Genomic DNA, 360136 nt, shown 5'->3' with positions numbered 1-360136 from the left:
CCAGATCGACGTCGGCGGGCTAACCCAGGCGGTTTATCAGTACAACGGCTTCGGCGAGCGCGTGCGCGCTACTCAAGTGTTCACCGGCGGAACGGACATCCAAACGATCTACGACGAATCCGGCCAATGGCTGGGCGACTATGACCACAACGGCGCCGTCCTGCAGCAAGCGATCTGGCTGGATGACCTACCGGTCGGCCTGCTCGCCGGCGCCGGCGCCAACCAGAAACTGCACTACATCGAACCCGACCACCTGGGCACCCCCCGCGCCGTCATCGACCGCAGCCGCGACGTCGCCATCTGGACCTGGGCGCTACAGGGCGAAGCCTTCGGCAACAGTCCCCCGAATCAGGATCCGGATTTGGACAGCACGAACTTCGTGTTCGACATGCGGTTCCCGGGCCAGCGGTATGACGCGGCGACCGGGCTGAACTACAACTACTTCCGGGATTACGATGCGGGGAGTGGGCGGTATGTGCAATCGGATCCGATTGGGTTGGTTGGTGGTATAGGCACTTATGTGTATGTTGACGGAAGCCCGAATTCTTGGGTCGACTCGTCAGGGCTACAGGCCGTTTTCGTTCGTCCTTCGGTTGGGAGGTTCGGAAGGTTCGGAAGGTTTGGTCGCGGCGTGGGGTATATGTCTGATGCGACCAGGGTGCCATGGTCTCAACAGCCACAAGTTCGCGTTCCCGTTCGTGGATCTAAACCAAAGAACGACGTTCCGTCTTGGGCAAGAGGTACTGTTCCCAAAAATGGCGAAAAGCCATCACAATTTGCGCGACGAGTCTGCGAAGAGGCTGGGCAGAGTACGAAGGAAGGGCCAAGAACTCCATTCAACCAGATAAAGAAGTACGCAGAAACGCATTTCCGACCGGATGGGAAGCCGCCTAGCTTGATTGGTGAAATATTCTTTGGAGAGGGGGTGGACTATTACATTATTGCCGACCCAACGTAGTAACGAAATTTTTCCAGTGAATTTCGTCTTTGAGTCACATAGTGTCTGGATCGGCTGGATGTCGACTGACGAAGCAGGAGAGGCGGTCGTCAAATGCGATGGGTTGATCTTATGGGGCGCGACTCAACGCGACTTGGTGACAAGTTGCACGGAAATCTATAGTGACGCCGTGATCGAAAGCGCGACAATTTTTGACTTGGATAAAATCTTAGAAAGCTTGTGCAATAGGAGTGATGTCTCCAGCGATGACTTAATTAATTGCTGGAACATGCTAAAGGACGTGAGGCTGGCGCTTGGAGCGCCTGGTGCTTTCTATAAGTTCGAAGGTGTTGCGGAGGATCAAGCGTACATGACGTTTTTCTCGACAGCATCGGGAGGTGGGTTGTTGGATATGGTGGAAAGCTATCCCGTTGATCGAGATTTCGAAGTGGCTCGAGAGGTGGTTAGCACAGGAATTTTGATGCTTTTGGACGCATGTTCGAAATAACTTACAAGAAACTACTGAGTGTGGCGCTGGTAGCTTTTGTTTCTCTTGCTTGCGGCTGCGAAGGATATCCGGGCGATGCGACTGTCAAGAACGACTTTCTGAGGCTTGCGAAGGTCAGGGTGCCCTCTGAGATCGATGTTGCGCCAACCGTTACCTATCGAGCTGATGGTGATTACAAATCATTCTCTCAGGTTGTCGTGTATGAGGCGACTGCGAGAAAAGAAGTTGCGATCAAACATGGTTGGCTTAAGGGTGTGGTCATGCGCAATGGACAAGTCCTTTCCGATCGAAAAGTTGAGTTCCTATACAACTGGAGCGATGGCCGCTGGCTACTCGTCGACGATGGGCCATTAAATAGTTCAAAGCCAGGGAACCAATGACTTCGCCTGAAAAGGCGGCTCGATTGCCACCAGGGCCGGGTGCTACTTCTCTCCCCGTTAACTCTTGGTGATTTGAATGCACAAGGTTGCAGCTTTCCTATCTCTATCCATGATGACGATGTCTTGCGCGGCTCAGGACAAAGTGGTCGCAAATCCGAGCTATTCACTTTCAGATCAAGAGGTCGCCACTCTTTCCAATCAGGCCTACGAGGGCTCAGCTGTCGCCGCAATGAGGTTGTCAGATCGTTATTTCTACGATTTGTCCAAAGGGCAGCGATCAAAAATGCAGGATAAGGCTCTGGTGTGGGCGTTAATCGGAGCGGAAAACGACGGGCCGCAAGCTCAGTTCCGCGCGTACCAACTGTTGGGTACTAGCAGCGAGAGAGCGAAGTGGGTTCGAGCCTTGTTCTGGCTGAAGAAATCGGCTGGCTCCGGCGATGCTGATGCGCAGCGAGAGTTGAGAGTGTGCTCTACCCTCGAATCCAAACGTCCCTCGGGAACGTCTTGTTTCGGGCCTGAAGAGCCATAACGCCTATAGCTCCGCATAGCTTTGAAGTTCGGGGGCGTGCAGCGGCACGAAACGAGTTGTTCTTCCGCTGTTAGCTCTGACATGGCTGCTTGCCATTGCAAGTTCTTCTGGCTGCAGAAGATGAGCAAATCAGAAGAGTGTCTGAGGCATCTAGGAGTGGCTATGACCTTTCCGGGCGCTTATGCAGAAAAGTATGAAGCTATCTGTAGTCCTTGCCATGGCGGCTATCGCCTTGGTCTCATGCAACGGCCCTGGCTCAGATGAGAGTCCGTCTGGAACATGGATTGGGTCCAGCGATGACCACAAGCCTAGACGGATCGTCTTGCATGATGATGGGCGCTTTCAGGCGAGCTACTTCCCTGCAGCCGCCGCATGTTCCGAACCCTCGTTAACCGGCGGAGTTGACGGTGATGGCGAATGGGAAAACGACGCCGAGGGCGGGAGGGTCCTTCTTACTTTCCGGAAGCTATCAAACGGAAGGTGCAATGTTCCATACGGGTCGGTTATTTTCCGAACGTCGAACGATGAGTTGACTGTTTTCCTGGATGTGGATCGGCCCTCGACTGCGGTTCCTTATGAGCGAGAACTGTAGTGACGAATATGCAATGAACGGGTCAAAGTAGTCTCTGCGGGAGTGCGATACCGCGTTTTGATTCGCATAACTTCCAACACTGGTCCTGTCCGAGACGTCGGAGGGGTTCGGCCTGTCAGCACGCTTGAGGCCGGCTCGAAGCTTGGGGCTGACCTGACGCGGTTTGCGACGCTGTAGACGCTGACTGGACTACCGCATCCATCGAACAAGAAGTGCGGCGTCTCCTATGGCTACGTTGTCTTTCGGGCATCGAGTGATGAGTTCATCGTGCTCTCATATCTCAACTTTAAGTTGAGGGAGGGATTAATGATCGGATCAATGATGGGATTCATTTCGCTCCTAACGCTGATGGCGGGAGCGATCGGGGATGGGCACTCTTTGGAAATTCCGGAGGGCGATATCGAGGTGCTCAAGCTTGCGGCGCTCGGAGGTGAGTCCTCGGCGGCAAAACGCCTGTACGAGCACTATAGTGTTGCCTCCGTTCAGTACGAAGAAGGGAATAAGTGGTTGAGAATTTGCGCTGAGAACGGCGACGTTGTTTGCGAATACAACTATGGATTCATTCTGACGAAGTCTGCGGAGAGCGAGGAGCGTGTTCGTGGGAAATATTGGCTGAACGAGGCTGCGAAGCACGGCAATGATAGAGCTGTTGAGTACCTGAGAGAGTTGGATACGGGCCATAAGAAAGGGCGAGCTAAAAGGGCGAAATAAGACGCTCACACCATTAAATAGATCAAAGCCAGGGTGCCAATCGCTCCGCTTGAGAATCGGCTCGATTGCCATCAGGGCCGGATGAAGCTCTACCCAGGAGGTTGTGGATGGTTAGGGGAATTTCTTCGCTTGTTCTGATGCTTGCTGTAGTCGGTTGCTCCTCAGATAAGCCAGTCCCTGCGCTGCCGGTGGGTGCCGAGGACCTGGCGGTGCGGAAGGGCATGGTGTTCTCCCAGATGCCGCATTACGAAGAGCTTCCCGTCTATAAGGCGGCTGCATATGCCGGTTCCGGCGAGGCAGCCAACGCGCTGGCGACGTTCTACATGAAGGCGGATAAGTCTGGGCAATTGCAGTTTTATTGGACGCTGGTGGCGGCCGAGAATGGCGACCCGGTGGGCCAGTACAACGCGGGGATGAGCTATATGGATCCCACTCAGGACAGGTATGCGCCAGGTCGCGCGAGGTTCTGGCTTGAGAAGGCAGCTAGTCAGGGGGATAAGCTAGCAAAGGATCGGCTCAGCGAGGCTCTTCGTAAATAGGAAGGTGGCTGGCTGCCTTGCTGCTCATGCCATGCCTGTTGTTCTGCCGTTGACCGTCCTCGCGCGCGGCAGTCAGATGACGGGCATGAGTGCTTAGTACGGCGGAAATTTCATTTGGCTGGGATACTGAGGTTTTAGCTATGGTTGAGAAGTCAGATTTTTTTCATGATCTAGCGGTGGTTCTTGATACCTGGTCGCAAACATCTACGGACTCCCTTACGGCGGATAAAGCAGACCTGCTATGGATGGAGGAAAAAGACGGCTGTATCCGCATGCGTGAAGCTTTTGAGAAAGCCGGTGTGGAGAGTAGTGCGGTACGCGCCGTTCTCAATGAGTGCTTTCGAGGACTTTTGGTGAGTGCTCTAAGCATCATTGATGGGGCGACCGAGATGGCAGAAAAAGGCAGAGTTCATCTTGTGAGTGAGGATGGCGAGCCCTTGGGGGAGGACCTTCATCAGGAATTCGTCAACTATCTGTTCGACACCGGTCGGCTGAAGTAGTGTCGGCTCGCATGTCTTCTAGATCCGCTTGATGAGCAGTGTCGAGGGCGATCTGCTGGGGGGCACATCTGGGGGCATTGACTCGTTGTAGAGAAGTCGAACCCTGCGCGAAATCAGCCTTGCAGCGCCCAATTTGGGGGAGCCCATCTCCACCATAAAACGGTCCCGAGAGGACCGCGAAAGGCCGGAAAATCCCGCGAAATCAGGGCTTCCTGCTTTTTGGTGTCCGCATCGGTCCGAAGGGCTGCCGCAATCCGGTTTCTCTCGGCGGCAACGGTGAGTGCATGGTCGGCCTTCCGTAGCAGCGGTCACGATTGCGTCGCGACGTGCGCAGGTCAGACCAAACCGACTTCGACCCAGGCCGGAGCATGATCGCTGGCCTTTTCCTGCAGCCGGACCCAGCGATCCACGCCCGCGCCCTGCAAGCGTTTGGTCAGGGCCGGGTTGAGCAGCAGGTGGTCGATGCGCAGCCCGCGGTCGCGTTCGGCGTGCTGACGGAAATAGTCCCAGAAGGTATAGATGCGCCGGTCGCCGTAAACCTTGCGCAATGCGTCCGTCCATCCTTGATCCAGCAGGCGCCCATAGGCATCCCGGACCTCGGGCTGGATCAGGGCGTCCTTGCGCCAGGCTTTGGGGTCGTACACGTCTTCGTCGGTGGGGATGACGTTGAAATCCCCTACCAGTGCGACCGGGTCGGGCAGCGCCACCAAGATCTTGGCGCGGCGGCTGAGCCGTTGCATCCACTTGAGTTTGTAGTCGAACTTGGGGCCGGGCTGCGGGTTGCCGTTGGGCAGGTAGATGCCGGCGACCACGATGCCGTGCGCTACCGCCTCGATGTAGCGGCTCTGTTCGTCCTCGGGGTCTCCGGGCAGACCACGCCGGCTCTCGATCGGTATCAGCCCGCGCGCCAGCAGGGCCACCCCGTTCCAGGATCTCTGCCCGTGCCAAACGGCGCCATAGCCCGCATCCTCCAGCGCCGCGGCTGGGAAGGCCGCATCCGAGGCCTTCAGTTCCTGCAGCGCGACCACGTCCGGTTTTTCCTTGGCCAGCCACGCCAGCAGATGCGGCAGGCGGGCGCCGATGCCGTTCACGTTGAACGTCGCGATCTTGAAGGTTTTTGTGCGGGTCATGATGGCCATCGCAGGGCCGAATCGGCGGCCTCCAGCCTAGGGCCGCTTTCATGCGCGATACGTGAAGCGCGGCTGGCCATGACGTAAAGCGGCGTGGCCGGGTCGCGGCAGCGTTAAGGCCTCGCCACGAGACGGGCTGTCCGCGTATACGGCGCCATAGCGGTCGCTGCCGGACGATGGATCACCGGTCCAATGAGGATACCGCCATGCTCAATTACGCCCTGGTCTTCCTGGTCATCGCCTTGATCGCCGGCGTGCTCGGATTCACCGGCATCGCCGGAGCGGCCACCCAGATCGCCTGGATTCTGTTCGTGGTGTTCCTGGTGCTGGCGGCGATCTCCTTCTTCCGCGGCCGAGGACGCGCGGCCTAGCGCGTCCTCGAGCGCTGCCCTTGGCAGCAGCGGAGAAATCGATCCATCCCGTCGTTCGATGGGCTGGGTCCGCAGTTCCCGCGCAATAGCGGCCCGGCGAGCGTCGTGCCGGGCCGCGACGGCGAGGTCGCGCGGGCCAGGGCGGCGGCTGCCGGGCGGCGCCGCCGCGATCACGCCGGGAGGTGATCGAGCAGCTTGTCCAGCGTGATCGGGTAGTGGCGGACGCGGAAGCCGGTCGCGTTGTGGATGGCGTTCGCCACCGCCGCGCCGACGCCGCAGATGCCCAGTTCGCCGACGCCCTTGGCTTTCATCGGCGAGGAGATCGGGTCGGTCTCGTCGAGGAAGATCACGTCCTGATGCGGGATGTCGGCGTGCACGGGTACTTCGTAGCTGGCCAGGTCGTGGTTGACGAAATAGCCCAGCCGCTTGTCTATCGCCAGCTCTTCCATCAGCGCCGCGCCCACGCCCATGGTCATCGCGCCGATGACCTGGCTGCGCGCCGATTTCGGGTTGAGGATGCGGCCGGCCGCACACACCGCCAGCATGCGGCGCACCCGGACCTCGCCGGTGGCCGCGTCCACGCCGACTTCGCAGAAGTGCGCTCCGAAGGTGGATTGCTGGAATTTCTTGTCCAGGTCGCCGTACTCGATGGCGTCCTCCGCCACCAGTTCGCCGTCCTTCGCTGCGTCCGCCAGTGCGGCCTGGCGTGTTCCGTCGCGCACGCGGCCGTCGGAGAATTCGGCAGTGGCGGCGTCGAAGCCGAGCTTGTGCGCCACGGCCTCGCGCAACTTGATGCAGGCTGCGTACACGCCGGAAGTGGAGTTGTTCGCGCCCCATTGCCCGCCGGACCCGCACGAGACCGGGAAGGCGGAATCGCCCAGGCGCACGGCCACGCGCTGCAGCGGCACGCCCATCATCTCGGCGGCGGTCTGGGCGATGATCGTGTAGGTGCCGGTGCCGATATCGGTCATGTCGGTTTCGACGGTGACGGTGCCTTTGTCGTCCAGGCGCACGCGGGCGGCGGACCGGGTGAGCAGGTTGTTGCGGAACGCGGCGGCCACGCCCATGCCCACCAGCCAGCGCCCGTCGCGGACGCTGCCGGGTTTCGCCGAGCGTTTGTTCCAGCCGAAGCGTTCGGCGCCGGTACGCAGGCATTCGACCAGGCGCCGCTGCGAGAACGGGCGCTGCGGATGCTCCGGGTCGACCTGGGTGTCGTTGAGGATGCGGAACTCCACCGGGTCCATGCCCAGTTTTTCGGCCATCTCGTCCATCGCCGCTTCCAACACCATCAGGCCGGGAGCTTCGCCGGGCGCGCGCATCGCGTTGCCTTCGGGCAGGTCCAGCGTGGCCAGCCGCATGCGGGTCATGCGGTTCGCGCCGGCGTAGAGCAGGCGGGTCTGCTGCACGGCCACTTCGAGGCCGCCGCCCGGCAGATCGCCGGACCAGCTTTCATGGCCGATGGCGGTGATCTTGCCGTCCCGGCCGGCGCCCAGGCGAACGCGTTGGATGGTCGCCGGCCGATGGGTGGTGTTGTTGATCATCAACGGGCGCTGCAGCGCCACCTTGACCGGCCGCCGCGCCGCGCGGGCGCCCAGTGCCGCCAGCAGCGCGTCGGCGCGCAGGAACAATTTGCCGCCGAAGCCGCCGCCGATATAGGGCGACACCAGGCGCACGTTCTTCTTCGGTATGCCCAAGGTGGCGGACAGATCGCCGACGCCCCAGTCGATCATCTGGTTGGAGGTCCAAACGGTGAGCTGGTCGCCGTCCCACGCGGCGATGGAGGCGTGCGGCTCCATCATGGCGTGCGATTCGTCCGGCGTGGTGTAGGTGCCGTCGAACTGGACCGGCGCCGCTTCGAACGCCGTCGCGAAGTCGCCGGCGTCGCTGTCGGGCTTTTCGTTCTTCGGTGCGATCGCGCCGGCCTTGGCTTTCTCCAGGTCGTAGGCGCCCTTGGCGCGCACATAGTCCACCCGGATCGTCTGCGCGGCGGCGCGCGCCTGCTCGAAGGTCTCGGCGACGACCACCGCCACGGCCTGGTGGTAGTGCTGGATGTCCGGCCCGCCCAGCAGCTTGGCGGTATTGAACTTGCCCTTGCCGAGCTTGCCAGCGCTCTTCGCCGTCACCACCGCCAGCACCCCGGGCGCCTTGCGTGCGGCGCTATCGTCGAGGAGGGCGATCCGGCCCTTGGCGATGCCGGCGCCGACCACGTAGCCGTAGGCCTGGTTGGGCACGACGTCGTGGCGCTCGTAGGCGTAGGGAGCGGTTCCGGTGGTCTTGAGCGGGCCGTCGATGCGATCGGTAGCCTTGCCGATCACCTTGCCCTGGTCGATCGGATTGGTGGTCGCGGGCTGGTCGAACTTCATGCGGACCTCCCTGCGTCGACCAGCACGGCGGCGATCGTGCGTTCGACCAGCGGCTGCTTGAAGGCGTTGTCGTGGGTGGTGCGCGCGCCATCCAGCAGCGCCGCGGCGACCGCCTTGGCGCCCTGCGGCATGGCTGCGTCAGCGGCGTCCACGCGCCACGGTTTGTGCGCCACGCCGCCCAGCGCGACCCGGCCGCTGCCGTCGCGCTGGACGATGGCCGCCACCGACACCAGCGCGAAGGCGTACGACGCGCGGTCGCGCACCTTGCGATAGATCTGCCGGCCGCCGACCGGTTTGGGCAGGGTGACCGCGGTGATCAGCTCTGCGGGCTTCAGATTGTGCTCGATCTGCGGCGTGTCGCCGGGCAGGCGGTGCAGGTCGGCGATGGGGATGCTGCGGGACTGGCCTTGCGAGTCCACGGTTTCCACGACGGCGTCGAGCACGCGCATGGCCACCGCCATGTCGCTGGGATGGGTGGCGATGCAGGCCTGGCTGGCGCCGACGATGGCGTTGTGGCGGCTGAAGCCTTCCAGGGCCGAACAGCCGCTGCCGGGACGGCGCTTGTTGCAAGGCTGGTGGGGGTCGTAGAAATACGGGCAGCGCGTGCGCTGCAGCAGGTTGCCTGCGGTCGTCGCGCGGTTGCGCAACTGTCCGGACGCGCCGGACAGCAGCGCCCGCGCGAGCACCGGGTAATCGCGGCGCACCTGGCGGTCGGCGGCCAGGTCGGTGTTGCGTACCAGCGCGCCGATCCGCAGCCCGCCGTCCCGGGTTTTGGCGATCGCGTCGAGCCCGATGCCGTTCACGTCGACCAGATGGGGCGGCGTCTCGATTTCCAGTTTCATCAGGTCCAGCAGGTTGGTGCCGCCGGCGATGAAGCGCGCACCCGGTGTGGCCGCCACGGCAGCCGCGGCTTCGGCCGGCGTGCGCGCGCGTTCGTAGGCGAAGGCCTTCATGACAGGCCTCCGGCCGCTTCGCCGATGGCCTCGACGATGTTGGAATAGGCGCCGCAGCGGCAGATGTTGCCGCTCATGCGTTCGCGCACCTCGGCGGCGGTGAGTCGTGGCTTCGCCTGCAGATTCTCGGTGACGTGGCTGGGGATGCCGGCCTTCACCTCATCGATCATCGCGACCGCCGAACAGATCTGTCCCGGCGTGCAGTACCCGCACTGGTAGCCGTCGTGCTTCACGAATGCCGCCTGCATCGGGTGCAGGAGTCCGGGTATGCCGAGCCCCTCAATGGTGGTGATGCGCGCGCCCTCGTGCATCACCGCCAGCGTCAGGCACGAGTTGATCCGGCGCCCGTCGACGATCACGGTGCAGGCGCCGCATTGCCCGTGGTCGCAACCCTTCTTGGTGCCGGTCAGGCGCAGGTGTTCGCGCAAGGCATCGAGCAGGGTGGTGCGCGTGTCGAGTTCGAGGCTGTGCCGCTTGCCGTTGACCTCGAAGCCGACCTTCGACATCACCGGTGGCTTGGTTTCCGCGGATGCGGTGGCCTCGTTGGCCAGGGTGGCGATCATGGGCAGGGTCGTGGCTGCGGCCGATACGGTGCCGGCGATCAATACCTGGCGTCGGCTTACCCGGGTCTTTAGCGGAGAGTCTTCTTCCATTGGCTACGTCCCCGATGGGCGGATGGCTATTGGAATACCGCAAGGGCTCGCTATTAACACAGGAATTGCTATGGCTACGTGATCTGGCTGCAAGGAGGGCGGATTCGGGCTTGCATGCGCGGGCATCGGGCAGGAACGTCTTGCGCTTGATGCGATTGGGCTTGCGGCTTGGTCGTTGCGGCTTGCGGACGCGAAGCTTCGCGTGTCGTCCGATCGCGTAGCGTCTGCGTCGATGTGCAGAGCCCTCAGCGGGAGCCATGGATTTCTCCCGCCCATGTGCGGAAACGTGATGCAGCCCATTGCGGCTGTTGCAGCGCACATTGCGCGACCCTGGACCGTACGCTAGCGTCTGGGGGCGATGGCGGGGGGAGGGATGCCCGAAGCTCGGGGCGTCCTCATCGTGAGTCGAGTTTCGCAGTCGGGTTTCGCGTTTTCTCATCGGACACCAGCCGGTGTCCGTGGCGCACCATCTCGAAGGGGAATTAAGGATGAAGACTCTGTTCCGCAATAGGGCGGGGCGGTGGCTCTCGGCTGTGGCGCTGCTCGCGCTCTCGGCCCCGGCCATGGCCAGCACGCTCAACCAGAATGTGTCGTGGACCATCGACCGGGCCGGGACCAGCACCAAGTACCGCGTCGTCGCCTATGGCGACTCGATCTTCGCCGGCTACAACGGCTCGATCAGCAATGCCGCGCGTTACTCGGCGCCGACCGTGGATGCCGAATACCTGTCGGCGCGCTGGAACGCCGACATCGAAAGCATCCGCCGCGCCAAATCCGGCGCCGTGGCCAGCGACGTCTACAACAACAAGATCGTCGCCGAGCGTTCCTACATGCAGGCCGCCTCCACCCGCGTGGTGAGCTTCGAGATGTGCGGCAACGACGGCCTGCAGGCGCGCTCGAGCTTCAAGTCGCAGACCGGTACCTGCGACTACAGCGGGCTGGATGCGGCGGTCAATTCCTGCAAGACCTACGTGGCGGCGGCGATGGATTACATCAACGTCAACGCCCACGCCAACACCAAGCTCAAGATCGTTTCCAACCTGTACTACCCCGGCTACAACGCCGACAACGTGCAGAGCTCGTGCCGCGACGCCAGCACCGGTCAGACCGTGAACCTGCGCGACCGCTTCCTGCCGGCGATGGCCAAGATGAACTACTGGATGTGCGAATACGCCCGCCAGAAGGGCTTCCAGTGCGCGGACAGCTTCGCCCAGTACATGGGCGCGGACTACGACAGCAACGGCGACGGTCAGATCGATTCCGACGCGCTGCGCTACGTGTCCGGAGAAAGCGAGGCCAGCTACATCACCCGCACCGCGGTGACGCTGCGTCCGACCTTGCGCGACGCCAACACCAAGTTCGTCTCGTCCTCCAGCTCGTTCGACTACATCCAGTCCGACGACACCCATCCGACCTACACCGGCGGCACGGTGTCGGCCGGCCTGTGGGGCGGCAGCACCGGCAGCGGCGCACCGCGCTACTCCAGCTTCAGCAATGGCCGCAGCCCGATCTGGAACCAGTACGGCCACGAGCGCATGGGTTGGGCGTTGTCGGTCTATCAGCCGGCCAATCCCTGACGTACGAGTCCGACGGAGCACAGAACCGTGGCCAAGCGCCGCCATCCGCAAGCCCCGTCGTCCCGAGCGGACGGCGAGGGCTTGCGTGTGATCCCGAAGACGCCCACTGCCCGCGGCAGGATGCTGCCGTGGGCGGTGCTGGTCGTCGTCGTGGTCGCTGCGGCGCTGGTGTGGTGGCTGCGGATGCCCGAACCTGCGCAGAAAACGAATGCCATCGCCGTCCAGGCGGGCGCGGATCGCGACGCGGCGGTAGCCCCGGTGAACGGTGGACCTTCATCCACGCGCGTCGCGCTGCAAGCCGCGTCGCCGCAGGAACCGCAGGCGATGCCGAGCAACGACCCCGACGATCTGGCCGCTTACTTCCAACCCGGCGATCCGGAACCCACCGGCGCGCAGGTGATCGAAGCCTTGCAGCAAGCCGGGGTCCGCACCGGCCTGGGCGCGTTCAACCCGCCCGGCACCAGCCCGCCGCTGCTCGGCCTGGCCGTGCCGGAAGGCTTCGAACTGCCCGAGGGCTATGTCCGCCACCATCAGGTCACCGACGAAGGTGTTCCGATCGAGCCGATCCTGATGTTCTCGCCCGACTTCACGCTGTACGACCGGCAGGGCCGGCCGATTGCGATGCCGCCCGACCGCGTCGTGCCGCCGGCGCTCGCGCCGCCCGGAATGCCGTTGCGGCAGATCCGCATTCCTCCGCGCTAAGACCGCGACCCGGAGTTCTTCGACTTGACCAAGGAACGGTTGTCTCCGTCCCGCTGGCGCAGCATCGCCGGCATCCTCGCCACCGCTGTCTTGCTCGGCCTGTACGCTCGCGGCGGCCCCGCCTGGGCACTGGGCTTCGTCGCGCTGGTGCCGTGGCTGCTGGTGCTCGACACCGACAGGACGATGCTGCGCGTGTCGGCGAACGCCGCGCTGATGAGCATCGCCTTCGTCGCGGCGGCGTTTCACTGGTTCGGTGCCGCGATCGGCGCCTACACCGGGGTCGGGGCGTCGACGGGGACGGTGGCGCTGCTAGTGTCGGCGCCGTTGTTGCAACCGCAATTCATCGCGTTCGCGCTGGTGCGCCAGTGGGCCGGGCGCCGTTACGGGCCGGTACTGCGCGCACTGGCCGCGGCCTGCGCATGGGTGGCCTGCGAGTGGCTGGCGCCCAAGCTGTTGGGCGACACGCTGGGGCATGGCTTGTTTTCGTCCGCGGTGCTGCGTCAGGTCGCCGACCTCGGCGGCGCGGCGGGCATCACCCTGTTGCTGCTGCTGGTCAACGAGGCGGTGGCCTTCGCCATAGAGCAGCGCGGCCGCGGCGCGCGCGCGCTGTTGCGGCCGCTGGCGCTGGCATCGGTCATCGTCGCGTGCATGGCCGGCTACGGCCTGGTGCGGCGAGCCGCCTTGCAGGCGCCGCCGGTCGACGACGCGCCGACGCTGCGCGTCGCCATGGTCCAGGCCAGCATCACCGACTATGAGCGGCTGCGCCGGGAAATGGGCGCGTACGCCGTGGTCCGGCACGTGCTCGACACGCATTACGCCTTGTCCTGGTCGGCGATCCGCGATCACGATGCGGACGTGCTGCTGTGGTCGGAAACCGTGTACCCCACCAGCTTCGGCAGCCCGCGCAGCGAGGACGGGGCAGCCTTGGACCGCGAGATTCAGGGCTTCGTCGATGCCGCGGGCGTGCCCCTGGTGTTCGGCACCTACGACCGGGACGGGCAGGGCGAATACAACGCGGCCGCCTTCCTCGAGCCCGGCAAGGGCATGCTCGGTGCCTATCGCAAGACCCATCCGTTTCCGCTGACCGAGTACGTGCCGGCCTGGCTGGATGGGCCTTGGTTGCGCCGCTGGCTGCCGTGGGCCGGCGGCTGGCGGCCGGGCGACGGCGCGCGCGTGCTGCCGTTGCGCAGCGCGGACGGGCGCGAGGTCAACGTCGTGCCGCTGATCTGCCTGGACGACGTGCACAGCGATCTGGCCATCGACGGCGCGCGGCTCGGCGCGCAGGCCATCGTCGGCATGTCCAACGACTCCTGGTTCACCGCCTATCCGGTCGGCGCCCGCCTGCACCTGGCGGTCGCCGCCTTCCGCAGCATCGAAACGCGGCTGCCGCAGGTGCGCGTCACCACCAACGGACTCAGCGCGATCATCGACGACACCGGCGAAGTGCTGGCGAGCACTTCGATGGGCGACCAGGCGGTGCTGACGGCCTTCGTTAGCGCCCGCGATCCATCGCCCACCTTGATGGTGCGCTGGGGCGATTGGGTAGGGCGCGCGGCTGCGGCGTTCCTGCTCGGCCTGGCGGCGCTGGCCGCGTGGCAAGCCTCGCGGCGCCGTGCAAAGCCCGTGCCGGAGGCGGAATCGACGGTCGAGGTCGTCGTGTTCACACCGTTCTGGCGTGCGCTGGCCGGCGCGCTGAGGCTGGGCGCGGGCGCGGGGCTGCTGTGGCTGGCCTTCGACATGCTGCTGCGCACAGGCTTGCAGATCCAGTCGCTGTCGCAGCTCGGGCTGTTCGCCGCCGCCGTGGTGGCGCCGCTCGTGGCCGCGTGGGCGATCGGGCGCGCGTTCGTCGCGCAAGCGCGCGTCGAGGGCCCGCTGTTGGTGCTGGAGCAACGCCGGCAGCGGATCGAAATGCCGGTGGCGTCGATCGCCGCGCTACGGCCCTGGCGCGTTCCATTGCCGCGCAGCGGCGTCGACGTGCGCCTGGCCGAAGGGCCGCGCTGGACGCGCTGCCTGGCGCTGACGCGCCCGAACGCATTGCAACGCATGTTGGCCGCGACCGGCGTGCCGCAGCGCTGGGAGGGCGGCCTCGCGCGCGGCTTGGCGGACCTGGCCCAGGCGCGCGCGGACGCACGCCGGCCCCGGTTGGACCATGCGCTGCTGAAGTTCGCCCTGTTCCCGTTGCTGCTGGCGCTGGTCGCCTTCCGTCTGCATCAGGTCATCGCCTTCGGCGGCAGCTTCGGCGAGTACTACAGCTATGGGCTCCGTGCCTACCTCAGCGGATTGCTGATCTGGTGGGCGTCGTGGTCGATCGGTCTGATGCTGTTCGCCGCGTTACTGCGAGTCGCGATCGAAACTGTCGTCGTGCTGGCCATGGCGCTGCGGTCCACGCACGCAGCCGCCCTGCGGGACGCGCTGGAATGGCTGGGCCGTCTGGCGTTCTATGTCGGCGTGCCGGCTTGGTTGGCCTTGCGCTTATTGGCTGCGGGATAAAGGCGGCGAGCGTAGGCAGCCGGGACATCGGAACACAGCGATACTCGGCGCGCTCAACCCTGATGGGCGGGTACTACTCGGCTCCATAGCGTCGGTGCAGGCACTGGTGCGGTTGCGGGCGCGATCGCAGGAGCGGCGATCGGCTCAGCCGCCGGACCCGCCGGCAGTGCGGTGGGAGCGGTAGTCGGTGGTGTGGTGGGCGCCAAGGCCGGTGATTCGATCGCGGAAGCGGTCAACCCGACCGAGTACGTCACCTATTTCCGCAACGAATACCGGAATTCCCCGACCTACATTTCGGGGCGCGAATGGAGCGATTACGAGCCGGCCTACAAGTACGGCTACGACACCTACGGAACGTATCGCGGCAGGAGCTTCGACTCCGTCGAGAGCGATCTGCAGCGCAAGTGGGATGAAACCCGCTCCGCATCGCGTCTGCCCTGGGACGAGGCCAGGCACGCCGTGCGCGAGGGTTGGCATTACATCGAGCGCGCGATGCCGGGCGACGCGGACAAAGACGGGCGCTAAGGACCCCGTTTCGGCAAGGCTCAGAAGGGCCGGAAAGCCATCGAGGCTTCCGGCCCTTTCGTGTTCTTGGGCCGCCGCGTTCCGGTAACTCGGTTCACGCCATTGAAAGCGCTGGGCTCGCCGTGGCGGTGCCTGCATGCGCTGTTGCGGCGCCCTCTGCCCGGAGCCTTGCGATGCGATTCATCGGCCGCCTGCGTTCGAGCTTGCAGGAGGAAAGGGCGGGGCGGTTTCGCGTTTCGATGGGTCCGCTTCGACTCCGTTTTCGACCAGCATGGCGTGCAGACGTTGCAGCACATGGACGCGGTCGTCCGCAGCGGCGTCGGTGAGGATTTCCTGGACGAGGGCGTCGAACTGCGGCCAGAACTGCGCGGGATGACGGAGTTTTTCCAGCCACAGCGGCAGCATCCGCGCCAGGCGGTCGAGTTCCGCATCCAATTGCGGCCTGGTCTTCATGCCGGCGAACGCGGCCAAAGCGCCTCGACCTGATGCACCGCGCCGTCGTCGATCAGCGCGAATTCGAACCCCGGCTGCTGCTCGCCGTCCAGGCTCAGCGTCGCGGTCCCCTCATCGTGCTGCTGGATGCGGATCGAGTACAGGCTGCTGCCATAGCGGTACTGCAACCGGTACTCGGGCCAGTCCGCGGGCAGGCAAGGCTGCAGCCGCATGCGATCGCCGCTGCGTTGCAGGCCCAGCAGGGATTCGGTCAGCAGCCGGTACATCCAGCCGGCCGAACCGGTGTACCAGGTCCATCCGCCGCGGCCCACGTGCGGCGCTACCCCATACACGTCGGCGGCCAGCACGTAAGGCTCCACCTTGTAGCGTGCGGCGTCGTCCGCGTTGCCTGCGTGGTGTATGGGGTTGATCATGCGCGCCAGCTCCCAGGCGCGCCTCGCATCGCCTTGCGCGGCGAACGCCATGGCCGCCCACACCGCGGCATGCGTGTACTGGCCGCCGTTCTCGCGCACACCCGGCACGTAACCGCGGATATAGCCCGGGTCCTTGGCGGTCTTGTCGAAGGGTGGATCCAGCAACTGGATCAGCCCGGCCTCGCGTCGCACCAGATACTGGTCCAAGGAATCCATGGCCTGCCGCGCACGCGCAGGATCGGCCGCGCCCGAGAGCACCGACCAGCTCTGCGAAATGGAGTCGATCCTGCATTCGTCGCTCTGGGTCGACCCCAGCGGCGTGCCGTCGTCGAACCAGGCGCGGCGATACCACTGTCCGTCCCAGGCGTGGGCTTCCAGGTTATCGCGCAGGCGCTGCGCCTGCTCGCGGCAATAGTCGGTGAAGATGTCGTCGCCGCGCGCCTGCGCCACATCCGCGAAACGCTGCAGGGCATCGAACAGGAAGAAGCCCAGCCATACGCTCTCGCCGCGACCGGCTTCGCCGACCCGGTTCATGCCGTCGTTCCAGTCGCCGGTTCCGATCAGCGGCAGGCCGCGTTCGCCCAGCAGATCGCAGCCGCGCCTCAGCGCCAGCACGCAGTGCTCGTAGAACGGCTGCTGCAGGTAGGACGCAACCGGCATGTCGTAGTAGGACTCTTCGTCGGGATTGACCGGGCGTCCCTCGATGAAGCGCACGTTCTCGTCGAGTACGCCGGTATCGCCGGTCACCGTCAGGTAGCGGCAGGCGGCCAGCGGCAGCCACAGATAGTCGTCCGAACAGCGGGTGCGGACGCCGCGGCCCTGAGGCGGATGCCACCAATGCAGCACATCGCCATGCGGGAACTGGTGCGCTGCGCAGAGCAGCAGGTGTTCCCGGGTCAACGCCGGCTTGGCGTGCACGGTCGCCATGGTGTCCTGCAGCTGGTCGCGGAAACCGAACGCGCCGCCTGACTGGTAGTAGCCGCTGCGCGCGACATAGCGGCAGGCCAGGGTCTGGTACAGCAACCAGCCGTTGGCGAGGGCGTCGACGCTGGGGTCCGGCGTCTTCACCCGTACGGTCGACAGCAGGGCATGCCAGTGGATGCGCACCGCGTCCAGCGCGTCGTGCGCGCGTTGCGTACCGCGCACCTGGGTCGCGAGTTTCAGCGCTTCGTTCTGGTCCTTGCCTATGCCCAGGCGGAACACCGTTTCCAGTTCCTCGCCGTCGGCCAGGTCGATCGGCACCTGAATGGCCGCGCAGGGGTCCAGGCCGACCCCGAGCCGGCCCGACAGGCGCTCGCGTCGCAAGGCCGCCGGCTCGCCCAGGCTGCCGTTGCGGCCCAGGAATTCGGTGCGGTCGGCGGTGTAACTGCAGCCGTCGGCATCGGTGTCGAAGAAGGCGACGCGTCCGCTGAACTCGGTGTTGTAGGGGTTGCGCGCGGTCAGCAGGCCGCTGTCGGCATGCAGTTCGCTGACCACGTGCATCTGCGATTTCACCCGCAGGTCGCCCAGTATCCATTCCACATAGCCGGTGACGGACAGGCGACGCGCGCGGCCGGACAGATTGCGCAGCTTCAATACCGAGAACTTGACCGCATCCTCGACGTCCACGTACACCCACAGTTCGCTGGCGATGCCGTCCTCGACATGCTCGTAGACGCTGTAGCCGAAACCGTGGCGGGTGCGGTAATCGCCATGCCCGCGACAGGGCAGGGGCATCGGCGACCAAATCTGTCCGCTGTCCTCGTCGCGCAGGTAGTAGGCCTCGCCGCCGCTGTCGGCGACCGGGTCGTTGTGCCACGGCGTCAGGCGGAACTCGTGCGCGTTCTCGAACCAGGTGTAGCCCGGAGAACTCTCACTGACCACCGTGCCGAGCTTGGCGTTGGCCATCACGTTGGACCAAGGCGCCGGCGTCGGTGCGCCCTCGCGCGAGACGATCACGTACTCGCGCCCGTCGGCGGAGAAGGCGCCGGTGCCGTTGTCGAACAGGAGCTCGTCGGCCACCGCATCGAACGGCCAGGCGTCGTCGGCCGCGTTGTCGATCCTGGGCGGTGGCAGTCCGTTCGCCGCGTTCGTGCCCGACGCATAGGACGGTATTTCCGGCGGGCCCTCGGGCAACAAGGCGGGCACCGGCCGTTCGGGCGGCACGTGTCGGCCGATCTGCGCGGCCAAAGTGCCGCGTTGGTCGCTGATGATCGCCCGTGCCACCGATTGCAGCAGGATGCGGTCTTCCTGCGAGATCTGCTGGGCCGGGCGCACGAAGATGCCGCCGGGCCGGTCCAGTATGTTGGCTTCCGGATCGGCCGAGATCATGCCCAGGATCTGGTCCTGCAACTGCTGCCGGTAGCCGGCCTTGCTCTCGTTCCAGATCACCAGGTCGGCGCGCAGGCCCTTGAGCCGCCAGTAGGCATGCGCCTGCACCATCTGCCGCACCAGTTCGATGTTGTCGGCATCGGAGATCTGCAGCAGCACGATCGGCAGGTCGCCGGAGATCGCATGCCCCCACAAGCCGGACTGGCCGCGCTGGTTCTGCAGCAGCACCTCGGGGTCGGCGCGCAGCAAAGGGTGCGCGTAGACGATCAGCCCGGCCAGGCGTTCGTACAGCTGGGCATCGGCCTGCGAGGCGTTGATCTGGCGCCGGACCACCTGGCTGTGGGTCCAGGCCAGGTCGAACACGCGATCGGCGAGGCGGCGGTCGCGGTACTTGTCGACCAATCCCGTGCAGGCTTCCCGGTCCGCGCCCACGCCGTAGACCATGTCGATCATCGCGGTCTGCTCCGGCGCCAGTTCGATCCGGCAACGGATCGCCACGATCGGGTCCAGCACCGAGCCCTGCGTGTCAGACAGGGCTTCATCGGCCGACAGCGCTCGCGGCGTGCGCGGGGTGTTGCCGCGGCCGAGGAAGCGCGCCCGATCGGTTTCGTAGGAAATCGCGCTGATGTCGGCGTCGTGCACGGCGACCAGATGGAACATCCACGGCGGCACCTCGTCGTGCGCGCGCGGCCGCCGCGTGCACAGCAGCGCCTGCTTCTGCCTCAGGATCTCCGATTGCACGAACAGGTTGCTGAAGGCCGGATGCAGCTCGTCGGCGATGGCCGGGGCCAGCACCACTTCGGCATAGGTGGTGATCTCGATCGTGCGGGTGCGCCGGCTACGGTTGCTCAGGCGCAGCCGGCGCAGCTCGATGTCGTCTTCGGCCGAGATGGCGATTTCCAGGTGGCTCTCGTAGCCGCGCTTGCGTCCGCGGAACTCGGCCTTGGCGTCGGAGAAGATCGCTTCGTAGTGTTCGATGGGTACGCCGGTCGGCTGCAGGGCGGCGGACCAGTATTCGCCGCTGCCGGCATCGCGCAGGTAGCAGAAGTTGCCCCAATGGTCGCGGGTGCCGTCCTCGCGCCAGCGCGTGACCGCCATGTCCTGTTGCCGGCTGTAGCCGCCGCCCGCGCTGGTCAGCAACCCGTGATAGCGTCCGTTGGACAGCAACTGCACGGACGGCCGCGTGGTCCCGGGATTGCGGAAGATGCGCAGCTGGGTTTCGGTCTCGCCGACCGTGGCGCGCGTGCCCAGGGTCTCGGCCTCGTGCGGATGGAACACGCCGGTGTGCGGGATGCGCTCCTGCAACAGCAGCAGCGTGGCCTGGAATTCGGCGTCGGCGACGAAGCGCCGCTGCATGGGCTGCTGGCGCAGCAGGTGGTCCAGGGACAGCAGCCCCATGCCCTGATGGTGGGCCATGAACGAACGCACCACCACGCATTCCTGGCCGTGCGGCACGCGCGTCGGGGTGTAGTCGATGGCTTCGTACAGGCCGAACTCGCCGCCGAAACCCAAGGCGGTCAGCCGCTGCAGGTTCTGGCAAGCGGCTTCGGGCGCCACCATCAGCGCCATCATGCTGGCGTAGGGCGCGATCACCAGATCCTGGCCCAGGCCGCGCTTGAGGCCGAGCCCCGGAACGCCGAACGCACGGTACTGGTAGTTCATGCGCGCATCGACCGTGTTGTAGCCGGACTCGGACACGCCCCAGGGCACCGAACGCTGGGCGCCGTGCACGATCTGCGCCTCCACCGCGTGGCGCGAGGTCTGATCGAGCAGGGTGTCCGGATAGCTGGGCATCACCAGTTGCGGCATCAGGTACTCGAACATCGAGCCGCTCCACGACAGCAGGGTCGCGTCGCCGTTGACTTCGGTCAGCAGCCGCCCCAGCGCGAACCAGCTGTCCTGCGGCAGCTGGCCCTGGGCGATGGCCACGAAACTGCACAGCCGCGCTTCCGATGCCAGCAGGTCGTAGTAGCCGGCGTCGAGCCGATGTTCGTCCAGGTTGTAGCCGATCGATAGCAGATTGCGCGGGCGGTCGTACAGGAAGTCGTACTCCATCAGCGAGAACTGCCCGGCGATATGGGCGAGGCGTTCGAGCTGGTGGACGCGTTCGCGTGCCCGGGTTTGCGCCTGCGTATCGGACGATTGCGTCTGCAGCTCGCGCAGGGTCGGGATGCGGTCGCCATAGGCCACGGCGGCGGGCGCGGCCGGGTCGGGGACGAAGAACTGCAGCTCGGCATGCGCGGACCGGCAGGCGTCGGCCAGCGCGGCGGCCCAACGGTTCGCTTTCGGGTCCTCGCTCGCCGGCCATACGGCCAGGATCCGGTCGGCGCGCACGACCAGATGCGCCAAGGTCCGTTCCGCATCGCGGACGTTGGCGGGCGCTTGCGCCAGTGCCGGGTCGAGCGTGGCGCGGAAGTCGCTCAGGGCCTGGCTCAGCGCGTCGTCGTCGTGGCCGGCGGCGCGGCGGACTTCTTGCAGCACGCCCAAGGTGTCGGCCAGGCCCGCGAAGGTGCTGGGCGCCAGCACCGGTGCATCGGCCAGGGCCAGCAGTCCCTGGCGCAGAGTCAGCAGATGGCCGGCCAGATTGCCGCTGTCGACCGTGGAAATGTAATGCGGCGGCAGCGGCTGCAGGGTTTCGGTGTCGTACCAGTTGTAGAAGTGCCCGCGGTGGCGCGGCAGGGTGTCGAGCGTGGCGAACACCAGGCGCGTGCGTTCCATCACGCCGCCCACCTGCAGATAGCCGAAATCGTAGGCCGACAGGTTGGCCAGCAGCGACAGGCCGATATTGGTCGGCGAGGTGCGGCGCGCGACCACCAGCGCGGGGTGCTCCTGCACGTTGTCCGGCGGCAGCCAATGATCTTCGGCGCGCACGTAGGTTTCGAAGAAGCCCCAGGTGCGGCGGGCCAACCGGCCCAGGAACGCCAATTGCGCGGCGGACAGGTCGGCGTCGCGCTGCGCGGGCGGATGGCCCAGCCAGGCCATCAGGGCCGGCGACAGCAGCCACAGGCCCAACAGGGGAATCGCCACCCACAGCGAGCGGGGTTGGGCGACGGCCAGCAGCGCCGCCACGGCCACGGCGAACAGCGGCGCGGCGGCCATGCCGCGCAACTCCGCGCTCATGCCGCTGCCGAGGTTGCGTTCCACTTCGCTGGACGGGTTCCACTGCAGCAAGTGGCGGCGACTGATCGCCAACCGCCACAAAGTGCGCGCGATCGCGCTCAGGCTCAGGAAGGCTTCGTAGGGCAGGCAGGCCAGACTGACCGCGGCGCGCAGCAATTGGCGCAGCGTGGATTTTCCGACCTGGACCAGGTGGGTTTCCAGCGGCATGTCCACGGGAACCACGAAGACGTCGCGCAGCACCGGCACCAGCACGGGCAGCAGCCACAGGCACAGCAGCCATGCCGTCCAGGCCAGCGGATGCGGCGAGAACAGCCAGCCCAGCAGCAACAGCGCCGTGGCCGCTGCCGGCACCAGGCTGCGGCGCAGGTTGTCCAGCAGCTTGCCGCGCGACAGCCACGACAAGGGATTGCGCTCGTAGCCGCCGCGCGCGCGCGGTACCCACGGCAGCAGCCAGGGCAGCAATTGCCAGTCGCCGCGTATCCAGCGGTAGCGCCGTTTCACATCGGCCGCGTAGCGCGACGGATAGTCCTCGAACAGGCGCACGTCGCTGACCAGTCCGGCGCGGGCGTAACAGCCTTCCAGCAGATCGTGGCTGAGGATGCGGTTGTCCGGGAAGCGATCGGCGAGCGCCGATTCGAACGCATCCACGTCGTAGATGCCTTTGCCGACGAAAGAACCCTCGCCGAACAGGTCCTGGTACACGTCCGATACGGTGCGGGTATACGGGTCGATGCCGGGCTCGCTGCCGAACATGCGCGCATAGCGCGTGCTGCGGCGTCCGCTCTGGCTGGTGCCGACGCTGGGTTGCAGGATGCCGTAACCGCGCACGACCCGGCGCCGGCGGCTATCGAAGCGGGCGCGGTTCAGCGGATGCGCCAGCGTGCCGACGAACTCGCGGGCCGCATCGCGCGGCAGGCGGGTGTCGGTATCCAGGGTGATCACGTAGCGCACCTGGCTCAGCACTTCGGTATTGCCGATCACCTGCAGGAACTCGTCGTGCGCTCCGCCGCGCAGCAGCCGGTTCAGCGCCGCCAGCTTGCCGCGCTTGCGCTCGTGGCCCATCCAGCGGCCCTCGCGCGGATTCCACTGACGTGGGCGATGGAACAGGAAGAACAGGTCGCCGCTTTCGGCGGCATAGCGGGCGTTGAGCTGCGCAATCTGTTGCCGGGCCCGCGTCAGCAGCGCCTCATCGCCGGGCAGCGTTTGCTGGTCGGCGTCCAGGAAATCGCTCAGCAAGGCGAAATGCAGGTGGCGGTCGCGATTGGCCAGGAAGCGCACTTCCAGCCCCTCCACCAGGCTGTCCACGCCCTCGACGCTGCCGAGCATGCAAGGCACCACGACCAGGGTGCGCGAATCGACCGGGATGCCTTTGGAGAAATCCATCCGCGGCAACGGCCGCGGCGCCATCAGCACGGTCGCGAGCCAGTTGACCAGGGCGATGCCCAGCTCGCTGAAGGCCAGCAACGCCAACGCCGCCAGCAGCCACAGCGGCACCTGTTGCCGCATGCCGGAGCTTTCCGACAACAGGCCCCAGGCGAACAGCCCGGCGATCGCGGCGATCGGCGCCAGGTAGACCGGCAGCGGGATACGCCGGAGACGCAAACGCACCGGCCGGTGCTTCGCATCCGACGCGGCCAGCGCCGCCCGCGTCTGCGCCACGCCGTCGTCGACCAGGTAATAGCCGACATGGGTCCGGTCGTCGTCGGCCGCGGTCGCCTTCGCTGCCGCCTGCGCCAGCTGCAGCACGATGTCCGTCACCTCCTGTTCGCTGGCGCCGCTCAGCCGCGCCATCTTCTCCACCACATGGCGGTAGCTGTCGCGGGTGTTGAAATCCATCAGGGCATACGTGCCGGCGGGGTCTTCGCGCAATCGGCGATCGACCACGCTCATGTTCTCGACGAACTCGCGCCAATCCATGTTGGCCAGGAAACGCAGACTGCCGATGCTGTTGCTGATCGACACCTGGTCGGCGGCCTGTTGCTGGCTTTCCAGGTGCACCAGCTCTTCGATGCTGCGGCCGCCGTCGGCGACCCATTGCTCCAGCCAGGTGATCGGCATCGAGAACACCGCCCCGCGGCCCTGCAGCCCGCGGGTCAGCTCGGACACGAACGCGCCCGACAAGGGCGGCCGGGAGCGCGCCATGTCGGCGACGATCAGCACCACGTTCTTGGGGTTCTCCGCGGCCGTCTCGTTCAGCAGATCGGCCCACTCGCTGGCCAGGCGGTGGTCGGCCGCGTCATGCATGACCCGTACCGCCATGCGCCGCAGGTTGTCGATCAACGCCAGCCGCAGCATGATCGGAATCGCCCACAGCTCGCCCAGCTTCAGCGGCGTGATCGATTGGTAGGCGGCGACGAAACGGCTGATGGTTTCCGCGTCGATGCGGCCGTCGCCGTGGGCGATGGCTTCCAGCGACAGGTCGTACACGCGCGGCAGGCCGGCGGAGGGGCCCTGCCGCAAGGAGGGCAGCTGGCGGCTATAGCCTTTGGGAAGGTGCCGGCGCGCGGTGTGGATCTGTTCTTCGATCAGGTAAAAGTTGTCCAGCAGCCACTCGCCGGCCGGAGTGATGCGCATCTCGTCCTGGACCATCCGGGTCAGGACCGTACTGGCATCGTCCAGCAGGCCTTCGTTCTCTTCCAGCCGGTCCAGCAGGCGTTCCGGGCCGGCGCGCGCATGCACGTGATGCGAGCGGGTCAGCGCCTTGCCGTGCGACTCCATCTGCTCGGCATTGAACAACTGCGAGCGCAACGGTTCTTCGGCTTGCAGCGTGCTCTGGCCGGCTGCGCGTCGCCAGCGCCACAAACGCCTGCGCAAGCGCAACCAACGGCTGAAGATCCTCCATAGCTGAGGCATCGGAGACTAAGGTAGGGGCGAGCGGCCGCCGGAAAGGCGATCTTTGCATTCGGCTCGGTAGAGCAAGGTGAAAGGCCGTCGCCGCCGCGCGCGCTTGGTGCAGGCCGAAATTGCTAAGATGCCCGACTCGGATGAACAATCGCGCGCCAACAACCATCAGCCAGCGCATAGACGCCCTGGTCGAGCAGATGCCAGAGCTGGTGGCCGACAACGTCGACGAAGCCGACTTCTGGGCGACTTACGTGCGCCTCTCCGGTCCGATCATTCGGGATGCGGCCGCGATCGGCGATGAGGCCTTGGAGCAGGCGAGTCTGAGGCTGGAGGACGTGCTGGCCCAGTACGGCAAGCTTGGACCCGCGATACCGAAGCCTTCGGACCCAAAGACGGTGCCGCTAGGGGAATGGTTGCGGCTGACCAGGAAGACCGCCAGGAAGCGCGCCTTCTAGCCGGGTCTTGCCGATCTTCGCCTGCGACCCGCGCCGTCCGCCTTTCGCATGGCGCTCCTGGCGCGCTTTCCCGTCGCCGATGCGAGGGGCGTGCCGATGAAGGCGACGCCCCATGATCGCCGCTTACAGCGGCTGCGGCGGGGGATGCCGACCTCGCACCTAGGCTCAGGCCAACGTCCGGACCTTGGCTTCGCGCGACCACAGACGGCCCTTGGCCGCAGCCACGAAGGAGCGCGCATCGCTGGCATCGACCACGCCCTCGTCGCGTACGATCCCGCCCGCATCCAATAGCCATTGACCGCCCTGGTCCACCGCGATCGCCTTGAGATGGCCGTAGGCGTCGCGCACGAAGTCGATCGCGGCGCCTTCCTTGGCCAGACGTTTCCCGGCTTTGTCCGCCAACACCACGGCGACCGCGTCGAACACCACCGATGGCGTGCCGGCGAGCTGACCGTCGGCCGGCTGCGGCTTGCCGTCGCTCAATTTGGCGCCGCCGATGCGCGGCGCCACGATCTTGACCCGTGCGCCGGCAGCCTCGACCGCCTTGCGCAAGGCCCGCACGGTGCCGGCATCGGAGCCGTCGTCGATCAGCAGGCCGACGCAGCGCCCCTGCAGGGTGGATTTCATCTTGCCGATGATCTGCAGCGGCGGGGAGACCGGCAGGTCCTTGGCCGCGACCGCAGCAGGCGGCGCCGCGGGCAGTGCGGCCAGGCCCAAACCATCGGCGACCCGACGGGCCAAGGCGCTGTCGATGTGACGCAGGTGGCCGACGATGGCCTCGCGCACGTGCGCGGTGCCGACCTTGGACAGTTCGAACACCAGCGCCGAGGCGATGTGCGCCTGCTCGTAAGGAGTCTGGCTACGGTAGAACTGCCGCGCCTGGCTGTAGTGGTCGGCGAAGCTTTCCGGCCGCACCCGACCCTTGGCGCCGTCGTCGGCGGGCACGGACGCGCTGCGGAATCCCGCTGGCGTTTCGCGCGGCGACTGCGGGTCCAGCGAACTGGGTTCGTAGTTGACGCGGCCGCGCGGCACCCGCATCTGCATGTGGCCATCGCGCTGCAGATTGGCGAACGGGCATTTGGGGGCGTTGATCGGCAACTGGTGGAAATTCGGCGAGCCCAGCCGCGAAAGCTGGGTGTCCAGATAGGAGAACAGACGGCCCTGTAGCAGCGGGTCGTTGGAGAAATCGATGCCGGGGACCACGTGCGAGGGGCAAAAGGCGACCTGTTCGGTCTCGGCGAAGAAGTTGTCCGGCCAGCGATCCAGGACCATGCGCCCGATCACCGTCAGCGGAACCAGTTCTTCGGGAATCAATTTGGTCGCGTCGAGGTGGTCGAACGGAAAGGCGTCGGCCTGTTCCTGAGTGAACAATTGCACCGCCAGCTCCCACCCGGGGTAGTCGCCGTTCTCGATCGCCTCGAACAGATCGCGGCGATGGAAGTCCGGGTCGGCGCCGGCCAGCTTGCAGGCCTCGTCCCAGAGCGTCGACTGCAGGCCCAGCTTGGGCCGCCAGTGGAACTTGACGAAGGTCGAGGCGCCCTTGGCGTTGAGCAGACGGAAGCTGTGCACGCCGAAGCCCTCGATCATGCGCAGCGAGCGCGGGATCGCGCGGTCCGACATCGCCCACATGATCATGTGCATGGCTTCGGGCGTGAGCGAGATGAAATCCCAGAACGTGTCGTGGGCGCTGGCGGCCTGGGGGAAGCCGCGGTCGGGTTCCATCTTCACCGAATGCACCACGTCCGGGAATTTCATCGCATCCTGGATGAAGAACACCGGGATGTTGTTGCCTACCAGATCCCAGTTGCCTTGCTGGGTGTAGAACTTGACCGCGAAGCCGCGCACGTCGCGCGGGGTGTCGATCGAACCGGCGCCGCCGGCCACCGTCGAGAAGCGGCAGAACACCGGCGTGCGTTCGCCCACCTCGGTCAGAATGCGCGCCGTGGTATAGCGGGCCAGCGATTTGCTCAGTTCGAAGTAGCCGTGCGCGCCCGAGCCGCGCGCATGCACGATGCGTTCGGGAATGCGCTCATGGTCGAAATGGGTGATCTTCTCGCGCAGGATGAAGTCTTCGAGCAGGCCCGGGCCGCGCGGCGTCGCGTGCAGCGAGTTCTGGTTGTCCGACAGGGGCAGGCCCTGGTTGGTCGTCAGCGGCGGATGTTTGCCGCCGGCAGGCTGGTGGAGCTCGTCGCCCTGACCGCGGCTGTCGCGGGTGGCGCCGCCAGTGCGGGTCGTGGAGCGTGTCGTGGAGCGGGGCGTAGCGGTTTTCTTGCTGGCCATGGCGAAACTCCGCAGCAGGATGAGCAGGGGCGGTCGACGCCGACCGGCCGATGCTGCATCGGATGCGGTGAACATCCTGTCGTGCGCTCCTGCGCGCGCATTCATCCGCGCTCGCTTGGAACTGCGCGTGCGGCTAGAGGCGCGCGACTAGAGCTGCGATTTGAGCGGCAGCACGAACTTCTCGAACAGCCGCTCTTTCCAGGGGCGGTCGCGCCAGTCCTGCAGCGTATAGCGGCGCGATTGGCGCAGGTCGGCATCGAATACGGCGGTCATATCCGCGGCGAAACTGCGGTCGTAGACGTTGAGGCTGGCTTCGTCGTTGAGGCGGAACGAGCGTATGTCGAAGTTGGTCGACCCCACGGAGACGAGTTCGCCGTCCACGATCAGCATCTTGATATGCATCATGGTCGGCCGGTATTCGTAGAATTCGATGCCGGCCTGGATCAGCGTTTCCCACTGCGCCTTCGAAGCCAGGCGCACCGCATCGGAGTCGGTGTGTTCGCCGGGCACGAGGATGCGGATGCGCACGCCGCGGCGGCGGGCATCGAGCAGGGCCCGCCGTACCAGGTCGTCGGGCACGAAATAGGCGGCGGCCAGGTCGATGGTGCGCTCGGACGCGGCGATCGCCATCAGCACCATCAGATGCATGCTGTCGCTGCCGCCGGCCGGGGAGCTGATGAACAACTGCGCGTCCATGTCGCCGGCGCGGGTCAGCGGCGGGTAGAAGCCGGCGCCGTGCAGGACCACGCCGGTGGATTTGACCCAGTTGTCGTTGAAGCCCGCCTGCATCTGCGCCACCACCGGTCCTTCGACGCGGAAATGCGACTCGCGCCAATGCTGCGGATCCTGGGCATGGCCCTGCCACTGATCGGCGATACCGACGCCGCCGGTGAAGCCCATCGTGCCGTCGACGATCAGCAGTTTGCGGTGGGTCCGGTTGTTCACCCGGTCCAGGTTGTACCAGGCCAGCGGCCGGTACTGGCGGATGTGCACGCCGGCGCGCTTCATCTCCTCGATCTGCGCCGCGTCCATCTTGCTGCTGCCGAGCCAGTCGACGGTGAGGTAGACCTGCACGCCGGCGCGCGCGCGTTCGGACAGGGCCTGGCTGAACGCGCGGCCGGTGTCGCCCGACCAGTAGATATAGGTTTCGAAGGCGATCGTGCGCCGTGCCGAGCGGATCGCCTGGAGCATCGCCGGGAAAATCTCGTCGCCGTTCTGCAAGCCGGTCACATGATTTTCGGACAGCAGTGAAGGGCCGAGCAGGGTGCCCATTTCGCGTCGGAACTGCGACGAGGCCACCGGATAGCGATGCGGCAGGGCATGCAACAGCTGCTTTTCCGGCCCCGCCAGGTTGAGGGCGATCAGGCCGATCGCGGCGGTCAGCACGGCCGCGCCCAACACGGCCCAGATCACGCTACGGCGGGTCCAGCGTGCGGGCATGTCGGATCCTTGCAAGAGCGATGGGCGAGTCCGTCGCGATCGGGCGCCCGCAAGCGAACGCGGACGGGCGTCGCGTTCGCCAGGGCTCGGGTACCGCCGCACGGCTGCGGGCGGGTCGCGCCGCGGGTCGTGAATGCCATTCCTACGCCCTGGCAGGTCAAAGACGCGTCATTCCAGAGCGCGGGTTCAGATGTGCCGGCAGCATGAACCGTTCATGGCCATCACACGCAGCGAACGCGATCTGCACGCGCTCCTTACCGGTGCTGGCCGACTCTCGCCGGGGCGCCGTCGATGGCGACCGCAAGCCGGGACTAGGCCGGCATCCAAGTCCGACACCAGGAGCGATGGATCATGGGCAAGAAAGTCAGTTACGACGAAATGCAGCTGAAGGAACTGCTGCTGCAGGCGCTGGAAACCGAGCGCGGCGGCATCCAGATCTACGAGATGGCGGTCTCGCTCGCCGTGAACGACGACCTGCGCAAGGAGTGGACGGAGTACCTGGAGCAGACGCGTACCCACGAGCAGGTGCTCTTGCGCGTCTTCGAGACCCTGGGTCTGGACCCCGAAGAGCAGAGCCCCGGACGGGACGTGGTCGGCCACATCGGTGGCTCCCTCGTGAAGGCGATGAAGATGGCGGCGAATCATGCGGATCCGGACGCGGCGCAGCTCGTCGCCGGCGAATGCGTCGTCCTGGCGGAAACCAAGGATCACCTGAACTGGGAGCTGATCGGGCACGTGGCCGAGCACGGCAGCGGCCCGGAAACCAAGGTGCTGAAAGCGGCGTTCGACGCCGTCGAGGGCGATGAAGACCATCACCTGTATCACACCACCGGCTGGACGCGGGAGCTGTGGATCGATTCCCTGGGCTTCGCCGCCGTCCTGCCGCCGCCGGAAGAGGTCAAGCAGGTCGAGACCGCCATCGGCGCATCGCGGGCGCAGCAGTCGCGCGACGAGATGCTCAAGAAGCGCCATTAGGCCGGGCGCGCAGGCGCGGTCCAGCCGCGCCACGGCGAGCGGGCAGCTCGACATCGCCCGCTCGACGGCATCTCGTTCAAGGGAGCTAGGGCATGGCAAGCACCAGCAAGAAGGCGGCGAAGACCACGGCAGGGCGGCAAAGAGCGATCCAGCGTGGAGTCGACGCGCTGGATCGCAAGAAGAAGCCCAGCGAAACCAAGGACCGGCCCGTGCAGGCGGGCACACGCAAGCAGCCGCAGAATCCGATGCCGGCGCAGCACCTGCGCAAGCCGGGCAACGAGCACGATCTGGCCCTGTCGCCGAGATTCCTCGCCCCGGATTACCTCGGCAGCGGCAAACTGGAGGGCATGACGGCGGTCGTGACCGGCGGCGATTCCGGCATCGGCCGCGCCGTGGCGGTGCTGTTCGCGCGCGAAGGTGCGGACGTCGCCATCGTCTATCTGGATGAGCACGAGGACGCCGCCGACACTCGGCGGCACGTGGAGCAGGAAGGGCGGCAGTGCCTGGCCTTGGCGGGCGACGTCAAGGATCCGGCCTTTTGCAAGCAGGCCATCGAACAGACGGTCAAGAAATTCGGCCGCCTCGACATCCTGGTCAACAACGCCGCCTTCCAGCTGCACAGCGAGCGCCTCGAAGATCTCAGCGACGAGCACCTGCAGGAGACCCTGCAGACCAATATCGCCGGCTATTTCCACATGGCACGGGCAGCGCTGCCGCATCTCAAGCGGGGGGCGGCCATCATCAACAGCGGCTCCGAAACCGGGATCTTCGGCAGCAAGGCGCTGTTGGACTATTCGGCCACCAAGGGCGCGATCCACGCGTTCACCAAGTCGCTGGCCAGCAACCTGCTGGAGCGCGGCATCCGCGTCAACGCGGTCGCGCCGGGACCGGTGTGGACGCCGTTGAATCCCGCCGATCGCGCGGCCGAGGAGGTCGCCAAGTTCGGCCAGGACAGCGACATGGGGCGGCCGGCGCAGCCGGAGGAGATCTCCCCGGCCTATGTGTTCCTCGCTTCGCCGGTATGCTCGTCTTACGTGAACGGAGTCGTGTTGCCCGTCATGGGCGGTCCACGCGGCTAGAGGCGTATCTCCGCAGTCGCTGATCGACAGCGATCGGGCGGGCGATCGCTGCGCCCGGTCGGCTCGGCCCTGCTGTCAGACCCATAGGCGACGGCAGGACCGACCCGATCGCGACCGATGCCGGTATCGTTAAGCAAGATTAATCGCGAATAATTCCCAGCCGGTAAGGTCGCGTCCACAGCCGCTGCGCCAGCAGTCAGCCGATCACTTCCATCTCTTGGCTCTGGCTTCCGTGTCCTTAAAACCCGGTCTTCGCAAATACGCGCGCCCTTGGTCTGGATCCCCGCCGATCCGGGCCGGGCGCGGCCCGCGTGGAGCGGCGCTTGCCCCATGCCGATGCCTCAGGGCCTGCCGGCGCTTGAGGATTGCTGGCGCCAACGCGGCCGCCCAATGAAAACGACTTTTCCTACCCCAATCCTGCTTCGGTCCGCCCGGCCAGCGCGCCCTCCGGTCCGCACCTGTCAGCCCAACATCTCACCTCTATCTAATGGACTATTTATGCGTGTCATGCGTGCAGGCCTTCTACGTTGGTCTTCCTTGGCGATCGCTGGCGTCTTGCTGTCGGCCTGCGGCGCCAGCGGCGGCGGGGAAGAAAAGAAAGCCGAGGCCGCGTCGGCGCTGACGGTGACCTTGGTGACCGCGCAGCCGCAAGCCTTGGCGCGCAGCGTGCTCGTCTCCGGCCCGGTGTCGGCCTACGAGGAAATGCAGTTGGGCGTGGAGCTCAGCGGCCAGCGGGTGACCGCGCTCAAGGTCGACGTGGGCCAAACGGTGAGCAAGGGCCAGGTGCTGCTGGAGCTGGATCACCGCACCCTGGACAGCGAACTGGCGCAGGCCGAGGCCTCGATGCGGCAGGCGCAGGCCAGTCTGGACCTGGCCAAGGTCAGCTACGAGCGCGGGGCGAAGTTGGCGGCCGAGCAGCTGATCAGCGCCGGCAACCTCGACGAGCTGCGCGCCACCCGGGTGCAGGCCGAGGCGCAACTGGCCACGGCGCGTGCCGGGCGCGACGCGGCCCAACTGCGCCGCGATTTCGCCGAACTGCGCGCGCCCGCCGACGGCGTGATTTCCAAGCGGCTGGTGCAACCGGGCCAGGTCGTGGCCGCGGGCAGCGAACTGCTGCGCCTGATCCGCGACGGCCGCCTGGAATGGCGCGCCGAACTGCCGGAAGACCAGCTGGCCGGAGTCGCCGTGGGCAATACGGTCGAACTGCCTTACGCCGGCAGCCGCATCGCCGGCCGCATCCGCGCGGTCACTCCCGGCGTCGATGCGCAGACGCGCACCGGCACGGTCTACGTCGATCTTCCGCAGCCCGGCCCGCTCAAGCCGGGCGTCTATGTCGAAGGCCGCATCGTCACCGGTAGCGGCCGCGCCCTGATGGTGCCCAGCGCCGCGGTGGTGCAGCGCGACGGCCATAGCTACGTCTTCACGATGAAGGACCGGCAAGTCGTGCAGCGCCTGCGCGTGCGCACCGGACAGACCGCTCAAGGCCTGGTCGAGGTGATCGAAGGCTTGAAGCCGGGCGACCAAGTGGTCGCCAAGGGCGCGGGCTTCCTGGGCGACGGCGACCGCGTGCGCGTGGTGTCGGCCGCGGCGGCGGGGGCGGGCGGCCGATGAATTTCTCCTCCTGGGCGATCAGCCGGCCGCTGCCGGCGCTGATGGTGTTCTTCGTGTTGTGCGTCGCCGGGCTGTGGGGCTTCTACAAGCTGCCGGTGGCTCGCTTCCCCGATGTCGCGTTCCCGATGACCACGGTCACGGTGACCCAGCCCGGCGCCTCGCCGAGCCAGCTCGAGGCCGAGGTCACACGCAAAGTCGAGGACTCGGTCGCGACCGTCACCAACGTCAAGCGGGTGATGTCGACGGTCAGCGAAGGCGTCAGCACCACCAACATCGAGTTCCAGCTGGAAACCGACCTGGCCACCGCGCTGGACGACACCCGCGACGCGGTCACCCGCATCCGCACCGACCTGCCGCAGGACATCCAGGAGCCGGTGATCTCCAAGGTCGACATCGGCGGCTCGCTGATGACCTATGCGCTGGTCGCGCCGAAGATGAGCGCGGACGAGGCGAGCTGGTTCGTCGACCGCGAAGTCGCGCGCGCGATGTACGGCGTGACCGGCGTGGCCCGGGTCACCCGCGTGGGCGGCGTGCAGCGCCAGGTGCGCGTGGATCTGGACCCGAACGCCTTGCAGGCCTTCGGCGTCACCGCCGGCGACGTGTCGCGGCAGTTGGCGCTGATCCAGGTCGAGCGCGCCGGCGGCAAGGCCGAGCTCGATGGCGCGCAGCAGACCATTCGCACCCTCGGCACGGTCGCCGATGCGCAGTCCCTGCGCGATTATTCGATCAGCCTGCCGGACGGGCGCGCGGTGCGGCTGTCGGCGCTGGCCAAGGTCACCGACGCCGCGGCCGATCCCACCGAAGCGGCGCTGCTGGACGGCCGCGACGTGGTCGCCTTTTCGATGTCGCGCACCCGCGGTTCCAGCGAGGTCAAGGTGGAGGAGGGCGTGCACAAGGCCCTGGCCGCCCTGAAGCAGGCCCATCCCGACGTCGATTTCCGCCTGGTCACGACCGCCATCGACGAAACCCATCGTTCCTACGATTCGTCGATGACCATGCTCTGGGAGGGCGCCTTGCTGGCGCTGCTGGTGGTGTGGCTGTTCCTGCGCGACTGGCGCGCGACCTGGGTGTCGGCGCTGGCGCTGCCTTTGTCGATCATCCCGACCTTCGCGGTGATGTACTTCCTCGGCTTCACCCTCAACATCATCACCTTGCTCGCGCTGTCGGTGGTGGTGGGCATCCTGGTCGACGACGCGATCGTCGAGATCGAGAACATCGTGCGCCACCTGCGCATGGGCAAGCCGCCGATCGAGGCGGCGCGCGAAGCCGCGGGCGAGATCGGCAATGCGGTGATCGCGACCTCGCTGACCCTGGCGGCGGTGTTCGTCCCGGTAGCGTTCATGCCCGGCATCGCCGGCAAGTTCTTCCGCGAGTTCGGCTGGACGGCGGCGACCGCGGTGCTGTTTTCGCTGCTGGTCGCGCGCCTGCTGACGCCGATGATGGCCGCCTACCTGCTCAAGCCGCATGGCGAGGAGAAGGGCGACTCCAGACTGATGCGTTGGTACCTGGGCTGGGTGGACGCGGCGCTGCGCCATCGTGCGCGCACCTTGTGGATCGCCACCGCGCTGTTCTTCGCGTCCCTGGCGCTGGTGCCGTTGATCCCGGCGACCTTCATCCCGCAATCCGATCTGGGCCGCAGCAACCTGACGCTGGAGCTGCCTCCCGGCACGCGCCTGCAGGAAACCGTGGCCATGGCCGAGCAGGCGCGCGGCCTGCTCAAGGACATTCCGGAGCTCAAGCAGGTCTACACCGCGATCGGCAGCGTGCTGGACCTGGGCGATCCGTCGGCCACCGGCATCGGCGAGTCGCGCAAGGCCACCTTGGTGCTGGACTGGGGCGTGGCCGACGATCGCAAGCGCGATCAGCGCGAACTGGAACGCGAGGCGCGCACCCGCCTGGCCGACCTGGCCGGGGTGCGGGTGAGCTACGTCAGCTCCGAACCCGGCAACCAGCTGCAACTGGTGCTGTCCGGCGACGATCCGCAGCGGCTGCAGGAAGCATCCATCGCCTTGGAACGCGATCTGCGCGGCATTCCCGGCCTGGGCAGCGTCACGTCTTCGGCCTCGCTGTTGCGCCCTGAAATCCAGATCGTGCCCGACCCGGCGCGCGCGGCCGACCTGGGCGTAGCCACCGCCGATATCGCCGAGGCGGCGCGCATCGCGACCTCCGGCGACTACGAGCAGCGCCTGGCCAAGCTCAATCTGCCGGACCGGCAAGTCCCGATCCGGGTCGGCTTCGCCGAATCGACGCTGTCGAACCAAGCGCTGATCGGCCAGCTGCGCGTGCCCGGCCGCTACGGCCCGGTGCCGCTGGCCGCCGTGGCCGAGATCCGGACGGGCAGCGGCCCCTCGCTGATCTCGCGCTACCAGCGCCAGCGCAACGTCACCCTGACCGCCGAACTCAACGGCCGTCCGCTGGGCGACGTCATGGAGACCGTACAGAAGCTGCCCAGCGTGCAGCAGTTGCCGGCCGGCGTGAGTTTCCTCAACACCGGCGACGCCGAGGTCTTCGTCGAACTGTTCGTCGGCTTCCTGCTGGCGATGGCGGCGGGCGTGATCTGCATCTACATGGTGCTGTTGCTGCTGTTCAACCATGCGCTGATGCCGCTGACGATCCTGACCGCGGTACCGCTGTGCGCCGGCGGTGCGTTCGGCGCCTTGCTGCTGACCCAGAACATGCTGTCGCTGCCGGCGCTGATCGGCCTGCTGATGCTGATCGGCATCGCCACCAAGAATTCGATCCTGCTGGTGGACTACGCGGTGATCGCCGAGGACGAACACGGGCTCAGCCAGCACGACGCCCTGATCGACGCCTGCCGCAAGCGCGCCCAGCCGATCATCATGACCACCCTGGCCATGGGCGCGGGCATGATGCCGATCGCGCTGGGCTTCGCCGGCGATTCGAGCTTCCGCGCGCCGATGGCGATCGCGGTGATCGGCGGACTGATCACCTCCACGCTGCTGAGCCTGCTCGTGATCCCGGCCGCGTTCACGGTGGTCGACGACCTGGGCGAATGGCTCACACGACGGTTCCGGCGTCGTTCCTCGCATCCCAAAGTCCACGGCCCGGCCGATGGCGCGACTGAATGAGGGCGGCATCGCCACGTCCGCCGGAGCGCTAGCAAGGCTTACAATCGCGAGATGGATTACCAACTCGTCATCAAATTCTGGCGCAAGTCCCTGGCGGACGAAGCCTTCCTCGCGACCATCGAAAGCGAGCTGAAGGCGGTGCTGGGCGATGCCGTAGTGCTCGAGGGGTACGACGTCAGCGCGAAAGAGATCAATCTGTTCATGGTGACGGCCGATCCCAAGCCCACCTTCCGGCGCGTCCGCGACGTGCTGGAACGCCTGGGCGTGGTGAACGGAGTCTCGGCCGCGTTCCGCCTGGTCGGCGGTGCGCGCTTCACCTCGGTCTGGCCGCTGCGCTCGACCCGCAAGTTCACGCTGCCGTAGCGGCTCGCGGCCATCGCCGCGCTTGCCCGCAGACGAAAGAACCTGGCCGCATCGCGCGGCCGGGCCGGTTCCGTCCCTGAGCGCCGCTGGCAGCCAGGCGCAGCGGCTACGGAGAACCGCAACATCGGTACCTGTCCGATCGGTGTGCGGCAGCGGACCCCTTCGCGGTCGCTATCTCACCGTGTGCGACGGCCAAGGCGCAGGCTGAAACCGGCGCATCCGGGCGCCAGCCGCAAGCGGGAGAGGGCGACGCCAGACGCGTCGCCGGCGCTCAATGACCGTCCAGCAATTCGATCAGCGCGCGCCGCTTCTTGCGCGACAGCTTGCGCATCAGGCCCATCAGGCGCAGCTCGTCGGGGTCGCTGTACTTGGCGGTCTGGTCGCGCACCGACAGCGATTTGCCCTCGATGGTGCCGCGGCCGGTGGCCAGCCATTCGAAGCTCACGTGCTGCTGCACGGCGATCGACAGCATGCGTTCGAGTTCCGGCAGGGCCAGGCCGATCAGCCATTTGCGCGCGGTTTCGCGGCTGACGCCGTAGTACGACGCGAGCGCGCCGGTGCGGGCGCGGCCTTTGGCGAAGCCGGAGAAGTCCAGCGCCTGGTGCAGGCGGCGGGCGAATTCGTCGTGGGGTGTGCTGCTCATGCGGTACCGCCTGTGCATCCTGCCAGGCTGAATCGGTTGTCCTTCACCGGGGCGTCCACTCGTTCCTGCGCGGGAGAGCGCAACTTATTGTTGCGCACCTTGTGGAAACGAATCACACTTTTCGAGTGTTGTATTTAGCAATTTACGGTGGTAAATTTTTCAACGCGTAAACGACGATAGGGATGTCGTGACCGGAACCACTCGCGAGCCGGCGCCTGCATTGGCGCAAAGCGGAAAATCCCGCGAAAACCCGATCCTGCGTTACGTCGCCTGCTTCGCGACCGTGGGATTGGCGGCCAAAGCCGCCGGTGTGTCCACAGAAATGCTGCGTCAAATGCGCATTAGAGGTTTCGTTTCCACGCGCAATCGGGCTTTGCGCATGGCCGAGGCCAGCGGCGGGCGGGTCAGCGCGGTCGAGCTGTTGGCGTTGCCGCGGCGGACGGGGCGCGGCTGATGCCGGAGGGCAGGGGCGCCACGTCTGAGGCCGAGATGCTTGAGGCCGCGACGCCGCAGGCCGCGACGCTGCAAGGCGAGAAAGCCGACACCACCATGCTGGTCGCGCTGGTCGCCGCCGAATCCGCACCGTCGCTGCGCTTGCAGGCATTCGACGTCTCGGCCACGACGGCCGGTCTGGCCGCCGCGCTGGTCCTGCTGGTCGCGGCCGCCGCTTTCGCCCTGGCCGTGTGGACGCGGCGCTGGCGCGATCGCCCGGGCCTGGCCGAGCGCGAGAGCCGCAACGGCGACGCGCTGCTGCACCTGGCCCGCGAGATCGAGGCCCACGCCGCCCAGTTGGAGCGCGCCGGCCGTAGCGCCGGCGAGCAACGCCGCTGGGCGCGGCTGTGCCGCCGCATCGCTGGCGAGCACCTGGAATGCGTGAATGCGCTGCTGCTGGAGAGCCTGCGGCGCGAGGCCGCACGGCCGCCGCCGGACCCGCGCTGAGCCGCTGTCCGGCACAGGACAGGTGCCCGGGCCCGTGCGTGGCTTGTATGCTCCTGCGATGAGCGCAGCCGACCTGGACGATTCCGCCGCCGCCCAACTCTCCGGCCTGGTGCCGCGTCGCAGCTACCTGCTCGCGCTGCTGGTGTTCATCGGCGCGCTGATCCTGGTGTTCGCGACCTGGACCGTCGCCCGCGACCGCGAACTGCGTTCGGCCGAGTCCGAGTTCCAGACCCGGACCGAGGTCATAACCGACCTGATGCGGCAGCGCCTGATCTACTACGAATTGGTGGCCGGCGGCGGCGTCTCGCTGTTCGCCTCGGTGTCGCGGCCGACCCCGCAGCAGTGGCGGGCCTACGTCGAAGGCATGAACCTGGGCCGGCGTTTCCCGGCGATGCTGGGCCTGGGCTTCGGCGGCTACGTGCGCAGTTCGCGCCTGCCGGACCTGCAGACCGAATGGCGCGAGTCCGGCTACGGCATGCTGGAAGTGCGGCCGCGCGGCGTGCGCCGCGACTACGGCCCGATCCTGTACCTGGAGCCCAAGACCGCGGCCAACATCGCTGCGATCGGCTACGACATGTACTCCGAGCCGACCCGCGCCGCGGCCATGCTGGCCGCGTTGGAGACCGGTCAGCCGCAGCTGACCGGGCCGGTGCAGCTGATCCAGGACGGCAGCGAACACAAGGTCGGCCTGGTCCTGTACCTGCCGGTCTACCGCGGCGGCGACCGCCCGCAGAGTCTGGACGCGCGCCGCAGCTCGATGCAGGGCTGGGTTTACGTGCCGTTCCGGGTGCAGCGTTTCGTCGAAACCTCGATGGGCACGGCGTTCAAGGACGCACGCTTCCGCGTCTACGATGTCGGCCAGGGCGCGGCCAGCTTGCTGTACGCCAGCCCCGGCGAGGCCGGCGAGGAAACCTCGGCCTTCCATCATTCGACCACGCTGGAGGTGTACGGCCGGCGCTGGCGCATCGACTTCGAATCCACGCCGCAGGCACAGGCCGCGCCGCGCCTGGCCAGCCTGCAGAACATGCTGGCGCTGGGCTTGTTCGCCTCGCTGCTGCTGTACGCGGTGGCGCTGACCCTGGCCCGCACCGAGGCGCGGGCGCGCAAGATCGCCCTGCGCATGACCGAGGACTACCGCCGCAGCGAGACGCGTTTTCGCAGCGCGATGCGCTATTCGGCGATCGGCAAGGCGTTGCTGGACAGCGACGGCCGTATCGTCGAGGCCAACCCGTCGCTCATAGCGATCGTCGGAAGGAACGAGGCCGCGCTGCGCGGCATGCGCTTCGACGGCCTGTTCGAAAACGAGGACCACGAGATGGTCGGCAAGGCCAACGGCCGCACCGACACCGACGGCGTGCACCGCGCGACCCGGCGCCTGCACCGCGAGGACGGGCTGGTGCGCCAGGTCCAGCTGACCTATTCGCCGGTGCCGGGCAACGTCGGGCAGGACATCAGCGGCCTGGTCCAGGTCGAGGACGTGACCGAGCGCCTACGCGCGGAAGCGCGCGTGCATGCGCTCAACCGCACGCTGGAGGCGCGGGTGGCGCTGCGCACGCGCGAGCTCAGCCAGGCCAACCAGGAGCTGGAAGCGTTCGCCTACAGCGTCTCGCACGACCTGCGCGCGCCGCTGCGCGCGATCGAGGGCTTCAGCCGGGTGCTGATCGAAAAGCATGCGGCCCAGCTCGACGAACCCGGACGCGATTATCTGAGCCGGGTGCGCAAGGCCGCCGGCCGCATGGGCGAGCTGATCGACGCGCTGCTGCACATGTCGCGGCTGGCGCGCAGCGAACTCAAGCTGGACCGCGTCGACCTGAGCCGGATGGCCGGCGAAGTCGTCGAGGAGCTGCGCACGGGCGATCCGCAACGCAACATCGAAGTGGCGATCGCGCCCGGGCTGGAAGTGGTAGGCGACGCCGCGCTGCTGCGCAACCTGCTGGCGAACCTGCTCGGCAACGCCTGGAAGTTCACCCGCGGCAACCCGGCCGCGCGGATCGAGTTCGCGGCGCAGAACAACGCCCAGGGCATGCCCGAGTTCTATGTGCGCGACAACGGCGCCGGCTTCGCCCAGGAGTACGTGGGCAAGCTGTTCCGGCCGTTTCAGCGGCTGCACAGCGACAGCGATTTCCCGGGCCATGGGATCGGTCTGGCCTCGGTCAAGCGCATCGTCGAGCGGCATGGGGGGACGATTCGGGCCGAGGGTGTGGAGGGGAAGGGGGCGACGTTTACGTTTACCTTGCCCGGGGAGTAGGGCGGCGCTGCCGCTCTGCGCTGGCCGCGACCGCGAACTTCGCTTGCCGGCGGGGCGCTCCAGTGGTCGCTTTCTGCTTTCTGTGGGAGCGGCGTAAGCCGCGATCGCGAATCCCAGCTGCTTCGTTGGTTTCGTTCTTAAGCAAAAGCTTCCGCCCGCTGCGCRTGCGGGYCACTTTCTCTTGCCACTCGCCTTGGGGTAGGAGCGGCGTAAGCCGCGACCGCGGCCCTCGGCTACCGCGCAGGCTTCGATTCGGATCGGCTTCGCTTTCTGCTTTCTGTGGGAGCGGCGTAAGCCGCGATCGCGAACTCCGAAGTTCGGCTGAGGCATCGATTCTTAAGTCAAAGGCTTCCGCCCGCTGCGCGTGCGGGTCACTTTCTCTTGCTAGCCCAAGAGAAAGTAACCAAAGAGAAGGGCCTGCCTAGACAACCCTCCCATGCGAGTTCGGTGCGTGCGCCGGGATTTTTCGAAGGAACATCCTGTTCCTCGAAAAACGGCGCGCGTCCTGCGCGCCGCCCTTCGGGTCTGGGTGGGGTTGGGCGAGTGCGGCGCTATGGATTTCAATGCAACGGCAACGGCAACAGGCCGGCCTGCGCGCCATCCTCACTCTCCGAGAAAAAGGGGCCGGCGAATCCCGTCTCCAGACTGCCGCCGCGGCCACCCGCCTCAAGCGTCGCGGTTATGCCGCCGCATCGCGCGCTGCTTCTCGCGCGCCCAATCCTTTTCCTTGCTGGCCTCGCGCTTGTCGTGGCTCTGCTTGCCCTTGGCCAGGGCGACTTCGACCTTGACCTTGTTGCCCTTCCAATACAGCGCGGTGGGCACCACGGTATAGCCGTCGCGCTGGATCCGCCCGATCAGGTTGTCGATCTCGCGCCGGTGCAGCAGCAGCTTGCGGGTGCGCCGCTCTTCGGCCACGACGTGGGTCGAGGCCGAGATCAGCGGGGTCATCTGGGCGCCGTGCAGGAACATCTCGCCCTCGCGGATGACCGCGTAGGCTTCGGTGATGTTGGCGCGGCCGGCCCGGATCGACTTGAGCTCCCAGCCTTGCAGGGCCAGGCCCGCCTCGAAGCGTTCCTCGAGGTGGTAGTCGTGGCGCGAGCGCTTGTTCAGCGCGATGGTGCCGCCGGCGGCGCCCTTTCCTTTATCCTTGCCGGCCTTGTTGTTTGCATTCTTGGACATCGCGCCATTGTCCCCGATTGCGGGGCCACTAGCGAACATCCCATGCCAACCATCCGCCGCTCCGCCCTGGTCGAACACTCCGCCGCGCGCATGTTCGCGCTGGTCAACGACGTCGCCGCCTATCCGCAACGCTTCGACTGGTGCGAAAACGCGCAAGTCCTGGAGGCCAGCGACAGCCATATGGTGGCGCGGCTGGACCTGGGCCTGGGTGCGTTGCGCACTTGGTTCACCACCCGCAACAGCCTGTCGCCGCCGCACCATATCGAGCTCAAGCTGGTCGACGGCCCGTTCCGTCAGCTCGGCGGGCGCTGGGAGTTCCACGCCCTGGACGAGTCGGCCTGCAAGGTCACCCTGACCCTGGAGTTCGAGCCGGCGGTGAAGCTGCTGGGCCCGGCGATGGCGCTGGGCTTCCAGAGCCTGGCCGACCGCATGGTCGACGACTTCGTGCGGGTGGCCGATCGCGGGGACGAGGCGTGAGGATCGAGCTGGTCCGGGCCTGGCCGCGGCGGTTCGAATCGCGCGAGCTGGACCTGCCCGAGGGCGCGCGGCTGCGCGACGCCCTGGCGGCGGCCGGCTGGGAGCAGGACCCGGAAACGGTCGCTTATGCGGTGTACGGAGTGCGCGCGGAACCCGACGCGGCCCTGCACGACGGCGACCGGGTCGAGCTGCTGCGGCCCTTGCTGGCCGATCCGAAGGACGCACGCCGGCGCCGCGCGCAGGCGCGCGGGCCGCTCAAGGGCGGTTCGTCGGGCTGAGGGTCGTTTCGGAGCGGCGGCGCGCCGTATCCAGGCCGCGCACGCCGGGTAGGGCTCAGGCGGGAAAGGGAGCGCGGCCTCAGCGGCGGCGCTTCTTGTCCTTTTCCTTGGCCAGGTTGCGGCCGAACTGCTTGGGTGCGGCCTTGGCGATCTGCTCGTCCTGTTCCGGGAAGTAGTCGCCGTCCCAGCGGGTCAGGGTGTCGTTCTCGAAGTACAGGACCAGGTTCTTCTTTTCGGTCCGCGCCAGGCGGCCGGTGCGCTGGGTCGCGGTGTAGTCCCAACGGTCGTGGTGGAACGGGTCTTCGATCGAGGGGCTGCCCAGCAGCAACTGCACCTGCTGCTTGGTCATGCCGGCCTGCAACTGGTCGATCGCGCTCTTCTCGAGCAGATTGCCCTGGTAGATCGGCTGCTTGTAGAGGATGCCGCAACCGGACGTGACCAGAGCGATCGAGAGAACGAGCAGGAGCTTGCGCATCGTGTGCTGGGACCTATGTCTGCGACGGGCGGATAACGCGCCGATGATACACTGAAGGCCGCATCCACAAGGGGCGGACCGGGACGCGCCGCGGCGCGTTCATCCGCCGTTCCGGCCGTGGCCGCCGCGCCGCCGGCACGGCTGGCCGCTGCGGACCGCCGCCGAGCACGAAGAGGGACGTTCAGATGGAATCGCAGGACCTGCGCAACGCCGGGCTCAAGGTCACCCATCCGCGCATGCGGATCCTGGAGCTGCTGGAGCAGTCCAAGCCGCGGCACATGACCGCCGAGGACATCTACCGGCTGCTGCTGGAAAAGGGCGAGGACATCGGCCTGGCCACGGTCTACCGCGTGCTGACCCAGTTCGAGTCCGCCGGTCTGGTGCTCAAGCACAACTTCGAGGCCGGCCAGTCGGTGTACGAACTCGACCGCGGCCATCACCACGATCACATGGTCGATATCGAGACCGGCAAGATCATCGAATTCGAAAGCGCCGAGATCGAAGAACTGCAGCGCAAGATCGCGGCCAAGCACGGCTACGACATCGAAGAGCATTCGCTGGTGCTGTACGTGCGCAAGAAGCGCTGAAGGCCGGGATTGGCGATTCGGGATAAGAGCCGAATCGCTCGCGCTGCAAGGCATGAAAGCCCGCCGATGGCGGGCTTTCGTTTGTGGGGTGTGGGTGCGTTCGCGGGCAGCGTCTCGGCCATCGCGATTTGCTCGGGCTGGCGCTGCGACGGGGAGGCGTTATCGCGGCTTACGCCGCTCCTACAGGGAGCGGTGGGTTGCGCGGGGGGGCTATCGCGCCGAGTTCCGAGTATCCAGACCTCAGACCACATCCGCCAGCAGCCGCTTGGCTGCCGCGCGCACTTCCTTGGTCAGTTCCACGCCGCCGAGCATGCGCGCCAGTTCCTCTTCGCGCTGCTTGGCGTCCAGGCGCTGCACGGCGCTCTGGGTGACGCCTTCGCTGGCCGACTTGCTGACCCGGTAGTGGGCGTGGCCCTGGGCCGCGACCTGGGGCAGGTGGGTCACGCACAGGACCTGGCGGCTGGCGCCGAGGGCGCGCAGTTTCTGGCCGACGATCTCGGCCACGGCGCCGCCGATGCCGGAATCGACCTCGTCGAAGACCATGCTCGGGACCGCGTCCAGGCCCAGCGCGGCGACTTCGATCGCCAGCGAAACGCGCGAGAGTTCGCCGCCGGAGGCGACCTTGCGCAGGGCGCGTGCGGGCTGGCCGGGATTGGCGGCGACCAGGAATTCGACGCGCTCGGCGCCGTTGGGGTCGGGGCGGTCTTCTTCGACCGGCTCCAGGGCGATCTCGAAGCGGCCGCCGCCCATGCCGAGCTCGCCGATCAGGGCGCTGGTCGCCGACGACAGCGCTTCGGCGGCGCGCTTGCGCGAGGCGCTCAGGGCGTCGGCGCTACTGCGCCAGGCGCCGCGCGCGCCGACGATCTCGCCGTCCAGGCGGGCCAGGCGTTCGCCGGCGCCGCGCAGCAGTTCGAGTTCGGCGGCCATGCCGTCGCGGTGCGCGGCCAGGTGTTCGGGGGTGACGCGGTGCTTGCGCGCCAGTTCGTGCAGGCGGCCGAGGCGGTGCTCCAGGGTGTCGAGCGCGGATGGGTCCAGGTCGAGGTCTTCGTGGACGCGGCCGAGCAGGGCCAGGGCTTCGTCGACCTGGATCGCGGCGGCGTCGAGCATGGCGTCGACGTCGCGCAGTCGCGGCTCGTGTTCGGCCACGCGCTGCAGTTCGACCCGCACCTGCTGCAGGGTGCGCGACAGCGAGGGGCCGTCGTCGCCGCCGAGGCGGGCGAAGGCGTCGTCGCAGGCGGCGATCAGGCCGGCGGCGTGGGCGTGGCGCTTGTGGTCGGCGAACAGGCGCGCGATCGCGTCGGGTTCCAGGGTTTCGCGTTCGAGTTCGGCGTATTGGTGTTCGAGCCAGCCGATGCGTTCGGACACGTCGCCCTTGGCGATCAGGGCGTCGCGCTCGCGCAGCAGTTCGCTCCAGTCGCGCGCGGCGGCGGCGACCGCGGCGCGGGCGGCGTCGTTGCGGCCGTAGGCGTCGAGCAGGGCGAGCTGGCTGGCTTTGGACAGCAGGGCCTGGTGTTCGTGCTGGCCATGGATCTCGACCAGGCGCGAGGCCAGGTCGGCGAGCTGGCCCAGGGTCGCCGGGCGGCCGTTGATCCAGGCGCGCGAGCCGCCGTCGGCGCGGATCACGCGCCGGACCTGGCAGCTGTCGTCCTCGTCGAGTTCGTTGTCGCGCAGCCAGGCCGCGGCCGGCGCGGCATCGTCCAGGGAGAAGTCGGCGACCAGTTCGGCGCGGTCGGCGCCGTGGCGGACCACGCCGCTGTCGGCGCGCAGGCCGCTGATCAGGCCCAGGGCGTCGACCAGCAGCGACTTGCCGGCGCCGGTCTCGCCGGAGATCACGGTCAGGCCGGGACCGAACGCGAGCTCGGCCGCGCTGACCACGACGAAATGCTTGAGGGAGAGATGGGTGAGCATGCGTGGTCGGCGTTGTGGAGCGGCGATTGTGCCGGGTCGCGGATGACCGGGCCAGCGGGAGATGCCGCCACTGTGGGGCGGAACAGTCTCCGGGGCTGAGACCGGCGCTTGCGCCGAACGCCCTGCGTGCTTATATCGACAGCGATGAACCGCCGTCCTTCCGACCTGAGCCTGGACCCGCGTTCGCGGCAGCTGCTGCGCACGCTGATCGGGCGCTACATCCACAGCGGCGAGCCGGTCGGCTCGCAGACGCTGGCGCGGCATGCCGGCCTGGACGTGAGCGCGGCGACCATCCGCAACATCCTGTCCGACCTGGAGGACGCCGGCCTGCTCAGCGCGCCGCACACCTCGGCCGGGCGCATACCGACCGCGCAGGGCTACCGCCTGTTCGTGGATTCCCTGCTGCAGGTGCGGCCGCTGCCCGAGGGCGACCTGGCCCGGCTGCGCAACGAGCTGCCGGCCGGTTCGGGCACCCAGACCCTGCTCGGCAGCGCCTCGGAGCTGCTGTCGGCGATGACCCATTTCGTCGGCGTGGTCAGCGTGCCCAAGCGCGAGCAGTTCGCGTTCCGGCGCATCGATTTCGTGCCGCTGGATGCGCAACGGGTGCTGGCGATCCTGGTGTTCGCCGATCACGACGTGCAGAACCGCATCATCCAGACCAAGCGGCCCTACGACGCCGGCGAGCTGGAGCGGGTCGCCAACTACCTCAACGGCCATTTCGCCGGGCGCCCGGTCGCCGACATCCGCGCGACCCTGTTGCACGAGCTGCGCAGCGCGCAGTCGGAGATGGCCGCGTTGCTGGCGCAGTCGGTGGAGCTGGCCGAACAGGCGCTGGCGCCGGACCGCGACGACGACATGGTGCTGGCCGGCCAGACCCGGCTGATGGGCGTGCAGGAACTGTCCGACGTCGAGCGCCTGCGCGAGCTGTTCGAGGCCTTCGCCCGCAAGCGCGAGATCCTGCAACTGCTGGAGCGCACCATCCATGCGCCCGGCGTGCGCATCTTCATCGGCGAGGAAACCGGCCTGGCGCCGCTGGAAGGCGTGTCGCTGGTGACCGCGCCGTACACCGCCGGCGGCCACGTGCTCGGCGTGCTGGGCGTGATCGGCCCGACCCGGATGGCCTACGAGCGGGTGATCCCGGTGGTGCAGGCCGCCGCGGACGCGCTGGGCGATGCGTTCAAGCCCGAGGGCTGAGCGGCGCCGTCAGGCGCTTTATGTGTGAGCGGTGTGGGCCGCGACCCGACGCGCGCGGCCAGCTTCCTGTAGGAGCGGCGTAAGCCGCGATGCCGACGCGCGTCACCTGCTTCCTGTAGGAGCGGCGTAAGCCGCGATGCCGAAGCGATGGACGCCGGCGCTTGGATTGTGCCCCGAAGCCATCGGAAGCAGGGTTCCGATTTCCGCAATCGCGGCTTACGCCGCTCCTACACGGGGGCGCTATCGAAGCCGGGGCGGGCGCGGTAGGCCGGTCGGAGCGGTCGTGGCTTGTGCCACCGCTGCCCCAAAGCAGTCGGAAGCGGCACCGAAGCGCTGGCGAAACGATGGCGCAGCGGCGCCGGAGCGGCGCCGGAGCGACGGTCCTGGCCGCCGCCAATAGCGGCGTCGGTCTGACTATTCAGGCGGTGAGGCCGTTCATCGTCCCAAAAACGTCGCCGAACAGCGGTGCTCGCTGCCGTTGCCGCACGATCGCTGCAGATCGAGGCACTTCGGCAGCCCGCGCACTTGAACGGTCCGGGCACGGCCCCAATAGCTGCCCCAGTCGCGGATGACCCGCCAGGACCCACCCAGCATGAACCACTCCGACCCCAACTCCGAACTCCACCTCGACGAGCCGGCCGCGGCCGCCACGCCGGACGAGGCCGAGACCCTGCGCGCCGAACTGGCCCAGGTTCGCGAGGACGCGCTGCGCGAGCGCGCCGAACTCGACAACCAACGCAAGCGCCTGGCGCGCGACATCGACATGGCGCGCAAGTTCGCCAACGAGCGCCTGCTCGGCGAGCTGCTGCCGGTGATCGACAGCCTGGAAGCCGGCCTGGCCGCGGCCGGCGGCGATGCCGGCGCGCTGCGCGAAGGCATGGAACTGACCCTGCGCCAGCTGCTCAAGGTCGCCGCCGACAACGGCCTGGTCGCGGTCGACCCGACCGGCCTGGCCTTCAACCCGGAACACCACCAGGCCATGAGCATGGTCCCGGCCCCTGGCGTCGCCCCGAACCACGTGGTCCAGGTCTACCAGAAGGGCTGGCTGCTCAACGAGCGTCTGTTGCGCCCGGCGCTGGTCGTGGTCAGCCAGGACGCCTGAGCGGCGCCCGCCGCAGGCCCGGCCCGGATGAAGGGCGCGGGGCAGGGCGCTTGAACCGCCCGCAGGCGGACCCCAAATAACGCACATCGGCGCCGTAACGGCAGCCGCACCATCTAAAAGCATTCGAGAGGGAGCAACACCATGGGCAAGATCATCGGCATCGATCTCGGCACGACCAATTCGTGCGTGGCGATCATGGAAGGCGGCAACGTCAAGGTCATCGAGAACGCGGAGGGCGATCGCACCACGCCGTCCATCGTCGCCTTCACCAAGGACGGCGAAGTCCTGGTCGGCGCCTCGGCCAAGCGCCAGGCCGTCACCAACCCCAAGAACACCTTCTACGCGGTGAAGCGCCTGATCGGCCGTAAGTTCACCGACGCCGAAGTGCAGAAGGACCTGGACCTGGTGCCCTACGGCATCGTCCAGCACGACAACGGCGACGCCTGGGTCGCGACCGCCGACGGCAAGAAGATGGCGCCGCAGCAGATCTCGGCCGAAGTGCTGGCCAAGATGAAGAAGACCGCCGAGGCCTACCTGGGCGAGCCGGTCACCGAAGCGGTCATCACCGTGCCGGCCTACTTCAACGACAGCCAGCGCCAGGCGACCAAGGACGCCGGCAAGATCGCCGGCCTGGAAGTCAAGCGCATCATCAACGAGCCGACCGCGGCCGCGCTGGCCTACGGCATGGACAAGAAGGGCGGCGACCGCAAGGTCGCGGTCTACGACCTGGGCGGCGGCACCTTCGACGTGTCGATCATCGAGATCGCCTCGGTCGACGGCGAAATGCAGGTCGAGGTGCTGGCCACCAACGGCGACACCTTCCTGGGCGGCGAAGACTTCGACAAGCGCGTCATCGACTACTTGGTCGAAGAGTTCCAGAAGGATCAGGGCATCGACCTGCGCAAGGATCCGCTGGCCCTGCAGCGCCTGAAGGACGCGGCCGAACGCGCCAAGATCGAGCTGTCCAGCGCCCAGCAGACCGAGGTCAACCTGCCGTACGTGACCGCCGACGCTTCCGGTCCGAAGCACCTCAACATCAAGCTGACCCGCGCCAAGCTGGAGTCGCTGGTCGAGGACCTGGTCAAGAAGACCATCGAGCCCTGCCGCATCGCCCTGAACGACGCCGGCCTGCGCGGCACCGACATCAGCGAAGTGATCCTGGTCGGCGGCCAGACCCGCATGCCCAAGGTCGGCCAGGCCGTGGCCGAGTTCTTCGGCAAGGAACCGCGCAAGGACGTCAACCCGGACGAAGCCGTCGCCATCGGCGCGGCGATCCAGGGCGGCGTGCTGGCCGGCGACGTCAAGGACGTGCTGCTGCTGGACGTGACCCCGCTGAGCCTGGGCATCGAAACCCTGGGCGGCGTGTTCACCAAGATCATCGAGAAGAACACCACCATCCCGACCAAGGCCTCGCAGACCTTCTCCACCGCCGAGGACAACCAGTCGGCCGTGACCGTGCACGTGCTGCAGGGCGAGCGCGAGCAGGCCCGCTACAACAAGTCGCTGGCCCGCTTCGATCTGGCCGGCATCGAGCCGTCGCCGCGCGGCATGCCGCAGGTCGAGGTCTCGTTCGACATCGACGCCAACGGCATCCTGCACGTGTCGGCCAAGGACAAGAAGACCGGCAAGGAACAGAAGGTCGAGATCAAGGCCGGCTCGGGCCTGTCCGAGGACGAGATCGCCAAGATGGTCGCCGACGCCGAAGCCAACCGCGAGGAAGACCAGAAGTTCCACGACCTGGTGCAGGCCCGCAACCAGGCTGACGGCCTGATCCACATGGCGCGCAGCACGATCAAGGAGCACGGTGAGAAGCTGCCGGGCGACGCGATCGGCCGCACCGAGGGCGCGATCGCCGAACTCGAAACCGCGATGAAGGGCGACGACAAGGGCCAGATCGAGGCCAAGTCCAAGGCCCTGGAAGAGGCCGCGCAGGCGCTGTTAGCGGCGGTGCAGTCGCAGCAGCCCGGTGCCGACGCCGGCGGCGGCGCCAAGTCCGAGGACGTGGTGGACGCCGAGTTCACCGAGGTCAAGGACGATCAGAAGCCGTGATTCGGGATTAGGGATCGCGGATCGGAAGGGGCGGGTTTTCCCGCTCCTTCCGCCGTTCTCGCTCCCGTTCTGTTCCTAGCTTTCCCGCTGCAACGAATCCCGATTCCCGAACTTCGACTCCCGGCCTCATGAGCAAACGCGATTACTACGAAGTGCTGGGCGTGGCCCGCAACGCCAGCGACGAAGACCTCAAGAAGGCCTATCGCCGCTGCGCCATGAAGCACCACCCCGACCGCAACCCCGACGACAAATCCGCCGAGGCCGCGTTCAAGGAGTGCAAGGAAGCCTACGAGGTGCTGGCCGACGCCAACCGTCGCCGCGCCTACGACCAGCACGGCCACGCCGCGTTCGAACACGGCATGGGCGGTGGCGGCGGTGGCGGCGCCGGCTACGCCGACATGGGCGACATCTTCGGCGACATCTTCGGCAACATCTTCGGCGGCGGCGGCCAGCGCGGTCCGCGCCGCGGCGCCGACATCGGCTACGTCATGGAGCTGTCGCTGGAGGAAGCGGTCGGCGGGCTCGACAAGCAGATCGAAATCCCGACCCTGGACGAATGCGACACCTGCGACGGCTCGGGTTCGGCCGACGGCAAGCTCGAAACCTGCGCCACCTGCAGCGGCCGCGGCCAGGTCCGTTTCCAGCGCGGCATCTTCTCGATGCAGCAGGCCTGTCCGCATTGCGGCGGGCGCGGCCAGACCATCGCCGACCCCTGCCAGGACTGCCACGGCCAGGGCCGGGTCGAGCGCACCAAAACCCTGCAGGTCAAGATTCCGGCCGGCGTCGACAACGGCGACCGCATCCGCCTGACCGGCGAAGGCGAGGCCGGCCCGGCCGGTTCGCCGCCTGGCGACCTGTACGTGGAAGTGCGCGTGCGCGAGCACGAGATCTTCCAGCGCGACGGCGACGACCTGCACTGCGAAGTGCCGATCCGGATCTCCCAGGCCGCGCTCGGCGACACCATCCGGGTCCCGACCCTGGGCGGCGATGTCGAACTGCGGATCCCGTTCGAGACCCAGAGCGGCAAGCTGTTCCGCCTGCGCGACAAGGGCGTGAAGTCGGTGCGCAGCCGCAAGCCCGGCGATCTCTACTGCCGCGTGGTGGTGGAAACGCCGGTCAACCTGACCGTCGAGCAGCGCGAGTTGCTGGAGAAGTTCGAAGCCACCTTCATCGGCGAAGGCGCGCGCAAGCATTCGCCGCGCTCGTCGACCTTCATCGACGGGGTCAAGGGCTTCTGGGACCGCATGATCTCCTGAAGCCGACGCTGGAGCATCGCAACGACGAAAGGGGCTACGGCCCCTTTTTCGTGTCCGCGCGGCGCCGGCTCCGGGAGCGTCGCCGCGTTTGCGCCGGGCCGGTCTCAGCCTCGCCCTGGCGATGTGGTAGAACGTCCCGCATCGGCCGGCCGGCCTGCGGCGACATGCACGGCGCACGGCCTGGGCAGGAATATTTCGACAAGGACAGGGGGAAGGGATGCGTATCGCAACACTGCGGCTGTGCGCCGCGATCGGTCTTGCACTGGCGGCCGCGACGGCCACGGCTCAGAACGCGGCACCCGCCGCCGCGCCGGCCGGGGCCAAGGCACCCGCCGCGCCAGCCGCCGCCGAGGAGCCGCTGCGCAGCGAACGCGCCTACCTGAGCTATGTGGTCCAGGCCGACGGCAGCTACGTCGAGCAGCGCGAGACCGAGGTCAAGGTGATCGAAGAGCGCGCGGTCGAATACGCCAAGCGCGAATCGATCAGCTACAGCGCCAGCATCCAGCAACTCGACGTGATCGAGGCCTATACGCGCAAGGCCGACGGCCGCCGCATCGACGTGCCCAAGTCCAATTACCAGGTCGAGACCAACGACGGCCGCAACGGCGGCGGCCCGGCGTTCTCCGACATCGCCACCACCAGTCTGGTGTTCCCCGACGTCGCCGCCGGCGACACGTTGGTGCTGGCCTACCGCCTGGTCGGCAAGCAGCCGATGTTCGAGAGCCAGTTCTCCGAGCTCGGCAGCTACGGCGGCAACCAGTACCAGGGCGACGTGCGGATCAAGATCGACGCGCCGGCCGCGATGTGGGCCCAGCAGCGCGCCTGGGGCACGATGAAGCAGGTGCGCGACGAAACCGTCGGCGGCCGCCGCATCGTCGAGTGGAGCTACAGCAACCGCAGCCCGGTCAAGAGCAAGCGCCGGAACTACTCGGTCTACCAGGTCGAGCAGTTCCCCGGCTTCGCTTACTCGACCTTCCGCAGCTACGGCGACATCGCCCGCGCCTACGCGGCGCGCGCGCTGCCCAAGGCCGCGCCGACGCCGCGCGTGCGCACGCTCGCCGACGAGATCGCCGCCGGCAAGACCGACCAGCGCGAGGTCGCGCGCGCGCTGTACGAATGGGTGTCGACCAACATCCACTACGGCGGCAACTGCATCGGCCTGGGCGCGGTGGTGCCGCGCGATCTCGACTTCGTGCTCGACAACCGCATCGGCGACTGCAAGGACCATGCGACCCTGCTGCAGGCGCTGATGGCGGCCAAGGGCATCGAGGCGACCCAGGCCCTGGTCAATGCCGGCAACGTCTATCGGCTGCCCGACATCCCGGTCGCCTCCAGCGTCAACCATGTACTCAACTATCTGCCGGGCCTGGACCTGTACGTCGACGCCACCGCCAAGGGCATCCCGTTCGGCGATTTGCCGGTCACGTTGCTGGGCAAGCCGGTGCTACGCATCGACCAGCCCGAGCTGAAGGCGCAGACGCCGGCCTACGCGTCCGAGCGCAATCGCCAGCGCATGGACACCCGCCTGACCGTGCAGGAGGACGGCTCGGTCAAAGGTCGGGTCGAAGTCGAGGTCAGCGGCCATCCGGCGATCGCGCTGCGTTCCGGCCTGCGCGATCTGACCCAGGAGCAGGCCAGGGACGTGGTCAAGAACTTCTTCCAGGCCAGCGGCCTGGTCGCCACCGGCAGCTTCCGCCAGGACGATCCCAAGGCCCTGATCGACCGCCACAAGTACGACGCCGAATTCGAGGTCCAGCAGATGCTGCCGGTGCCGGGCGCGTTTCCGCTGCAATCGATTTTCTTCAACGCGATGCCGGTGGCGTCCTTCGTGGCCGACGCCAACGAAGACCGCAGCGAGGAAGGCGAAACCGCCTGCACCGGCGGGCGTTCGGAGGAGAACTACCGGATCGAGTTCCCGGCCGGCATGAAGGTGATCGCGGTGCCGCCGAATCTGGCGATCGAGTCCGGCGGCCTGAGTTACCACGCCAACTACACGCTCAAGGGCAACGTGCTCGAAGCCAAGCGAGTGTTCGTGGACGGCACGCCGGGGCCGCTGTGCACGCCGGAGTACGGCCGCGAGTTCCAGGTCTTCGCCAAAAAGGTACTGCCGAACCTGAAGGCGCAGGTGGTGTACCAGTAGGCGGGCAGGGCATGCAGCCGGTGCCGATGGGTCTCAAGGCCGAGCGCCGCTCCCGCTGGTGGGCGCCGCCGCGGCGCTCGGGCCGTCCCGCCACCGCCGCAGGCAGAGCGCATGCCGCCACGTACCCATGAACTGGCCTTCGCGCCGGGCCGCCATGCCTGCAGTCTGCAGGCGGCGGCCAGCCGGGTGTTCGCCGTCCTGGGCATCGCCCGTTACCGCCTGATCGAGAAGACCGGCCCCGGCCAGGCCTTCGACCGCTACTGGGAAGGCCGCCGCGACGGCGCGGTCTGCCGGGTGCGCGGCAGCGACTGGGACCCGCAACGGCCGCAGGCCCGTATCCACGTCGAACTGTCGGATGCGGCCGCCGCCGCGGCATGGCTGCAGGTCCTGCATCGCTTCGGCGACTCGCAGGGCTGGGGCGCAGCGGAAATCGCCGACGCATGAACGGCGATCCGGCCATGCGCGGTCGCTTGTGGAAACTCCGGCCCAGCCGTTAGCCTGCGTGCATGAGCGAAACCACCCGAATCCTGATACACGGCGCCTCCGGCCGCATGGGCCAGGCCTTGTTGCGCCTGGCCGCCGAGCGCGACGATCTGAACGTGGTCGCTGCGGCCTCGCGCAAGTCGCCGGCCCAGCGCGTGGTCGACGGTGTGCCGCAGTTCGCCGCCAGCGAACTAGGCGGCGTGCCCGAGTTCGACGTCGCCATCGATTTCAGCCTGCCCGAGGGTTTCGACCCGGTGCTGGCGCTGTGCGCCGAGCGCGGCCGGGCCCTGGTTTCGGGCACCACCGGGCTGTCGTCGGAGCAGAACCGCGCCATCGAGGCCGCCTCGGCGCGCATCGCCGTGGTCTGGGCGGCCAATTACAGCCTGGGCGTGGCGGTGCTGACCGAGCTGGTGCGGCGCGCCGCGGCCGCGCTGCCGGCCTGGGACTGCGACATCGTCGAGGCCCACCACACCCGCAAGCTGGACGCACCCTCGGGCACCGCCCTGCATCTGGGCCGGGCGGTGGAGATCGGCAGCGGCCGCGACCCGCATTACGCCAGCCTGCGCGCCGGCGACATCGTCGGCGAGCACACGGTCCAGTTCGCCAGCGCCGGCGAGCGCCTGGAGCTGATCCATCGCGCGAGCAACCGCGACATCTTCGCGCGCGGGGCGCTGGAGGCAGCGCTGCGGGTGGTCCGTCAGGCCCCGGGCCGCTACGGCCTGGCGGAGTTGATGTTCCCCAACCTGTAGCCGGCGCACGCGCGGCGGCACCGGTCCAGCCCGCGTTCACCTCGCCGCGGGCGGGCGCAAGGGCCGCATAAGAGCGTCCGAGCTCGCCGAATCGGGCTTTGCGCGCCCGCGATCAAGCGCGCGGCCGGCATCGCGCGCGCGCGAACCGCCTGGTCCGGCCTGTTTCTGCGTGGACGCAGCGCTGGCACTCGGACGCCATCGCCGCTAGAATTCTCGCTCGCCTGAACCCCGCCCGCCGGACCGGTCCCGCACCGCGTCCGTGTTTTGCTGCAAGCCGGTTTTACCGGTGCGCGCTGGACGGGGTCAGTATCCCCGGCAGCCAAGGCGACCCCCGTGACCCAACCCGCAATCCTCGCTCTCGAAGACGGCACCGTATTCGAGGGCGTTTCCGTAGGCGCGCCCGGCCTCAGCGTCGGCGAAGTCGTCTTCAATACCGCCATCACCGGCTACCAGGAAATCCTCACCGACCCGTCCTACGCGCGCCAGTTGGTCACCTTGACCTATCCGCACGTGGGCAACACCGGCTGCACCGACCAGGACGACGAAGCCGGCCAAGTCTGGGCCTCGGGCCTGATCGTGCGCGACGTGCCGCGTCGCCCCAGCAACTGGCGCAGCCGGGTCGCGCTGCCGCAGTGGCTGGCCGAGCGCGGCGTGGTCGCGATCGCCGACATCGACACCCGCAAACTGACCCGCCTGCTGCGCGACCGCGGCGCCCAGAACGGCGCGCTGATGGCGGGCGAGGGCATCGACGCGGCCCGCGCCATCGAAGCCGCGCGCAAGTTCCCCGGCCTCAAGGGCATGGACCTGGCCAAGGAAGTCTGCACGCGCGAGCGCTACGAGTGGCGCGACGGCCAGCTCGACCTGGACGCCAACGCCTTCGTCCAGGCCGAACCGCGTTTCCACGTCGTCGCCTACGACTTCGGCGTCAAGCGCAACATCCTGCGCATGCTCGCCGAGCGCGGCTGCCGCGTGACCGTGGTGCCGGCGCAGACGCCCGCCGCGGACGTGCTGGCGCTGAATCCCGACGGCGTGTTCCTGTCCAACGGCCCCGGCGATCCGGAGCCCTGCGACTACGCGATCGCGGCGATCTGCGAGTTCCTGGCGCGCAAGGTCCCGACCTTCGGCATCTGCCTGGGCCACCAGCTGCTCGGCCTGGCCACCGGCGCCAAGACGTTGAAGATGAAGTTCGGCCACCACGGCGCCAACCACCCGGTCCAGGACCTGGATAGCGGCCGGGTGATGATCACCTCGCAGAACCACGGCTTCGCGGTCGACGAAGCCTCGCTGCCCGGCAACGTGCGGGTGATCCACCGCTCGCTGTTCGACGGCAGCAACCAGGGCATCGAAGTCACCGACGCGCCGGCCTTCAGCTTCCAGGGCCATCCGGAAGCCAGCCCAGGCCCGCACGACGTGGCGCCGTTGTTCGACCGCTTCGTCGCCAGCATGGAGTCGGCGCGGTGAAGCCGTTCGCGTTCGCCGCCGCTCTGGTCGCGGGCCTGGCTTTGTCGGGTCCGGCCGTCGCCGCGCCGCCGACCGACGCCGAGGTCGCGCAGATCCAGCAACTGCTGGGTTTCGACGTCGCCATCGAGCGCGTGATCGCCGGCAAGATCGACAAGAGCGAAGCATTCGAACGCCTCAGCGAGCAGGAGCGCGGCTGCATCAAGGGCGAGCTGCTGCCCAGGTTCAAGACCAGCATGCTCGATTCGTTCCGCAGCCTGTTCGGCGACGGCGAGACCATCGCGGCCTGGACGAGCTTCGGCCAGACCAAGGGCGGCGCCAAGTTCGTCGCCGGCATGCGCGAGCAGGTCAAGGCCAATATCGACAACGCCGTCGACGGCACGCCCATGGCCGAGCCGGTCCAGTTCTTCAAGGACATGGAAGCCGATGAGATGCTGCAGGTCGTCGAGTTCATGCAGAGCCCGGCCGGCAAGGTGCTGGAGCGCGACTTCCCGGATGCCGACGTCAGTCCTGCCCAGCTCGAAGAACTCGGCCAGCGCGTGAGCCAGCGTTGCGGCGTCGAGATGCCCAAGGCCTGATGTGAACGCAGCCTCCGCACCGAGCAAGCCGAGGCGCCGCTGGCGCCGTTGGCTGATCGCCGGCGCGCTGGCCGCGGCCTATCCGGGTTTCGTGCTGATCGCGGTGTACTCGCATTTCTTCGCCGTCGATCTGCCGGGCGGCCGCAACGGTCCGGCCGACGCCTACCGGCACTCGCTGGCCAGCGCGGTGGTCGCCTACACCGTGTCGCCGCGGCTGGTCGACTGGGTCACCTGGGCGATGGAGCGCGACGGCCACGGCAATCGCAGCCGCGCCATGGATGCGCACAACAACCGCATCGGCGCCCGCATCGGTGCCGGTGCGAGCGACTGGGATGCGATGAACGACGCCGTGCTGGACGCCGTGCGCCGAGGCGCGATCGACGCCCAGACCGACGGCCAGATCACCTGGCTGCCGCCGGCGGCCTGGCAGGACCGGTGGTACTGATATGGCACTCACCCGTAACCACGCGACGCGAACTCAACGGAGACAAGGAATGACCCTGCAAGCCCGCTGCAATACCGCTGTCGCCGCCGCGCTGTTCGCGTTGCTGCCGTTCGCCGCGTCCGCGCAGAGCGCCGATGCCCAGGCCGACCGGCTGACCGACGTGATGATGCAGATGCTGCCGTTCGGCAAGATCCTCGACGATGCGGCCAAGGCCGACGCCCAGTGGCCGCTGCAGGGCAAGGCCGACAAGGTCAGCCCGACCCAGCTGGGTTGCCTGCGCAACGAGCTTTCGTCCACCGGCTACCGCCGCTCCAAGCGCGCCGAGGCGCTGGACTACGCCCGCGCCAACCCGGACCGGGTCGGCGCCGACCTGGCCCTGCTCGACGGCGGTGCCGCCGGCGTGTTCGCCGATTTCATCAACGCCGGCGTCAGCGAAGCCCAGGGCGGCAAGAAGGTCGAACCGACCGAAGTGATGAAGAAGTTGAAAGCCGATCAGATGCTCTCGTTCGTCGAGTTCATCACCGAACCCAAGCACGCGCCGCTGCGCGAGCTGGTCGGCATCGGCGAAGCGTTCGACCCTGCAAAGTCGTCGCAGGAAAACAGCGACTCCGGCAAGGACGTCGGCACCCGCCTGGTGCTGAAGCTGATGCTGGGTGCGATGAATACCTGCGACGTACCGCCCTCCACGATCCTCGAGTGACACAATGCCCAAGCGTACCGACATCAAAACCGTCCTGATCATCGGCGCCGGGCCGATCGTGATCGGTCAGGCCTGCGAGTTCGACTACTCCGGCGCGCAAGCCTGCAAGGCGCTGCGCGACGAGGGCTATCGCGTGGTGCTGGTCAACAGCAATCCGGCCACGATCATGACCGACCCGGACATGGCCGATGCGGTGTACATCGAGCCGATCAACTGGCAGACGGTCGAGAAGATCATCGCCAAGGAAAAGCCCGACGCGCTGCTGCCGACGATGGGCGGCCAGACCGCGCTGAACTGCGCCCTGGACCTGGCCGACCACGGCGTGCTTGAGAAGTACAACGTCGAGCTGATCGGCGCCAAGCGCGACGCGATCCGCATGGCCGAAGACCGCGAGCTGTTCCGCGTGGCGATGGCCGAGATCGGCCTGGAATGCCCCAAGGCCGAGGTCGCGCGCACCTTCGAGCAGGCCGTCGATATCCAGACCCGGGTCGGCTATCCGACCATCATCCGCCCCAGCTTCACCCTCGGCGGCAGCGGCGGCGGCATCGCCTACAACAAGGAAGAGTTCGAGGAGATCGCCAAGCGCGGCCTCGAACTGTCGCCGGTGCACGAGATCCTGGTCGAGGAGTCCGTGCTGGGCTGGAAGGAATTCGAGATGGAAGTGGTCCGCGACACCGCGGACAACTGCATCATCGTGTGCTCGATCGAGAACTTCGACGCGATGGGCGTGCACACCGGCGACTCGATCACCGTCGCCCCGGCGCAGACCCTGACCGACAAGGAATACCAGCGCCTGCGCGACGCCTCTATCGCGGTGCTGCGCAAGATCGGCGTCGACACCGGCGGCTCCAACGTCCAGTTCGGCATCAACGCGCAGGACGGCCGCGTGGTGGTGATCGAGATGAACCCGCGCGTGTCGCGCTCCTCGGCGCTGGCGTCCAAGGCCACCGGCTTCCCGATCGCCAAGATCGCGGCCAAGCTCGCGGTCGGCTACACCCTGGATGAGCTGCGCAACGAGATCACCGGCGGCGCCACCCCGGCCTCGTTCGAGCCGACCATCGACTATGTCGTCACCAAGATTCCGCGCTTCGCGTTCGAGAAGTTCCCGCAGGCCGACGCGCGCCTGACCACGCAGATGAAGTCGGTCGGCGAAGTCATGGCGATGGGCCGGACCTTCCAGGAATCGCTGCACAAGGCCCTGCGCGGGCTGGAGACCGGCAAGGTCGGTCTCGACCCGACCGGCCTGGACCTGAGCAGCGAGGTCGACATGGCCAAGCTGCGCCGCGAGCTCAAGGAACCGGGCCCGGAGCGCATGTTCCATATCGGCGACGCTTTCCGCGCCGGCATGAGCGTGGAGGACGTGCACGCGCTGTCGTTCGTCGATCCCTGGTTCCTGGACCAGATCGAGGAGCTGATCGCCGCCGAGCGCAGCGTCGCCGAGGCCGGCCTGGCCGCGCTCGACAAGGCGCGCATGCGCGCGCTCAAGCGCATGGGCTTCTCCGACGCGCGCCTGGCCCAGCTCACCGGCACCGACGAAACCGCCGTGCGCACCCTGCGCCGCGCCTTCGGCGTGCGCCCGGTGTACAAGCGGGTGGACTCCTGCGCCGCCGAGTTCGCGACCACCACCGCCTACATGTACTCGACCTACGAGGACGAGTGCGAAGCGCAGCCGACCAACCGCGACAAGATCATCGTGCTCGGCGGCGGTCCCAACCGCATCGGCCAGGGCATCGAGTTCGACTACTGCTGCGTGCACGCCGCGCTCGCCCTGCGCGAGGACGGCTATGAAACCATCATGGTCAACTGCAACCCGGAGACCGTGTCGACCGACTACGACACCTCCGACCGCCTGTACTTCGAGCCGCTGACGCTGGAAGACGTGCTGGAGATCGCCGACCTCGAGAAGCCCAAGGGCGTGATCGTGCAGTACGGCGGCCAGACCCCGCTCAAGCTGGCGCGCGCGCTGGAAGCCAACGGCGTGCCGATCATCGGCACCACCCCGGACAGCATCGACCTGGCCGAGGACCGCGAGCGCTTCCAGAAGCTGGTCCAGGATCTGGGCCTGGCGCAGCCGATCAACCGCACCGCGCGCAATCCCGACGAAGCGCTGATGCTGGCCAACCAGATCGGCTACCCGATGGTGGTGCGCCCGAGCTACGTGCTCGGCGGCCGGGCCATGGAAATCGTCTACTCCGATGCCGACCTGACCCGTTACATCCGCGACGCGGTCAAGGTCTCCAACGATTCGCCGGTGCTGCTGGACCGCTTCCTCGACAACGCGGTCGAGGTCGACGTCGACATCATCGCCGACCGCGAAGGCCACGTGCTGATCGGCGGCGTAATGGAGCACATCGAGGAAGCCGGCGTGCACTCGGGCGACTCCTCATGCTCGCTGCCGCCGTACTCGCTGAGCGCGGCGACCCAGGAAAAGCTGCGCGAGCAGGTCGTGGCCCTGGCCAAGGCGCTGAAGGTCGTGGGCCTGATGAACACCCAGTTCGCGATCCAGACCGACGCCGAAGGCCGCGACACCATCTTCCTGATCGAAGTGAACCCGCGCGCCTCGCGCACGGTGCCGTTCGTGTCCAAGGCCACCGGCATGGCCCTGGCCAAGATCGCCGCGCGCTGCATGGTCGGCCAGACCCTGGCTTCGCAGGGCGCGCTGGAAGAGATCGTGCCGGACTACTACTCGGTCAAGGAAGCGATCTTCCCGTTCGCCAAGTTCCAGGGCGTCGACCCGATCCTCGGCCCGGAGATGCGCTCCACCGGCGAGGTGATGGGCGTGGGCAAGAACTTCGGCGCGGCCATGGCGCGCGCCCAGGAAGCCGGCGGCATCAAGGCGCCGCCGGTGGGCAAGGTGTTCGTGTCGGTGCGCGATCCGGACAAGCTGCGCGTGCTGCCGGTGGCCCAGGAACTGGTGCGCCGCGGCTACAGCCTGGTCGCCACCAGCGGCACCCAGGCCTTCCTGAGCGGGAACGGCGTGAGCTGCGAGCTGGTCAACAAGGTCACCGAGGGCCGTCCGCACGTGGTCGACCTGATCAAGAACGGCGAGCTGGTCTACATCATCAACACCACCGAGGGCCGCCAGGCGATCTCGGACTCGTTCTCGATCCGCCGCGAGGCGTTGCAGGGGCGGGTCACGTACTCGACCACGGTCTCCGGCGCGCGCGCCCTGGTGAACTCGCTCGACTACCGCGGCCAGGGCCCGGTGTGGTCGTTGCAGGAGCTGCACGCGCAGATCCAGGGCGCGGCCTGAGCCTGCAGGGGACGCGGAACTCCGCGTCTCCGGGCTGGTACGGGACGCGGAACGCGTCTCCATGCTGATACGGGACGCGGACGCGTCCCGGTCGCCCGCCGCGCCAGAGCGGGTTTTCGCCCGATTTTCCCGACGGCGCCCTCCGGGGTGCCAAGCGGCCGCGTTCGCGGCACAATCGAACTTTGCAAACGGATGCGGCCGGCCGTCGGCCGGCACGAGGAACGACGAAATGAGAGCACCGATCACGGTGAAGGGCGCGCAGCGCCTGCGCGCGGAACTGGAAGAGCTGAAGTCGGTCAAGCGACCGGCCGTGATCAACGCGATCGCCGAAGCGCGCGCGCACGGCGACCTCAAGGAAAACGCCGAGTACCACGCTGCGCGCGAGCAGCAGAGCTTCATCGAGGGCCGCATCAAACAGCTCGAATCCGAGCTCTCGCACGCCCAGCTGATCGACGTGTCCACGCTCAACGCCGGTTCCAAGATCGTGTTCGGCGCCACCGTCGAGTTGGCCAATGTCGACACCGAAGAGGAACGCACCTACCAGATCGTCGGCGACCTCGAAGCCGACATCAAACAGGGCCTGATCGCGATTTCCTCGCCGGTCGCGCGTGCCCTGATCGGCAAGCACGAGGGCGACAGCGTCGTCATCGAAGCGCCGGGCGGCACCCACGAGTACGAAATCGTCGGCGTCAGCTACGCCGGCTGAGCAGGCAGCGACCGCGAGGCCGCGCATGACCGCCGCCACGACCGCCACCCTGCTGCTGCCCGAGCGCGAACGCTTCGGCGGGCAACGCCTGTCCGAAGACCTCGGCCGCCGGCTCGCGCGCGCCGACCGCGTCGCGCGCACGGGCGACCCGCTCGCGCGCGTGCTCGACGTGCTGCCGCGCGGCTGGCCGGTGGCCGCGGCCACGCGCCAGCGCGATGCCCGCGATGCCGCTCACGCGGCCTGGCTGCGTGCCGATCCGGCCTACGTGCGTCCCGACCTCAACGGCGCGCGCCTGCTTTCGTATGGCCAGGCCTTGGCCTTGGACGAGGCCGCGGCCGCGGATTTCCTGCGCAGCCTCAAGCCCTTGTTCGGCGACGCCGGTTTCACCATCGACGCGCCGGTGCCGTCGCGCTGGTACCTGCGCCTGCCGCAGGGCGCCCGGCTGCCGGTGTTCGCGACGCCGGAAACCGCGCTCGGCGCCGACCTGTTCGAGCACCTGCCGGATGCCGCCGACAGCAGCCCCGAGGGCCGGCGCTGGCGCTCGCTGCTGAGCGAGGCGCAGGTGACCCTGCACAACCATCCGCGCAACGCCGCGCGCATCGCCGCCGGCCTGGCGCCGGTGAACTCGCTGTGGTTCTGGGGCGCGGGCGTGCTGCCGGATCACGTGCGTACGACTTACGCGCGCATCTACAGCGACGACGAGGCCCTGACCGCGTTGGGCGCGCTCGCCGGCGCCGATGCCGCCGCGTTGCCGCCGCGCTGGAGTGCGGGCGAGGGCGATCTCGCCGTGGACCTGCGCCGTGCGCGCGACCTGCAGGCGCTGGAACGCGATTGGCTGGCGCCGCTGGCGGCCGAACTCGACGCCGGCCGGATCGGCCGGATCGCGCTCGATTTCGCCGACGGCGAAGCCTTCGAACTCGCGCGCGGCCAGCGCTGGCGTTTCTGGCGCCGCCCGCTGCGCTCGCTGCAGCCATGATTCAGCGCACCACGAAGCCGCGCCCATGAACGAAGCCGCCCGTCTGCTGCGGCGCGCCATCGCCGACCCCGGCGCCTGGCCCGACAGCGTGTCGCCGCTGCTGCGCCGCGTGTACGCCGCGCGCGGCGCGATCGCGATCGAACAGGCCCAGCCGCGCCTGGCGCAGTTGTTGCCGCCGGACGGATTGAGCGGGCTGGACGCGGCCACGACCCTGCTCGCCGACGCCATCGCCGGCGACCGCCACATCGTCGTGGTCGGCGATTTCGACTGCGACGGCGCCACCGCCTGCGCGGTCGGCGTGCGCGGCCTGCGCATGCTCGGCGCGCGCCGGGTCTCGCATGCGGTGCCCAACCGCATGGTCCACGGCTACGGCCTGTCGCCGGCGCTGGTGGCCGAACTCGCGGCGCTGCAACCGGACCTGCTGGTCACCGTCGATCACGGCATCGCCTGCCATGCCGGCATCGCCGCGGCCAAGGCGCGCGGCTGGCAGGTGCTGGTCACCGACCACCATCTGCCTGGCGAAACGCTGCCGCCCGCGGACGCCATCGTCGATCCCAACCTGCCCGGCGACGCATTCCCGAGCAAGGCCCTGGCCGGGGTCGGGGTGATGTTCTACGTATTGCTGGCGCTGCGCCGCGTGTTGCGCCAGCAGGGTCGCTGCGAGGGCAACGGCCCCGACCTGCAGGTCTTGCTGGACCTGGTCGCGGTCGGCACCGTCGCCGATCTGGTGCCGCTGGACGCCAACAACCGCGCCCTGGTCGCGGCCGGCCTGCGCCGCCTGCGCGCCGGGCAGGGCGGGGCGGGACTGCGCGCGCTGATCGAAGTCTCGCAGCGCGACGAGCGCCGGCTCACCGCCAGCGACATCGGCTATGCGCTGGCGCCGCGCCTGAACGCCGCCGGCCGCCTCGAAGACATGGCGCTGGGCATCGAATGCCTACTGACCGAAGACCCGGGCCAGGCGCGCGAGATCGCCCACAGCCTCAACGAGATCAACGCCGAGCGCCGTGCGGTCCAGCAGCAGATGACCGACGAGGCCGCGCTCGCCTTCGCGAAGGTCGCGCTGGACTCGGTGCATGCGCCGCTCGCCGTTTGCCTGTTCGACGAGGACTGGCATCCCGGCGTGGTCGGGCTGGTCGCCTCGAAGATGAAGGAGCGCCTGCACCGGCCGGTGATCGCGTTCGCGCCGGCCGAACCCGGCAGCGATGCCTTGCGCGGTTCGGCGCGCTCGATCCCGGGCTTCCATATCCGCGACGCGCTGGCCGACGTGGCCGCGCGGCATCCCGAGCTGATCGAACGCTTCGGCGGTCACGCCATGGCCGCCGGCCTGTCCTTGCGCCGCGATGCCTTGCAGGCGTTCCGTGCCGCGTTCGAACGCTGCGCCGGCGCCATGCTCACGCCCGAACTGTTGCAGGCCGACGTGCTCAGCGACGGCGAACTGGACGCGGGCGAGTTCGACCGCGCCAGCGCCGAGTCGCTGCGCGACGGCGGGCCGTGGGGGCAGGGCTTCCCGGAGCCGCAGTTCGACGGCGAGTTTCCGGTGCTGGGCTGGCGCGTGGTCGGCGAACGCCACCTCAAGCTCGAACTCGGCCACCAGGGCCGGCGCCTCAACGCGATCGAGTTCGGCGGCTGGAACGGCGACGCGCCGCCGGCGCGGGTACGCATCGCCTATCGCCTGGAGCCGGACGATTACCGCGGCGGCGACGCGGTCCAGTTGGTGGTCACGCACCGCGAGCCGGCCTAAGCGATAGCGCCGATCGTCGCTGTGCGACTGGAGCCTGCGGCGACACCCGCGTCCGGCGCTCACGGCCTTTCCATTCCCGGCGCGCAGCGGAGACAATGAGCGCCCTTGCTTAGGTCGGTCGCGCATGGAGTTCTCGCTGGAGGCGATCGCCTTCCTGATGGCCGTGGCCTTCGTCGCCGGCGCCATCGACGCGCTCGCCGGCGGCGGCGGGCTGCTGACCATCCCGGCGCTGATGGCCGTGGGCATCCCGCCGGTCGCGGCGATCGCCACCAACAAGCTGCAAAGCGCGATCGGTACGTCCAGCGCGGTGATCGCATTCGCGCGCAAGGGGCATATCGATTTCCGGCGCTACACCTTGCCCGCGGCCGGCGCCTTCGTCGGCTCGGCGGGCGGCGCCTGGTTGCTGCAAAGGCTGGACCCCTCGTTCCTCAGCGGCGTGATTCCCTTGTTGCTGATCGCGATGGCGGTGTACTTCCTGCTTGCGCCGCGCATGAGCGACGAGGACAGCCACCAGCGCGTCGGTCCGCTCGCACTGGCGGCGCTGATCGCGCTGATCGGCGTCTACGACGGTTTCTTCGGCCCCGGCACTGGCTCCTTCATGGCGACCACCCTGGTCGCGCTGGGCGGCCTGGGCGTGGTGCGCGCGACCGCGCAGACCAAATTCTTCAACCTGGCCAGCAATCTGGCCGCGCTGGCGGTGATGATCGTCGGCGGGCACGTGCTGTGGGCGGTCGGACTGGCGATGGCGCTGGCCAGCGTCGCCGGCGGCCAGGTCGGCGCGCATGCCGCGATGCGCTTCGGCGCGCGCGCGGTTCGGCCGGTGCTGGTAGTGATCTGTCTTGCGCTGACAGTGAAGCTGCTGTCCGACCCCGACAACCCTTTGCGCACCGCCATCGGCGCCGGTGTGGCGGGGTATTTTTCCGGCTGAATCTGCGACCGAATTTGCAGCTGAATCGGCAGTCCATGCCGAGCCGTATCGATGCAGTGCGGCGTGCGGCCGCCGTCGCGAAGGCCTGCAGGCGCAGCGTTATCCGCGCCAAGCGACACATTCGGCATGGCATGAGTCACGCGGTTGACATGCGCTTTTTTGTCGTGCTATTTCATCGGAGCGTTCTTGCCACAGCAAGCCTATGCTCTCCCTCGGCACATTACTGCGTTGCCTCCTGATCGTGGCGTTCTGCCTCGAGGGCACGCTGTCGCTGTGGGCGTCCAGCGCCATGGCCGCCGAGGGCGCCGTGGCCGCCGCGACCCGCATCGGCGCCGAATCGAACGACGCGCTCGCCGTCGATCTGGATTGCGAAGACGACAGTTCGCACGGCCAGGGCGGCTCGCCGCATCGCGACTGCGATTGCGGCACCGGTTCGGGTTGCTGCGCCTGTGCGTTCCCGGTCCTGGCGGTGGCGCATGGCGTGCCGTTCGCCGCGCAACACCGTCTTGCCGAGCAGCCGCCGATCCCGGCGCCCGCGTCCGTGATTCCCGCCGCCGCTACCGGCGTTTTCCGACCTCCGATCGTCTGATCCGGTCCGGCCACCTGCGTGGTGGTCCCCGTTGCCCCCGACTTCGCATCCGCGCGTACGCGTGCGGCCCGAGCCGTGGGCAATCGAAACCCAGATCACAAACCGTTCGGGGAATTTCATGTACTGCAAGCGCAACTATCTCGCCTCGGCGATAGGCCTGATGCTGTCCGCCGGCATCGGCCATGCCGCCCACGCCCAAACCGCCGCACCGGTCGCCCCTACGGACGAAACCGCGCAGGATGCGACGACCGTAGACACGGTGACCGTCACCGGCAGCCATATCAAACGCGCCCAGATTTCCGGCGTCGGACCGGTCACCGTGATCGACCGCGAAGCCATTCAGCGCTCCGGCGCGATCTCGGTGGACACCTTGCTGCAGCGCCTGCCGGCTGCCGCGGGCTTCGCCGGCAATCAGACCAACGCCTATTGGGCCGACAACGGCTACGGCACCACCCAGGTCAATCTGCGCGGCCTGGGCATCAACCGCACCCTGGTGCTGTTGAACGGCCGCCGCATCGTCAACGGCGGCACCGGCGCCAACAGTTCGGTGGACCTCAACGTGATTCCGATCGCGCTGATCGAGCGCGTCGAGGTGCTCAAGGACGGCGCGTCGGCGATCTACGGCGCCGACGCGGTGGCCGGCGTGGTCAACATCATCACCAAGAAGAAGTTCGACGGCGTCGAAGCCTCGGTGCGCTACGGCCAGACCTTCCAGGGCGACGGCGACGAAACCGCGGTCGATCTGGCCTGGGGCATGAGCGGCGAACGCGGCTCGATCATGGCGGCGATCAACTACGCCGAAGGCGGCACGGTCAACATGGCCGACCGCGCGCCCTGCGGCCTGGGCGAATCCAACGGCCAGTTGGTGTGCGAGGGCAGTTCGACCACCATCGGCGGCCGCGCCGTGCTCGCCGACGGACGCCGGGTCAACTTCAACCAGGATCCGAACGGCGACGGCGATTTCTTCGAAACCTATTCGGCCAAGCACAACTACAACGGCAACCCGTATCTCAACGCGGTCAACCCGATCAAGCGCCTGAGCTTCAGCAGCTTCGGCAACTTGAACCTCAGCGACGACCTGCGCCTGTTCACCGAGTTGATGTACACCAACCGGCGCTCCAACCAGCTCGCGACGCCGGGCGCGATCGGCCAGTACCGGCCGATCAATATCGCCGCCAATCATCCGACCAACCCGACCGGGCAGAATCTGCTGCTGCAACGCCGCCGCCTGCAGGAAGCCGGCGTGCGCGAGTTCTACCAGGGGACCGACACCTTCCGCGTGGTGCTGGGCCTGGACGGCAAGTTCGGCGTGGGCTGGGACTGGTCGGCGGCGCTGAACTGGGGCCGCAACACCGGCATCGACGGTTCCGACAACGTCGCCAACCTGGACCGCGTCGATCAGACCTTGAACACCGCCGTGTGCAGCAACGCGCCGGGCGCGGCGATACCCTGCGCCGACTACCTGGGCTACGGCGACGTCACCCGGCAGGTGCTGGACTACATCATGTTCACGACCCGCGACAGCGGCGGCAACGAGCAGAAGAGCTTCACCGCCAACGTCAGCGGCCAGTTGTTCGAGCTGCCCGCCGGCTGGGTCGGGCTGGCGACCGGCGTGGAGGTGCGCAAGGAACGCGGCTGGCGCGATCCCGATCCGCTGACCGTGCTGGGCATCGCCAACACCAACCAGCAGCAGCGCATCGCCGGCGAATACACCGCCAAGGAAGTGTTCGCCGAAGTCGCGGTGCCGCTGCTGCAAGGCAAGGCCTTCGCCGATTCGCTGACCCTGAACGCCGCGGTGCGCTACTCCGACTACGATCTGTTCGGCGCCGACACCAACTACAAGGTCGGTCTGGACTGGCAGGTGGTGCCCTCGCTCAAGCTGCGCGCCAACTACGCGACCGCGTTCCGCATCCCGAACGTACCGGAGCTGTTCGGCGGCGTGTCCGAAGGCAACCTGACCACCACCGATCCTTGCGGCGGCTGGAGCGGAAAGCCGGCGTCGTCGGTGATCTACCAGAACTGCCAGGCCGCCGGCGTGCCGGTGGGCTACACCCAACTGGGCAATTCGGTGCTGACCACGGTCGGCGGCAATGCCGAACTCGAACCCGAAGACGCCAAGACGCTGACCGTCGGCGCGGTCTGGACGCCGACGTTCGCGCCGGATCTGACCGTGACCCTGGACTACTACAACATCAAGATCGACAACGCGATCCAGCGCATCGACGGTTCGACCAAGCTCGCGGTCTGCTACAACACGCCGGGTTTGAGCCACCCGTTCTGCAGCAGCGCCAACTTCACCCGCAGTCCGCTGACCGGCGAGATCGACTTCCTCTCCGCGCAGCCGGTCAACGCGGCCAGCGAGCGGGTCTCGGGCCTGGACCTGGGCCTGCTGTACCAGTTCGACCTGGCCGGTTGGGACGCGACCTTGAACTGGGATGTGTCGTATCTGAAGAACTACGACGTGCGTCCGTTCCTCGGCGCCGACGAGATCCGCTACGCCGGCAAGATCACCGGCGGCCGCGGCAGCTACACGCAGTGGCGTTCGTTCGGTTCGCTGACCCTGGTGCGCGGTCCCTGGTCGGGTTCGTACAGCGTGCAGTACATCGGTTCGGCCGACGATATCAACGCCGCGCGCGGCGACATCGGCGACCGCGCACCCAGCGTGAGTTACCACAACGTGCAGGCGAAGTACGCGTTCAGCGAGGCCTTCGATCTGTCGGTCGGCATCGACAACCTGTTCGACAAGTCGCCACCGTTCATCCAAAGCTGGACCGACGCCAACACCGACACCATGACCTACGACCTGTTGGGCCGGCGCTGGAACCTCAAAGCCACCTATCGCTGGTGATGCGCGGCGTCCCTGCCGGCTTGCGCCGGCGGGGACGAAACCTCCCGGCCTGAGCACGAATCGAGAGTGGTGAAGCTATGAAACCTGCATTCTGGGCGCGCCGCGCCCACAAGTGGATCGCCTTGGTGGTCGGCGTCCAGGCCTTGCTGTGGATGATCAGCGGCCTGTACATGACCTCCATTTCGATCGACATCATCCACGGCGATCATCTGGCGCACACCAAGGCCAAGCCCTTGTCCGCGTCGAGCGCGTTCCTCGCGCCGGACGCATTGCGCCGGCAGTACCCGGGCCTGACCGGGTTCCGGCTCAAGCGCTTCATGGACCGCGAGGTGTACGAACTGCGCCAGGGCCAGACGCTGAGCCTGGTCGACGCGCGCAGCGGCGAACCGCTCAGTCCGCTGGACGAAGCGACCGCGCGGTCCCTGGCCGCATCGTTGTACCAGGGCAAGGCACCGATCGCGGCGGTCGAGTTGCTGCATGAAGCGCCCAGCGAAGTCAAAACCCGGCCGCTGCCGATGTGGCGGGTGTCGTTCGCCGACAGCAACGAGACCGCGCTCTACCTCTCGCCGCAGAGCGGCGAACTGCTGGCCAAACGCCACGACCTGTGGCGTTGGTTCGACTTCCTGTGGATGTTCCACATCATGGATTACCAGGAGCGGACCGACGTCAACAACACCCTGCTGCGGATCGCGTCCGGCTTGGGCCTGGCGTTCGCGCTCAGCGGCGTCTGGCTGCTGTTGTACAGCTTCAGCAAGAGGCGGCCCGCATGACGCCCTGGATGCGCAAGCTGCATAAATGGGTGGGCCTGATCGTCGCGCTGCAATTCGTGCTGTGGACCGCGAGCGGGCTGGTGATGAGCGTGCTCGATCACGAAACCGTGCAAGGTCACCAGCATCGCGCGCACGCCGCCAAGAGCGTGCGCGCCTGGCCCGAGGGCACGCTCGCGCCGGCGCAGTTGCTGGCCCAGGCCGGCAAGCCGGTACAGAGCGTGGACGCGGCCTGGCTGCAGGAACGCCCGGTCTATCGTCTCAGCCACAAATCCGCGGTCTGGCTGGTGGACGCGCGCGACGGACGGCCGCTGACGATCGATGCCGCGCTCGCTGGGGCCTTGGCCGCGGCGGACTACGTCGGCGACGGACGTCCGGGCGCGCCGCAGTGGATGCAGCGCGCCACGCTGGAAGCGCGCGGGCATGCCGGCCCGATCTGGCGCGTGGACTTCGACGACGGCGACGGCACCACGCTGTACCTGTCGGCGCAGGACGGCAGCATCCTGGAACGGCGCAACGACAGCTGGCGCCTGTTCGACATCTTCTGGATGTTGCACATCATGGATTACACCGGGCGCCAGGATTTCAACAATCCGCTGGTGATCATGGCCGCGGCCGGCGGCTTGTGGATCGCGTTGTCCGGCGTGTGGCTGCTGGTCGCCAGTTTCCGTCTGGACGAGTTCGTGCCGGCGCGCTGGCGGCCGTTGCGCGCGTTGACGGTGTTCGACAACGCCGGCGACAAGTTGCGTTCGCTGGAATCGCATCGCGGCGACACGGTCTATCTGGCCATGGCCCGCAACGGTCTGCAGCTGCCGTCGAACTGCGGCGGCGGCCAGAGCTGCGGCCTGTGCGAGGTGCGGGTGCGCGGCGCCGCGCCCGAACCGACCAGCGCCGACCGCGCCCATCTGGACGAAAGCCGGCTGCGCATCGGCCATCGCCTGGCCTGCAATCTGCCGCTGGACGACGATCTGCAAATCGAGGTCGCGGGCGGCGCCGGGCTGTGGACGCAGCGCAAGGCCACGGTCGAATCGGTCGTCGCGGTCACGCCGTTCCTGCGCGAGATCGTGCTCCGGCCCGAGCAGCCGCCCGGTCCGGAGTTCCAGCCGGGCGCCTATCTGCAGGTGCACGTGCCGGACTACCGCCTGCAGCGCGACGACATCGCCTATCCCGAGCACCATCGTGAGGATTGGGCCGGGTTGGCCTTGCCCGGGACCCTGCACAACAAGGACGCGGTGCGGCGCTCGTATTCGCTGGCCCTGCCGGTGGACAAGGCCGAAGGGCGCCTGACCCTGCTGGCGCGATTCAGTCCGGGCGCGCAACACAAGAAGCGCCCGGTGTTCGGCAAGGGCTCGACCTATCTGTACTCGCTCAAGGCCGGCGACACGATCCGCTACAGCGGCGCGTTCGGCGACTTCGCGGTCAAACCGGGCGAATGCGAGAAGGTCTTCATCGGCGGCGGCGCCGGCATGGCGCCGTTGCGGGCGATGATCCATGCCTGCCTCGACCGCGGCGCGCAGGAGCGCATCCACTACTGGTACGGCGCGCGCACGCTGCGCGAGGCGCCGTATGCGCAGGAGATGGCCGAGCTGGCGCAATGCCACGCCAACTTCAGCTGGCACCTGGTGTTGTCGGAGGACGCCGAGCAGGGCAGCGGTCTGGTACGCGGCCTGGTCCACGAGGCCACCCACGAGCATCTGCTCAGCCGGCACCCGGACCTGTCGGCCTGCGAGTTCTATCTGTGCGGCCCGCCGGCGATGCTGGCCGCGACGCGTCAGCTGCTGCGCAAGTTGGGGGTGGCGGACGAACGGGTCGCGTACGACGACTTCAAAGTCTGATCGCCGTACGCGACGCTTCGGCCTCTCCCGCGCGAAAGCGGGAGAGGCCGGATCGGTCAGGGGCCGAAGTAGGACGAGATGCTCGACCACACGCCGCTGAGCTGCGAGTAGCCGTCCGGGTCGCTGGGGGCGGAGCAGAACGACGTTCCGCCGTACAGGCCGCCGCGCAGCTGGTAGTCGCCGCTGGCGGCGACGGTGAACAGCGCCGAGCCCGAGGAGCCGCCTTCGGTGACGCCGGTGTTCCAGGCGACGCGGGTCAAGGGCGACTTGCCGTCCAGCGTGTACGACAGGCTGGTGACCGAACCCAGGGAGTATTTCTTCAAATCGCCGGCCGGGTGGTGGATGCCTTCGATCGCGGTGCCGTTGGCGGCGATGGCGCTGCTGTTCCAGGCGGCGTAGTAGGCGCCGGTGGGCGGCGCGGCCTTCAGTTCCAGCAGCGAGGTGTCGCGGGTCGTGTTGGCGTGACGCAGGTAGGCGCCGCCGGTCAGCGTCACCGCACCCGGGTTGGCGGTGTCGTTGTCGCAGGCGGTGGCGTCGAAGAACCAGTAGGTCTGCAGCGTATCGGCGACTCGCTGGGTGCTGATGCAGTGCGCGGCGGTCCAGAACAACTGGCGCTTGGGCGAGTTGTCGTTATTGAGCAGCGTGCCGGTGCACAGGTAGGACTTGCCCTTGGCCGTGAAGACCATGCGCGCCACGGCCTTGCTCGCCGCCAGGAAGCCCGAGGTCGGGTTGACGCGGCAGACGATGTCCTTTTCGCAGGCGCCGCTGGCGCCGACGCCGCTGGCCTTGGACAGGTCGCGGGTGTTGGCGGCCGGATCCACGTCCAGGTGCGACAGCTGCGGCACGTTCAGATCGAAGCCGTCCGGGCGCTGGCCCGGCGCGAGCACGATTTCGACGGTGAGCGTATCGCCGGCGACGGTCGGCGACCAGCCGGCTTCGCTGCCGCTGTAGTTGCGGCCGTTGTCGGTGAACACGCGGCCGTCGCTGCCGGCGAAGCGCAGGGTCACCGCCGAGGGATCGCCGCCGGACTTGCGCGCGGCGCGCAGCAGCAGGCCCGCGCGCAAGGCCACGGCATGCGTCGAGGTCAGAGTGAAGCGGGCGCCGTGCGAACCGTCGGGCAATGCTTCCCAGTCCAGGCCGGTCAGATCGACGCGGCTGCGGCCGACGTTGCGGGCGAAGCCGATTTCCAGGGGCTGGCCGTGCTTGTACTGGTCGGCGCGGCGCGTGCGCACCGCCGCCAGGCTGGCCGCGTCCGGCAGGCCCAGGTCGACCGCGCGCAGCGAACGGATCTTGCGGCCGGTGGCGAAGTCGGCGCCGCCCAGGGCGCTGGCCATGGGGCGGGCCGTGACCGGCGCGGCGCTCATTTCCGCCGCCATGGTCGTGGCGCTGGCGGCCGAAACGCCGGCCAACAATGCGAAGCGAAGCATGCCTTTACGTGTCATTGCGTCTGGCTCCTGGATGCGGAATTCGGAATCATGTCGGTCCGCGCAGCGACGCGGCCGAATCGATGATGGCGGAGCGATCGGGCGCGCCGGCACACTGGAAAGGCGTTTGGATAGCGACAAATCGCGATGTCCGTCATAGTTCGGCCAAGCGCCGGCAACGGCGGACCGATGTCGCGACGACCCGGTCCGGGGCGGGCACGGCACGGGCAGGGGACAGCACGGTCGGGGACTCACGGTCGGAAGGTCGCGGTCGAAAGATCACGGGCGGGGTAGAGCACGCGCGCCGGCGCGTCTCAACCCCGTTGGTCGCGCGCGTGCGTTGGCTACAGGCAGGCCGGTCGGACAGGCCGCTCGAATCAATCGATCGAAGACGAATCCAGGAGAGGTGACCGGTGCGTTCCTATTGCTTGCATGTGTGCCTGTTGTTGGGACTGAGCGGTGCGGTCGCCGTGCAGATGAGCGGGCCGGCGGACGCCCAGGTGCGCGGCCCGGTGACCGCGCCGCCGCTGATGCGCGCGGCCGGGGCCGAGCAGCCGATCGTGCTGGAGGCGGCCGCGGTCGAGGTCGAGCTCAACGGCGGCCTGGCCCAGACCACGGTCGATCTGACTTTCCGCAATCCCAATAACCGGCCGCTGGAAGGCGAGCTGCAGTTCCCGCTGCACGAAGGCCAGCAGATCAGCGCCTTCGCGCTCGACATCGACGGCCGCATGCGTGCGGCGGTGCCGGTGCCCAAGGCGCAGGGGCAGGCGGTGTTCGAGGCGATCGAGCGGCGCCGGGTCGATCCGGCCCTGTTGGAGAAGACCGAAGGCAACCATTTCCGCCTGCGGGTGTATCCGATCCCGGCCCAGGGCATGCGCCGCGTGCGCCTGAGCTACGTCGAGGCCCTGCGTCCCGACGGCGACGGCCGTCGTCTGCAGTTGCCGTTGGACTACGCGCGCGGCGCGGATGCGGTCGAGCTGCGGGTGCTCGCTCGCGGCGCCTCGGCGCCGCAGGTCGACGGCGGTTTCGGCCGGGTGGAGTTCAAGCGCGACGGCAAGGGCGGCTATGCGGCGCGGATCGGGCGCGAACAACTGATCGGCAACGGCCTGGGGCTGCGTTTCGCGCGCGCCAGGTCGGCGCAGGTCTACACCCAGAGCGTGGGCGGCCAGCATTACTTCGTCGCCGAAGTGCCGGTGGCCGCGACCGCTGCCACGCGCGCGCTGCCCAAGCGCGTCGGTCTGCTGTGGGACAGTTCGGCCTCGGGCCGCAAGCGCGACCTGGCCGGCGAACTGGCGCTGCTGGATCGTTACTTCGCCGCGCTCGGCGATGCCCAGGTGCACCTGATCCGACTGCGCGACCGCGCCGAGGAGGCGGGAGACTTCCGCGTCCAGGGCGGCGATTGGCGGGCGCTGCGCGAGGCGCTGAAGGCTACGGTCTACGACGGCGCCACCGATCCCGGCGGCTGGACCGCGCAGGCGGAGATCGAGGAATACCTGCTGGTCAGCGACGGCCTGTTCAACTACGGCCAGCGCCGTTTCCCCGAACTCGGCCGCGGCCAGCGCCTGTACGCGATCAACTCCGCAGGCAACGCCGCCGACAGCACGCGCCTGAGCGCGCTGGCCGAGGGGCATGGTGGGCGCCTGATCGCCTGGCAGACGCCGGGCGCGATCGAGAGCGGCGCGCGCGAATTGCTGGCGAGCGGCACGCGCCTGACCGATCTGGAAGCATTGGGCGCGACCGATCTGGTCGCCGAGTCGGCCTATCCGAGCGACGGCGTGCTGCGCGTGGCGGGACGCCTGACCGCGCCGAACGCGAAAGTGACGCTGCGCTTCGACGGCCAGGCGCCGCTGGATCTGGCGATCGGCGCCGATACGCCCGACAGCGCCTACGCGGCTCGGCTGTGGGCCGGCTACCGGGTGCGTGCGCTGAGCGCCGAGCCGGAGCTCAACCGCGCCGGCATCGCGCGCCTGAGCCAGCAGTTCGGCCTGGTCACGCCGGAAACCTCGCTGCTGGTGCTGGAAGCGGTCTCCGACTACCTGGAGCACGACATCCTGCCGCCGGCCGAGCTGCGCGCCGAGTTCGATCGCTTGAAGTCGACCCAGGTCGCACAGCGCGACGAGGCGCGGCGCAGCCATCTGGACGAGATCGCGGCGCAGTTCGAGGGCACGGTGCAGTGGTGGCAGAAGACCTGGCCCAAGGGCAGGCCGCCCAGCCCCGAGACCGAGGCCAAGCACCGCCAGCGCGCCGGCGAAAGCGAGCGTGCCGTGGCCGGCTACGCGCCGCCGATGCCAATGGCGGCGCCGGCACCGATGCCCGTCGATGCAGATGCAGAAGCGGAGGCTGTGGATATGCCAGACGCGGCGGCGACCAGCCTGGACCGGATCGAAGTCACCGGCGCGCGGCTCACCGCCGAAGAACTAGCCCAAGTCGAGGCCGAGTCCAAGAGCGAGGCCGGCGACAGCGGCGAAGGCCGCGGCGCGACCATCGCCCTGCAGGCCTGGAAACCCGATTCGCCGTACGCCGCACGTCTGCGCAAGGCCTCGCCGGAGCAGGCCTACGCCATCTACCTGGACGAGCGCGACGGCTACGCCGCCAGCACCGCGTTCTACCTGGACGTGGCCGACGTGCTGCTGGAGAAGAAGCAGCGCGCGCTGGCGCTGCGGGTGCTGTCCAACCTGGCCGAGCTGGATCTGGAGAACCGCCATATCCTGCGCGTGCTCGGCTACCGCCTGCTGCAGGCCGACGAGCCGACCCTGGCGGTGCCGGTGTTCGAGCGGGTGGTGCGCCTGGCCGAAGAGGAACCGCAGAGTTTCCGCGACCTCGGCCTGGCCTATGCGGCGGCGCGCGACTACCAGCCGGCCATCGACAACCTCTACCAGGTCGTCAGCCGGGCCTGGGACAGCCGCTTCGAAGGCGTGGCCCTGATCGCGCTGAACGAACTCAACGCGATCGTGGCGACCTCGGGCAAGCCGCTGGACACCTCGGCCATGGACCGGCGCCTGCTGCGCAACCTGCCGCTGGACCTGCGTGCGGTGCTGAGCTGGGACAGCGACAACTCCGACATGGACCTGTGGGTCACCGACCCCAACGGCGAGCGCTGCTTCTACCAGCACACCCTGACCTACCAGGGCGGACGCATCTCCGACGACTTCACCGGCGGCTACGGGCCGGAGGAGTTCATGCTGCGCGACGCCAAGCCCGGCAAGTACAAGGTCGAGGCCAACTTCTACGGCGACCGCCAGCAGCTGGTCACCGGCGCCACCACGCTGCAGCTGTGGCTGAGCACCGGTTTCGGCACTCCGCGCCAGCAGGACCAGCGCGTGACCCTGCGGCTGAAGCAGCAGTCGGAAACCGTGCTGGTGGGCGAGTTCGAGGTCAAATAGGCCTCGCCCCAGGGAGAGGAGCGGCGCGGGCCGCGACCGGCATCCGGCCGATCGCGGCTTCGATGGGCTGCCGCGCCTGTCCCGCTGGCCGGGCAGGGCCTCGGCCCGCCCGGCCTGCTAGAATCGCCGGTTCATCCGCATCAAAACCACCGGACATGATCGAACTCAATCCCGTCCGCCAGCGCATCGCCGACCTCACCGGACGGCTGGATTCGCTCAGGGGGTATCTTTGACTACGACAGCAAGGTCGAACGTCTCGAAGAAGTAAACCGCGAACTCGAAAACCCCGACATCTGGAACGACTCCGAGCGTGCCCAGGGCCTGGGCCGCGAGCGTTCCTCGCTGGAAAAAGTGGTCGACGGCATCCGCAACCTCACCGACGGCCTGGTCGGCGCCGGCGAACTGCTGGAACTGGCCGAGATGGAGGACGACGAGTCCACCGCGCTGGCTGTGGTCGAGGACGTCGAGCGCTACGCCAAGGAAGTCGAGAAGCTCGAATTCCGGCGCATGTTCTCCGGCAAGATGGACGCGTCCAACGCCTTCGTCGACATCCAGGCCGGCGCCGGCGGCACCGAGGCCCAGGACTGGGCCGAAATCCTGCTGCGCATGTACCTGCGCTGGTGCGAATCGCGCGGCTGGAAGACCGAGCTGATGGAAGTCAGCGGCGGCGACGTCGCCGGGATCAAGTCGGCCACGATGCGGGTCGAGGGCGACTTCGCCTACGGCTGGCTCAAGACCGAAACCGGCGTGCACCGGCTGGTGCGCAAGTCGCCGTTCGACTCCGACAACCGCCGCCACACCAGCTTCACCTCGGTGTTCGTGTCGCCGGAAGTCGACGACAACATCGACATCGAGATCAACCCGGCCGACCTGCGCACCGACGTCTACCGCTCCTCCGGCGCCGGCGGCCAGCACGTCAACAAGACCGAGTCGGCGGTGCGCATCACCCACATCCCCAGCGGCATAGTCGTGGCCTGCCAGACCGGACGCAGCCAGCACCAGAACCGCGACAACGCGATGAAGATGCTGGCCGCCAAGCTGTACGAGCTGGAGATCCAGAAGCGCAACGCCGAGCGCGACGCGGTCGAGGCGACCAAGTCCGACATCGGCTGGGGCAGCCAGATCCGCAACTACGTGCTCGACCAGAGCCGGATCAAGGACCTGCGCACCGGCATCGAGCGCAGCGACACGCAAAAAGTGCTCGACGGCGATCTCGACGAGTTCGTCGAGGCCAGCCTGAAATCGGGCCTGGAAGTCGGCTCCAAACGCAGCGACGCGGTCTGAGCGCGGGCGGGTGGGCGCGGCCAGCGGCCGCCGCCCGTCCTGCGGACCCGCCGCATGCCTCAGGGCTTGGCGGTCGCGGCTTCGGCCTTTTCCTTCTGCGCCAGATGCCGGCCGAATTCGTGGCCACCGCGGGCGAGGGCGCAGACCACGGTCACCAGGGCCAGACCGATCAGAAATTTCTTGAACATGATGCATCCGCCTTGTGAGGCCGCCGGAACCCGGCGGCGCGCCCAAGAGCGAATCTAGGCCCACAGCCGGGCGCGAGGATGTGCTCAAGGTCACCGGGCCTTCCGGGCGCCGGGCCATCCACCCCCGAAAGCGAGCAAACCGCAGCCGCTGCCAGTAATCTGCTTTCCTGACCCACCGTCCCACCCGCATTCTCAACTCATCCGCGAAGACCATGACCGACCAGACGCCCGACACGACGCCGACCGACGAGAACCACCTGATCGCCGAGCGTCGCGCCAAACTCACGGCGCTGCGAGGGCAGGGCATCGCTTTCCCCAACGACTTCCGCCGCGGCGACTTCGTCGGCGACCTGCAAACGCAGTACCAGGACGCCGAGCGGTGGAACGCCGAGGCCCTGGAGGGCGAGCGCCACCGCGTCGCCGTGGCCGGGCGCGTGCTGCTCAAGCGCGACATGGGCAAGGCCGGCTTCTGCCAGATCCAGGACGAGTCCGGCCGCCTGCAGCTGTGGCTGAAGAAGGACGTGCTCGGCGACGCCTACGAGGTGTTCAAGGAACTCGACCTGGGCGACATCGTCTCCGCCGAGGGCGAACTGACCCGCACCCGTACCGGCGAGCTGTCGCTCAAGGCGCAGAGCCTGCGCCTGCTGACCAAGGCGCTGCGGCCGCTGCCGGACAAGTTCCACGGCATGGCCGACGTCGAGCAACGCTACCGCCAGCGCTACGTCGATCTGATCGTCTCGCCGGACGCGCGCGACGTGTTCGTGAAGCGCTCGCTGATCATCCGCGCGATCCGCGCCTGGCTGGACGCGCGCCGTTTCCTGGAAGTGGAAACGCCGATGATGCATTACATCCCCGGCGGCGCCGCGGCCAAGCCGTTCACGACCCACCACAACGCCCTCGACCTGGAGCTGTACCTGCGCGTGGCGCCGGAGCTCTACCTCAAGCGCCTGGTGGTCGGCGGCCTGGAACGGGTCTACGAGATCAATCGCAACTTCCGCAACGAGGGCGTGTCGACCCGGCACAACCCCGAATTCACCATGCTCGAACTGTACGAGGCTTACGCCACCTACACCGAGATCATGGACCTGACCGAGGCGGTGATCCGCCACTGCGCCGAGCAGGTCGGCGCGGTCGTGTCGGAGTGGGACGGCAACCGCATCGACCTGGGGCCGGCGTTCCGGCGCTGGTCGATGATCGACGCGGTGCTAGAACACAACCCGGAGATCAAGCGCGAGGAGCTGCGCGACCTGGAGGTCATGCGCGCCCACTGCGCCCGCCTCAAGCTGCCGGTCAAGGCCTCCTACGGCTGGGGCAAGCTGCTGCTGGAGATCTTCGAGGCGACGGTCGAGCACACCCTGATCCAGCCGACCTTCATCACCGACCATCCGGTCGAAGTCAGCCCGCTGGCGCGCGCCAACGACCTCGACCCGGAGCTCACCGACCGTTTCGAGCTGTTCATCGGCGGCAAGGAACTGGCCAACGGTTTCTCCGAGCTCAACGACCCCGAGGACCAGGCCGCGCGCTTCCGCGCCCAGGTCGACCAGAAGGCCGGCGGCGACGACGAGGCCATGCACTACGACGCCGACTACATCCGCGCGCTCGAGGTCGGCCTGCCGCCCACCGGCGGCCTGGGCGTGGGCATCGACCGCCTGGTGATGCTGCTGACCGGCTCGTCCTCGATCCGCGACGTGCTGCTGTTCCCCTACATGCGGCCCGAGGCCGGTTGATCGGTCCGCCGGCCCATACGCCGACCCGGGTCGGCCGAACGGGCTAGGGCGACGCTCGTGAACCCCCGCGCCACCGTCGTGGCGCAAAGTCGGAAGGCCGCTGCTGCGGCCTTTCCGCGTTTTGGATGTACGCCGGCAAGCAAAGTGAACGGGGCGGCTGCCAACGGCCGCTGGGCGGGGTATCCTCGCCTTGTCGGCCACCACAGGGGGTGGCCCCTCACGGATGCCTGTGTGAACGTCGTTATCGTCGATGACCAAACGTCCGCGCGCACCATGCTGCGCCACATCATCGAGGACATTGCGTCCGAGCTGGCCGTGCACGACTTCGGCGAGCCGGAAGCCGCACTGGCTTGGTGCGAATCGAGCCAGCCCGACCTGCTGTTGCTCGACTACCGCATGCCGGGCATCGACGGCCTGGAATTCGCGCGTCGCTTCCGGCGCCTGCCGCTGCACCGCGACATTCCGATCATCCTGGTCACCGTGGTCGGCGACGAGCCGGTGCGCCAGGCCGCGCTGGAGGCCGGCGTGATCGACTTCCTGGTCAAGCCGGTGCGTCCGCGCGAACTGCGCGCGCGTTGCCGCAACCTGTTGCAGCTGCGTCAGCAGTCGGAGAACGTCAAGCAACGCGCGCTGTCGCTGGAGCAGCGCCTGCTGTCGAGCATGCACGAGGTCGAAGAACGCGAGCGCGAAACCCTGTCGCGGCTGGCGCGCGCGATCGAGTACCGCGACGCCGGCACCAGCGCCTACCTGGAGCGCATGGCCCACATCGCCGGCTTGATCGCCGAGGCGCTGGGCATGTTCGAGGACGAAGTGCGGGTGATCGAGATGGCCGCGCCCCTGCACGACGTGGGCAAGATCGCGATCCCCGATGCGGTGCTGATGAAACCCGGCCCGCTGACCGAGGAGGAGACGGCGGTGATGCGCCGCCATCCCAAGATCGGCTACGAACTGCTCAGCGGCAGCCAGAACCGTTTCATCCAGGCCGGCGCGATGATCGCGCTGCGTCACCACGAGCGCTACGACGGCAGCGGTTATCCCGACGGCCTGGTCGGCGAGGAGATCCCGCTGGAAGCGCGGATCGTCGCGGTCGCCGACGTGTTCGACGCCCTGATCTCGCCGCGCCCCTACAAGAAGGCCTGGGACGTGGATGCGGCCCTGGGTTACCTGTACGCCCAGCGCGGGCGCCTGTTCGACCCGCGTTGCGTGGATGCGCTGATACGCAGCCGAGCCCGTCTCGAAGAGATCTGCAGCCGTTATTCGACGAGTGTCCCCCGTCCCGGCATGGAGTAGCCGATGGCTTCCGTTCTGCGCTTGTTGAAGGAGCGCCTTTCGAATCGCCCTGACAGCGAGCATGGGCAGGCTTTGGTGCGGCTGGTCATCGCCTGCCTGATCGTGGCCTACCTGCTGAGCCTGCACGCGTTCGAGCGCGACAGCCAGGCGACCATGACCATGCTCTGGGTCATGCTCGGCGAATCGGTGATCGGCCTGGGCTTGATGGCCGCGATCGTCGCCTCGCCCGGCGTTTCGCACATCCGGCGCTGGATCGGCATGATCGCCGACTATTCGACCCTGGCGATGCTGATGTCGCTGGACGCGCCCTCGCTGGCGCCGCTGTACGTGATCGTGCTGTGGGTGACGATCGGCAACGGCCTGCGTTACGGCACCACCTATCTGTACACCGCCGCGGCGCTGGCGGGCGCCTCGTTCATCGCGGTGATCCTGGGCAATCCCTACTGGCGCGTGCAGCCTTACCTGGCCGCGGGCCTGTGGCTGGGACTGGTGGCGATCCCCGCCTACCTGTCGTCGTTGCTGCGCAGCCTACAGAAGGCGACCGAGGACGCGCGTCGCGCCAACGAGGCCAAGACCCGCTTCCTGGCCAATATGAGTCACGAACTGCGCACGCCCTTGAACGGCATCATCGGCATGGCCGAGCTGATGCACGGCACCCGTCTGGCGCCGGAGCAGCGCGAGTACGCCGAAGTCATCCACACCTCCGCCCAGTCGCTGTTGCTGCTGGTCAACGACGTGCTTGACATCTCGGCGATCGAGGCCGGCAAGCTGCAGCGCCGCGACATCGACTTCAATCTGCAGGAAGTGCTCAAGCGCCTGCAGAAGATGCTGCAGCCGCTGGCCTCGGCCAAGGGCCTGACCTTCAAGGTCGATATCGAGGACGACGTGCCGGTGCGCCTCAACGGCGACAGCGCGCTGCTGACCCAGGTGCTGTTGAACCTGATGCACAACGCGGTCAAGTTCACCGAGAAGGGCGGGGTGTCGCTGGTCGCGCGCCTGGCCGGCGAGCGCAGCGAGGCGCCCGATCACGAGCGTCGCGTCTGGCTGCGCTTCTCGGTGCGCGACACCGGCATCGGCGTGTCCAGCCAGGACGCCGAGCGCATCTTCCAGGCCTTCGAACAGGTCGACAACGGGCCGACCCGGCGCTTCGGCGGCACCGGCCTGGGCACCACCATCGCCCGCACCCTGACCCAGCTGCTGGGCGGCGAGATCGGGCTGGAGCAGAACCCCGGCGGCGGCAGCCATTTCTGGATCGAGCTGCCGATGCTGCTGGAGGAAACCCAACCGACCCAGCACCACGAAACCGCGCCGAGCGACGGCGGCAAGGTGATCTCGTTCGAGGATCCCTTCATCCGCCACAAGACCCGGGTGCGCAACCTGCGGGTGCTGATCGCCGACGATCAGCAGGCCAACCGCACCGTGCTCACGCGCATCCTCGAACGCGCCGGCCACCGCGTGACCTCGGTCAACGACGGCGAGCAGGCGCTGGACCAGCTGGAGGCCTCGCAGTTCGAGCTGGCCGTGCTCGACATGCACATGCCCGGCCTCAGCGGCCTGGACGTGATCCGGCAACTGCGCTTCATGCAGGCGGGCACCGGGCGCCATACCCCGACCATCATCCTCAGCGCCGACGCCACGGTACAGGCCTCGGAAGCGGCCAACGAGGCCGGCGCGATGGCGTTCCTGACCAAGCCGATCGTGGTCGGACGCCTGCTTGAGACCATCGCCGACGTGGTCGATTCGCAGAAGCTGCCGGCGGTGCGCGCGATCAGCGACGTCAGCCGCCCGCTGACCAACCCGGCGGTGCTGGCCGAACTGGCCGAAATGGGCCTGGGCGAGCAGTTCCTGCGCGACTTCGTCGAGCAATGCCTGAAGGACGCGGGCGGTTGCCAGCAGGAGCTGGCCAAGGTCGGTGCGGCGCGCAACTGGGAAGAGTTCCGCGAGGTCGCGCACGCCTACAAGGGCGTGGCGGAAAACCTCGGCGCGCACTCGATCGCCGAGCGCTGCTCGCAGATCATGCGCGCCAGCGACGAAGCGCTGGGACGCGAGCAAGCCAAGCTGGTCGCGGACCTGGCCGCGCAGCTAATCGCAGTGACCGACGCCAGCCGTCACGAAGTCACGCGCCTCAGCCGTGGAGGCCGCAGCAAGGACGTCCCCGACGCGTCCTGACCCCTTCGTCCTGCCACGCAAGACGCGTGGCAGGCTCCCCCTGAGAAGATGTTCATGCGAATGCGAGCGCCGGAGCATTGGACTCAGCGCGGCGTTGCTGAGCGCGTACCAGGCGTTCCATGGTCTTCAGCCCGCGGTCGTTCAGGCGCATCGCCGCATCCACCCATTCGGTGGTGACCGACTGCAGTTCGTCCAGGGTGATCGGGCGGCACGCCTGGCGCACGGTGTTCATCGCCCGCAGCGAATTGCCGATGCGCTGGTTGCGCTTGACCATGGCGGCGGCCGCCTGCAGGCCTTCGCCGCGCGGCACGACCATGTCCACCACGCCCATGCGCAGCAGTTCTTCGACCGGATAGACGCGCGCGTCGAGCATCATGCGCTCGGCCTGGGACGGGGTGACGCGACGGGTGAGGAAGGTGTACGCGCCCATGCCCGGGAACAGGTCGAACAGCACTTCCGGGAAGCCCATGCCGGCGCCTTCCTCGGCGATGATGGTGTGGCAGCACAGCGCGGCTTCGAAACCGCCGCCGAGCGCGTCGCCCTGGATCACGGCGATGCTGTGGACGCGGTCTTCGTAGAGCTGGTACAGGTTGAACGCGACTTCGACGCAAAGCTTGGCGTATTCGAGCAGGCGGCCGCGATTGCCGTTGCGGATCAGCTGCGAGAACAGCGACAGATCGCCGCCGAGATTGAAGACTTTGGAATCGTCGGATGCGAGCACCAGATGGTGGATACCGGCGCTGGGCGAGCTGTCGGCCGCGAGTTCGCGGCGGATGCACTCCTGGGTGCGCTTCATGTCGTACAGCAGATGCTCGGAGAAGCAGGGGTGGTACACGTGCGAGGGGTTGGCGTGCATGTAGCACCAATCGGCGGTGCCGTCGGCGGAGGTGACGCGGCGAAGCAGCGAAGAATCTTCGAGGTGCAGACGTGCGGGGACAGCAGACATGGCGAGGCTCCTGGTCGTAGGTTGGAATGACGGGCCGTAGCCCGCCAATTTCATGCTACACCTGCCGTTCAGACTCGAAGCTCCAGAAATTGGCTGGCCCCCCAGCCAGAACGGTCGAGTGGCCGATTCAGCCTGCCGCGACGGGCGTGACCCGAGTGGCAAGCCGTGCCCGGCAGGACTGATTTTAGGCGCCCCAAACGGCGCGCCCGCAGGGCCTGAGGCCTTGCGGGCGCGTTTAACGGGCTTATCGGACGGACGGCGGCTCTCGACCGCCGGATCGCCGGCGTTCAGGCCGGCGGCGGCGCGTCGCGCAATTCGCGTCGCAGGATCTTGCCGACGTTGGTCTTGGGCAGCTCGGTGCGGAACTCGACGTACTTGGGATGCTTGTAGCCGGTGAGGTTTTCGCGCGCGTGCGCCTTGACCTGCTCGGCGGTCAGCGCCTGGTCCTTCTTGACGATCACGACCTTGACCGCTTCGCCGGACTTCTCGTCGGGCACGCCGACCGCGGCCACTTCGAGCACGCCGGGCATCATCGCGATCACGTCCTCGACTTCGTTCGGATAAACGTTGAAGCCCGAGACCAGGATCATGTCCTTCTTGCGATCGACGATGTAGAAGTAGCCCTGTTCGTCCATGCGCGCCATGTCGCCGGTGTGCAGCCAGCCTTGGTCGTCGATGACGTTGGCGGTTTCCTCAGGACGCTTCCAGTAGCCCTTCATCACCTGCGGGCCCTTGATGCACAGCTCGCCCACTTCGCCCATCGGCAGCATGTTGCCGTTCTCGTCCTTCAGGCAGGCGTCGGTGGAGGAGATCGGCAGGCCGATCGAGCCGTTGTAGTCGGCCAGGTTCATCGGGTTGATGCAGGCCGCGGGCGAGGTTTCGGTGAGGCCGTAGGCTTCGAGCAGGGTCACGCCGGTGACCTGTTTCCAGCGTTCGGCCACGGCGCGCTGCACTGCCATGCCGCCGCCCAGAGTCAGGTGCAGGCGCGAAAAATCGACCTCGCTGAAACCCGGCGTGTTGAGCAGGCCGTTGAACAGCGTGTTGACGCCAGTGATGGCGGTGAACGGGGTCTTCTTCAGTTCCTTCACGAACGCCGGCATGTCGCGCGGGTTGGTGATCATGTGGTTGAGACCGCCGAACTTCATGAACACCAGGCCGTTCGCCGTCAACGCGAAGATGTGGTACAGCGGCAGCGCGGTGATGATGACTTCCTCACCCAGCTTGACGTTGGTGCCGACCCAGGCCGCGGCCTGCTGCATGTTGGCGACCAGGTTGCGGTGGGTCAGCATCGCGCCCTTGGCCACGCCGGTGGTGCCGCCGGTGTACTGCAGGAAGGCGATGTCGTCGGGCGCGATCTCGATGTCGGGCAGCTTGTGCATCTGCCCCAGGGTCAGGGTGTCGCGGAAGCGGATCGCGCCGGGAATGTGGTAGTCGGGGATCATCTTCTTCACGTGCTTGAGCATGAAGTTGACGATCGGGCCCTTGGGGAAGCCGAGCATGTCGCCCAGTCCGGTGGTGATGACCTTGATCGGGCTGCCGGCGACGACGTTCTGCACGGTGTCGCCGAAGTTGTCGAGCACGAAGATGACGCTGGCGCCGGAGTCGTCGAGCTGGTGCTTGAGCTCGCGGGCGGTGTACATCGGGTTGGTGTTGACCACGGTCAGGCCGGCGCGCAGCACGCCGAAGGTCGCGATCGGGTACTGCAGGCAGTTGGGCATCATGATCGCGACGCGATCGCCCTTCTTGAGTTTGAGTTCGCCCAGCAGGTAGGCCGCGAACTGCGCGCTGAGTCGGTCGATCTCGGCATAGGTCAGGACCTTGCCGAGATTGGAGAAGGCCGGGCGATCGCGATACTTTTCAATCGCGGTTTCCAGTACCGAGACGATGGACGGGAACTCGTCCACGTCGATCTGCGGCGGCACTTCCGCCGGGTACTGGGCAAGCCACGGACGTTCAAAACTCATCGCGATCCCCTCTCTATCGCTGGTGTTTCCGTTCACTGGCGGCGCAAGCGAATGCGCTGCCGTACGGTCCTCGCTGGATTGGAGCATAGGCTCTATTGGCTGGCAAGGCGACGCACGCAGGGAGCGCTGAAGGCAGCTCGGCGTGTCAGGATGGCGGCCGAAAAACGAACGGACGGTCAGGTTCATGACGACGAAGACGATGGCTTTCGAGGCGCCGCGCCTGCGGTCCGGCGCGATCTGGCTGTGCGCCCTGGCGCTGGCGGCGTTGCTGGCCGGCTGCGCGCGGCCGCCGCCGGAGCAGCGCCTGCGCCAGACCCTGGCGTCCTTGCAGACGGCGATGGAGGAGCGCGACCTGGACGGGCTGCAGTCGGCGCTGGCGGAGGACTTCGTCGGCCCCGAGGGCATGGACCGCAACGGTGCCCGCGGCCTGGCGATGCTGAGCTTCCGTCGCTACCGCGCTGTCGGCGTGACCCTGGGCCCGGCCGAGATCGCGCTGCAGGGCGACCGCGCGACGGTCCGGTTCAGCGCCGCGCTGACCGGAGGCGGCGGGCGCGTGCTGCCGGAGGCGGCGCAGGTGTACGAGGTCGAGACCGGCTGGCGCGAAAGCGAAGGCGAATGGCGCATGACCAGCGCGCAGTGGAAGCCGAAGTTGTAGGGCGGGGCACTGGTTTCCCTTCTCCGGCTGCGGGAGAAGATGGCCCGCAGGGCCGGATGAGGGGCGATGGGCGGTGGGAGTTGCGCGCTTGCGCCGGCCCTCACCCCAACCCCTCTCCCGCAAGCGGGAGAGGGGCTACAGCGCGGGGCTTTTGTCGCTACAGCGTTTGGCGCTTTCCCTTCTCCCGCGTGCGGGAGAAGGTGGCCCGCAGGGCCGGATGAGGGCGATGGGCGGTGGGAGCTACGCGCTTGCGCCGGCCCTCGCCCCAACCCCTCTCCCGCAAGCGGGAGAGGGGCTTAAGCGCCGCGTCTGTAACCGCGCCCTGCAGCGTGCAGCTNAGCCGCGCGCTCGCTCCGGCCCTCACCCCAACCCCTCTCCCGCAAGCGGGAGAGGGGCTACAGCGCGGGGCTTTTGTCGCTACAGCGTTTGGCGCTTTCCCTTCTCCCGCGTGCGGGAGAAGGTGGCCCGCAGGGCCGGATGAGGGCGATGGGCGGTGGGAGCTACGCGCTTGCGCCGGCCCTCACCCCAACCCCTCTCCCGCAAGCGGGAGAGGGGCTATAGCGCGAGGCTTTTGTCGCTACAGCGTTTGGCGCTTTCCCTTCTCCCGCGTGCGGGAGAAGGTGGCCCGTAGGGCCGGATGAGGGCGATGGGCGGTGGGAGCTGCGCGCTTGCGCCAGCCCTCACCCCAACCCCTCTCCCGCAGGCGGGAGAGGGGCTATAGCGCGAGGCTTTTGTCGCTACAGCGTTTGGCGCTTTCCCTTCTCCCGCTTGCGGGAGAAGGTGGCCCGCAGGGCCGGATGAGGGGCGATGGGCGGTGGGAGCTACGCGCTTGCGCCGGCCCTCGCCCCAACCCCTCTCCCGCAAGCGGGAGAGGGCTACAGCGCGGGGCTTCTGTCGCTTTGGCGTTTGGCGCTTACGCGGCCTTCGCCGCCAACTGCCGCAACACGTAATGCAGGATGCCGCCATGGCGGAAGTACTCGACTTCCTTCGGCGTCAGCAGCAACACTTTGACCTCGAACCGGCTGCGGCTGCCGTCGGGCTTGGTCGCGGTCACGGTCGCGGTCTTGGCGGCACCGTCGTTGAGGCCGGTCACGTCGATCGTTTCCGAACCGTCCAGGCCGTGGCTCTGGGCGTTCTCGCCGTCCTTGAACTGCAGCGGCAGCACGCCCATGCCGACCAGGTTGGAGCGGTGGATGCGCTCGAAGCTCTCGGCGATCACCGCCTTGACCCCGAGCAGATTGGTGCCCTTGGCGGCCCAGTCGCGCGAGGAGCCGGTGCCGTATTCCTTGCCGGCGAACACCACCAGCGGTACGCCGTCGGCCTTGTACTTCATCGCCGCGTCGTAGATCGCCAGCTTCTCGCCGGCGCCGCCGTTCTTGCCGAAGTACAGGGTGTTGCCGCCTTCCTCGCCGCCGAACATCAGATTCTTGATGCGGATGTTGGCGAAGGTGCCGCGCACCATCACGTCGTCGTTGCCGCGACGGCTGCCGTAGCTGTTGAAGTCGGCCGGTTGCACGCCGCGCTCCTGCAGGAAACGGCCCGCGGGCGAATCCTTCTTGATGTTGCCGGCCGGCGAGATGTGGTCGGTGGTGATCGAATCGCCGAACAGGCCCATCACGCGCGCGCTATGGACATCGTTGATGGTGCCCACGGCCATGGTCATGCCGTCGAAGTAGGGCGGGTTCTTGATGTAGGTCGAGTTGCTGTCCCACTGGAAGGATTCGCCGTCGGGCGAGGCGATCTGGTTCCAGCGCGAGTCGCCCTTGAACACGTCGGCGTAGTTCTGCGCGAACAGTTCCGGGCCGACGGTGGCGGCGATGGTGTCGCCGATTTCCTTGTTGCTCGGCCAGATGTCGCGCAGGTACACGTCCTGGCCGTCGCTGCCCTTGCCGATCGGCTCCTTGGTCAGGTCGATGTTGACCGTGCCGGCGATGGCGTAGGCCACCACCAGCGGCGGCGAGGCCAGGTAGTTGGCCTTCACTTCCGGATGCACGCGGCCTTCGAAGTTGCGGTTGCCCGACAGCACCGAGGCGACCACCAGCTCGTTCTCGGCGATGCCCTTGGAGACTTCGTCCGGCAGCGGACCGGAGTTGCCGATGCAGGTGGTGCAGCCGTAGCCGACCACGTAGAAGCCGAGCTTCTCCAGGTCGTCGAGCACGCCGGCTTTCCTGAGGTAATCGGTGACCACCAGCGAGCCCGGGCCGAGCGAGGTCTTCACCCAGGGCTTGGACTTCAGGCCCAGGCGCGCGGCGTTGCGCGCGAGCAGGCCGGCGCCCAGCATCACCGCCGGGTTGGAGGTGTTGGTGCAGGAGGTGATCGCCGCGATCACCACCGAGCCGTCGGACAGCTCGGCGTCCTGGTCCTTGATGCGGATTTTGGATACCGGCTTGGCGGCCAGGTGCTCGGCCTGCGGCTGCGCGCCGCCTTCGGCCTTGAGTTCCTCGACGGCGCAGCCGACCCCGCGCGGTTTGCGGCTGGCGACCAGCGGGATCAGGTTTTCCTGGAAGTTGCTGTGCACGTGCTCCAGCAGGACCCGGTCCTGTGGGCGCTTGGGACCGGCCAGCGACGGCTTGACCTCGGCCAGGTCCAGTTCCAGCGTGGCCGAGTAGGTCGCATGCGCCTGGTCGGCTTCATGCCACAGGCCCTGGGCCTTGGCGTAGGCCTCGACCAGGGCGATCTGCTCCTCCGAACGGCCGGACAGGCGCAGATAGGTCAGGGCCTCGGCGTCGATCGGGAAGATGCCGCAGGTGGCGCCGTACTCCGGGGCCATGTTGGCGATGGTGGCGCGGTCGGCCAGCGGCAGGTGCTGCAGGCCGTCGCCGTAGAACTCGACGAACTTGCCGACCACCCCGTGCTTGCGCAGCATCTGGGTCACGGTCAGGACCAGGTCGGTGGCGGTGGCGCCCTCGGGCAGCCTGCCGCTCAGCTTGAAGCCGACCACCTGCGGAATCAGCATCGACGAGGGCTGACCCAGCATCGCGGCCTCGGCTTCGATGCCGCCCACGCCCCAGCCGAGCACGCCGATGCCGTTGATCATGGTGGTGTGGCTGTCGGTGCCGAACACGGTATCGGGGAAGGCTTGCAGCTCGCTGGTGCCGTCCGGTCCCTGGACCTCGCGGCCCATGACCACGCGGGCCAGGTTTTCCAGATTGACCTGGTGGACGATGCCGGTGTTGGGCGGCACCACCTTGAAGTCCTCGAAGGATTTCTGGCCCCAGCGCAGGAAGCTGTAGCGCTCCTGGTTGCGCTGGAATTCGATCTTGCCGTTGAGGTCCAGCGCTTCGGGGCTGCCGTAGACGTCGACCTGGACCGAGTGGTCGATGACCAGTTCCGACGGAATCAGCGGGTTGATCTGCGAGGGCTTGCCGCCCAGGCGGCCGACCGCGTCGCGCATCGCCGCCAGATCGACCACGCAGGGCACGCCGGTGAAGTCCTGCAGGACCACGCGCGCGGGCATGAAGGCGATCTCGGTGTCCGGCTCGCGGGTCGCGTCCCATTGCGCGACCGCTTCGATGTGCTCCGGTCCCACGGTCATGCCGCCGTCCTCGTGGCGCAGCAGGTTCTCGAGCAGGATCTTCATGGAGTAGGGCAGGCGGGCGATGTCGTAGCGCTCGCCCAGCGCCGGCAGGCTGAAATAGGTGTAGTCGCGGCCGTTGACGGAAAGCCGGCGGCGGGTCGAGAAGGAGTCGGGCATGGGGTGGGGCTCCTGATGTGCGGCTGGCGCGCCCGAGGTAGCGGGGCGCGGTGGCATGCGATTCGTTGCGATTATCACCCTATCGGATTCAGGTGGCGTGCAGACAATGGTCGCAGGCGCGTGACTGCGTTCCGTAAAAATCGCGCAAAGCCTTGCCGGATATGGCTGGCGCGGGTCCGGCGCGTTGCCGCGAAACGCCATTCCGGGCAAAATACGCAGTCGAGGGGCCGCCCACGCAAGACCCGCTCCGAACCGGGCAAGCTCCGAAGCTCCACCTACGGGACTCTTTCCCCGCCAGCCCGCGACGCATCCCATTCCGGTGGCCGATGCGGCGCCGGCGCGGTGCACACCAGCTTCATCTACGGGACTCTCCATGCTCTCCAGCTACCGCCAACACGTTGCCGAGCGCGCCGCGCTGGGCATTCCGCCGCTGCCCCTGACCGCCCAGCAGACCGCTGAGGTCATCGAACTGCTGAAGGCCCCGCCGGCGGGCGAGGAAGCGTTCCTGCTGGATTTGATCAGCCACCGCGTCCCGGCCGGCGTCGACGACGCGGCCAAGGTCAAGGCCTCCTACCTGGCCGCGGTCGCCTTCGGTACCGAAAAGAACCCCCTGATCGACCGCGCCCGCGCGACCGAACTGCTCGGCACCATGCTCGGCGGCTACAACATCCACCCGCTGATCGAACTGCTCGACGACGCCGAAGTCGGTGCCGTGGCGGCGAACGCGCTCAAGCACACCCTGCTGATGTTCGACGCCTTCCACGACGTCCAGGAAAAGGCCGAGCAGGGCAACGCCCACGCCCGCGCCGTGCTGCAGAGCTGGGCCGACGCCGAGTGGTTCACCAGCAAGCCGGAAGTGCCGGAAAGCCTGACCATCACCGTGTTCAAGGTGACCGGCGAAACCAACACCGACGACCTCTCGCCGGCGCCCGATGCGACCACGCGCCCGGACATCCCGCTGCACGCCCTGGCGATGCTGAAGAACAAGCGCGAAGGCATCGAGCCGGAAGAAGACGGCAAGCGCGGCCCGATCGCCTTCATCGAATCGCTGAAAGACCAGGGCCACCTGGTCGCCTACGTCGGCGACGTGGTCGGCACCGGCTCCAGCCGCAAGTCGGCGACCAACTCGGTGCTGTGGTTCACCGGCGAGGACATCCCCTACATTCCGAACAAGCGCTTCGGCGGCGTCTGCCTGGGTTCGAAGATCGCGCCGATCTTCTACAACACCATGGAAGACGCCGGCGCCTTGCCGATCGAACTCGACGTGTCGCAGATGAACATGGGCGACGTGGTCGAACTGCGTCCCTACGAGGGCAAGGCGATCAAGAACGGCGAGGTGATCGCCGAATTCGCGCTGAAGTCCGAGGTGCTGCTGGACGAAGTCCGCGCCGGCGGCCGCATCCCGCTGATCGTCGGCCGCGGCCTGACCGCGAAGGCGCGCGAGGCCCTGGGCCTGCCGACCTCGACCCTGTTCCGCCTGCCGCAGAACCCGGCCGACACCGGCAAGGGCTATTCGCTGGCGCAGAAGATGGTCGGCCGCGCCTGCGGCCTGCCGGAAGTCGGCGGCGTCCAGCCGGGCATCCGTCCGGGCACCTATTGCGAACCGAAGATGACCTCGGTCGGCTCGCAGGACACCACCGGCCCGATGACCCGCGACGAGCTCAAGGATCTGGCCTGCCTGGGCTTCAGCGCCGACCTGGTCATGCAGTCGTTCTGCCACACCGCGGCCTATCCCAAGCCGGTCGACGTCAAGACCCATCACGACCTGCCGGCCTTCATCAGCAACCGCGGCGGCATCGCCCTGCGTCCCGGCGACGGCGTGATCCACTCCTGGCTCAACCGCATGCTGATGCCCGACACCGTCGGCACCGGCGGCGACTCGCATACCCGTTTCCCGGTCGGCATCTCGTTCCCGGCCGGCTCCGGCCTGGTCGCGTTCGCCGCGGCCACCGGCGTCATGCCGCTGGACATGCCCGAGTCGGTGCTGGTGCGCTTCAAGGGCGAAATGCAGCCCGGCGTGACCCTGCGCGACCTGGTCAACGCGATCCCGCTGGCCGCGATCCAGCAGGGCCTGCTGACCGTCGCCAAGCAGGGCAAGAAGAACATCTTCTCCGGCCGCATCCTCGAAATCGAAGGCCTGCCGCAGCTCAAGGTCGAACAGGCCTTCGAACTGTCCGACGCCTCGGCCGAACGTTCCGCCGCCGGCTGCACGGTGAAGCTGGATAAGGAACCGATCATCGAGTACCTGACCAGCAACATCACCCTGCTCAAGTGGATGATCGCCGAAGGCTACGCCGACGCGCGTTCGCTGCAGCGCCGGATCAAGGCGATGGAAGGCTGGCTGGCCAACCCGCAGCTGCTGGAAGGCGACGCCGACGCCGAGTACGCCGCGGTCATCGACATCGACCTCAACCAGATCGTCGAGCCGATCGTGGCCTGCCCGAACGACCCGGACGACGTGAAGACCCTGTCGGACGTGTCCGGCGCGGTCATCGACGAGGTCTTCATCGGCTCGTGCATGACCAACATCGGCCACTTCCGCGCCGCCGCCAAGCTGCTGGAAGGCAAGCGCGACATTCCGACCCGCCTGTGGGTCGCGCCGCCGACCAAGATGGACGCCTCCGAGCTGACCAAGGAAGGCCACTACGGCACCTTCGGCACCGCCGGCGCGCGCATGGAAATGCCGGGCTGCTCGCTGTGCATGGGCAACCAGGCGCAGGCGCGCGAGGGCGCGACCGTGTTCTCGACCAGCACCCGCAACTTCCCCAACCGCCTGGGCCGCAACACCAACGTCTACCTGGGCTCGGCCGAACTGGCCGCGATCTGCTCGCGCCTGGGCCGCATCCCGACCCGCGAGGAATACATGGCGGACGTCGGCGTGCTCAAGGCCGACGGCGACAAGATCTACCGCTACATGAACTTCGACCAGATCGAGGACTACAAGACCGTGGCGGATACCGTCGCAGCCTGATCCGGATCGCTAGTTTCGGGCGTTAGGCGCTCACGAAAAACCCGGCCTCGGCCGGGTTTTTTGTTGCCTGGGTGCGCGTCATTGTGGAGGAACGTACTGCGACAATTCTCAGCCTGCGCCGCTGGGCGCGGCGGAGGCTCATGAGGCACCTTACCGCAAGGTGGCTCGACACACACAGGCTGGGCTGCTGTGAAGTTGCCGTTCGCCGCGAGTAGCGCTAGCGGTCCAGAGGACTCAGCACACCGACCGTGCCGCGGTTCAGAACGTGCGTATAGATTTGTGTGGTGGTCACGTCCTTGTGGCCCAGCAGTTCCTGCACTGTGCGGATGTCGGCACCGCCTTCCAGCAGATGAGTGGCGAAACAATGTCTCAGGGTATGCGGGCTGACCGGCTTGAGGATGCCGGCCGCCCGCGCAGCGGCACGCACCGCCCGTTGCAGCACGCCTTCGTCCAAGTGGTGGCGCTTCTCGTGTCCGTCAGCAGGATCCGCCGCCCGGCGTGCAGCAGGGAACACATACTGCCAACCTGGTTCCTTCTCCGCGTTGCGGTATTTGCGGGCCAGTGCGTAAGGAAGGGAAACCGCCCCGAACCCGGCTTCCAGATCCCGAGCATGCTGTGCCCGCGCGCAGTCGATCTGCGCCTGCAGTGCCGGCCGTAACCGTTCCGGCAGCATGGTCTTGCGGTCCTTGCCGCCCTTGCCCTCGCGCACGGTGATCTCGTGGCGGACCAGGTCCACATCCTTCATCCTCAGGCGCAGGCATTCCATCAGCCGCAATCCGCTGCCATAAAGCAGGCCGGCCATCAAGGCTTCACGACCCGACATCGTGCGCAACAGGGCCATGGTTTCGGCGCGCGACAGCACTACCGGCAAACGCGGCGCCCGTTTGGCCCGGACTATGTTCTCCATCCATGGCAAATCCAGGGCCAGCACCTCCCGGTACAAGAACAGCAGGGCGGCCAAGGCCTGGTTCTGGGTACTAGGGGCAACTCGATGCCGCTGGGCCAGATCGCTCAAGAAGTATTCGATTTCCTTACCGCCTAATTCGCGTGGGTGTCGGTTGCCGTTTACCCGGATATACCGGCGAATCCAATACAAATAGGCTTGTTCCGTCCGCAAACTGTAGTGCTTCACCCGTAATCTGCGCCGAATTTCATCGAACAACCTGGGCCTTGGCGGAACGGATCCTGGATTACTTATGACCGCGACATCTTCCTCAGTGTGCATTAGACGGCCTCCGTGCCGGTAAACACGCGCAATGTTGCATGCTCGGCCAACTTGCGAAATCGCCATAACTCCTTGTCTCGTGTAGGAAAAACCTGATTGACTGGCCTCACAGGTCATACCCATAATCCGCGCTACCCCCCACTTCGGGGTCTAATCGTAGTTAGATTGCTTTGGGAGATTTCATGCGTTCTGTTCTTCTTTCCGTGGCCTTGGCGGCGAGCCTCGCGGGCTGCAGTGCCGTGGACACGATGACCGAGGGCTTCAAGCACTCCCAAGAGGTAGCTGGTGACCTAGAAAAGTCCGTTGGCTCGAGACCACTTGTCGGTTTCAACTGGTCCAATGGGTCTTTGACCAATGTCAGCGTCAACTTCGAGGGGATCCCTCCCGGAGTTTCGCCTGAGCAGATCGCAATATTCAGCAAGCAGGCCATTGCCGCCCGCTTCAAGCAATCGCCCAAGCAAGTCGTAATCAGCTTTACCCTTCCTGGTGGTTAAGGGCACGCAATCTAACAATTCATTCAAGCCGAAGCCGCTTCGCGGCTCGGCTTAATTCAGGCGTTAGGTCGCGGGGGAAAGCGTGCGAGACATTGACGCAATAATCCAGCTACTTCGGGTTGCCCACCCAGGCATCGTGGCTGAGCAACTAGCCGTGTTGCATCCTGGCGCTGATGACGACGGCCTTTGGTTCTTTCGCCATCCGGACAGTGCCACTGAGATTCAATTGGAGTCATCTACTGGCAATGCTCCATTCTTTGTAGAGGACTCTGGGTCGCATGACCGCCGTGTGGCCGATACAGTGCAGCAGGCGGTTGCTTTGGTGGCCGTCGGCCTTGGCTTTCCCTGCCCGACGGCCTAACAATTCATTCAAGCCGAAAACCAATCGCTACGCGATTGTTTTCGGCTTAATTCAGGCGTTAGGCGCATCATGGATTTCGTCAGACAAGAAGCCCGCAAGATCATTGAGTCCGCGTTTGATGGCGTACCGCGGCCAGAGATTTCACTTCGGCAGTTCGTTCTGACGGACCAGAAGGGCATGTCCGGCACCATCACAGATGAGGAGTGGCGCTTTGCGGGCATCACCAGAACCGATGCAAGGTGGCAAGACATCTCTGCATTAGAGATTGAGCACTGCGACTGCCAGTTGGCTCACATGCAAGCCGAGGAGTTTCGTTACTACCTTCCGGCGTACCTGATCTACTCCCTAGACCACGCACAAGACTCTGTGCTGGAGAGCATGATTCCTGGATCAGTCGTCTTTGGGCTCACGCCAAGCAAAGATCACCCGTCATACTCGGCCAGTCAGTACAGCCTACTCAATTCGCCCCAAAGGAAAGCGGTGGCAGCTTTCCTTACTTACATGGCCAACAACGCCGATGACTATGATCGCAAAGATGCAAAGAGAGCTCTCGTATTCTGGGAGTCCGGCGCCTAACAATTCATTCAAGCCGAAGCCGCTTCGCGGCTCGGCTTAATTCAGGCGTTAGGTCCGCAACATGACTCCTCGCATTTTCAAATGGGCCATCTTCGCCTCGCTGATCCTGTCAGTACCGCTGCTCTTCTTCCTTGGCATGGCTGCTGGTTTCTTCCCCATGCTGGTTATTGCGGCCATCTCTCTTGCGTCTCTTGGCACCGACCCATTCCTTTCCATCATTGGGCTGGTTTATGTAGTCGCCTACGGCGCATTGCTCTATGGCATCGCACTGGGTGCCTCAAAGTTGGCCGGCCGTCTGTCTGGCGGTCTTCGGCTAGTCCTTGCCATCGGCATTGTTTCGGCTCTGGCCTGGACTACCTTCCAGCCTTGGTATGGCTGGGGTGGCTACGCTACGTCGCGCTACTATCCATTGCCCGTTATTGTTCGCAAGGCCCTTTCCCCGGAGCGGGCCTAACAATTCATTCAAGCCGAAGCCGCTTCGCGGCTCGGCTTAATTCAGGCGTTAGGCCGCCGGTGACCTCATGCGCTACTTGAAACAAGTACTTGTCGCAGCTTTCTCAATTGGGTGGCTCGCACCTTTGTGGCTGGCCGCCTGGCTGTTCGCCGACTTCTGGCAAGTGGAGGCGTGGCCCCACCTGCTGGGGCAGCAACCCGGGAACTCCTTTGAGTGGTTTGGCCCCATCAAGAGCTGCCTCAATTTCGGTTTTGCTTGGCTAGCCGCCGTACTTGCATACTGGTCATGGGTCGGCACCTCAGTTCTCAAGCGCGGGCGGTCGGCCTAACAATTCATTCAAGCCGAAGCCGCTTCGCGGCTCGGCTTAATTTAGGCGTTAGACCTGTATGCAAGAGAATCCGTACTCGGCACCACAAACAAGCGGCGACGAACTTCGCGATACGCCTCGTCGGCCGACGTCGGTCAAGCTTGCGGCTGCATTCATCATTTGTAATTCCTTAGCTGGTCACTCCAAATTCCTCTTCATCGATACTCCGACTACCGGAGTCATGACTGGTGTTGCGTTTGCCCTCGTCTTTGGCTTCACGGCGTTACTTATCGCAGCCGTTCTCTCGCGAGTTAACTGGGCCCGCTGGGTAGTTGTGGTTCTGTTAGGGGCCAGCTTGTCGTTTTTTCCTTTTGCCATTACACACGCTTCGATACCCGCGCTAAGAATCATCCTGGTCGCCCAGGCCGCCTTTCAGTTGGCGACTCTTGGGCTCATGTTCTTGCCGCCTTCGGTTAGGTGGTACAGGTCTAACAATTCATTCAAGCCGAAGCCGCTTCGCGGCTCGGCTTAACTCAGGCGTTAGGTTGTTATGGTGAGATCACTAGAAGTTTCAACATACTTTTCCGTCTTCTATGGGCTTGGCGCGCTGGGCTTCGTTGCCGTCACTGCGCTTCCAATTCGTCTGTGGACTCATCTGCGCCGAAATGCCTGGGCTTTACGTTCCAATGCCGGTCAGTGCGCGGCTTATCTCTTGTTGGCCACGGCCGGCGTCACAGCAATAGCACTTGCTGCCTCCGGCCTAGTCCATGTCGGGCGTTGCCTGCTCGGGTTCCACTGCAGTGCCAATGCTGCCGGTGGCTGGATGGCTCTCGGGGGTGTTGGTTTCTGGTACTTGGCTTATGAGCTGGTTGCCTTCGTCATCAATCGAGTTGCACTCAGACAGTCACGTGACGCAACCTAACAATTCATTCAAGCCGAAGCCGCTTCGCGGCTCGGCTTAATTCAGGCGTTAGGCCTCAGACAAGCCGTATGCCGGTACCGGAGAACAACATGTTCAACGACCTTCTTCCTCAGCGCTTTGACAACACGTACCACGGCCAAAAATTTGCACTTTGGCTCTTGGGGTTCCTTGCGCTCAGCAAGATCGTGATGGGTCTGAACTGCATCTTCAACGGCTACTACGTCGCGACTGCGGCTGATGGGATTCCCCTCGCCAATTACACGTCTGCCGGAGCTCAGGCCGTAGTCTCTATGTTCGCGGCATGGGGGTTGTCTGTATTCATCTTCGGCGCGCTATCTGTGCTGATATTGGTACGCTACCGCAACATGGTTCCATTCATTCTTGCGCTGCTACTAACAGAGCATCTGAGCAGAAAGCTGATTTTTGTCTTTTTGCCTATCGCTAAGCTCGAGGGATCAAAAGGATACCTCGTCAACCTTGTCCTCCTCGCCGCCATGATCGTTGGTCTGGTCCTCTCGCTGTGGCGCAGTCAAGGTAATCGGGCTGAGGCCTAACAATTCATTCAAGCCGAAGCCGCTTCGCGGCTCGGCTTAATTCAGACGTTAGGCCTATGAGATACCTCCTCGCAACTGCAGCAGTGCTTCTCGTCGCCTCTTGCGCTTCGACCCAGCCTCCGGCCACTGTCTGCGAGCAGCCCGACCGAACTGTTCGCATCTTTGGCCCTGAGTTGACCGTTACTCAACTTGAAAAGATTGGTATCGATTACGCCGCCAAGAATCCGGCCGTACCTCAGGTTCCTTTTGCCACGGGCAATCGGGTCTGGGAGCGCCTAAAGTCCCTGTATCAGCCTGGCGATGTCTTTAGGTCATTTGATGGGCCGCGCTGGAGTGATGGCACGCCCATAGCTGGCGGCTATATCCTGCTGCGAGGTCGGTGTGTCATCGGGCAAATCGCGCTGTGGCGGTCATAGGCCTAACAATTCATTCAAGCCGAAGCCGCTTCGCGGCTCGGCTTAATTCAGGCGTTAGGCCACATACCCAATGGATTCGGCGTCCGCAAAAGCATATGTCCTGACTCTCTTGGAGTATCAGGTTGACCTGCTCCGCCGGCGTCAAGAGCCCTGGGGCATGAACCGCGCTGAGTTTCTCTTTCAGCAAGTTGCTGTAACCGTCTTTGATCATCCGGAGATCCGGGGTTGGTTCCTCGGCCTAGTTCGGGACACGGTCTTTGGCCAGGAGTCTCGAGCCGCACAGTTGCTCCCGGAGTTCATCCTGTACTTCGCCCACGTCTCTCGCTGGCCAGAGCTTGCCGCGATCGCCACCGATATCCAGGGCCGGCCGGAGGACCCTTGGCATGAGAATCCAGCCATTACCTGGTCCTCTGAACTGTCACTGGCTCTCGGTGATGCATGGCAGGATCGCGAGTTCTATTCCGGCTCACTCGTGCACAATGTGGCCTAACAATTCATTCAAGCCGAAGCCGCTTCGCGGCTCGGCTTAATTCAGGCGTTAGGCGGCAGTGAAAGATCGTCGCGACTACGAAAAATCACTGGAGATCATCGGCGCCATGATTCGCGCTTGGGATCCATACGACCTCATTGCCGGGGGAGCACCCGCCAATGAGTTTGATGACCAAGTTGCAAGAATCACGGCCAAGGTCCCCAGCTTCTACGGCATCGACGAGATCGCACAGACAATCTCTGATGTGTTCTCGGCTTCGTTTGGCCCGGGCACGTTGGCGCCGGTAGACTGCTTCCGACCCGCCCAAGAGATATTCATGGAGTTGCGTCGTGCAAAGCTCCTGCCTGCTGCCTAACAATTCATTCAAGCCGAAGCCGCTTCGCGGCTCGGCTTAATTCAGGCGTTAGGCCTCATGAGACACATCATCGCAATTGTCTTCTTCTCCGTCGTAGTCTCGGGCTGCGCCAGCTTCTCGGACTCCGATCGCGTCCCGACGCAGCACGAGCTAGCGGGGCCTTACTCAATGGGCGATGGCCTAGGTCTGTGCCAAGAGGTCCTGCTTCGCGCCGACGGAACCTTCTCAGGGACTAACTGCGGTGGAGAGCACATTGGTGCCGGCAGCACTCAGTTCGGCGGCACATGGTCGCTGACAGGCAACATCCTCTCGTTCAATGGCACTGGCGGCGTGCTAGGGCCCCGCGGAGGTCTTCTATTGGCATGGCAACCCGGCCTTCGTAGAGATCCGCTACAAGCACGGCGACCGCGTGGAGCCTGTCTTTGTTTTCGAGCGGCAGCATGCACAATGAGGCCTAACAATTCATTCAAGCCGAAGCCGCTTCGCGGCTCGGCTTAATTCAGGCGTTAGGCGGCTGCGGTCTGGTGCTTCGCGGACTGTGGCTCCGGTTAATGCGTCGCAGCCTCAGCCCTCAATTTCTCCTGGCATGGCGCCTCATGGGTTCCGGGGCAGACGTCGTTCTTCGTCCGGTGCGTAGCTTCTGGGGCGGTGGGCTCCGGGAGTATCTGTCCTGCTCCTTCCAGCTCCGCAATCATTCATGGCGGCTTCGGCCGTATGGCGGCTCACGGGTTCCGGGGCAGGCGCCCGTCGTTGCTCGCTGCCGGCCGGCCTTCGGGTAGAGTCGCGGCAACGGGTGGTGCGCAGGGCAGGGGTCTGCAGGGTGCGCCGCCTAACAATTCATTCAAGCCGAACGCCACTTCGTGGCGTCGGCTTAACTCAGGCGTTAGGCCGCATGCTCAACGACGATCACCGCCGGAACCTCCTTGGACGAGCTGACGCCATTGCGTCGTCAGTTCATAAGGCGTGGACATACCTTCAGGTGCTCAAAGGGATGCAGGAGGGCGCCACAAAGGACTCTGAGAATCTCCTTGCGCACCAGATTGCATTTGATTCGATCTATCGTGCTGTTTTTGACGCGCTCTATGCAGTAATTGGGACCATTGCCGACACAACTAAGAACGTTGAGTCGATCCACAACTTGGTGAAAATGGCCCGAGCCTACCCAATCGACCAAGACGCCCGCATTGCGATCAAGACAGCTTTGTCCAAGATTGAGGAGACCGATGGGTCTCCCTTGAGACGGCTAAGAAACTGGCGGCACAAACATACAGCCCACCATACGCTTGAGGCCTTTACTCCAGAGTTTTACCTTGAGAACAAACTGGAGTTGGCTGAGGTGGAGCAAGGGATCAGTGCACTGGACTCTGCCTTGAGCGATATAACCTACCCAATTCTTGGCTGCCGGTATCTTCTCCGTCCCAGCACTGACAAGGTGGCCAGTAACTGCGCGTCACTGTTCACGCGTTATGCGGCCTAACAATTCATTCAAGCCGAAGCCGCTTCGCGGCTCGGCTTAATTCAGGCGTTAGGCGCCATTGGGAGACGTCTCAGTGATTGATGAGGTAGATGATTTTCTCTTTCGGCCGATTGCCCGGTTTGCGCTGATCGTCGCTCGTGCGCTCTGGTGGCTTAGCAGGGAGCTCCTTGTTGAGACAGTGGGGTGGTCCATTGGCTGGCTGATATGGCGGCTGCTGTCATTCGGTCGATTCCCCGACACGGGATTCGGCGATCTTGAGCAGACATCCGGGTGGGCCGCTCTGCTGGTTGAGTTCACCGGGCTTGCGGCAATCGCTCTCACCATCTGGGGACTTACTGCATATGTCAGCTAATAGATTCATTTTCACTGGCCAAGTGGCGCCTAACAATTCATTCAAGCCGAAGCCGCTTCGCGGCTCGGCTTAATTCAGGCGTTAGCTGCGCATGGAAACTCCAAAGTTAGTCACCCTTACATGCGAAAGCCTCACTCGGGGCCAACTTCCACTCGACCCGACCGACTGTGAGCTGACATTCACAGCCTCGGTCGGCACCGACGGGATCCGTGGCGACAACTTCCAGTTCATGGTTGTTACGCCCGCTGCTCTGGCTAGATCTCAGTACACGGGCTGGTGCAAGGACTACCTCCTGGTCCAGGACTTTTCTTGGGCGCAAGTAGACAACTATGTGACCAACTTGCTGGCCTCGGTCCGAGGAGAGTCGTGGCTTGACGTTGCAGAACAACTCCACCAGTTCATGGATTGGGAGTTCTATAACTACAGGAGTTCACCTTGACTGGCTTGCACAGCTAACAATTCATTCAAGCCGAAGCCGCTTCGCGGCTCGGCTTAATTCAGGCGTTAGATTGCTTTGGGAGATTTCATGCGTTCTGTTCTTCTTTCCGTGGCCTTGGCGGCGAGCCTCGCGGGCTGCAGTACCGTGGACACGATGACCGAGGGCTTCAAGCACTCCCAAGAGGTAGCTGGTGACCTGGAAAAGTCCGTTGGCTCGAGACCAGTTGTCGGTTTCAACTGGTCCAATGGGTCTTTGACCAATGTCAGCGTCAACTTCGAGGGGATCCCTCCCGGAGTTTCGCCTGAGCAGATCGCAATATTTAGCAAGCAGGCCATTGCCGCCCGCTTCAAGCAATCGCCCAAGCAAGTCGTAATCAGCTTTACCGTTCCTGGTGGTTAAGGGCACGCAATCTAACAATTCATTCAAGCCGAAGCCGCTTCGCGGCTCGGCTTAATTCAGGCGTTAGGCACCACAGGAGAGTTCATGAAGGTTTTGACAGCAGCAACCGCCTTTCTGGCGGTCATCTTGTCCTCGACAGCTGGCGCGAAAGAGGACTCAAAGTCCGACGCACTCAAGGACCAAGTCGCATACCTCACTAGCATCAGTGTTCCAGCGATGAAGGATCTGTGTGCCTCGCTGTACCCTAGCTTCCCTGATGGAGTCGATGTGATGTTCCAAATGTGGCTCCCTGAGCATCAGGAACAAATTTCGCGCGGGCGACAAGCGCAGATCTCGGGGTTGGAGCCTGGCAAGTCGATCGAGGAGTGGGAGCTGTCCACTGTTGAATCGGTAAAGCAGCAGTTCAATTCCGCTCCGCGGGACAAGCAGGACAAACGCTGCCTGGGCTTAATCACGGCGTTAGGACAGTGAGTGGTGCCTAACAATTCATTCAAGCCGAAGCCGCTTCGCGGCTCGGCTTAATTCAGGCGTTAGGCCCCGCATGAAGGTTCACGACAACGCCCCAAAACCTGGACGCATTTGGTCCATCGAGGTTCCTGCGCGGGTGGGACGGCGAACTCTTGTGCACATCATTGCCGGCATGCCCGGCGTTCGGGTGACGCAACAGCCATCGGCATTGTCATGGCTCCTGGACAAGCCATTCTGTCGCTTTGAGCTTGGTGGACGCTGTTTCACAATCGAGTCGTCTTGGCCAGCTGGCGAGAGGTTCGAGATTAGCCCTGACCCACCCGGTTGCGCAGAGGAGTTGTTGGTGATCAGGGAGGCGCTGCTTGCACATTCAGCCAGCGGGGCCTAACAATTCGTTCAAGCCGACGCCGCTTCGTTCCGGCACCAGGCATGGCAGGAAGAGCTTGCCATGCCTGGCACCTGCACTACGCAGCACGGCTTAACTCAGGCGTTAGGCCTCATAGAGAATTTCATGATTAGCTGGAAAAAGATCCTGACTTACGGCTTGTTCTTGTTCGCCGTCCAATTCGTGATCGGAATGGCAGCCGGGTTCTTTTCGCCCGGCACGAGCTCCCTCTTCTCGTCCGGTGACATAGCTGCATTCTTCGCCGGCCTCGCAATCTTTACCCATCTTTCAATTCGGAAAACAGCCCGCACGCTGTTGCACGCATTCTTGGTGCTTTCTGTTTACTGGGTACTGTCAATAGCCGCCGGCGTCATGCTCTCGCCTCTGCTGGGACATGTTCCATTTCTGCTTGTAGCGCTAGAGTGGCTTAGTCTGTTCGTAGCTATGGTCGCGGGGATGATGCTTGGTCTCTTCCTCCGTCATCGCAAGGTCTCTGCGTGAGGCCTAACAATTCATTCAAGCCGAAGCCGCTTCGCGGCTCGGCTTAATTCAGGCGTTAGGCGTCGCAATGAGCCTTCTACCATCCGGTGAAAATGTATGAGGCACAGCGAAAGACATCGAACACATCGGACAGGCTGGCTTCGCGCTGCCGTTCTTGGGGCAAACGACGGGATCGTTTCCACAGCGAGCCTTGTATTGGGCGTGGCAGCCGCTGGTGCAAGCACAAGAGCAATTCTCGTTGCGGGTGTCGCCGGTCTTGTCGCTGGAGCCATGTCAATGGCCGCTGGCGAGTACGTCTCCGTCAGTTCGCAGGCAGATACGGAGCGAGCCGATCTAGCCCGCGAGACAAAAGAGTTGGCCGCAAATCCAGCTCAAGAGCACGAAGAATTGGTATCAATCTATGTCCAGCGTGGACTTGATAGGCCATTGGCATCAAGTGTTGCCACCCAACTTATGGCTCATGATGCTCTTGGTGAACATGGCAGGGACGAACTCGGTATATCCGATACGTTGGCCGCTAAGCCAGTCCAAGCCGCATTCGCTTCCGCAGGAACTTTCGCTACGGGTGCTGCGCTTCCACTCCTGATGGTTCTGGTCCTCCCAAATGTCACGCTCATGTGGGGTCTCGCGAGTAGCTCCCTTTTCTTCCTTGCATTGTTAGGCCTTTTAGCTGCGCGCACTGGCGGTGCCCCGGCATTGGCATCCGTACTGCGTGTTTCCTTCTGGGGCACCTTGGCGATGGGTTTGACTGCGGCAGTCGGAGCGATCTTCGGGGTCACTGCGTGAAAGGCGTCGAGTTGACTGGTGCGCCGCCTAACAATTCATTCAAGCCGAAGCCGCTTCGCGGCTCGGCTTAATTCAGGCGTTAGGCCGCTATGGAAGACAACGACATCGTCCGCCTAGAAGATTTAGCTGCCATGCGGGCGGCTACTTCGCGAACCGCACGTCGAACTTTGCTGGTTGCTGCCCTAGTCGGCCCAGCCGCCGGGCTCATTGTGCTCGCGGTTGTCTATCTCTTGTACGGCCAGGAGCGCTTGGACCTCGGCTACATCGCTGCTGGCATCTTTGCCTTACTTGCTGTCCCTCAGTTCATGCACTGGTTTCGGCACTATCGAAGCATCTCGCGCCAACTGGACGCATTGGAAATTCGCGTCAAGAATGGCGAGCGTATCTACGGGTCGCAGGCCGGGTTCCACTCGTACCGCTAGCGGCCTAACAATTCATTCAAGCCGAAGCCTCTTCGCGGCTCGGCTTAATTCAGGCGTTAGGCCGCATGGACAGATCAAAGCTGATGAAGTTCTTCTCCGCCTACCTTCATGGCGCTTTTGCGGCGTCCATTCTCTACCTGTGTGTGTCTCGGCCCCTCAGTGGCACCGGCGCTACGCCGAGTATTCAAGTCGCTCTGTTGATCTATTGGCTTCTAGTTGCATGCTTGTTTGGCCTCACTTGCGCCGCAATCCTCCGCGGGTGGCCCTTCCAGCGAAAACTTCGCTACTTTGCGTTCGGCTCTCTGGCGCCAGCCCTGTTATTGGTTATTGTCACCAAGGTGGCCGCCCAGCTTGCGGCCTAACAATTCATTCAAGCCGAAGCCGCTTCGCGGCTCGGCTTAATTCAGGCGTTAGGCGCTCAGGTCCATGAAGACGTTGCCGATCTCAATTCAACATTCTGTGGCCAACCACTATCACACGGATGCGCGTGACTTCGCGGGGCGCTTCAATACCCTCTGGGAAGATCAGCTTCACAAGACTGGACGGATTAAGAGCTTTGTTGACTTGGTCATGGGCTGCGAATGTGCACTCAAATCCCACATTTTCCTTGGGCGCTTAGATCAACATCCTGACGAGACGTATAAGCTGGTGCGCCGCGCCGGACACAATGCGGAACAGCTATCTACAATTGCAGCGTTCCTTCAAGACCGGACGCTTTACGATCAGGTCGGATCCAAGCTCGGTCCATTCTCCGTTTTTGTAAGGTACTCACTGGACGCTTACTCGACCTTCTTCCCCGCACTTGCTGACTGGGCTGATGCACCTATCAACTACGCGGCAACAATTGGTAACAACGCATGGGTTCTTGGCGTTCGTGACGATCTAGACTGGCTAATAGAGTCATCCTCTCCGGAGTTCTCAGGCGCCGTGGACCATGACATTGAAGCCATTCTCCGGCATGAGCGGGAGATGGAAGACTTCATGCGTAGAATCGTGCCTAACAATTCATTCAAGCCGAAGCCGCTTCGCGGCTCGGCTTAATTCAGGAGTTAGGCCTCGTATGGAAGAAGTCGCTGCTCAAGCTGAAATAGACAAGCTGGTTACCGGCTTCTTCTCGGTTTTCGACAATCGCAATGGTCTCGCCCCAGATCTTGCCGATCTTCTGGGCTATTTCGCCGAAAAGGCCGTGATTGCTCTTTCCTCAGGCCAGGATATCCAGCTCTATACGGCCGTGGAGTTCGCACTACCACGCATTGAGCTCCTTTCAGGAGGTGCGCTCGTCAACTTCCATGAGGCCGAGACCAGTTCCACCACAAACATTTTTGGCGCCATCGCCGTCCGCACGTCGCGGTATCGCAAAGCTGGCGTGTTAAACGGCAGCCCTTATACCGGAACTGGCACCAAAATCTTTCAGGTGGTCGCGCTCGGCTCCGGCTGGCGCATTGCATCACTTGCTTGGGCCGATGACGAGGCCTAACAATTCATTCAAGCCGAAGCCGCTTCATGGCTCGGCTTAATTCAGGCGTTAGCCGGCCATGACAGAACTCTCCGACCGGATGAAAGCAGACACTCGCGAGGAGTGGCGGGAGTTCGGCTTCTTCTACACAAGCGACGACTCAGCCAAAGAGTGGCTGCTCTCGGGTGACAAGGCCGGCCTGCTCGGCTTCGCCGACATGCTTGACGCTTATGCCGCAGAGCCTCGATTCGCCACAAAGAGCGAGCACGAGCACTTTGGGCCGCACTGGTACCTAAAGGTGGTCACTTGGTCAGAGGCGCGCATAGACGGGCACGCTATCTGGGGATCGCAAGCTGACATTGCTCGGCTCGCTCAACTTGTGCGCAGCGCCGTTAAAGCTGCACAGGCAGGGGATTCCATTAACATCCGGGAGCAGTACTCCGGCGACTCTGAGTACACCCTTGTGCTCAAGGTCCAAGTGGATGGTTTCGACCCGGCCAGCCTAGATCCGCAGCTGGCCGGCTAACAATTCATTCAAGCCGAAGCCGCTTCGCGGCTCGGCTTAATTCAGGCGTTAGGTGCCAATGACACATGACGAAGCACTTGAGGCACTAAGAGCGTCTTTCTCTCGAGAGTCGTGCACCCCAACGCTTGGTACTGACGATCGAGAGGGATACATTCGAGAGCAGACTCGTCTACTTGAAGCAGCCCTAATCCCGCCGGTGACGGCCAATGTCAAGGACGAGGCCTATAGCCACGGTCTGCTGCAACGACTCGCCGGTCGAAGCGTTTTTGCAATTGCACACTCGGGCAATGAGTGGCTTGGCTTTATTCCGGAGACTGGAGAGTTCTTCCTCGCTTACGGGGAAAGCGCCGACCATCTGACTGCGCTCGGGTTCCATTCCGATGATGCGCTAGCTCAGTGGCTAGGCTAATGTCACAGATGCAATCCAAGGCGTCGCGGTTGGCGCCTAACAATTCATTCAAGCCGAAGCCGCTTCGCGGCTCGGCTTAATTCAGGCGTTAGAGCCCATGGATGTCATCTGTCCAGAGTGCAGAAAAAGCATCGACTTTGCGGACGCATTCGCGTCGTCTTTCTGCTGGGCGCAAACCCACTTCGGTCAGGCACGCCCCGCCATCGCGTTTCGCTGCCCTGAGTGCAACACACCTGCACATTTCACGCCGGATCATGAGGAAACGGAGATAGGCCTTCTTGGCTCTGGCCCGCCCCTGGATACAATTGAGGGGTCACGCTATCCAATTCATCTTTCCTTTCATCGGCAAGGTGATGTCCTGACAGTTCAGTGGGGAGCCCATAGCAAGACCGTGCCCACTGCGCGCTCCTTTGTCGCAGCGTTAGCGGCACGGGATGGGCTCTAACAATTCATTCAAGCCGAAGCCGCTTCGCGGCTCGGCTTAATTCAGGCGTTAGACCTCTTTGGTCACAACTATGAATCTGAAAATCCGTCAAGCAATTCTTGTAGCATTGTTTTGTATTGCTGGACCTATTACGCCTTTGTGGGCGGCGGACCCGCGCATCGACACTTCCTCAGACGAGGCCCTCCGAAAGAGCCTTGCCCAGATCGATGCTGAGCTAACACCCGCACAACGCGAGCAGTTCATCGCCGCTGTGATCCAACTTGACCTTGCGAACCCTCGATTCCGCAACATGACCATTGATCAGATTATGCAACTCATCAACGGCAAGACTGCCGTTGAGATCATCGAGTTTGCAAACGCACCAGCAGAGTCCAGGTGATATCGGCGAGGTCTAACAATTCATTCAAGCCGAAGCCGCTTCGCGGCTCGGCTTAATTCAGGCGTTAGGGCGAAAATGCAGCTATCCGGCATGTCAAGCATTCGGTCTTTAGGCCCCTCCCGCCTTTTCTGGCGCGTTGGCTCGGCCATCGTATTGCTTGCCCTCGGAATCATCGGCATCGACTTCTTGCTAACCGTCTACGGCAAGTATCACCAGTTGGACCCCGCTGCCTACACCATGTTCTGGGTACGACGCGGTTGGTTGTGGACCCACCTTGCCGGCGGGGCACTTACCATCATCTTGGGGCTGATCCAATTCCTGACCCAGTGGCCGCGGGCCTACTCGCGCCTGCATCGATGGACAGGCCGCGTATACATCACCGGTATGCTCATCGCCTGCGTGGGCGCCACAGGGCTGATCGCACTTCGCCGGCACCGTTCGCCATCCGCGCAGCATTCGCCGCCACTGCATTGGTGTGGTTGACGACGGCCCTGATTGGCGTAATCGCTATCCGTGGCCGCCGGGCGCCGTCACACCGCCGCTGGATGGTACGCAACTATCTTGTGACGCTCGCTCCCATCACCTTTCGAGCACTGATTAAGGTTCCAGGAATGATGGAGCTTGCGCCTCCGCCGGTAATGATCCCGATACTGCTATGGTTAAGTTGGCTGCTTCCCCTGCTGATCTGCGAGGGGGGCTATCGCATCGTTGATCGCGCGGGTTTGCGTCCCAGCAATTCGTTCAAGCCGAAGCCGCTTCGCGGCTCGGATTAATTAAGGCGTTATGCCCATTGAGAGGTTCCGTGGATCGTAAAGGTCTTGTTTGCTTAATGGCTTCCTATAACAAGTGGATGAACGCAAACGTTTATGCCGCTGCTCAAACTCTATCCGAGGACGAGCTGCTAGCCGACCGCGGTGCGTTCTTTGGCTCAATACTTAAGACACTCAACCATTTGGTCGTTGCCGACACAATTTGGCTCAAACGCTTCGCCGGACATCCGGCCAAGTACAGCGTATTGGAGTCAATGCTCCAGATTCCGGCGCCGGACACCATCGCCGATCTGGACAAATTCAAGGATCTCCCAAGCATCGCTGCCCACCGTACCTGGCTCGATCGGCTAATTAGCGACTGGGCACAGACAATCGGTGATTCAGACCTCGACTTCGTGATGACCTACACAAACTCACGAGGCGGAGTTGCCGAAAAAGATTTTTTTGGCCTAGTCATGCACTTCTTCAATCATCAGACGCATCACCGTGGTCAAATCACTACTTTGCTCTCGCAATCGGGGGCGGATGTCGGAGTAACTGACCTGCTTGCGTTGGTGCCAAACGGGCCTGGGGCATAACAATTCATTCAAGCCGAAGCCGCTTCGCGGCTCGGCCTAATTCAGGCGTTAGACCACTCATGGTGATCTCGTGGAAACAGCTCACGTTTGTTCCAACACCCGAAGCTCTTGAAGAGTTCCGCAGCAGTTGGGGCTGGTTCGTCCCGGATGAGATGATGGCCTTTATGGCCGCAACCTCAGGAGACTTGTTCTTCGAAGCCGCGGATGGTGCTGTTCACTGGCTGGACACGGGGCGTGGCGAGCTATCCCGTGTCGCAGCATCTCGCGATGAATTCCTAGCAGCAATGCGCGCTGACGGCGGCAATGAGTGGTTGATGACCCCGGTAGTAGAGGAGCTATTAGGCGCTGGGGCAGTTGTCGGAGACGGCCAATGCTTCGGCTACAAGGTGCTCCCCATTCTCGGCGGCGACTATACAGCGGACAATATGGTCCCCATGTCAGCCGTAGCTTGGTACGGTTCCTCAGGTTGGTATCATCAACAGCTGCATGATCTTCCAGACGGCACTCATGTCCGTCTCTCCGTTGGGGAGTGACCTAACAATTCATTCAAGCCGAAGCCGCTTCGCGGCTCGGCGTAGCTCAGGCGTTAGGTCCCATGGCAGTCAGTTCGAGAACTTACTTGCAATTCAAGCTTGGGCTGGGGGCCTTAATTGGGATAGGCAGCTTCATGGCCATTCCTCCGTACATGCTTTGGGGCTTGGCAACTTTCCCGATGCTTGTCTTAGCCGTCATCTCTTTGTCCAAACGAAGAGATCGCTTCACCCTGGCTGTTGCTTACATTATTTCTGGTCTCGGTGGCTTTGCGATCGGACACTTCTTCTGGCGAGCGGATGAGCTTAGCTGGGCCGGGATAAAATTGATGATCTTGCTAGTGACTGTCTGTACCATCACGGCCGTCCGCATCCTGGTGGTTAAGTCGGATGAGGACTAACAATTCATTCAAGCCGACGCCGCTTCGCGGTTCGGCTTCATCCATGCATTAAAGTGCGGACCAAGACCTCATGTACGGCGTGATAGAGAACTGGAACAACGGCTGGTACGGCATCGGTCTCGGGCTCTCGCGTCCGGAGATAGATCGGTTGATCGGCTTGCTCACAAAGCTTCGTGAAGATCCCGAGCAACACTTCCACATATCAAGCGATTATGTCGGTGCCGGTGGCATCGGCGACATTGAGGTGTATGTCGCCGAGGCAGACGGTCCAAGCAATCTACAATTCAGAGGTTTGGCGCTGCCTCCGAGCGGCGAATTGCCGCCAGCCAGTGCCTAGCAATTCATTCAAGCCAAAGTCATTTCACGGCTCAGCTTTGTTCAGGCATAGGACATCCATGCTACTGATCGCAACTGTGTTGGTAGCAGTCGGGGCTCTTATTACGCCCTTCTACTTTCATGCGCTTGTCCGTTTCCGTCGCATTCTTTTGGCGGAGCGCCCCGTTATCGCAGACCGGCGCGGGTCTCTCAGCTTCTTTTACATAGGCATGCACAAGATCGCTGATTTAAACGTGGGGGCGGCCATTGTCGGCGCTGCTTTCGGCCCGATTGCGCGAGAGCTCAAAGACCCGAATGCGATACGGTACGCTCGGCGCATCCGGCTTAGTCTTCTCGTGGGTGTGCCCGCTTACCTGATGGCGTTCGCCATCATGATCGCCGGTGCTCCCTAACAATTCATTCAAGCCGAAGCCGCTTCGCGGCTCGGCTTAACTCTGGCGCTAGCCCTCATGCCCAACTTACTTCGCGTCGCGTGCATCATCGCAATAGCAACTGGCGCTGCCTTGGGGGTCCTGGCGCTGCTATATGAGACAGGCTTTGCCCGTTACACGACGCCCCTTATCTGCTTAGGTATGGCCTTTTGCGTGTTCCAAGCCATGGACTTGGCGGTGGGTTCAGTCCTTCTCGTTCTTCGTCCCGCTCATCACCATCCTGTTCCCGCCAACTGCGGAGTTCTATGGCCAATACAGGTCGTTGGCCATCGTTCTTTACGCAATTGAGGCAGCAGCATTCATCACAATCTTGGCGCATCTGCTCCGGTCTCAAGTGACTAAGCAGTGGTTCACAGCGGTCCCATGAGGGCTAACAATTTATTCAAACCGAACCCGCTTCGCGGCTCGGCTTAATTCAGGCGTTAGGTGGCAATGGAGAGTTCTTCGCAAATCGGCCGTTGGAGCATCCGCTTCGATCCAGAGCGGACGAGAGAGCTCTACGCGCACACCTTAGTCATCGCTTGCGAGTGTTTGGACTGCGCGAACTTTCGTGCTGCCGGGGAGGGAGCATTCTCGCCCCCCTTTCTGCAGCTGCTTCAACAACTTGGAATAGATCCAGGCAAGCCGGCAGAGCTTTGCCATTACGGCAGCAGCGGTGAGCCTATGCCAACGCAAGGCTGGTTCCATTTTGTTGGCCGCCTTGAGGGTGGTGTGGACGCTTGGCGGCAGACCAGTGAGACAACCCATAGCCTTGATGCAGAACCCTTTCCCGGCATGAAGAGTGCTGGGTTCAGTGCGTGTTTGTCGCAGGTGCCGGAGCCATTTGAGGGGCAGCCTCTGGTCCAGCTAGAGTTTGAGGCAGTTGTTCCGTGGGTTACAGCGGTTCCGCTGGCATGAATCCCCGGTTGCCGCCTAACAATTCATTCAAGCCGAAGCCGCTTCGCGGCCTGGCTAAGTTCAGGGGTTAGAGCCCATGAGAAAGTCCTTTGCAATTCCAGCAATTTTCGTTGTGGCAACCGCATGCGGCCAGGTTGCCCTTGGTGCGGCCTGGATCGAAGCCTTCGCCCAGGTTGATCCCGATGGCTCTGGAGCGGCGGCCTTTCTATATGGGCCGCTATCTGCCCTCTCGGGTGTCGCACTGCCTTTCCTGCTCGGATACTTAGTTGGTCGCAGAGGATTTCTACTTGGCGCCTTGGTCGGTCTTCTGTCCGGCCCTGGTGAGCTGCTACTTATCACTCACAATGCGCCTTCTCTCGGGCTCACGTCACAACTTCTGTCCACCGCGATCGGCAGCGGAATTACTTGTGCCGTTGCGGCAGCGGCTGGGGTGGCCGCGAAGAGCAGAGGCTCTAATAGTTCATTCGAGCCGAAGTCGCTTCGCGGCTCGGGTTAATTCAGACGTTAGGTCAATTGGATGGCAATGGATAATCCACAGTTGGAACCAAGTCGCGCAATGGATAGGCTCCACTACGCAAAGAATATCATTGGCCTTGTAGGATTCACGGTCTTGTTTTTGTACTGCGCCTACCTGCTCTCTACCACGAGCAGGCCGAATGGCCTGCTTGTCTACGGTCTTGTGATGTTCGCGCTTCTGCTGACCATCATTCGCTCTGCTAGGCGCGTGTTTGCGATACGCCGCATTCTTTCAACTGGCCAAAAGTGACATGCGCGGCTATCGGCCAACAATTCATTCAAGCCGAAGCTGCTTTGCGGCGCGGCTTAATTCAGGCGTTAGATCTCCATGAAAGTAACCGCAAGCGACGTTCGCGGTAGAGCGCAAGTCACTCGCATCGCGGAGACGGATCCTAAGGCTGCGCTCAAGTTGGCTCGCAAGATTAGCCATGCTTGGTATCGGTGCCAGGCGCTTACCGCCGCGGCGGAGCGACTTAATGGCAAAGAGCAAATGGTTGCACTGTCTGCAGCCTTGGCCGCAGCAAAAGAGCAGGACGAGCCCAATCGCGTCGTAACGGTCGCGTCCTGGCCTGTTGGAGTGCTGGCCTCTATCAAGCCAGAGCTGGCGGCGAAATGGATCGCCGAACTGGTGAGCATCGCCGAGACTGAGCCTCACAATCTGAGGCGGTCACATGCTCTCCAGTTCTTGGCTTTCCAAACATCGCCTTATCCAGAGCTATTGGAACTCGTCACTCCCGCGCTGGCTGAGGCGCTACTTGGCGGCCATGGTCCACGTATCGACCGGGTGATCCGGGATACTTTTGATATCTTTCGATCCACCCATCCTCACTTGCTTCGACCGCTTGCCTTACACCACAAAGCCAATCGGCAGCAGCAAAAGCTCTTCGAGTCACTTCCTTGCGAGGAGATCTAGCAGTTCATTCAATCCGAAGCCGCTCCGCGGCTCGGCTTAGTTCAGGCGTTAGTACTTGCAGGAAGCTTCCCGCATGATCAATGTCGCACAAAAGAACATTGCGCCGTCGGCCGATCACCCTGATCACGACGTATATTCTTTCAGCGTCGTTCCCGGCAGCGATAAGCCTTTTGTCTTTGAGCAGTCCATTGGCGGAGGGCACTCCGAGCGAGGAGGTGCAACCCTCCTTTCCCTGAGCGAGCTCAATGAGTGGCCTGGCGATTGGCGCCAGCATCTCTATCATTCAGGCTGCTCCTGGGTCATTGCGGTGCTTGAGGCTGTCATTCCATCCGCGGACTCATCGTCGGCAGTTGAGTCAATCCTTGCTGGGCTTAGCCATCCTGGCGGCGAGGCCTAAAAATTCACTCAAGCCGATGCCGCTTCGCGGCTCGGCTTAATTCAAGCGTTACGCCCCTAAGGAAATTTCTCGCATGCTGAGTCTGGATAGTCCGCGTTGGGGAGAACTCCAGCATGCATATGGCTCCGCTTCGGATACACCTTTCCTTCTTCGCAAGATTCAATCAGCGCCGGATGCCATCGGCGAGTCCGAGCCTTGGTTCACCCTTTGGAGCTCGTTGGCGCATCAAGGCGATGTCTACTCAGCTTCATTTGCGGCTGTGCCTCACGTTGTAGCTGTCCTTGCCGCTCACCCAGAAAGGGCTGGCTCCACGTATTTCCAGTTCCCCGCCTGGGTGGAGATCTGCCGGCAGCGCCAAGGCACTCCGATGCCGGAGGATCTAGGGCGTGCCTATTTTGCGGCTCTGGGCCTGTTACCGGCCCTAGCGGCTGCGACAGCGTCCCGCCCGTGGGACGGGGTGATGGTCGCCTGCGTTCTTGCTGCCATTGCCGTGGTAAAAGGCGATGCTTCTGTGGCTGAGGCGGCGTTAGAGTTGTCGCCGGACGGAGCCTCTTCCTATCTGCAATGGCTAGCGGATCGGTAGTAGGGCCATAACAATTCATTCAAGCCGAAGCCGCTTCGCGGTGCGGCTTAACTCAGGTGTTAGGTAGCATGGACTCTCCAACGGACATTGAGGCTTGGGCAACTGCGTACATCGCGGTCCACGAGGCTCGCGCCAGTCTGGATGAAACACATCCGGGCTATCTGGCGGCCTATCACTTCATGGATGAGTTAGTCGGACCAATCGCTGAGGAGTGTTGGCAGGGCATTCTCGCCGTCGTGCATAAAAGGCCCTCGGACTGGGTACTTGGCATGCTGGCAGCCGGTCCTGTGGAAGATCTTCTTGCCTGCTCGGGCGTCCAGTTCATTGAGCGCATCGAGATCGAGGCTCGCCAAAACCCGGATTTCCGTAGCATGCTTCATGGCGCCTGGAGGAGTGGTACCCCGGAGATTGGGCGAGATTTGTGGCGGCGCGTGGGCCATCTGAGAATGCCGCCTAACAATTTATTCAAGCCGAGGCCGCTTCGCAGCTCTGCTTAATTCAGGCATTAGGGCGATATGGCAACTTCAAAGCAGCTGTTGGGCACATGGGGCGAGCAGCTTGTCGCAAAGATCTGCGACTGCCCAAAATGCAAGAGGCCCAAGACCCTCAAACTGCTCCCGCCAAACTTCAAGTGCGCCGACTTGATCTGTGACTTCTGCGGATTTCTGGGCCAAGTCAAAGCAATGACGGTTCCAACGGTTTCGGCTCTGCCAAAGCAAGTTCTTGGCGCTGCGTGGGCTCCACAGAAAGAGCGAATGGACTCTGGCATCTACTTTCCGCTCTTTCTGGTGCTCAAGGCTCCTTCAACCCACGCCATTTATTACCTCCCAACGGACTTCCAGAGCCCCGCGCTCTTTGCCGCGCGCAAGCCACTATCCAGCTCGGCGCGTCGCGCAGGTTGGCAGGGCTTCATGTATGTTCTCGGGGCGGTTCCTGATGGGGCGTTCGTGCGTCTCGCGTAGCGCCCTAAAAATCATTCAAGCCGAAGCCGCTTCACGGCTCGGCTTAATTCAAACGTTAGGCGGCATAACCACACACAACGGCCTACTCAGATGAGCCAGGAACAGCATCCACCCTCGCTGCACGGTTCCTGCCACTGCGGCTTGGTGCGCCTCACGCTGCCGGCGGCGCCCGAAACGGCGACGAGTTGCAACTGTTCGCTGTGTCGGCGCATAGGCGGGATATGGGCCTACTACGAACTTGGCTCGGTCTCTATCCAGGGCCATCCCGAGAATACGGAGAGCTACATCTGGGGCGATCGAACGCTGAGGAATTTTCGCTGCAAGACCTGCGGCATCGTCACCCATTGGGAGCCGGTTGAATCCGCGCCCTCCGCTCGTCACGGAGTGAACCTGCGGAATTTTGAACCGGCGCTCTTGGAGTCGGTCGTCGTCAGGCGCTTCGATGGGGCGGACACTTGGAAATTCCTGGATTGAGCGCTTGCCGTCCTTCGCATCCGGCGCTCAGGTCGTCGCTGCGCAGGGCTGGACCGTCGTGGGCGAGGGGCGGGCAGGGCGATGCGATTTGGAGATGGCGATACTGAGTCGGGGCTCGCCCTAAGTAGATCGCATGGCGATCGAGGCGCACGGTGGCCGCGGCGCTCGGCCGTGGGCGCGTGGCGCGTTAGGCTGACGCCTGGTTCCAGGCGGATTGGCGATGACGATACGGGCGGTGGTGTTCGACGTGTACGGCACCCTGGTGCGCATAGGCGAGCGGCGCGCGCCGTATCGTGCGCTGCTGGCGCGCATGGAAGCAGCGGGGCGTGCGCGTCAGGCCGGCGACGCGGCGGTCATCATGAGCCGGGACCTCGACCTGGTCGGCGCCGCTGCGCTGCTGGGGGCCGATCTGTCCGCGCCGGAGCTGGCCGCGCTGGAGCGCGATCTACAAGCCGAGCTGGCGTCGGTGCGCCTGTTTCCCGATTCGCTGACGGTGCTGCAGGCCCTGGCCGCGCGCGGCCTGAAGCTCGGCCTGTGCTCCAACCTGGCGGCGCCCTACGCGGCGCCGGTGCTGCGCCTGCTGCCGGCACTGGACGCCTATGCCTGGAGCTTCGAGGTCGGCGCGATCAAGCCCGAGCCGGCCATCTATGCGCACGTCTGCCGCCAGCTGGGCTGCGAACCCGGGCAGGTGCTGATGGTCGGCGACACCCCGGAGGCCGACCTGCATGGGCCGCGTCGCTATGGCATGCGCAGCCTGTTGCTGCGCCGCGAGGGGCCCAGGGCCGGCGACGTTGCGGGCGACACGATCTCGGACCTCGGCGGCGTCCTGGCCGCGCTGGACGCGGTCTGAGAACCTCGCCTGAAGGCAAGCCCGGACGCGGTGCCGCCGCGCCGGGGGATGCGGATGAGCCGCGAATCGCATCGCCAGCGCCGGCGAGGCCGCGCCTGATATTCATGCACGCATCGCGATGAAAGCCAAGATCGCGCATCGCATCCGCATGCGTATCGCGATGAGCGCGGATTTGGCCGGCGTTTCAGTTGCACGGCGTATTCTTCATATGAAGGACGCATCGCCGCAGGACCGCGATGTGAAGACGCGAAGCACGTCGCATTCCGCGGCGTTGAGCCGCACGGCGACGTGACGGCATTCGCAGATGCAAAACGCGTGCTGGTGTGTGATTTGCACGCACAGGGGGAATGCCATGAAAACCGTCAAAACTGCCCGAGCCGACCGGCTCGACCGCGCCTTGCGCTGGACGTTGGGCTTGACCCTGATCGCTGCGGTGGCCTGGGCCTGGGCCCAAGGCAGCGGCGCCGGCCTCTAAGGCCCCAGCGCGCCGCGTCGTTGATTTCGCCGGTAAGGCGCGCTTTGCCGCGCCCTGCGGCCCACCACCGCCCAATCGAGATGCCCGTTGAGCGCCGCGAGGCGCGATCGACGTAGGCTGCGGTGCCGACCGCATCGTCGCGACCGTTCACGACGCGCCGCTGGTTCCGCTGGCGCGGTGCGGTGCGGTGCGGCTTAGCGCAGCCTAGGGTCTAGTCGAGGTACCGATTGAGCGCGGCGATCATGTCGCGCCGACGCAGCAGGAAGTCCCACAAGCTGCCGCCGAGCTGGCGCCACAGCACCGCCGAACGCACGGCCGCCAGCAGCACCGCGCGCACTTCGGCGACCACGCTGGCCTGGCCCAGATAATGCGGATTGCCCTGCACCAGCACGCGCGGGCGCAGGTGGCTGAGGGTTTCCGCGTAAAGGCCGCCGAGCCCGGCGAGCACGTCCGGATGGCCGCTGCCGAGGCGTTCGGCCGCGCCGGACTGGGCGAGGATGCCGGCCTGCACGCGCTGTGCCATGTCGTGATCGCGCACGAAGCGGCGTTCCAGCTGCATCACCGCCAGCGCCAATCGCGGCAGTTGCTCGTCCTTGGTCTCGCGCACGAAGTAGTCGCGCAGCAGCACCAGGCCCGGACGCAGCGCCTCGACGCCGCCGTAGACCTGCGCCAGCGAGGAGGCGTCGATGCGGAACACCGAATCCAGCGCCGTGCCCAGCACCGCGGCGTTGGCCTGGCCGGTGTCGGCGATCCGGCGCACCTGGGCCAGCGCCTGTACCAGGCCGGCGAGGGCGAGCACGCGCTCGGAAATCGTCTTGGAGGCGGGGGAGGCGCTAGGGGTGGAACTCATGCGGCATTGACCCTCAAATGGTGTTCCAGCGGCGCGTCGGTGGCGGCGATGACGGCGCCGCCCAGGCAGACCTCGCCGTCGTACAGCACCAGCGACTGGCCGGGGGTGACCGCGCGCTGCGGGCGCGCGAAGCGCACCTGCAGGCAGCCGTCGTCTTGTACTTCGACCTCGCAGGCTTCGTCGGGCTGGCGGTAGCGGGTCTGCGCGGTGCAGGCGAAACGCTGCGCCGGCGGCGCGCCGGCGATCCAGTGCGCGCGCTCCGACCACAGCGCCTGCGATCGCAGCCAGCGGCTGTCGCTGCCCTGGTCCACGTACAGCACGTTGCCCGCCACGTCCTTGCCGACCACGTACCACGGCGCCGGCTCGTAGCCGCGTACGCCGCCGATGTTGAGCCCTTCGCGCTGACCCAGGGTGAAATAGAAAACGCCGGGGTGGGTGCCGATCACGCGGCCGTCGGCGCGTTCGCCGTCGACCGCACGGATCTCGCCCGCGCGCGCCGGCAGGTAACGCGCCAGGAACTCGCGGAAGTCGCGCTCGCCGATGAAGCAGATCCCGGTCGAGTCCTTCTTGGCCGCGGTCGGCAGCCCGGCCGCCTGCGCCATCGCGCGCACGTCGGTCTTGATCAGCTCGCCGAGCGGGAACCGGGTCGCCGCCAGCTGGGCCTGGCCGAGCTGGTGCAGGAAATAGCTCTGATCCTTGCCGCGATCGGCCGCGCGCAGCAGCCGGTGGCGGCCGCCGCTGTGGTCGACCCGGGCGTAGTGGCCGGTGGCGATGAATTCGGCGCCCAGTTCGTGGGCGGCATCGAGGAAATGCTTGAACTTGATCTCTCGGTTGCACAGCACGTCCGGGTTGGGCGTGCGTCCGGCCGCGTACTCGGCCAGGAAATGCGCGAACACGCCGTCCCAGTACTCGCTGGAGAAATCGCGGAAGTGGATCGGCAGGCCGAGCCGGCCGCAGACCGCGACCGCGTCGCGGCGGTCGTCTTCGGCGCGGCAGTCGCCGCTGCCGTCGTCGGCCCAGTTCTGCATGAACAAGCCCGCGCAGGGCTCGCCCGCATCGCGCAGGAGCAGGGCGGCGACCGAGGAATCGACCCCGCCCGACATGCCCACCACGGTGCGTACCGAAGCCACTGCGCTCAATCCAGGTGCTGCATCAGGTCCAGCGGATGGCGGCGGCCGGCCAGGAAGTCGCTGGCGGTGCGCCAGACCAGGGGGCTGCGGTGGCGCGCGGACTCGGCCTGGAGCTCGTCCGGGCTCAGCCACAGGGCGCGCACGATGCCTTCGTCCAGGCGCCGGGTCGCATCGTGCGCGACCGGCACCGCGGCGAAGGCGAAGCGCAGGTAATGGCGGCCGTCGCTGCCGTCGGCCTGCAACGGTGCTTTCCACTGGTAAGCACCTACGAAGCCGGTCAGGCGCACGTCCCAACCGGTTTCCTCGCGGGTTTCGCGCAGGGCCGCGTCGACCAGGCTCTCGTCGGGCTCCAGGTGGCCGGCGGGCTGGTTGATCACCAGGCGCCCGCCGACCCGTTCCTCGACCACGAGCAGCCGCCCGCCGTCGACCACCACCGTGGCGACGGTGACGTCCGGCTGCCAGAAGCGGCCCTCGCGGTAGCTCATCAGAACTCGTCCTTGCCCGGGGTCAGCTCGGCTTCCATCAGGTCGGCCGCGCGCAGGGCGTAATCGAGGGCGTCGTCGAGTTCCTCGGCCGGGGCGTCGGCGCGCAGCTTGACCACGAATACGGCCATGTTGCCCTGCTTGACCCAGCCGCCCATCTTGCTGGACTGGCTGTCTTCGAGCAGCTTGTTGGCCAGATCGGCCGGGAACGCGTCGTTCTCGGAGCGGTAGGCCGGGGCCCAGACTTCGCGCACCTTGTGCTTGCCGTAGCTTTCGGTGCGCGAGATCACGAAGCCCAGCTGGCTGCGGTCGTCGTCCATCTCGAAGGTCAGCTTGTAATCGCCGTCCTCGTCCACCTCGTACTTGTAGCCCAAGCCGTCGAGCTGCTTGGCGATGCGCGGGTCGGCGGCGGTCGAATGCTGGGCTTCGTCGGCTTGAGCCTTGTTGCTGGCGGCCTGGGCGGCGGCGGGCAGCAGCAGGGCGGCGGCCAGCGCAGCGGGTAGGGCCAGGGCGGTAAGGCGCATCGGGATTCCTTTCTCTTCAGGGTTGGGAAGGAGCAGCAGTGGCGCCATTTTGCAGTGCCACGCTCTCGGGCGTCCACGGCCAACGGCCTGCCGGCCGTATAATTTACGTATGTCCAAACAAACCGAACACGAACACAGCCATGGCGTACTGGTGGAGACGGGGAAGCCGGAAGTCGCCCGGCCGCCGCTGTATTCCGTGCTGCTGCTGAACGACGATTACACCCCGATGGACTTCGTGGTGGAGGTGCTGATGCGCTTTTTCCCGATGAACGCCGAAAAAGCGACCCAGATCATGCTGCACGTGCATACCCGCGGGCGCGGGGTTTGCGGCGTCTTCACACGCGAGGTCGCCGAATCCAAGGTGGCGCAGGTGAACGAATTTTCAAGGCTGCACCAGCACCCCTTGCTGTGCACGATGGAAAAAGCCTAAAACGACAGCCGTAGCTCCGCGACGACGGGGATGGAAAAACCGCCGGCCGGCCCCACCTTGGGTGCATACGTTCTGGAGGCCCCCTCCCATGTTCAGCAAGGATCTCGAATACAGCATCGGCCAGTGCTACAAGCGCGCCCGCGAGGCGCGCCATGAGTACATGACGGTCGAACACCTGCTGCTGGCCCTACTCGACAACCCCTCCGCCGAGGGTGTGCTCAAGGCCTGCGGCGCCGACTTCGTCCGCTTGCGCAGCGACCTGGAGCAGGCCATCGCGACCTCGGTCTCGGTGCTGCCCGAGGATGTCGACCGCGACACCCAGCCCACCCTGGGCTTCCAGCGCGTGCTGCAGCGCGCGGTCTACCATGTCCAGTCCTCCGGCAAGAAGGAGGTCACCGGCGCCAACGTGCTGGTGGCGATCTTCGGCGAGAAGGACTCGCACGCGGTCTATTTCCTCAACCAGCAGGACGTGGCCCGCCTGGACGTGGTCAATTACCTGTCGCACGGCATCGCCAAGCACGGCGCCGAGGACGCGGGCGGCCAGCAGGAGGACGGCGAAGCCAAGCCGGCCGAAGGCGGCGAGGGCGAGGGCAAGTCCGACGCCCTGGCCGAGTTCGCGGTCAACCTCAACCAGCTCGCCCGCGACGGCCGCATCGACCCCCTGGTCGGCCGCGCCGACGAGGTCGAGCGCACCATCCAGGTCCTGTGCCGCCGGCGCAAGAACAACCCGCTGTACGTCGGCGAGGCCGGCGTGGGCAAGACCGCGATCGCCGAAGGCCTGGCCAAGCGCATCGTCGACGGCGACGTGCCGATGGTGCTGGAGAACGCGACCATCTACGCGCTCGACCTGGGCGCCCTGGTCGCCGGCACCAAGTACCGCGGCGACTTCGAGAAGCGCCTCAAGGCGGTGCTGGCGCAGCTCAAGAAGCTGCCCGAGGCGGTGCTGTTCATCGATGAGATCCACACCATCATCGGCGCCGGCTCCGCCAGCGGCGGCACCATGGACGCGAGCAACCTGATCAAGCCGGCGCTGTCCTCGGGCGAGCTGCGCTGCATCGGTTCGACCACGTTCCAGGAATACCGCGGCATCTTCGAGAAGGACCGCGCGCTGGCGCGGCGCTTCCAGAAGATCGACATCGTCGAGCCGACCGTGGGCGAGACCTTCGAGATCCTGCAGGGCCTCAAGCCCAAGTACGAGGCTCACCACGGCGTGACCTACGCCGACGAGGCGCTGCAGGCCGCGGTCGACCTGTCGGTCAAGCACATCGGCGACCGCCTGCTGCCGGACAAGGCCATCGACGTCATCGACGAGGCCGGCGCGCGTCAGCGCCTGCTGCCGGAAAACGTGCGCAAGAGCCTGATCGACATCGAAGAGATCGAGACCATCGTGGCCAAGATGGCGCGGATTCCGACCAAGCAGGTCTCGGCCAGCGACAAGGACGTGCTGCGCAACCTCGAGCGCAACCTCAAGATGGTGATCTTCGGCCAGGATCCGGCGATCGACACCCTGACCGCCGCGATCAAGCTCGCGCGCTCGGGCCTGGGCAACCCGGACAAGCCGATCGGCAACTTCCTGTTCGCCGGCCCGACCGGCGTGGGCAAGACCGAGGTCACCAAGCAGCTCGCGCTGCAGCTGGGCATCGAGCTGGTGCGCTTCGACATGTCCGAGTACATGGAACCGCATTCGGTCAGCCGCCTGATCGGCGCGCCTCCGGGCTACGTCGGTTTCGACCAGGGCGGCCTGCTGACCGAGAAGATCGTCAAGACCCCGCATTGCGTGCTGCTGCTGGACGAGGTCGAGAAGGCGCATCCGGACATCTTCAACATCCTGTTGCAGGTCATGGACCGCGGCACGCTGACCGATACCAACGGTCGCGAGGCCAACTTCAAGAACGTGATCCTGGTGATGACCACCAACGCCGGCGCGGCGCAGGCGGCGCGGCGCACGATCGGCTTCACCCAGCAGGACCATTCGACCGACGCCATGGAAGTGATCCGGCGCAGCTTCACCCCGGAATTCCGCAACCGCCTCGACGCGGTGGTGCAGTTCCAGGCGCTGGGCTTCGATCACATCCTGCGCGTGGTCGACAAGTTCCTGATCGAACTGGAAGCGCAGTTGCACGAGAAGAACGTCACTCTCAGCGCGACCCCGACCGCGCGCGACTGGCTGGCCCAGCACGGCTTCGATCCGCTGATGGGCGCACGCCCGATGGCGCGGGTGATCCAGGACAAGATCAAGCGCCCGCTGGCCGACGAGCTGCTGTTCGGCAAGCTGATCGGAGGCGGCCGCGTCAGCATCGACGTCAAGGACGACGAGCTGGTGGTCGAGTCCCAGGCCGAGCCGGAGAAGCTGTTGCCGGTGACGGTGTGATCAGGCGGTTTGATCAGACAGTGTGATCGGGGCGCGCTGCCCGGGCGGCGCGCTCGTCGATAAACGAAAACAGGCGGCCGAGTGGCCGCCTGTTTCGTTTGCGCGCGGGTTTGGCGCGCATCTCTGAACCAGGACGTATCCGCCTGGCTCAGGCACCCATGCAAGCTGGACGGTCTCGCAACCGTCGTACCCGCGGTTCCCGATCCTGCCCGGCTGCGATCAGCGGCGCTTGGTGTAGCGCGCGTAGTCGTCGGCGTCGATGCGTTCGACCGCGTTGATCTTGCAGTTGGCGTTGTTGGTCTTGACCCGGGTGCCCGTGGGGCAGATCCGGCCGCCCTGGCCGTCGGCGGACAGTTCGAAGCGGGTCGCCAGAGGCAGGCCGTCGCAGGAGCTGCCGACGCTGAGGCGGTAATAGGCGTCGCCGTCGGCGACCAATACGTACTGAGTGCCGAAGCGCGAGACCTGTTGCGAGCCGCTGAGGTCCACGCAGTCCTGGATCGCGTCGCCGGCCAGGGCCGGCGCGCTGATCGCGCACAGGCCGAGCGCGATGAGTAGGGAAAGTCGGTGGGTATGACGCATGGCACAGCTCCTTGTTGGGGATCGGGTGGTTATCAAGCTAACGACGTGCGGTATGCGACGAATCTGGAGGAAGTCGCCATGACCTCCGGCACCGTGCGCGCCGGGTACGATTCGCCGCGAACATCGGCAGACGAAATACGGGTTTGCAGGGCGCATGCTGCGCCGGCCGTTGCGCGGCGCAAGCCGTCTTGCGACGGGGCGGGCCGCGACGGGTGCGAATCGGAACGGGCGCCGACGAATCGGAAGCGGCCGCTAGCGACAGCGCGCAGGCGAGCGCCAACGCGCGGCGCGCAGGCGGCCGAACCGTTCGTCATCGCAGGCGAGCGGCGCGGCCGGTGGTGTGGGTGGCCCGGCATGCATGTCTGGATGCCCGGGCGTGCGATTGGGTTGCAGCTGCGGTGCCAGGATCGCTGCGCCAGGCCGGAGCGCGGCCCGCCGCGAAAACGAAAAAAGCGGCCATCGGCCGCTTCTTTGCTCGCTTGCCGCGCTATCGCGATTACTTCATGCGATAGGTGATGCGGCCCTTGGTCAGGTCGTAAGGCGTCATTTCGACCTTGACCTTGTCGCCGGTCAGGATGCGGATGTAGTTCTTGCGCATCCGTCCCGAGATATGGGCGATGATCTCGTGCCCGTTTTCGAGGCGCACGCGGAACATGGTGTTCGGAAGGGTTTCCGCCACCGTGCCCTCGAATTCGATCACGTCATCTTTTGCCATGTGTTTCCTGAATGAGGAAGAACGGGCGTTTCGCGCCCGCGAAGCCCGGCATTGTGCCACGCCGGGACCCGCGGTGCAAAAATGTTGTTAATCGGTGCCAGGGTCGTAGCGGTCCGGGTCGTCTGCGGCCAGGGACGGCGGTGGCGCGTCGGCCAGTTCCCGGGCGGGGCGGTCTCCAAAGCGCTCGCTCCAGGAGCCCGGGCTGAGCCCGGCGCCGGTCAGTTCGGCGATCGCGGCCAGGAAGCGCGGCCGCGGCCAGAGTTCGGCGCCCAGGCTGAGCAGATGCTCGTTCTCGACCTGGGCGTCCAGCAGCGGCCAGCCCCAGGCGTGCAGGCGCCGCGCCAGCGCCGCCAGCGCGACCTTGGAACCGCCGGACTGCAGCGAGACCATGCTTTCGCCGAAGAACATGCGCCCGATCGCGACCCCGTAGATGCCGCCCGCGAGGCGCTCGCCGTCGTAGACCTCGACCGAATGGGCATGGCCGAGCCGGTGCAGCCGCAGGTAGGCGGCGAGCATTTCCTCGGTGATCCAGGTGCCGTCCTGGCCCGGTCGGGGCATGCGTGCGCAGGCCTCGATGACCTCGGCGAAGGCGGTGTCGGCGCGCACCCGCCAGTCGCTGCGGCGCAGCTGGCGGCGGAACTTCGACGACAGGCGCACGCCGTCGCTGCGGAACACGGTGCGCGGGTCCGGGCTCCACCACAGGATCGGCTGGTCGTCGGAGTACCAGGGGAAGACGCCGTGGCGATAGGCGTTGAGCAGCCGCGCCGGCGACAGGTCGCCGCCGAGCGCGAGCAGTCCCTCGGGCTGGCGCAGAGCGCGCTCGTGCGGCGGGAACGGCGCCTCGGGATCGGCGGACAGCAGCGCGGGCAGGGGATTCATCGCGACGATGATCGCCGAGTTCGGGCGCGGCCGCTCAGTCGACCTGCTTGAACGGACTGTGCGCGGCGAGGGTGCGCGCGTAGCCGCGGATCGAGGCGCGCTCCTCGCGGCACCAGGGCGCCAGCGCCGCGCGGAAACCTTCGTGGCCGATCCAATGCCGGCTGCGCACGAACGTGGGCAGGAAGCCGCGCGCGAGCTTGTGTTCGCCCTGCGCGCCGGGCTCGAAGCGGGTCAGGCCCTCGCGCAGGCAGTAGTCGATGCCCTGGTAGTAGCAGGTTTCGAAATGCAGCCCCGGCAGCGCCGCGTCGGCGCCCCAGTAGCGGCCGTACAGGGTGTCGCCGCCGCGCAGGCACAGCGCGCCGGCGATGGCGCGGCCGTCGATTTCGGCCAGGAAGATCACCAGCGACCGCGGCATCGTGCGGGCCAGGTGATGCAGGAACTCCAGGGTCAGCGCCGGGTGGTTGCCGTAGTCGGCGAAGGTGCGCAGGTAGAAGCCGTGCATCAGCGCCAGTTCGGCCTCGCTGGCGTCGCCGCCTTCGACGGTGCGGAAGCGCACGCCGGCGCGCGCGACCTTGGCGCGTTCCTGGCGGATGTTCTTGCGGTGCTTGTGGTCGAACGCAGCCAGGAAGCCGTCGAAGTCGCGCCAGGCCGGCCCCTCGGCGGCGGGCGGATTGCGCCAGTGGTATTGGACGTCGCTGCGCTGCAGCCAGTCGTCGCCGAACAGCGCATCCTCGTCCTCGCGGTGGAAGTTCACGTGCGCGGAAGACAGGCCCTGGCGCTGGGTCAGCGCGGCCATGGCCTCGACCAGCAGGCGCCGGTCGTGGTCGTTGCGGGCGAGCAGGCGCGGCCCGGTCACCGGCGAGTAGGGCACCGCGCACAGCCACTTGGGAAAGTAATCCAGACCGTGCTGGGCGTAGGCATGGGCCCAGGCGTGGTCGAACACGAACTCGCCGTGCGAATTGGCCTTGAGGTAGGCCGGCGCGGCCGCGATCAGCTCGTCGCCGCGCCACAGGCTCAGGTGCTGCGGGGTCCAGCCCCAGTCCTCGCGCAGGCAGCCCTGGCGCTCCAGCCCGGACAGGAAGGCGTGGGCGAGGAAGGGGTTGCGGCCGTCGTGCAGCGCGTCCCAGTGAGCGGGCGCCAGGGACGAGAGCTCGGGCAGCAGGCGTACGCCGATCGCGTCAGTCGCGGCGTCGGTAGACATCGGGGTCGTGGCGTTGCATGTGCCGCTCGGGTTCGCCGAGCGCGTCGAAACCCAGGCCCGCGTACAGGCGCTGCATGTCGCGCGTGACCAGGTGCCAGCGGCGCAGTCCCTGCACGCGCGCGTCGTCCATCAGCGCCTGCACGATCGCGCGGCCGTGGCCGCGGCCGCGCTGCGCGGGCAGCACGAACACGTCGGCGAGGTAGGCGAAGGTGGCGTGATCGGTGACGGCGCGCGCGAACGCGACCAGCTCGCCGTCGACGTAACCGCGGTAGCACAGCGAGTAGGCGAGGGCGCGGCGCAGGGTCTCGGCGGGGATGCCGGCGGCCCAGTACGACTGCGACAGGAAGCCGTGAATCGTGGCGAAGTCGCTGTCCGACAGCGGCGCCTGACGGTCGTCGCGGATCTGCAGCGCAGTCATCAGCGCGGCCGCTGGATGGTGAAGGGCAGCACGATCGCGAACGGCTCGCCGCGATCGTCCCTGCAGAACAAGCCGGGTTCGCGCGCCTGCGCCGCCGCCGGCAGCGCGGCCGCCAGCAGCAGGCTCAGGAGCGCGGCGCGCACGCTCAGGCGTCCTTGTCGAGGAACTTCTCGGCGTCCAGCGCGGCCATGCAGCCGAAGCCGGCCGAGGTGATCGCCTGGCGGTAGACCTGGTCGGCGACGTCGCCGGCGGCGAACACGCCCGCAACCGAGGTCTGGGTGGCGTTGCCGTCCAGGCCGGTCTTGATGGTCAGGTAGCCGTTCTTCATTTCCAGCTGGCCTTCGAACAGGGTGGTGTTCGGGGTGTGGCCGATGGCCACGAACAGGCCGTGGATCGACAGCTCGCGCACCGACTCGTCGAGCACAGACTTCACCCGCAGGCCGGTCACGCCGGCGTCGTTGCCCAGCACTTCCTCGACGGTGTGGTGCCACACCGGCTCGATCTTGCCGGACTGGATCTTGGCGTGCAGCTTGTCCTGCATGATCTTTTCGGCGCGCAGCGTGTCGCGGCGATGCACGAGATAGACCTTGCGGGCGATGTTGGACAGGTACAGCGCTTCCTCGACCGCGGTGTTGCCGCCGCCGATCACCGCCACGTCCTGGTCCTTGTAGAAGAAGCCGTCGCAGGTCGCGCAGGCGGACACGCCGCGGCCCTTGTACTCGTCTTCCGAGGGCAGGCCCAGGTACTTGGCGGTGGCGCCGGTAGCGATGATCAGCGCGTCGGCGGTGTACTCGCCGGAATCGCCGGTCAGGCGGAACGGCCGTCGCGACAGATCGGCACTGTGGATGTGGTCGAACACGACCTCGGTATCGAAGCGTTCGGCATGCGCCTGCATGCGCGTCATCAGGTCCGGACCCATCAGGCCGTGGGCGTCGCCGGGCCAGTTGTCGACTTCGGTCGTGGTCATCAGCTGTCCGCCCTGTTGCAGGCCGGTGATGACCAGCGGCTTGAGGTTGGCGCGGGCAGCGTAGACGGCGGCGGTCCAGCCGGCGGGGCCGGAACCGAGGATGACGACGCGGGAGTGCTTCGAAGGGGTCATGTATATAATCGCGGGCTGTGGGACGCGCGTTCGCGCGATGTGTCTCCGGCACGCGAGCCGTACGCCGGCGTGTTGAAGATGCGGTTGACGCCATAGCTTGGCGGCGCCGTCCCGGCAACACAAGGCGCGCGCCACGGACGCAATGTTGCACGGCGCGCGACCCGGTCCCCGATCGGCGAAGAACCCAGGCAGGACGCGCCGCGCATGCGGCGTTTTTCTTGGCCCCACTGGAGAGCACCGCGATGCGTATCGGCGTACCCAAGGAAACCAAGACCCTCGAAGGGCGCGTGGCCCTCGTCCCGGCCGCCGCCGGCGACCTGGTCCAGCGCGGCCACAAGGTCTGGCTGGAGCACGATGCCGGCCTCAAGAGCGGCTTCAAGGACATCGACTACACCCGCCTGGGCGTGAAGATCGCCGCGGACGCCGCGGCGCTGTACGAAAAGGGCGAGCTGATCGTCAAGGTCAAGGAGCCGATCGCCGGCGACCTCCAGCACCTGCGCAAGGACCACCTGCTGTTCTGCTACCTGCACCTGGCCGCCGAGCCGGTGCTGACCCGGCAGTTGCTGGACATCGGCCTGACCGGGGTCGCCTTCGAGACCGTCGAGCTGCCCAACGGCGACCTGCCGCTGCTGGCGCCGATGTCGATCATCGCTGGCAAGATCGGCATCCAGGTCGGCACCCACCTGCTGCACCAGCCCATGGGCGGCAAGGGCAAGCTGCTGGGCGGCCTGCCGTCGACCGAGCGCGGCAAGGTCGTGGTGTTCGGCGCGGGCCAGGCCGGCGGCGCTTCGGCGGCCCTGGCCGCGGCCGGCGGTTCCAACGTGACCGTGTTCGAAATGCGTCAGGACCGCATGGACCAGATGATGCGCCTGGGCAACAACGTCACCGCGCTGTTCCCGTACGTGGACGTGGTCGCGCGCGAAGTGGCCTCGGCCGACCTGGTGATCGGCGCGGTGCTGGTCACCGGCGCGCGCGCGCCGCACGTGCTGACCCGCGACATGCTCAAGGGCATGGAAGACGGCAGCGTGGTGGTCGACATCTCGATCGACCAGGGCGGCTGCTTCGAGACCTCGCGCCCGACCACCTGGAAGGAGCCGACCTACGTGGAGGAGGGCGTGACCCACTTCTGCGTCACCAACATGCCCGGCGCGGTGCCGCAGACCTCGTCGCAGGCGATCTGCGCGGCGATCCTGCCCTGGGTCAACAAGCTGGCCGGCGGCGACTGGCGCGGCAACCAGGCGCTGGTGCGCGGCATCAATGTCGAAGCCGGCAAGCTGGTGCATCCTGCGCTGCAGGGCATGAAGCTGTAACGTGGCGGCAGGCAGGCTTGTTCGTGGAGCCTGGGCCGGTCGCGGTTCCGGTAACGGAACGGCGGCACGGTGCCCACGGGCACCGACGGATCCCCGCTGCGGCGGGGATCTTGCTGTGAACGTGCTGTTATTTCGCTTTGTTTCGCCGTATATTCAATAACTAACGGAATCTAGCTAAGGCAGAACATCACGGTGGCGCAAGCTCCCACAGCAAGCCGAAAGAAGCCCACGGCGCAAAAGGCGCCGCCATCGCCGCGTCGTCAGCGGTTGGTGCGCGACATCGCCTTGATTCTGATCGCGCCGCTGCTGCTGTATCTGCTGGCCAGCCTGCTGTCGTTCTCGCCGCAGGATCCGGGCTGGTCGCATTCGGGCTCGATCACCGCGCCCTTGCACAACCTCGGCGGGCGCGTCGGCGCCTGGACCGCCGATGTGCTGCTGTACCTGTGCGGCTACGTCGCCTTCCTGCTGCCGGTGATGCTGGGCGCGATCGCCTGGATCGCCCTGTTCGGTATGGACGCGGACGGCGACGGCGATGCCGACCTCGGTCCGGCGCTGCGCCTGGTCGGCATCGTCGGCTTCCTGGTGTCGGCCACCGGCCTGCTGCAACTGCGCTTCGGTCCGGCCGAGGACTTCTCCGCCGGCAGCGGCGGCATCCTCGGGCAATTGGTGGGGCGCTCGCTGTACTCCGGCTTCGGCCCGGTCGGCGGCAATCTGTTCCTGCTGGCGCTGCTGCTGATTTCGCTGACCCTGGCCACCGGCATTTCCTGGCTGGCGGTGATGGACAAGATCGGGCAGTGGGCGCTGGCCCTGGGCCCGGTGCTGAGCAAGCTGTTCCGGCGCAGCAGCCAGCAAGCGACCGAGTGGCGCCAGACCCAGGTCATGCGCGAAGAGCGCGAGGAAGCGCGCAAGGTCGATACCGAACTGCGCGCCAAGCGCGAGAAAGTCAGGATCGAGCCGCCGCCGGCACCGGTGGTGGAGAAGAGCGAGCGCGCCAAGCGCGAGCAGCAGATCCCGCTGTTCCACGTCGGCGACGGCAGCGGCATTCCGCCTCTGGCGCTGCTGGACGACCCCAAGCCGCAGCCCAAGGGCTATAGCGAAGAAACCCTGGAAACCCTGTCGCGGCAGATCGAGTTCAAGCTCAAGGACTTCCGCATCGACGCCCAGGTGGTCGGCGCCTATCCGGGTCCGGTCATCACCCGTTTCGAGGTCCAGCCTGCGCCCGGCATCAAGGTCAGCCAGATCAGCACCCTGGACAAGGACATCGCGCGCGGCCTGTCGGTGAAGTCGGTGCGCGTGGTCGACGTGATCCCCGGCAAGTCGGTGATCGGCCTGGAAACGCCGAACACCAGCCGCGAGATGATCTACCTGTCCGAGCTGCTGCGCTCCAAGGAATATGACAAATCCGGCAGCCCGCTGACCCTGGCGCTGGGCAAGGACATCGCCGGCCGCCCGACCGTGGCCGACCTGGCGCGCATGCCGCACCTGCTGGTCGCCGGCACCACCGGCTCGGGCAAGTCGGTCGCGGTCAACGCGATGGTGCTGAGCCTGCTGTACAAGGCATCCGCGAAAGAACTGCGGATGCTGATGATCGACCCCAAGATGCTGGAGCTGTCGGTCTACCAGGGCATCCCGCATCTGCTGGCGCCGGTGGTCACCGACATGAAGGAGGCCGCCAACGGCCTGCGCTGGTGCGTGGCCGAGATGGAGCGCCGCTACAAGCTGATGTCGATGGTCGGCGTGCGCAACCTGGCCGGCTTCAACAAGAAGGTCCGCGACGCCGAGGAAGCGGGCCAGCCGATGATGGACCCGCTGTTCAAGCCCAACGCCGAACTCGGCGAGGCGCCGCGGCCGCTGGAAACGCTGCCGTTCATCGTCATCTTCATCGACGAATTCGCCGACATGATGATGATCGTCGGCAAGAAGGTCGAAGAGCTGATCGCGCGCCTGGCGCAGAAGGCGCGCGCGGCCGGCATCCACCTGATCCTGGCCACCCAGCGCCCGTCGGTGGACGTCATCACCGGCCTGATCAAGGCCAATATTCCGACCCGGATCGCGTTCCAGGTCTCCAGCAAGATCGACTCGCGCACCATCCTCGACCAGTCCGGCGCCGAGACCCTGCTGGGCCACGGCGACATGCTCTACCTGCCGCCGGGCACGGCGATGCCCGAGCGCGTCCACGGCGCCTTCGTCTCCGACGAGGAAGTCCACCGCGTGGTCGAGCACCTCAAGCAGATGGGCGGCGGCCCGGATTACATCGAGGGCGTGCTGGACGAGGTCCAGACCCTGGGCGACGGCATCGTGGTCGGCGCCACCGGCCTGCCCGAGAGCGGTGGCGGCGGCGACGAGTCGGACCCGCTCTACGACGAAGCCGTGCGCATCGTCACCGAGACCCGCCGCGCCTCGATCTCCGGCGTGCAGCGCCGGCTCAAGATCGGCTACAACCGCGCCGCCCGCCTGATCGAGGCGATGGAGGCGGCCGGCATCGTCACTGCGCCCGAGCACAACGGCGACCGCAGCGTCCTGGCGCCGCCGCCGCCGAAGTAGGGCCGCGCCGCCCAAACCGGGCCGCACGCCGACGGACGGACGGCCCCGGACTGGCGGCTGTCACGACGACCGCCTAAGCTGGCCCTTCGGGGGGGAACAACGCGGTTCGGACTCGGGGGATGGCCGCATGGCCTGGTATTCGAGCAGGACGGGGGCCGTCGTCACGGCGCTCGTGATCGTCGTGTGCGCCTCGCCGGCGGCCCAGGCCCAGGAATGGGTGCTGTGGCGCAACACCCCGTCGCTGCGCGATCAGGATCCGGCCAAGCGGCTGCCGCCGCCGCAACGGGCCGCTACGCCTGCGCCTGAGCGGACGCAGCCTCCAGCGGTTGCGGCGCCCGTCGCGATCGCCGCGCAAGCCCGTCGCGTTGCGGCGCCGTCGACCGATGGTGCTGCAGCTGCGCCGAGGCCTGCCGCGACCGCCGTCTCCACGCAAGTTGCGGCATCGGCATCGAGCTCGCCGACCGTGGCGAAGGCGAGGGCGGTCCATCCCAGCGCGCTGCCCGAACCCGTGCCGTCCGCCGATGCGGTCCTGCCTGCGCCGACCGCCGGCGTGGCGCACGCATCTGCGACGACGACGACGATGACGATGACGATGACGATGACGACGTCTGCCGCAGACCTGCGTCCGGCCGCTGCTTCGGCGTCGGCTGCGGCATCCGCAACGACCGCTTCGTCGGTCGCGCCGACTAGCGCCCCCGAGGCCGCCCTCGCGCGCACGGCGCCGCTGCCGTCCGTATCCGTCCCCGCGCTCAAGCGCGGCGCGGTCGCGATCACCGTGCCCGCGCCCTCGACCGCCGATACCGATGCGGTCGCGATCCTGCCGCTGGACGATGGCGCCGGAGCGATCGCCGCACCCGCGGCCAGCGGCGGCGTGACCGCTGCCGCGAACGCCGCGCTGGCTCGTGCCGCGGCGGTGCCGATGCCGCCGCGTGCGACCGGCGCCTATGTCACCGTCGGCAGCGACAGCGACGCCTCGGTGGTCGCGGCGGCCCCGCAGGTGTATTCCTGCGACGAATCCGGACGCTGCGAACACCTGGAGAGCGAGCGCCCGAACGTGGGCCTGCAAGCCGCGCCCGCGGAATCGCCGCATCGCCAGATCGAGTCGGAGAGCAAGCGCAGCGCGCTGCGCGATTTCTGATCCTGCCGACGCATTGGTGCGGCCGCGCACCGCTCACGCCGCCGTCGCGGGGCTGAACGCGGCGTGCCCGTTCGCGCGATACTGGTGCATTGCGCAGCACCTATTCAGTTTGCTCGCGGCAGACTCGCCGCAGCACGTCTTTCCGGAGCGATCGATCGCATGAGCCTGTCCGTCCTTCCCACCGCCCGCCATGCCGCGCGCATCGTCCTGGTCGCCGCCACGCTGTTGACCGGCATGGCCTTCGCCGGCGCCGCGGCCGCCGCCGCGCGCGACGACCTCAACAGCTTCACCCGCGGCCTCAAGGGCCTGGAAGGGCAGTTCAGCCAGCAGGTGTTCGACGCCAACGGCAAGCGCAAGGAAGCCTCCAGCGGCAACCTGGCCCTGTCGGCGCCGCGCCTGTTCCGCTGGGAATACGTCAAGCCGTACCCGCAGCTGATCGTCGCCGACGGCAAGAAGGTCTGGGTCAACGATCCCGACCTGCAGCAGGTCACCGTGCGCCCGCAGGGTGCCGAGGAGCAGAACAGCCCGCTGTCGGCGCTGATCGACCCGAGCAAGCTCGACGCCCAGTTCGTGGTCAAGGACGCCGGCGTCGCCGAAGGTCTGAACTGGCTGTCGCTGGCGCCGAAAAAGGAGGCCGAAGCCAACTTCCGCTCCGCCAAGCTCGGCTTCAACGCCAGCGGCCTGGCCCGGATGCAGGTCGTCGACAGCCTGGGTCAGCGCACCGAGATCGTCTTCAGCGGCTGGAAGCGCAACCCGACGTTTCCGGCCGGCAAGTTCAAGTTCGCGCCGCCGGCCGGTGTGGACGTGATCGGCGAGCGCTGACATACGCAGCCCGGCCTACGGCGCGCTCACCGGAAACCATTGAGCGCGCCGCAGCCAGCCGGCGAGAAAGCGTTGCAGCAGCGGATGCTGCGCGGCGAGCTGGCGGTAGTAGTCGAGCCGGCCTTGGCGGTAGCGCGCGTACAAGGTGCGCTGGTCGCTGGCTTGCAGCGCGGCCAGGGTATCGGCGCCGAACACTCCGTCCACCGCGACCGGCGCGCCGAGCAGGCGCTGCAGCAGGAACACCGCATGCACGCCGGCGTTGACGTAGAAATCGAACAGGTCCTCGGCCAGGCATTGCAATGCGATTTGGTCGCCCTGCAACGGGTCCCAGTACAAGCTGCGGTACAGCGTCGCGGCCTGTTGATCGCTGAGCGCCTGCAGGTTGGCCAGGGTCGGAGCCACGCCCAGCAAGGTCTGCGCGTGGACCTGGAAGGTGCGCAGGGTGATGCCCTTGTTGGTCGCACCGCCGGGGTCGGCGGGATCGTCGACGTAGCCGCCTTCGAACTGCAGCAGTTGCGGGAGGTACTGGTCGAAGTTCGCCATCGCGGGATCCAGTAGGGGCGGGGCGCATCGTTGCGCCGGGCGGCACAGGCGCCGGCCCGGTAATGCCAACGCGCGAGGCGCGCGCTTGTGAGCCGGCATGCTTGTGAGCCAGCGCGCCTGCGGGACGCAGGCAAATCCTTGCGTATCAAGGCCTTGAGACCCAGGCCGACACCGCGACGGCGCGAACTTGCTATCGTGTCGGCCATACGACCGTTTGCTTGCGACCCCCGCCGTGGCCCGCCGAAACTCCCGCCGATCCGAGGACGAACCCGACCTGCTCAGCGTCGACCGCGAGGGCCTGCGTCCGCTCGCCGAGCGCATGCGGCCGCGCAGCCTGGACGACATGGTCGGCCAGCGCCGCCTGCTCGCGCCCGGCACCGCGCTGCGCCGCGCGGTCGAGTCCGGGCACGTGCATTCGATGATCCTGTGGGGCCCGCCGGGCTGCGGCAAGACCACGCTGGCGCTGCTGTTGGCGCGTTACTCCGATGCCGAGTTCCGCGCGATCTCGGCGGTGCTGTCCGGTCTGCCGGAGGTGCGCCAGGTGCTGGCCGAGGCCGCGCACCGTTTCGCCGACGGTCGCCGCACGGTGCTGTTCGTCGACGAGGTCCACCGCTTCAACAAGGCCCAGCAGGACGCGTTCCTGCCGCACATCGAACGCGGCACCATCCTGTTCGTCGGCGCGACCACCGAGAACCCTTCGTTCGAACTCAACTCGGCGCTGCTCTCGCGCTGTCGGGTGCACGTGATGGAGGCGGTCTCGGCCGACGACATCGCGGTCGCCCTGCGCCATGCGCTCGCCGACGAGGAGCGCGGCCTGGGCGGGCAGGGCATCGAGGTCGAGGACGAACTGCTGCGGCAGATCTCCGGCGCCGCCGACGGCGACGTGCGCCGCGGCCTGACCCTGCTGGAGATCGCCGCCGAGCTGGCCGCCGACGAGGGCGGACGCATCACCGAGGCCACCCTGGCCCAGGTCCTGGCCGACCGCACCCGCCGTTTCGACAAGGGCGGCGAGCAGTTCTACGACCAGATCTCGGCCCTGCACAAATCCGTGCGCAGCTCCAATCCCGACGCCGCCCTGTACTGGCTGGCGCGCATGCTCGACGGCGGCTGCGATCCAGCCTACCTGGCCCGGCGCCTGACCCGAATGGCGGTCGAGGACATCGGCCTGGCCGATCCGCGCGCGCTGCAGATGGCGCTGGAAGCCTGGGACACCTACGACCGCCTCGGCAGTCCCGAAGGCGAACTCGCCTTCGCGCAGCTGGCGATCTATCTGGCCAGCACCGCCAAATCCAACGCCGCCTATGCCGCCTACAACGCGGCCCGCAGCGACGTGGCCGAGTACGGCACCCAGGCGGTGCCGATGCACCTGCGCAACGCGCCGACCAAGCTGATGAAACAGCTCGGTTACGCCCAGGGCTACCAGTACGACCACGATGCCGAAGGCGGCATCGCCCTTGACCAGACCGGGTTCCCGGACGAGATGGGCGAGCGCGTGTACTACCGCCCCGTCGAGCGCGGCCTGGAGATCAAGCTCAAGGACAAGCTCGAGCGCCTGCGCGCGGCGCGTGCCCAGGCGCGCGGCGACGACTGATTCGACACCGTCCGGAGAACGACGCGATGCCCTATGCCTTCCTCGCCATCGGCCTGGGCGCCGCGCTCGGTGCCTGGGCACGCTGGGGTTTGTCCTTGTGGCTCAATCCGGCCGCGGCGAACCTGCCGCTGGGCACGCTCGCGGCCAACTTGATCGGCGGCTACGGCGTCGGCCTGGCGGTGGCCTGGTTCGACGGCCACGCCGCGATCGCGCCGGAGTGGAGGCTGTTCGCGATCACCGGCCTGCTCGGCGGACTGACCACGTTCTCGACCTTCTCGGCCGAGGTGACCCAGCAACTGCTGCGCCAGCAATACGGCTGGGCCTTGGCGATGGCGGCCCTGCATTTGTTCGGCTCGCTGGCGATGACGGCGCTGGGCATGGCGAGCGTGCGCGCTGGGCTGGGTTGAGCGTCGGCTGTCGCGAACGTAACCGGGAAATCACTTTAAATTATTTGTTCAATATATTGATTTACATAACTAAATAACGACTCTACTGCATCCGGAAGAATCCGATGTTTCGCCATTGAAACATCAGACTGAATCACGGTGCCGGCACCGCGACCCCAAGGCAATCAAGCGCCTGCGCCTACTGCGGCCATCGCTTTCGGCATATCGCCGGCCCGGCATGTTTCATCGCCGCAACCTTTCGCGCGTCTGCGCGGCCCTTCGGCGGCCGCGCAATTTCCGCACCTGCGCTGCGCCCGTCCCCGAGCCCCGCCCAGCGGACGTTTGCGCCACCTGAACCAATCGTGGCACCGCTGTTGCGTGTAGTCGGATGCGTCGTGATCCGATGCCTCCCCCTGGCCTCACTCGGCGTGATAAGGAGAACAACAATGCGCATTCGTAACAGCCTGATGGCAACAGCGGTGATTCTCGGTCTAGGTTTCGCGGGCCAGACCTGGGCCCAACAGACCAACAACGAAAGCGGCGACGGCGACGACAGCCTCAGCGCGACCGATAATTCCGACAACAGTGCCGGCGACAACCGCAACAACGACGGCCGTGCGCGCGCCAGTGGCTACGGCACCGCCGCGGCCAACAATGGCGGTACCGCCACCGCGAGCTTCTCGAACTCGTTCAACAGCAACCGCGCCATCGCCACGACCCGGCTCGATGGCTACGTTACCGATATCCGCGTGCGCGACATCGGCAACGTCGCCCAGAACACGGGCAATGCCAATGGCGGCGGCGGCGGCCGAGGCGGCGATGCCTTGAGCGGCGAAGGCTCCGGCGGCGACGGCAGCGGCGGCGACGGCGGCTGGGCCGACGGCAATAACGGCCGTGGCGGCGACGCGGGCAGCGACACCGGCGGCGCCGGATCGCTGAGCGTGGCGGTCGGCGGCGACGGCGGCGGCGACGGCGGCAGCGCCAGCAACGGCGACGGCGACGGCGGCACGGCGACCGCGGGCAACGGCGACGGCACCGGCGGTGCCGGCAGCTCGGGCGCCGCGACGTCGACCAGCGGCTCCAGCTCGTCGACGGCGGGCAGTGCCGGTTCGGTCGCCTCCAACGGCGGCGCGGGCGGCAGCGGCAGCGGCAGCGGCGGTACCGGCGGTTCGGCGACCGGCGGTGCGGGCGGTGCCGGCGGCGCGGGCGGCGCACTGACCAACGATGCCGGCGCGTTCGACATGTCCAACAACATGACCAGCGTCGGACAGTCGGCGGCCGGGATCATGGTGGCGGCCCAGAACAGCGGCTTCGCGTCGCTGATCCAGCAGGGCATCACCGTGCAAGCCAACCTGACCGTGGGCCCATAAGCGCTCCTCCACGATGCGCCGCACGCGTTCCCAGGAACGCCGTCCTCCCCCGTACACGGCGCATCACGCGTGTCCGGGACGCCGCCGCTGCCGCGACGACGTCCTGGGCACGCACTTGGCGGAACGCATGGCGAAGGAGACTGACCATGCGCCCGTACTGCCCCGCAATACGCATCACCACCGGCCTGGCCGCGCTCGCGTGGCTGGCGATATTCCCCGCAGCGGCGTCCGATCCCGGGATCGAAGCCGACCTGCAACCGATCACGGCGCATAGCGCGCCCATGGAGCTGCCGATCGTCGCGGCCGTCGACCGCGACGCGATACCGCGCGGCGTCGACGGCATCGGCGCCACCGTCGACGCCGAGCGGCTCTCGGGCCTGCGCGGCGGCGAGAAGAGCGTCGACAACCGCATCCTGGTCGACGGCCGGGTCAGCGACAACGTCGCCGAGAAGATCGTCAGCGGCGCCAACGCCGTCGGCGGCGGCGCCTTCGGCAACGCCAACGGCATCAACACGGTGATCCAGAACACCGGCTCCAACGTGCTGATCCAGAACGCGATGATCGTGAACGTGCAGTTCACCGATCCGAGCCCCTGAGGCGCGGACGATGAGCCCGGTCGCGGTCACGCTGCGCGCACGCGCAACGGCGTGCGCGTTGCTGTGCGCGCTCGCCTGCGCCCAGGGCGCGGCGGCGGCGACGGTCGACCTGCGCACGCCCTACGGCGGCAGCTACGGCATCCGCCTGACCAGCCTCAAGGAAGCGCGCTTCCGTACCACCGTGCCGCAGCAGTACGACTTCAGCTGCGGCTCGGCGGCGGCGGCGACCCTGCTGACCTTCCAGTACGGCCATCCGGTCGGCGAGGCCGAGGTGTTCCTGGCCATGTACCGCGACGGCGACCAGGCCAAGATCCGCCGCGAAGGTTTCTCGCTGCTCGACATCCGTCGCTATCTGCTGGCCCTGGGCTATCAGGCCGACGGTTTCGAGCTGCCGCTGGACAAGCTGTTCGAGGAAGGGCTGCCGGCGATCGTGCTGCTCAACGACCGTGGCTACCGCCATTTCGTCGTGGTCAAGGGATTGCGCAAGGGCCGCGTGCTGATCGGCGACCCGGCCCGCGGCACCCGCGCCATGTCGCGCGCGAACTTCGAGCGGCTGTGGGACAACCGGGTGCTGTTCGTGGTCCACAACCGGCGCGAGGTCGCGCTGTTCAACCAGCCGCGCGATTGGCGGACCGCGCCGCCGGCGCCCCTGGACATGGGGATTTCGCGCGAAGGATTGCAGAACACGGTCATGCCGCGGCGTGGCCCGGGAGACATCTGAGCCATGAACGCCGGCCATTCGTACGATCACGCGCTGCCCCACCTGCCGGCGCGCGTGCTGTTCGCCGCCGCGGTGCTGGCCCTGGTCGCCGCCGCCTGGCCGGCGCGCGTGCACGGGGGCGAGGGCGCCGCCGACCTGGGCTCGGAATGGATCGCCTTGCCGCCCGAACGCCTGGACGCGCTGCGTGGCGGCTACGAAGCGCCGTCGGGCCTGCTGCTGTCGTTCGGCATCGAGCGCACGGTCTACGTCAACGGCGACCTGGTCGCGACCACCCGCGTGAACATTCCCGACGTGGCGCGGATGAGCGCCGAGCAGGCTCAGGCGTTGAGCGAGATCGGCGACGCGATCGTGGTCCAGATCGGCCCGGGCAACCGCTTCGATCCGGCCGGCTTCAACGGCGTGGCGATCCAGAACACCCTTGACGGTCAGGACATCCGTTCGCTGACCACCCTCAACGTCGGCGTCAATACCCTGGGCGTGTTCCAGGACCTCAACGGTCAGGCCGCGCTGCACAACGCCTTGATCGGCGCGCCCGGCGCGCCGTGATGCCCACGTCCATGACGGACCGCTGATGAAGGACTGCCCATGACTACGCCGACCGCACCGAAACTGATCCGGCTCGCCCTGGTGCCGGCGCTGTCGCTGGCGCTGACCGGGCTGGCGTGCGCGCAGGACGCTGCGCCGCCCGACGGCGAACTCAGCCTGGAAGCGCTGCAGCAGCAGATCGCGGCGCAGAATCAGCGCATCGACGACATGCGCACCACGTTGCAGGAGCAGGAACGCGACTTGGCCCAGCTGCAACGGGCGCTCGACGAACAGCGCCTGGACGCCACGCGCGCCCGCGGCGCGACGCCGCCGGCGAACCTGCTGCTGCCGCCGATGGCCCAGGTCTCGCAGGTGCCGCTGTCGCAGCCGGCTTCGCGCGAGCCGACGCTGCAGGAGGAGCTGCAGTCGCAGGTGGCGATGGCGCAGCAGGACCCGGTCACCCGGAATCTGGCCCAGCAGGCGCCGCAGCAACCGGTGGGGCAGGCGCCGGCCTCCGACGCGCGGCCGCCGGAAATCGCCCAGATCTTCGACCAGCCCGGCGTGCTGACCCCGCACGGCCAGTTCATCCTCGAACCCTCGCTGCAGTTCGGCTACTCGTCCAACGACCGCGTCGCCCTGGTCGGTTTCACCATCATCCCGGCGCTGCTGATCGGCCTGATCGACGTGCGCCAGGTCAAGACCACCACCGCGACCGCGACCCTGACCGGGCGTTACGGCCTGAGCGACCGTTTCGAACTCGAGGCGAAGCTGCCGTACGTCTACGTCAACGGCGACACCGTCAGCCGCGAGATCTTCACCGGCTCGGCGGTCGACAACGTGTTCAACGCCCACGGCAGCGGCCTGGGCGATGTCGAAGTCACCGCGCGCTACCAGCTCAACCGCGGCGGCCCCGACCAGGCCTTCTACATCGGCTGGCTGCGCTACAAGAGCCGCACCGGCAAGGACCTGTTCGAAGTGGTGACCGACTGCGTGACCCGCTGCGTGGCCAACACCACCGGCACCGGCCTGCCGCTGGAACTGCCGACCGGCACCGGCTTCGAATCCATACAGCCCGGCCTGACCTGGCTGTATCCCTCGGACCCGATCGTGTTCTTCGGCAGTTTCAGCTACCTGCACAATTTCAAGCGCAAGAACGTCTCGCGCACCGTGCTGGGCGGCGTGACCGAACCGCTGGGCGAGATCGAGGCCGGCGACATCCTCGGCTTCAACGTCGGCCTGGGCCTGGCCTTGAACGAGAAGGCCGCGATCAGCCTGGGCTACGACCAGAGCATCGTCGACCGCACCAAGCAGAACGGCAAGGATGCGGCGGGCTCGGTCCGTGTGGTGCTGGGCACCTTGCTGCTGGGCGGGTCCTATCGCTTCAGCGACAAGGTTTCCTTGAACGTCGCGCTGGGCGTGGGCGTGACCCGCGATACGCCCGACGTGACCCTGACCGCGCGAGTGCCGATTTCGTTCTGAGTCGTGGATGGCGTTCGCGCACCGCCGCCTGCGCGGCGCTGCATGGAACTCGCTGTGCGCTCAGGGGCGCACGGGTAGCAGTCGTCGCGATTGGGCGTACGCAGGGACTTCCTGGCCCGGCGCAGTTCGCTATGTTGTTCGTCCAGTATGCGTTGCTCGGCGCGTTGGCCGGCGCGTTGTTTCGGCGGCAGAGAGAAGCAGACGTAAGCCATGACCCGAACCGGCCATGGTCGGCACGCGTCGGCCGCCGTTCGTCGGCGCGTGCCGGCGCGGATCGCCGACGCGGATTGCCGGCGCGCTCGCCCGGGCGCAAGCTCGCGCTACGGGTTCGGGGGAACCCACTGACCTGTTTTGGGGAGGAGGACTGCCATGCGGATACTGGTAACCGGCATCATCGGCGCGATCGTGATGTTCATCTGGGGCGCCGTCGCGCACATGGCGCTGCCGATCGGCGAGGCCGGCTTCAAGCTGCCGGCGCAACAGGATGCGGTACTGAGCGCGCTGAGCCAGTCGGCCTCGGGCGAGGGCGTCTACATGTATCCGAGCATGGCGCCGGACAAGTGGGGCGACGAGGCGGCGATGAAAACCTTCGTGGCCGAGAACCAGGGCAAGGCCTACGCCTTCGTGGTCTATCAGCCGGGCGGCAATCCGGCGCTCTCCAGCATGGGCCCGAATCTGGGCAAGCAGTTCGTCAGCGTCCTGATCGCGGCCTTGCTGGCGGCCTGGGTGATGGCGCTGGCCGCACGCAGTTTCGGTCGCCGGGTGATGATCGCCGGGGCGATGGCGCTGTTCGCCTGGTTCGTGCTGAGCGTGCCGTACTGGAACTGGTACCTGTTCCCGGTCGACTTCAGCGTGGCCGCCCTGGCCGAACAGCTGATCGGCTGGTTGCTGGCCGGCGCCGCAATGGCATGGTGGCTGGGACGCGGCGAACGCAACCCAGGCTGACCCGTCCCTAGCTGACCGATCCCGCACGCCGGCGGCGCGAGGCCGTCGGCGCTGCCGGCTTCATGGCCGGCCGGCTCATTCCGTCGCCGGAGCACGGGCGTAGCCCTGCGTCGCCGCCGCGTTGCGGTTGGCGAGCACCTGTTGCAGCGCTTCGACTTCGGCCCAGAGCAAGTGCTGCAGACCCTGCAGCAAGGTGTTGCCGGCCTCGGACAGGCACAGCCGGCCCTCGCGGCTCAGGGCCAGACCTTCCTCGACCAGGCAATGCTTCAGATGGCTGGTCTCGGGCTGCACGCCACGTTGCAGACCGACGAGCACGCTCAGCAAGGCGTGCTCCCTCAACGACACTTTGAACACTGCGGCTCCCCCTATGTGCGCCGATGCGGAATCTAGGGGCGGATGGGTTAACCGTGCGCAACGTCGCAATCGGCGTGTGCGCGGTTTTGACAAAGCGTTCAGCTTGTCGACGCGGTCTTCACGCGACGGCGGACGAAGCCAGCGCTCGAACCGCAAGCTGCAGCGTTCATCGCCTGATGGTCTACGACCATCGACGGATCGGAACGCGCGCGCGGTTTCGCTAGTCTGTACGCAGCGAGAATCGTGCAACGCAAGGAACGCTTCCGGTGAAATGCCTGGTCGTCATCGCGCACCCGCTGCAGGACAGTCTGTGCGCCTCGCTGTCGCGGCTGGTGGTGGATGCGCTGGTCGCCGACGGTCACGAGGTCGAGACCGAATCGCTGTACGCCGACGGTTTTCAGCCGGCGCTGAGCGCGGGCGAACGCGGCTCTTATTACGACGTCGGCGGCTACGACGACGAGGCGGTGCGCGCGCAGCTGGCGCGCCTGAGCGCCGCGCAGGCCCTGGTGCTGGTGTTCCCGACCTGGTGGTTCGGGTTCCCGGCCATGCTCAAGGGCTGGTTCGACCGGGTCTGGGCGCCCGGCCACGCCTACCACCATGCGTCCGACCTGGGCGCGATCCGGCCGGCCTTGCTGGGGCTGCGGCGCACCATCGCGATCACCACCCTGGGTTCGCCCTGGTGGGTGGACTGGCTGCTGCTGCGCAGGCCGGTGCGGCGGGTCCTGGCGAGCGCGCTGCTCGGCACCTGCGCTCCGCAATGCCGCCTGGACCTGTTGTCGCTGTATCGCGCCGAACGCGTCGAACGCAGCCGCCTGGAGCGCTTCGAACGCCGCATCCTGGCGCGCCTGCGCCGCTTGCACTGAAGCCGTTCGAGCGCTCCCGCCTTGGGGTAGGAGCGGCGTGAGCCGCGACAACGCCACCGCACAAACCTACGCCACCAACATCGAGCGAAATGTGCTGCGAACCCGCGCCGCCTCTGACGGCCAGAGTGCCGGCGGCGACGCGACTCGAAGCTCGCCGGTCGCGGCTCACGCCGCTCCTGCCCCGAAGTCTTACGCCGAACCCGCCGCCAGGCGCCCCAGGCTGGCCAGCGCCGCGTCCACCCGCGCGTCCAGCGGATGCCCGCAATTCAGGCGTAGGCAGTGGCCGAAACCGCGCCGCACCGAGAACATCGGCCCCGGTGCGATGCTGATGTCCAGGGCCGAAGCCTGTTGGTAGACGCGCAGCGCGTCGCTGCCCTCGGGCAGTTCGATCCAGAGGAAATAGCCGCCGCCCGGCCGGGTCACGCGGGTGCCTTCCGGGAAATGGCGCGCGACCGCGGCCAGGTACTGCGCCTGCTGCGCCGCCAGCGCCGCGCGCAGGCGGCGCAGGTGACGGTCGTAGCCGCCTTTCTCCAGGTAATGGGCGATCGCCAGCTGCGCCGGCACGCAGGTGCTCAGGGTCGCGGTGAGCTTGCGCCGCGCGATCTCGCGCGCGTAGCGCCCGGGCGCGACCCAGCCGACCCGGTAGCCCGGCGCCAGGCTCTTGGAGAACGAGCCGCAATGCATCACCAGCCCGTCGCGGTCGTAGGCCTTGGCCGGGGTCGGCCGGCGCTCGCCGAAGTAGAGTTCGCCGTAGACGTCGTCCTCGATCAGCGGCACGCCGTGGCGGGTCAGCAGCTCGACCAGGGCGCGCTTCTTCTCGTCGGGCATCGCGCTGCCCAGCGGGTTCTGGAAATTGGTCATCAGCCAGCACGCGCGCGGGCGGTGGCGTTCGATGGCGGCCGCGAGCGCGTCCAGGTCGATGCCGTCGCGCGGGTGCGTGGGCACCTCGATCGCATGCAGGCCGTGGCGTTCCAGCGATTGCAGCGCGGCGTAGAAGCAGGGCGATTCGACCAGCACCGCGTCGCCGGGCCGGGTCACCGTGGCCACGCACAGGTTCAGCGCCTCCAGCGCGCCGTTGGTGACCACGATCTCGTCGGCGCCGATCCGCAGGCCGTCGATCCGATAGCGCAGCGCGATCTGCCGGCGCAGCGCCGCGCTGCCCGGGGTCAGGTCGTCGACCGTGCTCCACGGGTCCAGGTGCACCGCAGCCGAGGCCATGGCCCGGCCCAGCTTCTGCAGCGGATACAGCAGCGGGCTGGGGAAGGCCGAACCCAGCGGCACCACGTCGCGCGCCATCGCCGATTCCAATACCTCGAACACCAGCTCGGAAACGTCGACCGCACGCGATTCGCCGTCCGGCTGCGAAGCCGCGTCCGGCTCCGGCGGCAGCGCCGCCGTGGGCCGGGTCACGTAGTAGCCCGAACGCGCCCGCGAGCGCACCAGCCCGCGCGCTTCCAGCAGGTAATAGGCCTGGAACACCGTCGCTGGGCTCAGCCCGCGCGCCGCGCTGGCTTGGCGCACCGAGGGCAGGCGCTGGCCCGGGCGCAGCAGGCCGTCGCGGATCGAGGCGGCGATGTCGTCGGCGAGGGCTTCGTAACGTTTCACGGTGGAACTCCGGAGCCCGGCGGGACGGGCGTTCAGGCGCAACTGATATGGTTTTTTATCTCATTTCTGATTCTGGCGAAACTGATATGGTCGGCGCAGTATGGCGTCGTCCCCACCGAGTCGCCGTCGATGCCCGCCGCCGCCATGAACCCGCAGGTCGAACTCAACCTCGCGCTGATCCTGTTCGTGCCCTGGTTTTCGATCCTGGCCTGGCTGTACTGGGCCTACCCGAAGCAGCCGCGCCTGGCCGCGCGCACTTTGTTCGACAGCGCAGCGCTGCTGCTGGCCACACTGCTGGCGGGGTGGGGCATGCAGTGGTCGATGCACAACGCCGACCCCAACGCCGGCGCGATCTGGAAGCAGGTGCTGGCGACGTCCGTCGCCTACGGCCTGTTCCTCGGCGTAATGACTGCAGCCCTGCTGCTGCGTTGGCGCCTGCTGCCGCGCTGGCGCGCTGCGATCGCGGCGGCGGACGCCTGAACCCGCCGCCCGCGGCGTCCCGCGGGCCCGCTACGTCGCCGGCCGCGCCGGCATGGAACCCCGCATGAAAACGCTGTTCATCGTCGCCTTCCTGGGGCTGATCGTCTGGAACCTGGGCGCCGGCCTGTACTACATGCTCGTCGACCACGGTCAGAGCAAGCGCACCGTCAACGCGCTCACCCGCCGCATCGCTCTGTCGGTGGCGCTGATCGCGCTGGTCGCGGCGGGCATCGCCTCGGGCGTGATCGAACCGCACGGCATCGGCCGCTAGCCTGGCGCCAATCCGCAAGATCGGAGCAGCCTGCGCGGCGCGCGCAAGGCATGCTGGGCGATGGACGCTCGTGCTGCGTCCCTCGCCACCGACCCTGCAAGGAACTCTGCATGCGCCTGGTTTCGCTGCTGCCGCTGTCCATCGCCCTGAGCCTGTCCGCGCCCGCCGCCGTCGCCGCCGACCGCAGCGCCGACGAGCGCGCCATCCTGCAACTGGAGCGCGAGATCTGCGCCGCCTACGAAGCCGAGGACGCGGCCCTGGTCGGCCGTCTGCTCGACCCGCAGTTCACCCTGACCGCGTCCAACGGCAAAGTCACCACCCATGCCGACGAAGTCGCCGAGCTCGCCAATGGAGTGACCCAGTACGAAGTGTTCCGCAACCACGGCACCCGGCTGCGCTACTACGGCAAGGACACCGCGATCGCCAACGGCGTCACCACGGTCAAGGGCGTGTCCGAGGGCCAGGCCTTCGCCGCCGATTTCCAGTTCACCGACACCTACGTGCGCGGGCCCAAGGGCTGGGTGATGGTGGCCAGCCATGCTTCGCGATTGCCGGCGGCTGCTGCGGCCAAGCCGTGAACGGTGCGGGTTGCGGCGTCTGGCGTTGAGCGGTGCGGGTTGCGGCTGCGACACGCGTAGGTCGCGTCGATGGGTTTCGTCCGACGCGATCGGCCCGCGTTGCCAGGAACCGCAGGCCGTTTCGCCGCAGGCCGTGTCGCGAACGCCGGCGACCAGCGCTCCGGCGCTTTAATGGGGTAGGGCAATCCCTACATCGCGACGGGCATCGATCCGAGCCCGCGTCGCAGGTTCCACTCATGGCGGCGCACCCGTCATTGCGCCAATCTGCAGCCATCAGCGAAGCGCGGCCGGTCGCCGCGCCGATCAAGGACGATCGCAATGCACCGGCTCGCCATCCTGTTGCTGCTGTGCCTGCTGCCCGCCGCAGCCGGCGCCCACAACGTGTACAAATGCGTCGCCCGCACCGGCGCTGTCAGCTACCAGTCCGCTCCTTGCGCAGCCGCGACCACCGCCAGGATCTGGGACGCAACGCCGGAACCGCCGCCCGACTCAGTCGAACTGCAACGCCGCGAGCAGGCCTACCGAAGCGGCCTGACCGAATCGCGCTACCTGTCGCGCCTGGCCGGCACCGATCGCCCTAGCCGTGCCCGCGCCTATTCGATCCGGCTCGGGGGCCACGGCTGCGAAGCCGCACGTGCCCGCCGCGAGCGCAAACTGGCGGCGGCCGGCATGGACCGCGACTACGATCTGGTCAGCGCTCTCAACACGGCCGTCTTCGATGCCTGCAAGTGACGGCGCGGCATGGCGGGGCGGGCAGGCTGGCGCCCACCGCTACTCGGACCGAGCCCGGACGGCCCTTCCGGCGGCGCCAGCCCAACAACACCCTGCGCTGCTCCGCGGTGTATTGAGCGACCGCGTCCGCGTGCAGCACCCACCATCTCCCGCGACCGCACTGCGACCGCGCGAGATGTCGGCTAGGCTTGGACCCATGCGCATCGCTCCGATCCTGTCGCTGGTTTCGATCCTGGCCCTGACGGCCTGCGTATCGACGTCGCCCATGCCCAAACCAGCCGTATCCAAGCCGGCCGTATCCAAGCCCGCCATCGCGCCCAAGCTGTCGCCTGCGACGGATGCCGCCGCGGCCGGCATGGTCGACCTGCGCGAACTGGTGCCCGATCTGGCCCAGGAGATTCGCTACGCCTCCAGCGACAATTTCGTCGGCCGGCCGGTCGAAGGCTACGGCGCGGCGCGCTGCTATCTGCTGCGGCCGGTCGCGCAGGCGCTGCAACGGGTCGAACTGGCGCTGCGTCGCGAAGGCCTGCGCCTGAAGGTCTACGACTGCTATCGCCCGGCACGCGCCGTGCGCGATTTCGTCGTCTGGGCCGGCGACCTGCACGACCAATCCAGCAAGTCCGCCTACTATCCGAATCTCGACAAGAGCGTCCTGCTCGGCGACTACATCTCGCCGACCTCCGGCCACAGCCGCGGCGCCACCCTCGATCTGACTTTGCTGCGCTGCGATTCCGACGACGCCTGCACGCCGCTGGACATGGGCACGTCCTTCGACTACTTCGACGTGTCCGCGCACACCGACTGGGCGGGCGCAACTGCCGTCCAGCGCGGCAATCGCCAACGCTTGCGCGCCGCGATGGCGCGCGAAGGCTTCGCCAACTATCCGCTGGAGTGGTGGCACTACACCTACAAGCCCGAGCCCTCGCCGGATACGGCCTACGACTTTCCCATCCGTTGAAGGCAGGATCCGTGGCCCTGAGGATCCGTCGACGGTCGCGCAACCGCAGGCGTACGGCTACGTGCAGGACCCAAGGGTCTGCGACTGCTCCATGCCCCGTACCGCCGCTCTCTGTGGGAGCGGCGTAAGCCGCGATCGCGTAACCTCACGCCCCAACGGCAGCCCCATACGATGCTCCCGCACCGGCCGCACCCCTCCGGACCGCACGGTATTCCCCACCCATGCCAGCCGAGGGCGCTGGATTCTTGCCTGCACGATCCCTTCGTGCACGTAGCCGGAACGTCGACACACCCACAACGAAATCAGCACAGCAAGGCATGGACAGAGAACCCGAGGCTTACGCCAGTGTTTACCCAGGCACCGTCAACCGGGGCGACCTGTTCTGGGTCGCACCCGACGAGTCCCGAGGCTCCGTGCCCGGTTATGCCCATCCGCACGTCGTGGTCCAGGACGACCTCTTCAACCATTCGCGCATCAGCACCGTCGTCGTCTGCGCTCTGAGCTCCAACCTCAATCGCGCCACCGAGCCGGGTAACGTCCTGCTCGACCTCGGCGAGGCTGGCCTGATCAAGCAAAGCGTAGTGGTCGTGTCGCAGGTATCGACGCTCTACAAGACCCGCCTGGGCGAACGCATCGGCACACTGTCCGACGAACGCATCGCCCAGATACTCGCGGGCATGCGCTTTCTGCAAACCGCGTTCTTCGGCCGCAGATGACGCAGCCGACGGCTGCGATACCGCCGGTGCATGTTCCGCGAGCGCTGGGAGCCTCTAGTCCAGCGCCATTCCCGGGCGCCAGCCGCTCTTGGCCAGGAACGCCTTCGCGTCGCTGACCTCGATGATGTCGCGCAGCGCCGCCTTCTTGTCCTTGGCCTGACGGTAGTAGGCCTTGGCGATGCGATAACCGACCCAGTAGCCCAGATCGCCGGGTCGCTCAGGCGTGCCGAGGCCGTTGTAGAGCCAGGCCGAGCCCTGGGCCTTCTTGTCCAGATCGGCGGCGAACGCGGTTTCCAGTTCCAGTTCGCGGCCCCGGGTAGCGCTCAGCAGATGTCCATAGCTGATCGAACCCGAGATCAGCTCGGCCACGAATTCGGCGCCGCCCTCGAGCAGCGAAGCCTGCAACACCGTCGACTCTGCGTTCTCCACCTGCGCACCGGGTTGCAGCACGTGACCGTACTCGTGGGCGATCACATGGACGAAGCGGTCCTCCGGATCGGGAATGAGGAAGTTCGCGGCGCACAAGGCTTCGAGCCCGATCATGACCCCGCTCGCATTCGCGGTTCCGACCGGTTTGCCGCGGCCGATCGCGACCGTCACCGGCGGAAAGCTGGGCGCGGGATAGAGTTCGCTCAGCTTGGTCAAGGCAACGCCGAGCCGGGTCTTGACCGCGGGCAGCGCCGCGGCGCAACGCCTGGCATCGATGTACAGGGCAGGGCGCTCGGCGTTGGCGGTCGCGATCCGCTCGCCGGTGATCCGGCGCATCTTGGCGAACTCGATCAGGCCCTCGCTGCCTTGGTCGAGATAGTCCTGCTGCAACTGCTGCGCCGTGGGCTTGCCGCCGGCCTGCTCGTAGATCGCATAGAAGCGATCGACATCGCCGGTACGGATTTCAGGCCCGCGCTCGGCAGAAGATGCCGCGGCGGTGAGCAGGAACAGCGAAGTCGTCGTCAGCAGTAGCAGGGTCGTAGGTTTCATGGCGCTTCCATGGGGCAGGAATCGGGCTTGCGCTGCGCGCTCGGAACGGTCGCGTCGGCTTGCCGGCGAAGTTCGACTCAGCCTGCGCGGGACGGCCCCCAAGAACATGTGCTTTCCGTAATGGTTCGCGTGGCGATGCGATGGGGCGTGTGGGACGGCATCGGACCTGGATCGAGCATTTTCGTAGAATGCACGCTTCGCGGAGAATCATCCGTCTTACCGAGCTCGCACCCATGCCGGTCGCTGCAGTCGCGCGTTGCTTATCGCTGGTCGTACTTGTATCGGCGCCCGTTTGCGCGCTAGCGATCGAGGCTGCGCCTAGTACCGAACAGGCCAACGCGGCCTATCGGCGTTCGCTCGATGCGGAGTTGCGCAGGGAGGGGGCGAAAGCCACTCCGTCGCCGATGGTCCAGACGCTGTTGGAGTCCATGAAGATCGCGGCCGTGCAAGGCTGTCAAGGCATCGATCCGGAGCGCACCGCCTGCATCGTCGAGCTCGACTCGCCGATGGGCGACGGTTACGAGGCGTATCGCTTCCGCCGCGATGGCGCGGACTGGCAGATAGTCGAAGAGCAGGACACGCCACCGCCGCAGCCGGACATCGCGCAGGTCCAGGCACTGCTGCGCGCACATCTGACCGAACTGGCCGGCCAGCAAAAGGCGCCGAAGGACGAGGCCGAGTTCCGAGCGTTCGCGAGCAGCCTCACCGTGACCGCACTGGAATCCTGTCAGCTCGACCGCGACACCGGCGCCTTGGAATGCGACGCGCAGCTGCACACGCCGGGCCAGGGTAAAGGCTCGAAGCCGCTGCGGTTCGAGCTGAAGGACGCGACCTGGTCGCTGCTGCCGGACTGAGGGAGCACGGCGCAGGCCGCGGCCGGTCCACCGCCCATCCCGTCCCTGCAAATCCTGCGTTTCTGCCGGTGCGACCCTTCGGCCACGACCGGCATCCGTATTGGGAACCGGATCGAAGCCCAAGAGGATCAGCCATGCGCAAACACGACACGATGCCCGGCTCGCGATGGGCTCTGCGCCGGCGGCTGCTGGCGGCCGGCCTGGCTGCCTTCGTCGCGACCGCATCGCCGGCATTCGCTGCTGACTCGGCCAATCCGTATGCGCAAGCGATCGAGACGCTGGCGGATAAATTGGCGACGCGCTTCGTGGATCCCGCCACAGGCCGACGCTATGCGGACATGTTGCGATCCAAGCTCGCGGCTGGCCAATACGAGGGCATCGGCGAAGCTAAGGACATGGCGCGGCGCTTGACGCAGGATCTGCAGGCCGTTTCGGCCGACGGCCATCTGCGAGTCGACCTCATGCCTCCCGGCCCACGCCTCGTCGAAAGCTCAGCCGCGGGCGCTACGGGCCGAGTCGACACGTCACCTCCGCGCACGGCGCGGCCGAGTCTTGCGCCGCGGCAAGCGTCGGCGCTCGCTCCGATGGACCTGCCGAGCGTCGCCGAAACCAAGTGGATCGCGCCAGGCGTGGCCTACATACGCTTCAATCAGTTCGCCGGCGAGCCCGCCTCCGTAGCGGCGATACAGGCGTTCGTAAAGGACCATGCGACGGCGAAGGCGATCATCATCGACACGCGCAGCTTGTCGCGCGGCGGCGGGCTGGCGGAGATGGATGCGCTGTTTCCGCATCTTTTCGATCGTGAAACCGTGCTGGTGGAAATGGCCGTAGCGAAAAACGACGGCCCGTCCGGCGGTCCGATACCGTTCGGCGGCCGCACCCTGCGCGATGTTTCCGGCCCCGCCAATATGCTGGTGCGCCAACACCTGGCCGTTCCCGACGTCGAGCCCCGGCTCGCCAAGGCCAAAGTGTTCTATCTGACCTCCAAGCGAACGCGCTCGGCGGGCGAGCACTTCGCGCTGGCGTTGCAGCGCACGCACCGGGGCATCCTCATCGGCGAGCGCACCGCAGGCGCCAACCACTTCGGCGGCATCGAACCGATCGGCGCGGGACTCGCCGCGTTCGTCCCGGTGGGACGCACTTACGATCCCGATACCGGCAAGGACTGGGAAGGCACCGGCATCGTCCCCGACATCGAAGTGCCCGCCGATCAGGCGCTGGACCGTGCATTGGCGCTGGCCAGCGCCGAGTGAATCTGGCGGCTTCGAGGCGCCGAACCATGCCCAGGCTGTGAAACCTGATCCAGTACGCTGCGGACGTCGAGAACAAACAAAAAGGCCCACCGGATCCGGCGGGCCGCTTTCGGGTTGGTGCTGCAGCCGATCCAGGCGCAACCCCAGTTGCTCAGCAGGGCAGCTACACGAAGCGATAGATTGCTTCTGCGGGTGTACGCGCCTGCGGTCGGGTTCTTGTTATGGCTGCAGTGATCTTGGCCTTCAACGGGCTCAGATCATGTTCGTCCATCGTGTAGATGATGTCGTTTGCCGGGCCCGCGAAGTATCTGTAAAAGGCCAGATCGCGGCTGGGGCGAATGGTGCCGACGTGCACGCCGCCGTGTAGCACTTTTGCCGACCAGTCGCAGCCGGTGCCTTGCTCGCTAAAAGTCACGTCCATAGCGCCTCCTAAGGATTCTAGGAGACCCCATTTTAGCGCTCAAACATGCGCCCGTGTCGCCAACGCCAGCGGTCCCGCAGCCCTGGAGCGGCGTGTGGTTGTAGACCGTTGTCCGATCCAGAAATGCTGGAGGGATCGGCAGAGGCGTTGCTCAAGAACTCCAAGAAAATCAGCTTCTTGCTGCATATGCCGGTGGCCAATTAACAGTTTTTCCGAATAATTAACGCCGGTCTATTTGTCTACATTTCCTATCGTCCGTCCCGCCGCTCCGAATAGAACTGAAACGCCGTCGATTCGCGCCTACTTGTGAATGCGGACAACCCGGCGACCGAAGAGCACGGCGTCGAACGAGTACGCTCCTGGGCCCAGCAGCAACAAGGCTACGGAACTGAGTCCCAAGGACATCGGAGCGAACATCGCGGTCCCAAGGTCGGCCTGCTGCAAGCCAACGATGACGTGCAGGCAGCAAGCCACTGCCATCCACGAAGTCAACAATCCGGCCAGGATCGAAAGTGCGATCAAACCGGCTACGAAAGCCGCCGCTCCATCCGGAATCGGTAACGCCGCCAGCGGATTGTGCAGGATGAGTCCCAGCGCTACCGAGAGTCGCAGTACAATAAGTCCGACCCCGGGTAAGCTGCGGGGATACAGGGAGATCAGCGGCTGCATCCGAAGAGGTTAGAGAACCACGGCGGAGGCCGCTATCCGTTTGAGAGTCGTGCGCCCATCCCACAAATGGGGGATGCTGGGGTCCGCAGAAGCCGGTTCAGTAAGCTGCGTGTGAACTCAGAGGTTTTCGTGCGGGCTCGAATTCCCTATAGGGTCTGGGTCTTGCGATGGGTGCGAGTAGCGCTGGCCGTGTTTTGCCTGTGGGTCGGCGCGACGGCTGCGGCGCCCTGGCAGATTCCGCAGTACCACCACCGTGCCTGGTCCCTGCAGGAGGGCGCGCCGGCGGATGTGTGGGCACTGGCGCAAGCACGCGACGGCTATCTCTGGCTCGGCACGGGTACCGGCCTGTACCGGTTCGACGGCGTGCAGTTCGAGCATTACCAAGCCCCACCGCATCGTCCCTTCGCGTCGAACAACATCACCGCGCTGTACACCACGACCGATGGTGCGCTGTGGATCGGCTTCCTGGTGGGCGGTGCGAGCGTGCTGCGCGACGGAAGCCTGCAGCACTATTCCGTCGCGATGGGCGCGCCGCGGGATCTGGTGTACGGGTTCGCCGAAGATCATAGCCGTGGGCTCTGGGCGGCGGCCCAAAATGGCCTTTATCGATTCGATGGCCGGCATTGGCATGCGATCGGCGACGACTGGGGCTATCCGGCGATGCACGCCGATCACGTGCTGGTCGATTCGCGCGGCACGCTCTGGGTCGCCACCGGCAGCACTCTGATGTATTTGCCAAGCGGCACGCGACGGTTCCTGCCGACCGGGATAGGCGCCGGGCCGCTGGCTTCGCTGGTCGAAGCGCCGGATGGCAGATTGTGGCTTTCGGACGGCGCGCACGGTACGCGGTCGCTGCCGGATCCGCGTTCCGGGTCGACGGCGTCACCCCCGATCGGTAGCGGCTTCGGCCATTTCGCTTGCATGCGCATCGACGGCAGCGGGGTGCTCTGGGGCACCGATCGCCGTCACGGTGGCGTGGTGCGGGTCTCCCGTCTGGATCGGTTCGCGATCGGTCATGCCTTGCGTCCGGAAGATGCCGATGCCGTCATCCGCAAGCGCGAGGGACTGACGTCCGACCGTGCCATTCCGCTGCTGCGCGATCGCGAAGGCAACGTGTGGGTCGGTACCAATCTGGGCCTGCATCGTTTCCGCCACAACAATGTGCAAGTAGTGGAGGACGAACGGCTGACGCAGCACGATACCTATGGGCTGGCGTTTTCGCCGAAGCTGGGGATTCTGGTGTCCAGCGGTCCGCGCCTGTATCGAATTCGCGGCGACGGCGCCGAGCTGCTGGCCGACACCAAAGGGCCGAAGATCGCCGCGATCGTCGCCGAAGGCGAACGGACCTGGCTGAAAACGGAGAGCGCGCTGTGGCGGCTGAACGCCGATGGCGTGCAGCGCTTGCCGTTGCCGCGAGACAACGACGGACTGCTTAAGTTTCTCGTCGGCGACGGGGGATCCGGCGTACTGACGATGCAGGAGGGCAACGGCCTGTTCCACTACGACGGCCTGCAGTGGGCGCAAGTCCCCGCCGGCCCGGTCGATTCTGCCGGCGCAACGGCGCTGCTGCGCGATACCGATCGTACGTACTGGATCGGCTACTCCGGCAACCGTCTCGCCCATTGGCATGACAATGCCCAGCGCGTGTACACCGCAGACGATGGCTTGAATGTGGGCACCGTCATCGCGCTGGCGAGAGTGAAGGAGGGGCTCCTCGTCGCCGGCGAAACGGGCTTGGCCTTGCTTCGGGACGGTCGCGTCCATGCGCTGCACGCGACACCCGCCGACAGGCTCAACGGCATCACCGGCATCGTCGCAACCCCGCAGGGCGAGATCTGGTTGAATGCCATCCACGGCATTCTGCGCTTGCCGCCGGGCGCGGTCACTGCAGCGCTGCAGCATCCGGGTATGTTGAAGCACCGCCTGTTCGACTTGGGGGACGGTCTGCTCGGCGTGGCGCAACAGGCCACGCCGGCGTCGACTGTGGCCGCGGACGCCGATGGCCGCTTATGGTTCGCCACCAACCAGGGGCTGGCCACACTCGATCCGCTCCGGCTGCACAGCAACATGGTGCCGCCGTCGGTGCATATCCGATCCCTGATCGCACGCCGCCATCGATTCCCGATCAGCGGTGGTCCGACGCTGCCGGCCGGCACGCGCGATCTGCGCGTGGAATACACCGCACCGAGCTTGTCGTTCCCGGATCGCGTCGAGTTCCGCTATCGCCTGGAGGGCGTCGACGACGAATGGCAGGACGTCGGCAATCGGCGCCAGGCTTTCTACGCCAATCTCGGGCCGGGGGATTACCGGTTCCGGGTCCTTGCGGCGAACGACAGCGGGTTGTGGAATGAGCAGGGCGCGACCTTGGATTTCACCATCGCCCCTCGTTTCACCGAGACCTGGTGGTTCGCGGCGCTGTGCGCGATCGCTGCAGGCCTCCTGTTGTTCTTCCTGTACCTGCTGCGTTTGCGGCAGATCTCCGATCGCGTGCGCATGCGTCTGGAGGAGCGGCATCTGGAGCGCGACCGCATCGCACGTGAACTGCACGATACTCTGCTGCAGAGCTTCCAGGGCCTGGTGCTGCGCTTCCAGTCCATCGCCAACCGAATTCCCACGGACGATCCGATACGGTCGGCATTGGAAAAGACGATGGATCGCGCCGACGAGGCGATCGCCGAAGGTCGCGACCGCGTCCGCGATCTGCGCGCCACCACGGCTTCGGCGTCGACGGACCTTCCGGAGGCCTTCGCCCGGCTCGGCGCCGAGCTCGGGCAGGAGCGTCCGACCAGCTTCAGCGTGGTGGTGGAAGGTCGATTGCCGGCGATGAACGCGGTGGTGAGCGACGAGGTGTACTGGATCGGCCGCGAGGCGCTAGGCAATGCCTTCCGCCATGCCGACGCGAGCCAGATCGAAGTCGAGATATCCCATTCGAGCGGTTGCCTGGTCTTCCGATTCCGCGACGACGGCCAGGGCATCGCCGAAGAAGTGATCCTCAACGGCGCGCGTTCGGGGCATTGGGGACTGCCGGGAATGCGCGAGCGCGCCAAGGCCATCGGCGCCGAGCTGCGTCTATGGAGTCGCCCCGGCAAGGGCACCGAGGTGGAACTGCTGCTCCGCCCGGACGGACATCGCCAGTCGCGCTGGAGCGATTGGCGCAGGAGGATAATGCGAATCTGGAGAACCAAGACATGACGATGCAAGCACGACCGATCCGCATTCTTACCGTCGACGACCATCCCTTGTTGCGCGAGGGCATCGCCGGAGTGCTGGCCGGCGAGCCCGACATGGAGCTGGTCGGCGAAGCCAGCAACGGCCGCGAAGCGGTTGAGGCGTTTCGTGCCTGCATGCCGGATGTGACCCTGATGGACCTGCAGATGCCGGAAGTAGGCGGCGTCGAGGCGATCGCGCAGATCCGCAAGGAATTCCCGGCCGCCCGCATCATCGTGCTGACGACCTACAGCGGCGACGTGCAGGCGGTGCACGCGCTGCGCGCTGGCGCGCAGGGCTATCTGCTGAAAAGTTCGTTGCGGAAGGAGCTGCTGGACACCATCCGCGCGGTGATGGCGGGCCGGCGGAGGATTCCGCCGGAAGTGGCCGTACAGATCGCGGAACACTCGATCGACAGCGATCTGACCGCCCGCGAGGTCGAGATCCTGAAGGGAGTCGCCGCCGGAAACTCGAACAAGATGATCGCGGCGCAGCTGTCGATCTCCGAGGAAACCGTCAAGACCCATATGAAGAGCGTGCTATCGAAGCTGGGTGCGAACGACCGCACACACGCGGTCACCATCGGCCTGAAGCGGGGCATTCTCAGCGTTTAGCGCGCGCTCGCACCGAGCCGGCGTCGTCGGCAACCGGTGCGTGCGGTCCCGATGGCAGCGTGTCCGATTCGCAGCCGATCGCATCCTGCGTCCCCCCAACGAGGGAGTAGCGTTTCCTCCCTCGTGGTGTTTTCCGCCGCAGCGGCAGGCGCCAGTATTCATTCCGAACGCACGCAGGACGATTGCGTGTATCCCACCGTTCGGAGCGCTCACATGGCGAAGGCATCCCCTGTTCCCGGCAAGACCCTGCTCACATCCCAGGATCACACCCTGATCCTGATCGACCATCAGTCGCAGATGGCCTTCGCGGTCCGCTCGATCGATATCGGTTCGCTGCGTACCAACACGGCGCTGGTCGCCAAGGCGGCGCAAGGCTTCGGCGTGCCCACCATCGTCACCACGGTGGCGGAGAAAAGCTTCTCCGGGCCCTTGTTTCCGGAGATCACCGACATCTTCGCCGGCCCGGTCTACGACCGTACCAGCATGAACGCCTGGGAAGATGCGCAGGTCACCGATCGCGTCAACGAGATCGGCAAGAGCAGGCTGGTGTTCGCCGGGCTATGGACGGGCGTGTGCATCGTGGGGCCGGTGCTGTCGGCGCTGGACCAGGGCTTCGAGACCTACGTCATCACGGACGCCTGCGGTGACGTGTCCGACGAGGCGCATGAGCGAGCCGTGGCGCGCATGATCCAGGCCGGCGCACGGCCGATGACCAGCCTGCAGTACATGCTGGAACTGCAGCGCGACTGGGCGCGCGGCGAAACCTATGCGCTTACCACCGGTATCGCCCGCGAGCACGCCGGCGGCTACGGTATCGGCATCCAGTACGCCAAGACGATGTTCAGCGCGCAGGAAGGCGGCCATTGACCGGCCATCCAGGTCCACTTCGCTCACCCATCCGAGAGAGCACATGAAAACCGACGAAACAAACGGCGGAATCGACGAAGGTCGCCGGGCCCTGCTGGGCACCTCCGTCGCCGCAACCGCCGCGATGGTCCTGCCTGCGGTCTCCCTGGCCGCACCGGCTTCCTCCTCCTCGACAACCAAAAAGGGCGCTCCCACCATGAGCACGATCACGACCAAAGACGGCACTCGCATCTTCTACAAGGATTGGGGCAAGGGACAGCCGGTGGTGTTCTCCCACGGCTGGCCGCTGAGCGGCGACGCCTGGGAGGCGCAGATGCTGTTCCTCAGCGGCCAGGGCTATCGCACGATCGCCCATGACCGCCGTGGCCATGGGCGTTCGGACCAGCCTTGGCAGGGCAACGACATGGACACCTACGCCGACGACCTTGCCGAACTGATCGAGCAGTTGGATCTGCGCGATGTCGTCCTGGTCGGTCATTCCACCGGCGGTGGCGAGATTGCGCACTACATGGGCCGTCACGGTACCAAGCGCGTCGCCAAGGCCGTGCTGGCGGGCGCGGTGCCGCCGATCATGGCGAAGACGCCGAGCCATCCCAACGGCTTGCCGATCGAGGTGTTCGACGGCATCCGCGCCGGCGTGCTCACCGACCGCTCGCAGTTCTATCAAGACCTCGCCGCCGGTCCGTTCTTCGGCTTCAACCGCCCCGGTGCGAAGAAGTCGCAGGGTGCGATCGATGCATTCTGGCTGCAAGGCATGATGGGCGGCCTGAAGGGGCAGTACGACTGCATCAAGCAGTTCTCCGAAGTCGACTACACCGAAGATCTGAAGAAGATCGACGTGCCGACCTTGTTCATTCACGGCGACGACGACCAAGTGGTGCCGATCGATGGTGCTGCGCGCCTCGCGGTGAAACTGGTCAAGGGCGCGACGCTGAAGGAGTACCCCAAGGCGCCGCACGGTCTGCCGGCCACGCACCAGCAGCAGTTCAACGAGGATCTGCTCGCCTTCATCAAGGCCTGAGGTCCATTCGGCGGTACGGCCATCCTTCCCCGGCCGTACCGCGTTTTACGTCGGAGCCGTGCCGATGAAGCCGTATCTCTTCTCGCTGGGTGCCGGCCTGCTGGTCGGGATCATCTATGCCTTGCTCAACGTGCGTTCGCCGGCGCCGCCGGTGATCGCGCTGGTCGGTCTGCTGGGCATCCTCATCGGTGAACAGATTCCACCGCTGCTGAAGCACTACCTGCCCAGGCAGAAGCCGCCCAGCGCCTGGATCCACGAGCAGGTCAAGCCGCACATGTTCGGCGAGTTGCCCAAGTGCGACCGGCCCCGCGTGCCGGACGGCGATCCGGCTGCGCGCTCATGAGTCCGCGTGCAACCCCTGGAGTGGATCGCAGCCGACGCAACTTCCTCGGCACGGCAGTCGCGGCGACTTCCGCGATGGCCCTGCCACTGTCCGGAATCTCTGCGATGCCCGATCTCATCCTCCATGGCGGAAAGTTCACTACCCTCGACCGCGGTCGGCCCACCGCCACCGCCGTGGCGATCGGGGACGGACGCTTCACCCATGTCGGCGAGGACCGCGACATCCTCGCCCTGGCTGGACCGTCGACGCAGGTAATCGACCTGCAAGGCCGCAGCGTGCTGCCTGGCCTGTGCGACAACCACACCCACGTCATCCGTGGCGGTCTGAACTACAACATGGAACTGCGCTGGGACGGCGTGCGCAGCCTGGCCGACGCGATGGCGATGCTGAAACGGCAGGTCGCGGTCACGCCGCCGCCGCAATGGGTACGCGTGGTCGGCGGCTTCAGCGAACACCAGTTCGCCGAGAAGCGTTTGCCGACGTTGGAGGAGCTCAACGCGGTAGCGCCGGACACGCCGGTGTTCATCCTGCATCTTTACGACCGCGCCCTGCTCAATGCGGCGGCGCTGCGTGTGATCGGTTACAACCGCGATACGCCGGAGCCGGCCGGCGGTCAGATCCTGCGCGATGGCGAGGGAAATCCGACAGGACTGCTGCTCGCCAAGCCGAACGCGAACATCCTTTACTCGACGCTGGCGAAAGGGCCGAAGCTGCCATTCGACTACCAGCTGAATTCGACGCGCCATTTCATGCGCGAGCTGAACCGGCTCGGCGTGACCAGCGTGATCGACGCCGGCGGAGGATTTCAGAACTATCCTGAAGACTACGAAGTCATTCGTACGCTCGCGCGGGACGGCCAGCTAACCGTCCGTCTGGCCTACAACTTGTTCACCCAGAAGCCAAAGCAGGAAAAGGACGATTTTCTGCGCTGGACGGCGGGGTCGAAGTACCGGCAGGGCGACGACTATTTCCGCCATAACGGCGCCGGCGAGATGCTGGTGTTCTCCGCTGCCGACTTCGAGGATTTTCGCGAGCCCCGCCCGGATATGCCCGCCGAGATGGAGGGCGATCTGGAAGGCGTGGTGCGCATCCTGGTACAGAACCGTTGGCCCTGGCGCATGCACGCCACCTACGACGAGACCATCCGGCGTGCGCTGGACGTGTTCGAGAAAATAAATCGCGAAATGCCGTTCGACGGCCTGCACTGGTTTTTCGACCATGCGGAAACCATTTCGCCCGAGTCGATCGACCGCGTGGCTGCCCTGGGCGGCGGCATCGCTGTGCAGCATCGTATGGCTTACCAGGGCGAGTACTTCGTCGAACGCTACGGCGCCAAGGCCGCCGAAGCGACGCCGCCGGTCAAGCGGATTCTGGAATCGGGCGTGAAGACATCGGCCGGCACCGACGCGACCCGCGTCGCTTCGTACAATCCCTGGGTATCGCTGTCCTGGCTGACGACGGGACGCACCATCGGCGGCACCTCGCTGTATCCGCGCCGCAATTGCCTGGATCGTGAGCAGGCATTGCGGATGTGGACGGAGAACGTCGCCTGGTTCTCGAACGAGGAGGGCAACAAGGGCCGCATCAAGCCGGGACAGCTGGCCGATCTCATCGTGCCCGACCGGGATTTCTTCGCATGCAGCGAAGATGAAATCACCGGCATCACCTCTCTGCTGACGGTCGTCGGCGGCAAGGTCGTGTACGCCGCGGGCGAGTTCGTCGCCCATGACGTTCCGCCGCCGCCGGCGATGCCCGAGTGGTCGCCGGTGCGTCGTTACGGCGGTTACGCCGCCTGGGCCGACCCATCGGCCGCGCGCACGCCGGTCGCGGCGTCCGGTTGCGGATGCAGTCACGGCTGTCGCGTGCACGGTCACGACCACATCGCGGCCTGGGACAGCCAGGTTCCAGCCGGGGACCTGAAGAGCTTCTGGGGCTCCCTCGGCTGCGCCTGCTGGGCGGTATGAACATGAGTGCGGAGCGAAACATGAATGCATTGAGACGATGGCTGACTTCACGATGGCTGCGCCGGATCGCGCTGCTGCTGATCTGCGCGGCCTATCTGCAGGGCGGGTTGACCAAGGCCTGGAACTTCGCCGGTGCGATCGCGGAGATGCAGCACTTCGGCCTGCAGCCGGCTGCGCCGATGGCCGCGCTCGTGATCGTCGTCGAGCTCGGCGCGGCTCTGCTGATCATCAGCGGCTATCGACGCTGGCTGGGAGCCTTGGTGCTCGCTGCGTTCACCGTCGCGGCCACCTTCGTCGCCAACCGCTACTGGGCGGCACCGGCCGCGGAGCAAGCCATGCTGGCCAACGCCTTCTTCGAACACCTGGGCCTGGCGGGCGCCTTCGTCCTGATCGCCTGGCACGATCTGGCCCCACACGATCTGGCCTCGCACGAGCCGGAGGAGCGGCGCTGATGTCCAATAATGCCGCCGGTTCCGGCAAGACGGCGGGCGCGGGCGCATTCGCGCCGCTTCGCCACGCCACGTTCGCGGTGTTGTGGACAGCGACCGTGGTCGGCAACACCGGCAGCTTCATGCGCGATGTCGCCAGCTCCTGGCTGGTGACCGATCTGTCGCCCAGCCCGGCGATGGTCGCGTTGATCCAGACCGCCGCCACGCTGCCGATCTTCCTGCTGGCGATTCCGGCCGGCGTGTTGACCGACATTCTCGATCGCCGGCGCTTTCTGATCTTTGCGCAGACCTGGCTGATTCTCGTCAGCGGTACCTTGCTGATGCTGGCCTGGACCGGCGCGCTGACGGTCGAGTATCTCGCCGCGCTGACGTTCCTGGGCGGCGTCGGCACCGCATTGGCGATGCCGACCTGGCAGGCGATCGTGCCGGAACTGGTGCCGCACGAATCGATCCGCGCCGCGGTGACCTTGAACTCGCTTGGCATCAACATCTCGCGAGCGATCGGCCCGGCGCTAGGGGGCTTGCTGCTCGCGGGACTGGGCGCGGCTGCGGCCTACGGCGCAGACGTGTTGAGCTACGTGTTCGTGATCGCTGCATTGCTCTGGTGGCGTCGTCCGCAACCGGCCGCCGACGCGCTCAACGAGAATTTCCTGGGTGCGTTCCGTGCCGGCCTGCGCTACGCGCGGACCAGTCGCGATCTGCATCGGGTGCTGCTGCGCGCGGCGGTATTCTTCGCCTTCGCCAGCTGCGTGTGGGCGCTGCTGCCGTTAGTGGCGCGCGAGTTGCTGCATGGCACCGCCGGCTTCTACGGCGTGCTGCTGGGCGCGGTCGGCGCCGGCGCGATTGCCGGCGCATTTGCGTTGCCGTGGCTGCGCACCCGTTTCGACGCCGATCAACTGCTGTTGGGCGCGTCCCTGTGTTCCGCCGTGGTGCTGGCGCTGCTGGCGATCGCTCCACCCAAGCCGGTGGCATTGCTATTGCTATTGGTGCTGGGGGTCGGCTGGATCACTGCGCTGACCACCCTCAATGGCGTTGCCCAGGGCGTGTTGCCGAACTGGGTGCGTGGACGCGGATTGGCGGTCTACCTGACCGTATTCAACGGCGCGATGGCGGCGGGCAGTTTCGGCTGGGGCCTGGTCGCCCAACGCAGCAGTGTGCCCATGGCCCTGTCGATCGGCGCGGCAGGCCTGGCGATAGTAGGCCTGGCCTTGTATCGGGTTCGGCTGCCGAAGGGCGATGCGGATCTCGAACCATCCAGCCACTGGCCGCAGCCGCTGCTGGCATTTCCTGTCGAGCGCGACCGGGGGCCGGTGATGGTACAGGTGGAGTACCGCGTCGAGGCGGAGCGGCGGCAGGATTTCCTGCAGACCCTGGAGCGTTTTTCGGAGGGCAGGCGCCGCGATGGCGCCTACCTGTGGGGTGCGGCCGAGGATGCTGCGGATCCTGAGCGCATCGTCGAATGGTTTTTGGTCGAATCCTGGGCGGAACACATGCGCCAGCACCGTCGCGTGTCCCATGCCGACGCCGACCTCCAGCATGCCGTCGCAGCCTTCCATGTCGGGCCACAGCCGCCGAAGGTCCAACACCTGCTGAGTCTGCGTGCCAGCCATGCATCGCCCACGGCGAAATCGTAAGGCGGGGTTCGCCGCGTTGGCGGGGCTGCTGGCGACTGCCGCCAACGCCGCGTCGCCGACGGAATTGCGGCCTGCCTACAGCGCCAATCGCTGGCAGGAGGACTGGTCGACGCTGGCGGACCCAGCCGCGCGTACGCAGCCGATGGATCGCCTCAAATTCCTGCCGTTCGGCGAGGACGGCTATCTGTCCCTGGGGCTGAACCTGCGCGACCGCTTCGAATCCGCCGACGGCCCCGGCTACGGTACTCGCGGTCCGCGCGACAGCTATCTGCTGCAGCGCCTGCAAGTCCATGCGGACCTGCGTGTGAACGCCCGCTGGCGCGGGTTCGTGCAGGTCGAGGACGTGCGCTCGTTCGGAAAAGCGCAACCGTCGCCGACCGATCGCAATCCGCTGGACCTGCGGCAGGCGTTCTTCGATTACCGAGCGCCGCTGCGCGACGGCGCGTGGACGATCCGCGCCGGCCGACAGGATCTGCCCTTCGGACAGCAGCGATTTCTGAGCTCGCGCGACGGGCCGAACCTACGCCAGTCGTTCGATGCGGCGTGGCTGCATCTCGAGGCTGGCCGCTGGAACGCCAGCGTTTTCTTCAGCCAGCCGGTCCAATACGCGAGCGAAAGCCACTTCGATGACGTTTCCAATCGCCAGCTGCGGTTCGACCTGCTGCATGCGGAGCGGGCGCTCGCAAACGGCTCGATCAGCTTCTTCTATGCGCGCTATGCCGATGCCGAGGCCGATTATCAGGAGGCGGCGGGACGCGAGTGGCGCCATAGCCTGGACGCGCGTTGGACCGGCGTCGCGGATCGCTGGGACTGGGATGCCGAAGCCGTCGTCCAGGGCGGCGAGGTAGCAGGTGTCCCGGTGCGGGCCTGGGCCTTGGGCGTGCGGGGCGGATACACGTATTCCACGCATCGTCTCGCGCCGCGGATGGGATTGCAGATCGATCTGGCGTCCGGCGACCGGCGCAGTGGCGACGGCAAGCTCGAGACCTTCCATCCTCTGTTCCCGAACGGCTCGTACTCATTCACTCAGGCCGGACATACCGGCTACGTCAACCTGATCCAGCTCAAGCCGTCAATCGCGCTGAAGCCGACACAAGCGCTGCAAACCTCGCTGGCGATTGGCGGATTGTGGCGGCAGACCGTGCGCGACGCGGTGTACCTGCAACCCGATATCCCGCTCGCGGGAACAGCCGGCCAGCCCGGACGCCATACCGCGACCTACCTGCAACTCAAGGCCGAGTGGGAACTGAGCCGGCAACTGACTGCCGCCGCGGAACTCGTGCGCTACCAGGCCGGGCGCGCCGTCCGCGCCGCCGGTGGCCGCGACAGCGACTACGCGGGGCTGGAACTGAAGTTTTATTGGTGATTTCCCGGAGAAATGCATGAACGACATGACCGAGACGAAACAGCGCCGCAAGGCTTCCCTTGTCACCCCGACTGCCCTGGGCGCCGACGCGCGACGCGATATCGGCGCCGAACTCAATACCTTGCTTGCCGACATCTTCGCCCTGTACCTGAAGACGAAGAATTTTCATTGGCATATGTCGGGGCCGTACTTCCGCGATTACCACTTGCTGTTGGACGAGCAGGCCGACCAGATCTACGTCACCGTCGATCCGGTCGCCGAGCGCGTACGCAAGCTCGGCGGGCTGACCTTGCATTCCACTGGCGAGATCACCCGGCTGCAGCGGCTGTCGGACAACGATGCCGACTACGTGACGCCGGCGGACATGCTGGCCGAGCTGCGCGAGGACAACACCCGCGTCGCTGGCTTCATGCGCGCGACGCATGCCTTGTGCGATGAGTACGGCGACGTCGCGACTGCCAGCCTGCTGGAAAACTGGATCGATGAAGCCGAACGGCGCATCTGGTTTCTGTTCGAAGCCGGACGTGGCAGCTGAGCGATGGGCGTATGCCCCTGGTCCTCATGCATCGCATGCGAACCAGGGGCAGGGCGGTCAGGCCTTCGCGGTGTCGTGCGTCGGCCCGGTCGGAATCATCGATCAGGGGAGATCAAAGAACAGGATTTCGGCGTCCTTGGCCTGATCGAACGTGATGTGCGTTTCCTGCTCGATCTTCAGTGCGTCGCCGGCCTTCAGCTCGACTCCGTTGACCGTGAGCGTGCCGCGGACAACATGGACGTAGCCGCGCCGGCCTGAGCCCAGCTCGAATTCGGCACGTTCATCGCCATCGAGCAGGGAGGCGTAGAGGAAGGCGTCCTGGTTCATGCGCAACGAGCCGTCGCGTCCATCCGGCGAGATCACCAGCCGCAGCTGCCCGCGCTTGGAGGCCGCGTCGAAATGCTTCTCCTCGTAGCCCGGCTCGTGGCCCGCCTTGTCCGGAATGACCCAGATCTGCAGGAAATGCACGCGATCGCTGGGCGAGTGATTGAACTCGCTGTGGCGGACGCCGGTGCCGGCGCTCATGCGCTGGACATCGCCGTAACGCAGCACCGAGCCATTGCCCATGCTGTCCTTGTGCTCCAGAGCGCCGTCCAGAACGTAGGAGATGATCTCCATGTCCTGGTGGCCGTGGGTGCCGAAGCCCTGTCCGCCGAGGACCTTGTCCTCATTGATTACCCGCAGGTCCCCGAAGCCCATGTGGCGGGGATCGCGGTATTCGGCGAACGAAAAGGTATGGCGCGAGCTCAGCCAGCCGTGCTCGGCGCGGCCGCGCTCTTCGCTCTTACGGACCTGCATCATGGTGTGCTCCTCTCGCTTAAGTGCGATTTGATTGAATGTGGCCTTGGCGTACCATCGGGCTCGTAAACCCCGGAAATTGCTGATCGCTCTTGGCTTGGCGGGCAGTATGGGAGCCGCGGTGCGGTAAGAAAAGCGAACAGATTGCCGTCCTATCATCGAGAAAATCGAATGCTCCGTCTGACCTTGGATGCCCTGCAGATCCTCGATGCCATCGACCGCCGGGGCTCCTTCGCCGCGGCCGGCAAAGAACTGCACAAGGTGCCGTCGACGATTTCCTACACGGTGGCCAAGCTCGAGGACGACCTGGGCGTCCAGGTGTTCGAACGCCTCGGGCCCAAAGTCGCGTTGACGGCCGCCGGGCACGAGCTACTCAGGGAAGGGCGCTACCTGCTGAAAGCCGCGCAGGATCTCGAACATCGGGTGCGTCGGGTGGCCTCCGGTTGGGAAACCGAATTCGCCATCGGCATCGATTCCCTGTTCTCGGTCGCGTCGCTCGAGGAGGACATGCGTGCGTTCTACGCGGTGGCGGATCGAACCCGCCTGCGCATCGCACAGGAGACCTTGACCGGTACCTGGGAATCGCTGCTGGATCGCCGCGTTGATCTGCTCATCGGAGCGGCGGGGGAGGGGCCTTCCGGAGGCGGCTACGTTGCCGAACCCATCGGCCGCGTTTCCTTCGTATTCGCAGTGACACCCGATCATCCCTTGGCAAAGGCCGTAAAGCCGCTGGGGAAGGCGGAGCTGCAACAGCATCGCGCCGTGGTCGTGGCGGATTCGGCGCGGAAATTGCTGCCGAGAACCGTGGGCCTGCTGTTTGGCCAGGATGCGATCACCGTTCCCGACATGCGCAGCAAGTACCAATTGCAGCGGTCGGGGATGGGTTTCGGTTTTCTGCCCGAGCCTTATGCCCGCGAGGCAATCGCAGCCGGCGAGCTGGTGGTGAAAGCGGTTGAGGAGCCGAAGCCGACGAGACCTTCTATCTGGCCTGGCGTACGGGTGAACTGGGCGCCGCGCTGAAATGGTGGATAGACCGAGCCCGGTCGCCGGGTAAGTTGTACGATCTTCTGTCGCTCTCGTGTAGTTGATCGCTGGACCCGGAAGCCTTTACAACCAGGCCACGGCCGCCCGAGCGAGTTTGCGATACCACGGCATCCGCAGCTGCGAATTCATGGGGGCGGTTGGGGTCATCAGGCCGGCGGTGTCAGCGATGTCATGGCGTGTCTCGGGAAACTCATTCCGTCGATGCAATGCTCTGACGCGTTGTCGACGCTTGCAGATGAATTCTTCAGTTGCGCAGCAGCTCGTTAGCGCGGTCGTTCGGGTACGGCATGCCGTCAGGCCAAAGGGGCGGGCGCATCGTGAAGCCTCTGTTCACGGCAGGGAATTGGGATATCCGTAACTAATTGTTTCTGCCCAGCATTTTTCTACGAGTGCTCGCCCGCCTACCGCGATCAGGTAGTCCCCTACGCTGATTCAGCCGTGTTGTCGGCCAAGCTCGTCAAGAACGGCACGTTGAAAACCTACAAAGGCGCGCCTCACGGTATGCCGACCACACACGCCGACCAGATCAATGCCGACCTTCTGGCGTTTTTGCAGAGCTAGCGGGCGCGGCTCATGGCCTGCCTTGGCGCAGGTCCTCTGGGAGACATCGAAGGATGCTCGTAAGAATGGTTCCGACTCGCGCGGGATGCGGGTCGGAACGTTGAACCCTGGTAGTGCCGGCGGAGCGGATCGGTCTTGGTGATCAATTTCATCGGTGCGCGCAAGCCCATAACGGACATCAGGCTGCACACGAGCGTACCTGGCGCCTCTCTCTGGCGTAGCCACTCGGGGATCGACCCACGTAACGAGTGAACGCAGTACTGAACGTGCTCGCCGACGAATAGCCCACGCGCTCGGCTACCTTCTCGATCACCAGATCCTGGCGGTCGAGGATGTCTTTCGCGATCGCCATCCGCCAAGCGAGCAGATACTCCATCGGCGGCATGCCGACCGCGCGGGTGAAGCGTTGGAAGTAGGCCGACCTCGACAGCGCCGCGACCTTGGCCAACTGCTCTACGGTCCACGCGCGCGACGGGTCGCGGTGCATCTCCCGAATGGAAAGGGCGAGACGCTCGTCCGCCAGTCCGCGCAACAGACCCGCCGGCGCCGTGTCGCCCGGCGCCGCCCGCAAGGCTTCGATCAGCAGGACCTCGACCAGCCGGGTCAGGATGAGATCGCGCCCCGACCTCGTTTGCATGGCTTCCTCGCGCACGAGGCGGACCAGCACGCCGAAGCGATCCTCGCCCCGCACGTGGATGACGGGTGGGAGCAGCGCCACCAGCAGCGCCGTGTCTGGCGAATCGAAGACGAAATAACCGCCGAGCATGCGCACATCGGGCTCCCCCTCGAGGGAACCATGACGCAATTCATCGCCTTGCTCCGCAATGGTGGCGGGATCGACGTGCTGCGGCTCGACGGGTTCGAACCCCGACAGGACAAATCCCGGCGTCGCGGGCAAGAACACGAAATCGCCTGCCTCCAGGCGCAGCGGATCTGCCCCATCGACCTGCAGAAGGCACGAGCCGTCGGTCACGACACAAAAGCCAGGGTGTCCGAATGGTGCGTAGCGAACGCCCCATTGCCCGGCGCCGGAAATGCTCTTCCCCATGACCTGGACAGGTCGAAGCAGGGTGATCAGCTCGGCGAGGGGGTCGGTCATGCCAGGACTATTGCCAATGTTTCATGGACTTTACAGTATCGATAGTCCTGTGTCGCGGACCTATCGTGGTCGCACCTACCACCATGGAGTCCCCGCAATGAAGACCGTTCTGATCACTGGCAGTTCCTCCGGCTACGGGCTCGAAACCGCCCGTCACTTCCACGATCGCGGATGGAATGTCGTCGCCACGATGCGCCGGCCGAGCCCCGGCATCCTGCCCGCGTCCGACCGCATCAAGCTGGTCGCGCTGGATGTCACCCGTGCCGACAGCATCGCCCGCGCTGTCGAGGAGGCCGGCCAAGTCGATGCTCTCGTCAACAATGCGGGCATCGGCGTCGTCGGCGCGTTCGAGGCCACGTCGATGCAAACCGTGCGCGAGGTATTCGAGGCCAACACGTTCGGCACGATGGCGATGGTGCAGGCCGTGATTCCGCAGATGCGCGCGCGACGGGCGGGCACGATCGTGAACGTCACCTCGAGCGTCACCTTGGCCAGCATGCCCCTCGCTGCCGCTTACACGGGCAGCAAGACTGCGGTCGAAGGGTTCACCGGTTCGCTGGCGCACGAACTCGGCGCGTTCGACATCCGGGTCAAGCTCGTCGAACCCGGCTACTGCCCGACGACGCGGTTCGCCGAGAACGGGGCTGAGCGCATGAACGGCCTCATCCCGGATACCTATGCGGACTATGCCCGCCCGATCTTCGAGGCCTTCGCCCGTCCTCAGGCGACCACGCAGCCCCAGGATGTCGCCGAGGCAATCTGGCGGGCCGTGCACGACGTATCCGACCAGTTCCATTTCCCGGCCGGCGCCGATGCCGTCGCATTGGCGGGGCCGCGATAAACGCGCTGGCACGACGGGTCCGGTCCGGAAGGCGGCCGCGTCATTGGGTGCCGGTCCTCGGATTGCTCCTGGCAGCGGCGCTCGTCGCCGCTGCCGTGGGGGCTTGGGCACATACCCGCGAAACCCCGGTACGACCGCTTGCTCCCCTCAGGTTGGAGACGGTCCGCCAGCACTCCGAGGCAGTATCGGATACCGGCCGACCCGTAGCCTTGGTGCTCGGTGGCGGTGGACTGCGTGGCTTCGCCCACATCGGTGTTTTGCGCGCACTCGAGGAGCGCGGGATCCGACCAGACATCGTGGTCGGCACCTCGGCGGGTGCGCTGGTCGGCGCCGCCTATGCCAGCGGCAGCACGATCGAACATCTGGAAGCTGCGGCAACGAGCATCGAAGTGCCCGCGCTCATCGACTTGACCCTGGACGAAGGCGGCTTGATGCGCGGCGACGAGATCGCGCGTTGGGTGGATGGCGCAACCAGTGGAAAGCGGATCGAAGAGTTCCCCGTGCGCTTCGGCGCTGTCGCGACCGATCTCGACAGCGGTGACGCCGTTGTATTGGCGTCGGGTATGCCCGGAGATGCGGTTCGTGCCTCGGCGGCTGTACCAGGTACGACCGTGCCCGTGGCCTATCCAGGCGGCCATCCGGTGTCGTCATCGCGGTCGACATCTACTGCAATGCCGACGGACTCAACGCCATGACCGGCATCGGTGGCGCGCCACGGCGCTGTCTACAACCCGTACAAGGAACGGGGTAGGGGAGAGGCCGACCGGGGTGCAGGGGCTCCCCCTGCGGCTATGGGCGCGCAGGCGCCCGCTTCTTCACCCAGCGCGGCCACGGTGGCGGGCAGCCAGGTCAGCGGCTACGGCGATATCGGTGTGGCGTTGAAACCCGGTCCGGCCCCCTGAAAACGGCTCTTTAAAGGGGTGCAACTTCCTTGCATGGCGGTTTATCTGTTAGGTTCCGAATGAACGGGGAGCCCTAGCAGTGCGGGTCGGTGCTGCAATTGCGGAGAATATGCATGCTTTCCCTAAGAACGAATCCCAACGGCTATTACCATGTGTCTTCCGCCGGCTACGGTTCACCGCCATTCGAAGGAATTTCGACCGGCATCGAAGTCGGTGACAACGTAGTTCTACAGTCAGACCTAGATAGTGATGCTGTAGTTGAGATCAACGTGACTGTTACGCGCGTAACCGGCGACGACTGCGAGGGAGCATATCGTTCGTGCGAACAAATTCGTGGTGGTCCTCCTGGCCTCGCCGTAGGTGATCGTGTCGCCTTCTCCCGGGGCCACGTATTCCTCGTCGAAAAGAGAACCTGACGCCAGCCATTCAAGGGGTTTCTTGTGGCGACGCAGTTAAAGAGATCGACTGCCAAGAAGGCATCAGTAGTCAACGATCCTCATGTGGAGAGCTTCCTTTCAAACATCAGAGAAGTAGAGCAATTGTTGAAGATTCACAGTAGTTACGTTGGCAACGGTCCGGGGAGAAAGCGCGATGTTGAAGTCCTCAACAAAAGCGCAATTGTGCTTACCGTTGCGTGTTGGGAGGCTTACGTTGAGGACATTTCAACCTTGGCGCTTGATTACATGATTGCCAACGCAGCTAGCCACCTAGTGTTTCCGGAGAAAGTGTTAAAACTCGTCGCCGCTAACAATTCCGGTGTCTCTGCATGGAGCCTCGCTGGTGAGGGGTGGAAAATCGCTCTCCGAAATAATTACGACGCCATACTCGCTAAAACAGCTGCTAAATTGAATACGCCTCGTGCGGCTCAGGTAGATGAGCTATTTGCAAACTCGATAGGGCTCGAAGGTGTGTCCAGGTGCTGGCACTGGAAGGGGCGCTCTGTTACTGCCGCTGTCGAGGCCTTGGACGATCTAGTCACTTTGCGCGGGGGTATCGCGCACAGAGTTAAGCACAGCAGAAGCGTTCTAAAGCGCGATGTGACGGATGCTACCAACCTCGTTCTCTGGCTTGCTGCAAAGACCACCAATAGGGTGCGAACTCATGTGCACTCGTCCGTGGGCAGCTACCCATGGAGGATTGTTGCCTACAGGGGGGCAACTTGAATCGTGGTAGCCGTTAGATTTCGGCTCTCCCAGATACATTGTTAGTCGGTCCTGATGACACACCGTGAAGCGGCTGCTTGCTCGGCGGCCCTTGGGCTTCAAGGTCGGCGATCTTTGCAAGAGGTTGGCTCTAGATCAGGGTTTTATGACGCGGCTAGGCCGTGCTCTCGGTACTCGCCCAAGTCGACTATGACCACGCGGACCAGCTGACGCGGGGCTGCGCGAGCAGCTCGGCGCGCTTTGGCCGCCGCGAGGCGATCCTCGGCTCGTTGGCGAAACACCAGCCCGCGCAGACGTTCCGGGGTAATGCGGTCGCCGTCCAGCGAGACGAGGTCACGCCCGCGCATGCGCCAGCCGGCCCAAGGGCCGGTCAGATCTACATGGTTGTCCACGAGTCGCCGGTGGAGATCACCGGCGCACGTGTTCGGGCAAGACTGGCCCTCAGGCCAGCATGGCGGGCGCATAGCCAAGCCTCCAAACGGCGTTCCATCGCGCCAGAGCCTTCCTAAACGCCCTGCGGAGCCATGCGTGGACACTTCGCATAATGCATATTATGTAAATGTCGAGTATGGAGCGGGCACGATGGCGGATTAAGCCCTGTCGACACCCCTCACCTCGGAGACATCCACAAAAACAATGCCTTGCGGGCAGATCCGTGGAAATTCAGCCGGCCTCAGCCGGCCGCGGCCGCGTGCGCCAACCCCGTCACCACGCCCAGCGACGCGTCGCCGGTGACGATTCTGGCGTCCGGGAATACCTCCTTCGCGGCTGCCGGCACGTAAGGCGAACGCGACATGCCGCCGGTGAGATAGACGCTGTCGGGCTGATTGGGCAGATCCGCCTTGGCTCGCCGCATGAGTTCGCTCAGATGACGCAGGAACGGGCTGGCCGCGTCCTGCAGCCGCTCCTTGTCCAGGCGCGCTCGCAGGCCGTCCTCGATGTAGTCGAGCTCGAATCCGACCCGGTCCTGGTCGCTCAGGCCGATCTTGGCCCGCTCGACGGCGCGGTTCAGGCGCACCGTGTGCCCAGGCAGCTGCAGTCGCTCCAAGCGCAGGCCGTAAGGCGCTTCCACGTTCTTGAACGATGCCTGGCGGAAGTTGTTCTGCCGCTCCAGGTCATGGACGGTCGATGCCTCGTAATAGCGATGCACTGCGGTCGGCGTGACGCCCTTGCCGAACAGCGCCATGACCCCGCGCATGCTGAGCTCGATGTCGACATCAGTACCGCCGACGGGCTCGCCCCAGGAACCGTGGATGACAGGCGCCGGCGCCGTCCCGCCGACATCGGCGAGCGCGATGTCCGTGGTGCCGCCGCCGATATCCAGGATCAGCGTTCGACTGGCTGCGGCCTGGCCGCGGTGATAGCCGTAGGCGGCCGCCGCCGGCTCTTCGAGGAATTCGACGGCATCGAAACCGGCGGCGTGCGCGGCGTCGGTGAGTATCTCCAAGGCCTGCACGCCGCCCGCCTCCTTCATGCTGCTGCGGAAGCGCACCGGCCGTCCCATGACCGCCTGGCGCACTTCGGTGCCCAACTGCGCGGATGCGGTCGTGCGGATGTGGCGCAGGAGCTGTGTGGAGATCCGCAGCAGCGCCTCGCGGGCACCGCCTTCGAGTCTGTAGCCCAGCATGGACTTGGGCGAAACCACCAGGTGGCCGGTGCCGCTGGCCATGTAAGCCTCGATCGCTTCGTCGCCGTACAGCGCGTTCTGCACGTCTGCGCCCGCCTCCATCGCCTTGCGGACCTCGTCGGCCGCCCACTGACGGCGTACCGCAACCACGGCGGCACGCTGCATTTCGTGGTCCGACTGCTTGCGTACCGTCGGCACCAGAGCCAGGGCATCGGCGCGCAGGTGCGCCGGTCGCTGCATGGCTTCTTCGCGCAGGCGCTGCACGCGCGCCAGTTCCTGGCTCTGGTCGCGCTTCGCGCCGGCGACCAGCGCCCTCACCTGCTCGTGCAACTGCTCGGTCAGCTCGAACTGGGCGATGTCGGGCATCCGCAGCGGGAAGAACACGGTCGTGCGGAACTGCCGGTCGTCGCCGAAGCGGATCAACTGCAGCTGGCCGTCGACCACCGCGCCGGCGGCCGAGTAGCTGGTTCCGAAGTCGATTCCGATCCGCATGGATGCCTTGTTCGCTAAATCCGGCCCGCCATTTTGCCGTGAATCGCTCTGCAGTGGACGCAGCGACGCGCGTGCCCGCGCGAGCTCGGCACTAGGAAGCCGCCGCACTGTCCGCGCGTCCGGCCTTTTGCCTGCGGCCGTGCATGCGCTTCAGGAATCGCAGCGTGGCCTGCTCCCATTGACGTTCGCCGCGTGCCTGGGCGGCGTAGCGCGCCAGGGCCTGCTCGCGCCAACCCGAAAACACCGCCGGGTCGATGTAGGACTTGCGGCAGACCGCCGGTGTGTTGCGCAGCAATTGCGCGACCTCGCCCACCACGGCTTTCTCGACCTGAGCCAGGGCGCGTTCGCTGGGCGCTCGACCTGCCCTACCCTCGGGCAACGGCAACAGGGCCAAACATTTGAAGGCTGCCAGCGTGCCGCCCCAAGTGCGGAAATCCTTGGCGCTGAACTCGCCGTCCATGGCCTCGCGCAAGTAGGCATTGATGGTGTCCGAGTCCACCGGCTGTATCGCGCCGTCGTCGTCGCGGTACTGGAACAGGAGCTGGCCCGGCAGTTGCTGGCAACGCCGGAGTTGCCGCACCAGCGCGGCGTCGTCGATCGCGATGTCGTGCTGCTGGCCGCCTTTGCCCCGGAAATGCAGGCGTGCACGCCCCTCGCGCAGGAAGTCCAGGTGGCGATTGCGCAGCGTGGTCAGGCCGAACGTACCGTTGCTGCGCGCATAGGCGTCGTTACCCACGCGCAGCAAGGTCTCGGACATCAGGGCCACAACGATCGCCAGCACCTTGCTGCGCGGGAGGCCGCCCTGCTTCAAGTCGGCACGCAGGCGCCTGCGCAGTCGCGTCAGCGCCGCGCCGAAGTCGACGATGCGGTCGAACTTGCCGTGGTCGCGCGCATGCCGCCAGGCGGCATGGTAGCGGTACTGCTTGCGGCCGCGGGCGTCGCGCCCGGTCGCCTGCAGATGACCGTAGGGATGAGCGCAGATCCACACGTCGGTGTAGGCCGGCGGCACCGCGAGCGCGCGGATGCGCTCCAGCGTGGCAGCATCGCGCACGGCCCGGCCCTGTGCATCGCGATACCGGAAACCCCGCCCCGAGCGCAGGCGCGCGATGCCCGGATCGCTGTCGCTGACGTAGCGCAGGCCGGCCGCGGCCGCATCGCGCAAAGATCCGGGGCTGGGAGCGGTCGCCGGCGAATCGGCTGTCCGCGCTAGTCTTCTCATGCCCGACAGATAAAGACAGGGGCGTCGTCGATGCGTCAACGCAGCCGAATCGACGCCCGAGCCGCCTCCAACCGGGCTAGAGCCTGAACCATGGTTCAGACTCCAGCGCCGTGGCTTACACGCAATTTTGACGACAAGCCGGCGCGCTTAGCGGTAAAGTAATGCGGTGATGTCGATCCTACTGCGCCTGCTGCTCTGCGTCGGCCTGATCCTCAATGGATCGGCGTACGCGGTTGCGTCCACGCAAATGCAGTTGAGCCACCTGTCGGCGACGATGGGAGCCGCGGCCATCGCGCAGACGTCCTGCCACGACGGCATGACCGATAGCGGCATGACTCACGACGGCATGGCCCACGATGGCATGCATATGGCGGGCATGGATCACGACGGCGCGTCGATGCCTGCCGGCCACAGCGGCCACGCGCCCGATGCCACATCGCCGGACTGCTGCAAGTCGCCGACCTGCACCTGTTCCTGCCTGCAGCCCGCGCCGGCGACCGCGATCGCCTTCGCCCTGGGCGGCGCGCATATCGGTCACGCCATGATCGCCCAGCCGATGCCCGTCGATCACGACGCGCCGGCCCTGCACTCCCCGATTCGACCTCCCATCGCTTGATCGTCCTGCGCACCGCGCCTGCGGTGGGCTTTAGCGGGTTCCGTGCGGCGCCAACGTCCGCCAGGGACCTCGTGTCGTCGGTCGCATCGCGCGCTGGCGTTTCCGATTCTTGTGGAGTTCGACGATGTCTTCCGATTTCTCCGGCCGACGGCCGGATACCCTGGCCGAGCCTACGCGCCGGCGTTTCGTCACCGGCCTGGCCGTAGGCGGCGTCGCCGCGGGCCTGGGCCTGTGGCGCTCGCCCGCGTTCGCGGGCACCGCACTGGCCACCGCCGCACGCGAGCTCAGCGGCCGCGATTTCGACCTCGCCATCGATGCGGCGCCGGTCAACTTCACCGGACGCGTGCGTCCGGCGATCACCGTCAACGGCTCGCTGCCGGCGCCGATCCTGCGCTGGCGCGAAGGCGACACGGTGACCTTGCGCGTCGCCAACCGCTTGCGCGACACCAGTTCCATCCACTGGCACGGCATCTTGCTGCCGGCCAACATGGACGGTGTGCCGGGCTTGAGCTTCGACGGCATCCCGCCGGGCGAAACCTTCGTCTACCGCTTCCAGCTGCACCAGTCCGGCACCTACTGGTACCACAGCCATTCGATGTTCCAGGAGCAGGCCGGGCTGTACGGCGCGATCGTGATCGATCCGCTGCAACCGCCGCCGTTCCGCTACGACCGCGAGCACGTGGTGCTGCTGTCGGACTGGACCGACCTGGATCCGGCCGCGCTGTTCCGGCGCATGAAGAAGATGTCGGACTACGACAACACCTACAAGCGCACCGTCGGCGACTTCGCCCGCGATGCGCGCGAGCACGGGCTTGCGGCGACGCTGCGCGATCGCGGCCAGTGGGGCCGGATGCGCATGACCCCGACCGACCTGTCGGACATCAACGCCCACACCTACACCTACCTGCTCAACGGCGCGGCACCGGCGGGCAACTGGACCGGCCTGTTCCGTTCCGGCGAGAAAGTGCTGCTGCGCTTCATCAACGGCTCGGCGATGAGCTACTTCGATGTGCGCATCCCGGGGCTGAAGATGACCGTGGTCGCCGCCGACGGCCAGTACATCCACCCGGTCAGCGTGGACGAGTTCCGGATCGCGGTGGCCGAGACCTTCGACGTGATCGTCGAACCCTCAGGCCAGGACGCGTACACGATCTTCGCCCAGGATATGGGCCGCACCGGCTATGCGCGCGGCACGCTCGCGGTACGCGAGGGCCTGTCCGCGCCGGTACCCGCGCCCGATCCGCGCGTCATCCTGACCATGGACGACATGGGCCACGGCGGCATGGATCACGCTGGTATGGACCACGGCGGGATGAACCAAGGAAGCGGCGGCACGCCCAAGAAGACGATGCCCGAAGGCAGTTGCGGCGCCAGCATGGGCATGGCCGGCGGCGCGCCATCGATGGCGGGCATGGACCATTCCGCTCAAGGCATGGCGGGCATGAACCACGGCGACGGCGCGGCGCATCCGGCCAGCGAAACCAGCAATCCGCTGATCGATATGCAGTCGATGAGCAGTACGCCGCGGCTGGACGATCCGGGCATCGGCCTGCGCGACAACGGCCGTCGCGTGCTGCGCTACGCCGACCTCAAGAGCTTGTTCGAGGACCCCGACGGCCGCGATCCCAGCCGCACGATAGAACTGCACCTGACCGGCCACATGGAGAAATTCGCCTGGTCGTTCAACGGCCAGAAGTTCATGGACGCCGAGCCGCTGCGCTTGAACTACGGCGAGCGCATGCGCATCACCCTGGTCAACGACACCATGATGACCCATCCGATCCATCTGCACGGTTTGTGGAGCGACCTGGAGGACGAGCACGGCGAGTTTCAGGTCCGCAAGCACACCATCGACATGCCGCCGGGTACGCGCCGTAGCTACCGCGTGCGCGCCGACGCGCTCGGCCGCTGGGCCTACCACTGCCATCTGCTCTATCACATGGAAGCGGGCATGATGCGCGAAGTGAGGGTCGAAGAATGAGCGCCCTCCTCTTCCCCCGCCGCGCCGCGCTCGCCGCCGCATTGACGCTCGCCTTCGCCGGCGCCGCGCAAGCGCAGCACCATGGCGGACACGCCGCGCAGGCCAAGCCCGAACCGAAACCGCGTACGACGCCTAAGGCATCCGAACCGGTCGCGGATCCTTCCAAGATGGACCATGCGGCGATGGGCCACGACGCCGCGCCCAAGGACGGCGACGAGCACGCGGGCATGGACCATTCGAAGATGGACCATGCCGCGATGGGGCACGACGCCGAGCCCAAGGACAGCGGCGAACACGAAGGCATGGACCATTCGAAGATGGACCACGCAGCGATGGGTCACGACGCCGCGCCCAAAGACAGCGGCGAACACCCGGGCATGGACCATTCGAAGATGGACCACGCCGCCATGGGGCACGCGCCCGCCGCGAGCGAAACTCCGCTGGAGCCGATTCCACGAGAGCCGATTCCACGAGAGCCGATTCCGCCGATCACCGATGCCGACCGCGCCGCCGCGTTTCCGCCCTTGCGCAAGCACATGGAACACGCGCGCGAATTCAACAGCTACGTGCTGTTCGACCGTCTCGAAGCCGGTGACGCCGATCATGGCCGCGGCGAGGCCTGGGAGGCCACGGCCTGGTTCGGCAGCGATCTCAATCGTTTGTGGTTGCGCAGCGAAGGCGAACGCGAAGGCGGCGTCACCGAGTCGGCGAACCTGGAAGCGCTCTACGGCCGCAGCATCACGCCCTGGTGGGACGTGGTGGTCGGCGCCAAGCACGACTTCAAACCGGGGCGCTCTCAGGATTGGCTCGCGGTCGGCCTGCAAGGCCTGTCGCCGTACAAGTTCGAGGTCCAGGCCACCGCCTACGTCGGCGCGTCCGGACGCGTCGCGGCCAATTTCGAAGCTGAGTACGACGTGCTGCTGACCAATCGCTTGATCCTGCAGCCGCTCGTCGAACTCGAATTCAACGGCAGCCAGGATCGACAGCGCGGCGTGGGTTCGGGCTTGAGCACGCTCGAGGCCGGGCTGCGGCTGCGCTACGAGTTCAGCCGTCGCTTCGCGCCCTACGTCGGCGTGGTCCACGAGCGCGCGTTCGGCAACACCGCCGATCTGCGTCGCGACGAAGGCGAATCGACCCAGGATACCCGCGTCGTCGCCGGCGTCCGGGTGTGGTTCTAAGGAAACGACCATGACGATCAAGACACGAAAGACCTCGCTGGCCATCGCCATCGCCGCTACCGCACTGGCCGCGGCGGCGGGCGGTTTCGTCTGGGCCGGCGTCTACGACGTCGGCGCGGATGCGCCGCACACCCGACCCGTGTACGCGGTGCTGGATACGGTGCGCGAACGCTCGATCGCGGCGCGGGCCAAAGAACTGCAACCGCCCCCGGATTTGGCCAGCGCCGAACGCATCCGCCAGGGTGCCGGCAACTACCAGGCCATGTGTTCCGGCTGTCATCTGGCGCCCGGCATGCAGGCCACCGAACTCAGCCGCGGCCTCTACCCTGCCCCGCCCGACTTCAGCAAGCAGACGCCGGACGATCCCGCGCGGGCGTTCTGGACGATCAAGCACGGCATCAAAGCCTCGGGCATGCCGGCCTGGGGCCACAGCATGGGCGACGACTACATCTGGAACATGGCGGCCCTGCTGCAGGCCTTGCCGTCCATGGACGAGGCCAAGTACCGCGCCCTGGTCGCCGAAAGCGGCGGACATTCGCACGGCGGCGGCGAGACCATGCCCGAGGGCGCGGCCGATCGCCATGGCGACCCGGCGGCGCACGGGCACGACGACGGCGGCCATGGGAATCATGAGGACGGCATGCAGGAAGACGCAGCCGGATCGCCGCTAAAAAACAAAGCCGAGGCCGAAGCTCCTGCACCCACCGGTCATCGTCACGCCGATGGCAAATCGCATGAGCATGCGGCGCCCAAACAGGCGCAGGCAGTCCAGCCCGCCAAACCGGCGGCGGCTCCGCCCGAACCGGCAGCCGAGGAGCACGACGCGCATGAACACTCGCATTGACCTTCGAGGACGCCGCATGAAACCCGCCATGCCCGGGTTCGCTGTCGCGTTCGCCATCGCATTCGTTGCCAGCGCCTGCAGCGGCGCCGCCGCACCTGCGTCCACCGCGGCGGCGGCTACGGCCGGCGCGGCCGCGACCGAAACGCCTGCCGTCGCTGCGTCCGCGCACGATCAACACGAGCAGCACGCAGCCCCGAATCCGGCGCTGCCGAAGATGGTGGTCCACAAGAGTCCCACCTGCGGCTGCTGCAGCGTCTGGGTCGAACACGCGCGCGCAGCGGGATTCCAGGTCGAAGTGCGCGATCGCGACGATCTGCATCCGATCAAGCAACGCCTGGGCGTGCCCTACGGCAAGGGCTCTTGCCACACCGCCGAGGTCGGCGGCTACTTCGTCGAAGGCCATGTTCCCGCCGCCGACATCCGGCGTTTACTGAAGGAGAAACCCAAGGCACGCGGTTTGGTCGTGCCGGGCATGCCGGCCGGTTCGCCCGGCATGGAGATGCCCGACGGCAGCGTCCAGGCCTATGCGGTCGAGCTGGTCGGCGACGACGGCAAGAGCGCGGTCTACGCGCGGCATTGATCGTGAACCGGATCCGGCGGCGGCCGCCCTCGCCGCCGGATCAGGGCTTGACTCTGGACCTTGGTCCAGCCCGGACACTGGCTCCAACTCCACTCCGATACGGATTGCATGCCATGCAGATCGGTCTATTGGCCAAGCGCGCCGGCGTCCCCATCGACACCGTGCGCTACTACGAACGCAACGGCATCCTGCCGCCGCCCGAACGCCAGCCCTCGGGCTACCGCGCCTACAGCCAGCGCGACGTCGAGCGTCTGCGCTTCCTGCGCCGCGCCAAGGCGCTGGGCTTCACCCTGGTCGAGATTCGCGACCTGCTCGAATTGTCCTCGCGTCGCGACGACGACATGGGCAACCTCAAAGCGACCGCGAGCGAGAAGCTCGCCGATGTCGAAGGCAAGCTGACCGAACTCACCCGCATCCGCGACGGCCTGCGCGAACTGATCGAGGCCTGTCCCGGACACGGCACTCTGGATAGCTGCCCGATCCTCGCCGCGCTGGCGCAGGAGGACGCATGAATCACGGCCACCACGGGCACGACCACGCGCACCCGCCCGCGCACTCGTGCTGCGCGAACAAAACCGCCGATGCGAGCGCCTCGACCGTGATCGACCGGGTCTGCGGCATGCACGTCGATCCGGCCAAGACGCCGCATCACGCTCAGCACGAAGGCCACGATTACGCCTTTTGTTCGGCCGGTTGCCGCAGCAAGTTCATCGCCGATCCAGCCAAGTACCTTTCGCCCTCCGCCGCCGAACCGGTCGCAGCGCCTGCGGGCACGGTCTACACCTGCCCCATGCACCCGCAAGTGCGTCAGGTCGGCCCCGGCACCTGCCCGATCTGCGGCATGGCGCTGGAACCGGAGATGCCAAGCCTGGAGGAGGACGAGAATCCGGAGTTGCGCGACTTCGGCCGCCGCTTCGCCTGGACCTTGCCGCTGAGCCTGGCAACCCTGGTCCTGGCGATGTTCGGCCATAACTGGCCGTCGTTGTCTGCCACCGCGCGCACCTGGCTGGAGTTCGCCTTGAGCGCGCCGGTCGTGCTCTGGGCCGGCTGGCCGTTCTTCGAGCGCTGCCTGGCCTCGATCCGCAACCGCAGTCCGAACATGTGGACCCTGATCGGCATCGGCGTGGCCGCGGCCTTCGGTTACAGCGTAGTGGCGACGATCGCGCCGCAGGTGTTCCCGGCCTCGTTCCGCGAACACGGACGCGTCGGCGTCTACTTCGAGGCGGCGGCGGTGATCGTGTCGCTGACCTTGCTCGGCCAGTTGCTGGAACTGCGCGCGCGCTCCAAGACCTCGGCGGCGATCAAGCGCTTGCTCGGCCTGGCGCCCGACCATGCGCGCCGCCTGCGCGACGACGGCGGCGAAGAAGACGTGCCCTTGGCGCAGGTGCAGGTCGGCGACCGTTTGCGCGTGCGTCCCGGAGAGAAGGTGCCGGTCGACGGCGAGGTCGTGGACGGCCGCTCCAGCGTCGACGAATCGATGCTGACCGGCGAGCCCATCCCGGTCGCCAAGAGCGTCGGCGATACCCTCATCGGTGCGACCCTCAACGGCACCGGCAGCCTGGTGATGCGCGCCTCGCGGGTCGGCGCCGACACCGTGCTGTCGCAGATCGTGCAACTGGTCGCGCAGGCGCAGCGGTCGCGCGCGCCGATGCAGCGCATGGCCGACCGGGTCGCGTTCTGGTTCGTGCTCGGCGTGCTCGGCATCGCCGTAGCGACCCTGGTGGGCTGGGGCCTGTTCGGCCCGGAACCCTCGTGGACCTACGGCGTGCTCAACGCGGTCGCGGTACTGATCATCGCCTGTCCGTGCGCACTGGGCCTGGCCACGCCGATGTCGATCATGGTCGCCAGCGGCCGCGCGGCCGAGGCCGGCGTATTGTTCCGCGACGCCGAAGCGATCGAGCGCCTGCGCGAGATCGATACCCTGATCGTCGACAAGACCGGCACCCTCACCGAAGGCCGCCCGGCGTTCCGCGAGGCGATCGCCGCCGACGGCTACACGCCCGATGAGGTGCTACGCCTGGCCGCCAGCCTGGACCAAGGCAGCGAACATCCGCTGGCCGCGGCCCTGGTCGCGGCGGCGCGCGAACGCAGTCTGGCGCTGGAATCCGCGCAGGACTTCGATTCCGTCACCGGCTTGGGCGTGCGCGGCCGCGTCGGCGGCCATGCGCTCGCCTTGGGCAATGCCGCGTTGATGGCCGAGGACGGCGCCGAACTCGGCACGTTTGCCGGACACGCCGAATCCCTGCGGCAAGACGGCGCGAGCGCGATGTTCCTCGCCGTCGACGGACGTATTGCGGGCGTGCTCGCGGTCGCCGATCCAATCAAGCCGACCACCGCGGCGGCGATCCGCTCCCTGCAGACGACCGGCTTGAAGGTGCTGATGGCCAGCGGCGACGCCGCGACCACCGCGCACGCGGTCGGCCGCAGGCTCGGTCTGGACGGCGTGCACGGCGAAATGCGTCCGCAGGACAAGGCCGCGTTGATCGAGCGGCTGCGCGCGCAGGGCCGGCGCGTGGCGATGGCCGGCGACGGCATCAACGACGCCCCCGCCCTGGCCGGCGCCGATGTCGGCATCGCCATGGGCACCGGCACCGACGTGGCCATGGCCAGCGCCCAGGTCACCCTGGTCAAGGGCGATCTGAACGGCATCGTGCGTGCGCGTGCGATCTCGTCCGCGACGGTGGCCAACATGAAGCAGAACCTGGCCTTCGCGTTCCTCTACAACGCCCTGGGCGTGCCGATCGCCGCCGGCGTGCTGTACCCGCTGACCGGCGCACTGCTGAGCCCGATGATCGCGGCGCTGGCGATGAGCCTGAGCTCGGTGTCGGTGGTGGCCAATGCGCTGCGGCTGAACTCGGCGCGGATCGACTGAACGTGGGCCGCGCCCCGTCCTGAACGGCGGGGCGCGATGCCTTGCGGGTCGGGCTATGATCTCGGGAGACGGTCCGCAGGTGGCCGAAGGAAGTCCCATGTCGATCCATTCCAAAGCCCGCCGCGATGCCAAGAAGCGCAAGGCCGCCAAGGCCGCGAACGCTCCTGCCCCGCCGGCGATCGAGCCGCACGCCGAGATGCGCGACAGCAGCGGCCAGCTGCTCGGCGGCATCGTGCGCCGCGACGGTGAATGGACCCTGGGCCTGGGCGGCCGCATCGTCGGCGGTTCCGACAGCGCTGCCAAGGTGCTGATCATGCTCAAGCGCGCCGCCGCCCTGCACGAGCGCACAGGCGAAACCGTGCAACTGAAATTCTCGCCCGCCCTGAGCGCCGCCGCCGCGCAGGAAGCGGCCGACCGCGGCCTGAGCTTCGAGCAGTTCGAAGCCGAGTTCGAGAAGGAACTCGCCGAAGGCCAGCGCCCGCCGCTGGAATCGCAGAGCGGCGGCAACGAAGCGGTGCATTGAGGGCGTCGCCTGTCCGAGCACGCGGACGTGCTGCCTTGATTCTTCGCCACCAGCCTGGCGCTGGCCTTCAGCGAATTGAACGCGTTGATCCATCTTTCCCGCTTGGTCGGCGGAAGTCCGCATGACGGCTTGCATGCCGAGCAGATGCCCGACTTGCGCGCTGTGATCGGCGATGCCGTCGCCGCGATCGAGGACGCCAAAAAAGATGCCGCTGCGCTCGCGCGCGTTTCCAGGTTCGATGCGTGGCGGCGGCGTATGCGCGCGCTAGAGCCGCGTATTCGCGGCGCGAGTTCGTCATCTAGCGTTTGCCATGAATTTCGAACGCGCAGAGAAACTTAGACGCAAAAAGAATCAGGGCCCGGTTTCCCGAGCCCTGATTCTTTTTTTACTTGGCGTCCCCACGGGGATTCGAACCCCGGTCGCTACCGTGAAAGGGTAATGTCCTAGGCCTCTAGACGATGGGGACAAAACTGATTGTTCTTGCAGCTAACTCGTCGAAACCCTTTCACAGTGTTCGAAGAGTGGTGGAGCCAGCCGGGATCGAACCGGCGACCTCTACAATGCCATTGTAGCGCTCTCCCAGCTGAGCTATGGCCCCACGTGCTGGAAAGACGAAAATTCTAGCTGGCGTTCAGCGATGTCGTCAAGCGTTCATCGCTAAATTTTTTGCCGCCCCGCCAGGCCCTGCGTTGAGGGGTGTTCCCGGCGGCCGAATCTCGACCGGGCGCAATGTTGCCATGCCATGACCACGTTCGGCTAGATACTCGAGCCACTTTCCTAAAAAAGTGTTCATGCGCATGCGGTGGCCGATCAGTTCCGCCGGGGGCGGATACATGCCGATCACGTCCTGCCAGCGCCGGCCGACATAGCAATGCGTGGCTTCGAGCTGGTGGGCGTCGTTGTACAGGCGCAGCCAGGCCGAGGGGTCGGGCTCGCCGGTGAGCGGGTCCAGCAGCGCGTAGGTCATGCGCAGCTCGGTGGTGTAGCGATGCTGTTCGATCACGTCCAATTGCAGGTCCAGGCCGTCCCCTATCGAGGACAGGTAGGTACCGGCGGCCAGATCGGCAGGCGCGAACAGGCGCGTGAGGCGGCGGTGGTTCTCCGCGTAGAGGCCCATCAACCAACCGAAACGGGTCAGTCGCGGGATGCGTGCGGTGCGGGCGACGAGCGATGTCATGCGGCCGATCCTACACGCGCAAACCGCTTCGCGGCAGCGTTGACGATGCTGCATTAGAGGCCTAAGTTAAGGGTTCCTGCCACACCATGGGCAGCGCACCGAAACCGCTTTCGCAGCGCCGGTTGCCGGGCCTGCCCCATCGGGCCTCCACGATCCGGCCTTCAGAACATCTCGCGGTTCAGGCCCAACGTCGTCAGCACCTTGCTCGAGATTTCCTCGATCGAGGTATGGGTCGTGCTCAGGGTCGGGATGCGCTCGGCGCGGAACATGGTTTCGGCCGCGGCGACTTCGCGCTTGCAGGTGTCGAACTGGGCGTAGCGCGAGTTGGGGCGGCGTTCCTGGCGGATCTGCTGCAGCCGCACCGGGTCGATGGTCAGTCCGAACAGCTTGCTGCGGTAAGGGCGCAGGCGCGGCGGCAAACGGTCGTGTTCGAGGTCTTCCTCGGTCAGCGGATAGTTCGCCGCGCGGACGCCGTAGTGCAACGCCAGGTAAACGCAGGTCGGCGTTTTGCCGGCGCGCGACACCGCGACCAGGATCAGATCGGCTTCGGCGTAATCGATGCTCTGGCCGTCGTCGTGGGTCAGGGCGAAATTCATCGCGTTAATGCGGCGGTGGTAGGTGTCGAAATCGGCGATGCCGTGGGCCTGACCGATGCGGCGCTGACGGGTCTCCTCCAGCTCGCGCTCCAGGGGCTCGATGAAGGGCGCGAACACGTCCAGCATCAGCGCCCCGCTCTCGGCCAGGGCCGCGCCTACGTCGCTGTCCATGCAGGAATTGATGACGATCGGGCGCACCCCGTGGGCCAGGGCGGCCTCGCGGATCCTGGCCCCGACTTCGCGCGCGCGCTCGACGCTGCCCACGAACGGGATGCGGTCGGTGACGAAGCGGGTCTCGGTGAATTGGGTCAGCAGGCTATGGCCTATGGTCTCGGCGGTGATGCCGGTGCCGTCCGAAACGTAGAAAACCGGCCGTGTTCCTGCCATCGCCCACTCCTCCAAAATCGCGTTCCAATACGAAAAAGCCCGTCGGATCAAGCTTGTATGCACCCGACGCAGCGGCGATCATAGCCGCTTGGCCGCGTCCGGACGCGGCCTTCCCCCCTCGGAGACTGTGTGCCTTGAACGAGAACATCCTCTGGCTGCACGCGCTGCGCCTCAACGATCTGGCCCGCGTAGGCGGCAAGAACTCCTCGCTCGGCGAGATGATCGGCAACCTGGCCAACCTCGGGGTCTCGGTCCCGGGCGGCTACGCCACCACGGCCGAGGCGTTCAAGGACTTCATCGCCCATAACGACCTGCACCAGCGCATTTTCGACCGCCTGGCCACGCTGGACGTGGAGGACGTGCCGGCCCTGACCGCGGCCGGCGGCGAGATCCGCGGCTGGGTCATCGATGCGCCGCTGCAGCCGGCCCTGGACCAGGACATCCGTACCGCCTACCGCCAGCTCTGCGCCGAGAACGGCGGCGGCGACGTCGCGGTCGCGGTGCGCTCTTCGGCCACCGCCGAGGACCTGCCCGATGCTTCCTTCGCCGGCCAGCAGGAGACTTTCCTGAACGTGACCGGCGAAGACGACGTGGTCCACAAGGTCAAGGAGGTCTTCGCCAGCCTCTACAACGACCGCGCCATCGCCTACCGCGTCCACCACGGCTTCAAGCACGAGGACGTGTTCCTGTCCGCCGGCGTGCAGCTGATGGTGCGCTCCAACGTCGGTTCCTCCGGCGTGCTGTTCACCTTGGACACCGAGTCCGGCTTCCGCGACGTGGTCTTCATCACCTCCAGCTACGGCCTGGGCGAGATGGTGGTCCAGGGCGCGGTCAATCCGGACGAGTTCTACGTCTACAAGCCCACCCTGCAGCAGGGCAAGCCGGCGATCCTGCGCCGCTCGATCGGCGCCAAGCAGCTGCGCATGGTCTATTCCGACCAGCCCGGCGAGCGCGTGCGCACCGAGGACACCCCGGCCGAGCTGCGCAACCGCTTCTCGATCGACGACGCCGACGTGCACGAGCTGGCCAAGCAGGCGCTGGTGATCGAACAGCATTACGGCCGCCCGATGGACATCGAGTGGGCCAAGGACGGTGTCAGCGGCAAGCTGTTCATCGTCCAGGCGCGCCCGGAAACGGTGAAATCGCGCGCCAAGGCGACCCAGATCGAGCGCTACCAGCTCGGCGCCCGCGGCCCGGTGGTCGCCGAAGGCCGCGCCATCGGCCAGAAGATCGGCAGCGGCGTGGCGCGCGTGGTGCGCAGCCTGGACGACATGGCCCGGGTGCAGCCCGGCGACGTGCTGGTCGCCGACATGACCGATCCCGATTGGGAGCCGGTGATGAAGCGTTCGGCCGCGATCGTGACCAATCGCGGCGGCCGCACCTGCCACGCGGCGATCATCGCCCGCGAGCTGGGCGTGCCGGCCGTGGTCGGTACCGGTAACGCGCTGGAGACGATCAAGGACGGCGAGACCATCACGGTCAGCTGCGCCGAGGGCGACACCGGCTTCATCTACGACGGCGCCCTGCCCTTCGAGCGCCACGTCGCCGACCTGGACAAGATGCCGCCGGCGCCGCTGAAGGTGATGATGAACGTCGCCAACCCTGAGCGCGCGTTCGATTTCGCGATGCTGCCCAACGCCGGCGTCGGCCTGGCGCGCCTGGAAATGATCATCGCCAGCCACATCGGCATCCATCCCAAGGCGCTGCTGGAATACGCCCAGCAGGACGCGGCGACCAAGGCCAAGATCGACGAAAAGATCGCCGGCTACGGCGACGACCCGGTGCAGTTCTACGTCGACCGCCTGGCCGAGGGCATCGCCACGATCACCGCCTCGTTCGCGCCGCATCCGGTGATCGTGCGTCTGTCGGACTTCAAGTCCAACGAATACGCCAACCTGATCGGCGGCTCGCGCTACGAGCCGCACGAAGAGAATCCGATGATCGGCTTCCGCGGCGCCAGCCGTTACGTCGATCCGAGCTTCGCCGACGCCTTCGCCCTGGAATGCCAGGCGGTGCTGAAGGTGCGCGAGCAGATGGGCCTGACCAACTGCTGGGTCATGATCCCGTTCGTGCGCACGCTCGACGAGGGCCGGCGCGTGGTCGAGGTGCTGGAGCAGAACGGCCTGCGCAAGGGCGAGAACGGCTTGCAGATCATCATGATGTGCGAAGTGCCGTCGAACGCGCTGCTGGCCGACGAGTTCCTGGAGATCTTCGACGGCTTCTCGATCGGCTCCAACGACCTGACCCAGCTGACCCTGGGCCTGGATCGCGATTCGGCGATCGTCGCCAAGCTGTTCGACGAGCGCGATCCGGCGGTGAAGAAGCTGCTGGCGATGGCGATTTCGGCCGCTCGCGCCAAGGGCAAGTACGTCGGCATCTGCGGCCAGGGTCCCAGCGATCACCCGGACCTGGCGGTGTGGCTGATGGAACAGGGCATCGAGTCGGTGTCGCTGAACCCCGATACCGTGGTCGATACCTGGCTGCGCCTGGCGAAGGCCAAGGCGGGCTGAGCCGGTGACGGCGAAAGTCCCGCCGCCGCAGGTCGAGGCCCCGGTCTCGCTGGCCGAGCTCAAGGGCATCGATTGGATGGGCATGGCCCAGACCGCCGGGCTCAAGCTGCTCGGCGCGCTGCTGGTCCTGCTGATCGGGATATGGATCGCCAAGCGCCTGTCCAACGCGCTCGACCGGGCCATGGCGCGTGGTCACATGGAAGCCACCCTGCGCGGCTTCCTGCGCAACATCGCCTACGCCGGCATGGTCGTGGTGGTCGCCACCTCGGCGCTGTTCACCCTGGGGGTATCGCCGGCGTCGGTGCTGGCGGTGCTCGGCGCGGCGGGCCTGGCGATCGGCCTGGCGCTGAAGGATTCGCTGTCCAACATCGCCTCGGGCGTCATGCTGATCATGCAGCGCCCGTTCCGGGTCGGCGACTACGTGCAGGCCGCGGGCGTCGAGGGCACGGTCGACCAGATCCGGGTGTTCCAGACCCGGCTGCGCACCATCGACAACCGCACCGTGGTGCTGCCCAACAGCCTGATCACCACCGCGCCGATCGTCAATTTCACCGCCAATCCGCGCCGCCGCATCGACATCGCGGTCGGCGTGGGCTACGGCGACGACCTGCAGGCCGCGCGCGAAACCCTGCTGGGCGCGGCCGCCGCGCATCCCAAGGTGTTGAAGGAACCCGCGCCCGAGGTGCTGGTCAGCGGCCTGGGCGAAAGCAGCGTCAATCTGGAGTTGCGGGTCTGGGCCAAGACCGGCGACGTGCTGCACACGCGCAGCGACCTCAACGAGGCGGTGCGCAACGACATCATCGGCCGCGGCCTGAGCATCCCCTACCCGCAGCGCGACCTGCACGTGTACCACCACGATGCCGATGGGCGCCCGCTGTCGGACGTGCTGGTGAACTCGGTCGCCGACGATGGCGATGTGGTGCGGCCGGTCAAGCCGAAAGCTTGAGAGCGGGCGCGGGCTGCGTAGCCGATCGCAGCGGCGCGGTCGCGGCTTACGCCGCTCCTACCCCAAAGCTCGGAACGAGCGGCATCACAAACCGACACGCCGCCCCCACACAAGGCGCGTGGCCCCGGCCTGTGCTCAAGACGGCTGCGGGTTTTAGGGTAGGAGCGGCGTAAGCCGCGACCCACGCAACCGGCCGAAGATTCGCAATCGCGGCTGACGTCGCCCCCACACAAGGCGCGTGGCCTCGGCCTGTGCTCAAGACGGCTGCGGGTTTTGGGGTAGGAGCGGCATAAGCCGCGACCCACGCAACCGGCCGAGGATTCGCAATCGCGGCTGACGTCGCCCCCACACAAGGCGCGTGGCCTCGGCCTGTGCTCAAGACTGTTGCGGGCTTTGGGGTAGGAGCGGCGTAAGCCGCGACCTGCGCAGGCAGCCGAGGGGCGTGGTCGCGGCTTACGCCGCTCCTACCCCAAGGCGGGACGCTGAGTCGCCTTAGCCCAGCCCGCCCAACTTGCCCATCGCCGCGCGGTAATGGCGCAGTTCGGCGATCGAGTCGTGCACGTCGCTGAGCGCGGTGTGCTTGGCGTCCTTGCCGACGCCGGCCAGCACGTCCGGGGCCCAGCGGCGCGCCAGTTCCTTGACCGTGCTGACGTCGAGGTTGCGGTAGTGGAAGTACTTCTCCAGGCGCGGCATCTGGCGGTGCAGGAAGCGGCGGTCCTGGCAGATCGAATTGCCGCACATGGGCGAGGTATTCGGCGCCAGCCACTGCGCCAGGAACACCAGGGTGCGTTCCTCGGCTTCTTCCAGGCTCACGCCCTGTTCGAGCGAGCGCTGCCACAGCCCGGACTTGCCGTGCTGGTTGCGGTTCCACTCGTCCATGGCCTGCAGCCGTTCCAGCGGCTGGCGGATCGCGAGTTCCGGCCCTTCGGCCAGCACCTGCAGCTGGGCGTCGGTGACGACCGTGGCGATTTCGAGGATGGCGTCGTTGTCGGTGTCGAGCCCGGTCATTTCCAGGTCGATCCAGATCAATCGGTGGTCGTTGCCGTGCTTCGCAGTCATAGGCCCCTGTCTCGTCCTCGCCGTGGTGCGTCCGTTCGGGGCATCATAGCCCACCTCCCCTCCCGCTCCCTCGGCCGATGTCGCAGACCGCCGCTTACGCCCACTACGCGATCCTGACCGCGATGCTGGCGCCCGCGTTCTTCCTGACCGCGACCGCGTCGCTGCTGCTGTCGGCCAACAACCGCCTGGCGCGGGTGATCGACCGCGCACGCGTGCTGCTGAAGGAGCTGGCCGAGACCGAGGACGAGGAAGAGCGGCGCATGCTCGAAGCCCATATCGCGCGCCAGAAGCGGCGCAGCAAGATCATCCTGCGCGGCAGCCAGCTGCTGTACACCGCCATCAGCTTCTTCGTCGGCACCAGCCTGACCGTCGCCGGCGATGCCTACCTGGGCTACCGTCTGGCGTCGCTGCCGACCATTCTGGCGGTGTGCGGCGTGCTGGCGATGTTCGCCGCCAGCGTGCTGCTGGCGCTGGAGTCGTCGCTGGCGGTGGAGGCGGTCAACGAGGAAATGGACCATGGCCACCGCCGCGCCAACGTGCGCCGCCCGCGCGTCGGCGACTGACGGCGGACGCCTCGGGCGGCATCATAGGCGGGTCGTCCCGCCGGGACCTTGCCGCTGGAACCCGCGCCCATGAGCGATGTGCTGAACCTGACCACCAGCCACTACGCCGTGGTCTCGGCGATGATCACGCCGGCGTTCTTCCTGACCGCGACCGCATCGCTGCTGGTGTCGTCGAACAACCGCCTGGCGCGGGTCGTCGACCGCATGCGCCAGCAGCTCAAGCAGCTCGAAGACACGAGCGACGACGGCGCCCGCGCCTACCTGGAGGCGCGCATCATCCAGCACCGGCGCCGGGTCCGGCTGATCCTGACCTGTCTGCAGCTGCTGTACGCGGCAATGAGCGCGTTCGTGGCAACCAGCCTGTCGATCGGCATCGACCAGTTCAGCGACTACCGCCTGCGCGGCGTGCCGACCGGCCTGGCGATGCTGGGCGTGCTGCTGGTACTGGCGGCCTCGATCAATCTCGGCCGCGAGGCGCGCATGAGCGTGACCATGCTCGACGCCGAGCTCAAGCGCGAGTTCGACCGCGACGGCCGCAAGCTGCCGGTGGAGTGAGCGAGCCGGCCCTGAGCCGGCCCGCCGCTATCCCGAACCCAAGGCAGCCCTGCCTTCTGTGGGAGCGGCATAAGCCGCGATTTCCCTCAGACACCGGGATTCCATCGCGACTTACGTCGCTCCCACAGAAGGCCGAAGCCCTAGCCTTGGGGTAGGAGCGGCGTAAGCCGCGATTCCCCCCTAACACCGGGATTCCATCGCGACTTACGCCGCTCCCACAGAAGGCCGAAGCCCTGGGCCTTGGGGTAGGAGCGGCGTAAGCCGCGACCCGCGCGGGCGGCCGAAGGATCGTGGTCGCGGCTTACGCCGCTCCTACCCCGAAGCCGAGCTCGAACGCCTCAGTCGGTCTTGCCGCGCTTGCGGCGGAAGTACGCGGTCAGCCGCGCCCCGGCTTCCTCGCCCAGCACCCCGCCGCGCACTTCGACGCGGTGGTTGTGGCGCGGGTCGGCGAGCAGGTCGAACACGCTGCCGGCGGCGCCGGTCTTGGGGTCGCTGGCGCCGTAAACTACGCGCGCGACGCGCGCGTGGACCATCGCCATTGCGCACATCGCGCAGGGCTCAAGAGTCACGTACAGGGTGGTGCCGATTAGGCGGTGGTTGTCGAGACGGCGGCCGGCCTCGCGCATCGCCACGATCTCGGCGTGCGCGCTGGGGTCGCGGTCGCCGATGTTGCGGTTGCCGCCCTCGCCCAGGATCTCGCCCGTGCCGGACACCAGGACCGCGCCGACCGGGATCTCGTCGTGCTCGCGTTCGGCGCGCTCGGCCAGGGCCAGGGCGTGGCGCATCCAGCGTTCGTCGATGTCGTCCTGCTCGCTCACCCGTGAGTTCCGTACCGCAAACCGCGATTATCCCCGAGCCGAGCCGGGCGCGCACGAGGGCGGCATGCACGCACATCCGGAGTCGCGCGGCCTGAATGACAGCGAGCCTCAGGCCCTCGCGCCAACGCGCTTCGTTGCGAGCGAGGGCTCGGGCATGTCCAGGATCAAACGCCCGAACTCCAACGCCGCCGGGGTCTTGCCGCCGGCGCCGCAGATCAGGGCGAAGTCCGCGTTCGGCAGCGGCGGCAGGCCGTACAGGCCGTCGACGATGCGCATGCCCGGCTCGAGGTCGTCCACCGTCAGCACGGTCACCGCCAGCCCGGCCAGCACCGCGGCGCGCAGGCCCTGGTGGCTGGGCGAAGTGAAGATCACATGCCATTCCAGGCTGCTGCGGCCCAGCGCGGCCACGCTCTCGCGCCGATACACGCAAGGCGGCGGATAGAACGCCAGCGGCAGCGAGGCGCCGGGCACCGGCTCGAAACCGTCCGCCGCGATCCAGACCAGGCGCGTGCGCCGCAGCACGGTGCCGCGCTCGTGCTTGGGTACGGAAATCACCACCGCCAGGTCCAGTTCGTCGGCGTCGATCATGCTGTGCAGATCGAAGTTCATGCCGACGCTCACGTCCATGCGCACCGCCGGATAGCCGCGCGCGAACTGGCACAGCAAGGTCGGCAGACGTTCGCCCATGTAATTCTCGGGCACGCCGAAGCGCACGATGCCCGACACCGGAGACGGCAGGAAGCGCCGGCTCAACGCGTCCAGCGATTCCAGAATCTGCTCGGCGTAGCGCAGGAAGTCCTCGCCGTCCTCGGTCAGGGTCAGGCTGCGCGTCGTGCGATGCAGCAAGGGGCGGCCGACCTGTTCTTCGAGGCGGCGGATCTGATGGCTGACGGCGGATTGGGTTAGATGCAGGCGCTGCGCCGCGCGGGTGAATCCGCCGCAGTGTTTGACGGCGACGAAGGCGCGCAACAGGGTCGGATCGAAGTCCATGACGGCCGCAATCTATGATCTTGATTAATCAATACTACAAAATTAAATCATTTCCATCATGAATGTATTGAGCCGAGAATGACCCCATCGGCTCACTAGGCCGGTCGGCGAAGACCTCGATCCAACCCCATCGAGCGCCGCCAAGACCACGACGGCCGTTGGCCGCCAGACGCGGTACCGGCGGCACTGCTCTCCCTGTCCCGAAGGCCTCGACGCGATACCCGCGACGCGGTCGCGTGCCCGCATCGATCACCGAGAATCCGCATGAGTTCATCCGCAACGAGCAAGAACGCGATCGCGCTGGCCGCGGTGTCGCTGTCCGCCCTGATGTTCGGCCTGGAGATTTCCAGCGTGCCGGTGATCCTGCCGACCCTGGAAACGTTGCTGCGCGGCGACTTCAACGACATGCAGTGGATCATGAACGCCTACACCATCGCCTGCACCACGGTGCTGATGGCCGCCGGCACCCTCGCCGATCGCTACGGCCGCCGGCGCATCCTGCTCGTCAGCCTGGTGCTGTTCGGCCTGACGTCGTTGATTTGCGGCCTGGCCCAGAACGCGCCGGTGTTGATCGTCGCGCGCTTCCTGCAAGGGCTGAGCGCGGGCTCGATGCTGATCTGCCAGACCGCTGTGCTCTCGCATCAGTTCCGGCCCGGGCCCGAGCGCAGCAAGGCCTTCGCGATCTGGGGCATCGTGTTCGGCATCGGCCTGGGCTTCGGCCCGATCATCGGCGGCGCGATCGTGGCGCTGTCGAACTGGCAGTGGGTGTTCCTGGCGCATGCGCCGCTGAGCCTGCTGACCGTGTTGCTGGCGCTGGCCGGCATCGTCGAGTCGCGCGACATGCAGGCGCAGCGGCTGGACGTGTTGGGCATCCTCACGCTGTCCTTGTCGGTGCTGGGCCTGACCTACTACATCACCCAGGGGCCGGAGCTGGGTTATGCCAGCCCGACCGGCATCGCCATCGTCGCGGCGACGCTCGCAGCCTTCGTCGCGTTCCTGATCGTCGAACGGATCGCGCCGCATCCGATGTTCGACCTGTCGGTATTCAAGTCGCGCGAGTTCTCCGGCGCGCTGATCGGCTCGGTCGGCATGAACTTCAGCTTCTGGCCGTTCATGATCTATCTGCCGATCTACTTCCAGGGCGCCTTGGGCTACGGCGCGGTCGACACCGGGCTGGCCCTGCTCGCCTACACCCTGCCGACCCTGTTCGTGCCGCCGCTGGCCGAGCGTCTGGCGCTGCGCTATCGGCCGGGGTTGGTGATCCCCGGCGGGCTGTTCGCGATCGGCGTGGGCTTCCTGCTGATGCGTTACGGCAGCAGGGTCGAACATCCGGGCTGGCTGAGCATGCTGCCCGGCGCCTTGATCGCTGGCATCGGCCTGGGCCTGACCAATACGCCGGTGACCAACACCGCGACCGGCGCGGTGTCCAGCGACCGCGCCGGCATGGCCTCGGGCATCGACATGAGCGCGCGCCTGATCACGCTGGCGATCAACATCGCGCTGATGGGCTTCATCCTGCTGGCGGGGATCGCGTCCCACCTACGGCAGGCCCTGCCCGACGCCGTCGATGCCGCGACCTTGCGGGCCATGGCGCAGCGGATCGCAGCCGGTCATATGCCCTCGGCGGCGGGCGCTAGCGATCCGTCGTCGTCTGCGGCGATCGAGGCGGTGGGCCAAGCCGCGCTGGTGCACGGCTACGGTTGGGTGATGCTGTTCGGCGGCGTCGGCGTTTGCGTGCTCGCCGTGCTCAGCCTGTTGGTGTTTGGGCCGGTGAAGCGCGCCGACTTGGCGACGGGCTGCACTGAGGGGTGTGCGGCTGGCGCTTCAGTGGATCGCTAGCGTCGCCTGCGTCGGCGGCAGCGTGGTTGCCGTCCATGGCGCACCAGCCCGGCTTCGGAGCGTCCGGCCCGGCCATCCATGGCCGGGCGTTCGTCCAAACTGCGCGGCGGTGCCGCGCAACGCGCGTTTGTCCTCACCCATGGCCGGTCAGTAGCCCACCTGCGAGCCAGTGGCTCGCAAGCAAGGTGGGCTACTCCCACTCGATCGTCGCGGGCGGCTTGCCGCTGATGTCATAAACGACGCGAGAAACACCTCGCAACTCATTGATAATGCGGTTAGAAACCGTGCCAAGGAAGTCGTACGGCAGGTGCGCCCAGTGCGCGGTCATGAAGTCGATGGTCTCGACCGCGCGCAGCGCGATCACCCACTCGTAGGCGCGCGCGTCGCCGACCACGCCCACCGACTTCACCGGCAGGAACACCGCGAACGCCTGGCTGGTCTTGTCGTACAGGCCGGCCTTGCGCAGTTCGTCGATGTAGATGTGGTCGGCCTTGGCCAGCAGGTCGGCGTATTCGCGCTTCACTTCGCCCAGGATGCGCACGCCCAGGCCGGGGCCGGGGAACGGATGGCGGTAGACCATTTCGCGCGGCAGGCCGAGCTCGACGCCCAGGCGCCGGACCTCGTCCTTGAACAGCTCGCGCAACGGCTCGACCAGGCCCAGCTTCATGTTCTCGGGCAGGCCGCCGACGTTGTGGTGGCTCTTGATGACGTGGGCCTTGCCGGTCTTGCTGCCGGCCGACTCGATCACGTCGGGGTAGATCGTGCCCTGTGCCAGCCACTTGGCGTTGGCGAGCTTGTGCGATTCCTCGTCGAAGATGTCGACGAACAGGTTGCCGATGATCTTGCGCTTGGCTTCCGGGTCGCTGACCCCGGCGAGCTTGTCGAAGTAGCGGTCGGCGGCGTTGACGCGCACGACCTTGACGCCCATGTGCTCGGCGAACATCGCCATCACCTGGTCGCCTTCGTTGTAGCGCAGCAGGCCGGTGTCGACGAACACGCAGGTGAGCTGGTCGCCGATCGCCTTGTGCAGCAGGGCCGCGACCACCGAGGAGTCGACGCCGCCCGACAGGCCGAGGACGACCTCATCGCTGCCGACCTGGGCGCGCACGCGCTCGATCTGGTCTTCGATGATGTGGGCCGCGGTCCACAGGGTCTGGCAGCCGCAGATGTCAACGACGAAGCGGCGCAGCAGGGTCTGGCCCTGCTTGGTGTGGGTGACTTCCGGATGGAACTGCACGCCGTACCAGCGGCGCGCGTCGTCGGCGAAGGCGGCGACCGGGATGCGGTCGGTCTTGGCGGTGACGACGAAGCCTTCCGGCGCTTTGGAGACGTGGTCGCCGTGGCTCATCCACACGTCCAGGCGCGGCGGCGAGCCCGGGTGGTCCTTGAGGCCGTCGAACAAACGGTCGTGCGCGACCAGCTGCACTTCGGCGTGGCCGAACTCGCGCTGATCGGCCGCTTCGGTGTCGCCGCCGAGCTGCTTGGCCATGGTCTGCATGCCGTAGCAGATGCCCAGCAGCGGCAGGCCGGCGTCGAACACGGCCTGCGGGGCGCTGGGGGCGCCGGCTTCGGTGGTCGATTCGGGGCCGCCGGAAAGGATGATGCCCTTGGCGCCGAAGGCGGCGATCTCGGCCGGGTCGTGGTCCCAGGCCCAGATTTCGCAGTACACGCCGATTTCGCGGATGCGGCGGGCGATCAGCTGCGTGTACTGCGCGCCGAAGTCGAGGATCAGGATCTTGTCGCTGTGGATGTCGGTCATGGCGTTCCGTGGTCTCTAAAACGAAGAAGGGAAACCTGACGTTCCCCTTCTGCGACGACGCTTAGCTGGTGCGGTAGTTCGGCGGTTCTTTGGTGATCTGGACGTCGTGCACGTGGCTTTCGCGGGCGCCGGCGTTGGTGATGCGCACGAAGCTGGGCTTCTTGCGCATGTCTTCGATGGTGGCGCAGCCGACGTAGCCCATGGTGGCGCGCAGGCCGCCGGCGAGCTGGTGGACCACGTTGCGCAGCGGGCCGCGGTACGGCACGCGGCCTTCGATGCCTTCGGGGACCAGCTTGTCGGCGTCGGAGGCGTCCTGGAAGTAGCGGTCCTTGGAGCCGAGCTCCATCGCGCCGATGCTGCCCATGCCGCGGTAGCTCTTGTAGCTGCGGCCCTGGAACAGTTCGACCTCGCCCGGGGCTTCCTCGGTGCCGGCGAACAGGCCTCCGACCATGACCGTGGAGGCGCCGGCGACGATCGCCTTGCCGATGTCGCCCGAGTAGCGGATGCCGCCGTCGGCGATCAGCGGGATGCGGTCCTGCAGGGCTTCGGCGACCATCGCCACCGCGGTGATCTGCGGGACGCCGACGCCGGCGACGATGCGGGTGGTGCAGATCGAGCCCGGACCGACGCCGACCTTGACCGCGTCCGCGCCGTGATCCATCAGCGCCAGCGCGGCGTCGCCGGTGACGATGTTGCCGCCGATCACCTGCAACTGCGGGAAGCGGGTCTTGACCCACTTCACCCGGTCCAGCACGCCCTGCGAATGGCCGTGCGCGGTATCGACCACGATCACGTCGACGCCGGCCGAGGCCAGGGCCTCGACGCGCGCTTCGGTGTCGCCGCCGACGCCGACCGCCGCGCCCACCAGCAGCCGTTCGGCGCTGTCCTTGGCGGCGTTGGGGTTGTCGGATTTCTTCTGGATGTCCTTGACGGTGATCAGGCCGCGCAGCTCGAAGCCGTCGTTGACCACCAGCACCTTCTCGATGCGGTGCTTGTGCAGCAGTTGCAGCACTTCCTCGTCGCTGGCGCCCTCGCGCACCGTGATCAGGCGCTCGCGCTTGGTCATGATGTGGCGGACCGGGTCGTCGAGCTTGGTCTCGAAGCGCATGTCGCGGCTGGTGACGATGCCGACCAGCTGGCCGCCGTCGACCACCGGCACGCCGGAGATGTTGCGGGCCCGGGTCAGCTTGAGCACTTCGCCGATGGTGGTCGCGGGGCCGACGGTGAACGGCTCTTTGATGACGCCGGCCTCGAACTTCTTGACCTGGGCGACCTGGGCGGCCTGGGCTTCCAGGCTCATGTTCTTGTGGACGATGCTGATGCCGCCGAGCTGGGCCATCGCGATCGCGAGGCGGGCCTCGCTGACGGTGTCCATCGCCGCCGATACCAACGGCAGGCGGATGCTCAGGTCGCGGGTCAGACGGGTCGAGAGGGTGACGTCCTTAGGCAGGACGAGCGAATGCGCGGGGACGAGAGAGACATCGTCGTAGGTAAGCGCTTCAGCCTGGATGCGCAGCATGGGCGGGCCCGGGAGGATGAAGCGAGCCATTGTAACCCGAACCGCAGCCGCGGCGCTGGGGTGACGGGTGGAATTCGGCGTTCCGCGGGCGGATCGGGCACTAGGGCTGGTGCGGTTCAGGGATCGGGCTACGACATGCGGGTTCGGCGTCGCGCCTTGGGGTAGGAGCAGCGTGAGCCGCGACCGCGCAACTCCGGCCACCTCCGCGGGTCGCGGCTCACGCCGCTCCTACCCCAAAGCGGTGAGCCGTTGCGGCCTCTCAGGCGTCCGCCGCCTCGGCCGCTTCCAGGGTGTTCTGCATCAGGGTCGCGACCGTCATCGGACCGACGCCGCCGGGGACCGGGGTGATCCAGCTGGCGCGCTGGGCGGCCGCGGCGAAGCCGACGTCGCCGACCAGGCGGCCGTCGTCGAGGCGATTGATGCCGACGTCGATCACCACCGCGCCCGGCTTGACCCACTCGCCCGGAATCAGCTGCGGGCGGCCGACCGCGACCACCAGGATGTCGGCGCCGCGCACCGAGGCTTCCAGCACCTCCGGCGGGGTGAACTTGTGGCAGCTGGTGACGGTGCAGCCGGCGATCAGCAGCTCCAGCGCCATCGGCCGGCCGACGTGGTTGCTGACCCCGACGATGGTCGCGCTCTGCCCGCGCACCGGACGGTCGGTGTAGGCCAGCAGCGTAGTGATGCCGCGCGGCGTGCACGGGCGCAGGCCGAACTGGCGCAGCGCCAGGTGGCCGACGTTCTCCGGATGGAAACCGTCGACGTCCTTGCGCGGATCGATGCGGTGGATCAGCGCGGTGCCGTCGCGGCGGTCCGGCAGCGGCAGCTGGACCAGGATGCCGTGGACCTCGGGATCGGCGTTGAGGCGGTCGACCAGGGCCAGCAGGTCGGCGTCGCCGGTGTCGGCCGGCAGGTCGTAGTCGATCGCGCGGATGCCGACCTTCTGCGCGGCGCGGCGCTTGTTGCGCACGTACACGCTGGAGGCCGGGTCGTTGCCGACCAGGACCACGGCCAGGCCGGGCCGCGACAGGCCCGCCGCCACGCGCGCGTCGACCCGGGCCTTGAGATTGTCGAGCAGGTCCTCGGCGATGCGCTTGCCGTCGAGGATGCGGGCCGGGGTCGGAGCGGACGTCATGAGGCGGGATTGGCGTCGGGAGTTGGGCCGCGCATTATCCCCCATTCACGCCACACCGGCCGAGCCGCCATGAACGAAACCGATCACGACACCATCGCCATCGAGGCCGCCGCGTTCCGGCGCCTGCGCCAGCACCTGATGCAGGAGCGCCCGGAGGTGCAGAACATCGACCTGATGATCCTGGCCGGGTTCTGCCGCAACTGCCTGGCCGACTGGTACCGCGAGGCCGCCGAGTCGCGCGGCATCACCATGACCCGCGACGAGGCGCGCGAGGCCGTCTACGGCCAGCCGTTCGCGCAATGGAAGGCGCAGCACCAGACCGAGGCCACGCCGGAGCAACTGGCCGCGTTCGAGGCCGCGCAGCGCGCGCATCCGAAATGAGCGGCGACCCGATACCGCAACGCCCTCGCATCAACCTGGCCAGCGACAACGTCGTCGGCGCCAGCGCGCGGGTGCTGGACGCGATCGTGCGCGCCAACGCCGACGCCGAGCCGTCCTACGGCGCCGACCGCTACAGCGCCCGCGCCGAAGCCCTGCTGGCCGAGGTCTTCGAGCGCCCGCTGCAGGCCTGGCTGACCGCCACCGGCACCGCCGCCAACGCGCTGGCCCTGGCCGCGCTGTGCCCGCCCTGGGGCGCGGTGCTGTGCCACGCCGAGAGCCACATCCTCGAAGACGAATGCGGCGCGCCCGAGTTCTACAGCGGCGGCGCCAAGCTGATCGGGATCCCCGGCGTCGCCGGCAAGATCACCCCCGACGGCCTGAGCGACGCCCTCGCCCGCCTCAGCCCCGGCGTCGCCCGCTCGGTGCAGCCGGCGGCCTTGTCGCTGTCGCAGGTCACCGAGGCCGGCACCTTGTACTCGCTGGACGAACTGCGGGCACTGACCGCGCTCGCGCGCCGCCACGGCCTGCGCTGCCACCTCGACGGCTCGCGCTTCGGCAACGCGGTCGTAGCCCTGGGCTGCAGCGCCGCGGCGATGAGCTGGCAGGCCGGTTTCGATGCGCTGAGCTTCGGCGCGACCAAGAACGGCGCCCTGGCCTGCGAGGCGGTGATCGTGTTCGACCCGGCGCTGGCGGCGTCGCTGCCGTTCCAGCGCAAGCGCGCCGGCCACACCCTGTCCAAGAGCCGCCTGCTCGGCGCGCAGATGGCGGCCTATCTCGAAGACGGGCACTGGCGCGACAACGCCCGCCAGGCCAATGCGATGGCCGCACGCCTGGCCGCGGCGCTGGCCGCCCTGCCCGGCGTGCGCCTGCCCTGGCCGACCCAGGCCAACGAGGTGTTCGCGGTACTGCCGGCGGCACTGGCCGCGCGCTGGCGCGAGGCCGGCATCGTCTGCGCCGACTGGGCCAGCCGCGGCCTGCCCGAGGGCTACGCCATCGCCGCCGACCAGCGCTTCGTGCGTCTGGTGACCAGCTACGCGACCACGCCCGGACAGATCGACGCCGTGATCGGCGCGGCCTAGACGCGGCCGTCGCACGGCGCGGGTCCAGACTGGGCCATGCCCGATGCCCGATGCCCGTTGTCAGCCGCCTTCGACGTTGGTCATAGTCGAGGGTGTTGCAGGCTTCGACAGACGTTGCGGGCTTCGACAGACAAGGGGAAACGCTATGGCGCTCAAAGTCTCGAGGCAGGCCTGGATGGCATTGCTGGGCGTACCGGCGGTGATCTATGCCGGCATCTGCGGGCTGATGTACGCCAAGCAGCGCGACCTGATCTATTACGGCCAACAGACGCGCGTGGACCCGGCCAGCACCGATTTCGTGCTGGAACGCGAAGGCGTGCATCTGCGCGGCTGGGCGGTGAATCCGAGCGCGCCGCGGCCGATCCTCTACTTCGGCGGCAACGCCGAGCGCATCGAGGGGCGCCGCGACCAGATCGCGCGCCTGTTCCCGGACCGCAGCGTGTACCTGCTCGCCTACCGCGGCTTCGGCGCCAGCGACGGCCAGCCCAGCGAGGCGGCGCTGTTCGGCGATGCGTTGAGCTTCTACGACCGCGTGCACGCGGCGCATCCGGACCAGCCCATCGACGTGATCGGCTGCAGCCTGGGCAGCGGCGTGGCCAGCCATGTCGCCTCGCAGCGACCGGTGGCGCGCCTGGCGCTGGTGACGCCGTTCGACAGCCTGACCGCGGTCGCGCAGTCGCACTATCCGCTGCTGCCGATGGGCTGGATGGTGCGCGATCGTTTCGAGTCGGCACGTTGGCTGGCCGGTTACCGCGGACCGACCCTGGTGCTGCGCGCGGGGCTCGACCAGGTGATCCCGGCCAGCAACACCGATCGCCTGATCGCCGCGCTGGCGACGCCGCCGAAGGTGGTCGCGCTGTCCCAGGCCGACCACAGCAGCATCGGCGCGCAGCCCGCGTTCGAGCGGGCCCTGCGCGAGTTCTTCGCGGCCGCGGAGCCGGCGCGCTAGTTCGCCGGTGCGCGCGGCTCGGGCGGCGGCGCGGCCGACGCAGCGGGACAGCGCTGCATGCCCGCGGGCATCGGCAAGGGACAAACCTCGCAGCAGCTGCGCGCCGGCGTCAGGGGCGGCGGCGGCGTGGTCGGGGTCATGGCCTTGAGTTTGAGCAGCACCGCCCAGTCCTGGCGATTGAAGTTGCAGCCCGCCTCGTGGCCGGGACGGCAGTCGGGCGAACCATCGCCGCGCCGCGGCAAGGCCCACAGCCGGCCGCCGCTGTTGAGGTTGAGTTCGCGCAGGGTCACGCTCTGCAGCACGTTGCCGCCGATCAGATAGAGCTTGCCGCCATCGACCGTCGCGGCGATGTCGCAATGCATGTTGAGCGCGCCGGGGTCGCGATCCAGGAACGCCTTCAGCCCTTCGTAGCCGAACGCCGTGCCCGAAGCGCGCACGAAGCACAGCAGGTCGCCGGCCGCCGGCTTGGCGTTGTCGGGATCGGCGAACTGGAACGGGCTGCTGTCGGGATTCAGGTAGGCGTCGCGCACGTAGTCGATGTGACTGGCCGAGGCGCGGAAGTTGGGCACGCCGGCGCGATTCATCACGTAGGACACGAACACCGCCGACCACGGGTTGTCGATCAGGAAGGCGCGGCAGGACGCGTTCGCGACGCCCATCTGGCCCGGGTCGGCGCTGGGCACGCTGCTGCATTCGGCGGCGCCGGCGAAGCTGCTCATCTGCCAGAGCAGGCCGCTGCCCTTCCAGTAGTCGGCGACGCGGCGCCAGGCGGGGGTGCTGCCGTCGCGCAGGCGCGAGGTTTCGGCTTCGGCGACGGTGGTGCTGGCCAGGCGGCCGTTGGCGTCGATGAAGGCGCCGAACCATAGCCCGTTTTCCTGGCAGGCGATCGCGGCGATGCGCGCGGCGTAGCTGTCTGGGCCGGACGGCGCGGCGCAGGCTTCGCCGGCACGCGCCGGTCCGCTCAGCCACAGCAAGGCCAGCACTATAGTCGTCGCCACTCCCCGCATGCCGCCTCCACGCATCCGTCCGCATCGGCCGTTGCCGACGACGGGAAACGTCGCACAGTCCGTGTATCGATCGTATTCACATCGGCGGCATTCACATCGGCCACGCTCACATCGACCGCACTCACATCGGCCGCATCGCAGCCTGCGGCTCAGTGCGCGGCGCAGAAGGCCGCGTAGTCGATATAGCCGGGGAAGGCCCGGCCGGGCGCGCACACCGCGCAGCCCGGGTCGGGACGCAGGCGGGTTTCGCGGAAACGCATCGCCAGGGCATCGAAATGCAGCAGGCGCCCGCTCAAGGGTTCGCCGATGCCCAGGATCAGCTTGATCGCTTCGGTCGCCTGCAGCAGGCCGATCACGCCCGGCAGCACGCCCAGGACACCGGCCTCGGCGCAGTTGGGCGCGGCTTCCGGCGGCGGTGGTTCCGGGAACAGGCAGCGGTAGCACGGCGCCTGCCCGCGCCGGCGGCCGGCGTCGAACACGCTGGCCTGGCCTTCGAAACGGTGCACCGCGCCGTAGATCAGCGGCTTGCCCAGCTTCACGCAGGCGTCGTTGAGCAGGTAGCGCACCGGGAAGTTGTCGGCGCCGTCGACGACCACGTCGGCGTCGGCGATCAGGCGCTCGACGTTGTCCGAACCGATGCGCTCGGCGAACCCCAACACCTGCACCTGCGGGTTCAGGGCCGCCAGCGCGATCCGCGCCGATTCCACCTTGGGCGTGCCGATGCGTGCCTCGGTATGCAGGATCTGGCGCTGCAGGTTGCTGCGGTCGACGTGATCGTCGTCGGCCAGCACCAGCGTGCCGACCCCGGCCGCGGCCAGGTAGTAGGCGGCCGGCGAGCCCAGCCCGCCGGCGCCGACCATGGCCACGCGCGCGGCTTGCAGACGGCGCTGCCCTTCCACGCCGACTTCGGGCAGGCGCAGGTGGCGCGAGTAGCGGTCGTAGAAATCGGCGTCGGCATCCGCCGGCGCCAGCGGCAGGCCCTCGGCGATCCAGCGCGCGGTGCCGCCCTCGACCGAGGCCACGCGCCGGTAACCGGCGTCGAGCAGCGCCTGCGCGGCCAGCAGCGAGCGCGCGCCGGATTGGCAGATCAGCAGCACCTCGGCGGCGCGGTCGGCGACGCTCGCGGAAGGGTCGGTTTCCAGTTCGGTGCGGGCCACGCCCAGGGACCGCTCGGCGCGGCCGGCGGCGCGTTCGTGCGCCTCGCGCACGTCGATCAGGATCGCGCCCGCGCGTTGCCGGCGCAGCGCTTCGGCCGGAGTGATGCGTTCGATGCTCATGCCGCGATTATCCGCCTTCGCGCCGGCGCTGTGCGGCGGCGCCGGCGACGCAGCGTTGCGCATCAGTACGGCAGCACCTCGACCACGGCGCCGGCCTGCAGCGTTTGCGGGCCTTCGCCGATCACGATCAGGGCGTTGGAGTCGGCGGCCGCGCGCAGCCGGTGCGAGCCGGTGGCCGGATTGGGGTCGGCGAGCAGGCCGCCGTCCTCGCTCGCGGACAGGCGCGCGCGGATGAACTCACGGCGCGCATGGGTCTTGTCGATGCTGCCGACCAGGCGCGCGCGCCAGCGCGGTCGCGTCTCACTGCGGCCCTGCAGGCCGTCGATCAGGGCGCGGCCGAAACTCAGGTAGGTCGCCATCACCGACACCGGATTGCCCGGCAGGCCGAGCAAACGCGCCTGGTCCAGGCTGCCGAACAGCAGCGGCATGCCCGGCTTCATCCGCACTTTCCAGAAATGGGTGCGGCCGAATTGCGCCAGCACCGCCGGCACGTGGTCCTTCTCGCCAGCCGAGACCGCGCCGCAGGTGAAGACCAGATCGAAGGCGCAGGCGGCGTCGCGCAGCGCGATCTCGACCTGGCGCGGATCGTCGGGCAGGCGCGGCCACGCGGTCGGCTCCAGGCCGTCGGCGCGCAGCAAGCCCATTAGCAGCTCGCGGTTGCTGTCGTGGATCTGGCCCGGTCCCAGCGGCAGGCCGGGTTCGACCAGCTCGTCGCCGGTGGTGAACACCGCGACCGTCGGCCGCCGCGCCACGCTCAGCGACGGCAGTCCCAGCGACGCGGCCAGCGAGACCCGCGCCGGCGTCAGCGCCTGCCCCGCGTGCAGCACGCGGTCGCCGGCGCGCACGTCTTCGCCGGTGTAGCGCACGTGGGCGCCGGCCGCGATGCCGGCGGGGATCCGCACGAAATCGCCGTCCAGCTGCACGTTCTCCTTGATCGCGACCGTGTCCGCGCCGGCCGGCAGCGGCGCGCCGGTGGTGATGCGCAGGCACTGCCCGGGTTCGAGCGCGGGCGCCAGGGCGGCGCCGGCGAACTGCTCGCCGGCCAGGCGCAGACGCGCGCCCTCCGCGCCCAGATCGGCGTGGTGGAACGCGTAACCGTCCATGGCGCTGTTGTCGAACGGCGGCAGCGCCAGCGGCGCGTCCACGTGCTGGGCCAGGATGCGGCCCTGGCAACGCGCCAGGGCCAGGGATTCGGTCTCGAGCCGGTGCGCGGCGGCAACCTCGGCGACGATCGCGATGGCCTCGTCGTAGCTCAGGCCGGTGGGGAAGTCGTGCATGGCGTCAGTCGGCTGCGGGTGCGGCGATGCCGGCCGCGGCCAGATCGTCGGGAGTGTTGAGGTTGCCGAAGCGTAGGCCATCGCAACGCACGCGCGCCATGCCCAGTTCGGTCTGCAGGCCCTGCACCGCGAGGCGGCCGTGAGCGAGCGCATCGGCCAGGCGCGGCCGCAGCGCCGGTACGCGCCACAGCGCGAACAGCGGTTGCAGGCCGTCGTCGTCGATCGCGCAGGCGCCGTGCGCGCCGGCGGCGGCCAGGCGCGCGGGCAGATCCTGGGGCGGCGCCAGCGCATCGACCGGCAAGGTCAGCAGCCAGGGCGTCGTGCAGGCCGCGGCCAGCGCTTCCAGACCGCCCAGCGGGCCGATGTCCGCTCGCAGATCGGGGACGGCACGCAGGCCGTGGGCGGCGTAGCGCTCCGGCGCGCGGTTGGCGCTGACCAGGACGGCGCAGGTCTGGGCGGCGTAGCGCTGGGCCAGGCGCAGCACCTGCGCCTGGCCGTCGCGCAGCAACCAGGCCTTGTCGAGGCGGCCGAGCCGGCTGGCACGGCCGCCGGCGAGCAGGCCCAGGGTCAGTTCGGAGGGAGCGATGGCCAGGTGCGCGGCTCGCATGGGCGTGGGATCGGCTCCGGTGACGGCATGGCTGCTGCAAACCGACAGCCCGAGCCTTGATCAGGCTTGGGCCGTCGGGCGCGCGCGACCGCGATTTGCTTGCCGCGAGTTACTTGCCGCGCTTGACGTGCCGGATCAAACGCCGCTTCTTCGCGACCTGCTTCTCGGTCAGCACGTTCTTCTTGCCCTCGTAAGGGTTGGTGCCTTCCTTGAAGATGAAGCGCACCGGCGTGCCGACCAGCTTGAAACGCTTGCGGAAGAAGTTTTCGAGATAGCGCTTGTAGCTGTCGGCCAGGGTGCGCAGACGGGTGCCGTGGACCACGAAGGTCGGCGGATTGCTCGCCGCCGGGTGGGCGTAGCGCAGCTTGGCGACGTGACCGCGTACCACCGGCGGCGGGTTGGTCTCGTAGGCGATTTCCAGGGCCTTGGTGACTTCGGCGGTCGCGAACACGCGGGTCGCCGAGTCGTGCGCGCGGTGCACGGCCTTGAACAGCTCGCCCAGGCCGGAACCGTGCTTGGCGCTGATCCGCACCGCCTCGGCCCAGTCGACGAAGGCGAGCTTGCGCGCCAGCAGGCCTTCGGTCTGCTGGCGCTGGTAGTCGGTCTGGCCGTCCCACTTGTTGATCGCCACCACCAGCGCGCGGCCGGCGTCGAGCGCGTAGCCCAGCACGCTGGCGTCCTGATCGGTCACGCCTTCGCCGGCGTCCAGCATCACCACCGCGACCTGGCACTGCTCGATCGCCTGCAGGGTCTTGATGATCGAGAACTTCTCCACCGCCTCCTCGACGCGCGCCTTGCGGCGCAGGCCGGCGGTGTCGATCAGCCGGTACAGGCGGCCGTCGCGTTCCATGTCGATGGCGACCGAATCGCGGGTGGTGCCCGGGACTTCCGACGCGATCATGCGTTCTTCGCCGAGCAGGCGATTGACCAGGGTCGACTTGCCGACGTTGGGGCGGCCGATGAAGGCCACGCGGATGCGCGAGGGATCGCTGTCGAGTTCGGCCTGGGCGCCCTCTTCCGGCAGCTTGGACAGGACTTCCTCGAGCAGGCGGTCCATGCCCTGACGGTGCGCCGAGGACACCGCGACCTTGTCGCTGAAACCGTAGCGGGCGAACTCGTTGAGCGCGGCCTGGACGTCGAGGCCGTCGGTCTTGTTGACCACCAGCAGGGTCGGCCGGGCGGCCTTGCGCAGCCACTTGAGGATGTCGTCGTCCAGGGCCGAGGCGCCTTCGCGGCCGTCGACGATGAACAAGACGAGGTCGGCTTCCTCGGCGGCGGCGCGGGCCTGGCGCGCGGTCGCCCCGGCCAGACCTTCGTCCTCGCCGGCGATGCCGCCGGTGTCGACCACCGCGAACGGGCGCAGGCCCTCGGGGCGGCAGACGCCGTAGTGACGGTCGCGCGTGACGCCGGGCTGGTCGTGGACCAGGGCGTCGCGGCTGCGCGTGAGCGCATTGAACAAAGTCGATTTTCCGACGTTGGGGCGGCCAACGAGGGCAACTAACGGAAGCATGATTTAGAGCCGGGATTTGAGATTCGGGATTTGGGATTCGGAATGCGCAGACGCGGCGCGCCGGGATTTGGACCGGATTTCCGAGGTGCAACAGCGGTACATAGTGCCAGAGCGGCCGTCCTGGCGCTTTTGGGCCTGCCTGGGGGCGCACGCGCCAGGGCTACAAACGAGCGGCCCGGTGCGGCAAGCGCCGACCGGGCCACTATGTCGAGATGGATCGAGTCGGACGGTGCGGACCGCACCGCGCAGGGATCCGCTCTTGCGAATCCCGAATCCCGAATCCCGGCTTTACTGCAGTTTGAACGCGGTCAGTTCGCCTTCGACGTTCTGCACCACCAGCACGCCGTCGGAGACCACCGGCGCCGCGCGCAGGGGCTTGCCGCCGACGCGCTGACGTGCGGCGAACTCGCCGTTGTCGAGCTTCAACCAATGCACGTAGCCGTCGTAATCGCCGACCACGGCGTAGTCGCCCTGCACCGCCGCGCCGGTGACGTTGCGGCGGGCCAGGCCGGCCTGCTGCCACATCGCGCTGCCGCCGGCCTTGTCCAGGCCGAACACGGTGCCGGTCGGATCGGTGACCACCAGGCGGTTGCTGCCGACGCCGATACGGCCGGAACCGCCGTGCTCGCTGTTCCACATCGGGCGGCCGCTGGGGCCGTCGAGGGCCACGGTCTGCTTCTTGAAGCTGCTCGCGTACAGGGTGCTGCCTTCGAGTACCGGAGTGCCGTCGATGTCGGCCATGCGGTCGAGCTCGGTGCGGCCTTCCAGCTGCGCGATCGGCTGTTCCCACATCGGGCGGCCGTCGGTCGCCGACAGCGCGGCCACGGTGCCGTCGTCGTTGCCGACGAAGACCACGCCCGGGCCGAGCACCGGCGCGTCGTTGCCGCGCAGCGACAGCATCGGCACGTCGTGGGTCCAGAACCAGCGACGCTCGCCGCTGGCGACGTCGAACGCGCTCAGGCGGCCGTCGTTGGAGCGCACGAACACCATGCCCATGCCGATCGCCGGAGCGGCGATGACTTCGTTGGCGACCTTGGCGCGCCACTTCTCGGCGCCGCTGGAGGCGTCGAGCGCGATCACTTCGCCGTCCAGGCCGCCGACCACGACCAGGCCTTCGCCGACGCCGGGGCCGCCGGACAGGCGGATTTCCTTGTCCTTCTTGTTGCTGTCCTCGCCCTGACGCATGGGCTGGTAGTCCCAGATCGTCTTGCCGGTCTGCAGGTCGAAGGCGTGCACGCCGCCTTCGATCGCGGCGGCGTAGACGCGGCCGTCGGCGATCGCCGGGCCCTGGCGGACGCCCATCCGGTTCTCGCCCTTGCCGGCGTTCGCCGACCACAGCTTGGCGACGTTGGCGGTGGTGGTGATGTCGCTCAGTTCGACCGGCTCGTTGGGCTTGCCGTCGTCCTTCTTGCCGTCGCCGAACCAGCCCTTGACGGTGGAACAGCCGGCCAGTGCGAAGGCGCACAGCAGGACGGCAGTGGCGCGCATCGTAGTGGCTCGAACCGCGGTGCGGCTGGGGGTCATGGCTGCAACCTTCATCAAGACTTGGCCTCGGGCTTGACCGGCGAACCGCCGGCTTCGGTGAGCTTGAGCTCGAGCAAGCGACGCTGCGGCGACGCCACATCGAGCTTGGTCATCGCTTGCGTATACGCTTCCTGCGCCTTGGCGCGCTGGCCCAGGGCCAGTTGCGCGTCGCCGCGCACCGCGATCGCGGTCGGCGTGGTCGCGTTGGTGAGCAGCTTCAGAGCGGCGTCAGCCTGCTTGGCTTCGATCAGCAAACGCGCCAGGCGCAGGTTGACGATCTCGGCGATGGCCGGGTCTTCGCTCTTGATCGAGCGCAGGGTCGCGATCGCCTGATCGCGCTGGTTGGCGACCACCTGCGACTGGGCCAGGCGCAGCGCGGCAAGCGTGTGATAGGTGTTCTGGCCGAGCGCCTTGACCTTGGCTTCGGCGCCCTTGTCCTTGGCTTCGATCGCGTCGAGCGCGGCCTGGTACTGATTGGCGACCTGCGCCTGCTGCTGGATCTGGTGGTTGTCCCACCACTTCCAGCCGCCGATCGCGGCCAGGCCCAGGGCGATGCCGCCGATCAGGGCGGCGCCGTTACGGCGCAGCCATTCGAGTACGCGTTCGCTTTGTTCGTGTTCGTCCAGCAGCTCGTCGATCGCCATCGCTCATCTCGCCCCGCCGACCGGCTGGAGCCCAAAGGAATATGACCGGCCCGCAGCGCGGGCCAGTAAGGGACATGCCCTAGCGGGCATGCGCAGACCCGCGTCGCGGGTCAGTCGGCGACCGGCGCGAGGGAACCGTCAGAGGATAGCGTAAAGCGCGCGACGTTCGCGCGGCTGAACGGCGCCAGATCGACGGGTTTGCCGGCCTGCAGCACTTCGACCGCGGACGAGTTGCCCAGCACCACGCGCGCGACTTGGCCGGCGCCGTAGCTGCGGCGTTCGCCGGCGCCGAGCAGGCCTTGCTCCAGGGTGCTGCCGTCGGCGGCATACACCTGTACCCAGCTGTCGCCGCTGAAATTCAGCGACAGCGCGGTTTGCGCCGCCGGCGCTGCCGGCAGCGGGGCCATCGAGGCGATCAGCGGAGTGCGCTGGGCCGCGACGGCGGGTTCGGTGGTCGGGGCCGCGTCGGTCGCGACCGGCATCGCCGGCACGTCCAGCGACTGCACCGCCAGGTTGCTGTCCAGGTGCGGACGCGTGGCCAGCCAGACCGGTACCGCGATCGCGGCGGTCAGCACGATATAGATCGCACGCCGGGTGGCCTGTTCGAACACGCGGCGGTAGCGCGGCGTGTGGGTGTGGCTGACCAGCTCCGACGGCGCCACCTGGGCGACGGCGACGCGGTCGAGTTCGGGCTCGAGATCGACCCCGAGCAGGCGTGCATAGCTGCGCAGCTGGCCGCGCACGAACACCGGTGCGCCGATGCGCGCCAGGTCGTCGTCTTCCAGTGCCTGGACCACGCGGGTCGGCATTTTCAGGCGCGCGGAAACGTCCGCGTGCGACAGACCGGCCCGCTCGCGGGCAGATTTGAGGCGCGCGCCACAGCTACCCCCGCCGTCAGGCGCGACTTCGTTCGAAAGCATCATCGCTTACCGTCATCCCCTGTCCCGGAGCCCTGCGCGTCAGGGAACTCCGCCCGTAGACGCTGAACGTATCTTGCGGCGGCAGCCGTGTCGCCGAGTTTTTGTTCGATTTGTGACGCAAGCAGCAGCGCATCCGGATCTACCGGTGCGGCAGCCAGCCTGCGTTCAGAAAAAGCTCGCGCTTCGAAGGCATTGCCCTTCTGCAGCTCGATCCGGGCCAGGCCGCCCAGGGCCAGCGCGTTGCCGGCGTCCAGGGCCAGGGCGGTGCGCAGGTCGCGCTCGGCGCGCTCGTACTGGCCGGCGGTGGCGGCGCAGCTGCCGGCATTGGCCAGGGCCGCGGTCGGCGTCGCGTAGGTGCTGTCGGCCAGGGCGCGGTCGAACCAGCTCAAGGACTCGGCCGCACGACCGCTGCTGCACAGCCAGGCACCGTAATTGTTGAGGAAGGCGCCGCGCTCGGGGGCCAGATCGACCGCTTTCTTGTAGTACTGACCGGCGGCGGCGCTATTGCCGCGGCGCTCGGCGATCGCGCCGAGGAGGGTGTGGGCGTCGGCCGAGTGCGGGTCGGCCTTGAGCGCGGTATGGGCATCGCGCTCGGCGCCGTCGAGGTCGCCGTTGCGCAGCGCGGCCTGGGCCAGCTGCAGCCGGTTGCGGGCCGAGGCGGCGTCCTTGCTGCGCTTGTCGTCGCGGACCGCGTAGTCCGGGCCGGTGTGTTCGTAGTTGGTCTTGTCGAAGTTCGGCCGGACGAAGGTCAGGCGCTTGCAGCCGGTGAGCGCGGCCAGGACCAGCAGCGCCGCCACCGCGGCCAACGGCCACTTCGCCCCACTCCCCTGCCCGTCATGCCGCATCGCCCAGCCCCTGAGATTCGAGTTTCTTGCGGAATTCGGCCTGGCGCCGGGTCCGGTCCATGACCTGGCCCTTGAGCTGCCCGCAGGCCGCATCGATGTCGTCGCCGCGGGTGCGGCGCACCGGCGCGATCATGCCGGCGTCGTTGAGCAGTTTCTGGAACGCGCGGATCGCCGCGTCGTCGGGGCGCTCGTAGCGCGTGCCCGGGAACGGATTGAACGGGATCAGGTTGACCTTGGCCGCGTCCTTCATCTGCACCGCGTTGTCGAACTGGCGCAGCAGCCGCAGCAGTTGCCGCGCGTGCTGGGGCTGGTCGTTGACGCCCTTCATCAGGGTGTACTCGAAGGTCACCGAGGTGCCGCGCTTGCGCAGCGCGTAACGCACGCAGGCTTCCATCAGCTGCGCGATCGGGTACTTCTTGTTGAGCGGGACCAGCTCGCTGCGCAGCTCGTCGTTGGCCGCGTGCAGGGACACCGCCAGCGAGACGTCGCTGACCTCGCCGAGCTTGTCGATCATCGGCACCATGCCGGCGGTCGACAGGGTCACGCGCTTGTTGGCCAGGCCGTAGCCCAGGTCATCGCGCATGATGCTCATGGCGCGCACGACGTTGTCGAAATTCGCCAGCGGCTCGCCCATGCCCATCATCACCACGTTGGTGAGCTTGCGCTGCTGGTGCGGCACGTTGCCGAGGTGGCGCGCCGCGACCCATACCTGGCCGATGATCTCGGCGGTCGACAGGTTGCGGTTGAAGCCCTGGGTCGCGGTCGAGCAGAACTGGCAGTTCAGCGCGCAGCCGACCTGCGAGGACACGCACAGGGTGCCGCGGCCCTTGTCGGGAATGAACACCGTCTCGATCGCGTTCTTCGGGTCCATGCCCAGCAGCCACTTGTGGGTGCCGTCGGTGGAGGCCTTGTCGAACACGACCTGCGGCACGCGCACCTGCGCATGCTGCTCGAGCTTGGCGCGCAGCGCCTTGCCCAGGTCGGTCATGTCGTTGAAGTCGGTGACGTAGCGGTGGTGGATCCACTTCATCACCTGGTGCGCGCGGAAGCGCTTCTCGCCCAGGGTCTGCTCGAAGAAGTCTTCCAGCGAGACGCGGTCGAGATCGAACAGGTTGGTCTTGCCCGGATCGAACGCGACGAAGCCGGAACTGGCCGGCTGCGTCGCGGCGACCGCGACGTCGGTGGCGCCGACGGCATCAACGACCTTCGTATCAACGCCGTCAGCGCCCGCGGGCGTTGCCCACGCCGGCGTGTCGCCGGCGTGGGCAAGATCGTTCGCGTTGGTGCGGAGGTCGTTCACGGCGTGGCTTAGCGCGCGTACACGTCGGTGGCCGGGAAGAAATACGCGATCTCGATCGCGGCGTTCTCCAGGCTGTCCGAACCGTGCACGGCATTGGCGTCGATGCTGTCGGCGAAGTCGGCGCGGATGGTGCCCGGCGCTGCGTCCTTCGGATTGGTCGCGCCCATCAGGTCGCGGTGCTTGAGCACGGCGTTCTCGCCCTGCAGCGCCTGGATCATCACCGGACCGCTGATCATGAACTCGACCAGGGCGGCGAAGAACGGACGCTCGCGGTGCACGGCGTAGAAACCTTCGGCTTCCTGCTTGGAGAGGTGCTTCATCTTGGAAGCGACGACCTTGAGGCCCGCCTTCTCGAAACGCGTGTAGATCTCACCGATGACGTTCTTGGCGACGGCGTCGGGCTTGATGATGGACAGGGTGCGCTCCAGCGCCATGGAAATTCTCCGGGTAGGCGGGCCGCTGCTGCTTCCTTGCGAGGGCCCGAGAATAACAGAAAACCCGCGACAGAACGCGGGTTTAGCCGATATGGCTACGGTAATTCTACCGGATCGATCATGCGATTTGCACGGTTGTGCTGAAAATCCGTTGACGATCCGGCCAAGCCGGGACTACGATCAAACAAGCGTTTGATTCAGCCACCCTGGAGCCCCATGGCCGCCACCGCCCATTTCTCCACCAAGGACCGCATCCTCGGCGCCGCCGAAGAGCTGTTCGCCCAGTTCGGCTTCACCGGCACCTCCCTGCGCCAGGTCACCAGCCGCGCCGACGTCAACATCGCCGCGGTCAACTACCACTTCGGCAGCAAGGAGAACCTGGTCAACGAGGTGTTCCGCCGCCGCATGGACGACATGAGCCGGCAGCGCCTGAGCGCGCTGCAAGAGGCCGTCCAGCAGCATCCGGGCGAACTGGAACCGATCCTGGCCGCGTTCGTCGAGCCGGCCCTGGCCCTGGCCCAGGACCGCCACGGCGGCGCCGCCTTCGTGCGCGTGGTCGCGCGCGCCTACGCCGAAAAGAACGACAGCCTGCGCAAGTTCCTGTCCGACCACTACGGCCACGTGCTGCGCGAATTCGCCAAGGCGATCGCGGCCGCGGTGCCGGGCCTGAGCAAGGAAGAGCTGTACTGGCGCCTGGACTTCCTGGCCGGGTCCCTCACCTACGCCATGGCCGACTTCGGCCTGATCAAGCGTCCCGCCGGTGTCACCGAGGCGGCGCATCGTGAGCGCGCGGGCCGCGAGCTGATCCGTTTCGCCGCTGCCGGCTTCAAGAGCTGAGCCCAGCGCTCCGCCGCCCCCTTTCCGACCGCGCCTGGGCGACCCCATCGGTTGCCCCGCTTCCGTACCGTCCTGGCGCCGCAACATAGTGCAATCAATCCAAGGAGTTGCAGACGATGTCTAACAAATTGCTTGTCCGCCGAGCCGCGGTCCTGGGCGCCGGCGTCATGGGCGCGCAGATCGCCGCGCACCTGACCAACGCGGGCGTCGACACGGTGCTGTTCGACCTGCCGGCCAAGGAGGGCGACCCCAACGGCATCGTCGCCAAGGCGATCGCGAACCTGGGCAAGCTCAGCCCCGCCCCGCTCGCCGCCAAGGGCCTGGCGGAGCGCATCAGCGCGGCCAACTACGAGACCGGCCTGGAACAGCTGCGCGACTGCGACCTGATCATCGAGGCCATCGCCGAGCGCATGGACTGGAAGCAGGACCTGTACAAGAAGATCGCTCCGTTCGTGGCCGAGCACACCGTGCTGGCGTCCAACACCTCGGGCCTGGGCATCAACAAGCTGGCCGAAGTGCTGCCCGAGCAGCTGCGCCACCGCTTCCTCGGCGTGCACTTCTTCAACCCGCCGCGCTACATGCACCTGGCCGAGCTGATCCCGGCCCGCGGCACCGACGCGAGCGTGCTCGAGGGCCTGGAAACCTTCCTGACCACCACCCTGGGCAAGGGCGTGGTGATCGCCAAGGACACCCCGAACTTCATCGGCAACCGCATCGGCGTGTTCTCGATGCTGGCCGCGATGCACCACACCGAGCAGTTCGGCCTGGGCTTCGACACCGTCGACGCCCTGACCGGCCCGGCGATCGGTCGGCCCAAATCGGCGACCTACCGCACCGCGGACGTGGTCGGCCTGGACACCATGGCCCACGTCATCAAGACCATGGCCGACACCCTGCCCGACGACCCGTGGCACTCGTACTTCAAGGCGCCCAAGTGGCTGGCCGCGCTGATCGAAAAGGGCGCGCTGGGCCAGAAGACCGGTGCCGGCGTCTACACCAAGCGCGGCAAGGACATCCTGGTGCTGGACCTGAAGGCGCAGGACTACCGCGTCTCGGCCGGTGAACTCGACGCCGACGTCGCCGCCCTGCTCAAGGAACGCGACCCGGCCAAGAAGTTCGCCGCGCTGCGCGCCAGCAGCCATCCGCAGGCGCAGTTCCTGTGGGCGGTGTTCCGCGACAGCTTCCACTACAGCGCCTTCCATCTGGAGTCGATCGCCGACACCGCGCGCGACGTCGACTTCGCGATGCGCTGGGGCTACGGCTGGTCGCTGGGCCCGTTCGAGAGCTGGCAGGCCGCCGGCTGGAAGCAGGTCGCCGACTGGATCGCCGAGGACATCGTCGCCGGCAAGGCGATGGCGTCCGCGCCGCTGCCGAACTGGGTGTTCGACGGCCGCGACGGCGTGCACGGCAGCGACGGCAGCTACAGCCCGGGCCGCAACGCCAAGGTCGCGCGCTCGTCCAACCCGGTCTACGCGCGCCAGCGTTTCCCCGACGCCCTGCTCGGCGAGAAGTTCTCGCAGGGCCAGACCGTGTTCGAGAACGACGGCATCCGCCTGTGGGCCGACGACGGCGACGACATCGCCGTGATCAGCTTCAAGACCAAGATGCACACGGTCAACGACCACGTGCTCAACGGCATCCAGGAAGCCATCGGCATCGCCGAGAAGAAGTTCAAGGGCGTGGTGATCTGGCAGCCGAAGGAGCCGTTCTCGGCCGGCGCCGACCTGTCCGGCGCGCTCGGCCTGCTCCAGGCCGGCGACCTCAAGGGCTTCGAGGCCATGGTCGCCAACTTCCAGGCCACCAGCCAGCGCATCAAGTACTCGCTGGTGCCGGTGGTCGCGGCGGTGCGCGGCCTGGCCCTGGGCGGCGGCTGCGAGTTCCAGATGCATGCGGCCAAGAGCGTGTTCGCGCTGGAAAGCTACATCGGCCTGGTCGAGGCCGGCGTCGGCCTGCTGCCGGCCGGCGGCGGCCTGAAGGAGTTCGCGGTGCGCGCCTCCGACGCGGCCGGTCCGGGCGGCGACGTGTTCGCCCAGCTCAAGACCGCGTTCGAGTCGGTGGCCATGGGCAAGGTCTCGACCTCGGCCTTCGAAGCGCGCGAGCTCAAGCTGGCGCGCGACGGCGACGCCGTGGTGTTCAACGCCTTCGAACTGCTGCATGTGGCCAAGGCCCAGGCGCGCGGCATGGCCGAAAGCGGCTATCGCCCGCCCCTGCCCGGCCGCCGGGTCCAGGTCGCCGGCGACGTCGGTATCGCGACCTTCAAGATGCTGCTGGTCAACATGCTGGAAGGCCGCTTCATCTCGCCGCACGACTACGAGATCGCCACCCGCATCGCCACCGTGATCTGCGGCGGCGAAGTCGACCGCGGCGCGCTGGTCGACGAAGAGTGGTTGCTCAAGCTCGAGCGCGAGCACTTCGTCGCGCTGGCGCAGATGCCCAAGACGCAGGAGCGCATCGCGCACATGCTCAAGACCGGCAAGCCGCTGAGGAACTGAGATTGGTGATTCGAGATCCGGGATTCGCAACAGCGTCTCCCGGATCGTTCGTCCTAATCCCGAATCCCTAATCCCGAATCCCTCTTTCGGAGAAAGATCATGAAGCAAGTTCAAGACGCCTACATCGTCGCCGCCACCCGCACCCCGGTCGGCAAGGCCCCGCGCGGCGTATTCCGCAACACCCGCCCCGACGACATGCTCGCCCACGTGCTCAAGTCGGTGGTCGCGCAGGCCCCGGGCATCGACCTCAACCGCATCGACGACGCCATCATCGGCTGCGCCATGCCCGAGGGCGAGCAAGGCATGAACGTGGCGCGCATCGGCGTGCTGCTGGCCGGCCTGCCCAACACCATCGCCGCGCAGACCATCAACCGCTTCTGCTCCTCCGGCCTGCAGGCCGTGGCGCTGGCGGCCAACGAGATCCGCCTGGGCAACTCCGACCTGGTCCTGGCCGGCGGCACCGAGTCGATGTCGATGGTGCCGATGATGGGCAACAAGGTCGCGCTGAGCCCGAGCGTGTTCAAGGACGACCACGTCGCCATCGCCTACGGCATGGGCATCACCGCCGAGAAGGTCGCCGAGGAATGGAAGATCTCGCGCGAGGACCAGGACGCGTTCGCCCTGGCCTCGCACCAGAAGGCCATCGCCGCGCAGCAGGCCGGCGAGTTCAAGAGCGAGATCAGCCCGTACGAGGTGCTGTCGCACCTGCCCGATCTGTCCGGCAACACCATCAAGCTGCGCAAGAGCCTGATCGAACTCGACGAAGGCCCGCGCGCCGACGCGTCGCTGGAGGCGCTGGCCAAGCTCAAGCCGGTGTTCCGCAACGGCCAGTTCGGCGGCACCGTCACCGCCGGCACCGCCTCGCAGATGAGCGACGGCGCCGCGGCCGTGCTGCTGGCCTCGGGCCAGGCGGTCAAGGACTACGGCCTGACCCCGCTCGCGCGTTTCGTCAGCTTCTCGGTCGCCGGCGTGCGCCCGGAAGTGATGGGCATCGGCCCGATCGCGGCGATTCCGAAGGCGCTCAAGCAGGCCGGCCTGACCCAGGACCAGATCGACTGGATCGAGCTCAACGAAGCCTTCGCCGCGCAGGCGCTGGCGGTGATCCGCGACAGCGGCCTGGACCCGTCCAAGGTCAATCCGCTGGGCGGCGCGATCGCGCTCGGCCATCCGCTGGGCGCGACCGGTGCGATCCGCACCGCGACCATCGTCCACGGCCTGCGCCGTCGTCAGCAGAAGTACGGCCTGGTGACCATGTGCATCGGCACCGGCATGGGCGCGGCGGGCGTGTTCGAAGCGCTCTGAGCCACGGCCGCGAGGCGAAGGCCGCGACCTTCGCATAGCGGAGTCACACCAGGGCGGCTACGGCCGCCCTGGTGCGTTTTGGGGTCTGCGCGCGCCGGTCGTACGATGCTGCGAGCCCCCGGCGCGATGCGTGAAGCGCATTACCTCGAAGCGGAATACCCCTTTCGCGCGCAGCGATGCCGGCCCGCGCAGCTAGCCCGCACAAACGGCAAGGGCAGCCGAAGCTGCCCTTGCCGTGGACGACGAGGTCCGGTTGCGCGCTGGCGATCGGCCCACGGTAGCCGGCCGCGCGATTACCGCGGGCAGGCGGTGAATTTGCCCTGGGCGTCGCGGCAACGCTTGGGCACGGCCTTCTTTTCGCAGGACACGAACTTGCCCTTGCTGTCGCGGCAATGTTCGGCCGCGGCCGCGGCCTTGGCCGGCGCGGGTCGGGGGGTGGCCGCCATCGGCTGGGCGGCGGAGTGCGCGGCCATGGGCTTGGCGGCGGCCGTCGGCTGAGCGGCCGGTGCAGGCTGTGCGGCGCTGGCGCCCAGGCTCAGGAACAGCAAGGCGCTGGCGATCGGAACCAGCAGGATGCGGGGCATGGCGGCTCTCCCGAAGACGCGACCGAAGCGATCGCGATTGCAGGCTAGGCGACGGCGGGCTACAGCAGCCTGGGCGGACGATTAAAGATTTTTAATGTGCCGCGCTCTGGGGTAGGAGCGGCGTAAGCCGCGACCACGAAACCGAATTGCGTCGTCGCTTCGATGGCGCGGTCGCGGCTTACGCCGCTCCTACCGAAGGCCAGGGCCGAACGGCTCAGGCCAGCCGCGTCCCGTTCGGCACCGGGCGCTCGATCGCGGTGACCACCACGCCGTCCTCGGTCGGAAACCCGGTCAGCAGGAACTCGGAACGGAACGGCCCGACCTGCTTGGGCGGGAAGTTGATCACGCCGACGATCTGGCGCCCGATCAGTGCCTCGGCCGCGTACAGCTGCTTGACCTGGGCGCTGGTCTTGCGCACCCCATGCGGTCCGAAGTCCACCCACAGCTTCCACGCCGGTTTGCGCGCTTCGGGAAAATCCTCGACCCGCAGCACCGTGCCGGCGCACAGCATCACCCTCTCGAACTCGCTCCAGCTCAGGTCGTCCTGCCCGGCCGCACCATGGTCTTGGCTCACTCGCGCTTCCTCTCGTTCCAGTCTTTCCACAGATCCTTGAACTGCGCCCAGCTGTAGCTCAACTGCGCGCCCAGCAGCCCGGCCGGCTTCAGCGCCGAGACCAGGCCGTAATGTTCGAACTCCCGCCAGCGCGGGTCGCCGTGCGCGATCGCCGCGGCCAGCAGCTCGCCGGCGAAGGTGGTCGGGGCGACGCCGTGACCGCCGAAGGCCTGCGCCAACCACAGTCCGTCCTCGACCAGGCCGATCTGCGGCATCTGGTGGCGCGCATAGCTCATCAGGCCGGACCAGGCCTGCTCGATGCGCACGCCTTCCAGTTGCGGGAACACCTTGAGCAGGTCGCGCCGCAGCAGGCGTTCGACCGCCGCCGGCGAACGGTCCAGCACCGAGATCCGCCCGCCCCACAGCAGGCGCGTGTCCGGCAGCGGCCGGTAGTAGTCGAACGCGAAACGGCTGTCGTAGACCGCCGCGCGTGTGCGCAGCGCCTCGTCCAGGCGTTCGCCCAGCGGCTCGGTGACCATGACGTAGGTCGCGATCGGCATCACGCCGGCGTCCACGCGCGCGCGCAGCCCGGCCAGATAGCCGCCGCAGGCCAGCACCACCCGCGGCGCCGCGATCTCGCCCTGCGGCGTGCTGACGCGCCACAGGGCGCCGTCGCGACACAGCGCGGTCGCCGGCGTGCGTTCGTGCACGGCGACGCCGGCGCGCTCGGCCAGCGTCGCCAGGGCCAGCGCGTATTTGAGCGGATGGAAATGGAAGGCCTGCGGTTCGAACAGGCCGTCGTGGTAGCGGTCGCTGCGCACCAGGCCGCGCAGTTCGTCCTGCGCCAGCCAGCGCCAGTCGACGCCGTAGTGCTCGGCCAGCAGGCGCTGGCGCGCGCGCAGCGGTTCGGGATCGCGGAACCAGTTGGCCCAGATCACTCCGGCCTCGACCGCATCGCAGTCCAGGCCGTGGCGATGGATGCGCGAGCGGATCAGCTCGACCGCGCCGGTGCTGCCCGCGTACAAGGCGCGCGCACGTTCGCGACCGAGTTCGCGCAGCAGCGCGTCCTCGCCGCGCGAGAAGCCGCCGAACACGAAGCCGCCGTTGCGTCCGGAGGCGCCGTGACCGAGGGTCTGGGCCTCGACCAGGGCCACGCCCTCGACCCCGCGCTCGGCCAGGCCCAGGGCGGTATTGAGCCCGGCGAAACCGCCGCCGATCACGCACACCGAGGCTTCGCGCCGGCCTTGCAGGGCCGGCCGTTCCGGCGTCGGCGGCAAGGTGGCGCGGTAGTAGCTGGGGGCGGTCATGGGCGGTCTGGAATGCGGCGGTCGGGTTTGCTGAAATGCACGGGAACCACGAGCCCGGATCCACAGGAACGCGAGCATGCGCGATACGGACATCCACTCGGCCGACCTAGCCTATCGCAGGCGCAGCCTGCTGATCGTCGCCGCGATCGTGGTGCTGGCCTCGTTCGCGCTGTGGCAACTCGATGCCTGGCTGACCGGGATTGCCAGCCAGCTGGCCCAGGACGGCGACCCGCAGCGCACCCGACGCTGGTTGCGCGGCCTGCTCGTCGCGCTGGGCTTGCTGCCGGTGGTGCCCTTGTCTCTGCTGGCGCGCAGCCTGCGGCGCCTGGCTGCGGCCGCGCAGGCCGAGCAACGTTTTCCGCCGCGCGACTGGCGCACCCTGCGCGACGTACGCGTGCTGCGCGGCGCGGCCGCGCTGCGCTGGATCGGGCGGGTACGGCGCATGGCCGCGGTGGCGCGCGTGCTGGCCGCGCTGTGCGCAGCCGTAGCGATGGCGGCGTTCTGGTACTACCGCTAAGGCCTCCATCGGTGCCACGCGGCCGGCGATCACGCCGCCGGGGCGGTGCTGTTGCCCTGCCCCGACTTCGCGTCCATCGTGATGCGGCCGGCGCCATCGCCCAGCGCCGCGGGAGTCGAAGGCATGCCATGGATCGACGCGCTGCGGCAACGCGCTCGCCAACTCAAGCGCGAGATCCACGCGCTCTACCTCGCGGCGCGGCATCCGCTCACTCCGTGGTACGCCAAGCTGCTGGTCGCGGCGATCGTGGCCTACGCGCTCAGTCCCATCGACCTGATTCCGGACTTCATCCCGGTCCTGGGCTATCTGGACGATCTGCTCCTGCTTCCGCTGGGAATCGCGTGGGCGATCCGCATGATTCCAGCGGCCGTCATGGCCGAGTGTCGCGCGCGTGCCGCGCAGGACGGCGGTCTGGAGGGCGGCGCGGCAGGCCGCGCCGCGGCCGCTGTGATCGTGGCGGTCTGGATCGGACTCGCCGTGCTATGCGCCTTGCTGGCTTATAGATACGTCGCGGCCGACCCCGTCGAGCCGCCACCGCCGATCGTCGCGATGCCTGCGACGGCGGATAAACAAGCGGGTAAGCGACCTGGCTACGGGTTCCTGCTTCCCGGCCCAGGCCTCACTCCAGATCGGCCACGCCCAGTTCGCTCAACGCGTTCTGCATCAGCTGGCGCGCCGAATCGCTGAGCACTTCGTGGTCCAGGGCGAAGCGGATCGTGGCTTCGATCAGGCCCAGGTGAGTGCCGCAGTCAAAACGGGTGCCCTGGAAGCGATAGGCATTGACCGCCTCTTCGGTGAGCATCGCGGCGATCGCGTCGGTGAGCTGGATCTCGCCGCCGGCGCCGGGCGTGGTGTTTTCCAGCAGGCCGAAAATGCGCGGATTGAGCACGTAACGGCCGACCACCGCGAGGTTGCTGGGCGCGACCTCGGGACTGGGCTTCTCGACGATGGCGCGAATGCGGCCTTGGCGCGCGGCGAAACCGTCGGTGGCGACGATGCCGTAGCTGCCGGTCTGCTCGCGCGGCACGTCCTGGACCGCGATCACGCTGGCGCCGGAGACTTCGGCCGCATCGGCCATCTGCTTGAGCGCGCCCGGGCCGCGGTTCCAGATCAGGTCGTCGGGCAGCACCACCGCGAACGGCTCGTCGCCGACCACGGGCTTGGCGCACAGCACCGCATGGCCCAGGCCCAGGGCTTCGGCCTGGGTCACGAACACCGCGCGCACGCCCGGAGGCAACACGTTGCGGACCAGCTCCAGCTGTTCGAGCTTGCCGCTGCGCTCGAGCTTCTGCTCCAGCTCGTAGGCCTTGTCGAAGTAGTCGGCGACCGCGTGCTTGTAGCGGTTGGTGACGAAGATCAGGGTGTCGCAACCGGCTTCGATCGCTTCGTCGACTGCGTACTGGATCAGCGGCCGATCGACGATCGGCAGCATTTCCTTGGGCACGGTCTTGGTCGCGGGCAGGAATCGGGTCCCCAGTCCTGCGACGGGAAACACCGCTTTACGGATGCGAGCTGCCATCAAACCTTCCTGGCGTTACGGGTCGGGAACGCCACCACGGTGGTCGACTCGACGTAATCGGGATGTTCGCCCACCGGGGCGAACTCGGGCACGGCCATGCGCAACAACTGGTTCAGCGCTTCGCGGTCGTAGCGCGCCGAAGCCTCGCGCAGCTGCGCGATCGCCGACTCGATCGCCGACGCGGAGACGCCGCGCGGCTCGGCCTGCAGGATCTTCGGATGCTGGGTCGGGCGATAGCGCTCGTCGGCGTGGAACAAGGTCTCGTGCAGCTTCTCGCCCGGACGCAGGCCGGTGTAGATGATCGCGATGTCGCGGCCCGGCTGCTTGCCGGCCAGGCGGATCATCTGCTCGGCGAGCAGGCGGATCGGCACCGGCTCGCCCATGTCGAGGGTGTAGATCGCTTCATGGCTGCCGATCGCGGAGGCCTGCAGGATCAGCTGGCAGGCTTCCGGGATGGTCATGAAGAAGCGCGTGACTTCCGGGTCGGTGACCGTGACCGGCCCGCCGCCGCGGATCTGTTCGCGGAACAACGGCACCACGCTGCCGGCCGAATCGAGCACGTTGCCGAAGCGCACGGTCACGAAGCGGGTCGAACGCTGGTCGGCGAGCGACTGGCAGGTCATCTCGGCCAGGCGCTTGGTCGCGCCGAGCACGTTGACCGGATCGACCGCCTTGTCGGTGGAGATCAGCACGAAGGTGCCGACGCCGGATTCGCGGCAGGCCTTGGCCACCGTCGCGGTCGACAGCACGTTGTTGCGCACCGCTTCGCGCAACTGCGCTTCCAGCAAGGGCACCTGCTTGTACGCGGCCGCATGGAAGACCGCGTCGGGCTCGGACTGGTCGAGCGCGAACGCGATCACCGCCGGGTCGCCGCAGTCGCCCAGGATCGGGATGTATTCCAGATCCGGGAAATCGCGACGCAGCGCGGCCTCGGTCTGGGTCAGGGCGAGTTCGTCGATTTCGATCAGGGCGATGCGGCGGGCGCCGTGGCGCGCGCACTGGCGGCACAGCTCCGAGCCGATCGAGCCGCCGGCGCCGGTGACCAGCACCGAACGCGCGCCCAGCCAGCTGCGGATCGCTTTCCAATCCGGCAGCACCGGCTTGCGCCCGAGCAGATCCTCGATCGCGACTTCCTTGAGTTCGCCGGGCAGCGAACGGCCTTCGAGCACGTCCTGCAGGCGCGGCACCATCCGGAACGGCAGGCCGGTGCGCTCGCAGGCGATCACCACGCGCTGCAGCGCGTTGGCGTCGGCCGAAGGCATCGCGATCACCAGCAGCTTGGCGGCGGTCTCGCGTGCGATTTCGGCGACTTCGGGCACGCGTCCGAGCACCGGCACGCCCTGGACCTTGCTGCCGCGCAGGCGCGCGGCGTCGTCGAGGAAACCGACCGGCTCATAGGTGCCGAAGCGGCGCAGGTCGCGCACCAGCGCTTCGCCGGCGCGGCCGGCGCCGAGGATCAGGATGCGCACCGTCGCGGTGTTGGCGCGTTCGACGCGGCTGTCCTTCCAGGCGCGGTACAGCAGGCGCGGCGCACCCAGCATGCCGACCAGGACCACCGGGTACAGCACCAGCACCGTGCGCGGCATGGTGGTGTCGAGGCGGTTGTACAGGAACAGCACCAGCACGATCGCGAACAGACCGAGCATGCAGGCCTTGAAGATATTCCAAAGATCGGGCACGCCGGCGAAGCGCCACAGGCCGCGGTACAGGCCGACCTGCCAGAACACCAGGCCCTGCGCGATCATCACCAGCGCGATCTCGGTCGACCACAGCGGCAGCGGAACGGCGGCGGGGATGATGCCGAAGCGCAGACGGTACAGCGCTTGCCAAACCAACCACACCATCGCGAGATCGTGCGCAACTACCGCCATGCGCGGCAGTGCACCTTTGAGACGATCGCGCCAAGAGCTCATTCCATGCCCCTATACCTAGCCGGGAGAATTCAACGCCGGCTCGGAGCCGGCGCGCTGTAACCACCACCACAAAAAAGCGCCGGACATATACCACGCCGCAACCGTACACAACATGAAAGCCATTCTTGTTTGCAGCAGTATTGGGAGCGCCAGCACAGCTACGAGGGTATGCATGGCGTAGGCGAATGTGACTTTGGTGTGCCCTACTCTCCTCGCCCAGACCTGATATGCGTGTTGCGCGTGTGCGGTCCACCAGCGCTCCCTGCGCAGCATGCGTCGTAGCAGTGTCAAGCCGGCGTCTATGAGGAAGGCCGAAAGCGGCATCAGGACGACCGCTGATCGGCTGCCCAGGCCTGCCGAGGCAAAGACCGCAAGCCCGGCCAGGGCGAACCCGATCGCCCCGCTACCGGCATCGCCCATGAAAATCCGGGCACGCGGGAAGTTGAAGGGCAGGAAACCGAGGCAGGCGGCGGCCAGGGCCAGGCCCAGCCACGCACCCGGGGCTCCGGCCAGCCAGCCCAGGGCCAGGGCGACCAGGGCCGCCTGACTGGCGGCCAGGCCGTTGATCCCGTCCATGAAGTTGCAGACGTTGGTCAGCGCCAGCGCGGCCACGAACGCGCCCAGGGCCAGCCAGGGCGCGTCCAGCACGTGCCAGACCGCGTAGGCAAACACCGCCGCGGCGAGCGCGTGCACAGCCAGCCGCAGCGACGCCGACAGCGGCCGGTGATCGTCGATCAGGCCGACCCCGGCCACCAGCGCCAGCCCCAGCCCGAACGCGGCCAGCAGCGGCGCCTGCGCCGGCAGGCGCACCGCCAGGGCCAGGGTCGCGACCAGCAGCGCGATCACGATCGCGATGCCGCCGCCGCGCGGTGTGGCGACGACGTGGCTGCGGCGTTCGCCGGGGTGGTCGATGAGGTCGATGCGCAGCGCGTACCAACGCGCCAGCCAAGTGCCGACCGCTCCGATCAGCAGGTGGGTCATCAGCCAACTGGCCATCGGATCAGACCACCGCGTAGTTCAGCAGCGGTTTGACCGTTCCCCATTCCTTGCAGCTGGGGCATTGCCAGTGGTGGCTGCGCGCGCCGAAACCGCAACGGTTGCAGCGGTAGCTCGGGTTGCGCACCAGCAGCTGGTCGGTGATGTGCTTGAGGTCGTGCAAGGTCGCCATCGGATCGGCGCCCTCGGCCAGGGTCAGGTCGATCAGGGCGGCCTCGCCGCGCACCGAGGGCCGGTCCTTGAGCTGGCGCGCGAGGTAGGCGCGCGCGGCCGGCACGCCGTCCTCGGCTTCGACCATGCGGGTCAGGGCCAGCACCGGGGCGATACCGCGGTAGTGCTCGCACATCTCGGCCAGAAACGCGCGCGCGCCGGTCGGGTCGCCGTCGCGCTCGTAGCAGCTCAGCAGCGAGGGCAGCACTTCCGGCAAATAGTCGGGATCGGCGCGGGCCACGCGTTCGAAGGCGCGAATCGCGGCGGCGTCGTTGCCGGCTTCGACTTCGATCCGGCCTTCGAGCATGCCCGCGCGCACCGAATTGGCGTCGGCCTCGTAGGCGCGCTTGACCGCTGCGCGGGCCGCGTCGACTTCGCCGGCGGCGCGGTGGCGGTCGGCGAGTTCGCATTCGAACTGCGCGATCAGCTTGCCCATCGGCTCGCCGGTCGCGGCCTCGTAGCGGCGCGCGTTCTCGATCGCCTTGTCCCAGTCGCGTTCGGACTGGTAGATGCCGATCAGGTGGCGCAGCGCCAGCGGCGCCATGTCCAGCGCGACCAGATCGCTGAACACGGTCTCGGCGCGGTCGAGCAGGCCCGAGCGCATGTAGTCCTCGCCCAGCGCCAGCAGCGCCTGGACCTTCTGCTGGTCGCTCAGGCCGGGACGCTGCACCAGCGCCTGGTGCAGGCGGATCGCGCGGTCGACTTCGCCGCGGCGGCGGAACAGGTGGCCCAGCGCGACCTGGGTCTCGAAGGTGTCCTTGTCGAGCTCGGCGATATGCAGAAAGATTTCGATGGCCTTGTCCGGCTGCTCGTTGAGCAGGTAGTTGAGGCCGCGGAAGTACGTGGTCGACAGATGGCTGACCTGGTTGTCGCTGTGGCGCTCGCCGCCGCGGCGGCCGATCACCCAACCGCTGATGGCCGCGATCGGCAGCAGCAGGAAGAACCAGAACCACTCGCTGATGAAGGCCATGCCTCAGGCCTCGCGCGGGAGGGCGGCGCTGCGCTCGGCGCGCGCCAGGCGGCGACGCAGCGGCAGCACCAGGCTGGCGGTGATCGCCAGGCCGCCGGCGAGCACGCCGATCAGCAGGGACACGATCAGGGCCACGCCCAGGGTGGTCGGGAAGGTGCCGAAGCCCAGGTCGATGGGCACGATCTGCCGATTGAGCGCGCCGACGGTGGCACCGGCCGCGAGGCAGACGAAGGCGATGAGGAAACGGATCAGGCGCATGGGGGATGGGTCCGGGGTCCGCGATGTTGCTAGCTTAAGGCTAGGAACGAGTTCTTAGGAATTAGGAACTAGTAAAAGAAGGCGTGGCCGGATGAGGGGGCGGATTGGGAGGACTAAGAGGCAGGCAGGACGAGGCCGTCAGGAGCAGCACCGCTCTGACCGTTCCTGATTCGTTCTATTGCCTTGGTAGTGGCGCAGGCCACGACAACCGCCTAACTACTTCCTAATTCCTAGAAACTAGTTCCTAGCCTCAAGCTAGCTTCAAGCTTCATCGTCCAGCGGCGCCACGCCGCTGACGCGTTCGCGCAGTTCCTTGCCGGGCTTGAAATGCGGGACGTGCTTGCCGGGCAGCGCGACCGATTCGCCGGTCTTGGGGTTGCGGCCCAGGCGCGGCGGACGGAAATGCAGCGAGAAGCTGCCGAAGCCGCGGATCTCGATGCGTTCGCCCACCGACAGCGCGCCGCCCATCATTTCGAGCAAGGCCTTCACCGCCAGATCCACGTCGTCGCCCTTCAGGTGGGCCTGACGCTGCGAAAGGATCTCGATGAGTTCGGACTTGGTCATGGGCGCAGCGCAATCTCTGGTACGGGGATGTCGGGACGGTGCCGGTACGACGGCGCCGCGACGGTGCCACAAATCGAAGGCGACCCGGCTCGGCCGGGCCGCCTCCGCGGTACTGCAGCGACGCCGCTCCGGTTGCCCGGAACGGCGCGCCTCGACTCATTGCATTACTCGGACTTGTTGCCGCTCAGCTGCTCGCGCAGCAGCGCGCCCAGCTTGGTGGTGCCGCTGGAAGCATCCGAGGCCGAACGGTTGTAGTCGGCCAGGGCCTCCTGCTGCTCGGCTTCGTCCTTGGCCTTGATCGACAGCTGCATGGAACGGCCCTTGCGGTCCGTGCCGATGATCTTGGCTTCGACTTCCTGGCCCAGCTTGAGGTACTGGGTGGCGTCCTCGACGCGCTCCTTGGCGATGTCGCGGGCGGCGACGTAGCCTTCGATGCCGTCGGCGAGTTCGATCGTGGCGCCCTTGGCGTCGACTTCCTTCACCACGCCCTTGACGATCGAGCCCTTGGCGTTGGAAGCGACGTACTGACCCATCGGGTCCTGCTCCAGCTGCTTGACGCCCAGGCTGATGCGCTCGCGCTCCGGATCCACGGCCAGGACGACGGCTTCCAGGGTGTCGCCCTTCTTGTAGTTGCGGACCACGTCTTCGCCGGTGGTGTTCCAGCTGATGTCGGACAGGTGCACCAGACCGTCGATGCCGCCGTCCAGGCCGATGAAGATGCCGAAGTCGGTGATCGACTTGATCTGGCCTTCGACCTTGTCGCCCTTCTTGTGGATGGCCGCGAAGGTCTCCCACGGGTTCGAGGTGACCTGCTTCATGCCCAGCGAGATACGGCGACGCTCTTCATCGACGTCCAGCACCATGACCTGAACTTCGTCGCCGACCTGCACGATCTTGGACGGGTTGACGTTCTTGTTGGTCCAATCCATCTCGGAGACGTGCACCAGGCCTTCGACGCCCGGCTCGATCTCGACGAACGCGCCGTAATCGGTGACGTTGCTGACCTTGCCGAACACGCGGGTGTCGGCCGGGTAGCGGCGCGCGATGTTGTCCCACGGATCCTCGCCCAGCTGCTTGAGGCCGAGGCTGACGCGGTTGCGCTCGCGGTCGTACTTGAGCACGCGGACGTCGAGCTCCTGGCCGACTTCCACGACTTCGGACGGATGGCGCACGCGCTTCCAGGCCATGTCGGTGATGTGCAGCAGGCCGTCGATGCCGCCGAGGTCGACGAACGCACCGTAATCGGTGAGGTTCTTGACGACGCCCTTGAGGATCGCGCCTTCCTGCAGCTTCTCCATCAGCTGCTCGCGCTCGACGCTGTACTCGCTCTCGACCACCGCACGGCGGGAGACGACGATGTTGTTGCGCTTGCGGTCCAGCTTGATCAGCTTGAACTCGAGTTCCTTGCCTTCCAGGTAGGCGGAGTCGCGCACGGGGCGCACGTCCACCAGCGAACCCGGCAGGAAGCCGCGGACATCCTTGATGTCGACGGTGAAACCACCCTTGACCTTGCCGCTGATGCGGCCGGTGATGGTCTCGTTCTTTTCGAGCGCCTCTTCGAGCTCGTCCCACACCATCGCGCGCTTGGCTTTCTCGCGGGACAGCACGGTTTCGCCGAAGCCGTTCTCGATCGAGTCGAGGGCGACCTTGACTTCGTCGCCGACGGCAACGTCGATCTCGCCGGCGTCGTTACGGAACTGTTCGATCGGCACGATGCCTTCGGACTTCAGGCCGGCGTTGATGACGACCACGTCGCCGCGGACCTCGACGACGGTACCCAGAACGATGGCGCCCGGCTTCAGCTTGGCCAGGTACTGCTGGCTTTGTTCGAACAGCTCGGCAAATGATTCGGTCATTAGTTGATTACTCGGTTGAACACACGGGCCGCACCGGCTGGCATCGTCGCTGTCGTAGCGACGCAAGCAGCACGTGGTCGACCCACCCGTTATGTGGCGCGATGCAGCTGCGCCATGTGTCGTTGTGGATCCCGCCGCGGATGCGGCGGGGCTGGTGGTTTACAGCGTGTTCTGCGGCGTTCGGTCCGCGTTTGCGGAAACGTCAGCGCGCCGGCAACAAGGCCAGCACGCGTTCGACCACCTCGGCGATGCCCAGGCCGGTGGTGTCGATGCGCACGGCGTCGTCGGCCGGTCGCAGCGGAGCCACCGCGCGCTGTGCGTCGCGGGCGTCACGGGCGAGAATCTCCCGCAGCAGACCATCTAAAGTAACGGAAACCCCTTTGTCTTTCAACTGCTTATAGCGCCTTTCGGCTCTTTCGTCGGCGCTGGCGGTAAGGAAGACCTTGTAGGGGGCGTCCGGGAAGATCACCGTACCCATGTCGCGGCCGTCGGCGACCAGGCCCGGCGGCTGGCGGAAGGCGCGCTGGCGATCCTTGAGCGCGGCCCGGACTTCGGGGATGGCGGCGATGGCCGAGGCGGCGGCCCCGGCGGTCTCGGTGCGCAGCTCGTCGGTGGCGTCCTGGTCGTTGACCAGCACCCGCAGCTCGCCGCGCTCGTCGTCGCGGAAGCCGATCTGGGTGTCGAAGGCGCAGCGGACCAGGGCGGCCGGGTCGGCCAAGTCGATGTCGGCCCAGCCGGCGGCGACGCCGACCGCCCGGTACAGGGCGCCGGAATCCAGGTAGTGCCAGCCCAGGGATTGGGCGACCAGGCGGCTGATGGTGCCCTTGCCGGAGCCGGAGGGGCCGTCGATGGTGAGGACGGGGGTGCTGCTGTCGTAGGGAGTCGTCATGCCGGCTATTATGCAAGGACGGCACGCCTTTCCCGCCCGTTTGCGGGCCGGTAAGGCCCCGCAACGAGGCCCCCGCGAACCGCCGGCCCGGCCGAGAGCCAAATAATTTGCTGCAAACACTTGATCGTAGTGGGAAATACCCGCTATGATCGCGGGCTGTCTAACCCAATCCTGTTGCCGAGGTCTGTCATGAAGGTCCTGTCCTCCCTGAAGTCGGCGAAGAACCGTCACCGCGACTGCAAAGTCGTCCGCCGCCGTGGCAAGGTCTTCGTGATCTGCAAGTCGAACCCGCGTTTCAAGGCGCGTCAGCGCTAAGAAAGCACGCTTCAAGGCGCGTCAGCGCCAAGAAGCACGTCCGCGGCGTTCGCGCCCGGACCGCTAGCCTGGAAGGCCGCCGCGAGGCGGCCTTTCTGCGTTGCGGTCCGATCGCCCCGCCCGCCCGGCCGGATCGCGAAAACGTGACGGCCGCGTGCTGCCGTGGCATCGGGGCTTGTGCGTACAATCTCGCGTCCTCCAGCGAGGTTGCACCCATGACGTCCCGCACCGCTCCCGCCGCACTCGCGTTCGCAGCCCTGTTGCTTCTGTCCACCGCCGCCTCCGCCGACACCCTGCTGATCGAGCGCGTGTCCGAGGAAAACAAGGCGGCGATGCCGGTCCGCGGCCAGACCATGGCCCAGGTCGAGGCCCGCTACGGCGCCCCGGCCGAACGCCTGGACCCGCGCGGCGGCCAGAAGCGCCAGTGGCCCACCATCAACCGTTGGGTCTACCCGGCGTTCACCGTGTACTTCGAGAAGAACAAGGTGGTCGACGTGGTCGCCAACAAGGCCGACGCCGAAGAGATCGGGCCCAAGCCGCCCGTGCGCTGACGCCGCCGAACGAGACCGTAGCTTTGACCGAGCAAGCATTGACCGGGCAAGCCTTGCGCTTTCCCGCCGAGTGGGAACCCCAGTCCGCGGTCCTGATCGCCTGGCCGAACGCCGACACCGACTGGGCCGACCGCCTGGGCGAGGTCGAGGAAACCTACATCGCCCTGGTCGCGGCGATCACCCGCTTCCAGCCGGCGATCGTCTGCGTCGCCGACGACGACGTGCAGGCCTATGCCCGTGCGCGCCTGTCCTCGGCGCGGATCGACATGGACCGGGTGCGCTTCGTCGAGGCGCCCTACGACGACACCTGGCTGCGCGACTCCGGCCCGATCAGCCTGCGTCAGGGCGAAGGTTTCCGCCTGCTCGATTTCCGCTTCACCGGCTGGGGCGGCAAGTTCGACGCCAGCCAGGACGACCTCTTGGTCGAGCGCCTGCACTCGCAGGGAATCTTCTTGAAGAGTGATCGCCAAAGCATTGATTTTGCTTTGGAAGGCGGCGCCATTGAAACCGACGGCGCGGGCACCCTGCTGAGCACCTGGCAGTGCCTGCACGAGCGCCACCCCGACGCCAGCCGCGAACAGATCACCGCCAAACTGTCGGACTGGCTGCGCCAGGACCGGGTGCTGTGGCTGGACCACGGCTACCTGGAGGGCGACGACACCGACGCCCATATCGACACCCTGGCGCGTTTCGCCGCGGCCGACGCCATCGTCTACCAGGGCTGCGACGACCCCAACGACAGCCACTACGCCGAGCTCCAGGCCATGGCCGCCGAACTGGCGGCCTTGCGCACTCGCGACGGTCAGCCGTATCGCTTGTTCGCGCTGCCGTGGCCGCAGCCTGTCATCGATGAAAACCGAAGGCTGGCAGCCAGTTACGCCAACTTCCTCATCGTCAACGGAGCTGTGCTGATGCCGGCCTACGGCGATGCCGCCGATGCCGCGGCCCAGGCCGTGCTGGCCCAGGCCTTCCCGGACCGCGAGATCGCGCCGGTGCCCTGCCGTTCGCTGATCTGGCAGAACGGCAGCCTGCATTGCATCACCATGCAACTGCCGCAGGGCGTGGTCGCGTAAGCGGCACAGCACGCCGATCCTGATGACCACCGCAATGCAGATCGTGGCCTGCGTGCTGTTCGCGGCCTGGGGCACCGGGATGCTGATCGCCCTGTGGTTCAAGCCCCGGCTACTGAGGCTCTGGCTGTTCGTCCCGCGCTGGCGCGGCGGATTCAACTGGCGTCATGGGCTGCGCGCGAGCCGAGGGTCTTTAATACTGCAGGCGCTCCTGACCTACAGCCTGACGGCTTTGATCGTGTGCCGGCTAATCGGTGCCGGCTCCAGGCAGGCGATGCTGGTGTTCGTGGCGCTTATTGCTGCCAACGCAATCGCCTGGGTGATCGACGGCGCCAACGCCGCCGCTCGCGAGTCCTGAAGATTTCAACGCGGATTCGGTAGCGGACGCGCGCGCAGCCTAGAATATTCATCGCCCTGCGTCCGGATCCCGAGCCCGAACATGAAGAAGACCACCCTGCCCGTCGCCCTGATCCAGGACCGCGACCACGGCTCGCGCGAGGCCAACCTCGCCAACATCGAGGCGCGCGTCGCCGATGCGGCCAAGAGCGGCGCCAGGCTGGTGCTGCTGCAGGAACTGCACAACGGCCCCTACTTCTGCCAGCACGAGTCGGTGGCCGAATTCGACCTGGCCGAGACCATCCCCGGCCCCAGCACCGAGCGCCTGGGCGCGCTGGCCAAGCAGCACGGCGTGGTCCTGGTCAGTTCGCTGTTCGAGCGCCGCGCGGCCGGGCTGTACCACAACACCGCGGTGGTCTTCGACGCCGACGGCTCCACCGCCGGCAAGTACCGCAAGATGCATATCCCGGACGATCCGGGCTTCTACGAGAAGTTCTACTTCACCCCGGGCGATCTCGGCTTCGAGCCGATCCAGACCTCGGTCGGCCGCCTCGGCGTGCTGGTGTGCTGGGACCAGTGGTACCCGGAAGGCGCGCGCCTGATGGCCCTGGCCGGCGCCGAACTGCTGCTGTACCCGACCGCGATCGGCTGGGACCCGACCGACGAGCAAGCCGAGAAGGACCGCCAGCGCGACGCCTGGGTGCTCAGCCATCGCGGCCACGCGGTCGCCAACGGCCTGCCGGTGCTGAGCTGCAACCGGGTCGGCCACGAGCAATCGCCCATGGACGCGGCCGGCATCGATTTCTGGGGCACCAGCCACGTGCTCGGCCCGCAGGGCGAGTTCCTGGCCCAGTCGGTCCAGGCCGAACCCGAGATCCTGATGGCCGAGGTCGACCTGGGCCGCAGCGAGCACGTGCGCCGGATCTGGCCGTTCCTGCGCGACCGCCGCATCGACGCCTACGGCGACCTGCTCAAGCGCTACCGCGACTGAAGCCGGTGAGCGCCGCGCCCGTCGCGATCCGTGCCGCCGTCGCCGGCGATCTGACGGCGATCGCTGAGCTCTACGCGTTGGAAGTGCGCGAGGGCGTGGCCACCTACGAATACGCCGTACCCGACCTGGCCGAGATGCGCCGGCGCTGGCAGGCCGTGATCGACCAGGGCTATCCCTACCTGGTCGCCGAACTCGACGGCGCCTTCGCCGGCTACGCCTACGCCAGCAGCTACCGCAGCCGCGAGGGCTACCGCTGGACGGTCGAGGACACGGTCTACGTGCAGCCCGGCTGCCAGGGCCGCGGCGTCGGCCGCGCCTTGCTGCAACGATTGATCGAAGACTGCGAGGCGCGCGGTTATCGGCAGATGGTGGCGGTGATCGGCGACGGCTCCAATGCCGCCTCGGTGGCCCTGCACGAGCGCCTGGGTTTCCGCACCGTGGGCGTGTTCCCAGGCCTGGGGCGCAAGCACGGGCGCTGGCTGGACACGGTGCAGATGCTGCGGCCGCTCGGGGCGGGCGACAGCGCCGCGCCGCCCGAGGTACGCGCCGCCCAAAGTGGTGGCGTCGGCACATCCTGAACTGCCCTTTGGCCGTAATCTTGCCGATGAGCGGTAGGCTAAAAACGAACGAACGTGCTATTTTCTCCGCCATGTCCAATCTGACCGCCACCGGCAAAGGCGCCGCCACCCGCGACGCGATCATCGACCAGGCCTACAGTATCGCCGTCGGCGGTGGCCTGGAGAGCCTCTCGATCGGTCCCTTGGCGCAGGCCGTGGGCATGTCCAAGAGCGGCGTGTTCGCCCATTTCGGCTCGCGCGAAGACCTGCAGCTGGCGGTGCTCGACGCCGCCGGCCAGCGCTTCCTCGAATACGTGCTGCTGCCGGCGCTGAAGTCCAAGCGCGGCCTGCCGCGGCTGCGCACGATCATCGCCGCCTGGTTCGACTGGGCCCGCCATACCTCCGGCGGCTGCGTGCTGTTGTCGGCCGTCAGCGAGTACGACGACCGCCCCGGCCCCTTGCGCGACCGCGTCCTGCAGCACGAAACCCGCTGGCGCAACGACATCGCCCGCGCGGTGCAGATGGCGGTGGACGCCGGCGAATTGGAGACCGACACCGACGCCCATCAGCTGGCGTTCGAGATCTACGGACTGGCCCTGGTCGTGCACCACGACGCCGGCCTGTTCGGCTTCGAACCCAGCGTCGAGCGCGGGCAACGCGCGTTCGAACGCCTGATCCGTTCCTACTCCTCCCCCACCGCCTGATCTCGCGCAGAGAGGCTCCGTCATGTACCCGCTCATCTCCAAAATTAGCACGACCGTTCGTAGTTTTATTCAGCTATACGGGCTGCGGCTGGGCTTCCTGATCGGCAGCCGCTTCGCCCCGGAAACGACGGTGCGCCGGGCGGCACGCTTGTTCAGCACGCCGTTCGCGTCCTCGCGCAGCCGCGCCCTGGCCGCGCCCAGCCACGGCGCCAGCGAGGGCCGGCTCGAGGTCGACGGCCACGACATCGCGACCTATGTCTGGGGCGATCCCCGGACCCAGCCCTACGTGCTGTTCGCGCACGGCTGGTCCAGCCACGGCACCCGCATCGCGCCCTGGCTGGAGGGCCTGCGCGCCGACGGCTATGCCGTGGTCGCGTTCGACCAGCCCGCGCACGGCAAGAGCGCGGGCCGCCAGAGCACCCTGCCCGACTTCACCCGCCATCTGCTCGCGGTCGGCCGCCATTACGGCCCGGCGGCGGCGGTGATCGGGCATTCCCTGGGCGGCGCGGCGACCCTGCTGGCGATGGCGCGCGGGCTGCGCGCCGAGCGCGCGGTGCTGATCGCGCCGGCGGCCGACCCGGTCGCGGCCGCGCACCGCTTCGCCCATCTGGTGTGGATCGGCGAGCACCTGTGCCGGCGCATGTTCGCCTACTTCGAGCAGCGCATCGGGATCGGCTTCGAGGAACAGCAGGCGCATCTGAACGCACCGGTCATCGCCAGCCCGGCCTTGATCGTGCACGACCTGGGCGATCGCGAAGTGCCCTGGTCCGAGGGCGAGCGCTACGCACGCTATTGGCCCGATTCGCGCCTGCTCAGCACCACCGGCCTGGGCCACAAGCGCGTGCTCGAAGACCGCAGCGTGATCGAAGCCGGGCGGCGCTTCCTGCACGGCGAGGCGGTCGGCGACCGTCTGGTGTCGAGCCCGAACCTGCCCTACGGCTGGGCCTGAGCGCCGGGCATCGGCGCGGACGGCGCGGAACTTGCCGGGATGGAACTGCCGGAAATAGAGCCCAGCCAATAGAACCGGCTCGATAGCGGAATCGGCCGGCGGCCCGACGACCGCCGGCCCGTCGCGTCTTGTCGCGGATCGGCGCTTGCTTCTACTCTGGGCGCACGCGGCCTGGAGGCCGCGGCAGGATCGGGGGACGAACCGTGGCACCTCTCAGGCAAGCACACGCCCGGCCCGCGCGGCCGGACGCGCGGCGGAGCGCGCGCCGATGAGCGCACTGGCGCGCCTGCTGCTGATCCTCGGCATCGGACTGCTCGCATTGGGCTGCTACAAGCGCGACACCGTGCCCGAGCCGGCGCTGCTGCTGCCCGAGGTCCGCAGCGAACCGCAGCAGCGCCCGAGCTCGGACGCGCCGTACTCGGTGCGCGCCGGCGATGTCGACTACCGCATCGAACCGGTCGCCGACTACGACATCACCGGCCTGATCGTGAGCCGGCACGACTCGGACACGTTCTGGGACAGCTTCCACGCGCGTGCCAACGACCATCTCAACGTCGCCGACCTGTGCCTGGTCTGGGGCGCCAATGCCAGCGACGGCGCCTACGAGCACATGGCCTTCTGGAACGGCCAGTGGACCTGCAACTACAAGTACGGCTACGGCGTGCCGGTCGGCCCCGAGCACACCCGCGCCCTGTCCAACAACCACCTGTTGACCAACAGTGCGGACATCGCCGAACGCATCCGCGGCCTGCGCGTCGGCGACCAGGTGCGCCTGCGCGGCCAGCTCGCGGTCTACAGGCACCAGGCCGGCATGAACTTCGTGCGCGGCACCTCGGTCTCGCGCGACGACACCGGCAACGGCGCCTGCGAGACGCTGTTCGTCAACCGCCTCGACCTGCTGCAGCCGGCGCCGGCCTGGCCGCTCTGGCTGCGCTGGATCGGCGCGCTGCTGCTCGCGGTCGGCCTGGTGGCCTGGTACCGGGCCCCGTTCGACGCCCGCACCCGCTGACCGTGCAGGTCCGGGCCTTTCGGCCCCGCACTTCGCCCCAGCATTTAATCCCCAGGGCACTTCTGGCCGCGGCCGCTGTCGGACCTACGCGATTTGCCGCTATCCTGCCGGGCCTCCTGTGCCAGCCCCCGTACGGCGCCCAACGACCGAATGAATGATCCGATGACCGACGGCCTGCACGGCCAGCCCCACGCCATCGTCGAACGCGACGGTGTCCGCTACACCCTGCTGGGGACCGCGCATGTGTCGCAGGCCAGCGTGGACGCGGTGCGCGACGCGATCGGCAGCGGCGCCTACGACGCCGTCGCGGTGGAGCTGGATCCGCAGCGCCTGCAGGCGCTCACCGACCCCGACGCCCTGGCCCGACTGGACCTGATCCAGGTCCTGCGCACCGGCAAGACCGCCCTGTTCGCCGCCAACCTGGCCCTGGCCGCCTACCAGCGCCGGCTGGCCGAACAGCTCGGCATCGAGCCCGGCGCCGAGCTCAAGCGCGCGGTCCTGGAAGCGCGCCAGCGCGAACTGCCGGTGCACCTGATCGACCGCGAGGTCGGCCTGACCTTCAAGCGCGCCTCCAGCAAACTGGGCTGGTGGGGCCGGGCCAAGCTCGGCGGCGGCCTGCTGGCGGCCTTGTTCGCCGACGAGGAAGTCGGCGAAGAAGAGATCGAGAAGCTCAAGCAGGGCGACCTGCTCGAATCCAGCTTCGGCGAATTCGCCAGCGAAAGCCCGCAGCTGTACGAAAGCGTGATCGCCGAACGCGACCGCTACATGGCCGCACGCCTGCGCGAATCGCACGGCGATGCGCGCGAAGTGCTGGCCGTGGTCGGCGCCGGCCACCTGCAAGGCCTGGCCCAGCACCTGCGCGAGGAGACGCGCGCGCCGGCGACGGTGCGCGAAGAACTCGAATCGCTGCCGCAGAAGAGCTCGGTGCCCTGGTTCACGATCTTCCTGTCGGCATTCGTGCTCGGCGGCTTCGTCTGGGGTTTCTGGCGCGGCGGCATCGACGTCGGCTCCGACCTGCTGCTGCAGTGGGTGCTGGCGACCGGCGTGCTCGGCGCGATCGGCTGCGCCATCGCCGGCGGCCATCCGCTCAGCATCCTGGTCGCGTTCGTGGCCTCGCCGATCACGCCGCTGCACCCGGCCCTGGCCTCGGGCACGCTCAGCGGGCTCACCGAAGCCTGGGTACGCAAACCGACCTATGCCGACTTCATGGCCCTGCGCGACGACGTCCAGACCTGGCGCGGCTGGTGGCGCAACCGGGTCGCGCGGGTGCTGCTGAACTTCTTCCTGACCAGCCTGGGCACCGCGATCGGCGTGTGGACGGGTGGCTTGCGGATGTTGGGCAAGTTGATCGGCTGATCGTCTTGCCTGCGCTAGTTGATTCTTGAATCGCGCTCCAGAAGGCGCAGCTCCGGCTGCGCCAAAGCCCAGTCGGCGTCGTGCTCCATGACGAAGTCCCATTCTCGCGGCGGTTCGGGGGCGCAGAAGGCTTGCAAGGTTTCGTTCGCCGTCTCTGGGGCGTGCACGCGATACAGCAGCAGCCGCTGCCCTCGTGCGGTGATGCGCGCCAGGAAAACAGCGTTCTGATCGGCTAGCAGCGGCTCCGAAAGGCTGTCTTCAAAGTGATTCAGCACATCGCCCTCCTCCGCGGTCGGCATGCCATTGGCCCCCTGCGACTCGCAGTCGATGCTGATCTTGAGATGCCATGGGAACCGACCGCGCGCTTCGAAGCGTCGCAGCGCGGAGTTGACGGTGACAACAGCAGGGTCATCGCCGATGGAGGTGTTGATCAGCGTGTAACGGGGCTTGGGGATCATCTGAGTTCAGCGTGGCGCTTGGGCGGATGGCTTGCGAAGCTTGGCCACTCAGTCCTCACTCTTTCTTAGACTCCGCCGCAATCCAAGCGTCGATATGCGCCTCCAGCGCCTGCAGCGGCACCGAGCCGGTCGCCAGCACTTCGTCGTTGAATGCGCGCAGGTCGAAGCGTTCGCCCAGCGCGGCCTTGGCCTTGGCGCGCAGCGCTGAAATCTTGAGCTGGCCGATCTTGTAGGCCAGGGCCTGGCCCGGCGTGCCGATGTAGCGGTCGACCTCGTTGACGATGTCCTGGTCGGTCTTGGCCGCGTTGTCCTTGAAGTAGGCGATCGCGCGCTCGCGGCTCCAGCCCTTGGCGTGCATGCCGGTGTCGACCACCAGGCGCACCGCACGCCACATCTCGTAGGTGAGCTGGCCGAAGCGATCGTAGGGATCGTCGTACAGGCCCATGTCGTAACCCAGTTGCTCGGCGTACAGGCCCCAGCCTTCGCCGTAAGCGACGAAATAGGCCGTGCGCCGGAACATCGGCCGCTCCGGCAGTTCCAGCCCGCGTGCGAACTGGAAGTGGTGCCCGGGCACGGCCTCGTGCAGCGACAGCGCCATCATTTCCCAGGTCGGCCGCACTTCCGGCTTGTACAGATTGACGTAGTAGAAACCGGCGCGGCTGCCGTCGACGGCGCCGGGCTGGTAATAGGCCGTGGTCGTGTCCGGCGCGATGTTGTCGGGGATCGGGCGCACGCCGTAGGGCTGGCGCGGGATGACGTGGAAGGCTTTGACCAGCTCCGGATCGATGCGCTTGGCGATCGCGCGGTACGCGGTCAGCAGCTCCTCCGAGGTCTTGTGGAAGAACTTGGGATCGCTGCGCAGGTAGGCGAAGAATTCCTGCAGCGTGCCCTTGAAGCCGACCTCGGCCTTGACCTTCTCCATCTGCGCGCGGATACGCGCGACTTCGCTCAGGCCGGTCTGATGGATCTGGTCCGCGCTGAGATCGGTGGTGGTGTAGTAGCGCGCCAGGAAATCGTAATAGGCCTTGCCGTCGGGCAGCTCGGCCACGGCGATGCCGGTGCGGGTCTTCGGCAGGTATTCGTCGTTGAAGAAGGCCGCGAACTTGCGGTACGCCGGCACGATGCGCTCGCCGATCGCCTGTTTGGCCTGGGCCTGCAGCGCGGCGCGTTCGGACTCGGGCACGCTCGCGGGGAAGTGCAGGAACGGGCGGTAGAAGGCGCTCTTGCTGGGGTCGTCGACGATCTGCGAGGCGATCTGCGCCGGCACGCGCTGCATCAGCACCTGCGGCGGCGTGCGTTTTTCCTTCAGGCCCTCGCGCATCAGTACGGTGGTCTGCTCGATCACCGCCGGCAGCGCGTTCAAGCGCGCCAGCCAGTCGCGGTAATCCTTGGCGCTGGCGAAGGGCAGCACCTCGGCGATGCCGTCGGCGGTCTGCACGCCGCCCTGGTGGCTGATCGGCTGCAGGTACTCGCGGAATTTCTGGCGCTCGATATTGCGGTCCAGGTTCCAGGCGTAGGTGTCGTAGTCGAGCTGGCTGTCGGCCGACAGCGCGCTGCGGTCGATCGCCTTGAGCTTGGCCAGGGCCTCGCGGTCGGCGGCCTCGCGCTCGGCGATCGCGCTCAGGCTGCGGTCGGTCCAGCGGTCGTTGAAGCGGTTGTCGCCGTTGTAGCTGGCGCCTTCGGGGTTTTCGACCAGCCCGCGTTCCCATTCGGCTTCGAAATACGCCTTGAGACGGGCGTCGGCGTCTTGCGCGCGCACCGGCGCGGCGACGAACACGGCCGCGGCGGCCGCGGCGAACATGAGCTTACGGAGCATGCCTGCATCCCCTCGGAGCGAGGCCCGAGTCTAGCCCGCGACTTGCCGGTAATCGCTAGGCCAAAAGTCAATGCGGGGGCTAGCGGACCGATTCGGACAGCCCCGGGCGGCCTGGAGCGAGGCCGTGTCAAAGTTGCTTGAGACTGCAACTCGCGCATGCGCAGGGCGCCCGCGCTGCGGCGCGGCGATCAGGTAATTCGGGAGTCGCAGGCCCGGACGGGCCTTGCGCGATCGGGCGGCTTTGAACCAGTCGGCTTTAAGTCAAGCCGCGTCGGCAGCCGTAGTGAAGCTCTCGCCGCAGCCGCATTCGGCGCTGACGTTGGGGTTCTGGAACACGAACTGCTCGCCCAGGCCCTGCTTGGTGAACTCGATGCGGGTGCCGTCGACCAGCGGCAGGCTGATCGGGTCGACGTAGATGCGCACGCCGTCCTGCTCGAACACGGTGTCGCCCTCGCGCTGATCGCGAGCGAGGTCGGCGATGTGCTGCCAGCCCGAGCAGCCGGTGCGGGTCACGCCGAAACGCAGGCCCAGGGCATCGGGCGCCTCGGCCAGAAAATGGCGGACGCGTTCGAGGGCGGCGGGAGCGAGGCTGACGGACATCGGGATTCTCGGGGGGACTTTCGCTGCTAGGCGATATGGTAACAGGCGCGCCATGACGGCCGCGGCGACCCTGTGGATATGGCGCCGCGACACAGCGTTTCAAGTTTCCGGCGGTGCCAGCAGATAGGTGGCGAAGCTGCCCAGCCAGTGCGCGCCAGCGTAGTGGGCGTCGCTGACCGCGGTCAGGCCGCTGTCGCGGTGGCGCGCGGCGGCCGCGCGCAGGGCCGGAATGCGGCGGTCGCCGGGAGGCAGGCCGCGCGCCATGCCCTCCAGCATCCAGGCCCGGCTCAGGTTCAGCCCGTCCAGGTGGGCGAGCTTGCCGTCGGTGGGGTCCAGGACCACGCCCGGGGTCAGCCAGCCGGCATCGGCCTTGCGCGGGATCCTGGGCAGGAAGGCCTTGAGCCAACGCGCGTATTCGGCTGGCGCCAGCACGCGCCGCATCAGGTCGGCCTCGGCCAGGCACGGCGACAGGAAGTCCTGACCCGAGGGCTCGTAAGCGATCGGGCAGTCGCGGTCGCCCAGATGGAACTCGCGCACCCGCTGGCTCAACGCCGCGCGCAGCCGGGCGTCGCCGCTGCGCTCGCTCCAATCCAGGGCCAGGCCGAACGCGAACGCGGTCTGCGAATGCTCGCCGACCCGGATCGGCATGGTCAGCTTGGGCAGCCAGCGCAGGAAGCGCGCCGAGGCCTCGCGTTCCAGCGGTTCCAGCGCCGCCGCCCACTGCCGCCCCTGCGGGTCGTCCCAGCCGCGCAACTGCGTACCCAACTGCAGCAACCAGGCCAGGCCGTAGGGACGTTCGAAGGATTCGTCGCCGCCGGTGCGCAAATAGGCCAGCTCGCCGGCGATGTTGGCCGCGGTCAGGTTGGCCGCCAGCGCCTGCCGCGCCGGCTGCGCGAACGCGGCGTTCGGATAGCGCTGCAGCAGCCGCACCAGCAGCCAATGGCCGTGGACCGAGGAGTGCCAGTCGTAGCAGCCGTAGAAGGCCGGATAGAGCTTGCGCGGCGGCAGCGCGTCGGCGTCGCTGCGCAACTGATGCGAGAGCTTGTTCGGGTACTCGCGCTGCACGCAGTCCAGGGCCAGTTTCGCGAAATGCGCGGCGCGGGCCTCGTCCAGCGTCGCCGGCGCCTGCGCCCATGCGCTCGCGGCGCACAGCCACAACGCCACCGCCATCCAGCCACGTCCCATGCGCTGCTCCCCTGCCCCTGCGATGGCCCGAGTGTAGCGGCCGCGCGGCGCTTCGGGCCGCGCCGATCCGCTATCATCCCGGGTTCTTATCGAACAGCGTTCCGAGGCAGGAATCCCATGACGGTGGTCAGCGTCGAACAGGCACTCGCAGGCAAGGTCCCGGCGGGCGGTGAAGTCACGGTCCGCGGCTGGGTACGTACCCGTCGCGACTCCAAGGCCGGGCTGAGCTTCGTCAATGTCAGCGACGGCTCCTGCTTCGCGCCGATCCAGGTGGTCGCGCCCAATACCCTGGGCAACTACGAAGCCGAGGTGAAGCACCTCACCGCCGGCTGCGCGGTGATCGCCACCGGCACCCTGGTCGCCTCGCAGGGCCAGGGCCAGAGCTTCGAAATCCAGGCCAGCGCGCTGGAGGTGGTGGGCTGGGTCGACGATCCGGAAACCTATCCGATCCAGCCCAAGGCGCATTCGCTGGAATTCCTGCGCGAAGTCGCGCACCTGCGTCCGCGCACCAACCTGTTCGGCGCCGTCACCCGCATCCGCAACTGCCTGGCGCAGGCCGCGCACCGCTTCTTCCACGAGAACGGCTTCTACTGGATCAGCACGCCGATCGTGACCACGTCCGACGCCGAGGGCGCGGGCCAGATGTTCCGCGTCTCGACCCTGGACATGGCCAACCTGCCGCGCGGCAAGGACGGCGCGGTCGATTTCTCGCGCGACTTCTTCGGCAAGGAAACCTTCCTGACCGTGTCCGGCCAGCTCAACGCCGAGGCCTATGCGCTGGCGCTGAGCAAGGTCTACACCTTCGGCCCGACCTTCCGCGCCGAGAACAGCAACACCACCCGCCATCTGGCCGAGTTCTGGATGATCGAGCCGGAGGTCGCCTTCAACGACCTGGCCGCCAACGCGCGCCTGGCCGAAGACTTCCTCAAGTACATGTTCCGCGCGGTGCTGAACGAGCGCGGCGACGACCTGGCCTTCATCGCCGAGCGCGTCCAGCCCGACGCGATCACCCGCCTGGAAGCCTTCGTCAACGCGCCGTTCGAACGCATCGACTACACCGACGCGATCGGCCTGCTGCAGAAGTCGGGGCAGAAGTTCGAGTTCCCGGTCGAATGGGGCCTGGACCTGCAGACCGAGCACGAGCGCTGGCTGACCGAGCAGCACGTCGGCCGTCCGGTCGTGGTCACCAACTACCCCGAGCACATCAAGGCCTTCTACATGCGCCTCAACGACGACGGCAAGACCGTCGCCGCGATGGACGTGCTGGCCCCGGGCATCGGCGAGATCATCGGCGGCAGCCAGCGCGAAGAGCGCCTGGACATACTGGACGCGCGCATGGCCCAGTTCGGCCTGGACCCGGCCCACTACGGCTGGTACCGCGACTTCCGCCGCTACGGCACGGTGCCGCACGCCGGTTTCGGCCTCGGCTTCGAGCGCCTGGTGGTCTACGTCTGCGGCCTGAGCAACATCCGCGACGCGATCCCCTACCCGCGCGCGCCGGGCAGCGCCGAGTTCTGAGGTCGCGCCATGGCAACGGTGACCCTGTATCGACCGACCGGCCCGAATGAACTGGCGCTGGTCGAGGCCAGCGGATTCCGGCGCTGGCCGCCGCGCCTGCCCGAACAGCCGATCTTCTATCCGGTGACCAACGAGCAGTACGCGATCGACATCGCGACGCAGTGGAACATCAAGGACAGCGGCGTGGGCTACGTGACCCGCTTCGAGGTCGACGCGGAGTTCATGGCGCGCTACGAAATCCAGAAGGTCGGCGGCTCGCACCACACCGAATGGTGGGTACCGGCCGAGGAGCTCGAGCAGCTCAACGACCGCATCGTCGGGCTGATCGAAGTCATCGGCGAATACCGCGCGCCCCAGGATTGAGCATCCCGTGATTCTGTTCCTAGCCCTGCTGTTCGTCGCCGTCGCCATCGCCGGCTTCTGCGCCTTCGTGATCTTCTGGCCGCTGTCGCTGGTGCACATCCGCGACCGCCATCCGGAGCTGCAGCGCGAGCTCGGCGCCGGCGCGTTCGCCAATCCCAGCGCCTGGCGCTGGCTGCTGGTGCGCGGCTACCGCAAGGCCGCTGACCGCAATCTCGACGGCCTGGCCGATCCGGCGCGGCTGTCGCTGCTGACCATCATCGCCGGGCTGGTCTGCGCCGGCCTGCTGTGGGCGCTGTCGACGGTACTGCCATGAGCAATGCTTCTATGAGCGACGAACCCATGAACGAAACCCTGCGCGAAGAATGGTGGCTGGCGACGCTGGGCCGCACCGTGATCTGGGCGCGCCTGCGCGTACGCGACGCCGGCACCGCCGAAGTCTTCGACAGCGACGGCAATACCCTGGCCTACGACAGCGAAGACACCGCCCGCGCCGCGCTGATGGATGCCGAGTTCGTCTCGCTGGACGGCCTGGACGACGAGGATGCGGCCGAGCGCGGTTTCGCGCTCGACGAACTGACGCCGCCGCGCGCCGCCGACGACGAGGCTTTGCGCGAGTCGATGGTGCTCAAGCTGCCGCAGCGGCACTGAGGCGGCCATGTACCTGCCGCGCGCCTTCGCCGAAACCGATCTGGACGCGCTGGACGCGCTGTTCGTGCGCGACAGCTTCATCACCCTGATCAGCGTCCGCGACGGCGAACCCACGGTCTCGCATCTTCCGGTGTTGTATAGCCGCGACGGCGATCGCATCCAGCTGCGCGGGCATTGGGCCAGGCCGAACCCGCAGTCCGGCCATGCCGGCGCGGCGCTGGCGGTGGTGCACGGCCCGCATGCCTACGTCTCACCGGGCTGGTACCCGGACAAGGAAGAAGCCGCCCGCGTGCCGACCTGGAACTACGCGGTCGCGCATCTGCACGGGCGCCTGGACACCTACGAAGACGAAGCCGAACTCGCACGTCTGGTCGACGATCTCAGCGTCCACCACGAAGCCCAGGTCGGCAGCGACTGGCGATTCGAGGCCGAGCGCGAGGACTTGCGCCGGCAGTTGCGCGGCATCGTCGGTTTCCGTTTCGAAGTCGAGCGCGCGACGCTCAAGTTCAAGTTCAGCCAGAACCACCCGCTCGCCAATCGCATCTCGGTCGCCCAGCACCTGGACGCGCTCGGCGGCGAAAACGCACGCGAGGTCGCGGCCTTAGTGCGCGCCGGCCTGCCCGACGCCTGACCCTACGGAGACCCGCCATGGACCTCGATCTCACCGGCAAGCACGCCCTGGTCTGCGGCGGTTCCGACGGCATCGGCCGCGCCGCGGCGCATGAACTGGCGCTGCTCGGTGCCGACGTCACCGTGCTCGCGCGCAGGCCCGAAGCCTTGCAGGCGGTGGTCGCGGCCCTGCCGACGCGCGAGTCGCAGCAGCACGGCTGGATCGCCAGCGACGTCTCCGACACCGCCGCGCTGCGCGCCCAGGTCGAAGCGCTGGCCGCCGGTAGTCCGGTGCACATCCTGATCAACAACACCGGCGGCCCGCCCGGCGGCGCCGCCCACAGCGCCGCGATCGCGGCCTATCTCGATGCGTTCAACCGTCACCTGGTCGCCAACCAGACCCTGGTCGCGGCGGTATTGCCGGGCATGCAGTCGGCGCGCTGGGGCCGCATCGTCAACGTGATCTCGACCTCGGTGAAGGAACCCATCGTCGGCCTGGGCGTGTCCAACACCATCCGCGGCGCGGTCGCGAGTTGGGCCAAGACTTTGTCGCGCGAACTCGCGCCGTTCGGCATCACGGTCAACAACGTGCTGCCCGGCTACACCGAAACCGGCCGCATCACCCAGATCATCGGCGACCGCGCACGCAGCTCGGGCCAGTCCGAGGAGGCGATCGTCGAGGCCATGCGCAAGACCGTGCCCGCCGGCCGCTTCGCCCAACCGGCCGAAATCGCCGCCAGCATCGCCTTCCTCGCCTCGCCCGCCGCCGCCTACGTCAACGGCGTGAGCCTGGCGGTGGACGGCGGACGCATGCAGTCGATCTGAGCGTAGACCGCCGCGGGCGGTCGATCCGAGCCACGACCGCCGCAGGCGGTCGAACTGAGCCTAAACCGCCGCGGGCGCACGCCCGTAGCGCGAACGCTCGAACCACCACAGCGCTGCGCTGAGCAACAGCCAGCCCAGGAACCATGGCCAGGACGGACCGCGATGCGCGTTCGCGGACGCGTCGCTCGCGCTCGCGCGTGTGGGCGGCTGCGCGGCCAGCGCCAGGGTGCCCTCGCGCAATGCGCTCGCGCGCAAGCCCGGCGCCTCATCTCCGCGACGCACCGCGAACGGCCAGGCGCGTTCGCCCTGATGCAGCACGTGCCAGCCCGCTAGGCGCGGCCAGTAACCGGCGCAGCGACGCGCGCCGCTGACCGGGTCGATCGGCAACACCAGTTCGCTGCCGTCCGGCGCGGAGACGCGCGCACCGGCCGCCAAGCCGCATAGGCTCAAGCGCTGATCCGGGCGCGCCTCGGCGTCGATCTCCGGTGCCTCGCCCGCACGCGCACGCGCGACCGCCGCCAAGGCGTCGTTCCATAGTTGCGCATGCAGGTCGCCGCGGCCGGCCAGGGCCAGCCGGAAGCTGTCGGTGAGCGGCCACAGCGCGACGCGGCCACGGCCTTCGGCGCGCCAGACCGCGAACGCGACGCCGTTCGCATCGCGCAGCAATGGGCGCGTCTGCGGCGATTCCAGGCGCACGGCGCGCCGGCTCAGCTGCGGCGTTTCGGGGATCGCTTCGTCGCGCGCATGCGGCGCATCCGCAGTGCCCGGACCGATGCGGGCGCGGATCGCATCCTCGTCCGCACCGGCGTCCACCGCCAGACGCAGGGTCGCGGTGTCGCGACCGGCATCGACGTTCAGACCCAGCGCCCGCCATTGCCCGCGCGTGCTTTCGGACAAGGGGCCGGTGACACGCAAGACCAGGCCCAGACCGTTGCGCAACGCTTCGACCATGCCGGCGCGCTGCGCCGCGCTCAGGGCCTCCCAGCTGCGATCGTCCAGCACCGCCAGGTCGTAGCCGGCCAGGGTCGCGGCATTGATCGCGATCGGCGCGTCGCCCAGCTGCATGCCGCCGCCGACGCCGATCTGCGTGTGCAGGCTCGCGCCGCTGTCCAGCGCCCAGCGGCGCAGGTACTTGAGTTCGGGATTGGGCGCGCCGGCCAGGATCAGGATGCGCGGCGCGGCTTCGGCCACGGTCCGCAGCGGCAGTTCGACCTGCTCCACCGGCTTGCGTTGCGCGTCGAGCAGGCGCAGCGCGAAATTCGCCAGCCCTTCGCCACGAGCGCTGCCTGCGAGCGCGAAGCCGCCGCCCGCGTCCAGGGACGCGCGGTCGACGCGACGACCGGCCGGATCCAGCAATTCGGCGCTGCCGCCGGCCAGACCCTCGGCGCGACCGTGCACTTGGAAATCGCCGCCCGCCGCTATCCGCGGCGGCAGCCACAGGCCGCTGAGGCCGCGCGGCAGCGGCGCCGGCTGGAACTCGATCGAAAGTCCGCGCGCGGCGTCGAGATCGCGCGCCTCCAGCCCTGCGCCGATCACGTGCAGGCGCCGCGTGCCCGGATGCCGGCGCAAGGCCGTGGCCAGGTCCGGCACACGCTCGCCGTCGAGCGCGGCGGCGGCTTCGGGCAGCACGACGCGGACATCGCCAGCGACGCCCTCGGCGAAGCCCTGGCTGCCGGCGGTAGCGACCAGCATCGTGCCGGCTTCGCCCTGCAGCCAAGGCGGCAGCAGTGCGAGATACAGCAGGACCGCGCAAGCCGGCTGCGCGACGAACAGCAACACGAAACGCCAAGCATGTGCGCGTTGTCCGAGGGGCGCGCGGTGCTGGCGCCAGACCAGGCCGGCCAGCGCGACCAGCACGGCCAGCGCCAGCAATGCGGCCAGCGCGAATTCGGGCGTCATGTCAGCGAACCCGCTCATGGCGCCGACTCCTTGCGCAAGGCATCCAGATAGCGCCGGCCTTCGTCGCCGCCGTCCTCGCGCCGCGGCAGCGCGGCCGGCGGTCGCGTCAACAGAGGCCATAGCAGGCCACGCAGGCGAGCGCGGCACGGGACGCAATCGGGGCGTTCGCGCAGCGCGTCGATCGCGGCCACGAACGCGAGCGGGTCCGGCACCCGCGCCTCGTGTTCGCGCAGCCAGCGCTCCAGCGCGGCGGTGTCGATCGCCGATCCCGCCCGCGCCGGCGGCGCTTCGAGCGCACGCCACAGCGATTCCAGCGCCGGGTCGGACGCGGTCGCCGCGTTCAAGGCGTCGCCGCGCCGCGCCAGACCTTCGCGCTCGCCGCTCATGCGCCGGCTCTCGTCGATCGGCGGAAGTTCCGGGCCGACCCGCGCCAGGTAGATGCGGCTGGCCTGCTGCACCTGCTTGATGTAGCGCAGGGCGCGATAGGCATAAGGCAGGGCCTGGTCGGGATGGCCCTGGCGCAGATGCAGTTCGGACTGCCACATCTCATCCAGCGCGGCCTTCAACAGTTTGCGGGTTTCCGGATCCAGCAGGGTCGCGGCCTCGGCGTGATCGTGGGTGTGGCCGTATTCCTCCAGCACCGAGCCGGCATCGCCGAACCGGGACGGAGCCTGCGACGGCGCGTGCTCGTGATCGTCGTGGGCCTCGGCGCCCGCAGCGTGTTCGTCGTGTTCGCCGGCCTCGTTGGCGACGTCCTCGGCATCGTTGGTCGGCGGCTTCGGTTCGCCCTCGGCCTCCTCGCCCAGGAACTGGCCGTAGCGCAAACGCAGGATGCGCTGGTCGACGCCGATTCCGTCCGAGCGCTTCGCGTACAGGCCGGCTTCGAGCTTGCGCCGCTGCGCGTACAGCGCCTCGGCATCGATGATGATCCGGCGCTGGCTGCGGAAGTAGGCCGGCAGCGTGGTCTTGACCAGGCCCTCGATACCGGTCGCTTCCTGGCCCAGATCCGCCGGCCAGCGCAGGATCAGGCTGGGACTGCGCGCGCTCTGCGGCTGCGGGCTGCGGTTGTCGTCGACGCTCAGCTGCACGATCAGGTCGTCGCCGGCGGCGAAACCCAGCGCAGCCAAGTCGAGGCGGTGCGCATAGCGTTTCGCGGTCGCACTGCCGCTGCCGCGCAGGCTCAGCTGCTGCTCGCGGAAAGTGATGTTCTCACCCGAGCCCTGCGCCAGGGTAATGCGCAGCGTCGCGTTCGCGGCCAGGCCGTAGTCGTCGCTGGCGTCGAACAGCAGCGGCCACACACGCTGTCCCGCCGCGAGCAAAGTCAGGCCGCGGTCGGGTTCGACCACGCGCAACTGCGGCGCACGGTCGGGCACGACATCGAGGCGATACAGGCGCCGGCTTTGCAGCGGCAGCGCCTGCGGATCGAGCACGATGCGGTACAGGGTCGATTTGTCCAGGGCCAGATTCGCCGACCAGTCCTCGCCCTGGCGCTGCAGGGGCAGACGGCGGCCGTCGTGGAAGAGCAGTTCGGCCGAACGCGGTTGCGGCTGGAAGCGCAGGCGCCAGCGCAGCTGCGCACCCTGCACCGTCTTGGCTTCGAGCTGGCTGTCCTCGCGTGCGGGCAGGCGCGTGTACGCGGGCGGCGCGAGCGCGAGCTGGGTCTGTGTGAGCCGTGTCTGCGTGGGCGCAGGCGCCAGGCCGACCGCATCGGCCAGGCGTTCGCTCAGCGGCGCGTCGTCCGGCCGCGGCCACAGCAGGATCGCCAGCAATGCGAGCACGGCCACTGCGGCCGACAGCAGCCAGCGGCGCAGCGACCAGCCCGGGCGCAGGTCGGGCGTCGCGCCGGTCTCGATGCGTCCTTGCAGGCGCGAGCGCTGCAGGTTCTGCAACGCGCCCAGCTGCGAGGACTCGGCGAACAGCAGGTCGGCGCTGTCGTCCATGTCGGCGCGGCGTGCGTTGAGCCTGCGCGCCAGCCATTGCGTGTCCAGTCGTGCGGCGTGGCGCCAGCAGGCCAAGGCGATGACGGCCGCGCCGGCAAGCGCGATCGCCACTGCTGCGACCGCCCCGCTCCAGCGCCCCGCCAGCGTCGCCGCGACCGCCAGCCAGGGCGCGGCGACCAGCGACGCGTCGAGGCCGCGTCGCAGTCGCGCGGCCCGCAGCAGTTTCTGCAACTCATGGGCGGCGCTCATGGCGTGACGCCCCGGCGCGGACGCGTGGCGAGCCAGCGCTCCAAGGCGAACAGCGCGGCGATCAGCAAGGCCAGCCACGGTTTGAGATCGCGTGCGGGCGCATCGAAGCTCGGGCCACCGGTGCGCGGCGCGTAGTCGCTGGCGATCGCGCGGCCGGGCGCGGCGATGGGTGCGCTCAGCAGTTCACGCAGGCGGCGCGGAAACTGCGGCTCCAGCAGCTCCGGCATCGTCTGCGGCGCCAGTGCGCGGGTGAAGCGCAGCACGCGCCCGTTGCGGTAGCTCGATCCCTCGACCAGCACGGCACCGTCCGCATCGCGCCACAGCGGCGCGCGAGCGGCGGTCTGCGGCCATTGCGCGTCGGCATCGAGCACGGCGGTGCCGCCGGCGCCGATCCAGTCCAGCACCGCTGTCGGCAAGGCGCCCGGCGCCAGCCACACCAGTACCTGGGTCTTGGGGTCGGTAGGCGCCGCGGTGCCGGCGACCCCGATGTCGGCGGAGACGCTTTGCGGCGACCAGGCCGAAACCGCGGCGCGCAGGTACGGCAGCGACGCCGCGCGTTCGGCCGCGTAGCGGATCGCGAGCTTCGGCGGCGCGACGGCTGCCACGGGCGCTGCGTCCGTCGTGCCGGCAACCACCTGCCACTGCAGCGCTCGCGACAATACCGGCCGCTGCCCGTCGGCGCCGCTCAGTTGCGCAGGCACCAGCACGCGCAGCGGCACCTGCGCAGGCAGGGTCGCATCGATCTCGCGCAACAGGCTCGCCAGCGCGACCAGTTGCGATGGCGGCGCCGTATCGATGGCGGGAAAGCCCGGCGCCAGCCAGCGTACGCGTGCGCCCTCGCCCGCCGGCACGGCCCGCGGATCGACGCCGGGCGCGACCACGATCCAGGGCTGATGGCTAACCGCACCGTACGACACCGGCCGCGCCAGCCATAACGCGAGCAGCGCCAGCAACAGCAAACGCAGCAACAGCAGCAGGCGTTCGTCGAAGCGGATGCGATGGCGCGGGCGCGGCTTCTGGCGCAGCCAGCGCAGCGCGGCGAAGTCGGTCGGCCGCTGCTCGCTGCGCCGCGCCAGATGGATCAGCAGCGGCAGGATCAGGGCCGCGAGCGCGGCCAGCGCGGCGGGCAGCAACAGGGCGAAGTTCACGCGTACTCCGCGGCGTCGCGGGCGCCGAACAAGCGGTGCAGCGGCAGGTCGAGTTCCTGGTCCAGCACGTATTCGGCATGGCGAATGCCGCAGGCGTCCAGCCGCGCATCGATCTCGGCCCGCGCTGCGCCGAAACGGGCCAGGAATTCGGCGCGCAGCGCGGCTCCGTCGCCGAGCAGTTCCTCGCCGGTTTCCGGATCGCGGAAACGGTGCCCGCCCTGATAGGGGAAGTCGCGCTCCTCGGCGGTGAGGATGCGCAGGCTCAGCACTTCGCGCCGCGCCGCGGCCAGACGTTCGGCTACGGCTACACCGCTCTCGTCGAAGCCGTCGCCCAGCATCAGCACCAGGTCGTCGGCGGCGATGCGCTCCCACAGCGGCCGCAGCTTGTCGGCCGCGGGCCAGCTGCCCTGCGCCGATAGCGTTTGCAGCTCCAGTAGCAGGCGGTCGCGCTGACGCGGGCCGGTGGCCGGCGCGAGCAGGCGCAGGCCGTCGCCGCGCAAGGCGATCAGGCCGAAACGATCGCCCTGACGCAGCGCCAGCTCGGCCACGCAGGCGGCCAGGGCCTTGGCCGCGTCCAGCCGGGTCCAGCCCGGGCGCGCGGCGTCGGCCTGGGTCATCGAAGCGCTGGCGTCGATCAACAACCACACCGCGAGCGGGCTTTCGCGTTCGGCTTCGCGCACGAAGAAGCGGTCCGAGCGCGCGTACAGCTTCCAGTCGATCTGGCGCAGTTCGTCGCCGGGCTCGTAGGCGCGGTACTGGGCGAATTCGAGCCCGGCACCGCGGCTGCGGCTGCGATGCAGGCCCAGCCCGTGCGCGCCGACCGCGCGCCGCGAGGTCAGGCGCAGATTGCGCAAGCGCGCCCGCACCGCCGCCGGAATCAGATCGCCGCTCATGTCCCTGGCCGTCCTGCCGCGACGCTCAGGCGCCGGCGAACGGCACGCCGCGCAGCAGCGCCGCGATCACGTCGTCGGCGCTCTTCTGCTCGGCCTCGGCCGCGAACGACAACAGCAGGCGATGCCGCATCACCGGCGCCGCGAGCGCGAGCACGTCGTCGCGAGTGGCCGCCAGGCGCCCGCGCAGCAAGGCGCGCGCCTTGGCCGCCAGCACCAGCGACTGGCCCGCGCGCGGGCCGGCGCCCCACTTCACCCATTGCTTCACTTCGGCCAGGGCGCCGTCGCCGGGACGGCTGGCGCGCACCAGGCGGGTGATCCACAGCAGCAGATCCTCGCCCAGATGAACCTCGCGCACCCGCGCCTGCAAGGCCAGCACCTGCTCGCCGTGCATCACCCGCGGCACCTGGGCGCTGTGGGCGCCGGTGGTCTGCTGCAGGATGTCGTGCTCTTCGCGCTCGCTGGGGTAATCGACGCGGATATGCAGCAGGAACCGGTCCAGCTGCGCTTCCGGCAAGGGATAGGTGCCGGCCTGCTCCAGCGGGTTCTGGGTGGCCAGCACGAAGAACGGCGCCGGCAGCGCGTGGGTCACGCCCGCGTAGCTGACCGTGCGCTCCTGCATCGCTTCCAGCAACGCGGCCTGGGTCTTGGGCGGCGTCCGGTTGAGCTCGTCGGCGAGCAGCAGGTTGGTGAAGATCGGGCCGGGCTGGAAACGGAAATGGCGATGGCCGGTGCCGTGATCCTCCTCCAGCAGCTCGGTGCCGAGGATGTCGCTGGGCATCAGGTCGGGGGTGAACTGCACGCGCCGGAACTGCAGCTCCAGCGCCTGCCCCAGCGAGCGCACCAGCAGGGTCTTGCCCAGTCCGGGCACGCCCTCGAGCAGGCAGTGGCCGCCGGCGAGCAGGCCGATCAGCAGTTGTTCGACCACGTCGTCCTGGCCGACGATGGCCTGGGCGATCGCGCTGCGCAAGGTGCCCAGTTGCGCGAGTTCGGCCTGGATATCGGATTCGCTGGGGGTCTGGCTCATCGGTGTTCCCTTGCTGGTTCGTTCACGCGGTCAGCGCGTACATGACGATATTGACCGCGAACTTGGTGTTGTCCTCGGCCAGGAAGCGCTTGTTGCGCCAGTCGTAGTCCCATTCGCAGCCGTAGTCCTTGTTGCTGTAGAGCACACCCAGACGGCCGTCGATCTCGATGCCCTGCAGATACTCGTGGACCAGGTCGTCGCCCCAGCCGTTGAGTTCGAAGCCGGTCGCGGGCGGGCCGTCGAAGGTGAAGAAGCTGCGGTAGATGGGATGGTTCTTGGGCAGCTTCTTCATCGCCTTGCGGCCGAAGATCGCCGCCATCTGCGCCTCGAACGAGCGCGCGAACAGGCCGTCGATGTCGTGGTTGCAGTCGTCGACGAAGACGAAGCCGCCGTTGCGCACGTAACGCTCGAAGTTGCGGCGCTCGTCGGGGTTGAACTCGACCAGCTTGTGCCCGGCCAGGTAGCAGAACGGCGCGGTCAGCATCTTCGGATCGGCCAGGGCCAGCACGTGTTCCTTGGGGTCCACGCGCAGGTTGGTGTAGTCGATCAGCGAGGTGATCAGGTTGGCCGGCATGCGCTGGTCCACGTCCCAGTCGCCGGAGTCGTACTTGAGGCGGGTGAACCAGAAGTCGTACTCGGCCGCGGCGGACGCGGCCTGCCACGGGCGCGCCAGGGCCGCGCCGGCCAGGCCGCCGAGCATCAGGCGCAGGAACTGCGCGCGGTTCACGGCGCCGCGCCGGTCGGCGCCGTGGCGGGGGTGGCGGCGAGCTCGCGCATCGACGGCCCTGCCTACAGCGCCCGCGCGGTATTGATGACGTTGACGCCGTTGAAGCGCGCCGTGCTCGAACCGTGCGACACCGCCGAGACCTGACTGGGCTGGCCCTTGCCGTCGAAGAACGAACCGCCGAGGCGGAAATCGCGCTCGTCGCAGACCGCCACGCAGGCGTTCCAGAATTCCGGCGTGCGGATCTGGTAGGCGGCGTCCTCGACCAGGCCGGTGACCTGGCCGTTCTTGATCTCGAAGAACAGCTGGCCGCCGAACTGGGCGTTGTAGCGCTGCTGGTCGATCGAGTACGAGCCGCGACCGTGCACGTACAGACCGCGTTCGACGCCCTTGACCATCTCGGCGACGCTCAAGGGCTTCTCGCCCGGCTTCAGCGAGACATTGGCCATGCGCTGGAACTGCACGCTGGACCAGGAATCGGCGTAGCTGCAACCGTGCGACTCCTTGTGACCGAGGATGTGGGCCTCGTCGCGGGTGGCCTGGTAGTCGACCAGGATGCCGTCGCGGACCAGATCCCACTCGCGCGTCTTCACGCCCTCGTCGTCGTAGCCGACCGCGCCCAGGCTGCCGGGACGCGTCTTGTCGGCGACGAAATTGACCACCTCGCTGCCGTAGCGGTAGCCCTGCTCGCGCTTGTCGAGCGTGGCGAAGCTGGTGCCGGCGTAGTTGGCCTCGTAGCCGAGCACGCGGTCCAGCTCCAGCGGATGGCCGACGTTCTCGTGGATGGTCAGGAACATGTTGGAGGGGTCGAGCACCAGGTCGTACTTGCCGGGCTTGACCGACGGCGCCTTGAGCTTGGCGCGCGCGTGCCTGGCGGCCGCGACGGCGTCCTCCATCACGTCGTAGGAACGGCCGTAGCCGGTCATGCCGCCGGGCAGCGCATGCTTCTGCGCGGGGTCCGCGTCCAGGTATTCGTAGCCCATGCCCATCGGCGCCGACAGGCCGTCGCGGGTGCGGAACTTGCCGCTGGCCTTGTCGATCGCGGTCGCGGTCAGCGGCAGCCAGATCCGGTGCACGTCCTGGTCGATGTAGCTGCCGTCGGTGGAGGCGAAGTACTTCTGTTCGTTGATCACGAACAAGGTCGAATTGACGAAGTCGGCGCCGGCCTTGAGCGCGGCGGCGTTGACCCCGAGCAGCAGATCGACCTTGTCCTTGATCGGCACCGCCATCGCGTTCTTGCGCACCGGCGTCGCCCAGCGCACCTCGCCCACGCCGGCGACCGGCGCCAGCTCGACCTTGCGGGTCTGGGCCTTGGCGTTGGCGCGGGCGATGGCCAGGGCCTGGCGTGCCGCATTGGCCACCGCTTCAGGGGTCGCGCGCGCGGTGGCCGCGAAACCCCAGGCGCCTTCGCAGAGCACGCGGATGCCGACGCCGGCCGATTCGCTGTTGACGATGTTGCGGACCTGGGCCTCGCGGGTGATCACCGACTGACGCAGATAGCGGCCGATGCGCACGTCGCAGTACGACGCCCCGCCCTCGCGCGCGGCGTTCAGCGCGGTGTCGGCCAGGGCGCGGCGGCGCGCGCTGTCGACCGGTTCGAGCAGGGCTTCGGCGGCGATGCTGCGGCCGTAGGGAAGCATGAGGCCGGCCAGACCCAGGCCGGTGAAACTCAGGAAGTCGCGTCGTTGCACAGGCGTGTTCGGCTCGGCGGAATCGATGGAACGCGCACGGGGCGCGTCGGCGACGGGCGGCGCACCGGAGTCCGGTGGCGCCGCCCGCGCCGGTGGGCGTCAGACCGCGTCCGACAGCGAGGTGAAGGTGAAGTCGCGCAGCTTCATCGGCGGGATCATCATCACGAACGAGGACTCGTCGCCGGCCACGCGCACCGGCTTGCCGAGTTCTTCGATGTTGTTGAGCATGATCACCGGCGATTCGTTGAAGCGGAAATTCTTCACCGGGTGCTTGATCACGCCGTTCTGGATGTAGAAGGTGCCGTCGCGGGTCAGGCCGGTCAGCAGCACGGTCTGCGGATCGACCAGGCGGATGTACCAGGTGCGGGTGACCAGGATGCCCTTCTGGGTGCCCTTGATCAGCTCCGCCGTGGACTTGTCGCCGCCCGCCATCAGCAGGTTGCCGGGCGCGCCGACGGCGCGCTTGCCCTGCTTCTTGGCCCAGTAGCGCGAATAGCGCAGCGCTGCGACCTTGCCGTTCTCGACCACCGCCATCTTCTCGCGCGGCAGGCCCTCGCCGTCCCAGGGCATGACCGCGGCGCGCTCGTCCCAGGGATCGGCGACGATGTTCACGCGCGGGTCGTAGACCTGCTCGCCGAGCTTGTTGCCGCCGCCCTTCTTGGACAGGAAGCTGCGGCCTTCGTCGGCCTGGCGGGCGTCGAAGAAATTCATCATGAACGAGATCAGGCCGGCGGCCGCGGCCGGTTCCAGGATCACGGTGTACTTGCCCGGCTCCAGCGCCTTGGCCTCGGCCGATTCGGTGGCCTTGCGCATCGCGGTGCGCACGTCGCTGTCGACCTTGAACTCGTCGGCGTTCTTGAGGTTGCGGCCGACCCAGCCCGAACCGCGGCCGTCGTCGGTGCGCACGGTGCAGGTGTAGTCGAAGTTGGTGGCGCGCTGGTAGCCGAAGTTGCCCTTGCTGTTGGCGAAGGCGACGAAGCTCTGGCCGTCCTCGAGGAAGCCGGCCGCGGTCAGCTTGTCGGCGCGGCAGGGCGCGATCGAGTCGGCCGCGACCTTGGCCCGATACTCGGGCGTGATGCCCGCGGTGGCTTCGCTGAAGGTGTTGCTGGGCTTGTAGCTCTGCTTCTCGATGGCCGGCATGAACTCGGGGTTCTCCGGCGCCAGCCGCGCCAGGTCCTCGGCGCGGCGCACCACGCGCTCCAGCGCGGCGTCGTCGAACTCGTTGATGGTGGCCACGCCGACGCGGCTGCCGAACGCGACCTGGACCGCGAGGTCGGCGTCGTCGACGATGCCGCTGGTGGAGACGTTGTTGAGGGCGAAACGGATGTTGCCGTTGATCGAGCCGCTCAGGGTGGCGGTGCACTCGTCGGCCTTGGACAGCTTGACGACCTTCTCGAGGATGGTCCGGGCTTCGGCTTCGGTAAAGATACTCATCGTGGATTCTCCTGGCGTCGCTTAGCCGAGCTTGCGGGCGGTGTTGATGACGTTGATGCCGTTGAAGCGCGCCGTGCTCGAACCGTGCGAGACCGCCGACACCTGGCCCGGCTGGCCCTTGCCGTCGAAGAACGAACCGCCGAGGCGGTAGTCGCTGTCGTCGCAGACGGCGGTACAGGCGTTCCAGAACTCCGGCGTGCGGATCTGGTAGGCCACGTCCTCGAGCATGCCGGTGATCTTGCCGTTCTTGATTTCGTAGAACAGCTGGCCGCCGAACTGGGCGTTGTAGCGCTGCTGGTCGATCGAGAACGAGCCGTCGCCGATGATGTAGATGCCGTTCTCGACGTCCTTGATCATGTCGGCGACGCTGAGCTTGTTCTTGCCCGGCGCCAGCGAAACGTTGGCCATGCGCTGGAACTGCACGCTGGACCAGCTGTCGGCGTAGCAGCAGCCGTCGGACTCTGTCTTGCCCAGGATGTGGGCCTGGTCGCGGATGGTCTGGTAGTCGACCAGGGTGCCGTCCTTGATCAGGTTCCAGCGCTTGGTCTTGACGCCCTCGTCGTCGTAACCGACCGCGCCGAGGCTGCCGGTCTGGGTCTTGTCGGCGAAGATGGTGACGTTGTCGCTGCCGTAGCGGAACTTGTCCTTGAGCTTGTCCAGGGTGGCGAAGCTGGTGCCGGCGTAATTGGCTTCGTAGCCGAGCACGCGGTCCAGTTCCAACGGGTGGCCGACCGATTCGTGGATGGTCAGCCAGGTGTGCGAGGGGTCCAGCACCAGGTCGTACTTGCCCGGCTTGACCGACGGCGCGGTCAGCTTCTGGCGCGCCTGCTTGGCCGAGGCGACCGCGTCCTCGAGCATGTCGTAGGAGTCGCTGTAGTTGACCACCCCGTTGGGCGAGACGACCTTGCCCGAAGCGGCGCCGTCGAGGTATTCGAAGCCCATGCCCATCGGCGAGGACAAGCCCTCGCGGGTGCGGAACTTGCCGCTGGCCTTGTCGATCGCGGTGACCGTCATCGGCGCCCAGATCCGGTGCACGTCCTGGTCGATATAGGAACCGTCGGTGGAGGCGAAGTACTTCTGTTCGTTGACCAGGAACAGCATCGAGTTGACGAAGTCGGCGCCGGCCTTGATCGCCGCGGCATTGACGCCCAGCAGCAGGTCGACCTTGTCCTTGAGCGGGACTTCCATCGAGTTCTTCTTGATCGGCGTCTTCCACGACACCTCGCCCACGCCCGGGGCCTTGGCCAGTTGCACCGGCGCGGTCTGGCTCTTGGCGTTGGCGCGCGCGATCGCGGCGGCCTGCTGCGCGGCCTTGGCCACGCCATCGTTATTGAGGCGGTTGGTCGCGGCGAAGCCCCAGGCGCCGTCGACCAGCACGCGGATGCCGATGCCGGTGGACTCGGTGTTGACCACGTTCTGGACCTTGTCCTCGCGCGTGATCACGAACTGGCGCAGGTAACGGCCGATGCGCACGTCGCAGTACGAGGCGCCGGCCTGGGTGGCCGCGGCCAGCGCGGCGTCGGCCAGCGCCTTCTTCTTGGCCACGTCCAGCGGCGCGAGCAGGGCCTCGGCGGCGATGAGGTTGCCGTAAGGGACCATCAGCCCGGCCAAGCCCAGGCCTGACATCGTCAGGAAATCGCGTCTGTCCACGTTGGTTCTTCCGCCGTTGGGGCCCGCATGTCGACGTTGCCGTCCGCCACCGGGCATGGATGAGAAGGGTCTGCTGGAATGTGCAGAGCCGCCAACGCATGCGTCAAGTGCCGTCCGACCCGGGTCATGCCGACTATGACGAAGCTGGGACCTGGATGCCGCCGGGCTTTGCATAGCTTGGCCGCAGCGTGACGCACCGCGGCATACGCATGCCTGCGCAGAGCATGCGGCGCCGACGCGGACCGTCGCGGCGGTCCCGCTGCATCGGATCGGCGCCGCACGGATTTAAGCGGCACCGATCGAAGCCGCAGGGATCGACGCGGTCGCGATGGGCGCTGGACGGCCCACGCGTTAAGCTAGTCGGATGCGCTATTTCCGGCACTGCATCGACGGACAGTCTCGCGACCCGGCCAGCGGCGGTTGGCTGGAGGTTTACGATCCTGCCAATGCGCAGGCGTATGCACAGGTCGCCGCCGGCGATGCGGCCGATGTCGAGGCCGCGGTCGCCGCCGCGCAGACCGCATTCCCGGCCTGGGCCGCCCTGCCCCACAGCGAACGCGCGCGCTGGCTGGAGAAACTGGCCGATGCGCTGGAGTCGCGGCTGGAGGCGTTCGCACAGGCCGAATCCAAGGACGCCGGCAAGCCGATCCGGCTCGCACGCGAGGTCGAGATCCCGCGCGCCGTGTCGAACCTGCGCTTCTTCGCCCACGCCGCCACCCAGTTCGCCAGCGAATCCCACCATGGCCAGGCCGGGCTCAACTACACCCTGCGCTCGCCGCTGGGCGTGGTCGCGACGATCTCGCCCTGGAACCTGCCGCTGTACCTGTTCACCTGGAAGATCGCTCCGGCCCTGGCCGCGGGCAATACCGTGGTCGCCAAGCCCTCAGAGGTGACGCCGGCCACGGCGACCATGCTCGGCGAACTCGCGGCGCAGATCGGCTTCCCGCGCGGCGTGCTCAACATCGTCCACGGTCTCGGGCCGCAGGTCGGCGAGCCCTTGCTCAACCACGATGCGGTGCGCGCGATCTCGTTCACCGGCAGCACCGCGGTCGGCCAGCGCATCGCCGCGCTGGCGGCGCCGCGGCTGAAGAAGGTTTCGCTGGAACTGGGCGGCAAGAACCCGACCCTGGTGTTCGCCGACAGCGACTGGCGCGGCCAGCTCGACACCCTGGTGCGCTCGGCGTTCCAGAATTCCGGGCAGATCTGCCTGTGCGGCTCGCGCATGCTGGTGGAACGATCGATCTACGCCGAAGTCCGCGCCGCCATGGTCGAGCGCGCCCAGGCCCTGCGCGCCGGCGATCCCGATCAGGACACCACCACGCTCGGGCCGCTGGTCTCGCAAGCGCATTACGACAAAGTCCTGCGCGCGCTCGACCGGGCACGCGAGGAAGGCGGCCAGGTACTCTGCGGCGGCGGCGCGCTGGAACGCGCAGGCTGGTACGTGGCCGCGACCGTGATCGAAGGCCTGGGCCCGGATGCCGTCAGCAACCGCGAAGAGATCTTCGGCCCGGTGCTGACCCTGCAGCCCTTCGACGACGACAGTCACGCCCTGGCCCTGGCCAATGCCGGCGACTACGGCCTGTCGGCCTCGATCTGGACCCGCGACCTCAATCGCGCCCATCGTCTGGCCGCGCAGCTGCGCGTGGGCATGGTCTGGATCAACACCTGGCTGCAACGCGACCTGCGCACGCCGTTCGGCGGCGTCGGCGCGTCCGGTCTCGGCCGCGAGGGCGGCATCGAGGCCATGCGTTTCTTCACCGACGCCAAGAACGTCGGCCTCCACCTGGGATAAGCAATGAGCCAACTCGACGACCTGCTGAAGAACAACCGCGAATGGTCGCAACGGATCAGCGCCGAGGACCCCGAGTTCTTCGCCAAGCTGTCGCGCCAGCAAGCGCCCGAATACCTGTGGATCGGTTGCTCGGATTCGCGCGTGCCGGCCAACCAGATCATCGATCTCGCCCCCGGCGAGGTCTTCGTCCACCGCAACATCGCCAACGTGGTCGTGCATACCGACCTCAACTGCCTGTCGGTGATCCAGTTCGCGGTCGACGTGCTCAAGGTCAAGCACGTCTTGGTGGTCGGCCATTACGGCTGCGGCGGCGTGCACGCGGCCCTGCACGGCCATCGCTACGGGCTGGTCGACAACTGGCTGCGCCACGTCACCGATGTCGCCGACAAGCACGTGTCCTGCATCGCCCACGCCCATCAGGACGAACGCCACGACCGCCTGTGCGAGCTCAACGTGATCGAGCAGGTGCAGAACGTCTGCCTGACCACGATCGTGCGCGACGCCTGGTCGCGCGGCCAGCCCCTGACCGTGCACGGCTGGGTCTACAGCCTGCGCAACGGCCGCGTCCACGACCTGGGCATGGACATCGAGTCGCATGAGGCGCTGCAGTCGGCCTACGACTCGGCGGTGGCGCGCGTGCATTCCACCCACGGCGGTTCGCCGCGATGAGCGCGTCCGACCGCAGCGTGCGTACCGATGCCGCGCCGCGGCCGGTCGGCTCGTACCCACATGCGCGCCGGGTCGGCGAGCTGCTGTTCCTGTCCGGCATCGGCCCGCGCGACGCGGCCAGCAACGGCATCCCCGGCAACGTCCACGACGCCGACGGGCGCCTGGTGTCCTACGACATCGAGCTGCAATGCCGGGCCGTGTTCGCCAACGTGCGCGCGGTGCTCGAAGCCAGCGGCGCGGGCTGGGACGACCTGGTCGACGTCACCGTTTACCTGACCGACATGGCTCGCGACTTCGCCGCCTACAACGCGGCCTGGGCCGAGGCCTTCCCCGACATCGACCGCGCGCCCTGCCGCACGACCCTGGGAATTACCGCGTTGCCGACCCCGATCGCGATCGAACTCAAATGCATCGCGCGCCTGCCGCGCGCCGCGGAGTAGGACCATGCTGCCCGGACCGATCAACCTGCAAGCCTGGATCGAAGAACACCGCCACCTGCTCAAGCCGCCGGTCGGCAACAAGGTGGTCTATGTCGGCGACTTCATCGTCATGGTCGTCGGCGGCCCCAACCAGCGCACCGACTACCATTGGGATGAAGGTGCGGAGTGGTTCTACCAGCTCGAAGGCGAGATGGTGCTGCGGATCCAGGAAGACGGCGCCGTGCGCGACATCCCGATCCGCGCCGGCGAGACTTTTCTGCTGCCGCCGCGGGTGCCGCATTCGCCGCAGCGCATGCCCGACTCGATCGGCCTGGTGATCGAGCGCCGGCGCCGCCCGGACGAGGACGACGGACTGATGTGGTTCTGCGAACGCTGCAACCACAAGCTGTACGAAGAGTACTTCCATCTGCACAACATCGAGACCGACTTCCCGCCGGTGTTCGATCGCTTCTACGCCTCGACCGAACATCGCAGCTGCAAGCAGTGCGGGCATCTCAATCCGGCGCCCGCGCGCTACACGATGCCGGACACCTGACGCGCGGCCCGGTGCAGGCGCTCATGTCCCCGCTGCTGCCCAAACTGTCTCTGCTGCTCGCCGCGGCACTGCCGGCGAGCGCCCTCGCTGCGCCCGCGGCCGCCGAATCGCAGCCGACCGTGGTGCTGGCAGGACGCCTGATCGCCGAACCCGGTGAACCGAGCCTGGGGCCGCATACGCTGGTGATACGCGACCAGCGTCTGAGCAGGATCGAGCCGGGACTGGATGCCGGCATCGAGCCGGGCGCGCGCGTGCTCGACCTGTCCCAGGCCACGGTGCTGCCCGGCCTGATCGACCTGCATGTGCACCTGGCCATCGATACCAATGCGGACACCACGACCAATGCGTCGGGACCGCGGCTCGCTCTGGCCACCGCGTCCTACGCGCGGCGTCTGCTGCGCGCCGGCGTGACCACGGTGCGCGATACCGGCGACAACAGCGGCGTGACCTACGCGGTGCGCGACGCCATCGACGGCGGCCTGCTGGAGGGCCCGCGCATCCTGGCCGCCGGCCGCATCATCTCGCGCACCGGCGGACACGGCGCCAAGCGCGCCGAGCCCGACCAGGTCCCCTACCCGCCCGCGGCCTGCGACGGCCCGGAATCGTGCCGCCGCGCAGTGCGCCAGAACATCGAGGACGGCGCGGACTGGATCAAGATCACCGTGTCCGGCTCGGGCCGCGAATCCGGCGGCCGCCCGGACGCCGCACCGATCCTGTTCGAGGACGAAGTCGTCGGCGCGGTCTCGGCCGCACGCCAGGCCGATCGCCCGGTCGCCGCGCACGCGCACAGCACCGCCGCGATCAACCTCGCCCTGCGCTCGGGCGTGCGCACCATCGAGCACGGCACCTATTTCGACCAGGAGTCGGTGGCCTTGTTCAAGCGCCAGCACGCCTACCTGGTGCCCACCGCCTTCGTCGCCCGTTACGTGGAATCCAAGCTGGGCACGTTCGCGGGCGGGCGCGACGGCCAGTCCGTCGACGACCTGCGCGCCTGGACTCAGGCGGCCAAGGCCGGGCCGGGGCGCGCCTGGCGCGCGGGGGTGCCGCTGGCGCTGGGCACCGACGGCGGCCCCAGCTTCGCGCCGACCGCGACCGCGCTGGAGGTCCAGTACTACGTCGACTCCGGGGTGCCCCTGCCCGAAGCCGTCCGCGCGGCGACCTCGGGCAATGCCGACGCCCTGGACCTGGGCAAGGAACTGGGGCGGCTGCGCGTGGGCTACCGCGCCGACCTGATCGCGGTCGACGGCGACCCGCAGCGCGACGCCTCGCAGCTGCTGCGCATGCGCATGGTGATGCGGCAGGGCCGGCTGGTCTGCCTGGACGACTGCGTCGAAGCCGCAGCGGGATCGCCAGCACCCTAGCCGGCGATTAGACTCGACCCATGCTCAAGATCGACACCCACGCCCATTACCTGCCGCGCGACTGGCCCGACCTCGCGCGCAAGTTCGGCGACGACCGCTTCCCGGTGATCCACCATACCGACGACGGCCGCCATCGCATCTACAAGGACGGCAAGTTCTTCCGCGAGATCTGGTCCAAGACCTGGGACCCGCAGGAGCGCATCGACGACTACGCGCGTTTCGGCGTGCAGGTGCAGGTGATCAGCACCGTGCCGGTGATGTTCAGCTATTGGGCCAAGCCGCACCACGCGCTGGAACTGCATCAGGCCCTCAACGACCACATGGCCGAGGCCTGCCGCGCCTATCCGCGCCACTACGCCGGCATCGGCACGGTGCCGCTGCAATCGCCGCGCCTGGCGGTGCAGGAGCTGGAGCGCTGCATGGACCAGCTCGGCCTGCAAGGCGTGCAGATCGGCAGCCACGTCAACGACTGGAACCTGGACGCGCCGGAGCTGTTCGAGTTCTTCCAGGCCGCCAGCGACCTCGGCGCGGCGGTGCTGGTGCACCCCTGGGACATGATGGGCGCCGCCGCGATGCCCAAGTACTGGCTGCCCTGGCTGGTCGGCATGCCGGCCGAGCAATCGCGCGCCGCCTGCTGCCTGGTGTTCGGCGGCGTGCTCGAACGCTTGCCCAAGCTGAAGATCTGCATGGCCCACGGCGGCGGCAGCTTCCCCTACACCATCGGCCGCATCGAACACGGCTTCAACATGCGCCCGGACCTGGTCGCCACCGACAACCCGCGTAATCCGCGCGAGTACCTGGGCCGCATGTATTTCGACTCCTGGGTCGCCGATCCGCGCGCGCTGCAGTACCTGCTCGACACCTGCGGCGTGTCGCGGGTGATGCTGGGCACCGACTATCCGTTCCCGCTGGGCGAACAGGAACCCGGCGCCGGCATCGCCTCGCTGAAGCTGCCCGAACCCGACCAGGCCCGGCTCTACCACGGCACCGCCCTGGAATGGCTGGGCCTGCCGTTGTCGCGCTTCTCGTAGCCGCCTGAGCCCGCGCGATGCCGCACCTGACCCTGCACTACACCGCCAACCTCGTCGATTTCGACGCCGACGCGGCGCTGGACACGCTCAACCGCGCGCTTGCCGGCAGCGGCCATTTCGACGAACTCGCAATCAAGAGCCGGGCCCTGCCGCTCGCGCATTACCGCGTCGGCAATGCCGACGAGGGCCGCGCCTTCGTGCACGTACAGCTGAAGATCCTGCCGGGCCGCAACGAAGCGGTGCGGCACGCCTTGTCCGCGATCGTGCTCGACGCCCTGCGCCGCGCGATGCCCGCGCACCATCCGTCCGTGCAGCTGTGCGTCGAAGTCGACGAGCTGTACGCGCCCGCCTACGCCAAGGCCGTCCTAGACGCGAACCTGCCCTGAGTCCATGACCGACCTGTATTCCGAACACCACGCCCTGGCGCTGGACGCCGCCGACCCGCTGCCGACCTTGCGCGATGAGTTCCTGCTGCCGCGCCACGGCGGCGCCGAACAGGCCTATTTCTGCGGCAATTCGCTGGGCCTGCAGCCGCGCGGCGCGCGCGCGCACGTCGAGGAGGTTCTGGACAAATGGGCGCACGAAGCGGTCGAAGGCCACTTCACCGGCCAGGCCCAGTGGATGCCCTATCACCAGCTGGTGCGCGAACCGCTGGCGCGGCTGGTCGGCGCGCAGCCCTCGGAAGTGGTGGCGATGAACTCGCTGACCGCCAACCTGCACCTGATGATGGTCAGCTTCTACCGCCCCACACGCGAGCGCCCGGCGATCCTGATCGAGGCTGGCGCGTTTCCCTCCGACCGGCACGCGGTCGCCTCGCAGATCGGCTTCCACGGTTTCGATCCGGCTACCGATTTGATCGAGCTGGAACCCGATCTGCCCGGCGGCACCTACTCCATGGCCGCCATCGAAGCCGCGATCGCCGAACACGGCCAGCGCCTGGCGCTGGTGCTGTGGCCGGGCATCCAATACCGCAGCGGCCAGGCCTTCGACCTGCGCGCGATCGCGCGTCTGGCCCAGGCGCAGGGCGCGGTCTGCGGTTTCGATCTGGCCCATGCGGTCGGCAACATCGAACTGGCCCTGCACGACAGCGGCGTCGACTTCGCGGTGTGGTGCCACTACAAGTATCTGAACGCCGGACCGGGCGCGGTCGCAGGCTGTTTCGTGCACGAGCGCCACGCCCGCAGCGAGCGCCCGCGCTTCGCCGGCTGGTGGGGCCATGAAGCGGCGACGCGCTTCCGCATGGGCCCGCAGTTCGTGCCCACGCCGGGCGCCGAAGGCTGGCAGCTGAGCAATCCGCCGATCCTCGGCCTGGCGCCGCTGCGCGCCTCGCTGGACCTGTTCGATCGGGTCGGCATGCCGGCGCTGCGGGCCAAATCGCTGCGCCTGACCGGCTACCTGGAAGCGCTGATTCGCGGCCGCCTGTCCGAGACCCTGCAGATCGCGACGCCCGACGATCCAGCCCAGCGCGGCTGCCAGTTGTCGCTGCGCGTGGTCGGCGGCCGCGGTCTCAGCGGCCGCGACGCCGGCCGCGCACTGTTCGAATACCTGGCCGGCAACGGCGTGCTCGGCGACTGGCGCGAACCCGACGTGATCCGCATTTCGCCGGCGCCGTTGTACAACACGCATGCGGATGTGCTGCGGTTCGTGAAGGCGGTGGAGAGCTGGCGGGACGGTGATGCCTAAGGCCGCTACTCCCGCTCGGTCAAGAACACAGGCGGTTGTTCTTGCCGTCATTCCCGCGAAGGCGGGAATCCAGTAACCCGACGCAATGAGCAAGTCGCCTGCGATCTACCTACTAGCCAACTCCCGCAAAGGCACGCTTTACGTGGGAGTAACCAGCAACCTGATGGCGCGCATCTGGCAACATCGTGAGCACATCACCGAGGGCTTCAGCAAACGCTACGATGTGACCCGCCTGGTGTGGTACGAACTGACGGAATCGATGGAAAGCGCGATACAGCGCGAGAAGCAGATCAAGAAGTGGAATCGGGAATGGAAGATTCGCCTGATCGAAGAGCGGAATCCGACCTGGAGGGATTTATGGCCGGAGATCGTGGGTAACGCTGAAGTTCCTGGATTCCCGCCTTCGCGGGAATGACGGCAAGAGCAACAGCGGCGGCTTGTACGAGTAGCAGTAGTGGCAATGGCCGACCGCTCGCGTCCACGCGAGAGCGACGGCAAAAACAACAGCCCAAGAGTGAAGCGCCTTGACCGCAGACCATTCCAAGCACCTCACCATCATCGGCGCCGGCCTGGCCGGAGCGCTGCTGGCCACCCTGCTCGCCCGCCGCGGCTGGGACGTCGATGTGTACGAGAAACGCGGCGATCCGCGCCTGAAGGGTTATCAGGGCGGACGCTCGATCAATTTGGCCCTGGCCGAACGCGGACTGCACGCGTTGCGCCTGGCCGGCGCCGACCAGGCGGTCATGGCGCAGGCGGTGATGATGCGCGGACGCATGGTCCACTTCCTCGACGGCCGCACCGACCTGCAGCGCTACGGCCGCGACGACAGCGAGGTGATCTGGTCGGTGCACCGCGGCGAGCTCAACCTGATCCTGCTGCAGATCGCCGAAGACGCCGGCGCGCGCCTGCACTTCCATCGCGGCCTGCAGTCGGTGGACTTCGACGCCCGTGTCGCCCGCTTCCTCGACGAGCGCGACGGCAGTACGCACGATGCGGGCTTCGGCAGCCTGGTCGGCGCCGACGGCGCCGGCTCCGCCTTGCGCGCGGCGATGAACCGCGCCGCCGACCTGGGCGAGCGCACCGAATTCCTCGGCCATTCCTACAAGGAGCTGGAGATTCCGCCGGCGCCGGACGGCAGCTTCAGCATCGAGCCCAATGCGCTGCACATCTGGCCGCGCGGGCGCTACATGTGCATCGCCCTGCCCAACGACGAGCGCACCTTCACCGTTACCTTGTTCCTTCCCAACGAAGGCGAGCCCAGCTTCGCCACCATCCGCGATGGCAGCGACGCGCGCGCCCTGTTCGAACGCGACTTCGCCGACGCCCTGCCGCTGATCCCGAACCTGGAACAGGACTTCGAACGCAACCCGGCCGGCCTGCTCGCCACGCTCTACCTCGAGCGCTGGCACCTGGACGAGCGCGCGGTGCTGCTCGGCGATGCCGCGCACGCGATGGTGCCGTTCCACGGCCAGGGCATGAACTGCGCCTTCGAGGACTGCGTGGCCCTCGCCCGGCATCTGGAGGATGGCGCCGACCGCGCCGCCGCGTTCGCCGCATTCCAGGCCCAGCGCCTGCCGAACGCGCGCGCGATCCAGGCCATGGCGCTGGAGAACTACCTGGAGATGCGCGACCGCGTCGACGACGACGACTACCTGCTGCAGCGCGCCCTGGAGCGCAAGCTCGGCGAGCGTCATCCCGACCGCTTCATGCCGCGCTACGCCATGGTCACCTTCCACCGCATGCCCTACGCGGTCGCGTTCGAACGCGGCAACCTGCAGCGCGAACTGCTGGTCGAACTGACCCGCGGCCACGACAGTCTGGATAGCCTGGACTGGGACGCGGTCGATGCGGCGGTGCGCGAACGCCTTTCGCCCCTGCCTGCGGACGACTGACGCGCATGCCCGCGAGCTTCCTGTTCTACGACCTGGAAACCTACGGCGCCGACCCGCGCACGACCCGCATCGCCCAGTTCGCAGCGATCCGCACCGACGCCGACCTCAACGAGATCGAAGAGCCGATCAGCCTCTTCGTCCGTCCCGCCGACGACCTGCTGCCCTCGCCGACCGCGACCCTGATCACCGGGATCGCGCCGCAGGATGCGCTGCGCGACGGCATGAACGAAGCCGAGGCCTTCGCCCTGATCTTCGACGAGATGGCGCGCCCGGAAACCTGCAGCCTGGGCTACAACTCGCTGCGCTTCGACGACGAGTTCGTGCGTTACGGCCTGTTCCGCAATTTCTACGACGCCTACGAACGCGAATGGCGCGGCGGCAATTCGCGCTGGGACCTGCTCGACGTGCTGCGCCTGGCGCATGCGCTGCGCCCCGAGGGCCTGGTCTGGCCGCAGCGCGAGGACGGAGCGACCTCGTTCAGGCTCGAGCACCTGGCGCACGCCAACGACGTGCGCGTAGGCGACGCCCATGAGGCGCTGTCGGACGTGCGCGCCCTGATCGGCCTGGCGCGCAAGCTCAAGGCCGCGCAGCCCAAATTGTGGGATTACGCTTTGCGCCTGCGCGACAAGCGCTACGCCGGCAGCCTGGTCGACGTGGTCGGGATGAAGCCGGTGCTGCACGTGTCGCAACGGTTCCCGGCCAGCCGGCTGTGCTCGGCCGCGGTACTGCCGATCGCGCGCCATCCGCGCATCGACAGCCGCATCATCGTGTTCGACCTGGACCAGGACCCCGACGCGCTGCTGCGCCTGGACGCCGACGGCATCGCCGACCGCCTGTACACGCCCAGCGCCGACCTGCCCGAGGGCGAGTCGCGGATCGCGCTCAAGGAAGTGCACCTCAACCGCTGCCCGGCGCTGATCGCCTGGGATCATCTGCGCGAACCGGACTTCGAGCGTCTCAAGATCGACCCGGCGCTGATCGAGCGCCGCGCCGCGGTACTGCGCGCGGTCGGTCCGGCGCTGGCCGACAAGGTACGCCGGGTCTACGGCAACGAGCGCGAACGCTCGCCCTCCGACGCCGACGCCTCGCTCTACGACGGCTTCATCGGCGACGGCGACAAGCGCCTGTTCGCGCAAGTGCGCACCACCGCGCCGGCGGCGCTGGCCAGCACCGCGTTCGCCTTCCGCGACGCGCGCCTGCCCGAACTGCTGTTCCGCTATCGCGCCCGTAACTGGCCGCAGACCCTGTCGGTCGAGGAGCGCGAACGCTGGGACGACTACCGGCGCCGGCGCCTGTACCAGGACGCGGGGCTGGGCGAATACAACTTCGAACGCTTCCGCACCGAGTTGGCCGCCCTGCGCCAGGCGCACGCCGACGACGGCCCGCGACTGGCCCTGCTCGACCGCCTCGAAGCCTGGGGCCGCGATATCGACGCCGGCTTGAGCTGAGGCCGGCTAAGCTTCAGCCATCCCCACGAAACCGATCCGTATGAGCCGCTATTTTTCCGACGCCAGCTTCAAGTTCCTGCGCGGTCTGGCGCGCCACAACGAACGCGAATGGTTCCAGGCCCACAAGGCCGACTACGACGACAACGTACGCGGCCCGTTCCAGCGCCTGCTCACCGATCTGCAACCGGTGCTGGCCGAGGTCAGCGAGCACTACCGGGCCGAGCCCAAGACCGTCGGCGGTTCGCTGTTCCGGATCCAGCGCGACACCCGCTTCGCCAACGACAAGACGCCCTACAAGACCTGGCAGGGCGCGCGCCTGTTCCACGAACGCGGGCGCCAGATCGAGGCGCCGTCGTTCTATCTGCACCTGCAGCCGGGCAACTGCTTCATCGCCTCCGGCCTGTGGCATCCGGAATCGGACACGCTGCGGCGCATCCGCCACTTCATCCTCGACAACCCCGGCAGTTGGAAGGCCGCGGCGCACGCGCCCAAGTTCCGGCGCCGTTTCGATCTGGACGAGGACGAGATGCTGACCCGCATGCCGCGCGGCTTTCCCGACGATTTCGAGTTCGCCCAGGACTTGCGGCGCAAGAACTTCGTGGCCTTGCGCGCGATCGACGATGAGGTGATGACCGGTCCGCGCCTGTTGAAAGCGCTGGAAACCGATCTGAACGGCCTGGCGCCCTTCACCGACTATCTTTGCGCGGCGCTGGACCTGGAGTTCTGATCCGCGGGCGGCCTATTTCCCGAATTGCTCAATCCCAACGAGGCTGCCGCGCACAGCGAGCGTTCAAGCAAGCCCGGGCCCTACGGCGCTAAGCTGGGCCCATCTCACGCGCGGTGAACCTGCATGAAGAAGTGGATCGCCCTGATCGTCCTCGTCCTGGCGCTGCTGGCCGGTTACGTCGCCGCCGGGCCCTATCTGACCGTCGACGCGATCCGCAAAGCGGTGCAGGAGCAGGACACCGCCGCGCTGTCCGAGCACGTCGACTTTCCGGCCTTGCGGCTGAGCCTGAAGGCGCAGCTAGAAGACTACCTGGTGCGCCAGGCCGGCGAGGACATGCAGTCCAATCCCATCGGCGCGATCGCGGTGCGCATCGCCGGCGCCGCCGCCGGCGGCGCGGTCGATGCGCTGGCCACGCCGATCGGGATCGGCGCGGTGCTCGAGGGCCGCAATCTGTTCAATCGCCTCGGCGGCGGCGGTCGCGGCCAGGACGTCTACGCACCCAACCTGCCCAACGACCCGCTCAAGGACGCCAAGTACGGCTTCGAATCGCCATCGCGCTTCACCGCCACAGTCAACAATGCCGACGGCGAGCCGGTGGTGTTCGTGCTGACGCGTTCGGGATTGAGCTGGAAGCTCAGCGACATCCGCCTGCCGATCGGCGAGCCGCCCGCGCCGCGCTGAGGCTCGCCTCAGCGGTTGGCGACGCCGTGCGGCACGTGGCCGGCGGCGACGTGGTCGCGCGCCGAGACGATGTTGTGCTCGGAATCGTCGAAGAAGATGTCGGCGCCGAAGGCCTCCAGGAACGGCCCCTTGGCGCGGCCGCCGAGGAACAGAGCTTCGTCCAGGCGGATGCCCCACTCGCGCAGGGTGCGGATCACCCGTTCGTGCGCGGGCACCGAACGCGCGGTGACCAGGGCGGTGCGGATCGGCGCGTCCGGCCCGATCGGGAACGCGGCCTGGAGCCGATGCAGCGCGTCCAGGAAACCGCGGAACGGGCCGCCCGAGAGCGGATCGCCGGCATGGTCGCGCTCGTGCTGGGCGAACGCGGCCAGGCCGCCCTCGCGCGACACCCGCTCGCCCTCGTCGTCGAAGATCACCGCGTCGCCGTCGAAGGCGATGCGCAGCTGGTCGTGGCGCTGCTGCGGCGCTTTCGCCGGCAGCAAGGTGGCCGCGGCGACGCCCGCGATGAGCGCACTGCGCACGTCCTCGGCGTGGGCCGACAGGAACAAGTCGGCGCCGAACGGCTTGATGTAGGGGAACGGCGGCGCGCCGTTGCTGAACGCGGCGCGCTTGATCGACAGACCATGGTGGGCGATCGAATTGAAGATGCGCAGGCCGCTGTCGGCGGAATTGCGCGAGATCAGGATCACCTCGACCCGCGGCGCCTCCGCCGGCGCGCCCTCGTTGAGCGCGAGCAGCTTGCGCACCAGCGGGAAGGCGATGCCGGGCGCGAGCAGGTCGTCTTCGTGCTCGCGCTGGAAATCGGCGTAGGCGTCCAGCCCCTCGCGCTCGAACAGCAGGTGGCTCTCCTCCATGTCGAACAGGGTTCGCGAAGAGATCGCTACGATCAGGGGGTCGGCGTCGCGGTCGGGCATGCGGCTATTGTGCCTCGTGCGGCGTCTCGGCGCTTGCGACAGTGGGGGATGAACGGCGCCCCGCGGGGACTGCCTTCGACGACCACGAAACCCCAACCAGGACGCGAGTCACGCCCTCTGTAGGAGCGGCGTAAGCCGCGATCACCTTGTCGATGGAGTTGCGCTGTCGCGGCTTACGCCGCTCCTACAGAAAGCAGGGCGTTGCCCGACCGTGGCGCTAACCGCTGGTGAACTGCTCGATCAGCATGCGCTCTTCGAGGTTGTGCTCGGGATCGAACAGCAGGGTCACGGTGCGATCGCGCGATTCGCGGATCATGACCTCGACGATGTCGCGCACTTCGTGCGAATCGGCGGTCGCGCTGACCGGGCGCTTGTACGGGTCGAGCACCTGGAAGCGCACTTCGGTGTCGGCCTTGAGCAAGGCGCCGCGCCAGCGTCGCGGCCGGAACGCGGCGATCGGGGTCAGCGCGATCACGCTCGAACCCAGCGGCAGAATCGGGCCGTGCGCGGAGAAGTTATAGGCGGTGCTGCCGGCCGGCGTCGCCACCAGCACGCCGTCGCAGATCAGTTCGTCCAGGCGGGTCTGGCCGTTGAGGTCGATGCGCAGGTGCGCGGCCTGGCGGGTCTGACGCAGCAGCGAGACCTCGTTGTAGGCCAGCGAACCGACGGTGGCGCCGGACTCGGTCTGCGCGACCATCTCCAGCGGACGCAGCACCGCCGGTTCGGCCGCCGCCAGGCGTTCGAGCAGGCCGTCGCCGTGCTGGTTCATCAGGAATCCGACCGTGCCCAGCTTCATGCCGTACACCGGCTTGCCCAGGCTGCCGTAGCGATGCAGGGTCTGCAGCATGAACCCGTCGCCGCCGAGCGCGGCCAGGACGTCGGCGTCGGCCGGTTCGTACTGGCCGTGGCGCGCGATCAACTCGGCGAGCGCGCGTTGCGCTTCGTCGATAGGACTGGCGAGGAAGGCGATGCGAGGCGTCGCGGTCATCGGCGGCTCCGAACGGATGGCGACCGCAGCATAACCCGAGCTACGGGAAATGCCGATGACGGGGCGTTCCGCACGGACGCGGAAGAATGCAACCGCTTTACGGTAGGAGCGGCGTAAGCCGCGACCGGCGTCGTTGCCGAAACTGCGCGGTCGCGGCTTACGCCGCTCCTACCCCAAGGCTTGCGTATCGTCCCTCTCCCGCCTTCGGGAGAGGGACGCTTGACTCAGCCGCGCGAGGCCAGCTGCGACAGGCGCTGCACCGCGACCGAGACGGTCGGGTAGTCCAGCGATTTCTGCGCGGCGAGCTCGTTGAGCATGGCCAGGGTGAAACGCAGCGAAACGTCGTCGCGTTCCAGCCAATGCTTGACCTTGGCCTCGGCGGTGGCGCCGGGCATGGCCAGCACCTGGCCGACCAGGATGCGCTGCTGCGTGCCCAGTTCCTCGCGCAACACACCGCGGGCGACCGCATGCCAGCGGCCGTCGACGGTGAGCGCGTCGATCTGCTCCTGCAGCCACGGCAGGCGCAACGCCTCGCCGAGACGGAAGTGGACCTTGGCCACATCGACCGGCTTGAGCTTGCGCTCGCGCGCGACTTCGATGACGTCGCAGCTCGGCTCCAGGTACGGCAGGGCCGCGAGCTGGTCGGCCAGCGCCACCGGCACGCCCTTGGCCTTCCAGTCGGCGAAGCTGGCTTCGTAATCCGGACGCTGGCCGTCGCCGAGGATGCCCTTGCCGGCGCGGATGTCCTTGAAACCGTCGTGATAGCGCGCGACCGCGGTGGCGATGTCCGGAATCGCGCCCGGACGCGACAGCAGCCAGCGCGTGAACGAACGCTGCAGGTTCCAGATCACCTGCAGGGCGTCGATCTGGGTCGACTCGGCGATCTTGCCGTCGAGCGCGTCGATCTGCGCCCATAGCTCGCGCGCGTCCAGGGTCTCGCGGGTGATGGTGAAGGCCTTGGCGACCTCGCCCGGGGTGCGGCCGCTGTCTTCCTGCATGCGCAGCAGGAAGGTCGCGCCCATCCGGTTGATGGTCGAGTTGGTCACCGCGGTGGCGATGATCTCGCGCTTCAGGCGATGGTTCTCCATCGCCTTGGCGTATTTCTTCTGCAGCGGCTCGGGGAAGTAGCGCACCAGTTCCTTGGACAGGTACGGATCTTCCGGCACGTCCGAGTCCAGCAGCTGCTGGAACGCCACCAGCTTGGAGTAGGACAGCAGCACCGACAGTTCCGGACGGGTCAGGCCCTGGCCGCGCGCCTTGCGCTCAGCGATCTCCGCGTCGCTCGGCAGGAACTCGATCTGGCGGTCGAGCAGGCCCTGCGATTCCAGGGTGCGGATGAAGTGCTGCTTGGAGCCCAGGCGCGACAGGCTCATCCGCTCCATCAGGCTGATCGCCTGGTTCTGGCGGTAGTTGTCGTTGAGCACCAGTGCGGCGACCTCGTCGGTCATCGAGGCCAGCAGCTTGTTGCGCTCGGGCAGGCTCAGCTTCTTGGCCTGGACCTGGCCGTTGAGCAGGATCTTGATGTTGACCTCGTGGTCCGAGGTGTCCACGCCGGCCGAGTTGTCGATGAAGTCGGTGTTGAGCAGCACGCCGTGCTGCGCGGCCTCGATGCGGCCGAGCTGGGTCAGGCCCAGGTTGCCGCCCTCGCCCACCATCTTGCAGCGCAGCTCGTTGCCGTTGACGCGCAGGCCGTTGTTGGCGCGGTCGCCGACGTCGGCGTTGGACTCCCCGCTGGACTTGACGTAGGTGCCGATGCCGCCGTTCCACAGCAGGTCGACCGGCGCCTTGAGGATCGCGCTCATCAGCTCGGTCGGGCTCATCGCGGCGATGCCGGCGTCGATGCCCAGCGCAGCTTTGATCTCCGGCGACAGCGCGATCGACTTGGCCGAGCGCGGATACACGCCGCCGCCCTTGCCGATCAGCTTCTTGTCGTAGTCGTCCCAGCTCGAACGCGGCAGCTTGAACAGGCGCTCGCGCTCCTTGAAGGTCTTGGCCGCGTCCGGGTTCGGATCGAGGAAAATGTGGCGGTGGTCGAAGGCCGCGACCAGGCGGATGTGCTTGCTCAGCAGCATGCCGTTGCCGAACACGTCGCCGGACATGTCGCCGATGCCGACAGCGGTGAAGTCCTGGGTCTGGCTGTCGCGGCCGAGGCTGCGGAAGTGGCGCATGACCGACTCCCAGGCGCCCTTGGCGGTGATGCCCATGCCCTTGTGGTCGTAGCCGACCGAGCCGCCGGAGGCGAAGGCGTCGTCGAGCCAGAAACCGTGCTCGGCGGCGATGCCATTGGCGATGTCGGAGAACGTGGCCGTGCCCTTGTCGGCGGCGACGACCAGGTAGGGATCGTCGTTGTCGTGGCGGACCACGTCGCGCGGCGCCACGATCTTGCCGTCGACGATGTTGTCGGTGATGTCGAGCAGGCCGTTGATGAACATCTTGTAGCAGGCGATGCCTTCGGCCAGCACCGCGTCGCGGTCGCCGCCGACCGGCGGACGCTTGGCGAAGAAGCCGCCCTTGGAACCGACCGGCACGATCACGGTGTTCTTGACCATCTGCGCCTTGACCAGGCCCAGCACCTCGGTGCGGAAGTCCTCGCGGCGGTCCGACCAGCGCAGGCCGCCGCGGGCGACCGGGCCGAAGCGCAGGTGCACGCCTTCCACGCGCGGGCCGTAGACGAAGATTTCGCGGTACGGACGCGGCTTGGGCAGGTCCGGCACCAGCGCCGAATCGAACTTGTAGCTGACGTAGCCGCGCTCGCCGCCGTTGGCCGGACGCTGGTAGTAGCTGGTGCGCAGGGTGGCGTCGATCACGCCGATGAAGCTGCGCAGGATGCGGTCCTCGTCGAGGCTGGAAACGCGGTCGAGCAGGCCCTTGAGGGTCGAGCGGGTGATGTCGATCTGCTGCTCGCGCTTGCCGTTGCGGGCCTCGATGACCGGCTGCAACGCTGCCAGCGTGGCCTCGTCGCCGCTGGCCAGCGCCTGCAGCTGCTGGCTCAGGCGCTCGATGCCGGCCTTGATTTCGGCCTTGCTCTCCTTGCCGGTGCAGGGATCGAAGCGGGCCTCGAACAGCTCGACCAGCAGGCGCGCCAGCAACGGGTAGCGGAAGAAGGTTTCCTCGACGTAGCTCTGCGAGAACGGCACGCCGACCTGCAGCAGGTACTTGCAGTAGGCGCGCAGCATCGCGACCTGGCGCCAGGACAGGTTGGCGGCCAGGATCAGGCGGTTGAAGCCGTCGTTCTCGGCGTTGCCGCGCCAGATCTGGCCGAACGCGTCCTCGAAGGTTTCGTCCAGGCGCGACACGTCGACTTCGGCACCGGCGGTTTCGACCTCGAAGTCCTGGATGTACAGCGGCGTGTCGCCGGCGACCAGGCGATAGGGGTGCTCGGAGATCACCCGCAGGCCCATGTTCTCCATCATCGGCAGCGCGTCCGACAGCGGAATGTCGTCGTGCTGGCGGTAGAACTTGAAGCGCAGCCCGCCCTCGCCGCTGCCGATGCGGCGCAGGTTGAGGCGCAGGTCGTCGGGACCGGTCAGCGCGTCCAGGTGCTCGATGTCGTTGGCGGCGACCGCGGCGGAGACTTCGTCGACGTAGCCGCTCGGCAGCGCACGGCCGTACTGGTTGATCAGGGCCAGGCCGCGTTCCTCGCCATGGCGCGCGACCAGGGCTTCGCGCAGCTCGTCGCGACGGTCGCGCACGATCTGGGCCAGCTCGGCCTCGATCGCGGCGTTGTCGATCTGGATCGCTTCGCCCGACTTCGGGCGCACGATCAGGTGCAGCTGGGCCAGCGGCGATTCGCCGATCAGCACCGTGGTGTCGACCTGCTCGCCGTGCAGCATGCGCTTGAGCATGGCCTCGATGCGCAGGCGCACATCGGTGTTGAAGCGATCGCGCGGGATGTAGACCAGGCCGGAGAAGAAACGGCCGTAGCGGTCGCGGCGCAGGAACAGCTTGCTGCGCACGCGCTCCTGCAGGCCGAGGATGCCAGAGGCCGTACGCAGCAGTTCCTCTTCGCCGGACTGGAACAGCTCGTCGCGCGGCAGGGTCTCGACGATGTGACGCAGGGCCTTGCCGCTGTGGCTGTCGGACGACAGGCCGGACTTCTCCATCACATAGGCGTGGCGCTGGCGCACCAGCGGGATCTCCCAGGGGCGGCGGTTGTAGGCGCTGGAGGTGTACAGGCCGATGAAGCGCTCCTCGCGCACCGGCTTGCCGTCGGCGTCGAAGCTGAGCACGCCGATGTAGTCCATGTAGCCCGGACGGTGCACCGAGGAACGGGCGTTGGTCTTGGTCAGGATCAGCGCGTCGACCGAACCCGACTGCGGCATGTAATGCGCGGCCAGCGAGGTCAGCGCACGCGGTTTGCCGGCGTCGTGTCCGCGCAGCAGGCCCAGGCCGCTGTCGGGGACCGCGCACAGCACTTCCTGGCCGCCCTTCTTGGTCACTTCGTATTCGCGGTAACCCAGGAAGGTGAAATGGTTCTCGGCGGCCCAGCGCAGGAACTCCTGCGCCTCGCGGCGGCCTTCGTCGCTGACCGGCAGCTTGCGGCCGCCCAGGGCTTCGGCGACTTCGCCCATCTTGTCGCGCATCTGCGCCCAGTCGCGCACGATCGCGCGCACGTCCTCGAGCACGGCTTCCAGCGCCTTCTGCACGCGCGGCATGGCGTCGGCCGACTGGCGGTCGATCTCCAGATGCATCAGCGACTCGGCCACGCCCTCGCCGACGGCGACGATCTTGCCGGCCTTGTCGCGGCGGAAGGTCACCACCGGGTGGCCCAGCACGTGCACGCCGATGCCCTGCTCGGCCAAGGCCATGGTCACCGAATCGACCAGGAACGGCATGTCGTCGTTGGCGATCTGCAGCACCGTGTGCGCCGATTCCCAGCCGTGGGTCTTGATGGTCGGGTTGAACAGGCGCACCAGCGCCTTGCCGGTCTTGCGCGCGCGCGCGAATTCGAGGAAGTCGCTGGCCAGCGCGGCCCAGCCGTCGGGGCTGTGCTGCGGCAGCTCGTCGCCGCTCATGCGCCGATAGAACGCCTGGGCGAAGGCCTCGGCCTCGGCGTGGCGCGCCTTGGGCAGGCGCTTGCGCATCGCGGCGATGATCGGCTCGAGGGACACGGCGTCGCTCTTGGGCGCCGCGGTCTTGCTGGCGGAGCGCTTGGCGGACACCGGTTTTGCGGCGGCCTGGACGGTCGTTTTCGCGGCTTTGGGTTTGCTGCTCATGGGAACTTGGAGGTCCGATGGAATGAGGCCCACGCTCGCGCATGGGCCGTGAAGAGATTCAGTTCGCGGATGTGACGGCTGAGGTGACGGCTGGATGCAGGGCGACGCGTCCGCGGGCCCGCAGGCCCACGTCGCGTTCGACGGTCTTTGATACCCGGAGACCGCGGCCGCGATCCCCGGGTGAGGCGGTGACTCGATACGAGCCGGTACGCTTCATATCGATGCGTTTCATGCCGTAGCGGTCAGCGCAGACCGGTTTCGTTGCGGGCGATCACCAGGCGCTGGATCTCGCTGGTGCCTTCGTAGATCTCGGTGATCTTGGCGTCGCGGAAATAGCGCTCCAGCGGCATTTCCTTGGAGTAGCCCATGCCGCCGTGGATCTGCACGGCCTGATGGGCGATCCACATCGCCGCCTCGGAGGCGGTGAGCTTGGCGATCGCGGCCTCGTTGCTGAAGCGGCCGCCGCTCTTCTCGGTCTGGCCCTTCTGCCAGGCCGCGCGCAAGGTCAGCAGCAGGGCCGCGTCGAGCTTGCACTTCATGTCGGCGATCTTGGCCTGGGTCATCTGGAACGCGCCGATCGGCTGGCCGAAGGCCTTGCGCTCGCGCACGTAGGCCAAGGTGGCCTCATAGGCGGCACGGGCGATGCCGATGGCCTGGCTGGCGATGCCGATACGGCCGGCGTCGAGCACGCCCATCGCGATCTTGAAGCCGTGACCTTCCTCGCCGAGCACGTCCTCGGGACGGGCGACGTAGTCCTCGAACTCGATCTCGCAGGTGGCCGAGGCGCGGATGCCGAGCTTGGGCTCGGTCTTGCCGCGGTGGAAGCCCGGACGCGAGGTGTCGACCATGAACGCGGTGATGCCACGGGCGCCCTTGTCCGGGTCGGTCATGGCGAACAGGACGATGTACTTGGCGACCGGGCCGGAGGTGATCCAGCTCTTCTTGCCGTTGATCACGAACGAGCCGTCGGCCTGCTTGACCGCCTTGCAGCGCATCGCGGTGGCGTCGGAACCCGACTGCGGCTCGGTCAGGGCGAAGGCGCCGATCTCGCGACCCTCGGCGATGGCGCGCACGTAGAGCTGCTTCTGCTCTTCGGTACCGAACTTGAGAATGCCGTTGCAGAACAGCGAATTGTTCACCGACACGATGGTCGAGTGGGCGGCGTCGCCGGCGGCGATCTCGACCATGGCCAGCACGTAGCTGATCGGGTCCATGCCCGCGCCGCCGTACTCGGCCGGCACTTCGATGCCCATCAGGCCGTTCTCGCCCAGGGTGCGGATGTTCTCAAGCGGGAATTCGCCGGTCCGGTCGTGGTGCTCGGCGCTGGGAGCAATCTTTTCCTGGGCGATACGACGCGCCACGTCCTGGATCATCAACTGCTCTTCGGTAAAGCCAAAATCCACGTCGGCACCTCTGTTGGTTCTGGTTCTGGGCACGGCGGTGAAACCGGCCCCGGGACAGGGACCCGAACGCGGGAAACCCGGGTGCGGATCGAGCCGCGGCCATCGTTCCGCGGCCGCTGCGCGAATTGTAGCCGCGCCCGCCGAATAACCCCACCTCCCGCCCCAACGCCAGCTGCATCGCAGGCGGCGCGAGACTTGACCCTTTCGGGCGCGCGGAGGACACTTATCGCTGTATCGCGATAGGTTGATAGAAGCCGAAGCGGAGATTCGCGACCCGCCAGGGCGACGGCGCCCTCCGGTCTCCGGGTTTCGGCCTCCGAATCCGCATCTGCGAATCGCGCGCTCCAATCACGCACTCAATCATGTATCCCAAGGCTTAAACATGGATCTGGAAGGCTGGTCGTCACGACTCAAGGTGTTCGCCGACGCCACCCGCGTGCGTCTGCTGGCCCTGCTCGAAGGCGAGGAGCTCACCGTGGCCGAGCTGTCGGCGATCACCCGCCTGGCCCAGCCGCGCGTGTCGACACACTTGTCCAAGCTCAAGGAGGCCGGCCTGGTGCGCGACCGCCGCGCCGGCGTGTCGGCCTATTACCGCTTCGACGAAGCCGCGCTGGACCAGGCCCAACGCGCCCTGTGGCAGACCCTGAGCACCGGCAGCGACGATCCCTTGCTGCGCCAGGACGCCGAGCGCGTGGCCGCGGTGCTGTCGATGCGCGCCGCCGACCAGAACTGGGCCGACTCGGTCGCCGGCGACATGGAACGCCACTACTCCCCGGGTCGCACCTGGGAAGCGCTGGCGCGTTCGGCGGTACCGCTGCTGCAGCCCGGCGACGTGCTCGACATCGCCTCCGGCGACGGCGTGCTGGCCGAACTGCTGGCGCCGCATTCCAACCGCTATCTGTGCCTGGACGCCAGCACCAAGGTCGTGGCCGCCGCCTCCGACCGCCTGCGCCGGCTCAGCAACGTCGAAGTGCGCGAAGGCGACATGCACGCGCTGCCGTTCCCCGACCGCAGCTTCGACCTGGTGGTGCTGATGCACGCCCTGACCTACGCCGAGCACCCCGCGCAGGCGGTGGCCGAGGCCGCGCGCGTACTGCGCCCGGGCGGCCGCCTGCTGCTGACCAGCCTGGCCCGGCACGAGCACCGCGGCGTGGTCGCGGCCTACGGCCACGTCAACCTGGGCTTCTCCGAGAAAGATCTGCAGAAGTTCTCGACCAAGGCCGGTTTCGACATCGTCAGCTGCGAGACCGTGACCCGCGAACGCCGGCCGCCGCATTTCGAAGTCATCGCCCTGATCGCACGCAAACCCGCCGACCCCGACGCCCCCGCGCGCAAGCCGTCCAAGAAGGCCTGAACAATGAAGACCCTCCCCTGGCACAACCCCGCCCGCGCGCAAGCGCTGCAGCAAGCGCTGGCCGCCCGCATCCTGGTCATGGACGGCGCGATGGGCACCATGATCCAGCGCCACGAACTCGACGAAGCCGCCTACCGCGGCGAGCGCTTCGCCGAAGGCTACGACGGCCTGCGCGCGGCCATCGAAGCGGGCCACGAACACGGCGAAGGCTGCGGCTGCGCGCGCGACCAGCGCGGCAACAACGACCTGCTCAGCCTGACCCGGCCCGAGATCATCTCCGGCATCCACAGCGAGTACCTGGCCGCCGGCGCCGACCTGATCGAGACCAACACCTTCAACTCGACCACGATCTCGCTGGCCGACTACGGCCTGGAGCACCTGGCCTACGAACTCAACGCGACCGGCGCACGCCTGGCGCGCGAGGCCTGCGATGCCGCCGAAGCGCTGGACCCGAGCCGCCCGCGCTTCGTGATCGGCGTGCTCGGCCCGACCAGCCGCACCGCCTCGCTGAGCCCCGACGTGAATCGCCCCGGCTACCGCGCGGTGACCTTCGACGAGTTGCGCATCGCCTACCGCGAAGCCACCGACGGCCTGATCGACGGCGGCGCCGACGTGATCATGGTCGAGACCATCTTCGACACCCTCAACGCCAAGGCCGCGGTATTCGCGGTCGAGGAAGCCTTCGATGCGCGCGGCGTGCGGCTGCCGCTGATGATCTCCGGCACCATCACCGACGCCTCCGGCCGCACCCTGTCCGGCCAGACCGCGGAAGCCTTCTGGTACTCGCTGCGCCACGTCCAACCGCTGGCCATCGGCCTGAACTGCGCGCTAGGCGCCAAGGACCTGCGCGTGCACGTGGACGTGCTGGCCCAGGTCGCCGACGCCTACGTCAGCGCCCATCCCAACGCCGGCCTGCCCAACGCCTTCGGCGGCTACGACGAAACCCCGGAAGACATGGCCGCGGTGCTGTCCGAGTTCGTCGAGGCCGGGCTGCTGAACCTGGTCGGCGGCTGCTGCGGCACCACCCCGGCGCATATCGCCGCGATCGCCGCGGTGGTCGAGGGCGTGGAACCGCGCCGCCTGCCGCAGGTGGTCAGCGCCGCGGCGTGAATCAGCAACGAGTCATGAGAAAACAGGAACGAGCACAAGCACTACAACTCGTTGCTCGTTCCTGTTCATTAGTTCCCTGTCTCAAGAGCACTTTCAGACCCGACCCCGAATGACATCCGCACTCCCCCGCCAAACCCGCCTCAGCGGCCTCGAACCGCTGCAGATCACGCCCGAAAGCAACTTCATCAACGTCGGCGAACGCACCAACGTCACCGGCAGCGCCCAGTTCAAGAAACTGATCATGGAAGGCCGCCTGGACGAAGCCGTGGTGGTCGCGCGCCAGCAGGTCGAGAACGGTGCCCAGGTCATCGACGTCAATATGGACGAGGGCCTGCTCGACTCCGAAAAGGCGATGGTCGACTACCTCAACCTGATCGCCGCCGAGCCCGACATCGCACGCGTGCCGGTGATGGTCGACAGCTCCAAGTGGAGCGTGATCGAGGCCGGCCTGAAGTGCCTGCAGGGCAAGGGCATCGTCAATTCGATCTCGATGAAGGAAGGCGAGGAGGAATTCCTGCGCCAGGCGCGGCTGGTGCGCCGCTACGGCGCGGCCGTGGTGGTCATGGCCTTCGACGAGGTCGGCCAGGCCGACACCATCGAGCGCAAGGTCGACATCTCCTCGCGCGCCTACCGGCTGCTGACCGAACAGATCGGGTTCCCGCCCGAGGACATCATCTTCGACCCCAACGTGTTCGCGATCGCCACCGGCATCGAGGAACACAACAACTACGCGGTCGATTTCATCGAGGCCACCCGCGAGCTCAAGCGCCGCTTCCCGTACAGCCATATCTCCGGCGGCGTCTCCAACGTCTCGTTCTCGTTCCGCGGCAACGAAGTCGTGCGTCAGGCGATCCACGTGGTGTTCCTGTACCACGCGATCCGGGCCGGCATGGACATGGGCATCGTCAACGCCGGCGCGCTGCCGCTGTACGACGATCTCGACAGCGATCTGCGCGAGCGGGTCGAGGACGTGGTCCTGAACCGTCGCGCCGACGGCACCGAGCGCCTGCTCGAGATCGCCGACCGCTACAAGGGCAAGAAGGGCGAGAAGCGGGTCGAGGACCTGGCCTGGCGCGAACGCCCGGTGCGCGACCGCCTCAGCCATTCGCTGGTGCACGGCATCGACCAATGGATCGAGGAAGATACCGAAGCCGCGCGCGCCGAGTCCGCACGCCCGCTGGACGTGATCGAAGGCCCGCTGATGTCCGGCATGAACGTGGTCGGCGACCTGTTCGGCGCCGGCAAGATGTTCCTGCCGCAGGTGGTGAAATCGGCGCGGGTGATGAAGAAGGCGGTGGCCTATCTGCTGCCCTATATCGAGGCCGAAAAGCTGCGCACCGGCGATGTCGGCAAGTCCAACGGCAAGATCGTCATGGCCACGGTCAAGGGCGACGTCCACGACATCGGCAAGAACATCGTCGGCGTGGTCCTGGCCTGCAACAACTTCGACGTGGTCGACCTGGGCGTGATGGTGCCCGCGCAGACCATCCTGGACCGCGCCAAGGCCGAGAACGCCGATCTGATCGGCCTGTCCGGCCTGATCACGCCCTCGCTGGAGGAAATGAGCCACGTCGCCCGCGAGATGCAGCGCCAGGGCTTCACCATGCCGCTGCTGATCGGCGGCGCGACCACCTCGCGCGCGCACACCGCGCTCAAGATCGACCCGCACTACAAGTCGCCGACGATCTGGGTCAAGGACGCCTCGCGTGCGGTCGGCGTGGCCCAGTCGCTGATCTCGATCGAGTTGCGCGAACCTTTCGTCGCCGCCAACGCCTCCGACTACGCGGAAATCCGCGAGCGTCACCGCAACCGCGGCGACGGCAAGCGCCTGGTGTCGCTGGAGAAGGCGCGCGGCCAGCGCTACGACGGCGGCTGGAACGACTACGTGCCGCCGGCGCCGAAGCAGCCCGGCCTGCACGTGTTCGACGACTACCCGCTGGCCGAGCTGGTCGAGTACATCGACTGGACGCCGTTCTTCAACACCTGGGAACTGGCCGGCCGCTATCCGGCGATCCTCACCGACGAGATCGTCGGCGCCCAGGCCAGCGAGCTCTACCGCGACGCCCGCGCGATGCTCAAGCGCATCGTCGAGGAGAAGTGGATCAGCGCCAAGGCCGTGTTCGGCCTGTGGCCGGCCAACAGCGTCGGCGACGACGTGATCCTGGGCGACGAGGCCGGCACCACCCTGCACTTCCTGCGCCAGCAGGTCGACAAGCCCGCCGACCGTCCGGACTTCTGCCTGGCCGATTTCATCGCGCCCCAGGACTGCGGACGCCAGGACTGGATCGGCGCTTTCGCGGTGACCGCGGGCCTGGGCATCGAGCCGCACGTGGCTCGCTTCGAGGCCGACCACGACGACTACAACGCGATCATGCTCAAGGCCCTGGCCGACCGTTTCGCCGAAGCCCTGGCCGAGCGCCTGCATCAGCGCGTGCGTAAGGAATTCTGGGGCTACGCCGACGACGAGGCCTTGGCCAACGACGATCTGATCGACGAGAGCTACCGCGGCATCCGCCCGGCCCCGGGCTACCCGGCCTGCCCCGAGCACAGCGAGAAGGCCGCCCTGTTCCGCCTGCTCGACGCCGAGAACAAGGCCGGCCTGCAGCTGACCGAGAGTTACGCCATGTACCCGGCCGCGGCGGTCTCGGGCTACTACTTCAGCCATCCGGGCAGCCAGTACTTCGTGGTCGGACGGGTCAACAAGGAGCAGGTCGAGGATTACGCCAAGCGCAAGGGCGTGAGCCTGGCCCAGGCCGAGCGCTGGCTGGCGTCGAATCTGGATTACGATCCGGAATGAAACCACGCGGGGCGGTCGCCGCCCCGCCCGCCTCCACTCCGCTGCGAGCACGACCGATGAGCGAACTCCTGTCGCCCGACCACGAGGCCAACGACGACGCCCTCGGCAATGCCGCCTTTATCGAGAAGTACGCCGGCCCCGGCCGGATCGGCCTGTGCGGCGGCCGCGACTTCATCAACAAACTGATCCGCAAGGCCCAGGCGCCGCTGACCCACGACGGCCACCGCAGCCTGTGGTCGCACGCCTTCGTTTTCAGCGAACGCCGTGTCGATGGGCAGTGGTGGGTGATCGAATCCGACCTGGACCTGCGCTACCGCCAGATCCGCCTGGGCGTGCAGGAAAATCGGGTCGAACGCTATTACGACGCCGAGGCCTTCCCGAACATCGCGATCCTGGATTTCGGCCTGGACCCGGAACAGATCCGCAAGATCCAGATCGCCGGTCTGGACTTGCTGTCGGGCCTGTCGAGCTATTCGATCAGCGAACTGGTCGGCACCCTGATGGCCATGCACAGCCGCCGCCTGCGCCGGCGCAGCAACCTGCTGGCCAAGGAAGGCGCGCTGTACTGCTCGGCCCTGGTCCAGCACTGTTACGCCGCGGCGGGGATCGAATTCCTGGCCGGCGTGCCCGGCAAGAACATCGCCCCGCACGACATCGACGAGTCGCCGCTGCCGCACAGCACCCATCGCATACTGCGCGATCTGGGCGTGTCGACGATCCGCGAACTGACCCACGAAGCGCGCATGCACTTCGGCTGAGGCTTCGACGGCAGCATCGTGATTCCGGCGAAGGCGGGGATCCAGAGCCTCGCCAGGCACGACTTCGCAGTCGCTGGATCCCCGCCTTCGCCGCAAGCACGGCGATGTGGGTACATCACAATCGATCGCCGCGTCGCGGCCTAGCCTCATCCTAAGCAGACCGCTTCGCATAGCCAGCGAATTGCGCCAGAACGGGCGCGGGCTGCGCCGACTCGTGCATGCGTTCGCTCGCCATGCGCGCGTGCGTCGCGAGACCTGCGTGCACGACGATGCGACGCGCATCCCAGAACGCGATGCATGCGGATCGGCGGCGGCGACTCCAACCTCGGCTATCGCAACACCGTACGCAATGGTATGGTTACCCCACCCTGCCCCAGGCGCACGCCTCGCGCGTCCGCCCCACCCTGCGATTCCCATGCACGATCTGCTGCTGTTCTCGCACGCCAACGGATTCCCGGCGCCGGTCTACGGCGTGATGCTGGATGCCTTGGCGCCGGGCTTCCGGATCGCGCGGCCGGCGCGGATCGGCCACGACCCGCGCTATCCGGTCACGCCGGACTGGCCGCACCTGGTCGACGAATTGGTCGCGCGTGCGCATGCCGTCGCCGGCGACGCGCGCCGGATCTGGCTGGTCGGGCATTCGCTGGGCGGTTATCTGAGCCTGCTGGCCGCGCATCGCCTCGCCGACGGCGCGCTGGCCGCACGCGTGGCCGGCGTGGTGATGCTGGACTCGCCGCTGATCTCGGGCTGGCGCGCGCACCTGGTGTCGATCGGCCGCCGCACCGGCCTGGACAACCTGCTGATGCCGATGCGCGCGACCCTGCAACGCCGCAAGCACTGGCCCGATCTCGACGCGGTGCGCGCCCACTTCCTGGCCAAGCCCGCGTTCGCGCGCTGGGACCCGCGCGTGCTCGAGGACTACATCGAGCACGGCACCCTGGCCGTGGACAGCGGCGCGCGCGAACTCGCGTTCGTGCGCGAGACCGAATTCGCGATCTACCGCAGCCTGCCGACGACCACGGTCAGCGATCTGGCGCCGCGACTGCGCGTGCCGGTGGCCTTCCTCGCGGGCACCCGCTCGCGCGAACTGCGCCATGCCGGAACCGCAGCGACACGCCGCCTGGTCGACGGACGCTGGGTCTGGATCGAGGGCAGCCACCTGTTCCCGATGGAGCGGCCGCTGGATACCGCCGACGCCATCGCGGCGATGATCGCGCGCATGCGCCCGGCCCCGACCGACCCGGCCGCAACGGCGGTTACGCAGGCGGCCTGAAGCAAACCGCATGAAACCGGCCGGCACCGGCGGCGCGCGAGGCCTGCTGCGGTGCTTCAGTGTGTGCCGGCCACCGCGGCGGGCGCGTTTGCCGCCAAACCCTGCAAATGCGCGGCGAAGCTCGGCAGCAGCACGCGGTTGCCATGACCGCTGAGATGGTCGCCGTCGAAATACAGCGGCCGGCCGTCGCGGACCGCGGCGCAGGTCGCGCCCGGGCACAGCACCGGGAACGGATCCCAGACGCTGGCGTTGCGCAGTTGCCCCGCCACGCGCTGCAAGGCCGCCACGCTCGGGGCGCGGTAACGCTGCAGGAAATCGCGTTCGATCGTGAGGCCGCGTGCGCACACCGGGTTGTCGCGGTTGAACCAGTCCGAGCAACGGTACGGCGGCGCGCGGAACAAGGGTTTGGGCGCCTCGAACACGATCCGCACGCCGCGCTGCGCGAGCGGGCGCAGGCGTTCGATCGCGGCGGCCTCGCCCTGGCTGCGCGCCGCATCGGTGCTGGCGCTGAACATCGCGGTCAGCGCGGCCTGCTCGTCGAACAGCATCCACTGCTCGGACAGGCGCGGCAGGCGCAGCGCCGGCAGGAACAGCACGTCGCCGTCGCGGGCCTTGCGGCCCACATCGGCCAGGACCGCGTCGACATAGGCGCGGCATTGCGGGTTGTCGAATTCGCGACGGTCCAGCAAGCCGGCCACGCCGCAGCCGCCGGCGAAGTACAGCGTCGCGATGCGTCCGCTGGCCAGGGTCGAGCGCTGCAGCATTTCCGAGTAGCCGCTGGCATGCGAGTCGCCGGCGACGAACAGGCGGCGCCCATCGTCGGCCGCACGCTCGCAGCCGCTGCGCTCGTAAACCCAGGCCGCGCCGCCTTCGATCTGTTCGGTACGCGGCACGACCTTGCAACCCGGATAGGCGGAATCGGTTTCCGATCCGTACGGGTACCAGTCCTTGGCGTTATGGGCGACCACGCTCAGCGAATAGTCGTCCTGATGGCGCGCGATGTGGCGGTAGATCGAGCTGGACGCGAACACCACCAGCACCGCCGCGGTCACGAAGCCCCAGTTGCGCATGCGCACCAGGGGGCCGGCATGACGCAGCGGCTTCTCGACCAGGCGGTAGGACGCGACCGCGAGCAGCAGGGCCAAGGCGAAGGCGAGCGCGCGCGTGCCCGGCGATTCCAGGCCCACGGTCCAGCGGAACAGCACGAACACCGGCCAATGCCACAAGTACAACGAATACGAGATGCGACCGATGCCGACCGCGGGCGCCGTCGACAGCAAGCGGCCCAGCCAGCCGCCCGCACCGCCGGCGTACAACAGGCCGAGCAGGCCCACGGTGCCCAGCACCGGCCACAGGCCATCGGTCCAGGGCGAATGCGCGGGTCGGGCGTAGGCGAAGCCGGCTGCGATCAACAATACCGACAGGCCCAGGCCGGCCGAGCGCAGCCACGGCCACGCGCCTGCGCCGCCCCCGCCTGCGCGCGCCGGCACGCCCGCGAGCGTGAGGCCTTGGTACAGCAGCACGCCGGCGCCCAGCTGCCAGAAGCGGCTGGTGCTCAGATAAAAGGCTTCGACCGTGCGGTCGCCGGCCTGGGTCAGCAGGCGCGCATACCACAGCGAGGCCAGCACGCCGGCCGCGAACAGCGCCACCGACATCCAACGCTTGCGCGCGCCGTAGCTCCAGGCCAGGAACAGCAGCGGGAACACCAGGTAGAACTGCTCCTCCACGCCCAGCGACCAGGTGTGGGTGTAGGGGTTGAATTCGACCTTGGGCGAGAAGTAGTCGTTGCCGGTGGCGGCCAGGACGAAGTTGCTGAGCCCGAAGAAGGCCATGCGCCCGGTGTTGCGGCTGGTCTCGCTGAGCCAGGCCTCGGGGATGAACAGGACGCTGACGACGCAGGTCGCGAGCAGGCAGGCGATCAGCGCCGGTGCGATCCGGCGCAGGCGGCGCGCGTAGAAGCGCAGCAGCGACTCGAAGAAGCCGGCGCGCGGGAAGCGCGCAACCGAGGCGCTGACCACGAAACCGGAAATGACGAAGAAGATGTCGACGCCGGTGAAACCGCCCGGCAGCCAGACCGCGTTGAGGTGGTAGGCCACCACCGCCAGCACGGCGACGGCGCGCAGGCCGTCGATATAGGGCAGATAACCTGGCTGTGATTCTTCGACGCGCATCGGATTCCATTCGCGGCCGCGCCGCGTGCGCCGTCACGCGGCGTGGGTGGGCGCAGGGCGCCGCGACCTTACCAGACCAGGTCGTCGGGCACCTGGTATTGCGGATCGGCGTAGGGATCGTCCTGCGCCGGCGCGTTCGGATCGATCTTGAGCGCGACCGCGGGCGGGAACAGCGCCTCGGCCTGGGCCAGCATCTGCGCACTCACCAACAGATAGCGGCCGTCCATCTGCAGCACGCCCAGCTCGCCGGCGTTGAGCGCCTTGAGCTGGTCGGACGTCACATAGATGCGCTTGATCTTGCCGCCATAGGGAAAATGACGGGCGATATCGGCGTCGGCGACGTTCAGGGTCTGATCCTTGACCAGTTCGGCGAGCTTGGCGCGCGCTTCGCGGCGCAGGCGCGCTTCCTCCTGCTTGGCCTGCTCGGCGGCGATGCGCTCGTCCTTCTCGCGCTGGGCGCGGATGGCGTAGGCCTTGGCCAGGTCGATGTCCTCGCGCGAACGCGGCCTGCCCTGCCCCGGTTGGCCGGGCTGCGCGGGCTTGTGGGCGGCGGGTTTGGCGCCGGCGCCGCGGCGCGGATCGTTGCGGTGCTGGGCCGGCTTGCCGGCGGGACCGCGCGCATCGGCACGCGCGCCCTGCGCGGGCTTGCCGTCGCGACGGCCGGGACCGCCGCGCTTGGGATCGTTGCCGCGCTCGGGCCGCTCGGGCTTGGGCGCGGGCTTGAAGCCCAGGCCTAACAGTTGGTCGCGCAGTGTGTCGCTCATCGGCTTGGATCTTCGGCTTGATTCGAACGTGGGGGGACTATGTCTCTAACGAGGCCGGGCGGCCGCAGTGAACGCGCCGCGGCGCTCAGTAATGCGGCGGCGGCGGTTCGTTGGCGGCGTCGCTGCTCATCGGGCCGCCGCTGGACATCGACATGCGCAACTGGCGCAGCTCTTCCAGCGCCCGGTGCAGCAGCAGCGTGGTGCGCGCTTCCTCGTCGCGTGCGGCGGCGAGCGCGTCGCTGAGCTCGACCAGGGCATGCTCCTGGAACGCGAGCCGGGTTTCCAGATCGACCAGGCGCTGCTCGACTTCGGTACTCATCGCGCCCGCGCTCACGGCGTGTCCAGCAGGATCGAGCGGCCGCGGCCGATGCCGTAATAGGCCAGGCCCGCCGACTCGACTTCATCGGGGTGATAGAGATTGCGGCCGTCGAAGATCACCGCATCGGCCAGCGCATTGCGCACGCGGGCGAAATCCGGGCTGCGGAACTGCTTCCACTCGGTGACCACGACCAGGGCGTCGGCGTCGGCCAGGGCGGCGCGCGAGGAATCGCACAGCACCAGGTCGTCGCGCTCGCCGAAGATGCGCTGGGCTTCTTCGGTCGCCTCCGGATCGTAGGCGCGGACCTTGGCGCCGGCTTCCCACAGCTGCGCCAACAGGCGGCGGCTGGAGGCCTCGCGCATGTCGTCGGTATTGGGCTTGAACGCCAGGCCCCAGACCGCGAAGGTCTTGCCTGCGATGTCGCCGCCGTAGTGGCGCTGGATCAGCTCGAACAGATGGCCTTTCTGGCTGTCGTTGACCGCCTCGACCGCATCGAGCAGGCGCGGCGCGTAGCCGTGCTGTTCGGCGGTGCGGGCCAGCGCCTGCACGTCCTTGGGAAAGCACGAGCCGCCGTAGCCGGCGCCGGGATAGATGAAGTGCCAGCCGATGCGCGGGTCCGAGCCGATGCCCTGGCGGACCATTTCGATGTCGGCGCCGACCTTCTCGGCGATGTTGGCGATCTCGTTCATGAAGCTGATCTTGGTCGCCAGCATCGCGTTGGCGGCGTACTTGGTCAGCTCGGCCGAGCGCAGGTCCATGACCATGATGCGCTCGTGATTGCGGTTGAACGGCGCGTACAGGCGCTTGAGCTTTTCGACCGCGGCCGGGTTGTTGGCGCCGATCACGATGCGGTCCGGACGCATGCAGTCGTTGACCGCATCGCCTTCCTTGAGGAATTCGGGGTTGGAGGCCATGTCGAAGGCGACATCGGCCCCGCGCTGCGCGAGCTCGCGCGCGATCGCGGCCTGGACCTTGTCGGCGGTGCCGACCGGCACGGTCGACTTGTTGACCACGATCACCGGGCGTTCGATGTGCTGGCCGATGGTGCGCGCGACGGCGAGCACGTACTGAAGATCGGCGCTGCCGTCCTCGTCCTGCGGGGTGCCGACGGCGATGAAGATCAGATCGCCGTGGCCGATCGCGGCGGCGGCATCGGTGGTGAAGTGGAGGCGGCCGGCGGCGTGGTTGGCCTTGACCATCGGCTCCAGGCCCGGCTCGTAGATCGGGATCACGCCGCGGCCCAGGCCCTCGACCTTGGCCGCATCGATGTCGACGCAGACCACGTCGTGGCCGACATCGGCCAGGCAGGTACCGGTGACCAAGCCCACGTAACCGGTACCGAAAATCGTGACGCGCATGGGGGGCCCTCTGGTTCATGCAACGATGTTGCGTTCGTGTCCGGCGAACTCCGCCGCCGGACACGCGTGCGCGCTATGCGCTGGGGCGAAGCGGCCTGATTACTTGCCGCCGGCCTTGGGGCCGCCGAGGATGTTGAGCAGCTCGACCTCGAACACCAGCACCGAATTCGGCGGGATCGGACCGCCCGGGGTGCCCTTCTCGCCGTAGCCGAGCTTGCTCGGAATCCACAGCTTGTACTTGCTGCCGACCGGCATCAGCGCGATGCCTTCCTGCCAGCCCGGGACCACCTGCTGCAGCGGGAACTCGACCGGCTGGTTGCGATCGTAGGAGCTGTCGAACTGCTTGCCGTCGAGCAGCGTGCCCTTGTAATGCACCTGGACCACGTCGGTGGCCTTGGGCTTGGCGCCCTTGCCTTCGGTCAGCACCTGGTACTGCAGGCCCGAGGCGGTGGTGACCACGCCCGGCTTCTTGCCGTTGGTCGCCAGGAAGGCCTCGCCGTCGGTGAGGTTCTTCTTGGCCTCGGCCATCATCTTGGCGATCTGCTTGGCCTGGATCTTCTGCGCGAACGCGTCACGCACTTCCGCAGCCTGCTTCTCGTCCATCAGCGGCTTTTCGCCGGCCAGCGAGGTCTTCATCGCCTTGTTGATGGTGTCCAGGTCGATCTCGTCCTTGGCCATCTCCAGCGACTTGGCGATGTCCAGGCCGATCATGTAGCTGACCTGCTCTTTCTCGGTCGCCAGGCCGGGGATGTTCTTGACGTCGCCCTTGCCTTCGTCCTTAGCGGTCTCGGACTTGGTCGCGTCGGCTTTGCCGTCGGCTTTCTTGTCGCAGCCGGCGGCGAACAGGACCAGCGAGCCCACGGCGAGCGCGAGGGCGGTGTGACGCAGGAAGGGCTTCATCAAACGGAACTCCTGGTGGTGAGGCATGCCTGCTCGGTCATGCCGTATTGCATCGGGGGAGCCGCCAAGGTGCCAGCGGCCAGCTGAACGTTTCGCTTATCGCATGCCGCGCGGGTCCGGCGCCGTGACGCCGGACACCGACGGTATTTACAGGATTTCGACCAGTTCGACTTCGAAGCTCAGGGTCGCGTTGGGGCCGATGCTCGGCGGCGCGCCCTTGGCGCCGTACGCCAGTGCGGCCGGGATCCAGAAGCGGAACTTGCCGCCGACCGGCATCATCGCCACGCCCTCGGACCAGCCCTGGATGACCTGATTGAGGCCGAAATCGGCCGGCTGGCCGCGGTCGTAGGAGCTGTCGAACACGGTGCCGTCGAGCAAGGTGCCCTTGTAGTGCACCCGCACCCGGTCGCCGGGCTTGGGACGCGCACCCGAACCCTGGCGCAGGACCATGTACTGCAGGCCCGACGGGGTCGTGAACACGCCCTTGACGGTCTTGTTCTTGGCCAGGAACGCAGCGCCCTCGGCGAGGTTCTTGTCGCCCACGGCGGCCGCTTCGGTTTCCATCTTCTTGCGCATGCGCTCGCTGAAAGCGGTCAGCACGGCCTTTTCCTCGACCTCGCTCAGCAGCGGTTTGCCTTCGCCGAGCACGGTGCGCACGGCCTGCATCAGCACCGGCACTTCGATCTCGGCTTTGATCGGCGCCAGCGAGGGCCCGACCATGTAACCGCCGACCAGCTGGGCGACCTTGTCTTTCGCCACTGCGGGCGGCGCCGGCGGCGGCGTGCCCGGCGCGGTGCCCGGCGCCGACTTGCCGTCGCGCGCGGCCACGCGTGCGCGCAGGGCCTGATCGGTCGCGCGCGCCTCGTCTTCGCTGATCAGCGGCTTGCCGCCGTCGAAGGTGTTGCGCACGGCCTTCTCGAACGCGGCCATGTCCAGATCGGGACCCACCGGCTTGATCGACTTGCCTACGTCCAGGCCGATCGCATAGCTGATCTTTTCGCGTTCGTTGGTCAGCACGGTCTTGTCCTGGGCAATGGCCGCCGTGCTGCTGAGCACGGCCGCGGTGGTGATGAGCGCAGCTGCGCCGCGCACGAAAGCCTTCATCGGGTCCCTACTCCTGTGTAATGGGCCTGTGTAACTTGCTTGTCTAAAACGTGCTTGTTCTGAACGTGCTTGTTCTGAACGTGCTTGTTCTGAACGTGCTTGTTTTAAGCGTGCTTGTTTAAAGGGATAGATCCACGCCCGGATGCAGGCGCAAGTCCGCCATTGTCGCGGGCTGCGCCCGTGTCGGCAATCGCGGCGAAAACGTCACGGTTTGCGAGCCCGCGCGATCCTGCGCGGGCTCGAATCGTATGGATCGCTCACCCGGCCTTGGGCTTGGGCGCCTTCAGCGCGGCTTCGATCGCGGCGACCACGGTCGGGTCATCGGGCTTGATCTTGCTGCCGTAGCTGGCGATCAGCTTGCCGTCGCGGCCGATCAGGTATTTGTGGAAATTCCACTTCGGCGCTTCGCCGGCGCTGCGGGCCAGGTCCTGGTACAGCGGAGTGGCCTGATCGCCGATCACGTGCACCTTCTCGAACATCGGGAACTTGACCCCGTAGGTGAGCGTGCAGAACTCCTGGATCTGCTTCTCGTCCTCGAATTCCTGGGCCTTGAAGTCGCCCGAGGGGAAGCCGAGCACGGCGAAGCCCTTGCCCTTGTACTTGGCGTGCAGCGCTTCCAGGGCCTCGAACTGCGGGGTGAAACCGCATTTGCTGGCGGTATTGACCACCAAAACGACGTCGCCGCCGTAACTCTGGCGCAGATTCACCGCCTGTTTGCCGGCCAGGGGCCGGTAACTGCGGTCCAGCAAGGCGCCCGCGGCCGAGGCCAGGCCGGCGACCAGGAGTAGGGAAACGGCGGCCACAGCGGCCGTACGGCGGATTCGGGGGGTTGGGGCGGGCATGGCTGAAGCGGACATGGCGGGCTCGGACATGACGGGGGCCGGACGGCCGGTGGGCCAAGTATGACTTCAGTTGGGTCCGGCGGACTTGACCGGGCGTGTTTTGGTGTTATAGTTGCATACAACACCGGTCTACCAACGAGCAGGACGTTCGCCATGAACCGCAAGCTCCATAACTCGATCTCAGCCATCTTGGTCAGCGGCGCCACCATGGTGCTGGCCCTGGTCGCCGCCAATCCGGCCCTGCCGGAAGCCCCGGCCGCCCTCCCCGTGGTCGCCCAGGCCGCAGCCGCACCGCTGTCCCTGAGCACCGAAACCATCGCCCGCCGTGCCGAAGCCCAGGCCGCCCAACGCATCGAAGCCCGCGCCGAGCGGGTCGAGACCCTGGCCGACGCCGCGGCCCTGACCGCCGAACTGGCTACGGCCGTCGCCCTGGCCAACGCACTCGAAAACGTATCAGCCGCGGAGTCGGCCGACGACGAAAAACCGCATCGCAAAGCCCGGAAGGCCAAGCAGCGCAATCGCCAGGCCTTAGTCATGCCTTATTTCTCTTTCGCACCGCGGGGCTGAACCATGACCGCCATTCAATGGAGCGACGGCGCTCCCATCTACCGCCAGCTGAAGGAGCGCGTCGTCGCGATGATGCTCGACGGCGTGCTCAAGCCCGGCGATGCCCTGCCCTCTGTGCGGCAGGTCGCGGCCGAGTACCAGCTCAACCCCATCACCGTCTCGCGCGCCTACCAGGAACTGGCGGACGAGGCTCTAGTCGAAAAACGCCGAGGATTGGGCATGTACGTCACCGAAGAGGCTGCCAAGAAACTGCTGCTGAACGAACGCGAGCGGTTCCTGCGCGAAGAATGGCCGCTGGTGCTGGAACGCATCCTGCGACTGGGCCTGAGCACGGAAGAACTGCTCACCGCCGGCAACGCCAAGGCGGGTGCGCAATGAACGCCGACACCCTCGCCAGCGTCTCCCACGTAGTCAGCGCCCGCGGTCTGCGCAAGGCCTATAAGAACAAGGTCGCGCTCGACAACACCGCGTTCGAGATCCCCGCCGGCCGCATCGTCGGTCTGATCGGCCCCAACGGCGCCGGCAAGACCACCGCGCTCAAGGCCATCCTCGGCCTGATCCCGTTCGAAGGCGACCTCAAGGTGCTGGGCCGCGACCCGCGCACCCAGCGCGACGAACTGATGCGCGACGTGTGCTTCATCGCCGACGTCGCGGTGCTGCCGCGCTGGATCCGGGTCAAGGAAGCCATCGAGTTCGTCGCCGGCGTGCACCCGCGCTTCGACCGCGCCAAGTGCGAACGCTTCCTCGCCGGCACCCAGCTCAAGCCCAACCTGCGGGTACGCGAACTGTCCAAGGGCATGATCGTGCAGCTGCACCTGGCCCTGGTGATGGCGATCGACGCCCGCCTGCTGGTCCTGGACGAGCCGACCCTGGGCCTGGACATCCTCTACCGCAAGCAGTTCTACCAGCGCCTGCTGGAAGACTACTTCGACGAGGACAAGACCATCATCGTCACCACCCACCAGGTCGAGGAGATCGAACACATCCTCACCGACGTGATGTTCATCCGCGACGGCAAGGTCGTGCTCAACAGCGAGATGGAAATCCTCGGCGACCGCTTCGTCGAAGTACTGGTCAACGCCGACAAGCTGGAACAGGCGCGAGCGCTCAAGCCGCTCGACGAACGCGCCCTGCCCTTCGGCAAGACCGTGATGCTGTTCGACGGCGCGCCGCACGACCGCCTGGCCGAACTCGGCGAGACCCGAACGCCCGGCCTGGCCGACCTGTTCGTCGCCACCATGAAGGGGACCTACGCATGAACGCGCTCGACATCAACGCCGACCGCCCCGCTCCGCGCGCTGTCGCCGCGGTCCATCCCACCCATACCTTCCGGCTGCTGCTGCGGCGCGAATTCTGGGAGCACCGCGGCGGTTTCCTGTGGGCTCCGCTGCTGGCCGGCGCGATCTTCCTGCTGCTGGCGACCATGGGCATCGGCGTCGGCGAACTGGCCGCGCGCCGGGTCGCCAGCTCCAGCAACCACGCCATGATCAACACCGACGGCGGCAAGTTCGAGCTCAACGGACTGGACCTGTCGCGGCTGACCGAGAAGATGAGCGCCGACGACATGCGCGAACTCGGCGGCGCCGTCGACGGCATGCTGTTCATGGCCGGCAGCTGGCCGCTGATAGTGCTGGCCTTCGTGGTGTTCTTCTACTGCCTGGGCAGCCTCTACGACGAGCGCAAGGACCGCAGCGTGCTGTTCTGGAAATCGCTGCCGGTCTCCGACGGACAGACCGTGTTGTCCAAGGTCGCCAGCGCGACCCTGATGGCGCCGGCCCTGGCGGTGGCCGCCTCGATCGTGACCATGCTCGGCTTCCTGATCATCATGAGCGTGGCGGTGCTGTTCCACGGCGGCAACCCGATCGCCCTGCTGTGGGGACCGGGCAGCCCGTTCAAGGTCGGCCTGAACATGCTGGCCTGCATCCCGATCTACGCACTGTGGGCGCTGCCGACCGTCGGCTGGCTGATGCTCTGCTCGTCCTGGGCCCGTAGCAAGCCGTTCCTGTGGGCGATCATGATCCCGCTGTTCGCCGGCATCTTCGTCTCCTGGTTCGACCTGATGCAGCTGTTCGACCTGGAAAGCGTCTGGTTCTGGAAGAACGTGGTCGGCCGCTCGCTGATCAGCGTGTTCCCCGCCACCTGGATCGACGCGGCGCACATCGGCGAAATCAGCGGCGACGGCCCCTCGGTGATCCACGAAGTCATCAACCTGCGCACCATGTACTCGGTGCTGGGCAGCGCCCAGCTCTGGATCGGCGCGGCCGCCGGCGCGGCCATGATCTTCGCCGCGGTCCGCCTGCGCCGCTGGCGCGACGAGGGTTGATCCCCGGCGCCGGCGCGGTCCGCCCCCGGACCGCGCCGAGCGCGACGCGATGCAACCCTCCTGGCTCGACCCGCATCTGAGTACGCGACGCCCGCCGCTCCGGCGGGTCCGACCCGACAGGAGTTCGTGATGCGTAAGCTCATCCTCGGTGTCCTCGCCCTGCTGCCGATGACGGTGCTGGCGCAGGACGGCCACTGCCAGCATTCCCAGGCCCGCGATCTGAAACTGGACCTGGCCGGCGCCAAGGCGGTGGTGTTCGACATCGGCCCGCACGAGCTGGAAGTCGTCACCGGCGCCCGCAGCGAGGTCCACGGCCGCGCCTGCGCCTCCGACGCCCGGTACCTGCCCGAACTCACCCTGACCCAGCACCGCGTCGGCGACAAACTGGTGGTGGTGGCGCAGCGCAGCGAGCGCTCCTGGTTCAACTTCGGCGGTAACCACTACGCCTACCTGAAGCTGACCGCGACCGTGCCGGACAACCTGATGGTCCAGCTCAACGTCGGCTCCGGCGACGCCCGCGCCACCGGCGTGGCCGCGCTCAGCGCCGATGTCGGCTCCGGCGACGTCAAGGCCCAGCGCGTGCGCGGCCTGGTCACCGCCGACGTCGGCTCCGGCGACATCGTGCTCGACGACATCGGCGCGCTGCAGGTGGTGTCGGTCGGCTCGGGCGACCTCAAGGCCAGCCGGGTCGCGCGCGACGCCAAGGTCGGCGACATCGGCTCGGGCGACGTCGAGCTGCGCCAGGTCGGCGGCAGCGTCGAGGTCGACGACATCGGCTCCGGCGACCTCGATGTCGACGGCGTGCGCGGCAACCTGCGCGTGCGCTCGGTCGGCAGCGGTTCGGTCGGCCACCGCGACATCGCCGGTTCGGTCGACGTACCGAAAGACGACGAATGATTTCCCTCACCCGCCATAGCCGCCGCCAGGACTCCGCCATGAAACTCGCCGCCGCTTTCGCCGCCATTATGATCGCCGCCACCCTCGCCGGTTGCGGCAGCCAGGACCGCATCGTGACGGGCAACAGCGTTCTCAACCACATCGAACTCGGCGACGACCGCATCAGCCTGCACGGCGATGGCGGCATCGCGGTCATCACCGATAAAGGCGATCTGAGCATCGAAGGCAAGGCGGTGAACCTGACGCCGGACCAGCGCGCTCAGGCCCAGCGCCTGTACACCAATGCGATCGGCGTGCGCGACGACGGCGTCGCGCTCGGCAAGGCCGGCGCCGGCATGGCCGGCAAGGCCGTCGGCAGCGCGATCGAGGGCCTGGTCAAGGGCGATCCGGGCAGCGCCGGCGACAAGATGGATGCCGAGGCCAACAACATGGCCCAGCAGGCCATGCGCCTGTGCAAGCGGGTGATCGAGATGCGCAAGGCCCAGGACAGCCTGGTCGAGACCCTGCCCGCCTTCAAGCCCTACGCCAACCTCAGCCAGGGCGACGTCATCGACTGCCAATCCTAATTCGAGCGCCGGTGCCCGCCGTTACTCCGGTGTTGCGGCGGGCACCCGCTCGAACCTCTCGCTTCGAACCGTAGCTTCGAAGCGAGTTCCGAGGTTCACCCAGCCGCGCCGTGTGCGCGAGCTTGCAGCGTTCATTCCCGCGGTGCCCGAACCTCAGCCTCCGCCGCCTCCCCCCGCGCCGTGGATGCCGCCGCGGGTCAGCGCGGCCGGGTCCAGCAGCCGGCGCAATTCCTTCTCGGCCATGCCGGTCGCGGCGATCGCGACCTCCAGCACCGGCCGGCCTTCCTTGTAGGCCTGCTTGGCGATCGCGGCCGCCTTTTCGTAGCCGATGATGGGATTGAGCGCGGTGACCAGGATCGGGTTGCGGTCCAGGGCCTCGCGCACCCGATCCTCGCGCACCTTGAGCCCGGCGATCGCGTTGTCGGCGAGCAGGCGCATGGCGTTGGCGAGCAGCCGGATCGAGTCCAGCAGGTCGTAGGCGATCAGCGGCAACATCACGTTGAGCTGGAAGTTGCCGCTCTGGCCGGCGACGGTGATCGCGGCGTGGTGGCCGATGACCTGGGCGCAGACCATGGCGGTGGCTTCCGGAATCACCGGATTGACCTTGCCCGGCATGATCGAGCTGCCCGGCTGCAGCGCCGGCAGTTCGATCTCGCCCAGGCCGGCGAGCGGGCCGGAGTTCATCCAGCGCAGATCGTTGGCGATCTTGGTCAGCGCCACCGCCAGCGTCGACAGCTGGCCCGACAGCTCGACCGCGTCGTCCTGCGCGGCCAGGCCTTCGAACTTGTCCGCGGCGGATTCGAACTTGGTCCCGGTCAGCGACGACAGGGCGCGCGCGACCGCCTTGCCGAAGCGCGGGTCGGCGTTGATGCCGGTGCCGATCGCGGTGCCGCCGATCGGCAGCCGACGCAGGCGCTTGAGGCTGTCCTCGATGCGCTCCTGGGCCGAACTCAGCTGCGCCGCCCAGGCACCGAACTCCTGGCCGAAGGTCAGCGGCATCGCATCCATCAGATGAGTGCGGCCGGTCTTGGTGACCTTGGCCTGGCTCTTGGCGCGGCGCTCGATGGTCTTGCGCAGGTGCTTGAGCGCCGGCAGTAGCGATTCGGTGGCGGCCAGCTTGGCCGACACCCGGATCGCGGTCGGTATGACGTCGTTGGAACTCTGGCCCAGGTTGACGTGGTCGTTGGGGTGGATGCGGACTTTGCCCGTGCGCGAGGCCAGGGTCGCGATCACCTCGTTGGCATTCATGTTGCTGGAGGTGCCCGAGCCGGTCTGGAACACGTCGATCGGGAACTGGGCGTCGTGGCGGCCGCCGGCGACGTCGAGCGCAGCGGCGTGGATGGCCCGCCACTGGCTTTCGTCCAGCAGTTCCAGGCCGCCGTTGACCTCGGCCGCCGCGGCCTTGACGTAGGCCAGGGCGCGGATGAACTCGCGCGGCATGGGCACGCCGGAAATCGGGAAGTTCTGCACGGCGCGCTGGGTCTGCGCGCCCCAGAGCGCGGCCGCGGGGACGCGCAACTCGCCCATGCTGTCGTGCTCCAGGCGGAAGGCCGGCTCGGCGGCGGAGGGCTGCTTCGGCGCGGATCGGGCCGGGGTCTTGCGTTGGGTCGCCATTGCCAACTCCATGGAATCGTGGGGGTTGCGAGCCGTGGCGGCGCGCGGGCGGAACGGCCGGCGCGAGGCCACGTCGATGAGGTCGGGTGCGCGGCCGGTCGAAACAAGGGCCGCGCAGGAGGCTGGCATCGGACATCGCTGGCGACCGCCATGATGGCCGCCGCGCCCGCGGGCGTCGAGTGCGGGCGGCCTGATCGGGCGGCCGCGGCGGCGCCGTACTGCGCGGTCCGGACGGGCCAAACCGGCGGGCTGTTAGAATGTTCGACTGTTTCCCGTCCTGCCCCGACATGTCCGCCGACCCCAACGCCCAGCTGCTCGCCCTTTCCCCGCTCGACGGCCGCTACGCCGGCAAGGTCGACGCGCTGCGCCCGATCTTCTCCGAATTCGGCCTGATCAAGGCCCGGGTCAAGGTCGAGGTGGAATGGCTGCTGGCGCTGGCCGAGGAGCCGGGCATCGCCGAACTGGCGCCGTTCTCCGCCGCCGCCGCCGCGCGCCTGCGCGCGCTCGCCGCCGACCTGTCGGTCGCGGACGCGGCCCGGGTCAAGGAGATCGAGCGCACCACCAACCACGACGTCAAGGCGGTCGAGTACCTGATCAAGGAACGCCTCAAGGACGACGCCGAGCTGGGCCCGGCCCTGGAGTTCGTGCACTTCGCCTGCACCAGCGAGGACATCAACAACCTCAGCTACGCGCTGATGCTCAGCGAAGCGCGCCAGCACGTGCTGCTGCCCAAGCTGGACCAGCTGATCCAGGTGTTGCGCACGATGGCGCACGAACACGCCGCGCTGCCGATGTTGTCGCGCACCCATGGCCAGACCGCTTCGCCGACCACGGTCGGCAAGGAAATCGCCAACGTGGTCGCGCGCCTGCTGCGCCAGGGCGAAACCCTGGCCGGAGCGCCGATGCCGGGCAAGATCAACGGCGCGGTCGGCAACTACAACGCCCACGTCGCGGCCTATCCGGACATCGACTGGCCGGCGTTCTCGCAGCGCTTCGTGACTTCGCTGGGCCTGGACTGGCAGCCCTACACCACCCAGATCGAGCCGCACGACGGCATCGCCGAGATCTGCGACGCGCAGCGCCGCATCGACACCATCTGCATCGATCTGTGCCGCGACGTCTGGGGCTACATCTCGCTGGGCTACTTCAAGCAGGCGGTCAAGGCCGGCGAAGTCGGCAGCTCGACCATGCCGCACAAGGTCAACCCGATCGACTTCGAGAACGCCGAGGGCAACTTCGGCATCGCCAACGCGCTGTTCGAGCATTTCGCCGCCAAGCTGCCGATCAGCCGCTGGCAGCGCGACCTCACCGACTCGACCGTGCTGCGCGCGCTCGGCACCGCGTTCGGCCACGCCCTGATCGGCTACGACGCCCTGCTGCGCGGCCTGGGCAAGCTCAGCGCTAACCCCGAGCGGCTGGCCGCCGACCTCGACGCGGCCTGGGAAGTGCTGGCCGAAGCCGTGCAGACGGTGATGCGCCGCCACGGCCTGCCCAACCCCTACGAGCAACTCAAGGCGCTGACCCGCGGCCAGGGCATCAACGAAGCCTCGATGCGCGAATTCATCGCCAGCCTGGACCTGCCGGCCGCCGACAAGCAACGCCTGCTGGCGATGACGCCCGGCAGCTACAGCGGCCTGGCCGAGCGCCTGGCGCGCGAGATCTGACTGGACGGAGGCGACTGCCATGGCAGACAACCGCGGCTGGACCCTGGCCGAGCATCGCGCCGACGACGGCCTGTCGTTGATGCGGCTCAAGCGTTTCGAGCGCGGTTTCGATTTCCGCGCCTACCCGGAGCGCTTGAACCTGATCTGGGCCTATCAGGACGACCGCAGCATCGGCACCGCCTCGCCGGCCGAACTGGAAGCAATGCAGCGCTTCGAGGACCGGGTCTGCGAACGCATCGAGAGTGCGGGCCACAGCCTGCTGGCGATCGTGTTCACCGAACCCGATCATCGCGAGTACGTGTTCCACACCCGCGACGTCGAAGCCTTCGTCGGCGTGCTCAACGCGATGCCGCAGGAAGCCACGCCCTATCCGATCGAGATCGACCGCGAGAGCGACCCGAACGGCGAGTTCTACCGTTCCTTCGCCGAAGCGATCGGCCTGCGCTGAAGCGGGCCCGCACCGAATCCGCGCCATGACGACGACGATGCGGCTGCTGCTCAATCTCGACGTCTCCGACCTGGCCGCGGCCGAAGCCTTCTACGTCGCCGCCTTCGGCCTGCGCCCGGCGCGCCGCCTCGGCGACGGCGTGCTGGAACTCGACGGCGCGCAGGTACCGATCTATCTGTTGCGCAAGCCCGCCGGCAGCGCCGGCGCCAACGGCTCGGTGCGCGACTACGCGCGCCATTGGACGCCGCTGCACGTGGACGTGGTCGTCGACGACCTGGACGCCGCGCTCGCTCGCGCGCTCGCGGCCGGGGCGATCCAGGAAGGCGCGATCCGCGAGGCCGCCTGGGGCCGGATCGTGCAGCTCGCCGACCCGTTCGGGCACGGCTGGTGCCTGCTGCAGTTCCTCGGCCGCGGCTACGACGAGATCGCGGGCTAGCGCCGAGGCCCCTGCCCCGATCTTCATCGCCGCATGAGCGACAATGGCGCAATCCGCGTGGCCCGCCGCGCCACCGCTACGAGCCCGTCCGCCCCATGGCCAAGAAATCCCCCGCCGCACCTGCCGGCCCGTCCAAATCCGCCGCGATCGAAGTCGACGCCGCCCGCCTGCCGCCGCTGGGCATGCCGGCCGAAACCTTCCTGCGCGATTACTGGCAGAAGCGCCCGCTGCTGATCCGCAACGCCTTCCCCGGCCTGGTCTCGCCGCTGGAACCCGAGGACCTGGCCGGCCTGGCCTGCGAAGAGGCGGCACTGTCGCGCCTGATCCAGCACGACCGCGCCAGCGACGTCTATTCGCTGCGCCACGGCCCCTTCGACGAAGCCGAATTCCCGGGCCTGCCGCAACAGGACTGGACCCTGCTGGTGCAGGACGTGGACAAGTGGGACGCCGACGTAGCCGCGCTGCTGCCCGCGTTCGACTTCCTGCCGCGCTGGCGCGTCGACGACATCATGGTGTCGTTCGCGGCGCCCGGCGGCTCGGTCGGCGCCCACGTCGACCAGTACGACGTGTTCCTGCTGCAGGCCCAGGGCCACCGGCGCTGGCAGATCGACGCGAGGCCCAATCCGCCGCAGGACTTCCGTCCCGACGCCGAACTCAAGCTGCTGCGCGAGTTCAGCCCCAGTCACGACTGGGTGCTGGGCCCGGGCGACATGCTGTATCTGCCGCCGGGCGTGCCGCACCACGGCGTCGCCGAGAACGCCTGCCTGACCTTCTCGGTCGGCATGCGTGCGCCCTCGGCCGCCGAGCTGATGGGCGACTACATCGATACCCTGGCCGCCGAGGCCGACGAGTCGCTGCGCTACCGCGACCCCGACCTGAGCCCGCCGGCCGACCCGGCCGAGATCGACGCCGCCGCCATGACCCGCGTGGTCGAAGCCCTGAACGCCTTGCGCATGAACGACCCCGACCGCCTCGGCGACTGGTTCGGCCGCTTCATCACCGTCTACCGCGCCGCCGGCGAGGTCCAGCCCGGCGGCGACGCGCGTTCGCGCATCGAGATCGAATGGGACCTGCAGCACGGCGCGCAACTGCTGCGCCATCCCTGGTCGCGCATGGCCTGGCGCAAGGCCGCACGCGGCGCGCGTTTGTACGTGAGCGGCCAGGAGCGCGCCCTGTCGGCGCGCGATGCCCAGCGCATCGCCAACGCCGCCAGCCTGGACGGCGCCGCCTACGCGGCCTTGTCCGAAGCCGGCCGCGACGCGGTCATCGATCTTTACGCGGGCGGCCACTACCGCCTGCATCTGGACGACGGCGAAGAGGAATAAACATGAGCGGCACGGCCTTCCGTATCGAAACCGTCGCTGCGGACGCCTACGCCGCGACCTTGCCGGAGCTGCGCGCGGTGCGCGAGGCGGTGTTCGTGCGCGAGCAGAACGTGCCGGCGCAGATCGAACTCGACGCCCTCGACCCGCTGTGCCGGCACGTGCTGGCGCGCGACCCGGACGGCCGCGTCATCGGCACCGGCCGCCTCACTCCGGAACGCAGCCTGGGCCGGCTGGCGGTGCTGGCCGACTGGCGCGGCCGCGGCGTCGGCGAGGCCCTGCTGCGGGCCCTCGTGGCCCTGGCCGCGGAACTGGGCTGGCGCGAGCTGAGCCTGCACGCCCAGGTCCAGACCATCGGCTTCTACGCCCGCCACGGCTTCCTGCCCTATGGCGAACGCTTCGTCGTGGCCGGCATCGACCACCAGGCCATGCGCCTGCTGCCGGACGCGATCAACCCGGTGGAGTCGCGCGACGCCGCCCTGGCGGCCTGGCAGGGCGTGGTCGCCGGCGCACGCCGGCAGCTGTCGATCTACACCCGCGAGCTCGATCCCGGCCTGCTCGACCAGCCCGAGGTCGTGGCCGCGCTGCGCCGCCACGCCACCGCCGGCGGCCAGATCCGGATCCTGCTGCAGGACCCGGCCGCGCCGCAGCGCGCGATCGCTCCGCTGTTGAACCTGGGCCAGCGCCTGACCACCGCCTTCGAATTCCGCGCCATCGAGGAGCCGGTCGACCGCGGCTACCCCTCGGCCTATGTCTTCAACGATGCCGGCGGCTGGTATTTCCGTGCGCTGGGGCACCGTTTCGAAGGCGAAACCCGGCTCGACGCGCCGGCGCGGGCGCGCCAGCTGCGCGCTCATTTCGATCCGGTCTGGGAACGCGCCCGCCCGTGCAGCGAGTACCGCGCGCTCGGGATCTGAGCGCACGGCTCGATGCGGGCCCGGCGCAGCACCGTGTTCGACGCCCCCGATTCGAAAGGCGCTGCTGGACAGGTGTCGCCACCGTAGCCGACGCCCAAGGCCAGCCCCGGCCTGAGTCCGCGCTAAACCGCGACGCCACGGCCCGCGCCTGCCCGCGCGGCTTGAATCCCGCATCGCCAGCCCAAGATTTCCAGGGCTTGCCGCAATGGCCGTTTCGACGGTCCGGCCCGGCCGGCGGCCGGAAATCGAACGAAATCTGTCGCTTAGACCTAAGTAGTTATGCCGCTGGGCTTAACACTACCGCTATAATTCCGATCCTATGTCCGCGCAAAGCGTCGAACGCTCGCGTGCGACTCCAATTCCGCCCCCTAGAGTTTCCCGATAACCATCGTGGACAGTCTCCTGAAGCAGTTCTCCCAGTCCTCGCAACTCGGCGCCAACGCCGCCTTCATCGAAGACCTGTACGAGCAGTACCTGGTCGATCCCGACAGCGTCGGGCCGAAATGGAAGGCTTACTTCGACGGTTTCAAAGGCCGTGAAGCCGGAGACGTGCCGCATTCGGCCGCCATCGACTCCATCGCCCAGGCCAGCCGGGCGGCCGCGCGCGGCCTGCTCAACGGCAGCGCCGCGACGACCGGCGCCGGTCCCGGCGACGAACGCGAACGCGGGGTCGGCAAGCTGATCACCGCCTACCGTTCGCGCGGCCATCTCGCCGCCGACATCGACCCGCTGGGCCTGCTCGAGAAGCCCGACGCGCCGGATCTGGCGCTGGGCTTCCACCGCCTGTCCGAAAGCGACCTGGCCGGCGAGTTCAGCACCGGTGGCGTGGCCGGCAAGGAACGCATGAAGCTGGGCGACCTGCTCGCCCTGCTCAAGGCGACCTACACCGGTCCGATCGGCGCCGAGTTCATGCACATCGCCGACGCCGAACAGCGCCGCTGGATGTACGAGCGCCTGGAAACCGCGGCCGGCAATTACGGCCGCAGCGCCGCCGACAAGCAGCGCATCCTCGAGCGCCTGACCGCGGCCGACGGCCTGGAACGCTACCTGGGCACCAAGTACGTCGGCCAGAAGCGCTTCTCGCTGGAAGGCGGCGACGCCCTGATCCCGCTGATGGACACCACCATCCGCCGCGCCGGCGAGCACGGCGCCCAGGACGTGGTCATCGGCATGGCCCACCGCGGCCGCCTCAACGTCCTGGTCAACGCCCTGGGCAAGCCGCCGCGCAAGCTGTTCGACGAGTTCGAAGGCAAGTTCGAGCATATCGAGGGCGACCTCGCCCACACCGGCGACGTCAAATACCACATGGGCTTCAGCGCCGACGTCGCCACTCCCGGCGGCCCGGTCCACCTGGCCCTGGCGTTCAACCCCTCGCACCTGGAAATCGTCAACCCGGTGGTCGCCGGCAGCGTGCGTTCGCGCCAGACCCGCCGCGGCGACCAGGGCCGCAACCAGGTCCTGCCGATCCTGCTGCACGGCGACGCCGCGTTCGCCGGCCAGGGCGTGGGCATGGAACTGCTGCAGATGTCGCAGGCGCGCGGTTTCGCGGTCGGCGGCACGCTCCACATCGTGATCAACAACCAGGTCGGCTTCACCACCAGCGAACGCCAGGACGCGCGCTCCACGCTGTACTGCACCGACGTGGCCAAGATGGTCGGCGCGCCGGTGCTGCACGTGAACGGCGACAACCCCGAGGCCGTGGTGTTCTGCGCCGAGCTGGCGCTGGACTTCCGCAACCGCTTCGGCCGCGACGTGGTCATCGACCTGGTCTGCTACCGCCGCCACGGCCACAACGAGGCCGACGAGCCGGCGGCCACCCAGCCGCTGATGTACCAGGTGATCCGCAAGCACAAGACCCCGCGCGAACTCTACGCCGACCAGCTGATCGCCGAAGGCACGCTGCAGGCCGCCGACGCGCAGGCGCTGGTCGACGGCTACCGCGACAAGCTCGACCAGGGCGCGGTCACCACCGAACTGGTGGAGGTCAAGCCCGACGAGTTCACCATCGACTGGTCCAAGTACCTGTCGGGCAAGCTCGGCGATCCGGTCGACACCACCTTCGAGCGCGCCAGGCTCGACCAGCTGGCCGTGCAGATCAACACCATCCCCGACGCGGTCAAGCTGCACGCGCGCGTGGCCAAGATCTACGACGACCGCCGCAAGATGGCCGCCGGCGAACTGGCCGGCGACTGGGGCTTCGCCGAGAACCTGGCCTACGCCACGCTGATGAGCGAAGGCTACAAGCTGCGCCTGGTCGGCCAGGACAGCGGCCGCGGCACCTTCTTCCACCGTCACGCGATCCTGCACGACCAGGCCACCGACGCCTATTACCTGCCGCTGCGCGAGCTGGTGAAGACGCCGACCGACGTGACCATCATCGACTCGCTGCTCAGCGAAGAAGCGGTGATGGCGTTCGAGTACGGCTACTCGACCGCCGATCCCATGACCCTGGACATCTGGGAAGCGCAGTTCGGCGACTTCGCCAACGGCGCCCAGGTCGTGATCGACCAGTTCCTGTCCTCGGGCGAAGCCAAGTGGGGCCGCCTGTGCGGCCTGGCGCTGTTCCTGCCGCACGGTTACGAAGGCCAGGGCCCGGAGCACAGCTCCGCGCGCCTGGAGCGCTTCCTGCAGCTGTGCGCGCTGGAGAACATGCTGGTGTGCGCGCCGACCACCCCGGCCCAGGCGTACCACATGATCCGCCGCCAGATGCACATGAGCACGCGCAAGCCGCTCGTGGTGATGACGCCCAAGTCGCTGCTGCGCCACAAGCTGGCGGTGTCGAGCCTGGACGACCTGGCCCAGGGCGAATTCCAGCACCTGATTCCGGATGCGTCGGCCAACCCGAAGAAGGTCAAGCGGGTCGTGGTCTGCTCGGGCAAGGTCTACTACGACCTGCTCGAAGAGTCGCAGAAGCAGGGCCTGGAAGACGTCGCCCTGCTCCGCGTCGAGCAGCTGTATCCGTTCCCGCGTCAGGCCCTGGCCGAAGAGCTCAAGCGCTACGCCGCGGCCAAGGACGTGGTCTGGTGCCAGGAAGAGCCGCAGAACCAGGGCGCGTGGTACCAGATCCGCCACCACCTCGCCGCCTGCCTGGCGCCGAAGCAGGCCCTGCACTACGCCGGTCGCGCGCGTTCGCCGTCGCCGGCGGCGGGCCACCTGGCCGACCACGTCGCCGAGCAGACCAAGCTGGTCGCCGACGCTCTGGTCGATTCGCTGCACGGTGAGGCCAGCGCCGAGTAATCGGCGCCGGTCCCGCTACGACATTCCGCTACCCACATAACAATCAAGCAAGCCAGGATGCCCACCCCATGAGCACCGAGATCAAAGTCCCCGTCCTGCCCGAGTCCGTCTCCGACGCCACTATCGCCACGTGGCACAAGAAGCCGGGCGATGCGGTCAAGCGCGACGAGAACCTGGTCGACCTCGAAACCGACAAAGTCGTGCTCGAAGTCCCCTCGCCGGTCGACGGCGTGCTCAAGGAAATCAAGTTCGAGGAAGGCGCCACCGTGACCAGCTCGCAGCTGATCGCGATCGTCGAAGCCGGCGCCGCCGCCGCCGCGCCCGCCGCAGCCGCTGCGCCGGCCGCCGCCAAGGCCGATTCGGCCCCGGCCGCCGGCGCCCAGCCGATCGCCCCGAAGGCCGAGGCGGCCAAGGTACCGGCCGGCAACGACCAGCTGCCGCCGGGCGCGCGCTTCACCGCGAACAAGGAAGGCATCGACGCCTCCCAGGTCGAAGGCACCGGCCGCAAGGGCGCGGTGACCAAGGAAGACATCCTCAACTACGCCAAGTCCGGCGGCGTCGGCAATGCCGCCGGCGCGCGCGCGGAAGAGCGCGTGCCGATGACCCGCATCCGCGCCCGCATCGCCGAGCGCCTGATGCAGTCGAAGAACTCGATCGCGATGCTGACCTCGTTCAACGAGGTCAACCTCGGCAAGGTCATGGCCATGCGCAAGGAGCTGGGCGAGTCCTTCGAGAAGGCCAACGGCGTCAAGCTCGGCTTCATGAGCTTCTTCGCCAAGGCCGCCGCCAACGCGCTGCAGCGCCACCCGGTGGTCAACGCCTCGGTCGACGGCAACGACATCGTCTATCACGGCTATGCCGACATCTCGATCGCCGTGTCCACCGACAAGGGCCTGGTCACGCCGGTGCTGCGCAACGTCGAGCGCATGGGCTTCGCCGACGTCGAGAAGGCCATCGGCGATTACGCCAAGAAGGCCCGCGACGGCAAGCTGGCGCTGGAAGATCTGCAGGGCGGCACCTTCACCATCACCAACGGCGGCACCTTCGGCTCGCTGATGTCGACCCCGATCGTGAACCCGCCGCAGTCGGCGATCCTGGGCATGCACGCGATCAAGGAACGCGCGATCGTCGAGAACGGCGCCGTGATCGCCGCGCCGATGATGTACATCGCGCTGTCCTACGACCACCGCATCATCGACGGCAAGGACGCGGTGCTGTTCCTGGTCGACATCAAGAACCAGCTGGAAAATCCGCACCGCATGCTGCTGGGCATGTGATGCCTCAAGCCCCTCTTCACCGCTCGAGCCCCTCTCCCGCTCGGCGGGAGAGGGGTTGGGGTGAGGGCCGCCGCGCCGCCCTTCCCCGCTCTCCCTCATCCGCCCTTCGGGCACCTTCTCCCGCAAGCGGGAGCAGGGAAAGGCAAAGGAAACCGCAATGTCTGAGCAATTCGACGTAGTCGTCATCGGCGCCGGCCCGGCCGGCTATCACGCCGCCATCCGCGCCGCCCAGCTCGGTCTGAAGACCGCCTGCATCGACGCCGCGCTCGGCAAGGACGGCAAGCCCGCCCTCGGCGGCACCTGCCTGCGCGTGGGCTGCATTCCGTCCAAGGCCCTGCTCGACAGCTCGCGCCAGTTCTGGAACCTGCAGCACCTGTTCGGCGAACACGGCATCACCGCCGACAACGCCAAGATCGACGTCGCGACCATGATCGGCCGCAAGGACAAGATCGTGAAGCAGTTCACCGGCGGCATCGCGATGCTGTTCAAGGCCAACAAGATCGCCCCGTACTACGGCTTCGGCACCCTGCACCCGGGCAACGTGGTCAAGGTCAAGCAGCACGACGGTTCGGAAGTCGAGCTCAAGGGCACCAACGTCATCATCGCCGCCGGTTCGGATTCGATCGAACTGCCGTTCGCCAAGTTCGACGGCGACAAGATCGTCGACAACGTCGGCGCCCTGGACTTCACCGAGGTGCCCAAGCGCCTGGGCGTGATCGGCGCCGGCGTGATCGGCCTGGAACTGGGCAGCGTGTGGAAGCGCCTGGGTTCGGAAGTGACCGTGCTCGAAGCCCTGCCCGACTTCCTCGCCGCCGCCGATGCCGAGGTCGCCAAGACCGCGGCCAAGGAATTCAAGAAGCAGGGCCTGGACATCAAGCTCGGCGCCAAGGTGAGCAAGGCCGAGATCAAGAAGGACGGCGTCCACCTGACCTACAACGACGGCAAGGCCGACCAGCAACTCGTGGTCGACAAGCTGCTGGTAGCCGTCGGCCGCCGCGCCGCCTCCAAGGGCCTGCTGGCCGAAGGTACCGGCGTCAAGATCAACGAGCGCGGCCAGATCGAAGTCGACGAGCATTGCCACACCGGCGTCGACGGCGTGTGGGCGGTCGGCGACTGCGTGCGCGGCCCGATGCTGGCGCACAAGGGCTTCGAGGAAGGCATCGCGGTCGCCGAGCTGATCGCCGGCCTGCCGGGCCACGTCAACCTCGATACCGTGCCGTGGGTGATCTACACCGAGCCGGAAATCGCCTGGGTCGGCAAGACCGAGCAGCAGCTCAAGGCCGAAGGCGTGCCCTACAAGACCGGCAGCTTCCCGTTCGCGGCGATCGGCCGTGCGGTCGCCATGGGCGAGCCGGCCGGCTTCGTCAAGGTGATCGCGCACGCCGAAACCGACCGCGTCCTCGGCCTGCACCTGGTCGGCGTCGGCGTGTCGGAGCTCGTCCACGAAGGCGTGCTGACCATGGAGTTCAACGGCTCCGCCGACGACCTCGCCCGCATCTGCCACGCCCACCCGACCCTGTCGGAAGCGATCCACGACGCGGCGATGGCGGTCGACAAGCGCGCGATCCACAAGGCCAACTGATCGGCCTGCGACACACGAACGGCGCACCCAGGTGCGCCGTTCTGCATTTGAGCCACCCACACGCCGGGCACGCCTTGCGCGCGACCGGGCATCGGATACCGACATGAAATCGCTCTGCGTCTACTGCGGCTCCAACTCCGGTTCGCAACCGATCTACACCGAACGCGCGATGGCGCTGGGCCATCGCCTGGCCCAGGACGGCATCGCCTTGGTCTACGGCGGCGGCAACGTCGGCCTGATGGGCACGGTCGCCGACGCGGTGCTGGAGGCCGGCGGCGAGGCGATCGGCGTGATACCCGAGCACCTGGTCAATTGGGAGGTCGCCCACCGCGGCCTGAGCAGGCTCGAAGTGGTCGGCTCGATGCACGAGCGCAAGGCGCGCATGTTCGACCTCGCCGACGGCTTCGTGGCCCTGCCCGGCGGCTTCGGCACGCTGGACGAGATGTTCGAGATGCTGACCTGGCGCCAGCTCGGCATCGGCGACAAGCCCTGCGCCTTCCTCGACGTCGATGGCTTCTACTCGCCGTTGATGACGATGCTGGATCGCATGGTCGCCGAACGCTTCCTGCACCCCGACCAGCGCCGCGACCTGTGGCACGGCGACGACCTGGACGCGATGCTGGCCTGGATGCGGGCCTACCGTCCGGCCGAAGCGAGCAAGTGGATGGACGAGAAGCGCCGCAACGCGCTGCGCTAAGCTGCATCGATCCAGAAGGAGATTGGACGATGCGCGCGACCGTGGTGCCGTTGTTGCTCGGCTTGTGCGCCTGTCAGCCCGCCGAACCGGTCGAGCCCGAGTTCCGCGACGATACCCATGTCGTGCTCAAGCGCAGCGGCTGCCTCGGTCTGTGCGCGCCCTATGAGGTCCATATCGGCCCTGGTGGCAACCTGGTGTTCGTCGGCCGCGATCGAACCGGCCGGCATCCAGACCGAAACGAGGATGGCGAGGTACTCAGACAGTACGCGCTGGCCTATCCGCATCGCCGCGCGATGTTCGATCTGATCTTCTCCCAGGCCTACGCCGAACTCGAACCGGTCTACAGCGCCGGAGTCAGCGACGGGCAGGTCACGGTGCTCACCATCACCGATCGCCATGGCACTCGCTCGGTGTCCCAGAACGTCGCCGCCTGCCTGCGCGACCGCAAGCACCCTGGCGCGCTGCCGGCCGTTGCGGCGCCGGGCAAACCGGCGCGCTGGGTGCCGGACGTTTTCTGCGAAACCGTCGAGCTGATCGATACGGCCAGTTGCGCCGCTTATTGGAGCGCCGAACTCGAAGCGCCCGGCGATCAGGCCGATCCGCGCCTGTCGCCGCCGGAGCGCTGCCGCACTCAGTAGCACGCGACACTTCGCGCGCGACCGTGCGCCGGACTCTCGACGACATTCGCGGCACGCCGCCTGCACGGTTTGCGCTCGATGCCGAACGCGACGGCGCTCCAGGCCGGTCGGCTATCATGGAACGCTAGTCCGACGAGACCAGCCATGAGCGTTCCCGCCTCCTCGTTCAACGCCTTCCGCATCCACAACGACGCCGACGGCTACCGCAGCGGCGTGGAGCGGATTTCGCTCGACGATCTCGCCCCGGGCGAGATCGTGATCAAGACCGCCTACTCGTCCATCAACTTCAAGGACGCGCTGGCCGGCACCGGCGAAGGCAAGATCCTGCGCCGCTTCCCGCTGGTCGGCGGCATCGACGTCGCCGGCCACGTGGTCGCCTCGACCGACGGCGCATTCCGCGAAGGCGATGCGGTGCTGGTCACCGGCTGCGGGCTGAGCGAAACCCGCGACGGCGGTTACTCCGAATACGCGCGCCTGGAGGCGCAGTGGGCGATTCCCCTGCCCGCCGGCCTGAGCCTGCGCGAGAGCATGATCCTGGGCACGGCCGGCTTCACCGCCGCGCTGGCCCTGCACCGCATGCACGACAACCGCCAGACGCCGGAACACGGCCCGCTGGCGGTGACCGGTGCGACCGGCGGCGTCGGCTCGCTGGCGATCGACATCTTCAACCGCGCCGGCTACGAGGTGCATGCGATCAGCGGCAAGGCCGACCAGGCCGATTACCTGACCTCGATCGGCGCCAGCCAGGTGCTGGACCGCGCCGCCCTGGCGGCGGGGCGGCCGATGGAATCCGCGCGCTTCGGCGGCGGCCTGGACAACGTCGGCGGGCCGATGCTGGCCAGCCTGCTCGCGCAGACCGCGCCCTACGGCAACGTCGCCAGCGCAGGCCTGGCCGCCAGCCCTGCGCTGGATACCACGGTGATGCCATTCATCATCCGCGGCGTGTCCCTGCTGGGCGTGGCCTCGGCCGGCACCGCGCGCCAGGTACGTGACGAAGTCTGGCGGCATCTGGGCAGCGACTGGAAACCGGCGCACCTCGACCGCATATGCACCCGTGAAGTGGGGCTGGCGGAGCTGCCCCAGGTATTCCCGGGCATGCTGGCCGGGGGTTCCCTGGGCCGGACGCTGGTCGTGATCTAGTTGGCATTGCGGCGTAAGCGCGCATCGCTACAATCGACGCAATTCCGGGGGAAACACATGGCGCGTATTCTGATCGTCGACGATTCACCGTCCCAGCTGATGGGCATCCGCCGCATCGTCGAGAAGCTGGGGCATGAAGCCCTGACCGCCGAAGACGGAGCAGCGGGGGTCGAAGCCGCCAAGCGCGAAATCCCCGACCTGATCCTGATGGACGTGGTGATGCCGAACCTCAACGGCTTCCAGGCCACGCGCTCGATCTGCCGCGAGGCCAGCACCAAGCACATCCCGATCGTGCTGGTGACCACCAAGGACCTGGACACCGACCGGGTCTGGGGCATGCGCCAGGGCGCCAAGGCCTACATCACCAAGCCCTTCAGCGAGACCGACCTGTCCGAGATCATCGCCCAGCTGCTGCCGGGCTGATCGAGCTACCCGCGTTGTTATGGGCCTGCCGCGCACCGCGGCAGCGATGCGCTGTGGGAGCGAGGTAAGCCGCGACCGTCGCTACGACACCAGCCCGTCGCTTAGCCCGCCACGTAGGATGCGGTGAGCCGCAGGCGAACCGCATCGCCTGGCGCAAGCCGGAACCCGACGCCGGTGCGGTTCGCCTGCGGCTCACCACACCCTACGGCAGGGCCGCATGAACCCGATGCGGTTCGCCTGCGGCTCGCCGCACGCCATGGCGCAATCGCGTCTGCGCTCAGGCCCGTCGCCAATCGTCGCCGAACACGTCGCGCATGCGCTCGTAGGCTTCGCGCTGCTCGTCGGTGTGCGCACGCGGCGCCAGCACTTCCAGTTCGACGATCTGATCGCCCTGCGGCGTGCCCGGCAGGCCGCGGCCGCGCAGGCGCAGCTTGCGCCCGGCTTCCGAGTTCGGCGGAATCTTCAGTTCGACCGCGCCGCCCAGGGTCGGCACGCTGATGGTCGCGCCCAGGGCGGCTTCCCACGGCGCCAGCGGCAGCACGTGGATCACGTTGCGGCCGTCGACTTCGAACTGCGGATGCGCGGCGTACTCGATCTCCAGCAGCAGATCGCCCTGCGGGCCGCCCTGCCCGTCGCGACCGCGTCCGCCTTGGCCGGCCAGGCGGATCAACTGGCCCGGGCGGATGCCCTTGGGTATGCGGACCTCCAGGATGCGGTCGTTGACCGAGATACGCACCGAACCGCCTTCGTAGATGGTCTCCAGCGCGACCGCGAGCTTGGCGCGGGTGTCGCCGCGCGGCGGCGCCCGCCCGGGCTGGCCGCCGAAGCCGGCCGGACCGCGGCCGCGCCCGAACAGACTCTCGAAGAAATCGCTGAAACCGCCGCCCGCGCCGCCGCCGGCGAAGATCTCGTCGAAGTCGGCGCCGCCGTAACCGCCGCCGAAGCCGCCCGGAGGCGGCTGAACCTCGTCGCCGGGGCGGTAGCCGCGCGCGCGCAACTGGTCGTAGGCGCTGCGCTTCTGCGGGTCGCGCAGCGCTTCGTAGGCCTCGTTGATGGCCTTGAACTTGTCCTCGGCGCCGGCCTCCTTGCTGACGTCCGGGTGGTACTTGCGCGCCAGGCGCCGGTACGCGGTCTTGATTTCGGCTTCGCCGGCGCTGGGCTCCACACCCAGGGCTTCGTAGTAATCCTTGAATTGCATTGCAGCGCCCTCAAACTTGCGGGTGCGCGACCGCACCGGCCCACAGGGTAGGCGTCGCGCGGCCGCGCGGGAAGACCGGGCTGAAATGGCCGCTGCGCCCGCGCTTTTCAATCCTTGCGCGCACAATGCAGCGTACGACGGTCTTGACGCCACGTTACGCGCGCGCCGATCAGACTGCCCCCCAAACCGGAGATATCCCATGAGCATCAAGGTCGGCGACCGCCTGCCCGAAGTCACCCTGCAACGCATCCGCGAAGGCGTCGAGACCCTCGACACCAACGCCCTGTTCGACGGCCGCAAGGTGGTCCTGTTCGCCGTGCCCGGCGCGTTCACCCCGACCTGCTCGGAAAAGCACCTGCCCGGCTTCGTCGCCCATTTCGACGAATTCCGCAGCAAGGGCATCGAGGTCGCCTGCATGGCGGTCAACGACCCGTTCGTGATGCAGGCCTGGGGCCAGAGCCAGAACGTGCCCGACGGCCTGCTGATGCTCGCCGACGGCAACGGCGATTTCACCCGCGCGCTCGGCCTGGAACTCGACGCCAGCGCCTACGGCATGGGCACGCGCGCCAAGCGCTTCGCGCTCTACGCCGAAGACGGCGTGGTCTCGCAGCTGGAAGTGGAAGCGCCGGGCGAATACCGCGTGTCCTCGGCCGAGCACATGCTGTCGCTGGTCTGAATGCGGGCGACGGCGCCGACATCGCCGTCACCGACCGCTAGGCATCGTTGGGGGCACTGCCCCCAGCGACCCGCCAGGAGGTCGACATGAGCGCCAAGCCCGACGACAAGCCCATCCACAAGCCCGCACGCGCCGCGACCGCGGCAAATCCCTCCGGCCAGCCCGCGCGCAAACCCGAAACGGCGATGATCGCCGACATCAAGGCCATCCGCGCCCGCGCCCGTCAACACATCGAGGACGGCGCAGTCACCGACAGCTACACCGCCGATCGCGGCACCGTGATCAAACTGCTCAACGAAGCCCTGGCGACCGAGATCGTCTGCGTGCTGCGCTACAAGCGCCACTATTTCATGGCCAGCGGCCTGATGGCCGACGCGGTCAAGGGCGAATTCCTCGAGCACGCCAACGAGGAACAGGCCCACGCCGACCGCATCGCCGAACGCATCGTGCAGTTGGGCGGCGCGCCCGACCTCAATCCCGACGTGCTGTCCGGCCGCGCCCATGCCGAATACGTCGAAGGCACCGACCTGCGCGACATGGTCAAAGAAGACCTGGTCGCCGAACGCATCGCCATCGACAGCTACCGCGCGATCATCGACTACCTCGGCGAGCGCGACACGACCACTCGCCGCTTGATGGAAGAGATCCTGGCCCAGGAAGAAGAACACGCCGACGAGCTGGCCGACCTGCTCGACGGCTGGACCGGCGGCTGAGCGAAGGCCTGGCGGCCGCGCGGCGACGCGAAGTGTGACCGCGTCGCATTGGGCGGAGGAACGTAGGACGTCGGGGCCTGGCGCAGCGGGCCGGCCTCGCGATGGCCGCTGTTAGACTCGCGGCCTACCTTGCCGGGTCCCCGCCGCATGTTCCGCCTGCCACGCGAGTTCGCCCCCTTCCGCCTGTTCGGCGCGCCCGTGGTGTTCCACTGGAGCGTGTTGTTGATGGCGGTGCTGATCCTGGCGCTGAAGCGCTTCTCGGTCGCCGGCCTGGTCGGCGCACTCGCCTATGTGCTGCTGATCGTCGCCCACGAAGCCGGGCATGCCTGGGTCGCGCGCCGCAACCGCCTGTACGTGCACCGACTGCTGATCTATCCGATGCATGGCGTGTGCCAGCACGAGGCGGCGCGCACCTCGGGTCAGGACATCGCCGTCGCCTGGGGCGGTATCGGCGCGCAGGCGCTGCTGTTCGTGCTGGCGATGCTGATCGGGCTGCTGCCCTTCCCGCCCGGTCCGCTGGCGTCGGTGCAAACCGCGATCGTCGTCGCCTGGGGACCGTTCAACCTGTTGCTGATGGTGCTCAATCTGTTGCCGATCGCGCCGCTGGACGGCGCCCGCGCCTGGCGCGTGCTGCCGTGGCTGGGCGAACGTTGGCGTACGCGCCCGCGCTCGCGAGCGCCGGCCAAGAAAAAGCGGCCCGTTGGCGGCGAACGCGGCAAGGTCGTGTCGTTGGACGAGCATCGCCGGCGCGTGTCGCGCTCCGACGACTGAGCTGCGCCTCAGCGCAATACCCGGAACCGCACCCGCGACCAGGCGCCGCTGTCGGCCAACGCGGTGAGCTGGTGATCGCCGGGCTCGGCGAAATCGTGGGCGAAGCTGGCGTCGCCGTCGGTCTCGCCGATCAGGCGCCCGTCGAGCAGCCATCGGATCCGGGTCGCGCTGCCGATCGCGCGCAAGGACAGGCGCAGCGGGTGCACGCTGCCGGGCGCGCGCGCGATGGTCGCCAGGTCGGCCAGGCCCTCGATGCGCAGCTCTTCGCTGGCGTCGCGGCCGTCGCCTTCGCAGTCCGGCGCCAGCGCCGGCAGACGTGAGGCGCGCCGGGTTTCCGCCGCCAGCCAGGGCGAGGCCAGCGCCGGCCAACGCGCGATCTGGGCGCTGCGACGCTGATGCGCCGCGGAGCAATCGGCGGACAGGCGCAAGCCGCTGCGCGCATCGACCTCGAAGCGCTCCACGCCCGCATTCCAAAGGCGCGCGTCGCGTTCGGCGAAGGTCGGCGGCACCGAGCCGTCCAGGGTCCAGGCCTGCAGCTTCTTCTGGCACAGCTGCGGCGCCTGCGGGTCCGGCGGCAGGCCCAGCGGCCAGCACACGTCGATGTGTTCGACGTTGGCCGGCGGCGGCCGCAGCGCACCGTCGCCGCGTTGGCGCGGCAGGCTATCGACCACTTCGAACAGCAGCGGCAAGGCGGTGACCGCGCCGTACTGGCCGGGCAGCGGCGTGCCGTCGGGACGGCCGACCCAGACGCCGACCGTGTAACGGCGCGTGCCGCCCAAGGCCCAGGCATCGCGGAAACCATAGCTGGTGCCGGTCTTCCAGGCCACGCGCGGGCGCCCGGAGGTGTCGAAGGTATCGGCGATGCTGCCCGGACGCGGATTGGCTTCGAGGATCTCGCGCACGATCCAGGCCGCGCCCGGCGACAGCAGGCGCCGCTCCAGCACCGGCGCATCGGGGCGGTAACGCACCCGCCCGGCCAGGCCCTCGCGATTCAAGGCCGCGTAGGCGCCGACCAGATCCTCCAGGCGCGCACCGGTGCCGCCGAGGATCATCGACAAATTCGGGGTCGCGCCGCGCGGCCAGCGCAGTTCGATGCCGGCATGCGCGAGCCGCGCCGAAAATCGGCTGGGCCCGACCCGGTCGAGCAGATCGACCGCCGGCACATTGAGCGACAGACGCAGCGCCTCGGCGGCGCCGACCGGACCATTGAAGGTCGCATCGAAGTTGCCCGGCCGGTAGTCGCCGAACGCCTGCGGCGCATCCACCAACAGGCTCTCGGAATGGATCAGGCCGTCGTCCAGGGCCAGCCCGTACAGGAACGGCTTGAGCGTCGAACCCGGCGAACGCCAGGCCTTGACCATGTCGACGTGGCCCAGGCGCGCGATGTCGGCGAAGGTCGCCGAACCGACGTAGGCGCGCGCTTCCAGGCTGGCGTTGTCGATCACCAGCAAGGCCGCCGAGGTGCGTTCGGGCAGGTTCGAGAAATAGGCCGCGACGCGGTCTTCCAAGGTGCGCTGCAGTTCTATGTCGATCGTCGACTGCAACCGCGCGGCCTTGGGCTGCTCGAAGCGCAGTCGCTGCGCCAGCAGCGGCGCATGCTGCGGCGGCTGCAGCGAACGTGCGACCACCGGCTCGATGCGCGCGTCCGCGACCAGGGCGCGCGACCACACCTTGAGCTCGGCCATGCGCGCGAGCACCTTGTCGCGCGCGACTCGCGCACGCTCGGGCTCGCGATCCGGCCGCAGCCGGCTCGGCGCCTGCGGCAACACCGCCAGCAAGGCGGCCTCGGCATGCGACAGGCGCGACGACGGCTTGCCCAGGTAGGCCCAGCTCGCCGCCTCCACGCCTTCGACCGTACCGCCGAACGGCGCGCGGTTGAGGTACAGGCTCAGGATCTCGCGCTTGGACAGATGCGCTTCCAGCTGCACGGCGCGCAGCAGCTGCTTGAACTTGCCCCAGGGCGTGCGCGTATGCGGGTCGAGGATGCGCGCGACCTGCATGGTCAGGGTCGAACCGCCGGACACCACCCGGCCGCTGCCCAACCATTGCCCGCCCGCGCGCAGCAAGGCGTAGGGATTGATGCCCGGGTGTTTCCAGAACCAGCGGTCCTCGTAGTTCAGCAGCGCCTGCAGGTACAGCGGCGAGACCTGCTCGATGGACACCGGATAGCGCCAGATGCCGCCGCGGTCGGCGAACGCGCGCAAGGGCGTGCCGTCGGCGGCGACCACGACCGCGCCGGCCTGGCCGTCGCGCGGCAACGGCAGCGGGAACGCCAGATCCAACAGCATCGCCGAGGTGGCGAACAGCAGCGCGGCGAGTAGCAGCTTCAGGCCGAAGCGGCGCGGTTTTGGTGGTGCTGTCGTTGCCGCTATCGCTACCGCTGCTGTTGCTGTTGCTGTTGCCGAATCCGACTTGACTCCACCCAGGCGACGCCACCAGCGCTTGCACGCGTCCATGCCCCCTCTCCCGCMWGCGGGAGAGGGAGCAGATGCGCCGGCGCCGGCTCCAGCGCCTGGAGCTCACCTACAGCGCCGGGATTCACCTACCCGGCTGCTTCACCGTCAGCATCGCCGGCACCGCCTTGCCGACGCCGCGCAGGTCGGGACGGTACATGTCCTCGACCAGCGACGGCGGCACGGTGTAGGTGCCCGGCGTGACTGCACGCACCAGGTAGAACACCCGCGCGGTGTCGCCGACGTCGAGCTTGAGCGCGGCCACGTAACGGTCGTCGCGGAACTCCTCGTGGCGCACTTCGGCGGCCGAGTCGCGGTCGGAGATCTCGATCCCGTCCACCACCACGCCGGCCCATTGCTTAGCGTCGCCGAGATTGAAGTTCTCGATCTCCAGGCCCGCCGGCAGCAGGTCGGTGAGCAAGGCGTCCGGCATCGCGCGGCTGGCCTTGATGCTGACCTGCACGATCAGCGCGTCGCCCTCTTCCAGGGTACCGCCCTCCCAGGCCCCGCCCTTGGTCGTGTAGTACTTGCGCTTGACCTCGATCACCGAGCTGTCCGGATCGGGCGCGCGGCGCGGCACGCCGGCGATCTCCATGCTCGCGTACAGCGGCGGCTGGCCGACCGGATCGAAGCTCACACCGGCGGCCAGCGCGTCGTAGTCGAACACGCGACCGACGATCTTGGCCGCGCCGGCATCGGAGGCGATGTCGCCGACCTTCCACTGGCCGGACACGGTCTTGGCCTGGTCGGCCATCAGCGCCTTGCCCAGGCGCGCCAACGCGACCTGTTCCTGCGTGCTCAGCCACAGCCAGCCGCGATTGCGGCGCGCATCCAGTTCCAGGCCCAGCGGCACCGCACGGCCGTCGTAGGCCGGCGTGGCGAAGCCGCGTTCGTGCACCAGCGCGATCATCAGCGCGTCGTCGCGCACGCGGCTGCCGTAGTCGCCCAGATACTCCGGGCGGTCCTTGGAATCCTTGGCGAAACCTTCGGCGATCGCCTTCTTGCCGCGCGCCTTGTCGCCCTGCAGCGACAGCGCCAGGCCCAGGTGGACCAGCGGCAGGCCGGTCAGGCTGTTCTTGCGCTCGTTGTCGTACAAGGCGCGCAAGGTGCCCAGCGGGGCGCGGTTGACCCGCGCCAGCACGTAGCCGGCGTGCGCCTGGTAGGCGAACTTGAGGTGTTCGCGGCGGTCGTAGCCGAAGAACTGGGCGCCGCCGGACAGCAGGTCCTCGTTGAGCACCTTCAGCGATTTCTGCAGCATCGCCTCGGGCACGGCGAAGCCGGCGTCGCGCGCGTCGAGCAGGAACTCGACCACGTACGGCGTGATCGCCTGATTGACGTAGTCGCCGTCGCCCCACATCGAGTAATGGCCGGAGCCGATCTGCATCGCCGCCAGGCGGCCGAACGCGCCTTCCATGCGCGCGCGCCGCTGCTTGGCGTCCAGGCCCTTGACCCCGAGCATCTTCGCGGTCGCCTCGTCGAGTTCGAGCGCGGCGTAACCCTTGCTGGTGGTCTGTTCGGCGCAGCCGTACGGATATTCCAGGGCACCCTGCAGTGCGCTCGCGAACGGAATCGGCGGCAGTGCGCTGACCGTCATGCGCGCGTTGACAGAGCCCGGCATCAGGCCGTCGGCGAAGTCCGCGCCCAGGCGCACCGGCGCGGTCTGCTCCAGCACCTGGGTGCGCGCACGCAGCACCTGCGGCCAGGCCGGACGCACCGGCACGTCGTAGCGCCGGTCGACCTTGTAGCCGTTGCCTTCCACCCGCACGCGCACCTGCGCGACCGTGTAGCCCTCGCGGGCGACGATCGGGAAGGTATAGGTGGTCTTGGCCTCGACGCCCAGCGCGGCCTTGCGGTTGCCGTCGCTCAGCGACAGCGGGCCGATGCCTTCGACCTTGACCTCGAACTCGCCGGCCCGGCCGGTGAAGTTCTGCACGTCGAGCGTGACGTTGCTGCGGTCGCCCGGAGCGAGCACGCGCGGCGTGCTGGCCTCGGCCAGGACCGGGGCGCGCACGACGGTTTCGCGGTCGCGCTTGCCGTATTTGCCGCCCGAATACACCAGCGCCGACACCCGCAGGGTGCCGTTGAAATCGGGCACGGCCAGCTTGACCACGGCATTGCCCTTGGCGTCCAGGCGCACCGGTCCTGCGAACAGGTCCACGGTCTGCACCTTGGCGGTCGGACGCCGCGCCTGCGGCAACGCCTCCAGGGCCATGTCGCCGCCGAAGCGGATCTTGGCGGTGCCGCCTTCGAAACTTTCGATCACGCGCCCGTAGACGTCGTAGGCATCCACGCCCAGGCGACGCTGGGCGAAGAAATGCGCGGCCGCGTCCGGCACCGGGAAGCGGGTGATGTTGAGGATGCCGACATCGACCGCGGACACGGTGACGTAGGCCTCCTGCCCGGCCAGCTGCGGCACGCTGACGGCGACCGGCAGGTTCTGCTCGGGCCGCATCAGCTTGGGCACGTTGAGGCCGACCGCGACCGTGCGATCGCGTCGGTCCATCGGCACGTGCGCGATGCCGACCGCGCGCGCCGGCGTGATCTTGCTGGGCGCGCTGCCGCCGCGGAACACCAGCGCGGTGACGTAGATGTCGTGGCGCTCCCAGTCGGCGGTGACCGGAATCTCGTAGCTGCTGCCGGCTTTGACGTCGATCGCCTGCACGTACAGCATGCGATCGCTCTCGACCATCAGCACGCCCTTGCCGGCGTGCGGCGGGGTCAGGGTAACCTTGAGCGTGTCGCCGGCCTTGTAGGCGGTCTTGTCGAGCGCGATCTTGACCTTGTCCGGGCGGGCGTCGAGGCCGCGGTTCTGGTCGTCCCAGCTCCAGCCGGCCTTGAACGGATAGCGCGAGGTCAGCTTGGTCGCCGGGTCGTAGACGTCGAGGCGGTACTCGCCCCACTCGACCGGGAAGTCCACGCGCAGCGGCGAGGCGCCCAGGTCGACATTGCGGGTCTGGATGTCTTCGTAGCGGCGGTTGAAGTCGTAGTCCCAGCCGCCGTCGGCGTCGTAGTTCCAGTGGTAATCGCGGTGTTCGCGCACCAGGGTCACGCGCAGGGCCTTGCCCGGACGCGGCTTGCCGTCGGCGCCGACGCGGGTCAGCTCGAAGCCGGCATTGCCGTTGGAATCGGTGCCTTCCTTGTCGTCGAACAAGGGACGCACGCCGACCAGCGCATCGGCCGGCCACAGCACGCGCTTGAGGCTGCGGTTGACGCTGCGGCCGCCGCTTTCGTAGACGCTGCCGGTGAGGATGGCGGCGATTGGGCTGACCGGCTTGGCCTCGCTGGGCAGGGCGATGTCCTGCTGCAACTTGCCCTGGGCATCGAGCGTGGCGTCGACCACGTCCTTGGCTTCCTTGGGCAGGGTCAGGGTCGGGTCGCCGAAGAAGTAGCCCGGCAGCTGTTCCAGCGGATGCTGCTCCACCGTCACCGCGAGCTTGGCGGTGAAACGGTTGCTGGCCGCGGGCGCGCCGTACAGATAGGCGCCGTCGACCGCGAGCTTGATCGGCTCGCCGGGCTTGAGCGTGGCCTGGGCGTTGAGGTCGAGCTTGAGGCGCTCCGGCAGGAATTCCTCGATGCGCAGGGTCATGCCCTGCACCGCTTCCTTGCTGGCCGGATCGGTGCGGAACTCGACCCGCCAGCGCCCGGTCGCGGCGTCGGCCGGAATCACCTGGGCATGGCGCACGTAGCCCTGGGTATCGGGTTGCAGGCGCGTTTCCAGGAAGGTTTTGCCGTCGGGCTGGACGTAGCGCAGGAACACCGGCTGCAGCGCCTTGCCCTTGAGCGCGACCGGCTTGCCGTCCTGGTCGCGCAGCAGCGCCGACAGGCGCACGGTTTCGCCGGGGCGGTAGAGGTCGCGACCGGACCAAGCGAACACGTCGAACCAGGCCTGCTCGCGGCCGGACACCGCGAACTCGGACAGATCCAGCGCCGGCTGGTTGAACGGCAGCATCGACACGTCGCTGCCGCGCTGCGCGACCAGCACCTGGGTCGCATCGAGCTTGTAGGCCAGCATGACGTTGCCGTTGCGGTCGGTCTCGCCCTTCATCACCGGCTCGCCATCGGCGTCGATGACCTTGAGCTCGACCCCGCCGACCGCATCGCCGCTCTCCAGCGAGGCGGTGTGCACGAACAGCTTGTCCTTGTAGGCGCGCGCATGCAGGCCCAGATCGCTGACGGTGAAAAACGCGGTCTCGAACTCGTCCTTGAACTGGCCGGCGCGCTTCATCACCGCGAAATACAGGCCGGGCTTCTGCAGCTCCTCGATGTCCTGCAGCGGCAGATAGGTCAGCACGCGCTCGTTGGGCTTGCCGCCGAGCACGAAGCGATTGACGTAGACCGGTTCGGCGAGCTTGGACAGCGGCGTCTTGTCGTCCCAGTCGCGCTCCAGCTCCCAGCTGCCGCGACGGCCGCCGCGCTGGTACTCGGCGAAGAACTTCGGCAGGTCCTTGTCCTTGATGCGCATGAACTCGACGTCGACTTCGGCGACGTTGATCGAGACCACCGGCAGGCCGCGGCTCTCGCGCGCCGGCAGCACGCTGCCCTGCGAGGCGAAACCGACCACCGGATCCAGCGGCCCGGTGTAGACGTTGCTGGTCAGGGTCTTGCCGATGCGGTCGCCGTCGGCGGCGGTGAGGCCGCCCTTGATGGTGACCACGTAATCCTTGCTCGCCTCCACGTGCGGGAAGCGCAGCAGCTTGCCGCCCTCGTCCAGAACCCAGCTGCCCTTGACCACGGCGCCGTTCTTGTCGGCGACCGCGATCAACTCGTCGAAAGCCTGGGTGCCGACCAGCGGCTGGCTGAATTCCAGGGCGATCGCCAGCTGTTCGTCGGCTTTCTGATCGGGATAAGCGGCGACCAGGCCGAAACCCTGCACGGTTTCGCGCTTGGCCTTGATGGCTTCGCCGCTGACTTCGGGCAATTGGCCGGTAGTGTCGCGCTTGCATGCCACAGGGCCGGCTGCAAGCAGCAGGGCCAGGGCGACGACAGCGACCGGACGCGCGACGCGTCGGATCAGGCTCACAGCAGGACCCACGCGTTCCATCGTTGTCTCTCCCTGGTTTGCGACGAAGTATAGAGCGACGTTGGCGTCACGTAGAGAGGGTTTAGACAAGTTTTTGCGTCCGCAGGCGAAATATCGGCACCGTCCTGGCGCATGCGGGACGCGGATCGGCGGACACGGTCGCCGGCGCTCCCGCGCTCGCTCGCACGAAGTCGACTCCGAACCGGCTCCCTTTCATTCGCCCGATCGGCGACGTGCCACAAGCGCACCTGAAACATTGTTTCAAATCACATATCCCTCGACCTGCATGGCGCAACCGGTGTGCCGATGCATGACCAGAATCACATTGCGCGTGCCTCAGCGCCGGCTTTTTCCCTCTACGACCGGGCGGGTCTTGGCTAGCTTGGAAAAAGAGCGGGCCGCCAACCCGCTCGCCACAGACCCTGCGCATCGGCAGCACGGACGCCGTGCCAGGGATCGCCATCGACACGGCCGCCATCCGGCCGACCTGGGAGAGAGAACCCGATGACCACCCGCAAGCACGCAGCGCGGCTCGCCAAAGCCGCCCTGCTCCTGTCCATCGCCAGCGCGCCCGCCTTCGCCGCCAAGCCGCTGTTCGTCGGCGGGCCGGCGCCGGCGCCGCAACGCGCCGCACTGGCCACCGCGCAGCAATTGTCCAAGGCCGCCCCGACCCGCAGCCTGCGCATCGAGCGCGCCGACGCCTCGGTGGTCAGCGCGCAGACCCGCGAAATCGAACTGCGCCTGGGCTCGCACCTGGTCAATGCCGTGCTCGACGACGCGCATCAGACCGAACGCGGCAACACCGTGTGGCTCGGCCGTCTGCGCGACTCGCGCGGCGCCTCGGCCCTGCGCGGTGCGCGCGAAGTGCGCGTCGACGAGCGCAACTCGGTCGCCCTGGTCCGCCATGGCAACCGCATCACCGGCAACGTGCGCGTCGACGGCACCCTGTACCGCATCCAGTCCCTGCCCGACGGCAGCAATGCGGTGATCGAAGTCGACGAAACGCGGATGCCGCCGGACCACGCCGCCGATTACAGCGAAGCCGACCTGCCGCAGATCGACATGCGCGCCGCCGCCGCTCGCGCCAGCCGCAGCAGCGGCGGCCTGGTCGGCGCGGCCGCGATCGACCCCGGCGCCACCGCCACCATCCGCGTCCAGGTGGTCGCCACCAACCAGGCCGTCACGGCCTACGGCGGCGACATGGAAGCGCTGATCGAACTGGCCGTGGCCGAGAGCAACCAGGGCTACGTCAATTCCAACGTCGGCATCAACATGGTCCTGGCCAACTACCGCACGGTGGAATACACCTCGGTCGGCGACGGCCACGCCACCGACGTGCAGCGCTTCGCCGGCACCAGCGACGGCTACATGGACGACGTCCACGCCAGCCGCGACGCCAACGCCGCCGACGTCAACGTGCTGGTCATCAACGACGACAGCAACTGCGGCCGCGCCAGCTCGATCGGCTCCATCGCCGCCAGCGCGTTCGCAACCGTGTACTGGGATTGCGCGACCGGCTACTACAGCTTCGCCCATGAAATCGGCCATCTGCTGTCGGCACGCCACGATCCGGCCAACGACCCGACCAGCACGCCGTACGCGTACGGACACGGCTACCAGTACACGCCCGCCTCGGGCGCGCGCTGGCGCACGATCATGGCCTACCAGTGCAGCGGTACGGCCTGCACCCGCCTGAACTACTGGTCCAACCCGGACGTCACCTATAACGGCGTGGCCATGGGCACCACCAACCTCAACCACAACCAGCGCGTGCTGGTGCAGACCAAGGCGGCGATGGCGGCGTTCCGCGCCGACCCCGGCGCCAACGTGGCACCGGTGGCCAACTTCACCTCTTCGGCCAGCGGCCTGACGGTGGCGTTCACCGACTCGTCGACCGACAGCGACGGCAGCATCGTCTCGCGCAGCTGGAACTTCGGCGACAGCACCACTTCTTCGGCCAGCGGCCTGACGGTGGCGTTCACCGACTCGTCGACCGACAGCGACGGCAGCATCGTCTCGCGCAGCTGGAACTTCGGCGACAGCACCACTTCGACGGCGACCAACCCGAGCAAGACCTACTCGGCCGCCGGCACCTACACGGTGACGCTGACGGTGACCGACGACRACGGCGCGACCAACACCAAGACCTCCACGGTCACGGTGTCCACCGGCGGCGTGCAGACCTACACCAACGGCACCGACGTCAGYATTCCSGACAACAACGCGACCGGCGTGAGCAGTTCGATCGTGGTCTCGGGCCGGACCGGCAATGCGCCGAGCAACACCTCGATCTCGGTCAACATCGTGCATCCGTACAAGGGCGACCTGATCGTCGACCTGATCGCGCCGGANGAACTTCGGCGACAGCACCACTTCGACGGCGACCAACCCGAGCAAGACCTACTCGGCCGCCGGCACCTACACGGTGACGCTGACGGTGACCGACGACAACGGCGCGACCAACACCAAGACCGCCACCGTCACCGTCAATGCCAGCGGCGTGCAGACCTACACCAACGGCACCGACGTCAGCATTCCCGACAACAACGCGACCGGCGTGAGCAGTTCGATCGTGGTCTCGGGCCGGACCGGCAATGCGCCGAGCAACACCTCGATCTCGGTCAACATCGTGCATCCGTACAAGGGCGACCTGATCGTCGACCTGATCGCGCCGGACGGCTCGGTCTACAACATCCATAACCGCAGCGGCGGCAGCGCCGACAACGTCACCGGCACCTTCATCAAGGACCTGTCGAGCGAAGCGCTCAACGGCACCTGGAAGCTGCGTGCCGCCGATCGCGCCGGCGCGGACGTGGGCTACATCGATACCTGGAGCATCACCTTCTGATGCCGCCACTACCGGGCGCCCGCGCCCGGTTCGCGACGCAACCCGAACCCCGGCTCCGGCCGGGGTTTTTCTTTGGCTGCGCGTCCAAACCGGTATCGGGGCCACCACGATAACTGGAATAGCGCCCACGCTTATTCGCGGAATTTCATCACATTAGTTGCTTGATTATTCCTGTGAAAATAATCCAGGGACCCGGACTATTCACGAATGAGCGATGGAAACCATTGATTTACATGAATAACCCCGCCGCCGCATTCAGGCCATTCGCACCCCGTTTCCGCGGCGCATTATCTTTGTGCGGCGCAACAAAATATTTAAAACATTATTACAAACCAGTTTCGGTCTTGTGAAATCTAGATTCACACGCCAAAACCGGCAAAAAAACGGTTTCAGATGTAAGCGCCGTGCACTGCATCAGTACGCATTGATTACTTAACTAATGTGACCTGGTTCCACTACTTTGACGCCGATTTGCACAGAGACCTAGCGTCGCCACGCCGCCGCAAAGGACATCGCGTCGGCGTCCGATAGACCCACGACCTACCGCACGCACAAGGACGTATCGGTGCGCAGGCCAGGGCGTGTTGGTGACAGGGGGCGGATGCACCACCTGCAGTGAGCCGGCCGCGCCCGCGGCCCGACCAACAACACTAGTTCGGGGGTATCACCAGTGAATCGCCATTCCATACCGAAACTGCACGCACTCGCGGCCGCGGCCGCCCTGGTCCTGACCGCAGGCGCCGCCGACGCTGCGCAGCGCGTGGACCTGCACCAGCGCAATGTCGCCCAGCTCAACCAGCAGTACCGCGCAGCGACCGCCAGCGTCGGCGCCAGCGCCGATGCCGGCGCGCGTCACGCCGAGATGCTGGCATTGGATACGCAATCGACCCTCAAGGCGGTCGCGATCAAGGCCGATCGCGACGGCGCCCGTCACTATCGTTATCAGCAGAGCTATCGCGGCGTGCCGATCTTCGGCGAGCAGGTCGTGGTCAGCGAAGACGCCAACGGCAACGTCCGCACCCTGTTCGGCCAGATGATCGGCGGGCTCGATGCCGACCTGCCCAGCGTCACGCCCAAGCTCGCCAAGGCGCAGGCGCTGAGCATCGGCAAGCGCGCCGGCCTGGGCAACCGCCAGGGCCTGCTGAGCACCCGCAGCGAGAAGACCGAGCAGGTCATCTACGTCGACGACGGCGGCCGCGCGCATCTGGCCTATGTCGTGTCCTACTTCGCCGACTCCGCCAAGGGCGGCGCGCCGACCCGTCCGTTCGTGATCGTCGACGCCGCCAGCGGCGCGGTGCTCAAGCAGTGGGACGCGCTCGCCCACGCCAACGCCACCGGTCCCGGCGGCAACCAGAAGACCGGCCAGTACGAATACGGCACCGACTTCGGTTATCTGGACGTCGCCCAGAGCGGCACCACCTGCACCATGAACAACACGAACGTGAAGACGGTCAACCTCAATCACGGCACCAGCGGCAGCACCGCGTTCTCGTTCACCTGCCCGCGCAATACCGTGAAGACCATCAACGGCGCGTACTCGCCGCTCAACGATGCGCATTACTTCGGCAAGGTCGTGTACGACATGTACGGCGCCTATGTCGGCGTGCCCCCGCTGAGCTTCCAGCTGACCATGCGCGTGCACTACAGCACCAGCTACCAGAACGCGTTCTGGGACGGCTCGGCGATGACCTTCGGCGACGGCGGCTCGACCTTCTACCCGCTGGTCAGCCTGGACGTGTCGGCGCACGAGGTCTCGCACGGCTTCACCGAGCAGAACTCGAACCTGACCTACTCCGGCCAGTCCGGCGGCATCAACGAAGCGTTCTCGGACATGGCCGGCGAAGCCGCCGAGTACTACATGAACGGCAGCAACGACTTCCTGGTCGGCGCGCAGATCTTCAAGGCCACCGGCGCCCTGCGCTACATGGCCAATCCGCCGCAGGACGGCAGCTCGATCGGCCACGCCTCGAACTACACCAGCGGCATGGACGTGCATTACTCGTCCGGCGTGTACAACAAGGCCTTCTGGAAGCTGGCCACCACCTCCGGCTGGGATACGCAGAAGGCGTTCAAGGCTTTCGCCCGCGCCAACCAGCTGTACTGGACCGCGAGCACCAACTTCATCCAGGGCTCCTGCGGCGTCGAGACCGCGGCCACCGATCTGGGTTACAACGTCGCCGACGTCAGCGCGGCCTTCGCCCTGGTCGGCGTCGACTGCCCAGGCGGCGGCAACGCTCCTCCGGTGGCGAACTTCAGCGCCTCGGTCAGCGGCCTGAGCGTGGCCTTCACCGACACCTCCACTGACAGCGACGGCACCATCGCCTCGCGTAGCTGGAACTTCGGCGACGGCACCACGTCCACCGCGGCCAATCCGAGCAAGACCTACGCGACGGCCGGCACCTACACGGTCACGCTGACGGTCACCGACGACGACGGCGCCACCAACACCAAGACCTCCTCGGTCACGGTCGGCGGCACCGGTACCCAGACCTACAGCAACGGTACCGACTACGCCATCAACGACAACTCCACCGTCGAAAGCCCGATCTCGGTCTCCGGCCGCACCGGCAACGGTCCGAGCAACGCCTCGATCTCGGTCACGATCATCCACACCTACAAGGGCGACCTGAAGGTGGACCTGGTCGCGCCGGACGGCACGCTCTACAACATCCACAACCGCACCGGCGGCAGCGCCGACAACGTTACCGGCACCTTCACCAAGAACCTGACCAGCGAAGCGCTGAACGGTACCTGGAAGCTGCGCGTCAACGACAATGCGGCACTGGACACCGGCCGTATCGACACCTGGAGCATCACGTTCTGATCGCCCTCGCCGGGCCGCGGATGCGGCCCGGTTCTGGCGTGCACCCACAAAAACCCCGGCCTCGGCCGGGGTTTTTCTTGGCGACGATCGCGGCCTCGTCGCCGCGTCCGGCCCGGCCATACCGACTCCGTGCGCATCGCCCGATACGGCGGCGCGCTCCACGGCGTGCCCGCTCCACAAACGAAAACGCCACCCGGAGGTGGCGTTTTCGACGGCACGACGCGGACCCGGATCAGCTTTCCGGGTTCGCCGCCTCGCCCGCACTGTCGCCCGCCGTGGCGGCCGGCGGCAGCGCTTCGCTCTCGACATCCTCGTCCAGCGAGGCGTCCACGCGCTCGATGGTCTGCAGGGTCTCGTCGTCGGCCAGGCGCATCAGGGTCACGCCCTGGGTGTTGCGGCCGACCTGCGAGATTTCCGCCGCACGCGTGCGCACCAGGGTGCCGCCGTCGGAAATCAGCAGCACTTCGTGGTGGTCGCTGAGCTGGATCGCGCCGACCAGCGCGCCGTTGCGGTCGGTGGTCTTGAGCGCGATCACGCCCTGGGTGCCGCGGCCCTTGCACGGGTACTCGTCGACCGGGGTGCGCTTGCCGTAGCCGCGCTGGCTGGCGGTCAGGATGTCGCCGTCGCCGTCGACCACGATCATGCTGACCACCATCTCGCCCGGCGCCAGCTTGATGCCGCGCACGCCGCGGCTGTTGCGGCCGGTCGAACGCACGCCGCCCTTGCCGCGCTTGGACTTGTCGGCGCCGCCTTCGCTCTCGCCCGCGGCTTCGACGTCGGTATCGGCAACATCTTCGGCGCCGTCCGCCTCGACCGACTCGTCGATCACGTCCGCTTCGTCCTCGCGGCCGCTCTCGGCGAAGCGCACGGCCTTGCCGTTGCTCGCGAACAGCATGACCTCGCGCTGGCCGTCGGTCAGCGCCACGTCGACCAGGGCGTCGCCCTCGTCGAGGTTGATCGCGATCTTGCCGCGCGCCAGACGGAACGCGAACTCGGTCAGCGGGGTTTTCTTGACCATGCCCTTGCGGGTGGCGAAGAACACGAAATGCTCGTCGTCGTAGGCGCGCACCGGCAGCACGGCCTGGACCTGCTCGCCGGATTCCAGCGCCAGCCAGTTGATGATCGGACGGCCGCGCGCATTCGGGCCGGCGTCCGGCAACTGGTGCACCGGCAGCCAGAACACCCGGCCGGTGCTGGTGAAGGTCAGCAGGGTGTCGTGGGTATTGACCAGCCACAGCTTGTCGATGAAGTCCTCGTCCTTGGTCGCGGCCGCATTGCGGCCCTTGCCGCCGCGCTTCTGGGCGCGGTAGGCGCTGACCGGCTGGCGCTTGGCGTAGCCCGAATGCGACAGCGTGACCACCACGTCTTCCGGGGCGATCAGGTCGAGGATGTCGAGGTCTTCTTCGCTGGCGCGGATCTCGCTGCGACGGGCGTCGCCGAACTCTTCCTTGAGGTTGAGCAGTTCGGTGCGGATCACCTCGAGCAGCACGTCGGGGTTCTCAAGAATTTCGATCAGGCCGCGGATGGTTTCCAGCAGCAGCTTGTATTCCTCGGTGAGCTTTTCCTGCTCCAGGCCGGTCAGGCGGTGCAGGCGCATCTCCAGGATCTGGCTGGCCTGGATCTCGGTGAGCCGGTAACGGCCGTCGTGCAGGCCGAACTCGAACGCCAGGTCTTCCGGCCGCGAGGCCTCGGCGCCGGCCGCGCCGAGCAGCGCGCCGACCAGGCCCGGTTCCCAGGTCTTGGCGAGCATGCGCTCGCGCGCCTCGTTCGGATTGGCCGAGGTCTTGATCAGCTCGATCATCTCGTCGATGTTGGCGAGCGCGACCGTCAGGCCTTCCAGGACGTGCGCGCGCTGACGCGCCTTGCGCAGATCGAAGATGGTGCGGCGGGTCACCACTTCGCGGCGGTGACGGATGAAGGCTTCGAGGATCTGCTTGAGGTTCAGCAACTGCGGGCGGCCGTCGACCAGCGCCACCATGTTGATGCCGAACACCGACTCCATCTGGGTCTGCTGATAGAGGTTGTTGAGCACCACTTCGGCCGACTCGCCGCGCTTGATCTCGATGAAGATGCGCATACCGTCCTTGTCGGACTCGTCGCGCAGCTCGCTGATGCCTTCGAGCTTCTTCTCCTTGACCAGCTCGGCGATCTTCTCGATCAGCCGCGCCTTGTTGACCTGGTACGGGATCTCGGTGACCGCGATCGCCTCGCGGCCGGTGTCCTCGTTGACCTCGATCTCGGCGCGCGCGCGCATGCGCACGCGGCCGCGGCCGGTGCGGTAGGCGTTGATGATGCCGGCGGTGCCGTTGATGATGCCCGCGGTCGGGAAGTCCGGGCCGGGGATGTATTCCATCAGTCCGTCGACGTCCAGTTCCGGCTCGTTGATCAGCGCGATGGTCGCGTTGATCACTTCCGACAGGTTGTGCGGCGGAATGTTGGTCGCCATGCCCACGGCGATACCGGCCGAGCCGTTGATGAGCAGGTTCGGCACCCGGGTCGGCATGACCGTGGGTTCGAGTTCCTTTTCGTCGTAGTTGGGCTGGAAGTCGACGGTTTCCTTGTCGATGTCCGCCATCAGCTCGTGGGTGAGCTTGGCCATGCGCGATTCGGTGTAACGCATCGCCGCGGCGGAGTCGCCGTCGACCGAACCGAAGTTGCCCTGGCCGTCGACCAGCAGATAACGCAGCGAGAACGGCTGGGCCATGCGCACCAGCGTGTCGTAGACCGACTGATCGCCGTGCGGGTGGTACTTACCGATCACGTCGCCGACGATACGCGCCGACTTGAAGTGGGGCTTGTTGCTGTGCGCGCCGAGTTCGCTCATCGCGTACAGGACGCGGCGGTGCACCGGCTTGAGACCATCGCGGACGTCGGGTAGCGCGCGCCCCACGATCACGCTCATGGCGTAGTCGAGGTAGCTGCGGCGCATCTCGTCTTCGAGATTGACCTGGATGATTTCCTTGGCGAGTTCGGCCATCAGGGTTCCGTGCTGAGCGGTTGTGCTAGGCGCCCCGGACGGCCGCAAAAACCTGCCCGTGCGGGCCTGTTCTGCAGCTCGCTCTGGGCGGCATCAAAAGGACAGGAAATCTTATCACAAAACCGGGTTTCACGGCAGCCCGATTCCCACGCAGAAACAAGCACTTGCGGGCTATTTTCAGGCTTGCGAGCGGGCCGCGCCGGCGGCCCGCCGGATCAACCCGGGAAGGCGGCGCGCATGGCCTGCGGATCCGGGCGCTCGATTACCCCGCGCTCGGTGACGATGGCGTCGATCAGATCGTGCGGGGTGACGTCGAATACCGGGTTCCAGGCGCCGACCTGCTCGGCCGCGGTACGCACTCCGCCGACCCCGAACAGCTCGCCCGGATCGCGTTCCTCGATCTCGATCGAATCGCCCGAGGGCGTGGCCATGTCGACCGTGGACGAAGGCGCGGCGACCATGAACCTGACGCCGTGGTGGCGCGCGGCGATGGCCAGCTGGTAGGTGCCGATCTTGTTGGCGGTGTCGCCGTTGGCGCAGATGCGATCGGCGCCGACGATCACCCACTGCACGCGCCCGCTCTTCATCAGGTGCGAGGCGGCGGCGTCGGCGATCAGGGTCGGGGCGATGCCGTCCTGCTGCAGCTCCCACACGGTCAGGCGCGCGCCCTGCAGCCAGGGCCGGGTCTCGCCGGCGTAGACCTGGTCGATGCGGCCCTGGGCGACGCCGGCGCGGATCACGCCCAGCGCGGTGCCGAAGCCGGCGGTGGCCAGCGAGCCGGTGTTGCAGTGGGTCAGCACGCCGCTGCCGGGGACGATCAGGGCCGCGCCCAGCGCGCCCATGCGGCGGTTCGCGGCCAGGTCCTCGTCGGCGATGGCCTGGGCTTCGGCCGCGATCACGGCGCGCCAGTCGGCGCCCGCGGCGGCGAGCGTGCGGCGCATGCGCGCCAGCGCCCAGGCCAGGTTGACCGCGGTCGGGCGCGCGGCGTTGAGGCGCTGCAGCGCCGGTTCCAGCAAGGCCAGCGCAGCCGCGCCGTCGTCGGCCTGGATGTCGCGCGCCGCCAGGACCGCGCCCCAGGCCGCGGCGATGCCGATCGCCGGCGCGCCGCGCACGGTCAGGGCATGGATCGCGGCCGCGACCGCGTCGCTGTCCTCGCAACGCACGTATTCGACATGGAACGGCAGCCGGCGCTGGTCCAACAGTTCCAGGGCGTCGCCGGTCCAGCGGATCGGGCGGATGCGGTCGTAGCGGTCGAAATCGATATCGTTCATACGCACAGTTTATCGCAGCGAGCCCCTGCCCTGGCCGCGCCCTGGACGCGGGCGCAAGCTGCGGATGCGCCGCAAAGAAAACGGGCCCCGCGTCGCCGCGGGGCCCGATGCCGGTTCGTTCCTGGACGACGCGATCAGCGCACGCTGAACTCGCCGCGGCAGCCTGCCTGGACCCAGATCCCGTTCGGATCCCAGCCCCAGGTCTGGCCTTCGATGCAGGCGCCCTTGGACATCTGGCGGATCAGGCGCGCACCGTCGCGGATGCTGGTGTTGCAGCGGCGGATGCGGCCCTTGCGGCCGTCGTTGGATTCGCAGACCAGGCTGCGCCATTGGTTGTAGCCGCCGCCGTTCCAGCCGCCACCGCCGTTCCAGTTACCGCCGCCGCGGCCGCTGGAGAACTCGCCGCGGCAGCCGTTGCTGACCCACACGCTACCGCGCTGCGAACCCCAGCTCTGGCCTTCGATGCAGGGCGACTTCGACATCTGCCGCACCAGGCGCGCGCGGTTGCCGCCGATGGCGCAGGTGCGGGTACGGCCGTCGTCGGACTCGCACACCACACTGTCGCTGTTGCCGCCGCCGTTCCAGCCGCCACCGCCGTTCCAGTTGCCGCCACCGCCGCCGCGACCGAGTTCGAACTCGGCGCGGCAGCCGTTGCTGACCCAGACGCCGTCGCGGTCGTAACCCCAGCTGTTGCCCTGGATGCATTGCGACTTGGAGAACTGGCGCACCAGACGCACGCCGCCGCGGGTGTCGGCATCGCAATGACGGTTGCGGCCGTCGTCGGATTCGCAGCGGATGGTCTGCTGGCCGCCGTAGTAATCGGAATCGTACTGCGGCGCGGCTTGCGCGACCGCGCTAACGCCCAGCACCAGGGCGAAACTGGAAACGATGCGTACGAACATGTCCGTCACTCCTTGTCAGTTGACTGCAACTCTATCCACGTCCGCTTAACGCGAGCTCAAGATTTTCGATGCTGCACTGCATCGAACCGGCTGCGTTTAGCTGCGGCTTAACGTGATCCGGCGGGCTCGGCCGGACGGACACGCAAAGTATGCCTTGAGCGTGCGTCATCGACTGGTGACAGGCACGCAAAGCATGAGACGGCGCGGCCGCAGGGATCAACCGCCGCGCGGCACGTCGACCTCGAACTCGGCGCGGCAGCCGTCCTCGACCCAGATGCCGTTGCCGTCGAAACCCCAGGTGCGGCCTTCCACGCACTGCGAGCGCGAGAGTTGCTTGTGCATGCGCACGCCGGCGCCGGTCTCGACCGCGCAGCGCTGGGCCAGGCTCTTGATCGATTCGCACAACACCAGTTTGCCGCGCGGCGCGGCGACGACGGGTTCGGCCGCGGCGCCGGACAGCTCCTGGAATTCGCCGCGGCAGCCGCCGGACACCCAAAGGCCCTGGCCGTCGACGCCCCAGTTCTGATCGCGGATGCACGGACGCTTGGACAATTGGCGCACCAATTGCAGGCCGTTTGCGCTCTCGGCGCGGCAGTGGTTCCAGCGCCCGCCCTTGGATTCGCAACGCAGCACGCGATCGCCGGAGCGGCTGTCGGGGCTGCTGCCGCCCTGGCCGAGCACGAAGTCAGCGCTGCAGCCGCGCGCGACCCAGACGCCGCTGCGGGTGACGCCCCAGCTCTTGCCTTCGGCGCATTCGCTGCCGGACAGGCGCCGCACCAGGCGCACGCCGCCGCTGGTGTCGGCCGGGCATTGGCGCGGCGATTCGCTGTCGGATTCGCAACGCAGCACGCGGTCGCCGTACAGCCGTTCGCCGCCGGCCTGAGCCATGGCCGCGCCCGCGCTGGCCGCAAGGGCCAACGCCAACGACAGTGCCGCGGCTGAACGTGTGCGCATTGCGATCTCCCCCAAGCGATACGCGATCACTCTACCCCGCGCACCTGAATGGTCAATCAAAAGATCCTGCGACTGTCGCGCCGCGCGCTCTGCGTTCAGGCTTGTCATGCGCGCGCGAAATCGAAGGCCAGGACATCGGCGATGCTCGGCGCGCCGAGCATCGCCATGAGCAGGCGGTCGACGCCGAGCGCGACGCCCGCGCAATCGGGAAACCCATTGCCCAGCGCGGCCAGCAGCGCCTCGTCGCGCGGCGGCGCGGGCGCGCCGCGTTGCGCGCGCAGGTTCGCATCGCGTTGGAAACGCGTGCCCTGCTCGTCCGCATCGGCGAGCTCGTGGTAGCCGTTAGCCAGTTCCAGCGGGCCCAGATAAAGCTCGAAACGTTCGGCCACCGGCGGGTCGTCGGCGCGCACGCGCGCGAGCGCGCACTGCGAGGCCGGGTAGTCGTAGATCGCGAGCAGGCGGTCGGGCGCGAACCCGGGCTGCAGGCGATGGGTCATCAGCAGGTCCAGCCAGTCGTCGCGGGTCAGGCCGTCGGGGTCGATCACCACATCGCCCAGGGCCGCACGCAGTTCCGATTCGTCGGCCGACGCCGGGTCCAGGCCCAGGCGCTGGCGGTACAGCTCGCGATAGGCCACGCGTTCCAGCGTGGCCGCACGCCCGACCAGGGCCAGCGCGGCCTGCACCAGCTCGGCGGTTTCGGCGATCAGGCGTTGATGGTCGTAGCCGAGCCGGTACCACTCCAGCATGGTGAATTCCGGGTTGTGGCGGCCGCCGGCTTCGCCGTCGCGGAACACCCGTCCGAGCTCGTAGCAGTCGCCGAAGCCGGCCGCGAGCAGGCGCTTGAGCGGGTATTCGGGCGAGGTGCGCAGCCAGCGCGTGCGCGGCGCGCCGTCGGTGCGGCCGCCGAACTGCAGCGAGAACGAGGCGATGTTGGGATCGGTGTTGCCGGCCATCGACAACACTGGGGTCTCGACTTCGACGACGCCGCGCTGGGCGAAGAAATCGCGTATGCGGGCGTTGAGCGCGGCGCGCAGGCGCAGCGTTTCGAAGCGGGCCGACGGCCGCCAGTCGTACGGAAGACCGGCGCTCACGCGGGGCGCCGACCGTGCTGCGCCAGGAACGCGAGCAACTGCGCCTCGTCCCAGATCGGCACGCCCAGTTCCTGGGCCTTGTCGAGCTTGGAGCCGGCGGCCTCGCCGGCGACGACGAAGCTGGTCTTCTTCGACACGCTGCCCGCCACCTTGGCGCCGAGCGCTTCCAGATCGGTCTTGGCCTCGTCGCGCGACAAGGCGCTCAGGGTGCCGGTGAGCACGGCGGTCTGGCCGTCGAGCGGGCCGACCGCCGCGTCCGCATCGTCCGGCAAGCGGCGCTGCAGTTCCGCCAGCGCCTTGCCGACGCGCTGCAGCAGGTCCGCGTTGTCGGTGTCGTCGCGCCAGTGGGCGAAGGCCTGCGCGCTGTCGGCCGGCAGGCCGGCGGTCACGTAGGCGTGTTCGGGCGCGGCCGCCAGCTTGGTCGCATCGGCGAACGCGGCGGCGAGCTGGTCGGCGCGGATGCGGGTGACCTTGGGAATTTCCATGTCGACCAGCAGGGTCGCCAGGTTGAGATCCGGGCCGAGCTTGGGCGAAGGTCCGTGCGCGTCGGTAATGTTCACGCCGCGCTCGAGCAGATCGTCGATCACCTGCTGATTGCCCGGCTGGTCGAAGAAATGGCCCAGCGAGCGCGCCACTTCGCCGCCGATGTCCGGCACGCGCTTGAACAGGGGCCAGGGCAGATGGCGGATCAAGGCCAGATCGCCGAACCAGACCGCCAAGGCCTTGGCGGTGCTCTCGCCGACGTGCTGGATGCCGAGCGCGAACAGGAAGCGTTCGAGCGTGGTGGCGCGGCTGCGATCGATGGCCTCGATCAGGTTGTCGGCCCATTTGGTCGCGACCTTGCCGGCCTTGACCGTCTCGGGGGTGGTGCCGTCGCGTTCGTCCGCGCGCCGCTTCATCTCGAGCAGATCGTCCAGCCCGAGTTTGTACAGATCCGCCACCGACTTCACGTAGCCCAGGTCGGACAGGACTTCGACATAGCGCTCGCCCAGGCCCTCGATGTCCATGGCCCGACGCGAGGCGAAATGGATGATCGCCTCCTTGCGCTGGGCGGGACAGATCAGCTCGCCCGAGCAGCGCCAGACCACCTCGCCTTCCTCGCGCACCAGTTCCGAGCCGCATTGCGGACAGGCCTCGGGCATGGACCAGGGCCGGGTGCCGGGCGGACGCTGTTCGACCACCACGCGCACCACTTCCGGAATCACGTCGCCGGCGCGGCGCACGATCACGGTGTCGCCGGCGCGCACGTCCAGGCGCGCGATCTGGTCGGCGTTGTGCAGGGTCGCGCGGGTCACGACCACGCCGCCCACCTGTACCGGCGCCATCAGCGCCCACGGCGTGACCGCGCCGGTGCGGCCGACGTTGACCTCGATCGATTCGACCGTGGTCGACTGCTCCTGGGCCGGAAACTTGTGCGCGATCGCCCAGCGCGGCGCGCGCGAGACGAAGCCCATCTCGCGCTGGCCGGCGTAGTCGTCGAGCTTGTAGACCACGCCGTCGATGTCGAACGGCAGCGCGTGGCGCTTTTCGCCGATGCGGCGGTAATAGCCGAGCAGGCCCTGGGTTCCGGCGACCACGTCGCTTTCGCCGCTGACCGGGAACCCCCATTCGCGCAGCTTGGCCAGGGTCGCCGAATGGGTGGGTGGCAGTTCGTAGCCTTCGACCACGCCGACCGCGTAGGCGTAGAACGCCAGCGGCCGCTGCGCGGTGATGCGCGGATCGAGCTGGCGCAGCGAGCCGGCGGCGCCGTTGCGCGGATTGGCCAGAACCTTGCCGCCATCGTTGAGCGCGCGTTCGTTGTAGGCCTTGAACGCGGCCAGCGGCATGTAGACCTCGCCGCGCACTTCCAGCGTCTGGGGCCAGTCCTTGCCGCGCAGCTTCATCGGGATCGCCTTGATCGTGCGCAGATTGGCGGTGACTTCCTCGCCGGTGGCGCCGTCGCCGCGGGTCGCGCCCTGGACGAAGCGGCCACCTTCGTAGCGCAGGCTGATCGCCAGGCCGTCGAGCTTGGGCTCGACCGAGAAGGTGGGCGAGCTGCGTTCCAGGCGTTCTTCGATGCGGCGTTCGAAATCGGCCACTTCCTCATCGCTGAAGGCATTGCCTAGCGACAGCATGGGGATCGCGTGGCGGACTTCGGCGAAGGCCGAGGACGGCGCGTTGCCGACGCGCTGGGTCGGCGAATCGGGGGTGCGCAGGTCCGGGTACGCGGCTTCGAGCTCGTCGAGTTCGCGCAGCAGGCGGTCGTACTCGGCGTCGGGGATCGCCGGGTCGTCGAGCACGTGGTAGCGGTAGTTGGCGTCTTCGAGCTGCTGACGCAGTGCGGCGGCGCGTTGCGCGGCTTTGGCGGAGTCGGTCATCGCGGGCAGTCCAAGGCGCTGCGGTCGCAGCGCGATGGCGCCATTTTGAACGCTTTGGAGGATTCTGGGGACGGTGCGCAGGCACACGAGGCGAATCTGCGCCGGGCCGCTGCGTGGCACGAACGCGAAGACCGCCCTGGGGTAGGAGCGGCGTGAGCCGCGACCTGCGCGGTAGCCGAAGGGGCGCATCGCGGCTTACGCCGCTCCCACAATGGTCCGTGCCTGCTTAACCCGTATCCCGTCGGCTCCGATGCGTTGCCTTGGGGTAGGAGCTGCGTAAGCCGCGACCCGCGCGGTGGCCGAGGAGGCGCATCGCGGCTTACGCCGCTCCTACAACGGCCCGTGCCTGGTCAACCGTGTCCCGTCGGCTTCGATGCGTTGCCTTGGGGTAGGAGCGGCGTGAGCCGCGACCTGCGCGGTAGCCGAGGAGGCGTGGTCGCGGCTTACGCCGCTCCTACCCGAAAGCAGCAACATGGCCGGTGCCTGGTCTACCCGTGTCCCGTCGGCTTCGATGCGTTGCCTTGGGGTAGGAGCGGCGTGAGCCGCGACCTGCGCGGTGGCCGAAGGGGCGTGGTCGCGGCTTACGCCGCTCCTACAACGGCCCGTGTCTGCATAACCCGTGTCCCGTCGGCTTCGATGCATTGCCTTGGGGTAGGAGCGGCGTGAGCCGCGACCTGCGCGGTAGCCGAAGGGGCGTGGTCGCGACTTACGCCGCTCTTACAACGGTCCGTGTCTGCATAACCCGTGTCCCGATGGCTCCGATGCGTTGCCTTGGGGTAGGAGCGGCGTGAGCCGCGACCTGCGCAATGGCCGAAGGGGCGTGGTCGCGGCTTACGCCGCTCCTACCCGAAAGCAGCAGCGATGTGGGTCGCGATTGCGTAGCGAACCGGCGGCCTATGCCCTTACCAGCGCCTGTGCCTTACCAGCGCGTAGGCCGCGTCAGCGGCGGCGCTTCGCGTTGGCGATCGTAGGCGCGCAATTCGTCGCGCAGGTGGGCGATGCGCTGGCGGCCGAGCGCGTTGCGCTGTTCGTCCAGGACCACGCCGTCGAGCAGTTCGGCCATGCGCTGCGCGGTCGGCAGCATGGTTTCCCAGGCGTCGAGCGCGGGCACCGGCGCCGGCAGGGTCAGGAAGAACGCGATCGCCGGGGTTTCCAGGGCCTGGATCTGGGCCATGTCGAAACTGCCGGGCTTCATGATGTTGGCGACGCTGAACACCGGGCCGCGCTCGGGGTGGTTTTCGACCAGGCGGTGGAATACGCCCATGTGGCCGTAGACCAGGCCGGCCTTCTCGGCCGCGACCACGATGTCCGGGCCGTGCAACTTGGCGCCGGCGCGCGCGGCCAGGTACAGGGTCACGATCTTGTCGAATTCCTCGGTGGCGCGGCGGCCGAGTTCGCTGCCGGCGCCGCCGCCTTCGAGGGTACGGTCGAACATGTCCAGCTCGGCCTGGCGGGTGCTCTCGCCGGTGCCGGGCTCGGCATCGCCCTGGATCAGTTCGCCCAGGGTCGGCTCGCGGCGTCCGGTCTCGCCCTTGCCCGGCTCGCCGGCGTTCTCGCGCGCCAGTCGCTTGCCCTGCCCGGGCTTGCGCGGACGGCCGAAGAACACGATCGCGCCGATCAGTATCAAGCCGGCGATCAGGATGCCGATCCGCAGCAGGGTCACTTCGGACATCGATTGCTCCTTTGAATGCGGAGATTCGGGATTCGGGATTCGGGATTCGTCGAAGCACCTGCGCCGACTTTCGATTCCCTACCCGGTCCCGGCTCCTAAGTTAACTGCAAAAAGCAGTTGCGATGCGACATCACGAGCCGGGCAGCGGCTCTTGCTAATCCCGAATCTCGAATCACTAATCCCGGCGCGGCCGCTTAGGCCGCGCCTGCAAGACGCGTCGCTTCGGCCAGATCCACCGAGACCAGGCGGCTCACGCCCGGCTCGCGCATGGTGACGCCCGACAGCTGCTGCGCGGCTTCCATCGTCGCCTTGTTGTGGCTCACGAACAGGAACTGTACCTGTTCGCTCATCTCGCTGACCATCGCCGTGAAGCGGCCGACGTTGGCTTCGTCCAGCGGCGCGTCGACCTCGTCGAGCAGACAGAACGGCGCCGGATTGAGGCGGAAGATCGCGAACACCAGCGCCACCGCGGTCATCGCCTTCTCGCCGCCGGACAGCAGCGAGATGTTCGACACGCGCTTGCCGGGCGGACGCGCCATGATCGCCACGCCGGTGTCGAGCAGGTCTTCGCCGGTGAGTTCGAGATAGGCGTGACCGCCGCCGAACAGGCGCGGGTACAGCTCCTGCACGCCGGAGTTGACCCGGTCGAAGGTGTCCTTGAAGCGGCCGCGGGTCTCGCGGTCGATCTTGCGGATCGCGTCTTCGAGGGTTTCCAGGGCGGTGGTGAGGTCGGTGTACTGCGCGTCCAGGTAATCCTTGCGGGTCGCGGCCTCGGCGTGCTCGGCGATGGCGGCCAGGTTGACCGGTTCCAGCCGGCGCAGCTTGCCGTCCAGTTCGGAGACGGTGCGCTCCCAGACCTGCGGCTGCATGTCGTCGGTCAAGGTGTTGACCACGTCTTCGAGCACGAAGCCGGCTTCGGCGATGGCCGCCGACAGGGTTTCGGCCTTGAGCACCAGCGCCTGCTGTTCGAGGCGGCGCTGGCCGATGGCTTCGCGCTGCTGCAGGGCCTGCTCGTCGCGCTGGTGGCGGGTCTGCTCGAAGCGGCGCAGATCATTGTCGATGCCGTCGAGCTGGCTGCGCGCGCTGGCCAGGGTCTGCTCGGCGAGCACGCGCTGCTCCAGCGCGACCTGGCGCTGGGTTTCCAGCGATTGCACCGGCTGGTCGCCTTCGGCCAGCTGCGCGGCGAGTTCGCCCAGGCGGCTGTCGAGCTGGCCGCGCTGGCCGCCCATGCGGTCCAGGGCCTGCGACAGGCCGACGATCTGGGTGCGCTGCGCTTCCAGGGTCAGGGCCAGGGCGTGCGCGGTGTCGCGGGATTCGCGCGCGGCGTTGCGGGCGGCATCGCGCGCGTCGCTGAGGCTGCGGCGCTCGGACTCCAGCGCCAGGCGCGAGTCTTCGAGTTCGCCCATGCGCTCGACCGCGGCTTCCTGGCGGGCGCGCGCGTCGCGGGCCTGCTCGCGGCTGCTGTCGAGGGTGATGATCAGTTGTTCGAGCTCGGCTTCGATCTTCTCGATCCGGCCGCGCGCCGAATCCAGGCGGCCCTGCTGGCTCTGCAGCTGGCCGGCGAGTTCGGACACGCTGCGGTGGGCCATGTACAGGCCGCGCTGGGCGTCTTCGCGCTGCTGTTCGGCGGCCAGGGTGCGGTCGCGCAGCTGTACCAGCAGCGATTCGAGTTCGCGCTCGCGGTTCAACAAGCTGTCGATGTCGCCGCGCAGGCTCTGGATTTCGCGTTCGCGCAGCAGCGCGCCCTGCTGGGCGTCGCCGGAACGCAGCACCCGCACCCAGCCTTCGCCGTAGCGCTCGCCGCTGCGGGTGATGACCGAGTCGCCTTCGCCCAGCGAGGGCAGCAGCGCGCGCGCCGCGGCCAGGTCCTCGGCGGTGTGCAGGCGCGCGAGCAGGCGCCGGATCGCGCGCGGGCCGCGCACCTTGGCGGCCAGCGAGGTCGCCGGGTAAACGCTGTCGTCGGCCTCGGGCGAAACCAGGCTGAGGCGGCCGTCGCCGAGCTCGCCGATCGCATCGACCAGGGTTTCCGGAGCATCGACCAGCACGCCTTCGATGAGCTGGCCGAGCGCGCTTTCGACCGCGTTCTCCCAGCCGGCGTCCACGTCCAGGCGTTCGCCGACGCGGGCGGCGCTGTCCAGTCCGCGCGCGCGCAGCCAGTTCACGGCCGCGCCCTGCTCCTGGCCCAGCGCGGCGTGCTGCAGGGTCTCCAGCGACGACAGGCGGCCGCGCGCGGCCTGGGCCTGCTTGCGTACCTCGGCCAGTTCGGACTGGGTACCGCGTTGCTGCTCCTGCAGTTCGGTGACGCTGCCCTTGCGGGTTTCCAGTTCGTGGCTCAGACCTTCCAGCGATTCCTTCTGGACGTCGTGCTGGGCCTGGATCTGCTCGAAGGCGGCGGCCAATGCGGCCAGGTCCAGGCCGGTGCGTTCGTTCGACAGCAGCTCGCGGCGGCGGTCGGCGTCCAGGCTTTGACGGTCCAGGCCTTCGATGCGGGTGCGCTCGACATCGGCGGCGCGCGCGGCTTCGGCCTGCTCGCGGCTGTGCGCGTCCCAGCGCTGCTGCCACTCGTTGAGCTTGGTCTCGGCGTCGCGCAGGGCCTCCTGGCGCGCTTCATCGCTGTCGCGCAGGGCTTCCAGGCGCGGCTCGGCGTCCTCGACCGCGGCGCGCAGGGCGTCCAGACGGTCCTGGTCGCTGCCGATGTGGCTGCCCAGTTCGGCCAGCTGCGCGGCGGCTTCGTCGCGGGCGCGCTGCAGGCGGGTGGTCATTTCGCGCTGGTGCTGGATCTGCTGTTCGATCCGCGCCAGGGCGCCGCCGACTTCGTAGCTGGCGGCCTGGGCCTTGTTCAAGGCCTCGGCGGCTTCCTCGCGGCGGACGCGGCCGGTCTCGAGCTCGCGCTCGGCCTCGCGCTGTTCGGCGATCAGCTGCTGCAGGCGGGTTTCCTGCTGCGACAGCTTCTCGCGCTGCGATTGCAGCTTCTGGTCGAGGGCGCGGTGCTCCAGCGCCTTCCACTCGGCGTCCTTGACCCGGCGCTCGGCCTGGATCGCCTGGTACTGCTCGGCCTGGCGGGCCTGGCGGCGCAGGTGTTCGAGCTGCTTGCCGACTTCCTCGCGCAGGTCGTTGAGGCGGTCGAGGTTTTCGCGGGTGTGGCGGATGCGGGTCTCGGTCTCGCGGCGGCGCTCCTTGTACTTGGAGATGCCGGCGGCTTCTTCGAGATAGACGCGCAGTTCCTCGGGCTTGGCCTCGATGATCTGGCTGATCATGCCCTGCTCGATGATCGAGTAGCTGCGCGGGCCCAGGCCGGTGCCGAGGAACAGATCGGTGATGTCGCGGCGCCGGCACTTGCCGCCGTTAAGGTAGTACTGGCTGGTGCCGTCGCGGCTGACGGTGCGCTTGACCGAGATCTCGTTGAACGCGGCGAATTCGCCGGTGATGGTGTGGTCGGAGTTGTCGAAGATCAGCTCGACCATCGCCTGCGACACCGGCTTGCGCGCCGAGGAGCCGGCGAAGATCACGTCGGTCAGCGAGTCGCCGCGCAGGCGGCTGGCCGAGCTCTCGCCCATCACCCAGCGCACCGCGTCGATGATGTTGGACTTGCCGCAGCCGTTGGGACCGACCACGCCGGTCATGTTGGTGGGCAGGTGCAACGTGGTCGGATCGACGAAGGACTTGAAACCGGAGAGCTTGATCGTGGACAGACGCATGCGGCGGGGTTGCCTCTGGCGCGCCCGCAGGCGCCGCCGTAGATACCAAGGAAGATGAAGTAGTTCGTCTAAATTACTGATTATTCTAGACGATATACGGCGAAAACGCCGCACAGCCTCGTGAGTATAACGGGCCTGCGGCGGCCTCGCCGAGCCATCGCCGGGCCGGCAAGGCCCCGGATCGGCAAAGCTATCCGGCGCCTGCGCTGCTGCGATCCGCAACGGCGGTCATGCTATTGATGACGCCGCGGACCCGGACGCGGTCCGCGACCGTCCGCAACGCAAGGTAGCCAGGCCGATGAGCCGACCCCGCGCCCAACGCCGCAAGAAGGAACCCGGCGACAGCCCGACCATGGCCGACCTGGCCAAGCTGGCCGGGGTCTCGGCGATCACGGTCTCGCGCGCGCTGCGCGACAGCCCCCTGGTCAATCCCGAGACCCGCGCCCAGATCAAGGCCCTCGCCGAGACCCAGGGCTACATGTTCAACATCTCCGCACGCAATCTGCGCCTGCGCCGCAGCATGACCGTGGCGGTGGTGGTCGAGATGACCCCGACCATCGAGCGCCAGATGTCCGGGCCCTACCCGCTGGACCTGCTGGGCGGCATCAGCCAGGAGCTGACCTCGTCCGGCTACGCGGTGCTGCTGACCTCGCTGCAGGGCGGCGGTCTGCCCAGCGTGCAGGCCGCCGACGGGGTGATCCTGCTCGGCCAGGGCGCGCACGAGGATGCGATGCACCAGGTCGAGCGCTGGGGCCGGCCGATGGTGGTCTGGGGCGCGGTCAGCCGGCACGAATCGCAGGTGGTGGTCGGCAGCGACAACCAGCGCGGCGGCGCCCTCGCCGCGGAACGTTTCCTGGCCTTGGGCCGGCGCCGGCCGGTGTTCCTCGGCGATCCCGCCCACGGCGAGTTCGCCGAGCGCCTGGACGGCTACAGCCGCGCCCTCGCCCGCCACGGCCTGACCCCGCTCACGCCGCCGGTGCCGGCCCTGACCGTCAGCGCCGGCGCGGCCGCGGTGCACGGCCTGCTCGACGAGCATCCGCAGTTCGACGCCCTGTTCGCGGCCAGCGACCTGCTCGCGATCGGCGCGATCCGGGCCCTGATCGAGCGCGGCCGGCGCGTGCCCGAGGACGTGTCGGTGATCGGCTACGACGACACCCCGCTGGGCGCGACCTACCTGCCGCCGCTGACCTCGGTGCACCAGAACTTCACCGACGCCGGGGTGCTGCTGGCGCGCAAGATCCTGGCCCTGATCGAGGGCCAGCCGGCGGAATCGGAAATCCTCGCCACCAATCTGGTGGTGCGGGTGACTTGAGCCGCTCGGGTACAGCGCTACTAGGAGCGGCGCTATGAAAAGTTGCGCAGCGAACAGCGGCGCAGCGGCGTGCTGCGGCGCAGCGCGAATGAAGCGGCCGTGGTCGCCGCGCACGGCATCGGCCTAGTCTCGCGAGTCGGCTGCGCGGCAATCCCCAATCCGCTTGAAATCAAGCGCTTGGCCGGCGTCGCCGCGCGAATCGCATAACTGAACCCGCGGCCTTCCGCTGTCGCTCGCCGATCCCTTCCTGCAATTTGTTATCGATAACTTGACATCGATAACAATGCGCCTCTAGCGTCCGCCTCCAGCCGCCGACCGGCGGTCCAGCAAGCAGGCCAGCGACGCGTGACCGATCCGAATTCCTCCGCTCTTCCCGACCTCGATGCCGACCGCGGCTGGCGCCTGCGCCAGGACCGTTACGAACCGCAGCGCCGGCAGCGCGATTCGACCCTCTTCGCGCTCGCCAACGGCTCGCTGGGCGTGCGCGGCGGCTTCGAGGAAGGCCGCGGCGACGGCGACGGCTGCTATCTGGCCGCGGTCTACGAACAGAACCCGATCCACTACCACGAGCGCTTCCGCGGCTTCGCCCTAAGCACCGACACGCGGGTGCCGGTCGCCGACGGCAAGCGCATCGAAATCTGGCTGGGCCAGGAACGCCTGGACCCGGACAGCGCCGAGGTGCTCGCCTTCGAACGCGAACTCGACCTGCACACCGGCGCGCTGCGCCGGCGCATGCGTCTGCGCAGCGCCAAAGGCGCGACCGTCGAGATCCATGCCGAACGCGTGGTGCCGCTGAACGTGCACCCCGGCGGCTGCGACCTGCTCGCGATCCGCTACCGGGTCGCCTCGATCGACTACAGCGGGCCGATCGCGCTGGTCTCGGCGATCGAAAGCGGCCATCGGGCTGCGGTCCAGGGCGACGATCCGCGCATCGGCGTGTCCGGCAGCGAGGGCCTGCTCGGCAACGGCGCGCGCGCCGACGCCGTGCAGGCCCGCTACGGCCAGCGCACCCATCGCGGCACCGGCGCGGTCCTGTGCGGCCAGCGCCATCGCCTGCCGCAGGCCTCGGCCGCACTGCACTTCAGCGCGGCCGAAGCCGACGACGCCCGCGCCGCGCAACGCTACGAAGCGCAGCTGACGCCCGGCGCCGGCGTCGTGCTGGAAAAGTTCGTCGCCTACGCCAGCGCCGCCGAGGCCGCGGGCCTGGACGCGCGCGTCGACACCGCGCTGGCCGCGGCCGCCGATGCGGGCTACGAGGCCCTGGCCGCGCTGCAGGCCGGGGCGATGGCGGAGTTCTGGCGCGACGCCGAGCTGTCCATCGACGGCGATCCGCAGGCCGAGCTCGCGCTGCGCTTCAACCTGTTCCACCTGTGGCAGTCGGCCGGCCGCGACGGCGTGTCCGGCACCGCCGCCAAGGGCCTGACCGGTGAAGGCTACGAAGGTCATTGCTTCTGGGACACCGAAGCCTTCGTGCTGCCGGTGATGGCCTACACCGCGCCGGAAGTGGCGCGGGCGATGCTGCAGTCGCGCCACGGCATGCTCGCCGCCGCGCGGGCGCATGCGCGCGAGATGAACCACCCGGCCGGCGCGCTGTACCCCTGGCGCACCATCGCCGGCGGCGAATGCTCGGCGCACTACCCCTCCGGCTCGGCTGCGTACCACATCAACGCCGCCATCGCCTACGCGATCGGCCTGTACTTCGACGCCAGCGACGACATCGGCTTCCTGCTCGACGGCGGCGCCGAGATGCTGTTCGAGACCGCGCGCATCTGGCCGCAGATCGGCCACTTCAATCCGCGCCGCGGCGACGCGTTCTGCATCCATGAAGTCACCGGGCCGGACGAATACACGGCCATGGTCGACAACAACTACTACACCAACCGCATGGCCCAGCAGCATCTGCGGCGCGCGGTCGCGGTGTGGCGGCGCCTGCTCGCCGATCGCCCGGCCGAGGCCGCGGCGCTGGCCGCGCGCCTGGCCCTGGACGCGGACGAAGTCGCGATCTGGGAGCGCGCCGCCGAGGCGATGTACCTGCCCTACGACGAGCGCCTGGGCGTGTACGCGCAGGACGACGGTTTCCTGGACAAGCCGCGCTGGCCGTTCCCGCCGCGCCAGGGCGAGCACCGGCCGCTGCTGCTGGACTACCACCCGCTCACGCTCTACCGCTACCAGGTCTGCAAGCAGGCCGACGTGGTGATGGCGCTGGTGCTGGCCGGCGCGGACATCGACCGCGCGCGCAAGCGCCGCAGCTACGACTACTACGAGGCGGTGACCACCCACGACTCGACCCTGTCGGCGTCGATGTTCGGCATCCTCGCCAGCGAAGTCGGCCTGGCCGACCGGGCGCTGGCCTATTTCGACGCCAGCCTGCGCGTCGACCTGGACGACCTGCACGGCAACACCGACCACGGCGTACATATGGCGGCGATGGCCGGCAGCTGGCTGGCGCTGACCCAAGGCTTCGCCGGGCTGCGCACGATCGAGGGCGAGCTGCATTTCGCCCCCACCCTGCCGGCGCGCTGGAACGGCTACGGCTTCGGCCTGCGCTGGCGCGGGCGCGAGCTGCACGTCGGCGTCGAGGGCGCGCAGGTGCGCTATCGGCTGATCGAAGGCGAACCGCTGGAAATCGTGCATGCCGGGCAGCGCCTGCTGCTGACCACGCAGGCCGCGCAGGAGGTCGCGCTGGCGGTCGCCGCCGATGCCGCGCCGGCTGTTTTCCCGCGTCCGGCGCAGGCCCTGATCTTCGACCTCGACGGCGTGCTCACCGACACCGCCCATACCCATTACCTGGCCTGGAAGCGCCTGGCCGACGAGATCGGCGTGCCCTTCGACGAGACCGTGAACCTGCGCCTGAAGGGCGTGGACCGCGAGGCCTCGCTGGCGATCATCCTGGAGCGCGCGACGCGTCCGTTCGACGCCGCCGAGCGCCACGCCCTGGCCGAACGCAAGAACGGCTACTACCGCGCCGCGATCGAACAGGTCGGGCCGCAGGACCTGTTCGCGGGCGCGGCCGCCCTGCTCGACGCGGCGCGCGCACGCGGGCTCAAGCTCGGCCTGGCCTCGGCCAGCAAGAACGCGGCGCTGCTGGTGCAGCGCCTGGGCATCGCCGAGCGCTTCGACTGGATCGCCGACGCCGCGACCATCGCCCTCGCCAAGCCCGACCCCGAGATTTTCCTGAGCGTGGCCCAGGCGCTGGGCGTGGCGCCCGAGCGCTGCATCGGCATCGAGGACGCCGCCGCCGGCATCGTCGCGATCCGCGCCGCCGGCATGGCCGCGGTCGGGATCGGCGACCCGGCTGCGCTGCCGGGCGCGGACGCCCACCTGCCGAACATCGCCGCCTTCGACCTGGACGCTTTCGTATCGCGCTGAACCTTGTCCACCGCATCGACGCGCCGCCGAACGGCGCGCCGACGTACACCAACATGACATTCTGAGGAGTGGGGAGAACACCATGCAGCAGCAGTCTCTGATCCGTTATGCGTTGTCGATGGCCATCGCGGCCGCGCTGGCCCCGGGCTACGTGCGCGCGCAGGACGCGGCGCCGGCCGCGGACGCGCCGCAGGCCGGCGAAAGCGAAGCCACCACGCTGGACGCGGTCGTGGTCAGCGGTACCGCGCGCTTCAAGGGCGTGCGCAAGCGCGACGCCAGCTTCTCCATCACCACCGCCTCGCTGGAGCAGTTGCAGGAAGCGGTGCCGCTGAGCACCGCCGACGCGCTCAAGGTCGTGCCCGGTATCTGGGCCGAATCGGCCGGCGGCAGCACCGGCGCCAACATCTTCGTGCGCGGCATGCCGTCGGAAGGCGACGCCCCGTTCGTGACCGTGCAGATGGACGGCGCGCCGCTGTTCCCGCCGCCGACCCTGTCGTTCCTGGAAAACTCCACCCTGTTCCGCATGGACGACACCATCGACCGCATGGAAGTGCTGCGCGGCGGCCCCAGCCCGATCTTCTCCAACGGCCAGCCCGGCGCCACGGTCAACTTCATCCAGAAGAAAGGCGGCGAAGAAACCGAAGGCAGCCTGCGCGTGACCGCCGGCAGCGACAACCTGCGCCGGGTCGACGTGTTCAACAGCGGCAAGCTCGGCGAAGGCTGGTACTACAGCATCGGCGGCTTCTACCGGGTCACCGACGGCGTCCGCGACACCCAGTTCCCGGCCGACAAGGGCGGCCAGTTCAGCGCCAGCCTGACCCGCAGCTGGGACAGCGGCGAGGTCACCCTGTACGCGCGCCACACCGACGACAAGAACGCCTTCTTCACTCCGATCCCGCTGCTGTCGCGCAACAACGGCAAGGACCTGTCCAGCTTCCCGGGCCTGAACGCGCAAAGCGGCACTCTGCTCGGCAACGACTTCCGCCGCGTCACCATTCCGACCGGCCCCAACGGCGAGACCATCAGCCGCGATCTGGCCGACGGCCGCGGCATCAACCTGGACGTGTTCGGCGCCTCGATGGACTTCTACGTCGGCGACTGGACCATCAGCGACCGCGTCAACCACGTCAGCGGCAGCGCCCCGACCAACGGCCTGTTCACCGGCGCCAGCCCGCAGACCATCAGCTCCTACATCGCCTCCTTCGGCAGCCCCGGCACCGCTACCTACACCAACGGCGGCGGCGCGGTCGACCCGAACCAGCAGGTGCTGACCGCCGGCTTCTGGGTGGTCGACAAGGAGATCGAGTCCTTCACCAACGACCTGCGCTTCAGCCGCGACCTGTTCGAGGGCAACACCCTCACCGCCAGCGTGTACTACGCGCGCTACTCGTCCAAGGACACCTGGTACCTGGGCAACAACATGCTGCTGACCGCGCAGAACAACGCGCGCCGCATCGACGTGACCCTGGCCGACGGCCGCCAGGTCACCCGCGACGGTTTCGTCGGCACCTCGTTCTTCTCGCTGCGCGGCGACTACGACGGCCAGAACACCGCCGTGTTCCTGGCCGACGAGTGGCAGATCAACGACCGCCTGCGCCTGGACGGCGGCATCCGCTACGAATGGCAGCAGGTCGACGGCACCGTCCACAACACCGCCAGCGTCGACCTGGACGGCAACCCGAACACGCTCTACGACAACAACACCTCGATCTCGCTGCCCAGCAGCCGCCGCATCGACCAGGACGACAAGCATTTCTCCTGGACCCTGGGCCTGAACTTCAAGCTCAACGACACCTCCAGCCTGTTCGCGCGCGCTAACTCCGGCTACAAGCTGCCGACCTTCGACAGCCTGCGCGACGGCAACAACAAGGTCCAGGAAGTCGACCAGTACGAGCTGGGCTTCAAGTCCGGCAATTCGGTCTACGACCTGTACCTGACCGCGTTCTACAACAGCTTCACCAACTCGCCGTTCCAGGCCTTCCTCGACGACGGCACCAACTTCACCACGGTCGGCGATTCGCGCGCCTACGGCGTCGAGCTGGAAGGCGCGGTCCGTCCCTTCGGCGGTTTCGAGCTGCGCGCGACCGGGGTCTGGCTGGACGCCCAGTACGAGAACTACCGCGAGTTCACCGGCAACCAGGTGATGCGCCAGCCCAAGACCCAGTTCCGCATCACCCCGAGCTACTTCTGGACCCTGCCGGTCGGCGATCTCAAGCTGTTCGCGACCTACTCGCACATCGGCGACCGCTACGCCGACCTGGCCAACACCCAGCAGCTGCCCTCGTACCACACGCTCGACGTGGGCGCGAACCTGCACGTCGGCGAGCATTGGGAGTTCACCGCCAGCGGCAGCAACGTCAGCGACGAGCTCGGCCTGACCGAAGGCAATGTGCGCGTGCCCGGCGCGGCCACCGGCGGGGTGTTCCTGGGCCGGCCGATCGCCGGGCGCTCCTACCAGCTCTCCGCGGCCTACCGCTGGTGAGCGCGGCGGCGGCGGGCGCGCATGCGATGCTGCGCCCGTCGCTTTCGACCGCCCCGCGCCGCACGGCGCGCGGTTTTCGAAGCCCGTTCGCGGCGCGATCCGGCAACGCTAGCCTGCGCGACCCTCCCTCCAAGGCGCAGGCGGCATCGGCAACGGCCGCGAACGGTCTTTTTAACCATAGCGCGCGGCCCGATGGGCTCGCGCGCCGGAGCAACGCATGACCTCCACCGGCAGCCACCGCGGCCGCATGATCCTGGCGATGGTCCTGACCTACATGGTGTTCGCGGTGCTGCTCAACAGTGTCGGCACCGTGATCCTGCAGGCGATCCAGGGCTTCGGCGTGAACAAGGCCGACGCCAGTTTTCTGGAGGCCTTCAAGGACCTGCCGATCGCGATCGTGTCCTTCCTCACCGCCTCGCTGCTGCCGCGCCTGGGCTACCGGCGCGCGATGATCCTGGGCCTGAGCCTGGTCGCCGCGGCCTGCGCGCTGATGCCGCTGCTGCACGCGTTCTGGGCGACCAAGCTGCTGTTCGCCACCGTCGGCGCTTCGTTCGCGCTGGCCAAGGTCTCGGTGTATTCCTCGATCGGCCTGCTCACCGACGGCAAGCAGCAGCACGCCAGCCTGACCAGCACCATCGAAGGCTGGTTCATGGTCGGCGTGCTCGCCGGCTATTGGCTGTTCGCCAGCTTCATCAATCCCGAATCGCCGGCCGATCCGCGCTGGCTGCGGGTGTACTGGGTGATCGCCGCGGTCGCCGCCGCGACCGCGCTGCTGCTGACGGTCAGCCGCCTGGACGAATCCGCCGCGCGCGACGGCCACGCCCCGGGCGAGGCCTTCTTCGACATGTTCCGCCTGGTCGCGCAGCCGTTGATCGGCGTGTTCCTGGCTTCGGCCTTCCTGTACGTGCTGATCGAACAGAGCATCGGCACCTGGCTGCCGACCTTCAACCGCGAAATCCTGCACCTGCCCACGACCATGAGCGTGCAGGCGGCGAGCATCTTCGCGGTGTCGCTGGCGCTGGGCCGGCTCGGCGCCGGCCTGCTGCTGCGGCGCGTGCCCTGGCATTGGCTGCTGATCGCCTGCGTGCTGGCGATGGCCGCGCTGGTGCTGCTGGCGCTGCCGCTGGCCGCGGGCATGCGTCCGGACCCGAACGCGAGCTGGACCCACGCTCCGGCCGCGGCCTACGTGTTCCCGCTGATCGGCCTGTTCATGGCGCCGATCTATCCGGCGATCAACTCGGTGGTGCTGAGCGCGCTGCCGAAGTCGCGGCATGCGGCCATGACCGGTTTGATCGTGGTGTTCTCGGCCCTGGGCGGCACCACCGGCTCCTTCGTCACCGGCCAGCTGTTCGCGCGCGCCGGCGGCGAGACCGCGTTCTATCTGTCGCTGGCGCCGATGGCCTTGCTGCTGCTGGCGATCGTCGGCCTGAAGCGGCAGAGCCTGCGCGCCGACGCGGCCCTGGCCGCGCAGGCCGGGAACTGACGACGCGCCGGCCCGCAGGCGCGCGCTCAGTCCGCGGCCGGCGGCGCGCGCAGGTTGAGTTCGGTCTGCGGATCGAAGTAATGCATGCGTTCGGGCGCATAGCCCAGGTGCACGGTGTCGCCGGGCGCGGGCAGGTCGTAAGGCGGCAGCCGCAGCACCAGGTCGCAGCCGCCGCAGGCCAGGTTGAGGAAGGCCTCGTTGCCGACCGGCTCGACCACTTCCACCCGCGCCGCCAGGCGCTCGGGCGCGGCCTGCGCCAGGTGCATGTCCTCCGGACGCAGGCCGACGGTGAGCTGGCGGCCGAGATAGCCGCGCACCGTCTCGCGCAAGGCTTCGTCGGGCTGCAGCGGCAGCTCCACGCCGTCGGCGATGCGCAAGCGCAAACCGTCGCGTTCGATCACCTCGCCCCCGAGCAGATTCATCTTCGGGCTGCCGAGGAAGGTCGCCACGAACAGATTGGCCGGGTGCCGGTACAGCGCCATCGGCGTATCGATCTGCTGGATCTTGCCGTCCTTGAGCACGACGATGCGCTGGCCCAGGGTCATGGCCTCGATCTGGTCGTGGGTGACGTAGACCATGGTGGTGCCGAGCTGGCGGTGCAGGCGCGCGATCTCGACCCGCATGCCCATGCGCAGCTTGGCGTCGAGGTTGGACAGCGGTTCGTCGAGCAGGAACACCTGCGGCTGCCGCACCAGCGCCCGACCCAGGGCGACGCGCTGGCGCTGGCCGCCGGACAGCGCGGCCGGCTTGCGTTGCAGCAGCGGTTGCAGCTCCAGCGTGGCCGCCGCCTCGCCGACGCGGGCCTCGATCTCGGCCTTGGACGCGCCGCGCAGCTTGAGCCCGAAGCCGAGGTTCTCGGCCACGGTCATGTGCGGGTACAGGGCGTAGCTTTGAAACACCATAGCGATGTCGCGGTCCTTGGGCGGGACCTCGTTGACCACGCGCTCGCCGATGCGCAGCTCGCCGCCGCTGATCGTTTCCAGGCCTGCGATCATCCGCAGCAGGGTCGATTTGCCGCAGCCCGAAGGCCCCACCAATACCAGCAGCTCGCCGTCGCGGATCTCGAAACTGGCCCCGTCGACGCCGACGAAACCGTTCGGATAGACCTTGCGCAGACGCTCAAGCGTGACCTTCGCCATGAAATCTCCCGATCGTGGCCCCAGCGACGATGCAATTGTCGTCGCCCTGGGCTATTCTGCCATGTAACCGTTTACATGCACGCCAGCATTCAACACAGCGCCCGCACCGGAGGCCCAGCAGCGATGAGTCAAGTTCGTGTCTTTCCCGAGGGGTTCCTGTGGGGCGCGGCCACCGCGGCCCACCAGATCGAAGGCTCTCCGCTCGCCGACGGCGCCGGCCCCAGCATCTGGACGCGCTTCGCGCACACCCCGGGCATGACCCTCAACGGCGATACCGGCGACGTCGCCTGCGACCACTACCGGCGCTGGAAGGACGATGTCGCCCTGATGAAGCGCCTGGGCCTGCAGGCCTACCGTTTCAGCGTGTCGTGGTCGCGGATCCTGCCCGACGGCACCGACCGGGTGAACCAGGCCGGCGTCGATTTCTATTCGCGCCTGGTCGACGAGCTGCTGGCCAACGGCATCGAGCCGCTGCTGACCCTGTACCACTGGGACATGCCGGCCGCGCTCGACGACCGCGGCGGCTGGCTCAACCGCGACTGCGCCGACTGGTTCGCCGAGTACGGAAGCGTGCTGTACCGCGCGCTCGACGGCCGGGTCAAGAAGTGGGTCACCCTCAACGAACCCTGGGTCATCACCGACGGCGGCTACCTGCACGGCGCGCTCGCGCCGGGCCACCGCAGCCGCTTCGAAGCGCCGATCGCCTCGCACAACCTGATGCGCGCGCACGGCGCCGCGGTGCAGGCCTACCGCGCGATCGGCCAGCACGAGATCGGCCTGGTGGTGAACATCGAGCCCAAGTACGCCGCCACCGATTCGGCCGCCGACGCCGCCGCGGTCCAGCGCGCCCACGCCTACATGAACGAGCAGTACCTCGACCCCGCCCTGCTCGGCTCCTACCCGCCGGAACTGCGCGAGATCTTCGGCGAGGCCTGGCCGGAATGGCCGGCCGAGGACTACGAGCTGATCAAGCAGAAGCTCGATTTCGTCGGCATCAACTACTACACCCGCAGCGTCACCAAGGACGCGGTCAGCTACCCGCTCAACACCGGCGTGGTACGCCAGCCCTCGGGCACCTACACCGAGACCGGCTGGGAAGTGTTCCCGCAGGGCCTGACCGACACCCTGACTTGGTTCAAGCAGCGCTACGGCGACATCCCGATGTACGTCACCGAGAACGGCGCAGCCTTCTTCGACCCGCCGGTCGCCGAGCCCGACGCCAGCGGCGAGCGCCGCGTGCGCGATCCGCTGCGCATGGACTACCTGCAAAAGCACATCAGCGCGATCCACGACGCGATCCAGGCCGGCTGCGACATCCGCGGCTACATGGTCTGGTCGCTGCTGGACAACCTGGAGTGGTCGCTGGGCTATTCCAAGCGCTTCGGCGTGGTCCACGTGAACTACGCGACCCAGGACCGCACCCCCAAGGACAGCGCGAAGTGGTACTCGAACGTGATCGCCACGCATGGCCGCTCGCTGTCCGAGCCGCTACCTTAACGGTTCCGACCACAACGGTCTCCGACCAAACCAGGCGCCGGCGCCATGCACGACACTCTGTTGCTGTTCGGCGCCACGGGTGATCTCGCCCAGCGCTACCTGTTCCCGTCGCTGATCCACCTCTGGCGCGACCGCTTGCTGCCGCCCGACTTCCGCCTGATCGCGGTCGGGCGGCAGGAGATGAGCGACGAGGAATTTCGCGCCTGGCTGCGCGAACGCATGGCGGCCGAGGCAGCCGACGACGCCCCGGCGGTGGACGGCCTGCTGCGCTGCATCGCCTACGTCGCGGTCGATCTGCGCGACACCGACGCGATCGCCGCGGCGCTGTCGCGCTACGCCGACCGCCCCAGCGTGAGCTACCTGGCCACGCCGCCGGACCTGTTCGTGTCGGTGGCGCAGGGCCTGAGCGCGGCCGGCGTGCTCGCCGATCCGTCGCGGCTGGTGCTGGAAAAACCGATCGGCCGCGACCTGGCCTCGGCGCGCGAGATCAACGCCGCGCTGCGCGCCTGCCTGGACGAGTCGCGGATCTTCCGCATCGACCACTACCTGGGCAAGGCCGCGGTGCAGAACCTGTTGGCGCTGCGCCTGGGCAACACCCTGCTGGAAGCGGTGTGGCAGCACCGCTGGATCGAATCGGTCGACATCCTGGTCGCCGAGACCGCTGGCGTCGACGGCCGCGAGGAGTACTACGCCGGCTACGGCGCCCTGCGCGACATGGTCCAGAACCACATGCTGCAGCTGCTGGCGCTGATCGCGATGGAACCGCCCTCGACCCTGGACGCCGACAGCATCCGCGAGGAGAAACGCAAAGTACTGCGCGCGCTGCGCCCGATGAGCGAAGCCGACGCTGCCCGCGACACCGTGCGCGGCCGCTACGGCGCCGGCGTGGTCGAGGGCCGCGCGGTCAAGGGCTTCGTCCACGACTCGCCGGTGGAAACCTTCGTCGGCCTGCGCACCTGGATCGACAACTGGCGCTGGGCCGGCGTGCCGTTCCGCCTGGTCACCGGCAAGCGCCTGGCCACGCGCGCGACCGAGGTGGTGGTCTCGTTCAAGCCGGTCTCGCACTGGCTGTTCGAGCGCCCCGCGCGCGGACGCGAGCGCCCCAACCGCCTGCGCATGCGCCTGCAACCCGACGAAACCGTGGAACTGGGCCTGATGGGCAGCCTGGCCGCGCCCGAATGGGGCGCGCTGGAGCTGCGGCCGATGTCGCTGGACCTGTCGATGTCGAACTCGCCGCAGCGCCGGATCGCCTACGAGCGCCTGCTCGTCGACGCGCTGCGCGGCAACCAGACCCTGTTCGTGCGCGACGACGAGGTCGAATCGGCCTGGCAATGGATCGACAGCGTCGAGCGCGCCTGGAGCCGCACCGTCCAGCCGGTGCTCGACTACCCGGCCGGCTCCTGGGGCCCGGCCGAGGCCGCCGAATTCCTGCCGGCGACCCTGCGCCAGGGCCGCGGAGGCGAAGCATGAGCACTGCCGCACCGGAAACCCTGCTGGCCGATATCGGCGGCACCAACGCACGCTTCGCCCTGGCCATGCCGCAGCACGAACAACCGCTGCGCGAGGACAGCGTGCAGGTGTTCGCCGTCGCCGACTTCCCGTCCCTGGCCGACGCCGCGCGCCACTACCTCGACCGCATCGGCGCGACGCCCAGCGAAGCCGTGTTCGCGGTCGCCGGCCGCGTCGACGGCGACGAGGCGCGCATCACCAACCATCCCTGGGTGATCTCGGCCGCGCGCACGCGTCAGGCCCTGGGCCTGGAACGCCTGCAACTGATCAACGACTTCGCCGCGCAGGCGATGGCGGTGTCGCTGCTGCGCCCGCAGGACGTGGTCGCGATCGGCGGCAACGCCTGGCACGGCTTCGACGACGGCGGCGACCGCACCTACGCCATCATCGGCGCCGGCACCGGGCTTGGCGTCGGCGGCCTGATCCGCCGCGACGGCCGCTACTACCCGCTGCAGACCGAAGGCGGCCACGTCAGCTTCGCGCCGGGCACGCCGGAGGAAATCGAAATCCTGCAGCGCCTGTCGGGCGAATTCGGTCGCGTGTCCAACGAGCGCCTGGTCAGCGGCAGCGGCCTGGTCAATCTGCATCGCGCCCTGAGCCAGATCGCCGGCGAAGACCCGGGCCCGCTGGCGCCGGCCGACATCACCGCGATGGCGCGTGAAGGCGACGCCCGCTGCCTGCGCGCGATCGACGTGTTCTGCGCGGTGTACGGCGCCGCCGCCGGCGACCTGGTCCTGACCCTGGGCGCCTGGGACGGCGTGTTCCTGCCCGGCGGCCTGGTGCCGCGCCTGATGCCCTGGCTGCAACATTCCGGTTTCCGCCAGCGTTTCGAACACAAGGGCCGCTTTTCGCCGACGATGGCGCGCATTCCCACCCTCGCCGTGACCCATCCCCAGCCCGGTTTGCTGGGCGCGGCGGCCTTGGCCCGGCACACGCCACGCTGAGGTGGATCGTGCGAAGATCGACCGATGCTCGACGATCCGTCGCCCGTCCCGGCCGGTCCTCCGGAGCCGGAAACCGCACGTTACGTGATGCACGCGCATCGCGGTCGCGATGTGTGGACCTGGGCCTGCGCGGTCGCGATCGCGGCGGAACTGCGCCGCGACCTGTTGCTGCGCCCGCGTGCGCGCCTGCTGCTGTCGGGCGGCAGCACGCCCGGCCCGGTCTATCGCGCACTGTCCAAGGCGCCGCTGGATTGGAGCCGGGTCGACATCGGCCTGGTCGATGAACGCTGGCTGCTGCCGAACGACCCCGACAGCAACGCCCACCTGGTCCGCAGCCAGCTGCTGCACGACCACGCCGCCGCCGCACGCTTCGAACCGCTGACCCTGGCCGGACGCCGGATCGAGGACGCCGTCGCCGTCGCCAATGCGCATGCGCAACTCGGCGCCAGCGCCGCGGTGCTGGGCATGGGCGAGGACGGCCACACCGCGTCGCTGTTCCCCAACACCCTGGACCTGTCGCGCGCGCTCGAAAGCCGCCAGGCCTATATCGCCATCGACGCCAACGGCGCCCCCGGCGCGCAACGCTGGCCGCGCCGGATCAGCCTGACCCGGACCGGACTGGCGCGGGTGCAGACCCGGCTGCTGCTGATCCAGGGCGAACGCAAACGCGAAGTGTTCGAAGCCGCCCTGCGCAACGGCGACGTGCGGCGCTATCCGGTGCTGGCGGCGCTGGAAGCCGGAAGCGGCTCGCCGTTGCATGTGCATTGGTGCGAGTGAGCGGCTTGCGGCGCGGCGCGGGCCCGGAACCGCCTACTAACCAAGCTGGACTACTGCTCGGATTTTCGGTCCTGGCGGCGCTAGCGGCTCTGTTGATCGCCTAGCAGGCATCGCGACCTAGGATGACAACCGCATCGTCCGGTGTCGTCGTGCCCCGGGATTTGCGCGATGCGGTGCGCCTTCGGCTTACCGCATCCTACGGCGGCCGCATCGCGGCTTACGCCGCTCCCATAGGAGGCTCGGTGCACGCATGAGGCCATCGGCGGCGGCGTGCCGTGGCCTTCAAGGCAACGGGTTTCAGCCCGTAGGATGCGGTGACAACCGCATCGTCGAACTCCGGTACACCGCCGTATTGCCGCACATCCGGCGATGCGGGGCGCCTGACGGCTTACCGCATCCTACTCGCGCGAAATCCGCAGACTTCCTGTGGGAGCGACGTAAGTCGCGATTGCGCCACCGCGCTTGCGGCGATGCCACGTTCCCATACGGGAACGACGATCGCGACTTACGTCGCTCCCACAGGAAGCTCGGTGCGCGCATGAGGCCAGCGGCGGGCATGCCGTCGATGGCCCCCAAGGCAACGAGTTCAGTCGATGTACTCGACCCCACCCATGTACGGACGCAGCGCCTCGGGCACTTCGATCGTGCCGTCGGCGTTCTGGTAGTTCTCCATCACCGCGATCAGGGCGCGGCCGACCGCGACGCCGGAGCCGTTGAGCGTGTGCACCAGCTCCGGTTTGCCGGTGGCCGGGTTGCGCCAGCGCGCCTGCATGCGGCGGGCCTGGAAAGTCTCGCAGTTCGAACAGGAGGAAATTTCGCGGTAGGTCTCCTGGCTGGGCAGCCAGACTTCCAGGTCGTAGGTCTTGGTCGCGGCGAAGCCCATGTCGCCGGTGCACAGCAGCACGCGCCGGTACGGCAGGCCGAGCTTCTCCAGCACGACTTCGGCGCAGCGGGTCATGCGTTCGTGCTCGTCGTAGCTCTCGTCAGGACGCGCGATGGTGACCAGCTCGACCTTCTCGAACTGGTGCTGGCGGATCATGCCGCGGGTGTCGCGGCCGTGGCTGCCGGCTTCGGCGCGGAAACACATCGAATGCGCAGTCATGCGCAGCGGCAGCGCCGCGTCCTCGACGATCTCGTCGCGCACGATGTTGGTCAGCGGGACTTCCGAGGTCGGGATCAGGTAGCGCTTGCTGGCCGCCTCGCCCTCGCCGACCGTGGTCGCGAACAGGTCGTCCTCGAACTTCGGCAACTGGCCGGTACCGCGCATGGAATCGGCGTTGACCAGCAGCGGCACGTTGGTTTCCTGGTAGCCGTGCTGGTCGACGTGCAGATCCAGCATGAATTGCGCCAGCGCTCGGTGCAGCCGCGCCAGCTGGCCGCGCAGCACGGTGAAGCGCGCGCCCGACAGCTTGGCGGCGGTGTCGCCGTCCAGCCAGCCCTTGCGGGCGCCGAGCTCGACGTGGTCCTTGACCGTGAAATTGAATGCGCGCGGCGCGCCCCAGCGGTGCTGTTCGACATTGCCGGTCTCGTCCTGGCCGGCCGGGACCGACTCGTGCGGCAGGTTCGGGATGCCCAGCGCCACCGCCTCGATCTGGCCGCGGATTTCGTCCAGGCGCAGCTCGCTGGCCTTGAGCTCGTCGCCGAAACCGGCCACCTCGGCCATCAGCGGGGCGACATCCTCGCCCTTGGCCTTGGCCTGGCCGATCGCCTTGGAGCGGGTGTTGCGCAGGTTCTGCAGCTCCTGGGTGCGGATCTGGATCTGCTTGCGCTCGCTTTCCAGCGACTCCAGCGCGGTGGCGTCGAGGACGAAACCGCGGGCGTCGCGCAGGCGCGCGGCGAGTTCGGCGGGTTGCTGGCGCAGCAGGTTGGGATCGAGCATGGCGGAACCGGTGGGGAAGCGGAACGCGATTATCGCGTGCTAACCGCGTTCAGGGCCAATGCGCGGCACCCGGCGCGGTTCAAAGCGCGACCGATTTCCAACGTATTAACCCGGATCGATGCAGAATGCCGGCAGCCCCTGCCCGCCCGTAGCCGGATACCGCATGTCGACACCGTCCCCCGCGCCCACCCGCCCCAGCCTCGACCTGGCCGCCTGGCGGCCCTCACGCAAGGCGCTGTGGTGGGTCCTGGGCGCGTTCGCGCTGGGCCTGATCCTGTTCGCCCTGGTCTGGTCGCGCGCGCGCAAGCACGACTTCTACCGCGCCGACGGCATCGCTCCGCCGACCGCGGCCGGTCCGAACTACGCACCGCTGCCGGCGCCGATGTCCGGCAGCGAAGGCAGCGGCGTCGGCCCCGCGCCGCAGGCCAATGCGCCTGCCGCCGGTGCGGACCAGCCGCGCCTGGTCGAGACCGCCCCGCCGCGCCCGGCCGACGCCATCGCGCCGGCGCGACCGTCGGCGCCGCCGCAGGCCGCGGTTGCCGGTTCCGATCCCAAGCCGATCCCGGGCCAGAACCCGCCGCCGCGTTATCCGCCTCAGGCGCTGCGC

The 360136-nt window shown here is 67.6% G+C and carries 311 protein-coding genes, 2 tRNA genes and 7 pseudogenes (1 of these 320 only partly in view); 211 read left to right on the top strand and 109 right to left on the bottom strand.

What is annotated here, in order from left to right; all coding sequences use genetic code 11:
* The 7 genes from ASD78_RS20200 to ASD78_RS20850 all read left to right on the top strand — a co-directional run.
* On the top strand, positions 1-958 hold a 958-nt coding region (locus ASD78_RS20200; protein ID WP_304438480.1), incomplete at its 5' end, for an RHS repeat-associated core domain-containing protein.
* 58 nt (positions 959-1016) lie between these two features.
* A complete protein-coding gene (locus ASD78_RS15345; RefSeq protein ID WP_056102886.1) occupies positions 1017-1445 on the top strand; it encodes a hypothetical protein in 429 nt (142 codons plus the stop codon).
* Positions 1433-1825 carry a hypothetical protein gene (locus ASD78_RS20860; protein WP_156087793.1) on the top strand — a complete coding sequence of 131 codons (393 nt, stop codon included), beginning with the start codon at positions 1433-1435 and terminating at the stop codon, positions 1823-1825. The genes ASD78_RS15345 and ASD78_RS20860 overlap by 13 nt, the downstream gene beginning before the upstream one ends.
* 76 nt (positions 1826-1901) lie before the next feature.
* Entirely contained in the window at positions 1902-2354 is a 453-nt protein-coding gene (locus tag ASD78_RS20855; RefSeq protein ID WP_156087792.1) for a hypothetical protein, read from the top strand.
* An 859-nt stretch (positions 2355-3213) separates the two neighbouring features.
* Positions 3214-3657, top strand: coding sequence for a hypothetical protein (locus tag ASD78_RS15340; protein WP_156087791.1), 444 nt, complete (start codon positions 3214-3216; stop codon positions 3655-3657).
* A 107-nt stretch (positions 3658-3764) separates the two neighbouring features.
* Positions 3765-4196 (top strand): sel1 repeat family protein, encoded by a 432-nt coding sequence (locus tag ASD78_RS15335; protein ID WP_156087790.1) that lies wholly within the window; start codon positions 3765-3767, stop codon positions 4194-4196.
* Between the two features lie 140 nt (positions 4197-4336).
* Entirely contained in the window at positions 4337-4696 is a 360-nt protein-coding gene (locus ASD78_RS20850) for a hypothetical protein (protein ID WP_156087789.1), read from the top strand.
* A gap of 335 nt (positions 4697-5031) precedes the next feature.
* Here the strand turns inward: ASD78_RS20850 and xth are convergent, their stop codons facing one another.
* Complete coding sequence (gene xth / locus ASD78_RS15330; RefSeq protein ID WP_056102995.1) at positions 5032-5826, bottom strand: exodeoxyribonuclease III; 795 nt, start codon at positions 5824-5826, stop codon at positions 5032-5034.
* A gap of 206 nt (positions 5827-6032) precedes the next feature.
* Here xth and ASD78_RS20195 point away from each other — a divergent pair, with 206 nt between their 5' ends.
* Positions 6033-6197, top strand: a complete 165-nt coding sequence (locus tag ASD78_RS20195) for a DUF1328 domain-containing protein (RefSeq protein ID WP_082559598.1) — start codon at positions 6033-6035, stop codon at positions 6195-6197.
* Positions 6198-6367: 170 nt separating this feature from the next.
* Here the strand turns inward: ASD78_RS20195 and paoC are convergent, their stop codons facing one another.
* From paoC to paoA, 3 genes are read right to left on the bottom strand one after another with little or no spacing between them, the layout of a single operon-like run.
* Entirely contained in the window at positions 6368-8560 is a 2193-nt protein-coding gene (gene paoC / locus ASD78_RS15325) for an aldehyde oxidoreductase molybdenum-binding subunit PaoC (RefSeq protein ID WP_056102878.1), read from the bottom strand.
* The gene (locus ASD78_RS15320; RefSeq protein ID WP_056102875.1) at positions 8557-9513 is read right to left on the bottom strand and encodes a xanthine dehydrogenase family protein subunit M; all 957 of its coding nucleotides are present in this window, start codon (positions 9511-9513) and stop codon (positions 8557-8559) included. Before ASD78_RS15320 ends, paoC begins: the two co-directional genes overlap by 4 nt.
* The gene (paoA, locus tag ASD78_RS15315; RefSeq protein ID WP_056102872.1) at positions 9510-10166 is read right to left on the bottom strand and encodes an aldehyde dehydrogenase iron-sulfur subunit PaoA; all 657 of its coding nucleotides are present in this window, start codon (positions 10164-10166) and stop codon (positions 9510-9512) included. Before paoA ends, ASD78_RS15320 begins: the two co-directional genes overlap by 4 nt.
* Positions 10167-10654: 488 nt before the next feature.
* Here paoA and ASD78_RS15310 point away from each other — a divergent pair, with 488 nt between their 5' ends.
* The 4 genes from ASD78_RS15310 to ASD78_RS15295 all read left to right on the top strand — a co-directional run bounded on the left by ASD78_RS15310 (position 10655) and on the right by ASD78_RS15295 (position 15460).
* The gene (locus ASD78_RS15310; RefSeq protein WP_055901734.1) at positions 10655-11743 is read left to right on the top strand and encodes an SGNH/GDSL hydrolase family protein; all 1089 of its coding nucleotides are present in this window, start codon (positions 10655-10657) and stop codon (positions 11741-11743) included.
* Positions 11744-11770: 27 nt separating this feature from the next.
* Positions 11771-12445: a hypothetical protein gene (locus ASD78_RS15305; protein ID WP_156087788.1), complete on the top strand. Its 675-nt coding sequence runs from the start codon at positions 11771-11773 to the stop codon at positions 12443-12445.
* Positions 12446-12469: 24 nt separating this feature from the next.
* Positions 12470-14935 (top strand): apolipoprotein N-acyltransferase, encoded by a 2466-nt coding sequence (gene lnt, locus ASD78_RS15300; RefSeq protein WP_056102866.1) that lies wholly within the window; start codon positions 12470-12472, stop codon positions 14933-14935.
* A gap of 195 nt (positions 14936-15130) precedes the next feature.
* Positions 15131-15460, top strand: a complete 330-nt coding sequence (locus tag ASD78_RS15295; protein WP_056306689.1) for a hypothetical protein — start codon at positions 15131-15133, stop codon at positions 15458-15460.
* 180 nt (positions 15461-15640) lie between these two features.
* On the opposite strand, the gene ASD78_RS15290 is transcribed toward ASD78_RS15295, so the two are convergent.
* Together ASD78_RS15290 and ASD78_RS15285 are read right to left on the bottom strand one after the other, a co-directional pair.
* A complete protein-coding gene (locus tag ASD78_RS15290) occupies positions 15641-15913 on the bottom strand; it encodes a hypothetical protein (RefSeq protein ID WP_156087787.1) in 273 nt (90 codons plus the stop codon).
* Entirely contained in the window at positions 15910-24474 is an 8565-nt protein-coding gene (locus ASD78_RS15285; protein ID WP_056102992.1) for a glycoside hydrolase family 94 protein, read from the bottom strand. Before ASD78_RS15285 ends, ASD78_RS15290 begins: the two co-directional genes overlap by 4 nt.
* A 266-nt stretch (positions 24475-24740) precedes the next feature.
* Here ASD78_RS15285 and ASD78_RS15280 point away from each other — a divergent pair, with 266 nt between their 5' ends.
* Positions 24741-25055 carry a hypothetical protein gene (locus ASD78_RS15280; protein ID WP_056102862.1) on the top strand — a complete coding sequence of 105 codons (315 nt, stop codon included), beginning with the start codon at positions 24741-24743 and terminating at the stop codon, positions 25053-25055.
* A 165-nt stretch (positions 25056-25220) separates the two neighbouring features.
* On the opposite strand, the gene ASD78_RS15275 is transcribed toward ASD78_RS15280, so the two are convergent.
* Complete coding sequence (locus tag ASD78_RS15275; protein WP_056102859.1) at positions 25221-27335, bottom strand: catalase; 2115 nt, start codon at positions 27333-27335, stop codon at positions 25221-25223.
* A 147-nt stretch (positions 27336-27482) separates the two neighbouring features.
* A complete protein-coding gene (locus ASD78_RS15270; protein WP_156087785.1) occupies positions 27483-28775 on the bottom strand; it encodes a phospholipase D-like domain-containing protein in 1293 nt (430 codons plus the stop codon).
* 351 nt (positions 28776-29126) lie between these two features.
* On the opposite strand from ASD78_RS15270, the gene ASD78_RS15265 reads away from it, so the two are divergent.
* The 5 genes from ASD78_RS15265 (at position 29127) to ASD78_RS15245 (ending at position 35892) form a co-directional block, all read left to right on the top strand.
* Positions 29127-29750, top strand: coding sequence for a hypothetical protein (locus ASD78_RS15265; RefSeq protein WP_056102856.1), 624 nt, complete (start codon positions 29127-29129; stop codon positions 29748-29750).
* Between the two features lie 92 nt (positions 29751-29842).
* Positions 29843-30829 carry an SDR family oxidoreductase gene (locus tag ASD78_RS15260; RefSeq protein WP_056102854.1) on the top strand — a complete coding sequence of 329 codons (987 nt, stop codon included), beginning with the start codon at positions 29843-29845 and terminating at the stop codon, positions 30827-30829.
* A 537-nt stretch (positions 30830-31366) separates the two neighbouring features.
* Complete coding sequence (locus tag ASD78_RS15255) at positions 31367-32440, top strand: efflux RND transporter periplasmic adaptor subunit (RefSeq protein ID WP_235565793.1); 1074 nt, start codon at positions 31367-31369, stop codon at positions 32438-32440.
* Entirely contained in the window at positions 32437-35529 is a 3093-nt protein-coding gene (locus tag ASD78_RS15250) for an efflux RND transporter permease subunit (RefSeq protein WP_056102850.1), read from the top strand. The genes ASD78_RS15255 and ASD78_RS15250 overlap by 4 nt, the downstream gene beginning before the upstream one ends.
* A 51-nt stretch (positions 35530-35580) precedes the next feature.
* Positions 35581-35892, top strand: a complete 312-nt coding sequence (locus ASD78_RS15245; RefSeq protein WP_056102847.1) for a hypothetical protein — start codon at positions 35581-35583, stop codon at positions 35890-35892.
* 271 nt (positions 35893-36163) lie between these two features.
* Here the strand turns inward: ASD78_RS15245 and ASD78_RS15240 are convergent, their stop codons facing one another.
* Entirely contained in the window at positions 36164-36535 is a 372-nt protein-coding gene (locus tag ASD78_RS15240; protein WP_055901703.1) for a helix-turn-helix domain-containing protein, read from the bottom strand.
* A gap of 220 nt (positions 36536-36755) precedes the next feature.
* Between ASD78_RS15240 and ASD78_RS20845 the strand changes: the two genes are divergently transcribed.
* From ASD78_RS20845 to ASD78_RS15230, 3 genes are read left to right on the top strand one after another with little or no spacing between them, the layout of a single operon-like run.
* Positions 36756-36989: a hypothetical protein gene (locus ASD78_RS20845; RefSeq protein ID WP_156087784.1), complete on the top strand. Its 234-nt coding sequence runs from the start codon at positions 36756-36758 to the stop codon at positions 36987-36989.
* A 35-nt stretch (positions 36990-37024) separates the two neighbouring features.
* Complete coding sequence (locus tag ASD78_RS15235; protein ID WP_056102837.1) at positions 37025-37474, top strand: hypothetical protein; 450 nt, start codon at positions 37025-37027, stop codon at positions 37472-37474.
* A gap of 58 nt (positions 37475-37532) precedes the next feature.
* Positions 37533-39722 (top strand): CHASE domain-containing protein, encoded by a 2190-nt coding sequence (locus tag ASD78_RS15230; RefSeq protein WP_056102835.1) that lies wholly within the window; start codon positions 37533-37535, stop codon positions 39720-39722.
* Between the two features lie 666 nt (positions 39723-40388).
* On the opposite strand, the gene smpB is transcribed toward ASD78_RS15230, so the two are convergent.
* Positions 40389-40901: an SsrA-binding protein SmpB gene (smpB, locus tag ASD78_RS15225; RefSeq protein WP_055901694.1), complete on the bottom strand. Its 513-nt coding sequence runs from the start codon at positions 40899-40901 to the stop codon at positions 40389-40391.
* 42 nt (positions 40902-40943) lie between these two features.
* Between smpB and ASD78_RS15220 the strand changes: the two genes are divergently transcribed.
* Together ASD78_RS15220 and ASD78_RS15215 are read left to right on the top strand one after the other, a co-directional pair.
* The gene (locus ASD78_RS15220; RefSeq protein ID WP_055901691.1) at positions 40944-41378 is read left to right on the top strand and encodes a type II toxin-antitoxin system RatA family toxin; all 435 of its coding nucleotides are present in this window, start codon (positions 40944-40946) and stop codon (positions 41376-41378) included.
* Positions 41375-41656: an RnfH family protein gene (locus tag ASD78_RS15215; protein ID WP_055901689.1), complete on the top strand. Its 282-nt coding sequence runs from the start codon at positions 41375-41377 to the stop codon at positions 41654-41656. Before ASD78_RS15220 ends, ASD78_RS15215 begins: the two co-directional genes overlap by 4 nt.
* Positions 41657-41735: 79 nt before the next feature.
* On the opposite strand, the gene bamE is transcribed toward ASD78_RS15215, so the two are convergent.
* Positions 41736-42131 carry an outer membrane protein assembly factor BamE gene (gene bamE, locus ASD78_RS15210; protein ID WP_055901687.1) on the bottom strand — a complete coding sequence of 132 codons (396 nt, stop codon included), beginning with the start codon at positions 42129-42131 and terminating at the stop codon, positions 41736-41738.
* Between the two features lie 185 nt (positions 42132-42316).
* Between bamE and fur the strand changes: the two genes are divergently transcribed.
* Positions 42317-42718, top strand: coding sequence for a ferric iron uptake transcriptional regulator (gene fur, locus ASD78_RS15205; protein ID WP_055901683.1), 402 nt, complete (start codon positions 42317-42319; stop codon positions 42716-42718).
* 240 nt (positions 42719-42958) lie between these two features.
* On the opposite strand, the gene recN is transcribed toward fur, so the two are convergent.
* A complete protein-coding gene (gene recN, locus ASD78_RS15200) occupies positions 42959-44626 on the bottom strand; it encodes a DNA repair protein RecN (RefSeq protein WP_056102832.1) in 1668 nt (555 codons plus the stop codon).
* A gap of 144 nt (positions 44627-44770) precedes the next feature.
* Here recN and hrcA point away from each other — a divergent pair, with 144 nt between their 5' ends.
* From hrcA to ASD78_RS15100, 20 genes are all read left to right on the top strand, one after another.
* Complete coding sequence (hrcA, locus tag ASD78_RS15195) at positions 44771-45820, top strand: heat-inducible transcriptional repressor HrcA (protein ID WP_056102829.1); 1050 nt, start codon at positions 44771-44773, stop codon at positions 45818-45820.
* A 592-nt stretch (positions 45821-46412) separates the two neighbouring features.
* Complete coding sequence (gene grpE / locus ASD78_RS15190; protein WP_055901674.1) at positions 46413-46922, top strand: nucleotide exchange factor GrpE; 510 nt, start codon at positions 46413-46415, stop codon at positions 46920-46922.
* A gap of 141 nt (positions 46923-47063) precedes the next feature.
* Positions 47064-48971, top strand: a complete 1908-nt coding sequence (gene dnaK / locus ASD78_RS15185; RefSeq protein ID WP_055901670.1) for a molecular chaperone DnaK — start codon at positions 47064-47066, stop codon at positions 48969-48971.
* Between the two features lie 128 nt (positions 48972-49099).
* A complete protein-coding gene (gene dnaJ / locus ASD78_RS15180) occupies positions 49100-50227 on the top strand; it encodes a molecular chaperone DnaJ (RefSeq protein ID WP_055901666.1) in 1128 nt (375 codons plus the stop codon).
* A 217-nt stretch (positions 50228-50444) separates the two neighbouring features.
* Positions 50445-52367: a DUF3857 and transglutaminase domain-containing protein gene (locus ASD78_RS15175; RefSeq protein ID WP_056102826.1), complete on the top strand. Its 1923-nt coding sequence runs from the start codon at positions 50445-50447 to the stop codon at positions 52365-52367.
* A 111-nt stretch (positions 52368-52478) separates the two neighbouring features.
* Positions 52479-52811, top strand: coding sequence for a hypothetical protein (locus tag ASD78_RS15170; RefSeq protein WP_056102825.1), 333 nt, complete (start codon positions 52479-52481; stop codon positions 52809-52811).
* A gap of 62 nt (positions 52812-52873) precedes the next feature.
* Complete coding sequence (dapB, locus tag ASD78_RS15165; RefSeq protein WP_082559595.1) at positions 52874-53599, top strand: 4-hydroxy-tetrahydrodipicolinate reductase; 726 nt, start codon at positions 52874-52876, stop codon at positions 53597-53599.
* Between the two features lie 333 nt (positions 53600-53932).
* Positions 53933-55060, top strand: coding sequence for a glutamine-hydrolyzing carbamoyl-phosphate synthase small subunit (carA, locus tag ASD78_RS15160; protein WP_056102822.1), 1128 nt, complete (start codon positions 53933-53935; stop codon positions 55058-55060).
* Entirely contained in the window at positions 55057-55635 is a 579-nt protein-coding gene (locus tag ASD78_RS15155; RefSeq protein WP_056102819.1) for a hypothetical protein, read from the top strand. The genes carA and ASD78_RS15155 overlap by 4 nt, the downstream gene beginning before the upstream one ends.
* A gap of 52 nt (positions 55636-55687) precedes the next feature.
* Positions 55688-56080 (top strand): hypothetical protein, encoded by a 393-nt coding sequence (locus tag ASD78_RS15150; protein ID WP_055901749.1) that lies wholly within the window; start codon positions 55688-55690, stop codon positions 56078-56080.
* 49 nt (positions 56081-56129) lie between these two features.
* Positions 56130-56780 carry a hypothetical protein gene (locus ASD78_RS15145; protein WP_056102817.1) on the top strand — a complete coding sequence of 217 codons (651 nt, stop codon included), beginning with the start codon at positions 56130-56132 and terminating at the stop codon, positions 56778-56780.
* A gap of 4 nt (positions 56781-56784) precedes the next feature.
* Positions 56785-60033: a carbamoyl-phosphate synthase large subunit gene (gene carB, locus ASD78_RS15140; RefSeq protein WP_055901643.1), complete on the top strand. Its 3249-nt coding sequence runs from the start codon at positions 56785-56787 to the stop codon at positions 60031-60033.
* A gap of 229 nt (positions 60034-60262) precedes the next feature.
* A complete protein-coding gene (gene greA / locus ASD78_RS15135) occupies positions 60263-60739 on the top strand; it encodes a transcription elongation factor GreA (protein ID WP_055901640.1) in 477 nt (158 codons plus the stop codon).
* Between the two features lie 25 nt (positions 60740-60764).
* Positions 60765-61715 (top strand): hypothetical protein, encoded by a 951-nt coding sequence (locus ASD78_RS15130; RefSeq protein ID WP_056102814.1) that lies wholly within the window; start codon positions 60765-60767, stop codon positions 61713-61715.
* Between the two features lie 25 nt (positions 61716-61740).
* On the top strand, positions 61741-63456 hold the full coding sequence (gene recJ / locus ASD78_RS15125) for a single-stranded-DNA-specific exonuclease RecJ (RefSeq protein ID WP_056102811.1): 1716 nt from the start codon (positions 61741-61743) through the stop codon (positions 63454-63456).
* Positions 63457-63580: 124 nt separating this feature from the next.
* Positions 63581-64384, top strand: a complete 804-nt coding sequence (locus tag ASD78_RS15120) for a TSUP family transporter (protein ID WP_056102808.1) — start codon at positions 63581-63583, stop codon at positions 64382-64384.
* 202 nt (positions 64385-64586) lie between these two features.
* Positions 64587-64973, top strand: coding sequence for a CopL family metal-binding regulatory protein (locus ASD78_RS15115; protein ID WP_056102805.1), 387 nt, complete (start codon positions 64587-64589; stop codon positions 64971-64973).
* Between the two features lie 118 nt (positions 64974-65091).
* A complete protein-coding gene (locus tag ASD78_RS15110) occupies positions 65092-67821 on the top strand; it encodes a TonB-dependent receptor (protein ID WP_056102802.1) in 2730 nt (909 codons plus the stop codon).
* A 77-nt stretch (positions 67822-67898) separates the two neighbouring features.
* The gene (locus tag ASD78_RS15105; protein ID WP_056102799.1) at positions 67899-68591 is read left to right on the top strand and encodes a PepSY domain-containing protein; all 693 of its coding nucleotides are present in this window, start codon (positions 67899-67901) and stop codon (positions 68589-68591) included.
* Positions 68588-70423: a 2Fe-2S iron-sulfur cluster-binding protein gene (locus ASD78_RS15100; RefSeq protein WP_056102797.1), complete on the top strand. Its 1836-nt coding sequence runs from the start codon at positions 68588-68590 to the stop codon at positions 70421-70423. The genes ASD78_RS15105 and ASD78_RS15100 overlap by 4 nt, the downstream gene beginning before the upstream one ends.
* Positions 70424-70479: 56 nt before the next feature.
* Here the strand turns inward: ASD78_RS15100 and ASD78_RS15095 are convergent, their stop codons facing one another.
* The gene (locus ASD78_RS15095; protein ID WP_055901609.1) at positions 70480-71865 is read right to left on the bottom strand and encodes a trypsin-like peptidase domain-containing protein; all 1386 of its coding nucleotides are present in this window, start codon (positions 71863-71865) and stop codon (positions 70480-70482) included.
* A 395-nt stretch (positions 71866-72260) separates the two neighbouring features.
* Between ASD78_RS15095 and ASD78_RS15090 the strand changes: the two genes are divergently transcribed.
* Complete coding sequence (locus ASD78_RS15090; RefSeq protein ID WP_235566512.1) at positions 72261-75230, top strand: VIT domain-containing protein; 2970 nt, start codon at positions 72261-72263, stop codon at positions 75228-75230.
* A gap of 155 nt (positions 75231-75385) precedes the next feature.
* A protein-coding gene (gene prfB, locus ASD78_RS15085; protein ID WP_200944219.1) for a peptide chain release factor 2 occupies positions 75386-76514 on the top strand; the annotation gives its coding sequence in 2 pieces (ribosomal slippage) (positions 75386-75460 and positions 75462-76514; 1128 coding nt in all).
* 59 nt (positions 76515-76573) lie between these two features.
* Here the strand turns inward: prfB and ASD78_RS21715 are convergent.
* Entirely contained in the window at positions 76574-76702 is a 129-nt protein-coding gene (locus ASD78_RS21715; RefSeq protein ID WP_255355402.1) for a hypothetical protein, read from the bottom strand.
* Positions 76703-76914: 212 nt separating this feature from the next.
* Here ASD78_RS21715 and lysS point away from each other — a divergent pair, with 212 nt between their 5' ends.
* The 3 genes from lysS to ASD78_RS15070 all read left to right on the top strand — a co-directional run bounded on the left by lysS (position 76915) and on the right by ASD78_RS15070 (position 81888).
* The gene (gene lysS / locus ASD78_RS15080) at positions 76915-78429 is read left to right on the top strand and encodes a lysine--tRNA ligase (RefSeq protein WP_055901603.1); all 1515 of its coding nucleotides are present in this window, start codon (positions 76915-76917) and stop codon (positions 78427-78429) included.
* Between the two features lie 231 nt (positions 78430-78660).
* Entirely contained in the window at positions 78661-79719 is a 1059-nt protein-coding gene (locus ASD78_RS15075) for a two-component system response regulator (RefSeq protein WP_055901601.1), read from the top strand.
* 3 nt (positions 79720-79722) lie between these two features.
* A complete protein-coding gene (locus ASD78_RS15070) occupies positions 79723-81888 on the top strand; it encodes a response regulator (RefSeq protein ID WP_082575651.1) in 2166 nt (721 codons plus the stop codon).
* 52 nt (positions 81889-81940) lie between these two features.
* On the opposite strand, the gene ASD78_RS15065 is transcribed toward ASD78_RS15070, so the two are convergent.
* The gene (locus tag ASD78_RS15065; RefSeq protein ID WP_055901595.1) at positions 81941-82834 is read right to left on the bottom strand and encodes a crotonase/enoyl-CoA hydratase family protein; all 894 of its coding nucleotides are present in this window, start codon (positions 82832-82834) and stop codon (positions 81941-81943) included.
* A 287-nt stretch (positions 82835-83121) separates the two neighbouring features.
* The gene (locus ASD78_RS15060) at positions 83122-84798 is read right to left on the bottom strand and encodes a long-chain fatty acid--CoA ligase (RefSeq protein ID WP_055901593.1); all 1677 of its coding nucleotides are present in this window, start codon (positions 84796-84798) and stop codon (positions 83122-83124) included.
* Between the two features lie 184 nt (positions 84799-84982).
* Between ASD78_RS15060 and ASD78_RS15055 the strand changes: the two genes are divergently transcribed.
* The gene (locus ASD78_RS15055) at positions 84983-85453 is read left to right on the top strand and encodes a nuclear transport factor 2 family protein (RefSeq protein ID WP_235566511.1); all 471 of its coding nucleotides are present in this window, start codon (positions 84983-84985) and stop codon (positions 85451-85453) included.
* A 913-nt stretch (positions 85454-86366) separates the two neighbouring features.
* On the opposite strand, the gene acnA is transcribed toward ASD78_RS15055, so the two are convergent.
* Positions 86367-89147 (bottom strand): aconitate hydratase AcnA, encoded by a 2781-nt coding sequence (gene acnA / locus ASD78_RS15050; protein WP_056102788.1) that lies wholly within the window; start codon positions 89145-89147, stop codon positions 86367-86369.
* A 373-nt stretch (positions 89148-89520) separates the two neighbouring features.
* Here acnA and acnB point away from each other — a divergent pair, with 373 nt between their 5' ends.
* Complete coding sequence (acnB, locus tag ASD78_RS15045) at positions 89521-92118, top strand: bifunctional aconitate hydratase 2/2-methylisocitrate dehydratase (protein WP_056102786.1); 2598 nt, start codon at positions 89521-89523, stop codon at positions 92116-92118.
* 217 nt (positions 92119-92335) lie between these two features.
* Here acnB and ASD78_RS15040 read toward each other — a convergent pair whose 3' ends face one another.
* Positions 92336-93343, bottom strand: a complete 1008-nt coding sequence (locus tag ASD78_RS15040) for an integron integrase (RefSeq protein WP_056102784.1) — start codon at positions 93341-93343, stop codon at positions 92336-92338.
* Between the two features lie 182 nt (positions 93344-93525).
* Between ASD78_RS15040 and ASD78_RS15035 the strand changes: the two genes are divergently transcribed.
* From ASD78_RS15035 to ASD78_RS21710, 31 genes are all read left to right on the top strand, one after another.
* A complete protein-coding gene (locus tag ASD78_RS15035) occupies positions 93526-93837 on the top strand; it encodes a hypothetical protein (protein ID WP_056102781.1) in 312 nt (103 codons plus the stop codon).
* A gap of 430 nt (positions 93838-94267) precedes the next feature.
* Positions 94268-94774, top strand: a complete 507-nt coding sequence (locus ASD78_RS15030) for a DUF6714 family protein (RefSeq protein ID WP_056102779.1) — start codon at positions 94268-94270, stop codon at positions 94772-94774.
* A 61-nt stretch (positions 94775-94835) separates the two neighbouring features.
* The gene (locus tag ASD78_RS15025) at positions 94836-95228 is read left to right on the top strand and encodes a hypothetical protein (RefSeq protein WP_056102777.1); all 393 of its coding nucleotides are present in this window, start codon (positions 94836-94838) and stop codon (positions 95226-95228) included.
* A gap of 1318 nt (positions 95229-96546) precedes the next feature.
* A complete protein-coding gene (locus tag ASD78_RS15015) occupies positions 96547-97011 on the top strand; it encodes a hypothetical protein (RefSeq protein WP_156087782.1) in 465 nt (154 codons plus the stop codon).
* A 573-nt stretch (positions 97012-97584) separates the two neighbouring features.
* On the top strand, positions 97585-97917 hold the full coding sequence (locus ASD78_RS15010; RefSeq protein WP_156087781.1) for a hypothetical protein: 333 nt from the start codon (positions 97585-97587) through the stop codon (positions 97915-97917).
* Between the two features lie 58 nt (positions 97918-97975).
* Positions 97976-98272: a hypothetical protein gene (locus tag ASD78_RS15005; RefSeq protein WP_055907074.1), complete on the top strand. Its 297-nt coding sequence runs from the start codon at positions 97976-97978 to the stop codon at positions 98270-98272.
* A gap of 892 nt (positions 98273-99164) precedes the next feature.
* Entirely contained in the window at positions 99165-99749 is a 585-nt protein-coding gene (locus tag ASD78_RS15000) for a hypothetical protein (RefSeq protein ID WP_056102767.1), read from the top strand.
* Positions 99750-99822: 73 nt separating this feature from the next.
* Complete coding sequence (locus ASD78_RS14995; RefSeq protein ID WP_156087780.1) at positions 99823-100101, top strand: hypothetical protein; 279 nt, start codon at positions 99823-99825, stop codon at positions 100099-100101.
* Positions 100102-100627: 526 nt separating this feature from the next.
* A complete protein-coding gene (locus ASD78_RS14985; RefSeq protein ID WP_056102756.1) occupies positions 100628-100939 on the top strand; it encodes a hypothetical protein in 312 nt (103 codons plus the stop codon).
* Positions 100940-101023: 84 nt separating this feature from the next.
* On the top strand, positions 101024-101410 hold the full coding sequence (locus tag ASD78_RS14980) for a hypothetical protein (RefSeq protein ID WP_056102753.1): 387 nt from the start codon (positions 101024-101026) through the stop codon (positions 101408-101410).
* A gap of 445 nt (positions 101411-101855) precedes the next feature.
* Positions 101856-102293: a hypothetical protein gene (locus ASD78_RS14975; protein WP_056102749.1), complete on the top strand. Its 438-nt coding sequence runs from the start codon at positions 101856-101858 to the stop codon at positions 102291-102293.
* Between the two features lie 96 nt (positions 102294-102389).
* Complete coding sequence (locus tag ASD78_RS20190; RefSeq protein ID WP_082575650.1) at positions 102390-103079, top strand: VIT family protein; 690 nt, start codon at positions 102390-102392, stop codon at positions 103077-103079.
* 89 nt (positions 103080-103168) lie between these two features.
* The gene (locus tag ASD78_RS14970) at positions 103169-103501 is read left to right on the top strand and encodes a hypothetical protein (RefSeq protein ID WP_056102746.1); all 333 of its coding nucleotides are present in this window, start codon (positions 103169-103171) and stop codon (positions 103499-103501) included.
* Positions 103502-103927: 426 nt separating this feature from the next.
* On the top strand, positions 103928-104542 hold the full coding sequence (locus ASD78_RS20840) for a hypothetical protein (protein WP_156087779.1): 615 nt from the start codon (positions 103928-103930) through the stop codon (positions 104540-104542).
* A gap of 19 nt (positions 104543-104561) precedes the next feature.
* Positions 104562-104978, top strand: a complete 417-nt coding sequence (locus ASD78_RS14960; protein ID WP_056102741.1) for a hypothetical protein — start codon at positions 104562-104564, stop codon at positions 104976-104978.
* Between the two features lie 58 nt (positions 104979-105036).
* Positions 105037-105483, top strand: coding sequence for a hypothetical protein (locus tag ASD78_RS14955; RefSeq protein WP_056102738.1), 447 nt, complete (start codon positions 105037-105039; stop codon positions 105481-105483).
* Between the two features lie 924 nt (positions 105484-106407).
* On the top strand, positions 106408-106716 hold the full coding sequence (locus tag ASD78_RS14950) for a hypothetical protein (protein ID WP_156087778.1): 309 nt from the start codon (positions 106408-106410) through the stop codon (positions 106714-106716).
* A 75-nt stretch (positions 106717-106791) separates the two neighbouring features.
* Complete coding sequence (locus tag ASD78_RS21600) at positions 106792-107199, top strand: DUF2306 domain-containing protein (RefSeq protein WP_056102734.1); 408 nt, start codon at positions 106792-106794, stop codon at positions 107197-107199.
* 319 nt (positions 107200-107518) lie between these two features.
* A complete protein-coding gene (locus ASD78_RS14940) occupies positions 107519-108064 on the top strand; it encodes a DinB family protein (protein WP_056102731.1) in 546 nt (181 codons plus the stop codon).
* A gap of 59 nt (positions 108065-108123) precedes the next feature.
* Positions 108124-108597, top strand: coding sequence for a T6SS immunity protein Tdi1 domain-containing protein (locus ASD78_RS14935; protein ID WP_056102728.1), 474 nt, complete (start codon positions 108124-108126; stop codon positions 108595-108597).
* An 86-nt stretch (positions 108598-108683) separates the two neighbouring features.
* Positions 108684-108995 (top strand): hypothetical protein, encoded by a 312-nt coding sequence (locus tag ASD78_RS14930; protein ID WP_156087777.1) that lies wholly within the window; start codon positions 108684-108686, stop codon positions 108993-108995.
* A 70-nt stretch (positions 108996-109065) separates the two neighbouring features.
* A complete protein-coding gene (locus tag ASD78_RS20830) occupies positions 109066-109332 on the top strand; it encodes a hypothetical protein (protein WP_156087776.1) in 267 nt (88 codons plus the stop codon).
* 58 nt (positions 109333-109390) lie between these two features.
* Complete coding sequence (locus ASD78_RS14925; protein ID WP_056102722.1) at positions 109391-109723, top strand: hypothetical protein; 333 nt, start codon at positions 109391-109393, stop codon at positions 109721-109723.
* Positions 109724-111503: 1780 nt separating this feature from the next.
* On the top strand, positions 111504-112088 hold the full coding sequence (locus ASD78_RS20180; protein WP_235566510.1) for a hypothetical protein: 585 nt from the start codon (positions 111504-111506) through the stop codon (positions 112086-112088).
* A gap of 73 nt (positions 112089-112161) precedes the next feature.
* Positions 112162-112485: a hypothetical protein gene (locus ASD78_RS20175; RefSeq protein ID WP_082575648.1), complete on the top strand. Its 324-nt coding sequence runs from the start codon at positions 112162-112164 to the stop codon at positions 112483-112485.
* Positions 112486-113136: 651 nt separating this feature from the next.
* Complete coding sequence (locus tag ASD78_RS14915) at positions 113137-113565, top strand: DUF6869 domain-containing protein (protein ID WP_056102715.1); 429 nt, start codon at positions 113137-113139, stop codon at positions 113563-113565.
* 18 nt (positions 113566-113583) lie between these two features.
* On the top strand, positions 113584-114030 hold the full coding sequence (locus tag ASD78_RS14910; RefSeq protein ID WP_056102712.1) for a DpnI domain-containing protein: 447 nt from the start codon (positions 113584-113586) through the stop codon (positions 114028-114030).
* A 90-nt stretch (positions 114031-114120) separates the two neighbouring features.
* On the top strand, positions 114121-114504 hold the full coding sequence (locus ASD78_RS20165; RefSeq protein WP_082575646.1) for an aldehyde-activating protein: 384 nt from the start codon (positions 114121-114123) through the stop codon (positions 114502-114504).
* 220 nt (positions 114505-114724) lie between these two features.
* Complete coding sequence (locus tag ASD78_RS14905) at positions 114725-115354, top strand: HAD family hydrolase (protein ID WP_056102708.1); 630 nt, start codon at positions 114725-114727, stop codon at positions 115352-115354.
* Positions 115355-115472: 118 nt separating this feature from the next.
* Positions 115473-115646, top strand: a complete 174-nt coding sequence (locus ASD78_RS20825; protein WP_156087775.1) for a hypothetical protein — start codon at positions 115473-115475, stop codon at positions 115644-115646.
* A gap of 60 nt (positions 115647-115706) precedes the next feature.
* Complete coding sequence (locus ASD78_RS21710; protein WP_255355401.1) at positions 115707-115829, top strand: hypothetical protein; 123 nt, start codon at positions 115707-115709, stop codon at positions 115827-115829.
* 211 nt (positions 115830-116040) lie between these two features.
* Here the strand turns inward: ASD78_RS21710 and hflD are convergent, their stop codons facing one another.
* From hflD to ASD78_RS14885, 4 genes are read right to left on the bottom strand one after another with little or no spacing between them, the layout of a single operon-like run.
* Complete coding sequence (gene hflD / locus ASD78_RS14900) at positions 116041-116679, bottom strand: high frequency lysogenization protein HflD (RefSeq protein ID WP_056102706.1); 639 nt, start codon at positions 116677-116679, stop codon at positions 116041-116043.
* Positions 116676-117809, bottom strand: a complete 1134-nt coding sequence (gene mnmA / locus ASD78_RS14895) for a tRNA 2-thiouridine(34) synthase MnmA (protein ID WP_056102702.1) — start codon at positions 117807-117809, stop codon at positions 116676-116678. The genes hflD and mnmA overlap by 4 nt, the downstream gene beginning before the upstream one ends.
* A 5-nt stretch (positions 117810-117814) precedes the next feature.
* The gene (locus ASD78_RS14890) at positions 117815-118294 is read right to left on the bottom strand and encodes an NUDIX hydrolase (protein WP_055907034.1); all 480 of its coding nucleotides are present in this window, start codon (positions 118292-118294) and stop codon (positions 117815-117817) included.
* Positions 118294-118815, bottom strand: a complete 522-nt coding sequence (locus tag ASD78_RS14885; RefSeq protein ID WP_055907031.1) for a hypothetical protein — start codon at positions 118813-118815, stop codon at positions 118294-118296. Before ASD78_RS14885 ends, ASD78_RS14890 begins: the two co-directional genes overlap by 1 nt.
* A 109-nt stretch (positions 118816-118924) precedes the next feature.
* Here ASD78_RS14885 and clpS point away from each other — a divergent pair, with 109 nt between their 5' ends.
* Both clpS and clpA read left to right on the top strand, forming a co-directional pair.
* Positions 118925-119245: an ATP-dependent Clp protease adapter ClpS gene (gene clpS / locus ASD78_RS14880; RefSeq protein WP_055907029.1), complete on the top strand. Its 321-nt coding sequence runs from the start codon at positions 118925-118927 to the stop codon at positions 119243-119245.
* 88 nt (positions 119246-119333) lie between these two features.
* On the top strand, positions 119334-121616 hold the full coding sequence (clpA, locus tag ASD78_RS14875; RefSeq protein WP_056102699.1) for an ATP-dependent Clp protease ATP-binding subunit ClpA: 2283 nt from the start codon (positions 119334-119336) through the stop codon (positions 121614-121616).
* 219 nt (positions 121617-121835) lie between these two features.
* On the opposite strand, the gene ASD78_RS14870 is transcribed toward clpA, so the two are convergent.
* From ASD78_RS14870 to trxB, 7 genes are all read right to left on the bottom strand, one after another.
* Positions 121836-122195, bottom strand: a complete 360-nt coding sequence (locus ASD78_RS14870; protein WP_056102696.1) for a hypothetical protein — start codon at positions 122193-122195, stop codon at positions 121836-121838.
* 496 nt (positions 122196-122691) lie between these two features.
* The gene (infA, locus tag ASD78_RS14865; protein WP_031372296.1) at positions 122692-122910 is read right to left on the bottom strand and encodes a translation initiation factor IF-1; all 219 of its coding nucleotides are present in this window, start codon (positions 122908-122910) and stop codon (positions 122692-122694) included.
* A gap of 87 nt (positions 122911-122997) precedes the next feature.
* A complete protein-coding gene (gene aat, locus ASD78_RS14860; RefSeq protein WP_056102693.1) occupies positions 122998-123789 on the bottom strand; it encodes a leucyl/phenylalanyl-tRNA--protein transferase in 792 nt (263 codons plus the stop codon).
* Between the two features lie 34 nt (positions 123790-123823).
* Positions 123824-124990: a GNAT family N-acetyltransferase gene (locus tag ASD78_RS14855; protein ID WP_056102691.1), complete on the bottom strand. Its 1167-nt coding sequence runs from the start codon at positions 124988-124990 to the stop codon at positions 123824-123826.
* Complete coding sequence (locus ASD78_RS14850; protein ID WP_056102688.1) at positions 124968-125408, bottom strand: GNAT family N-acetyltransferase; 441 nt, start codon at positions 125406-125408, stop codon at positions 124968-124970. The genes ASD78_RS14855 and ASD78_RS14850 overlap by 23 nt, the downstream gene beginning before the upstream one ends.
* Positions 125408-125551 (bottom strand): hypothetical protein, encoded by a 144-nt coding sequence (locus ASD78_RS20820; protein WP_156087774.1) that lies wholly within the window; start codon positions 125549-125551, stop codon positions 125408-125410. The genes ASD78_RS14850 and ASD78_RS20820 overlap by 1 nt, the downstream gene beginning before the upstream one ends.
* 2 nt (positions 125552-125553) lie before the next feature.
* Positions 125554-126507 carry a thioredoxin-disulfide reductase gene (gene trxB, locus ASD78_RS14845; protein WP_055907009.1) on the bottom strand — a complete coding sequence of 318 codons (954 nt, stop codon included), beginning with the start codon at positions 126505-126507 and terminating at the stop codon, positions 125554-125556.
* A 242-nt stretch (positions 126508-126749) separates the two neighbouring features.
* Here trxB and ASD78_RS14840 point away from each other — a divergent pair, with 242 nt between their 5' ends.
* From ASD78_RS14840 to lolA, 4 genes are all read left to right on the top strand, one after another.
* Positions 126750-127817: an alanine dehydrogenase gene (locus tag ASD78_RS14840; protein WP_056102683.1), complete on the top strand. Its 1068-nt coding sequence runs from the start codon at positions 126750-126752 to the stop codon at positions 127815-127817.
* A 192-nt stretch (positions 127818-128009) separates the two neighbouring features.
* The gene (locus tag ASD78_RS14835) at positions 128010-130361 is read left to right on the top strand and encodes a DNA translocase FtsK (RefSeq protein WP_056102680.1); all 2352 of its coding nucleotides are present in this window, start codon (positions 128010-128012) and stop codon (positions 130359-130361) included.
* Positions 130362-130488: 127 nt separating this feature from the next.
* Positions 130489-131499, top strand: a complete 1011-nt coding sequence (locus tag ASD78_RS20815; protein ID WP_156087773.1) for a hypothetical protein — start codon at positions 130489-130491, stop codon at positions 131497-131499.
* 159 nt (positions 131500-131658) lie between these two features.
* Complete coding sequence (lolA, locus tag ASD78_RS14820; protein WP_082575644.1) at positions 131659-132321, top strand: outer membrane lipoprotein chaperone LolA; 663 nt, start codon at positions 131659-131661, stop codon at positions 132319-132321.
* 15 nt (positions 132322-132336) lie between these two features.
* Here lolA and ASD78_RS14815 read toward each other — a convergent pair whose 3' ends face one another.
* Positions 132337-132864, bottom strand: a complete 528-nt coding sequence (locus tag ASD78_RS14815; RefSeq protein ID WP_056102673.1) for a glycosyl hydrolase 108 family protein — start codon at positions 132862-132864, stop codon at positions 132337-132339.
* A 232-nt stretch (positions 132865-133096) separates the two neighbouring features.
* Here ASD78_RS14815 and ASD78_RS14810 point away from each other — a divergent pair, with 232 nt between their 5' ends.
* The 8 genes from ASD78_RS14810 (at position 133097) to ASD78_RS14775 (ending at position 140477) form a co-directional block, all read left to right on the top strand.
* The gene (locus tag ASD78_RS14810; RefSeq protein ID WP_056102981.1) at positions 133097-134455 is read left to right on the top strand and encodes a replication-associated recombination protein A; all 1359 of its coding nucleotides are present in this window, start codon (positions 133097-133099) and stop codon (positions 134453-134455) included.
* Between the two features lie 26 nt (positions 134456-134481).
* Positions 134482-134862, top strand: coding sequence for a fluoride efflux transporter CrcB (gene crcB / locus ASD78_RS14805; protein WP_056102669.1), 381 nt, complete (start codon positions 134482-134484; stop codon positions 134860-134862).
* A gap of 425 nt (positions 134863-135287) precedes the next feature.
* Positions 135288-136211 carry a hypothetical protein gene (locus tag ASD78_RS14800; protein ID WP_200944217.1) on the top strand — a complete coding sequence of 308 codons (924 nt, stop codon included), beginning with the start codon at positions 135288-135290 and terminating at the stop codon, positions 136209-136211.
* Between the two features lie 146 nt (positions 136212-136357).
* Complete coding sequence (locus tag ASD78_RS21595) at positions 136358-136807, top strand: hypothetical protein (protein ID WP_082575643.1); 450 nt, start codon at positions 136358-136360, stop codon at positions 136805-136807.
* Positions 136808-136817: 10 nt separating this feature from the next.
* On the top strand, positions 136818-137528 hold the full coding sequence (locus ASD78_RS14790; protein ID WP_055906982.1) for a C39 family peptidase: 711 nt from the start codon (positions 136818-136820) through the stop codon (positions 137526-137528).
* A gap of 3 nt (positions 137529-137531) precedes the next feature.
* Positions 137532-138074, top strand: a complete 543-nt coding sequence (locus ASD78_RS14785; RefSeq protein ID WP_055906979.1) for a hypothetical protein — start codon at positions 137532-137534, stop codon at positions 138072-138074.
* Positions 138075-138113: 39 nt separating this feature from the next.
* Complete coding sequence (locus tag ASD78_RS14780) at positions 138114-139532, top strand: autotransporter outer membrane beta-barrel domain-containing protein (protein ID WP_200944215.1); 1419 nt, start codon at positions 138114-138116, stop codon at positions 139530-139532.
* A 369-nt stretch (positions 139533-139901) separates the two neighbouring features.
* Entirely contained in the window at positions 139902-140477 is a 576-nt protein-coding gene (locus ASD78_RS14775) for a hypothetical protein (protein ID WP_055906974.1), read from the top strand.
* A gap of 75 nt (positions 140478-140552) precedes the next feature.
* Here the strand turns inward: ASD78_RS14775 and ASD78_RS14770 are convergent, their stop codons facing one another.
* Positions 140553-140831, bottom strand: a complete 279-nt coding sequence (locus ASD78_RS14770; RefSeq protein ID WP_055906971.1) for a hypothetical protein — start codon at positions 140829-140831, stop codon at positions 140553-140555.
* 266 nt (positions 140832-141097) lie between these two features.
* Between ASD78_RS14770 and ASD78_RS14765 the strand changes: the two genes are divergently transcribed.
* The gene (locus ASD78_RS14765; RefSeq protein WP_056102662.1) at positions 141098-141694 is read left to right on the top strand and encodes an NAD(P)H-dependent oxidoreductase; all 597 of its coding nucleotides are present in this window, start codon (positions 141098-141100) and stop codon (positions 141692-141694) included.
* Positions 141695-141883: 189 nt separating this feature from the next.
* Here ASD78_RS14765 and ASD78_RS14760 read toward each other — a convergent pair whose 3' ends face one another.
* Positions 141884-143299: a PLP-dependent aminotransferase family protein gene (locus tag ASD78_RS14760; protein WP_056102973.1), complete on the bottom strand. Its 1416-nt coding sequence runs from the start codon at positions 143297-143299 to the stop codon at positions 141884-141886.
* A gap of 129 nt (positions 143300-143428) precedes the next feature.
* On the opposite strand from ASD78_RS14760, the gene ASD78_RS14755 reads away from it, so the two are divergent.
* From ASD78_RS14755 to ASD78_RS14730, 6 genes are all read left to right on the top strand, one after another.
* The gene (locus tag ASD78_RS14755) at positions 143429-143779 is read left to right on the top strand and encodes a hypothetical protein (RefSeq protein ID WP_235566509.1); all 351 of its coding nucleotides are present in this window, start codon (positions 143429-143431) and stop codon (positions 143777-143779) included.
* A gap of 52 nt (positions 143780-143831) precedes the next feature.
* Entirely contained in the window at positions 143832-144050 is a 219-nt protein-coding gene (locus ASD78_RS14750) for a twin transmembrane helix small protein (RefSeq protein WP_055906965.1), read from the top strand.
* Positions 144051-144160: 110 nt separating this feature from the next.
* Entirely contained in the window at positions 144161-144628 is a 468-nt protein-coding gene (locus tag ASD78_RS14745) for a nuclear transport factor 2 family protein (protein ID WP_056102659.1), read from the top strand.
* Positions 144629-144946: 318 nt separating this feature from the next.
* Complete coding sequence (locus ASD78_RS14740; RefSeq protein WP_056102657.1) at positions 144947-145360, top strand: DUF4124 domain-containing protein; 414 nt, start codon at positions 144947-144949, stop codon at positions 145358-145360.
* Between the two features lie 265 nt (positions 145361-145625).
* The gene (locus tag ASD78_RS14735) at positions 145626-146318 is read left to right on the top strand and encodes a M15 family metallopeptidase (protein ID WP_056102967.1); all 693 of its coding nucleotides are present in this window, start codon (positions 145626-145628) and stop codon (positions 146316-146318) included.
* 317 nt (positions 146319-146635) lie between these two features.
* Positions 146636-147034: a type II toxin-antitoxin system PemK/MazF family toxin gene (locus ASD78_RS14730; protein WP_056102655.1), complete on the top strand. Its 399-nt coding sequence runs from the start codon at positions 146636-146638 to the stop codon at positions 147032-147034.
* Positions 147035-147088: 54 nt separating this feature from the next.
* Here the strand turns inward: ASD78_RS14730 and ASD78_RS14725 are convergent, their stop codons facing one another.
* Positions 147089-148012 carry a DUF2268 domain-containing putative Zn-dependent protease gene (locus ASD78_RS14725; protein ID WP_056102653.1) on the bottom strand — a complete coding sequence of 308 codons (924 nt, stop codon included), beginning with the start codon at positions 148010-148012 and terminating at the stop codon, positions 147089-147091.
* A gap of 428 nt (positions 148013-148440) precedes the next feature.
* Between ASD78_RS14725 and ASD78_RS14720 the strand changes: the two genes are divergently transcribed.
* Complete coding sequence (locus ASD78_RS14720; RefSeq protein WP_156087772.1) at positions 148441-148866, top strand: hypothetical protein; 426 nt, start codon at positions 148441-148443, stop codon at positions 148864-148866.
* Between the two features lie 134 nt (positions 148867-149000).
* Positions 149001-150119 (top strand): S41 family peptidase, encoded by a 1119-nt coding sequence (locus ASD78_RS14715; RefSeq protein WP_056102647.1) that lies wholly within the window; start codon positions 149001-149003, stop codon positions 150117-150119.
* Positions 150120-150282: 163 nt separating this feature from the next.
* Here the strand turns inward: ASD78_RS14715 and ASD78_RS14710 are convergent, their stop codons facing one another.
* Together ASD78_RS14710 and ASD78_RS14705 are read right to left on the bottom strand one after the other, a co-directional pair.
* Positions 150283-150540, bottom strand: a complete 258-nt coding sequence (locus tag ASD78_RS14710; protein WP_056102644.1) for a hypothetical protein — start codon at positions 150538-150540, stop codon at positions 150283-150285.
* 300 nt (positions 150541-150840) lie between these two features.
* Complete coding sequence (locus tag ASD78_RS14705) at positions 150841-151209, bottom strand: hypothetical protein (protein ID WP_056102641.1); 369 nt, start codon at positions 151207-151209, stop codon at positions 150841-150843.
* A gap of 189 nt (positions 151210-151398) precedes the next feature.
* Between ASD78_RS14705 and ASD78_RS14700 the strand changes: the two genes are divergently transcribed.
* From ASD78_RS14700 to ASD78_RS14655, 10 genes are all read left to right on the top strand, one after another.
* Positions 151399-154401, top strand: coding sequence for a sensor histidine kinase (locus ASD78_RS14700; protein ID WP_162250178.1), 3003 nt, complete (start codon positions 151399-151401; stop codon positions 154399-154401).
* Complete coding sequence (locus ASD78_RS14695; protein ID WP_055906930.1) at positions 154398-155030, top strand: response regulator transcription factor; 633 nt, start codon at positions 154398-154400, stop codon at positions 155028-155030. Before ASD78_RS14700 ends, ASD78_RS14695 begins: the two co-directional genes overlap by 4 nt.
* A gap of 213 nt (positions 155031-155243) precedes the next feature.
* Positions 155244-155897 (top strand): hydrolase, encoded by a 654-nt coding sequence (locus ASD78_RS14690; RefSeq protein WP_055906927.1) that lies wholly within the window; start codon positions 155244-155246, stop codon positions 155895-155897.
* A 196-nt stretch (positions 155898-156093) separates the two neighbouring features.
* Positions 156094-156918 (top strand): alpha/beta hydrolase, encoded by an 825-nt coding sequence (locus tag ASD78_RS14685; protein WP_055906925.1) that lies wholly within the window; start codon positions 156094-156096, stop codon positions 156916-156918.
* Between the two features lie 64 nt (positions 156919-156982).
* Complete coding sequence (locus ASD78_RS14680; RefSeq protein ID WP_055907183.1) at positions 156983-157261, top strand: XapX domain-containing protein; 279 nt, start codon at positions 156983-156985, stop codon at positions 157259-157261.
* 104 nt (positions 157262-157365) lie between these two features.
* The gene (locus tag ASD78_RS14675; protein ID WP_200944213.1) at positions 157366-159225 is read left to right on the top strand and encodes an amidohydrolase; all 1860 of its coding nucleotides are present in this window, start codon (positions 157366-157368) and stop codon (positions 159223-159225) included.
* Between the two features lie 20 nt (positions 159226-159245).
* Positions 159246-159677, top strand: a complete 432-nt coding sequence (locus ASD78_RS14670; RefSeq protein ID WP_156087770.1) for a DoxX family protein — start codon at positions 159246-159248, stop codon at positions 159675-159677.
* Positions 159677-161308, top strand: coding sequence for an MFS transporter (locus ASD78_RS14665; RefSeq protein WP_055906919.1), 1632 nt, complete (start codon positions 159677-159679; stop codon positions 161306-161308). Before ASD78_RS14670 ends, ASD78_RS14665 begins: the two co-directional genes overlap by 1 nt.
* A 16-nt stretch (positions 161309-161324) precedes the next feature.
* Positions 161325-162674: an alginate export family protein gene (locus tag ASD78_RS14660; RefSeq protein WP_235566508.1), complete on the top strand. Its 1350-nt coding sequence runs from the start codon at positions 161325-161327 to the stop codon at positions 162672-162674.
* A 16-nt stretch (positions 162675-162690) separates the two neighbouring features.
* Entirely contained in the window at positions 162691-163209 is a 519-nt protein-coding gene (locus ASD78_RS14655) for a DNA starvation/stationary phase protection protein (protein ID WP_056102633.1), read from the top strand.
* A gap of 102 nt (positions 163210-163311) precedes the next feature.
* Here ASD78_RS14655 and ASD78_RS14650 read toward each other — a convergent pair whose 3' ends face one another.
* Positions 163312-164010 carry a pirin family protein gene (locus ASD78_RS14650; RefSeq protein ID WP_055906909.1) on the bottom strand — a complete coding sequence of 233 codons (699 nt, stop codon included), beginning with the start codon at positions 164008-164010 and terminating at the stop codon, positions 163312-163314.
* Between the two features lie 168 nt (positions 164011-164178).
* Here ASD78_RS14650 and ASD78_RS14645 point away from each other — a divergent pair.
* Positions 164179-165095, top strand: a pseudogene (locus tag ASD78_RS14645) (LysR family transcriptional regulator).
* A 364-nt stretch (positions 165096-165459) separates the two neighbouring features.
* A pseudogene (locus ASD78_RS20160) lies at positions 165460-165612 on the top strand (alpha/beta hydrolase); the annotation flags it as partial.
* Positions 165613-165790: 178 nt separating this feature from the next.
* Here ASD78_RS20160 and ASD78_RS14640 read toward each other — a convergent pair.
* Complete coding sequence (locus ASD78_RS14640) at positions 165791-166711, bottom strand: AraC family transcriptional regulator (RefSeq protein ID WP_055906904.1); 921 nt, start codon at positions 166709-166711, stop codon at positions 165791-165793.
* Positions 166712-166808: 97 nt separating this feature from the next.
* On the opposite strand from ASD78_RS14640, the gene ASD78_RS14635 reads away from it, so the two are divergent.
* From ASD78_RS14635 to ASD78_RS20810, 3 genes are all read left to right on the top strand, one after another.
* Positions 166809-167552, top strand: coding sequence for an SDR family oxidoreductase (locus ASD78_RS14635; protein ID WP_056102629.1), 744 nt, complete (start codon positions 166809-166811; stop codon positions 167550-167552).
* 212 nt (positions 167553-167764) lie between these two features.
* On the top strand, positions 167765-168247 hold the full coding sequence (locus ASD78_RS14630) for a patatin-like phospholipase family protein (RefSeq protein WP_304438481.1): 483 nt from the start codon (positions 167765-167767) through the stop codon (positions 168245-168247).
* Between the two features lie 647 nt (positions 168248-168894).
* Positions 168895-169617, top strand: a complete 723-nt coding sequence (locus tag ASD78_RS20810; protein ID WP_156087769.1) for a HEPN domain-containing protein — start codon at positions 168895-168897, stop codon at positions 169615-169617.
* A gap of 673 nt (positions 169618-170290) precedes the next feature.
* On the opposite strand, the gene ASD78_RS14620 is transcribed toward ASD78_RS20810, so the two are convergent.
* Together ASD78_RS14620 and ASD78_RS14615 are read right to left on the bottom strand one after the other, a co-directional pair.
* Positions 170291-171736 carry an Hsp70 family protein gene (locus ASD78_RS14620; protein ID WP_056102621.1) on the bottom strand — a complete coding sequence of 482 codons (1446 nt, stop codon included), beginning with the start codon at positions 171734-171736 and terminating at the stop codon, positions 170291-170293.
* A gap of 91 nt (positions 171737-171827) precedes the next feature.
* On the bottom strand, positions 171828-172898 hold the full coding sequence (locus ASD78_RS14615; protein WP_056102618.1) for a DNA topoisomerase IB: 1071 nt from the start codon (positions 172896-172898) through the stop codon (positions 171828-171830).
* A 226-nt stretch (positions 172899-173124) separates the two neighbouring features.
* Between ASD78_RS14615 and ASD78_RS14610 the strand changes: the two genes are divergently transcribed.
* From ASD78_RS14610 to ASD78_RS21585, 9 genes are all read left to right on the top strand, one after another.
* Positions 173125-173571: a CopL family metal-binding regulatory protein gene (locus ASD78_RS14610; RefSeq protein ID WP_056102616.1), complete on the top strand. Its 447-nt coding sequence runs from the start codon at positions 173125-173127 to the stop codon at positions 173569-173571.
* 124 nt (positions 173572-173695) lie between these two features.
* Complete coding sequence (locus tag ASD78_RS14605; protein ID WP_056102614.1) at positions 173696-175552, top strand: copper resistance system multicopper oxidase; 1857 nt, start codon at positions 173696-173698, stop codon at positions 175550-175552.
* Positions 175549-176730: a copper resistance protein B gene (locus ASD78_RS14600; RefSeq protein WP_056102611.1), complete on the top strand. Its 1182-nt coding sequence runs from the start codon at positions 175549-175551 to the stop codon at positions 176728-176730. The genes ASD78_RS14605 and ASD78_RS14600 overlap by 4 nt, the downstream gene beginning before the upstream one ends.
* Before the next feature lie 10 nt (positions 176731-176740).
* On the top strand, positions 176741-177574 hold the full coding sequence (locus tag ASD78_RS14595) for a cytochrome c (protein ID WP_082575636.1): 834 nt from the start codon (positions 176741-176743) through the stop codon (positions 177572-177574).
* Positions 177575-177590: 16 nt separating this feature from the next.
* A complete protein-coding gene (locus ASD78_RS21590; protein WP_235566507.1) occupies positions 177591-178154 on the top strand; it encodes a DUF411 domain-containing protein in 564 nt (187 codons plus the stop codon).
* Positions 178155-178267: 113 nt separating this feature from the next.
* Positions 178268-178666 (top strand): heavy metal-responsive transcriptional regulator, encoded by a 399-nt coding sequence (locus ASD78_RS14585; protein WP_056102608.1) that lies wholly within the window; start codon positions 178268-178270, stop codon positions 178664-178666.
* Complete coding sequence (locus tag ASD78_RS14580; protein WP_082575635.1) at positions 178663-181026, top strand: heavy metal translocating P-type ATPase; 2364 nt, start codon at positions 178663-178665, stop codon at positions 181024-181026. The genes ASD78_RS14585 and ASD78_RS14580 overlap by 4 nt, the downstream gene beginning before the upstream one ends.
* A 97-nt stretch (positions 181027-181123) precedes the next feature.
* A complete protein-coding gene (locus tag ASD78_RS14575; RefSeq protein ID WP_055907167.1) occupies positions 181124-181549 on the top strand; it encodes a hypothetical protein in 426 nt (141 codons plus the stop codon).
* Positions 181550-181633: 84 nt separating this feature from the next.
* Positions 181634-181888 carry a hypothetical protein gene (locus tag ASD78_RS21585; protein WP_156087768.1) on the top strand — a complete coding sequence of 85 codons (255 nt, stop codon included), beginning with the start codon at positions 181634-181636 and terminating at the stop codon, positions 181886-181888.
* A gap of 51 nt (positions 181889-181939) precedes the next feature.
* Here ASD78_RS21585 and ASD78_RS14570 read toward each other — a convergent pair.
* The 4 genes from ASD78_RS14570 to ASD78_RS14555 form a co-directional block, all read right to left on the bottom strand.
* A tRNA-Glu gene (locus ASD78_RS14570) sits at positions 181940-182015 on the bottom strand.
* Between the two features lie 56 nt (positions 182016-182071).
* Positions 182072-182147 (bottom strand) — tRNA-Ala (locus ASD78_RS14565).
* A 45-nt stretch (positions 182148-182192) separates the two neighbouring features.
* Positions 182193-182726, bottom strand: a complete 534-nt coding sequence (locus ASD78_RS14560; RefSeq protein ID WP_055906832.1) for a DUF1249 domain-containing protein — start codon at positions 182724-182726, stop codon at positions 182193-182195.
* 161 nt (positions 182727-182887) lie between these two features.
* Positions 182888-183709, bottom strand: a complete 822-nt coding sequence (locus ASD78_RS14555) for a pyruvate, water dikinase regulatory protein (RefSeq protein ID WP_055906829.1) — start codon at positions 183707-183709, stop codon at positions 182888-182890.
* A gap of 134 nt (positions 183710-183843) precedes the next feature.
* On the opposite strand from ASD78_RS14555, the gene ppsA reads away from it, so the two are divergent.
* Together ppsA and ASD78_RS14545 are read left to right on the top strand one after the other, a co-directional pair.
* Entirely contained in the window at positions 183844-186219 is a 2376-nt protein-coding gene (gene ppsA / locus ASD78_RS14550; protein ID WP_056102604.1) for a phosphoenolpyruvate synthase, read from the top strand.
* 4 nt (positions 186220-186223) lie between these two features.
* Positions 186224-187165 (top strand): mechanosensitive ion channel domain-containing protein, encoded by a 942-nt coding sequence (locus ASD78_RS14545; protein ID WP_056102602.1) that lies wholly within the window; start codon positions 186224-186226, stop codon positions 187163-187165.
* 492 nt (positions 187166-187657) lie between these two features.
* Here the strand turns inward: ASD78_RS14545 and orn are convergent, their stop codons facing one another.
* Positions 187658-188224 carry an oligoribonuclease gene (gene orn, locus ASD78_RS14540; RefSeq protein WP_055906820.1) on the bottom strand — a complete coding sequence of 189 codons (567 nt, stop codon included), beginning with the start codon at positions 188222-188224 and terminating at the stop codon, positions 187658-187660.
* Positions 188225-188301: 77 nt separating this feature from the next.
* Here orn and ASD78_RS14535 point away from each other — a divergent pair, with 77 nt between their 5' ends.
* Positions 188302-188787 (top strand): DUF2721 domain-containing protein, encoded by a 486-nt coding sequence (locus tag ASD78_RS14535; RefSeq protein ID WP_055906817.1) that lies wholly within the window; start codon positions 188302-188304, stop codon positions 188785-188787.
* A gap of 69 nt (positions 188788-188856) precedes the next feature.
* Positions 188857-189342: a DUF2721 domain-containing protein gene (locus tag ASD78_RS14530; RefSeq protein ID WP_055906814.1), complete on the top strand. Its 486-nt coding sequence runs from the start codon at positions 188857-188859 to the stop codon at positions 189340-189342.
* A 338-nt stretch (positions 189343-189680) separates the two neighbouring features.
* Here the strand turns inward: ASD78_RS14530 and tadA are convergent, their stop codons facing one another.
* A complete protein-coding gene (gene tadA / locus ASD78_RS14525) occupies positions 189681-190160 on the bottom strand; it encodes a tRNA adenosine(34) deaminase TadA (protein WP_255355399.1) in 480 nt (159 codons plus the stop codon).
* Between the two features lie 108 nt (positions 190161-190268).
* Positions 190269-191150, bottom strand: a complete 882-nt coding sequence (locus ASD78_RS14520) for a LysR family transcriptional regulator (RefSeq protein ID WP_055906811.1) — start codon at positions 191148-191150, stop codon at positions 190269-190271.
* A gap of 264 nt (positions 191151-191414) precedes the next feature.
* Here ASD78_RS14520 and ASD78_RS14515 point away from each other — a divergent pair, with 264 nt between their 5' ends.
* Positions 191415-192989, top strand: coding sequence for an MFS transporter (locus ASD78_RS14515; protein WP_055906808.1), 1575 nt, complete (start codon positions 191415-191417; stop codon positions 192987-192989).
* A gap of 190 nt (positions 192990-193179) precedes the next feature.
* Here the strand turns inward: ASD78_RS14515 and guaA are convergent, their stop codons facing one another.
* The 3 genes from guaA to folD all read right to left on the bottom strand — a co-directional run bounded on the left by guaA (position 193180) and on the right by folD (position 197402).
* The gene (guaA, locus tag ASD78_RS14510; protein ID WP_055906805.1) at positions 193180-194748 is read right to left on the bottom strand and encodes a glutamine-hydrolyzing GMP synthase; all 1569 of its coding nucleotides are present in this window, start codon (positions 194746-194748) and stop codon (positions 193180-193182) included.
* Positions 194749-194809: 61 nt separating this feature from the next.
* Positions 194810-196267 (bottom strand): IMP dehydrogenase, encoded by a 1458-nt coding sequence (gene guaB, locus ASD78_RS14505; protein ID WP_055906802.1) that lies wholly within the window; start codon positions 196265-196267, stop codon positions 194810-194812.
* A gap of 259 nt (positions 196268-196526) precedes the next feature.
* Entirely contained in the window at positions 196527-197402 is an 876-nt protein-coding gene (gene folD, locus ASD78_RS14500) for a bifunctional methylenetetrahydrofolate dehydrogenase/methenyltetrahydrofolate cyclohydrolase FolD (RefSeq protein WP_055906799.1), read from the bottom strand.
* Positions 197403-197471: 69 nt separating this feature from the next.
* Between folD and ASD78_RS14495 the strand changes: the two genes are divergently transcribed.
* From ASD78_RS14495 to ASD78_RS14485, 3 genes are all read left to right on the top strand, one after another.
* On the top strand, positions 197472-197783 hold the full coding sequence (locus tag ASD78_RS14495) for a DUF1244 domain-containing protein (RefSeq protein WP_055906796.1): 312 nt from the start codon (positions 197472-197474) through the stop codon (positions 197781-197783).
* Positions 197780-198862 carry a beta-eliminating lyase-related protein gene (locus ASD78_RS14490; RefSeq protein ID WP_200944212.1) on the top strand — a complete coding sequence of 361 codons (1083 nt, stop codon included), beginning with the start codon at positions 197780-197782 and terminating at the stop codon, positions 198860-198862. The genes ASD78_RS14495 and ASD78_RS14490 overlap by 4 nt, the downstream gene beginning before the upstream one ends.
* Before the next feature lie 145 nt (positions 198863-199007).
* Positions 199008-199811, top strand: coding sequence for an alpha/beta fold hydrolase (locus ASD78_RS14485; protein ID WP_235566506.1), 804 nt, complete (start codon positions 199008-199010; stop codon positions 199809-199811).
* Here ASD78_RS14485 and ASD78_RS14480 read toward each other — a convergent pair.
* From ASD78_RS14480 to ndk, 11 genes are all read right to left on the bottom strand, one after another.
* Positions 199808-200809 (bottom strand): DUF2272 domain-containing protein, encoded by a 1002-nt coding sequence (locus ASD78_RS14480; protein WP_162250177.1) that lies wholly within the window; start codon positions 200807-200809, stop codon positions 199808-199810. The genes ASD78_RS14485 and ASD78_RS14480 overlap by 4 nt on opposite strands.
* Positions 200810-200967: 158 nt before the next feature.
* Positions 200968-202095, bottom strand: coding sequence for a molybdopterin-synthase adenylyltransferase MoeB (gene moeB / locus ASD78_RS14475; protein WP_056102947.1), 1128 nt, complete (start codon positions 202093-202095; stop codon positions 200968-200970).
* A 62-nt stretch (positions 202096-202157) separates the two neighbouring features.
* Entirely contained in the window at positions 202158-203372 is a 1215-nt protein-coding gene (gene glp, locus ASD78_RS14470; RefSeq protein ID WP_056102594.1) for a gephyrin-like molybdotransferase Glp, read from the bottom strand.
* A gap of 4 nt (positions 203373-203376) precedes the next feature.
* Complete coding sequence (locus tag ASD78_RS14465; RefSeq protein ID WP_056102591.1) at positions 203377-203979, bottom strand: NTP transferase domain-containing protein; 603 nt, start codon at positions 203977-203979, stop codon at positions 203377-203379.
* A 109-nt stretch (positions 203980-204088) separates the two neighbouring features.
* Positions 204089-205489, bottom strand: coding sequence for a ribosome biogenesis GTPase Der (gene der / locus ASD78_RS14460; protein WP_055906782.1), 1401 nt, complete (start codon positions 205487-205489; stop codon positions 204089-204091).
* Between the two features lie 288 nt (positions 205490-205777).
* Entirely contained in the window at positions 205778-206977 is a 1200-nt protein-coding gene (gene bamB, locus ASD78_RS14455) for an outer membrane protein assembly factor BamB (RefSeq protein WP_055906779.1), read from the bottom strand.
* 50 nt (positions 206978-207027) lie between these two features.
* Positions 207028-207657, bottom strand: coding sequence for a tetratricopeptide repeat protein (locus ASD78_RS14450; RefSeq protein ID WP_055906778.1), 630 nt, complete (start codon positions 207655-207657; stop codon positions 207028-207030).
* A gap of 110 nt (positions 207658-207767) precedes the next feature.
* A complete protein-coding gene (locus ASD78_RS14445; RefSeq protein ID WP_156087806.1) occupies positions 207768-208577 on the bottom strand; it encodes a helix-turn-helix domain-containing protein in 810 nt (269 codons plus the stop codon).
* Positions 208577-209422, bottom strand: a complete 846-nt coding sequence (gene pilW, locus ASD78_RS14440) for a type IV pilus biogenesis/stability protein PilW (protein ID WP_055906772.1) — start codon at positions 209420-209422, stop codon at positions 208577-208579. The genes ASD78_RS14445 and pilW overlap by 1 nt, the downstream gene beginning before the upstream one ends.
* Positions 209412-210533 (bottom strand): 23S rRNA (adenine(2503)-C(2))-methyltransferase RlmN, encoded by a 1122-nt coding sequence (gene rlmN / locus ASD78_RS14435; protein WP_056102944.1) that lies wholly within the window; start codon positions 210531-210533, stop codon positions 209412-209414. The genes pilW and rlmN overlap by 11 nt, the downstream gene beginning before the upstream one ends.
* Before the next feature lie 197 nt (positions 210534-210730).
* Complete coding sequence (ndk, locus tag ASD78_RS14430) at positions 210731-211156, bottom strand: nucleoside-diphosphate kinase (protein WP_056102584.1); 426 nt, start codon at positions 211154-211156, stop codon at positions 210731-210733.
* A 216-nt stretch (positions 211157-211372) separates the two neighbouring features.
* Here ndk and ASD78_RS14425 point away from each other — a divergent pair, with 216 nt between their 5' ends.
* From ASD78_RS14425 to ASD78_RS14415, 3 genes are all read left to right on the top strand, one after another.
* Entirely contained in the window at positions 211373-211993 is a 621-nt protein-coding gene (locus ASD78_RS14425; RefSeq protein WP_055906765.1) for a TetR family transcriptional regulator, read from the top strand.
* 116 nt (positions 211994-212109) lie between these two features.
* On the top strand, positions 212110-214485 hold the full coding sequence (locus ASD78_RS14420; protein WP_056102581.1) for a 3-hydroxyacyl-CoA dehydrogenase/enoyl-CoA hydratase family protein: 2376 nt from the start codon (positions 212110-212112) through the stop codon (positions 214483-214485).
* 96 nt (positions 214486-214581) lie between these two features.
* A complete protein-coding gene (locus tag ASD78_RS14415; protein ID WP_055906759.1) occupies positions 214582-215787 on the top strand; it encodes an acetyl-CoA C-acyltransferase in 1206 nt (401 codons plus the stop codon).
* A 293-nt stretch (positions 215788-216080) separates the two neighbouring features.
* On the opposite strand, the gene ASD78_RS20800 is transcribed toward ASD78_RS14415, so the two are convergent.
* The 3 genes from ASD78_RS20800 to ASD78_RS14400 all read right to left on the bottom strand — a co-directional run bounded on the left by ASD78_RS20800 (position 216081) and on the right by ASD78_RS14400 (position 218231).
* Positions 216081-216371 (bottom strand): hypothetical protein, encoded by a 291-nt coding sequence (locus tag ASD78_RS20800; RefSeq protein WP_056102579.1) that lies wholly within the window; start codon positions 216369-216371, stop codon positions 216081-216083.
* A gap of 214 nt (positions 216372-216585) precedes the next feature.
* On the bottom strand, positions 216586-216945 hold the full coding sequence (locus tag ASD78_RS14405; protein WP_255355398.1) for a tRNA-binding protein: 360 nt from the start codon (positions 216943-216945) through the stop codon (positions 216586-216588).
* On the bottom strand, positions 216942-218231 hold the full coding sequence (locus ASD78_RS14400) for an FAD-binding oxidoreductase (RefSeq protein WP_056102576.1): 1290 nt from the start codon (positions 218229-218231) through the stop codon (positions 216942-216944). Before ASD78_RS14400 ends, ASD78_RS14405 begins: the two co-directional genes overlap by 4 nt.
* A gap of 76 nt (positions 218232-218307) precedes the next feature.
* On the opposite strand from ASD78_RS14400, the gene ASD78_RS14395 reads away from it, so the two are divergent.
* Both ASD78_RS14395 and ASD78_RS21575 read left to right on the top strand, forming a co-directional pair.
* Positions 218308-218748, top strand: coding sequence for a hypothetical protein (locus ASD78_RS14395; RefSeq protein WP_056102573.1), 441 nt, complete (start codon positions 218308-218310; stop codon positions 218746-218748).
* A gap of 150 nt (positions 218749-218898) precedes the next feature.
* Positions 218899-219147, top strand: a pseudogene (locus ASD78_RS21575) (DUF1232 domain-containing protein); the annotation flags it as partial.
* 220 nt (positions 219148-219367) lie between these two features.
* Here the strand turns inward: ASD78_RS21575 and galU are convergent.
* The 8 genes from galU to cmk form a co-directional block, all read right to left on the bottom strand.
* Positions 219368-220267 carry a UTP--glucose-1-phosphate uridylyltransferase GalU gene (gene galU / locus ASD78_RS14390; protein ID WP_056102569.1) on the bottom strand — a complete coding sequence of 300 codons (900 nt, stop codon included), beginning with the start codon at positions 220265-220267 and terminating at the stop codon, positions 219368-219370.
* Complete coding sequence (locus ASD78_RS14385; RefSeq protein WP_055906744.1) at positions 220267-222180, bottom strand: nucleoside-diphosphate sugar epimerase/dehydratase; 1914 nt, start codon at positions 222178-222180, stop codon at positions 220267-220269. Before ASD78_RS14385 ends, galU begins: the two co-directional genes overlap by 1 nt.
* 15 nt (positions 222181-222195) lie before the next feature.
* Positions 222196-223161 (bottom strand): lipopolysaccharide biosynthesis protein, encoded by a 966-nt coding sequence (locus ASD78_RS14380; RefSeq protein ID WP_235565866.1) that lies wholly within the window; start codon positions 223159-223161, stop codon positions 222196-222198.
* Positions 223162-223180: 19 nt separating this feature from the next.
* Complete coding sequence (lapB, locus tag ASD78_RS14375; RefSeq protein ID WP_056102567.1) at positions 223181-224356, bottom strand: lipopolysaccharide assembly protein LapB; 1176 nt, start codon at positions 224354-224356, stop codon at positions 223181-223183.
* A gap of 3 nt (positions 224357-224359) precedes the next feature.
* Positions 224360-224614 (bottom strand): LapA family protein, encoded by a 255-nt coding sequence (locus tag ASD78_RS14370; RefSeq protein ID WP_055906735.1) that lies wholly within the window; start codon positions 224612-224614, stop codon positions 224360-224362.
* A gap of 261 nt (positions 224615-224875) precedes the next feature.
* Positions 224876-225178: an integration host factor subunit beta gene (locus ASD78_RS14365; protein ID WP_055906732.1), complete on the bottom strand. Its 303-nt coding sequence runs from the start codon at positions 225176-225178 to the stop codon at positions 224876-224878.
* 164 nt (positions 225179-225342) lie between these two features.
* Positions 225343-227034 carry a 30S ribosomal protein S1 gene (gene rpsA, locus ASD78_RS14360; RefSeq protein WP_055906729.1) on the bottom strand — a complete coding sequence of 564 codons (1692 nt, stop codon included), beginning with the start codon at positions 227032-227034 and terminating at the stop codon, positions 225343-225345.
* 202 nt (positions 227035-227236) lie between these two features.
* A complete protein-coding gene (cmk, locus tag ASD78_RS14355; RefSeq protein WP_055906726.1) occupies positions 227237-227923 on the bottom strand; it encodes a (d)CMP kinase in 687 nt (228 codons plus the stop codon).
* A 189-nt stretch (positions 227924-228112) separates the two neighbouring features.
* Between cmk and ykgO the strand changes: the two genes are divergently transcribed.
* The 10 genes from ykgO (at position 228113) to ASD78_RS14305 (ending at position 235761) form a co-directional block, all read left to right on the top strand.
* On the top strand, positions 228113-228238 hold the full coding sequence (gene ykgO / locus ASD78_RS14350; protein WP_036206164.1) for a type B 50S ribosomal protein L36: 126 nt from the start codon (positions 228113-228115) through the stop codon (positions 228236-228238).
* A gap of 215 nt (positions 228239-228453) precedes the next feature.
* Positions 228454-228789 (top strand): hypothetical protein, encoded by a 336-nt coding sequence (locus tag ASD78_RS14345; protein ID WP_055906723.1) that lies wholly within the window; start codon positions 228454-228456, stop codon positions 228787-228789.
* A gap of 38 nt (positions 228790-228827) precedes the next feature.
* Positions 228828-229862, top strand: coding sequence for an agmatine deiminase family protein (locus ASD78_RS14340; RefSeq protein ID WP_056102564.1), 1035 nt, complete (start codon positions 228828-228830; stop codon positions 229860-229862).
* 22 nt (positions 229863-229884) lie between these two features.
* Positions 229885-230217, top strand: coding sequence for a hypothetical protein (locus tag ASD78_RS14335; RefSeq protein ID WP_055906717.1), 333 nt, complete (start codon positions 229885-229887; stop codon positions 230215-230217).
* Positions 230218-230298: 81 nt separating this feature from the next.
* Complete coding sequence (locus ASD78_RS14330; protein WP_056102561.1) at positions 230299-231186, top strand: carbon-nitrogen hydrolase; 888 nt, start codon at positions 230299-230301, stop codon at positions 231184-231186.
* A gap of 5 nt (positions 231187-231191) precedes the next feature.
* Positions 231192-231764 (top strand): GNAT family N-acetyltransferase, encoded by a 573-nt coding sequence (locus ASD78_RS14325; RefSeq protein ID WP_056102558.1) that lies wholly within the window; start codon positions 231192-231194, stop codon positions 231762-231764.
* 71 nt (positions 231765-231835) lie between these two features.
* A complete protein-coding gene (locus ASD78_RS14320; protein WP_056102555.1) occupies positions 231836-232447 on the top strand; it encodes a TetR/AcrR family transcriptional regulator in 612 nt (203 codons plus the stop codon).
* 22 nt (positions 232448-232469) lie between these two features.
* Positions 232470-233396 (top strand): alpha/beta fold hydrolase, encoded by a 927-nt coding sequence (locus ASD78_RS14315; protein WP_056102553.1) that lies wholly within the window; start codon positions 232470-232472, stop codon positions 233394-233396.
* Positions 233397-233664: 268 nt separating this feature from the next.
* A complete protein-coding gene (locus ASD78_RS14310) occupies positions 233665-234405 on the top strand; it encodes a hypothetical protein (protein WP_056102550.1) in 741 nt (246 codons plus the stop codon).
* Positions 234406-234555: 150 nt separating this feature from the next.
* Positions 234556-235761 carry a TraB/GumN family protein gene (locus ASD78_RS14305; protein WP_056102547.1) on the top strand — a complete coding sequence of 402 codons (1206 nt, stop codon included), beginning with the start codon at positions 234556-234558 and terminating at the stop codon, positions 235759-235761.
* A 14-nt stretch (positions 235762-235775) separates the two neighbouring features.
* Here ASD78_RS14305 and ASD78_RS14300 read toward each other — a convergent pair whose 3' ends face one another.
* The 4 genes from ASD78_RS14300 to ASD78_RS14285 all read right to left on the bottom strand — a co-directional run bounded on the left by ASD78_RS14300 (position 235776) and on the right by ASD78_RS14285 (position 239820).
* On the bottom strand, positions 235776-236219 hold the full coding sequence (locus tag ASD78_RS14300) for a DUF695 domain-containing protein (RefSeq protein WP_056102544.1): 444 nt from the start codon (positions 236217-236219) through the stop codon (positions 235776-235778).
* Between the two features lie 55 nt (positions 236220-236274).
* A complete protein-coding gene (locus ASD78_RS14295) occupies positions 236275-238035 on the bottom strand; it encodes a DUF885 domain-containing protein (protein WP_082575631.1) in 1761 nt (586 codons plus the stop codon).
* 261 nt (positions 238036-238296) lie between these two features.
* Positions 238297-238635, bottom strand: coding sequence for an iron-sulfur cluster assembly accessory protein (locus tag ASD78_RS14290; RefSeq protein WP_055906693.1), 339 nt, complete (start codon positions 238633-238635; stop codon positions 238297-238299).
* Between the two features lie 99 nt (positions 238636-238734).
* Positions 238735-239820: a DUF2891 domain-containing protein gene (locus tag ASD78_RS14285; RefSeq protein ID WP_055906690.1), complete on the bottom strand. Its 1086-nt coding sequence runs from the start codon at positions 239818-239820 to the stop codon at positions 238735-238737.
* 117 nt (positions 239821-239937) lie between these two features.
* On the opposite strand from ASD78_RS14285, the gene asnS reads away from it, so the two are divergent.
* From asnS to ASD78_RS14255, 6 genes and pseudogenes are all read left to right on the top strand, one after another.
* On the top strand, positions 239938-241338 hold the full coding sequence (gene asnS, locus ASD78_RS14280; RefSeq protein ID WP_056102536.1) for an asparagine--tRNA ligase: 1401 nt from the start codon (positions 239938-239940) through the stop codon (positions 241336-241338).
* Positions 241316-241701 (top strand): annotated as a pseudogene (locus ASD78_RS14275) (ADP-ribosylation/crystallin J1); the annotation flags it as partial. The gene asnS and the pseudogene ASD78_RS14275, both read left to right, overlap by 23 nt.
* A gap of 7 nt (positions 241702-241708) precedes the next feature.
* On the top strand, positions 241709-242014 hold the full coding sequence (locus ASD78_RS14270) for a hypothetical protein (protein ID WP_055906679.1): 306 nt from the start codon (positions 241709-241711) through the stop codon (positions 242012-242014).
* On the top strand, positions 242011-242349 hold the full coding sequence (locus tag ASD78_RS14265) for a hypothetical protein (protein WP_200944210.1): 339 nt from the start codon (positions 242011-242013) through the stop codon (positions 242347-242349). The genes ASD78_RS14270 and ASD78_RS14265 overlap by 4 nt, the downstream gene beginning before the upstream one ends.
* A 7-nt stretch (positions 242350-242356) precedes the next feature.
* Entirely contained in the window at positions 242357-242980 is a 624-nt protein-coding gene (locus ASD78_RS14260; RefSeq protein ID WP_056102533.1) for an FMN-binding negative transcriptional regulator, read from the top strand.
* Between the two features lie 17 nt (positions 242981-242997).
* Entirely contained in the window at positions 242998-243783 is a 786-nt protein-coding gene (locus tag ASD78_RS14255) for an SDR family NAD(P)-dependent oxidoreductase (protein WP_056102530.1), read from the top strand.
* A 60-nt stretch (positions 243784-243843) separates the two neighbouring features.
* On the opposite strand, the gene ASD78_RS14250 is transcribed toward ASD78_RS14255, so the two are convergent.
* The 9 genes from ASD78_RS14250 to ASD78_RS14210 form a co-directional block, all read right to left on the bottom strand.
* Positions 243844-245700 carry a carboxypeptidase regulatory-like domain-containing protein gene (locus ASD78_RS14250; protein ID WP_156087767.1) on the bottom strand — a complete coding sequence of 619 codons (1857 nt, stop codon included), beginning with the start codon at positions 245698-245700 and terminating at the stop codon, positions 243844-243846.
* The gene (locus ASD78_RS14245; RefSeq protein ID WP_056102525.1) at positions 245697-247871 is read right to left on the bottom strand and encodes a hypothetical protein; all 2175 of its coding nucleotides are present in this window, start codon (positions 247869-247871) and stop codon (positions 245697-245699) included. The genes ASD78_RS14250 and ASD78_RS14245 overlap by 4 nt, the downstream gene beginning before the upstream one ends.
* Positions 247868-249019, bottom strand: coding sequence for a BatA domain-containing protein (locus tag ASD78_RS14240; protein ID WP_056102522.1), 1152 nt, complete (start codon positions 249017-249019; stop codon positions 247868-247870). Before ASD78_RS14240 ends, ASD78_RS14245 begins: the two co-directional genes overlap by 4 nt.
* The gene (locus tag ASD78_RS14235; protein ID WP_056102517.1) at positions 249016-249912 is read right to left on the bottom strand and encodes a DUF58 domain-containing protein; all 897 of its coding nucleotides are present in this window, start codon (positions 249910-249912) and stop codon (positions 249016-249018) included. The genes ASD78_RS14240 and ASD78_RS14235 overlap by 4 nt, the downstream gene beginning before the upstream one ends.
* 25 nt (positions 249913-249937) lie before the next feature.
* Positions 249938-250936: a MoxR family ATPase gene (locus tag ASD78_RS14230; RefSeq protein WP_055906657.1), complete on the bottom strand. Its 999-nt coding sequence runs from the start codon at positions 250934-250936 to the stop codon at positions 249938-249940.
* A gap of 22 nt (positions 250937-250958) precedes the next feature.
* Positions 250959-251636 carry a DUF4159 domain-containing protein gene (locus ASD78_RS14225; RefSeq protein ID WP_082575655.1) on the bottom strand — a complete coding sequence of 226 codons (678 nt, stop codon included), beginning with the start codon at positions 251634-251636 and terminating at the stop codon, positions 250959-250961.
* An 89-nt stretch (positions 251637-251725) separates the two neighbouring features.
* Positions 251726-253351: a TldD/PmbA family protein gene (locus ASD78_RS14220; RefSeq protein ID WP_056102511.1), complete on the bottom strand. Its 1626-nt coding sequence runs from the start codon at positions 253349-253351 to the stop codon at positions 251726-251728.
* Positions 253352-253450: 99 nt separating this feature from the next.
* Positions 253451-254785: a TldD/PmbA family protein gene (locus ASD78_RS14215; RefSeq protein WP_056102508.1), complete on the bottom strand. Its 1335-nt coding sequence runs from the start codon at positions 254783-254785 to the stop codon at positions 253451-253453.
* 21 nt (positions 254786-254806) lie between these two features.
* Complete coding sequence (locus ASD78_RS14210; protein WP_055906644.1) at positions 254807-256435, bottom strand: TldD/PmbA family protein; 1629 nt, start codon at positions 256433-256435, stop codon at positions 254807-254809.
* Between the two features lie 364 nt (positions 256436-256799).
* Here ASD78_RS14210 and ASD78_RS14205 point away from each other — a divergent pair, with 364 nt between their 5' ends.
* The 13 genes from ASD78_RS14205 (at position 256800) to ASD78_RS14145 (ending at position 268694) form a co-directional block, all read left to right on the top strand.
* The gene (locus ASD78_RS14205; RefSeq protein WP_055906642.1) at positions 256800-258227 is read left to right on the top strand and encodes an aldehyde dehydrogenase; all 1428 of its coding nucleotides are present in this window, start codon (positions 256800-256802) and stop codon (positions 258225-258227) included.
* 3 nt (positions 258228-258230) lie between these two features.
* Positions 258231-258896, top strand: a complete 666-nt coding sequence (can, locus tag ASD78_RS14200) for a carbonate dehydratase (RefSeq protein ID WP_055906639.1) — start codon at positions 258231-258233, stop codon at positions 258894-258896.
* Positions 258893-259336, top strand: coding sequence for a RidA family protein (locus ASD78_RS14195; protein ID WP_055906636.1), 444 nt, complete (start codon positions 258893-258895; stop codon positions 259334-259336). The genes can and ASD78_RS14195 overlap by 4 nt, the downstream gene beginning before the upstream one ends.
* Positions 259337-259340: 4 nt before the next feature.
* Complete coding sequence (locus ASD78_RS14190) at positions 259341-259871, top strand: 3-hydroxyanthranilate 3,4-dioxygenase (protein WP_055906633.1); 531 nt, start codon at positions 259341-259343, stop codon at positions 259869-259871.
* A gap of 23 nt (positions 259872-259894) precedes the next feature.
* Positions 259895-261232: an amidohydrolase family protein gene (locus tag ASD78_RS14185; RefSeq protein WP_056102505.1), complete on the top strand. Its 1338-nt coding sequence runs from the start codon at positions 259895-259897 to the stop codon at positions 261230-261232.
* Between the two features lie 20 nt (positions 261233-261252).
* On the top strand, positions 261253-262263 hold the full coding sequence (locus ASD78_RS14180) for an amidohydrolase family protein (RefSeq protein WP_055906627.1): 1011 nt from the start codon (positions 261253-261255) through the stop codon (positions 262261-262263).
* Positions 262264-262280: 17 nt separating this feature from the next.
* Positions 262281-262649 (top strand): 5-carboxymethyl-2-hydroxymuconate Delta-isomerase, encoded by a 369-nt coding sequence (locus tag ASD78_RS14175; protein ID WP_056102502.1) that lies wholly within the window; start codon positions 262281-262283, stop codon positions 262647-262649.
* 4 nt (positions 262650-262653) lie between these two features.
* Complete coding sequence (kynU, locus tag ASD78_RS14170; RefSeq protein WP_056102499.1) at positions 262654-263946, top strand: kynureninase; 1293 nt, start codon at positions 262654-262656, stop codon at positions 263944-263946.
* Positions 263947-264031: 85 nt separating this feature from the next.
* Positions 264032-264361 carry a GIY-YIG nuclease family protein gene (locus ASD78_RS14165; protein WP_056102494.1) on the top strand — a complete coding sequence of 110 codons (330 nt, stop codon included), beginning with the start codon at positions 264032-264034 and terminating at the stop codon, positions 264359-264361.
* Positions 264362-264470: 109 nt separating this feature from the next.
* The gene (locus ASD78_RS14160; RefSeq protein ID WP_056102491.1) at positions 264471-265838 is read left to right on the top strand and encodes an NAD(P)/FAD-dependent oxidoreductase; all 1368 of its coding nucleotides are present in this window, start codon (positions 264471-264473) and stop codon (positions 265836-265838) included.
* 5 nt (positions 265839-265843) lie between these two features.
* Positions 265844-267286 carry an exodeoxyribonuclease I gene (gene sbcB / locus ASD78_RS14155; RefSeq protein ID WP_056102489.1) on the top strand — a complete coding sequence of 481 codons (1443 nt, stop codon included), beginning with the start codon at positions 265844-265846 and terminating at the stop codon, positions 267284-267286.
* A 40-nt stretch (positions 267287-267326) separates the two neighbouring features.
* Complete coding sequence (locus tag ASD78_RS14150) at positions 267327-268013, top strand: DUF2461 domain-containing protein (protein ID WP_056102486.1); 687 nt, start codon at positions 267327-267329, stop codon at positions 268011-268013.
* Between the two features lie 123 nt (positions 268014-268136).
* On the top strand, positions 268137-268694 hold the full coding sequence (locus ASD78_RS14145) for a DUF2939 domain-containing protein (RefSeq protein ID WP_055906609.1): 558 nt from the start codon (positions 268137-268139) through the stop codon (positions 268692-268694).
* Between the two features lie 8 nt (positions 268695-268702).
* Here ASD78_RS14145 and ASD78_RS14140 read toward each other — a convergent pair whose 3' ends face one another.
* The 4 genes from ASD78_RS14140 to ASD78_RS14125 all read right to left on the bottom strand — a co-directional run bounded on the left by ASD78_RS14140 (position 268703) and on the right by ASD78_RS14125 (position 277248).
* A complete protein-coding gene (locus ASD78_RS14140; protein WP_055906606.1) occupies positions 268703-269608 on the bottom strand; it encodes a 5'-nucleotidase in 906 nt (301 codons plus the stop codon).
* A gap of 217 nt (positions 269609-269825) precedes the next feature.
* Complete coding sequence (locus ASD78_RS14135; protein WP_056102484.1) at positions 269826-270596, bottom strand: NAD kinase; 771 nt, start codon at positions 270594-270596, stop codon at positions 269826-269828.
* A 224-nt stretch (positions 270597-270820) separates the two neighbouring features.
* A complete protein-coding gene (locus ASD78_RS14130; protein ID WP_055906600.1) occupies positions 270821-275812 on the bottom strand; it encodes an NAD-glutamate dehydrogenase domain-containing protein in 4992 nt (1663 codons plus the stop codon).
* Between the two features lie 242 nt (positions 275813-276054).
* Positions 276055-277248 carry an acyl-CoA dehydrogenase family protein gene (locus tag ASD78_RS14125; RefSeq protein WP_327037120.1) on the bottom strand — a complete coding sequence of 398 codons (1194 nt, stop codon included), beginning with the start codon at positions 277246-277248 and terminating at the stop codon, positions 276055-276057.
* Positions 277249-277597: 349 nt separating this feature from the next.
* On the opposite strand from ASD78_RS14125, the pseudogene ASD78_RS14120 reads away from it, so the two are divergent.
* The 5 genes and pseudogenes from ASD78_RS14120 to ASD78_RS14100 form a co-directional block, all read left to right on the top strand.
* Positions 277598-278524, top strand: a pseudogene (locus ASD78_RS14120) (metalloregulator ArsR/SmtB family transcription factor); the annotation flags it as partial.
* Positions 278525-278572: 48 nt separating this feature from the next.
* A complete protein-coding gene (locus ASD78_RS14115; RefSeq protein ID WP_055906586.1) occupies positions 278573-279679 on the top strand; it encodes a homocysteine S-methyltransferase family protein in 1107 nt (368 codons plus the stop codon).
* A 67-nt stretch (positions 279680-279746) separates the two neighbouring features.
* On the top strand, positions 279747-282476 hold the full coding sequence (gene metH / locus ASD78_RS14110; RefSeq protein WP_255355403.1) for a methionine synthase: 2730 nt from the start codon (positions 279747-279749) through the stop codon (positions 282474-282476).
* Positions 282477-282532: 56 nt separating this feature from the next.
* Complete coding sequence (locus tag ASD78_RS14105; protein ID WP_056102479.1) at positions 282533-283234, top strand: hypothetical protein; 702 nt, start codon at positions 282533-282535, stop codon at positions 283232-283234.
* Positions 283235-283649: 415 nt separating this feature from the next.
* Positions 283650-284507 (top strand): alpha/beta hydrolase, encoded by an 858-nt coding sequence (locus ASD78_RS14100; RefSeq protein WP_056102476.1) that lies wholly within the window; start codon positions 283650-283652, stop codon positions 284505-284507.
* 56 nt (positions 284508-284563) lie between these two features.
* Here the strand turns inward: ASD78_RS14100 and ASD78_RS14095 are convergent, their stop codons facing one another.
* From ASD78_RS14095 to ASD78_RS14065, 7 genes are all read right to left on the bottom strand, one after another.
* Positions 284564-286678, bottom strand: a complete 2115-nt coding sequence (locus ASD78_RS14095; protein ID WP_056102472.1) for an acyltransferase family protein — start codon at positions 286676-286678, stop codon at positions 284564-284566.
* A 68-nt stretch (positions 286679-286746) separates the two neighbouring features.
* A complete protein-coding gene (locus ASD78_RS14090; RefSeq protein ID WP_056102469.1) occupies positions 286747-287442 on the bottom strand; it encodes a DUF2058 family protein in 696 nt (231 codons plus the stop codon).
* A gap of 85 nt (positions 287443-287527) precedes the next feature.
* Entirely contained in the window at positions 287528-287761 is a 234-nt protein-coding gene (locus tag ASD78_RS14085; RefSeq protein ID WP_055906568.1) for a SlyX family protein, read from the bottom strand.
* 11 nt (positions 287762-287772) lie between these two features.
* Entirely contained in the window at positions 287773-289119 is a 1347-nt protein-coding gene (locus tag ASD78_RS14080) for a UDP-glucose/GDP-mannose dehydrogenase family protein (protein ID WP_056102468.1), read from the bottom strand.
* A 99-nt stretch (positions 289120-289218) separates the two neighbouring features.
* Positions 289219-290019, bottom strand: a complete 801-nt coding sequence (locus ASD78_RS14075; protein ID WP_055906561.1) for an FKBP-type peptidyl-prolyl cis-trans isomerase — start codon at positions 290017-290019, stop codon at positions 289219-289221.
* Positions 290020-290166: 147 nt separating this feature from the next.
* Positions 290167-291123 (bottom strand): FKBP-type peptidyl-prolyl cis-trans isomerase, encoded by a 957-nt coding sequence (locus ASD78_RS14070; RefSeq protein WP_055906558.1) that lies wholly within the window; start codon positions 291121-291123, stop codon positions 290167-290169.
* Positions 291124-291380: 257 nt separating this feature from the next.
* Complete coding sequence (locus ASD78_RS14065) at positions 291381-291965, bottom strand: glutathione peroxidase (protein WP_082575630.1); 585 nt, start codon at positions 291963-291965, stop codon at positions 291381-291383.
* A gap of 153 nt (positions 291966-292118) precedes the next feature.
* On the opposite strand from ASD78_RS14065, the gene ASD78_RS14060 reads away from it, so the two are divergent.
* From ASD78_RS14060 to ASD78_RS14035, 6 genes are all read left to right on the top strand, one after another.
* Positions 292119-292532 (top strand): hypothetical protein, encoded by a 414-nt coding sequence (locus ASD78_RS14060; RefSeq protein ID WP_056102465.1) that lies wholly within the window; start codon positions 292119-292121, stop codon positions 292530-292532.
* A gap of 3 nt (positions 292533-292535) precedes the next feature.
* On the top strand, positions 292536-292910 hold the full coding sequence (locus ASD78_RS14055) for a GntR family transcriptional regulator (protein ID WP_055906553.1): 375 nt from the start codon (positions 292536-292538) through the stop codon (positions 292908-292910).
* Complete coding sequence (locus ASD78_RS14050) at positions 292907-293791, top strand: ABC transporter ATP-binding protein (protein WP_055906550.1); 885 nt, start codon at positions 292907-292909, stop codon at positions 293789-293791. The genes ASD78_RS14055 and ASD78_RS14050 overlap by 4 nt, the downstream gene beginning before the upstream one ends.
* Positions 293788-294855, top strand: coding sequence for a hypothetical protein (locus tag ASD78_RS14045; RefSeq protein WP_055906547.1), 1068 nt, complete (start codon positions 293788-293790; stop codon positions 294853-294855). The genes ASD78_RS14050 and ASD78_RS14045 overlap by 4 nt, the downstream gene beginning before the upstream one ends.
* A 129-nt stretch (positions 294856-294984) precedes the next feature.
* Entirely contained in the window at positions 294985-295752 is a 768-nt protein-coding gene (locus tag ASD78_RS14040) for a DUF4097 family beta strand repeat-containing protein (RefSeq protein WP_200944209.1), read from the top strand.
* Positions 295753-295790: 38 nt separating this feature from the next.
* The gene (locus ASD78_RS14035; protein ID WP_156087765.1) at positions 295791-296318 is read left to right on the top strand and encodes a hypothetical protein; all 528 of its coding nucleotides are present in this window, start codon (positions 295791-295793) and stop codon (positions 296316-296318) included.
* Positions 296319-296471: 153 nt separating this feature from the next.
* On the opposite strand, the gene ASD78_RS14030 is transcribed toward ASD78_RS14035, so the two are convergent.
* Positions 296472-297932 carry a class II fumarate hydratase gene (locus ASD78_RS14030; RefSeq protein WP_082575629.1) on the bottom strand — a complete coding sequence of 487 codons (1461 nt, stop codon included), beginning with the start codon at positions 297930-297932 and terminating at the stop codon, positions 296472-296474.
* Between the two features lie 287 nt (positions 297933-298219).
* On the opposite strand from ASD78_RS14030, the gene purB reads away from it, so the two are divergent.
* The 12 genes from purB to pilH all read left to right on the top strand — a co-directional run bounded on the left by purB (position 298220) and on the right by pilH (position 311713).
* Positions 298220-299596 carry an adenylosuccinate lyase gene (purB, locus tag ASD78_RS14025; protein ID WP_056102459.1) on the top strand — a complete coding sequence of 459 codons (1377 nt, stop codon included), beginning with the start codon at positions 298220-298222 and terminating at the stop codon, positions 299594-299596.
* 19 nt (positions 299597-299615) lie between these two features.
* Positions 299616-300044, top strand: coding sequence for a DUF695 domain-containing protein (locus tag ASD78_RS14020; RefSeq protein WP_055906538.1), 429 nt, complete (start codon positions 299616-299618; stop codon positions 300042-300044).
* A gap of 25 nt (positions 300045-300069) precedes the next feature.
* Entirely contained in the window at positions 300070-300480 is a 411-nt protein-coding gene (locus tag ASD78_RS14015) for a VOC family protein (protein WP_235566505.1), read from the top strand.
* Between the two features lie 182 nt (positions 300481-300662).
* Positions 300663-301805, top strand: coding sequence for a cupin domain-containing protein (locus tag ASD78_RS14010; RefSeq protein WP_235566514.1), 1143 nt, complete (start codon positions 300663-300665; stop codon positions 301803-301805).
* A 2-nt stretch (positions 301806-301807) separates the two neighbouring features.
* Positions 301808-302719, top strand: coding sequence for a GNAT family N-acetyltransferase (locus ASD78_RS14005; protein WP_056102451.1), 912 nt, complete (start codon positions 301808-301810; stop codon positions 302717-302719).
* Positions 302720-303109: 390 nt separating this feature from the next.
* Positions 303110-305956, top strand: a complete 2847-nt coding sequence (locus ASD78_RS14000) for a 2-oxoglutarate dehydrogenase E1 component (RefSeq protein ID WP_056102448.1) — start codon at positions 303110-303112, stop codon at positions 305954-305956.
* A 68-nt stretch (positions 305957-306024) separates the two neighbouring features.
* Positions 306025-307233 (top strand): dihydrolipoyllysine-residue succinyltransferase, encoded by a 1209-nt coding sequence (gene sucB, locus ASD78_RS13995; protein ID WP_055906524.1) that lies wholly within the window; start codon positions 306025-306027, stop codon positions 307231-307233.
* A 157-nt stretch (positions 307234-307390) separates the two neighbouring features.
* Entirely contained in the window at positions 307391-308815 is a 1425-nt protein-coding gene (lpdA, locus tag ASD78_RS13990) for a dihydrolipoyl dehydrogenase (protein WP_056102445.1), read from the top strand.
* 103 nt (positions 308816-308918) lie between these two features.
* Entirely contained in the window at positions 308919-309512 is a 594-nt protein-coding gene (locus tag ASD78_RS13985; protein WP_056102442.1) for a TIGR00730 family Rossman fold protein, read from the top strand.
* Between the two features lie 29 nt (positions 309513-309541).
* Entirely contained in the window at positions 309542-310150 is a 609-nt protein-coding gene (locus ASD78_RS13980) for a hypothetical protein (RefSeq protein WP_056102438.1), read from the top strand.
* A 144-nt stretch (positions 310151-310294) separates the two neighbouring features.
* Positions 310295-311290 carry a YhdH/YhfP family quinone oxidoreductase gene (locus ASD78_RS13975; protein ID WP_056102435.1) on the top strand — a complete coding sequence of 332 codons (996 nt, stop codon included), beginning with the start codon at positions 310295-310297 and terminating at the stop codon, positions 311288-311290.
* Between the two features lie 57 nt (positions 311291-311347).
* Entirely contained in the window at positions 311348-311713 is a 366-nt protein-coding gene (pilH, locus tag ASD78_RS13970; protein ID WP_055906512.1) for a twitching motility response regulator PilH, read from the top strand.
* Between the two features lie 277 nt (positions 311714-311990).
* Here pilH and ASD78_RS13965 read toward each other — a convergent pair whose 3' ends face one another.
* Positions 311991-312911, bottom strand: a complete 921-nt coding sequence (locus ASD78_RS13965) for a DnaJ C-terminal domain-containing protein (RefSeq protein ID WP_056102434.1) — start codon at positions 312909-312911, stop codon at positions 311991-311993.
* A gap of 199 nt (positions 312912-313110) precedes the next feature.
* Between ASD78_RS13965 and ASD78_RS13960 the strand changes: the two genes are divergently transcribed.
* The 3 genes from ASD78_RS13960 to ASD78_RS13950 all read left to right on the top strand — a co-directional run bounded on the left by ASD78_RS13960 (position 313111) and on the right by ASD78_RS13950 (position 315071).
* The gene (locus tag ASD78_RS13960; protein ID WP_056102431.1) at positions 313111-313587 is read left to right on the top strand and encodes a peroxiredoxin; all 477 of its coding nucleotides are present in this window, start codon (positions 313111-313113) and stop codon (positions 313585-313587) included.
* Positions 313588-313772: 185 nt separating this feature from the next.
* Positions 313773-314300, top strand: coding sequence for a ferritin-like domain-containing protein (locus ASD78_RS13955; RefSeq protein ID WP_055907138.1), 528 nt, complete (start codon positions 313773-313775; stop codon positions 314298-314300).
* A gap of 147 nt (positions 314301-314447) precedes the next feature.
* The gene (locus ASD78_RS13950) at positions 314448-315071 is read left to right on the top strand and encodes a hypothetical protein (RefSeq protein ID WP_056102429.1); all 624 of its coding nucleotides are present in this window, start codon (positions 314448-314450) and stop codon (positions 315069-315071) included.
* Positions 315072-315079: 8 nt separating this feature from the next.
* Here the strand turns inward: ASD78_RS13950 and pbpC are convergent, their stop codons facing one another.
* Together pbpC and ASD78_RS13940 are read right to left on the bottom strand one after the other, a co-directional pair.
* Positions 315080-317527: a penicillin-binding protein 1C gene (pbpC, locus tag ASD78_RS13945; RefSeq protein ID WP_082575628.1), complete on the bottom strand. Its 2448-nt coding sequence runs from the start codon at positions 317525-317527 to the stop codon at positions 315080-315082.
* Positions 317528-317609: 82 nt separating this feature from the next.
* Positions 317610-322565 (bottom strand): alpha-2-macroglobulin, encoded by a 4956-nt coding sequence (locus ASD78_RS13940; protein ID WP_056102427.1) that lies wholly within the window; start codon positions 322563-322565, stop codon positions 317610-317612.
* A gap of 483 nt (positions 322566-323048) precedes the next feature.
* Between ASD78_RS13940 and ASD78_RS21260 the strand changes: the two are divergent.
* The 4 genes and pseudogenes from ASD78_RS21260 to ASD78_RS13925 form a co-directional block, all read left to right on the top strand.
* Positions 323049-324353: pseudogene (locus tag ASD78_RS21260) on the top strand (M12 family metallo-peptidase); the annotation flags it as partial.
* A pseudogene (locus tag ASD78_RS21570) lies at positions 324339-324895 on the top strand (PKD domain-containing protein); the annotation flags it as partial. The pseudogenes ASD78_RS21260 and ASD78_RS21570, both read left to right, overlap by 15 nt.
* A gap of 1 nt (position 324896) precedes the next feature.
* The coding region (locus ASD78_RS21750; RefSeq protein ID WP_304438479.1) for a proprotein convertase P-domain-containing protein at positions 324897-325392 on the top strand (496 nt) is incomplete at its 5' end.
* A 670-nt stretch (positions 325393-326062) separates the two neighbouring features.
* Positions 326063-328216, top strand: coding sequence for a M4 family metallopeptidase (locus tag ASD78_RS13925; RefSeq protein WP_082575627.1), 2154 nt, complete (start codon positions 326063-326065; stop codon positions 328214-328216).
* A gap of 232 nt (positions 328217-328448) precedes the next feature.
* Here ASD78_RS13925 and gyrA read toward each other — a convergent pair whose 3' ends face one another.
* The 8 genes from gyrA to smc form a co-directional block, all read right to left on the bottom strand.
* Complete coding sequence (gyrA, locus tag ASD78_RS13920; RefSeq protein WP_055906484.1) at positions 328449-331193, bottom strand: DNA gyrase subunit A; 2745 nt, start codon at positions 331191-331193, stop codon at positions 328449-328451.
* A 215-nt stretch (positions 331194-331408) separates the two neighbouring features.
* Positions 331409-332464 carry an S-methyl-5-thioribose-1-phosphate isomerase gene (gene mtnA / locus ASD78_RS13915; protein ID WP_056102422.1) on the bottom strand — a complete coding sequence of 352 codons (1056 nt, stop codon included), beginning with the start codon at positions 332462-332464 and terminating at the stop codon, positions 331409-331411.
* Between the two features lie 134 nt (positions 332465-332598).
* Complete coding sequence (locus ASD78_RS13910) at positions 332599-333366, bottom strand: DUF3011 domain-containing protein (protein WP_056102419.1); 768 nt, start codon at positions 333364-333366, stop codon at positions 332599-332601.
* A gap of 216 nt (positions 333367-333582) precedes the next feature.
* A complete protein-coding gene (locus ASD78_RS13905; protein WP_235566504.1) occupies positions 333583-334320 on the bottom strand; it encodes a DUF3011 domain-containing protein in 738 nt (245 codons plus the stop codon).
* Positions 334321-334424: 104 nt separating this feature from the next.
* Positions 334425-335411 carry an EF-P lysine aminoacylase EpmA gene (epmA, locus tag ASD78_RS13900; RefSeq protein ID WP_056102413.1) on the bottom strand — a complete coding sequence of 329 codons (987 nt, stop codon included), beginning with the start codon at positions 335409-335411 and terminating at the stop codon, positions 334425-334427.
* The gene (gene ligA / locus ASD78_RS13895; RefSeq protein ID WP_056102411.1) at positions 335408-337768 is read right to left on the bottom strand and encodes an NAD-dependent DNA ligase LigA; all 2361 of its coding nucleotides are present in this window, start codon (positions 337766-337768) and stop codon (positions 335408-335410) included. The genes epmA and ligA overlap by 4 nt, the downstream gene beginning before the upstream one ends.
* 919 nt (positions 337769-338687) lie before the next feature.
* The gene (gene zipA / locus ASD78_RS13890) at positions 338688-339440 is read right to left on the bottom strand and encodes a cell division protein ZipA (RefSeq protein ID WP_056102408.1); all 753 of its coding nucleotides are present in this window, start codon (positions 339438-339440) and stop codon (positions 338688-338690) included.
* A gap of 194 nt (positions 339441-339634) precedes the next feature.
* Positions 339635-343138 (bottom strand): chromosome segregation protein SMC, encoded by a 3504-nt coding sequence (smc, locus tag ASD78_RS13885; protein WP_056102405.1) that lies wholly within the window; start codon positions 343136-343138, stop codon positions 339635-339637.
* Positions 343139-343436: 298 nt separating this feature from the next.
* Here smc and ASD78_RS13880 point away from each other — a divergent pair, with 298 nt between their 5' ends.
* The 5 genes from ASD78_RS13880 (at position 343437) to ASD78_RS13865 (ending at position 351784) form a co-directional block, all read left to right on the top strand.
* Complete coding sequence (locus ASD78_RS13880) at positions 343437-344450, top strand: LacI family DNA-binding transcriptional regulator (protein ID WP_055906458.1); 1014 nt, start codon at positions 343437-343439, stop codon at positions 344448-344450.
* A 42-nt stretch (positions 344451-344492) separates the two neighbouring features.
* Positions 344493-344657: a hypothetical protein gene (locus ASD78_RS20795; RefSeq protein ID WP_156087763.1), complete on the top strand. Its 165-nt coding sequence runs from the start codon at positions 344493-344495 to the stop codon at positions 344655-344657.
* Positions 344658-344795: 138 nt separating this feature from the next.
* Positions 344796-347819, top strand: a complete 3024-nt coding sequence (gene pgmB / locus ASD78_RS13875) for a beta-phosphoglucomutase (protein ID WP_156087762.1) — start codon at positions 344796-344798, stop codon at positions 347817-347819.
* 82 nt (positions 347820-347901) lie between these two features.
* Positions 347902-350301 carry a TonB-dependent receptor gene (locus tag ASD78_RS13870; RefSeq protein WP_056102398.1) on the top strand — a complete coding sequence of 800 codons (2400 nt, stop codon included), beginning with the start codon at positions 347902-347904 and terminating at the stop codon, positions 350299-350301.
* Between the two features lie 217 nt (positions 350302-350518).
* Positions 350519-351784 (top strand): MFS transporter, encoded by a 1266-nt coding sequence (locus ASD78_RS13865; protein WP_235566503.1) that lies wholly within the window; start codon positions 350519-350521, stop codon positions 351782-351784.
* Positions 351785-351810: 26 nt separating this feature from the next.
* Here ASD78_RS13865 and ugpC read toward each other — a convergent pair whose 3' ends face one another.
* Positions 351811-352923 carry a sn-glycerol-3-phosphate ABC transporter ATP-binding protein UgpC gene (gene ugpC / locus ASD78_RS13860; RefSeq protein ID WP_056102395.1) on the bottom strand — a complete coding sequence of 371 codons (1113 nt, stop codon included), beginning with the start codon at positions 352921-352923 and terminating at the stop codon, positions 351811-351813.
* A gap of 123 nt (positions 352924-353046) precedes the next feature.
* Between ugpC and ASD78_RS13855 the strand changes: the two genes are divergently transcribed.
* From ASD78_RS13855 to pgl, 4 genes are all read left to right on the top strand, one after another.
* Positions 353047-354420, top strand: a complete 1374-nt coding sequence (locus ASD78_RS13855; protein WP_056102390.1) for a GH1 family beta-glucosidase — start codon at positions 353047-353049, stop codon at positions 354418-354420.
* A 45-nt stretch (positions 354421-354465) separates the two neighbouring features.
* Positions 354466-355890: a glucose-6-phosphate dehydrogenase gene (zwf, locus tag ASD78_RS13850; protein ID WP_055906442.1), complete on the top strand. Its 1425-nt coding sequence runs from the start codon at positions 354466-354468 to the stop codon at positions 355888-355890.
* A complete protein-coding gene (glk, locus tag ASD78_RS13845; protein WP_055906439.1) occupies positions 355887-356873 on the top strand; it encodes a glucokinase in 987 nt (328 codons plus the stop codon). The genes zwf and glk overlap by 4 nt, the downstream gene beginning before the upstream one ends.
* An 87-nt stretch (positions 356874-356960) precedes the next feature.
* Positions 356961-357650, top strand: coding sequence for a 6-phosphogluconolactonase (gene pgl, locus ASD78_RS13840; protein ID WP_055907131.1), 690 nt, complete (start codon positions 356961-356963; stop codon positions 357648-357650).
* A 586-nt stretch (positions 357651-358236) separates the two neighbouring features.
* On the opposite strand, the gene serS is transcribed toward pgl, so the two are convergent.
* Entirely contained in the window at positions 358237-359529 is a 1293-nt protein-coding gene (gene serS / locus ASD78_RS13835; protein ID WP_056102387.1) for a serine--tRNA ligase, read from the bottom strand.
* A 163-nt stretch (positions 359530-359692) separates the two neighbouring features.
* Between serS and ASD78_RS13830 the strand changes: the two genes are divergently transcribed.
* A protein-coding gene (locus tag ASD78_RS13830) for an energy transducer TonB (RefSeq protein WP_055906434.1) crosses the window boundary here: on the top strand, positions 359693-360136 show its 5' portion. The gene runs 213 nt beyond the window's last position; the window shows 444 of its 657 coding nt (coding positions 1-444); it begins with the start codon at positions 359693-359695; its stop codon lies beyond the right edge, outside the window.

The organism is Lysobacter sp. Root667 (assembly GCF_001427715.1).
In the GTDB taxonomy this organism is placed as follows: domain Bacteria; phylum Pseudomonadota; class Gammaproteobacteria; order Xanthomonadales; family Xanthomonadaceae; genus Lysobacter.
The sequence above is the reverse complement of the archived record's forward strand: the minus strand, read 5'-3'. Positions and strand labels throughout refer to the sequence as shown.

Bases quoted from the DNA above. Each gene is read 5' to 3' on its own strand.
- ASD78_RS15345 (WP_056102886.1), top strand. From the start codon at position 1,017: ATGTCGACTGACGAAGCAGGAGAGGCGGTCGTCAAATGCGATGGGTTG.
- ASD78_RS20860 (WP_156087793.1), top strand. From the start codon at position 1,433: ATGTTCGAAATAACTTACAAGAAACTACTGAGTGTGGCGCTGGTAGCT.
- ASD78_RS20855 (WP_156087792.1), top strand. From the start codon at position 1,902: ATGCACAAGGTTGCAGCTTTCCTATCTCTATCCATGATGACGATGTCT.
- ASD78_RS15335 (WP_156087790.1), top strand. From the start codon at position 3,765: ATGGTTAGGGGAATTTCTTCGCTTGTTCTGATGCTTGCTGTAGTCGGT.
- ASD78_RS20850 (WP_156087789.1), top strand. From the start codon at position 4,337: ATGGTTGAGAAGTCAGATTTTTTTCATGATCTAGCGGTGGTTCTTGAT.
- xth (WP_056102995.1), bottom strand. From the start codon at position 5,826: ATGACCCGCACAAAAACCTTCAAGATCGCGACGTTCAACGTGAACGGC.
- ASD78_RS20195 (WP_082559598.1), top strand. From the start codon at position 6,033: ATGCTCAATTACGCCCTGGTCTTCCTGGTCATCGCCTTGATCGCCGGC.
- paoC (WP_056102878.1), bottom strand. From the start codon at position 8,560: ATGAAGTTCGACCAGCCCGCGACCACCAATCCGATCGACCAGGGCAAG.
- ASD78_RS15320 (WP_056102875.1), bottom strand. From the start codon at position 9,513: ATGAAGGCCTTCGCCTACGAACGCGCGCGCACGCCGGCCGAAGCCGCG.
- paoA (WP_056102872.1), bottom strand. From the start codon at position 10,166: ATGGAAGAAGACTCTCCGCTAAAGACCCGGGTAAGCCGACGCCAGGTA.
- ASD78_RS15310 (WP_055901734.1), top strand. From the start codon at position 10,655: ATGAAGACTCTGTTCCGCAATAGGGCGGGGCGGTGGCTCTCGGCTGTG.
- ASD78_RS15290 (WP_156087787.1), bottom strand. From the start codon at position 15,913: ATGAAGACCAGGCCGCAATTGGATGCGGAACTCGACCGCCTGGCGCGG.
- ASD78_RS15285 (WP_056102992.1), bottom strand. From the start codon at position 24,474: ATGGAGTCGCACGGCAAGGCGCTGACCCGCTCGCATCACGTGCATGCG.
- ASD78_RS15280 (WP_056102862.1), top strand. From the start codon at position 24,741: ATGAACAATCGCGCGCCAACAACCATCAGCCAGCGCATAGACGCCCTG.
- ASD78_RS15275 (WP_056102859.1), bottom strand. From the start codon at position 27,335: ATGGCCAGCAAGAAAACCGCTACGCCCCGCTCCACGACACGCTCCACG.
- ASD78_RS15270 (WP_156087785.1), bottom strand. From the start codon at position 28,775: ATGCCCGCACGCTGGACCCGCCGTAGCGTGATCTGGGCCGTGTTGGGC.
- ASD78_RS15265 (WP_056102856.1), top strand. From the start codon at position 29,127: ATGGGCAAGAAAGTCAGTTACGACGAAATGCAGCTGAAGGAACTGCTG.
- ASD78_RS15260 (WP_056102854.1), top strand. From the start codon at position 29,843: ATGGCAAGCACCAGCAAGAAGGCGGCGAAGACCACGGCAGGGCGGCAA.
- ASD78_RS15250 (WP_056102850.1), top strand. From the start codon at position 32,437: ATGAATTTCTCCTCCTGGGCGATCAGCCGGCCGCTGCCGGCGCTGATG.
- ASD78_RS15245 (WP_056102847.1), top strand. From the start codon at position 35,581: ATGGATTACCAACTCGTCATCAAATTCTGGCGCAAGTCCCTGGCGGAC.
- ASD78_RS15240 (WP_055901703.1), bottom strand. From the start codon at position 36,535: ATGAGCAGCACACCCCACGACGAATTCGCCCGCCGCCTGCACCAGGCG.
- ASD78_RS15235 (WP_056102837.1), top strand. From the start codon at position 37,025: ATGCTTGAGGCCGCGACGCCGCAGGCCGCGACGCTGCAAGGCGAGAAA.
- ASD78_RS15230 (WP_056102835.1), top strand. From the start codon at position 37,533: ATGAGCGCAGCCGACCTGGACGATTCCGCCGCCGCCCAACTCTCCGGC.
- smpB (WP_055901694.1), bottom strand. From the start codon at position 40,901: ATGTCCAAGAATGCAAACAACAAGGCCGGCAAGGATAAAGGAAAGGGC.
- ASD78_RS15220 (WP_055901691.1), top strand. From the start codon at position 40,944: ATGCCAACCATCCGCCGCTCCGCCCTGGTCGAACACTCCGCCGCGCGC.
- bamE (WP_055901687.1), bottom strand. From the start codon at position 42,131: ATGCGCAAGCTCCTGCTCGTTCTCTCGATCGCTCTGGTCACGTCCGGT.
- fur (WP_055901683.1), top strand. From the start codon at position 42,317: ATGGAATCGCAGGACCTGCGCAACGCCGGGCTCAAGGTCACCCATCCG.
- recN (WP_056102832.1), bottom strand. From the start codon at position 44,626: ATGCTCACCCATCTCTCCCTCAAGCATTTCGTCGTGGTCAGCGCGGCC.
- hrcA (WP_056102829.1), top strand. From the start codon at position 44,771: ATGAACCGCCGTCCTTCCGACCTGAGCCTGGACCCGCGTTCGCGGCAG.
- grpE (WP_055901674.1), top strand. From the start codon at position 46,413: ATGAACCACTCCGACCCCAACTCCGAACTCCACCTCGACGAGCCGGCC.
- dnaK (WP_055901670.1), top strand. From the start codon at position 47,064: ATGGGCAAGATCATCGGCATCGATCTCGGCACGACCAATTCGTGCGTG.
- dnaJ (WP_055901666.1), top strand. From the start codon at position 49,100: ATGAGCAAACGCGATTACTACGAAGTGCTGGGCGTGGCCCGCAACGCC.
- ASD78_RS15175 (WP_056102826.1), top strand. From the start codon at position 50,445: ATGCGTATCGCAACACTGCGGCTGTGCGCCGCGATCGGTCTTGCACTG.
- ASD78_RS15170 (WP_056102825.1), top strand. From the start codon at position 52,479: ATGCCGCCACGTACCCATGAACTGGCCTTCGCGCCGGGCCGCCATGCC.
- dapB (WP_082559595.1), top strand. From the start codon at position 52,874: ATGAGCGAAACCACCCGAATCCTGATACACGGCGCCTCCGGCCGCATG.
- ASD78_RS15145 (WP_056102817.1), top strand. From the start codon at position 56,130: ATGACCCTGCAAGCCCGCTGCAATACCGCTGTCGCCGCCGCGCTGTTC.
- carB (WP_055901643.1), top strand. From the start codon at position 56,785: ATGCCCAAGCGTACCGACATCAAAACCGTCCTGATCATCGGCGCCGGG.
- greA (WP_055901640.1), top strand. From the start codon at position 60,263: ATGAGAGCACCGATCACGGTGAAGGGCGCGCAGCGCCTGCGCGCGGAA.
- ASD78_RS15130 (WP_056102814.1), top strand. From the start codon at position 60,765: ATGACCGCCGCCACGACCGCCACCCTGCTGCTGCCCGAGCGCGAACGC.
- recJ (WP_056102811.1), top strand. From the start codon at position 61,741: ATGAACGAAGCCGCCCGTCTGCTGCGGCGCGCCATCGCCGACCCCGGC.
- ASD78_RS15120 (WP_056102808.1), top strand. From the start codon at position 63,581: ATGGAGTTCTCGCTGGAGGCGATCGCCTTCCTGATGGCCGTGGCCTTC.
- ASD78_RS15115 (WP_056102805.1), top strand. From the start codon at position 64,587: ATGCTCTCCCTCGGCACATTACTGCGTTGCCTCCTGATCGTGGCGTTC.
- ASD78_RS15110 (WP_056102802.1), top strand. From the start codon at position 65,092: ATGTACTGCAAGCGCAACTATCTCGCCTCGGCGATAGGCCTGATGCTG.
- ASD78_RS15105 (WP_056102799.1), top strand. From the start codon at position 67,899: ATGAAACCTGCATTCTGGGCGCGCCGCGCCCACAAGTGGATCGCCTTG.
- ASD78_RS15100 (WP_056102797.1), top strand. From the start codon at position 68,588: ATGACGCCCTGGATGCGCAAGCTGCATAAATGGGTGGGCCTGATCGTC.
- ASD78_RS15095 (WP_055901609.1), bottom strand. From the start codon at position 71,865: ATGACACGTAAAGGCATGCTTCGCTTCGCATTGTTGGCCGGCGTTTCG.
- ASD78_RS21715 (WP_255355402.1), bottom strand. From the start codon at position 76,702: ATGTTCAAGAAATTTCTGATCGGTCTGGCCCTGGTGACCGTGGTCTGC.
- lysS (WP_055901603.1), top strand. From the start codon at position 76,915: ATGACCGACCAGACGCCCGACACGACGCCGACCGACGAGAACCACCTG.
- ASD78_RS15070 (WP_082575651.1), top strand. From the start codon at position 79,723: ATGGCTTCCGTTCTGCGCTTGTTGAAGGAGCGCCTTTCGAATCGCCCT.
- ASD78_RS15065 (WP_055901595.1), bottom strand. From the start codon at position 82,834: ATGTCTGCTGTCCCCGCACGTCTGCACCTCGAAGATTCTTCGCTGCTT.
- ASD78_RS15060 (WP_055901593.1), bottom strand. From the start codon at position 84,798: ATGAGTTTTGAACGTCCGTGGCTTGCCCAGTACCCGGCGGAAGTGCCG.
- ASD78_RS15055 (WP_235566511.1), top strand. From the start codon at position 84,983: ATGACGACGAAGACGATGGCTTTCGAGGCGCCGCGCCTGCGGTCCGGC.
- acnA (WP_056102788.1), bottom strand. From the start codon at position 89,147: ATGCCCGACTCCTTCTCGACCCGCCGCCGGCTTTCCGTCAACGGCCGC.
- acnB (WP_056102786.1), top strand. From the start codon at position 89,521: ATGCTCTCCAGCTACCGCCAACACGTTGCCGAGCGCGCCGCGCTGGGC.
- ASD78_RS15040 (WP_056102784.1), bottom strand. From the start codon at position 93,343: ATGCACACTGAGGAAGATGTCGCGGTCATAAGTAATCCAGGATCCGTT.
- ASD78_RS15035 (WP_056102781.1), top strand. From the start codon at position 93,526: ATGCGTTCTGTTCTTCTTTCCGTGGCCTTGGCGGCGAGCCTCGCGGGC.
- ASD78_RS15030 (WP_056102779.1), top strand. From the start codon at position 94,268: ATGGATTTCGTCAGACAAGAAGCCCGCAAGATCATTGAGTCCGCGTTT.
- ASD78_RS15025 (WP_056102777.1), top strand. From the start codon at position 94,836: ATGACTCCTCGCATTTTCAAATGGGCCATCTTCGCCTCGCTGATCCTG.
- ASD78_RS15015 (WP_156087782.1), top strand. From the start codon at position 96,547: ATGTTCAACGACCTTCTTCCTCAGCGCTTTGACAACACGTACCACGGC.
- ASD78_RS15010 (WP_156087781.1), top strand. From the start codon at position 97,585: ATGAACCGCGCTGAGTTTCTCTTTCAGCAAGTTGCTGTAACCGTCTTT.
- ASD78_RS15000 (WP_056102767.1), top strand. From the start codon at position 99,165: ATGCTCAACGACGATCACCGCCGGAACCTCCTTGGACGAGCTGACGCC.
- ASD78_RS14985 (WP_056102756.1), top strand. From the start codon at position 100,628: ATGCGTTCTGTTCTTCTTTCCGTGGCCTTGGCGGCGAGCCTCGCGGGC.
- ASD78_RS14980 (WP_056102753.1), top strand. From the start codon at position 101,024: ATGAAGGTTTTGACAGCAGCAACCGCCTTTCTGGCGGTCATCTTGTCC.
- ASD78_RS14975 (WP_056102749.1), top strand. From the start codon at position 101,856: ATGCCTGGCACCTGCACTACGCAGCACGGCTTAACTCAGGCGTTAGGC.
- ASD78_RS20190 (WP_082575650.1), top strand. From the start codon at position 102,390: ATGAGGCACAGCGAAAGACATCGAACACATCGGACAGGCTGGCTTCGC.
- ASD78_RS14970 (WP_056102746.1), top strand. From the start codon at position 103,169: ATGGAAGACAACGACATCGTCCGCCTAGAAGATTTAGCTGCCATGCGG.
- ASD78_RS20840 (WP_156087779.1), top strand. From the start codon at position 103,928: ATGAAGACGTTGCCGATCTCAATTCAACATTCTGTGGCCAACCACTAT.
- ASD78_RS14960 (WP_056102741.1), top strand. From the start codon at position 104,562: ATGGAAGAAGTCGCTGCTCAAGCTGAAATAGACAAGCTGGTTACCGGC.
- ASD78_RS14955 (WP_056102738.1), top strand. From the start codon at position 105,037: ATGACAGAACTCTCCGACCGGATGAAAGCAGACACTCGCGAGGAGTGG.
- ASD78_RS14950 (WP_156087778.1), top strand. From the start codon at position 106,408: ATGAATCTGAAAATCCGTCAAGCAATTCTTGTAGCATTGTTTTGTATT.
- ASD78_RS21600 (WP_056102734.1), top strand. From the start codon at position 106,792: ATGCAGCTATCCGGCATGTCAAGCATTCGGTCTTTAGGCCCCTCCCGC.
- ASD78_RS14935 (WP_056102728.1), top strand. From the start codon at position 108,124: ATGGTGATCTCGTGGAAACAGCTCACGTTTGTTCCAACACCCGAAGCT.
- ASD78_RS20830 (WP_156087776.1), top strand. From the start codon at position 109,066: ATGTACGGCGTGATAGAGAACTGGAACAACGGCTGGTACGGCATCGGT.
- ASD78_RS14925 (WP_056102722.1), top strand. From the start codon at position 109,391: ATGCTACTGATCGCAACTGTGTTGGTAGCAGTCGGGGCTCTTATTACG.
- ASD78_RS20180 (WP_235566510.1), top strand. From the start codon at position 111,504: ATGAAAGTAACCGCAAGCGACGTTCGCGGTAGAGCGCAAGTCACTCGC.
- ASD78_RS20175 (WP_082575648.1), top strand. From the start codon at position 112,162: ATGATCAATGTCGCACAAAAGAACATTGCGCCGTCGGCCGATCACCCT.
- ASD78_RS14915 (WP_056102715.1), top strand. From the start codon at position 113,137: ATGGACTCTCCAACGGACATTGAGGCTTGGGCAACTGCGTACATCGCG.
- ASD78_RS14910 (WP_056102712.1), top strand. From the start codon at position 113,584: ATGGCAACTTCAAAGCAGCTGTTGGGCACATGGGGCGAGCAGCTTGTC.
- ASD78_RS20165 (WP_082575646.1), top strand. From the start codon at position 114,121: ATGAGCCAGGAACAGCATCCACCCTCGCTGCACGGTTCCTGCCACTGC.
- ASD78_RS14905 (WP_056102708.1), top strand. From the start codon at position 114,725: ATGACGATACGGGCGGTGGTGTTCGACGTGTACGGCACCCTGGTGCGC.
- ASD78_RS20825 (WP_156087775.1), top strand. From the start codon at position 115,473: ATGAAAGCCAAGATCGCGCATCGCATCCGCATGCGTATCGCGATGAGC.
- ASD78_RS21710 (WP_255355401.1), top strand. From the start codon at position 115,707: ATGAAAACCGTCAAAACTGCCCGAGCCGACCGGCTCGACCGCGCCTTG.
- hflD (WP_056102706.1), bottom strand. From the start codon at position 116,679: ATGAGTTCCACCCCTAGCGCCTCCCCCGCCTCCAAGACGATTTCCGAG.
- ASD78_RS14890 (WP_055907034.1), bottom strand. From the start codon at position 118,294: ATGAGCTACCGCGAGGGCCGCTTCTGGCAGCCGGACGTCACCGTCGCC.
- ASD78_RS14885 (WP_055907031.1), bottom strand. From the start codon at position 118,815: ATGCGCCTTACCGCCCTGGCCCTACCCGCTGCGCTGGCCGCCGCCCTG.
- clpS (WP_055907029.1), top strand. From the start codon at position 118,925: ATGTCCAAACAAACCGAACACGAACACAGCCATGGCGTACTGGTGGAG.
- clpA (WP_056102699.1), top strand. From the start codon at position 119,334: ATGTTCAGCAAGGATCTCGAATACAGCATCGGCCAGTGCTACAAGCGC.
- ASD78_RS14870 (WP_056102696.1), bottom strand. From the start codon at position 122,195: ATGCGTCATACCCACCGACTTTCCCTACTCATCGCGCTCGGCCTGTGC.
- infA (WP_031372296.1), bottom strand. From the start codon at position 122,910: ATGGCAAAAGATGACGTGATCGAATTCGAGGGCACGGTGGCGGAAACC.
- aat (WP_056102693.1), bottom strand. From the start codon at position 123,789: ATGAATCCCCTGCCCGCGCTGCTGTCCGCCGATCCCGAGGCGCCGTTC.
- ASD78_RS14855 (WP_056102691.1), bottom strand. From the start codon at position 124,990: ATGTCTACCGACGCCGCGACTGACGCGATCGGCGTACGCCTGCTGCCC.
- ASD78_RS14850 (WP_056102688.1), bottom strand. From the start codon at position 125,408: ATGACTGCGCTGCAGATCCGCGACGACCGTCAGGCGCCGCTGTCGGAC.
- trxB (WP_055907009.1), bottom strand. From the start codon at position 126,507: ATGACCCCTTCGAAGCACTCCCGCGTCGTCATCCTCGGTTCCGGCCCC.
- ASD78_RS14840 (WP_056102683.1), top strand. From the start codon at position 126,750: ATGCGTATCGGCGTACCCAAGGAAACCAAGACCCTCGAAGGGCGCGTG.
- ASD78_RS20815 (WP_156087773.1), top strand. From the start codon at position 130,489: ATGGCCTGGTATTCGAGCAGGACGGGGGCCGTCGTCACGGCGCTCGTG.
- lolA (WP_082575644.1), top strand. From the start codon at position 131,659: ATGAGCCTGTCCGTCCTTCCCACCGCCCGCCATGCCGCGCGCATCGTC.
- ASD78_RS14815 (WP_056102673.1), bottom strand. From the start codon at position 132,864: ATGGCGAACTTCGACCAGTACCTCCCGCAACTGCTGCAGTTCGAAGGC.
- crcB (WP_056102669.1), top strand. From the start codon at position 134,482: ATGCCCTATGCCTTCCTCGCCATCGGCCTGGGCGCCGCGCTCGGTGCC.
- ASD78_RS14800 (WP_200944217.1), top strand. From the start codon at position 135,288: ATGCGCATTCGTAACAGCCTGATGGCAACAGCGGTGATTCTCGGTCTA.
- ASD78_RS21595 (WP_082575643.1), top strand. From the start codon at position 136,358: ATGCGCCCGTACTGCCCCGCAATACGCATCACCACCGGCCTGGCCGCG.
- ASD78_RS14790 (WP_055906982.1), top strand. From the start codon at position 136,818: ATGAGCCCGGTCGCGGTCACGCTGCGCGCACGCGCAACGGCGTGCGCG.
- ASD78_RS14785 (WP_055906979.1), top strand. From the start codon at position 137,532: ATGAACGCCGGCCATTCGTACGATCACGCGCTGCCCCACCTGCCGGCG.
- ASD78_RS14780 (WP_200944215.1), top strand. From the start codon at position 138,114: ATGACTACGCCGACCGCACCGAAACTGATCCGGCTCGCCCTGGTGCCG.
- ASD78_RS14775 (WP_055906974.1), top strand. From the start codon at position 139,902: ATGCGGATACTGGTAACCGGCATCATCGGCGCGATCGTGATGTTCATC.
- ASD78_RS14755 (WP_235566509.1), top strand. From the start codon at position 143,429: ATGCCCGCCGCCGCCATGAACCCGCAGGTCGAACTCAACCTCGCGCTG.
- ASD78_RS14750 (WP_055906965.1), top strand. From the start codon at position 143,832: ATGGAACCCCGCATGAAAACGCTGTTCATCGTCGCCTTCCTGGGGCTG.
- ASD78_RS14745 (WP_056102659.1), top strand. From the start codon at position 144,161: ATGCGCCTGGTTTCGCTGCTGCCGCTGTCCATCGCCCTGAGCCTGTCC.
- ASD78_RS14740 (WP_056102657.1), top strand. From the start codon at position 144,947: ATGCACCGGCTCGCCATCCTGTTGCTGCTGTGCCTGCTGCCCGCCGCA.
- ASD78_RS14735 (WP_056102967.1), top strand. From the start codon at position 145,626: ATGCCCAAACCAGCCGTATCCAAGCCGGCCGTATCCAAGCCCGCCATC.
- ASD78_RS14730 (WP_056102655.1), top strand. From the start codon at position 146,636: ATGGACAGAGAACCCGAGGCTTACGCCAGTGTTTACCCAGGCACCGTC.
- ASD78_RS14725 (WP_056102653.1), bottom strand. From the start codon at position 148,012: ATGAAACCTACGACCCTGCTACTGCTGACGACGACTTCGCTGTTCCTG.
- ASD78_RS14720 (WP_156087772.1), top strand. From the start codon at position 148,441: ATGAAGATCGCGGCCGTGCAAGGCTGTCAAGGCATCGATCCGGAGCGC.
- ASD78_RS14715 (WP_056102647.1), top strand. From the start codon at position 149,001: ATGCGCAAACACGACACGATGCCCGGCTCGCGATGGGCTCTGCGCCGG.
- ASD78_RS14710 (WP_056102644.1), bottom strand. From the start codon at position 150,540: ATGGACGTGACTTTTAGCGAGCAAGGCACCGGCTGCGACTGGTCGGCA.
- ASD78_RS14705 (WP_056102641.1), bottom strand. From the start codon at position 151,209: ATGCAGCCGCTGATCTCCCTGTATCCCCGCAGCTTACCCGGGGTCGGA.
- ASD78_RS14695 (WP_055906930.1), top strand. From the start codon at position 154,398: ATGACGATGCAAGCACGACCGATCCGCATTCTTACCGTCGACGACCAT.
- ASD78_RS14690 (WP_055906927.1), top strand. From the start codon at position 155,244: ATGGCGAAGGCATCCCCTGTTCCCGGCAAGACCCTGCTCACATCCCAG.
- ASD78_RS14685 (WP_055906925.1), top strand. From the start codon at position 156,094: ATGAGCACGATCACGACCAAAGACGGCACTCGCATCTTCTACAAGGAT.
- ASD78_RS14680 (WP_055907183.1), top strand. From the start codon at position 156,983: ATGAAGCCGTATCTCTTCTCGCTGGGTGCCGGCCTGCTGGTCGGGATC.
- ASD78_RS14675 (WP_200944213.1), top strand. From the start codon at position 157,366: ATGCCCGATCTCATCCTCCATGGCGGAAAGTTCACTACCCTCGACCGC.
- ASD78_RS14670 (WP_156087770.1), top strand. From the start codon at position 159,246: ATGAATGCATTGAGACGATGGCTGACTTCACGATGGCTGCGCCGGATC.
- ASD78_RS14665 (WP_055906919.1), top strand. From the start codon at position 159,677: ATGTCCAATAATGCCGCCGGTTCCGGCAAGACGGCGGGCGCGGGCGCA.
- ASD78_RS14655 (WP_056102633.1), top strand. From the start codon at position 162,691: ATGAACGACATGACCGAGACGAAACAGCGCCGCAAGGCTTCCCTTGTC.
- ASD78_RS14650 (WP_055906909.1), bottom strand. From the start codon at position 164,010: ATGATGCAGGTCCGTAAGAGCGAAGAGCGCGGCCGCGCCGAGCACGGC.
- ASD78_RS14640 (WP_055906904.1), bottom strand. From the start codon at position 166,711: ATGACCGACCCCCTCGCCGAGCTGATCACCCTGCTTCGACCTGTCCAG.
- ASD78_RS14635 (WP_056102629.1), top strand. From the start codon at position 166,809: ATGAAGACCGTTCTGATCACTGGCAGTTCCTCCGGCTACGGGCTCGAA.
- ASD78_RS14620 (WP_056102621.1), bottom strand. From the start codon at position 171,736: ATGCGGATCGGAATCGACTTCGGAACCAGCTACTCGGCCGCCGGCGCG.
- ASD78_RS14610 (WP_056102616.1), top strand. From the start codon at position 173,125: ATGTCGATCCTACTGCGCCTGCTGCTCTGCGTCGGCCTGATCCTCAAT.
- ASD78_RS14605 (WP_056102614.1), top strand. From the start codon at position 173,696: ATGTCTTCCGATTTCTCCGGCCGACGGCCGGATACCCTGGCCGAGCCT.
- ASD78_RS14600 (WP_056102611.1), top strand. From the start codon at position 175,549: ATGAGCGCCCTCCTCTTCCCCCGCCGCGCCGCGCTCGCCGCCGCATTG.
- ASD78_RS14595 (WP_082575636.1), top strand. From the start codon at position 176,741: ATGACGATCAAGACACGAAAGACCTCGCTGGCCATCGCCATCGCCGCT.
- ASD78_RS21590 (WP_235566507.1), top strand. From the start codon at position 177,591: ATGAAACCCGCCATGCCCGGGTTCGCTGTCGCGTTCGCCATCGCATTC.
- ASD78_RS14585 (WP_056102608.1), top strand. From the start codon at position 178,268: ATGCAGATCGGTCTATTGGCCAAGCGCGCCGGCGTCCCCATCGACACC.
- ASD78_RS14580 (WP_082575635.1), top strand. From the start codon at position 178,663: ATGAATCACGGCCACCACGGGCACGACCACGCGCACCCGCCCGCGCAC.
- ASD78_RS14575 (WP_055907167.1), top strand. From the start codon at position 181,124: ATGTCGATCCATTCCAAAGCCCGCCGCGATGCCAAGAAGCGCAAGGCC.
- ASD78_RS14560 (WP_055906832.1), bottom strand. From the start codon at position 182,726: ATGACATCGCTCGTCGCCCGCACCGCACGCATCCCGCGACTGACCCGT.
- ASD78_RS14555 (WP_055906829.1), bottom strand. From the start codon at position 183,709: ATGGCAGGAACACGGCCGGTTTTCTACGTTTCGGACGGCACCGGCATC.
- orn (WP_055906820.1), bottom strand. From the start codon at position 188,224: ATGACTGCGAAGCACGGCAACGACCACCGATTGATCTGGATCGACCTG.
- ASD78_RS14535 (WP_055906817.1), top strand. From the start codon at position 188,302: ATGTCGCAGACCGCCGCTTACGCCCACTACGCGATCCTGACCGCGATG.
- ASD78_RS14530 (WP_055906814.1), top strand. From the start codon at position 188,857: ATGAGCGATGTGCTGAACCTGACCACCAGCCACTACGCCGTGGTCTCG.
- ASD78_RS14520 (WP_055906811.1), bottom strand. From the start codon at position 191,150: ATGGACTTCGATCCGACCCTGTTGCGCGCCTTCGTCGCCGTCAAACAC.
- ASD78_RS14515 (WP_055906808.1), top strand. From the start codon at position 191,415: ATGAGTTCATCCGCAACGAGCAAGAACGCGATCGCGCTGGCCGCGGTG.
- guaA (WP_055906805.1), bottom strand. From the start codon at position 194,748: ATGACCGACATCCACAGCGACAAGATCCTGATCCTCGACTTCGGCGCG.
- guaB (WP_055906802.1), bottom strand. From the start codon at position 196,267: ATGCTGCGCATCCAGGCTGAAGCGCTTACCTACGACGATGTCTCTCTC.
- folD (WP_055906799.1), bottom strand. From the start codon at position 197,402: ATGACGTCCGCTCCGACCCCGGCCCGCATCCTCGACGGCAAGCGCATC.
- ASD78_RS14495 (WP_055906796.1), top strand. From the start codon at position 197,472: ATGAACGAAACCGATCACGACACCATCGCCATCGAGGCCGCCGCGTTC.
- ASD78_RS14490 (WP_200944212.1), top strand. From the start codon at position 197,780: ATGAGCGGCGACCCGATACCGCAACGCCCTCGCATCAACCTGGCCAGC.
- ASD78_RS14485 (WP_235566506.1), top strand. From the start codon at position 199,008: ATGGCGCTCAAAGTCTCGAGGCAGGCCTGGATGGCATTGCTGGGCGTA.
- moeB (WP_056102947.1), bottom strand. From the start codon at position 202,095: ATGAGCATCGAACGCATCACTCCGGCCGAAGCGCTGCGCCGGCAACGC.
- glp (WP_056102594.1), bottom strand. From the start codon at position 203,372: ATGCACGACTTCCCCACCGGCCTGAGCTACGACGAGGCCATCGCGATC.
- ASD78_RS14465 (WP_056102591.1), bottom strand. From the start codon at position 203,979: ATGCGAGCCGCGCACCTGGCCATCGCTCCCTCCGAACTGACCCTGGGC.
- der (WP_055906782.1), bottom strand. From the start codon at position 205,489: ATGCTTCCGTTAGTTGCCCTCGTTGGCCGCCCCAACGTCGGAAAATCG.
- bamB (WP_055906779.1), bottom strand. From the start codon at position 206,977: ATGCGCGCCACTGCCGTCCTGCTGTGCGCCTTCGCACTGGCCGGCTGT.
- ASD78_RS14450 (WP_055906778.1), bottom strand. From the start codon at position 207,657: ATGGCGATCGACGAGCTGCTGGACGAACACGAACAAAGCGAACGCGTA.
- ASD78_RS14445 (WP_156087806.1), bottom strand. From the start codon at position 208,577: ATGCTTTCGAACGAAGTCGCGCCTGACGGCGGGGGTAGCTGTGGCGCG.
- pilW (WP_055906772.1), bottom strand. From the start codon at position 209,422: ATGCGGCATGACGGGCAGGGGAGTGGGGCGAAGTGGCCGTTGGCCGCG.
- ndk (WP_056102584.1), bottom strand. From the start codon at position 211,156: ATGGCGCTGGAGCGCACCCTGTCCATCATCAAGCCCGACGCCGTCGCC.
- ASD78_RS14425 (WP_055906765.1), top strand. From the start codon at position 211,373: ATGGCCGCCACCGCCCATTTCTCCACCAAGGACCGCATCCTCGGCGCC.
- ASD78_RS14420 (WP_056102581.1), top strand. From the start codon at position 212,110: ATGTCTAACAAATTGCTTGTCCGCCGAGCCGCGGTCCTGGGCGCCGGC.
- ASD78_RS20800 (WP_056102579.1), bottom strand. From the start codon at position 216,371: ATGCCCCGCATCCTGCTGGTTCCGATCGCCAGCGCCTTGCTGTTCCTG.
- ASD78_RS14400 (WP_056102576.1), bottom strand. From the start codon at position 218,231: ATGACCGCCCCCAGCTACTACCGCGCCACCTTGCCGCCGACGCCGGAA.
- ASD78_RS14395 (WP_056102573.1), top strand. From the start codon at position 218,308: ATGCGCGATACGGACATCCACTCGGCCGACCTAGCCTATCGCAGGCGC.
- galU (WP_056102569.1), bottom strand. From the start codon at position 220,267: ATGGCAGCTCGCATCCGTAAAGCGGTGTTTCCCGTCGCAGGACTGGGG.
- ASD78_RS14385 (WP_055906744.1), bottom strand. From the start codon at position 222,180: ATGAGCTCTTGGCGCGATCGTCTCAAAGGTGCACTGCCGCGCATGGCG.
- ASD78_RS14380 (WP_235565866.1), bottom strand. From the start codon at position 223,161: ATGACCCACCTGCTGATCGGAGCGGTCGGCACTTGGCTGGCGCGTTGG.
- lapB (WP_056102567.1), bottom strand. From the start codon at position 224,356: ATGGCCTTCATCAGCGAGTGGTTCTGGTTCTTCCTGCTGCTGCCGATC.
- ASD78_RS14370 (WP_055906735.1), bottom strand. From the start codon at position 224,614: ATGCGCCTGATCCGTTTCCTCATCGCCTTCGTCTGCCTCGCGGCCGGT.
- ASD78_RS14365 (WP_055906732.1), bottom strand. From the start codon at position 225,178: ATGACCAAGTCCGAACTCATCGAGATCCTTTCGCAGCGTCAGGCCCAC.
- rpsA (WP_055906729.1), bottom strand. From the start codon at position 227,034: ATGACCGAATCATTTGCCGAGCTGTTCGAACAAAGCCAGCAGTACCTG.
- cmk (WP_055906726.1), bottom strand. From the start codon at position 227,923: ATGACGACTCCCTACGACAGCAGCACCCCCGTCCTCACCATCGACGGC.
- ykgO (WP_036206164.1), top strand. From the start codon at position 228,113: ATGAAGGTCCTGTCCTCCCTGAAGTCGGCGAAGAACCGTCACCGCGAC.
- ASD78_RS14345 (WP_055906723.1), top strand. From the start codon at position 228,454: ATGACGTCCCGCACCGCTCCCGCCGCACTCGCGTTCGCAGCCCTGTTG.
- ASD78_RS14335 (WP_055906717.1), top strand. From the start codon at position 229,885: ATGACCACCGCAATGCAGATCGTGGCCTGCGTGCTGTTCGCGGCCTGG.
- ASD78_RS14330 (WP_056102561.1), top strand. From the start codon at position 230,299: ATGAAGAAGACCACCCTGCCCGTCGCCCTGATCCAGGACCGCGACCAC.
- ASD78_RS14320 (WP_056102555.1), top strand. From the start codon at position 231,836: ATGTCCAATCTGACCGCCACCGGCAAAGGCGCCGCCACCCGCGACGCG.
- ASD78_RS14315 (WP_056102553.1), top strand. From the start codon at position 232,470: ATGTACCCGCTCATCTCCAAAATTAGCACGACCGTTCGTAGTTTTATT.
- ASD78_RS14310 (WP_056102550.1), top strand. From the start codon at position 233,665: ATGAGCGCACTGGCGCGCCTGCTGCTGATCCTCGGCATCGGACTGCTC.
- ASD78_RS14305 (WP_056102547.1), top strand. From the start codon at position 234,556: ATGAATGATCCGATGACCGACGGCCTGCACGGCCAGCCCCACGCCATC.
- ASD78_RS14300 (WP_056102544.1), bottom strand. From the start codon at position 236,219: ATGATCCCCAAGCCCCGTTACACGCTGATCAACACCTCCATCGGCGAT.
- ASD78_RS14295 (WP_082575631.1), bottom strand. From the start codon at position 238,035: ATGCTCCGTAAGCTCATGTTCGCCGCGGCCGCCGCGGCCGTGTTCGTC.
- ASD78_RS14290 (WP_055906693.1), bottom strand. From the start codon at position 238,635: ATGTCCGTCAGCCTCGCTCCCGCCGCCCTCGAACGCGTCCGCCATTTT.
- ASD78_RS14285 (WP_055906690.1), bottom strand. From the start codon at position 239,820: ATGGGACGTGGCTGGATGGCGGTGGCGTTGTGGCTGTGCGCCGCGAGC.
- asnS (WP_056102536.1), top strand. From the start codon at position 239,938: ATGACGGTGGTCAGCGTCGAACAGGCACTCGCAGGCAAGGTCCCGGCG.
- ASD78_RS14265 (WP_200944210.1), top strand. From the start codon at position 242,011: ATGAGCAATGCTTCTATGAGCGACGAACCCATGAACGAAACCCTGCGC.
- ASD78_RS14260 (WP_056102533.1), top strand. From the start codon at position 242,357: ATGTACCTGCCGCGCGCCTTCGCCGAAACCGATCTGGACGCGCTGGAC.
- ASD78_RS14255 (WP_056102530.1), top strand. From the start codon at position 242,998: ATGGACCTCGATCTCACCGGCAAGCACGCCCTGGTCTGCGGCGGTTCC.
- ASD78_RS14250 (WP_156087767.1), bottom strand. From the start codon at position 245,700: ATGAGCGGGTTCGCTGACATGACGCCCGAATTCGCGCTGGCCGCATTG.
- ASD78_RS14245 (WP_056102525.1), bottom strand. From the start codon at position 247,871: ATGAGCGCCGCCCATGAGTTGCAGAAACTGCTGCGGGCCGCGCGACTG.
- ASD78_RS14235 (WP_056102517.1), bottom strand. From the start codon at position 249,912: ATGAGCGGCGATCTGATTCCGGCGGCGGTGCGGGCGCGCTTGCGCAAT.
- ASD78_RS14230 (WP_055906657.1), bottom strand. From the start codon at position 250,936: ATGAGCCAGACCCCCAGCGAATCCGATATCCAGGCCGAACTCGCGCAA.
- ASD78_RS14225 (WP_082575655.1), bottom strand. From the start codon at position 251,636: ATGCTCGGCGGCCTGGCCGGCGCGGCCCTGGCGCGCCCGTGGCAGGCC.
- ASD78_RS14215 (WP_056102508.1), bottom strand. From the start codon at position 254,785: ATGAGTATCTTTACCGAAGCCGAAGCCCGGACCATCCTCGAGAAGGTC.
- ASD78_RS14205 (WP_055906642.1), top strand. From the start codon at position 256,800: ATGCGCTATTTCCGGCACTGCATCGACGGACAGTCTCGCGACCCGGCC.
- can (WP_055906639.1), top strand. From the start codon at position 258,231: ATGAGCCAACTCGACGACCTGCTGAAGAACAACCGCGAATGGTCGCAA.
- ASD78_RS14195 (WP_055906636.1), top strand. From the start codon at position 258,893: ATGAGCGCGTCCGACCGCAGCGTGCGTACCGATGCCGCGCCGCGGCCG.
- ASD78_RS14190 (WP_055906633.1), top strand. From the start codon at position 259,341: ATGCTGCCCGGACCGATCAACCTGCAAGCCTGGATCGAAGAACACCGC.
- ASD78_RS14185 (WP_056102505.1), top strand. From the start codon at position 259,895: ATGTCCCCGCTGCTGCCCAAACTGTCTCTGCTGCTCGCCGCGGCACTG.
- ASD78_RS14180 (WP_055906627.1), top strand. From the start codon at position 261,253: ATGCTCAAGATCGACACCCACGCCCATTACCTGCCGCGCGACTGGCCC.
- ASD78_RS14175 (WP_056102502.1), top strand. From the start codon at position 262,281: ATGCCGCACCTGACCCTGCACTACACCGCCAACCTCGTCGATTTCGAC.
- kynU (WP_056102499.1), top strand. From the start codon at position 262,654: ATGACCGACCTGTATTCCGAACACCACGCCCTGGCGCTGGACGCCGCC.
- ASD78_RS14165 (WP_056102494.1), top strand. From the start codon at position 264,032: ATGAGCAAGTCGCCTGCGATCTACCTACTAGCCAACTCCCGCAAAGGC.
- sbcB (WP_056102489.1), top strand. From the start codon at position 265,844: ATGCCCGCGAGCTTCCTGTTCTACGACCTGGAAACCTACGGCGCCGAC.
- ASD78_RS14150 (WP_056102486.1), top strand. From the start codon at position 267,327: ATGAGCCGCTATTTTTCCGACGCCAGCTTCAAGTTCCTGCGCGGTCTG.
- ASD78_RS14145 (WP_055906609.1), top strand. From the start codon at position 268,137: ATGAAGAAGTGGATCGCCCTGATCGTCCTCGTCCTGGCGCTGCTGGCC.
- ASD78_RS14140 (WP_055906606.1), bottom strand. From the start codon at position 269,608: ATGCCCGACCGCGACGCCGACCCCCTGATCGTAGCGATCTCTTCGCGA.
- ASD78_RS14135 (WP_056102484.1), bottom strand. From the start codon at position 270,596: ATGACCGCGACGCCTCGCATCGCCTTCCTCGCCAGTCCTATCGACGAA.
- ASD78_RS14130 (WP_055906600.1), bottom strand. From the start codon at position 275,812: ATGAGCAGCAAACCCAAAGCCGCGAAAACGACCGTCCAGGCCGCCGCA.
- ASD78_RS14115 (WP_055906586.1), top strand. From the start codon at position 278,573: ATGAAGACCCTCCCCTGGCACAACCCCGCCCGCGCGCAAGCGCTGCAG.
- ASD78_RS14105 (WP_056102479.1), top strand. From the start codon at position 282,533: ATGAGCGAACTCCTGTCGCCCGACCACGAGGCCAACGACGACGCCCTC.
- ASD78_RS14100 (WP_056102476.1), top strand. From the start codon at position 283,650: ATGCACGATCTGCTGCTGTTCTCGCACGCCAACGGATTCCCGGCGCCG.
- ASD78_RS14095 (WP_056102472.1), bottom strand. From the start codon at position 286,678: ATGCGCGTCGAAGAATCACAGCCAGGTTATCTGCCCTATATCGACGGC.
- ASD78_RS14090 (WP_056102469.1), bottom strand. From the start codon at position 287,442: ATGAGCGACACACTGCGCGACCAACTGTTAGGCCTGGGCTTCAAGCCC.
- ASD78_RS14085 (WP_055906568.1), bottom strand. From the start codon at position 287,761: ATGAGTACCGAAGTCGAGCAGCGCCTGGTCGATCTGGAAACCCGGCTC.
- ASD78_RS14080 (WP_056102468.1), bottom strand. From the start codon at position 289,119: ATGCGCGTCACGATTTTCGGTACCGGTTACGTGGGCTTGGTCACCGGT.
- ASD78_RS14075 (WP_055906561.1), bottom strand. From the start codon at position 290,019: ATGAAGCCCTTCCTGCGTCACACCGCCCTCGCGCTCGCCGTGGGCTCG.
- ASD78_RS14070 (WP_055906558.1), bottom strand. From the start codon at position 291,123: ATGAAGGCTTTCGTGCGCGGCGCAGCTGCGCTCATCACCACCGCGGCC.
- ASD78_RS14065 (WP_082575630.1), bottom strand. From the start codon at position 291,965: ATGCCCGCCCCAACCCCCCGAATCCGCCGTACGGCCGCTGTGGCCGCC.
- ASD78_RS14060 (WP_056102465.1), top strand. From the start codon at position 292,119: ATGAACCGCAAGCTCCATAACTCGATCTCAGCCATCTTGGTCAGCGGC.
- ASD78_RS14055 (WP_055906553.1), top strand. From the start codon at position 292,536: ATGACCGCCATTCAATGGAGCGACGGCGCTCCCATCTACCGCCAGCTG.
- ASD78_RS14050 (WP_055906550.1), top strand. From the start codon at position 292,907: ATGAACGCCGACACCCTCGCCAGCGTCTCCCACGTAGTCAGCGCCCGC.
- ASD78_RS14045 (WP_055906547.1), top strand. From the start codon at position 293,788: ATGAACGCGCTCGACATCAACGCCGACCGCCCCGCTCCGCGCGCTGTC.
- ASD78_RS14040 (WP_200944209.1), top strand. From the start codon at position 294,985: ATGCGTAAGCTCATCCTCGGTGTCCTCGCCCTGCTGCCGATGACGGTG.
- ASD78_RS14035 (WP_156087765.1), top strand. From the start codon at position 295,791: ATGAAACTCGCCGCCGCTTTCGCCGCCATTATGATCGCCGCCACCCTC.
- ASD78_RS14030 (WP_082575629.1), bottom strand. From the start codon at position 297,932: ATGGCGACCCAACGCAAGACCCCGGCCCGATCCGCGCCGAAGCAGCCC.
- purB (WP_056102459.1), top strand. From the start codon at position 298,220: ATGTCCGCCGACCCCAACGCCCAGCTGCTCGCCCTTTCCCCGCTCGAC.
- ASD78_RS14020 (WP_055906538.1), top strand. From the start codon at position 299,616: ATGGCAGACAACCGCGGCTGGACCCTGGCCGAGCATCGCGCCGACGAC.
- ASD78_RS14015 (WP_235566505.1), top strand. From the start codon at position 300,070: ATGACGACGACGATGCGGCTGCTGCTCAATCTCGACGTCTCCGACCTG.
- ASD78_RS14010 (WP_235566514.1), top strand. From the start codon at position 300,663: ATGCCGGCCGAAACCTTCCTGCGCGATTACTGGCAGAAGCGCCCGCTG.
- ASD78_RS14005 (WP_056102451.1), top strand. From the start codon at position 301,808: ATGAGCGGCACGGCCTTCCGTATCGAAACCGTCGCTGCGGACGCCTAC.
- sucB (WP_055906524.1), top strand. From the start codon at position 306,025: ATGAGCACCGAGATCAAAGTCCCCGTCCTGCCCGAGTCCGTCTCCGAC.
- lpdA (WP_056102445.1), top strand. From the start codon at position 307,391: ATGTCTGAGCAATTCGACGTAGTCGTCATCGGCGCCGGCCCGGCCGGC.
- ASD78_RS13985 (WP_056102442.1), top strand. From the start codon at position 308,919: ATGAAATCGCTCTGCGTCTACTGCGGCTCCAACTCCGGTTCGCAACCG.
- ASD78_RS13980 (WP_056102438.1), top strand. From the start codon at position 309,542: ATGCGCGCGACCGTGGTGCCGTTGTTGCTCGGCTTGTGCGCCTGTCAG.
- ASD78_RS13975 (WP_056102435.1), top strand. From the start codon at position 310,295: ATGAGCGTTCCCGCCTCCTCGTTCAACGCCTTCCGCATCCACAACGAC.
- pilH (WP_055906512.1), top strand. From the start codon at position 311,348: ATGGCGCGTATTCTGATCGTCGACGATTCACCGTCCCAGCTGATGGGC.
- ASD78_RS13965 (WP_056102434.1), bottom strand. From the start codon at position 312,911: ATGCAATTCAAGGATTACTACGAAGCCCTGGGTGTGGAGCCCAGCGCC.
- ASD78_RS13960 (WP_056102431.1), top strand. From the start codon at position 313,111: ATGAGCATCAAGGTCGGCGACCGCCTGCCCGAAGTCACCCTGCAACGC.
- ASD78_RS13955 (WP_055907138.1), top strand. From the start codon at position 313,773: ATGATCGCCGACATCAAGGCCATCCGCGCCCGCGCCCGTCAACACATC.
- ASD78_RS13950 (WP_056102429.1), top strand. From the start codon at position 314,448: ATGTTCCGCCTGCCACGCGAGTTCGCCCCCTTCCGCCTGTTCGGCGCG.
- pbpC (WP_082575628.1), bottom strand. From the start codon at position 317,527: ATGGACGCGTGCAAGCGCTGGTGGCGTCGCCTGGGTGGAGTCAAGTCG.
- ASD78_RS13940 (WP_056102427.1), bottom strand. From the start codon at position 322,565: ATGGAACGCGTGGGTCCTGCTGTGAGCCTGATCCGACGCGTCGCGCGT.
- gyrA (WP_055906484.1), bottom strand. From the start codon at position 331,193: ATGGCCGAACTCGCCAAGGAAATCATCCAGGTCAATCTCGAAGACGAG.
- mtnA (WP_056102422.1), bottom strand. From the start codon at position 332,464: ATGAACGATATCGATTTCGACCGCTACGACCGCATCCGCCCGATCCGC.
- ASD78_RS13910 (WP_056102419.1), bottom strand. From the start codon at position 333,366: ATGTTCGTACGCATCGTTTCCAGTTTCGCCCTGGTGCTGGGCGTTAGC.
- ASD78_RS13905 (WP_235566504.1), bottom strand. From the start codon at position 334,320: ATGCGCACACGTTCAGCCGCGGCACTGTCGTTGGCGTTGGCCCTTGCG.
- ligA (WP_056102411.1), bottom strand. From the start codon at position 337,768: ATGACCGACTCCGCCAAAGCCGCGCAACGCGCCGCCGCACTGCGTCAG.
- zipA (WP_056102408.1), bottom strand. From the start codon at position 339,440: ATGTCCGAAGTGACCCTGCTGCGGATCGGCATCCTGATCGCCGGCTTG.
- smc (WP_056102405.1), bottom strand. From the start codon at position 343,138: ATGCGTCTGTCCACGATCAAGCTCTCCGGTTTCAAGTCCTTCGTCGAT.
- ASD78_RS13880 (WP_055906458.1), top strand. From the start codon at position 343,437: ATGAGCCGACCCCGCGCCCAACGCCGCAAGAAGGAACCCGGCGACAGC.
- ASD78_RS13870 (WP_056102398.1), top strand. From the start codon at position 347,902: ATGCAGCAGCAGTCTCTGATCCGTTATGCGTTGTCGATGGCCATCGCG.
- ASD78_RS13865 (WP_235566503.1), top strand. From the start codon at position 350,519: ATGACCTCCACCGGCAGCCACCGCGGCCGCATGATCCTGGCGATGGTC.
- ugpC (WP_056102395.1), bottom strand. From the start codon at position 352,923: ATGGCGAAGGTCACGCTTGAGCGTCTGCGCAAGGTCTATCCGAACGGT.
- ASD78_RS13855 (WP_056102390.1), top strand. From the start codon at position 353,047: ATGAGTCAAGTTCGTGTCTTTCCCGAGGGGTTCCTGTGGGGCGCGGCC.
- zwf (WP_055906442.1), top strand. From the start codon at position 354,466: ATGCACGACACTCTGTTGCTGTTCGGCGCCACGGGTGATCTCGCCCAG.
- glk (WP_055906439.1), top strand. From the start codon at position 355,887: ATGAGCACTGCCGCACCGGAAACCCTGCTGGCCGATATCGGCGGCACC.
- pgl (WP_055907131.1), top strand. From the start codon at position 356,961: ATGCACGCGCATCGCGGTCGCGATGTGTGGACCTGGGCCTGCGCGGTC.
- serS (WP_056102387.1), bottom strand. From the start codon at position 359,529: ATGCTCGATCCCAACCTGCTGCGCCAGCAACCCGCCGAACTCGCCGCG.